We start from the raw sequence: 461,373 nt of genomic DNA on the forward strand, positions 1-461,373 counted from the left end.
ATCACGTCGCCGGCGTTGCGGACGTAATAGACATCGTTCCCCGCACCACCCTGCAAGGTGTCGCCGCCGCCGCCGCCATCGAGCTGGTTGCTGCCGGCATTGCCGGTAATCGTGTTCTGGCCGGCATTACCGGTACCGTTGATGTTGCCGGTCCCGGTCAGGACCAGATTCTCGACATTGGCGCCGAGCGTGAAGCTCACTGAGGATCGAACCGTGTCAGTGCCCTCGTTGGCGTTCTCGAACACCTTGTCGCCGGCATTGTCGACCACGTACGTGTCGTCGCCCGCACCGCCGTACATCAGGTCCGCACCCGCACCGCCATCCAGCGTGTTCGCCGCGGAATTGCCGCGGATCACATTGGCATTGGCGTCACCGGTACCGTTGATCGCTGCATTACCCGTCAGCGTCAGGTTCTCGACATTGGCGAAGGCGGCCAGCGATGCGGTGATCGCGCTTTCGACCGTGTCGTTACCCTCTCCGGCATTTTCGACGATCGTGTCGATGCCGTCCCAAACATAGGTGTCGTCGCCCGTGCCGCCGATCAGCGTATCGGCGCCCGCGCCGCCTTCCAGCCGATCATTGCCGCCGAGCCCGTATAGGGTGTTCGCACCGTCATTGCCGGTCAGCCAATTGTCGCCACCATTGCCGAACAGATTGACCGCGTTCGTGCCCGACAGGATGCCGTGCTCAACATTGTCAGCCAGAACGAAGGCCACGGCGCCGATTTCGGTGTCAAATCCCTCGCCAGCGTTCTCGTGGATGACGTCGTTCGCCGTGTCGATGTAATAGGTGTCATCGCCGAGCCCGCCGGTCATATCATCGACGCCCGCGCCGCCGTCGAGCACGTCATTGCCCATGCCGCCGCTCAGATAGTCGAAACCGCCCAGGCCGTAGAGTGTGTCATTGCCGTCGCCGCCATTCACCGTGTCGTTGAGATCGGTGGCGTAGATGGTGTCGTTGCCGATATTGCCGTTGATCGTGAGCGCGCCGTCGCCCGGCAGTCCCAAGGAATAGACGGCGTTGAACACGGTGCTGATCGCTGCGAGGTTGATCACGGTGTTCGACAGGTCCGCGATCCTGACGTGACCCGTGATCGTTCCGCCATCGGTGAGCGTGATCGTCGATCCGGTGATCGTGTTGAACTGCAGGAACTGCGCCGCGGTCATCTTGAGGTTACCGCCCGAGAGGTCGGTGAACGAAGTGACGGTCGCCGTTGAGAGATCGACCAATGTCGACGCGGTGACGACTAGCCGCCCGCCATCGGCGCCAGCGTCGTAAACCTCTCCCGCAACGAAATCGCCATCGCCGATATTGATCGTGTCGTAGCCGGCACCGCCATGGATCACATCGAGCCCCGCGCCGCCGGTGATCGTATCGTTACCGGCGCCACCGTCGATCGTATCGTTGCCGGTAGTGCCAATCAGCGTATCGTCGCCGTCGTCACCATAGATGGTCAGCGCGGTCGTGCCCCCGCTGATCTGATCATTGCCGGCGCCGCCGTGAACGACCGCGGTGAATGCCTGATCGGGCATAGTGATGACGTCGGCGAAGGCCGAACCCCAGACGATATCAACAGCCTGGATGTTGGTGATCATACCGCCGCCGAGAGTGGTGCCGGCGCCGAGCAGCGTGCCGACGTTCAGCGTAACTCCCGCGCCGGCACCCAGGAGCGAAAGTGTCAGCGTGTTGGTACCGCTTCCGCCATCGGCATCGTCGCCATAACCGATCGACAGGTGGTCGTCACCGGCGCCCCCAAAAAGTCGATCGTGATCGAGGCCGGCATCCGCCGCACTTTGCGCTGTCGGGTCGATGCTTGTCGCATCGTCAGGAACCCCCGAATAAAGGACATCGTTGCCGTCATTACCGTAAAGGGTATCGGCACCGGACCCCCCCGCCATTGTTTCTTGGCCGGCGCTACCGTTGAGAGTGTCGTCGCCCCCATTGCCGTAATGGACCGGCCCGTAAAAGCTGATCTCGGCATTGATAGTGTCGTTGCCGGCGCCGCCAAACGTCATCGAGCCGCCATTGATGGTGTCGTTTCCGTCACCACCATAGGCCACGCCTATACCACCGTAGATGGTGTCGTCACCGGCATCACCATAGCTAGCTGGAGCATATCCCGCCGGCCTAGCGTCGATGACGTCATTGCCGTCGCCTCCGTAGAGGCTGCCGCCAGCCCAACCGGAGTAATAATCAGCAATGATGTGATCGTTTCCGCCACGTCCGTAAACGTTGGCCCCCGTAGGATAATAGGTGTCGATCGGCACGAGGAGATCGTCGTAATTACTCCCCTCCAGATAGCCGATTTCCTGGATATTGGTGATGACACCGCCGCCGATCGTGATTGACGGCTGCGTCCAGAGCAGCCGAAAGTCCGCGTTCACACCGCTCGTTGCACCTTGAAAGCTGATATAGAGCCGATTGCCGAAGGAACCTTGAGCCCCGCCGTCGACATTGTCGCCATAGCCCGCGACGATATAATCATCGCCGTTGCCGCCGATCAGCGTGTCGACCTCTGTCCCGAAATCGGTCGAGGCTGCTCGATAACTGATGAACGGATACGCGTTCGGATCCGGATTTTGTGAGAACAGAATGTCGTCGCCGTCGCCGCCATTAATCGTATCGGCGCCGGCGCCGCCCGAGATCACGTCGTTGCCGCCAGCCCCGGACAGCGTGTCATTGCCGCCGTTTCCGTTGATCTTCTCCGGATCAGCCGTCCCGACAAAGGTGTCGTTGCCGGAACCGCCCTCGAAATCCGCCATATTTCCCTCCACAAGCTTGGAGGGAGCGTATCATCTCGCGACGGACTGCCAATATGATTTACAGCAATTCGAGCAAAATCCTTCGATCTTTAAGGACCGATTTGGGTGGGCGGCAAATTGGACAAATTAAAAGGCGGCGGACCGAGCCGACCTGCCGCCTTTCCTTGTCTTGGCGTCCGCCCGATGACCATAGTCACATGGGGCCTCTTAGCCGCCTCCCAATTTCTTGATTTGGCCGTTACGGCCCTAGTCAATGCTTGAACAGCGTCTCTGCGGTATGCTCGACCGGGCCGGTATCCTCGCCCTCGCCCGCCGCCGCTTCGGCATCGCGCGCGGCCTGTTCGCGTTCGGCGCGGAGCTGTTCGATCAGCGCCTCGCGGTCGCCCTCGAGCCGTGTGTCGACCGGCGCCTCGATGCCGTGCGCCTTGGCCGCCTTGGTCACCGCGGCGTCGAGTTCGCGCTGCGTGGTCAAGCCGAGCGTCACCGGATCCTTGGGCGTGATGTTGGCGATGTTCCAATGCGTGCGATCACGAATCGCGGCGATCGTCGTGCGCGTCGTGCCGATCAAATTGGAGATCTGACCGTCCGAGATTTCCGGGTGGTTGCGGATGATCCAGGCGATGCCGTCCGGTTTGTCCTGGCGCTTCGAGACCGGCGTGTAACGCGGCCCCTTGGTGCGGCGGATTTGCTCCGGCCCCTTCGACATCTTGAGGACGTAGTTCGGGTCCTTCTGACCCTTTTCGATCTCGTCCATCGTGAGCTCGTGCGCGCGCACCGGATCGCGGCCGGTCAGCTTGGTCGCGGCGGTATCGTCCGCGATCGCCTGGATCTCCAGGATATGCAGGCCGCAGAATTCGGCGATCTGCTCGAAGCTGAGCGAGGTATTGTCGACCAGCCAGGACGCGGTCGCATGGGGCATGAGCGGCTGAGCCACGAAATTCTCCGTCAGAAATAAATAGGGCCGCCCCTCGCGGAGCGGCCTGTCGTTGCACTGGACTTAATCCGATTGGCCGCGCGGGGCAAGCTCTACGCCGCCAGCGCCTCGTCACCGCCGACCGGCACCAGAGCATGGAGGAACTGGTGCGCGCTCTTGGCCCAGGTGAAGCCCTGGCCATAAGCGCGGCACGCGGCGCGATCGCGGGTCAGCGCCTCGGCGATCGCCTGGTCGAGATCGTCATGCATCGCGCCGGTTTCGGGCGTCAGCACGTCGATCGGTCCAGTGACCGGATAAGCGGCAACCGGGGTGCCGCAGGCGAGCGCCTCGATCATCACCAGCCCGAACGTGTCGGTTTTGCTCGGAAAGACGAAGACGTCGGCGGCGGCATAAGCCGCGGCGAGATCGGCGCCGAATTTGGGCCCCAGGAAATGCGCGTCGGGATATTTCGCCTTAAGCGACGCGAGCGCCGGACCGTCGCCGACGATCACCTTGGACCCCGGATGCGTCGCAGTCAGGAACGCCTCGATATTCTTCTCGATCGCGACGCGGCCGACATAGAGCTGGACCGGGCCTGGCAAGGCACGGATCGCCGGATCGGGCGTCGGATTGCCAAAGGTCGAGAGGTCGACGCCGCGTCCCCAATGGCGGATCTGGGTCAGGCCATGGGCCTTGAGCGTCTCGGCGATCGAGGCGGTGGAGGCGAGGATCGACTGCGCGGGCGAATGGAACCAGCGGATATAGCGCCACACCCATTCGGGATTCACGCCCGTTCGCGCCGCGACATAATCCGGAAATTGCGTGTGATAGGCCGTGGTGAAGGGGAAATCGCGCGCCAGGCACCAGCGCCGCGCGGCAAGACATACCGGCCCCTCGGTCGCTAGATGGATCGCTTGCGGGCTGAATTCCTCCAGCATGCGGCCGACCGATCCGGTCGAGGCGAAAGCCAGCCGAATTTCCGGATAGGTCGGGCACGGCATCGAATAGAACAGGTCGGGCGATACGATCAGCACATCATGCCCCTGGCGCACCAGTTCGTCGCGGACCGATTGCAAGGTGCGCACGACGCCGTTGACCTGCGGGCTCCAGGCATCGGTGACGATCGCGATCCGCACGTTCGTCAGGCCGCCGCTAGCGTCAAGCAGGGGACTTGGGCCTGCCTTCCTTTGATTTCGTCGGCCCAGTGCAACACCTCCATCCGACCGTCGAAATGCTCGACCAATGCGGTACAGCCTTCGACCCAATCTCCGTCGTTATAATAGTGAACGCCGTGAATTTCACGATATTCCGCAGTGTGGATGTGGCCGCATACCACGCCGTCGACGCCGCGATGCGCCGCGGCTTGCGCAACGACGTCCTCGTAATTCGAAATGAACTCGACCGCGTTCTTGACCTTGGCCTTGGCGTGCTTGGACAAGGACCAATAGGGCATGTTCCAGAAACGCCGCCAGCGATTGACCAGCCGGTTGAGCGCCATCATCGTCTCGTAGGCCGCGTCGCCGACATGGGCGAGCCAGCGGTGGGAAAGCGTGATCGCGTCGAATTCGTCGCCATGCAGCACCAACAACCGACGCCCGTCCGCGGTTTCATGGATCGCGTTGCGCCGTATCGCCACGCCGCCGAAATCGAGCCCGCAGAATTGCCGCACGACTTCGTCATGGTTGCCGGGGATATAGACGACCTCGGCGCCGCGCTTGGCACGCTTAAGCAACCGCCACACCACGTCGTTATGCGCGGCCGGCCAATAGAGTTTCTTCTTGAGCCGCCAGCCGTCGATGATGTCGCCGACCAGATACATCTTTTCGCTGTCGACATGGTCGAGAAAGTCGATCAGCATTTCGGCGTTGCAGCCCCTGGTCCCCAAATGGACGTCGCTGATCCATATGGTCCGGTACTGACGACGGCTATGCGTCGCCCGCTCGGGAATAGCAGGCTTCGAATTCGCGAAGTCCGACAGGTCGGCGATAGTACCGTCCTGTAACAATTTCGTCATTTCATTCATGCGTCACGAGCCCCGACGGATGACGTTGTCGGGCCTATGGCGAAGTTTTGTTACAGATCGAATCGTGATGACTTGAAAAAGTGCCGCCGATTCAATCGGTGATGGCGATATGCCCCGGCAATGCGGCGACTCGTTCGATCCATGCCTGGACCGCCGGGTAGCGATGGAGCTCGAACCCACCCTCTTCGCAGACATGGGTATAGGCATACAGCGCGATGTCGGCGAGAGTGAAGCGGCCGCCGACGAAGAAGGGCGTCTGCGTCAGATGCTCGTCCATCAGCGTCAGTGCGGCGTCTCCGGCCGTGCGCTTGACCGGCAATTGCGCGCGCTGCAGCTCGGTCAGATTGTCTTCGCCAACCAAGGTCATCCAGAAGCGGATCGTCGCGATATTGGGCTCGTGATTATACTGCTCCCAGAACATCCAGCGCAGCATATCGGCGCGGTCGAACCGGTCGGCCGGAATCAGGGTCGAGCCATCGGCGAGGTAGAAGCACGCCGCGCTGCTTTCGGGCAGGAAATCGTCACCGACCTGGAGCACGGGGATGCGGCCATTGGCGTTCACTTCCGTCAGGAAGGCGTCCGATCGCGTCTCCCCCTGCATGATGTCATATTCGCGCCGCTCGAGCTTCAGCCCGAGATGCGCCGCGGTCAGCCGGATCTTGTAGCAATTTCCGGAGGCCGAATATTCGTGCAGGATCAGATTGGCCATCGAACTCCCCCTTCAGGTCTGGCGCGAGCAAAAGCGCAGGGCATGTCGTCGGTCCAACCAAATTCGCTCGGCCGGTGATCAACGCGGCTTATGACCGTCGCCCGCTAGGCGATCTCCAGCACGATCTTGCCGACGTGATTGCCCGATTCCATCAGACTGTGCGCGTCAGGCGCCCGATCGAAGGCAAATACGGTGTCGATCACCGGCTTCAACTTGCCCGCTTCGACATGCGGCCACACCGTGCGCGCGAGTTCATCGGCGACCGCGGTCTTGAACGCGACCGAGCGCGGACGCAGCGTCGATCCGGTCAGCGTGAGGCGACGGCGCATGATCTCGAAGATCGGGATCGTCGCCTGGCCGCCGCCCTGCACCGCGATCGAGACATGGCGGCCATCATCGCCGAGACATTGCAAATTGCGCGGCACATAATCGCCGCCGACCATGTCGAGCACCACCGCGACCCCCTTGCCGCCGGTGATCGCCTTCACTTCTTCGACGAAATCGTGCGTCTTGTAATTGATCGCGTGGTCGGCGCCGACCACCTTGGCCGCCGCGCATTTCTCGTCGGATCCGGCGGTAACGATCACTTCCACGCCGAACACATTGCACAGGGCGATGGCCATCGTACCGATGCCGCTGGTGCCGCCATGGACCAGCACGGTGTCACCTTCCGCTGCAAAACCGCGCTCGAACAGATTGGTCCAGACCGTGAAGAGGGTTTCCGGCATCGCCGACGCTTCGACCATGGTCAACGCCTCGGGCACAGGCAGGCATTGCCCATAAGGAGCGACGGCATATTGGGCATAGCCACCGCCCGCGATCAGCGCGCAGACTGGTTGGCCGATCAGATCGCGCTCGATGCCCGCGCCCGTCGCGACGATCGTGCCGGCAACCTCCAGTCCCGGGATCGATGGCGCGCCCGGCGGCGGCGGATAGGCGCCCATTCGCTGCAGCACTTCGGGTCGATTGATCCCGGCGGCGGCGACGCGGATCAATACCTCGCCCTCACCCGGCGTCGGTACAGGGCGGTCGACGATCCGCAGCACCTCGGGCCCGCCCGGCTGTTCCGGATCGATCGCGCGCATCACGGTCGGTATCGCGTCCATTCGCACCCCTTCGTCGGAAACCCGCTGGGGTTATTGACATCGCCCGGCCCAGGGTCAACGTTCACGCTCATGGATTCCGAAGAGAATCTTCCGCGCCCAGGCGACCCGATCGCGCTCCTGATCAAACAGGACCTCGATCCGCTGTCGGTGTCCGAGCTCGAGGAGCGTATCGCTCTGCTCGAAGGCGAAATCTTACGCGTCAAAAATCATATGCAACGCGCCGTTAACCATCGCGCAAGCGCTGACTCTCTATTCAAGCGATGAGCGCGAATCGCATCTTCGCGCCGGGCCACGTCCCTAAGGGGATTTCCCGACATGATGATGCGGCGAAGGCCAGCGCTTGATGCGAGGCCCATCCATCCCGACATTGTGGGAAAGGGTCGTGCGTTCCTGCGGCCCGACAGGAGTATTTGAATAATGCCGAGTTTCGCCTCCGCGCTCGAAACCACCCTCCACAAGGCGCTCGAAGCCGCTTCGTCGCGCCGCCACGAATATGCGACGCTCGAGCATTTGCTGCTTGCGCTGGTCGATGACGAACATGCCTCCAAGGTGATGGCATCGTGCGGCGTCGATCTCGACGAGCTGAAGATGACCGTCGCGCAATATCTCGATACCGAGCTCGATGCGCTCAAGGTCGACAAGGCGACCGATCCGTCGCCGACCAGCGGGTTCCAGCGCGTCGTCCAGCGCGCGATCCTGCACGTCCAGTCGTCGGGCCGCGACGAAGTGACGGGCGCCAACGTGCTGGTCGCCCTGTTCAGCGAGCGCGAATCCTACGCCGTCTATTTCCTGCAGCAGCAGGACATGAGCCGCCTCGACGCGGTCAGCTTCATCTCGCACGGCGTCGGCAAAGGCGGCGCGCCGGTCGAGGCTTCGACTCCCAAGGGCGCCGAGGAAGAGAAGTCGACCAAGAGCGAGAAGGGCAAGAACGAAAGCGCGCTCAAGCAATTCACCGTCGACCTCAACGAAAAGGCCAAGAACGGCAAGGTCGACCCGCTGATCGGCCGCATGGCCGAGGTCGACCGTACGGTTCAGATCCTGTGCCGCCGCTCGAAGAACAATCCGCTCTATGTCGGCGATCCCGGCGTCGGCAAGACCGCGATCGCGGAAGGGCTGGCGCGGAAGATCGTCGAGGGCGACGTTCCCGACGTGCTCAAGCCCGCCGTGATCTATTCGCTCGATATGGGCGCCCTGCTCGCCGGCACGCGCTATCGCGGCGATTTCGAGGAGCGGCTGAAGCAGGTCGTGACCGAGCTCGAAAAGATGCCCGATGCGATCCTGTTCATCGACGAGATCCATACGGTGATAGGCGCGGGCGCGACCAGCGGCGGCGCGATGGACGCGTCCAACCTGCTCAAGCCGGCTTTGTCGGGCGGCACGATCCGCTGCATCGGCTCGACCACCTACAAGGAGTTCCGCAACCATTTCGAGAAGGACCGCGCCTTGCTGCGGCGGTTCCAGAAGATCGATGTGAACGAGCCGACGATCGAGGATACGGTGAAGATCCTGGCCGGCCTGCGCTCGGCGTTCGAGGAGCATCACCAGGTCCGCTACACGCCAGACGCGATCAAGTCGGCGGTCGAGCTCAGCGCGCGCTACATCAACGACCGCAAACTGCCCGACAAGGCGATCGACGTGATCGATGAGGTCGGCGCGATGCAGATGCTGGTGCCGCCGAGCCGCCGCAAGAAGACGATCACCACCCGCGAGATCGAGGCGGTGATCGCGACTATGGCGCGCATCCCGCCGAAATCGGTGTCGAAGGACGACACGCAAGCGCTGGCGACGCTCGAGACCGACCTGAAGCGGGTAGTGTTCGGGCAGAATGACGCGATCGAGAAGCTCTCTTCGGCGATCAAGCTCAGCCGCGCGGGCTTGCGCGATCCCGACAAGCCGATCGGCAATTACCTGTTCACCGGCCCGACCGGCGTCGGCAAGACCGAGGTTGCGCGTCAGCTCGCCTCGATCATGGGCATCCCGCTCCAGCGGTTCGACATGTCCGAATATATGGAGCGCCATTCGGTCAGCCGGCTGATCGGTGCCCCTCCAGGCTATGTCGGCTACGATCAGGGTGGGCTCTTGACCGATGCGGTCGACCAACAGCCGCATTCGGTGCTGTTGCTCGACGAGATCGAGAAGGCGCATCCCGATTTGTTCAACATCCTGTTGCAGGTGATGGACAACGGCAAGCTCACCGATCACCACGGCAAGACGGTCGATTTCAGGAACACCATCCTGATCATGACCACCAATGCCGGCGCGTCCGACATGGCGCGCGAGACGGTGGGCTTCGGTAACCTGACTCGCGAGGGAGAGGACGAACAGGCCGTGCAGCGGATGTTCACGCCGGAATTCCGCAACCGCCTCGATGCGATCGTGCCGTTCGGCTATCTGCCGCCGGAAGTCGTGGCCCGCGTCGTCGAGAAGTTCATCCTGCAGCTCGAACTGCAGCTGGCGGACCGCAACGTCCATATCAGCCTGGATGACGAATCGAAGCAGTGGCTGACTGCCAAGGGCTATGACAAACTCTACGGTGCCCGTCCGATGGGCCGCCTGATCCAGGAAAAGATCAAGCAGCCGCTGGCCGAGGAATTGCTGTTCGGCAAGCTGGTCCATGGCGGCGAAGTGGTGGTGAAGATGAAAGACGGCGCGCTGGCCTTCGAGATCACCCCGGCGGCGCCCAAGAAGCCAGGCAAGAAAGGCGGGAAGACCGCCAAAGCTGAGGCCAAATAGGCCGAAACCTCAACTGGAAACAAAAGCGGGCCGGGGAGCGATCCCCGGCCCGTTTCGAGTTATGACCGGGCGGGTTGTAAGGCTCACCCGGTTCCAGCAGCGTCAGACCGCTGTCCCGACGAGCTTGCCGATTCCAGCCGTCAACGCCATCGCCAGCGCGCCCCAGAATGTCACGCGCACCACCGATCGCAGCGGCGCGGCATCACCGGCCTTGGCTCCCAATGCGCCGAGGATGGCGAGGCAGACGAGCGAGGTGACCGTGACGAGCGGGATGAGCAAAGCCGTCGAAGCAAGCGCGACGACGACCAGTGGCGCGGCGGCACCGACGCTGAAGGTTGCCGCCGAAGTGAACGCAGCCTGGAGAGGGCGCGCGGTCGACAGCTCGGAGATGCCGAGTTCGTCGCGAGCGTGAGCGCCGAGCGCGTCCTTCGCCATCAACTGGTCGGCAACCTGACCGGCGAGTTCGGGAGTGAGGCCTCGCGCGACATAGATGCCGGCCAACTCCTCCCGCTCGAATTCGGGTTGATCGCGAAGTTCGCCACTTTCCTTGGCGAGGTTTGCTCTTTCGCTGTCGGCCTGCGAGCTGACCGAGACATATTCCCCGGCAGCCATCGACATCCCGCCGGCAACGAGCGCCGCGATACCGGCGAGCAACACTTCCGCCTTTCCGGCCGATGACGCCGCGATGCCGACGATCAGGCTGCCGGTCGAAACGATGCCGTCATTGGCGCCGAGGACCGCGGCACGCAACCAGCCGATACGCTCGACGGTGTGGCGTTCGACGTGGCGATGCAAGCGAGACATGACGCTCGCTTCGCATCATTTGATCGGCGACACATTAGGTAGATTACCCTAGCGCGGGCGTTGGTGCCCGGTAGTGGCGACATAGCGGGGGCCGTAAAGAAGCGGATGCCTTCCTGCCCTATTTGCGTACAGCGATCCGGGTGCCGTCCGTGACCTTGTCGCCGGGGTGAAGGACGACCCGATCGCCGGGGTTGAGCCCGGCAAGTATTTCGGCCCAATCGGCATTCATGTGGCCCACTTTGACGGTCACGGCGCCAACTCGCCGATCGGACGAAATCCGAAACACCTGCCATTGGTCGCCCTTGCGAAACAGAGCCCCGACCGGAACGCGCACCCGATCATTTGCCGACCAGACGGTGATCCGTACCGTCGCGCGAAACCCGTGACCGAGCCGCGCCCAGACGGATGGAGGATCGAGCAGATCGATGACGACGTTCACCCGCTGCTCCTCGACGCCCAGAGCCGATACTTTGAGAAAACCATAGGGTTCGACCAGGCGCACCCGACCGACCAGCGGTTTCGCGCCGCCCCAATCCTCGACGGAGACCGCAGCTCCAGGCTGCACCTGGACCGCATCCGCCGACAAGAGGTCGGTGACGAGTTCGATCTGCGTTGCGTCGCCGACGGCCGCAATCGGCGTTCCGGCGAGCACCACGCGGGCACTCTCCTGCGGCACGCTCAGGAGGAACCCGCCGACCGGCGCGCGCACATCGACTATTCCGCGCCCAGCGCCGCCGGCCTGGGGCGGGATCAATCCCGCACGTGCCGCGCGCACCGCTTCGTGCGCTGCCTCCGCGGTGCGACGCGCCGAACGCAGTCCTGCATTCGCCCGGTCACGAGCGGCCTCGGCCTCGTCGAGAGCCGCGCGGGCCACGAACCCTCGTCCGTAGAGCGTAGTCAGGCGCGCAAACTGACGACCGGACAACGTCACCGCCGTTCGCGCCACTTCGCTCTGGGCATCGGCCGCATCGGCCTGCGCCTCGAGCGTTGCTATATTCCCCTCGATCTGCGCGACCGTCCGAGCGTCCAGCGGTGCCGGCTCGGGCGGCTTGATGCGCGCGAGCACGGTCACGCCCGCGACGACGCGGGCACCAGGCTTGAGCGGGACCCGCAACAGCTCGCCGCCGACCGGCGCCGAGACTGTATAGAGGTCGCGCACGCGGGTTTCGGCCAGGTCGTCGACGGTCACCGTCATCGGCCCCCGGGTGACCGATCCCGCCTCGACCTCCACCGGCGGGACGCGCGTGGCGACGTAGACGGCGACCGCCAGCGCGACGACGATCAGCGCGAGCAGGATGCGAGGACCGGTGATGCGTTTGGCTGCCACGGCTTATTCTCTCGTCTTGAGGGCGCGTACCAGGTCGAGCCGGTCGACGCGGCGGCGTATCAGCATTGCGGTTGCCGCGCCGGCGGCGGCCATGACGATCACCCCCTGTCCCAGAACGCGCGGGTCGATCACCACGGGAATGGTGAACAGGTCGCTGTTGAAACGCCCGGCCAGATATCGCCAGAGTTCCACGCCGCCGACGAGCCCGAGCGGCAGCGAGAGGAGAAGCAGGATGGCCTGCTCGCCCAACAGGACGAAGGCGACTTCGCGCCGCCGAAAGCCGAGGACGCGCAGCGAGGCGAGATCGCGCGCCTGTTCGGACAGGCTGATCCGCGCGCTGTTATAGACCACGCCGGCGACGACGAGTCCGGCAAGGCCGCTATAGAATAGCGTCATGGTCAGCAGATTCTCCTCGATCGTCGAACGGATCGCGCGCTCTGCAGCGGCGCTCCTGCTGATACCGGCGACCATCGGGCTCTGCTCAAGCCGTTTCTCCGCCGCCGCGCGCCGTGCCGGGTCGACCTCCAGATAGGCGCCGGACAAGGTGTTTCCCTCTCGCAACAGCCGATTGAGCGCGCCGCGATCGAGCGTCGCGGTTGCTCCGAAAGGGCTGTCCAGTACGCCGACCACGGGTAGCCGCAGCACTGGCCGCTCCCCCTCGCCCACTTCCGCTTCGACGACATCGCCCCGGCCGACGTCCAACGCCTGGGCCATCCGACCGGAAATGATCGCGCCGTCTTTCGGCAACGATACGGCGTCGCCTTGCATGTCGACCAGCCGGCTGAGATCGCCGTCGCGCTCGGCGCCGACGAGTCCTTCGCGCAGCAGGTAATGACCCGCTCGAAAGCGTGCGTCGGTGGCCCGGAACGGCTGCACGGCGATCACGCCCGGAATGCGGGCCAGTTCGTACAGCGCGCGCGCATCGCGCGCCTCGGCGAAGGTGACCATCAGGTCCGATCGGTCGGCGGCACCGAAGCCCAGCTCGATCATCCGGTTCATGCTCGCCGGCGCATTCTGGGTGGCGACATAGAGCGCCAACGCCGAAGCCAGCCCAAGCACGGTCAATGCCGTGCGCAGCGGACGCCGCAGCAGCCCGCGTAGGATTATCCTGCTAGGCTCGTCGGGACCGAGCCGATTGGTCAGCCGACCCAATATCGCACTCGAAAAATCCGCCGGCTTGGGCGGCTGCATGGCGGCGGCGGGCGTCAATCGCGCCGATCGCCAGACAGCTGTTGTTGCACCGAGCAGAACCGGAACCAGCGTCGCGGCCGCCGCGAGCAGATAGACGTCGAGGCCGGCACGGAATGCGAGAAACGGGAAGGTGTAGAAGCGCTGATATACTTGCGACAGCGCGCGCCCGAGCCAGATACCCAGACCGATACCGAGAACGAATCCGCCAAAGGCGAGCAGCAAGGCGAGCGCAGCATAGTGAAGGAGGATCGCGCGGTTACGGAAGCCGAATGCTTTCATCAGGCCGATTATTTCGCGTTCCGTCTCGACGAGCCGCGCCAATACGATGTTCAGCAGGAACGCCGCGACTAGAAGGAATACGGGCGGAAGCACCGCCGCCATCGTCCGCAATTGCTCGATCTCGCTCGAGATGAAGCGGTCAGATATCTGCTGCTTGCGCGAATAGGCCCCAACCCCGCCATAGGGCGCCAGCAGCAGATCGAGCCGGCGAATCACGTCATCGGAATCGGCACCGGGGCTGAGCCGGACGAGCGCTTCATTGAATGCCTGTTTGCGATCGAGCGCCGCGGCCAGAGGTTCGCGCGCCATCCACAAGATGCCGTAATGACGATTGTCGGGCATGAACTGACCCGGCGCGAGCGCATAGATATACTCGGGCGAAAGCACCGTTCCCACCAGGCGCAGCTCGACCTGCTTGCCGTACAATACGGCGCGGAAGCGGTCGCCCAGACGGAGCCCGGCGTCGAGCACGAAGGGCTCGCTCGCGACCACCTCATTCGGGTTCTCGGGCTCTGGGAGGCGACCGCCGCGCAACACCAGGCGATTGAGCGCGTCGGCCGTCGGGGCGGGAAGCGAATGCACCCGCGCGGACACCGGCTCGCCGATCTGCGGCAGGTCAAGCGTTGCACGCGCGCTGATCCGGCTGTCGGCCGCCGCCACGCCAGGCAACCGGCGAACCTCCGCGATTACGGGCTCGGGAGCGCGCACGAGTGGGGCAAAGATCTCGGCGAAACGATATTGATCGTAATAGGCGGCGCGTGTCGCGTCGAGCGAGCGGATCAGCCCCTGCGCCATCACCACGGTCGCGATACCGGCCGCGGTGACCAACGCGATCGCCACCGCTTGCGCGCGTAGCCGCCACAGGTCGCGGAACAGCTTTACGGTAAGCGTCGAGCGCAGCCGTATCACCAGCTCAACTCCAGCGGGGACTTGCGGGTGCGGTTGTGGCGATGTCCGGCGATCTGTCCGTCGCCGAACAGCATGACTTCGCCGGCCATGTCGGCGATCACCGCATTGTGCGTGATGATGAAGGTGGTGGTGCCCAATTCCCGGTTCACCTGGTCGAGCGCGGCAAGCACCCGCGTGCCGGTCTGGCTGTCCAGCGCACCGGTGGGTTCGTCGCAAAGCAATACCCGCGGGCGCTTGGCGATGGCGCGTGCGATCGCCACACGCTGCTGCTCGCCACCGGAAAGTTGTGCCGGAAAATGATCGAGCCGTTCTTCCAGTCCGACCATCGCTAGCGCCTCCACCGGGTCCATCGGATCCTCGGAGATCTCGGTGATCAGCGAGACGTTCTCGCGGGCAGTCAATGACGCCACCAGATTGTAGAATTGAAAGACGAAGCCGACGCTGCGGCGGCGATATTCGGTCAAGGCGTCATCGTCGAACGCGGTGATCTCGTGGTCGAAGAACCAGACCTTGCCGCCACTGGCGTGGTCGAGTCCGCCCAGGATGTTCAACAAGGTCGACTTGCCGGAGCCGGAGGGCCCCAACAGGACCAGCATTTCTCCTTCGGCGACGTCGAACGTCGTGCCGCGAAGGGCGTGGACCGCGTTGCTGCCCGAACCATAGACTTTCGCCAGATTCTCGACGCGGTAGATTATCTGCCGCCCGAGGTGCGGGTCGACCGCGTCCGGCTCGGTCTGCGGTGGCGCTGCCACGATCACGTTCCCCGTGTTGCTCCGAACCGCAGTAAACCGCGCCCGATGGCCTCCAAATCCGTAGCTTCCCCTATTTCGGGGCAAGGCTCTTCGCGGGTATTTTCATCAGGCCATTACTGAATGTGTCCATTCTCGCCGCCTAAGCGAGTGCGTATGCCGGGCGGGATAAGCGCTTAGCCGATGGCGCAATGCGATCGAACCGCGAAGGTCGGGACTTCCCAACCTGGAGAAAGAAACATGGTTTCGAAGCTCATCGGCATAGCCTCTGTGGCGGCGTTATCCGCGATCGCATTTGCCGCACTGGCGGCATACCGGCCCGCTGCCTCGCCCCAGCCGCAGGCTGCGGACCGGGCAGCGGACAAGGCACCGCAGTCCGCCAAGGCGGACGCCGCGCCATGCAGCGCGGCGCGCTGCGAGAAACCCGGCAATCCAGCGAAGGAGGAAGACCATGACCGTGATGACGACTGACGCTCCGCGACCGCGCCGTTGGGATGCCGTCGTTCGAATCACCCATTGGTCGATCGTTGCCGCGGTATTGGTCAACGCCCTATTCACCGAGGAAGGGTCGAATACGCATGTCTGGGTGGGTTATGCGCTTGCGGCGATCCTCGCAGCACGACTGATCTGGGGAGTGATCGGCCCTGCCGAAGCGCGCTTCTCGGCGTTTCCGCCAAGTCCGCGCGCGGCCATCGCGCACATCCGTGAGATCGTGACGGGCGAGAAGCGAGTACATGCCTCGCACAACCCGCTCGGCGCTCTGATGGTCTATGCTATCTGGGCGTGCCTGTTGGTGATCATCGCGACCGGGATTGCCATGGCCGGCCTACCCGGCGCTCCACGCGAGACGCGATCGACGTCGTCCCCGGCCGCGTCGGCGGCTGGACCGCGCGTCGAGGCGCGGGAAACCGAAGAACGGGAAGAAGGCGAAGGGGAAGAGGGTGAGGAAGGACCACTGGGCGAGATCCACGAACTCGCCGCCAATTTGCTCTACGTCCTCATCGCGCTGCATCTCGCAGGCGTGGTGTTCGAAACGCGCCGCAGCGGACGGGAAGTGGTGACGGCCATGCTGCCAAGCCGTCGGTGACCGCGCGATGTTCCGCGTCATCCCGCTCGAAGGCGGCGGCGCTTCCGTCGGGTCCTTGTGGAGCGGCAGAACGGATTAGCCAGAGTGCGATGACGTGAGTTGCCCCGCCGCTTCGCGATTGCTCGGGACGCGCCGGGCCAAGCACGGCAGGGCACCTCATGATCGCACAATCCCCTTTTTAGACTAACGCTCGCCTGGACCTTCAGTAGCATCGCCAGCCAGCAGCTCGACCGTGAAATCGACCAGAGCGCGCAGGCGGGGCAGCCGTCGCAGGTCGCGGTGATACCCCATCCAGACGTCGCGCGACGGCGGAGCGCCGCCGAGATCCAGCCGCTCGATCTGCGGCTGGTTGTCGCCTAGCGCGGACGGCAACACGGCGATGCCGATCCCCTCGGCACAGGCGCGCGCCTGCGCCTGGCGGTCGTTGCTCCGAAATGCGACCGGCACGTCAGGCAATTGTTCGCGAAGCCAGATCGCGTCGGGCATGTGGCTGAGCGCGGCGTCCATCGTGATGAGCCGCGGCTCGGTACCGGCGCCCCGCTTCCGGTAGACGGCATAGCCGATCCGCATCAGTCGCCGCTGAATGACGTCGACTTCCTCGAACCGCGTAATCCGGAAGGCCAGATCGGTCTCGCGACGTGAGAGCGAATAGAGCCTGCTGTCGGTGACGAGTTCGATCGTCACATCGGGATGCGCCTCCGCAAAGCGGGAAAACACCGGCGTCAGCACATGGACGCCGAACCAGTCCGAAGAGGTCACCCGCAGCCCGCCCTGCAAGTGCCGGTCGCTGCCCACCAGCGCACGCTCGAGCGAGAGGAATTCCTCCTCCATCCGCTCGGCGGGCGGAAGCATCGCGCTGCCTTCGTCGGTCAAGACGAAGCCATGCGCGGTGCGCTGGAACAGGACATGGCCGGTCGCGGCCTCCAACGCCTTCAGTCGTCGTCCCATGGTGGGCTGGGTCAGCCCGCAAGCCCGGGCCGCGGCGCCGAGCGATCCAGCGCGCGCGATCGCCAGGAATATGCGAATATCACCCCAATCGGCATGCACAATTGCATGGATATCATGCGATATCGTTGATCGCAAAACGATCCTGATCCAACCATCCTGTGCGCGCCATGATTGGAGATCGCAAAATGTCCGGATCGGAAATGACCGCCGCCGTCGTGAATGAGGCAAATGGCCCGTTCGCGCTGGTTCGGATGCCGCGCCCGGTAGCTCCCCCGGGCGAAGTGTTGGTGCGGATTCATGCGAGCGGCGTGAACCCGCTGGACACCAAAATTCGCGCAGGGGCCGCGGCACACGCCAAGCATGAGTTCCCCGCGATCCTGGGCATCGATCTTGCCGGCTCGATTGTTGCGATAGGCGACGGCGTGACCGGGTTCGCCGTTGGCGACGAGGTGTTCGGGATGACCGGAGGCGTGGGCAGCATCCAAGGCTCGCTGGCCGAATATGCCGCCGTCGACGCGCGCCTGATTGCCGCGAAGCCCGCCAACCTCAGCATGCGTCAGGCTGCGGCGCTGCCGCTCGCCGTGATCACGGCTTGGGAAGGCCTGGTCGATCGCGCGCGTATCGGTGCGGGTCAGCAAGTGCTGGTCCAGGGCGGCGCCGGTGGGGTCGGGCACGTCGCCATCCAATTGGCACGCGCATACGGTGCGCAAGTATTCGCGACTGGAACCGCGGGCGACGGAGACATCATCACCGGCTTCGGCGCGACCGCGATCGACTTCCAGTCGGAGGAAGTGGCGGACTATGTCGCCCGCCTTACTGCCGGTGAGGGATTCGACATCGTCTATGACACGGTCGGGGGCGCGACGCTCGACGCATCCTTCGTCGCGGTGCGGCGCTTCGGACATGTGGTCAGCGCTTTGGGCTGGGGCCTGCACGCGCTTGCGCCCTTGTCATTCAAGGGCGGCACGTATTCGGGCGTGTTCACCCTGCTTCCGCTGCTGACCGGCATCGATCGCGAGCATCACGGAGAGATACTTCGCGCGGCAGCGGCGCTGGTGCAGGCCGGCAAGCTGACACCCAGGCCCGACCCCCGCACCTTTTCGTTGAGCACGGCCGGCGAGGCACATGCCGTGCTGACCAGCGGCCGAGCCGCAGGCAAGGTCGTGATCGATATCATGTGAGAATGCCGCGGGCAGACGAAGGTTGGTAACCCGCACTGAAAGCGCCTGATGGATGACGGCAATGCGGCACCACGCGACGTCTTTCGGCTGTCCGCCAGAGAATCGTCGGCCGCCCTATTCGACGCAGGCGCAGCGTGGCTTCCAGGTAGGACGAAACGTCGCCGGCGGTGTTCGATAGGTCAGCGTGATCGTCGTCGTCTTGATCGTGGTCGTGGTCACCTTGGTCGTCTTCGACACGAGCTGGGCGGGCACTACCGGAAGCGGCGCATAGGCGATCCGCGGCGGCTCGGCGACCACCGGTGGCGGCGGCGGAGAGAAACGTCGCATCCGATAGTATCGCCGATCCGCTTCTCGCTCGAAGGCGATGCGGCGGCGCCACTGGTCGCGAGTGGCCGCACGGGCGACTTGCCAGTCGGCGCTCAACCAGGCTTCGTCACGGCAATCCTCGTCCCCGCCGCACATGTCGTCGATCCGACCGCGCAGCCGCTTGATGAGGCGATCCATTCCCCAGCCGGTCGACAGATCCAGATCGCCCACCCCGACCACCGCCGTCCGGACATCGCGATCATAATAATCCGAGCCGGCGGCCGCCGGCGCGATCAGCGCAGCGGCCGACAGGGCGACCGGCACGGCGAGAATAAGCGATCGGGTCATCATGCGACCTCATTTCGTTAACCACATTCCGATCGCATAACGACCCCGAAGGTTCCGCGAGTCAAGCGAGCTGCCCGTCGCGTTCGTCCAATCTGGGGACTTGGCGATCATGTTATCCAGCGCCGCAAACAAAGCGGGGAATATAATACATGCGACGCCATTTGATTCCGTTAGCTGCGGGGGCTGCGGCCATCGCGACGTTCGTGAGCATCGGCTATTCGGCCCCTCCGGCGGTGGGCCCAAAGGCTCGCTATCAGATGGACGTCGCGACCACGTCGGGCTTCGGCGCAGGCGGTGCCAATCCCATGAAGATGATGTTCGGCGGCGGTCGTGGCGGCTCGGTCGCGCACACGCTGATCCTGCGCCTGGGCTCGACGCTGGCGCCGGCTGGCGGGGCGCCGCAGGCGGATCATTTCATGCCCGCAGGCATGCAACTCGGACCGTCGGTTCCACTGACCTCGCCCCAGCCGAGGCCGACCGGAGAGATGCCGGGCGAGATGCGCCGGCCAAAGGGCCGATTGCTGATCTTCTGGGGCTGCGGCGCGCATGTCGGAGCGGGTCAGCCGGTGATCGTCGACTTTTCCAAATTGGGCCAACAGCAATTTCCGCCCGGCCTGTTCACCGCCGACGTGCCGGTCGACCACGGCCCGACGGCCGCTACCTCGCGCACCTATGGAGAATGGCCCAACAGCCAATCCAACAAGTCGGCCAAGCCGGGCTCCTCGCTGATCGGCGATCATCGCGTCGCGGGCAATTATTCGCCGGAGATCAAGTTCGCACTCGATCAGGATTTCATGGCGCCGCTGAACGGGCGAGGCAGCGAGCAATCCGACGGATCGCAGATGCTGAGCTGGAATTCGGTGCCGCTGGCGACCGGCTATTATGCCTGGCTGATCGGCGCACAGAGATCGGGCGGCGAAGGTGCCGATATGGTGTGGTGGACCTCGGCGAGCGGCAAGCAATTCGGCGGTGGGCTGGCCGACTGGATCGCCCCCGACGTGGTTCCCGGCCTGATCGCCCGCAAGATCGTGATGCCGCCCAGCCAGACCAGTTGCCAGATCCCAACCGAGGTGAAGCGCGCGGCCGGCGGGTTCATGATGACCCAGCTCTATGCTTATGGTCCCGAACGTAATTTCGCCTATCCGCCGCGTCCGGCCAATCCGCGGCTGCCCTGGAAACCGGACTGGACCGCGAAGGTTCGCTATCGCTCCAATACCACGGTCATGCTCGGCATACCCGGAATGGAGGATATGGGCGACAATGACGGCGGCGCCGCGAACGGCAATGGCGGCAACGAGGCTCCGAAAAAGAAGTGCAAGCCGCGGATTACGCTGGGTGGGTTCAAACCGTGTTGAGCAAATAGAGGATCACCATGGCTTGCGCGCGATTTACCAATAATTTGGGGACGCGGGGATAGGCAGACTTATGCGCTTCGCCGGTCTACCCGCCTTGCTTATGACGGCCCTGTTGCTGGCGATCTGCTCGCTTTGGCCGGTTCCGGTCCAGGCGCGGAGTGCCGTCGTCGGCGTGCCATTGTCGACATGCATCGCCCCGGTGCGCGCGGGCGACCGACCAGGCGCCATGTTCGGCGCGGCCGCGCGATTCGATTGCACACACCGCCAGACCTGGTTCGGTTCGGGCGATTTTTGGGTGATTTCGCAGCCGCTGGACGCGATTCCGGACATGCAGAACCGATCGCGCGTGCGCGTGGGCAGCTTGTGGCAGGACGCGGCGACGCTCTACGCCCTTTACCCCGATGGTAAGATCCGCGGCTGGCGCTTCGACGGCCGCCAGGCGACCCGCCATCTTCAGCTCGGCGCGATGATCGAATGGCCGCTACCGACCGATATCGGTCCTCCGGTGCGGCTTATGTGGCGCGTCGAGGGAGCGGCCAATCTTCGCGGCATCCTGATCGCTCCGACTATCGCTACAGCGCACGAATCGGGCCAGGCGAACCTGGCAATGGCGGCAATCTATGCCGGATTTGCGGGATTGTGCCTTGCATTGTTGATCTACAATTTCGCGATGTGGGGGGCGCTGCGCTACCCGTTTCAGCTGGCTTATTGCGCGATGGTCGCCGCTTTGCTGCTCTACGCGCTGACGTCCTCGGGAGCGCTTGCCTGGCTCAACCCGACGATGCTCAACAACGATCGATTGCGGCTCAACTACGTTCTGCTGTGCGCGGCGGCCGCCACCGCCTTGACCTTCGCGCGCTATTTCTTCGTACCCGCGGTGACCGCAGGCTGGGTGGGCAAGTCGGTCAGCGCGATCACCGCCGCGTCCGTCGTGGCGACCGCGTTGGTGGCGTTGTTCGCGCCCTGGCACATCCATATCCTCGACGCGCTATTCTCGCTGGCATTCTTGGCGATCATCGTCGTCGTCGTCCCCATCATCCGCCGTGCGCGCGCCGAGCGCAGTCCTTATCTCTGGCTGTTCGCGATCGCCTGGGCAGCACCGATCCTGTTCGCGGCACTCCGATTGTTGGGCAACCTGACCCTTATTCCCTGGAGCTTCTGGCTCGACAATTCGACCCTGGTGTCGATGGCATTCGAAGCGGTCATGTCGACGCTTGCAATCGCCTATCGTATCCGCCTCCTGTCCCTCGAGCGCGACGATGCGCTCGAACGCGAAGTGATCGCCGCGCGGCTGGCCGACACGGACCCGTTGACCGGACTGCTCAATCGCCGCGCTTTCCTGCGCCAGGCGATCGGTCGCGAGGGCAAGCAATCGCTGATGCTGACCGATCTCGACCATTTCAAACGGGTCAACGAGACATTGGGTCATGACGGGGGCGACGAAGTGCTGCGCGTCTTTGCGCGCGTGCTGCGCCAAGCGGCCCCGGGGGCATTGATCGCGCGAATGGGCGGCGAGGAATTCGCGATCCTGAGCACCGCCGAGCAATCCATCACTCCGGATATGGTCCTCGCAAGATTGCGCGCGGCCAGGATGCCGTTCGACCTGACCGTCACCGCGAGCATCGGCGCCTGCACCGGTCCGCTGGTCACCGAGCCCGATTGGAAGGCGATGTATCGACGCGCCGACCGCGCGCTGTTCGACGCCAAACAGGCCGGTCGCGATCGCGCCCGCTTCGCCGCCCCGCTCGCTGTTCGCGCTGCCTGACTTTCGTTTCGACCGCGAAATCGCGACGGATTGCGGCGGTCTCGGCTTGTCGCTGCGCAGCCAAACGCCTATGAAACGGCGGGGAGGCGCAGGATATGCGTAATCGCAGGACGATCATGGCTGTTGGGGCGCTTCTCGCGCTCGTCGCCATCGTGCGCCACCCGACGGCCGATATCGAGATTCTGACCCACCGAGACGGCGATCCGACGCCGCACCGCATTCAGGCAGCGGTCGATCTTGGCGTGGTCGCGGTCAAGTTCCTGCTGACTTGGACCGGCGGCAGCACGTTCGACCGCTGAGTTCGCTTGCCGCCTGACCGGCGGGACGCTTACATCCGTGTCAATGACGCAAGATATGGAAAACCCGTGGCGCGGCAGCGCCTATCGCCACCCAACGCCCTGGACGACCGATTACCCGCCACTGTCGCTCGTCGACATGTTCGAGAATAGCGCACGCGCCTATCCGGAACGGCCATTGCTCGACTTTCTGGGACGGCGATATTCCTATGCCGAGGTGATGGATGGCGCGACCCGGGTCGCCACCGGACTGGCGCGCCTGGGCTATGGTCAGGGCGACCGTATCGGCTTGTTCCTGCCCAACGTGCCGCATTATCTCGCTGCTTATTACGGCATTCTCAAACTCGGCGCGACCGCGGTCAATTTCTCGCCGCTCTACACCGTCGACGAACTTGCCCAGCAAGTGGCGGATTCTGGCACGAACTTGTTGTTCACGATCTCGGCCAGCGCCTTGTTGCCGACGGCGCTCCAGGTGCTCGACAAGAGCCGTTTGGAACGGTTGGTGGTAGGATCGGTGGCCGGCGCCCTGCCCGCGACGAAATCGCTTTTCTATCGCCTGTTCCGCGGCAAGGAAGTGGCCAGGCGGCCAGACGATGTTCGCATCACCACTTTTTCCGCGCTGATCGCCAATGACGGCAAGCACGATTTCCCGGCGATCGATCCGGTGACGCATCTGGCGCTGATCCAATATACCGGGGGCACGACGGGGACGCCCAAAGGGGCGATGTTGACGCATCAGAATCTGTCGGCCAATGCCCGTCAGGTCGAAGGGATGGACCCGCATCCGGGCCAGGAGGATCGCATCATCGGCGTGCTGCCGTTGTTCCACGTCTTCGCCAATACCTGCGTGATGAACCGCACCGTGGCGAATGGCGGGATGATCGTGATGCTGCCGCGGTTCGACGGCGCACAGGTGCTCGCCGCGATCGAGCGGACAAAGGCGACCGCCCTGCCGGGCGTGCCGACGATGTACCAGGCGCTGCTCGACCATCCCAAGCTGGCGTCGTCCGACCTTTCCAGCCTCAAATATTGCATTTCGGGCGGTGCTCCGCTTCCCGCCGAAGTGAAGGCGAAGTTCGAAGCCGCGACGGGAGCCCATGTCATCGAAGGCTATGGCTTGTCGGAAAGCTCCGGGGTCGTTTCGTGCAACCCCTATGAAGGCGACGGCAAGGTGGGCACGATCGGCCAGCCTATTCCGGCGACCGAAGTGCGGCTGGCCGACAAGGAGGATGCGACGCGTCCCGCCCCCGACGGAGAACCCGGTGAGATCCTGGTCCGTGGCCCGCAAATCATGAAGGGATATTGGAATCGCCCCGACGCCGATGCCAAGGTGTTCGTGCCCGATGCCGGCGGCGCCTGGCTGCGCACCGGCGATGTCGGCACGATCGACGCGGACGGCTTCATCCATATCGTCGATCGGCTGAAGGACATGATCGCCGTAAGCGGGTTCAAGGTGTTCCCCAGCCAGGTCGAAGCGATTCTCTATCGCAACGCCGCGGTGAAGGAGGCTTTGGTGATCGGCGTTCCCGACACCTATCGCGGCGAGCAGCCGCGCGCCTATGTGACGCTCAACGACGGTGCCACCGCGACTGGCGACGAGATCAAGGCCTGGCTCAATCCGCAACTGGGCCATCACGAGCGCGTCGATCAGGTTGTCGTCCGGCTCGCCCTGCCCAAAACGCTGGTCGGCAAGCTCAGCCGCAAGGAACTCCTCGCCGAAGTGCAGGCCGAAGCGGAGAGTGCAAAAATCAGCGCCCCTGGTCGCTGAGAATCGAGATTGCCGGACGGCCGACCATCGCGGTCGCGGTCTTCGGCATGCGCGCTTCCAAAGGTGCGAGCCATTTACCGACGCCGCTGCCGATGGATATCTGCGGCTGTGACGGGGTGACGTCGCCCTGTTTTTCCCATTGGGCGATCAGCGCACGCGCGTCCTCGCCCGCCTTGGCCAGGGGTACGGGCTGGCGCAGCGCGTGGTTGATCATCGCATCGCCGAAAAAGGTCCAGTCGCGATCGGCTTCACAGCCGAACGAGGTGCGGTCGGCCGACGCGGCCGTGAACAACGCGGTCGTCTCACTCGCCATGCCGGGCACGAACACGCCCGAATAACAGGCGGACAGGATCAACAAGCGGTTCCTGATCCCAAGTTCGTCGAACATCCGTGCCATCCGCGCCGGAGAGATGATCCCGAACCCCTCGTCGCCGTCATGATAGGCGAGGCCGATCGGCGCGCCGTGACCGGCGGTGTAGAGCACGACTACGTCCTCGTTGCGGTCCATCAGCTCTGCGATCCGCGCCAAGGCCAGCGCGAGCGCGCGAGGGGAGCCGTTGGGCAAGTCGCTCGGGCCGGACCCATCGGTCCCGGCAAGCACGATCGTGTGCCCCAGCGCATTGTAGCGCCGCGACAGCACCTTGCCCGCCTCGCGTGCTTCACGGCCGAAAATCGGATCGCTGTCGAGCCCGACCACCAGAACGTAGGCATCGACCACGCCCCTCTTTTGCGGCTGCAGTCCGGCAAGTGCCTTGTCGAGACGGCGCTGGTCGGCGAGCATCCAGACCGGCGACCGATCGCGATCGAGTTCGGGGCCGAGTTCGAGCGACGCTTCCGCTGCCCCCTGATCCTCGCCGGTACCGAGACCCGGCCAGCCGGTGGTATGCTGGGGCGCGACATAGGCGCTGGTCGCTTGGCCCGTGGCGGAACTCGCCAGCGAAAGGCTAACGGAAAGCGCTACCGCCAGCGCGGCGAAGCGACGGACAAACTGGTGACGCATGCGACCGGGTCCCCGTTATCGTATGTCGAAACGTGGCGTGGCGCGGTGCGAAGTCAAGCGGCGGTATGGTTAGAGCAATGCGGTCAGCGTCCGACCAGTGCCTGATCGCGCAGCCCACGCCACACTTTGAGCGCCTGGACTGTCTCAGCCACGTCGTGGACGCGGAGCAGCTGGACACCGGCTTCCGCCCCCTTGAGCGCCAAGGCGATCGAGCCGCCGAGTCGCTGGTCGGCGGGCGCCTCGTTGGACAGCGCGCCGATCATCCGCTTGCGGCTGGCACCGAGCAGGATCGGACAACCGAGTCCGTGGAACATAGCCAAGCCGTTCAGCAGCGAGAGATTGTCCTGGAGCGACTTGCCGAAGCCGATACCCGGATCGACGATGATCTTCGCTCGATCGACGCCCCCGGCCACCACGGCGGCGATGCGCGCGTCGAGCCAGTCGTAGACCTCGGTCAGGACGTCGCCGTAACCGCTGCCGCCATGCGGCCCCTTGGCCGGGTCGGGCGAGTGCATGAGCACGACCGGGCAGCCGGCCTTCGCCACCACGTCGAGAGCCCTGTCATCCCACAACAACGCTGCGACGTCGTTGACGATCGCGGCACCTGCGGCGAGTGCCGCCTCCATCAACACTGCCTTGCGCGTATCGACCGACACCAAAGTCCCGGCGCGAACGAGGCCGCGAACGACCGGCTCGACGCGCTGCTTCTCATCCTCTTCCCAGACGAGTTCCGCGCCCGGCCGCGTCGATTCGCCGCCGACATCGATTAGCGCCGCGCCCGCCGTCGACATTGCGACGCCTGCAGCGACGGGGTCCTCCTGTTCGCCGCCATCGGAGAAGCTGTCGGGTGTGACGTTGAGGATGCCGGCGACCAGAGGCTGATCGAAACGCAACGTGCGGTCGCCGAGCGTCAGGGGTGCGCGTGGACACGTGATCGCGGCGTGGAGCGTAGCAGCGCGTTCGTTGTCCGCGCCTAGCGTGCGCTCGAATTCGGCGATCGGGACAGTTCGCCTGGCCCCGTTCTCGATCACCTCATAGGCGGCGAACCATTGCATCCCGCCCGCCAGCCGCGCGACCTCGCCGTCGCGACCGATCGGCGTATCGACGAACTGGACGGGGCGGAGATGGAGGTTTGCCATTCACTTGCTTCCGTCATGCCGGGACAAGCCCGGGGTGACGCATTCCTGGCTCGGTATCGCTACGGCTGCGTCGCGAGCAGATAATTCTGACGCAAAGCGTCGATCGGCTTGAGGCCATCAACCGCCTCATAGTGCCAGAAGGTCCAGCCGTTGCAGGCCGGCGCATTCTGCAAGGTCGCGCCGAGCTTGTGGATCGATCCCGCCTGGCCGCACTCGCTTTTCAATGAGCCATCGGCGCCCACGGTCGCCTTCCATCGGCGCTTGCTGTCGGTCAGCACCGTGCCGGGGCTGAGCATCCCGTTCTCGACCAGCGACCCGAACGCGACGCGCGGTGCCGCCTTCGGGCTCTGCATCGTGGTCAGCGCGGATTCGTCGAGCGGCAGCGCCGCCGCGATGCGTTCCTCGGCTGCCTCGATATAGACCGGTTCGCGCTCGATCCCGATCCAGTGCCGGCCGAGGCGCTTGGCGACCGCGCCGGTGGTGCCGGTGCCGAAGAACGGGTCGAGCACGACATCGCCCGGCTTCGAGCAAGCGAGCAGGATGCGATAGAGCAACGCCTCGGGCTTCTGGGTCGGATGGACCTTCACCCCGTCCTTCTTGAGTCGTTCCTGCCCGCCGCAGATCGGGAATTCCCAGTCCGAGCGCATCTGCAGCTCATCGTTGAGCGTCTTCATGCTGCGATAGTTGAACGTGTATTTCGCGCCCTCGCCGGTCGACGCCCAGATCAAGGTCTCATGCGCGTTGGTGAAGCGCGTGCCCTTGAAATTGGGCATCGGATTGGCTTTGCGCCAGACAATGTCGTTGAGGATCCAATAGCCGAGATCCTGGATCGCCGACCCAACCTTGAAGATATTATGATAGCTGCCGATCACCCAGATCGAGCCGTTATCCTTCAGAATGCGCTTTGCCTCGCCGAGCCATTCGCGAGTGAAGCGGTCATAGATCGCCAGACTGTCGAACTTGTCCCAATCGTCGGTGACCGCGTCGACATGGCTGCCGTCGGGACGCGACAGGTCGCCACCGAGTTGAAGGTTGTACGGCGGATCGGCGAAGATCAGGTCGACCGATTTGGCCGGCAGTGCCCGCATAGCCTCGATGCAATCGCCCATGAGGATGCGGTCGAGCGGAAGCTCGCCGGGGACCAGCACCGACGGCTGCCCAAGAGCAACGGCGCGCGCCCTGACCTTCTCGATAACCCCCATCGGCAAACGCTCCCCCGCAATCACTCGCGCACGAAAACCGAGCGCGCGGACTCCGGTCAAGCGAAGTTTAGTTAACGACCTGGGTTACCAAATGGTTAAGGGAGCGGAACATTTTACGACCTGCACGAGATGTTGAGTCGCGAGTTATCCACAGCCCCAATCTATGGGGTGTGGCACAAAAGACTCTTAAAAAGGCAGAACCGAAATTTCCTGTGGCTGCGCCGCTTGGGCGACCGGCGCGAAGCTGCGGCGATGTAGCGGACACGGGCCGTGCTCGCGCAACGCGCGCAAATGCTCGGGCGCGCTATAGCCCTTGTTCGTGTGCCAGCCGTAATGCGGATAGGATTCGGCGTGGGTGATCATGATCGTGTCGCGAGTGTGCTTGGCGACGATCGAGGCGGCTGCGATTGACATGCTGATGCAGTCCCCGCCGACGATAGCGGTCGCCTGATACGTCCAGCGCGGTAGACGATTGCCGTCGACCAGAACGTGACCCGGCGGGCAGCCAAGTGCTTCGACCGCCAGCGTCATCGCCTTCATCGTCGCCCAGTAGATGTTGAGGCTGTCGATCTCGTCGGCCTCGACGATACCCACGCCAACCGTCGCGCAATCCATCAATCGGGCGTGCAGCCGGGCGCGCTCGGCAGCGGTGAGCTTCTTCGAATCGTCGAGCCCGCGGGGGATGCCTTTGGCCGGCAGGATCACCGCGGCCGCGACGACCGGCCCGGCGAGAGGCCCGCGGCCGGCTTCGTCGACGCCGGCGACCGGGGCGAGGCAGAGCTTTTCGTGTTTGAGCCCGGGCATCAGTCAAGCCGCCAAGGCGGATAGCGCCGGTTTTCCCCGGCCTGGTACAGACATACCGGGTTGCCCGACGGATCGGTCAGGCGCGCTTCGCGCCACAACCAGGATTGGTCGGTGGGGAGTTGGTCGAAAGTCACGCCTGCATTCTTTAACCGATCTACCTCGGCATCCAAATTCTCGCATTCGAAAAAGATGGTCGGCCGTGCCCCCGCCTCGACCGACAGCGTCGCGCCACCCGCTGCTTCGAATCGACCATAATGCGCATCGTCGGTTTCCACGATCTGCTTGAGCCCAAGCGCCGTATAAAAGGCGCAGGAAGCGGCATAATCGTTTGTTGGGATCGTCACCTGATTGAGCCGCGCGCCCGGTCCGAGATCGAGCCGGACAGACTGCTGCCCCATCGGCCCGTGCCCGCCGCCCAGGCCGGGCGCATCCTTGATCGCGATCCGCACGAACCGCCGCGCGCGAGCGATCGCCGACTTCCAAGGGCAGCCTCGGGCAAGGTAGGTCGCGATCGCGGACGCTAGCGTGCAGCCGGTACCATGCGTTTGATAGGAAGCGATCCGGTCGGCTCGCCATCGGGTCCACTCGCCAGCGCCGTCAATCAGCCAATCGACGACCTCGTCGCCGTCGCCGTGCCCGCCTTTGGCAAGAACGGGGGTCCCGAGGCGCTTGGCGTAAACGGTTGCCGCTGCTTGCACATCGTCGGCAGGGGTCACATCGAGTCCGGACAAGGCGGCGAGTTCGGAGAGGTTGGGAGTCACCAGCGACGCGAGGCGACCGAGCCGCTCAAAGGCAGCAACCGTGTCTTCGTCCGCTAAGATTGACCCGCTCGTCGCTACCATCACCGGATCGAACACGATCGGCACGTCGAGCGACTCGAGCACGTCCGCCACCGCGTTCGCGGTCCCCGCCGATCCAATCATCCCGATCTTGACCGCGTCGATGCCGATATCTGTCACCACCGAATTGATCTGCGCGATCACCATCTCGGTCGGCACTGTCAGCGCTGCCTGGACGCCCAAAGTGTTCTGCGCGGTGATCGCGGTGATCGCGGTCATGGCGTGGCCGCCGAGCATCGTCACCGTCTTGATATCGGCCTGAATCCCCGCGCCACCGCCCGAATCGGACCCGGCGATGATCAGGACGCGCGGCGTCATCCCCGCTTCCGTGCCTGGGGATAAGAGCCCAACACACGCATCCATTTCGAGTGAAACCCGAGCTCCTCCAGCGCGCGGTCGAGATTCTCGTCGCCCGGCCGTCCCTCGACATCGGCGTAGAAATCGGTCGCCGCGAAGCTGCCGCCGCGCTGATAGCTTTCGAGCTTGGTCATGTTGACGCCGTTGGTCGCGAACCCGCCCATCGCTTTATAAAGTGCGGCCGGCACGTTCTTCACCTCGAAGATGATCGTCGTCATGAACGGGCCATCGCCGGTCAGCGGCCGGCTGCCCCGCGCCAAGGTCACAAAGCGGGTAGTATTGTGCTCGGCATCGGCGATGTCGCTGGCCAGTGTCTGCAAGCCATAGATCTTGGCCGCGGGCGGCGGCGCGAGCGCGGCAACCTTGGGATCATTGATCTCGGCGACCAAAGCGGCGGCGCCGGCGGTATCGGGATAGGCGATCGGGGTGATGCCATGCGCCTTCAGCCAGTGCCGGCATTGGCCCAGCGCCTGGGGATGGCTCATCGCTTCCTTGACGCCGTCGAGCGGTCCGACACCCATCAAGGCGTAGCGGATCGGCAGGAAATGCTCGCCGGTGATGACCAACCCCGATTCGGGCAGCAGGAAATGGATATCGGCGACCCGCCCATGAAGTGAGTTTTCGATCGGGATGACCGCGCAATCGGCGCGCCCCTCCTTCACCGCATCGATCGCGTCGTCGAAGCTGAAGCAGGGCAACGGCAGTCCATTGGGAAAGGTTTCCTCGACCGCGACATGGCTGTTGGCGCCCGGCGCGCCCTGAAACGCCACCGCGCGCTCTGGCTCGCGGGCGGCGGCTTCGGTCATCGCGGCGACGATGGGTTGTGCGGGGGCGGCGAAGTTCTCCATGGGCGGCGGCGATTAGAGAGGTGCCCCCTTAGTAGCAACCCGAGCTTTGCTTGAGCTTCACTCGCCGCGCTCCCGCGCGTTGTGCGGCACCGGCCCGCTCCCCCACCCGACCGCCCAATCAGGATATGTTATGGGCGGTCGGGTGGGGAAGCGGGCCGGTGCCGCTGCGACCGTCAGGTCGCAAACAAACACTCCACCTTGCCCCCCGCGAATACGCTTACTAAAGGGCTGCTACTCAATTCAGGGGCGTACGCGAAAAATCATGTCCGACAAGACCAACACGATCGCTGGCTGGACCCTCGCAGGGTGCTTTGTCGCGCTGGGGGCCACGATCGTTGGCGGGATGATGTTCCACAGCGGCGAGCCCAAGAAGGAAGGCTATCCGGTTGAGGCGGCGGACGAAGGCGGCGACAGCGGCGCCGCGGCCGAAGTGCCGATTGCGTCCCTGCTGCCCACGGCCGACGCCGCCAAGGGCGCCGAAGTCTTCAAGAAGTGCGCGGCGTGCCACACGATCAATCAGGGCGGCGCCAACGGCATTGGCCCGAATCTCTATGCGACGGTCGGCGAAGCGGTCGCGCAGGGCAAGGGCGGGTTCGCCTTCTCCGACGCGCTCAAGGCCAAGGGCGGCAAGTGGGACTTCGACTCGCTCAACGCCTGGCTGACCAGCCCGCGCAAGTTTGCGCCAGGCACCAAGATGACCTTCGCCGGCCTGTCCAACCCCAAGGATCGCGCCGACGTGATCCTGTACCTGAACCAGCAGGGCTCGAACCTGCCGCTGCCCGCGGCCCCCGCGGCTGCCCCGGCAGGCAAGGATGCCAAGGCCGCCGACGGTAACAGCGCGGCGCCGGCTGACGGCAATGCGACCGCCCCTGCGGACGGCAATGCCGCTGCCCCGGCCGCTGGCAACACCGCCGCGCCTGCGGCCAAGAAGTAAGCTTCTAAAATTCGCGACAAACCAGTTCCTCCCCGAGCTCGCTCGGGGAGGGGGACCGCGCACGTTAGTGCGTGGTGGAGGGGCTGGTTGAGTAGCAAAGCCCCTCCACCATCGCTTCGCGATGGTCCCCCTCCCCGAACAAGTTCGGGGAGGAACTCAAATGACTGGGTTCACCGCGCAGTGTCAGCCTGCGCTGCGATCTCTTCCGCGGCGTGCTGCTCCGCTTCGGCAAGACCAATATCCAGCGACCGGTCCTGATAAAAGCGCTGGACGCATTCCCAGCCCTCTTCCGCCGTCTCGCAATAGGTGAAGATGTCGAGGTCCTTGGCGCTGACCACGCCTTCTTCGACCAAAGCTTCGAAATTGACCACGCGCTGCCAGAATTCCTTGCCATAGAGCAGCACCGGGATCGGCTGGATCTTGCCGGTCTGGATCAGCGTCAGCAGCTCGAACAGCTCGTCGAACGTGCCGAATCCACCCGGAAACGCTGCCAAGGCGCGCGCATGGAGCAGGAAGTGCATCTTGCGCAGCGCGAAATAGTGGAACTGCAGGCTCAGCCGTGGCGTCACATAGGGATTCGGCGCCTGTTCGTGCGGCAGCACGATGTTGAGACCGATCGATTCGGCACCGACATCCGCCGCGCCGCGATTGGCCGCTTCCATGATCGACGGGCCGCCGCCCGAACAGACGACGAAATGGCGGCGTCCGTCGGTGTCGACCGGGAAGCTCGACGCCAGCCGGCCGAGTTCGCGCGCAACGTCATAATATCTCGACTTGGCGACCAGCCGCTCGGCAATCTTGCGTGACGTGTCATCGACCGCCGCATCGAGCAGTGCCTGCGCCTTGTCCGGCGCGGGAATGCGTGCCGATCCGTACATCACGAAGGTGGATGCGATTCCTGCTTCGTCGATCACCAGTTCGGGCTTGAGAAGCTCTAGCTGGAACCGGACCGGACGGAGATCCTCGCGGAGCAGGAAGTCCATGTCCTGGAAGGCGAGCCGATAGGCCGGATCCTGGGTCTGCGGGGTGGAGACACCGCCCTTGGCGCGGTCGGCTTCCTGTTTCGCGCGCGGGAAAACGCGCGACGGTACTCGGGTATCAGTCATCCCAGCGCGTTAGAGCAAAGTCGTGACGGATTGAAGGGTCTCATAAATAGTCCCTCCCGCTTGCCAAGAGGGGCTAGCGGCAGAAGCTCTTATGATCGTCTTCGAGGTGCAGATGGTTGTGGTGGGCCGCATTGTAATCGGGACTGAGCACCGTTCCGAACCGCTTGCATGCGGACGTGTGGATTACCTCCAGGAACCGTCGCACATCGTCACTATCCGACCGCCAGTCATTCTCGATCGACACCCGGCGGCCGTCCTCCAGGATGAATGCCGACACATCCACCGCGTTGGCCAAAGCATGGCCCGATAATCGCTCGAACGGGGTGCCGATCGTGTTGCGGCAGGCATAAGTGCCGAAAGTTTCGATCTTGACCAGGCGACTGCCCAGAATTTGGTAGGCGGCGGGAGCGACCGCATTGCGCGTCCAGCCGATGAATTCTTCGGCGAGCCCACAGCGCATCGCCTTGAGCCCGGTGACGGGCACGCCGATGTCGATCAGCTGTACCGCACCGACGACGGTGCAGCCTCCGCCATAATCGCGGTCGGGCAAAGGCGAATAGCGCACCCGTTCGCGAGACAGGTCGGCGTAGCACATCTGCGTTTCGCGGCTGGTCGGCAGGTTGAGCGTGACCGGCGGAGCGCCTGCCGGGCGGCTCGGCGGCGGGGGCAAACGGTCATTGCCCCCTCCGCCAAACAGGCAACCCGACAGCACAAAGCCGAGCAAGGGAACGAGACGCTTCACGCGTATGGATGTGCGCGAACATGGTTAACGAATCGCTAATCCTGCGACGGCGCGTGCTGTCGATCAGGCGAAGGTTTCGGCGTAATCGGGGCCCCTCGCTTGGAGATCGTCAAACTGCGAAATCATTCTGATCAGCACGATTGCCAGCGGTATGTCGATCGCCAAGGTTGCAATGTCGATCCAGCTCGACGCGATCAGGCTGGCGGCGTCGGCCTTGGCAAACGAGAGCCGGGTCGAAACGTTACCGAGCGCGTTGCTCACAAGCCACAAGCCCCACCACCATCGCATGAGCGGCGGCACGGCTACCGAAGTGGGATCGTGAGGACTGACGCTGGCTTGCCAAGTCTCGCGCAGCCCCTGGAAAGGCTTCCACAAAAGGGCGACCGGTATGAAGAACCAACCGACATTCCATCCCGGCGTGACTGTCATCGAATCGGACATCGAATGCGCGTTGGCGTTCACCCGCATGATCCAACGAGCGACGAATATGATCGAGCTCAGCGTGGCCACCAGCAGCGCAACCCCGCCAACGCCAGTTATCATGTCGGCTGTTTCGGCCGCGGGGCCCGTGCCGGATGCGGCACCGTTCAGCGCGGCAATGGTCGTCGCGGCGCCGATCGTATAGACCAGATCTGCCGCAAGCCACGCCAGCACGGCAATAATTGCGGCGCGGCCGCGCCCGCCAGGATCCTTGAACTCGTACATCTTTGGCTCTCCCCCTTGGGTCATGGCTTATCCCCGTCGGCTCGCCGCCGTCCAGCGCATGTCGCTTGACGCGGCGCACAATATCTTTAGGGCGGCCGACGGGCCACGCGGTCCCAACGCCGCGCGCGCTCTCTGCAAGGAGAGACTACATGACTGAACTTACGGTTGCCGACGCCACCAGTGCGTCCATTGCCAAGCCCGCCACCAAGCCGGCTCGCCCCTATTTTTCCTCTGGTCCCTGCGCCAAGCCTCCGGGCTGGGATGCGTCGAAGCTCGCGGCCGAGGTGCTCGGCCGGTCGCACCGCTCGAAGCTCGGCAAGGCGCGGCTGCAATATGCCATCGACCTGATGCGCGAATTGCTGAAGCTCCCCGACACCCACCGTATCGGCATCGTCCCTGGCTCCGACACCGGCGCCTTCGAGATGGCGATGTGGACGATGCTCGGCGCGCGCGAGGTCACTGCGCTTGCATGGGAAAGCTTCGGTGAGGGTTGGGTGACCGACGCGGTCAAGCAGCTCAAGATCGAACCGACCGTCGTGCGCGCCGATTACGGCCAGCTGCCTGACCTGAACCAGATCGACTGGTCGAACGACGTGCTGTTCACCTGGAACGGCACGACCAGCGGGGTACGCGTTCCCAATGGCGACTGGATTCCGGCCGACCGTGAAGGGTTGAGCTTCGCCGACGCTACCAGCGCGGTGTTCGCTTACGACCTGCCTTGGGACAAGATCGATGTCGCCACCTTCTCGTGGCAGAAGGTGCTGGGTGGCGAAGGCGGTCACGGCGTCCTGATCCTCGGGCCGCGCGCCGTCGAACGCCTGACGGAATACACCCCCGCCTGGCCGCTGCCCAAAGTATTCCGCCTCGTCTCCAAGGGTGCGCTGACCGAAGGCGTGTTCAAGGGCGAAACGATCAACACGCCGTCGATGCTGGCGGTGGAGGACGCGATCTTCGCGCTCGAATGGGCGAAATCGATCGGCGGGGCCGATGGCCTGATCGCGCGCTCGGATGCCAATGCGGCAGCTCTGGACAAGATCGTAGCGGAACGCGACTGGCTGGGTCATCTCGCCGCCGACCTGGCGTCGCGGTCTAAGACCAGCGTCTGCCTGACAGTCGAAGGCGCCGACGAGGCGCTGATCAAGGCAATGGCGAGCGCACTCGAGAAGGAAGGCGCCGCATTCGACGTCGCCGGCTATCGCGACGCGCCGGCCGGCTTGCGCATCTGGTGCGGTGCCACGGTCGACACCGCCGATATCGAAGCGCTCGGGCCCTGGCTCGACTGGGCCTACGCCACCGCGAAAGCGGCAGCTTAACGCCTCGCCCCGGCGAAGGCCGGGGCCGCCACGTTTTCATTTCCCAATCCAATGGCCCCGGCCTTCGCCGGGGCGACGGAGACATACCATGCCCAAGGTACTGATCAGCGACAAAATGGACCCCAAGGCCGCCCAGATCTTCCGCGAACGCGGGGTCGAGGTGGACGAGATCACCGGCAAGACGCCGGATGAACTGAAGGCGATCATCGGCCAATACGACGGCTTGGCGATCCGCAGCTCGACCAAGGTGACCAAGGACATTCTTGACGCGGCGACCAATCTCAAGGTCGTCGGCCGCGCCGGGATCGGCGTCGACAATGTCGATATCCCCGCCGCCAGCGCCAAGGGCGTGGTGGTGATGAACACCCCGTTCGGCAATTCGATCACTACCGCCGAGCACGCCATCGCTTTGATGTTCGCGCTCGCCCGCCAGCTGCCCGAGGCCGATGCCTCGACCCAGGCAGGCAAGTGGGAGAAGAACCGCTTCATGGGCGTCGAGCTGACCTCGAAGACGCTCGGTCTGATCGGCGCGGGCAATATCGGCTCGATCGTCGCCGACCGCGCGCATGGTCTGCGCATGAAGGTCATCGCCTACGACCCGTTCCTCAGCCCCGAGCGCGCGGTCGAACTGGGTGTCGAAAAGGTCGATCTCGACGACCTGCTCGCGCGTGCCGACTTCATCACCTTGCACACGCCGCTGACCGATCAGACGCGCAACATCCTGAGCCGCGACAATCTGCTGCGCACCAAGAAGGGCGTACGGATCATCAATTGCGCGCGTGGCGGGCTGATCGATGAGGCGGCGCTCAAGGAAGGACTCGATTCGGGTCACATCGCCGGTGCCGCGCTCGACGTGTTCGTCGAAGAGCCGGCCAAGGCGAGCCCGCTGTTCGGCACGCCGAACTTCATCTCCACCCCGCATCTCGGCGCGTCGACCACTGAGGCTCAGGTCAATGTCGCGATCCAGGTCGCCGAGCAGATGGCCGACTATCTGGTCTCGGGCGGCGTCACCAACGCGCTCAACATGCCCTCGCTGTCGGCCGAGGAAGCGCCGCGGCTCAAGCCCTACATGGCACTGGCCGAAAAGCTGGGCTCGCTGGTCGGACAGCTGACGCACGGCGCCATCGGCCGCATCTCGATCCACGCCGAAGGCGCGGCGGCAGAGCTCAACCAGAAGCCGATCGTCTCGGCGGTGCTGGCCGGGTTCCTCCGCACGCAGACCGACACGGTGAACATGGTCAACGCGCCGTTGCTCGCCAAGGAGCGCGGGATCGAGGTGCGCGAAGTGCGCACCGAGCGCGAGGCCGATTACCACACGCTGATCCGCGTCTCGGTCAAGACCGAAACCGGGGAGCGCTCGGTCGCCGGCACTCTGTTCGGCGATCAGGCTCCGCGCCTGGTCGAATTGTTCGGGATCAAGGTCGAGGCCGACCTGGCGGGTCACATGCTCTACGTCGTCAACGAGGACGCGCCGGGGTTCATCGGCCGCCTCGGCACGTTGCTGGGCGAATCGGGCGTCAATATCGGCACCTTCCATCTCGGCCGCCGCTCGGCCGGCGGCGAAGCGGTGCTGCTGTTGTCGGTCGACGAAGCGGTCGACGCCGATCTCATCGCCCGCGTACGCCAATTGGCGGGCGTGAAGACGGTGATGGGGCTGAGCTTCTAGCCATCTAACTCCCTCTCCCCTTCGGGGAGAGGGTTGGGGAGAGGGGCAGTGCCTAAAAAGGACAAACGCCAGCTAGAAAACGCGAAAGCGATGCGCAGCGAGCCGACCGGCCCCGAAGCGCGCCTCTGGTACCATCTCCGCGCGAAGCGCCTGATCGGGATCAAGTTCTCGAACCAGGTGTTGATCGGCCCTTATACCGTCGATTTCGCCGCGCGATCGCGAAAGCTGGTCATCGAACTCGATGGGGATAGCCATGCGGCGCAGGAACGTTATGACGCGCGGCGAACCGCATGGTTGGAAGAGCAAGGATATCGGGTGATCCGTTTCACGAATTCCGACGTGATGACGAATGAGGCGGCGGTGCTGCAGGCAATCATAGATTCGCTTGCGGCTGCCCCTCTCCCCGGCCCTCTCCCCGGAGGGGAGAGGGAGAAAGATACATGACTCACGCGCTGCTCCCTTCCGGCTTTCACGATCGGCTGCCGCCCGACGCCGATGCGGCGGCGCGGTTGGAGCGGCGTGTGCTCGATGCGGCGCATGCCCATGGCTATGAGCGGGTCGATCCGCCGCTTGCCGAATTCGAGGATGCATTGGCGCATCGGCTGAAGGCGGCGCGCGCGCAGGACGCCGTGCGTTTCGTCGACCCGATCAGCCAGCGGACTTTGGCGATCCGGCCCGACATCACCGCGCAAGTGGGGCGCATCGCGGCGACGCGGATGGGGCACCATCCGCGCCCGCTACGCCTCAGTTACGCCGGATCGGTGCTGCGGCTGCGCGCCTCGGAACTGTCACCCGAACGCGAGCGGCGCCAAGCCGGATGCGAGCTGATCGGGCTCGATACGATCGCCGCCGCGCAGGAAGTCGTCGCCGTCGCGGTCGAAGCGCTCGAAGCGGCCGGAGTGACCGGCATCTCGATCGACTTCACCCTGCCCGATTTGCTGAGCACGCTCGCCGCAGGCCCCCTGCCGCTCGACGGCGTGTCGCTCGATGAGCTCGCCGATCGGCTCGATGCCAAGGATGCCGGTGCGGTCGCGGCGCTGGCGCCGAGCTACCTGCCGATGATCGAGGCAGCCGGACCGTTCGAAGCAGCGCACGACCGTCTCTGCCGGTTCGATGTCGGTGGCGCGCTGCGCTCGCGGCTCGACGGATTGTGGAAGGTGGCCGAGGCGGTCAAAGGCCGTGTCGCGCTGACGCTCGATCCGACCGAGCGCCACGGCTTCGAATATCAGACCTGGCTCGGCTTCTCGCTATTCGCCGACGGCGCGCGCGGCGAGATCGGGCGTGGCGGCAGCTATATGATCGTCCATGAGGATGGCAGTGAGGAAACCGCGATCGGTTTCACGCTGTACATCGACGCGATCGTCGCGGCGGGGCTGACGCACGACGAGCGGCGGCGATTGTTCGTGCCGTTGGGCAGCGATCCGGCGTTGGCGGCCAAGTTGCGCAGCGAAGGCTGGGTGACGGTTGCAGCCTTGGAGGCAGGTGACACGCCCGAGGCGCAGCTCTGTACGCATGTTTTATCAGGTGGTGAGGTTCGCACGATCACCACATAACCCAATCGTCACCCCGGACTTGTTCCGGGGTCCAACGAGCCTCAGGCAGTGCGCCCGCGGATGGTTGGATGCCGGAACAAGTCCGGCATGACGAACTGAAGCGAAGGAATAGCAAGTGGCCAACGTAGCCGTGATCGGCGCCCAATGGGGTGACGAAGGCAAGGGCAAGATCGTCGACTGGCTGTCGGAGCGCGCCGACGTCGTCGTCCGCTTCCAGGGCGGGCACAATGCCGGCCACACGCTCGTCATCGACGGCAAGACCTATAAGCTGGCCCTCCTGCCATCGGGCGTCGTGCGCGGCACGCTGAGCGTGATCGGCAACGGCGTGGTATTCGACCCCTGGCATTTCCGCGACGAAGTCACGCGGATCGCCGAACAGGGGATCAAGGTCACGCCCGAACTTCTCCACGTTGCCGAGACCGCGCCGCTGATCCTGCCGCTGCACCGCGATCTCGACGCGCTGCGCGAGGACGCGCTCGATGCGGGCAATTCCGGGCAGAAGATCGGCACCACGCGCCGCGGGATCGGCCCGGCCTATGAGGACAAGGTTGGTCGTCGCGCGATCCGCATCTGCGATCTTGCCCATCTCGATCAATTGGGACCGCAGATCGACCGCCTTTGTGCACATCACGATGCGTTGCTTGCCGGCTTCGGCAAGCCGCCGGTCGATCGCGAGGCCTTGCTGGCCGAGCTGAGAGAAATCGCCGACTTCGTGCTGCCTTATGCCAAGCCGGTGTGGGTCACGCTCAACGCGGCGGGCGAGCGCGGCAAGCGCATCCTGTTCGAAGGCGCGCAGGGCGTGCTGCTCGATGTCGACCACGGAACTTATCCGTTCGTCACCTCGTCCAATACGGTAGCGGGCACTGCCTCCGCGGGATCCGGCCTGGGACCCTCGCGGGTCGGATTCGTGCTCGGGATCGTCAAGGCCTATACGACGCGCGTCGGATCGGGCCCCTTCCCGACCGAGCAGGATAACGAGATCGGCGAATATCTCGGCACGCGCGGGCGCGAGTTCGGGGTCAACACCGGGCGCAAGCGGCGCTGCGGCTGGTTCGACGCCGTGCTCGTCCGGCAGTCGGCGGCGGTCAGCGGCATCACGGGGATCGCGCTCACCAAGCTCGACATCCTCGACGGGCTCGACGAGATCAAGATATGCACCGGCTATCGCCTGGGCGACAAGACCTACGACTATCTGCCCCCGCACCCGCTCGATCAGGCGTCGGTGGAGCCGATCTACGAAACGGTGCCCGGCTGGTCTGAATCGACCGCCGGCGCGCGCAGCTGGGCGGAACTGCCTGCCGCCGCGATCAAATATATCCGCCGCATAGAGGAACTGATCCGTTGCCCGGTAGCATTGGTGTCGACCAGCCCGGAGCGCAACGACACGATCCTGGTGCGCGATCCGTTTGCGGACTGATCCGGCTTCAGTAGACCCCGAGCAAATTGAAGAGATAGGGCCTGCCCCCGCAGCCAGTGCACGCCAGCACCGGCCACGAGGACAGGCCCATTAGCCCCGACGGACCGCGCCTGGTCGGGCACGATCCGATTGCATGGGGTGGGCTGGGGCTATCAGTGCTTCTTTTTCTTCTTCTTGCCGGTATCCGCCGACATGTCGGTCGACGCTGACGTATCGGACGTCGCGGTCGTATCCGTCGTAGTCGACGGTGTCGTGGCGGAATCGGGGGTTGTGCTCGGCGCCGTCGCGTCGGGCACAGCAGGGGTGGCTGGGGTGGCCGGCGTCGCAGGGGTTGCCGGGGTACCCATCGAGCCAGGCGTTGCCGGCGTAGCCGGCGTTGCGGGAGTCGCCGGGGTGGTTTGCGCCACCGCAACTCCCGAGACGCCGATGATCAAGGCGCCTGCAAGCATGACAAGCTTCATTCGATACTCTCCTGTCCTGAATGGACCGAAGAGGAAAAGGCTCAGTAACTAAAAGGCTCCGTCGCCGGGGGTCGTTACATCCACGGAATCGAACGGCTTGCCGGTGATTGAGCCTCTATCGGGACTAACCGACGGAAACTCAGCCGTTTTGCGCGCGATGCAGCAGCTTCTGGTCGGCCAGAACCAATGCCACCATGGCTTCGACGACTGGCACGCCGCGAATGCCGACGCACGGATCGTGCCGCCCCTTGGTGCGGATGTCGGTCGCATCGCCGTCACGCGTGATCGTTTCGACCGGGGTCAGGATCGAACTGGTCGGTTTGAACGCGACGCGCACACGCACGGGCTGTCCAGTGGAAATGCCCCCGGCGATGCCACCGGCGTGATTGGACAGGAAATGCGGGCCGCCGGTCTGGTTGCTGCCCGGCCGCATGGCATCGGCATTCTCCTCGCCGGTCAGCGTCGCGGCGGCGAAGCCGTCCCCGATCTCGACGCCCTTGACCGCGTTGATCCCCATACAGGCATGCGCGAGTTCGGCATCGAGCTTGGCGTAAAGCGGCGCGCCCCAGCCGGGTGGCACCCCGGTCGCCTCGCAGGCAATCACCGCGCCGAGCGACGATCCTGCCTTACGCGCGTCGTCGACCAGCTTTTCCCAGCGCGCAGCTGCCTTGGCGTCGGGACAGAAGAACGGGTTATTGTCGATCTCGGCCGGATCGAACCGCGCATGGTCGATCGCATCGCCGCCGATCGCCTCAACCCAGGCAAGGATCGAGACTTCCGGAATGACCAGCCGCGCGACCGCACCCGCCGCGACCCGGCTCGCGGTCTCGCGCGCCGACGAGCGACCGCCGCCACGATAGTCGCGGAAGCCATATTTGGCGTCATAGGCGTAATCGGCATGGCCAGGACGATAAGCCTGCGCCACTTCCGAATAGTCCTTCGACCGCTGGTCGAGATTCTCGATCATCAGGCTGATCGGCGTGCCGGTGGTGCGGCCTTCGAACGTGCCCGACAGGATGCGTACGCGGTCCGGCTCCTGGCGCTGCGTGGTGAAGCGCGACTGGCCCGGACGGCGGCGGTCGAGGAACGGCTGGATATCGTCTTCGCTCAGGCTCAGCCCCGGCGGACAACCATCGACAACCGCGCCGATCGCGGGACCGTGACTCTCCCCCCAGGTGGAGAAGCGAAAGACGTGGCCGAAGGAGTTGTAGCTCATTGACCCCTCTCCCCTTGAGGGAGGCTCGGCGCAGCCGAGTGGGAGGGTGAGGGGTCGAGTGCTTCGCGAACGCACGCCACTACGCCGTCCGGATTCCGCACCACATCGTCGTTCGAAAACCGGATCACCCGAAACCCTTCGCTTTCGAGCCGCGCGGTACGCCGCTCATCATAATCCTGCTGATGCGCATGCGTGTCCCCGTCAACCTCGATAACGAGCTTCGCCGCGGCACAATAGAAGTCGACAAGATAACCGCAGAGCCACGTCTGCTTACGGATCTTGGCATCCGCGATCTGACGGTTACGCAACGCTGACCAGAGTTTCTTTTCCGGCTCGGTCGGCTCGTGCCTCACCCGGCGCTGGAATTCGAGCGGCTCTTCGCCAGGCGGTCGCTTCATCTCCCCCTCACCCTCCCACCGCCTTCGGCGGCGGGCCCCTCCCTCTCCCCTAAAGGGAGAGGGGTTATCAATCACACCAATGCGATATCCGGGGCGTCTTCCGCCTTCATGCCGATGACGTGATAGCCGGCGTCGACATGATGGACTTCGCCGGTGACGCCCGAAGACAGGTCGCTCAGGAAATACAGCGCGGAGCCGCCGACATCTTCGATCGTGACATTGCGCTTGAGCGGCGAATTGAGCTCGTTCCACTTCAGGATCAGGCGGAAATCGCCGATCCCGCTCGCCGCCAGGGTCTTGATCGGGCCCGCCGAGATCGCGTTGACGCGGATATTGTCGCGGCCGAGATCGACCGCGAGATATTGCACGCTGGTCTCCAGCGCCGACTTGGCGATACCCATCACATTGTAATGCGGCACGACCTTCTCGGCACCATAATAGCTGAGCGTCAGCAGCGAGCCGCCATTCGGCATCATCGCCGCGGCGCGCTGCGCCACTGCGGTGAACGAATAGACGCTGATGTTCATCGTCATCAGGAAATTGTCGAGCGTCGTATCGGCATAACGGCCGCGCAGCTCGTTCTTGTCCGAAAAGCCGATCGCATGGACGACGAAATCGATCGTCGGCCAGCGCGCCTTGAGAGCATCAAAGGCGGTATCGAGCGCCGCCATATCGCTGACGTCGCAATCGATCAGGAAGTCCGAGCCGAGTTCGGCGGCGAGCGGCCGCACGCGCTTCTCGAGTGCCTCCCCCTGATAACTGAACGCCAATTCGGCGCCCGCCTCGGCCAGCTTCTTGGCGATACCCCAGGCCAGCGAGCGGTCGTTGGCCAGGCCCATGATCAGCCCGCGCTTACCCTGCATCAGTCCGGTCATGCCGCTTCAATCTCCGTTTCCGTTGTTGGACCGTCCCTTACGTCCTTCAACGGCGTTTCGGCTAGTGCCGCGTTGAGGTGCGCGCCGATCGAAATACCGAGGCCGACGATCCAGAAGAACAACAAGGTAACGATCACCCCAGCCAGGCTGCCGTAGGTGAGGTCGTAATTGCTGAGGTTCGACAGGAACACCGGCAACAACAAGGTGGCGCTGATCCACCAGGCCGTGGTGAACGCCGCGCCCGGCCAGCGCGGACAGCCTTTCGCCCGATATTTGCCCGGCGTGACCGACAGAAACAGCATGTAGAGCGCGGCATACATGACGAGCGCGGGAATGATGCGGGACCAGCCGACCCATTGGCCGAACTCGGCCGCCCAGGGGAGCATCCGGTAAATGAATTGCTCCGCCGCGGTCAGCACGCCTTGGATCAGAAATGCCAGCAACGCCAGCACGACCGATCCGATGATCACGGCCATCGATCCCAGCCGATAATGCCAGAACGGCTTTTCGAAGGTCACGCCATAGGCACGGCGGAAGATGTCGCGGATCGTCTCGACGAAACTGCCCACCGACCAGAGCGCCACCAAACCGCCAAGCACGAGCAGCGAGCCGGTCCGCGCAGCCAGGACGTCGGCGATCGGCTTGCGCAACAGGCCCGAGACGCTGGGCGGCAGGGTAAAGAGGAACGAATCGACCGCGCGCAGGGCGTCCGCGCTCTGCCCGAAGATCGACGCGATCGCCGCCGCCAGGATAAAGAACGGAAAGACCGTCAGCAGCGCCAGATAGGCGATGTTGCCGGCATACATGAAGCCATTGGCGAAAATGCCGACGAAGACGCGCTTGGTGACGATCCAGGCGCGCGTCGGCAGCGGCTTCCCGTCCCGTTCGCGATAACCGCGAAGCCCGCGCGCTTCAGGGGAAAGGGGCGAAAGATGCGACATACAGGACCGTAACCGACGTCAGACGCCGAGGTTGCCGCGCGGATTCCTGTCCTTGTCCTTCCATCCCTGGACGAACTCGACCAGGGCGTCGTCGTCGACCGGCAGGTCGACCATCAGCGTGACGAGTTGATCGCCCCGCCCGCCGCCTTTCTTGTGGAATCCCTTGCCCTTGAGCCGCAGCGTCTTGCCCGAGGTCGATCCCTTGGGAACGGTCAGCATCACCGCGCCATCGGCGGTCGGCACGCGAACGCTCGCGCCCAGCACGGCTTCGGACAGGCTGATCGGCAAATCGATCCGGATATCGTCGCCGTCGCGGGTGAAGAAACGGTGCGGCTGGATCTCGATCGTGACGATCGCGTCGCCATTGCCGCCGGGACCGGCCTGACCCTTGCCGCTCAGGCGCATCTGCGTCCCCGATTCGACTCCCGCCGGCAGCTTGAGATCGATCGTCTTGCCGTCGGCGAGCGTGATCCGCTGCGGCGCCAGGGTCGCGGCGTCGGTGAACGGAACGGTCAGACGATAGGCGACATTGGCACCCTTGGGCTGCGCACGACGTCCGAAGCCGCCAGCAAAGCCGCCAGCACCACCGGGTCGGCCACGGCCGCCGAACAGGCCTTCGAACAGGTCGCTGAAGTCGCCCGCCTGCTCGCTGCCGAAATCGGCGCGGAAGCCGCCTTGCGGCCCGCCGCCGCCACCGCCGAACCCGAACGGCGCGGCTGGATTGCCGTCGCCGTCGATCTCGCCGCGGTCGAAGCGCGCGCGCTTGTCCTTGTCGCTCAGCAGGTCATAGGCCGACGTCACCTGGCTGAACTTCTCCGCCGCCTTGGGATTGTCGGTGTTGCGGTCGGGATGCAATTCCTTCGCAAGCTTGCGATAGGCTTTCTTGATATCCGCTTCGGTCGCGGTGCGGGATACGCCCAGCAGGGTATAGGGATCAGCTGCCATCTTGGGGCGCTATTTGGGGGATTGCGCGGCAGAGCGCAAATGAAGAGCGTTCAATCCGAGAGCATGTCGAGCGTTAAATGATCGCCGAACGCCGATGACAGCCGCTGTCGCTGAGCGATGACGCGGAGATCGGCTGGCAGATCGGATGTGTGAATAGCGCATGCCGGTACGGCGACTAGCTGGTAGGCTCCGATACTTGCTCGGCGGGTGCGATGAACGTCCGTCCAGTCGAAAACGAACAACCCGCGCCTGGCCAGCTCGAGAAAGCTCGTCATATCGCCATCCTCGACGAGGGCATTGGCCGTCCCGACAACCGGTAACTGACGAAGTCTATGCTCCAGATCGGATAGATCGACGGGGCCATCGAAAACGCTTTCCGGAAGCGGGCCGGCGCCGGCGGTCACGACCGCCGCTAAACAGTCCGCGATGTCGCTGACGAGCCAGACACAGTCGTATCCTGCTGCGTCGATCATTGATTTCAAGCCGATACGTCGTCCACCGGCGCAACGTCGACGGACACGTCCATCTTCTGCGCCCCCGATCCCAGCACGATGCCGTCGATCGGCGCGATCTCGGCATAGTCGCGGCCCATGGCCATGATGATATGGTCGCCCGCCATCCAGATGCCGTTGGTTGGGTCCACCCCAACCCAACCGCGCGCCGGACCGCACCAAAGCATCACCCAGGCATGCGTTGCATCAGCACCGATCAGCCGCTCCTGCCCGGGCGGCGGGATCGTGCGGATATAGCCGCTGACATAGGCAGCCGGCAGGCCGGCGGCGCGCAAGCCGGTGATCATGATCTGGGTCAGATCCTGGCACACGCCACGGCGTTTCAGGAACGCTTCGCGCGGCGGCGTGTCTACCAATGTCGCCGCCGGATCGAACGCGAACTCGCGCTGGATGCGCCGCGCCAAGGCGATGCCGGCTTCCAGCGCGTTGCGATCGGGATCGAGATCCTGCGCACACCACGCCGCGATATCGGCGTCGAGCGGGATCAGCGGCGACGGATAGAGATAGGCCGACGGCCCGGCGGGCGAGAGGTCGCGATTGGCGCGCGCAAAAGCCGCGACCCCGGCCAGAGTCGGGTCGTCGGGCTGCGGCACCGGCACCGGGCGGTCGACCACGACGCGCGAGACGCTTTCGATCGTCAGGGTGCGGACGCGTTCGGTGACGACCAGCCGCGTGAGGTTGGCGAGCCCCGCTTCGGCCAGCGCCGGCCGCGTCTCGCCGGCCGGCGTTATCGTCAGTTCGTAACGCTCGACCCTCTGCCCCGACCACAGGATCGGCTTGAGCCGCAGGTTACAGCGCGCGAAAGCGACCGGCCGACCGTAATCGAACCGCGTGACGTGCCGGATATCGTAGATCACGCCCCAAATCTCACGCCAGCGTAAGTCCGCCCGCGCGCAAGGGTTCCGCCCCTTGCAGAAAATACCGTCGTGCGATTGCGTCGGACAAATGCGCAAGCTGGCGTTCGGCCTGATCGAGCTGGCCGATATCAAGCCGCGCCGCGCTGGCGGTCGACAGCAAGGCGCACAAGGCTCGTGCTTCGGCCTGCTGCTCTTCAGGCAAGCCGTCGTCATTGAGCACGGGGAGCTCGTCGAGATGCTCGGCGATACGATCTGCCTGGTAAGCGAGGCTGCGCGGATTGCCCGGATCGAGCGCGACGAGATCGACGACCGGCACCCGCGCGATCCCGGTGAGATAGCGCTGGCGATAACCGATCTGGCTATCGGCGAGATCCAGCAACGTGGTGAGATCATCGCTCGACGCGCCGGTCATGCCGAAAGTGCGGACCAGCCGCGCCACCGCCAGCCCGCGTTCAACGCGACGGCCAAGATCGTGGAAGCGCCATGCCGCGGTCCGGCCCATATGCTCCGCCGCCAGACCCGACAAAGCGGCATAGCGCCGTTGCAGCGACCCGCAGCGGTCGAGCATCGATCCCTTGGTCGGATGCGGCGCGTCGAGCAGGCGTACGACGTCCGCCGACAGCCGGTCGCGCGACACCTGGGCAATGGTCCGCGCCATGCGATTGATCGCCGGGATGTTGTTCCAGCCGTCGAGCGCGTCGAGTGCGGTCCTTGCAAGCTGGACGAGATCGGGGCGTTTGAGATGCGCGGGGTGCGCCGCGGCGCCGGCGGCAACGACCAACCCGGCCATCCGCCCGACCGTATCATGGTCGAGCGCGGCGCCCGCATCGGCATCGATCGAATTGCCGAGCATTGCACGGATGATCGCCAGCAATGCCTCGCCGCGTTCGAGATAGCGGCCGAGCCAGTAGAAATTGTCTGCGACGCGGCTCGGCAGCGTACCGGGATTGCGGCGGATTTGCGTGCTGTCGGGCGCCGGCAGCAGCGAGGCCTGAGGGACCGGATCGGGGCTGTAGATCGCGACATCGGCCGACCAGATCCCCTTGCCCATCACCGCCGCACGAATATCGGGATGCTCGCCGATCCGGGCAAAGCCGCCGGGCATCACCGTCCAGTCGCCGTCGACGCCGCGTGCCGCGAACACGCGCAAAGTGAAGGGCCGCGCGGCCAACTGATGATCGGCGACCACCGGCATGGTCGACAACCGGACCAGTTCCTGCCCGACATAATCCTGCGGCCGCCGCGCCATGTCCTCGAGCAGCGTCCGGCGCGCCTCGGCCGACAATTCGGACCCTTGCACAGCGCCATCGGGCAGACCGAGCGGGTTCACGCCGAACGCGGGCGCGATCATCAAACTGTCGAGCCGCGCCTCCACCGTGGCGCGCGCCGCATCGTCGCCGCACCACCAGGTGGCGATATTGGGCAGCTTCAATTTCTCGCCGATGATCCGTTCGGACAGTGCGGGCAGGAAGGCTTGCAGCGCCGGCGCTTCGAGGACCCCGGCGCCGGGCGCGTTGGAGATCAGCACATTGTGCGCGGCGAAGGCGTCGATCAGGCCGGCGACCCCGATCGTCGAATGCGAATCGAACGCGAGCGGATCGAGCATGCGCGGATCGGCGCGCTGCCACAGCGCATCGACGCGCTTCAGCCCGGCGATCGTGCGGACGTAAAGCCGATCCTCGGCGACCGCGAGATCGGCGCCTTCGACCAGCAGAAAACCGAGATAGCGCGCGAGATGGGCCTGTTCGGCATAGCTGGCATTCCAGCGGCCGGGAGTGAGCAGACCGATTCGCGGCTCGGCCCGCTTGCACAATGCCGCGAGGCCGTCGCGGAACGCGGTGAAGAAGGGTGCGTGGCGGAAGATATTCAGGCGGCCCTGCAATCCGCCCAGGGTCCGCGATGTGGCGAGGCGGTTTTCGAGCGCATAGCCGGCACCCGCCGGCGCGCGCAGGTGATCGGCAAGCACGCGCCACTCGCCATCGGGGCCGCGCCCGAGATCGAATGCGGCGAACTGGAGCTGGTAGCCCCCGGGCAAGGTCAACCCGACCATCGGTCGCAGGAACAGCGGGCTGCCGTTGATCAGCGCCGCTGGGATTGCACCGTCGGCGATCAGAGCGCCCTCACCATAGATATCGGCAAGCACGGCTTCGATCAGCCCGGCTCGCTGCGCCACGCCCTCGGCAATCACGCGCCACTCGCTTTCAGCGATCAGCAGCGGGACCGGCGACACCGGCCAGGGGCGCTCGTCCGAATCGCCGGCGACGCGAAACCCGGTGCCGATATCCTCGGCGTGGCGCTGTACGCGTTCCTGGGCATGGGCGAGGTCGTCCCCTGCAGCGACCGCGAGTTCCTCGAACGCGGCGGTCCAGGCGTCAGGATCGCCGCTAGCTACGACGTCGCCATCGCGCTCGCCGACCCGTCCGCGATAGTCCGCCAGCCAGCGCGCGGCATTTGCCGTGGCATCGAACAAACCTTCGCTGAGCGCATGACTGGCCAACCGGGCCTCCCCTTGGGAAAGGCTAACCACCACAAACCATGCTGCGTGGCAACATGGATTGAGATCGGGCCGACCTCAAATTCGTCATGCCGGGCTTGTCCCGGCATCCAATGTGCAGGTTAGCGAGAAGCTCGGGCCTTCAGTCTTGCGCTTGCCGCCCGCTGGACTCCGGCACAAGGCCAGGGTGACGATGGTAGTGTTCAAAGATCCGGCAGCACCTGCCGCGCAATCCCCCATCCCGCCAGCTCCTTCGACGACGCGCGCTGCAGCAACTCGTCCTGATCCCCGACATGCCACTTGGCCGGCGTCTCGAGGTCGCCAAGTTCTGCCCAGGTCACCGGGACAGCAACCGGCGCCTTGGCGCGCGCGCGCGCGGTATAGGGCATCACCGCGGTCGCGCCGCGCTGGTTGCGCAACCAGTCGAGGAAGATCTTCCCCTTGCGCTTGGCCTTGGACATGGTGGCGGTGAAACGGTCGGGCTCGGCCTGGGCGAGCGCCACGCAGAAGCGGTCGGCGAAATCCTTGACCGCCGGCCATTCGGCCTCAGGCGTCAACGGCACGACGACATGGACGCCCTTGCCGCCCGACACCATCGCGAAGCTGACGAGGCCGATCTCGGCGAGATGGCCCTTGATCTCGACCGCGGCTTTCTTCACCTCGGCAAAACCAAGTCCCTCATCGGGGTCCAGGTCGAACACGAGGCGATCGGGCTTTTCGACGTCGGCGACCGACGATCCCCAGCCGTGGAACTCGATCGTCCCCATCTGGACGCATTGCAGCAGCCCGTCGGCATCATCGACGTAGAGATAGGGTTCGACCGACCCGTCCTTCTCCTCGATGTTCACATGCTTGACGTGCTCGCCGAACGAGCCGGCGTCATGCTTCTGAAAGAAGCAATGCTTCCCGCGTCCCTGGGGGCAGCGCACCAGGCTGATCGGGCGGTTGGCGATCCATTGCAGCGCTACGGGCGCCATCGCCTCGTAGAATGCGGCTAGGTCACCCTTGGTCACTGTCGAATCGGGAAAGATCAACCGGTCCGGGTGGGTGATCTTCACGCTCGACGCTTTCGGTTTGAGGGCAGGCTTGGCTTTTTCCACGACCACCTCTTCGGCCTCCTTGTCGCCGCGCAGCCCCAGGAAGCTTGGGTGCCGCAGGACCTTGTCGGGCGTCGTCTCGGTATAGGCAATCTCGGCGACCAGCTTTGGGGTTACCCAATGCACGCGGCGGGTGGCGGCGCGCGGTGCCTCCACTGTCGGCGTCTTGCGGGCGAGCCTGTCCAATTTGGCACGTAGGTCGTTCATCGTCTCGACCGAAAAGCCGGTGCCGACCTTGCCGGCATAGCGCAGTTCGCCATCTTCATGGACGCCGAGGAGCAATGCGCGAAATCCGCGCGACTTGTCGCTCTCGGTCCAGCCGACGATGACGAATTCCTGGCGGAGCAGGCATTTGACCTTGAGCCAGGCCTGGGTGCGGCGGCCGGAATAAGGCGCGTCGGCCCGCTTGCAGACGATTCCTTCATAACCTTCGCGACACATCGTCTCGAACAATTTCTCGCCTTCGCCGACGATATGCTCGGCATATTGCAGCCGCGCATCAGCGCCCTCGAGCAGCGGGCGCAGGCGCTCTTTGCGCTGGACCTGGGGCAGTTTGGCAAGGTCTTCGCCGTCGAGTTCGAGCAGGTCGAACGCGAACAAGGTCATGTCGCCGTCGTTGGAAATGGCGTCCTTCAATGTCGAGAAATCGGGGTGCCCGTCCTTGAACGCGACGATCTCCCCGTCGATCAGCGCCGATCCCACCGGCAGCTTGGCCGCCGCGTCGGCAATGGCGTGGAACTTGTCGGTCCAGTCGAGGCCATTGCGCGTATAGACCTTGGCCTTGCCGCCACCGATCGCGATCAGCGCGCGATAGCCGTCATATTTGACTTCGTGAATCCAGCCGGTGCCGGTCGGGACGGAGTCGACCAGGGTGCAGAGCTGGGGATCGCGGAATTTGGGCATCTTAGCGTCGCCCCGGCGGAGGCCGGGGCCGCTGCGTTTCACGGGGGAATCCGAGCCACTCGGCGGCCCCGGCCTTCGCCGGGGCGACGTATTGGAGGAACGCAGCTTCTTCCAGCTTGCCAGTTCCTTCGCTTTCCTCCCCTTGGCGATCTCCGCCATCGAACGGCCGGTCTTCACGCTGGTGACGGCATTCTCGACCAGATCGTCAGAACCGCCGGCATAATCGTCCTCCAGCTTCCTCAGCAGCCAGTTGGTATTCCGTTCCTTTCCCTGCGGCTTAAGCCGGATCAGCAGCCATTCGCCCTTCATCCTCTCCCCATGGAGGATGAAATGCAGATGCCCCTTCTCCAGATCTTTTGCGGACTTGCCGGGAATCGGCTCCCACCAGCCGTCATCCCATAACATCACGGTGCCGCCGCCATATTCGCCTTCGGGAATCGTGCCCTCGAAATCGGCATAGCTGATCGGGTGATCCTCGGTCTGCACCGCCAACCGCTTGTCGTCGGGATTGAGGCTGGGGCCCCGCGTCACGGCCCAGCTCTTCATCACGCCGTCAACTTCGAGCCGCAGATCCCAGTGCAGCCGCGTCGCGTCGTGCTTCTGGACCATGAACCGATGCCCGGCGGTGCCGCTACGCTCCCCCTTGGGTTCCGCGGTCTTCGAGAAGTCGCGCTTGGCGTTATATTTGGCGAGGGGGTCCCGGTCAGCCATGGCAATATCCCGTCGCCCCGGCGCAGGCCGGGGCCGCTGGCGGCACCTTTCCGGCTAGAACCGCCGGCGATCCCGGCCTCCGCCGGGATGACGAGTGAGGCTCAAGCACGCTTCTTCGCCGGAGCGGCCCGCGCCGGAGCCTTTTTGCGCGCGGTCTTCTTGGTGGTCGTGACGCTCTCCTTCTGCGCCGGCTTGGCGCTCGGCTTCTCGATCGATTTCTTGAGCGCGGCCATCAGGTCGATGACGTTGGACCCGGAGCGGCCGGTCCCTTCGTCGTCCTTGTCCTCGATGATCTTGCGGCGCGATTTCTGCTTGGCCTTGCGCGCGATCAGGTCCTTCAGCGCATCGACATAATGGTCGTGGAACTTGGCGGGATCGAACTTGGACGATTTCTTGTCGATCAACGCGGTCGCGAGATCGAGCAGATCCTCGTCGGGCTCGTCATCGGGAATGTCGCGGAAATAACCCTGCGCGCGATTGACCTCGCCGGCATAGCGCAGCGTTTCCAACACCATGCCGCGGCCGCAAGGTTTCAGGCTGACGACATATTCGCGCCCGCGCATCGCGAGCTGGCCGATCCCGACCTTTTTCGACCGGCGCAGCGCCTCGCGCAGGACGATGAACGCCTCCTCGGCAAGATCGTCGGCGGGGACGACGAAATAGGGCCGCTCGTAATAGAGGACGTCGATCTCATCCATGTCGACGAATTGGGTGAGCTCGAGCGTCTTTTTCGATTCGAGCTTCACCGCGTCGATCTCGTCCTGGTCGAGCAGGACATATTCGCCCTTCTCATATTCGAAGCCTTTGACGATCTCGTCGGGATCCACCTCGCCGATGCCGGGCACGGTCTTCTCATACTTGATCCGCTTGCCCGAAGGTTCGTGGATCTGGTGAAACGCCACCTGCGCGCCGGATTTGGTCGCGGTGTAGATCTCGACCGGGATCGAGACGAGCGCCAGCCTGATCTGTCCCTGCCAATAGGCCCGTGCGGCCATCGTCACCTCCGTTGCGAAACCGATTCAATTCCCAGGATGGGGAGTCGTTCCGTCACCGGGAACAAGTCGGGGTGACGAGGCAAGGAGGCGGCGGTAAAGCGCTGCCATGAGCACCGATCCCTTCGCCCTGTTCGATAGCTGGTTCGCCGAAGCACGCGAAACCGAGCCCAACGATTCGAACGCGATGGCGCTCGCCACTGCCGACGCGCAGGGACGCCCGTCGGTGCGGATGGTGCTGCTAAAGGGCCATGGCCGCGACGGCTTCGTTTTCTACACCAACCGCGAAAGCCGCAAGGCGGGCGAGATGGCGGCCAATCCGCATGCTGCGTTGCTGTTCCACTGGAAGTCGCTGCGCCGACAGATCCGTATCGAAGGCAGCCTCGGCCTGGCCTCGGACGCCGAATCGGACGCCTATTTCGCCAGCCGCGCGCGCGATTCGCAACTCGGTGCCTGGGCATCGGACCAGTCGCGTCCGCTCGACGCGCGCGCGACGTTCGAAGCGCGCTACGAACAGGCGAAGGCGCGGTTCGAGGGCCAGGACGTGCCGCGCCCGCCGCATTGGGGTGGCTATCGCCTGACCCCAACCCATATCGAGTTCTGGCAGGACCGCGCGCACCGCCTGCACGAGCGCCGCGCGTTCGACCTTGCCGGCGATGGAACCTGGTCCGAAGGACTGCTCTACCCATGATGACCGAGAGCGAGCGCCGCCGCATCATTCCCTTCGCGATCCGCGCCGCGCTGGCCAGCGTGGCGATGGCGGTGTTTCTGCTCGGACTCAAGGGCTATGCCGCTTATTCGACCGGGTCGGTGGCGATGCTCGGCAGCCTGGCCGATACCGCGCTCGACCTACTCGCCAGCTTGGTCACGCTATACGGCGTCAAGGTCGCGGCCGAGCCCGCCGATCACGACCATCGCTTCGGACACGGCAAGGCGGAGGCGCTCGCTGCCTTGTTCCAGGTCGCGCTGATCACCTTGTCGGCCGCCGGCATCGCCTGGCGTGCGATCATGAAGCTCGGCGACAAGACCCAGACGACCGAAGCGGAGTTCGGCATCGGCGTATCGATCATCGCAATTCTCGCGACCTTCGCATTGCTGGCCTATCAGCGATCGATCATCCGCAAGACCGGGTCGGTCGCGATCATGGCCGACAAGGTCCATTACCAGTCCGACCTGTTCCTCAACCTGTCGGTGATCGTCGCGCTGCTGCTCGAACAATATGCCGGCCTGCGCGGTGCCGACCCCGTGTTCGGCATCATCATCGCCGCATGGCTTGCCTGGGGCGCGTTCCAAGCATCGTCGACCGCAATCGACCAGCTGATGGACAAGGAATGGCCCGAGAACCTGCGCAAGCAGTTCATCGAAGTCGCGGCGCGGCAGGAAGGCCTGAAAGGCATTCACGATTTCCGGACGCGGCGATCGGGCAGCCACGAATTCGCGCAATTCCATATGGAGGTCGGGCGCGACCTGACCGTGGCACAGTCGCACGAGATCGTCGAACGCGTCGAGACCGCGCTGCACAAAGCCTTCCCCAAGGTCGAGGTGCTGATCCATGTCGATCCCGAAGGGCATGTCGATACCGACAATCCGCTGGTCGAGGCGGATGTGACGCCGCACTGGTTCGGCAAGCGCATCTAAAAGGAGACGACAATGAGGCTACCGATCGCGCAGATCGACGCGTTCGCGCGTCACGCCTTCGAGGGCAACCCGGCGGCGGTGATGCCGCTGAACGACTGGCTCGACGACGACGTGCTGCAAAAGATCGCGGCCGAGAACAATCTGTCCGAGACCGCGTTCCTGGTCGCCGCCGACGATGACGGCGTCGATTTCGACCTGCGCTGGTTCACGCCGGCGGTCGAAGTCGTGATGTGCGGTCACGCGACGCTCGCGAGCGGTCATTTCGTCCTGTCGTCGGACCCGGATCGCGAGCGCGTCCGCTTCCGCACGCGCAAGGCCGGAACGCTCGAGGTCGCGCGGGCCGGCGGCAGCTACGAACTGGCGCTGCCCGCCTGGGTGCCCTCGCCCAAACCGTTGCCCGATATTGTCGCAGCTTTGGGCATCGACGGCGCGGTCGAGACCTTGTGGCACGAGCATCGCTATGCGCTGATCGTGCTGGAAAGCGCGAATCAGGTGCGCGCGCTCACACCCGATTTCCGTGCGCTGGCGGCGGATGGCGACGTCCTCACCATCGCCACCGCTCCGGGCGACGATACTGACATCATCAGCCGCGCTTTCGCGCCCGGGGGCGGGATCGACGAGGATCCGGTGACCGGATCGGCGCATGCGGTCGCAGTACCCTATTGGGCGAAGCGGCTGGGACGCGACCGGTTCACGGCATTCCAGGCAAGCGCGCGGGGCGGCTATTTGGACTGCCGGCTGGAGGGCGATCGCGTGATCCTCGGCGGCAATTGCGTAACGGTGCTGGAAGGGACGTTTCTGTTGGGGTGACCTAAATCCTTCCCGGCACAGGGAGGGGGACCGCGCGCGATAGCGCGTGGTGGAGGGGACCTGCCGTTCGCTAGCCCCTGGTCTGTTGCTCGTTGTCGCGGGCCCCTCCACCATTCGCTACGCGAATGGTCCCCCTCCCCATTCCGGGGAGGAATTCATGTCATCCCAGCTTTCCGTAGCGTCCGCTTCACCGCCGTCAAAACTGGCTATTTTCCACTGTTTCCGCTATGGTCCCGGCCGTGACCGACCATGCCCTCCCACACGATTTTCCGATCGGCATCCAACCCGCCGACATCGACTTCATGGGGCACGTCAACAATGCTTCCTATCTGAAGTGGGTGCAGGATGCGGTGCTGAGCCATTGGCAGAAAATCGCGCCCGCCGACGCTGTCGCCAGCCTGCTCTGGGTCGCGCTCAAGCATGAGATCACCTATCGCAAGCCGACCTTCCTCGACGACGAGGTGATCGCCACGGTGCTGCTCGAGAAGGTCCAGGGCGCGCGCGCTTTCTACCAGACGGTGATCCACCGCGGCGAGGACGTGCTGGCCGAGGTCAAGTCGAGCTGGTGCTGCATCGACGCCCGAACGCTGCGCCCCGCGCGCCTGGCGTCGAGCGTGATCGAGCGCTTTTTTCCGAAGGGAGACTAAAGGTCGTCCATGGATATTGTCGTGAGTTTGTTGGCGCTCGCGCCGTTCATGGCAGCACAAGGCGCAGCCATCTTCGCCACGGCTTTTCTCTCTGCGCTCCTATTGCGTACAAACACGGCTCCATCCAAGATCTTGCAGATGGGCCTATCGTGGCTGGGGTGGGTTGTCCTCACAATCGGTGGCTACATGCTGCTCGGCGGCGAAGGTGGCCTTATGGACGGGTTTGGGCTTATCCTGATGCTCTGCTCTATGTCGGTCATCCCGACAACAATCTGCACAGTCGTCTGGGTAATCTGGCCTAAGGTCCAGCTCAAAGCACAGAACTGAACGGCCCGCTTACGCGGCCAGCGTTGCTTCCGCCGCCTGCGTCTCTTCGATCCAGCCACCGCCAAGCACGCGATCGCCGGCATAAAGCACCGCCGCCTGCCCCGGCGCCACTCCATATTCGAGGCTATCGAACAGCACTCTATCGCCGGAGATTCGCGCCGGCACCGGCTTGGCGAGGCTACGGACTTTGGCGCTGACCGGGCCGCTATAATCGCCGCCAAGCCAGTTGATGTCTGACAGCCGCGCCGAGGCGACGCCGAGCGCGGCACGCGGGCCGACGATCACTCGGCGCGTCGCTGGATCGAGCCTTACGACGTAGAGTGGTTCGGGGCTGCCACCGATCTCGAGCCCGCGGCGCTGGCCGATGGTGAAGTGGATCAGGCCCTTATGCTCGCCGAGCTTGCGGCCGGCGAGGTCGACGATGTCGCCACCGGCTTCCGCCTCGGGCCGCAACTTCTTGACCAGGCTCGCATAATCGCCGTCGGGAACGAAGCAGATGTCCTGACTGTCGGGCTTCGCGGCAACGCCTAACCCCAGTTCGGCGGCAAGTTCGCGCACGCGCGGCTTGGGCAGACCGCCCAACGGAAAGCGCAGGAAATCAAGCTGGTCCTGCGTGGTAGCGAACAGGAAATAGCTCTGATCGCGCGCCGGATCAGCCGCGCGGTGGAGTTCGGCTCCCTCGGCTCCCTCTACGCGGCGGACATAATGGCCGGTCGCGAGGCAGTCGGCGCCGAGGTCGCGCGCCAGTCGGAACAGGTCGGTGAACTTGGGACCCATATTGCAACGGACGCAGGGAATCGGCGTGCGTCCCGCGACATATTCGTCGGCGAACTGATCGATCACCGCATCGCGAAACGCGCTTTCATGATCGTGCACGTAATGCGCGATGCCGAGCCGGTCGCATACCGCCCGCGCATCGCGGATGTCGCGTCCGGCACAGCAACTGCCGGCGCGCCCCACCGCCTCGCCATGGTCGTAGAGCTGGAGCGTGATGCCGATCGTTTCCGCCCCCGACCGCGCGGCGAGCGCGGCCACGACCGACGAATCGACTCCGCCGGACATGGCGACGACGATGCGCTTTCCCGACAGATCGGGGCCCAGTTGGAAGTCGGCTTCGGTCATTGCTGTACGGCGCTCAATAGGGATGCCGGCGCCATTTGCCTAGGCGATCGCCCGGATTCGCGAAGTTAAACGGTCGCGAACACCGTCTTTACCGACCTTTAGGGCAAAATGGGTACACCCTCGATTCTGTTGAAACGCGGGTGGGTAAAGCGTGGACCTGAGCTATCTGAGATTCGATCACGACGCGTCAGTCGCGGTGCTGCCACCCGACCTGGCCGTCTTGATGGTCGGCATCTCGGCACGCCAGGCGGCGAGCCCGACCGCGCTCATTCAGACTCGGCAATTTACACGAGTGATTGAATCCTCGGCATTCTTCCCGGCCTCAGGCGCATTCGACGCGCAAGTCGCGGCACGGATCGCGGATTGGGGCCAAGAATGAAGGACGTGTTTACCTAGACGCTTCAATGGATGTTCAAGTCCGGCCGCTAACGGTCGTTTTAGCCAAAGTGAGTGGGGGCCCCCCGCCCCAATCGAGGTAGTGAATGATTGAGAACCAGAAAATACGCCCTGCCAAGGTGATCGGCCCCCTCGGGGAGCCGCTGACTCTCGAGACGCTGCCTCCAGCGGATACGACGCGCTGGGTCGTGCGTCGCAAGGCAGAGGTCGTGGCTGCGGTCAATGGCGGCTTGCTGAGCGTCGATGAAGTGTGCGACCGCTACAATCTGACCGTCGAGGAATTCGCTGGCTGGCAGCGCGCCATCGACCGTTCGGGCATGCCCGGGCTGCGCGTGACGCGCATCCAGCACTATAAGAGCCTCTACGAGCGCCAGCAGAAATACTGAGCACCGCGCGGAAATCGGCTGCCGTTTTTTTCGCAGAAAAAATGCGCCGACAAGAATCGAGTCGCCCGCGGCAACAAAACGGAAGCGGAACAAACCAGCTCATTGGAGCGTCGTAACCCGGAAGGATCCGGCCGTTCGTGGCCGGGCAGGAACCGGAGGGTTGCATGCTTGAAGCCATCATCATCTGGCTCGTCGTCGGTGGTCTCGCGGGTTGGCTCGCCAGCCTCGTGGTCCGCGGCGGCGGGTCGGGCATTCTCGTCAATATCGTCGTCGGGATCGTCGGCGCCGTGATCGCCGGCTTGCTGTTCGGTGCCGGGATCAACGATGCCATCACCATCAATACGTTCATCTATTCGGTGTTGGGGGCGATCATCCTGCTCGCGATCCTCCACCTGATCAATCGCGGCCGGCTGGCTCGCTGATCGACAGATAACGGAGGGCCGCTCCCGTCGCCGGGAGCGGCCCTTTTCGTTTATTTGAGCAGGAACCGCACCGTGATGGTTACGGTGACGTCGCTCTCGCCGGGCATGACCTGGGTGTCCGCCGCCTTGGCCGCGGCCATGCGATAGACCGGCATCGGAGGTGGCGGTCCGGCAATTTCTCCACCTTCGGCGATCGTCAGGATGCGCGATACCGACAGGCCCGCGGCTTTGGCATAAAGCAGCGCGCGCGCCTGGGCGCGCTTGACCGCGTCGACACGCGCTTCGTCGAGGGCGGCATCCGGCTGGTCGAGCGAGAGATTGGGTCCTTCGATCTGGTTGGCGCCCTGCGCTACCAACGCATCGAGAATTGCACCGGATTTGGCGATGTCGCGAAAGCGAATCGAGACGGTGTTGGTCGCCTGATAGCCGGTGATGACCGGCGGCTTGTTGTCCTCATAGCGATATTGCGGCTGCAGCGAGACATTGGCGGTCGCGATATCGCGCGGCTGGATACCCGCGCGCTTCAGCGCCGACAGGACCGCGCTCATGCGGTTGGCATTGTCCGAAAGTGCCGCCGCGGCAGTCGGCGCCTGGGTGACGACACCGGCGCGGATCGTCGCCAGATCGGGAACGCGCGTAGTCTTTCCGGTCGCGGTAATGTCGAGCAACGTCCCGTCCGGGATCATCGCCGGCGCGACGGGCATCGTCTGCGCGAGCGCGGGAGCAACCGCGATCGATGACAGGGTGATGACGACGGCAGTGGCAAGCAAACGCATATGTCCTCCAGACATGACGGATCATTCCGTCCTTGGCGGCCGTGCCACAGGGCGGACTACACCAACCTGAACGAGGTCGCGACCTTATGCGAATGCACTATACGCGACGGTTGACCACCAGCCTGTACAAAGCGAGCAGCACGATCGCACCGGCCGTCGCCGCTGCGTAGTTCTGCCAGCCGCCGACCAACGTCCAGTTCATCGTCTGCGCGACGAAGCCAGCCAGCAACGCGCCGGCGATGCCGATCAGGATCGTGACGATGAACCCGCCGGGATCCTTGCCCGGCATCACGAACTTGCCGAGAACTCCGGCGACGAGGCCGATCAGCAACCAACCTAGAATCGATCTTTCGGGCATCGAACTTCCCTCCTTACCGCCTCTTTGACGGCGGTGCCGCATCGTCCGCCCAAAGCGGCGGCAAATGCAACCGTTTCCGACACGAAATAATGTTGCGGATTGCGATTCGCGGCCGAAAAAGACATTATAAAAGTAGCGCACCGAGCCTCTTGAGGTCGGTGCTTTATTTCTATAATACAGTTCCAACGGAGGCCCTGATGGTGCCTCAATGACAGGGCACATGGGGATCGTGGCTGACATGAATTACGAGTCGAGCGGCATGTACGCGCTCACCGACGAAACCGCGGCGCCGCGCCGCCGTTGGCTGGTCCTGGCAGGGATCGGTGCGGTCATCGTCGTGCTGATCGTCGCTTTCTTCATGATGCGCCCCGCCGCCAAGCCCGCGGCCGGAACCGGCGGAACGACCGCAAGCGGCGCGCCCGCGGATCAGATGCCCACCGTATCGGTGGGGTCGCCCGGGCGTAACTCGGTCGATCGCATGGTGTCGGCAACGGGATCGCTCGCCGCGCGCGTCGATATGCCCGTCGGCGTCGCCGGCGAAGGCGGTCGAGTGACCGCGGTACTGGTGCAGCCGGGCCAATGGGTCGCCGCCGGCCAGGTGCTCGCGACCGTCGACCGCTCGGTCCAGGTGCAGACCGCGAGCAGCCTTGCCGCGTCGATCGCGGTAGCCAAGTCGGATGCCGCCATCGCCCAGAGCGAATATAATCGCGCCCAGGCGCTGGTCGACCGTGGCTTCATCTCCAAGGCCGATCTCGAACGCAAGGGAGCGACGCTCGCGGCAGCCAATGCCAGGGTGAAGGTCGCGCAGGCCCAGCTCGCCGAGACGCAGGCGCGCAACGGCCGGCTCGACATCCGTGCTCCGGCGGCTGGGCTCGTGCTGGCGCGCATGGTGGAGCCGGGCCAAATCGTCAGTTCGGGTTCGGGCACGCTTTTCCGCATGGCCAAGGGTGGCGAGATGGAACTCAAGGCCGAAGTGGCGGAGGGCGACATCAAGGGCATATCTGTCGGCTCGCGCGCCCAGGTCACGCCGGTCGGCGGCAGTCAGTCGTTCGCCGGCCAGGTGTGGCAGCTGCCCCCGGTCATCGATCCGCAGTCTCGCCGCGGGATCGTCCGCATCGCGATCCCGTTCGACGCCACGTTGCGCCCCGGCGGCTTCGCCTCGGCAACGATCTATGGCGGCGCGAACACGTCGCCGATCCTGCCCAATTCGGCGATCCAGACCGACGCCAGCGGCAATTTCGTCTATATCCTGGGTAAGGACGACAAGGTCGAGCGCCGCGCGATCAAGACCGGCGAAGTCACCGATCGCGGCGTCGCCATCGTCCAGGGCCTGACCGGCGACGAGCGCGTGGTATTGTCGGCGGGCGCGTTCCTGAGCCCCGGCCAGAAGGTCAAGCCCCAGCTGCGCAAGCTTTGAGAAGGATGTTCGCATGAGCTTCCGCAACATATCCGCCTGGTCGATCCGCAACCCGGTCCCCAGCCTCGTCCTGTTCTTCATGCTGACCGTCGCCGGTCTGGTCAGCTTCGCGACGATGCAGGTCAACAACGACCCGGATATCGATTTCCCGGTCGTGATCGTCTCGGTCAGCCAGCCCGGTGCCGCGCCGACCGAACTCGAAAACCAGGTGACGCAGAAGGTCGAGGCCGCGGTCCGCAGCCTGTCGGGCATCGACGAGATCAACTCGAACGTGACCGAGGGCAATTCGGTCACCATCGTCCAGCTCGATATCGGCACCCCGATCGATCGCGCGGTCGAGGACGTGCGCAGCGCACTGCAGCAGATTCGCGGCAACTTGCCCGACGGCATTCTCGAGCCGCAGGTTGAGCGCGCCAACACCACCGGTAACGATCTCGCCAATTACGCCGCGATCTCGACCGACATGACGATCGAGCAGCTGAGCTGGTACATCGACAATACCGTCACCAAGGAATTGCAGTCGGTGTCGGGCATGGCGACGGTCGAGCGTAATGGCGGCGTCAGCCGTGAGATTCGCGTCAAGCTCGATCCCGACAAGCTGCAGTCGCTCGGCCTGACCGCCAGCCAGGTCAACGCCCAGCTGCGCCAGGTCAATATGAACGCCGCGGGCGGCCGCGCCGAGATCGCCGGCTCCGAACAGACGGTGCGCGTGCTCGGCAATGCCAAGGACGCCTATGCGCTTGGTCAGACGCAGATTTCGGTCGGCGGCGGCCGCATGGTGCGCCTGACCGATATCGCGACCGTGGTCGACCAATTCGCCGAACAGCGCTCGGCCTCGCAGCTGAACGGTGCGCAGGTGATCTCGTTTGACTTCCAACGCGCCAAGGGCGCGTCGGACGTCACCGTGTTCCATGGCGCCGAGAAGAAGCTCGCCGAGCTCGAAAAGAAGAACCCCAAGGTCAAGTTCAAGCTGATCTTCAACAACGTCCAATATGCCGAGATGCAATATCACTCGGCGATGGAAGCGATGTACGAAGGCGCGGGTCTTGCCGTCCTGGTCGTGTTCCTGTTCCTGCGCGACTGGCGCGCGACCGCGATCTCGGCGCTGGCCATCCCGTTGTCGGCCATCCCGACCTTCTTCGTGATGCAGCAGCTGGGCTTCACGCTCAACCAGATGACCTTGCTCGCGCTGAGCCTGGTCGCCGGCGTGCTGGTCGACGACGCGATCGTCGAGATCGAGAATATCGTCCGGCACATGCGCATGGGCAAGACCGCCTATCAGGCGGCGATCGACGCGGCCGACGAGATCGGTCTCGCGGTGCTCGCCACCACCATGTCGATCGTCGCGGTGTTCCTGCCGGTCGGCCTGATGCCGGGCGTTTCGGGTCAGTTCTTCAAGAATTTTGGCCTGACCGTCGTCGCCTCGGTGCTGATGTCGCTGGCGGTGGCGCGTCTTCTGACGCCGATGATCGCGGCCTATTTCCTCAAGGCCAAGGGTCATGCCGCGCACGGCGAAGGCCGGCTGATGAATTGGTATATGGCGGCTTTGCGCTGGACGCTGCGCCATCGCTGGTCGTCGATCGTGGCGGGCGCGGTGGCATTGGCAATGACGGTGCTCTTTTTTGCCATCCTGCCGCAATCGTTCCAGCCCGACCAGGATCAGGACGCATCGACCGCAAGCATCGAAATGGTGCCGGGCACGACGCTCGCCCAGACTCAGGCGGTGGTCGACAAGGTCGCGGCCATCCTCAAGAAGCAGCCGCAGGTCGAGGACGTTTACTCGCGTGCCTTTGTCGGTAACGGCCGCGTGACCGCGATCTTCAAGAAGGACAAGGATCTCAAGAGCGTCCAGTTCGAGCGCCAGCTGGCGCCGACCCTGGCCGCGATCCCCGACGCGCGCGTTTCATTCCGCTCGCAGCAGGGTTGGGGATCGAGCGGGCGCGACCTCACCATCGTGCTGGGTGGCGACGACCCCAAATTGTTGACCTCCACCGCGCAGACGATCGTGCAACAGCTGTCGAAGCTGAAATCGGTCACCGCGCCGCGTATCCAGGGCGACTTGCAGCAGCCCGAATTGGTGGTCAGCCCGCGGTTCGACCTTGCCGCAAACCTGGGCGTGACGACGCAAGCGCTGTCGAGCGCGGTACGCCTCGCCACCTTGGGCGACATCGATCAGAACAAGGCGAAATTCTCGCTCAGCGATCGCCAGGTCCCGATCACCGTCGCGCTCGAGCAATCGGCACGCGCAAGGATGGCGACGATCGAGAACATCCCGGTAGCGACGATCAACGGCGGCTCGGTGCCGCTGTCGACCGTCGCCGATATCGGCTTCGGCGCCAGCCCGTCGAAGATCGAACGCGTGCAGCTGCAGCGCCAGCTGACGATCGGCGCCGATCTGGGTCTCAACCCCAAGACCGGCAAGCCGTTGGTGTCGGGCCAGGCGTGGAAGGAAATCAACGCGCTGCCGATCATGCAGCACCTGCCCAATGGCGTACAGCAGCTGACGCTCGGCCAGGCCAAATGGCAGGCCGAGATGATCAACAACTTCCTGGTCGCGGTGGTCGCCGGCGTGTTCCTGGTCTTCGCCGTGCTGGTGCTGCTCTATCGCCGCGTCCTGCCGCCGTTCGTCAATATGGGCTCGCTGCTGCTGGCGCCGCTTGGCGGGTTGATCGCCTTGTGGATCGCCGGTCAGCCGATCTCGATGCCGGTCTATATCGGCTTGCTGATGCTGATCGGCATCGTCGCCAAGAACTCGATCCTGCTGATCGACTTCGCGCTCGAAGAGATGGCCAAGGGCGTGCCCAGCCTGGCGGCGATCGAGGATGCCGGGCACAAGCGCGCGCAGCCGATCGTGATGACCACCGTCGCGATGGTCGCGGGCATGGTGCCGACCGCGGTGTCTCTGTCGGGCGACGCCTCGTGGCGCGCGCCCATGGGCATCGTCGTGATCGGAGGTCTGATCCTGTCGACCGCGCTGACCTTGCTGATCGTGCCGGCAAGCTTCAGCCTGGCGATCGGAATCGAGGAATGGGCCGGACCGTGGCTGCGCCGCGTGTTGCTGACCTATCGTCCCGGCGACGACAGCCGGCCGGTGCTCGCGCATCCCGATGCGCCCAAGCCGATCGGCTACGACCATGGCGAGCAGGGGCCGCAACCGGCCGAATGATGGCCGGATGCAAAAGGGAGCTTGAACAATCCCGGCTTTGAGGGATTGTTTCGGGTATGAAGCTGGCGCGACTGTCCGTTACCGGCCCGGCGGCCGCGCCCCCTGCCCTCAGGCGAATGCGCCTGGTCGCCACCGCCTTATTGGTGGCGATGGCTGCTTTGTACCTGACCGCGCGCGAGTTGGGCGGTCATCACCCCGCCTGGGGTTTCGTCCGCGCCTTTGCCGAGGCGGCGATGGTCGGCGGGCTGGCCGATTGGTTCGCAGTGACCGCGTTGTTCCGCCACCCGCTCGGCCTGCCGATCCCGCACACCGCTATCGTGCCGAGGAACAAGGACCGGATCGGCGACACGCTCGCGCAATTCCTGCGCGATAATTTCCTCGTCCCCCGCGTCGTCGCCCGGCGCATGCAGCGCGTGGACGTCGCCGGTACGGCGGGCCGCTGGCTGGCAAGTCCGAAGGGCGCGAGCGAGGGGCGGCTAAGGCGCGGGGCGTCACGGCTGGCCGCCGACATCCTCGAATCGCTCGACCAGGAACGGTTGGGCGGGATGGTGCGGACGACCCTGGCGCAGCGCCTGCGCTCGCTCGAAATCTCGCCGCTCCTGGGCAATGCGTTGAGCGCCGCGATCGCCGACAATCGCCACGTACCTTTGCTCGACGGCATCATCAAATGGGCGGCCAAGGTGCTGTCGGCCAACGAACCGGTGATCCGCGCGATGGTGCACGAACGCGCCGGATCGCTGATGCGCTGGACCGGCCTGGACGAGACGCTGGCCAACAAGATCATCGCCGGGCTCGACGGCATGATCCAGGACATGGCGTCGCAACCCGACCATCCGTTGCGTGCCAAGGCGGAAGAAGGCCTGGCGCAACTCGCTTACGATTTGCAGCACGATGCGACGATGCGCGCGCGAGTCGAGGGGTTCAAGGCGGAGATGCTCGACAATCCTGCTTTGTCGGACTGGTGGCAGGGCATCTGGGAACAGATGCGCGGCGCGATGCTCAAGATCGCGCGCGATCCCGACGCGATGATGGCCGGCCGGTTCGGCGAGGCGCTGCACCAGCTTGGCACCACCTTGCAGGAAGATGCCGAGCTCGCCAACACGATCAACCGCTTCGCCCGCCGCGCCGCGGTCGGCACCGCCGCCGATTATGGCGACGCGATCGTTCGATTGGTGTCGGAAACGGTGCGTGGATGGGACGCACAGACGATCACGCGGCGGCTGGAGAATGCGGTTGGCCGTGACCTGCAATATATCCGCATCAACGGCACTTTGGTCGGCGGCCTGGTCGGGCTCGTCATCCATACGGTGGATGTGTTGCTGTAGGGCTTTGCCCCCTCCTGTGCATGCGAACCGGCTCTATCGCCAGCGCAGCACTTCCCAGCCCTTCTCCTTCGCCAGCGCCAGCAACGGCGCATGCGGATTTACCGCGAAAGCCTCGTCTGCCCAAGCGAGCGTCGGCGCGTCCGATACGTGATCCGAATAGAAACGGATATGTGCGTCCGCGCGCGCGATCCCTTCCTGCGCCATCCAAGCCTCGATCATCCGCAGCTTGGCGTCGCCATAGCAATTCTCGCCGGCGATGCGCGGCAACAGACGGCCGTGTTCCAGCGTCGACGGCGTCGCGATGACGTCGGTGATGCCAAGCGCGGCGGCAATCGGACGGACGTAGAAATCGTAGGAGGCGGTCGCCATCACCACGCGATAGCCGGCCGCGCGATCGGCCGCGATGCGCGCGCGGGCATCGTCCCATACCTTCCCCATCACGACATTGGCGGCGAAACGCCCAGCGACGCGATCGACCGCGACGCTCGCCGCCCCCCGCCCCATCACCAGCCGCTGCGTCATTTCCTTCAGTCGCGCGCGGTCGATGCGCTTACCGAGATAGAGCGCAGCCGGTGCGGCACTCGCCGCCAGCGCCGCGACCCGCCACGGTCGCCGTCTCGCCCAGGCGCGAAGGAACGCCATCCAGGTCGGCGACCGGGTGATCGTCTTGTCCATGTCATAGATGGCGAGCCGCTGCATCGCGCCGCTCTAGCTGCGATTTCGGCAACCTGAAACGGTCCTGTGCTTCGCTCCGCTGCAGGCCGACAGCAACTGGGGGAAGCTCAAGAATCCTACCTGTTGCGATCGTTGCGCACCCCGTAGGTCAAGGTTTCCGTGCCGTTCGCGGGAACCCTGGTGGTCCAGAAAGACGCGCCGTCTTTCCTCCCCAGCCTGCTGCTCGATCGCACCATCTTCTCGTCATCGTCGAGATAGATCTTCGCCTCATAGGTTACCGGCCAGGGCTGGTCGTTGGTGACGGTCAACGTGTACGCGGTGGTGCGGTCGTCCGGACGGTGGCGCGTCCCCACCACTTGCGTCGACACGCTTTGCGGCCGGCCCATGCGGAACTCGACGAGTTCGTCCACCGCCTTGTCGTCGATCGCCGATTCGCCGACCAGCAGCATCTGGCCCTCGACTTCGCTGAACACCGCCGCCTTGCCCGCCGGCATTGCCGCGCCGAGGCCATTGGCGACATTGTTCTTGCCGCGAAGCAACAACGTCGTCTCGGCACTCTCGCGTACGATATCGCTGACATAGACCGGCGCGAGCTTGACGCCGGGCTTGTTCATCAGCCCGACCTGTTTCTGCGATTGCGACGCGACCGTGACGCGGGTCGGGAAACGATAGAGTTTGAGGTCGCCGAGCGCTTCGACCGTCGCCACCTTAGCCTCGGCCATCAACCCGGCGCGGTTCGCAGTAACAACTAGGTCCATCGCCTCGGGTGCCGGCGGAGGAGGTGGCGGCGGCGGCGCGGGCATCGATGGCAATTGATACCCGTCATCCGCGTCTTCGAGATCATATTCCGGCACTGGCCAGCATTGTAGCGGCAGGTAGCTCGCCGAGGCGAAATTGCGTGGACCGTAATTGCTGTTCGCGGTGCGGTTGATCTTACCGGCGACCACTTGGGTATCGGCATCGACGAAGGTGGTGACATCGGTCGATGCCAGGGTGATCCACGCAAACAGATCGGCGCTTTGCCCATCCTTGCGCATCGCGATAACATAGTCTGCCTGCCAGTCGAACCCTCCCGATAGATAGGACAGGGTCAGCGTCACCTGGCGTTCGGCCTTCGCAGTCGTCTTTACAGACAACGTCGGCTTGGCCGACAAACCCTCGGGCACGCCGTCATAGACGATCGCCTCTGGCAGGCCCGAACATCTGAGGTCGCCATAGGCGCCGCCGAACTGAAGCACCGCGGCGCCGTCAGCGGACGAGCGCAACGTTGCCTGCAGCAACTGCGCCTTGCCCGTCGCCGGATTGGTGCGGCGAACCAGGACGCGACGGCCCAGCGCGCGGTCGAACAGCGACCGCGGCGACAGCAGATTCGCGTCGAGATTCTTCTCTTCGACTCCATCGGGCAGTCCTGACACCAAAGCGCTTTCGGGCAGGATATTGCCCGCCACGCCTTCGAACCGGATCACCGCCGGGCCGGCGGGAATGGTCACCGTGCGCGTCTCGGTGATCAGCGCGAAGCCTTGCGGGTAGGACCGATTGATCGCGCTATCCGCATCGCGATCGGGATCGCGATAGAGTGTCACCGAAACCTTGTCGGGGCCGGCGGACGTGACGATTGTCTGTGCGCGCGCCGGCATCGCGCCGGCCAGCACGAGCAGCAACAGCAAGGCGGCGCGCATCGCGCGGATCTCGCCGTCAGTACCGGGTATCGAACGCGACGGTCAGCACGGTCGATCCGTTGGCTGGCACCGTCACATGCCATAAGCGTTCGTCGAGCGAGCGCTGTTCGCCCTTGATCGATTCGCTCGAGACGCGGGTGTCGTGCCAATATGTGCGGTCGAGCCCGGCCTGGACCAGGTCGACGGTCACCGGTTCGGGCCGCGCGTTGGTCACCGTATAGCTCATCGTCGTGCGCCAATAGGTGACCTCGTCCTCGCGCTCGACCGTCGTCGGCTTGCCTCCGTCGATCGAAATGCGGAATTTCTCGGTCCGCTCCCATTCGCCACTGTTGATCTTCTCGCGCTTCTCGACCGCCGGCTTGACCTTGACGTCGAACGCCTCGCCGGTGCGGATCGCCAGCGTCGATCCCATCGGTGTGTGGTCGATGCGGTTCTCGCCGATGAATTGCGGCTGGCCCTTGGCGTCGCGGATGTAGACGCGGACCGTGCCCGCGGGCAGCGCATCGCCCAGCCCGCCATCCTTCGAGCTTGAGAAGCTCAGGACCGTGGCGGCACTGACCGGGTCGCTCGACGATCCGTACCAGTCATTGCGATATTGGTAGAGCTTCTTCGCCGGCACGCCGCCGACCGACAGGAAGCTGACCTGTTTCTGCTGATTGGGCGCGATGGTGATGCGGTGCCCGACCGGATAGAGATAGAAATCGCCCAGTCGCACCCGCCTGGCGTTCTCTGTTCCCGGTAGCGTTCCCGGCGCCATGCCGGCATTGCCGCCGCGCCCCTGCCCGGGCGCGCCGGCGACCAGCACCGTATCGGCGTTGGTGAAAGCGACATTGTTGTCGTTGCGCAGCGTCACCCAGCCCTGGACGTCGATCATGCTCTTCGCTTCGTCGAACAAGGCGACATAATCGGCGTTCCAGCCAAGCCCGGTGGTCAGATAGCTGAGCGTCGCCGGCCGCGTGCCGCCTCCCGAAGCGTCGAGCGAGATCGACAAGGTCGGCCGCGCGCGCAGATTGGGCGGCAGCGAATCATAGACCACGCGGACCGGCAGGCCGTCGTCGCGCAGCACCTCGATATTATTGCCGATCTGGAGCACGACACCGCCATTGGTCGCCAGTACCTTGGCCCGCTCGCGCGTCTCGACACCCGTCGCCGGGTTGGTGCGGACGAGCGTGATGGTCTGGCCGACCGCTTTCTGGATCAGCGCGCTCGGCGACAGCAGATCATAATCGAAATTCTGCTCGACGATCGATGCGCCGTCGATCGACAGCCGCACCGTTTCGGGCCGGATACGATCGGAGACGTCGGGAAATTCCTGGCGATTGAGGCCGTTGGCCAAAGTCAGTCGGCGCGTATCCTGGATCAGCGCCTGGTTGTTGTTGTAGATCGTGACAGAGACATCGCCCTGCGCCGACGGCTGCGGCGCGGTCTGCGCCAGGGCGGCGCCTGGCGCCATCAACAGGACCGAAACCGCCAGTGCGCGCATCTTCTTCCCCCGTCTCGTTAAGCTGTCTTGTCTGCGACTAAGCTAGCGTCTTGGCGGGTGAACGGAAGCTGAAAGATGGTCTAACCCGCAGCGCCACATCCGTTTCGGTGCGATCCTCAATGGCTTGGACGAGAGCCGGGCGCCGGACTGCGTCTTTGGGGGCAAGCGGGCATTGATGAAGTGACCCCCGGCCTTCGCGGCTGTAAGGTCACCGGGTCCCCGTGACCGAGTCGGATGCGAGTTCGGCGAATAGCGTAGCCGGGCCCGTCGATGACGACTTCGCGAGACAGCAGCACCGGTCCTGCCGGCCGGCACGCCTCTTTATGAGAGGAATTCCCCCATGCCTTTCATCACCACCGACGACGGCACCGAGATTTTCTACAAGGATTGGGGCGCGCGCGGCGCGCAGACGATCGTGTTCCATCACGGCTGGCCGCTCAGCGCCGACGATTGGGACAATCAGCTGCTGTTCTTCCGCGCCAAGGGCTTCCGCGTCGTCGCGCATGACCGCCGCGGCCATGGCCGTTCTGGGCAGCCCGACACCGGCAACGACATGGACACCTATGCGGCCGATGTGATCGCACTCGCGCGGGCGCTGGATCTCAAGGACGCGATCCATGTCGGTCATTCGACCGGAGGCGGCGAGGTTGCCCGCTATGTCGCGCGCGCCGAGCCCGGCCGCGTATCGAAGGCAGTACTCATTTCCGCCATCCCGCCGGTGATGGTGAAGAGTGACACGAACCCCGGCGGGACGCCGATCGAGGTGTTCGACGGCTTCCGCACCGCGCTCATGGCGAACCGGTCGCAATTCTACCTCGATGTCGCCTCGGGCCCGTTCTACAATTTCAACAAACCGGGCGTGGAACCTATCCAGGGCTTGATCGACAATTGGTGGCGCCAGGGAATGATGGGTGGCGCCAATGCGGGATATGATTGCATCAAGGTCTTCTCGGAAACCGACCTCACCGAGGACCTGAAGCAGATCGACGTGCCGGTGCTGGTCATTCACAGCGAGGACGATCAGGTCGTGCCCTATGCCGACGCCGGCCCGCTGGCCGTGAAGCTGCTCAGAAACGGCACGCTCAAGACCTATCAAGGCCTGCCGCACGGCTGCATGACGACGCACCCAGACCTGATCAATGCGGATATCCTCGCCTTTATCGGCAAAGAGGCAATTTCCCCGCAGGCCGAGAACGCCGAACCCGCTCTGGCATGACATGGCGAGGGGAGCCGGAACCATCGGCTCCCTTGGCCTTCTGGCCTCCGCAAAACAAAACGCCCGGCGGATCGGATCCGGCCGGGCGTTTTATTCCGTCATTCCAGCGAAAGCTGGAATCTCAGGCAGTTGAGATACTGCACGAGATCCCAGCTTTCGCTGGGATGACGGCTATTTTTCGAAGCCGTCGGTTATTCGGCAGCGTCGGCAGCCGGCTCCGCGGCGACCGCGCGCGGCGTGCGGCGACGGCGTGGCTTGGGAGCGGGTTCTTCCTCTCCCTCGGTGCCGGCCGAAATGCCGAGCGACGGCGGCAGTAGCGACGCGTCGAAGGTTTCGCCTTCGCTCGCCTCGACCGCACGCGGTTCGCGGCGCGGACGCAGGCCACGGCGGGGTGCGCGCTCCGGGCGTTCCTCGACTGGCGCAGCCGCCTCGGCGACCTCGACTCCATTCACGTCGTCGGTGTCGTTCTCGGCATAGCCGTTCACGTTGCCGTTGACGCCAGCATCGGCGTTGGCGCTGCCGTTATAGCGGTTGCCACGATCCTCGCGCGGCTCGCGATTGCCGCGATCCTCACGGTTGCCGCGATTGCCACGATCATCACGGTTGCGGCTCTCGCGGCGCGGCTCGGCCTGGACCTCGCGGCGTGGCTCCTGGCCCTCGCCCTCGACGCCTTCTTCCTCGTAACCCTCATCCTCATCGTCGAACGCGTCCTCGCGCCCACGGCGCTGCTGCGCCTGATTCGGGTTCTGCTCTTCGAATCGGCTGCGATTCTCGGCGAGCACGCGGAAATAATGATCCGCGAACTGCAGATAATATTCGGTGTTGACGCGGTCGCCCTGGCGCTGCGCCTCGGCGGCGAGTGCCTTGTACTTCTCGAAGAGCTGGTTCGCATTGCCCCGCGCGCGGTTGTCGATGCGGTTCCCGTTGTTTCCGTTGGGATTACCGCCGCCACCCTGGCGCTGGCCACCACGGCCGCGACGGCGGCCGGCCTGACGATTTATGTTCAAAGTCCTGTGGTCCTTGTGTTCAAAACAAACCCGGCCTTGCTCCAAGAGGATGCAAATCCCACGCGCCACCCGCGCCGAACCCGAAACCAAGGGTGGAGGCGCGAAAGGCCTGTCATGGCCGCCGGACGAGCGGCCTAATGACGATGGATTGGGCAGGCCCGCGATTTCAACGACTTGTCGATTGAGATCGTCTGCCCCTCGGCGCTCAATAGCGGGTGCAGGGCGTTTGTCCAAGCAGAAATATGTAACCGAAGTGTGTCACTTTCAAGGTGTGGCGATGACGCATCTGTCGCGCCCGGCAAGATCGCGGCGAACCGCGACCTTCAGACCTTGTGCGGTCAGCAAGGCCGAAACCGCTCCGGCCTGGGTCGCACCGATCTCGATCGCGGCCATGCCGCCCGGCGCGATCAGGCGCGGGAGCTGGGCGGCGATAATGCGATAGTCGTCCAGCCCGTCTACACCGGCGAACAGTGCCGCGCCGGGCTCGTGCTCACGCACCTCGGCCGGGAGCGATTCGCCGATGGCGATATAGGGCGGGTTGCAGAGGATCAGGTCGAAATCTCCCGCTACCCCCTCGGCCCAGTTGCCGATGCGGAACGCGGCGCGATCGGCCAGATTGAGTAACTCGGCATTGCGCCGAGCATAATCGAGCGCCTCGGGCGAGGCGTCGATCCCCAGGCCATGCGCCTCGGACCATTGCGCAAGCGCGGCGAGAAGCAAGGTCCCCGGCCCGGTTCCCAGGTCCAATATCCTCAACGGCGCTTCGACATCCGGCCAGTGTTCCACCGCGACTTCGATCAAGGTTTCGCTATCGGGGCGCGGGATGAGGACGCCGGGACCAACCGCGAGGCTGATCGTCCAGAAATCACGCGTGCCGATGATGTAGGCGACGGGTTCGTGCGCGAGGCGGCGGTCGATCAGTGACGCGAAGGTGTTGGGCGCGGAGTCGTCCAGGTGCCGCAACAGCAATTGCTCGCGCGTCGTGCCCAGCGCGTGGGCCATCAGGAGTTCGGCATCGAGGCGGGGAGTGTCGGAGACGCCGGCGAGACGCGAGGCGGCATCCGCAAGTGCCGCCCTAACTCCCCTCCCGCTTGCGGGAGGGGTCGGGGGAGGGCGTGTCACAACATGCGGGGAGGGAACATGCCCTCCCCTAGCCCCTCCCGCGAGCGGGAGGGGAACTTAGCCATCCAGCGTCGCCAGTCGCTCGGCCTCGTCCTCGGCGATCAGGGCGCCGATCAACTCATCCATATCGCCTTCGAGAATCTCGGGCAGGCGGTGCAGCGTGAGGTTGATGCGGTGATCGGTCACGCGCCCCTGGGGGAAATTATACGTCCGGATCCGCTCCGAACGGTCGCCCGACCCGACCATCGCCTTGCGCGTGCCCGAGCGCTCCGCCGCCAGCCGCTCGCGCTCGGCCTCGTAGAGCCGGGTCCGCAGCACCTTGAGCGCCTTGGCCTTGTTCTTGTGCTGCGACTTCTCGTCCTGCTGGATCACCACCAGCCCGGTCGGCAAGTGCGTGATGCGCACCGCGCTGTCGGTGGTGTTGACCGACTGCCCGCCCGGACCAGACGAGCGATAGACGTCGATCCGCAGGTCGCGCGCCTCGTCGATCTGGACGTCGACATCTTCGGCTTCGGGCAGCACCGCGACGGTCGCCGCCGAGGTATGGATGCGCCCGCCGCTTTCGGTAACCGGCACGCGCTGGACGCGATGGACGCCGCTTTCGAACTTCAATTTGGCGAACACGCCCTTGCCCTCGACCGAGGCGACGACTTCCTTGAAGCCGCCCGCTTCGGAGGTCGAGGCGGAGATCAGTTCGACTCGCCAGCCCTGCCCTTCGGCATAGCGCTGGTACATGCGGAACAGGTCACCCGCGAACAAAGACGCCTCGTCGCCGCCTGTGCCGGCGCGGATTTCGAGCATCGCTGCGCGTTCGTCGGCGGCATCGCGCGGCAGCAGCGCCAGCGCCAGCGAACGCTCGGCCTGCGGCAAGGTCGCGCGGATCTCCTCGATCTCCTCGCGCGCCATCGCTTTCAACTCGCCATCGGCGGCATCGTCCTCGGCCATATGGCTGAGCGTGGAGAGTTCGGCGCGCAGCCGCCGCACTTCGCCCGCGGCCTTCGCCACCGGCTCGATCTCGGCATATTCCTTTGATACCTGGACGAAACGCTCGCCCGACAGGTCGCCGGTCGCCATCAACGCCGACAATTCGTCGCGCCGCGCCTCGATCTGCGCGATCCGTTCGGGGGAGATGGAGGTCATTTTGGGGCGCCGGCCAGCAAACCGCCGATCGAGCCATCGCCAGGTTTAACGGGATCCCCGGTGTCCATCGCCCATAGGAGCGACAGAGGCACTTTGCCGATCGACTCCAACGATGCTCGCGCCTGCTTCCCCTCGTGCAGGTTGCGAACGACGATCCGACCGTCCTTGAGCTCGTCCTCGCCCAGGATCAGCGCATAGCTGGCGCCCGCATCGTTGGCCTTCGCCAAGCGCCGCTTCATATTACCGCGGAACGCCATATCGGCGGTCACGCCCGAACGACGGAGATCGGCGACAATACCGAGCCCGCGCGCTTCCGCGGCTTCGCCCATCGGGATGACGACCGCTTCGATCGGGGAAGGCACCTGCTCTTCAAGCAGCATCGCCAGCCGCTCGATACCCGCCGCCCAGCCGACACCCGGCGTGGCAGGCCCGCCCAGCGACTCGATCAGACCATCATAACGGCCGCCCGCAAGCACCGTGCCCTGCGCGCCAAGCCGATCGGTGACGAACTCAAACGCCGTGTGACGGTAATAATCGAGCCCGCGCACCAAGCGACTGTTGCGCGTCCATTTCACGCCCGCCGCGCCGAGCCCCTTCGTCACCTTTTCAAAGAACGCCCCAGCCTCGCTGGTCAAATGCGCGTCGATGTCCGGCGCGGCATCGGCGATAGGCCGGTCGCGCGGGTCCTTGCTGTCGAGGATGCGCATCGGGTTCTTGTCGAGCCGGACGAGGCTGTCTTCCGACAGCTCCCCGCGATACCGTTCGAAATGCGCGACCAATGCAGTGCGCCAGGCATCGCGCGTCTCGGCGTCGCCCAGGGTGTTGAGCTGCAACGTCACGCCGTCGGCGATGCCGAGTTCGTGCAGCAGCTGATCGGCGAAGGCGAGCAATTCGACGTCCGCCGCCGGCTCGGCCGCGCCGATCACTTCGGCGTCGATCTGGTGGAACTGGCGATAGCGCCCCTTTTGCGGGCGTTCGTAACGGAACAGTGGACCCGACGTGACCAATTTCAACGGCGCATATTGCTGCCAACCATTAGTCAGATAGGCGCGGCACACGCCCGCGGTGAATTCGGGGCGCAAGGTCAGAGAGTCCCCGCCGCGATCCTCGAACGTGTACATTTCCTTGGAAACGACATCGGTCGTCTCGCCGATCGATCGCGCGAACACCTGGGTGTCCTCGAACACGGGCAAGTCGACGCGCTGAAATGCGTACAATTTGCGGACATGATCGAACGCCTCGAGCACGCGCGCGAACCGCCGCTGCTCTTGGCCGAAAATGTCCTGGGTGCCCCTGATGGGCCGGGGAGTCTCGATACGTGCCATTGGGGGCGGGTATCTAGTAGAGGCGCGCCGCCTACGCTAGCGTTTCGTCATGGCGAACATGCATCTCGGTCACCGGCTCGCGCCACCCCGCTTCATCGCCTTCGTCGCGATCTTCGTCGCCGGCCTGTTCGTGACGATCCCGGCCCAAGGCTATGGACGTGGTGCGATGATCGCCTTCGACATCGCCGCGACGATCTTCCTCATCTCGATCATGCCCTTGTTCGCACGCGGGACCGCCGAACAGATGCGCGCCGCGGCGCAGCGCAACGACGCCAATCGCGCCTTCCTGCTGCTGATCACGGTCGTGACCTCGATCATCATCATGGTCTCCGTGGTCACCGAAAAGCTCGACAAGGCAACGCCCTTCACCATCGGGCTCGTACTGGCGTCCCTGGTGCTCGCCTGGACCTTTTCGAACATGATCTATGCGCTCCATTACGCGCATCTCTATTATTTGCCGGCGGAGGATAACGAAGACAGCGGCGGGATCGATTTCCCCAATTGCGACGACCCGGACTATTGGGATTTCGTCTATTTTAGTTTCACCCTGGGCATGACGTTCCAGACCAGCGACGTCGACATCAAGAGTCGTCGCGTCCGCCGGGTGGTGACGGGGCATTGCCTCGCCGCCTTCGTCTTCAATCTGGGCGTGCTGGCCTTCACGATCAACTCGATCGGCGGCTCTTAATTCCATAATTCCGTAACGTTAGGCACTGGACGCCGGGTGTATCGCCGTCCTAGGTCACGCCAGCACACCAAAAAAGGGGTCCCCTCTCCATGCTCCGTCGCGCAGCCTTTGCCGTCCTCCTCGCCTCCTCCGTCGCCACCGTCGCGCTCGCCGAGAATTCGAAGCCGCAGCCGACGCCGATCGAGAACACGATCCCAGTCGCGGTCGACAAACCCTATCCGGGGACGCTGACGCTCGACGTCGATGCGACCGACACGATGCGCGGCATCTACGTCGTCAAGGAGACGATACCGGTCTCGGGCAGCGGCGAGATGGTGCTGCTCTATCCGAAATGGGTGCCGGGCGGACATACGCCGCGCAACGAGATCGACAAGGTGGTCGACCTGCACATCACCGCCGCCGGCAAGTCGGTCGCATGGAAGCGCGACCCGGTCGAGGTCTATGCCTTCCATCTCGACGTACCGAAGGGTGCCAAGTCGATCGAGGTTTCGTTCAAATACGTCACCTCGACCAAGGGCGACCAGGGCCGGATGATGGTCACGCGCAACCTGCTGAGCCTCGAGCCGATCGGCACCAGCTTCTATCCCGCCGGCTATTTCGTGCGGCAGATCCCGATCCGCATGACGGTGAAATATCCGGAAGGATGGACCGCGTCATCGGCGCTCAACGCCAAGGTGACCGGGTCGACCTACACCTACGAACCGACCAATTACGAGATCCTGCTCGACAGTCCGATGCTGGCGGGGCGCTATTACAAGAAGTGGCCGCTCAGCGATCGGGTCAACCTCAACGTCTATGCCGATACGCAGAAGGAGCTCGATTCCGCCACCCCGGCGATGATCGACGCGCACAAGCGCTTGGTGGATCAGGCGGTGAAGACCTTCGGCGCGCAGCACTACGACCATTATGAATTCCTGCTGTCGATCTCCAACGAGCTGGGCGGGATCGGCCTCGAGCATCATCGCAGTTCCGAGGACGGCACCCGGATGGGCTATTTCAGCGAATGGGAAGCCAATGCCGGGGCGCGCAACCTGCTGCCGCACGAATACACCCATAGCTGGGACGGCAAGTTCCGCCGCGGCGCCGACCTGTGGACGCCGGATTACCTCTATCCGATGCGCAACAGCCTGCTCTGGGTCTATGAGGGGCAGACGCAATTCTGGGGCTATGTGCTCCAGGCGCGGTCGGGGCTGGTGTCCAAGCAGGATACGCTCGACGGCTATGCCGCGATCATGGCCAATCTCGACAACACACCGGGCCGCAACTGGCGCCCAATGATCGACACGACCAACGACCCGATCATTTCCAACCGCCGGCCCAAGGGCTGGACCAGCAACCAGCGCTCGGAGGATTATTACAACGAAGGGCTGCTCATCTGGATGGAGGTCGATTCGATCCTTCGCCAGCAGTCGAAGGGCAGCAAGTCGATCGACGATTTCGCCCGCGCTTTCTTCGGCATCAACGATGGCGACTGGGGCGAGGTCACCTATACGTTCGACGACGTGGTCGCCACGCTAGACAAGATCCAGCCCGGCTATGACTGGCGCGGGTTGCTGACTAAGCGGCTCTACGGCGTCGGCGAGCCTGCGCCGCTCGGCGGGTTCGAGCGCAACGGCTACAAGCTTGTCTATACCGATGTGCAGCCATCGATCGGCAAGCAGGCCGAGCGCGCGCGCAAATATAGCGATTTCTATTATTCGCTCGGCGTCAACGTTGCTGCCGATGGCGGTCTGAGCTCGGTCCGCTGGCAGAGCCCGGCATTCGATGCCGGTCTTACGATCGGCGACACGATCGTCGGCGTGAACGGCCTCGCTTATTCGGACGACCGGCTAAAGGCGGCGGTGACCGAAGCCAAGGGTACGAAGACGCCCATCATCCTTTTGGTCAAGGCAGGCGAAGAAGTTCGCAGCGTGAGCATCGACTATCATGATGGGCTGCGCTATCCGCACCTCGTGAAAACCGGGACCGGGGAGAGCGGTCTCGACCTGCTGCTCCAGCCCCGCTGAGACGAGGCGGCGCGCCACGCCATAAAGGAATGACATGCGGATCGATTTGATACCGGTCGGGGACAACCCGCCGGAAAGCCTGAACGTGATCATCGAAGTGCCGGTCGGCGGCGAACCGGTGAAGTACGAGTTCGACAAGAAGTCGGGCGCGCTCTTCGTCGACCGCATCCTGCACACGCCGATGCGCTATCCGGCCAATTACGGCTTCGTTCCGCACACATTGTCGCCCGATGGCGATCCGCTCGACGCGCTGGTGATCGCGCGCTCGCCGTTCGTCCCGGGCTGCGTCGTCCGCGCCCGGCCGATCGGCGTGCTCAACCTCGAGGACGAGCATGGCGGCGACGAGAAATTGATCTGCGTGCCGGTCGATTCGACCTTCCCTTATTATTCGGACGTCGGCGAGCGGCAGGACCTCCCCTCGATCGTGCTCGCGCAGATCGAGCATTTCTTCACCCACTATAAGGACCTCGAGGCCGAGAAGTGGGTGCGCGTCGGCAAATGGGGCGACGCGGCTGAAGCGCGGCAGATCGTGCTCGAAGCGATCGAGCGCGCGAAGGAAACCGAAAAGGCGTGAGGCCACGGACCGCCTGGCGCCTGAGTGTGCTGGCGGGACTGGTGGCGTTTGCCTGTTCGTTTGCGTTCGGCAAGATCCCGGGGCTGGTCGCCTGCGGGACGTTTGCTGGCTCCGGGCAGCTCGGGCCAATCCTGGCCTTCGAACTGGCCCGGACGCCGGGCGACGTTGCGGCGTTGTTCGGTTCGGGCGCGTGTCGAGCGACGTTGGTCGGCGCACAGAATGCGGGATTGTGGCTGGACGCGCTCGGCTTCATCCCGTCGTACACCGCCTTCCTGGTGCTTGCATCGATCGCGGCCAGCCGCGGCCGCGTGCAGCGCGCGATCGTCGCGATACTGCTCGTCGCTGGTCTGAGCGATGAGATCGAGGGCGCGATCATGTGGCGGATAATAGGCAACCTGCCGGGAACGCCCGGCCAACTCGACGCCTTGTGGTGGGCGGTACACATCAAGTTCGCCCTACTCGCCCTCGCCACCACCGCAGTCGGACTCGCGCTGCTCGGCAAATTCAGATTGTGGCCGATGCTGTTCGGCCTGATCATCACGGTCGGGGGCGCGGCGGCGATCTATGGCTTCTGGTCGCTACCCAATCCTATGATGATGGCAGGGTTCACCTACGCTTGGTTCGCGCTCCTGGTGACGGCGGTCGTGGCGTCGTTTGCGGCGGGGGTGTTTGGGCGGAGGGCGGCTCCCGCCAAAACGGGACATTCCTGATGCCGGTCGGCGGATGTGGAGACGCGATCGCCCCTATCGTCAGCAATTGACGGTGCTATATCTGACCAATACACCAAGCGCTTGATCGAACGGAGTCAGCATTAGTGAAAGCGATGGTCTTGCTGGTTGCGCTGCTTGGCTCCGGCGCGGCGACGAAGATGGAAGGTGCTCGGCTGCGACCAGGCTCGTCCTGCTACTCGATCGTCGCCGGGGACAAGGTGGTCGGCACCACTTGGCAGACGATCACCGCGTCCACCGCACAAAACAAGCCGGTGTGGGACGTGGTGGTGCATCAAAAGCTCGGCGGCGGGAAGTTCGACATGCGCGATCACTTCGTGCTCGATCGCACCACGCTCCTGCCAATCCGCATGGATAGCAAGCGCGGCATTGAGCGCTCCGACCGTGGATGGCACCGCGTCGACCTTTCTTATGCTCAGGGTCGCATCACTGGGACTCAGGAGAACGCCAGTGGCTCCAAAGCCGTCGATGTGCCGCTGACCGGTCCCACCTGGGACGGTAACCTCTGGGGAGTGACATTCGCTGCGCTCCCTCTGCGTGACGGCGCGAGCTTTCAGCTACCCTTCTGGCAGTATGATAAGGGTTTTGGGACATTCACTGTCAAGGTCGTCGGCCGCCAGGATGTCGATACGCCGGCGGGACGGGTTGACGCATGGCTGCTGGATGCAGGCCCCGATGCAGCACACCCCTATCGCTATTTGATCAGCCGACGCACGCGGCAGGAACTCGGCTACAGCGCGGAGGGAGGCAGTCAGCGCCTGACCGGTTCATGCCCCTCGGAAGGTGCGCTGCCTTCATAGGCGAGCATGAGAACGCCCATCGGTTTATCGGCCCGTCAGCCGTGAACAGCTAAGAATTGTCAAAAGCAGTTATCATTGCCAGCCCTTCAAACCGGTTCGTCGGCTTGCTGTCATCGGTCGACATCATATCCACAGCTACTTGCGCGGCGCCCGCCCCCGTGACGCAACCCGCGCCGTCCGCCGCGGTGGCGCCTTCTTCGGCGCCCGCCGCCCCGCCTCTAGCGCCAGCGCGGCCCAGCGCCGGAGCTCGTCGGCATCGTCATAAACGTCGTCGGGCGCGCGGCGGTAGTTCATGCTGCCGGTCTTGCCATTCATTTCATAGGTGAAGCGCTCGCAGCCCGCTTCGTCCCACACCGCGTCGCTGTCGGCATCGGCCTTGAGCCACAGCCCGCCGCCGCTGGCGACGATCGCGAAGATGGTCCCGTCGCAATAGAGCGTGGCGCCGCCCATCATCGCGCGTTTGGTGACGCGGCCGATCGGTTCCATCGCCTCGCTCACCCAATCGATCAGGCCTTGATCGGCCGCCATCAGCGCGCTCCCGTGATCTTCAGTCCGGCGATGCACGCGACGACACCGAGAATCAGCAGGAGTCGCGGCAGGCTCGCCGGCTCCTGATACCATGCAATGCCGACGATCACCGTGCCTAATGCGCCGATCCCGCCCCACACGGCATAGGCTGTCCCCATCGCGATCGACCGCGAGGCATATTCGAGCAGTGCCATCGACAGCGTGACCGAGGCGAGAAAGCCCAGTGTCCACCACAGGTTGCGAAACCCATCGACGTGGCGGAGGCAAGTGGTGAATCCGACCTCGAAGCAGCCACCCAGGATCAGCCAGACCCAGGCCATCAGCCGCGGCCGGCGAGCTTGACCAGTGCGTCGCCGCTGACGCGCCGGATTCGCCATTCGTCCATGCTCTCGGCGCCCATAGCAGTGTAGAAATCGATCGCTGGCGTGTTCCAGTCGAGCACCGCCCATTCGAAGCGGCCGCAATCGCGGTCGAGCGCGATGCCCGCGAGGTGCCGCAACAACGCCGTGCCGATGCCCGATCCCCGCGCCTCGGGAGTCACGTAGAGGTCTTCGAGATACAGGCCCTTGCGCCCCGTCCAGGTCGAGAAATTGTGGAAGAACAGCGCGAAGCCCATCGGCTCGCTATCCTGCTCGGCGATCACCGCCTCGGCCGACCGCTCACCGAACAGCGCATGTATCAAGCTCTCCTCGGTCGCCTTGACCGCATCGGGCTCACGCTCGAACTCGGCGAGCTCGCGGACGAAGCGCAGGATCAGCGCGGCATCCTGCGGCGTGGCGGGACGGATAGTCAGGGTCAAAAGGCAGCCTCCACAGTCTCGACCGACCGCCGTCGCGCGGCGATCAGGCACCCGGTGATGATCAGCGCGGCGCCGGCGAGCGTATAGAGCGCGATTCGCTCGTTGAACACGACCCAGCCCCACAAGGATGCCCAGACGAAGGCGCTATATTCGGTTGGCGCGAGATAATTCGCCTCCCCGCGTGCATAGGCCCAGGCGAGCAGCAGCAGCGACACGGTGGCCAGCACCGCCGCCCCAACGATCGCGGGCGCGTGACGGAGATCGGGCACGTGCGCCATGAACGGCGACGCGGCGGCCAGGATCACGAGGACGATCACGCTCTGGAAGAAGGCGACTTCCTTGGGTCCGGCGACCAGCGCCTGCTGCCGCATCAGCACGATATTATAGGCATAGCAGACCGCGGAGGTGAGTACCGCGATCGTCCCGCGGAAGCGGTCGGGCGATGGCGCCGAAGCGGCCTGGCCGAGCATGATCACCCCGACGCCGGCAAAGGCGACCAGCGAGGCGACGACCGCCCGGCGCGAAATGTGCTCCTTGAGCAGGAACGCCGCGCCGAACAGCGCCAGCAAGGGCGCGATGAAGGTTAGCGCGATCGCTTGCGCCATCGGTACGCGGGCGAGACCCCAGAAGAAGGTGACCGCCATCACCGCCGACACGGAGCCCCGGATCAGGTGGACTCGGATCGTCGCCCGCGACGGCCAAGCGGTCCGCTGCGGCAAATAGATCAGCCCGGTCAGGATCGCGCCGGCCAGGGTCCGCCACAGCAAGGTGTCGTAAGTGCCGATCTCCCGAACCAGGACCTTCATCACGGCATCCATCGACGAGAAGACGGCGATCCCCAGTACCGCGACGGAAAACACGAAGGCGGGGCTGCGCGGCATATCCATGCCGATAGCCGGAGGCGATCGTTACGTCACCGGCCTCTTCCCTCATGAGGTGAGAAGGTGGGCTTGTGAATCTCCCCTCCCGCTTGCGGGAGGGGTTGGGGGAGGGCATGTCGAAACTGGGAAGAACACGCCCTCCCCCAACCCCTCCCATAAATGGGAGGGGAATAGGAATGCCCTATTTCAGCGTCATCTTGTCGCCGCTGATCGCGACGCTGTCGAGCCGACGCAGATAATTCTGCCCGAGCAGCGAGATGGTCAGCCCGTCCAGCACCAGCGCATGAATGCCGCTGACGCGCTTGCCGTCGAGCACGACATCCTCGAGCTCGACTTCCTGCCCCCGAACCGCTCCCGACGCGCCGGTGCCGACCACATCGAACTGACCGGGATCGAACTTGATCCCCGCGCGTCGCGCATCGTCCTGGGTGAGGGCGACTTCGGTCGCGCCGGTATCGACGACGAACTTGATCGGCTCGCCATTGACGTCGGCGACGGTGAAGAAGTGGCCGTTATCGGCGCGATCGAGCACCGTCGGCTGCGGCTGGTCGGCCGGCACCGCTGCAGCCGGCGGAGCGGCGGCGATCGGCGCGCGCTTCGCTCCCGGCAACGCCAAGCCGATCACGATTCCGATCACGGTCACCACGAGCAGCGCATATTTCATGGCCGCCTTTTACCGTGCGGCGATTGCAGCTCGGCTAATAGTGATGACTAAGAAGACCTTACTGCCGGGCCAGCCACCAGCCGAGCAACGCCAATGCCGGTGGTCCGAACACGCCGGGGAAATCGCGCCAGAAGATCGCGACGCCGCAAATACCGGTGATCATTTCGTACAGATGGACCAGGGCATGAAGGCTCAGCCATAGCGCCCCGGCCAGCACCGCCGGTCGCCGCGCCCGCAAGTTCACCGTCGCCCAACCGAATATTATCCCGCCGGCGAGATAGGCCGCGCCGATGTCGCGAATGAAATGCTGGTTGAATGGCCCGGTGAACGGCACTGTCGGGATCGAACGATACCAGAGCTGCGGCTGGGCGAGCATGAAGACGCCGAACGCCACCGCGAAGATCGCGAGCAGGCCGACCAGCATCTGCGCCAAGCGAAAGCGTCCATCGGTCATGGCCCCTCCCCTTCCCGCCCCTAGCGCGCGAAGTAATTGTAGATCTTGTCTTCCTTGCGCGTCGAGGCATCGTGCCAACGCGGTGCGTCTTTGAGGTTGAGCGGCTTGCCGGCGCTATCGAGCATCAGCACGGTCGGCGTTCCCTTGATCCCATCGAGTCCGAAGCGGCGCGCGAGGTCGAGATTGCGGTCCTTCTGCCCGACATCGATCCAGACGATTTCGTAGCGGGGGCTGAGCATCGCGGCGAAGCGCGGGCTGGCGAACCAGCCGGCCAGTGCACGGCTGTCGTGGCACCAATTGGCGCCGAAGACGAGGATCACGCGATGGCCATTGGCCTTGGCGCGCGCCATCGCATCGGCGACGTCACGGCCGGCGCGATCGGGATCGCCGAACGGCCGCGCCTCGGGACGGACGGGCGCTGCGGTCGGCGCCGCGATGTCCGCCGCTGCGGGCTGCGCGGCGAGCGCGAGTGCCGCCGCGACGAGCCCGAGCGCGAGCTTCATGCCGCCGCCTTCGCCTCGTCCGCCGCCTCGATCTCGGCCGCCTTGGCCTCGACCAGCTTGACTATATGCTCGATCATGTCGGCGTCCTGGACATGGTGGTCGGTCACGCCCGACAGATAGACCATGTGCTTGCCGTTGCCGCCGCCGGTGATGCCGATATCGGTCTCGCGCGCTTCGCCCGGGCCATTCACGACGCAACCGAGCACCGACAGCGACATCGGCGTGCGGATATGCTGGAGTCGATCCTCCAGCGCCTGGACGGTGCGGATGACGTCGAAGCCCTGGCGCGCGCAGCTCGGGCACGACACGACGCGGACGCCGCGATTGCGGATGCCCAGCGCCTTCAGGATCTCGAACCCGACGCGCACTTCGTCCTCGGGCTCGGCCGAGAGCGAGACACGGATCGTGTCGCCGATCCCGTACCAGAGCAGGCTGCCGATCCCGATCGCCGACTTGACCGTGCCGCCGACGAACCCGCCGGCTTCGGTGATACCCAGATGGAGCGGGCAATCGACCGCTTCGGCGAGCTGCTGATAGGCGGCGACCGCGAGGAACAGGTCGCTGGCCTTCACCGCCACCTTGAATTCGTGGAAGTCGCGGTCCTGGAGCAACTTGATGTGATCGAGCGCGCTTTCGACCAGCGCGTCGGGGCATGGTTCGCCATATTTCTCGAGCAGGTCCTTCTCGAGACTGCCGGCATTGACGCCGATGCGGATCGCGCAGCCATTGGCCTTGGCCGCGGCGACCACTTCATTCACGCGCTCGGCCGAACCGATATTGCCCGGATTGATGCGCAAGCACGCGGCGCCGGCGTCGGCTGCCTCGAGCGCGCGCTTATAGTGGAAATGGATGTCGGCGACGATCGGTACGCGCGCGGCGCGGACGATCTGCTTGAGCGCCGCGGTCGACTCGACGTCGGGGCACGACACGCGGATGATGTCGACGCCGGCATCCTCGCAGCGGCGGATCTGGTCGATCGTCGCCCGGGGATCGCTGGTCGGCGTGTTGGTCATCGTCTGGACGGTAACCGGCGCATCGCCCCCGACGGGGACGTTACCGACCATGATCTGACGGCTCTTGCGGCGCGTAATGTCGCGCCAGGGACGAACTGACATTCGAAATCCTCTTGGGTCGCCCGCCATATAGCGGCGGGCGTCGGCGAAACCTAGTGCTCTGAGGCGGGTCGACGCGCCCGATCTCCGCTCTCTGCGAGGGAGGGGTTGGGGGTGGGTTAAGTGACGGGCGAGGCTCGATGGCTCGCTCGTCGCTGTTTTGGCGGGAGGGATTGGCGATCTTTGAGCGCGCAGACGCGCGCACCCACCCCCAGCCCCTCCCTTGCAGGGAGGGGAGTTTGGAGACGCACAAATAAAGCGCGCAACACCCAATTTGAGCAACCGAGGTTTCGTGCGCGATAACCTTTTGGTCAGGGCCAGCCCGTTATGATCCGGATCAACTCGGACACGAACGGCACGATGACATCCCAGCGACATTATGGCCTGGACTGGCTCAGGATCGGCGCCTTCGGCCTGCTGATCGTGTACCATGTCGCCATGGTTTTCTCGACCTGGGACTGGGTGATCAAGTCGCCGGTCACCTATCATGAACTGACCGCACCGATGGCCCTGCTGACGCCGTGGCGCCTGCCTTTATTGTTCGCGGTATCGGGCTATGCCAGCCGCAAGCTGTTCGACAAGACGCGCGACGTCCGCGCCTTCACCGATTCGCGCAATCGCCGGCTGTTGATTCCATGGGGTTTCGCGATGGTCGCACTGATCCCGCCGGAAATGTGGGTCAGGGCACGCGAGCAGGGCTATCCGGGCAGCCTGCTCCATTTCTGGCTGACCGATTATTGGAGCGTCACCCCGATCTATGGCCATGGCTTCCCGAGCTGGGAGCATCTGTGGTTCGTCGCTTATCTATGGGCTTATACGATGGTGCTCGCGGCGTTGTTGCTCGCGCCGGGTTGGAATGCCGCTCGGCTGACCCGCATCGTGGACCGCCTGGCGCCAGGCGCGCGCCTTCTTTGGGCGCCGATCACCGTGCTGGTCCTGCTAAAGTTTTCGGTCATGTTCATATTCTCCGAAAAGCAGGGACTGTTCACCGACTGGAACGCGCATTTCGCCTATCTGCCGATTTTCCTGTTCGGCTTCGCGCTGGCGGGCGAGAGCAAATTGTGGCCGACGATCGCGCGGCTGCAATGGCCGGCGGCGGCTGTCGCGCTGGTCGCCGGGGTGACCGTGGTTTGCATCGAGCTCGCCTATGAAGGGCATAACGTCCCGCCGCACCTCATCATGATGCTCGATCGCGCGGCGCGGCTGGCGATGGGCTGGAGCATGATCCTGGTGCTGTTCCAGCTCGCCAGCCGTTATCTCGATCACGATCACAAATGGCGCGCGACATTGGCCGAAGCGGTGTTCCCGCTCTATATCGCCCACCATCCGGCGATCATCCTGATTGCTTGGTATACGCTGCCGCTGAACCTCAACCCGTTCGTCGAGTTCGCGCTGATCCTGACCGGCACGTTCGCGTTCGCGGTCGGCTTCTACCTGATCGGCCGCGAAATCGACTGGCTGCGGCCGCTCATTGGCCTCAGCCCGAGATCAGTCCGCCGGACGGTAGCGCCGGCTTCCGCGTAGGCTTGCGCCCGACGCCAGTTCGACGGTGAAGTCACCCGATTTATCGGTCTCGATGCGCCGGATCGCCGCGCGCCGCACCAGCCGGCCGCGATGGATGCGCAGGAATGCGTCGCCCAGTTCCGCCTCGACCGCCGCCAGGGTCGCGCGATGCAACAACGTCCGCGAGCCCCAGGCAATTTCCACGTAATTGCCGGCAGACGCGATCGATTCGATTTCTTCGATCGGGATGTGATGCGTGACCGCGCCGTCGCCGACCGCGAGTGTCTTCGGTGCCCGCGATTCGGCGGCCGAATCCGTCCCGGCACGCGCGATGAGCCATTGCGCCAGCGCGAACAGTCCGACGAACTGCAGATAGGAACCGACATCCTTGCGATATTCGTAGAGCGGCTTGTTCTCGATCCCGTCGAAGAATTGGTAGGTCCCGGCGCCGGTCGCGGAATAATAAAGGTGCCGCAGCTCCACCATCAGCAGCACGTGCCAGGCCGACGCAATCACGCTGCCCAGCACGAAAACGATGCCGACCACGACCCAGGGGAAACGGGGTGGACGGATATGCTTAACCGCCAACCAGATCACCGGCCAGACCGTGAACCACGCCATCATGCTGGTCCATTCCCACGACCAGATCAGGTCGGGGCGGAGGAAGTGACCGTTGGCACGAAGATCACTGAGCGAAGACTCGGCATTGGCGATCATGATCGCGGCGACGATGACCAGGAAGCCGGCAGCCAGCACGAGCACCAGCCTGCGCTGCGTCCCGTTCATCCCGCGCCACCCGCCGTTCGTCCCAGCCACTATTTCGATCGTCCCCGCAAAGCCGCTGTCCAGCCCTCTCCGATACCGGCCCCGGAAGGCCCCGACTAGCCGTCACCGCATCGCAAAGAACGGAGGCGAACGATGGAACGGCATTATGGAATGGACTGGCTGAGGATCGGCGCGTTCGCGCTCCTGATCTTCTATCATATCGGCATGGTCTTCGTGCCCTGGGACTTCCACATCAAGACCGCGCAGCCGATGGATTGGGTTGAGATCCCGATGCTGCTGACCAATCCCTGGCGGCTGACTTTGCTGTTTGTGGTGTCGGGCTATGCCAGCCGCGCGTTGCTGTCCAAATCGACCGGGATTGGCGGCTTCCTGAAGAACCGCACGTCGCGGCTGCTGATCCCGCTGATCTTCGGCATTGCGGTAATCGTCCCACCACAGACCTGGGTCGAGCTGGTCGGGAAGCACGGATATGGCCAATCCTATTTCTGGTTCCTGGCCCATGATTATTTCCGCTTCGGCAAGCTCGACGGCATCGTCATGCCGACCTGGAACCACCTGTGGTTCGTGACCTATCTGTGGGTCTATACGCTCGCCCTCGTGCTGATCACGCTTATGCCCGGCGCGGACCGGCTGCAGGCGACGTTCGATCGCGTATTCGGTGGCGGCCGGGCGGTGGTGCTGCCGGTGATCTTCCTGCTGATCACCCAATTCTGGCTTTTCCCGCACCAGGAAGAGACGCACGATCTGTTCGGCGACGGGCCGGCGCATCTGCAATATTTCCCCGCTTTGCTGTTCGGCTTCGGCCTCGCCGGTTCGCGCGCTGTACGCGACGGCCTCGCGCGCTGGTGGGTGGCATCGGTCGCGACCGCCGTCGCCTGCTATGCGGTGATCGCCGGACTGCTGGTTGCCTATCCCGATTTCAGCTTTCCGAGCCACAACGTGACGATCGTCTTCCGTCTGGCGCGCGAGATCGACACCTGGATCGCGATCGCCGCGCTGATCGGCATCGCCGAGCGCTTCCTCAACCGCGACCATCGCTGGCGCTCGACGCTCGCGGAAGCGACCTTCCCCTTCTACATCATCCACCAGACGGTGATCATCCTGGTCGAATTCTGCATCAAACCGCTCGGATTGGGGGCGGCAACCGAGTTCGCGATCCTGGTCCCGGCGACGATCGCGGGATGCTGGGCCTTCTATCTTGTTGGGCGCGAGATCGACCTGTTGCGCCCGCTGATCGGCCTGAGGGCGCGTGGGCAGGCCGCCAAGCCGTCGGTGTCGGCTGGCTGGATCGAGGACGTCCGGGCGCGGCCCGACGTCGCCTGAGCCCTTTCTACCCGCATCGGGGAACTACGGAGGGCGCGATGGGTAGTCATCGCGCCCTCAATCGCTACATGGACTGGCATGGCACGTCATTACGGCATGGATTGGCTGCGCGTCGGCGCCTTTGCCCTGCTGATTCTCTACCACACGGCGATGGTCTTCACGCCCTGGGGCTTTCACGTGAAGACCGCCCAGCCGGTCGAGTGGCTGTCGGTGTTGATGCTGGTAACCAACCCCTGGCGCCTGACCCTGCTGTTCGTCGTATCGGGCTATGCCAGCCGGGCGCTGCTGGCCAAGTCCAGCGGCGTCGCGAAATTCCTGTCGAGCCGCAGCAGCCGCCTGCTGATCCCGCTGCTATTCGGCATGGTCGTGATGGTGCCGCCGCAAAGCTGGGTCGAGGTGACGACGCAGCATGGCTACACCCAGGGGTTCGGCCATTTCCTGACGCACGACTATTTCCGCTTCCGCGCGATCGACGGTGTGTTCCTGCCGACCTGGAACCATTTGTGGTTCGTGGCCTATCTGTGGACCTATACCGCCGCGCTGTCGCTGCTTCTGCTGGTTCCCAGACCAGAGCGGCTGCAGGCATGGTTCGACGCGATCTTCAGCGGCTGGCGCGCGGTGATACTGCCGATCGTCTATCTGGTGCTGAGCCAGGTCGTCATCTTCCACCGCTGGAGCGACAGCCAGGATCTGATCAACGACGGTGTCGCGCACCTCGCCTATTTCCCCGCTTTCCTGTTCGGCTTCGGGCTCGCGCGGTCGCCGCGCGTGCTCGCATCGTTCGTGCGCTGGTGGAAACCCGCGGCGGTGCTCGCGGTGCTGAGCTACGCGTTCGGCGCGGCCATAGAAATCGCTTATCCCGGCGACCTCTTCCCGCCACAATGGCTAGGCGATCTGATGCTGGTCGCGCACCAACTCCAATGCTGGGCCGCGGTCGCGGCGCTGATCGGCATCGCCGAGCGGTTCTGGAATCGTGACGGCGCATGGCGCCCGACGCTGACCGAGGCGGTGTTCCCCTTCTACCTGATCCATCAGACGATCATCGTCGTGGCCGAATACTGGCTCCGTCCCTTGGGAATCGGCGCGCTGGGCGAATTCCTGATCCTGGTTCCGACGACGGTCGCGGGCTGCTGGGCCTTTTACCTGATCGGACGTGAAGTGAATTGGCTGCGGCCGCTGATCGGATTGCGGCGGCGCAGCACCAAGGCTACCGCTCGGCGCGATGACGACACCCCCAAGACCCTGGTCGCTGGTGATCCATGGCGGCGCCGGCGCGATAACGCGCAGCCAGACCCGGCCTGAGACCGATACGGGCGTTCGCGCCGCGCTGAATGCCGCGCTCGACGCGGGCGGCGCGATCCTAGCGGCGGGCGGTACCTCGCTCGACGCGGTCGAGGCGGCGGTCCGCGTGCTCGAGGACGATCCGCATTTCAATGCCGGCCGCGGCTCGGCCTTCACCTACGAAGGCAAGAACGAACTCGACGCGGCGATCATGGAAGGAGCGACGCTGCGCGCCGGATCGGTCGCCGGCGTCACCACGACGAAGAACCCCGTGACCCTGGCTCGCGTGGTGATGGAGCAGAGCGCGCACGTCCTGCTTGGCCGCGAAGGCGCCGATGCGTTCAGCCGCGAGCACGGGCTCGACCAGGCCGATGCCGATTGGTTCGCGACTCCCGAACGGCGGCGCCAGCTCGAGGAATTGCTGTCGAACGGCGGTAAGTTCGACGTCGACATGAAATACGGCACGGTCGGCGCGGTAGCGGTCGACCAGGCCGGGCATATCGCCGCGGCGACCTCGACCGGCGGGGTAACCGGCAAGCGCTGGGGACGGATCGGCGATTCGCCGTTGATCGGTGCCGGCACCTATGCAGACGATCGCGGCGCCGCCGTCTCCTGCACCGGCGCGGGCGAGTTCTTCATCCGCGAAAGCGTCGCCTTCCAGATCAACGCCCGCGTCCGATTCCTGGGCGAAAGCCTGCAACAGGCCGCGGATACCGTGATTGCCGAGGTAAAGGCGCTGGGCGGCACCGGCGGCGTCATCGTGACCGCGGCCGACGGCGAAATGGCCTGGAGCTTCACCACCGCGAGCATGTATCGCGGTTGTGCGGCGTGGGATGGGAGGCGCAAGGTCGCATTGTATGAGGATGAGGGATAGATTTCTTCAGTCGTCATGCCGGGCTTGTCCCGGCATCCACCGCGCATCCACGTCTCAGCTCGGTTGTGGAGGAGTGGACCCCGGCACAAGGCCGGGGTGACGCTCGTTAGAGGGCGCGCCATCCCCTCCATTTCAGTTGGAAGCGCCCGCCCTCCGGCCTAAGGCAACATGCATGAAGCGCCTCCTCCCCGTCGCCGCCGCACTCGCCGCGCTCGTCTTCGCCTCCCCCGCCAACGCCTATTGGGAATATGGCCATCAAACGGTCGCCGAGATCGCCTGGGCCAACATCACGCCCAAGGCACGGCGCGAGATCACGCGATTGCTACGCCAGCAGAAACTGCTCGGCACGCCCCAATGCAAGGCAGGCACGATCGACGACGCGGCGATCTGGGCCGATTGCATCAAGGGGATCAAGGACGAGAACGGCAAGCAGAAGTTCGGCTATACCAGTGCCTGGCATTATCAGGATGTCGACATCTGCTCGCCGTTCGACGTCGACAGCGTCTGCAAGAACGGCGATTGCGTCTCGGCGCAGATCGTCCGCGACGTGAAGCTTCTGAAGGATCGCCGCACGCCGACCAAGCAGCGCCTCGAGGCGCTCGTCTTCCTGATCCACTTCGTCGGTGACCTTCACCAGCCGCTCCATGCCGGCGAGAAAGGCGACAAGGGCGGCAACGACGTGAAGGCCGAATACGGCACCTATGCCGCCAGCCGGCTCAACCTCCATTCGATCTGGGACGGCTATCTGGCCGAGCGCGCCATCTCGACCGGCCCCAGCCTGGTGCGTCGCTATTCGCTCGCCCAGCGCAAGCGGATCGCAGCGGGCAATGTCCTCGACTGGAGCCGGGAGAGCTGGGCGGTGGCGCGCGACGTCACCTACAAGACCGCGATCGGCGGCGATCCCTGCGGCCCGACGCCGACCAAGGTGAGACTGGACAATGAGACGATCGCTTCGCTGGTCCCGACGGTGCGACTGGAAGTCGAACGAGGCGGGCTGCGGTTGGCGAAACTGCTGAATCAGGCCATCGGCTGACGGCGCTACTTCCGGACGAACGCGGCAATCGCTTCGGGCACGGCAGGCGAGATTGCCAGATCGGCATTGCCGTAGGTCGCGGCATTTGCCGCCCGGTCATCGCCATCCACCGGTTTGAGCACGTGATTCACCCCGGGCAGCAGCTTGAGCGTCGCGGCGGGCTGGCCGCGCTTGAGCAACTCGGCGTCGGTCACCGCCACCTGAAGGTCCTTGTCGCCCTGAAGGATCAACACCGGCAGCTTGATCGCACCGGCCAGCTTCGCCGGATCGTAGGAGAATGCCTCGATCAGGAAGCCTTGCACGTTGTCGCGAAACAAGGGCTGGAGAGGTGCCGGCAGGGTCGCGCCATCGACTCGCTTGCCCGCCTCAAGTTGGTCGAGCGCCGCCTCGCCCGCTGCCAGCAGCGGCGCGTTGGCGGGGTTGGCGCGGAGTTGGGCACGGATCACCTCGCCATAAGGCCGCCCCGCGCCCGAGACGAGGATCACGCCGCAAATGCCCTTGGGATCCTGCGCCGCCTTGAGGGCAACAAGCGAGCCCTCGCTATGCCCGAGCAGCCAGACGCATTTGCGGCCGGTTTTCGCGCGCAGCATATCGACCCAGGCATGCGCGTCCGCGGCATAGGCCGCGATCGTAACATCGTTCGCGTCAGCGATGGCGCCCTTGCTGCCGAACATGCCGCGCTTGTCGATGCGGAGCGTCGCGATGCCCTTGGCGGACAGGCCTTCGGCAAGCTGCCGATACACGCCGCCCTTCACGCCGAGCGGATTGTTGCCGTCGCGATCGGTCGGGCCGGAGCCTGGGATGATCAATATAGCAGGAGCGGTCTTGCCTGGATCGATCAGCGTACCGGCAAGCGGACCCTGCGGTCCTGGAACGGTGACTTCGACGCCGGCGGGCGTCGCCGCGGCGGCAAGCATTGCGGAGAGCAGCATCGACCGGATCATCCTATTCCTCCCCTTTCCAGCGCCATTTCCAGCCGCCTTGCGTATGCTGGGCGCAAATCACCATGAACGCAGCGGTCAACGGAATGATGACGCCGGCCGCGATTCCCGGGTGCCGCGGCACCAGGGTCATCGCCGCGACGATCACCGCCGCCGAATAGCCGATCGTAACCGCCCATCCCTGCCAGGTGATCGGCAAGCCGGTGCCCACACCGAGCTTCTTCGGCGCGAACCAATCGCCCTCGCTCATGCCAGCACCATCGCGATGCCGATGCCGAGGGCCAGAACCGACAGCGCCAGCAGGATCGGCAGCCGCTCGCGGCTCGTCATCAATCCGATCATTCCTGATCTCCTTGCTTGGGCGGACGGCCGCGCTTTGCCCGCACCGGATCCGCCAGCTTCACCCCGCGCCGCGCGAGCGCCTCGCGCAGCAGGCATTCGACCTGGGCGTTGACGCTCCTCAGGTCGCTCGCCGCGGCGCGCTCGATCGCCGCGTAAAGCGCGGGATCGAGGCGCAACGGAAACGCCTTTTTGGGAGGAGCGCCCATCGTATCGCCTATTGGTAGAGCGAACCTGCGTTGACGACCGGCTGGGTGTCACGCTCGCCGCACAATACGACCATCAGGTTCGAAACCATCGCCGCGCGACGCTCGTCGTCGAGTTCGACCACGCCTTTCTGGCTCAATTGGTCGAGCGCCATTTCGACCATGCCGACCGCACCCTCGACCAGGGTCTGGCGCGCGGCGACTACCGCTTGGGCCTGTTGCCGACGAAGCATCGCGCCTGCGATCTCCTGGGCATAGGCCAGATGGGTGAAGCCGCATTCGTCGACGGTGATCCCTGCCATGGCTAGCCGAGCGATCAGTTCCTGGCGGAGTTCGACACCCACCTGATCGTGGTTGCCGCGCAGCGTCACTTCCTGGTGCGCGAAATCGTCATAAGGGTAGCGCGATCCGATCGTGCGCACCGCCGCCTCGATCTGGACCATCACGAACGCCTTGTAATCGTCGACGTCGAACAAGGCCTGGGCGGTGTCGGTCACGCGCCATACCACCTGTGCCGCGATCTCGATCGGGTTGCCGCGCAGGTCGTTGACCTTGATCTTGTCCGAAATGATGTTGTTGGCGCGGACCGAGATTTTCTTGCGGCCCAGCCAGGGCAGCAGCCAGCGCAGGCCGGTATTGCGATCGGTGCCCTGATAGCTGCCGAACAGGGTGACTGCGACCGCCTGATTGGGCTGGAGCATGTAGAAGCCGCACAGCACGAAGGCGAAGACGATCGTCCCGCCGACGATCAGCGATGCGCCGAGCGCGGGATCGGTATCGACCCTCGACCCGCCATAGATCGCCGCCGCCAAGGCGATCAGCAACACGAGCAGCATCAGGTAACCGCTCGACGTTGTCGCCGGACGTTCGCGCGACAAAGTCAGGGCGGCACCATTTCCATTCGAATCCGACATCGGACCCTCCCGTTAATTATGATATCATCATTATATCGTTGTCGAGCGAGTCGCAAGCGCATTCGGCAGGCAGGCGCCAACGGTTGGCAGCCACACAGGGCACCAACGCGCCGGCTTTGCGTTGGCCATTGCGATCATGCCGAAGCTCAAGGTCTATCGCACCCCGATCGGATTTCACGACGCCTATGTCGCGGCGCCAAGCATGAAAGCCGCGCTCAGGGCTTGGGGAACGACCAAGGACCTGTTCTCTCGCGGCGCGGCGGAAGTGGTCACCGACGCGAAACTGACGAAGGAACCGCTCGCTAGGCCCGGAGAGGTGATCAAGCGGGCCCGCGGGACGGTGGCGGAGCATCGCAAGGCCGCCCAGTCAAAGGACGGAGCGGCCAGCAAAGACAAGACCGCGCCCGAACCCAAACCGGCCAAGCGCCCGCCCCGGCCCAACCGCAAGCCGCTGGAAAAAGCCGAGCAGGCGCTGAGCGCCGCGCAGCAGCGGCATGAACGAGCCCTCGCCGACATCGATCATCGGCTGGATGCGTTGCAGGCCAAGCGGCGCGATCTGGCTAGGAAGCAGAAAAGCGAGGTCGCCGATCTGGAAGAGGAACTGGCCGCGCGAGAATCCGCCTATCGGCGCGCGCTGGATAAATGGGAGACGTGACCACGAAGAAGGCCGGAGATCGCTCCCCGGCCTCGTTCGCGTGCGTCTGATCGATCGCCCTATTGCAGGACGATCGTCACCGCGCGGCGGTTCTGGGCCCAGCTTGCCTCGTCCGAGCCGAGCGCGATCGGACGCTCCTTGCCATAACTGATCGTGTTGATCCGCGAGGCGTTGACGCCGCGCGCGGCAAGATAGTTCTTGGCGGCGTTGGCGCGGCGATCGCCGAGCGCGAGGTTGTATTCGCGGGTGCCGCGTTCGTCGGCATGGCCTTCGATCGTGATGCGGCGGTCGGGCCATTTCATCAGCCAGGCGGCCTGGCTGTCGAGGATCGAGCGCGATGTCGCGTCGATATCGTACTGGTCGAGCGCGAAGTGGATCGTGTCGCTCATCACCGAGCGTTTGAAATCCTCGGCCGAGCCCGGGACGATCGATCCGGCATCGCCATTGCCAGTGGACCCCGACGGCTGTTCGCCCGCGGCCGGCGGCAGGACCGGGGGGCGCTTGTGGGCACAGCCTGCGGCCGCGACGAGTGTCGCGAGCAGGATCAGCTTGGTAGTCATGCGTGCCATTGTTGGTTCTCCCTAACTTTTGGCTGTTGAATGCCTGGGGGGGCGTGTTCGGTCCGGATACGAAACGTTAGTCCTTGCGAATGGGTCCCCAGCTCGGATCCGATCCGTCGAATGGGGTGGGCAAGCGGCGCTCGTTCACGCCGGTCAGGTCGACCGACCACAAGTCCGCGACGCCGCTTCCGCCCTGGGTTGAGCGGAAGAACATGATCACACGGCCATTGGGCGCCCAGCTGGGCGCCTCATCCTGCCAGCCATCGGTCAGCATCTTCTCGCCGCCGCCCGAGGGCGACATGATGCCGACATGGAAGCCGCCGCCGATCTTGGTGAAGGCGATCAGGTCGCCGCGCGGGCTCCAGGCGGGCGTGGCATATTTGCCCGAACCGAAGCTGATCCGTTGCTGATTGGATCCGTCGGCGTTCATCACATAGAGCTGCTGCGAGCCCGAACGGTCGCTTTCGAACACGATCTTGCTGCCGTCGGGCGACCAGCTGCCGCCGGTGTCGATGCCGGGCGCGGTGGTCAGGCGTTGCGCCGTGCCGCCATCGGCCGGAATCTTGTAGAGATCGGTATTGCCCGCCTGCGACATCGAATAAAGGATCCAGCGGCCGTCGGGTGAGAAACGCGGCGCCAGTGCCAGGCTGACATTGTCGACCAGCCGGCGCTGACGTCCGCTGGCGATGTCCATCACGTAGATGGTCGGCTTCTTGTCGAGATAGGACAGGTACGCAACGCGGCGCTGATCGGGCGATAGCTGCGGGGTGAGCACGATCGTCTGCCCGTTGGTCAGGAAACGGCCGTTGAAGCCATCCTGGTCCATGATCGCCAGCCGCTTGATGCGCTTGCCCTTGGGTCCTGTCTCTGAGACATAGACCACTCGGCTGTCGAAATAGGGTCCTTCGCCGGTCAGGCGGGTATAGACCATGTCGGCGCATTTATGCGCGGCGCGGCGCCATTCGTTGACCGTGAGCACATAGCCCTGGCGCGCGAGCTCGCGCTGTGCGGCAGTGTCGTAGAGATAGCAGCCGACCGTCACCGTGCCGTTGCCATTGGCACGAATATAGCCCTGGACGAGAGCGGTCGCGCCGCGCGACGTCCAGCCGGTGAAGTCGGGCGCGGTCGCCTGGGCGAACGGCACCGGCATCAACTGGCCGGCAGGAAGCGGCTTGAACAGCCCCGAATTCTTGAGGTCGGCCGTGATGACATCGGCCAATTGCCTGCCGAGCTGATCGGTCGATCCCGCTGCGGTCGAGGCCACCTCGGGCGTCGGCAGCGCCGGGATCGCGATTCCCATCGGCGCGGAGATGCCGCCCTCGACATCGACCACCAGGCCGCCCGACTGGCCGGGCGCCGGCGTCGCCTGGGGGGCAGGAGCCGGAGCGGGCGCCGGGGTCGGTGCCGGTGGAGTCGTCTGGGCATTGGCAGCGGGCGCCAGCAGCATCGTCAGCGCGATCAGCGGAAGGGCTTTGGTCATCATCTCTCTCTCAACCCGGAAGCTTGTATTTTATGGAGGTTTGCCGCCAGCCTTGGGGGCCATCATACCACTCAGGCGGTAATGCCCGGAACGGCTGGCATTCGGTAATGGTCGCGACAGCTGCGCGCTCCACATCGCCGAGATATCGATCATTGACGCCATCCAAGCCGTCATGTCCGACGATTCGAGGCGGCGCAGCAAGCGATCCGTCGCGCTTGAGCTCAAGCTGCACGACGACGCGAATGCGTTCGGCACCGTGTCCAGGACTGCTGTGTCGATTGGCGCAAGGCTGAAGCTGATCGCGCAAAGCCCGAGCGATAGCGAGCGCCGTGGACGGCGGCATCACAGATACATCCTTGGCAGAGTCGATCAACGCTGCCGCGGGTAGCGGCGAGCCGAAGCAAGCGACAATAGTAATGGCAGCGATCGCGCTAAGGGTTCGGATCATAGCCCTATCAACCCGGAAGCTTGTAGCGGAGCGAGAAGTCGCTCCAGCCATTGGGGACGTCGTACAATTCGGGCGGCAGGCCGCGCAGCGGCTGGCAGCCCATGAAGGTCGCGATCGCGCGATCGTCGACCTGACGCTGATAGCGGCGATTGTCGTCGTCGACTCCATCATGCCCGACGATCACCGGACGCGACGCCAGCGTGCCGTCGCGGTTGATCTTGAGTCGAATGGTCACGCGGATGCGCTCGGCGCCGGGGCCGGGATTGACCTGGCGGTTGGCACAGGGCTGCACCTGCTGCTTGATCTTTTGGCCGATATCCATCGCCGCTTGTTGGCTCATCGTCGCGGATTTGGGCGCGGTGCCGGTGGCGGGGCTCGGCTTGGTCGAGGCGCCTTTGAAATAATCAGATCCGAAATTCAGGCCACGCGCCTTGGGCTTGATCGCGTTTGCCGTGCTGCCAGTGCCCTTGCCTGGCTTCACTGCGGGTTTCGCCGGTGCAGCGACGGCCGGCTTGGGCTGTGCCTTCGGCGCAGGCTTGGGCGCGGGAGGCGCAGGCTTCTTGGGCTCGGGCTTGGCGACCGGTGCGGGCTTGGGCGGCGGCGCGGCTTCTGGCTGCGGCTTGGGCGGCGTGGGCTCGGCCTTTTCCTCGGCCGGCGCGGGCGGCGCCGAATCCTCGGGGTTGCCGATATCGGGCGCCTTGCTTTCGGCCGGATCGACGGTCGTGTTGGGCGCGCCGGCCTTCAGCCCGACATCGTCGGCGATCGTCACATCCATCGGCACGACCGGCGGCGGCGGGGGCGATGGCGGGAGCAGCGACAGGATCGTGAACAGGGCGATGTGCGCGAGCACCGACACGCCGATCGCGATCCACAGCCGGTCGTCGCGCTCCCGCGGGATCGGGCGCAGGATAGGAGAAACGGCGATGCCGCTCACTGGCGCTCCTTGGCGTTCGAGACGAGCGCGACGCGGTTGAGGCCGGCGCGATTGAGCTCGCCCATCACTTCCATCACGCGGCCGTAATCGAGCGCCTTGTCGGCGCGCAGGAAGACCTGGGGCGGCTTGTCGCCCTGGCGGCGCTCGCGGGCGATGACCGACAGGCGGTCGGGCAATTCCTCCATCGTCACGGCGTCGTCACCGATATGGATGGTGCCGTCGCGATCGACCGCGATGTCGACCGGCTTCTGGTCCTGATCGAGCGCCTTGGCGCGGCTATCGGGAAGGTTCACCGGCACGCCCGCGGTCATCAGCGGCGCGGTGACCATGAAGATGATCAGCAGCACCAGCATGACGTCGACCAGCGGCGTGACGTTGATGTCCGCCATCGGCGCGCGGCGCCCTTTGGCGCGCGCGGAGGGGAGATTCATGGCCACGCTAAAGCCCCTCCCTTTCAAGGGAGGGGTTGGGGGTGGGTGAGCGGCGGCGGGGGCTCGATGACCCCGTCGTCGCTGGGGTCAGCCGCCGCACGCTCTCTGCGCTCGCGACCAACCCCTTGATCCCCTCCCTTGAAAGGGAGGGGAGAAATGAGGCCACCTCCATCACCGCTTCGCCTCCAGCTGGCGGCTCAGCGTCGTATGGAACCCATCCGCAAACCGCGTCAGCCGCGCTTCGATCCGGTTCACGCCATGGCTGAAGCGGTTATAGGCAATGACCGCGGGGATCGCCGCGAACAGGCCGATGGCGGTCGCGAACAGCGCCTCGGCGATACCGGGCGCGACCACCGCGAGGCTGGTATTCTGGGCGGCGGCAATGCCGGTGAAGCTCGACATGATACCCCACACCGTGCCGAACAGCCCGACGAACGGCGCCACCGATCCGACCGTCGCGAGGATATTGAGCCGGTCGGCGAGCTTGTCGGCTTCCCCCGCCACGGCTGACCCCATTGCGGTGGCCAGCCGCTCGCGAATGCCTTCGCGATCGACCACGCCGCCGGCGGTCGAGCGGCGCCATTCGGACACGCCGGCCGCGAACACCCGCGCCACCGGCAATTCGTCGTCGCCGTGCAGTTTGTAGAAGGCGTCGATGTCCTCCGCCTTCCAGAAATCCTTTTCGAACTTGTCTATCTTGCGCCGGGTCGCGCCGACCTTGGTCGAGAAGCCGATGATGATCGCCCAGGTCCAGATGCTGGCGATCAGCAGTCCGGCCATGACGATCTGGACGACGATGTCGGCATGCAGCAGCAGCGCAAGCGGTGAGGTCGATCCGGGGGAAAGGTCCAAGCTCCAATGCATTACGTCTTCAGTCCCCTTGTTCTTCGGGTGTCCAGATCAGCCCTGCATAGGCCGACGCCCAGTCTGCCGGCTGGCGTTTCGGGCGTCCGTCGGGCGCAACCAAAGCCGCGGTCACGTCCGCCTCTGCCAGTAATTCAGCGCCCCGCATGACTCTCTGATGAATATGAACCGCCGCTGCGCGAATCCGTATCAGCCGCGAAACAACCACCAACGCGTCGTCGAGTTTCGCCGGACGACGAAATTTGATCGCCATCTCGGACACCGCATAGGCGCCCTCCCCGGCTTCCATCGCCGCGCGCTGATCGACCCCGACCAGGCGCAGCATGTCCGACCGCGCCCGCTCCATGTAGCGCAGGTAATTGGCGTGATAGACCACGCCCGACAGATCGGTGTCCTCGAAATAGACACGCACCGGGAATCGGTGCTCGCGTCCGTCGAAGCGTCCTTCGACCGGCTGATCGATACCGGTTGCCGTCATGGTTAAGGTCCTAGCGGCCCGAAGCGGCGAGGCAAACCCATTCGTCTCTGATTTCGCCCCTTGTGTCGATGTAACCCACAGGTTACATGGGTAGTATAGGTTACATTTTTGGGGGTATTCAGATGACCGATGCGGAAACCGCGGACCGACTGGTGCACCGCCGAGCGCGGATGATGCCAGCGATGGCAGTCATCTTTCTCGCTCAGCAGGCAAGCTATTTCAGCGGTCACCACCCCGGCGACGGGTCGCGGCTGGTCGATCATATCGCGATCAGTGCATGGCCGATTCTCTCGATCGTGTTGGTGATCGCCTTCGCGACCGGCGGCGGCTGGTTCCGCGGTGCCAAGGTCCGTGCGTTGATCAACGACGAAAGCGCCCGAGCGCATCGCGCCGAAGGATTCCGCTTCGGCTTCCTGGCGACGATGGCCGCGGCGATCGCGCTCTACGTCCTCTCCTTGTTCGAGCCGATGAGCGCACGCGACGCGATCCACGTGTTGATGAGTGCCGGTATCGCCGCGGCGCTGATCCGTTTCGCCATGCTCGAGCGGCGCGCGCTCAACTCGTGAGCAGCGGGTTGATGAATTGTCTGCGCGACGAACGCACCCGGCTCGGCTGGACCCAGGCCGAGCTCGCCGAGCGCGTCGGGGTCAGCCGCAAGACCATCAATACGGTCGAGAACGGCATTTTCATCCCTTCGACCTTGCTCGCGCTCAAACTGGCCGCCGCGATCGGCAAGCCGGTCGAGGCGCTGTTCGCGCTGGACGAGACCTGACGGCGCACTAAACCAGCCGCCAATGACAGAAGCCCTTCGGATTCGCGGCCTTGCCAAGGCGTTCGACAAGCCCGTCATCGCGGGCCTCGATCTCGATATCGCCGCAGGCCAGCTCTACGCGCTGCTCGGCCCCAACGGCGCAGGCAAGACGACCACGCTCCGGATGGTCACCGGGCTGACCCGGCCCGACGCCGGCAGCATCCACATTTTCGGCGTGGATGCACTGGCCGATCCGATCGCGGCCAAGGCGATCACCGCCTGGCTGCCTGACGAGCCAATGCTCTACGATAAATTGAGCCCGCTCGAATATCTCGCCTTCGTCGCCGGCCTATGGCGGATGGATCCGCACGTAGCGTCGGAGGAGGCCGAGCGGCTGCTCCACTGGCTCGATCTTTGGGAACAGCGCGACACGCGGTGCGAGGGCTTTTCGCGCGGCATGAAGCAGAAGGTCGCACTGGCCGCCGCCTTGATACATGACCCGAAGCTGCTGATCCTCGACGAGCCGCTGACCGGACTCGACGCGGCGATGGCCCGCGCGGTCAAGGACGCGCTGCGCGAACAGGTCGATCGCGGCAAGACGGTGATCGTCACCACGCACATCCTCGAAGTCGCCGAGCGCATGGCCGACCGCATCGGCATCATCGGCGGCGGCAGATTGCTCGCCGAAGGAACGCTCGACGAATTGCGCGACCGCGCCGGCACCGAAGGCATGACGCTGGAGGACACCTTCATCCGGCTGACGAGCGGGGGGTGACCCGATTGACTCCCGGTAGCTTTGCCTGGCTGGCCCGGCATGAATTGCGCCTCGCCTGGCGCGGCCGCAGACGCGGCGGCAAGCGTCAGGCGCTCGCGCTCGTGTTGCTCGGCCTCTATCTCGCGGCCGGCATGGCGGTCGCGTACTTCGTTATGGGCGTGCCGATCGACTATCGCGCCGAGATCGGGATCGGCATCCTCGCTGCCTCCGTCGTCGCTCTGTCGTTCATGACCACGCAGGCAATCCTCGGCAGCCAGCAGACCTTGTACGAAAGCCGTGACCTCGACCTGCTGCTGACAGCACCGATCGAGGGGCGCGTTGTGCTGCTCGCCAAGCTTGCGGGAATCGCCGGCGCGATCGCCCTGACCTATGCCGGGCTGTTGCTGCCCGTGGTCGTCCCGGTGGCGATCCTGGGTCACCCGCATCTGCTCGGCGTCGTCGCATTGCTCGTGGCGCTGGCGCTGACCGCGGCAGCGATCGGCATCGCCGTCACGCTTGCGCTCGCCAGCATCGCCGGCCCCCGCGCCGCGCGCACGGTCGGCCAGGTCGCCGCGGCCGTGCTAGGCGGCGCCTTGTTCCTCTTCAGCCAATTGTCGCATGGCGGTCACGGCCGGCGGTCGTCCTTCGTCGTGATATTCGACGACTTGCGCGCCTGGGGATGGGGCGAGACGGGCTGGAGCGGCGTGCCGGGCCATGCCGCATTCGGCGACCCGGTGTCGCTCGCGATCCTGCTGGCGATCGGCGTGGCGCTATTCGCGGGCACCGGTGCAGTGCTGCAGCGCCTATTCCTGAGCGGCTATCAGGACGCCGGAATGCGGTTGAGCAGGGCGCGGCCGACCGGCAAGGCGAGCGCGCGCCTGTTCCACGCGGGCCTGTTCCGGCCGGTCCTGGCTAAAGAATGGCGCCTGCTCGCGCGCGATCCCGGCCTGGTGTTTCAAGTCATTTTGCGGCTGGTCTATCTGATCCCGCTGATGCTGGTGGCGTTTCGCGGCAGCGGCGGGCTGATCGCGCCCGGGCTCGCTTTTGCCAGCGTGCTGGTGGCGACGCAGCTCACAGGCAGCTTCGCTTGGCTGGCCGTGTCAGGCGAGGATGCGCCCGAGCTGATCGCGGTGGCGCCGGTCCATAAGCAACGCGTCGACCAAGCCAAGCTCGCCGCCGCCTTGCTGATGGCGGCGCCGATCGCCGCCTTGCTGCCGATCGCGATCGCGACGGTGGGCCGATCGCCGCTCGGCGCCTTGGTATCGCTGGTCGCCACGGCGATCGGCGGGACGATCGCCGGGTATATCGAGCTCAAGCTGGCCAAACCGGGCCAACGTTCGGCGTTCGCCAAGCGGCGCGGCGGCAGTGCGATTGCCGGCATCCTGGGGATGATCGTCGCCGCGATCTTCGGCGGCGGCGCGGCGGCGATCACTTATTTCATCGGCTGATCGAACAAGCCATCCTGCGCGCCGGCCGGGGGGTTAAGGCCGAGATGCTTCCATCCCGCTGCGTTGAGGCAGCGCCCCCGCGCGGTGCGGGCGACCAGCCCGAGCTGAATCAGATAGGGCTCGATCACTTCCTCGATCGTGTCGCGCGGTTCGCTCAGGCCAGCAGCCAGTGTCTCCACACCGACCGGACCACCGCGATAGATGTCGGCGATCATGTGGAGATAGCGCCGGTCCATCGCGTCGAGCCCGAGCTTGTCGACCTCGAGCCGGTTGAGCGCGGCGTCCGCGGCGATCGCATCGACCGTTTCGCGGCCGGCGACATTAGCGAAATCGCGCACACGGCGCAGCAGCCGCCCGGCAATGCGGGGCGTGCCGCGGGCGCGCCGTGCGATCTCCTGCGCTCCGTCGGGCGACACGTGGAGATCGAGTAGCCGCGCCGCCCGCGTCACCACCGCTTCCAGCTCGTCGACCGTGTAGAAATTGAGCCGCACCGGAATGCCGAATCGGTCGCGCAGCGGCGTCGTCAGCAACCCCTGGCGCGTCGTCGCCCCGACCAAAGTGAATTTGGGCAAGTCGATACGGACCGATCGCGCCGACGGCCCTTCGCCGATCATCAGGTCGAGCGCACGGTCCTCCATCGCCGGATAGAGCACTTCCTCGACCGCGGGCTGGAGCCGGTGGATCTCGTCGATGAACAGGACGTCACCGTCCTCGAGATTGGTCAGCAACGCGGCAAGGTCGCCCGATTTGGCGATCACCGGCCCGCTGGTCGCGCGAAAGCCCACCCCCATCTCACGCGCGATGATCTGCGCAAGCGTCGTCTTGCCGAGCCCGGGTGGTCCGAAGAACAGGACATGGTCGAGCGCATCGCCGCGCGCCTTCGCGGCGGAGATGAATACGCGGAGGTTCTCGCGCGCCGCCTTTTGCCCGACGAACTCGTCGAGCGTCTTCGGCCGCAACGCTGCGTCGACATCCTCGGCTTGACGCAGGGGCGTGATCAGGCGGGCGGGTTCGTCCATCGAACGTTCCCTACCTGTTCACGCCCCCTTTTGTCACGCGATCAGTAGAACGCGTTATAGACCACGTCGGCGATGCGATGCGTCCTGATGTTGACCAGCAGCAGATCGGGTCCGTAGCGCACCCAGCGATAGCCCGGCGGCGGCGGCTCAAGGCCCATTTCCCACCACGAATCGTAATAATAAGGCGCGCTGAAGAACAGGCGCGGCAACAACAGGCCGATCGTCCAGCGGCGATAGGCCCAGCCCGGCGGATAGACCCAACCTGGACGATGGATCGGACGGAAATTGGGCGGACGTCCGGCACCGGGACGATGTGGCCTGCCGGGCCGCGGCGGTTTCGGCAACGGCGGCAGCGGCTTGACCACCGGGGGGCGCGGCGGACGGATGCCGTTGCCCGGTCCCGGCGGGCGAGGACGCGGCGGCCGCGTTGTGGGTGGCTGCGGCCGTGGCGGCCGAACCGGCTGGATTTGGGGCCCGCCGGGTGCGGGCCTGACCGAAGCGCCAGGGGGTGGTTTGGGCCGGCCCTCCTGGGCGGCGGCGATGTCTGGCAGGATCAGCAGCAACGCGCTGGAAGCCAATAGAAGTCGTTTCATACGTCCTCCCATTTCTAGCGGCGACGAACCTACGCCCGAATCCGGCGAACGGGAAATTGTTTCACAATGCCAACAAGCTGCCCGTCACAGCGAAGGAACGGCCTGACGCAAGGACGATGCGCGAAGTCACGCCAGGCCGAACGACGCGGGCGATCAGCCGTAATGGTCTATACCGTCGCCGACGATCGATACCCAGCCGTGCTTGCGTCCCTCATAGACCGAGTAGTTCGGCGCCGGGAACGTCGGATCGGCGAACCCGCCGATCGCTACCGCGACGAGATCCGGATCCACGTGCGCGACATAGAAGAGAGTCGAGCCACATTCGGTGCAGAAGCTCATATCGGCAACGCCGCCCTCGTCGCCGGTCCGCGACCATTGCCGCGATTGTCCGGACACGGTGACGCGATCCGCCGGAAACCGTGCCTGTGCCGCGAAGGAACTGCCCGAGCGCCGCTGGCAGTCCAGGCAATGGCAGACCGAGATGCGGACAGGATCGCCGACACACTCGATCGCGAGTTGCCCGCAGGCACAGGTCGCGCGGCGGACGGTCGTTGCCTCGTCACTCATTTCGCAGCCTTCCTCAACGCCAACCGCACCAGCGCATCCAGGCTGGCGCTTGCGCCCAGTTCCTCCTCCGCAGCACCGACCGCGGCATTGGCCTCGGCCGGCCGGAAACCAAGGTTGAGTAGCGCCGACACCGCGTCTTGCGCAGCGCCCATCGTTGCCGACACCGGGGTCAGGCTGCCGGGAACCACGCCGCCGACCTTGTCCTTCAATTCGCGAACGATGCGCTCCGCCAGCTTGGGCCCGACTCCATTGGCGCGCGCCACCATCGCCTTGTCCTGCGCGCCCACGGCCTTGGCCAGCTCGACCGGTTCGAGCACCGACAGGATTGCCAGCGCGACGCGCGCGCCGACGCCCTGTACCCCGGTAAGCAACCGGAACCAGTCGCGTTCGTCGGGGCGGGCGAAGCCGACCAGCCGGATCGAATCCTCGGCGACCAGCATCTCGGTGAAGAGCGTCGCCGCCTCACCGATCGGGCCGATCGCCGCCAGCGTCTTGGCCGAGGCCCCGACCAGATAGCCGACCCCGCCGACATCGATCACCGCATGGTCGATGCCGGTCGCTTCGAGGCGGCCACGGAGGTGCGCGATCATGCGCGGGACATAACCGGAACGGAGGACGCTAGGGAAGCGAAATCACGCACGCCGCGCCGCGATCGCCTCGATCACGAAATCGACGAATGCCCGAACCCGCGCCGCCCGCTGGTGGCGCGACGGCATCAGCGCATAGAGCGGAAACAGCTCGTCGGACCAATCGGTCAGAACCGGCACCACCTGTCCGCTCGCGATGAGGTCTTCGGTCCCGAGCTCGAGGAATTGCGCGATGCCGGCACCGGCGACGCAGACGCCGGCCATGGTGCCGCTGTCGGAAACCATCAATCGGGCGGGCGGCGTGACCGGCAGCACCTCGTTCCCGCGCCGGAACTCCCAGGGATAGGGTCGGCCACTCGCGGCATCGTAGAAATCGATACAGGCGTGATGCGCCAAATCCGCCGGATGCCGCGGGACGCCGTGCACGGCGAGATAGGACGGCGCGGCGACGGTCAGCACGCGCGTCTCGGTCAACTTGCGCGCGACCAGCCGCCCGGCGGGTGGGTCGCCGAAGCGGATCGCGAGGTCGAATCCGTCGGCGATCAGGTCGCCGGTGCGGTCGCGCATCACCAACTCGACACCGAGATCGGGATGCCGCGCCAGGAAATCCGGCAGCCGGGCGGCCAGCACCGCGCGCGAGAAGAAGGCATCGATATTGACCCGGAGCCGCCCGCGCACCGCCGAGACTGCCCCGGCCACGTCGAGCGCCGCTTCCTCGATCCCCTCGATCAGCGGCCCGGCCTGATCGTAGAAACGCCGCCCTTCGTCGGTCAACGACAAGGCGCGAGTGGTGCGATCGACCAGCCGCACCCCGATCCGCGCCTCAAGCCGCTGCAGCGCTCGACTCGCCCCGGACGGCGAGAGGCCGAGCGCTGCAGCGGCGCGGGCAATCGATCCCGCTTCGACGACCGCCATCAACACCGTCGCCCCGGCGATCAGCCTGCCATCATAGGGCATCGGACACCCCTGCTAAAAATGCACGAATGATCTGACATAAGCGCGTTTGAATCACCAGTCTCGGGCGGCCACATCGCCTTCCATACAATGGCAAGGAGGCGATCATGATCGCGGTGATGGGTGTAACGGGAAAGGTCGGCGGTGCGGTCGCGCGGCAGTTGCTGGTCGCGGGGGCCTCGGTGCGCGCGATCGTGCGCCACCGGGCCAAGGGCAAAATCTGGACGGAAACGGGAGGAGAGATCGCCGTTGCGACGCTTGACGATGCCGCCTCACTCGCCGCCGCCTTCGCCGGTGCCGAGGGCGTGTTCGCGATGCTGCCGCCGCAATTCGATCCCGCGCCGGGTTTTCCGGGCGCGCGGGCGATGATCGCAACTTTGCGCGATGCCCTCACGGTGGCAGGGCCCGAGCGGCTGGTGGTGCTATCGACGATAGGAGCGGAAGCGAGCCGGCCCAATCTGCTCAACCAGCTCGGCCTGCTCGAGACGGCGCTCCGCGACCTTCCCTGTCGCAGCACCTTTCTGCGCGCGGCATGGTTCATGGACAATGCCGCCGGCGACCTCGCCGATGCGCGGCAGGGCGTGATCCGCAGCCATTTGCAGCCGACCGACCGGGCGATCCCAATGGTCGCCGCGGCCGATGTCGGCCGGTGCGCCGCCGACCTGCTGCTGGCGGACGACGCTCCCGACGTCGTCGAGCTGGAAGCCGCCGAGCGCGTCTCACCCGACCGGATCGCCGCCGCTTATGCCAGGACCTTGGGCCATGACGTGCGCGCTACGGCGGTGCCCCGCGACCAATGGGAAGCCGAGTTTCGCGCCGTCGGCATGACCAATCCGCTGCCACGCATGCAGATGATCGACGGTTTCAATCAGGGCTGGATCGACTTCGCCGACCATGGTGCCGGCGCCCGCAAAGCACCGACGACCATCGACCAGGTCATTGCCGATATCGTCGCGCAAGCCTGAACCGCGGAGGCTCCAAACAGCGCGCGGTCAGCCGATCCGCCGCGCGCTCGCGAGGTGATGCGCGTGGCAGATCGCGACCGCCAAAGCGTCGGCGGCATCGGCACCGGCGATCTTCACCCCGGGCAGCAAGCGCGCGACCATCGCGTGGACCTGCGCCTTTTCAGCATTGCCGACCCCGACCACCGCTTTCTTGACCAGCCGCGCGGCATATTCGCCGACGTCGATCCCGACGCGCGCCGCGCCGAGCAGGACGACGCCACGCGCTTGGCCGAGCTTGAGCGTCGATTGCGGGTTCATATTGACGAACACTTCCTCGACCGCCGCTACCTGGGGAGCATGATCCGCGATCAACGCCGCCAGCATCGTGTCGAGATGCGCCAGCCGGCGCGGCAGGCTTTCCTTCGCGTCGGTCTTCAGCTGGCCGTTGGCGAGGTGCGACAGCCGGTTGCCCTCGGCCCGGATCACGCCCCAGCCGGTGGTGCCGAGCCCGGGGTCGAGGCCAAGGATAATCAAGAATCCCTCTCCCGTTGGGAGAGGGAGGGAGCCGCGCAGCGGCGGAAGGGTGAGGGCAGGTGCGGCATCACAAGTCTGCCCTCACCCTTCCCACTCGCTTCGCGAGCGGGCCCCTTCCCTCTCCCAATGGGAGAGGGAGTTTCGTTCACCCCAGTTTCTCCATCACCGCGTCGGAGACTTCGTAATTGCCCCACACGGTCTGGACGTCGTCATCGTCGTCGAGCGCGTCGATCAGCTTGAACAAGGTCGCGGCGTCGCCTTCGCCGACTTCGACCATGGTCTGGGGACGCCAGGCGAGCTTCGCGCTTTCCGCCTCTCCCAGCACCGGCTCGAGCGCCTTGGCGACTTCGTGGAGCGATTCGTTGGAGGTCCAGATTTCGTGGCCATCCTCGGACGAAGTCACGTCCTCCGCCCCGGCTTCGAGCGCCGCCTCGAATACCTTGTCGGCGTCACCAGCCGTGGCCGGATAGGTGATGAGGCCCATGCGGTCGAAGGCATGGCTGACCGAGCCCGACGCACCGAGATTGCCGCCGTTCTTGCTCACCGCGGTGCGCACATTGGTCGCGGTGCGGTTGCGGTTGTCGGTCAGCGCCTCGATGATCAGCGACACGCCGCCCGGGCCGAAGCCCTCGTAGCGGATTTCCTCGTAATTCTCGGCGTCCCCCCGGCTCGCCTTGTCGATCGAGCGCTGGATATTGTCCTTGGGCATCGACTGCGCCTTGGCGGCGTTGACTGCGGCGCGCAGGCGCGGGTTCATGTCGGGGTCGGGGAGACCCATTTTCGCGGCGACAGTGATTTCGCGGCTGAGCTTGGAGAACATGCCCGAGCGCTTCTTATCCTGCGCGCCCTTGCGATGCATGATGTTCTTGAACTTGGAATGGCCTGCCATTGGGTCCTCGTGGATGTTGGGCGGGTCTCTAAACCGCGTGATGCGAGTGGTCAAAGTCGCATCTTGTATGATTCACGCGGAGGCGCGGAGAGACTTGGCCCAGCTCTTCGTTCGGGAGACACCGATAGAGTCGAAAAAACGCTACACGCCGCCCCACGCCCGGCATCTTCGCGCCTCCGCGCCTCCGCGTGAATCAATCTTGTGCTACAACGCTTCACCACACGCGACGCCTGAGGCCCAGGCCCATTGGAAATTATAGCCGCCGAGCCAGCCGGTCACATCGACGCCTTCGCCGATGAAATGCAGGCCGGGCACGTTCCGCGCTTCCATCGTCTTCTGCGACAGACCGTCGGTGGCGACGCCGCCGATCGTCACCTCGGCCTTGGCGAATCCCTCGGTGCCGTTGGGGTGGAAGGTCCATTCGCCCAGCCGCGTTTCGGCCGCTGCCAAGGCCTTGTCGGGCAGATCGGCGAGATTGCCGGTGAGCGCGAGGCGCTCGGCCAGCGTCTCCGCAAGGCGGTCAGGCAGCGCCGACCCCAAAGCCGATCGCACCGTCGCCCGCGGCCGCGCGCGCTTTTCGGCGAGCAGCCAACCGGTGTCGCGATCGGGCAGGAAGTCGATCGCCACCGCCTCGCCACTTCGCCAGTAGGACGAGGCCTGCAGGATCGCCGGTCCCGACAGTCCGCGATGGGTGAACAACGCCGCCTCGCGGAAGCGCGCCCGTCCTGCACTCGCCACGACCTCGGTCGCGACTCCCGACAGGTCACGGAACAGGACATCCTCGCCGCCCAGCGTCAGCGGCACCAGAGCCGGGCGCGGCTCGACCACCTTAAGTCCGAACCGCCGCGCGACGTCATAGGCGAAGCCGGTCGCGCCCATCTGGGGGATCGACGGGCCGCCGGTGGCGATCACCAGCTTGGGCGCCGACACCGTGCGGGGACCGAGCGTCAAGCTGAACCGGCCGTCGGCATGCGCGATCTCGCCCGCACCATGGCCCAGGCTCAGCTCGACGCCGCCCTGCGTGCATTGGTCGAGCAGCATCGCCACGATCTGCTTCGCGGAGCCGTCGCAGAACAATTGACCCAGCGTCTTCTCGTGCCAGGCGATGCCATAACGGTCGACCAGCTCGATGAAGTCGGCCGGCGAGTATCGTGCCAGCGCCGAGCGCGCGAAATGCGGATTGGCCGACAGGTAATTGTCCGGACCGGCGCGGAGATTGGTGAAGTTGCACCGCCCCCCGCCCGAGATCAGGATCTTCTTGCCCGGTGCGTCGGCGTGATCGGCGAGCAGCACGCGCCGTCCATTCCGGCCAGCCACCGCAGCGGCCATCATGCCCGCGGCGCCGGCGCCGAGAATGATAACATCATGGGTCGCCGGAGACTTCATCGCCGCTGCTCTGCCTCAGGTCCGGGGATAGCGCCAAATCCGCCAATACGAAAAACGGCGGCGCATGCGCCGCCGTCCCCGTCATTCGATCGGATCAGCTCGATCAGAGCATGCCCAACGCGTGAAGATAGGTTTCGAGGATCGCCTCTTCCTCCTGATATTCCTCGCGCTTCTTCTTGCGGATCGCCAGGATCTTGCGGATCGCCTTGACGTCGTAGCCGCGGCTCTTCGCCTCGGCCATCACGTCCTTGATGTCGTCCGCGATACCCTTCTTCTCTTCTTCCAGGCGCTCGGCGCGTTCGATCAGCAGCCGCAGCTCGTCCGCCGCGACGCGACCGCCGCCCATGCCTTCACCCCGTTCTTCGTCAGCCATAAGTCCTCACTTTGAGGCGCAGCTCCCCGCCCGCCTGTTTCGAAATGGATTGCGATATCGCATTGGCGCGGCCAGTGCGCTTGCGCCGCCGTCTAAGCGGTCGATGCCGCGCCCTCAACCGCTATTCGACCGATCGTTAGCGATTGGGCTCGGTCATCGAAGGTGGGTCACTTGCTGGGAAGCTTTCGTCGAGCGCCTCGTCCAGCGCTTCCTCCAGCGCTTCGTTCTTCGCCATGCTCTCGTCCATCCGCCGCAGCTGCTCGGGCGTCGCTTCGGGCTGGCGCGCTTTCCAGGCATCGTAAGGCTCGCCATAGACGATCTCGCGCGCCTCGGCTTTCGCCAGGCCGGCGGCTTCGCCGACCCAGTCCGAAAGGCAATTGCGGCAGAAGCCCGCCAGCCCCATCAGGTCGATATTCTGCGCGTCCTCGCGATGCCGGAGCAGGCGCACCAGGCGGCGAAAGGCCGCTGCGGCAGATGCGTCATCGAGTTGATCGAGCTTATCCATTATACGCTCCACGGTTGATCCATCGGAGATAGGCACTAGAGCCACCGCTCGACAAGCAGAGGAACCTCCCCAGGATGACCAAGGCCATCGCTCCTCGCTCGCGCAAAGTCCGTGTCCTCGCGACATTGGGCCCGGCGAGCAACACGCCCGAAATGATCGCCAAGCTGTTCGAAGCCGGTGCCGACGCCTTCCGCGTCAATATGAGCCATGGCGACCAGGCGTCGAAGGTCGGCGTGATCGAGGCGATCCGCGGGCTGGAAAAGAAATATGGCCGGCCGACCACGATCCTGGCCGACCTGCAGGGCCCCAAATTGCGCGTCGGCAAGTTCGCCGAGGGACGCGTCGAGCTCAAGACCGATTCGATGTTCGTGCTCGACCGCGACAAGACTCCGGGCGACGCGCGGCGCGTCGAGCTGCCGCACAAGGAAATCTTCGAGGCGATGGAGGCCGGCGCGCGGCTGTTGCTCGACGACGGCAAATTGGTGCTGCGCGTGATCGAGCATGACGACAAGCGCATCGTCACCAATGTCGAGGTCGGCGGCCCCTTGAGCAACAACAAGGGCCTCAACGTCCCCGACGTACTCGTGCCGATGGCGGCACTGACCGCGAAGGACCGCAGCGACCTGGCCTTTGCCGTCGATCAGGGCGTCGACTGGATCGCACTCAGCTTCGTGCAGCGGCCCGACGATCTGTGGGAAGCGCGCAAGCTGATCGGCGGGAAGGCGGCGCTGCTCGCCAAGATCGAGAAGCCGGCGGCGATCGAGCGGCTCGAGGAAATCATCGAAGCGTGCGACGGCGTGATGGTGGCACGCGGCGACCTGGGCGTCGAATTGCCGCCGCAGACCGTGCCGCCGCTGCAGAAGCGGATCGTCGAGAGCGCGCGGCGCCAGGGCAAGCCCGTGGTGGTCGCGACCCAGATGCTCGAATCGATGATCGAATCGCCGTCGCCAACCCGCGCCGAGGTCTCCGACGTCGCTACCGCCATCTATGACGGCGCCGATGCGATCATGCTGTCGGCCGAATCAGCGGCGGGCAAATGGCCGATCGAATCGGTCGCGATGATGAACGCGATCGGGGAAGCGGTCGAAAGCGATCCGGCGCATGGCGACCGTATCCACTTCACCGTGATCCGCTCGGACCCGACCACCGCCGACGCGCTGTCCGAATCGGCCAAGAACATCGCGCGGACGATCGATGCGAAGGCGATCGTCTGCTTCACCAGTTCCGGCTCGACGGCGCGGCGTATCGCGCGCGAGCGGCCGGCAGTGCCGATCATGGTGCTGACACCGAAGATGGAGACGGCGCGGCGATCAGGGCTGCTCTGGGGCGCCTATGCCGTCCACACCCGCGACGTCGATTCGTTCGAGGAGATGGTCGCCAAGGCCAAGCGCATGGTGCTCCGCCATCATCTCGCCGAAGCGGGCGATCGCGTGATCGTGATGGCCGGCGTACCGTTCAAGACGCCGGGATCGACCAACGTGCTCCACGTCGTGCGGATCATCGGCGACGAGTTGAAGGGGTATAGTTGAGCTTCGCCTTACTAAGCCCCTCCCCTTTAGGGGAGGGGTTGGGGTGGGGGAGTGCCCCAAGCCAATCGCCTGTGGAGAGCCCCCACCCCAACCTCTCCCCAGAAGGGGTTTGAGCTCGGTATGGCACAAACGCGAAGAACGCCCGATCTCGTCGATCAGGCGCTCATCAGGAACTCGAGGTTCCGGTCGTCAACCTGCCTACGCCGGTAACGGCGGCGGCAGAGTGTCCGCAGCTTAGCCCTGGCGGGCCTTGAAGCGGCGGTTGGTCTTGTTGATGACGTAGGTGCGGCCACGGCGGCGGATCACGCGATTGTCGCGATGCCGGTCCTTGAGCGACTTCAGTGAATTGCGGATCTTCATGATCGATTCGCTTCTTTAAATTGCTGTGAAACTGGAAGCCGCGCCGCCTATAGTGGGGGTTGCCCGAAGTCAACCCACGGGCAGGGAAAACCGGCTACGTCTTATGAGCGACATACCTGTCGAACGCGATGGTGGAGAAGAGTGAATGCGTAGAGCGATCCTGCTGACGGCAGCCCTGATGGTGACGGGGTGCGCGACCGCGCCTGCCTCCTTCCCCACCGAAGTGACTCGCTACCGCGCCGATGAAGTCGGCCGTGGCACTATCGCGCTGATGCCCGACGAAGGCATCGACAACGGCCCGGAATATCAGGTCTATGCCCTGGCAGTCGGCGATGCGCTGACCAAGCAGGGTTATACCTTGGTCCCCGACGGCTCGAAAAGCGTCTATGTCGCCAAGATCGGTTTCCATACCGAGGCGCGTCCGGTGCGAGAGCGCTCGCCCTTCAGCATCGGCCTGGGCGGCGGCACGTGGAGCGGCAATCGCGATGGCGGAGGCGTCGGGCTGGGCGGCGGCGTCTCCTTCCCGATCGGCCGCGGCCGTGATCGCGAGGACGCGCTCAGCATGCTGTCGGTCAAGATCAACCAGCGCCAAGGCGATCTCGGTGTCTGGGAAGGGCGCGCCCAGTCGCGCGCGATCGGGGTCGTCGGCAATGCGGTAGCGGACAAGCTCGCCCCCAAATTGGCGGCCGCTTTGTTCACCGGGTTCCCAGGGGAGTCGGGCCGGACTATCGAGGTCAAATGACCGACACCCTTCCTGCCATCACCGCCGCGTTCGACGGCGGCAATATCCGCGTCGTCGAGATCCAGGGCGACCGCGTCGACCTGGAGATCGCCAAGGACCATCTGTCCGATTTCTACCAATGGTTCTCGTTCCGCGTCGCCAATGCGGCCGGGCGCAAGCTGACCTTTCGCATCCTCAATGCGGGCAAGTCGGCTTATCCGTTCGGCTGGCCGGGCTACAAGGCGCGCGCCTCGACCGACCGCGTCCAGTGGCGGATGATTCCGACGCGCTATGACAACGGCGTGCTCGAATTCGACTGGCAGTCAGACTCGCAGGTCGCCTGGTTCGCCTATTTCGCGCCCTATACGATGGAGCGGCACGAGGACCTCATCGCCGAATATGCCGCCAAGCCCGGTGTGACCCACCGCGAGCTCGGCCACACGCTCGACGGTCGCGCAATGGACCTGCTGACGATCGGATCGGGCGACAAACCTGTGTGGCTCTATGCGCGCCAGCACCCCGGCGAGAGCATGGCCGAATGGTGGATGGAAGGCGCGCTGGAATGGCTGACCAGCCCTGCAGCCGACGACGTGAAGGCAAAGTGCACCTTTTACGTCGTGCCCAACATGAATCCCGACGGCTCGTTCCGCGGGCATCTTCGGACCAACGCCGCGGGCATCAACCTCAACCGCGAATGGCACGAGCCGTCGATGGAGAAGAGCCCCGAGGTCAAACTGGTTCGCGACGAGATGGACCGCACCGGGGTCAAGCTGGCGATGGACGTCCATGGCGACGAAGCGATCCCGGCCAATTTCCTGGCCGGCTATGAAGGCATCCCCAGCTGGACCGACGCGTTCGGCGAGAAATTCTACGATTTCGGCCGCCGCCTGGCGGCGCGCACCCCAGAGTTCCAGACCGAACAGGGTTATGAGAAATCAGCCCCGGGCAAGGCCAATCTGACCATGTCGACCAACCAACTCGCCGAGCGGTTCGGCGCGGTGTCGATGACGCTCGAAATGCCGTTCAAGGATCACGACCCCAATCCCGATCCCGAATTCGGCTGGTCGCCGGATCGCTGCAAGGTGCTGGCGGTCGCGTGCCTGGAGACAATCGCCGAGGTGATCGACGGGATCTGATCGCAGGACGGCGCAGGCGGGGGCCGGTGCCCTCGCCCGCTAGCCGAATAGTTCCGCGAGGAAGTCGCTGGCCGCTTTCCAGCTGCGGCGGTCGGCACGCTCCTCATAGGCAACACCCGGACGAACCGGCGGAGCGCCCTTGCGATCCATGTCGGTGAAGGCGTGGCCGGCGGTGCCGTAAGCGTGGATTTGCCAATCCGCCTCGCCCTCGCTCAATTCCTTGCCGAGCGCGACCATGACATCGGGCGGCGCGATCGGGTCTTCCCAGCCATGGCAGACCAGGATCTTGGCCTTGATCGGCGTCACGCTGGCATAATCCGGCCTGTCGTAGACGCCGTGGAACGACACCACGCCCAGCACATCGAGCCCGGCGCGCGCCACGTCGAGCGCGCATTTCCCGCCGAAGCAATAGCCGTAGACCGCGGTCCTCGCCGGATCGACCAGCTGGAAGCCCTTGAGCACGTCGAGCGATGCCTTCAGCCGGTCGCGCAGCAGTCCGCGATCGGCATTGAGCTCGTTCATATATTCGGCCGGATTTTCCGAGGTGAAGGTCTTGCGCCGCCCCTGCCCGAACACGTCGGCGACGAAGCCGACATAGCCGAGCTTGGCGATATTCTCGGCCGTGACGCTGTCCGATTCCTTTGCGCCGAGCACGTTGGGGACGACCATCACGCCCGGCCGGGCGGTTTCGACCTCGTCGTCATAGGCGAACACGCCTTCGAACGGGCCGCCGGGGCCGTCATACACCATGGTCTGCCGCACGATCGCCATGACTCGCTCTCCAGGTTTGCCGTTGCGGTCCGAAGCGCTACAGAGCCGCCCGATCCCCCGCAAGGAGTAGCTTCGTGCCCATGCTCGTCCTGATCCGCCACGGCCAGTCGGCCTGGAACCTCGAAAACCGCTTCACCGGCTGGTGGGATGTCGACGTGACCGAAAAGGGCGCCGAGGAAGCCCGGCTGGCGGGCGAGTTGATGTCGGCCAAGGGCCTCGATTTCGACATGTGCTTCACCTCGCTTCAGACACGCGCGATCAAGACGCTCAACCTCGCGCTCGAGGCGATGGGGCGACTGTGGCTCCCGGTCGAGAAGGACTGGCGGCTGAACGAGCGCCATTATGGCGGGCTGACCGGGCTCAACAAGGCGGAGACCGCGGCCAAGCATGGCGACGAACAGGTCCATATCTGGCGCCGCAGCTTCGATATCCCGCCGCCGCCGCTCGAGCCGGGCAGCGAATATGATCTGTCCAAGGATCGCCGCTACGCCGGCATCGCCATTCCGAACACGGAGAGCCTGAAGGACACGATCGCGCGCGTCCTGCCCTATTGGGACGGACGCATCGCCCCCGCGCTCAAGCAGGGGCAGCGCGTGCTGATCTCCGCGCACGGCAATTCGTTGCGCGCGCTGGTCAAGCATCTGTCGAACATTCCCGATGACGAGATCACCGGGCTGGAAATCCCGACCGGCCAGCCGATCGTCTATCAGCTCGACGACCAGCTCAACGCCATCGATCGCTATTATCTGAGCGAGCGCTAGGCGGGGCGCATCCGTCCAATAACTTTCCGGCGGGAAGGCGCAGCCCGTTCCTTTCCGAAGGTAGAATCGCCATGCCGCAATTCGTGATTGAACGGGACATGCCGGGAATTGGCGGGGCCAGCGCCGCCGAGCTCAAGGGCGCGTCGCAGACCTCGTGCAATGTGCTCCGGAACCTCGGCCCGGATATCCAATGGGTCCACAGCTATGTCACCGACGACAAGATCTATTGTATCTATCGCGCGCCATCGGCCGACCTGATCCGTCAGCATGCCGAAACCGCGGGCTTCCCGGCCAATTCGATCGCCGAGGTGCGCAACGTGATCGATCCGACCACCGCCGACTAACGGCCGTCGTTTGAAGGGATCGACAGCCGCCGACGCGCGTTTCTTTTGGGATTTCCATAATCGGGCGGTCGCCCGAACGGAGAAAATCGGATGCGCGCAGGCAATGATAGGATGCGACGAACAGTAATTGCGGGGATCGGCATGGCCGGCGCCATGCTGCTGCCATACGTGACTATGGCGCAGAGCACGGCACCAGCCGCTCCCGTTACCACCACCGCGCCGACGGCCGCTGATCCCGCGCCGCAATCGACGCGTGACGAAAAGCGCAAAGAGACGATCGACGATACCAAGGATGTGGTCAGCCAGCCGGCAAAGGATGTCGGCATCGCCAAGACCAAGATCCCGCCATCATTGGTTGAGGCATCGGAAGCGCCCTACTCGCTCGCCGGCCTCAGGACCTGCCGTCAGATCGCCGATGCAGTGCGTGTGCTCGATGCTGCGCTCGGCCCGGATTACAGCGCGGGTGGCCCCAACAACAAGATGAGCGTAGGCAAGGCGGCGGGCGGCGCGGTGGTCAATTCGCTGATCCCGTTCCGCGGCGTGGTGCGCGAAGTCTCGGGCGCGGCCGCCGCCGACCGCCGCCTCGCCGCGGCGACGCAGGCCGGTTTCGCCCGACGCGGTTTCCTGCGCGGCGTGCATCAGACACGCGGCTGCAAAGAGGCGCTGTAGACGCGCTTAAGCACGGACGGTTGCCCTGCATCGCCCCCTTGGCTAGGGGCGGCGGATGCAACCGCTCGTCGGCATCATCATGGGCTCGACTTCCGACTGGGAGACGATGCGTCATGCCGCCGAAAAGCTGGAAGAACTCGGTGTGCCGCATGAGACCAAGGTGGTCAGCGCGCACCGCACGCCGCAGCGGCTCTACGATTATGCCACCAGTGCGGCCGATCGCGGGTTGAAGGTGATTATCGCCGGTGCCGGCGGTGCCGCGCATCTGCCGGGTATGGCGGCGTCGATGACGCATCTGCCTGTGCTCGGCGTGCCGGTAGAGTCGAAGGCGCTGAAGGGCGTCGATAGCCTCTATTCGATCGTCCAGATGCCGGGCGGCATACCGGTCGGCACATTGGCGATCGGCAAGGCGGGAGCGATCAATGCCGGACTGCTCGCCGCGGCGATCCTGGCGACCAGCGATGAGGCGCTGGCCGATCGGCTCAAGGCGTGGCGCGCGCAACAGACCGACGGCGTGGCGATCGATCCCGAATGACCCTGCTTCCCCCCGGTTCGACGATCGGCATCCTGGGCGGCGGCCAGCTCGGGCGCATGCTGGCGTCGGCCGCGGCGGAACTCGGCTATCACACCCACATCCTCGCCCCCGACGCCGAAAGCGTCGCGGCGCAGACCGCGTCCAGTTTCACCCGCGCCGATTATCACAGCCGCATCGTGCTCGATGAGATGGCGGCACGCTGCGACGTCGTGACCTACGAATTCGAGAATATCGCCATCGAGCCGGTCACGTACCTGTCCACCCAGGTACCGGTCCATCCCGCGCCCCAGGCGCTCGGCATTGCCCAGGACCGCGCCAACGAGAAGGCATTCGTCGATACGATCGGCGGGCGCACCGCGCCATGGCGGCGCGTCGCCAGCCTCGACGAGCTCCATGCCGCGATCGACGAGATCGGAACACCGGCGATCCTCAAGACATTGCGGCTCGGCTATGACGGCAAGGGGCAGGTGCGGATCGCGACGCGCGACGCGGCCGAGGCGGCGTGGAGCGATATCGGCCAGCGCCCGGCGATCCTCGAAGGCTTCGTCGAGTTCAGCCACGAATTCTCGATCATCCTCGCGCGCGGGCATGACGGGTCGATGGTCAGCTATCCGCCGCCGTGGAACGAGCATAAGGACGGAATCCTCGCGCGATCCTCTCTGCCGGCGCCGGCGGAAATCGCCAATCAATGGGGAGTCGCCGCGGCGCTGACCGGCCGGATCGCCGACCAGCTCAATTATGTCGGCGTGATCGCCTGCGAATTCTTCGCCACCGCCGAGGGGCCGGTGTTCAACGAAATGGCGCCGCGTGTGCACAATTCGGGGCATTGGACGATCGAGGGCGCGGTTTGCTCGCAATTCGAGAACCACATCCGCGCGATCTGCGGCCTGCCCCTGGGCGACACCGCATTGACCGCGCCCGCGGTCGAGATGGTCAATCTGATCGGCGCCGAGGCGGACGATTGGCTGACGATCCTGGCCGAGCCGGGCGCGCATCTTCACCTCTACGGCAAGGGCAGTGCTCGGCCGGGAAGGAAGATGGGGCACGTGACGCGGATGAAGCGGGACTGACTAATTCCTCCCCGTTTACGGGGAGGGGGACCGCGCGACGCAGTCGCGTGGTGGAGGGGGCCCGCGACAAACGAGCAATCGTCGAGGCGGTTGCCGGTGGAGAGCCCCCTCCACCAAGCCGCTTCGCGCCTTGGTCCCCCTCCCCGTCCCGGGGAGGAATTAGGTAGTCCTATTTCACCACCGGCAGCGCGATGTAGCTTTCGTTCGGCCCCGCTACCAACACACGCTGCGTCGCCTTCACGTAATCCGCCGGTTTGGCGAAGAAGATGTTCGGCACGAACGTCTGCGGATTGCGGTCGTAGAGTGGAAACCAGCTCGACTGCACCTGCACCATGATGCGGTGCCCGGGCAGGAACACATGGTTCGCCGCGGGGAGCGCGAAGCTGTATTGCAGCGGCGCATTAGGCGTCAGCGCCTTGGGCTCGGAGAAGCTCTGGCGATAGCGTCCGCGGAAGATGTCCATGCCGACCGCGAACTGATAGCCGCCGAACCCGGGCCGCCCCGGCACCTGGTCGGGCCAGACGTCGATCAGTTTGACCACCCAATCGCTGTCGGTGCCACTGGTGGAGGCGGTTAGCTTGACCATCGGCCGCCCCGAAATCTTGAGCGGCTGGGTCAGCACCTCGCTGGTGAAGGTCAGCACGTCGGGCCGGCTCGACACGGCGCGCTGATCGTCGGCGAGCCAGTTCGGCCAGGGATTGTTGTTGTCGTAGCCCACCGCCTGGATCGGGCGATTGCGGAACAGCACCGGGTGCGCGGGGTCGGAAACGTAATCGGCGGTCTCCTCGCCACTCGCCGCGGCATCGAAGCCCAAGGCGGCGCCCGGCTTGAGATACAGCCGCTCGCCCTCACCCGCCTCGTTCGGCCAGGACTGAAAGCGCCGCCATTCGTTGGTACCGCTTTCGAACGCGGTGACCGGCGCGACGTCCATCGGCGTGCCCTTGAGGTAATGCGCGAGGAACGGCGCCAGCACGTTCTTGCGCCACCAGGTGCCGGTATCCTGCCCCCAGCGCATCTGACCGAGCGTATCGGCGTCCTCGATCTCCTGCCCATGGTGCCACGGCCCCATCGACAGATAGACCATATCGTTATTGACATCCTTCGGCTCGAGCGCGCGATAGGTCGCGAGCGCCCCGTAACTATCCTCCTGGTCCCAGAGCGAATGCACCAGCATCACCGGCACCTTCAGCGGCAATTTGCCCAGATAGGCGTCCATCGCGCGATCCTGCCAGAAGCGGTCATAAGCGGGATGCGCCAGGATGCTCTTCCAGAAACCGATCTGCTCCAGCCCCATCCGCTTGCCGAGTTCGCCCGCCGAGCCGGCGCGCATGTAGAAATCGTAGATATCGTCGCTCGAGCTCACCCAGGGCAAGCTGTTGTCCCGCGTCGCTTCCTGCTCCCAGATGTAATCCATGCCCATCTGGCGGAACGCGCCGTTATGGAACCAGTCGTCGCCCATCCAGCCGTCGACCATCGGGTTCATCGGCACCGACACCTTGAGCGCCGGGTGCGGGTTCACCAACGCCGCGAGCGGCTCGTAGCCGTCATAGCTGATGCCCAGGATGCCGACCTTGCCGTTCGACGCCTTCAGGTTCTTCACCAGCCAGTCGATCGTGTCGTAGCAATCGGTCGCGTCGTCGACCTTGGTCGGATTTTCCGCCGTGCCGACCAGCGCGCGGTTCATCACGAAGGTGCCGCCCGACCCGTATTTGCCGCGAATGTCCTGGATCACGCGGATATAGCCGCCATCGACGATCACGTCGGTCGCGTTGTCATAGCCGTAGAGCGCGGTGCCGAGATCGCCGCTCTTGCGGTTGGTGGTCAGCGCCTCGGCATTGTACGGCGTGCGGGTCAGCAGGATCGGCGCATTGCTCGCGCCTTTGGGCGTCAGGATAACGGTGTGGAGCTTGGTGCCGTCGCGCATGGGGATATCAACGACGCGCCGATCGTAGTTGAAACCGTAATTGGGCGAGACCGCTTTTGCCGGCCGATCGTCATAGGTTTGAGCAGTTCCACCCGAAGCGGCGAGCGCCGCCAGTCCGATCGCCACTGCCAGCCGCAAACGCATGTTTCTTCCCCTCGCCCGATGTCGAAGCGATCGTGGGCCGGAGTCGTTTCGGGTGCAACTTTTGATTTTTGGTCCTGAAGAGCTGCGGAACGAGAGGTTCCAGACATTGAGATGCCGGGCACTCATCGGCTAGCTCGTTACGCCTCACGACGGTAATGTGCGGCAGGCGGACATTTGCCACGGCTGCGGCTCTACTTCATAATTTCCAAATGAACCCATTATCTGCGCACTTCGAGAATGGATTATCCGAGATCGACGTCGGAGTGATGAGCCATGGCTTTGCCGAGCACGGACGAGACTATCGGTTCATTTTGGAGGATTGCCTGGGGACAAGCCCGGGGACGTATCGCCTTACCTTAACTCATGTAGTGGCGATGGAATATCGCACTGCGCTTCCCGTATCGGCATGGTCCGAAGCCTGGTCTGACGACTTCATCGATTATGACCGTTGGGAAGCAGCAGGCGAGCCAAATGGCTATGTCTTTGGCGCAAACTGGTCCAACGCTTATCCCGGTTTCGTAGCCCTAGCAGATCACGCCGGTGCTGCCGAATGGGCACTCAAATTAGGCCGGCCGATGTATGCCGCATCGCTGCACACCGACCTCTTTGAGATGACTTTGGTTTTCCACGACGCACTGTTGGTAAAAGTAAGCGACGACACCAGCACGATTAGTAAGGTTACGATGCCCCTTGCGTGATGCAGACGTCTGCCATCGGGTGGATTTGCTGCTCGTCGCTATACCAAATCAATCGTCGCAGGCAGCGTAGTTACCCGCATCGCACTCGACCACGGCACGGCGCCATTCGGCCATCTCTCGCTCGTACCGCGCGCGGCTGCGGCGGTAGTCCGCCATATCGCGCTCATGGTCGTGCGCAGCGGAGGCATAGTCACCGTCGGCGGCCTCATCGCGACCGCCGCCACGCGCCACCCGCCAGGTTACGCCGCGCTCGAGCACCCGCGCATTCTCCTGGCGGTTGAGCGCGCGCGTCTTCGCGCTGTCGCGCGCCCGTGCCTCGGCGTTGCGCATCGCCGGATCGCGCGGATCGTCGGCCAAGGCGGCGACCGGCACCATCGCGGCGACGATGGCCCCGCAGAGCAACGGGCTAATCTTCATGACATTATTCCCTCCCACGCACGGGTTAAGAAATATCAATCCGTTGGGCAGGCCGGCAAACCAATTGCGATGAAGCGCGCCCCGCTCGTCGCGCGGAGCGCGCGGTCTGGCGCGTGTCTAGTCGCACAAGGGCAGCCGGCTGACGGCTAAACAATAAAAAGGGCCGCCTCCGAGCGGGAGACGGCCCCTTATTCAGGCGGCGGCGCGGAAGTGGATTCCGCGCCGTCGGTCGCGGCTGAGCCGCGCCGGCCGCCGGCCCGCGTCCGCTGCGCGGACCGTCGGCTAACTGCGTTAGCCTACTCGCGTACCCGTCAGCGGGAAGCTGCCGAACGCGCCGGCGGTGACCGTTCCCGTGATCGAGTCGCCGTCGATCGTCGCTTCGTTGGTCAGGGTCATCGGCATCGGCACGGTGATGTTCATCGACCATTTGATCGTGTTGCCGTCGACCACGCCGTCGGTGATCTCCGCGGTGCCCATCGCGCCCGCCTGGGTGCCGGTCCAGCTGTTGCCGTCCGACTTCACCGTCAGCGTCGCCTTCTGGTCGCCCATCGGCGACTTCACGACCGTCTCGTACACGCCATCGACTGCCATCGTCTCTCTCCTGTGAATTCCTCAGCGCGCGCCGAGCGACGCCGCAGGCACGACCTCGACAGGCAGCCCGACCTTGTCAAGCTGGGGCCTAACCGTCTTGGCATCGCCGACCACTACCCAGACCACCTTCTTGGGGTCGATCGCTTGCTCGATGACGCTACGGAGTTGGGGCAAAGTCAGTGCGCGATATTTGTCGGCGATGGTCGCATAATAATCGTCGGGACGTTTGTACGTAACGTTCGAAATCATCGCCCCCATCACCGCGCGCGACGTTTCGAAGCTCCCCGGCAGCGAGCGAATCGCCCCGGTGATCGCGCGGCCGAACTCCTCGTCGGTCATCGGCTTGTCGCCGACGAACGACGAGACATCGCCCATCGCCGCGACGATCGCGTCACCGGTGCGGTCGGCCTGGACGCCCGCCGCGATGATATAGGGCGTGGCGCCCTGCGCTCGAGAGAAGCGGCCGCTGGCGCCGTAGGACCAGTGTTTGTCCTCGCGCAGGTCCATGTTGATCCGGCCGAGAAAGCCGCCGCCCAAACCGTCATTGGCGGTATTGACCGGAAGAAGCTCGTCGGTGCCGATCAGCCCGGTCGGGATCGCGCCATAGATGACCGATTGCGGTGAATCGGGTCGGTCGACCAGCACGATCTTAGGCGCCACCGGTGCGGCCTTGACCACATCGCCCTTGACGCCGGCAGTACCTGTCATCTTCCAGTCGCCCAAGTCTGCGTCGAGTGCCGCCGTCACCTCGGCCAGCGGCCGGTCGCTGACCACGAACACGGTCGCGCGGTCGGGTCGCAGCCATGCCTGGCGAAACGCGATCAAGTCGTCGCGAGTCAGCTTGGCCACCGCCGTCGCGTCGCCGCCGCCGAACGCCTTGGCATAAGGGGAGGCCGGGCCGTAGATCAGCGGCGCCATCGCGCGGCCGGCCAGCGCGTTGGCGTTGGTCAGTTCGGACGCGATCCCGGCAAGCTGCTGGTTCCTCAACCGATCGACCTCGGCCGGGGCGAACGCAGGATTGCGCAACACATCGGCGAACAGCGCCACGCCCGGCTTCAGGTTCGGGCTGGGCAAGTCGATCGCGAATGACGTGTTGTCGCTGTCGATCCCCGCGCCGATCGTGGCGCCGAGCCGTTCTTGCGCCTTGGCATATTCGAGCGATCCCAGGCTGGTTGTGCCCGCGGACATCGCCGCCAAGGTCAGCTGCTGGGTGCCGAGCGCGGTCGGGACGTCGGCGGCGGTGCCGGCGTCGAAATTGACCATGATCCGCGTGACGGGCGTCGCCGTGCGCTGCGCGTAGATCACGGTCACGCCGTTCGCGAGCTTGGCGCGCTCGACCTTGGGGAAGGTCAGGTTGGCGATCGATCCGACATCAGGCATCGTACCGCGCGTTCCTTTGGCGGCGGGCTCGTCGGCAGCCTTGACCGCGACCGGCTTGGGCGCCGCCGCTTCCTCATAGGCGTCGCGCGGGCCGGGAATGATGTCCAGCCCATAGACAGGCCGGCTAAGCCATTTGTCGGCGACCGCCTTGACCTTCGCCGGCGTCTCGGCGGCAAGCTCCGCCAGTTCCTTTTTGTAATGCGCGGGGTCGTTCGAATAGAGCGCGCCCTCGGCCAGGGCGACCGCCTTGCCGCCGAACCCGCCGACCGCTTCCAGGCCCTTCACGCGGCCGGCGATGCTGCGCACCTGGTATCGCTGCAACTCGTCGGCCGTCGGACCGGTGGCCAGAAAGTCGGCGACGACCGCATCGAGCCGCTTGGTCACGGTGGCCGCATCCACCCCCGGGCGCACGTCGACGCTAAGCTCGAAAATGCCGACCTGGCTGAAGCTCTGATTGTCGGCGCTGACCCGGACCGCCAGCCGCTCCTTGCGCACCAAGGTGTCGTAGAGCCGTGAGCTGGCGCCGCCGCCTAGCACGCCAGCGGCCACGTCGAGACCGACGCTGTCGGGATCGTTGAGCCCCGGCACCGCCCATGAGCGTGTAATCCGGGTGGTTGCGACGCGATCCTTCATCGTTTCGATCTTCGTGCTCGGCAGCGTCGGCACGGGCGCATTCGGCTGCTTCGTCTCGGGACCCGCCGGGATTCCGCCGAAATATTTCTCGACCAACGGTTTGGCGGTCGCGGCGTCGATGTCGCCCGCCAGCACCAAAACCGCATTGTTCGGACCGTAATGGTCCTTGAACCAGCTCTTCACGTCGGCAAGGCTGGCGCCGTCGAGATCGGCCATCGAGCCGATCGTCGAATGTTCGTAGGGATGCCCCTTGGGGAACAGGCCGGAGAGCTGACGATACTCGACCAGGCCATAAGGCTCGTTATCGCCCTGGCGCTTCTCGTTCTGGACGACGCCGCGCTGCTCGTCGAGCACCGCCTGGGTGATCGCGCCGGTCAGATAGCCCATGCGGTCGCTTTCGAGGAACAGCGCACGGTCGAGAGCGGGGGTCGGTACCGTCTCGAAATAATTGGTGCGGTCGAAATAGGTGGTGCCGTTGAAATCGGTCGCGCCGACATTCTTGAGCGGCACGAAGAAATCGCCCGGCGCATTCTCGCTGCCGTTGAACATCAGATGCTCGAACAGATGGGCGAAGCCGGTCTTCCCGGCGGGCTCCATCTTCGACCCGACGTCGTACCAGACACTGACGGCGACGATCGGCGCCTTGCGGTCGGTGTGGACGATGACCCGCAACCCGTTCTGGAGTGTGAACTGGGTGAAGGGGATGTCGACCGATTTGGCGAGGACGCTGACCGGCACGGCGGCCGGCACGACCGCAGGCTTGGTCGCTGCCGGCTTGGCTTGAGCAATGGCAAGGTCGGGAGCGGCGATCGCGAGCAGCGCGACGCCGGAAAGCGCGAAAAGCTTGATGGTCATGAATGCCCCTGGTCGATCGGAAAGGAAAATCTAATGGCGCGAGGCTAAGTCGGCTTCGCGGCACTGGCAAGTCACGGGCGGTAAAGACGCTCGATATTTCCTTTGAGTTCACGCGGATAGAACCAGACTGGTTTTAATTTATGCGCGACGAACAAGGCCGATTGGTCGGTATAGTGTGGAGAGTCCGGCCGCGTCGTCGCGGCGCCAAACGGCTGGATCGATCGCGACGACACGCGGCCGGCCTTGTCCCATTGGGCGAACATCACGAAGCTGTCGCCATGCTTGACCGCCAGCCGGCCGTCGGGCGCCTCGTCCCAATTGGCCGCCGCGCGCAGGACTTCGGGCCCGCCGTCGAGCGGCAGGTCGACCTTGCCCTGGCGCAGCCGCAGCATCGTGCCGAGCGGCGGGTCGAGCCGGCCGAACACCCGCTGGAGATAGGCGATCGCCTCGACCAACGTGGCGCGCGGATCGGCCTCGGGCTGGCGATTGTAATGCCATTTCTGCCAGCTTTTCATCATCAGGCAGGCAAGCGCGTCTGCCGCTCCCTTGCCGTCGAGATTCCAGTCCCATTGCCGGAGCAGCGCCTGGGCGGCGGCCACCTGGCGGTCGCCGTGCGGGTCGGCGGCGATCAGGTCGGCGAACCATTTGGCCGTCATTCCGCGATGGCTGACCCCGGTGTCGAACTTGATGCGCTCGAGATCGGCCTGGCTGATCGCCGGGTTGGCGCCCATCAGTTCGAGCGCACGGTTGTCGCGATTGGTCGTGTCGGTCTCGATGCCGAGCAATGGCGACCAGTCGGCTGGGTTCATCTCCGACCCGGCGCCCGCCGACAGGAACGGCGTCGAATTGGCGTTGACCAGGAAGCCCGATCGCGGGTTCACGTTGCGCGGCACCATCGACCACGGAACGGTGCCCGCCGCATAGTCGGCGGACGTGTCGCCAGGCAGCACATTCGAATAATCGTAGCCCGGCTTTCGATTGGGGAACGCCGCATTGTAGAAATAGGCGATGTTGCCTGCGGCGTCGGCGTAGAGGAAATTGGTCGCCGGCACGCCCTGGATCGCCATTGCGCGCTGCCACTCGTCGAACGTCCTGGCGCGATTGAGACGGTAATATTGCTCGACCATCCTGAGCTGGTCGGCGCCGCCATAGCGGAGCGCATAAGCGCCCGACTTGGTCTCGATCACCGGCCCCTGCACCGCGCGATAGACGCTGCGCGGCACGGGGAGCACGAACGGTCCCCACAATTTGACCGGCAGCCAGACGGTCTCCTTCTCGAGCGGACGCCATCGACCGTCGAAACGGTAATGCGTGCCGTCGCCGTCGAGCACGAGCTTGTAGGTGTCGATCAGATCCGGCCGATTGACGGTGTTGGTCCAGCCCAAAGTCTCATTGTGCCCGAGCAAGGGATAGGGCGATCCGGGGAACATCGCGCCGGCGAAATTCCAGCCGGTCTTCGAATGGACGACGAGTTCGTACCAGGCGACCGCGCCGCGCCACGGCTGGTGCGAATTGGCGACGAGCCGCGTATATCCGTCCGCCGAGCGCTTGGGTGCGACGACGAACGCGTTGGAGCCGTTCTCGCGGCCGTCGGGCCCAACCGGGGTGACGTCGGGCGCATCGGGCTGTGGCCCGGCATTTTCGCGCGGCAGCGGCGTGTCGCCGGCCAGCGCGCCCAACGTCGCGTCGAGCCCGAAGAAGAAGGGCGAGCGCATGACGAAGCCGGTGGCGATGTCCTGTCCGTTGACCGGGAACAGCCGCGACATCTTGACCTCGTCCGGATGCCGCGAGGCATAAGCATTGAGTCCCGAGGCATAGCCGTCGAGCAGCAAGCGGACATCGGCCGGCTGCTTCATGTAATCGCGGTCGACCGTCTCGCGCGCATGGAGCAGGTGAAGCACGTAATCGGTCTTCGCCCCGTCGGCACCGTCGAGCGCGCCGAGCCGCCCGCGCGCCATCGCGACCACTTCCTGCAAGGTGCCGAAATCGTCCTCGGCATGGGCATAGGCGATGCCGTAGGCGACGTCGGGATCGGTCGCGCCGAAGATATGCGGCACGCCGAACCTGTCCCGCGCGATCACCGTATCGTAACGATGCGCCGGCGGCGCCTCGGCGCGCACCGCGGTCAGCGGCTCCCAGGTCGCCAGGCCGATCGCGACCAGCACCAGCAGCACGGCCAGACCCAGGCCGATCCGTTTCAGAATCCTCAAATCCCCGCGCTCCCCGCCGGTGTTGTGCGGTCAGGTGTGGTCGAAGTGCTTGGGTTTGTCACGGGGCCAGCAATCTCCTCTCCCTTTGGGAGAGGAAGGGGCCCGCTCGCGGAGCGAGTGGGAAGGTGAGGGCAGGTGTGGAAGCCGCGTGCTGCCCTCACCCTTCCGCCGACTAACGTCGGCTCCCTCCTGCATCAGGTCGGCCATGCCCCCGGCATGGCCTAAACAGCGCGGGGCGCTGTTTGCCTGATGCACCCAAGGGGAGAGGGATAAAAAGGGTGCGCCGCTAGGACGCGCCCCTCCCCTTTTCACCCGAAACCCGGTTCTCAGAACTTGGTCTTGAGCGTGACGAAGAACTGCTGCGGCGCCCCTACCAGCAGCGTCTGGTTGTCGCCGCGATTGCCGAATCCGTTCGAGCCGATCGTCGCGATATACTTCTTGTCGAACAGGTTGGTGGCGTTGCCCTGAAGTTCGAACTTGCGGCCGTCGATATCGAGATGGACGCCGACCGTGGCGTCGAACAGCACGCGGCCCGGTACCGACTGGTCGTTCTCATAGGTGAAGTAGCGCTTCGACATATAGTTCGCGCCGATCCGCCCGAAGAACAACGTGCCGTCATAGGTGATCTCGCCCGAGGCAATGTGCTTGGGCGCGTCCACGACGGTCTTGCCGGCGGTATTGGCGATCACCGCCCCGGCCGCGTTGAAGACGTTATCGCGATAGGTCGAATCGTTATACGCATAGGATGCGAACAGCCCGAAGCCGTAGGGCAGCTTGACCTGCCCGGTCGCCTCCACGCCGTAGGACCGGACCGAACCGACATTCTGCAGGATCGCGGGATTGCCGATGATACCCGCGCCGTTGGCGAAGGCGAGCAGGCGGTTCTGGAAGTCGATATAATAGCCGGCGATCGATCCGGTGAACGGCCCCGAATGGACGCGCGCGCCGAGTTCGTACGTGTCCGAGGTCTCGGGCTTGAGGTTGCCGAGATTGTTGAACCCGACCTGCGTCGTCGCGAACGGACCGCCCGTCGCCGAGGCGACGAACGCGCGCGTCACTTCGGTGAAGCCGCCGAACACTTCCGCCTGGCCGCCCAATTTGTAGACGAAACCGGCATGCGGTTGGAACCAGTCGGTGGTCTTGATCTTGCCCTGGGCAAGGTTGCCGCCGACGATCGGCGTTGCAGTTGCCCGGACGTCATAGCCTTTCCAGCCCAGATTGACCGTCAAATTGCCGAACGTCAGCTTGTCCTCGACATAATATTGCACCGTGTCGGTGTGATATTGGAAATCCCATTGCGTCGCGAACGGGTAATCCTGGAAATCGAGGCTATTACGGGTCGAGACCGTCAAGCTGTCCAGCCCATAATAGCGCCGCGCCTGGCGGAAGTCGTTGCGTTCGTACCAGCCGCCGACGGTCAACTCGCCGAACATGCCGAGATCGCCGCCGACCGAGCCGAATACGCCCTTGCGGCGGATATCATATTCGGTGGTGCGGACCGAGATCGGCACGCCCGACGGCGACGGCACGTACGGAGTGAACCAGATGCCCTGGCCATGGTTCGAATGGTAATAGCCCTTAAGGCTCCACTTGATCTTCGAATCCCCGCGGCTCTCCGCGCCCAGCGACGCGAGATAGTCGTTGCGGAGGCCCGCCGCGTCGAAATAGGCATCGTCGGCATTGGCGAACGGCGCCGGCCAGGCCGTCCCCGCCGCGGGGTTCGTCACCGGCGCACCGGTATAGCCGTTATTGGCTCCGACTTGGGCGACCTCGACCGCCAGCGGGAAATCGTTGCTGATATTGTCCCAGCGCCAGCCGAGGCGGCGGATCATGTCGAGCGACATGTCCTGATAATCGTTCTCGCGCCGCGCCGAGAAATCGAACGCGCCGACCAGCCGGATTCCCGGCGTGACCGGTGCGATGAATTTGGCGTTGACCTGGCTCTGCCGCTGCGAGCCCCAGCCCTTCCACTTGTCGGTGTCGGCAAAGGCATAGGAAACATAGGCCGACGGGCCATTGTCCCCCAGCGTGCCGGTGTCGAGGCGGAAGAAGGCGCGCACCGCATTGTCGCTGCCATAGGTGCCGTTGGCGGTGACGCCGAACGTCTCGCTCGGGTCGGACGAGAAGAATTCGACCGTACCGCCCAGATTGTTGGTCGCCTGCGTCCCGATCGATCCCGCGCCCTGCGACACTCGCGTCTCGCCGATATTCTCCGAGCTGATGGCCCGGCTGATATGCAGACCGTTGACGTTGCCATAGCTGCCGTCGCCGAGCGGGATGCCGTCGAGCGTGAAGCCGAGCTGATTCTGGTTGAAACCGCGGATCGAGACGCGTTCCGACCATTCATAGGCGCCGAACGGGTCGGCCGACTGGAAATTGACGCCGGGCAGTTTGGAAATCGCCTTGAGCGGGCTGGTGCCCGAAGCCAGGATATCGATGTCGGCGGCGCCGATCCGCTGCACCTGGCGCGATTCACCGCGGCCGATGACGATGATGTCGGTCGCGTCGGCGGCGGCCGGTGCACTATCGTCAACTGTCGGCGCCGCGGTCGCGGGCTTGTCGTCGGCAACGGGCTTGTCCGCGGCTTGGGCGGCGAGCGGCCAGGACAAGGCGGTGCCGGCAAGCAGACAGGCGGATACGATGCGGATCATGAAACATTCCCCTTGGGGCTACGTGAATCGTTCCCTCCGGGTCGCGCCTAGGCATGCTGCGTTGCACAATGGCGGCATTTGCATTGCAGTCCGGAGAAAGGTTCGTGACGGACCCGTGACGATCACGACGCTAGGGGAGTTACGAATTGCGCCGAGGCCCTTGTGTTGCAAAGTTGCAACACTAAATTCGAGCCAAGATTCGATCAGGGACGACCAATGAACCTCGAAAAATTTACCGACCGCGCCAAGGGCTTCCTGCAATCCGCGCTGACCGTTGCGATCCGCATGAACCATCAGCAGATCACCCCAGAGCATCTGTTGAAGGCGCTGCTGGAAGACGAGCAGGGTCTTGCCGCTGGGTTGATCCAGAAGGCTGGCGGCGACGCGAAAAAAGCGACGAGCGAAACTGACCTTGCTCTGTCCAAGATCGCTGCCGTTTCGGGCTCCGGCGCGCAGACCCAGCCGGGACTCAACAACGACGCCGTGCGCGTCCTCGATCAGGCCGAGCAGATCGCGCAGAAAGCGGGCGATTCCTACGTCACCGTCGAGCGGCTACTCGTCGCGCTCGCGCTCAGCCTCAACACCGCCGCCGGCAAGGCGATCAAGGCCTCCGGCGCCACGCCTGAGGGCATAAACGCGGCGATCAACGAGCTGCGCGGCGGACGCACGGCCGATACGGCGGGCGCAGAGGACCGGTACGACGCACTGAAGAAGTTCGCGCGCGACCTGACCGAGGCGGCGCGCGACGGCAAGCTCGACCCGGTGATCGGGCGCGACGAGGAAATCCGCCGCACGATCCAGATCCTGGCGCGCCGCACCAAGAACAACCCCGCGCTGATCGGCGAGCCCGGGGTCGGCAAGACCGCGATCGCCGAAGGCCTGGCGTTGCGCATCGCCAATGGCGACGTGCCCGATACGCTCAAGGACCGTCGTCTGATGGCGCTCGACATGGGGTCGCTGATCGCCGGCGCCAAATATCGCGGCGAGTTCGAGGAACGACTGAAAGGCGTGCTCGACGAGGTGAAGGCCGCGGAGGGCGACATCATCCTGTTCATCGACGAGATGCACACGCTGATCGGCGCGGGCAAGACCGACGGCGCGATGGACGCGTCCAACCTGTTGAAGCCGGCTCTGGCGCGCGGCGAGCTTCATTGCGTCGGCGCCACCACGCTCGACGAATATCGCAAATATGTCGAGAAGGACCCGGCGCTGCAGCGGCGTTTCCAACCGGTGTTCGTCGGCGAACCGACGGTCGAGGACACGATCTCGATCCTGCGCGGGCTGAAGGAGAAATATGAGCTCCACCACGGCGTGCGGATCACCGACGCGGCGCTGGTTTCGGCGGCGACGCTCTCCAACCGCTACATCACCGACCGGTTCCTGCCCGACAAGGCGATCGACCTGATGGACGAGGCGGCGAGCCGGATCCGCATGGAAGTCGAGTCCAAGCCGGAGGAGATCGAGACGCTCGACCGCCGCATCATCCAGCTCAAGATCGAGCGGGAGGCGCTCAAGAAGGAGACCGACGCGGCGTCGAAGGAACGGCTCGCCAACCTCGAAGGCGAATTGGCCAATCTCGAACAGCAGTCGAGCGAACTGACGCAGCGCTGGCAGGCCGAGAAGGACAAGATCGGCGCCGAGGCCAAGCTCAAGGAACAGCTCGATCAGGCGCGGGTCGCGCTCGAGCAGGCTCAGCGCGCCGGTGACCTCGCCAAGGCGGGCGAGCTGTCCTACGGCACGATCCCGCAGCTCGAAAAGCAACTGGCCGAAGCGCAAGGATCGACCGAGGGCGCGATGCTGCGCGAGGAAGTCACGGCCGAGGATATCGCTGCGGTCGTCAGCCGCTGGACCGGCATCCCGGTCGACCGGATGATGGAAGGCGAACGCGAGAAACTGCTCCACATGGAGGCCGAGCTCGGCAAGCGGGTGATCGGCCAGGCCGATGCCGTGCGCGCGGTGTCGACCGCGGTGCGGCGCGCACGTGCCGGATTGCAGGATCCCAATCGACCGCTCGGCAGCTTCCTGTTCCTCGGCCCGACCGGCGTCGGCAAGACCGAACTGACCAAGGCGCTCGCCGAATTCCTGTTCGACGACAGCGCGGCGATGGTCCGCATCGACATGTCCGAGTTCATGGAAAAGCATTCCGTCGCCCGGTTGATCGGCGCGCCTCCAGGCTACGTTGGTTATGAGGAAGGCGGCGTTCTAACCGAAGCGGTTCGCAGGCGACCCTATCAGGTCGTGTTGTTCGACGAGGTCGAAAAGGCGCATGGCGACGTCTTCAACATCCTGCTCCAGGTGCTCGACGACGGCCGGTTGACCGACGGCCAGGGCCGCACGGTCGACTTCACCAACACGATCATCGTGCTGACCTCCAACCTCGGCAGCCAGTTCCTGACGAGTCTGGGCGACGGCGAGAGCGTCGCGTCGGTCGAACCGCAGGTGATGGAAATCGTCCGCAGCCACTTCCGCCCGGAATTTCTCAACCGGCTGGACGAGATAGTGCTGTTCCATCGATTGGGGCAAAGCGAGATGGCGCCGATCGTCGACATCCAGGTCGCGCGCGTCGCGAAACTGCTCGCCGACCGCAAGATCGTGATCGAGCTGACACAGGCGGCGCGCGACTGGCTCGGCCGCGTCGGCTACGACCCCGTCTATGGCGCTCGCCCGTTGAAACGCGCGGTGCAGCGCTATCTGCAGGATCCGCTCGCCGACCTGATCCTGTCGGGCGGAGTCAAGGACGGGCAGACCGTGAAGGTCGATGAGGGCGATGGCAAGCTGACGCTGTCGGTCGCCTGATCGGAGGCCGTCATCGACGCAAAAAAAGGGGGCCGCTCCATCGCTGGAGCGGCCCCATTCTTTTGCGCGAGTCCCGGCTTAGAAGCCGAACTTGACGCCCGCCTTCATGTAGCGGCCCAGGATACCCTCGCCACCCTGAATCGGGTTGTACGCATGGGCACCATAGGTGACCGTATCGATCGGCGGCAGGCGATCGGCGAGGTTCTGCACTGTCGCATAGAAGGTGAACTTGTCGTTGATCTTCACCTGGCCTGTCAGGTCGACCGTCACATAGGAACCGACGCGGCACGGCAAGGAGCCGTCGTCCAGACCGCAATCCTTGTAGCCGGTACCCTGATCCATCGCCGACAGATCGTAGCCGTCGAAGTAATTGACCGTGCCGCTCAGCTGGAACTTTCCGATATCCAGCGTCGAGGTCCAGGTGCCCTTCCACTTCGGCGTACCCGACCCGGCGGTCAGGTTGAAGTTGCCCAGCGTGCCGTCATAACGCTCGACCGTTCCATCGGGGAACTCCGTCTTCAGTTCGAAGATGTAGCTCGCCTCCGCATTGGTCGAGAACCTGATGTTGTCGGAGATATTGAAGTGGGCATTGATGCCCAGATCCAGACCGGAGGTCTGGAGCGTATTGGCATTGATGAACTCCGACTGGACGAACGCGATACGCGGCAGTGCACCGGGATGATTCACATCCGCCACGTCCGGCACGATGTTGTAGCCCGCCGGAATTGCCTGGCCGCTGTAATAAGCCAAGATCGCCGGGGCGTTGTTCGCCGTCGTGATCACGTTCGTCTTGCGAATGTTGTAATATTCCGCCGAGATCGAAACGTTGCGGACGGGTTCGAATACCACGCCGCCGGTGAAGCTGCGCGATTTCTCCGGCTTCAGGTTCGGATTCGACAACGATGTCGCACCATAGGACGTCGACCGAATGTACGTCGGGCAGCTGGAGAAAGTCGCCTGCGAACATCCGTACTGGGCCAGATAGGAATCCGGATAGGTTGCCGAATTGACCGTCACATAACCCGTCGTCGGGAAGGTCGCGTTGGCCTCGCCGAAGCTGGGGATGCGGAATCCGCGTGAGTAGGTTCCCCGCAGCGTGATCTGGCGGATCGGCTTCACAACCAAACCGACCTTGGGAGAGAAGTTGTCGATCCCATTGGGATAACGATCGTAGCGCGCGCCGGCACTCAGCGTGACCGCGTCGATGATCGGCGCGTTAAGTTCGCCATAGGCCGACCAGACCGAGCGGCTGCCCTTGGCGGCGAAGCCGTTGAGCGTGAAATACCGCTGGGTCCCGCCGTTGATGTCCGAGTTAAGGCTCGGCGCATCGACTGCTTCGTAGCGATAACCCACACCGACCGCCAACTGGAGCGGACCACCGGGCAGCTGGGCCAGCTCACCCGAGACATTGGCATCAACCTGGACCAGGTCCGACGTCGCGACGTTCGAAACGGTCGGTGCCAGATAGTCCCACTGGGCCTGCGAGTTCTTGCTCAGGTCGACAAAGTTGAAGCTGCCATCGTTGATGACGTCGAGCAGGTGCTGGATGTAGACGTAACCGGAGCTCTTGCGACGCAGGTCGACGTGCATGGCGGTCGCCGTCACGTTGTACTGCCAGTTGTCGTTCAGATAGCCCTTCACCCCGAGCGCGCCGCGATAGGCACGGGTACGCGTCTCGTCATGCGTGATCAGCGGAGCGAGGCGACCGATCAACGCTGCCGTCTGCCCCGAGGCCGCAAACGGATTGTTGGGGTTCAGCGTACCATTTGCCGCCGTGCAAGCCACGGTCGTGCCGCGCGGGCAGACATAGACCGGAAGCTGCAAAATGGTGTTGTTGCCGTAATAGGCGATGTTTCCGCGCGTGCTGTAACGCGGGAAGTAGAACGGCGCCGGCGCATTGGCATAGATGGCGGCGGGGAGTCCGTCGCTCTGCACATCCGTCTGCAGGAAGTTCGCCGACGCGAACAATTCTCCCCGGTCACCAAAGCGTGCGGTGAAGCGACCCGAGACTCCAAAGCGCTGGATTTCCGGATTGATGACGCCGTAATTCATCGTCTGATCATCCTGACAGACGGTGGTCGGCGCATGGGGATTGTCGGCAAGCTCGCCCGCCGTCAGATTGTACGCCGAACTGCGCTGGCACCCGGCCGCAGCATTGAGCAGCTGATAACGGCCCGCCACCGAGCCATTGGTCGGATCCGCGGCCCCAACGAACAATGTGCTGCCGCCGCCGGTCGTGACGGGGCTGAAACCCACGTAATTGCCATCCGCGTCCAGGCCATCGATGACGTTGTTCGCGCCCGCTACCCCATTGTGGGAGATACGCGAGTAATTGTCCGAGTTGTAAGGATAAGGGCGATCGCTGTTCTTCAGCTGGGCCTGACGGTAATAGAAGCCGCTGATATAAGCGTTGTAGCCATCCTTATCGAGATCGCCCATGCCTGCGGTCAGCGAGAGCCGATATTGCGAACCATCGCCGCGCTCGGAAATACCGGCTTCCGCGCGCCCGGTAATGCCTTTGACCTGCTTCTTGGTGATGATGTTCACCACGCCCGCGATGGCGTCCGCGCCATAAGTCGCCGAAGCGCCATCACGCAGCACTTCGACATTCTCGACGATATCGTCGGGGATCGTGTTCAGATCGACGAAATTGCGCGTGCCGTCGTCGGCAAGCGGATAATAAGCCGCACGCATTCCGTCGAACAGCACCAGGGTGGAGTTGGTCGTCAGACCGCGGAGCGAGATCGCCGAAGCACCCGACGCGAAGGCACCGTTCGCCGAGAAGCTGTTGGTCAGCGCAGGTCCGTTGTTCGCCGCCAAGCGCTGAACGCCCTCCTGCACAGTGCTGATGCCGCGTTGGTCCAGATTTTCGCTGGACAAGGTGGTCACCGGCGACGCGGTGATCTTGCTGCGCAGCAGGGTGCCGGTAACGACGATGTCGCCGGCGGCCGATGCCTGGTCATCCTGCGGTGCAGGCGCCGCGGAAGCATCGGGCGCGGCGGCGGGTGTCTCCTGGGCCAACGCCGGCGCGGCGAGCAACGCGGACGCGCCAGCGCCGCACAGCACCAGAGCGCGCAAGGCCGCGCTTCCGCGGAGTGAGCGCGAAACAGTCGAATTGGTGATCACGTAATAATCCCTTTTGCCTGGCCCGTCCGTTCCCCCCTTGCGGTGCGAGCGTCGCCAAGCCCCTACGAAACCACCCTCCCAGGCACGTTCGAGGCAGAGGGCGCGGGATGAAGGTCTCTTAGCCGGCTGTAAAGTCGCGTCTTATCAGTGGCGTAAGTTTGGCGATGGCTGTAGCAAATTGGCAACGCTCGCCGAATAGATCGGTCCAAACGAAGTATTCGCCCGCGCTTGGGGCAAAAAAAGAGCCGCTCCCTGAGGGAGCGGCTCCTAATTTAAGCCGTTCGGCAGACCGACCTAGAAGTCGACCTTCGCGCCGACGCGGAAGTAACGCCCGATGAACAGGCGATCAGCCCAAGCCGGGTTGAACTGATAGAGGCCATAGGCCGCGTTCGGTTCGTACGGCGGCTTGTCATTCAGCAGGTTTTGAATGTCGGCGTACAGCGTGAACTTCTTGTCGATCTTGGTCTCGATGTGACCGTCGAGGTTGAAGGTCGCACCGGCATGGCACAACACAGGCGAACCGTCGTTGTAGGTCAGGATCTGACCGTTGTCGGCACTGGCCTGGCAATCGCCATAGACGCCACCCGAGTCCGTCGCCACTTCCGAATATCCGCTGGTATAGTAAGCGGTCACGCTGATGCTCGTCGCGTCGTTGAACGTCAGCGTGTTCTGCCACGTCGCGCGCCAGCGCGGAGCGCCCGAGCACGACGTGATGTTGCAGGCGCCGAGCGACCCGTCATAGCGGCTGACCGTACCATCCTCGTTGGTCTGCTGAAGACGGATCAGCAGCGAAGCGTTGGCGGCGGTCTTCCACTCGAGGCTATTGGTGATCGGGAAGCGTCCGCTTGCCGAGAAGTCGATACCCTTGGCCAGGAACGAATCGGCGTTCTTGTACGAACCACCGACGAAGCCGAGCAGCGGCAGTGCCCCCGGGTTCTGCTGGTCGGCCACACCCTTGGTGATCGTGATACCCGGAACGTTAACGACACCGTTATTGGTGTAGTATTGGTTCAGGATGTCCTGGGTCACCGACACGGGGATGATCACGTTGGTGATCTTGGTCGACCAGAAGTCCGCGGTCAGCGTGATGCGCTTGGTCGGCTGTAGCACGATACCACCGGTAAACGACGTTGCCTTTTCGGGCGACAGATTGCGGTTACCTTCCGAGGTGAGGCCGTACGAATAGCCGCCCGAATAATAGCTCGGGTTGCTCGCGTGCGCGGCGCAGAACGCAGTGAACGTCGGCGAGGCGCAATTGATCGTGCTGTTGACGTAACCCGTCGTCGGCAGCGCGAACGATTCGCTGAAGCTCGGGATACGGAAGCCCTTCGAGTAGGTGCTCCGCAGCTTGACCTGCTCGATCGGCTTAAACTCGGCCTCGAACTTCGGCGAGAAGCGGCTCTGACCGGTCGAATAAGAGTCGTACGAACCTTCCGCCTTGACCTTCAGCATGTCGACGATCGGAGCGGTGATTTCATACCCTGCCGACCAGACGTGCCGATTGCCATCCACGCCCACCGCGTTGATCCCGAAGTAGCGTGAGTTAGGCGTGGTTGTCGTCGGCGGATTGGCGCTCGGATTGTGGATGGCTTCGTACCGGAACTGACCAGTCACCGCGACGTTGAGCGCGCCGCCCGGCAGGTTGAACAGATCCTTGTTCACCGCGGCCTGGATCTGCGTCAGCTTCGAAACCGAACGATTGAAGTTGGGCTTGAACACTCCCTCGATCTGCGCCTGGGTGTTCTGCGACTGGTCTACGAAGTTGTACGTTCCCTTCGCGATCGCGTCGAGCAGGCCCTGCAAATAGACGTAGCCGCGATTCTGGGTCTTGAGCACCACCGATGATACGGTACCGTTCAAGCTGACGTTCCAACCGTCGCCGATCGTACCGTCGATACCGCCGCTCAAGCGATAGGTACGGGTGTCGGTGTTGGTCGTACGCGAAACCGGCGAGAGCGCGACGAGACGGGCCAGATTGCCAGCCGCCGCGAACGGGTTGTTCGGGTTCAGCGTGCCGTTGCCGGCGTTACAACCCGAAGCAAGAATAGACCCACCGGTAACGGTCGCGGTTCCCGCCGAGCAAACATAGACCGGCAAGAAGATCTGGCTGACCGTCGTGGTTATACCACCGGCAGCCGTCGAACCCGTGAAGCCCTGTGGGCCGGCGTTGTTACCCTTAGTGCTGGTGTTGTAATAATTGGCCATCAAATAGGCTTCGCCGAACGAGCCCAGCCTGACGGTTACGCGACCGTTCAGACCCTTACGAGTGATGTCCGAATTGTACGCACGATATTCGTTTACCAGGTCCTCCTGGCAAACCTGCGCCGGCGTGATCGTGCCGCCGCGCTGTGCCGCGGTCAAAGTCGCTACCGGAAGGCCTTGGCAGCCCAGAGAGGGGTTCAGCAGCTGATAGCCGCCGAGCGACGTCAGCGCAGTGCTGTACGGCCGGACAAACGGCACGCGGGTCGAGGCAAAACCACCATAGCTGCCATCGGCCTGGATGCCGTTGCGAATACCGTTGAACAAGCAGCCTTGTGCAGCCGTGCCGCAAATCTGGCTCTGGTCGGCGGTGTTGAACGGATAACCGCGCGCATTCACGAGCAGCGGATCGTTCTTCTGATACTCGCCGTTGACGTAGACGTTGAAGCCTTGGGTATCGAGATCACCATAGCCACCCGTCGCGCTGATGCTCCGCGCGCCGGCATCGCCCTTCTGCGAGATGCCTGCCGAGGCGTTGAGGTGCAGGCCGGTCACTTGGCGCTTGACGATGACGTTGATCACGCCCGCAATCGCGTCCGAACCATAGGTCGCCGACGCGCCGTCGAGGAGCGTGTCGATGCGATCGACGATCGAGATCGGAATGGTGTTGATGTCGACGAAGTTGCGATAGCCGTCATCGCCCAGCGGATAGGGCGCGGTGCGCATGCCGTTGAACAGCGTCAGCGTATAGGCGTCGTTGAGGCCGCGCAGCGACGGCGCCGAAGCACCGGTGGCGAAACCGAACGACGACCAGCTCGGCGGCGCGGTGCCGGCGTTGTTGGCCGTCAGGAGCTGCAGTGCATCGGCAACGGTGTTGACGCCGCGGTTCTGCAGATCTTCCGCCGTCGTGGTGACGACCGGCGACGCCGTCGCGGCGGCCGGGTTGCGGGAAATCGAGCCCGTGATGATGATGTCGCCGTTCTTGTTGTCGTCCTGCGGAGCGGCGCTGGTCGAAGCCGCGGCCGGAGCCGGGGTTTCCTGCGCCATGGCAGGTGCCACGGCAAACGCCGAGGCGGCTACGCCCGCACCGAGCAGCGCGAGCCCGCGCAGCGCCGTGCTGTCGCGCAAAGCGTGCGCGAACTTAGAGTGATTGATCACGTAATGTTTCCCTCGCTTGACCCGCAGCCGTGATTTCACGGTCACACGGGGGTTGCCCACCCCTTTGGGCGCAATGCGCCCAAGAAGCATGGACGGAGGGATGAAGCGCAGCTTGGGGTGTGTAAAGGCGCCATTCAGGAAGGCCGCGGAGTTTTTGCCACGTCTGTAGCCAAAAAGTCACAACAGTTGACGAGACTAGAAATTTTCGTGCGTCAAGGCCGGAATTTGTGAGCGATCATTGTTTGCACGCCGGCGGCAGGCACGGGCCCGCCGCCGGGTGATTCTCATCAGAACTTGAAAGTGGCGCCCGCACGGAAGGTGCGACCGATCAGGCCGGCCGCATGCCATGATGCCAGATAGTTCGTCTGGGTCGTATAGGCTGTGTTGGCAAAGAGTGGTGCACGAGCCCCGAAAACGTTGCCGACGGTGAGCGAGAAAGTGAACTGGTCGTTGACCTTCGTCGCGAGGTTCAAGTCGGTATAGATGAAGCTGTGGACGTAGCAGAACTTGTCCACCGGCTGACCGGCAACCTTGTAGATGGCAGCGTTGCACGAAATGTCGCCGTTGACCGAGGACGCCTGGTCAGCGGCCACCGCCTTGATGCGCCCGACATAATAGGTTGTCGCGGTCAACGTGAACGGGCCGGCAACCAGCGAGTTCTGCCAGTTACCACGCCAGCGCGGCGTGCCGCCGCCCGAGGAGAGATCCTCCGGACCCACCGTCCCGGCGTATTTCTGCACGGCACCGTTAACGGGATGCAGATCGTATTGCAGCGTCTCCTGCAGGTCGAGACGGCTCTCGAAACGGATACCCTCGCTGATCGGAATCCGCGCATCGAGGCTGAACTCGAGCCCGGACGAAATCAGGTAGGCCGAGTTGACGTACGGCGCGTTGAGCACGAGCAAACGCGGCAGGGAGTTGAGATTCGACGGGTCGGCACCGTCGATCACGTTGCACGAATAACCCTGGCCGACGGCGGCGACCTTGGCGCAGCCGGCCGCAGCGGCCGCGGCGGCCGAAGCAAAGCTCTGCGAGGCGACCGAGTAATAAGCGTTGATCGCGTCGGCCACGAGCGGACCCGTGACGATCAGGTTCGACTTCTTCACATGGTAATAGTCGGCGGTGAAGGTCAGCCACGGCACCGGGTCGACGATCGCGCCAAGCGTGAAGCTCCGCGAGATTTCCGGCTTGATGTCGGGGTTGCCGACGAAACCGCGGCCGAGACTATAGGCCGCCGTATAACCTGCATTGCCCGGGTGAGCAGCGACGAAGGCTGCATTCGGCGTGTAACCGACGAACCCGGAGAACGAGCTGCGCGGATCCGATTCCGCGAAGGTCGGCGCGCGGAAGCCCTCCGAATAGGTGCCGCGGAGCGAGAAGCCCTTGATCGGCTCGAAGGTGAAGCCCGCCTTGGGAGAGAAGCGACCGATACCCGTCGAGTAATGGTCGTAGCGGCCCGAAATTTTGATATCGAGCATGTCGAGGATCGGCGCATCGAGCTCGAAGAAGCCGGCGACGACCGAGCGCTTGCCGAATGCCTGCGCGGTCGACACGCCGGGCAGATCGAGATTCGGGTTGATGCTGCGGTTGTTCAACTCCTCGCGGCGAAACTGGCCGCCGACGGCAAGCTGCATGTCGCCGCCCGGCAGCGCGAGCAGCGTGCCGGCGACCGTCCCGTCAACCGTGAACTCGGTCGAATCCGACTTGGCGTTGATCGCGGGCGCCACCATGTCGCGCACGGCCTGGCTATTCAGGCTGGGGTTGACGAAGTTGTACGCGCCGGTGTTGATCGCCTTGATCAAGCCGTTGAGGTTGAAGTTCCCGTAGACCGTCAGGTCGAGATTGTCGCGCGAGTAAGCGGAGCTCAGGTTCCAGTTCCAGTTGGAACCGATATCGCCCTTCAGCCCACCGGAGATACGGTAGACCTCGTTGATGCGCTTGCTGCCCGATTTGATGTCGCCGAACAGATAATAGAGCCGCGCAGCGCCGGCGGCGGGATTGGCGGCATAAGCGGCGGCATAGGGGTTGTTCGGGTTGAGCTGGCGATCCGCCGCCGTCGCGCAGTTCACGCCCGAGGAGCAGATATAGACCGGAAGAACGATGCCGGGAGCGCTCGTCGAGGTCGATGGGCTGCCGCCGAATGCCTGAGTCTGGCGGACGGCGACCGGTGCACGGCTGATCTCCACGCGGTTATGCGCGTAGCTGCCGGCCAGATATCCCTCGATGTTGCTGCCCAGGCGGAAGCTCGCCCGGCCGACGACGTCGTAACGTTCCTGGAACGGAAGGAAGATGGCATATTCCTTCTGGAGGTCGTGCGCGCACGCAGTGCCGATACGCTGCGAGGTGTTTTCCGAATAGGTCCCGTACGGGCAGTTCGCCAACGGGGTCAGCGAATTGAAGATCGCCGGCGTCGTGGCGTTGGCGACGGAACCCGCCAGCGGATTGTTGAGGTCGGTCTGGGTCGTGCGCGTGACGACCGCATTGGGCGTCGCGGTGGTCAGCGTGTCGTCGGCGCGATTATTGTCGTTGCCGCCGATCGACCGCAGATCGAGCGTATTGAACGGGAAACCGAGCGAGGCGTTGGTGACCATCGCGCTACGCTCGTAGTCGCCGCCGATATAGACGTTGAAGCCCTGGCTGCTGTAGTCGCCGAAGCCAGCGAGCAAGCGGCCGCGATACTTGCCGAACTCGCCGCGCTGCGAAACACCGCCGTCGACCGTGGCCTCGAAGCCCTTGAAGCTCTTGCGGGTGACGAGGTTGACCACGCCACCGATCGCGTCAGCGCCATAGGTCGCCGAGGCGCCGTCCTTCAGGACCTGAATGCTCTCGACGTTCGCCATCGGGATGCTGTTGAGGTCGACATAGTTATTGTGACCGTCGTCGTTCAGCGGGAAGTTGGCCGAGCGCATCCCGTCGACCAAGGTGATCGTCGACGACACACCCAGGTTGCGCAGCGATACGGCGGAGCCGCCGGCTGAGAAGCCACTGCTGAAGCCGTTGCCGATCGAGCCGGCGCCGTCGGCTGAAACCGAGCGAATAGCGTCGCTGACGTTGGTGATGCCGGCGCGCGCCAGGTTTTCCGAGGTCACCACGGTGACCGGCGACGCCGAAGTGGTCAGCTTGTTGGTGAACAGCGTGCCGGTGACGACAATGTCTTCCGCCGGCTGCGCGGTATCCGCGGACTGGTCGGAAATCGCGGGCGCCGCGTCAGCGGGCTTGTCCTGCGCCATCGCCGGCGTTGCGGCGAGCATGAGGCCGAGCGGCGCGGCAGTTGCCAGCAGGCGCGCCCGGCGAGTGTTGTGGAAAAATGCCATCGAATGAATCCCCATTTTAGGGGAAATGCCCGCGCGCGATCTCTGCCGCCCGCAGGTCCCTCCCCACAGATTGTGACCGCAAGCCCTCCAGCACCGGTCGATGAGCGCGGCATAAGGCCGAGACGGGCATTGTAAAGATTCGAAAACGGGGCCGAATAGTTTTTTGAATCAACGCGTAGCGCTGCTGCAACAATGGGTCAGTCTTGGTGTCTTATTTCACTAAGGCAGCTGCGCCTGTTTGATCCCCGGCATCGCCCCCGCCACCAGCAGCGGATCGATCTTCGCGTTGCGCCAGCGCAGGCTCCAATGGAGATGCGCGCCGGTCACGCGTCCGGTCGCACCCGAATAAGCGACCAATTGGCCCCGCTTCACCGCCTGCCCCTGCGTCACGACGATCCGCGACAAATGCATCAACGCGCTATTGAGACCCATGCCATGGTCGATCATCAACAGATTGCCTTCGAGCAGGAACGGATGATCGGACGCCAGGATGACGACGCCGTCGGCCGGCGCCAGCACCGGGGTTCCCGCCGGCACTGCGACATCGGTGCCCGAATGGTACGACCCGGCCTCGCCGTTGCGATAGATGCGCTGCGATCCGAACAGCGTCGAGATGCGCCCGGTCGCCGGCCACATGAACGGTTGGCGCCACCCCATCGCCCCGGTGTCCTGCCGCCGCGCCGCGTTGATCTGCTCGATCTCCGCCGGGCGCAGTTTCTCGAATTCGGGCATCGGGACCGGATATTTGGGCAAGGTCGATAGCCGCGAGATGTTCCAGGCGCGCGGATTGATCGTCAGCGTGCGCGTGACGGTCCGCCCTTCGTCGAGCGTCGCGGTCACCGTCGCCGCCGGTCCGGCATCGCGGTCGAACGCGATGACGAAGCGGCCATCGGGCGCCACCGGCACCTCGTCGCCGTTCAAGCTGACGTGTCGGGCGCCCGTGGGCGCGGTGCCGATCAGCAGCCCGCCCTGGATCATGCTGCCCTGGAAGCTGAAATCGCCGAGCGGGACCGCCGGCATGCGCGGCGCGGGCGGCGGCGGCGTGGCGACGACGACGGGTGCGGGGGGTGCGGCCGGCGGCAAGCCCGGCTCGACACAGCTGCCCAGCGCGGTCAGCGCGACGAGGCCCAGGACCCAGCGCCGCGCGCGCCTCACTTCCGGCCTTCGGCCTCTAGCGCGAGTTCCGCGCTCGCATAGGCTTCCTGCCGCGCGACGCTCCAATAGCGCAGATCGTCGAGCGCGATCGGCACGCCCGATATCGCGCAAGTGACATGGCCGCCGGGCACCAGCACCCGAAACCCATTGGCCATATAATGGAGGCGCGCCGGCCGGTCGGTATTGGACATCAGCATTGCAGCGATCCTCGCAATCACAAAAACAGGTCAAGCTCAATGGTTACAGCAAAGTCGGCTGGTCCGGCTTGTCCTTTACATATGCCTTGCCGCCCGCGCCCTCAACCCGCGCAGCGACGTCGCCATCGCCAAAATGGAGCACCAACGCTCCGGCCCTGCGCGCTGCCGCCGCGCTGGTCAGTACGCCACCCGCCTTCGCCTCGACCCAGGCATAGCCGCGGTCGAGCACATGGCTGGGGTTGAGCGCCTCCACCAATTTCCAGGCACCCTCAAGCCGAACGCGCGCCGCGGAGAGACGTTGCGCCAGCATCGCCGGCCGCAACGCTCCCGCACTACGGTCGAGCTGGCCGCGGGCCAGGGTTATGCGCCGTTCGAGCGCACGGTCGAGCCGCTGCGCATTGTCGTCCGCGCGCTGACGCTGCGGTCCGAGCAACGCATCGCGCCTGGGCAACAGCCGTGCCAGGGCATCGGTTCGTTCGCGCCCCCGCTCGACGTAGCGCCTCGCGCAGCGCTCAGCCCGATGCGCGTAGGAATCGAGGCCCAGGCGCAAATCGGCGAGCACCGGCACCGCGATTTCGGCCGCCGCGGTGGGCGTCGGCGCGCGCAGATCGGCGGCGTAATCGGACAGGCTGGTATCGGTTTCGTGGCCGACCGCGGAGATCAGCGGAATCGAGCAAGCCGCGATCGCCCGGACAACCACCTCTTCGTTGAACGCCCACAGATCCTCGACGGAGCCGCCGCCGCGCGCGACAATGACCAGGTCGGGGCGGGGCACCGGTCCGCCCGGCGTGATGGCGTCGAACCCCTGGATCGCAGCGGCGACGTCGCGCGCGGCGCCGTCGCCCTGGACCTTGACCGGCCACACCACGACATGCGTCGGACAGCGATCGGCGAGCCGGTGCAGGATGTCGCGGATCACGGCGCCGGTCGGCGAAGTCACCACGCCGATCACCTTGGGCATGAACGGCAGCGGCTTCTTGCGGCCCTGATCAAACAGACCCTCGGCGCCCAATTGCGCCTTGAGCTTTTCGAGCAGCGCCATCAGCGCGCCCTCGCCGGCCAATTCCATGCGATCGATCACGATCTGGTATTTGGAACGGCCGGGATAGGTGGTCAGCTTGCCGCTCGCGATCACCTCGATCCCGTCCTGCGGGCTGAACGGGATCAGCGCCGCCTGCCCTTTCCACATCACGCCATCGATCACGGCCTGGTCATCCTTCAGGCTGAGATAGCAATGGCCGGAGGCGGCGCGCTTCCATCCCGAAATCTCGCCGCGCAGGCGAACGCGGCCGAATTCGCCTTCGACCATCCGCTTCAGCCGCCCCGACAATTCGGACACGCTTTCGGCGGCGGAATTGTCGCCGGGCATGGCCTCGGCTACCAGCCGCGGCGAATCTTCTGGAAAAGGGTCGGGCATGAACGTCCTGCTGATCGGATCGGGTGGGCGCGAACATGGCCTTGCGTGGAAGCTCGCGCAATCGCCGCTGCTCACCAAACTCTACGCCGCGCCCGGTAATCCGGGCATAGCGGAAAGTGCCGAGCTCGTCGCGATCGACGTGACCGATCATGGCGCGATAGTGGATTTCTGCCGCACGCATCGGGTGGGGTTGGTCGTGGTCGGTCCCGAGGCACCGTTGGTCGCCGGGATCGCCGACGATCTTCGCGCGGCCGGATTCACGGTGTTCGGCCCGGACAAGGCGCCTGCCCAGCTCGAAGGATCAAAGGCCTTCACCAAGGCTTTGTGCGACCGCGCCAATATCCCGACCGCGGGCTATCGCGCCGTTCACTCGCTGGGAGAGGCTCGCGCCGCGCTTGCCGCATTCGGCGCGCCGGTCGTGGTGAAGGCCGATGGGCTGGCCGCCGGCAAAGGCGTCGTCGTGGCGATGACCACCGCCGAAGCCGAAGACGCGGTGGAAGCATTGTTCGCCGAGCCGGGCGCCAGCGCGGTGATCGAAGAATTCCTCGAGGGCGAGGAAGTGAGCCTGTTCGTGCTGACCGATGGCAAGGACATGGTCGCCTTCGGATCGGCGCAGGATCACAAGCGCGTCGGCGACGGCGATACCGGACCCAATACCGGCGGGATGGGCGCCTATAGCCCCGCGCGCGTGCTGACCCCCGATCTCGAAATGCAAGCGCTCCGCGAGATCGTCGCGCCGACCATCGCCGCACTCGCAGCCGAAAGCATGCCTTATTCGGGTGTCCTCTATGCCGGGCTGATGCTGACCGCCGATGGTCCCAAGCTGATCGAATATAATGCGCGCTTCGGCGACCCCGAATGCCAGGTGCTGATGATGCGGCTCGACAGCGACCTGCTGCCGCTGCTGCTGGCGATTGCTCAAGGGCAGCTGGCCGAGGCGCCGGCTCCCGCCTTTAGCGACGACGTCGCACTGACCGTGGTGATGGCGGCAGCCGGCTATCCCGGCACGCCCAAGACCGGTGGCGCGATCGGCGGGATCGATGCTGCCGAACAGACCGGCGCCAAGGTCTTCCAGGCCGGCACCAAGCTCGTCGACGGACGGTTGGTGGCGGCGGGCGGGCGCGTTCTGGCCGTGACCGCGCGCGGCGCGCACGTGCGCGCGGCGCAGGCCGCCGCCTATCACGCGGTCGACGCCATCGATTTCCCCACCGGTTTCTGCCGCCGCGACATCGGCTGGCGCGAGGTCGCGCGAGAGGGCTGACTGGCGATGCCCGCGGAGCGGCGATGCGTAGCGGAGCAGTTCCTCACCTCATCCCGATCACTGGCGAAACGTTGGAACCCCCTCTAGAATAGCCGGCTTTCGTCGTTCGGGAAAATCGCTTCATGGACTCCACCAACCCGCCACCGGTCGGCGCAGCCGCCTATCTCTTCCATGATTGGACCATCGTCGTGCTCATCCTGATTGCGGTGTTCGCGGCGCTGGTGATCGCCGGCATGATCTGGGGACAGAAGAAGGCGGCCGAGCGCCATCGCGTCGAAGAGGCGGCGGAGGAGCGGGCCGAGGAAGCCGGCGTCAGCCTGCCTCCTGCGCCACCGCCCGCGCCGATGGCGGCCGATACAGCCCTGCCGCCCGAAGAACCACGGCCGGAGCCGGAACCTGCACCACAAGTCCCACCGGAAGAGGGCCGCGATACGGAGCCGCAGCCCCTGGCTGCACGCGAGCTTGCTCCCGAGCCGATCCCGGCGCCGGCGCTGGAGCCCGAAGCCGTTGCGGAAAAGCCAGACCAAATGAAGCAGCCCGAGCCGGCTGCCGCGGGAACGCCAGAGGCGGTCGAGAACGAGCCGGAGCCGGTTGGGGAGCCCCAGCCAACCGCCGAGACATCGACGGAGCCCACCACGCCGCCGACCGCTCCACCGGAACCCGCGCCTGCACCTGAGCCCGTACCGGCACCGCCCGAGCCCGCCGCTCCAGTGCCAACGCCGGCAGTGCCCGCAACGGACTCCAACGCCGGCGGGGCGCTGGCGCTGACCACGGTCAAGGGTCTCGGCCCCAAGGTCGCGGCAATACTGGCGGAACGCGGTATCACCCGCGTCGACCAACTCGCCGCGCTATCGCCCGACGAGGCGTCCGCGCTCGACTTGCAGCTGAGCGCGTTCACCGGCCGAATGGCCCGCGATCGCTGGATCGAGCAAGCGAAGCTGCTCGCCGCAGGCGAAACCGCCGCGTACGAAGCGGAATTTGGGAAGTTGGGTTAGGCGAGAAGGCCAGCCGGCGCGAAGGCAGCGATCGCTGCCATCATCGCCTGGAACGACCGGTCGGTACCGGTCGTCGACAGCGCTATATCGCCGAATCCAATCGACTTGTTGATCGCGGCGAGCTTGCCCACCAGCCCAGTCGACGGAAAGGCGGCGGGGTTGCGCAGGAACAGGCAGGCGAAACGCTGGCCATGTACCGAGCCGGTCGTGACCCGCTCGATCGCAGTCCATGGGATCGTCTGGTCGGACCAGCGCCGCCAATAGATTCCATCGACGCCGATCCGAAGCTCGACACCCGATTGTGTCAACCGGCGTATCACTGCCAACGAGCAGGCCCCAAAGAAGATGAGTACTACCCAACCGACCGGTCGAGCTTCATCGGGATCAAGACGCGGCTGGCCGAGGCTATCGCCCCAATCCCTCCCGATCAGGCCTGTGAGAATGCAACCGCAAAAAACGAACGCGAGGCTGATCATAAACAGCAACACGAGGCGCCACGGGCTGTTGCGCGCCTCGAACGCGGTCACTCGCCGCGCGCTCTCGAAACCAGCAATTTGTCGATCCGGCGGCCATCGAGATCGACCACCTCGAAGCGCCAGCCCTGTTGCACCACGCTTTCGCCTTCCTCGGGCAGCCGCTTGAGCGCCGCCAGGACCAGACCCGCCGCGGTCGCGTAATCGCGATCGTCGGGCAGGTTGAGGTCTAGCTTTTCGGCGACCAGATCGGCCGAAGCCGATCCGGCGACCAGATAGCTGCCGTCGTCGCGCTGGACGAAATCGGGGCTTTCGTGCGGGTCGGTGTCCGACGCGAACGCCCCTGCGATCGCGGCGAGCAGATCGGCCGGCGTCACGATCCCCTCGAAATGTCCATATTCGTCGTGGATCAACGCCATTGGCACTTCGGCCCGGCGCAGGCGGACGAGCGCATCCATCGCGTCGAGCTGATCGATCACGATCGGCGCCGTACGCATCAGCGCCCGGAGGTCGAGCGCATCGCCACGGATCGCCGCCGCGACGATATCGCGCGCCTGGACCACGCCGATCACCGCGTCGACCGATCCTTCGGCGACCGGCAACCGGGTATGCTGCGAGGTTGCCAGCTTTTCGCGGATACCCGCTTCGTCGAGACCGATATCGAGCCAGTCGACCTCGGTCCGTGGCGTCATTACCTCGCGCACCGGGCGATCGGCGAGCCGCACCACGCCCGAGATGATCGAGCGCTCGTGCTCCTCGATCACCCCCGATTTGGATGCTTCGGCAACGATCAGATGGAGTTCCTCGGCGGTCACCTGATCCTCGCTCTCGCGGCTCAAGCCGATCAGGCGGAACAGCAAGGCACTTGTCGAATCGAGCAGCCAGACGATCGGCGCGGCGATCCGCGCCAGCCAGGTCATCGGCACCGCCATGACCGCGGCGATCGGCTCGGGAGAGCGCAACGCGATCTGCTTGGGCACCAATTCGCCGATGATCAGGGAGAGGAAAGTGGTAATCCCGATCACCAGCGCGAACCCGGCCTTGCCGGCGAAGTCCGAACTCCAGCCGAACCAATCCTGCAACCGGATCGCGGTGGGCTCACCCAATGCTTCTCCCGAATAGGCGCCGGAGATCACCGCGATCAGGGTGATGCCGACCTGGACGGTCGACAGGAACTTTCCGGGATCGGCCGCCAGGTCGATCGCGGCGCGCGCGCCCCGGCTGCCGGTCCGCGCCATCGCCTCAAGCCGCGCCTTGCGCGACGATGCGATCGCCAGCTCGCTCATCGCGAACACCCCGTTCACCGCGATGAGGATGAGGATGATGACGACATCGATCCAGGGATAGGGCGCGGGCGGCGGGGGCAAGGTCATGATGTGCGCTTATGCCTACACGCGGGCGGGAACGTCGCGCAACATAGTGTGTCGTCATCGGGAAGCTCATTCCCTCCGGCGACCGGAGGAAGGCGATTACTTCCCCTCGCCTCGCCGGATCGCAAAGAAATCGCGCAACAGCCTAGCGGCCTCTTCTTCTCCAATCCCCGGATAGATTTCGGGCCGATGGTGCACCGTCGGTTGCCCAAACAAGCGCGGGCCATGCTCGACTGCGCCGCCCTTGGGGTCAGGCGCGCCGTAATAAAGCCGCGCGATCCGGGCGTGCGCGATCGCTCCGGCGCACATCGCGCATGGCTCCAGCGTCACCCACAGGTCGCAATCGCTCAGCCGGTCGCCGCCAATCGCTTCGGCGGCGGCGCGAATCGCCAGCATCTCGGCATGCGCGGTGGGGTCGTGACGGGCGCGCGGCGCGTTGGCGGCAGTGGCAATGACGCGGTCGCCCAATACCACCACCGCGCCGACAGGGACTTCCCCCATCGTCGCGGCGGCGGCGGCCGCGTCCAGCGCGGTGCGCATCGGCTGAGGTAGCTGGAAGCCGGTTATTGCGGCGCAGCCGAATTGGCCGGGGGTGTCCCGGGTTTGTCGACGTGGATGGTCGGCACCTTGATGGTCTTGCTCGTGGTGGTTACGGTCGGCACCTCTACCGTCTTGTTTTCAGTGCCGAAATTGACGGTCGCCATATTGGCGTTGACTTCGGGCGCTTGCCCGCCTTCCAGCTTGACGGTCGGCAGCGAACCCGGTCGACCGTTGATCGAGATCATTCCAAAGGCCAATAACGCGATCAGGATGAGGGCGGCAATGCCGACCAGAGCGAGCAGGAAGCGCATTGTTATCGTCTCCTAGAAATCGAATCGTTCGCGTAATCAACGTTCCGCCACAAGAGCAGGTTGCACGGAAAAGAGCGAATCTGTTGACCCGCCGCCCGACAGACGCTATCGGCGCCACCTTTCCGGGGTCAGGTTCGTCTTGGCCCGAAACTCAGGATTGATAGCGATGTCGCGCATTTGCGAGCTGACCGGCAAGGGCCGGCAGGTGGGTCACAACGTTTCCCACGCCAACAACAAGACCAAGCGGACGTTCCTGCCCAATTTGCAGAACGTGACCTTGCTGTCGGACGCGCTGGGCACCAGCGTCAAGCTGCGCGTGTCGACGCACGGCCTGCGCTCGGTCGAGCATGTCGGCGGTCTCGACAACTGGCTGATCAAGACCAGCGATGACGATCTGTCGCTGCGTGCACGCCGCCTGAAGCGCGACGTCAAGAAGAAGCTGGGCGAAACCCAGGCCGCGTAATCGCGCCGGTCCGGTTCGCCAGGACTCTCAGCGAATCGCCACCGGCTCGCTCTCCACGCGGAGAGCGGGCCGGAGTCGTTTCTGGCGTTTTTTTGGTTCAGCGTTGCTGAACCGGTCGCGGTACCAGCCCGCTCCCCCACCCGGCCTCCCATAGAATACTGCCGTTGGGAGGCCGGGTGGGGGAGCGGGCTGGTGCCGCTTCAGCGAAGCTGAACAATCACAGATCCAGCCGGAACTTCATCAGCAGGGTCCGCTGCAGGATCAGCAGATTGTCGTCGCTGACCATCCAGACCATCGTCGCGCCATGCTCGCGGGTTATCGCGAGACCCTCGAAATTGTCGACCGTCAGCGGCGGCGTCAGCCGGGCGATCTCGCGCCCGCGAATCGTGACGCCGGGGCGGATCTGGCGTGGATCGATCAACGTGAGCACGGCGCTCCACCGAAAGGGAAGGTCGAGCCGACGGTTGAGCACCAGCACGCGCCCGTCAGGCAGTTCGGTCGCGTCGGACGGGTCGTAGCCGTCCGGCGGGAGATAACCGAATTCGAACCCCTTGAGCGGTTTCTCGGTCGGATCGTGGTCGAAGATCAGCGCGCTGCGCGCCTCGCTCGGGAGGCGGCGGTTGGTCTCGGCGATCACCAGGAAGCGCCCGTCATGCAGCCGCACCATCGATTCGGCGCCTCCGTTTACGGACCAATCGGCCATCGGGCGTGGCGCGACCATTTGCGCGGGCAAGGTCAGGCCGGGCGAATAGCGCCAGATCTGATTATATCCCTCATAGCCGACCCAGACCTGACCGCTAGACGGGTCACGGGTCATCGATTCGCTATCGCGCTCTTCCTTTCGCCAGCCGGTTCCCGGCCCCACAGGCAAGTCGCCGAACGCAGGCTCGCTCAGCCGAAATCGGTCGTCGAGCCGGAACCGGACGATCGTCCCACCGTCACTGAGCAGGGTGAACAGCCCATGGTCGATCGTCATCGACGAATAGCCGCCGAACGCGAGATCGCGGCTGGTCAGGTCGACGCCCCCCATGAAGGTGAGCGCCCCGACCTTCACGTGATTGGAGTCGGCGGGATCGAGCATAACCGGTGTCGCGGTCAGGTCCGGCACGCGTCCCAGCATGGGCCGCTCGGGCGTACCGCTCCACTGACAGAGCAGCGCCAACACGAGCATCAGGGAATAGCGGGTGCGGCGGCGCATCGCAGTCTCTCATAGCCGCCCCGCCGCCACCCGCCAGCCTGAACCGCGGATAACGGACGCATTCAGCCTTGGCTCAATGCGAATCGGGCAAAACCCTTTCATCGACACGGAATGGGCAGACGGAAATCGCCGGGGCCCGAGACCGATCGAAGGATGAATTTTTGAGACGGAGACAACCAATGCTGAAGACACTTTCGCTCGTTGGCGCCGCGCTCGCGATGACTGCCGGTGCCGTGGTTCCCCTCGCCCCGGCGCAGGCGCAGCGTTACGGCTATGATCGGTCGTACAACGATGGATACAACCGCGGCGGCTATTATGACGGCTACGACCGCAGCTATCGTGGGTACGATCGCAGCTACCGTGGCTATAACCGCAGCTATCGTGCGCGTCAGAAGTGCAACGATGGTGATGGCGGCACGATCGTCGGCGCGATCGCCGGCGGCCTGCTCGGCAACACGGTTGCGGGACGTGGCGACCGCACGATCGGCACCATCCTTGGCGCCGGCGTAGGCGCCCTGGCCGGCCGCGCGATCGATCGCTCGGATCGCCCCGGTTACTGCCGCCGCTAATCCCGAACAGTCGAGTTCTCCCGCGTAGCGTATCCGGGAGAGACAGTCCCCTCGCGTAGCGTATGAGGGCGGAGGCCGGTCCCCAAAAGGGGCCGGCCTCTTGTGTTGCCGGGCCGTCGGACGGTGCAAACCCGTTCGGCCGACGGATTTGTGGGCCGGACAATGTGCATGCCGAAGGAGGGAAGTTGCCCGGCGGCGATGGGGGCTTGTCAATTGGACAGCCGGTCGCAAAGGTACCGTGATGGTTTGTCACGGACCGTTCATTGCTCAGCCAGATCGTCGCGTTGCGGCCATCGCTCTCGATATTCCCTTCCCATGACAACTATTCGCGACGTCGCGCAGGCCGCCGGCGTCTCGAGAGCAACGGCCGCCCGGGTCCTGTCCTCGCCTGAACTGGTCGCGGAAGCCACGCGGCATCGGGTACTGAAGGTCGTCCAGGAGCTTGGCTATAGCCGCAATTCGGTGGCGGCGAGCTTGCGCACGACCCGGACGGGCCGGATCATCGTGACCGTCCCGGATATCTCCAACCCCTTCTTCTCGCGCGTCATACGCGGGGTCGAGGAAGCGGCGCAGAAAGCTGGCTATGCGGTCCTGCTGGGCGATACGCGCAACGAGCGCGAGCGTGAGGAGCAATATGCCGACATGCTCAATCGCCGCGAGGCCGACGGCATCATCTTCCTCGGACATCGCTTGCCGACGGTCCTCGCGACCATCCTGAAACGCGAGGGCAGCCGCGCCCCGATCGTCAACGGCTGCGAATTCACACCATCGCTGGGCGTGTCGAGCGCCCATATCGACAATGCGGGCGCCGGCTATCAGGTCATGCAAGCCCTCTATCGATGGGGCCATCGCGACGTCGGAATCATAGTCGGACCCGCGGACAGCCCGCTGACCCGGGATCGCCTGGCCGGCGCGCGGAAGGCGGCGGAGGATCAGGGCCTGGCCGCGCGCCTCATGATCGAGAATGGCGACTTCTCGATCGAATCCGGCCGTAGCGCGGCGCTGGCGCTGTTCGCGCGCGCGCTACGCCCCACGGCCATCTTCTGCTTCAGTGATGAGATGGCGATCGGCACATTGGCGGCGGCGCGATACCTGGGAATTTCATGCCCGGACGACGTTTCGGTCGTCGGCTTCGACGACATCCAGATGGCGCGCTACATCGATCCGCCGCTCGCGACCGTACGCCAGCCGATGGCGGAAATCGGTCGGAAAACGGTCGAGCTCCTACTCGACATATTGAGCGGACGGCAGACGCAGCCCGTCTATGCCACATTGCCTTATGAGATCGTCGTCCGGGAAAGCATGGGAGCCGTTCCCGGGCAATCGACCGCCCCTTTGTGACATCGCCGCCAACATTCGTCGATTTGCGCTTGCAATGAGATCGATCTCATGATTGTTTTAGACGATCGAGCACTCGACGAAGATCGAGGCAAGTGACGGTAACGGGTGGCGTTTTTCTTTGATCGCCAATTTCCTGCCGGGTGAGAGGTTCGCCAAGGTCATGCCTTGGCCCTGAAGGGGTGCTGCACATGGTCAAATTGCGGCTGTCGATCATGATGTTCGCGCAATATTTCGCGTGGGGCGTCTGGCTCGTTCCGCTCAGCACCTACATGAGCAAGGGCCTGCATTTCGACACGATCATCGGCGCCGCCTATGGCATGGTCGGCATCGCGACGATCGCCTCCACCCTGTTCGTCGGGATGATCGCTGACCGCTTCATGGCGGCCGAGAAGCTGCTGAGCATCCTGTCGATCTGCGCCGGCATCGTCCTGTTCTGGGTATCCACTATCCAGACGTCGCAGTCGCTCTTCCTGTTCGGCTGCCTGCTCCATTTCCTGTTCTACGCGTCCACCATCCCCCTCGCGACCGCGATCGCGTTCAACTCGATGACCGACATCGCCAAGGAATTCCCCGGCGTCCGGGTATGGGGCACGATCGGCTGGATCGTGGCCGGCCTGCTGGTCGGCGTGATCGCCGGGGCCGCGCAAACCGCTTTGCCGATGCGGATGGCGGCGATCGTCTATGTCGCCCTCGGCCTCTATGCCCTCACCCTGCCGAACACCCCGCCGCGCGCTCGCGGGCGGATCGTCAGCGCGTCGGCCGTGCTGGGACTCGACGTCATTCTGCGCCACCGCGAAAAGGCGTTCTGGATCTTCATCGCCTGCACCCTGGCGCTGATGACCCCGCGAAGCTTCTACGACGCCTATGGCAACACCTTCTTCGCCGACAAGGACCTGCACCTGACATTGTTCGGGACCCGGATCGAGGCGACCGCCATCCAGACCGCGGGGCAGATTTTCGAATCGCTGATCCTGGTCAGCCTGCCCTTCGTGCTCCTCCGGCTGGGCATCAAATGGGTGCTGGTGGTCGGGATGGGCGCCTGGGCGGTCCGCTTCCTGTTGTTCGGCTTCGGCTATCAGGGTGCGACCGCGATCATGCCGATGGTGCTGCTCGGCATCATCATCCACGGCATCTGCTACGACTTCCTGATCGTGTCCGGGCAGATCTACGTCGATCGCAAGTTCGACGCCGAGGCGCGGTCGCGCGCGCAGTCCTTCTTCAACCTGATCACCCAGGGTATCGGCATCGTCATCGGCTCCAATATCGCCGGCCTGGTCTACGGCCTGAACGCCAATGCCGACGGCAGTCACGACTGGCGCGCGATCTGGATGGTGCCGGCCGCGATCGCCTTCGTCGCGATGATTCTGTTCGCCGCCACCTTCCGTGAAAAGCTGGCCCCACCCCAGGACGAGCAGTCGGGCGCGGCCGAGCCCGTGCTTTCTTGATCCGGGACGGCCTTGAATGACGCAGAAAATGCTCAGGCTCGGACTGATCGGCGGCGGTCCCGGAAGCTTTATCGGTGCGGTACACCGTATGGCCGCCTGTCTCGACGCACGCTTCGTGCTGACCGCCGGCGCCTTCAGCCGGACGCTGGAGAAGTCTCGCCTCCAGGCTGCTCGATGGGGCGTCCCGGAAGAGCGGGCCTATGACGGCATCGAGGCGATGATCGCAGGCGAGCGCGAGCGTGAGGATGGCGTGCAGGCCATAGCCATCGCGACGCCGAACGACAGCCATTTCGCGATTGCCAAGGCGGCGTTGGAAGCCGGGCTTCCGGTGATCTGCGACAAGCCGATGACCGCGACCTTGGCCGAAGCCGAGGCGCTGGCGCCGATCGTCGCGCGATCGGGCCGGCCCTTTGCGCTGACCTATACCTACACCGGCCATGCGATGATCCGCGAGGCGCGGGCGCGGATCGCCGGTGGCGCGATCGGCCGGGTTCGCAAGATCATGGTCGACTACCCGCAAGGATGGCTGTCGGAGCGCATCGAAGGCGACAATGTCCAGGCGAGTTGGCGGACCAATCCGGCCCGGGCCGGCATGGGCGGCGCCATCGGCGACATCGGCGTCCACGCTTTTCAGCTGGCGGAATATGTGAGCGGGCTGCGCGCCATGGAGCTCATCGCGGACCTTCCCCGGGTGGTCGCGGGACGACAGCTCGACGACGATTGCAACATGCTGTTGCACTTTACCGGCGGCGTGCCCGGTGTGCTGACCGCGTCGCAGATCGCGACGGGCGAACGCAACGGACTGCGCTTGCGCATCTATGGCGAGACGGGCGGCCTCGAATGGTGCCACGACGCGCCGGGGGACCTGATCCTGCGCTGGCCCGACGCGCGGACCGAGATCGTCCATGCCGGCGGACCGGGCCTGCACCCGACCGCGCAAGCCGCGACCCGCTTGCCGAGCGGCCATCCGGAGGGGTTTATCGAGGCGTTCGCGACGCTTTACAGGGATTTCGCCGACATGATCGACGGTGCGGACGACAGGAACGGCCTCCTCCCGGGGATCTATGACGGCCTGCGATCGGCGCGCTTCATCGATTGCGCGATCCGCTCGAACGAGAGCCGTGCCTGGGTGTCCATCCCCGGAGAGGCACGATGAAGACGATCAAGGGCCCCGGCATCTTCCTTGCCCAGTTCCTGTCCGACCAGGCGCCGTTCGACACGCTGGATCACCTGGCGGAATGGGCTGCCGGGCTGGGATATGTGGCGGTCCAGATCCCTTGCACCCCGCAATTGATCGACCTGGCCACGGCGGCCGAGAGCCAGGCCTATTGCGACGATCTCCGCGCCACGCTCGACAAGCACAATATCATGGTGAGCGAGCTTTCCACCCATCTTCAGGGCCAGCTCGTCGCGGTCCATCCCGCGTATGATAGCTTGTTCGACGGATTCGCCGCTGAGCACGTCCGCGGCAAGCCGGCCGAGCGTCAAGCCTGGGCGGTCGACCAGGTGAAGCTCGCGGCGCGCGCCAGCCAGCGGCTGGGGCTCGACGCGCACGCGACCTTCTCGGGAGCGCTGGCCTGGCCCTATTTCTATCCGTGGCCGCAACGCCCGGCCGGGCTGATCGACGAGGCTTTTGCCGAGCTCGGCAAGCGCTGGCGGCCGATCCTCGACACGTTCGAGGATTGCGGCGTGGATTGCGCCTTCGAGCTCCATCCGGGCGAGGATCTGCACGACGGCGTCACCTTCGAGCGATTCCTCGACGCGGTCGGCCAGCATCCGCGCGCCCGGATTCTCTACGATCCCAGCCATTTCGTGCTGCAGCAACTCGATTATCTCGACTTTCTCGACATCTATCACGAACGGATCAGTTGCTTCCACGTCAAGGATGCCGAGTTCCGGCCGACCGGGCGATCGGGCGTCTATGGCGGCTATCAGAATTGGGTGGACCGCCCCGGTCGGTTCCGCTCGCTCGGCGATGGCCAGATCGATTTCTGCGCGATCTTCTCGAAAATGGCGGCCTATGACTATCCGGGCTGGGCCGTGCTCGAATGGGAATGCGCGCTCAAGCATCCCGAGGACGGCGCGCGCGAAGGGGCGCCGTTCATCAAGAACCATATCATTCGCGTCACCCCCCATGCCTTCGATGATTTCGCGTCGAGCGGCACCGACCGCAGCGCCAATCGCGCGCTGATGGGCCTCGATCCGCAGGCCGCGACTGTCACCGCGAATCCATCCCCAGGAGAGCATTGATGAAGCCGATCTACAGTCTGGCCGCCGCCCCTGCCCTGATGGCGGCCGTCGCGGTCTTTGCCGTGCCCTCCGGCGCGCAAAGTACGCCGGCCGGCGGCGCCCAGGCCTTCGCCATGTGCGCCGCATGCCATACGGTCGCGAAGGGGGGCCGCAACGGGATCGGCCCCAATCTCTCCGGCCTGATCGGCCGGCGCGCCGGATCGGTTCCCGGCTTCAGCTATTCGCCCGGGATGAAGAGCTCGGGCCTGACCTGGGATGCCAAGACGCTCGACCAATTCCTGGCGGCGCCGGCCAAGAAGGTTCCGGGCACGAAGATGCCGATCAGCGTCTCCGATCCGGCCAAGCGCGCGGCGGTGATCGCCTATCTGACGACAGCGACGGCCAAATAAGCGGGAGGTGAAGATGCCGCGACAACCGACACCATCCCGCCGTTCGGTCTTGGCCGGCACGCTGGCCGGGATCGGCGCGGCGAGCTATGCGCGTGCGGCCGGGGCGTCGCGAAACGCCGCGCGCTTCTCTCTCAAGTTCGCGCCGCACGAAGGCAGTTTCGCCAGCCGGGGCGGCCTGATCGAGCAGATCGCCTATGCCGCCGATCAAGGCTTCACCGCCTGGGAAGACAATGAGGCCGCCGCTCGGCCGGTCGCCCAGCAGGAAGCCATGGGCAAGGCGCTGCGCCAGCGCGGCATGACGATGGGCGTGCTGGTCGCTAGCATGCCGAAATGGAGTCAGTATCGGCCGCTGTTGGGCTCGGGCGATCGCTCCGAGCAGGATGCCATGCTCGCCGATATCCGCCGCTCGGTCGACGTCGCCAAGCGGCTCGATGCCAAGTGGATGACCGTCGTCACCGGCTTCATGGACCCGAAAGTTCCGGTCGACATTCAGACCGCGCGGATCATCGAGGTGATGCGGCGCGCCGGCGATATCGCCGCGCAAAACGGGCTCATCCTGGTGATGGAGCCGCTCAACACGATCACCAATCACCCCAACATCTTCATGCGCACCATCCCCCAGGGTTATGCGATCGCCACGGCGGTCGCCAATCCGGCGGTCAAGGTGCTCGCCGATCTCTACCATGCCCAGATCCAGGCGGGGAATCTGATCCCGACGCTCGAAACCTGCTGGAGCGAGGTCGCCTATATCCAGTTCGGCGACAATCCGGGCCGGCTCGAGCCGAGCACCGGCGAGATCAACCATCACAACATCGTCCGCTGGCTGAAGGGCCGCCGCTACGACGGCGTGATCGGCATGGAGCACGGCAACTCACTCGCCGGGCGCGCGGGCGAAGACCGGCTGATCGCCGCTTACAGGGAGATCGACGCGGCATGAAGAGCGACACCCCGACCTCGTATCGGCCCGGAGGCCCGCAATGATCGATCGTAGAACCGCCCTTGCCGGCATGGCGACCTTATTCGGCGCCCCCTTGTTCGCGCCGATCGCGCGCGCGGCCGGGCTCGTCGGCAAGGATTCGCGTCCCGTCATCAGCGAAGGGCCGCCAACCGTGCAGGTCTTTAGCGGTCCGCAACGCGCGCTGATGACTCAGCTGAGCGAGCGCGTCATTCCGACGACCGACACGCCGGGCGCGATCAAGGCGGGCGTACCCGACTATATCGAAAAGCTGTTGGCCGATTGGGCCCTTCCGCAGGAGAGGGCTCCCATCCTCGCCGGCCTCGACGCGATCGAGGCGAAGTGTCTCCAGGATAATAAGATCCCGACCGCCCAGGCGACACCCGAGCAACTCGACGCGTTGCTGACAGCCGCGATGAACGCGCAATTTCCCGACGGCGGTCCCTTCTTCGTCGCGTTCCGGCAGCTCGTGATCACCGGCTATTACACGTCCGAGATCGGGATGACGCAGGAGCAGGAGTATCTGCCCGTCCCCGGCGAATATCACGGCGACTACCTCTATTCCAACATCAACAAGGTCTACACGGCATGACGATCGATCGACGTACATTCGTCGCGAGCATGGGGGCGATGATGGCTGCAGGCAGCGTCGCAGGTCTCGCGCGCGCCGCACAGGTCCGCAAGGCCGGGTTGCAGCTCTACACGGTGCGCGAGATCTTCCAGAACGATCCGGTCGGAACGCTCGAGAAGGTCGCCCGCATCGGCTATCGCGAGGTCGAGTTCGGCGGCGGCAATTACGACAAGATGGACCCCGCGCTGCTGCGGCGGACGATGGACCGGCTGCAGCTGTCCGCGCCCTCGCTTCACATATCCTATGACGTGTTGCTGACCAGATTCCCGGACGCGGTGAAGATGGCGAAGACGCTGGGCGCCGACACGATCGTCATGCCCTGGCTGCCCCCCGAGCTTCGCACCGATGCCGGGTTCGGCGGCGTGGTGGAGAATATGAACCGGTTCGCCAAACAGGCGCGCGAGGCGGGTCTCGGCCTTGCCTATCACAATCACGATTTCGAATTCACCACCCGCTTCGGCGGCACGTCCCTTTACGATCGGCTGGTCGCGGGCACCGACCCGTCGCTGGTGAAGCTCGAACTCGATCTCTATTGGGCCGTCCACGCAGGCGAAGACGCCGACAAGCTCATCACACGGCTCGGCAGCCGCCTTTACGCATTCCATGTGAAGGACATGCGGGCGGACAAGGCGATGACCGCCGTCGGCACCGGCACGATCGATTTCGCCGGGCTGTTCAAGCTGCCCGGCGCATCGGGCGTCCGCCATTTCTATGTCGAGAATGACGAAGCACCGGCCCCCTATCTGCCGGACATCACCACCAGCTTCAGGAATCTGCGCGCGCTGCGCTTCTGATCCCCCTCTTCAAGGCATCTATCCATGGCATCCACCAGCAAATACGACGCCATCGTCATCGGTTCGGGGATCAGCGGCGGCTTCGCCGCAAAAGAACTGACCGAGAAGGGCCTGCGCGTCCTGATGCTCGACCGCGGCTTCATGGTCGAGCATCAGTCGGGCTACCCCTATGACGGCAAGCCGGCCTTCGAGCTCCCGGCCCGAGGCGAGGTCCCCAAGGCAATCGTCGAGAGCGACTATTTCATCGCCAAATACGGCTATCTGTCGACCAGCAACCTGCAATTCTACAATGACGACCGGCTAAACCCCTATGTCACCGACGAGGGCAGCAAATTCCGCTGGATCCGGCCGGCGGCGGTCGGCGGCAAGTCGCTGATCTGGGGCCGCTGGTGCTTCCGCTGGAGCCCGGCCGATTTCGAGGCCAACAAGCGTGAGGGGATCGGCGGGGACTGGCCGATCCGCTATGACGACGTCGCTCCCTGGTACTCCTATGTCGAGAAATATATCGGCGTTTCCGGCTCGCGCGAAAACCTGCCCTATCTGCCCGACAGCGAATTCCAGCCACCGATGCCGATGAACGTGGCCGAGAAGTGGGTGAAGGGCCGATTGGAAGGCGCGTTCCCCGGCCGGAAGCTGATCCACGCCCGGCTCTCGAACATGACCGAGGACAAGCCCGAACAGAATCGCAGCAAATGCCAGTTCCGCGATCAATGCTCCAACGGCTGCTCGTTCGGCGCCTATTTCTCGACCCAGGCCGTCACGCTGCCGGCGGCGCGCGCGACCGGTCGTCTTACCGTCCGGCCCGATGCGGTCGTGTCGAACCTGGAATATGATCCCAAGCGCAAGCGCGTGACCGGCGTCCGCTTCGTCGATGCCAAAACCGGCCAGGCCGAAGTGGTGAAGGCTCCGCTCGTCTTCCTGTGCGCATCGGCCATGGCGTCGGTCCAGATCCTGATGAACAGCCGCGCGCCGGGAACGGACCGGAGCTATTTCGACACGAGCGGCACGCTCGGCCGATATGTCATGGACCATATTTTCCGCACGCACATCACGGGCGAAGTCCCGGGCATGACGGAATATATCGAATATGGCCGCCGCCCGGGAGCAATCTACATTCCCCGTTTCCGCAACGTCGGCACCGATGACAGCGTGGGGTTCAAGCGCGGCTATGGCTATCAGGGCGGCGCGAGCCGAAGCCCGGCCAAGCCGGTCGGTTTCGGCGCCTCCATGAAGGAGGGCATGCGCCGCTACGATCCGTGGAAATTCTCGATCGGCGCGTTTGGCGAATGCCTGCCTTATGAGGACAATCGCGTCTCGCTGCACCCGACCAGGGTCGACCGTTTCGGCATCCCGCAATTGCGGTTCGACGTGACGTTCCGCGACAACGAGTTGCGCATGATGGCGGATGCCCGCGCCCAGGGCGAGGCGATGTTGCGCCAGGCTGGCCTGATCAACGTGACCAGCGGCGAGTCCGAACATGTTCCCGGCGAGGCAATTCACGAAATGGGCGGTGCACGGATGGGCAACGATCCGCGCACCTCGGTTCTCAACAAGTGGAACCAGGCGCACGACGCGGCCAATCTGTTCGTGACCGACGGTTCGCAGATGAACTCGATCTCCTGCGTCAATCCGTCGCTGACCTTCATGGCGCTGACCTGCCGCGCAGTCGACCATGCGGTAAAGCAGTTCCGCGCCGGCGCTCTGGCCTGAACAGGCAACACCGCGGCAGTCTGCTGACCAGACCTATCGAAAGGATAAGCGCTATGAAATCGATCCTGCCGGGCGCGAGCCTGCTGCTGGTCATGGCTCCGTTTGCCGCGTTGGCGCAGGACACCAAGCCGAAGCCCGAGGACACCGAGGTCTGGTCTCCGGCCGTGCCGGTGGTGACTCCCGGCAAGAGCGAAACGGCATCGCCGCCATCCGACGCGATCGTCCTGTTCGACGGCAAGTCGCTCGACCAATGGGTGAACGTGAAGGACGGCGCGCCGGCGGGCTGGATAGTGGCTGACGGTATCGCGACCGTGGTGAAGGACAAGGGCAACATTCAGACCCGCCGGTCGTTCGGCAGCTACCAGCTTCATCTCGAATATCGCATTCCGGCGAATGTCACCGGCACGGGGCAGGCCCGCGGCAATAGCGGCCTGTTCCTGGCCTCTACCGGCCCGGGGGATACCGGCTACGAGCTGCAGATCTTGGACAGCTACAAGAACGACACCTATGTCAACGGCCAGGCCGGCGCGATCTACAAGCAGTTTCCGCCGCTCGCCAATCCGGTGCGCAAGCCGGGAGAATGGCAAAGCGTGGATGTCGTGTGGGACAAGCCGACCTTCGACGCGAACGGGACGTTGAAGACGCCGGCCCATGTCACCGCCTTCATCAACGGCGTGCTGGTCCAGAACCATGTCTCGCTGTTCGGCGAGACCCTCTATATCGGCAAGCCGAGCTACAAGGCCTATGATCGTGCGCCGATCAAGCTGCAGGCGCATGGAGATCCCAGCCCGCCGATCAGCTATCGCAACATCTGGGTTCGCGACCTGGGCTGAGCCGGCGGCTGATCAGATAGGAAGCGGAAACTCGTCGCATAGCGCTACAGCTTCGCCGAATTCAGCCTGAGCGCGTTGGTTACGACGGTGAAGCTCGACATCGCCATGGCCGCACCGGCGATCATCGGCGACAGGAGCAACCCGGCGATCGGATAGAGTAGCCCCGCCGCCACCGGGACTCCGACGCCGTTGAACACGAACGAGAAGAACAGGTTCTGCCGGATATTTCGCATCGTCGCCTTGGCGAGGCGACGCGCCCGAACCATCGCCGCCAGATCGCCTTTGGTGAGCGTTATTCCGGCACTTTCGATAGCAACGTCGGTCCCCGTGCCCATCGCCACGCCGACATCGGCGGCCGCCAGTGCGGGCGCATCGTTGATACCGTCGCCGGCCATCGCCACTATCGCGCCCCTGGCCTTCAGCTCGCCGACGATCCTCGCTTTGTCTTCCGGCTTGAGCCCCGCATGAACTTCGTCGATCTCCCCGATCTCTCGCGCGACCGCATCCGCGGTGCTTTGCGCATCGCCGGTCAACATGACGATGCGCAACGCCTCGCTTCGCAGGGCTTCGATCGCCTCGCGAGCGGATGATTTGATCGGATCGGCCACCGCCAGCAACCCTGCGGCCCGCCCGCCGATCGCGACGAACATGACTCCCGCTCCGGCAAGGCGATGTCGTTCGGCGCTGGCATCCAGAGCGGTCGGATCGATCCCGATCCTGCGCAATTGGTCCGCGTTACCAACCACCACCTCACGCCCCTGAACAATGCCGCTCACGCCAAGGCCGGTCTGAGACGAGAAATCTCCGACAGCCAAAAGCTCTGCGCTTTCGGCGCGGGCTGCGGTCACGATCGCCTGAGCGAGCGGATGCTCGGATTTGGCTTCTACGGCAGCCGCGGCGGCAAGAACTTCAGCGCTGTAGAAGCCGTTGATCGTTTCCACCGCGGTGACTTTCGGGCGACCTTCGGTCAGCGTCCCGGTCTTGTCGATCACCAGCATGTCGACCTTGTCCAGCATCTGCAGCGCTTCAGCGTCCTTGATCAGCACGCCCGCACGAGCACCGCGCCCGGTGCCAACCATGATCGACATCGGGGTGGCAAGACCGAGTGCGCAGGGACAGGCGATGATCAACACGGCGATAGCATTGAGCAGCGCATGACCGAAACGAGGCTCGGGTCCCACGACGTTCCAGATCGCGAACGTCGCGACCGATATGGCCACGACGAGCGGCACGAACCATCCCGACACCCGATCGGCAACCGCCTGTATCGGGGCTCGACTCCTTTGCGCCTCGGCAACCATCCTGACGATCCGCGCCAAAACGGTATCCGAGCCAACAGCGCGCGCTTCAATAACCAGTGCCCCCGTACCATTGACCGTGCCCGCCGTGACGATAGCGCCGACCTCCTTCAACACCGGCGCGGGTTCTCCCGTCAGCATCGCTTCATCGACCGGCGATCGCCCTTCGATCACCACGCCGTCCACCGGGATCGCCTCGCCCGGCCTTACGCTCAGGCGATCGCCGGTGACGATCTTGGCGAGATCCACGTCCTCCTCTCCGGCCGCGGTGAGGCGGCGCGCGGTCTTGGGCGCGAGATCGAGCAGCGCGCGAATGGCGCGGCCTGTCGCCGCGCGAGCCCGAAGCTCGAGAACTTGGCCGAGGAGCACGAGGGCGACGACAACGCCGGCCGCCTCATAATAAACGGGCACCATACCGTTCATGCGAAAGGTCATCGGAAACAGATCCGGCGCGACGGTCGCAACGATGCTGTAGGCGAACGCGGCTCCAACGCCGATCGATACCAACGTAAACATGTTGAGATGCCGGGTGACGATCGACGTGCAGCCGCGCTGGAAGAACGGCCATCCGGCCCACAATATGATCGGCGCCGTCAAGGCCAGTTGGACCCATGGCGACCAGGCCGCCGGCAAGAAATGCAGATTGAACAGGTCGGCGACCATCGAGATTGCGAGCAAAGGCACGGTCAACAGGCCCGCAACCCATGTCCGACGGGTGAAATCGATCAGCTCGGGATTTGGCGCATTGTCGAGTGATGGCGCTTCGGGCTCGAGTGCCATGCCGCAGATCGGGCAATTGCCCGGCTCGTTCCGCCGAATCTGCGGATGCATCGGGCAGGTCCAGATCACAGCCTGCGCGACAGGGGGTTTATCCGCTGTGACGCGATCGAGATAAGCCGACGGGTCGGAGACGAACGTGTCGCGGCACCCCTGGCTGCAAAAGTAATATGGTTTGCCTGAATGGTCCGCACGATGCGGCGTCGTCGCGGGATCGACGATCATCCCGCAGACCGGATCCTTGACTGAACCGTCCGGCGCGGCTCCCTCCGACGCATGCCGCGCCGCCGGTTTCGAATGGCGATGAGCATTGGGCTTCACGCGGCTTCTCCGGCATCTCGCGACATTGTCGAGGCCACTCGCCCGCGTCGCGCATCGCAATCTCTAGCAAGAATAGGACGGCGCGCTCCCCGGGTATCTACGTATCGCTAATCAGCTGGATCAGGCGAATGCTCGGCAAGCTAAATTTGCGATGCCGAAAATGACCGAAGGAGTTTCAAAGTGAAGGCACTCCCCATCGTCGCGACCTTCGCGATCGTGTTCGCTGCTCCGGCATTTTTGGCGACCGGATACGCGCACGCACGGCATCACCCGCGCAAGACAACCGCTGCCCAAATTGCCCCCATGCCAGCCAAATGCCCGATGATGGATAAGATGGACATGCCGGCGGACGAGTCGGGCGCGATGAAGATGAAGGGGTTGGAGAAGGGAAGCATGTCCCCCGAAATGATGGCGAGATGCATGAAGGCAGAACCCGCACCGGCAAAACCTGCCGGCGAACCCGTCAAAGATGATTAGAGCGTGATGGCGTGAACGCCCTGCCGGTCGCACCGGCAATCCCGGTGGATCGGAAACGGTGAAATTCCGGCGTGCGCCTTGCGGTTCGGCCGATCGACCGCCAGCTCTGCGACATGAAGAAAATCGGCTTCCTTTCGTTCGGACATTGGTCCGCATCGTCGCAATCGGCGACCCGCTCCGCCAGCGACGTCCTGCTGCAATCGATCGACCTTGCCGTCGCGGCCGAGGAACTCGGCGCCGACGGCGCCTATTTCCGCGTGCACCATTTCGCGCAGCAGCTCGCATCCCCGTTCCCGTTGCTCGCGGCTGTTGGCGCCAGAACCAGCCGCATCGAGATCGGCACCGGCGTGATCGACATGCGCTACGAGAATCCCTTCTACATGCTGGAGGACGCCGGCTCCGCCGACTTGATCAGCCGGGGACGCCTGCAGCTCGGGATCAGCCGCGGTTCTCCGGAGCAGGTTATCGATGGCTGGCGCCACTTCGGTTACTCGCCGGCCGAAGGCCAGAGCGACGCCGATATGGGACGGCGCCATGCCGAGGTGTTCCTCGAGCTGTTGAAGGGCGAAGGCTTTGCCAAACCCAACCCGCGACCGATGTTCCCCAATCCTCCCGGACTGTTACGCCTTGAGCCGCACTCGCAGGGTTTGCGCGACCGCATCTGGTGGGGTTCGGCGTCGAACGGCACCGCGATCTGGGCCGCACAAATAGGGATGAACCTGCAGAGCTCGACGCTCAAGGCAGACGAATCCGGCGAACCGTTTCATGTTCAGCAGGCAAAGCAGATTCGCGCTTACCGCGCGGCGTGGAGGGAAGCCGGCCATGATCGCGAGCCCCGCGTCTCGGTATCGCGGTCGATCTTCGCGCTGATGAACGACCAGGATCGTGCCTATTTCGGACGTGACGGCGGCGGCGATCAGATCGGGGTCATCGACAATATGCGCGCGATTTTCGGCCGCTCTTATGCGGCGGAACCCGAACGCCTGATCGAGGAGCTTAAAGCGGATGAAGCGATCGCCGAAGCCGATACGTTGCTGCTGACCGTGCCAAACCAACTCGGCGTGGATTACAACGCCCACGTGCTTGAAAGCATCCTCGCGCACGTCGCCCCGGCTCTCGGCTGGCGATAGGTCGGCGCGGTGTTCCGGCGATCGTTCAGAACGGTATTGGCGCCAGACTGACAACACCAACGCGCTGCTCGTGCGCTACCTGCCTCTCCGTGATCAGCTGGCCGTTCCATCCCGCGCGTAGCGCGCCGGCGGCATGCCAACATAGCGGGCAAAAGCGGTGCTGAACGTGCTCGCGGAGCCGTAGCCGACGCGGTCGGCGACCTGCGGAATCGCGAACTCGCGGGATCGCAGCAAGCGCTTGGCAAGCGCCATGCGCCAGGCGAGCAGATATTCCATGGGCGGCAGCCCGACGAGGCGGCTGAACCGAACGAAGAACGCGGATCGTGACATCGCCGCTTCGGCGGCGAGATCGACCACCGTCCAGCCACGAGCCGGCTTAGCGTGCATCGCCCGCAACGCCGCGGCCACCCGCTCGTCGGAAAGGCCGCGCGCCAGGCTCGGCACTGAACTCGCATCGGCACCGCAGCGCAACGCCTCGATCAGCAGCACCTCCAGCAGGCGTTCGAGCACCAGCTCACGCCCCGGCCGCGATCGGCGCGTCTCGTCGCCGACCAAGTGCATCAAGGTCGCGAGCCGCGGCTCGTCGCGCACCACCACCATTGCCGGCAACAGCGATACCAGAAGCGCGGCGTCGGGCGACGCGAAACTGCACAATCCGACCTGCATCCTGAGGTTGACGGGCGTGTCCGGCCGACCGACGCGAAAGCGCCCTTCGCCGAGTTCGACGGGCAGCATGTCCATCCCGTGAGGCGGCGCGTCGACGCTTTCGATGGTTTGATCGCTGGTCGACGGCGACAGCACGAAATCGCCGGCGCGCACGACGATCGGCGGCTGGTTCGCGGCGATCACGCGGCATTCGCCTTCCAGCACGGCGAAATAGACCGGCTTGCCTTCGACATCGCGGCGGATGCGCCAGCGCCCGGCATATTCGACCAGCTTGGAGAAGCTCGCCGACGGCTGGAGCAGGGTCACGATCTCGGCAAGCGGATCCACGGTCATTTCAGGACTATCGCAAATTTATTCGGGACGTTCACCCATAGAAGGTATCGGTCACCGAAGCCATCTCCCGATCACCATCAACACTTCCGGAGCATCTCATGCCCAGCGTTCTCATCACCGGCTGTTCGTCGGGTTTCGGCCTCGAAACGGCGAAATTGTTTCTCGATCGCGGCTGGAAGGTGATCGCCACGATGCGCCACCCGCGGGCCGACCTCCTGCCGGCGTCCGACAATCTGGTCATCCTGCCGCTCGACGTCACCGATGCCGCAAGTGTCGCCGGTGCGATCGAAAAGGCCGGCGATATCGACGTCCTGGTCAACAATGCGGGGTTCGGCGCAGCCGTACCGATCGAACTGATCGAGCCACAGACCGCGCGCCAATTGTTCGAGACCAACACGTTGGGCACGCTGGCCATGCTGCAGGCGGTGCTTCCGCAGTTCCGCGCGCGGCGGTCTGGTGTGATCGTCAACGTCACTTCCACCGTGACGCTCAAACCCCTCCCGCTCGTCAGCGTCTATCGTGCGAGCAAGGCGGCAGTGAACGCGCTAACCGAAAGCCTGGCCGTCGAGATGGAGCCGTTCGGCGTGCGCGTGCATATCGTGCTTCCCGGACGTTCCCCCGAAACCCAGTTCGGCAATAATGCGATGCCGCACCTGCGCGGGCTCGACAATCCGGACTACAAGCCGCTGATCGAGGGAATGATTGCCAATTTCCGCGAGGATAGCGGCCCGGTGACGCATGCGGGCGATGTTGCGGAGGCGGTCTGGCAGGCGGCCACCGACGCCAATGCCCCGCTCAAGATTCCGGCGGGGGCTGATGCCGTGCAGTGGATGGCCGAGGCCGGTTGATCCGACACCCTCTCAACCGGCGGCGTTGGCGGCAAGGGCGATCGAGCCGAGCGGACCGGCCAGATCGCCCAGCCGTGGCGCCACGACATAGTCCGTGCCGCCCGGGAGCGGCATATAGCCCGCAAGGCTGTCGATCAGCGCCGCGTTGATCCGTTCGAGCAAATGCGGCTGGCCAGATACGACGCCGCCGCCCATCGCGATCCGATAGGGTCCGGTCGCGCACACCAAGGCATGGCACATCGCCGCAAGCGTGTGGACGATCGGATCCCATACCGGATCGTCGGGCGACAGATCCGATGGCGACCGTCCTTCGAGCCGGGCAAGCAGCGCCGGTCCCGAGGCGAGACCTTCGACGCAATCGTCATGATAGGAGCACGCGCTCTCAACCTGATCGGCCGGCAGGCGCGGCACCCTTATATGTCCCAATTCGCTATGTCCGATGCCGCGGGTGGGCCGGCCGTGAACGATCAGGCCGACGCCGACACCCGTGCCGACGGTGACATAGGCAAAATCGCTCAACCCCTGCCCGCTGCCCCAACGGATCTCCGCCAAAGCGGCGCCATTGACGTCGGTGTCGAATCCAACGGGCACGGAAAAAAGCGCGGACAAGATACCGCGGACGTCCGCGCCGGGCCATCCCGGTTTGTTGGTGCTGGTGATGCGGCCATACCGATTTGAACCGGGGTCTAGGTCGAGCGGGCCAAACGAGGCGATGCCGATCGCGGCGAAGCCGTGATCGCGTTCCCAGTCCGACAGGATCGCGCAGATCGTGGGCAAGGTCTCGGACGGCGTAGTGGTCGGCACGGTCCGCTGATCGACGATCGCATCGGGACCGTAAGCGAGCGTGCACACGCATTTCGTACCGCCAAGCTCGACACCGGCAAACAGCGGAGACGGCTCGCCGGCGCTCATTGCGCCACCGCGTTCATCGTCAGCAAACACCACGCAAACATCATTGAAACTGCTCTCGATTATCTAAGAATATCCGGCGCCGCGATGCGACTCCGTGTCCTGCGGTCAGGCCGGTCCGCGCGCGAAGGAGGGCGGACGATCGCGTTTCGCCGCGCCAAAACGTGACGGGCGCGCGCCCATCTCGAAGACCAGGTCGCCGCCCTGGATCAGCTCGGAATGCGCGATCCAGTTCTTCGTCCAGGGCTTGCCGCGCCAGCGCACCGACTGGACATACGGACGGTCCGGTCCGTTGCCATTGGCACGCACGGTGAGCGTCCGGCCGTTGCCGACATCCACCTCGGCGGCATCGAACAGCGGCGATCCGAACACATAGATCGCGCTGACCGGATCGACCGGATAGAAACCGAGCGCGCTCAGCACGAACCAGGCACTCATCTGGCCGCAATCGTCATTGCCGATCACGCCGTCTGGATCGGCCTTGTACATCTCGGTCAGCAGGCGGCGGACCATCGCCTGCGTTTTCCAGGGCGCCCCGCAATAAGTGTAGAGATAGGCGACATGCTGGTCGGGTTCGTTGCCATGAGCATATTGCCCGACCAGGCCGGAAATGTCGGGCGGGGCATTCGCCGGCAAGGTCGATGGACCGTTGAACAAAGCGTCGAGCTTGCCTTCGAACGCCGCGTCCCCGCCGAAATGCTCGATCAGGCCATAGACGTCGTGCTGGTTCAGGAACGTCGCCTGCCAGCCATTGGCTTCGGTATAGTCGCGCCATTTGGGCACATCATGGCCGAGCTGGATCGGATCGTATTTGTCCCACCAGGAGCCGTCGGAAAAGCGCGGACGCGCAAAGCCGATCTTGGGATCGATGACGTTGCGATAATTGCGCGAGCGATTACGCAGCGTGGCCGCGTCGTCCTTTGCGCCCGCCGCTTCCGCCAGATGCGCCATGGCCCAGTCGTCATAGGCATATTCCTGGGTGCGGCTGACCGACTCCCAGATCTTGTCGGCAGGAATGTAGTTCAGGTCGTAATAATAACCGCGGCCCAGCGAGCCGTCGGAATCCTTGTAATCGCGATCGAACGCACGGCGGCGGATATTGGGCCAGGCTGCGGCATAATCGGCCTCGATGCCCTTGGCATGTGCCTCGGCGAGTGCCGACACCGAATGCCAGCCGATCATGCAGCCGGTCTCCGTTCCCTGGAGCGTCCAGACCGGGGGGCCATAGGGACTTTGCTGCGTCTGCCGGATCAGGTCGTGCACCAGCAATGTCGCCTGATCGCGATTGATCAGCGTCAGCAGGGGATGGAGCGCGCGATAAGTGTCCCACAGCGAATAGGCGCTATAGGCCCGCTCACCCTGCGCCAGCTGATGGACCTGGCGATCGACCCCGACATATCGGCCGTCGCGATCGGCGAACAAAGTCGGCGCAAGCTGCGCATGATAGAGCGCGCTCGCCATGATCGTGCGCTGCGCCTCGGTGCCGCCCGAGACTCGTATCCGGTTGAGCGCGCGGGCCCAGGCGGATCGCGCGGCGGCGTGGACGGCATCGAAATCCCAGCCGGGGATTTCAGCCAACGCATCGCGTGCGCCTTTGACGTCGACGCCCGACAGTCCGGTCTTGATCAGGATCGGATCGCCACCGGCGTCGTCGAAGAACAGCGCGACCTTGAGCTTGCTCCCCGCAACGTTGGTCGCACCTTTGGCGGCGGGCACGTCATCGTCGCCGAAGAACGCGACGCGGTCCGGCTTGCGCGACAGCCGCATCGCGAAATGGATATGCCGCCCTTTTGCCCAACGGTTGACCGTGCGGCTGCCCGTCAACACCCCCTCGGAGTCCACCGCCAGCGAGGCATTCTCGATCAGCCCGCCCTTGTCCGACGAGTCGAGCATCGCGTGGGAGAAATCGATCAGGATATGCGCCGGGCTGCTGGCGAAGCGATAGCGGTGGAAACCGCAGCGCTCGGTGACGGTCAGTTCCGCCAGGATGCCCGATTCCAGCCGAACGCGATAATAACCGGGTTCGGCATATTCATCGGAAAAACGCTGGCGATAGCCCTTGTCGGGATCCCCGACCGGCCCCGGCTGCAACATCAGCGGCTGGCGCGTGGGCACCACCAGCACGTCCAGCATATCGCCGATCCCGGTGCCCGACAGATGCGTATGGCTGAAGCCCATGATCGAGTGGTCGTCGCGATGATAACCGGAGCAGGCATCCCAACCGATATTGTTCGTATCCGGCCCCAGCTGCACCATGCCGTAGGGCAATGACGGTCCGGGGAAGGTATGGCCGTGCCCGCCCGTCCCGACGAACAGATCGGCCCGGGCGGCGGCCGGCGCTGCTGCCCAGCTCGTGCCGGGGATGGGATTGCCGAGCGCGGCAAGACCGGCGCCGGCGAGCAATTGGCGGCGGCTGGCGGTGATCATCGTACGTCCTCCCGGAGTGATCAAATGCGGCCGGCGAGAATCGCGGGCTTGCGCGCGGCGAGCTCGACGATCAGCTGGCCGAACAAGGCATTGGCCCAGGCGAACCAGGAGCGCGTGAACTTTGAGGGGCGATCCTTGTCGAAGGATTCGTGCATGAAGCCGGTGCCGCCGTGCGTCGCCTTCAGCCAGCGCAGGCATCGGATGATCGTCGCGTCGTCGTCGGCGTTCATCGCGTGAGTGATGATCGACATCGGCCAGATCTGGTCCATACCGACATGCGGGCCGCCGATTCCCTCAGCCGCCTTGCCCTGGAAGAAATAGGGGTTGCGCGGACTCCAGGCGAGTGCCGCGGTGCGCCTGAACAACGGATCGTCGCGCCTGGCTGCGTCGATCAGGGCAAGGCCCGACAGGCTCGGCACATTGGCGTCGTCCATGAATAGCCAATTGCCGAAGCCGTCGATCTCATAGGCCCAGACCCGACCGCCCCGCCCGTCCGGCACCAAGGCATGGGCTTTCAACGCGGCCTCGACCTCGGCCGCCAGCGTCTCGCAGTCGCGCGCCGCCACGGCGTCGTTGCGCGCCTGGCGATGGACCATGGCCAGCTTGCGCAGCGCCGACACGGCGAACAGGTTCGACGGGATCAGGAACGGATAGACGCAGGCGTCGTCCGACGGCCGGAACATCGAGTGGATCAAGCCGATCTTCCGGGTCGGCGCGCCATAGCCGTCGAGGATCAGCGAGTCGGTCGGCTGCGCCGCGCTGCGCTGGAAATGATAAGGCCCCCGTCCGTCCTTGCGCTGCTGGACGCGGAAGGTCGCGACCGCCAGCTTCATGGCCCGCGCCCAGCTATCGTCGAACGGTGCCTTGTCGCGCGTCACCGTCCAATAAGCGTGGCTGAGCCGCATCGGATAGCAAAGCGAGTCGATCTCCCATTTCCGCTCGGCGACGCCGGGCTTCATGTCGGTCTGGTCCTTTTGCGACCATTCGAGATCGCTCTTGGCGGCCGGGTCCTTCATGAAGGCATTGGCATAAGGATCGATCAGAATGCAGCGCGCCTGGCGCTGGATCAGGCCATGGAACAAGCGCCGCAACGCCGGGTCGCGCGGCGCGAGATGGACATAAGGCTGGACCTGCGCCGAACTGTCGCGCAGCCACATCGCGGTGATGTCGCCGGTGATGATGAACGTGTCGGGCTTGCCGTCGACCGTCCCCGCTTCGACCGTGGTGTCGAGCGTGTTGGGATAGCAATTCTCGAACATCCAGGAGAGCTCGGGGTCGCCGATGGCGGCCTTCACTCGCGCGATCTCGGACTCGACGGCGGGGCTGGTGAACAGCCGCTTGGCGAGTGGCGGGCGCTTGCTGGCGAAGGACGCGCCACGCGCGGCCATCGGCAATGCCGCGTTGAGCGCGATGGCGCCGGCTCCGGCCATGATATGGCGTCGATTGGGGGTCAGCGTCTTTCTCCGGGTCACTTGGCGGGCGCGCTCATCGAGAAGGGCGCGGCTGCCTTGGTGCTCGCCCATTGCTTGTTCGGGATCGGCCCCATCACGAACCGCAGCACCCCACCCTGCGCCAGAGCTTCGCGCGTGACATAGGCCATATCGTGCGGCGCGCCGTTGAGCGTCACCGACTGGATGTAGACATTGTCGGGGCCGTTATTCTCCGCCTCGATCGCCAGCGTTTTCCCGTTCGGCATCGTCAAGGTGACTTTCCGGAAGAGCGGGCTGCCGATCGCATATTGGCCGACCGTCGGCGTCACCGGATAGAAACCGAGCGCCGACCAGACGTACCAGGCCGAGGTCTGGCCGTTATCCTCGTCGCCCGGATAGCCGTCGGGGGCCGCTGAATAGAGCCGCTTCATCACGTCGCGGACGTGATATTGCGCTTTCCACGGCGCGCCGGCCCAATCGTAGAGATAGATCATGTGCTGGATCGGCTGATTGCCATGGGCATATTGACCCATGTTGACGATCTGCATTTCGCGCGTTTCGTGGATCACCGTGCCGTAATAGCTGTCATCGAAGATCGGCGGCGCGGTGAAGATGCCGTCGAGCCGATCGACGAACTTCTTGTCGCCGCCCATCAGGTCGATCAGGCCCTGCGTGTCCTGCATCACTGCCCAAGTGTAGTGCAGCGCGTTTCCTTCGGTGAAGGCATCGCCCCATTTGTACGGGTTGAACGGCGTCTCCCACGACCCGTCCTTGTTGCGCCCGCGCATCCAGCCGGACTGGGGATCGTAGAGCTTGCGGTAATTCTGCGCGCGTTCGGCATAGAGCTTCGCATCGTCGGTCTTGCCGAGCGCCGCAGCGAAGCGCGACAGAGAGAAATCGGCGGTCGCATATTCCAGCGTCCGCGCGGCATTCTCGTTGATGCCGACATCGTACGGCACGTAGCCGAGCCGGTTGTAATATTCGACGCCTTCGCGACCGACCGCGCTGATGACCTCGCCCTTCTTGTCGGTGGGCCGGCCCGCGCTGGTCGTCGCGTTCTTGACCATCGCCTTGTACAGCGTCTCCGCATCGAACCCGCGCACGCCATTGGCATAAGCGTCGGCGATGATGTTCGCCGAATTGGATCCAATCATCACGTCGCGATAGCCGGGGCTCGCCCATTCGGGCAGCCAGCCGCCTTCCTTCACCGTGTTGACCAGCCCCTGCATCATCTCGCTGTCGCGCTCGGGATACATCATCGCGAAGAACGGGAAGACCGCGCGCCACGTGTCCCAGAAGCCGTTGTCGGTGTACAGGAAGCCGGCATGGACCTTGCCGTCATAGGGGCTGTAATGGACCGGCTTTCCCTTGGCATCGATCTCGTAGAACATGCGCGGGAATTGCAGCATGCGGTACAGCGCCGAGTAGAAGGTGCGGCGATTGTCGAGGCTGGGATCCTCGACCCGGACGCGTGAGAGCTCCGCTTCCCATGTCTGCTTCGCCTTGACCTGGGTCTGGTCGAAACCGTCCTTGCCGACTTCCACGTCCAGATTGCGCGCGGCCTGCTCGGGGCTGATGAACGATGACGCGACCTTGACGCCGATTTGCTCGCCCGCCGCGGTCTTGAAGCTGACCACCGCGCCGACATGGCCGCCCTCGCGCGTTTTCGCGGCGGAGAGCTGGTAATTGTCGTCCCAGGTGCGGGTGACGGTGAAATCGTGGTCGAATTCGGCGACGAAGTAATTGTGGAAATTGTCGGGCACGCCGCCGCTATTGTTGCGGACATAGCCGGTGATCCGCCGCTTGACCGGATCGATCGTCACCATAGATCCGCCATCCTGGCCGTCGATCAGGATGTGGGCGTCGTCGCTCTTGGGAAAGGTGAAGCGGAATTGCGCCGCGCGCGCGGTCGGCGTGACTTCGGCGGTGACGTCGTAATCGGCGAGATAGACCTTGTAGCCATAGGGGCGCGCTTCCTCTGCCTTGTGGCTGAACCAGCTGGCGCGATCTTCCTGCTGAATCTTGAGCGGACCGGTCTCGGCGAACAAAGCGAGCGCGGCGTAATCGTTCATCCAGGGACTGGGCTGATGCGTCTGCTTGATGCCGTTGATCTTCTTCGCGGCATAGGTGTAGCCCCAGCCGCTGCCCATCTTGCCGGTGACGGGCGTCCAGAAATTCATCCCCCACGGCACCGCGATCGCCGGATAGGTGTTGCCGTAAGACAGCGCATGATCGCTGTCGGTGCCCATCAGCGGGTTGATCAGGTCGACCAAGGCTGGCTGCGGTGCCGCGACCGGCTGTGCATAGGCCGGCGCCGCGCTGCCGATGATCGCCGACGACACCAATCCGCCGGCAGTGAGCAGCGTGGCAAAGGTTCTGATCACGGTCGGCGCTCCTTGTTCATGATGGCCGGCAATGGCCGCGGCGCGATGCCTTCGTTGGTCATGACGACCGGCTGGATGGTCCCATCGGGATTGAACGTCATGCGGTCGATCGCGAGCTGGCGGTGACCGCCATTGTCGTCGCCGAGCGGCCGGCGATGATAGACGATGTACCAATCGTCCGTGCCCGGCACGTTGACCACCGAATGATGCCCCGCGCCACTGGCGATGCGGAAATCCTGCGCGAGGATGGTCCCCCTCGGCTCGAACGGACCGAGCGGGCTTTTGCCGGTCGCGTAGGCGACGCGGTAATCGGGACCGGTCCAGCCGCCTTCCGACCACATCAGATAATAGATGTCCTTGCGCTTGATCACGAAGGATCCCTCGACATAGCCGGGCGGAGTGATTTCCTTCCAGGTCGAGCCGTCCGGGTAGGGCTCCACCGACTTGAGGTCGCGGCTCAACCGGACGACGTTACAATGGCCCCAGCCGCCATAATAGAGATAGGTCCGGCCATCGTCGTCGCGATAGACGAACGGATCGATCGGCTGCGCACCGTTGTGGAAGGCAGACACCAAAGGATGGCCGATCGCGTCGCGGAACGGGCCGCCTGGCGTGTCGGATACCGCCAGGCCGATGCCGCCGGTCTCCTTGTCGCTCTGAATGTCGTTGGCGCCGAAGAAGAGGTAATATTTGCCGTCGCGCTCGATCGCCGATGGTGCCCAGACGGCATAGGCCGCCCATTTTATGCTGGCGACGTCGAGCACGTGCCGGTGCCGCGTCCAATGCACGAGATCGGGCGAGGAAAAGGCGTCGAAAAACGTCTGCTTGAGATATTCCGGACGGATCTTCGGCTTGGCCCGCTTCGCCCTTTGCAAGGCGGCGAATGGCGGCATCGGGTCGGGTTTGCCGCTATCGTCCGAATAGGTCGGATAGATCCAATATTGGCCGGCGAAGATCCGGATCTCGGGATCGGCATACCAGCCGGGCACGATCGGATTGGACGCATGCACGGGGGCCGCCACCGCTAGCGCGAGCCCAGCGGCAAGGCGCATCGCTATCCTTCGCATGGCGTCTCGCCCCTTTGGTTGGGACGGCGGCGGAGAGGAAACCGCCGTCCCGGTTACGATCGATCAGAACTTGTACGCGGCGCCGAGATAGAAGCGGCGGCCGGTATAACGCGATGAATAATAGCGAGCATTGGTGTCGTTCCCCAGATGCGAGCGCTCCGTCTCCTTGGTGAGGTTGATCACCGCGCCGGTGATCGTGAAGTTGTGGAACACTTCGAACGAGGCGTTGAGGTCGACCTGCTGATACGGATCGTCATAGACGTTCAGACCCGAGACCAGTCCCTGCACCCGCTCGCCGCGTCGATTGTACGATGCCCGCAACAGCACCGGACCCTTTTCGTAGAATATCGACGCATTCCACTGCGTCTTGGCGCTGCCGACCAGCGGCGAGGTGCCGATCTTCTTGCCGTCGAGCGATACGTCGGCGACCGACGTGTGATTGTAAGTGAAGTTCACCTGCGCACCGAGCCCGAACGACAGAGTGTGCTGCGCGTAGACTTCGACGCCTTCCGACACGGCGCTCGAGCCGTTCGCCTGGGTCGAATAGGACTGGACCAGCACGGTCTGCCCCTGCACTTCCTGGTTCAGGTCGAGCACCAGCGGCACGACGAAGTTCTTCACGTCCTTGCGGAAGGCGGCCACGCCGAGCACCGAACCCGGGTGGAAATACCATTCCGCGCCGATGTCATATGCCCAGGCGGAGAAGGGCGAGAGGTTGAAATTGCCGCCATCGCCCGACCAGCCGGCCCGTTCGCCGAACTGCGCGCGATCGAACGTATAGGCGTCCGAATGGAAGGTCAGCGAGCGTGCCGAACCGAGGTCGTTATAGGCGGGACGAGCCACGACCTTCGAAACCGCGGCACGGACCAGCAGGTTCGGCGTGACGTCCCATGAGATGTTGAAGCTCGGCAGAACGTTCGTATAGCTCTTCGACTCGCTGTTCGGGCTGTAGACGCGGACTTCGCGCTGGCTCTGCGGAATGACCTGGCAATTGCCGTCCGGGCCGATCGGCCGGTTGGGATCGAACGGGCCACCGGGACCGTCGACGCAATAATCATTCTCGAAATACAGCGTATCGGTCGAGGTGCCGGACTGTTTCGTGTTCACGACGCGCACGCCGACGTTGCCGCGGATCGGTCCCGACTTGAAGTTCAGCTGGGCATAGCCGGCCCAGATCTTCTCCTGGATCCGGTAGAGGTTCTGCGGCTGCGGGACCTTCACGGCGGGACCGTAGGTCGAATTGAGGTAGTTGAGGTAGCTGGCCATGTTGATCGCCGGATAGGACGACGCCGTGAACCCGCCGGGGATGTTGGTGATCGGATTGCTGTAGAAGAAGGACGGCTGCGCCACCGCGCCCTGCGGCGTGTCCTGGAAGCGCAGCAACGTCGCCGGATCGGCATACCAATCCTGCTCGCCGGTCGAGCGCTGGACGCGGCCGTCACGCCACTTGCCGCCGATCTGGATCGAGCTGATGAAGAAGTCGTCGAACGTGCGCGTCACGTCGATCTGGGCGTAGCGCTGCTCGATGCTGCTGTTGGTGTAGCCCGACCCGGTCGACCCCGTATCGACCTGAGCGATACCGGCCAGGAGGTTCTTCTGCACGTCGGGCGAGAAGGTCATACCGAGGTCGCCGCCACTGAAGTCCCAGCTGCTCAGGAAGTTGCCGTTCTGCGTGACGGTACCGGTCAGGCGAGGCTTCACCGCGACCTTCATCTGCTGCGACGGACCGCCGGTCGACTTGGTCTTGCCGACCGCGAACGATACGGCAAGGTGGCCGAGATTCCAGTCGCCGTGCAGGTCGTAGGTGTTCGAGATCTGCTTCTCGCGCTGATAGATGCCCGAAAGCTGCGGCGTTTCCATCGTACAGATCGGGGTGTTGGCCGAGCAGCCCTGGCCGGCCGGCGGTACCTCGAAGGTCGCCGATTGCATGACCGTACCGCTCTTGTCGAACTTCGCCCCGGTGAAGAAGTTGCCATAGCCCCATTCGGGGATCTTCAGGACGTTTTCCTCTTGCGTGCGGTTGAGCTGGAAGCGGAAATAATTGGCGGTCAGACGCAGATTGTCGAACGGCTTGATGTCGATCGTCGCCTGGATGCCGATGCGCTCGCGCTTGTCGGTGGTGATGTCCTCGTCGACCGACTGCGGCGCCCAATAGCCGTTATAATGCTGACCCGACCGCGTCGTGGGGGCCTTGTCCTCCGACCAATAAGTGATCGCGTCCTGGTTGGGGAGCACGTTGCCGTTAACGTCGGTCGCTTGCTTGCCGTTGCGGCCGCCGTCGGTCCACCATTGCCAGCTCTCGGTCGACCCTTCCATCTCGCGGTTGGTGCGCTTCTGCCAACTACCGCCGACCAACAAGCCGATCGTACCGGATTCGTTGCGCCACGAAATCTGGCCGGTCAGCTGCGGCTCGACCTTTTTGGTGACGTCCGCGTCGGTCCCCTCGGCCGAGACGAACCCCGACCAGGGCTTGAGATCGAGCGGACGCCGCGTGCGCAGGATGACGGTGCCGCCGACCCCACCTTCGTCAAGCCGCGCTTCGGGCGACTTGTACACTTCGACGCTGCCGATCATGCTCGACGGCAGCAGCAGGTAGTTGAACGACCGCGACGGATCGCCGCTATCGGTACCGGCGATGAAATTGCCGTTGAGCTCGGTCAGCGTCAGGTCGGAATTGAGGCCGCGAATGCTGACCCGCGAGCCCTCGCCGCCGTCGCGCGAAATGATGACACCCGGCACGCGCTGGAGCGCGTCGGCGACATTCTTGTCGGGGAATTTGCCGACATCCTCGGCAGTGATGACGTCGATAAAGGCATTGGCCTCGCGCTTGGTACGAAGACTGGCTTCGATCGATTGGCGGTAACCAGTGATGGTGATCTCACCAGCCGAGCCAGCGGCCTGAGGATCGCTTGCCTGGGGATCAGCGGGTTGCGCGTTCGCATCGGGCGTGGCGGGCGCGGTCTGCGCCTGCGCGATGCCGGAGAAACCGCCCGAGAAACCGATCGCCGCGCCGGCGGTCAGCATGAGATCGCGAATCAGTCTGGCCCGCGATCGAGTGCACACTGTCCCCTGGCACAGATCGATGTGACGAATGTTCATATGGATCTTCCCTCTCCTTGAGCGAGGGCGTTGGCGCCCTCCGTTTTTCTTTTCGTTCGGCACCGTGGCGCGGCGCGAAGTCCGACTGCCAACCTGGCGTGCCGCAATTCAGAATATAAAAAGCAATTTGTCAATTAAATTGTCCGGTGCGATTTTTTCCGCCCGGGCGCAACTCAACCCTCATTATCAGAACCAGATTTTATCGTTTTACTTCAGCGCAATAAGTCGGTTAAGGCAGCTCTCGCAGAGGAGCGGCGATCGTCGACAGCGCTTCGGGCGGCGCCTTGACGCGCGCACGATCATAGGTCAGCAGGCCGTTGATCTCGTCCTCGACATCGGTCGTCTGCGTATAGACCGAGGCGCTCAGCCCATCCTCGCGCGCGGCACGGATGACGCCCGCCATCTTGCGGCGGAACCGGGCGAGATAATCCTCCTCGCCGGTCGCGACCTGATAGCCCCAATTCTTCTTGCCCGGCCGCCAGATATGGCCCGCTATCGGCATGCCGATGCCGCCATATTCGCCGATCACGATCGCGCGAGCGGACTGGCGCGCCGGCGTATTGGGTACGTCTTCGTAGGTGTGGATGTCGAACACATCCGAGGCGCCGGGTGCGACGTCGAGCCAACCGCTATCGGCATCGACCAGCCGGCTGGGGTCCATTCCCTTGACGTATCGAGCCAGGGTGGCGGAATCATACTGTCCCCAACCCTCATTGTTGACCACCCACAGCACGATCGAGGGAAAGGCGCGCAGATCGCCGATCATTGCCGCGAGCTCGTTCTGATTCTCGGCCATAGCGTCCGACGAAAGCACCGCCTGGCTTTTGCTGGTGCCGGTGACGAACTGATCCTCGCCACCGCCCGACGGCATGTCCTGCCAGATCAGCATGCCGAGGTGATCGGCGTCGTAATAGTAACGCGCCGGCTCGACCTTGATATGCTTGCGCAGCATGTTGAAGCCGGCCTTCTTGAGGAAGACGAGGTCGCTCTTCATCGCTTCTTCGGACGGCGGAGTATAGAGGCCGTCGGGCCACCAGCCCTGGTCGAGCGTCCCGTTTTGGAAGAGCGGCTTGTTGTTGAGCAGGATCGCCGGCTGACCCGTGACCCGCCCCGGGCCGATCGAGATCTTGCGCATCGCGAAATAGGTATCGACCGTGTCGCGCGGCGCGCCGGCTACGCGCGCGGCGGCATAGGTCCGATCCTCTCCCGCGGTGAAGCGCGCGTCATAAGCCTTGCGATCGCGCTCGTCCTGGCCGGCATAGGGATCGGGGACCGTCACCAGCTCGGCCTTGAGGTCGTAGAGATGGGGATCGTCGGGCGACCACAAGCGCGCATTGGGAATGGCAAGCGTCGCGCGACGATTGGCGCGGATGATCGTCGATGCGATCACCTTGCCGCCCGCGCTCGCGGTCAGCTTTACCGCATCGGTGTCGTTTGCCCAGCCGCTCAGCGCGACGGCGACATCCACCACGCCCCGATCGATATTGGGCGTCGCCCGAACGTCCTCGATATGGAGTTTCGGCACCGGCTCGAGCCATACCGTTTGCCAGATCCCGCTGACCGCGGTGTACCAGATGCCAGACGGGTCGAGGATCTGCTTGCCGCGCGGCTGCGTGCCGGCGCTGGTCGGATCGGCGACTTGCACGACCAGTTCGTTCGCGCCGGGCTTGAGATAGTCGGTGATGTCGAAACCGAACGTGTCGAAGCCGCCCTTGTGCGACCCGACCACGGCGCCGTTGACCCAGATCGTCGCGGCAAAATCGACGGCGCCGAAATTGAGCATCACATGCTCGCCGGCCCAGTCCTGCGGCACCGTGAAGCTTCGCCGATACCAGATGCGATCGTCGGGCGTGACCTTACGCGCGACCCGAGACAGTTTCGATTCGACCGGATAGGGCACAAGGATCTGCCCATCCATCCGGGTCGGTTGCGGCGCCGCAGCCTTTGCGATCGCATAATCCCACAGGCCGTTGAGATTGAGCCAGCGCTCCCGCTTCAATTGCGGCCGGGGATAGCTGCGCCAGGCATTATCCGGGGTTACCTCCTTGCCCCATTTCGTCATCAGGTCGCTGGTATAGACTCCGTCGCTCGCCGGCACGGTCTGCGCTGCCGCACCGGCGGCGCTCATTGCCAGGATCGTCGACGCGATTGCTGCGATCAGCGTGCGCATGGCGTTTCTCCTCGGATGTCGGAGCCGGGTAGCGATCAAAAGTGAGCCCAGGGCGCGCGGGCTGGCGCAGCCCTGGGCTCTTGCCTCCGTCGAGGGGGGGAGGGGAAACGGAGGCAAAACGATAGGCGGTCAAGGCATCGGCGACATCGATGGGGGCGCGTCGGCCGGTGCCACGCCCCAAGTCTTGTTCGGCGTTGCTCCCATTGTCAGCACCAATTTGGCGCCGTTCTTGATGTCGTCATGGCTGAACCACGGCTTGGTCCACAGCCTGCCGTTGAGCGTTGCCGACTGGATATAGATGTTTGCGGCCGAGTTGTTCCTGGCTTCGATCTCCAACGTCTTGCCGTTGCCCATCTGAAGCTTGACGTCGTCGAAGATCGGGCTGCCGATGATGTAATTCTGGCTCGACGGATCGACCGGATAGAATCCCATCGCGCTCAGCACGTACCAGGACGATGTCGCGCCCTGATCGTCCATCCCGGGATAGCCGTAACCCGAAGCATCGCTGCCATACATTTCGGCGAGAATCCGGCGTGTCAGCGCCTGCGTCTTCCACGGCTGGCCGCCCCAATCGTAATAATAGGCCGCCTGCTGGTCGGGCTGATTGCCCTGGACATATTGACCGATCAGCCCGGTGCAATCGCGACAGATCCCCTTGGGATTGTAGGGCGTGGAAAAGAACCGGTCGAGTTTGGCGGTGAAGGCCTGGCGCCCACCGATCAGCTTGGCCAAGCCGCCGACATCGTGCGGCACCAGCCACAAGGTCGACCAGCCCGACGCTTCCTTCATCATGAAATTATAATAGGGCTCTCCCGGATCGAACGGCGAGATCCACTTGCCGTCGGCGGTCCGGCCACGAACGAAGCCGATCGATTTGTCGAACACGTTCGCATAATTATGCGCCCGTTTCAGGAACATGGCGTAATCGTCCATCTTCCCCAAGCGCTTGGCATATTGCGCCATCGCGAAATCGTCCCAGGCATATTCGAGCGTAGTGGCCGCGCCCGCCTTGCCGCCGGCATAAGGCGGGCTGGGATTGTGGTCCGGAATCTCGTCGGCGATCCAGCCGTTCTTGTCATATTCGGCGAGATAGTGGCGCGGACCAGCGGGGTCGGTCGCATTCTTGCGGAGATATTCGTACGCCGCCGGATAGTCGAACGGGATGCCGCGTTCCCACGCGCCGAGATACATGAACACCGCATTGTCGCCGTGGAACGACGTGTTCATGAAGCCCTGCTCGCGCGCCATGTCGAGTTCGGACTGCATGACGTCGCGCATCGTGTCCGGCTCCATCAATTCGAGCAGGACGATCTGGTTGCGGCCGGTATCCCAGAACGGCACCGGGCTGTACCGGTCATGCGTCGCGGTCTGCACCTTGCCGTTGGTGTTGGTGAACTTCTCTCCCTTGGCGGCGACCAGGCGCGGGCTGGCGAACGACTGGAACAAGGTCGAATAGAACAGCATCCGCTGCTTGGGCGTCCCGCCGGTCACCTGGACGCGATCGAGCAGCTTCGACCAGGCGCCACGCGCCGCGCCACGTACCCTATCGAAATCCCAGCCCGGCAATTCTTCCCGCAGGCGTTGCTCGGCCTGAGCATAGCTGGTGCCGTGCGCGATCTTCATCAGCACCGTCTCGCCCGCCTTGGTGCGGAAAGTGACGTAGCTGCCGGCGAAACTGCCCGAGATCCTGCGCTGATCGGGCTCGACCCTTTTCTCGCCGATGCCCCATCCCTTGGCGTCGCCGGCTGCCTTGCCGAACGTCCCCAGGCTGGTGAACGGTTTCGAGAATATGGCGACGAAATAGGCGCCGTCCGCGCCGCCGCTGTCCTTCGACACGCCCCGCACCATCTGGCTGTCGACGATCTCGATATCGCCGCCATGCTCGGGGAAGTTGATCAGCACGTTCGACCGGTCGCTTTGCGGGAACGTGAACCGCATCAGGCTCGCCCATTGCGTCGCGGTCAGTTCGGCCGTCGTCCGGAACGTGTCGAGATAGACCGAATAATAGCCTGGCGAGGCGATCTCGCGCGACTTATCGTAATAGGATTGTGAATAGGCCGGCGGCACCGACCAGTCGCCGACAACCGGCATGATGATCGGCTCCGCGCGGCCGCCATAGGAAGCGCCCCCGCCACCGGAGAATCCGATCATCGTCGGATTGGTGTAATAATAAGGAACCTGGACGCCGTTCGGATAGGACAGCGCGATATTGTTGTTGATCGGCGCTGCCTCGACCGAAGAGTGCGGCAGGCGCGCGCCCGGCGAGGTCTGGCCCGAATAAACGGGTTCGCCCGGCGGCGGCGCATTGCCGATCAAGTCGGGGCGATCGAGCGGCGCCGTGCCGACCAGGGGATTGACCTCATCAACCGGGGCTTTGTCGGGCGCCGTCTGCGCGCTGACGACCGCCGCCGCCGATAATGCGATCGACAGGCTTAGCGGCAGTAGCAACAGCCGGGCGCTGCGGCCCCGCACGTTCGTCCGTGGAAACGTTTGGCGGATACCCACGGCACTTCCTCTCAATCTCGGAGCTATTTTCTGCCCTCTGGCGACCACTCCATTGGCCTGCTTCCAATGGCGTCGAGCTGCACCGTCAATTAAATTAAGCATTTTGTCAATTGAATTAGCACAGACGAAAAACGCTGCAAATGGCGGGCGTTACCGGCCGACGAGGTTGGGACGGATCAGCGCCGTTTTTGCGCGCCGGCGGCTTAGCGCGCCGGCTGAATTGTCCGGCCGTTGACGTCACCAGTGGCCGGCACTTTCCACAAGGCGCCGGGCTTGGGCAGCAGGAAATGGCTGAACGGCAGGATCGCGGCACCGACCGCAGGCGCATCGTCCGACAAAGCGGCGCGCGCGACCGGGGCGATCACCGGCACGTTGGTCGCCTTTTCGCGCAACAGATCGTACGCCCGAGCCGCCAGGCGTTCGACGATCGCGCTCGGCAATCGCCCTCCGACCAGAACGACGCCGGGATTGATCAGGCAGTTCACCGCTTCGAGCGGGACATAGAGCTGCTCGGCAGCCTGGGCGATCCACCGGTCGACACACTTTTCCGCGGCGGGCGACATCTTCTCGACCCCCATGACATCCGCCAGACCAAGGCCGTCGCGCTCGAGCAGCCCGGCCAGCCCCGATAACGATACGAGATTCTGGATCTGGTCGCGCTGGCCGCTACCGGGCGCGTGCATGAAGCCCAGCTCCCCGCTGCGGCCATCGACGCCGCGGAAATAGGCGCCATCGATGACGAGACCGCCACCCAGCCCCGACGAGATCAGGATGTAGAAGAAAGTGCTGTGCTTCTGCCCCAGGCCGAGTTGCATTTCCCCCATCGCCGCGGCGGCGGCGTCATTTTCGACGAAGACCGGCAGCGAGAAGGGTTTGTCGAACAGATCGCTCATGTCGATCTTGTCCCACTTGGCATAAGCGGCGGGACGCCCAGGCAGATCGACCAGACCGAGGTCGTCGGGAACAGCCACGCCCAGGCCGACTAGGCTCGATTCCTTGACCCCCGCCGTTCGCATCATCTCCTTGATCGATCGCCGGTAGAGCGAGCGGACATGATCGGGCAGCGCGAAATTCACTTCCTCCGAGACGCGCGCCAGGGTCTCGCCGGCGAAATTCACCAGCACGATGGTGATATGGTCGCGGTCGATATTGACGCCGATCGAGTGGCAGGCATCGCGATTGATGACGAGTTTGGTCGGCGGCTGGCCACGCCCGCCGCGGCGCTGACCCGCCTCCTCGATCAAGCCATCGGCGAGCAGGCGCTTGGTGATATTGGCGATCGCCGGCGCGGTCAGCCCGGTGATCGCGGCGAGTTCCACCCGGGTCAGCAGGCCGTTGATGCGGATGGCATGGAGCGTGACGCGCTGATTGTGATCGGCGGCGCGCTCCAGATTGGTGCCGGAAAGCCTGAGGCGGGTGGTTGGCTGGGTCATCCGGACATCCCTATTGCCGGAGCGCGGCAAGCCCCTCTTCCCGTTTCAATCACGCGACGACAGGCCACCCCGAGCATAGCGCTACCACCTAGCGACCCCCAGTCGAGAACGCCAATGCGGAATATTCCCATAATGGTTTCAATTCGTGCCATTAAGCGGCCTTTTCCCGGGATTGGTTGATGGCATCGTCCATCGCCTCCAGCGCGACCCCGCGCGTCTCGGGGAAGAAGCGCCAGACGACGAGGAATTGCACGCCCATCGCGGCGGCGAAGAACCAGAAGGGTGCGGCCTGGGTGTAGCGCGCCACCACCGGGAAACCGAACGCGATCAGCGCATTCATTCCCCAATGCGTGGCGCTGCCCAGCGCCTGGCCGCGCGCGCGCACCGCGGTCGGGAAAATCTCCGAGAGGTAGACCCAGATCACCGCGCCCTGTGAAATCGCGAAGAACAGGATGAAGCCGATCAGCGCGGGGAGCAGCAGCGCCTGACCCTGCCCCGTAGAGTAGATCGCCGCTACCGCCGCCAGCGCGACCCCAGTGCCCGCGGCGCCGATCAGCAGCAGCGGTTTACGCCCAGCCCGGTCGATCGCCGTCATTCCGACAAAGGTCGCCAGCAGATTGGCCACGCCGATCGCGACCGATTGCAAGTCGGCCGATAGCCGATCGAACCCGGCGGCCGCGAAGATATCGCCGAGATAATAGAGGATCGCGTTGATCCCCGAGAGCTGATTGAACGCGGCGATGCCGATCGCAAGCAGGATCGGCTTGCGGTACACGGTCCAGCTGAGCCGCGCATCCGGCGCCTCTATTTGATCCCTGCGGAATTCGGCGATGATCGCCTGCGGGTCGCCCATGCCGAGCCGGGCAATCGCCGCCAACGCATCCTGATCGCGCCCGCGCTGCGCCAGCCAGCGCGGCGATGGCGGGATGCGGAGCAGCATGATCAGGAACAGCATGGCCGGAACGGCGGCGATACCGAGCTTCATTTGCCAGGCGAGATCGGTCGTCACCAGCCGGCCGACTACGAAGTTGCTGACATAGGCGACCAGGATGCCGATCACGACATTGAGCTGAAACAGTGCGACCAGGAATCCACGCCGCGCCGCCGGGCTCACCTCGGCGATATAGACCGGCGCGAGCACCGAGGAGCCGCCGATCGCCAGGCCGCCGAGGAACCTGAACGCGACGAACGTCGCCAGATTCCAGCTCATCGCCGAACCCACAGCGGAGACGATATAAGCGATCGCGATCCAGATCAGCACTGCCCGGCTGCCATATCGGTCGCCCGGTTTGCCCGCCGCGAGCGCGCCGACCAGCGTCCCGATCAATGCCGCCGATACCGCCGTGCCAAGCCCGATCGCGCTGAGGCCGAACACGCCGCGCAAAGCTCCGGTGACACCTGAGATAACCGCGGTATCGAAGCCGAACAGCAATCCGCCGAGGCTGGCGGTGCCCACCGCGTTCCAGTTGACGCGTTCCTTCGGCGTGCCCATCAAGCCCTCTCCAACCGCGCCCGAGCAGTCCGCTCCATTATTTATCTAATTGAAGTATTAATCGAGCCGGTCAAGCCGAGCGTCGATGGCCTACCTGCGATGGAAGATTTGGTAGGCGATTTGGGCCGCGAAACGTCCAGGATTTTACCCTTCCTTCCGGCTGGCCAATTTTCGATTTTGGCATTCATTGGTCTGACCAATATCGACAAAGGCTGCCGGAGCCGCTAGACCGCCGCCAGCGGACAATAGCGCGGACTGGGGAGAGGATCGTGAAGCGGATACCGCATCTGCGCTGGTGGATCGTGGCGCTGATCTGCCTCGGCACGATCGCCAATTATCTCGCGCGCAATTCGCTTGGCGTGCTCGCGCCCGAACTCAAGACGTCGATGTCGATCTCGACCGCGCAATATAGCTATGTCGTCATGGCGTTCCAGCTCGCCTACACCGTCATGCAGCCGATCGCCGGCTATATCATCGACCGGTTCGGGCTGCGTGCCGGGTTCGCGTTTTTCGGCGTCGCGTGGTCCGCCGCCAATATGCTCCACGCTCTGGCCGGCGGCTGGATCAGCCTCGCCTTCTTTCGCGGACTGCTCGGCCTGTCCGAGGCGGCGGCGATCCCGTCGGGCATGAAGGCGATCGCCGAATGGTTCCCGGCGCGCGAGCGCTCGATCGCGACGGGATGGTTCAACGCCGGAACCTCGCTCGGGGCATTGATCGCGCCGCCGCTCGTGGTCGCCGTCGCCTTGTGGGGCAATTGGCGATTGGCCTTCATCGTGACCGGCGCGGTCGGACTGATCTGGGCAGCCGCATGGTATGCCTTTTATCGCTCGCCGGCTGAACATCCCGCGATCACGCCGCGCGAGCAGGCGATGACCGCAGAGGATCGCCCGAAAACCCCTGCCCGAAAGGCGAGCGCGCGCGAAATCCTGTCCTCCGCGCGCTTTTGGGTGATCGCGGTGCCGCGCTTCCTGGCCGAACCAGCCTGGCAGACCTTCAGCTTTTGGATTCCGCTCTATCTCGCGACTGAGCGCCACATGGACTTGGCGCATATCGCGGCCTTCGCCTGGCTGCCCTTCCTGGCGGCGGACCTCGGCGGCGTGCTCGGCGGCTATCTTTCACCGTTCTTCATGAAGCGCTTTCACGTGAACCTGGTGCCGTCGCGCGTGCTGGGGATCAGCCTGGGCGCCGTATTGATGATCGCGCCCGGATGCATCGGGCTCGCTGTCAGTCCCTATGTCGCCATCGCCTTGTTCTGCATCGGCGGGTTCGCGCATCAGATGATCTCGGTGCTGATCAACACGCTGTCCGCGGACGTCTTCACGCCGGAGGAGGTCGGGACCGCCAACGGCTTTGTCGGCCAGGCGGGTTGGATCGGCGGGCTGCTGTTCACCTTCCTGATCGGGCAATATGCCGATCGCATCGGCTACGCACCTTTGTTCGCGGCGCTTGGCATATTCGACCTGATCGGGGCGGCCCTGCTGATCGCTTTTGTCCGCCGCTTGTCTCTCCCCCGAATGGAAGCCCGAACATGAGACGCGCCATATTGTCCGACCCGCCCCTGTTTGCGTTGACCGAACGAGCCCCGGGCCGGTTGACGTTGACCGCCGATACGGGCGCGGTCGCGCATCTGTTCGTGCTCGAGGAGGATATCGCGCGGCTGTTGCTCCTCGTCGACGGCAAGGTGACGAGCCCGCCAAGCTGGGCCATCGCGCCGGGCGCCGCCGATATTGCCGAGCCGGGGCGCGACCGTCTGGATGTGGGAGGGTTCACTTGCCCCGATTTCCGGCTGGAGCAAGGCGACGACCGGATCATTGTCGAAACCGCGCGGCTGCGCGTCACCGTCCGGCTCCACGGATTGCATTGCATCTGGGAACAGCGCGATGGCGACGCATGGCGGCTGATGGCGGCCGACCGCCCGACCCAGGCCTATGATTTCGGCTGGTGGGACGGCCGCGCGCACCATTATGTCACGCGACGGCCTGGCGATCGCTTCTACGGGCTCGGCGACAAAGGCGGCGACAATGATCGCGCCGGGCGGCGCTTCCGCCTGACCAATCTCGACGCGATGGGCTACGACGCCGAGACCAGCGATCCGCTCTACAAATCGATTCCCTATGTCCTGGTCGCCGATGCGGACGGCCGTTGCCACGGCGCCTTTTACGACACGAATGCCGACGCGCATTTCGACTTCGGGCGCGAGATGGACAATTACCACGGCTGGTACCGCCACATGGTGGCGGACGCCGGCGATGTGGATCTGTGGATGATCACCGGCCCCGATCCGCTGGCGGTGACCCGCCGTTTCACCTGGCTGACCGGCCGCCCGGCACTGATGCCGCGCTGGTCGCTCGGCTATTCGGGGTCGACGATGAGCTATACCGACGCCCCCGACGCCGCGGCGCAGATGGCGGGATTCCTCGACAAGCTCGCCGAGCACAATATCGGCTGCACCTCTTTCCATCTGTCGTCGGGCTACACGTCGATCGGCGAGAAGCGCTATGTGTTCAACTGGAACACCGACAAATTCCCCGATCCGGCCGCTTTCGTGGCCAGCTACGCGCAGGCCGGCGTCGAACTGGTGGCCAATATCAAACCGGCCTTGCTGCGCAGCCATCCGCGATATGACGAAGTCGCCGCCGATGGGTTGTTCGTCGGCTACGAGGACGGCACACCGGTTGAGGTGCAGTTCTGGGACGAAGTCGGCAGCCAGATCGACTTCACCAACCCGCGCGCTGCCCAATGGTGGCGCGACCAGGTCAAAACTGCCCTGCTCGACAAGGGGATGGTCGCGACCTGGAACGACAATAACGAATATGAGATCTGGGACGCGCGCGCACGGTTCGCCGGCTTCGGCCAGCCCCGCGCCGCCGCCGAAATGCGCCCGGTTCAGCCTTTGCTGATGACACGCGCGTCGCGGCTCGCCCAGGCCGAAGCGTTGCCTGATCGCCGCCCTTATGCCGTCACGCGATCGGGCATGGCCGGGCTGCAGCGTTATGCCCAGACCTGGAGCGGCGACAATCTGACCGAATGGAAGTCGCTGCGCTACAATGCGCGCCAGTCGATCGGGCTGGCGCTATCGGGCGTGTCGAACAGCGGGCACGACGTCGGTGGTTTCGCCGGGCCGGCGCCCTCGCCCGAACTGCTGATCCGCTGGGTGCAGGCGGGCGTGCTGATGCCGCGCTTCAGCATCCATAGCTGGAACGACGACCGCACCGTCAACGAGCCGTGGATGTATCCGGAAGCATTGCCCGCGATCCGCCGGCTGATGGCGCTGCGCCAGACGCTGATCCCGTTCTTCTACGATCTGCTGCACTCCTACCATGCGGACTACGAGCCGATGGTGCGACCGACTTGGCTCGACTTCGGCCATGACGCCGTCGCCTGGCAGGAGAATGACGAACATCTCCTCGGCCCGAACCTGCTGGTCGCGCCGGTGATGGAACAAGGCGCCGAGACGCGAACGTTACGCCCGCCCGCAGGCGTCGAATGGATCCACGTATGGAGCGGTGAGCGGATCACCGGCGGAACATCGGTCACACTCGACGCCCCGCTCGACGGATTGCCGCCGCTGTTGGCCCGCGCCGGATCGGCGATGCTGGTCGATCTCGCGCGCGGCGGATGGCGCCCGGAGCCCTATCGCCGCGGTGTCTGGCTGTTCCCACCACGCGATGGCGCCTTCAATTGGCAGGCGGTCGAGGATAGCGGCGATGGCAATGGACCGATCGATATCTGGCACCTCACCGGTCGGGCGGAACCCTCGCGGATCGTCGTTGATGTGCTCCGCGACGGCCCCGGTAGCTGGGGCGACACCAGTATCACCCTATTGCTGCCGCCCGAGGAGACTCGTCCGCTGGTCGTCAATGGCGGCGCAGGAAACGCGGTCGAGCATGATGGCCGCCGCGGCGTCACGCTGACCACCTAGGCCGTAATGGAATGGTTTGATACCCCACTATCACCCTCACCCTTGCGGCGCTTCGCGCCTCCCTCCCGTGTTGGGTCGGCCATGCCCCCGGCATGGCCTAAACAGCGCGGGGCGCTGTTTACCCAACACGCCCATTGGGAGAGGGAAGGGGCCCGCCGCCTCATGCGGTGGGAAGGGTGAGGGTGATCGGATCAGGTCAAATTCACTCGCTTCGGGAATTGGAAACCAGCGCCGCCCGAATCTCAGATCGCGACGCGGCGCGCCAGATCGGTGCGCTTGGCTTCCACCTCGGCGCGGGCACGTTCGAAGGCGTCGCTTTCGGTCGCCTTGAGCAAGCCCTCGATCACGCGCGCGAGATGGTCGCGCATGGCCTTGCGCGCCGCCTTGGGATTGCGCTCGCGCAATGCGGCGAGGATTGTCTGATGCTCGTCGATCCGCGGCACCACGCCGACGCTGCGCGCGCGTTCGAGCATGTGCTGGCATAGCGGCGAACGGGACCGCGCGTCCCACAAGGATTGGACCACGTCGACCACCGCAGAATTGCGCGTGGCGCGCGCGATCGTCAGATGGAATTCGCGGTCGGCATGTTCGCCGCTGACATGTTCGAGATTCTCGCGCTCCATCTCGACGATCAGGCGCTCCAGCGTCGCGATCTCCTCGTCGGTGATGGACACTGCCGCCAGCGCCGCCGCCTCGGCTTCGAACAGCCGCCGCGCCTCGGTCAGCTCGAACGCACCGATATCGAGGCCGATCATCAGCGTGTCGGACGGCGGGTTGTCGGCGACGAAGATGCCCGAGCCATGGCGAGAATGGACCATCCCGATAACCTCGAGCGCGATCATCGCCTCGCGAATGGTCGGACGGCTGACTTTATATTGTTCGGCCAGTTCGCGTTCGGACGGAATACGCTGTCCCGGCGTGAAATCGCCGCGCTGGATCGCGTCGGAAACCGCAGCCGCGACCTGCTGGTACAATTTGTGCCCATCGGGCTGGGTCGCGGTCGCCAGTTTCGCAACTGGCCTGATCAATCTTTGCGTCGGCATAGCTGAGCTGAGTATTACCAATAGTCGGCTGGTCGAGCAACACCGCCCTCAGGCTGCACATGGCGTAACGCACCTACTGTCAGACAATCTCTTGCATGTGGTCTGACCATTTGGTAGCTCACCCAATTAACGCGGGCAGGAGACCCGCCGCTCAGATCAAGGGAGAAGGAAAAATGCTTGGATTGCACACGTCCGTCGGTCGCGGCGCGCTAGCCCTTTCGCTCGCCTTCTGCGCGACGCCGGCGCTTGCGAGCGCAGATAAAGCGGCTGACCCCGCCCAAAGCACGCCGGACGCGGCGGCACCCCAGAGCAGCCCCGCTCCCACCAGCACGGAGTCGAACGAGCCGGTCCCGGGAGACATCATCATCACTGCCCAGAAACGGTCGGAAAACATCCAGAAGGTGCCGCTGGCCGTCTCGGTGGTCAGCGAAGCGCAGCTAAAGGCGTCCGGCGTCACCCAGTTCCAGGATCTGGGCAAGATCGCCCCGTCGCTGACGGTCCGCCCAGCCGAGCATCCGGTCAACGCCAACGTCTCGCTGCGTGGCGTCGGCACGTTCGCGTTCGGCATCGGCGTCGAGCCGAGCGTTGCGGTCCTGGTCGATGAAGTCCCCCTAGCCTTTCAGGCGCGCGCCTTTACCGATCTGCCCGATGTCGAGCGCATCGAAGTGCTGCGCGGCCCGCAGAGCACGCTCTACGGCAAGTCGGCCTCAGCCGGCCTGATCAACATCATCACGCGCCAGCCGACCGACACATTCCACGCGCGGTTCAACGTGATGGGCACGACCGACAGCGAATATGGCGGCAATTTCAGCCTGTCCGGCCCGATCAGCGACCAATTGGGCTATGTCGTGTCGGCGAGCTATTCGAACTGGGACGGCAATGTCCGCAACCTGTTCAACGGCAAGAAAGTGAATGGGCGCGAGGCATTCAACACCCGCGGCAAGCTGCGCTGGGAACCGGCGTCGAACGTCACCATCACGTTGTCGGGCAATTACCTCAACGGCAACACCACGGTCGGGCGTCCTTTCATCCGGATGGACCCGGCCGCGTTGCTCCGCGGTACGGCGGGCCAAACCCAGGCGGTGACGATGCCCGGCGTCACGATCAGCCCGGACAATCAGGACATCAGCAACAATTACAATTCGCGGACGAAATATGAAGGCGGCGGCGGGTCGCTGCGCGGAGAAGTGGGTCTGGGCGACCTCACGCTCGTGTCGATCACATCGTACGACAAGTTCCGGCTCGACGATTATCTCGACCATGACGACACGTCGTCGACCGCTCCGATCGGCAGCAACATCCAGGTCGGCCAGTTTCATTCGAAACTGTTTACCCAGGAAGTTCGCCTGCTCTCGTCCAGCGCCAAGCCGTTCCGCTATACGCTGGGGGCCTATTACGCGAACGTGAAGTTCGAACGCCCGTTCATGCGGGGCCCGGCCTTCTCCCTGGCCAATTGGTATGCGACGTCGAAATCGGAGCAGATCGCCGGCTTCGCGCAGATCGACTGGGAGATCGTTCCGCACCTCATCCTGACCGGTGGAGGACGCGTTCAGAATGAGAAGGTCTCCTATACCTTCCAGGACAACCGCGCGGCTCCCGGCGCGCAATTCTTCAGCGGCAGCGCGTCCGACACCGCGGGCACGTACCGGATCAGCGGGCGGTACGAATTCACCCCCGACCTGATGGCCTTCGCTACCTATTCGACCGGATACAAAGGACAGACCTACGATCTCACCACCGGTTTCAACCAGGCTCGTGCAAACGCGGGACCGATCAAGCCGGAACGCTCACGCGACAAGGAAATCGGCATCCGTGCGCAGGTGCTCGATCGCAGGGTGACGCTCAACCTCACCTATTTCGACACCAATTATAAGAACCTGCAGGCGCAGACGATCGAAACCTTGTCGGACGGGACAACCAATTTCCGCCTGACCAACGTCGGCGGTCTCAATACCAAGGGCGTCGAGTTCGACAGCGCGGCGCGGATCGGCCAAGACTTCAACCTGACGGCGTCGGTCGCCTATCTCGATGCCAAATACACATCCTACGCGAAGGCCCAATGCTATCCGTTGCAGACGCCATCTCAAGGATGCGTCGCTGCGGTGCCGGCCACGCCAACGACCCCGGCGCAGCCTGCCTATCAAGTGCTGACCGGAGCACGCGCGATCCAGGCGCCCAAATGGAAATTCTCCGTGGGAGCCGGTTATTCGCCGTCGCTGGGCGGCAATCTGAAGGGTGTGGCACAGGCCAACTGGCAATATCAGAGCAGCGTCTATTACGTCGCCGAAGATCCTCAGACGTTCCAGAAAGCCTATAGCATCGTCAACGTCGGTCTCGGCGTCCGCGACAAGGACCGCAAATGGGAAGTCGTCGCGTTCGTCAACAACCTGTTCGACGTCCAATATTACCCTGCGCTGGTCAACACGGCGGGCAATTTCGGCAGCAAGATCGCAACCCAGGCGCTGCTGCCGCGCGACTTCCGTCGCTATGGCGGTCTGCGGCTCGGCGTGAACTTCTGATGGCAAGGCGGGGCGCGCGCCGCCCCGTCGCTTCGAGTGGGCGTGGCATGATGGTTCGTTTTGCGCTGCCGATGGCGATGGCGGGGGCCGCGGCGCTGCTCGTGGCGGCAGACTCGCCGGGCCAGGACGTACCTGCGAGGCCGGACGTCGATGCTCCGGAACTCGCCGCGCTCGGCCCACATCCGGTAGGTGTCGCCGATGCCGAATTCGTCCAGCCCGGTCAGGCCGATCCGCTTGAGGGCAAGGAGCGGCCAGAGGTCGTCGACCGACGCCTGGCGCTCAAAATCTGGTATCCGGCCGCCGCACCGGGGAAAGGAACGATCTATCACTCGGCATTGCCGGGCGAGAACGGAAAGGCTGTGTCCTTCTCCGTCTCCGGCATCGCATCGCCCGGCGCGGCTGCCGCCTGGGGCAAGTTCCCGCTCGTCATCCTCGCCCACGGCTACAGCAACACGCCGGTGGTGCTGTCCTGGCTCGGCGAGAACCTTGCCAGCAAGGGCTATGTCGTCGTCGCGCCGGACTTTCGCGATCCACCAATCACCATCCGTACCGCCGCGGCGGCGGCCGGACCGCTCGCCCGGCGGCCGCTCGATATCGCCTTCGTCGCCGCCGAGGCGCAGCGCCGCGCCCGCGCGGGGCTGGGGCCGCTCGCGACCGCCGATGCCGATCGGACGGTGCTGATCGGCTATTCGATGGGCGGCTATGGCGTGCTCACCGCCGCCGGCGCGCCGCTCGACCCAGGCCTGGCCGGCGCAACACGCAATGTGCTTGCCCCCTATGTCGCCAACGGATCCAAGGCGGGAGAGCTCAAGGTTGCCGGGCTGAAAGCGGTGGTGGCGATATCGCCGCCCATGGCGCTTCGCGGCACCAATATGTGGGCTGCCCCCGGCGTCGCCGCGATCCGCGCGCCGACCTTGTTCATCGTCGGCAGCCAGGACCATGTCGTCGGCTACGATCCCGGCGTACGGACCTTGTTCGCGCAAGAGGTCCACGCGCCGCGCTATCTGCTGACGTTTCGCGAGGCAGCGCACAGCATCGCGCTGATCGGTGCGCCGCCCGAGATGCGCGGATCCTTCTGGGACATGGATTGGTTCGAGGACGCCGTATGGCGCAAGGACCGGCTGATGGCGATCGAGACACATTTCATCACCGCCTTCCTCGATCGCCACGTCAAGGACGATGCCGCCAAAGCAGCCTATATCGACGGGCTGACACCCAATTCCAACGACGGAACCTGGCCAGGCGCGCCGCCCGGGCGTTATTCGGGATACAGCCCCGGACCGCCCGCCGCGACTTTGTGGAGGGGCTTTCAGCCCAACAAGGCATCGGGAATGTCGTTCGAATTCAGGCCGGCCGAATAATCGACCCGCAAACATCACCATTCAGGAGCAGTTAGCGAAGATGTTCATGACTCAGACGATGCGCTGGTTCGGGCCCGACGACCCCGTGTCGCTCAGGGATATCCGTCAGGCCGGCGCGAGCGAAGTCGTGACCGCGCTGCACGAAATACCCAATGGAGCAATCTGGCCGTGCGACGCGATTGCCGCGCGCAAGCGGATGATCGAGGAAGCGGGGCTCGGCTGGACCGTGGTCGAGAGCCTTTCCGTACATGAGGAGATCAAGACCCGCGGACGCGATTGGGATCGGTTGATCGAGCAATATCGCGAGAGCCTGCGCAACCTGGCGGCCAGCGGGATCGGCGTGGTCACCTATAATTTCATGCCGGTGCTCGATTGGACCCGGACCGATCTGGCCTGGCCGATGCCTGATGGTGCAATGGCCCTGAGGTTCGAGCTCGAATCGGTCGCGGCGTACGATCTCCATATCCTGCGACGTCCCGGCGCCGAACGGGATTATGCACCCGACATGGTCGAGGCAGCCGCGCGCCGTTTCCGGGCGATGGACGAGAGCATACGCGCCACCTTGGCGCAGACGATCATCGCGGGACTGCCGGGAAGCGAAGAGAGCTTCACCGCGACCGAATTTCTGGCGGCGATCCATAACTATGCCGATATCGGCCCCGACCAGCTGCACGAAAATCACGTCGCCTTTCTCCAAGCGGTCTGCCCCGTCGCCGACGAATTGGGCATCCGGCTCGTCGTCCATCCGGACGACCCGCCCTTTCCCATCTTCGGCCTGCCGCGCGTGGTCAGCACCGAGGCGGACGTCGCCGATCTCTTTGCTCGCGTGCCGAACCGGTCGAACGGGCTTTGCTTTTGCGCCGGATCGTTCGGCGTGCGGCCCGACAACGACCTGCCCGGCATGGTCGAGCGGCTGGGCGACCGTATCGGCTTTCTCCATCTGCGGTCGGTGCAGCGAGAGACCAACGGCGCGTTTCACGAGGCAGCACATCTCGAAGGCGATGCCAACATGACCGCGATCGTCGGCGCGGTGCACGCGCTGCAGCGCCGGACCGGGCGTTCGATCCCGATGCGTCCCGACCACGGCCACCAGATGCTCGACGACCTGACCAAGCGGACCAACCCGGGCTACTCGCTGCTCGGACGCATGCGCGGACTGGCCGAGCTTCGCGGGCTCGAGCGGGGCATCGCGTTCGCGCGCGGCAACGACAAGACAACAAACTGAAAACGGGAGAGCGGAACGTGCAGATGGCAAGGATAATCCGGCGCCTGATCGCCGCGGCGATGGTCTGTGCCGCGCCGGCGATGGCGCAGCAGGTGGCGCCTCCCCCGACGCTGCCGCTGGCGACGGTTAAGACCAGCCCGCTGCTCGTCTCGGCCGACATGCGCGACGGGCTCGATCTGTCGGGGCCATGGCATTATTCGATCGATCCGTTCCGCGCCGGCCTTGCCGGTTTTCACGGCGAAATGCCCGGCGACAGCCAGCTGCGCTATCTCGACCTCGACGTCGCCAAGGCGATGAAGGACGACAATCGCGCGATGTACGAGTTCGACATGGCGCGCTCGCCCGTCACTACCCTGCCCTCGTCCTGGCTGACCGAAGCGCCCGACCTTCGCTATTATCAGGGACTGATGTGGTACCAGCGCACGTTCGCCGCGCCGGCGAACCACAAGGGCCGCTATTTCCTGCGCTTCGGCGCGGCCAATTATGCGACTTTCGTCTATCTCAACGGCAAGGCGATCGGCCGCCACGAAGGCGGCTTCACTCCCTTCGCGTTCGAAGTGACGAACCTGCTACGCGACGGCGACAATCAGATCACCGTCGGGGTGGATTCGCAGGCGACCGAAGCGACCGTGCCGCCGCCGGTCACCGATTGGGAGAATTATGGCGGGATCACCCGGCCGGTTCGGCTGATCGCGACGCCCGATACCTATGTCGACGATGCCTGGGTGCGCCTGACCCGCGACGGCAAGATCGCTGTCGATGCCCATCTCGACGGAGCGCAGGCGGCCAATCACGCCATTCGGCTGAAGATCGCGGGACTAGGCCTCGACCTCGCCGGCACCACCGATGCCAAGGGCGACTGGCGCGCGACGGTCGCCGCGCCCCGCGCTTTGATCCGCTGGTCGCCGGAACAGCCCAAACTCTATGACGTCTCGATCAGCTCGGGCGACGACCAATGGCGCGACCGGATCGGCTTCCGCACGATCGAGGTGCGCGGCCCCGACGTGCTGCTCAACGGCAAGCCCCTCTTCCTGCGCGGCATCTCGCTGCACGAGGAGGAACTCGGCACCGACCCGACCCGCGCGATGACACCCGCCGCCGCGCGCGCGCTGCTCAGCGAGATCAAGGACGGGCTGCACGGAAATTACGTCCGCCTCGCCCATTATCCGCATTCCGAGGTGATGACCCGGCTGGCCGACGAGATGGGCATCATCGTGTGGAGCGAAGTGCCGGTCTATTGGCGCGTCGCGTGGAGCAATCCCGATACGCTGGCGACCGCGCGCAACATGGTCGCGGAGAACATCATTCGCGACCGCAACCGCGCCTCGATCGCGATTTGGAGCGTTGCCAACGAAACCCCGGTGACCGATGCGCGCAACACGTTCCTGCGCACACTGGTCAGCGACGTGCGCAAGCTCGACGACACGCGGCTGGTCAGCGCCGCGTTGCTCACAGAGCGCTCCCAAGGTCCGGACGGCAAACCGGTCATCGCCATGGCCGACCCACTCGCCGACGCCTTGGATGTGGTCGCGATCAACACCTATTTCGGCTGGTACACGCCTGACCGGCTGGACGACCTGGCCAGCTTCTCGTTCCGCGTTCCCGCCAACAAGCCGCTGATCTTTTCCGAATTCGGCGCCGACGCCAAGGCGGGATTCCATGATCCGCGCGCGCTGCCGGAAAAATTCTCCGAGGAATATCAGGCGGAGTTCTACCGCAAGACTTTGGGCATGGTCGATCGCATTCCGACATTGCGCGGCATGTCGCCGTGGATCCTGAAGGACTTCCGCTCACCGCGACGGCAGAATCCGGAGTTCCAGCAGGGCTGGAACCGCAAGGGCCTGATCTCCGAAACGGGTCAGCGCAAACAGGCGTTTGCCGTGCTGGCGGGTTATTATGAAGGCAAGGAACGCTGAGTGCGACGCGGCGATCGGTCGTGCCGCGCAAGGGAGCGCCGGCGATCGTCGCGTCAGCCTAGCGCGGCGACGAAAGCGCGGGCATTGGCACCAACCTCCGCCGCCGTCAGGCCCGGTTTGTAGAGCGCCGAGCCGAGACCGAAGCCCGCCGCGCCCGCCTGGCGCCAAGGGGCCATACCTTCAGGCACGATGCCGCCTACCGGCAGCACGCGCAGCTCGCTCGGCAGGATCGCCCGCATCGCCTTGAGCACCGCCGGACTGGCGGCTTCGGCCGGAAACAGCTTGAGCGCCGTCGCGCCGGCATCGAGGGCGGCGAGCGCCTCGCTCGGCGTGGCGATACCGGGTAGCGACACCAGGCCGGCTGCCGCACTCGCTCGAATCACGTCGACATTGGTGTTGGGCGAGATCACCATCCGCCCGCCGGCGTCGCGCATCGCCGCGACTTGGCCGACGGTCAGCACGGTGCCGGCGCCGATCATCGCCCGGTCTCCCAGCGCGTCGACCAAGCGGGCGACGCTGTCGAGCGGATCGGGGGAGTTCATCGGCACCTCGATCAGCGTGAAGCCGGCCGCGACCAGTTCCTCGCCAATCCCGACGACTTCATCAGGCCGCACGCCACGCAGGATGGCGATCAGCGGACAGGAAGCGAAAGCGGCGTCGAAAGCGGCAAGCGAAGTCACGAGAGAGAAGCTCCTATCCGGGAAATACCGGCGACGAACGCCGTGTGGCTGTCGATAATCATCGCGGCCCGTCCGTTGACCTCGATCGCTTCGGCGTAGAGGCCACCAAGCACCGGGTCGGCCAGAATATAGGCGGTCTCGAACGGATTTTCCGCAACGCGCGCGGCGACGTCCGCGCCGATGATCAGACCGCTGGCGAAGGAAGCGGCGTCGGCGTCGTCGCGCAGGCCGAGCAGTTTCGCCGCGCGGATGCCGAAGAGCGACGCGGTCAAATCGCGCTTTGCGCCTTCGCGAACACCATCGCGGAAAGCGTCGCCCGGCACGACATCGGCGGTCAACTGCGCCGACAGGATGCCATGAGCACGGACCAGAGCGAACAATTCGCCGGTCATCGCCGTGGTGAAGCGCGCGATGCGCGATCCCGCCATCTCGACCCATTTGCAATGCGTGCCGGGCTGGACGAGCAACGCGTCCGAAGGCGCCAGTTCGGCCGCGACGGCGCCCAGCAATTGCACTTCCTCCCCACGCATGACGTCGCCGCGCGTGCCGTCGCTGAACGACACGCCCGGGACGATCGCGGTGCGCTCGTCGATGCGCAGCAGGTTCCGGCTGAGGTCGTCGAGGCCGGCAGGTGCCGGAACGTACGGCGCCTCGCGCCAGCCGATCGTCGACCCCACCATACCCGCCATCAGCACCGGCAGGTCGCCGAACCGCGCACGGATTGCCTCCAGCTCGCCGGCAAAGTCGCTCACCGCGGTGACGCCGAGTGCATCGCGCTCCGTCGCCACCACGGCGCCGTCCTCGATCCGATAGACGCGCCGGTTGGTCGTACCCCAGTCGATGGCCAGGAATGGATGCGCGCTCATGCCCTCACCACCACGTCGCGTAGAGCACGGTCAGGATCAGCACGATCAGTCCCGCCGCGACGTTGAACCCGGCTGTCGTTCGGAACGAAACACCGCGCATCGTGATCAGGTTGCTCTCCGCGCGGACGGGGCGGAGCAGCGACACCATCACCGCCAGCGCCAGCGAAACGAAAAAGACGATCGACATGCGGTTGATGAACGGCACCGCATTGAGCACCGCCGAGCCACCCCAGGCCGCGGGAAACCAGAAGACGAAGCTCACCACGACGGAGGCGATCGCGCCTACGAGCGCGCCCATCTCGGTCGCGCGCGGCCAGAAAAGGCCGAGCAGGAAGATCACCGTGATGCCCGGAGTCACGAACCCGGAGAATTCCTGGATATATTGAAACGCCTGATCCAGGCTGCCGAGCAACGGACGCGCCGTCGCCATCGCGATGACGATCGCCAGGGCCGCGGCGATCCGGCCGACCAGCACCAGATGTTTCTCATGCTCGATCGACCCGGCATCGTCCTCTGCGCGCGTCTGGACGCCTTTCCTCTTGGCGTAGATGTCCAGCGTGAAGATCGTCGCGATCGAATTGATCTTGGATGCGGTCGAGGCGATGATCGCCGCGATCAGCGCCGCGAAGACCAGCCCGAGCAACCCGGTCGGCAGCAGCCGCATCATCGTCGGATAAGCCTGATCGGGCTTGGTCAGCCCAGGCGCCAGCACCACGGCGGCAATCCCCGGCAACACGATGATCACCGGCATCAACAGCTTCAGGAAACCCGCGAACACCACGCCGCGCTGTGCTTCCGACAGGCTCTTCGCCGCCAGCGCGCGCTGGATGATATATTGGTTGAAGCCCCAATAGCTGAGGTTCGCGATCCACATTCCGCCGACCAGCACGGCGATGCCCGGCAGATCCTTGTAATGCGGATTGTCGGGCGACAGGATCATGTCGAAATGGTCGGGCACGCGCCGCGTCAGCTCGGCGAAACCGGCTATGACCCCGGCATCGCCGCCAATCTTGCCGAGCGTCAGATAAGCGATCACCAGTCCGCCAAGCACGAGCAACGTGACCTGGACGATATCGGTGAGGGCGACCGCCTTCAGTCCGCCGCGCAGCTGATAGAGCAAGGCGAAGGCCCCGAGCCCGATCAGCGCGACATCCTGGTTGATGCCGGTCACTTGCGTCACCGCGATCGATCCCAGCCAGATAATCGAGGTCAGGTTCACGAACACGTAGAGGATCAGCCAGAACACCGCCATCACGGTCCGGATCGTCGGCCCAAACCGCTGCTCGAGAAACTGCGGCATCGTGTAGATCTTGTTGGCGAGGAAGATCGGCAGGAACCATTTGCCGACGATCAGCAAGGTCGCTGCCGCCATCCATTCGTAGGACGCGATGGCGAGGCCGATGGCATAGCCCGATCCTGACATACCGACGATCTGCTCGGCCGAGATGTTCGCCGCGATCAGCGATGCGCCGATCGCCCACCAGGGAAGATTCTTGGACGCCAGGAAATAGTCCGAAGAGTCCTTGGTATGTCCTGCCTTCTCACGGCTGACCCACTGGGCGAGCCCGAAGATACAGATGAAATAGATCAGGACGACCGCGATATCGATGGTGGCGAGTTGCATGCTTTCCCTTTCCCCTCCGGACTTCGATTTCAGCGTCGGTTGAAATGTCCGCGCCGCCGTCCGGCGACGCCGAAACCAACTTTACCGGCGACGGCTGGCGGTCTGCCCTGTCGTCAGGCGATAGGTCATGACATTACGATAGACCTGACCCGGCGCCAGGCGCGCCGAACCGAAAGCCGGCTGATTGGGCGTGTCGGGAAAGAGTTGCGGCTCCATCACGATCGCGTCGCCCTCGCGATAAATACGCTTGGCCTTGCCGGACGATGTGCCGTCGAGGAAATTGCCCGAATAGAATTGCAGTCCCGGCTGGTTCGACCAGAGTTCGAACCCGCGCCCGGATTTCGGATCGAAGACGCGCGCCATCAAATGCTGGTCCGGCGTGATCCGGCGCCCGATCACCCAATTATGGTCATAGCCGCGGCCGTAAACGAGTTGCTCGTCCCGCGCGTCGCGAACTCGTTCACCGACCGCGTGCGGGGTGCGGAAGTCGAACACCGTTCCCTTGACCGGGCGCATTTCTCCGGTCGGGATCGCGCCGTCGTCGGTCGGCAGATAGGAGTCGGCCGGGATCGTCACCACGGTTCCCATCGCGCCATTGTCCGATCCCTCGCCGGACAGGTTCCAATAAGCGTGATTGGTGACGTTCGCGATCGTCGGCGCGTCGGTGGTCGCGCGATATTCGATGCTGAGCGCGTTCTTCTCGTCGAGCGAATAAGTCGCATCGACAGTCAGCGTGCCTGGATAGCCCTGATCGCCATCGCGGCTGACATAGCGCAGCGTCACCGCTGCCGTAGGACCGGATTTTACGGAAACCACCGACCACAACACCTTGTCGAAGCCGACGGTGCCGCCATGGAGCGAGTTCTTGCCGTTGTTGACCGGCACGCGATAATCGCGCCCGTCGAGTGAAAAGTGGCCGCGGGCGATGCGGTTGGCGAATCGTCCCACCGTCGAGCCGAAATATTGCGGCGTCTTGAGATACTCTTCGATCGTGTCGTAGCCGAGCAGCACGTCGGCGCGCTTCCCCGCGCGGTCGGGCATCACGAGCGACTGCAGCGTCGCTCCATAGCCAATGACCGTTGCCGATATACCAGCCTTGTTGGTCAACGTCACCGCGGGCACCGACCGCCCGTCGGGCAGCCGGCCGAAACTCGATTGCCGCGCCTCTGCCGCCATCGCAGGCGTGGCGGCGCCGATCAGCATCGCGGCCAATATCAGTGAACGCGGCGCCATGCCTGTCTCCTTCATCCGAGGTAACGATAGGGGGAAATGCCGCGACAGCCGGGATCGACTTCGAACAGGCACCCGGCTTGTGGCTCGTCGACGCCGTCGGCGGCCGAGGTCACGAACATCCGGTCGAGCGCGTTGCCCGCAAATGCGACGTTGGTGATCTGCGAGGCCGGCAAGGCGATGGTTCGCTCCCGCCGGCCCGTCGGATCGAAGCGCGCCACGCACGAGCCGCCCCAGCACGCCACCCATAAGTGACCATCGGCATCGATCGTCATGCCGTCCGGATGCCCCCAATCGGGTTCGAATATGATATGCGGCTCGCGCGGCCCTACGCTGCCATCGTCATTGACCGGATAGCGGAAGATCGTGTCGAGCGCGGTGTCGGTGTGGAACAGGAACCCGTCGCCGATCGCGGGACCGTTGGGGATCGTATAGCCGTCCTCGATCCGCGCCACCTGTCCGTCAGGATCGAGCCGATAGAAAGAGCCACTCGGGCGGTCGCAAGTGAACGGCATCGACCCCGCCCAGATGCGTCCCGCGGCGTCCGCCTTGGCATCGTTGAAGCGATTTCCGTCGCGCTCGGGCTCGGGCTCGGCAATCGGTTCGATGGCCAATGGATCGAACGACAACGCGACAAAGGCACGGCCCAGCCCGGCGACGAACCCGCCGCTCTCGCGCTCGATCAACCAGCCGATCGTGTCGGGCATCGCCCAATTGTCGACTCGCCCGCTGGCCAAATCGAGGCGATTGACGCGCGCGTCCAGGATGTCGACCCAATAGAGCGCGGCTTCACGAGCGGACCAGAGCAGCCCCTCCCCCAAGCGGTCGCGACGGTCGCGCTCGATTAGCCGGACATCCGGCATCAACGGCTGACCCTGGCAAGCCCGCGCTGGGCGGCGCGCCGATGGTTGACGGCGGACTCCAGTTCGGCGCGGCGGCGGTCGGTCATGCGGCGCCTGTCCAATCCGCGCCTCGCTACTTCCGAACCCATCAACCCCTCCGTATTCCACCATCGTGACCAGGGCGGTTGTGGGTTGATAGCGTCAATCAAGGAGATAGGAACCCTATTTGTCTTACAAAAAGGGCGAGAGGGAGCGCTGGCCAAGTGCGAGACGGCGGCGGTCTCCGACTTATGGCGCTAGCCCGATCTCGCGACGCCTTTTCCTGTCGACACGTCTGCGCGCCCGGTCTTCCGGCCATCTTCTATTCTCAATTCGGAACGCCCGGTCACAACCCATGAGTTGCCCGCATCCTGCTCACAGCATCCGCGAAGACCACGCCAAAGGTTATCCGCGCCTTTACCATGCCGGACGACCGGGTGTTCACACGTCGCTGTCATAAGCATCCTCGCGTTTCTATCCAAGGATGCCGACATGAAGAACGTTTGTATTGCTTTAGTCGCGGCTTTCGCGGTCGCGTCCTCTGCCGCCCAGGCGGCCGATCCCCATGTCTCGGTCGGTTCGGCCCAGTACACGATCGGCATCAGCGGCTTCGTGCCGGTGGTGTGTCGTGCCACGGTCGACGCCGCCATGGTCCCCGCCCAGGGCGGCCAGGTCTCGCTCGGCTCGCTCAACGAATTCTGCAACAGCCCTAACGGCTACGAAGTCTATGCCGATTATTCGGCGAACATGACCAAGGCGAGCCTGCTGGTCGACGGCCAGAAAGTGCCGCTCGGCAAGGACGGCACGGTCCGCGTGACCAAGTCGAACCGCGCAGGCATTGCTGCCCACGCGGTTTCGCTGGATTTGCCGAAGGGCGTCGAGCCGGGAACGATCTCGTTCCGGATCGTCGCGCTATAAGGCGGGACAATTCTGTTGCGATGGCGCCGTCGACAATAACGGCGTCACCGTGACGGTGATCGTGTCGCTATAGACCGAGGCGGGCGTCTTGCCCTGCCCGCCTTCGAGCAACGTCGCCCGGATCGGCAGGATGCCGGCCGCAGCGTCGGTGCCAGCGCGCACGCAGGTGACCGTCGTGAAGGTCGGGCTGGCGGTCGTTCGCGCCTGACCCAGGAACAGCGCCTTATAGGCGAGCGTCTGATTGGCATTGGCCAGCGAGCCGCCCGCGAAGGTCAGCTTGTAGTTGTTCTGCGAGGCGATATCGACCTTGTAGGGGCCCGAACTGGCGACGCGGATATAATTGGTGGTCGGCGTCGTATAGGTCGCCGGCGCGGCCAGGACCTGCGCGGTGGTCAGGTTACCGACTTCACCGAAATCGAGATTGGTGCCGACATAGCTCGCTTGGAGGCCACTCAGCACGATCACGTTGACGACAATCGCATTGCTGACCGTGCCGGTGTCGGTGAACGGACCGCCACCGCCGGTGCCGTTGCAGCTATAGACGATGTCGAACGGCAGAGTGGAACCCGCGTTCAGGTTGAGATTGGGCGGCAACTGCAACGTCATGTTGAGCGTGAACACGTCCGACGCGGCGTTGTTACCGGTGAATGCCCAGCGGAATACGCCCGGCGCCGGGCTGCCGGCGTTGATGTTGAGGATCGGCGGAGTCTGATTGGTGCCGAAGAAGATATTGCTGCCGGTCGGCCCGCCGGATCCGGATCCCGTCGCGCTGATCGGGATGAGGATCGTGCCGTTCTGCGCCGCGGTCGTGCCCTTGACATAGAATTCGATGTTCGCGGTCTTCTCGCCGCCCGCACCATTGACACGCGACAATTGCACCCCGGTCAGGTTGATCGATGTGGTGGTGCCGTTGAACGGATCATACGTCAGGTTGGCGGTACCGCCGCTGACCGTGGTGAGACCGCATTTGCCGGCCGCGAACGCCGCGCCGGGGAATGCCCCGGCGGCGACCGCCAACGCCAGAAGTGCGTGTCGAAACAGAGACAAGGCCATACTTACTGCCCTTTGACCGCTTTGAGTTCGTCGACACGGACAAGCCCGTCCGCGTTGCCGGGAATGGTGATCTCGAAGACTGATTTCTTGTCGTCGAGCATGGTGATGCGCCATTTGCCCGGCGCCAGTCCGCCGATCCCGAACCTGCCTTCACGGTTGGTGAACACGGTGATCGGCGTGCGTTCGGGATGCGCGACCTCGACCGCGGTGCCGCTGACCAGCGAGACGGGCTCGCCGTCGATGTCGAGCAGGCGACCGATCGCGGTCACCGAATAGGCCGATCCAACCACAAGCTTGTAACCGCTCCGGTACGGCGGCAGCAATCGGAACGACCCCTGGCCCAGATCGACGCCCGGTTTCGCATTGGGCGCGTCGACCGCGATCGTCCGCTCCGCATAGGAACTCAGGCTGGGCTCGGTACCCGCCCTGAGCGCACCGCTGTTCGCGGTATAGCCGAACGGCGACGGCGAGACGACGACATTGGTGCCGTCGAGCGTCTTGTACGGCGTGACGATCGCGAAGCTGTCGTAGATCGGCCGTCCGACCGAGAAGGTGCCGTCGGCGACAGCCAGCGAGGTGCCGAAGCGGAACGACGTGCGCTGCGACGTGACGCTGCCGAACGTATCCTGGAAGGTACCGAAGTGGCTGAGGCCCAGCTCGGCGCGGTTGGTATAGTAATTGCCGGTGAAGTTGACTCCCGAACCGGCATCGCTGCGTTCGACATCGGCGGTCATGTTGTACGATCCGACCCCCTGTCCATAGAGCGTCTGGAAAGATGTCCGTACCCGGTTGCCGCGACTGTCATAGTCGGCGCGCGCGGTGGAATAGCGACCAAGCCGGATGACCAGCGAGACCAGCCCGCCGAAGCGCGACCCGTTATTGTCGCGTTCCCAACGCGCATCGGCCGTCACCGTCGCGGTCGAGGAGATCCGATAGCCGGTGGTGACCCGGTAGGTGTGCAGATCGGGTTGCGCGCCACGCCCCTTGGAAAAGCGTCCGTCGAAACCGGCATAGAGCCGCTCGTTGAACGTGTGCGAATAGCCGCCGCCCACTTCGAACTGGAACTGGTTGTCGGGAACCAGCACGCCGACAGGAGCGAAATAGCGACTCCGCGTCTCGACGAACAAGTTGAGCGAATCCGCTTGCCCGCTGGAGCGGTTGATCAGCCGCTGAAAGGTCAGCGTCGCGGCGTGGCCGGTATGCGAACCCTTGATGTTCGACAAAGAGAAATTGCCGGCAAAGGTGCCGAACGGCGTCGCCACGACCGCCTCGACGCCACCCATCTGGGTGTTCTTGTCGGCCTGGGCGTTGACGCCCAGCGTCAGGAAGTCGCTGATGCCGCGGCGGTAGAAGCCGGTGAAGGCGAATTTGTCGGTATAATGCGGGCCATGCAGCCCCAGCGGGTTGAGCACGCCGGCATAAAGGCCGAATTCGCTCAATCCCTTGGCCAGTTGCGACTGGTCGAGGAACAGGTTGAACCGCAACAGATCGGTGCGTCCGGTATCGTCGATCACCGACAGGCGGATATCGTTCGCGCCCTGGGTGAACGGGAAATCGCGCAGATTATAGGTGCCGGGCGCGAGCTGGAGGCGCCGGACGATCTGGCCGTTGACCTGGACCTCGACGGTCGAGGGGCGGCTCAGCTGGAAGCTGCGATCGCCGCGCGGGCGGACCAGCTGCTGCGGTTGCAGGACGCTGTACGACCGAAAGATCGAGATGCCCGCAATGTCGGGCGCCGACTGGAAACCGCGCGAGACGGTCTGCAGGTCGCCCGCCGTCCAGCGCACCAGGTTCTTCTCGTCGTCATAGACCAGCCGCGACCCCAGCCGCTGGAAATCGACGCCGCTCGATCCGGGCTGCCAGATCGCTTCGCCTTCGGCGACCACGCCGCCGATCCGCGTCGCGCCGTCGAGCGAGAAGATCGGCGAGGCAAAGCCCTTTTCGCCGCCGGCATGGATATAATCTTCCGAGCCGCGGATGTTGAGATAGGCGCTCCAGTCCGCCGGCGCGGCGAAGCTGCCGACCCGGTTGCGGTCGAGCGGGCTGACCGTCAGCGACCGCGACGCGCGCCGTTCGGCGGCGATCGTCAGGTTGAGCTCGAGCGTCTGCGGGTTGTAGCGAATGCCGACGCCGGCCGCTTCGAAATCGGCCGGAGTGAGCACTGCCTTGGTCGACAGGGCTGACTGGATCGCGGTGAAGGATTGCTGGTTGAGGACGTTCGACAGCAAGTCGAGCAGGCGCTGCGCCGGGAATTCCAGCTTGCCCGCGGCGGTGATCGTCAGCGGCATGTCGCCGAGATACGTTCCGCCATCCTTCACCGGCACCGTCAGCACGATGTCGCGTCCGGTCGGGTTGAGGTTGGTTTGCGGTTGATCGGTCGGTGCGGTCGGCGCGTCGATCGTGACGCGCCGCTCCTGCGATTGCGGCACGACGCCTTGCTGGCTGTCGCTATTGGCCCGCGCCGGCGCGCACAGCCCGCCGATGCTCGCGCTGGCGAGCATCAGGCCGATCACGCGGCTGGTGAGCCGCTTAGCCGTCTGGCGTGAAGCTGACATCGACGCTGCCCCCATCCACCGGCAACTCAATCGGCAGCGACATGCGCCGCGTCTGGTTGGCCCCCACCAAACCGAACCCAATCGTTTGCTGCGTTTCCGGACCCGACAACGTGCGGCGGAACACTTCCTTGCCCGCCGCGTCCTTTTCCACGATCCGCAGCCGCCCTTCGGACAGATAGCCGTAAGCGGCCGACGCGTTGGTCAGCGTGACCAGCGGAATCGGCTTGCCTGCCGGATTGTGCCCGATTTCCGCGCTCTGCACCTTGATCGCCGGCTTCACGCCGTTCGGCGCGATGCTGACCAGAACCTGGAAATTATACAGGATCTGGATCGCCGACTGGCCCGCCGGCAGCTTCACCGGCAGCTGCGCCACGGTGACGTAATAATGCTTGCTGGTCTTGAGCTCGGGGTCGCCGACATATTGCACGCGAAACGACTGGGTCTGCCCCGGCTGGATCAGGGCCTGGGGCGGAAAGATCAGCAGGTCGCCCGGATCCTTGCCCGTTTCCTTGACGCCGTTCTCGTCGAACTCGAGCGATTGCACGCGCAATTCGACCGGCAACGGCGTCGCGAACGTGTTCTCGACGGTGATGATCTGAGTCATCCCGTTGCCCGATTGCTTCAAGTTGATGATGACCGGCTGGACCGTCATCGCCACAGCGATCTGCTGTGGCAGGACGAGGGCGGCCGCAAAGGCCGCACTCATCAATATCCTCTTCATTCTCTTCACTTCCCCCTCCGCTGGGTCGTTTAGAAAGCTGCTTCAAATTGTACCGTGACGGTGTCCGCGTAGCGGCCGGCGACCAGGGGGCCGCCCCCCGGCGGCACCGTGATCGTCAGGCCCATGTCGCCCGCGCCGCCGTCGGCGCTCGTGATCGCCAGGACGTTGCTGTTGATGGTCTGCACGCTGGCGTTCTGGCCCGCCCAGTTCGCGCTGATCTGATAGCCGACGAATTCGCCGAACCCGGTCGGCGACTGGCGATTGCGCGCATTGCCGCCGTCGCGCAGCAGCCCGCCATTGGCGCTGGTCACGGTCAGCTTGTGCGCGGAATTGCAGATCACCGGCAGCGCCAGGTTGATCGCCGCGCCGCGCGGTTGCGCGGTCTGCGGATCGCCGAATTCGATGATGCGGATCTCGCCGCTCGTCGCGCCGATGCCGGTAAAGGTGGCGTTCTGCCCGCCCGACGCGGTCGGCGCGTTGAGCACGCAGGCCGGCGGCGCCCGCCCGGCGATCTCCAGCCGTCCCTGGCCAGTGTCGTTGGGATTGACGGTCTGCGCCTGCGCCAGCGCCGCGACGCAGGTCGCGAGCACGGCCGGGACGATGAGGGCGATGCGGTGCATCAGCGCGGCTCCACGAATATCCGCATCGTGTCGGCATAATCGCCGGCCGGCAGCGGGGCGTTGTCGCGGGCGTTGGATGCACCCGGCGCGATGTTGAGTTTCAGGTCGATCTCACCCGCCGTCGGCAGGTCGACGTTGAATCGCTGGTCGTTGACGCGGCGCGCCACGGCGTCGGCGTTGAGCACGCCGTTGACCACGCCCCACATCACCGTCGCGCGATAGGGCACCGCCGAGCCGAAGCCGGGCGCGGGCGCCTGGGTACGCTGCAGGGTCGGCCACAGGCCGTTATTCTGCGATTCTAGGCGCAGCCGGTGCGGATAGTTGCACACCGCGTCGAACTTGACGTCGACCGACGCGGCGGCGACCGCCAGCGTGGTCGGATCGATCATCTGGTCGATCTGCAGCGTGTTGCCGCTCAGTCCGCGGAAATTGATCTGGTTGCCCGCCGCCAGCCGGGGCGTGCCCACCGCGCATACCGGCGGGGCATTGCCTGTAACCGGCAGGGTCTTGGTCGCCACGGTCGACTGGGCAAATGCGGGGGATGCCCAGGCGAGGAGCCCGCCGACGACCAAGACCGTTTCAAGGCGGAGGCCGCGTGGCATCTCAGGACGCCACGGCCAACGTAACGGTGACGTTGCCCTGATAATTGGTATCGGCGACCAGGCGCTGCGTCGCGCCGCCATTGGTCGAGAAATTGCCGACCGAGACGGTGATGTCGCCGGAGAACGCCGTCGCGCGCGTCTGGACCGCGGCGGGGTTGCTGGCCGCGCCGGTCGCGTAGCTGGCAGGTGTCGTCGTCCAGCCGGCGGCGGTCGCGGTATAGTCGACCACGCGCGAGAAGCCGGTCGGCGGCGTGCTGGTAAAGGTCTGCGCGGCCATCGGCGTCGCATTGACGGTGATGGTGCTGCGCGCGCTGCAGAACGAGCCCGACAGGACCTTGGGCGGAGCCGCCAGGTCGGTGCGCAACAGGCCGGTGTTGAGGTCGATCAATACGCCCATGTCGAACGTGCCGCCGGTGCCGGCGATCGTCCCGCCCACGCACATCGCAGGCACATTGCCGACGACCGCGAAATTCTTGGTGTCGGTGTCGCTGCCGCCTTCGCTCTGGGCCGCGGCGGCGCCGCTCCAGGCGACCGCGAGCGCTGCCGCCGACAGGATGGCCCAGCGTTTCAGGTTAGGGCGTTTCAGGTTACGCGTCATGATCACTCTCCCCCCGAAGCGACCGGTCCAAGCTTGACCACGACCAGGCCGCTATAGGCGCCGGCGGTGAGCAGGAAGTCGGACGGTGCGGTAAAATTGGACAAGGTCACGTTGAGATCCGCGACCTTGGGCGCCGGCTGCGTGGGCCCGGTCGCCGACGCGGTCGGCGACCCGCCCCCGGCGGTGGCAGCGGTGGTCACCGATGCCGTCCCCGCCGCCCAATTGGTTACCTCGGCGGTATAATTGACCGCCTTGGCGAAGCCGGGCTCGACCGCGCTGGCGTCGTTCGACACCAGGGCGGTCGCGGTCACCGTGATGGCCGATCCCGCGAAGTTGCAGAACGAGCCCGGCAAGGTGACCGTGCGCGGTGCGATGACCGCGATCTTGCCGACCCTCGCTCCCGACGTGTTCGCCATCTGGCCGACATCGACCGGCGCGGGCGTCGGCGTGCCGAGCATGCACAGCCTGGCGACCGTGCCCGAGACGCCGACATCGGCGGTGGCGGTGTCGGTGGCCTGGGCGTGCGCGATACCCGGAAGGGCGACCGCGGCGAGCAGGGTAAGAGCGAGGCGCTTCATCGCAGCTTCTCCGTCAGGACGATCAGGGCGCCGGAGTGACCGACGGAGTCAGCGTCACCAGGACCTGACCCGAATAGTCGCCCGCGACGAGCAGTCCGCTGGTCGGGCTCGACGAGCCGGACAGCGTGACCTTCACGTCACCCGTGAACAGGCCGACCGGAACGGCCGTGCCGGCACCGTCGGTTACCGACGTGTCGGTGGCGTTGGCGCTGTTGGCGGTCGCGGTGGCGGTGTAGTTCACCACCCGGTCGAACCCGGCCGGCGGGGTGGTGGTGAAGGTCGTGTTGACCAGGCGCTGCGCCTCCACGCTCATGGTGGCGGCAGTGCCGTTGCACCAGCCCTGCAAGGTACGGGTCTGGCCGTCGAGCTTGCTGGGATCCAGCTTGCCGGCGGTGGACCCCGATCCCTGCAGCGACAGCTCGCCGGCATTGATCACGTCGGACGGCAAGGTGAACTGGCAACGGTCGGCGACCGAGCCGTTGATCGTAACCGTACCCGTCGCATTCTGCGCGGCGGCGGGCAACGCTGCCGTGGCGGCGATGACCGCTGCGGCGGCAAGGATCGAGGTCTTCATGTCAAACATTCCCCGTTTGGAAGTCGATTACGCGCCCGGCTTGATCACGACGGTGATCTTGCCGGTGTAGGTCGGATCCGCGGCCAGCAGGTCGTTGACCGTGTCGGTGCGGAAGTTCGACGCGCTGATGGCGATGTTGTCCGAGCCGTTGTTGGCCAGGCGGCCGCCGATCGCGGTATCGGCACCGGCGGCAGCGGCGCTGTCGTTGGTGAACGGGCCCGCGGCGCCGGCAGTCGTGGTCACCGCGACGCTGGCGGTGAAATCGATGCTGTTGTCATAGCCGCCGCCGCCGAGCGCGGTGGCCGCCGTGATCGGGTCGGCGTCGACGCTGATCGTCGGCGCGGCCGAGGTGCAGACGACGCGAGCGGTGAGCCCGGCGCTGGCGTTGAACGAGGCGGCGAGGTCGGTGCGCATCTTACCGGTGGTGTCGGCGAGTTCGCCGAGCGCAACGGTCGTGCCGAACGTCGAGCCCGAGCCGGGAACGACCAGACACTTCGGCGCCACCGAACCGGTGATGTTAACCGTACCCGTCACATTCTGCGCCGCGGCAGGCGCCGCGATCGCGATCATCGAACCGGCGCCGAGCGCCATAAGGATCAACTTGTTCACTGTACTGTCCCTTTCACAGATGTTGCCGTTGGCGAGCACTGCCCCCCCGGACGGTTCCGCCCACCCTCGGTTGAAGTTCGACCGGTTCCCCCGAGGGCGGGAAAAGCGGACGTTTGCGCGGACATCCTCATGACGCCGCACTCACCGTCACCGTCAGGGTGTCGGAATAGGAGCCGCTGACCAGCGTGCCCGGACCGTTATAGGCCGGGGCGCTGACGCGAAGATAAGTGCCGGGCTGATTGACCGACGTGGAATTGAGCAGCAGGCCCTGCGACTGGCTGACCGGGCCGCGGAACGTGCAGGGCGCGCCGGACGTCACGGTCAGCGTCGAGACCGCGCACGATCCCGTCGCCGTCGCGGTCGATCCGACCACGTTGAGCGCCACGGTATAGGGCGCGAGCGTGATATAGCCGTTCGGCACGGAGCCGGCGGTCAACAGCCCGCCATTGGCCGAAACGACCGCGACCCGCGAAGGCCCGGTGCAATCGAGCGCGAAGGTGAAATCGTGGTTGAGGCCGACGACATCGAAATCGGGCTGCGAATAGGTACCCGAGGGCGCCGATCCGGTGGCGAAGCCGCAATGGCCGCCGACCGACGCGGTGACCATCACCGGCAGATCGCGATGACCGCCAACCACGCCGGGCTGCCCGTCGGCATAGACCGTCTGCGCGGCGGCGCCCTGCGGAAGCAGCGCGATACCGATCGCCAACACGATCGTCGTCAATGAACCCCGGCAAGTCACAGTTCGCTGCCCCCTCCCGGACAAATGAACGATGACCCTTTTGTTGACGAGGCAGGCAAAAACGCAAGAAGAATTTTTTACGACTCATTAACCAATTCAGGTAACTTGCCGAATTAAGGTTATAGCTCCGGTTATCTTGGCTATAACCTTGGATATAGCGAGTCTCTAAATCGGAGATTTTCTTTGTTTATTATTGGGACAAAACTTTCAACTCAAAGTCTCTCGAAAAATCTATTCTATAAAATGTCGGAAACAATTAACGAATATAACTTTGGTTTTCGCGGGACTGGTCCAACCCGTACTTGGCGGCGGTTCTCCGCCTTTGCCCCCCGCCCGATCCGAACGCCACGCGCTGCTTTGGAATATCGTTACTATTTCGTGAATGATTATTACTTTGTTAAGTTAGATTGTTAAGGGTTGGATGGAATCGACACGGCCGACTCGGCGCGACTCGGCGACGGAACGGGCCGAATCGACGGCGAGTCGCGGAACCAAAGTTCGAGAATCAATTCAGGACGATGAAGGGGGCGCTTGGCCGAAGGATATATGCCGATCGGCCCGTATCGCGGTGGGTCCGCTGCATCTCCCCTCCCTGTAAGGGAGGGGATCAAGGGGTGGGTATAGCGTCGGGCGAGGCTCGATGCCTCGACCGTCGCTGCTTGCCACATCGCGGATGAGTCTTTGTGAGCGCGCGGACGCGCGCACCCACCCCCAGCCCCTCCCTGGAAGGGAGGGGAGCAGAGATCCAATCATCAGCACCATAAAGGCACACCCGGACAAACCCCGCGCGGAACCTTTACGAGACGGCAAGGATTTCGGTTGATACTTTAATCATTAGCCAAGGGAGGCCGGATGAGGTCACTGAGCGAATATCCGGCAGGACGAGCGTTGACCGCGCGCAGCCTCGCGTTGGTCTGCAAGCTCGAAGTCGGATTGCCTCGGCTGATGCTGGTCTGGGTATTGCTTGCCGGATTGGCTTGCGGCCTCAGGGTCGCCTTCGCCGCGACGCCGATCCTCACGCCGGGCGACGAGCTCGGAAATGCGCTCCCCTATCTGTTGCTGGTTATCGCGCCGATCGTCACCGTCCTGCTCGGCTTGTCCGCCTTTCCCGCGACGGCGCTGCACGCACAGCCGACGCAGCGCCTGGCCAGGATCGGGCGTTGGCGACGGGTCGACGCGGTCACGGCACGATCAATGCCGCTCTATGGCGCGACCGGGTTCATGGCTTCGTTGCTGGTCGGCATCCTGATCAACGTCCCCGTCCGCACGTTCGAGTTCCTGACCGGCATCCCGGCATTGGGCGGCATGGCGCCCGACTGGTTCCGCACGCTCTATGCGATGATGCTGGCCGATCTGGTATTGCTGTCGTGCCTCTACGGCTTCGCCTTCGTGCTCGCGCTGCGCCATGTCCCGCTCTTCCCGCGCTTCCTGGCCGCGGTCTGGGCGATCGACGTGCTGATGCAGATCTGCATCGCGCGCGTGATGGGCAATGTCGCCAACCTGCCAGGATCGGTGAGCGCCTCGCTCGCCGACATGCTTCAGGGCAATCTCAAGAAAGTGCTGATCAGCGTCGCGATCTGGCTCCCCTATCTGCTGCTGTCGCGCCGGGTGAACTTGACCTACCGGTGGCGGGTTCCGGCATAGCGACGCGCGAGCGTCGCCCGCTTATCGCCATTTTTCGCCGATCCGTATAACAGAGGCGAATGGGGCGGGTTCATTCGATTGAGATCTTGCGTCGCGCCGCGATGATCGATGGCATCGTCGGGCGATAGCCTACCGCCATTGCCGCGCGAGACGCCGGCCTGGCCACTGGCTGTGGCGCTGCTACTCGTGGCCGTGGCGGGAGCGCTGCTATGGAACGCCGAACTGGTCAACGACGTTGCCTGGCAATTATGGGTCGCGCGCCAGCTCGCCCATGGCATCACGCTCTATACCGACATTATCGAGGTAAATCCGCCTTTGTGGTTCTGGGCGGCCGTGCCGGTCGTCGATCTGGCGCGGTTGCTCGGTGTGAGCAGCTACCATGTTCTGATCCCGTCCGTGCTGGCGCTCGATATCCTCGCGTTACTGCTTGTGCGGCGCCTGTGCCGGGGCCTGCAGAGCGGCGGGCTGATCGTCCTGGGTTTTCCCGTCATAACCCTGTTCGCGTTTCTGGATGTGTTCGGGCAGCGCGAGCATCTGACTCTCATCGCGATCGTGCCATACCTCGTCCTGGTCGCGCGCCGCGCCAACGGGCTAACGGCGAGTAGGTCCATCGCGATCCTCTGCGGAGTTCTGGCCGCTTTCGGCATCGCGCTGAAGCCACACTTCCTGCTCGTCCCGGTCGCGCTGGAAATCCTGCTTCTGGTTCGCACGCGCCGTCTGACGTTCAGACCGGAGACCCTCGCGCTGGCGGCGTCGCTCGTAACTTACGCGGTGGGCGTCCTGCTGTTCGCCAGCGCATACTTCGTCGCCAGCCTGCCGATGTTGATGATCTATCAGGGCGACCGCGGGCCGATCGGCTATCTGTTGGCGCAGCCGGTCGTGACGATGACGTGTCTGTTGCTCCTGAGCCTGGCCCTTTATGGCCGTCCGCGTTCGTCGGTCGCCCAGGCAGCACTGGTCGCCGGTCTGGCATTTCTGGCAGCCTATTTCCTCCAAGGAAAAGGTTGGCGCTATCATGGCGTGCCGGCGATGGGGTGTTTTGCGCTCGCCATGGCGGCGGAAGCCGAGCGGTGTCGCCGCGAGCTGCCTCTTGCTGCGCGCGTCGGCATCGGGCTGGCGACGTTGACGATCTTTTGTCTGGCGGTTCCGCTCGTTCAAGGGTTGCGGGCAAGGGACGACGCTGATGCGCTGCTTGCCACCAGCGACCTCCGTCCCGGTGACGTCGTCGCGGCGCTTTCGGGCAGCGCTTACTGGCCTGTTCCCGAGGAACGCCATTTCCTCTGGCCCTCCCGTTCGGTGACGTACTCGCCGTTATTCTATGCGGTCGGGGCATTGCGGGCCAAGCGACCGAACCCGGCGATGACGACACTGATCCAAGATATCCGGCGCAGCATCGTCGACGACCTCACCTGCAACCCACCCCGGCGTATCCTCGGGGACCGCTACCCCAATCGTTATCTCAAAACAGGTTTGGTCGAGTATCTTTCGACCGATCCCGATTTCGCCCGGCTGATGCGCGCCTATCGTCGGGGCCCGGATTATGGGGAATTCACGACGTACGATCGGGTCGAACCAATCCGCGGTCGGCCGAACACCTGCCGCACCGTCTATTGAAATAGTCGGCCTGCCTCGTGACCGCAGCCAAGTAGTCGGTGGCGGCTCGCCTTCGAGCTCATTTCTCTGTACGCCTAATGCATGCGGTCGGGGGCGATCATGACGTCGGCAATTATGCGATCGATTGCGATCGCTGCGATTTTGTATGCAATCTTGCTAGCTTTATCATGGGCTAGTCTTGGCAGCGATCCGCGCCAGGCTACCGCCGCTGTCGTGACGGCATTCAAGGCGGGCGATCTGACCGAAGCCGATATTCTCGACACCGACACGCGGATCGGCGCCCACCAGTTCAACGACTGTCTGATCCTTGACCAGGCCATTACGCGATCGGGAACCCGGGCGCAGATGACGGTGACGCCGCCAAACGATCTCTCGGACCGTACGACCGCCGTCTGTCAGGAACTCAAGCGATCGGTGCTCGAGGGGAAACACGGCCCACTCAACTTCTACCAAAACTATATCCACGGCCATACCGTCCTCGCCCGTGCCCTGCTCGAGGTCTTGCCTGTTCGGGCGATACGTACGCTTTATCAGTTGATCATAGCGTCTCTGCTGCTCGCCGGGGTTGCTCTCGCAATGAGACAGGCGCTCCGGGGCGGGGCTACCGTCAACGTGATTTTCTGGCTGTGCTTCTTTCTCGCCTTCGCCCGCTTCTTCGGCTTCGAACATTTCAGCCAATCGCTCGGGCACGGTCCCGCCGATGCGGTATTGCTCGGTTATGCATTGTGGTTGGAGACCACCAGTTTCGGCGCGCAGTCGCGACCGGTTGATTTCGTCGTTCCCGTTGCGGCTTTTGGTGCATTGACCGCGATATTCGAGTTTCTGACCGGCGGCATACCTTTGGGAATAGCCCTGACGATCGCTGGCGTCGCTATGGCGGAGCGACGGGACGATCGATTGAAATCCAGCATCGCATCGGCATGCGTCGCGTTCATCACCGCCATAGCGACGATGGTCCTGATCAAGATTGTGCTGACCCAGATAGTGTTCGCACAGGGCGCGGTAACGTCGATTGGAGACCAGCTGTTCGAACGGCTGGCAGGGTCGGCGCAATTCGAAGACATTCCGCCGCCGACCGTCGCAAACATCGTCATCCGCGTTTCCCGCGGTTTGGGAGAGATGATGGGAGGGCAACCGGGATTCGTGGTGATGATCCTGTTGCTGACGATAGCATTTGGCGCGGCAGGGCTTGTCCGTCTCCGCCGCTCCGACCTGCGGGAGAGGGCAATGCTGGTCGCAGCATCCAATCTCGTGCTGGTCGTGTGGGTCGCGGTGTTCAACCACCATTTCTATGTCCACGCGTGGTTCATGACCCGAATCTTCGCGTGGACGATCGCGACCGGCTTTGCCCTGTTCGCCATGGCGGTGGCGGTCCGCCAGCCGGTCGCTGCGGCCGATCAGGCGCCGATCCCGGCCGAATAACGCCGTCGGCCAAGGCCGGAATCAATTTGAGGTTATCGGCTCGCCGGTTTGTCGGGACGCGTCGGCGCGGTTGCCCGCGCTCGATCGGATATATGGATCACTGCCCATTTGTCGGCATAGACCCGCCGCCAGCCCGGCTCGCCATCGAGGATCTTCACCAGCGCATTGTCGGGCGGCAGGATCGTCCAGCCAAACTTCCAGCGTGCTTCGGCAGCCTTCCAACGCGCAGCATCACCATTGGCGATTTTGAAATAATCGGTGGTGAAGGCATCGCCATACATGTCCGATCGCCCGTCGATGAACGGTGCGATGCCCTCGAACGCCAGCAGGCCGCCGAAACTATATTCGTTGAACACCGGCTTATCGCGTAATCCTGGCGGCAGGTTACGCAACGCGGTTATCGGGACGCCGTAACTGTCGGGCCGATCAAAGGGCGTGATCAGGCGATAGGTCGCGGTTCCCGCGAACAGCAGCAACCCGACGGCCAGTAACGGCGCAAGCTCGCGCCGCTCCGCCCATAGCCGCGGCAACAATGCCGGTCGCGGCCGCTCGGCGCCTTCGGCCCAGGCACGCCCTAACGGCTCGGCCAGCAGGATCGTCGCCAGCGTCACCAGCACCATCTGGTTGCGAACGTGCTCGAACGTGATGTGCAGCGCCGCCAGCAGAATCAAAAGCCGCATTACCGGAATGCGCACGGGGCGAAGGAACAGGAAAAACAACCCGCTCAATAACAGGATTTCCAGGCTCGATGCGGTGAGCCCGGCCGGTCTCCATTCCGAGATGAGCGACAGCAGCGAGAGGTTGTTGACGTAGAAGGGATAGAGCAGTCCATCTAACCCGGCCGGGGTCGCCATCGCGGCGGCGAGCGAGACAATACCGAACAAGCCCCATTGCCGTATCACGCGCAGCCGGTCGCCAGGAGCCGCCGCAACCAGCGCCTCCAGTCCGAGGCCGCCGGCCAGCGCCAGGCCAAATACGAAGCTGCCATGCGCATTGGCCCAGACCAACATAAGAATCGCGAGCGCGAGCGGAGGCGCGCGCTCGCGCTCGCGTGCGCGTAGGAGAGCGATCAGCCAGGCCGCCAGCATGGGCAGGGCGAGCAAGTGCGGCCGAGCCAATAGAGATTGCGCGAGCCCGATCGACAGATAGATCATCATCAGCCCCGCCGCGCCGAGGCGCTGCCAGCGCCGCAAATGGAGCGCGACAATGGCATAGAGCGCCGCCGACGCAGTACCGAACAGCAGGATCAGCCCACCCCAGCCACCATATCGCCAAGCGCCATACATCAGCAGTTCGGACAGCCATTCGTGCGCGACCCAGGGATGGCCGCGCGCAGAAAAGGAGAAAGGGTCGGTTCGGGGAACGATGCCGTGCGCCGCGATCCATTGTCCGGTCGCGATATGCCATCCGGTGTCACCATCGGCGAAAGCCGAGGACAAGACCGTCACGAACGCGAACGCGGCGAAACTGGTTAACAGTAGAAAGGCAATATCGGAAAGGTCAGCTTCGCTGGCATTTCCCTTACTCATTTTGGAATGCTCAATTGCGGCATTCTAAAATCCCCCCGATCCCGATCCTTGGCCTAATAGGTGATTCGTTTTTTGCCAAAGTGATTCGCCGATTTGTAGGAATCGGACAGGTGATTCATACCGTTGGATAAATGCGACATAGCGTTACGTACCGTCAGGCCCGAAATGGGTATGACGAAGGATATACAAACTATGCCGTTTGGCCCGAGCGGCACATTTTTTCTGCATTTATTGATGGTTAACCGACAGCATCCCTTCCCCAAGTCATTTCCGTTAAATATCTGATAACAAACGACTAAAGTTGAAATGGTTAACACAGATTAAGGCTAAACCGCTGAAAGGATTATGAAAATAGTCGGTTATTGACACCTTACCCGCTTGGCCCCCTTCATCAACTCGCATTCCGGGGACGATTGATCGGACCAACTCGCGAAAGAGTTCGGAAACACCCGATCCCAGATTGCCCACGGAATAATTTGGGGCCGGCGAAATCCGGCGGGGACTTGGGGAAGTGACATGACCATGATCAAGAATCTTTTGCTCGACGACAGCGGCGCTTCGGCCGCCGAATATGCGCTGATCCTGGCGATCGTCGGCACCGGCATCGCCGTTGCCGCCTACGGGCTCGGCACCTCGATCAGCAAAGCCATGAACAAGGCGGCGAACTGCGTCACCAACAGCACCAGCACCGGCTGCTGATGCACGGCTGACGCGGACGGGGCGCTTTCGGGAGGGGAAGCGCCCCGTCGACCGGCCGGATGGGATCCGGCAAGTAAGGGAGTTTCGACATGACGATGATCAAGAATTTGCTGACCGACACCAGCGGTGCCTCGGCGGCCGAATATGCGCTGATCCTGGCGATCGTCGGCACGGGCATCGCCGTTGCCGCCTACGGGCTCGGCACCTCGATCAGCGGCGCCATGAACAAAGCGTCGAACTGCATCGCTAACAGCACCGCCTCTGGTTGCTGATGAACTGAGCGGGGTCGCGGATCATCCGCGGCCCCGTTCCGATCGCAATTGCGATCGGCCGGCGGGGGGTCGGTAATCATGCGTGGACAAGGACTGATAATTCTGGGCGTCGCGATCCTGATCGGATTGGCGGCGGTTTTCCTTGCCAATTCCTATCTTGGCCGGGTCGAACAGCAACAGACTACCAGCCCCCAGGGCACGGTAAAGGTCGCGGTGGCGAGCGTTCCGCTCGAATTCGGTGCGCCGATCACGCCCGACAAGGTGCGGCTGGTCGATTGGCCGGCGGGCTCGCTACCCGAAGGGACGTTCAGCTCGATCCCGCAGCTATTGCCGATGAACCATACGCGTGTCGCGCTCCGCCCGATGGCGGCGAACGAGCCGATCCTGCGTTCCAAGATTTCGGGGGAAGGCGGCCGCGCGGCGATTTCCGCGGTGCTCGATCCGACCAAGCGCGCGGTCGCCGTGCGCCTCAGCGACGTCGCCGGAGTGGGCGGGTTCGTGCTGCCGGGGGACGTGGTCGACGTCCTCGTCACGCGCACGCCGATGAACCCCAACGGCAACAGCCAGCAGATCACCGACGTCCTGCTGCAAAAGGTCCGCGTCATCGCGATCGACCAGGATGCCAGCGACAGCACCGACAAGCCGGCGATCGGCAAGACCGCCACGCTCGAAGTGGCGCAGGTCGATGCGCAGAAACTCGCGCTGGCGCAACAGGTCGGGCAATTGAGCCTGGCGCTGGTCAACCCCGCGTCGGAAACCAGCCCGACGGTCGAGACCGTCAGCACCGAGGATCTGCGCGACGGCGCCTATGTCGGCGGCTATTCGGACGGCGCGCCGCGCTTTCAGCCGCCGCCCCTTGTTTCCGCTCCACCCGCGGGGCCACGCGCCCCCGCCCGCAAGCCCGCGAACCCGGACCTCACGGTCATGATCGTCCGCGGCACCAAGGACAGCAGCTATGAGGTGGGTCGCTATGTCGCTCGCTGACATGAAAGCGCGCCTTCGCGTGCTCGCACTGGCGGCCGGAGCCGCCGCCATCGTCGTCCCGACGATGACCCAGGCGCAGGAAACGGTCAGGGCGGCGGACGCCAACCTGCGCGCCGGCCAGCTCGACGTCGCCGTCAACAAGAGCCAGGTGCTGACCGCCGACCGGCCGTTCGCCAAGGCGCTGATCGGCAATGCCGACGTCGCCGACGTCCTGCCGCTGACCAACCGCTCGCTCTATGTGCTGGGCAAGAAGATCGGCACGACCAGCCTGACGCTCTATGACAAGAACAACAATCTGATCTCGGTGATCGACGTCGCGGTCGGACCCGACGTCGTCTCGCTCCGCCGCCAGCTCAGCGAGCTGATGCCGAGCGAACGGATCGGCGTCCAGATGTCGGGCGATTCGGTCGTATTGACCGGCACCGTGTCTAGCGGCCCGGCGATCGACCGTGCCAAGCAGATCGCCGCCACTTACGCCGGCGAAAAGGTCGTCAACCTGCTGGCGGTCGGCGCATCGCAACAGGTGATGCTGGAAGTGCGGTTCTCCGAAATGAACCGTAACGTGGCGAAGAGCCTGGGGATCAACACCGCCTTCACCAACGGCAATGGCGCGAACACCTTCCAGGGCGGCATCGGCAATACCGCGCCGGGCACCGCGCTGCTGACCAACAAGAACGGTGTGCCGACGGTCAATTTGTCCGGCATTCTTGACACGTTCGGCGTCGTGTCCAAGGGAATTTCGCTCGGTAATCTCAACATCTTCACCGCGCTCGACGCGCTCGAGCGCAAGGGGCTGGTGACGACCCTGGCCGAGCCGACCCTGGTTGCCTTGTCGGGCGATTCCGCCTCGTTCCTGGCGGGCGGCGAATTCCCCGTGCCCGTATCGCAGGGCAGCAGCGGCGCCGGCCAGAACGGTGGCAACGCGATCACGGTGGAATACAAGCCGTTCGGGGTCAGCCTGGCGTTCACGCCGACCGTGCTCGACGACGGCGTGATCAACATGGTGGTCGCGCCCGAAGTCAGCTCGATCGATCCCTCGGCCTCGGTCACGATCAACGGGCTTACCATTCCCGGGCTGCAGACGCGGCGCGCCAAGACCACGCTGGAATTGCGCGACGGCCAGTCGTTCGCGATCGCCGGATTGTTGCGCAAGGATTTCCAGAGCACCGTGCGGCAATTCCCGGTGCTGGGCTCGATCCCGATCATCGGCGCCTTGTTCAGCTCGCGCGGATTCCAGCGCCAGGAAACCGAGTTGGTCATCATCGTCACGCCGCGGCTGGTGCGGCCGGTGCCGGCGGGCCAGATGCGGCTGCCGACCGATCGCGTACAGCAGCCGAGCGAACTCGACCTGTTCCTGATGGGGCGGACCGACAAGGCAGTCGGAACCAACCCGTTCGACCCGAACGAGCCGCCCAAGGATGGGCCGAAGCCGACTCCACCCGCCGGAGGCTTTTCCGGTCCCAATGGCTACGCGCCGCAAAGGTGACCGACATGCGCTTCATCCTTCCGATCACGATCGCGGGCATCGCGCTGCTGGCCGGCTGCACGCCGATCGACACGACGCTGGGCGATGCGGCGAAGACCGATTATTCGCTCCAGACCATCAATCCCGAGCCCAGGCCGGTGCCGGCCGAGGCCGCGGTGATGGAAGGCGGAGCGGGAACCCAGGCGGCGAACGCCGCCGAGCGCTATCGCAAGGGCACCGTCAAGCAGCCCCAGGCCCAGACGACGGGAAGCAGCAGCGGCGGAGGGTCCGGCGGCGGCGGCGGAGGCGGGGGGGGATCCCCCCCCAGTTCCAACTGACATGCGCCGCGCAACCCAAAAGCTCTGGAAGTCCGAGAGCGGATCGGTCGCGCCCATCGTCGCCATATCCTTGTTCGCGCTGATCGGCGCGGCGGGGATCGGATTCGATTATTCGCGCCTGGTTGGCATGCATACCGAGCTTCAGGACGCCGCCGACCATGCCGCGCTCGCCGCCGCCGCACAGCTTGACGGCAAGACAGGCGCGCAGACCCGCGCCAAGGCAGCGGCGAAGACCCTGATCACCAACCTGGCATTGTTCGCCAATGACGGCGGCAATCGGTCGGTGTCGGTATCCGACGCCAACATATTGTTCTACCAAGACAAAGCCAAGACAACGCTGTCGACCAGCGATGCCAATTCCTATTTCGTCCAGGTTACCGTCGACACCAAGCAGGCGCGGTACGCGCTGACCCCGGTGGTCGCCGCGTTCACATCGGGATCGATCAACGCGAAGGCGTTCGCCGGCGTGGCGTCGGGCATCTGCAAGGTGCCACCGGTGATGATCTGCAATCCGCAGGAAACATCGACGACCAAAACGTTCGACGCGACCGGCCTGATCGGCGCTGGACTCAATCTGGTGTCGGTCGGCAACGGCAATGGCGGCTGGTCGCCGGGCAATTTCGGCTATCTCAACACCCATTCCGGCAGCAATGGCGCGCAAGGGCTGCGCGAGGGCCTGGGCTGGTTGACCCCGGCGGGTGATTGCCTGCCGCAGACCGGGGTCGACACCAAGCCAGGCGCCAGCGTGTCGGTTACCGATGCGCTCAACACCCGCTTCGACATTTACGATTCCGGTCAGTCCTGCCCGTCCGGCGGAACGTGCCCGCCATCGGCCAACACCGTTAAAGACCTGGTCAAGAAGAACGGCAACGGCAACAATTCCTGCACGCTCGGCAATAACGGCTGGCAGGAAGCTTCCAATCCCTATCTGCCGACCAGCGCCACGACGCCGCTAACCTCGGCTCAAATGCCCAGTGCCATCGGTTATCCGCGCGACATGTGCCATGCCGTCAGCGCCAATGGCAGCTGCGCGAGCGGCCGGATCGGCGACGGGTTGTGGGATCGTAACGCCTATTTCTACGTCAATTATGGGTCGGGGTTCGACTGGCGAACTGCGATGACGACAGCTGGGTACAACCCCAATACCGTCACGCGATACCAGGTCTATACGTGGGAACTGACTAACGCGGCATCGCGTATCAACACGCCCCGCGCGGTCGGCGGGGGAACGACGGCTTATGGCGCACCGATCTGTTGGTCGGGTACGCCCTCCGGCGGGATCACTCCAGGCGGCAACAATGTCGACCGGCGGCGTATCTCCGCGGCGATCGTCAATTGCCAGCAGAACAGCGTCAACGGATCGTCGACCAACGTGCCGGTAGTCAAATGGGTCGAACTGTTCCTGGTCGAACCGTCGGCGAACCGGACGCGGACCAGCGCCGGCGACATCTATGTCGAGGTCATCGGCGAAACCAACAGCGGCAGTGCCGGCGGCACGGCGGGGCAAGTGGTACGCAAGGACGTACCCTATCTGATCGAATGATCGGGCGGCGCGTCTCGACCGCCTCGCGGGCGTTGGCCTGCCGCCGCGGCTCCGCGGCGGTCGAGATGGCGCTCGTCACGCCGATCTTCCTCGTGCTCGCTTGCGGCGCGGTCGACCTTGGCAATTACTTCCTGTCGGAACATGCCATGCTGAAGGGCGTACGCGACGGGGCGCGCTACGCGTCGCGCCGCTACCCGGTCAATTGCGCCGCGGTGACCAACGATACCAGCGCCATTGCCGTGGCAACGCAGAATTTGGTCCGCACCAACACCGTCGACGGGACCGGCAACGTTCGCCTCAACGGCTGGACCAGCAACTCAACCATCGTCGTGTCGGTCGCCTGCAACACCGACACCACCTATCGCGGCGGCATCTACACCGCGTCGACGGCGGGGGTGCCGGTGGTCTCGGTGACCGCGACATTGCCTTATCCTTCGCTATTCAAGGCGTTCGGCATCACCAAGACGACGATCAACCTCAACGCGACCGCGCAAGCGGCGGTGGTGGGCGCATGAAGGCGATTCGCGCGCTGCTGCGATCGACGCATGGCGGGACCGCCGCCGAGTTCGGCCTGCTGACGCCGCTGCTGCTGTCGTTCATGATCGGCACGGTCGATCTCGCCCGGTTCCTGTGGACCTGCAACCGCGCGGAAAAGGCGACCCAGATGGGCGTGCGCTACGCGGTCACCAACGACGTCGTGCCGGGGGGTCTGGCAACGTATGACTTCGCGGTAGCCGGCGGCATTCCGCAGGGCGACCCAATCCCGTTGAGCTCGTTCGGTGGCGCCGACTGCACATCGGCCAGCGGTACGGTGACCTGCACCTGCAAGACGGGCGCGACTTGCCCCACCCTTACCCCCATCAACACAGCCGCATTCAACGCCATCGTGACCCAGATGCAGCGATACTATCCCAGCCTGACCGCCGACAACGTCACGATCAGCTACGAATATTCGGGCTTGGGCTATGCGGGGGATCCCAACGGAATCCAAGTATCTCCGCTGATCACGGTTAAGCTCAAGACTTTGACATTCACGCCGATGCTTTTCCGCTTCTTCGGGAAAACCAGCGTCACCCTGCCGGCCTATGCCGCCTCGCTGACGCTGGAAGATGGCAAGACTGGTTAGATGGGAGTTGCGTTGTGGGAGCGGTAGACTTGTCCGAATTCGAACCGAATAGCTGGACCATCAGGCGGCCCGGCGCGGCGGTCGAATTGGTCCTGTCGCAGGAAGAAGTGCTGACCGCCGAGTTCGGGCCGAGCACGATCGGCGGCTGGTCGCTCGACACTACCAAATTGGGCGCGGAAGAGGATGTCCCGGAAGAAATCGCCAAGCGCGCCCGGGTGATCGTTATTGAGGTCTGCACCGACCGCCCGGCATCGCTTTCGCGGCTGCTGCGGCTGCATCACGACCATCCGTCGGTCGCGGTGATCGCTGCAGTGCGCAACGCCACGGTACCGACGATGCAGGCATTGCTCCGTGCCGGGATCAAAGACGTGATCGCGCTGCCGCTGGTCCGCGACGACCTCGAGACGATGCTCGACCGCATGCGCGAGGAGATTGAGCGCAGCGCCGCCCAGGAGACTCCGACCGGCAAGGTCGTATCGATCATCAAGAGCGTCGGCGGCGTCGGCGCGACCGCGCTCTTGACCCAGGCCGCCGCGCTTTATGCCCAGCGCGAGGCGGATCGCGGATTCAAGGCGTGCCTGTTCGATCTCGACCTTCAGGGCGGCAATGCCGCGACGCATCTCGGCATCAGCCCGGCCCTCACCGTCAGCGAGTTGCTGGAAGCCGGCAAGCGGCTCGACCCCGCCGTGCTGACCTCGGTGGCGGCCGAACATGCGTCGGGCTTGCGGGTCGTCGCCGCTCCCGGCGATCTGATGCCGACCGACACCGTCGGCGTCGATCAGATCTGCGACATCGTGCAGTTGGCGACCGCCGAATATCGTACCGTCTTCCTCGATCTGCCGAGCGACTGGACCAATTGGTCGCTGTCGCTGGTCGCGCAGTCGGACGTGGTGTTCCTGATCGTCGAACTGTCGATCGCCAGCCTGCGCCAGGCGCAGCGCCAACTCGCCTTGCTGGTCAAACTCGGCGTCGCCGCCGAGAAGATCCAGGTCGTGGTCAATCGCGTCGAGAAGAAGCTGTTCCAACAGATCAACCTGAAGGACGCATCGGAAACGATCGGCCGCCAGATCGGGCTCAGCGTCGCCAACGACTTCGCGCTGATGAACACCGCGCTCAATCGCGGGGTGATGATCGGCGACATCAAGTCCAAGAGCGCAGTGACCCGCGACCTCAACAAGCTGCTCGACGCGATCGACATGCTGCTCGAGCGCGGCTGATGAGCGCCTGGCAGATCAGACGGGCCGGCGAACACGCTGCCTCCGGGCAGCCTGCGGCCGGGCCCGACAAAGAGGACCAGTCGCAGGCCGAGGCAGATCGTCACACCGCGCTCAAGGTGGAATTGCACCAACGCCTGCTCGACCTGATCAACCTGTCCGCGCTCGACACCATGTCGCGCGAGCAGATCCAGGCCGAGATCGGCGAGATCGTCCACGAACAATTGTCGCTGCAGAAGCACGCGCTCAACCTGGCCGAGCGCAAGCGATTGGTCAGCGACGTGCTCGACGAACTGCTCGGACTCGGGCCGCTCGAGCCGTTGCTCAAGGACGAGAGCATCACCGACATCCTGGTCAACGGCTATGACTCGGTGTTCGTCGAGCGCCACGGCAAGCTCGAGCCGTCATCGATCCGCTTCAAGGATGAACGGCATCTGTTGCGGATCATCCAGAAGATCGTGGCCGCGGTCGGCCGCCGGGTCGACGAGGCATCGCCTTATGTCGACGCCCGGCTGGCCGACGGATCGCGCGTCAACGCGATCATTCCGCCGCTCGCGGTCGACGGGTCCCTGCTCTCGATCCGCAAATTCGCGCGGGTGCCGATCGACATGGATCGGCTGGTTTCCTACGGCAGCGTACCGCGCGCGGTCGCGCAAGTGCTCGAAGCGATCGTCGAGGCGCGACGCAACATCCTGATCTCGGGCGGCACCGGATCGGGCAAGACCACCCTGCTCAACGCGATGTCGGCCTATATCGACAATTCCGAACGCATCGTGACGATCGAGGATTCGGCCGAACTCCAGCTGCAACAGGCGCATATCGCACGCCTGGAAACGCGGCCGGCCAATATCGAGGGCAATGGCGAAGTCACCCAGCGCGACCTGCTCAAGAACGCGCTGCGCATGCGGCCGGATCGCATCATCGTCGGCGAAGTCCGCGCCGGCGAGGCGTTCGACATGCTGCAGGCGATGAATACCGGGCACGACGGGTCGATGACCACGGTCCACGCCAATACTCCGCGCGACGCCCTGTCGCGGCTCGAACAGATGATCGGCATGAGCGGGATCGACATCGCGCCGCGCTCGGCCCGCGCGCAGATCGCCTCGGCGATCAATGTCGTCATCCAGGTCGGCCGCCTGTCCGACGGCAAACGCCGCCTGATGAGCCTGTCCGAACTGATCGGCATGGAAGGCGAGGTCGTCACCATGCAGGAGATCTTCCGCTTCCGCATGACCGGCCGCGACGAGCATGGCGCGGTGCTCGGCCGGTTCGAAGCGAGCGGCATCCGCCCGCATTTCATGCAGGAGCTGGAGGATCGCGGGATCAAGCTGCCCGCGGATATCTTCAATCCCAGCGCGGCGCTCGCCTGATGTCGACCGACGTCATCCGGCTGCTCGTCCTGGCGCTCGTGTTCGCGGCCGTCGTGCTCGGTATCGAGGGCGGCATGCGCTGGTACCGCACCAATCGCGGCGGCGCGATGGCGGTCAACAAACGCCTGCGCCTGATCGCTAGCGGCTTCGACCGCCCCGAGGTTCTCGCGCGCCTGCGCCGCGAGACTTGGGGCGACGCGATCCACCTGCCGGGCTTCCTGGCCGGTCCGGGCAAGAAGCTCGACAGCACGCTGCGCGCCGCCGGCTTCGGGATGTCGCCGGGACGCACGTTCATGCTGATGCTGCTGATCGTCGCGGTGTTGTTCGTGCTGACGATGTTCGGCGCCGTCATCTTCGGCTTTCGGATCGGCCTGGGCACGGTGCTGATGACGGCCTGCTTCGCCGTCGCGGCGGGCATGGTGCTGCCGCTGATGGTGATTGCGCAGCGCGCCGAGCGGCGACGCAAGAAAATGGCCGATCAATTTCCCGTCGCGCTAGACATCTTCGTGCGCGGCTTGCGCGCCGGGCATCCGGTGGCCTCCGCGCTCGACCTCCTCACCCAGGAAATGACCGACCCGATCGGCAGCGAATTCGGCATCGTCACCGACGAAGTCGCTTACGGCGCGGATTTGCGCGACGCCCTGCAGAACATGGCCGATCGCTGCGATCTCGACGATCTGCGCATGTTCGTCGTCTCACTGTCGGTGCAGAACGAAACCGGCGGCAACCTCGCCGAAATCCTCGAAAACCTGTCGCAGGTCATCCGCGAGCGCGCCAGCATGGTGCTGATGGTGCGGGCGCTCAGTTCGGAAGGACGGATGACCGCGACGATCCTGACCGCGTTGCCGGTCCTGGCGTTCGTCGCCTTGTTCCTGCTCAATCCCCCCTTCTACCTGCAAGTGGCGGGCGACCGCGCTTTCTCGATCGGTTTCGGCTGCCTGATCGGCCTGTATCTGATCGGCTTCTTCATCATCCGCCGTCTCGTCAACATCAAGGTCTAGCGCGATGTGGGGAACCCTGATCCAGCAATTGCCGCGCTACGCGATCCTCGGCGGCCTGTTCGCGGTAGTCGTGATGATCGTGCTCGGCGTGTCGACCGTCATTACCGGGCGCGCCGCGTTGCGCCGCCGGCTCGCCGAAGCCGCCGCTGCGGGGCAGACCGGAGGGCATGTCCAGACGTTGCGCGACACGGGGCGCGGCGACGCCTGGAGCCGCATTGTCGGCGCGATCGAGAAGCGCGGGGTTTCGCTGCTCGACACCAACAATGCCACGCTGACCGCAAAACTGGCGGCGGCAGGCTATACCTCTCCCCAGGCACCGCGCGTGTTCACGCTGGTGCGCCTCGCGCTCACGCTCGGACTACCGTTGCTTCTGATCGCGGCGACGGTCTTTCGCGGTGAGGCGCCGTCGCTGTTCAAACTCTATCTGTTCGGTGCCGCCCTCGCGGTGCTCGGGCTCTATCTGCCCAATCTTTGGGTATCGGCGCACGCATCGCGACGCCAGGAACAGATCGTCAACGGCTTTCCCGACGCGCTCGACCTGATGCTGGTTTGCGTCGAAGCCGGGCTCGGAATGGAAGCGGCGTTCGACCGCGTCGGCCGCGAAATGGCGCGCTCGCATCCCCTGGTCGCCAATCTGCTCGCGACCACGGTGCTAGAACTGCGTGCCGGCCGCGGTCGAGAGGAGGCGTTGCGCCGGATGGGCGACCGCGCCGCGGTCGACCAGATCCGGTCGTTCACCACCTTGCTGATCCAATCGAACAAGCTCGGATCGAGCATTGGCCAGACGTTGCGTATCTATGCCGGCGAAATGCGCGAGCGCCGCAAGATGCTCGCGCAGGAAAAGGCGCATCGCCTGCCGGTGTTGCTGTCGATCCCGCTGGTCGCCTGCATGTTGCCGGTGATGATCGGCGTGCTGATGCTGCCGGCCGCGATCCGCGTCGTGCGCCAGCTTCTGCCGATGATGGGAGGATGACCGAATGAAGCGGACTCTCGCCTCGCGGGCCGCCCTGATCGGCCTGGCCGTCGCCGCCAGCGGATGCACGAGTTCGGCCAAGCGGACCGCGCTGCCCGAAGGAACGCGCTTCACTGCCGCGACGGACGCATCCTCGGTCGCCGCCGCGCGGCTGCTCGCCGACGGCAATTATGGGCTAGCGATCGAGATGTATCGCCGCATCCTGGTCGCGACCCCAGACGATGCGGCGGCGGTCGAAGGCCTCGCGCTCTGCTACGATCGATTGCGCCGATACGACCTGAGCGACGTTTATTTCCAGAATGCGCTCGCGCTGGCACCGCGTAACGAAGCCTTCTATCGCGCCTACGCCGCGTCGCTGACCGCGCAGGGCCGCAATGACGCCGCAGCTTTGCTCGACGTCGACATGCGCACCATGCTGGCCTCGGCGGGCGCCATGCCAGCCTCTCCCCCGCCATCGACCCAGCCGGTCATGGCACCGCCTCCGGCGGTCGCCCCAGCTTTGGCGGGCGCTGCCGCAGTGCCGGCCATGCCGACTCCCGTTACACCAACCGGGCCGCGCCTCGAACAGCTCGCGCCCGGTGTCGTTCATTTGACCCTGCCGCCAGCGCGTGGCGCCGGTAAAGCAGCGATCCTCGCCGGCTCGACGGTGACGGTGTCCGCAGCCTTGCCTGTGACGTCGCCAAAGCCGATGGCCACGGTGACGCCCGGCGCTCTCCGCAACACGATGGTGGTCAATGCCGCCGGACGCAAAGGCATTGCCGCACGCGTTCAATCCTATCTTGTGGGGCGTGGCTGGCGTCCGCTCGACCGCGGCGACAGCGGGATGCGCATCGCGGTCAGCCGCATCCTCTATCCGCCATCGGGCGAGGCGACCGCGCGGCGGCTGGCGCGCGCGGTACCGTTCCCGACCCGCCTATACGCCACCACTCAGGCAAACCGGATCCAATTGCTGGTCGGCGGCAACGCGTTGCGCTTCGCCGCCAAGCCTGCCGGGGGACGACGGTGACCTTCGGCGTTCGGCTGCTTCCGCTGGCGGCCCTATTCGCATTTGGCACAGCGTCGACGGCACCGCCGGATGATCTCGCATTGGTCGATGCCGCGATCCGGGGTGGACGGCTGGTCCAGGCGCAGACGATGCTCGAAATGTTGCCTGAGGCCACGTCGGGCACATTCGATGTCGCGGTGCTTCGTGCCCAGTTGATGCTGGCGCAAGGCAGGTATTCCGAGGCCGAAGCCGCCTTCGCCAAATTGGCGGCGACGCCCAGCGAGGATTGCCGCGTGGTCGCCGGACTGGGCAGTGCGGCTGCGGCCTTACAACACACTGAACTCGCGCTCGTGCGGTTGCGCGATGCGACGGCACGCTGCCCGGCCGACTGGCGCTTATGGGCCGATCTTGGCCACGCCTATGATTCCGGTGCGCGGTGGAACGACAGCAAGGTGGCGTATGAGCGCGCATCGGCGCTCGGCGCGCCGCGTGCATCCTTGCTCAACGACACGGCAGTCTCGTTGTTGATGCAGCACCGCTATTCCGAAGCCAAGGCATTGCTACAGCAGGCGCTGGCGGCGGATCCCGACGACCGGCGTGTCGCCAACAATCTCGACATCGCCGCCGCGTCGATAGGCGAGCCGCCGGTGCGCCGCCGCGGGGAGGATGCGGCGCGCTGGGCGGAGCGATTGTCCAACGCGGGTTACGCTGCCTCGCTCGCCGGCCGGACCGACGACGCCAGGGCATGGCTGACCCAGTCGGTCGCCGCGGCGCCGATCTATCCGGCCGCAACCGCCAATATCCTTTCGTCGCTGGGGCCCCAGAAATGATGTCGCTGCACAACGTCCTGTTGATCGCTTTGTATCTCGTGCTGGCGCTCGCTGCGCTGACCGACGTGTGGAAACTGCGCATCCCGAACATATTCCCGGCCGCGATCATCCTGCTGTTTCCGGTCTGGATGTACAGTTGCGGCTGGAACGCCCAATTGTGGCAGAACGCCGTGGTCTTCGTCGGCACGTTCCTGGGCGGCCTGTTCCTGTTCTCGCGCGGATGGCTCGGCGGCGGCGACGTTAAGTTGATGGCGGCGATCGCCTTATGGTTCGACTTCAAAGGCGCGTCGGCGCTCTATCTGTGGATGGGGATCGGCGGCGCGCTGCTCGCCATCGCCTTCATCGTCCTGCGCCGCATGCTGCCGGCGGGGATCGCGCAATCGACCAATGTCGCCAGCCTCAAGGCCGGAGGCCCCATTCCCTATGGTCTGGCCATCTCGGCCGGCGCGATGCTCGCGATCGTCGGGGGCAACATCAACCCGCAGCCCTTAGAGCGCGATAACGTGGGTTTGACCCACCGTGACGGAGCGGATTTTGGTGCAGGGCGAGGAACGAGGAGCGGAGCGATGCTGAAGGCATCGTGACCGACGAGAGACGCTGCCGTGCGCCAAAAGGCGCCCGCCGCTTTGCGGTTGCCCGGGCGCGTCCGCTGGTCTGCGTCGCGGCCCTTGCGCGTAGCGCCGCTACGCGCTGCACACCGCTCCTTGCCAGCGAACACGCCCGGGCAATCACGGCGGGTCAAACCCACGTCATCGCGCTCTAGCCTGGTATCTCGATCCGGCCAGCCTGACCGGCTCACATCGCTTCGGCGGCTAACATCATGATGAGCTGAGCGCGCGAGCTGATCCCCAGCTTGCCGTAGATATGGTGCAGATGGAGCTTGACCGTCCCTTCGGTCAGTCCGCAGCGCCGCGCGATCTCGCGATTCCGCAGGCCTTCGCCGACCAGCTTCACCAACTCCTCTTGGCGTCGCGTCAGTCCATATTGCGGCAGCACGGGTACCGATTGGCCGGCCATGCTGCGCTTCAAGACACGCTCGATGATGGTCGGGTCGATCCAGGTGTCGCCGCGTTTGACCGCCTCGATACAGGTGATCAGGTTGCTGGGGTCGTTGTGCTTGAGCACGATGCCGTTGATGCCGAGCTTGACCGCTTCCATCGTCTCGACCGGCTTCAGGCCGACGGTGAGAAAGATGATCGGGATCTGATTGCCCGCGCCGCGCAACGTTCGCAGGATGTGCAACCCACCGCCATCGGCCATGCTGACGTCGAGCACCAGCAAGTCGAAGCTATTGTGAGCGACGCGGTCGATCGCATCGACCGATGTCCGCGCCGTGTCCTGGACGACATGGCCATTGGTCTCGAGGAACTGACGCAGTCCCTCGAGAAAGATCGGATGATCGTCAACCAGCAACAGTTTCGACATGGACACCAGCCTTTAGTGGAATTCTGAGCGACAATAGCACGCCGCGCTCCATCGGATCGGTATAAGCCCGGCCGTTGAGCGCTTTCACCCGTTTGGTCAGCGAATGCGACAAAACGCCTTCGACATCGGCGCCATTGGCGGTCGTGTCGATGATCGTCGCGCCGTCGCTCCTGATCGCGATGAACACCGCCTCGTCGCGCAATGCCGCGGCCACCTTGACCACCGACGCATGCGCGTGCTGCACCGCGTTCGAGACGGCTTCCCGCACCAGGAATTCGACCTCGAGCGCGATGTCGGGAGAAACGGGCAGCACCGCAGGCTCGGCCTGGACCGAGCATTGGATACCCCATTGGCGCGACAGCAATTCGGCGCGCTGCGCCAGATGGCTGGCGAGGTCGATCCGCTCGCTGACCGGTTGAGCGCTGTCGTTGATCAGCTCGCGCAGACATGCCTGTTCGGCGGAGATGATCGACTCCAGACCCTTCAACCGCTCCTGCCGCTTGGCGATCGGCATGTCGGTTTCCTTCATGAGGACCGCGACCTGCATCCGGAGGCCTGCAAGCGTCTGCAACACGCTGTCGTGCATGTCGCGGCTGATCTCCAGCCGCGCGTTGGCGAAGGCATTTTCGCGCCACGCCTCGAACATCTGATAACGGTCGAGGGTGGCGCTGACGGCATGGCCTGCGCTGGCGACTTGGCCCAGCAAGACCTCCGATACGCGCGGCAGGCCGATCAGATAGACATAGCCCTCCATCGCATTCGCCGCGATCGGCATCGCGCCCACGATCGCTGCGCCCTCGATCGCCTCGTCCGGCAGGAATCCGGGTTCGACAGCGCGGACGACCGGATCGCCCGCGGCCTTGTTGTTTACCATCGCTTTTCCGGTCCGCGCCTCCCACAGATAGGCTTCGTCCCAACCGGTCGGCAGCAGCATGCGATCGGCAATTGCGGGCGGCGGCTCGATGCCGGACAGCGCGCCGTCCGCAAAACGATAGAAATGCCGGTCGTCCTCCTCCCCGCCCTGCCAGCAGATCAGGATCGTCGACACCTGGAACCTGCTCGCCAGCCGGGCTGCGATCTCCTCGATCGGCATCGATCGCGCGCGCATGCCCGTGGCCAGCAACTCGCCGTTCCAGCGGTCGCTCGATGTCGCGTCCGTCTGCCGCATCTTCACCACCAAGGCGGCGGCGGCGATGAACGTCAGCAACGAGAATTGCAGCATGCGCTGGCCGTCGCCGATACGGGGCAAGGCCGGCCAGAATGCAGCGGCCCGGTCATGGAGAAGAATGACGAGCGAGAAGATCAGATATTCGATCGCGACGCTGGCGATGCTCGCCCGAATCCGCTTGGCGACCAGCAGGAAGACGATGAACGGCAGATAGAGTATGGTGACGGTCGGGTAGAAGATCAGCACGCCGAGCCCGATCGCCTCATCGGCGACGGAACCTATGCGGCGCATCAACCATGTTGCCTTCCACGACACCAATCTCACGACCAGCGCCGCGACAGCGATCAGCAGATAGGCAATGAAGCACCACCGGACGGCCCGATCGAGCGCCGCGATCGGGAACGGGATAGCCAGGACGATGCCCAACGCGATCGTCGCGAGCAGCAGGCGACCGGCAGCGACAACGTCATGTGCCGCCGAATAACCGAGATCACGCCTCAGCGCCTCCCTGAGGCCGTTTGCAAACTCGCCCGTCAATATCTCCCCCCAAAGGCGATATTACACCATCGACACGGCAATGTCAGATGATCTCGTACCGCCTATTGTCCCAAGAAGAGCACTGCCAGCCGCGAACACGGACCTTGCTCAGGGACGGGACCGCTTCCGTTTCTCGCCACCGCCAGTCAATCCCGCAATCCTACGTACCAAACTCCAAGCCGTAACGTAGCCCGTGCAAGTTACGGCGCCGAACACGGTCGACAGGCTGGCGACGAGTGCCGCTTGGTTGCGAGCACGACCGCGACCAGTCCGATTGCAGACGTCGCCGCTCCCGCCAGCGCGACGGCCGGATAACCCCATCCGGCAGCGATCACCCCTCCCCCCAAGGCGGCGCCAGAGGCATTGCCGAGATTGAAGGCGCCGATATTGACCGAGGAGGCGAGATTCGGCGCATCCGCAGCCGCCGTCATCACGCGCACCTGCAGCGGCGGCACCAGGGCGAAACTCGCCACGCCCCAGGCGAAGACCAGGATCGCGGTCGGGACGGGATGGGACATCGTCAAGGCAAAGGCGATCAGGATCGCCGACAGCGATGCCAGGGTGACGATCAGCGTGCGATCGGCAGAGCGATCCGCAAACTTGCCGCCGGCCCAGTTACCCACGGTCAGTCCCAGGCCGTAGGTGACCAGCATCGCGGTGATGAAGCCGAGCGAGGCGTGGGTCGCCTCCCGCAGGATCGGGGCGATATAGGTGAAGACGGTGAACATGGCGCTCGATCCGATCACGGTGAGCGCAAGCGCTCCCAGCACTTTGCCGCGCATCAGGACACGTAATTCGGCGAGCGCGTCGCCGTCCCGCGGGGCCGGGAGCACGGGCAAGGTCAGCCGCAGCGAGACGATCGTGATCACGCCCAATGCCGCGATACCCCAGAACGAGGCGCGCCAGCCGAGATGCTCGCCCGCCCAGGTCGCGAGCGGCACCCCGACGACATTGGCCACGGTCAGTCCCATGAACATCGCAGCCACCGCGCTTGCCCTTCGCTGCGGCGGCACCAGGCCGGCCGCGACGATCGACCCGACGCCGAAAAAGGCGCCATGGTTGAGCGAGGTCAGGATCCGCGCCGCCAGCAGCAGCGCATAGCTGTGCGAGATCGCCGCCAGCACATTGCCCAGGGTGAAGATACCGGCGAGCCCGATCAACAGCGTCCGACGCGGCACGCGGCCGGTAGTCAGCGTCATCAGCGGCGCGCCGATCATTACGCCCAGCGCGTAACCACTGATCAGCAGGCCAGCGGCTGGGATGGAGACGCCGAGATCCTTCGCGATCACGGGGAGCAAACCCATCGGCGCGAACTCGGTCACGCCGATGCCGAACGCACCGACCGACAAGGCCATGAGGCCGGGATTGAATTTCATTGCCGCCTCCCCTCAAACCAGCGGCGGATTGAGGCGGGCAAAGCCCTCCTGCTGGCGGTACGGGGTGTGCGGATAAGGCGGCAGAACGTCGCTCGCCGCGTCGAGCGCCGCGACCTGTTCGGGCGTAAGGGACCAGCCGACGGCGCCAAGATTGTCGCGCAATTGCTCTTCGTTGCGCGCGCCGATGATCACCGATGAGACGGTCGGACGCTGCAACAGCCAATTGATCGCGACCTGGGGCACGGTCTTGCCCGTCTCCGCCGCCACCGTCTCGAGCGCGTCGACGACACGATAGAGTTGCTCGGTTTCGACAGGTGGCGCGAATTGCGCGGTTTCGTGCAGCCGGCTTCCCGCCGGCACGGGACGATCCCGCCCGATCTTCCCGGTCAGCCGCCCCCATCCGAGCGGGCTCCAGACCAAAGCGCCAAGTCCCTGGTCGGCGGCGAGCGGCATCAACTCGGCTTCGTAAGCGCGGCCGATCAGCGAATAATAGACCTGGTGCGCGACGAGACGCGGCCATCCGTGGCGATCGGCGATCGCTTGCGCCTTCATGATCTGCCAGCCGGGATAGTTGGACACGCCGGCATAGCGGATCTTGCCCGCGGCGATGAGCTGGTCGAGCGTACCCATGACTTCCTCGGCGGGTGTCGAGGCGTCGAAGGCATGTAGCTGGAGCAGGTCGATATAGTCGGTGCCCAGGCGCCGCAGCGCATCCTCGACCGCGCGGATCAGCCGGGCGCGCGATGCGCCCCAGTCCTGCGGCCCTTCTCCCATCGGCAGGCCGGTTTTGGTCGAGATCAGCACGCTATCGCGGCGATCGCGGATCGCCGCGCCCAGAATCTCTTCGGACGCACCGTTGGAATAGACGTCCGCCGTGTCGAACAAAGTGACGCCCGCCTCCAGGCACAGGTCCACCAACCGCCGTGCCTCGGCGACGTCGCTCGTTCCCCATGCGCTGAACAGCGGTCCCTGGCCGCCGAATGTCCCGGTGCCGAAGCTCAGCGCCGGCACGCGCAAACCCGACGATCCCAATTGACGATATTCCATGGCGCTCATCCTTTATTCGTTCCGCGCATAGATGGACGGCGGATAGGCGCCCGTGTACCCGCCGTAGACGCGAAGGATTATTGCGATGGACGCAAAGATGGCGAGCGGAACCGATCGGGCGCGGGAAATGGCGCTATTCGTGGCGGTGATCGACACTGGCAGTTTCTCGGCGGCGGGCCGCCTTCTCGATCTGAGCCCATCGGCGGTCGCGCGCGCGATCGACCGGATCGAGGCGCGGCTCGGCGTGCGCCTGCTGCTGCGCTCGACCCGCACGCTGGCGCTGACCGCGGAGGGCCAATCCTATCTCCAGGCCGCGCGGCGCATCCTCGCCGATCTCGACGATGCCGAGCAGCAAATCGCCGATCAGGGCGCACCGCGCGGCCGGCTCAGCGTCAGCGCCGCGCTCGCCCATGGGCGGCTCTGCGTGGTCCCGCTATTGGGCAAGTTCGCGGCATCCTATCCGCATATTCTCGTCGACATCGCACTGACCGACACGTTGGTCGACGTCGCCGCGGGACAGGCCGACGTCGCGATACGGTTCGGCCCGCTGCCCGACAGCACGCTGACCGCTCGCAAGCTCGGCGAGACGCGCCGGGTGATCGTGGCGTCCCCGGAATATCTCGCGAAACATGGCAGGCCGCGCGAGCCCGAAGACCTGCACCGGCATAATTGCCTCAACTTCAACTTCCGGCGGACCGAGCCGATCTGGCCGTTCCGCCGCGACGGCACCGACTTCTCGCTGTGCGTCAAGGGCAACATCGAGGCCAATAATGGCGAGACGCTGGGCCAGCTCGCCGCGATCGGCATCGGCATAGCGCGCGTTGGCGCCTTCAGCGTGACACAGGAGATCGCCAGCGGTGCGCTGGTTCCGATCCTGGAGGAATTCAATCCCGGCGATGTCGAGCAGATCCATGCGGTGTTCGTGGGCGGCGCCAGCACGCCTGCGCGAATTCGGGTCTTTGTCGACTTTCTCGCCGAACATTTGCGGTGAGGTCGAGCCTCTCGACGACGAGCCGCCCCTTCTTCGGAACCACGCAGCCGGTTTCGAGCTTTTAGCCCGGTCCCAAGGAGTAGATCATGATCATTCAGCGTCCGGTCCACGCGCCATCGACGTGCTGCCAAGCCCAGCCATTGCACGGGGATGCTGGAAAGGCGTGACGGCGTGACGACGACCCGGAAAGCGCCCTGGTGGGAAAGCGGCGTCATCTACCAGGTTTACCCGCGTTCGTTCCAGGACAGCAATGGCGACGGGGTCGGCGATCTGCGCGGGATCGAGCAGCGGCTCGATTATATCGCGGCGCTCGGCGTCGACGCGATCTGGCTGTCGCCTATTTTCCCGTCGCCGATGGTGGATTTCGGCTATGACGTCGCCGATTATTGCGGCGTCGATCCGTTGTTCGGAACGCTCGACGATTTCGACCGGCTGCTGAAAGCGGTCCATGCGCACGGACTTCGGCTGTTGCTCGATTTCGTCCCCAACCATAGCTCTGACCAGCATCCCTGGTTCCTCGAGAGCCGGCGGTCGCGCGACAATCCCAAGCGAGACTGGTATATCTGGCGCGATCCGGCGCCGGGCGGCGGGCCGCCGAACAACTGGATCAGCGACATGGGCGGCTCGGCTTGGCAATGGGACGAGGCGACCGGGCAATATTATCTGCACGCTTTCCTGAAGGAGCAGCCCGACCTAAATTGGCGCAACCCGGCCGTGCGCGCGGCGATGACCGACGTCCTGCGCTTCTGGTTCGAGCGCGGCGTCGACGGATTCCGGATCGACGTATTGTGGCACATGATCAAGGCGGAGGGTCTTCCCGATAATCCGCTCAATCCGCATTATCGCGCCGAACTGGGCGAAAAGCTCAAATTGCTGCAGATCCATTCGACCAACCAGCCCGAAGTCCACGATATCGCGGCGGCGTTCCGCGCGCTGGCGGACAGTTATGGCGACCGGCTGCTGGTCGGCGAGATCTGCCTCCCGGTCGAGACGCTGATGCATTATTACGGCCGGGAAGCGCCGGGCGTGCACCTGCCGTTCAATTTCCAGTTGCTCGATGCGCCATGGCACGCCCAGTCGCTCGCCGCGATGATCATCGCCTACGAGGCTGCCCTACCCGCAGGGGCTTGGCCGAACTGGGTGATCGGCAGCCACGACGCTCCGCGCATCGCGGCGCGGCTGGGCGAGCCGCAGGCGCGCGTCGCGGCCATGCTGTTGTTGACCTTGCGCGGCACGCCGACCCTATACCAAGGCGACGAACTCGGGATTGGCAAGGTGGAGATTCCGCCGGACCGCATCCGCGATCCCCAGGACCTGAGGCAACCGGGCATGGGCCTGGGACGCGATCGCTCGCGAACGCCGATGCCGTGGGACGGGTCGGCCAATGCCGGGTTCAGCACCGCCGAGCCATGGCTGCCACTCAACCCGGATTGGCAGCAGCGCAACGTCCAGGCCGAGCAGCACGATAGTGGATCGATACTGTCGCTGTATCGCGAGTTGCTGCGCTGCAGGCGGGCGTCATCGGCGCTGGCACTCGGCGCGTTCGAACTGGTCGCGGCGGACGGCGATCTGCTGGTCTATGACCGGTTCGACGATCGCGAGCGGGTGCGGGTGGCATTGAACCTGGCCGGCAACGCGATCAAATTGCCGTTCGACTTCGACCCTGCGGCGAAATTGCTGGTCGGCACGCACCCGCGCGAGAGCATGGGCGACATGCTGCGCCCGAACGAAGGTATGGCCTTCCGCCTGAGCGGGCCGGCGGCAGCATGAAGATCGCGATGCTCGCCCCGATTGCCTGGCGCACCCCGCCGCGCCATTATGGGCCCTGGGAACTGGTGACCAGCCTGTTGACCGAGGCGCTGGTCGCCAGGGGCATCGACGTGACCTTGTTCGCGACACTCGACAGCGTCACCTCCGCCAAACTCGATGGCGTGGTCCCGGCGCCCTATTCGGAAGACCCGGCGATCGATGCCAAGGTCTGGGAATATCGCCACCTTTCCCATCTGTTCGCGCAAGCCGATCGCTTCGACCTGATCCACAACCAGGCAGATTTTCCGGCCCATGCCTTCGCACCGTTGGTACGGACGCCGATGGTGACGACGATCCACGGCTTTTCGTCCGAACGGATCCTGCCGATGTACCAGCCGTTCCAGGATCGTGTGCATTACGTCGCGATCAGCGAAGCAGACCGGCACCCGTCGTTGCGCTACGCGACGACCATCCATCACGGCATCGCGATCGACGAATTTCCGTTCGATCCAGACGGCGGCGACGGCCTGTTGTTCTTCGGCCGCATCCATCCCGACAAAGGCGCCAAGGAAGCGATCGACGCCGCCCGCCGCAGCGGCCTTCCGCTCGACATGTACGGCATCGTCCAGGACCAGGGCTATTTCGACGCCTTGGTCGCACCCGAGCTCGACGACAATATCCGGTACCACGGCCCGGTCGGCGGCACCGATCGAGCGCGCGCGCTGGGCAAGGCGCGCGCACTGCTCCACCTGATCAATTTCGACGAGCCGTTCGGGCTGTCGGTGGCCGAGGCGATGGCGTGCGGCACGCCGGTCATCGCTACACGCCGCGGCTCGATGACGGAACTGATCGAGCATGGCCGGACCGGCTTTCTGGTCGACGATGTGGAAGCGGCGGTGCGCGCGATCGACCGTATCGGTGAACTGGATCGCGCTGCGGTGCGGCGGCACGCGATCGAGCGCTTTTCGGTCGAGCGCATGGCCGACGATTACATCGCACTCTACCGGTCGGTACTGCGGGCGGAGCGTGACCAGCGGCCCTTGTCCCCGGCATTCCGAACCGCTTGAATCGCATGATCGCGACGGCACGCTTGTCAGCCTCCGACAAGCCTGATAAGCGCCCCGCCTTGCCGTGCCGGAAGGCACGCGCGGGCCGCCTTAGCTCAGCTGGTAGAGCATCGCATTCGTAATGCGGGGGTCACAGGTTCGAGTCCTGTAGGCGGCACCAGTACAGATAGAAGAACTTTGGAAAACCGCAGAATCCTGCGAGATCTCCATGTTCCGCCCTAGCCCACCAAAAAGAGATTGGGGAAGCGTGAGCGCCGCTGAAGGCTGAACTTGCGCCAAGGCCACGTTCAAGCTCGTGGCTGACGAGCTCATCGGAATATGGAGAAGGAGGGAATCCTCGGGCCACGATCATGAAGACATGGTGGTTTCTCTAAGCCCGTTCTACCATCAGATTGACTCTGCCCGGTCACTTCTACTCTTCCCGAGCGGCTTCAGTCCTAAGAGCCGCACGCTTCGCTTGCCCTGTGGGTGCAGATCGGCGATTTACGCCGACAGAAGCGGCTGACCCGATGCGGAGGATCGTGAGAGTCTCGGTAGCCATGGCTGAAGATTCCGGTACGTCCGATGAAGTTTTGTCCGTTTCAGCCGGCGCGCAAAAACGAACCGGATTGGACGGCATTGCGGTGAAGAGCCTGCTCGGCGGGGCCGTGCTGAAGGGGCAGGATCCGTATGCGTTGCTGCGCGAGGCGGGAATCGACCCGTCCGTCTATGGCGATGCCCAGGCTGCGATCGACGGCCGCGACCTGTTCCGGCTGGTGCGGCAGGCACAAGTGGCACTCGACGATTCTTTTTTCGGGTTCTTCGCGGAGCGGTTTCGTCTCGCCCTCGAGCTGGAACGCACGCTCACCTATCTGCATTGCGAGACCTTCGGCGAATCGATCAGGGTCAGTATTCGCTTCACCCAAGCCCTCTCGGAGGACATCGGCCCCCAACTCATCGAGGACGGAGCGGGCCTCAAGCACGTGTGCGTCTATCACACCGTCGACGGCGTAGACCGGGACATATTCGTCTGGCTGCGCTTCGTGTGGATCTTCCAGTGGTTCAGTTGGCTGATCGGAAGGCCGCTGCGCCTTCGCAGTGTCTGGGTACGTGCCGCGCGACCGGTGCAGGCCAATGGTTTCGATCGCTTCGCATTATTCGGTTGCCCGATCGAGTACGAGGCGCCGATCGATGCGCTTTGCTACGACCGCGCCGACCTCGGCGCGCCGCTGGTGCGCCGTACGATGGCGGACTTCGAAGAATATAATTCGAGCATCCCCGACTGGTTCGCGACGCCGGTTGGCCGCTCGACCTGGCGCGCGCAGACCGAGCATGCTCTCCTGGAGCTCCAGCGTTCGCAGATCTGGTCGGCGCCGATCGAGGCCGTGGCGGAGCGGCTGCATAGCCGTCCCCGGCGGCTTCGGCGAAACCTCGCGCGAGAGGGGGAGAGCTTTCAGAGCATCAGAACGCGATTGCGGGGGGAACTCGCGGCCGCCTATCTGCTTGCGACGGAATTGCCGATTACCGAGGTCGGCTATCGCGTGGGGTTCAGCGAACCGGGCAGCTTCACGCGCAATTTCGTCGAATGGGCGGGCGTGACCCCGTCCAGCTATCGCGCCGGCTACAAGTCGGATGGCGCGCGCGTAACCGCGGCCACGCTCCTGCTCAGCGATCGGACGGCCGGCTGAACTGACCCACTGGGCTGGTCACTTGCGTTAAATTTATCTGTCATACCGGTCATCGCCAGAAGACCGTTTGATCGCCGACGATGCCCCCAACAAAAAAACGTGGGAGGATCTCATGATCGGCACTTGGAAACTTCATAGGCGAGTTGCGCTGTCGGGCGGCTCGGTGATCGCGGCTGCTTTGTGCATGGTTGGGCAGGCGTCGGCGCAAAGTGCGACCGCCGATCCACAGTCCGCCGCGACCGTCGATTCTCCGGCTCCGCAGACTGACGAGACATCCGCGTCTCCCGACGCCGATATCGTCGTCACCGGCACCAGCATTCGCGGCGTGCCGCCGACGGGTTCCAATCTCATCCGCGTCACGCGCGACGATATCAAGCTGATCGGCTCGACGACCACTGCCGAACTGCTCGCGACGGTGCCGCAACTCAACAGCTTCAATACCGCGCCGCGGACCAGCAACGGCGGATTGGGATCGTTCGCTCCCGGGCTTCGTGGCCTGCCATCGAGCGCGACCTTGCCGCTGATGAACGGCCACCGCCTGATCTCGGGGAGCACGCAGCAGACCAATCCGGATTATCCGTTCCTCCCGGAGCTGGCGATCGAGCGGGTCGAGATCGTCGCCGACGGCGCATCGGCGATCTACGGTTCTGACGCGGTCGCCGGCGTCGTCAACTTCATCACGCGCTCTCCGTTTTCCGGCGTCGAAGCGACCGGGCGCTACGGCATGGCCGACGACTACAAGACCGTCAGCGTCGGCGCGATCGTCGGGCAGAAATGGGGTAGCGGCTCGGTTTCGCTGTCGTACCAATACACCGACAACAGCAACATTACGGGCGCCGACCGGCGCTATCGTTCGCTCGACTTCAGAGCGGCAGGAGGTGTCGACACACGGTCCGCGGTCTGTCCGCAGGCCAACGTCAATCTGTTCCTGGGAACGATCTATGCGGCGCCCACGCTCGCACCCGGCACCAACTTGTGCGATCCGAGAGGCCCGGTCGATCTCGTCCCGACCAATCGCATGCACACCGGCTTCCTTACCGCGCGCCAGGAACTGGCACCGGGCGTCACGCTATGGGGCGAATTGCTCTACACCGACCGCAAGGACACCGTTCAGGCCGCATTGCCCGGACAGACCTTCGTCCTGATCCTTCCGTCGAACCCGTTCTACCGCGCACCGCCGGGTACGGCGGCCGGATACGAATATGTCGATTTCCGGCCGGACAATCTCGTCGGCGCGGACCATTTCGACCAGACCTATCGTGTTAGAAGCGGCAACTCGTCGCTCGGCGTCGACGCGAAGCTGGGCAAATTCAACCTGACCGTCGCGGGCACCGCCGACTGGTCGCGCAACGACACGTTCCAGCCGGGCATCAACACCACCGCGCTGACGGCCGCCGCCGGCGGCACGACGACGGCGACGGCGCTGGATCCGTTCGGGCTCGGCACCAGCCCGGCAGTGGTCGCCGCTATCCTCAACAACCCCACCACATTCGTGAACCACCAGCGTACGCTGATCGGCGCGATCAAGATCGACGGACCGTTGGCCGATCTGCCCGGCGGCGCGATCAAGATCGCCGCGGGCGCCGAATATCGTCGCGAGACCTATTCGCAGCGCGGTCAGAGCGGCGGCGTCGGGTTCCCGGAAAATCTCGATCGCAATGTCGCGTCCGTATACGGCGAACTGTTCGTGCCCTTCTTCAGCGACCGCAATGCCGCGCCGCTGATGCGCAGCTTGTCGCTGTCGTTGTCGGGCCGGTACGACCATTATAGCGACTTCGGGTCTACCACCAATCCGAAGGTCGGGCTCACCTGGGAGCCGGTGGACGGGCTGACGCTGCGCGGTACCTATGGTCGCTCGTTCCGGGCGCCCGGTCTGCGCGATCTCGGGTCGACGGTCGGCTCCTATTTTTCGGCCGCCGGGCTGGTCGACGCCTTCGGGGTGCGCGATCCCTCCCGCGGTGCGGCACAGGTCAACACCCTGCTCCTGATCGGCGGCAACAAATCGCTGAAGCCCGAGAAGGCGCGGACCTTTTCGTTCGGAGCGGATCTGCGGCCGCGCGCGCTTCCGGGTTTCTCGGCAAGCGTGACCTTCTACGACATCTCCTACGACAATGTGATCGGCACGCCGTACGGATTGGGGCCGCTGATCTTCACCGATCCGACCTTCGCGTCGCGCGTGATCCGCAATCCGACTGCCGCGCAGGTATCGAGCGCGCTGGTCGGCACGGTGCCGTTCTACTTCACCTTCGCCGCTGTCCCGACCATCGGCAACCTGCTCGATCTGCGGCAGGGCAATTTCGGGACGCGCAAGACCAACGGTCTCGATTTCGACGTCAATTATCACGGCAAGACCGCATTCGGCACCGTCTTCGCCGGCGTCGCGGGCAATTACATCTTCAAATATGACACGCAGCTCTCGACCACCTCGCCGGCCAGCAGTTCGCTGCGTGCGGGCGTGCCGCGGACGACGCTGCGGACGACTTTGGGGATCACTGTCGGCCCGGTCACGATCGCCAATTTCGTCAACCATCGCAGTGGGATAACGAGTTCCTACGCGACGCCGACGGGGTCGGCCTTCTATACCGCCAAGGGTTACACGACGGTCGATCTGCGGCTGTCGGTCAGGTTACCCGATGTCGGCTTTGCCAAGGGAACGGAGCTCTCGATGCAGGTCAACGACCTATTCGATGCACCCCCCCCCTACTTCCCCGGCACCGACGGCATTGGCGGCAGCTACAACGCGATCGGGCGTTACGCCGCGATCAACCTGCGCAAGAAGTTCTGAGTGGGGTTCCGGGCTGCCGCAGGGGGCACGGCTGCCGTGCCGCTTCCCCTGTGGCAGCCCGGGAATTGCAGCTCCAACCCTCAATTCCCGCAAGAGTGACAAGTATTCCCTGATGCAAAATTACGCGCTGACGCTCGACAAATTCATAGACCATGCCGCGAAGTGGCAGCGAGCCGCCACGGTGGCCACCGCCGCGCGCGGTGTCGTGACGGAGCGCGTTGGCTATGCGCAATTGCGCTCGCGCAGCAATCACCTGTCAGGAGCGTTGCTCGCGCTGGGACTGCGGACCGGCGACCGGGTCGGCACGCTGGCGTGGAACACCGCGCATCACCTCGAAGTCTATTATGCGACGATGAATGCGGGGCTGGTCTGCCACACGCTGAACCCGCGCCTGACCCCTGCCCATCTCGCCGCGATGATCAACCAGGCTGAGGACAAGGTGCTGGCGATTGCCGCCAGCCTGATGCCGTTGTTGACGGATCTGCTGCCGCTTTGCCCGACGCTCGAGCGGATCATCGTGCTCGATCCTTTCGATGGAGCGGCCAAGAGCAATTGGGGGGTGCCGGTCGACGGCCTCGAAGCAATCCTCGACGCGTATGGGACGCCCACCGATTGGGGTGCGTTTCCCGAAGAGACGCCGGCGGGTCTATGCTTCACATCGGGGACGACCGGTGCACCCAAGGGCGTCGTGTTCACGCACCGCTCGAATTATCTGCATACGCTGATGTCGATCCAGCCGGACGCTTATTGCCTGTCCGCAAAGGATACGATCCTCGTCGCGATCCCGATGTTTCATGCCAATGCCTGGGGACTGCCTTTCTCGGCGCCGGCGGTCGGTGCCAGCCTGGTTCTGCCCGGACGCGACCTCGACGGGGCCAGCCTCGCCGCCCTCATCCGCAGTGAGAAGGTCACGATCGCGGGAGGCGTCCAGACAGTGTGGATCGGGCTGCTCGATCATCTCGACGCGACGGGGGGAGAGGTGCCCAGCCTCGAGCGTATCATCATCGGCGGATCGAAATGTCCCGATGCGCTGATCAGGCGGATGGAAGAACGGCTCGGGGCGCGTGTTCAGACGACCTGGGGGATGACCGAAATGTCCCCGCTCGGCACGGTCGATTCGGTGCAGTTTCCGCCCAAGGCCAGCCGGTCGTCAGGGCGTCCGCCGATCGGGGTCGACCTGAAACTCACCGATGCAGAGGGCAATACGCTCGCCGAACAGCGCGGGACGGTCGGCAACCTCAAGGTGAAGGGTGCGGCGATCATCGACCGCTATTTCAATGCCGAATCCGACGTGCTCGATGCCGAAGGCTATTTCGATACCGGCGACCTCGCGATGATCGACGACAGCGGTGCGCTCACCATTTGCGGGCGGTCCAAGGACCTGATCAAATCGGGCGGCGAATGGATCAACCCGGCGGAGATCGAGGAGATCGTCGGCCGCGATCCCCGCGTCGCGCAGGTCGCGGTGATCGGCAAGGCGCATCCCAAATGGGGTGAGCGTCCCGTCCTCGTCGTGGAATTGCGCCAAGGCGACAGCGCCGAGGGGCGCGCCCTGATCGACATGCTGCGCGGGCGGATCGCTGACTGGTGGCTGCCCGACGAGATCGCGATCCTGCCGCGCATGCCAGTGGCGGCGACCGGCAAGATCGACAAGATGCGGCTGCGCGCGGATTATGAAGGCGGCGCGCTCGCCGAGCATGTCTCGCCGCGGGCGTCGGCATGAGCGACATGACGCGCATCCGGGCCGGCGTGGTCGGCGCCGGGTTGATGGGGGCGGAGATCGCGCTCGTCTTCGCGCTGGGCGGCGCGGATGTCCTGCTCAACGATCGCGATCCTGCCGTGCTGGACGCCGCGCTGAGTCGGCTGGCCAAGCTGACCGAAAAGGGCGTCGCGCGCGGCTTTTACACCGCGGATGAGCGGGAACAGGCGCTCGCGCGTATCCGGCCGGCGCCCGATATCGTCGGTTTCGCGGATCGCGATTGGGTCACCGAAGCGGTGTTCGAATCGCTGGAGGTGAAAACGGCCGTGCTCGCGACGCTCGATACGATATGCAGCGACGACTGCATGATCGCGTCCAATACCTCGACGATCCCGATTTCGACATTGGCCGCAGCGCTTCGCCCCTCGCGCCGACGGAATTTTCTCGGCACACACTATTTCTCGCCGGTATCGCGGATGCCGCTGGTCGAGGTCATCCCGGGCTTCGATACCGATCCCGACATCGTCGACCAGGTTACTGCGACGCTGACGGCGATCGGCAAGACGCCGATAGCGGTGAAGGACGTCCCGGGGTTCGCGGTCAACCGGTTGCTGCATGCGATGTTGATCGAAGCGGTCAAGCTGGTCGAAGACGGTGTCGCGACCCCGGCCGATCTGGACCTCGCCTGCAAGCTGGGCCTCGGCCATCCGATCGGACCGTTCGCGCTGATGGACGCGGTCAGCTCGGGGCTGTGCCTGCAGGTTCAGGAAATTCTCCACGACGCTTACGGCGAACGCTTTCGGCCGCCGACGCTGCTCAAACAGCGCGTCGCCGCGGGATTGAGCGGCGGCCGGGGACGGCCGGGCTGGATCGTAAAGGAAGCGCGCGCATGACCCAAAGCCCGTTGCCCGAAACGACCTTGCGCGACCCCGGCCGGCGATCGCGGCCCGGCCTCGTCCTTGGCATGCTGTGCTTCGTCTATGTGCTCAATTTCCTCGACCGGCAGCTCATCTCGATCCTCGCCAAGCCGATCCAGGACGGGCTCGACATTACCGACAGTCAGCTGGGCAAGCTGACGGGCCTCTATTTCGCGCTTTTCTATTGCTTCATCGCCATTCCGGTCGGTTGGCTGGCCGATCGTACCAATCGCGTGAAGGTGTTGTCGGTGGCCTGCGCGCTCTGGAGCGCGGCGACTGCCGCCTGCGGCATGGTGGGCAGCTATGGGCAGTTGGTCGCGGCACGAATGACGGTCGGCATCGGCGAAGCCGGCGGCGTGCCTCCGTCCTATGCCATTATCTCGGACTATTTTCCGCGCGAGCGGCGCGGCACGGCGATGGCGATCTTCAATCTCGGGCCGCCGCTCGGGTCCGCGCTGGGGGTCGCGTTCGGCGCGTCGTTGGCCGCTGCGTTCGACTGGCGCATGCCATTCTACATCATCGGCGGAATCGGCGTGGTCACCGCCCTCGCCGTATGGCTGCTGGTCACCGAGCCGCGCCGGGGGAGCAATGACACGCCCGGGGAAATCGCAGTCTCCGATCTTCCGCCGTCGTCCTTCGCGTCAACCGTGGCGCGGTTTTTCGCCAATCCGGTGCTGCTCCTCGCGTCAATCGCGAGCGGCGCGGCGAACTTCATCACTTATGGCATCAGCAACTTCGCCACGTTGCTGCTGATGCGCGAGAAGGGCATGACGCTGGGCGAGGTCGCGATCTGGTACGCGCTGGTCGTCGGCGTGGCGATGAGCGCCGGCATTTTTGCCTCGGGCCGGCTGATCGACCGCTTCGCAGCGCGGTCGCGGGCAGCGCATGCCACCATTCCCGCAATATCGCTACTGCTGGCGGCGCCGTTCTTCCTGGGCTTTGCCTGGGCTCCGCGCTGGGAGCTTGCGCTGGTCTTCCTGACCGTGCCGATGTTTCTCAATTCCTTCTTCCTGCCCGCCACGGTCGCCTTCGTGCAGGGGGAAGTCCACCCGGACAAACGCGTCATTTCCGGCGCGCTGCTGTTGCTGGTGATGAACTTCATCGGTCTCGGCCTCGGCCCGACCTGGGTGGGAGCCGCCAGCGACTTCTTCCGTCCTGCTTATGGCGCGCATTCGCTGCAAATGGCGATGTACGCGCTCGCGCCGATGTACCTGATCGCTGCGCTGCTGTTCTTCGCGCTCGCCCGACTGATCAACCGAACCCGCGTCGTCACGGAAGGAAGCGCGCAGTGAAAGCTGGTTTTCTTCTGATCGCCGCCTTGTTCGGCGCTTGCATGCTGGCGGGTTCCGTTCCCGCCATCTCGGCAGGTCAGGCGAAGATTGCGGACCCGATCGCCAACCCGCCCGCGGGGCGTCTGCAAGGCGTACGCGAAGGCGATGCGACCGTGTTTCGCGCCATACCTTATGCTTTGCCGCCGGTCGGCGACCGGCGCTGGCGGCCACCGGCGGCGATGCCGCGCTGGGACGGCGTGCGCGCCGCGAAGCTCGCCGGTCCGGCGTGCATGCAGCCGCCTATGGGAGGCGGTCCCTATGATCGCGGTTCGCCGAAGATGGACGAGGATTGCCTGACGCTCGACGTCACCGCGCCGGCCAATGCGCGCAATGCCCCGGTCATGGTCTGGATCCATGGCGGGACGCTGATCTGGGGGACCGCTCAGTCGAAAATGTATGACGGGCGCGAATTCGCGAAACGCGGCATCGTCCTCGTGTCGATCAACTACCGGCTCGGCGTGCTCGGCTATCTCGCGCATCCGGGGCTGAGCAAGGAATCGCCCGAGGGCATATCGGGCAATTACGGCCTGCTCGACCAGATCGCCGCGCTCAAATGGGTCCGCGCCAACATCGCCGCATTCGGCGGGAACCCGCGCAACGTCACCGTCTTCGGCGAATCCGCCGGCGCGCTGAGCGTCGAATATCTGCTCGCCTCGCCGCCCGCTCGCGGGCTGTTCGACAAGGCGATCGTCGAGAGCGGCTATCTTTTCACCATGCCCGAGTTACGGACCGCGCGGTACGAGGAGCAGTCCGCCGAAAGCATCGGCGCGGCGCTGGCTAAGCGGCTCGGCGCGCCCGACGTTGCGACATTGCGCGCGATGGATGCGCGCACGCTGGTCAATTCCGCGACCGGTTATGTGCCTTATGGCACGATCGACGGCAAGATTCTGAAACGCCAATTGGTCGACACCTTCGATCGCGGCGAACAGGCGCCGGTGCCGCTGATCGCGGGATTCAACAGCGGGGAGATACGCAGCCTGCGCTTCCTGCTGCCGCCGCTCCCCGCCGACGCCGGGACGTACGCGAAGACGATCGGGGCACGGTACGGCGACCTCGCTGATGCCTGGCTGAAGCTCTATCCGGCGAGCGACCTAGCGCAGACGCAACTTGCCGCCACGCGGGACGCGGTGTTCGGGTGGACGGCGGAACGCCTTGTCCGGAAACAGGCGGCGCTCGGCCAGCGATCCTATCTCTATTTCTTCAGCCACAGCTATCCGAGCGAGCTGGCCGCGGACCTTGCGGCCTTTCATGCCAGCGAGGTGCCGTTCGTGTTCGGGACCTTTGCCGATACGCCCGGCGAATGGCCACGTATCCCGGACACCGCGGACGAACGATCGCTGTCGGCCGCAATGCTGGATTACTGGACGAGTTTCGCGCGAAACGCCGTGCCGGCGTCGGCCAAGGGACCCGAATGGAAACCCTTCACGGTGAAGGCGAGCTATATGCACTTCGCCGACAAGCCCTATCTCGCGCGCGACCTCATGCCGGGCATGTACGATTTGCACGAGCAGATCATGGCCCGCCGTCGCGCAAGCGGCGTGCAATCGTGGAACTGGCGCACAGCGGCGACCGCCCCCGTGCTCCCGAAGGATGATCGCCGTTGATCGGCTTCCTTCAACAAGTTGAGCAACGGGGTGTAAAAGTGCGCCGCGTTTGGAGACAGTGAATATGATTGGGTCGAACCTAGCGATGTCCGGACCGCTTCGCGCGGCGCTCGCAGGCCTTGCCATGGTGACGATGGCAACCGCATCGCCGGCGGCAGCCCGAACGGATGGCAATCGCGCGACACCCGCGGATAAATGCGCATCGCTGGCAAAGCTCCGCTTACCCGACACCAGCATCGCGAAGGCAACGGTCGTCGACGATCCGGCGGCGACGTTCAAGCTCAAGGACGTTCCGGGTTTCTGCCGCGTGGTCGCCCATGTCCGTTCGGCGCCCGATTCCGACGTCCGCGTCGAGATATGGCTGCCGCTCCAGGGATGGGCCGGCATTTTTCATGGAAATGGCAATGGCGGTTTCGGCGGAACCCTGGAAGCCGGCTATGGCGGCATGGTCGCCGGCCTGCGTCGGGGTTATGCGACGGCCATGACGGACACCGGCACCGCGCCGGCCACGATGCTCGATGGCGACGCGCTGATAGGGCATCCACGCAAATGGAAGGACTGGGGCCGCCTCTCCACTCATGTGATGACGGTCACCGGCAAGTCGATCGCCCAAGCCTTTTACGGTCGGACCGCCAAGCGATCTTATTATACGGGCTGCTCGACGGGTGGGCAGCAAGGCCTGATCGAAGCGCTCTATTATCCGCGCGACTATAACGGCATCCTGGTCGGCGCGCCGGTCATCAACCGGACATGGGGGCATGCCGCCGTCGCCTGGGATTTCGCCGCCGCAAATCGGACGCCCGGAAGCCTGCTGAGCGACGCCAAGCTGACCCTACTCAACACCGCGGCGACACTGTCCTGCAACCGCCGGGGTTATGGCGTGCCCGGAGACGCATTCATCACCGATCCGCTCGCCTGCACCTTCGACCCCAAGGAACTCGAATGCCGCGGTGCCGACAACGGGCAATGCCTGACGACGGCCGAGGTCGCGACGGCGCGCGCTTTCTATACGGGACCGACGTCTCGCGACGGCCGGCCGCTCTTCTTCGGATGGCCGATCGGCAGCGAAGCGCCGGGCCGGTTCGGCTGGTCGTTCCTGCAGACCGCCGCCAACGGGCAGCCGCAATTTGCAGGCTTGTTCAAATGGGTGTTCGGTAGCACCTGGGACTGGCACGGGTTCGATGTGGATCGCGACATGCCGGTCGTCGACGCCAGGCTGGGCGCGGACGTCAACGATGCGACACGCGGCAATTTGCGGGCGTTCGCGGCGCTCGGCGGCAAGCTCATCATCTATCACGGGCTGGCGGACTCGCTGGTGCCACCGGCCCAGTCGGTAGCCTTCTACCAGCGGCAGGCTGGCGAGCTTGGCGGGATGGAGCGGCTGCGCCGCACCGCGCGGTTGTTCATGGCGCCGGGCATGATGCACTGTGGTGGAGGGAGCGGCCCCGACGTCTTCAACTCGCTCTCCAACGGATTGCCGCAGCCCCCGGCCGAAGGCCCAAGCGACGACCTGTTCTCGGCGCTCCTTGCTTGGGAGAGCGGGGGCCGCGGCCCCGAACGGGTGATCGCGACCAAGTTCGCTGCCGACAAACCGGGAGTGATAGAGCTTCAGCGACCGCTTTGCCCCTATCCGCAAGTCGCCCGTTACAAAGGGATCGGTTCGACGAGCCTCGCTTCCAATTTCATTTGTGCCGCCGGCCCCGCGAACGGAGGGAGAGCGAGTAGGCCATAGAGTATACCCGGAGCCTGGCGCACACATTGTGGGTTCCGGTAGCGCCGTTCCGCAAGCCTGGGTGACGTTGTAGAGCATGAGCATTTCGCGACGGGCGCAGACTGACGGCAATAATGTCAAATCGGGCCGCCGGACTGTTCCGTTAATGTTCTCGATATATTATAGCTCTCCGATGCTATCGCTCGCGGACTGCCCGCCATTTTCGATTCCCGGTTTGGCGCAGGCCGCCTGATGGGCCAGCGCGCCGGCAGTGCAGACCTCCCCCTCCATGGCGGGCGCGTTCCGGCCTGGCTGGGCCAGCGGATGAGCCGGCTGGGTGCCGTCATCGTCGAGGCGATCGTCCTCGAATATGGCCGCGACGAACTGCTTCGCCGCCTCGCGCATCCCTTCTGGTTCCAGTCGTTCGGCGCGGTGATGGGCATGGATTGGCATTCGTCGGGCATCACGACCAGCGTCGTCGGCGCGCTGAAGCGCGGGCTGGCGCCCTTGTCGGCCGAACTCGGCGTGCATGTCTGCGGTGGCCGCGGCCGGCATAGCCGATCGACTCCGCAGGAGCTGGTCGCGGTCGGCGATCGCGTCGGCATCGACGGAGCGGCACTGGCCAAGGCCAGCCGATTGGTCGCGAAGGTCGACAGCGCGGCCGTGCAGGACGGGTTCGATCTCTATCTCCACGGCTTCATCGTGACCGACGACGGCCGCTGGGTGGTCGTCCAGCAGGGCATGAACGGGGATCGCCGGCAAGCGCGGCGCTATCATTGGCTGTCGGACGGGCTGACCAGTTTCGTCGATGCGCCACACGCCGCGATCGAGGGTCATGCACAAGGCCGGATCGTCAATCTGGCCGACCGGCGCGCGGCGGACTCCCGGCAGCGCCAGCTCGACCTGCTCGCCGATATGGGCCCGACCGGAATCACCCGTCAGCTTGCACGGCTGGAAGGCAGGGCGCCGTCCGCTCCGGTCGCCGAGCCGCTGCTCCCGCATCTGGTCATGCCTGATCATCACGACGTGCGCGCCGAGGATGTCGTCGAACGGCGCCTCCAGGCGGCATTCGCCGCCGCCGCCGACCGCGGGCCCGAGGATTTCGCGCAGCTACTGCTGGTGCCCGGTGTCGGCGCGCGTACGGTGCGCGCACTCGCGCTGGTCGCCGAGGTCGTACATGGCACTCCCTGTCGCTTCAGCGATCCCGCACGCTTCTCGCTCGCGCATGGCGGCAAGGATCGCCACCCCTTTCCGGTGCCGACCAAAGTCTACGACCACAGCATAAGCGTGATGAAATCGGCCGTCCGGAAGGCGAAATTGGGTCGGGAGGAAGAACTGGCCGCGCTCCGGCGGCTGGACGCGCAAGCGCGGCGGCTGGAGGCAAATGTGTCGGGCCCATCGGTAGACGCGGTCATCGCCGAAGAGCGAGCCCGCTCGCACGAACATGGCGGGCGCAGCGTCTTTGGTTGGGAGCCCGCGAGCGATGCCATGCCTTATCGCCGGACGGCGCCTCGGACCGATTGACGGTGATCGGATCGGCCGTCGCTCGCACAGCGTATCGCCGGGTCCGGGGCGCCGGGGCCCAGGCATAGCACCGCAAATCGACAGGCTGCGCCTCACCAGATCGACGGCGTCAATGTCCTGCCGCGCGCACCTCCTGTTCTTCGGGGCACATTACAGGAGGGGGCATCGCTGGCCTTGGACCGCGATGCCCCCTCCCGCCCCCTTGTAACCGGCCCGCGCCTTAGAACTTCGCCCGAACGCCCATGCGGAAGCTGCGACCGATCGGATCGTACAGGTCGAACCTTCCGCCCAGGCCCGGCGCCGAATATTGCACGGTGGCGGGAATCACCGGCAAGTCGACCGGGTCGCGATCGAATAGGTTGTCGATGCCGAAGGTCAACGTATAGGCACCCTTCCCGTCAAGCCGGACCACGCCCGTCAGGCCGAAGGTCAGGAAGCTCTTGACCGAATTGTTGTCGACATCGACGCCGCTGACCCAATTGCTCTGGAGTTTACCCGGGCCGACATAGCGGCTGTTGAGCGTGAGCGAGACCGGTCCCTGCTCGTAGGTCAGATAGGCGTTCGCCTTCCACTTCGGCTCGCCCGGATTGAGATCGCCGATCTGGCCGGCCAGGTTGGTCACGTTTCCGACCGCATCGACCTGCGTGAACACCGGCACATATGATGCCAGCCCGCGGAAGGTGACCTCACCGGGCCCGACGCGATGCCGGTAATCGACCTCGAAGTCCCAGCCCTCCGTCTTGAGACTCGCGACATTGACCGGAACGGTATCGATCGAGAGGATCGCCTGGCTCGCGTCGCGGTGGATATATTGGCAATATTGCGTCTGCCCCCCGTTGCAGAAGACCAGCTCCTGGGCGGCGCTGACCGAGGAAATCGCGCCCTTCAGGTTGATGCGATAATAGTCGACAGACAGCTGCAGTCCGGGAATGAAGCTGGGACTGAAGATGATCCCGGCGGTAGCCGTATCCGCTTCCTCGGGCCGAAGCGCGGGGTTGCCCTTCGCATTGGTATATTGCGGATACGTCTTGTTGGTGACCGAGTCGAACACCGGCTGTTGGGTGAGGACGCCGCCCGAGAATAGATCGGTGAGGGTCGGCGCGCGAATATCGTGGGACAGCGTGCCGCGGATCCGCAAATCCCTGAAAACCTGATCCGAGATACCGACCTTCCAGGTCTTCACGCTGCCGCTGGTGCTGTAGTCGGTAATCCGCCCGGCGGCTTGCAATTCGAGTTTCTGTGCCAGGGGCACGTCCTTCAGGATCGGGATCACCGCCTCGACGAACGCTTCCTTGACGTGGCGCTTGCCGTAGAAGGGCTGGAAATTCTGGACCGCATAAGCGCGGGCGAGGGCCAGGGCATCCTGGGTCGAGGATGCTTCGTTCCGGATGTAATCGCCGCCAAAGGCAACCGACACATCTCCCGCGGGGAGTTTGAAAAGCGTCCCGGAGGCGTCCACCGACGCAACGTCGAGCTTCACGATCGAACGTTGATAGGCGGTGCCGTGCGTATAGGCGATCGCCGCCGGCGATGCCACGCCGACACCGAACAGGTTGAGCGGCACGCAACCGTTATTGGGATTGGTCAACGTAGAGCGGCAGACGATGTTATTGGTTACCGGATCGCGGACCGCGTCCACGGCGTTGTTGAAATTGCCGATGATCGTGTCGTTGTCGGCATAAAGATTGGTGAGCGACTGGCCGTGCGTGTAATAAGCGTGCCACTTCCACGTCGCCCCTATCTCTCCATCTACGCCGACGGTTGCTCGCCAGACATCGCGATTGTTGCGCGACGTCGGCGGACCGAAATCGACCGTATCCTTGCCGAGCAGGGCATATTGCTGTCCCGTAGCGAGCAATTGATCGCGGATCGTCGCGGGCAAATAGGCATTGTCCGGCCGGATCTGGATGTTGCCCTGGCGCATGTAATTCAGATAGCCGTTTTCGTTGTAATTGGTCCTGCCGTAGAACCCTTCGACATAGGCCTTCACCCCGGGCACCACGTCATAATCGACATGCCCGAAGATGTTGGCGTAGTTCAGCGGCGTCGAGATCGAGCGGGCGAGACCCACTGTCCTGTCGACATCGCCCCCGTATTGGACGAGGCCGGACTGGTTGCCGAAATTGTAGGGCGCCAGCGTGCCGTCCGGCAGGAACTGGATGCCGCGCAACACGGTGTTGGTCTTTCCGTCAGCTCCGACGGATCCGACGAACACGCCCCCCGGGGATACGTTCGATGTCGCCGCATAGCTGACCGTGATCTGCCGCGGCTGGCCGTTGGTCGTGGTATAGGCCGGATTGTTGACCACAGCCCTGCTCTTGAAGAAGTCGCGATCGACCAGGTCGACGCCCCTGGGCTGGTTGAGATAGTCGAACTCGACGACGAAATGGCCCTTACCGCCGGCGAAGCTGTGACCGGCGGTCACGTTCGCTTTGACATAGCCCGCATCGCCACGGTCGGTAACGCCGCTCTCCACGTTCAGGCCGAGGCCTTGATAATCGCGATCGAGAACGAAATTGACGACGCCGGCGACGGCGTCCGAACCCCAGGCCGCCGAGGCGCCGCCAGTCACCACTTCCACCCGCTTGATCAGACCAAAGGGCAAGGTGACGGTATCCACGCCGCCGGCGGTGGTCGATTCGACGACGCGCCGGGTGTCGAGCAGGACCAGCGTCCGCGTCGGACCGAGATTGCGCAGGTTGACGAATTCCGCACCGCCGCCGGCGACGTTGATCGCGGGGTTCTTGGCCGACGTCGCGTTGCCGAAGGACGGCAGCTGGTTGAGGTAGCTTGCGATCGTGGTCGGGGCCTGGCGATTGATTTCGGCCTGGCCGACAACCGTCACCGGCGTGGGCTGCTGGAAACCATTCGCGATGATGCGCGAACCCGTCACCACGATATCGCCTTCAGGCGTGGCCGGCGCGGCGGCGGAATCCTGTCCTGCTGCGGGCTGGTCAGCCGTGTTGGAAGCCGTCGAGGAGGAAGGCGCTGTCGGCGTCGACTGCGCTTGAGCCACCGACGGCAGAATGAAGAACGCGGCACCGCACAACAGAATCGCCCTTGGCATCGAACACCCTCCTCCTAGCGAATGCGCTCTTCGGCGCGATGGCGGGATCATGAGGCCCGATTAGACGAAGCGCAATGATTTTCTTTCACTTGCTAGTGAGGGTTTGCGAGCCTGTTCTCGGTCCATTCTTAGATCGCCCGATAGGCCCGCTCGCCGATCGCTATCGAGGCTTTCCGCCCTCTGCCGTCACCACTGCGCGGCGATTTTGAGCGGACAGCTCAAACAGCCGCTGCATGTCCTGCAGAATCAAGGGGCTATCTGGCGTGGCGCGCGGTCTGGGGCGCGAGCTACGGCCGCCCGCTACCGCCAAGCGGTGCAGCGCGCGGCGGTCCACCTCTTGCGCCCCGCCCAACTCGCAATTCTTCACCCGGAACCGTTATGCGGCCGCGCCGCGCTCCGCCTTGCGTTCGGCGCAAACCGCGCAGAACCCGCCGGCCATGAATGTCGCCATGCGTTTCTTGACCGCCAGGAAGTCGTCCGACCGGCACAAACCGTGCGACAATTTGTCGATACGCCCCGTCCGCGCGAGCGTGAGCATCAGCGCGCCGGTCACGAAGTGATAGCCCCAGAAGATGTCATCCTCTTCGCAATCGGGGAGAGCGCGCTTGAGCATTTCGATCAGGCGCAGCACGACCGGATCGAAATGCTGGTCCATCAATTCCGCGCCCCATTCCGGCGTGTTGGCCACCTGAGCGCCGAGTGCCGCATAGTTCTTCCACCCCTCCCCGCCTTCGATGTAAAGGTCGAGGTCGGTGTCGAGAAAGGCGTGCAGGGCGCCCTCGACCGTCGGGCGGCCGCCGGTCTCCCGGTCATAGTCTTCCAGGGCCCTCATCCGGCGCTCGCTCGTCACCTCGGCGCGGCGCGCGAAGACGGCATCGAACAATGCGCGCTTATCGGCGAAATAGTAATTGAGCAGCGTGTGGTGCACGCCGACCTGCTTGGCGACGTCCTTCAACGTGACGCCGTAAAGCCCGTGTCGCGAAAAGAGATATTCCGCCGCATCGAGTATCTGCTCGGTCGTCTCCGCGCGTTGCTCTGCCTTGGTGCTGGCCTTCCGCTTGCTCGTCCGGCCAGCGTCGGCAGCGGGCCGATTCCGAGCGCTGGGCGCGGACGATGGTCTTGCTCGGGTCACCTTTGACGGTCCTCTTGTACGGATACCGCTCCTTTCAAGCTTGGCCGGTGGACGTCAAGCGGGTGGACAGGGGCAGATAGGCGGACGTGCGGCGCCTTTCCGCCGCCTTGGGTCGACGATCGGCGGTCTGCGACCGGCGATCAATGCTGCAAGGCCATTGTCGGCAGATCGTGTCCGGCACTGGCGATTTCACGCTCGGCCTGCGTGAATCCGTAATCGGGCACGACCTCGCCCGCGCGGTCGCTGATATCGTCCCAGGCGGCGACCACGCCATCGGCCGCCTCGGCGCTGCCGCCGACATAGGCGCCATGGGTAAGCGTGACATTGGCGCGAGCGAAATGCCCGGCGCCGGCGCACAGGATGGCGCGTGTCGGCGCCTCGTCCCTCACCAACGCGAACAGGCCGGGGCTGACCAAGTCGGGGGACAATTGCCCGAGCGCCTCGGACGACAATACGCCCTGGGTCATTTGCGTGGCAGCGGTCGGTGCGAGGCAATTCACACGGATACCGTATTTCTCCCCCTCGAGGGCGAGCGTTTGCATCAGCCCGACCAGCGCCATTTTCGCGGCTCCGTAATTCGCCTGGCCGAAATTGCCGTAGAGGCCGGACGACGAGGTCGTCATCACGATACGTCCGTAACGCTGATCGCGCATGATGTCCCAGACCGCCTTGGTGCAGATGGCGGCGCCCATCAGGTGGACGTCGACGACAAGGCGGAAGTCCGCGAGGTCCATCTTGGCGAACGACTTGTCGCGCAGGATGCCGGCATTGTTGATCAGGATGTCGATCCGGCCCCAACGCTCCATGACGGTTTCCACCATCCTTGCGATGGCTTGCTCGTCGGTCACCGAAGCGCCGATCCCGATCGCGTCGCCGCCTTGCGCGACGATTTCGGCGGCCGCCTGCTCAGCGCTCACCGCGTTCATGTCGTTGACGACGACCTTGGCACCCAGGCCGGCCAACAGCCGCGCGTGGGATTTGCCCAGCCCACCACCCGCGCCGGTGACGATGGCGACACGATCCTGCAGATTCATCCTCAACTCCCTTTATTCACTATCTCGTCAGTTAACGAAATGCCGGGCGAACGCAATACAGGCGATCGTGCCGCAGGAATGAAGGATCATGGACGAGGAAAACGGGCGGACGCTAGGCGCCCGCTCAGTGGGGAGTTTCCGAACCCTTCATCGATGCGCGAAAAGGCTAATGTTTCGCGGCAAGATAGGCCTTCGCCTGTGCCCTGACGACATCGATCAGATTGCCCATCGCAAGGTTCATATCGATCCGGTGCAATCCCCAGTCCGGCAGCTTGCGTCCATCGATGATCACGTCGCCGACGATCACGTTGGTGCGCTTGCCCGACGGCGTCGGGTGGATGGTGATGGCCAGGAAATTGTGACCGGCTTCGCTGCGGCACTCGGCGCTGAGCAGGCCGGGCACCTCGACGAATGGTTCGGCGATCGGCTTCGGCGGATTGGTCCACGGGCCCTGCTGTTCACCGCTGGCGGTCACCATCTCGGTGCCTTCGCCAAGATAGGCGTGGAGCGGCGCATCGCCGCCGGACAGCGCGGCAGGATTGACGCACGCCGCTTCGAGGCCGGGTCCGGCCGAGGCGCCGAACAGCTTGGCGCCGGCCGGCGGCGGGCTGTCGGCGCGGAACGACGCGAAATTGATCGCGCAGCCGATCTGCCCGACGGCACGGCAAAGCGGGATCGCCTTGAAATCGCCGCCGACATCCTTGCCGACCGGGACCTGCAGCCGATAACCGGCGAGGATCTCCGACACCAACTGACGCTGTACGGGTTTTCCGTCGATCTCGTTCTTGACCAGTTGGGCAAGGATGCCCGAGCCCTGCGAATGGCCGACCAGCACGACGCCTCGGCCGTGATTGTCATGGGCAAGATAATAGTCCCAGGCGCGCTTGACGTCGTCATAGGCCATCTGCCGATCGGCGGGGATCGGCGTGCCACGAATATTGGCATGCAGCGCCGATAGCGTCACTTGCCGGTACAGAGGCGCGAAGCGCCGACAAACCGCGCCGAAGCGGGCAAATTGCTGGTTGATGACGGCGATCTCTTCCTGCTCGGCCTTCATCGAGGCGTTGCCGCCGGGATCGCGCGACACCGTGGGATAGACATAGAAGCAGTCGATCGGCGCCTTGGGATCGGCATGGAATCGTTCGATCGTGGTCGAGCCGTCGGCCCGCAGGACGACCGCGTCCTGGTTGGATCGGGCGCAGGCGTCATTCGGCTGGTCGGGACGACACAGCCACGATGCCGGGTTGGCGTAATCGGGCGTTTCGGACGCCGCCACCCGCGCGGCGACGGCGGGAACCGCCTGCGGCACCGCTAGCACGAAGGCCGCCACCGCCCCGGCGATCCGCGATCGTATCGCCCTGTTAGAGCCTGATCCCGAGTGTCGCTTCGCCCTCGCCTGCCGCATGCCGCTCTCCCTTTCGGCCGTCCGCCGATTGCTCGCATTTGGCACCCCAAAAACTGTAATGTCAAACATTCACTGTGTTGTGAGGCAATATCTTTTTCGTGCTTCGCCCGGACGTTACAGCCGCCCATTGGCCCGCATCGCAACGGGTCGAGGCAGAAGGATGGAGCGTGAAGTCAGTCGATTCTCCAGCTTCGACCAGCCTAGGGTTCATCGCCGTTCCTGGATCAGGCGCGCGAAATGGCGCGCACTCGGCTTCACGGTGCGCGCGAAGGTGTGCGGGTCGACCGAGACCATTCCGAAATGTTGACCATATCCCTGCGTCCACTCGAAATTGTCGAGCAGCGACCAGTAGATGTAGCTTTTGACGTCGATGCCGTCCTGCTGGCACTTTTCGACTTCGGCGATGCTCGCGTCCAGCCAGGCCACGCGGCGGGTATCGTCGTCGGTGGCGATGCCGCTTTCGGTCACGAAAATGGGTTTGCTGGTCTTTCGCGCGGCGAGCCGGATGATCTCGCCGAGCGCCTGGGGATAATATTCATAGCCCGCCGCGGTGACGGTCGCCCCGGCGGGTGGCGGTAGCATTCCCTTCGCGTCGAAGCGCATCCGGGTATACACCTGGACACCGACGAAATCGCTGGAGTTCACCGCGTCCCACCAGTCGCCATAGAGCATCTGCTCCATTGCCGGCGCCTTGCTGTTCTCGCCGACCGGCTGGATCGCTTGCGTGGTGAGCGTGACGCCCACCGGAAAGTCGCCGGGGCCGGCCTTGATCGCCTGATAGCCCTTCTTCTGTGCGTCGAGCAGGTGGACGTCGATGCTCTCCGGTTCGGAGAACAGGATCGATGAAAAAGCCGGCGCATTGGTCGCGCGCGCGGCGGCGGCGAGCATCTTGCGCCGCTTTCCGATATAATCGGGCGTGGCCGCGGTGCGAAACAGCGCTGCGAGCCGGTGGATATTCGCCTCGTTGAACGGCGAGGCCATGCCGATCTGATCGCCCAACGCCCGGGTGGCGCGCTCGCAGAAGCGCGCGAACAGATCCGCGCTGTCGGGCACTTCCCATCCACCGCGACGCGCAAACCAGAGCGGCACGGTGAAGTGATTGAAGGTGACGATGGGCAGCAAGCCGTGCGCACGGCACGAAGCAAGCACGCGGACATAATGATCGAGTTCGGCCTGGGAGAATCGGCCGGGCTCCGGCTCGATCCGCGCCCATTCGATGCCGAAACGATAGCAGTTCAGCCCGATCGCCCGCGCGATCGCGAAATCGCGCTCATAGAGGTGATAGCTGTCGCAGGCGTCGCCCGAGGGGTTTTTGTAGACGGTCTCGGGCAGATTCTCGAGCAGCCAGCTGTCCGAATGGACGTCATTGCCTTCGCTCTGGTGCGCCGAGATCGCCGCGCCCCACAGGAACCCTTTCGGCATCGGGCGACGTGGCGCGGCTTGGCCGGGAAGCGCGTCGACGGCAGCCGCGGCCGCCAGTCCCGCCATGACAGTCCGGCGCGTCGTATCGAATTCAGCCATGTTCAGCCCTCGATCGTAGTTTGTCGATTTTCCCGGTCGTCGCGAGCGGCATCGTCGTCACGCGGATGATCGCATCGGGCAGCCACCAGCTCGCGACCCGTCCCTAGAGAGCGCCGGACTATTCCAGTTTGTCTTTCCTCGAGGCCGCGCAGATCGCCTTGAAGCCCGCCGCCATGAACGTCACCATATGCTTCCGGATCGACGCGAAATCGTCCGACGAGCAAAGCCCGTGCGACAATTCATCCAACCGCCCGGTGCGCGCCATATTGTGGGTCATCGCACCCGACAGGAAATGAAATCCCCAGAAGATCGTCTCTTCATCGCAATCGGGCATGGCCTTCTTGAGCAAGTCGACAAGGGCCAGGCCGACGGGGTTGAAATAGCTCGTCATCTTGGCCGCGCCCCAGCCGGCGGCGCTGTTGGCCTGAGCGCTGATCTTGCCGATCGCCGCCCAATAGTTCCGGTCTTCGAGGTGCAGCCTGAGATCAGGATCGATCCAGGCATTGAGCGCGCCCTCGACGGTCACCTTGTCGCCGGCTTCCTCCGCATAGCGACGCAGTTCGTCGAGGCGGTTCTGCGTCGAAGCCGGGACCTTGCGCGCCCAGACCGCCTCGAAGATGCTTTCCTTGCCGTTGAAGTGATAGTGGATGAGCGTCGAACTCACGCCGACGCGGGCGGCGACGTCCTTCAACGTGAAGCCGTGATAGCCGAACTCGGCGCACAATTCCTCCGCGGCGTCGAGGATGCGCTCGATCGACGCTTCCCGGACGCGCTCCTTATGCGTGCGCGCCCGTGGACGTTGCGGATCGATCCTGGCTGGCGTCTTCTCGGTGCCCATGGAATCGAGCGTGCCGGTCCGCATCGCACGCGTCAACGGAGGTTTCCCGCGGCAGCGGCGCCCGCCCGCCGCGGGATTTCGCCAAGGCGTCGCATCGAACGGGAAAGCGGCATCACACACCCCTCGCTCAGAAACCGTAGCCGACGCGGACGCCGAACGTCCGCGGCCGCAGGATCGCGTAGCGGCTGTAAACGAACGCTTCCGGGTGCACGTAGGTCGTGGCTCGGCTGTTGCCGAGATTCTCGACATAGAAGGTGGTGCTGAACTTGCCGATGCGCAGGCCGGTTTGCAGGTTGATATAGGTATAGGCGTCGGACGGCGCGTAGAGCGGGCTCGGAACTCCCGCCTTGCCAGGCGTATTCGGGAAGCCGTTGGGGAACGAGCCGACATGCTCGATCTGGAAGCTCGTGAAGCCCGACGCGCCGCTGCCGATCGCGTAATTATAGCTTCCGAACAGCGCGCCCTGCACGTGCGGCGAGGCCAGCCGCGCGCCGTTGACGGCACCGGAAATGATCGCCTGCTGAGCGGTGATGTCGGTCACCTTGGCATCGTTGAGCGAGCCGTTCAGGCCGAAAGTGAGCCCACGCGCCGGGTTGATGGTGATCTCAACCTCGAGTCCCTTGCTGACCGCCCCCTTGATATTGGTGGCGAACTGGACGGAATCCGATTGCCGGTTGGCCTGCACCTGTATGTTGCGCCAATCGATATAATAAGCGGCGAGATTGGCGGTCAGCTTGCCGCCGAGCCAGCGGCCCTTGGTCCCGATCTCGTAATTGGTCAGGCTGTCCGAGGTCGCGCCTGCAGGTATGACGAGGTCGTTGGGGTTGACGGTGCTCACGCTGCCGGCCCGGGCGTTGTAGACGGGCGTGCGGTAGCCGGTCGACACCGTGCCGTAGAAGGTGAGGTCACGCGACGGCTTGTAGGTGAGACTCGCTTTCCACGAGGCCTTGGACGCGGTCGGATATTTGGCGGTCGATGCGCCATTGGGCACCTTCGCCAAGGGCCCGGAAATGCCGAACAGCGCATAGGTGAAATAGGCCGAATTGAAGCCCGGGAAGGTATCCACCGTGCCCGAATAGCTGCCGTAGCGCAGACCGCCGGTGACCGACAGCTTGGGCGTGAAATGATAGGTCAGTTCGCCGAAGCCGGCGCTTTCGCTGGTGCGGCTGTCGCTGGCGAACTGATAGAAGGTCGCGTCGGCCGGCAGACCGGTGATGCCGCGCGCGGCAAGGAAGGCCGGCGTCGACGTCTCGCGCCCCTCGAGGAACGAGTCGCGGTGGAGATAATAGGCGCCGACCGTCCAGTCGAACTTGCCGCCTGGATCGGAAGCGAGGCGCGTCTCCTGGACGAACGTCTTCCAGATACCGTGATCGTAGAGATAGAACGGAATGGCTTTCTGGATCGGTACCGCCGCGCTGGCGAACGTGCCGGTCAGGTCGACAATGAACAGCCCGTCCTGATAGGCGTAGCTCGACGTGCTGGTCAGGTGGAAGCCGTCGAACTGATAGTCGATCGTCCCGCTGTAGAGCTGGGTCTTCGAGGTGTAGAGATCGGGGATCGTCGAATAGCGCTTGCGGTCGCCCAGCGAAGGCGTCGTCAGCGAGGCATCCTGAGGATGGCTGTTTTCGTAGATTCCGGTCAGCCGGATGCTGAACCGGTCGCTCGGTTTCCACAACAGGCTCGCGCGGCCGCCCCAATCCTTGAGCGTATTCGCATTCCTCACGCCCGTGCCGAGATTGTCGATATAGCCATCCTCGTGCCGGTAGAAGCCGACCACGCGCAGGGCCAGCGTGTCGCCGGCCAGCGGCACGTTGATCATGCCGTTATAACGCTGCCGGATGCCGCCGCCGTCAGGGGTCAGGCCGATATCGGCGAGCGCCGACGCGTCGAACTTGGTGAGGTCGGGCGCCTTGGTGAGGATCCGCAGCGCGCCGGATAACGAGCCCGACCCGAACAACGTGCCCTGCGGCCCGCGCAGGAACTCGACCCGCTCGATATCGTAGAGATTGGGATCGAGCGTCACCGAATTGCCGATCGTGGTGAGCGGTAGCTCGTCGAGATAGACGGTCGTCGTCGCCTGCAGCCCGGCCTGATAACCATTGGTCGAAATGCCGCGGGTGGTGACGCTGATATTGTTGCTGCTACGCTGGTCGAGCACGACGCCGGGCGTCTCGCGGGCAATGCCTTCGAAGCCGACAATGCCCTTCTCGCTGAGCTGCGCCTGGGTGAAGGCGGTGACGCTCATCGGAACGTCCTGGAGACGCTCGCTGCGGCGGGTCGCGGTGACGACGATGTCGTTGGGATCGGTCGACGTACGGTCGTTCTGGCTGCCGTTCGCGCCGCCCGGCGAGGCCGACGCGTCCGGCGCCGGCGCGATTTGTGCGGCGGCGGGATAAGCGGCCGCGAGCGCGGTCAGTGACGCCGTGCAGATCAGCTTCTTCATCGTCCTCTCCCCTCATTCGCCGCCGCGCCTTGATGACGCCGTCTCGCGAATTGGGAGGACTTGGCATTCAATCCCGATCCCTGTCAATACTGACTTACTTATCAGTCAGTATTTATAAGGCACGCAAGGTCTGATGGCTGCAGGGGCGCCTAGGTAAATAGAGCCGCCGTCGAATGGATTGCGATGGAGCGACAGCGCGTGGGGAGACGGTCGCCGCGACCAAGAACGATACTGTTCTCCAAACAGCCGCTTGGCCGGGTGCTCCTGTCTCCGCCGCGCGCGTCCGCAGGATCACTTGCCGCGCAGGTAAATCCGATGCGCGTTCTGGTAGTAGATCTTGTCGATCACCGCGCGCGGTAGCGCCAATCCTTTCACCTCGGCCTTGATCTCTTCGATACGCTGCGACTGCGGAGTGGCCAGATAGCGCCAGTCCGAGCGCCAGGCATGATCGACCTCGGTCGCCAGATGGTCGATATCCACCGGGGGGTTCTCGACCGGCTTGGCCGGATCGGGGGGATTGTCGGCGACGTCGGTGCCGTACATCAGCCGGTCCTGATACTTGATGAAAAAGGCGCGAACCTTCGCGTAATCCTGGTTCGACTGATATTGGATCTGCGTCATGCGCGCGGCGAGATCGACGTTCGCATTGGGGAAGCGGTCGAGGAAGGTCGCCAACCGGTCGACGCTCCATTCCAGACTGGCCATATGGGCGCCGACGAACGACAGTTTGGGATGAAAGGCGACGAAGCGGTCGCGCGCCGCCATCAGCATTTCATAGCTCGGCTCCTCGGGGTGCAGATACATGTAATATTGCGGGTGATCGCGGAAATAGCCGCGGTCGTTATCGGTCGTCATCTGGTCGAGCGGCAGCCAGCAATTGAGCGGCTCACCCTGATGCGCGATCAGCGGAATGCCGATCTTTTCGATGTGCGCCATCACCGCGTCGAAGCGGGGGTCGTCGAGGAAGACGCGCTTGCCCTGCTTGTCCTTCACGACCATGCCGATATTCTTCCACACCTTGACCGCAACCGCGCCTTTGGCGACCGCGGCGTCGATCGTGGCGATCGCGCGGTCGCTCCACCCGGGCTCGCCGAATCCGTCCATCGAGAAGGCGGTGGCGAAGTGGAAGATCTTCGGATCCTGGGCCTCATGCTCCTCGGCCGCCTTGGCCTGCAATTTCAGCGGGGGAAAATCGGGATAGTCGACGTTGATCGACAGCAGTTCGAAGCCGTCCTTGCGCGCGATGTCGATAAACGCGGTGCGCGCGACATTGTCATGCACATGCGCGTCGAATTTGGGAACGCGAACGAAATCGGCCTCACTATAGGACGCCTCCCCGCTCTGCTGCGCTTGCACCGGCTGGGCGGAGGCCGCCGCGAGAGACAGGATCGACGCCATCATCAAGCCACCGTGCAACCGCATAACCTCTCCCTGGATTTGATACGAAATGAAAGATATCAACCAAGGAAAGCCTAGCATTGACGAGAGATGAGGCGCAAACCGTTTTGCGTATGTTTCATTATATATTTCCGCCGCGCGAAAGACCGCGCCCCTCGCCGACACGGCGCGAACGTGAGTGCTTCAGCTTCAACAGTCCTGCGAGATGCCGCGCACTGCCCCATCACCGAAAGAAAACGCATGGAGACATCCACGCTTTGCCGCTAGAAATCGCGCAGGAGGCATGATGCGGGATACAAGTCGGCGACGTCAGGAAATCATCGGAATGCTGCAGGACCAGGGGAGCGTTCAGGTCCACGCCTTGTCCGAACAATTCCATGTTTCCACCCAGACAATCCGCAAGGACCTGGCGTTTCTTGAAGCGCGCGGCGTGTCGGTTCGCTGCTATGGCGGAGCGGTCGCGGCGGGCGTGATCGGTGTGGCGGACGAAGATCCGGTCGACACCAAGCGCGTCCTGCACATAGCCGAAAAGGAAAGGATCGGCCGTCTCGCCGCTTCGATGGTGAAGCCCGGCGAGGCGATCATTCTCGATTCCGGGACGACAACCGCACAGATCGCGCGCTTCCTGCCGGACGACGCCGACATCGTCGTCCTGACCAACGACGCGGATATCCTGAGCCAGCTGGTCCACAAGAAGAATATCGAGATCGTCCTGCTCGGCGGACGGTTGCGCCGCAAGAACATGGCCTTTTACGGCGGACAGACCGAAGCCGCGCTCGACAGTCTGCAAGTCGACCGCCTGTTTCTCGGCGTCGACGGCATCGATCTGCAGCGCGGCATTACCACGCATTTCGAAGCCGAGGCAGCGCTCAATCGCAAGATGGCCCGCGTCGCCCGCGAAGTCGTCGCGGTGACCGACAGCAGCAAGTTCGGCCGCACGTGCCTCCACAGGATCATGGGGCTCGAGGAAGTGAACGTGCTGATCACCGATGACGGCGCGCCCGAGGAGAGCCTGGACCAGGCACGCAAGCTCGGCTGCGATATCCGCATCGCCTGACGCCCGCGGAGCATCGACGCCCATGCCTCCGCGCCAAGGGTACGGGCCGGACCGGACCTACCGGCCCGGCCCGTGATAGATCAGAACCCGAAACGGACGCCGGCGGTGAACGTGCGCCCGTACGCTGTGTAGCCCGCGCCGACGCTGCTGCCGGTACCGACCGCGCCTGATGCCCAGACGATGTTACGGTCGCCGTTGAGATAGGTCCGCACGATCGAATTGGTCAGGTTGCGCCCCTCGACATACAATTTGATCCGCTTGGTGACGTTGAACGACGCAGTCGCGGTGACCCAGTCATAGGCGCTCGCGATCGCGGGCATGCCGTCAACTTCGGTGAAGTTCGCATAAACGAACGAGCTCGAATGATCCCAGGACACACTGAGCGAGACGGGACCCTTTTCGTAGAACGGATTGATCGACCAGGTCGTTGGTGAGACGCCTGCTTCCTGCCCGGCGTCCTGGCCATTGATCGTGGTCTGGCTCCAGGTGTGCGTGAATTGCGCACGGATGCCGAAGCCGTTCCTCAGCATATGCTGCCAACTGAACTCGACGCCGTAGATCTTGGCATCGTCGCCGTTGATCGGCTGAACCACGCTGTACAGCAGCGGCGCGCACGGCTTGCCATTGAAGCAGCCGACCGCGCCGATATCGACATTATTGACCTCGACCGAGGTGATGTCGTTGCGCAGTTTTTTGCCGAACAAGGCGACCGAAACCATGTCGTTCTTGTGGTAATACCATTCCAGCGACGCGTCGGCCTGCCACGATTTGATCGGCTTCAGGTTCACGTTGCCGCTATAGCTGACGACATAATCCTGGTTGCTGCTGTTGTCGGTCTGCGTGGGCGCGAACTGATTGAGGTTCGGCCGCGCGATCGTCTCGGCGACCGCCAGGCGCAGGTGGAGATTGTCGGTGAATCCGTAGTTGAAGTTCATCGACGGCAGCGGGAGCGTATAGCTGCCATGCGCCGAAATCGGGGTCGCGTCCGAATATACGACTACCGCGGACGCAGTCGGATTGGCGGTGTCGGCGACGGTGACCGATATGATCTTGTTGATCGCGGTCGAGGCGGTCGTCTGCGTATTGACCAGGCGCAGGCCGATATTGCCGTTCCAGCGGCGCCCGCCGAACGAGGCCTCGACATAGCCGGACAAGGTGCGCTCGCTGACGACATAGGAGTTCACCGCGTTGAATTGCGGCAAGCTGTCGGCGAAATGATAGACGCCCTCTCCCGAGGTGTAATTCGGCGTGCCGTCGAGCGACTTCAGGCCGGCGAGCAGGTTCTGCGCGTTGATCGCCAGCATCGTGGTCGGGAAGTTGCCGCCTGCGCCGGAGAAGAAATTGGGGAAGTTGAAGGTCGAGATGACGTTCTGGCCCATCGTCGCGAAAGTGATCGGTCCTGGCTGGCCGGGCATCGTATTGTAGAGCGAGCTGTATTGGCTGGACCCATTGGTCCAATCGTTGCTGATGTCGCGCCGCGATTTGGACCGTTTGAGATAGGCGGCGCCAAAGCTGATGCTCTTCAGAATGCTGTTGTCGAACGTATAGGTGCCGTCCAGCTTGGCGCCTGTCACCGTATCCTTGATCGAGAAACCGGACAGCCCGTCATAGTGGGTGCTCCACAGATTCTGATTGTCGAGCTTGCCCGAGGCGAGCGCGGTCGCGTAATCCGATCCGTCCGGCAGCGTGACGCTGATGTTCGGCATCGCGTTCGGATTGGCCGAAAAGGTCAGCGTGTTCTGATTGTAGGGGGTCGGTGAGACGAGCCCCGCGGTCAGGAAAGTGTCGGTCCCGCCCTCCGGCCGGTTCGCCTGCGAGCGATAGGCGTCGGCGCGGAACGACAGTCTCGATGAGGCATCCCACTGGACGTTGGCGCCAACCAGATAGGTATCGACGACGCGATGGATCGTCTGGTTGACGAGTTCGGGCGTGAAATTGTTGGTCGTGAACTTGGTGATGAAACCGTTCTGGACGGTGACGTTCGACCATTCGGGCAGGCCATTCTGGTCGTAGGTGAAGCCCGGGAAATAGGATTGGTTGTAGGCGACCTGCGGGTCGTTGAGCTTGGTGTACATGCCATCAAGCGTGACGTGCAGATTGTCCGCCGGGCGCCATTCCACCGTACCCGTCAGTGCGAACCTCTTCTTGCGGTCGACTACCGAGCCGAACTGGATGCAGCACAAGCCGACCACAGGTTGCGCATTGGCAGGCGGGGGCGAATCGACCGTCGGCCCGACCGGCCAGACGCCCGGGCTGCTCGCATCCCAGGACGAGTAATTCAGCGCGTCGGTGCGGAACTTCTGGTCCGACCAGACCACGCCGAGCAAAGCGCCGAAGGTGCCCGAGCTGTTGGTGTCGCTGATGAAGCCCGATACCTTGTAGCCGCCGTAACGCGACATCTGGTTGAAATTGCCTTCGGCGCGCGCGGCGATGTGGAAGCCGGTGTGATCGAACGGCCGTGCCGACCGCAGGTTGACGGTGCCGCCGATACTGCCCTCGGTCGCGCTGGCCTGGGGCGACTTGAGCACGTCGGCGCCCGAGATCACGTCGGACGGAAGGATATCGAACGCGAAGTCGCGACCGTCGTCGTCGGTCGCCAGGATACGGTCGTTGAGCGTCGTGATATTATATTGCGAACCGAGTCCGCGCACGCTGACATACTGGCCCTCGCCACCCGTCGTGCGGTTGATCGTGATGCCGGTGATATGCTGCAGCGAGTCCGCCACGTCGCTGTCGGGGAAACGGCCCAGTTCGGTCGCGTTGACCGAATCGAGCACGACGGTCGCGCTGCGCTTGATCTCGACCGATTTGTCGAGGCTGCCGCGGATGCCCGTCACCACAATGTCGTTTGCCGCCCGATCGGCCGAGGCCGTATCAGACGTCGTGTCCGGCGACGGAGGCTGGGTCTGCGCCATTGCAGCGCCGGAAACCGAGGCAAAAGCGACGGCAAGGATGCTGGCATTCGTGCGCAGAAGACGTGCGGCCATGATTTTCCCCTCGATGGTCGTATATTTCAATATGTTTCATTCTGTAATCGGTTTTGCGGCAACGCAACCTTTTTTTGTCATATTCAAAGGAGCGTGGCTTAAGGGGATGGCATTTCGGCCAAAGTCTCTAACCAGAGCACCGCATAATTCATATCATTTTCAATGGTATGGCTGAATAGATTGGTGTCAGCCAGCCTGCGCCCTTTAGTCCGTTGTCAGAGGATAAAACGAAACAAAACGAGTGAAAGGCGCTCGTTTTCGTTTGCTTATCGGCGAATCCCTGTGCAAGCTCGCTTCGAATACGCCCGACAGGAAAGGGCGGCAAACCGGCGAGGAAAGAATGGCTGGCGCCACACTGACACGCAGATCGACACTGGCTGGCCTGTTATGCGGCACGACGGCGATCATGACCGGATTGCTGCCAACGGCTCCCGCCTTGGCATTCGCCGACCCAGTCGCAACCGCCGGCGATGGCATATTGACGATCGAATTCGACGGCCTGCTGCGGTCGCGGCTGTCTCGCGATGGGCGGGCGCTGACCGCGTTCGACACCGGCGAAGGCGTGCGGCTTGCCGACGGGTCGATACTCGATAGCTTCGTGCTGCTCGGCAATAGCGGTTCCGGGCCGGCAGCTGTGCGCGACGGGAACCGGCGCCACACGTTGCGCGGCGTTGCCGACGGGCGGCTCGAAAAGCGTATCGATCTGCTATTCCGCCCCTCGCTGCCCGGCGCGGCACTGATGACGGTGCAGTATCGCAACCTGGGCAAGACGCCTTTGGTGATCGCGGCCTGGTGGTCGGCGGCGCATACCTTGATCGCGCATCCCGAGGGCGCCTGGACGTTTTCGGGCGCGTCGCATCCCGATCGTCGCGATTGGGTGCAACGGGTCCGGCCCGACTTCCAGCAGCGCAATTATATGGGCATGAACGGCTCCGACTACGGCGGCGGCACGCCGGTGGCGGCGGTCTGGCGCCCCGACGTCGGGCTGGCGGTCGGCCATGTCGAGACCGTCCCCAAGCTGATCGCGCTTCCGGTCACCTCGCAGCCGGGCGGCACGCGAATCGCGCTCGAGGGCGACCAGCCGATCCTGCTCGCGCCGGGCGAAAAGGTCACGCTGCCCGAGACCTTCGTCATGGCGCATCGCGGCGATCATTTCGCCCCGCTCGATGCCTATCGCCGGATCATGGCCGAGCGCGGGCTCGCGGCGCCCGCCATCCCCGAATCGAGCTATGCGCCGATCTGGTGCGCCTGGGGCTATGAACGCAACGTCACCCCCGATCAGGTCTATGGCACGCTCGACAAGGCGAAGGCGGTCGGCTGCGAATGGGCAGTGCTCGACGACGGCTGGCAAAAGGCGATCGGCGACTGGGTCGCCGACACCAGCCGGTTCCCCGGCGGCGATGCCGACCTCAAGGCCATGGCCGACCGTATCAAGACCTATGGCATGCGGCCCAAATTGTGGATCTCGCCTTTGTCGGCGACCCCGGCCAGCGACCTGATGCGCGATCATCGCGACATGCTGTTGCTCGACGCCAGCGGTACCGCGCAGAACGTGAGCTGGTGGAACAGCTATACCTTGTGTCCGGCCTATCAGCCGACGATCGACTATTTCAAGGCGGTCACGCGGCGGATCGTCGGCGACTGGGGGTTCGAAGGCCTCAAGATCGACGGCCAGGACCTGAACGGCGTCGCCCCCTGTTACAACCCGGCGCATCATCACAAACGGCCGGAGGAATCGGTCGAGAAGCTCCAGGATTTCTGGAAGGCGATCTACGACACCGCGATCGCCGCCAACCCGAACGCCAATGTCGAGATCTGCCCGTGCGGCGATTCCTTCGCCTTCTTCAACATTCCCGCCATGAACAACACGCCGGCGTCCGACCCCGAATCGTCGTGGCAAGTGCGCCTCAAGGGCAAGACCTTCAAGGCGATCATGGGCCCGTCCGCACCCTATAGTGGCGACCATGTCGAATTGAGCGACGGCGGCAACGATTTCGCCTCGACCTACGGAATCGGCGCCATCCCCTCGACCAAATTCACCTGGCCGAAGGACACCGACAAGCCCAACGACAAATTGCCGCCGGGCGGCTTCGTGCTGACCCCCGACAAGGAACGGCTGTGGCGCAAGTGGATCGCGCTCTACCGGCAGAACATGCTGTCCAAGGGGCATTATCTCGGCGAGCTCTACGACATCGGCTTCGACAAGCCCGAAGCCCATGTCGTAGCGGCCGAGGGCAAGCTGCATTATGCTTTCTATGCCAAGACCTGGACCGGACCGATCGAATTGCGCGGGCTCGGCAAGGGATCCTACCGGCTGACCGACAGCTTCACCGGCGCGCCGCTCGGCACCGCCAGCGCCGCCAGCAACAAGATCAACGCCAGTTTCGAGCGCTTCCTCGTCATCGAGGCGACGCCCGCAGGAGATGCCGCATGACCGCCACCCCCGCCCCCGCGCCAGCCGGCCGCGCCTGGCTGTTCCATGCGCTGGTCACCGTCGTGCTGTGGGGCATCTGGGGCGCCTTTTCGGATCAATCGTCCAAGCACGGCTTTCCCGACACGTTGGTCTATTGCGTCTGGGCACTGACGATGATCCCGCCGGCGTTCATCGCGTTGCGCATGAGCGGCGGCAAGCTCGAGACGAGTCCGCGGGCGATCGCTTACGGCATGGCGGTCGGCTTGCTCGGCGCCGGCGGACAGATGGTGCTGTTCTATGCGGTGACGCGTGGCCCCGCCTATCTGATCTTCCCGATCATCTCGCTGTCGCCGCTGGTGACGATCGTGATGTCCTACGCCTTGTTGCGCGAGCGCACCGGCAAACTCGGATTGCTCGGCATCGCGCTGGCGCTGATCGCCCTGCCGATCTTCAACTACGCCCCCGCCGACGGCAGCACGACGACCGGGTCGACCTGGTTCGTGCTCGCGCTGATCGTGATGCTGTGCTGGGGCGTGCAGGCCTATTTCATGAAATCGGCCAACAACCACATGTCGGCCGAGGGGATCTTCTTCTACATGATGATCGCCGGGCTGCTGCTGGTGCCGGTGGCATGGGTCCTGACCGACCGCTCGCATCCGGTGAATTGGGGCTGGGACGGGCCGGCGCTCGCCGCCGGCATCCAGGTGCTGAACGCGATCGGCGCGCTCACCCTCGTCTTCGCCTTTCGCTACGGCAAGGCGATCATCGTCGCGCCGTTGTCCAATGCCGGCGCGCCGCTCGCCACTGCGATCATCTCGCTGATCGCGCTCGGCGTGATGCCCGATACGCTCAAGATCGTCGGCCTCGCGCTGGCGCTCGCCGCCTCGGTGCTGCTCGCGATCGAGCCCGATACGGCCGGCGAAACGGCCGACGCCGCCGCCGAGCCGGCGGCGATTTAATTTCATTATACATCATTTCCTTGTGTTTCATTTTCTTTCAGTGTACGCGGATTGTCCATTCGAGGAGCAATCATGAAGGCAATTCGCGCCCTCGTCGCTGAGCACAAAGCGGGCAAACGCGTGGGCATCACTTCGGTATGCTCGGCCCATCCGCTGGTGATCGAAGCGACGCTGCGCCACGCGCTGGCGCACGACGCGCCGATCGCGCTGATCGAGGCGACATCCAATCAGGTGAACCAGGACGGCGGCTATACCGGCATGACGCCGGTCGATTATCGCGCGTTCGTCTCGGCCATTGCGGACCGGGTCGGCTATCCGCGCGCGCGGTTGGCGCTGGGCGGCGATCATCTCGGCCCCAACGCCTGGACCAAGCTGCCCGCCGAGCAAGCAATGGCCAAGGCCGAGGTCATGGTGCGCGACTATGTCGCCGCCGGGTTCGGCAAGATCCATCTCGACTGTTCGATGAGCTGCGCCGACGATCCGGTACCGCTGCCCGAGCGCACCATCGCCGAGCGCGCCGCGCGGCTGTGCGCGGCGGCCGAGGCGGCCTATTCGGGCGATCCCGACGATGCGCCGAGCTATATCATCGGCACCGAGGTTCCCGTGCCCGGCGGTGCGGCGGAAGATCTCGAGGAACTCGCGGTCACGACGCCCGACGCGGCGCTGGCGACGATCGCGATGCACCGCGACCTGTTCGCCGAATTGGGGCTGTCGGGCGCCTGGAGCCGCGTGATCGCCACCGTCGTCCAGCCGGGCGTCGAGTTCGACCACGACAAGGTGGTCGACTATGTCCCGGAAAAGGCGACCGCGCTGAGCAAGGCGATCGAGCCGGTCGAGCATATCGTGTTCGAAGCGCATTCGACCGATTACCAGACCCCCGAAGCGCTCGCTGCTCTGGTGCGCGATCACTTCGCGATCCTCAAGGTCGGGCCGGGCGTGACCTTCGCCTTGCGCGAGGCTTTGTGGGCGCTCGACGCGATCGAACGCGAGACGGTGGCGCCCGAGCGGCGCGCCAATCTGCGTGACGTCGCGATCGAACGGATGCATGCCGAACCCGGCAATTGGTCCAAATATTATCACGCCAGCGGTGCGGCGCTCGATTTCCAGCTCAACTACAGCTTCAGCGACCGCATCCGTTATTACTGGCCCGACAGCGCCATCGCCGCCGCCCAGGAACGATTGTTCGCCAATCTGCGCGAGACGGTGCCACCGCTGCCGCTGGTCAGCCAATACCTCCCCATCGCCTTTGCCGCGCACCGCGCCGGCCGCACCACGCTCGACCCGGTCGACCTGGTCGCGGCCCATATCGACGCGACGCTCGACGCCTATCATGGAGCCTGCCATCCCAATGTCTGACCTCATCGCTGCCCCCAAGACGGCAGCCGACGGCGCCGAGCCCTGGACGCGCCGCGAAATCTTCCAGCAAGCCGCTACGCTACGGGCGACACAGGCTTTGCTCGCGAGCCAGCGGGGCGGGATCGAGGCCTTCCTCGGCCCGTTGCTCGCCAAGCCGGATCCGCGCATCGTGCTGGCCGGCGCCGGTACCTCGGCCTTCATCGGCGAATGCCTCGCGGCGACGCTGGCGCAGGCGACCGGGCGCCGGGTCGATGCAGTGCCGACCACCGATATGGTCAGCGCACCCGAACTCTATCTCGAGGCGCGGACCCCGACCCTGCTCGTGTCGTTCGGCCGCTCGGGCAACAGCCCGGAAAGCATAGCCGCGATCGATCTCGCCGATGCGCGCGTTGCCGACGTCCACCACCTGATCATCACCTGCAACGCCGACGGCGCCCTGGCCAAACGGCGCGGCGACGATGCCTATGTCGTGGTGCTGCCCGAAGAGACGCACGATCGCGGCTTCGCGATGACATCCAGCTTCTCGGCGATGACCTACGCCGCTCTGGCGATCTTCTCGGGCATCGCCGCGTTCGGCGACCGCAACGAGCGGATCGCCCAGGCCGTCGAGACGGTCCTGGCCGACACCGAAACCGCGATGGCGGCGCTCGCCACGCGCGAGTTCGAGCGCGTCGTCTATCTCGGCAGCGGCCCGTTCCAGGGACTGGCGCGCGAAGCGGCGCTCAAGCTGCTCGAACTCACCGACGGCGGGCTGGTGACGATGCATGACTCGACGCTCGGCTTCCGTCACGGCCCGAAGACGATCGTCAACGACCGTACGTTGGTGGTGGCGTTCCTTTCGAACGATCCCCTGACCCGCGCCTATGACCTCGACCTGATCGCCGAACTGCGCGCGGACAAGGTCGCGGGCGCCGTTCTGGCGGTGTCCGCCCAGGACATCGCCGGCGAGACGTTGCGGGTGCATGGGCTCGAGACGGCAGCCGACAGCGACCTGCTGTTCCCCTATATCGTGCCGGCGCAGCTGTTCGCGCTCCATGCCTCGCTCGACCGTGGCCTGACGCCCGATACGCCGAACAAGGCCGGGACGGTCAGCCGCGTCGTGAAGGGCGTCCGCATTCATAGCGGCAGCGCATGACCGCGCCGTCCTATTTCCTCGGCGTCGATGGCGGCGGCACCAAGACCGAGTTCGTCTGTATCGACGGCACCGGCGCGGTGATCGCGCGCCAGATCGAGGGCACGACCTACCACCTCCAGGTGGGGCTCGACGGCGCCGTGCGCGCGATCGAGGCTGGCATTGCCGGCATCTGCGCGCAAGTCGACATCGCGCCGGCGGCGCTGACGTTCGCCTTTTTCGGTCTGCCCGCTTTAGGCGAGGACAATGCGATCGACCCGTTGCTCGACGAGAGTTGCGGCCGTCTGCTCGGCCATGATCGTTATCGCTGCGGCAACGACATGATCTGCGGCTGGGCGGGGTCGCTCGCGTGCGCCGACGGGATCAATCTCGTCGCCGGTACCGGGTCGATCGGCTATGGCGAACGGCAAGGCCGCGCGGCGCGGTCCGGCGGCTGGGGCGAAGTATTCGGCGACGAAGGCTCGGCCTATTGGATTGCGATCCAGGGACTCAACGCCTTCACCCGGATGAGCGACGGCCGCTTGCCCAAGGGGCCGCTTCATGACGCGTTCCGACGGCGGCTCGGCCTCGAGAACGACCTCGACATCTGCGCCAGGGTAATGGGCGAGCAAGGCTTGGCGCGCGACGAGATTGCCGGCTTGGCACCAATTGTCGCGGAAGCGGCGGCGGCGGGCGATCCCGCCGCGATCCGAATCCACGACCTTGCTGCCGAGGAACTCGCTGCGATAGCCGAGGCGCTGCGTGCGGAACTTGGGTTCGGCGCGGACGAGGACGTGCCTTTGTCCTGGTCGGGCGGCGTGCTCGCCAACGATGCCTCAATCCGCGCCCGGCTGGAGGCACGGCTGCGGCAAGTCGGTCCGTACCGCTTCGTCGCGCCGCTTCATTCGCCTGCTTACGGCGCAGCGCTCTACGCCGCGCACAAGGTCGGCGTGACTCCGGCCTGAGCCATTCGACAAGAGGGGCCGATCATGCGCTTCAAGCTTCTCGCGCTCTCCACCGCCGTGCTGACGTCGTCCGTCTCCGCGGCGCTGCTCGGCGCCGCACCGCCCGCGCCCGGCCTGCAGGTCGACGTCACGAGCCCGGCCGATCGCAGCCGCCTCGCCTGGCAATCGCAGGGCAGCTACGACGTCATCGTTTCCTATGGCGGCAAGTCGACCAAATTCGACGAGATTCCTTCGAACGAGGTGGTGCTGACCGCCACCTACGCCGCGGATGCTGACGCTCCGGACGCTCGGCGCGCCGTGCCGCTTGCACAGCCATTGGTCGACGTCACGCGATCGAATTGCATCGGATGCCACGACTTCGATGCCAGTTCGGGGGGGCCGTCCTTCGCGGCCATTGCCAGGCGTTATGCCGGTCAGCCCAGTGTCGCGGCGATGCTCGCCGCACATATCCGGGATGGCTCGCGTGGGGCCTGGGGGCAAGGCACGATGCCGCCGCACCCCGACCTCGCCCCGGCGCAGGCGGCGGATATCGCCAGCTGGATTCTCGCGCACGGCGCAGATCCCGGAATCCATTATTATAGCGGCAAGAGCGGCAGCTTTCGGATGACCGCTCCCGGCATGCCCGCGCCCCGCGCCGGACTGGTGCTCCGAGCCTATTATACTGGCCCGCGCGAGGCCGGCGACACGCGTCCCGCCGCGGGGCGCGACACCGTCGTCGTCTCCGGATCCTGACAGCACGCGAGACCAGGGAGACGCCATGGAACGCCGCACTTTTCTGAAGACCGTCGCGGCGGGGTTTGGTGCGTCCATCGTCGGGACGGAAGCCCTGGGGGAGGCCACGCCCCTCCCCCGATCGGCCAGGAAGGTCATCGTCGCGGGCGCCGGCATCACCGGACTGTGCTGCGCCTATGAACTGATGCAGCGCGGCATCGACGTGACCGTGCTCGAGGCATCGGGCCGCTATGGCGGTCATGTCTATACCGGCCATGACGGCCTGTCCGACGGCCTGTTCGCCGATTACGGCGCGGATCATCTGACCAGGCCGGGTTACGAGCAATTCTTCCGCTACGTCGATGCGTTCGGGCTGAAGGTCGTGCCCTATCCCAATGCCGAGGGATCGCCGCTGCCCGCGAACGGCGGCCAGATGACGATGATCGGCGGCAAATTCTACAGCGAGACGATGCTCGCCGAACCGGCGACCCAGCGCGCGCTCGGGTTCAACCAACGCGAGATCGATTTTCTTGCCCGGCATCCCTGGTACGAACTGCCCGACCTCTTCCTGGCCGACCACCTCGCCCGGTTCCGCGATGTTAGCCAGCCGTTCGGCAACGGTTGGGACGATCTAGACGCGATCGACCTCGACACGCTCTATGCCAGGCAAGGCGCGTCGCAGCGGGCGCGCGACTATCTTGGCGGGCAGCATGTCAACGCCCTCTACGGGTTGTGGCGCTTCGCGGTGATGCGCGATCGCGGCATCCCGCTGTCCGAAGGCGAGCCCTTCCATCTGGAAGGCGGTAACGAGGAAATGCCCAAGGCCTTCGCAGCCCGGCTCGGGACGCGGGTGAAGCTCGCTCATCCCATTACCGCGATCCAGCGCGACGCGACGGGCGTGACCGTGTCCTACACCGCCTATGGCCGCGACGAAACGCAGACCATGCGCGCCGATTATCTGGTCAATTGCATCTCGCTGCCGATATTCCGGCGCATTCCGGTGACGCCGCCCCTGTCGCCGGCCAAGCAATATGTTGTCGACAATCTGACCTATAGCTCGCACCCGTTCTTCGTCTTCGAGGCCGAAAGCAAATTCTGGCTCGACGACGGATTCCGGACGCTCGCCATGTCGTTCGATCATCCCGACATCTCGCAAATCTGGGTGGTGCCCCAGACCGCCAGGTCGAGCCGCGTGATCCTCAAGGCGTTCGGCCCGGCCGGCGCCTCGCCGCAACGCGTGCTCGCCGCCTTTCGCGAGCTCTACCCGGGAAAGCGCGACACGATCGTCCAGGCACTCACCTGGGACTGGAGCAAGGATCCCTTCGCGCCGACCTGCGAGATGGAGCCGTTCGCGCCGGGCACGCTCAAGCATTTCTGGCCGGAGATCATGAGGTCCGATGGCCGGCTCTATTTCGCCGGCACCTATGCCGACCCCCTGAGCCGGGGAATGGAATCGTGCGTCCGGTCGGCAACGCGTGTCGCGCAGGAGATCGCCGATGCCTGAGCTCAAACGCCGCGACTTCTTCAAGGCAGGCGCCGCCGGGTTGGTAGCCGCCGGCCTAGCCGCGCGCGCCAGCGGCGCCGACCAGCTCGAACATCTGTGGGAAGGCTATGACTGGGGTGGGGGACCGCGCGTCGCGGACCGCCTCAACCAGGGGCCGTTCACCAATTACGGTGCCGACGCCAATGCGCCGGGCGGCGAAGTCGGGATGGCGACGTCGCCTTCGCGCGACATCGTGCCGAACTACGGCATGGGCCTGACCGCCTATGTCTCGGGCGATACCGGCCCACCACGGCTGCCCGGCCAATCGCTCGAAAAGTCGATCGAGGACATCGTCAAACTGCCCTTCGCCCAAAAGGTCTATATCCGCCCCAATTGGCGAGAAGTGCAGACGCGCCCCGGCAAGCTCGACCTGCCCGATTGGTGGCGGATCACCTTCGACCTTGCGCGGCAATATGGCAAACGGGTCGGCTTCCGCATCATGCTGGAAAACCCCGATTTCGCGGCGCCCGGCATGCCCGACTTCCTGATGGAGAAGGTCCCCTACGTCCCGCTCAAGGGCAGTTGGACCGGCGACACATCGCAAGTCCGCTACCGCAAGAAACATGCGATGCCGCGTTACGATCATCCGGCTTACCAGGCGGCATTCGGCGAATTGAACGCCCTGCTTGCCGACCGATACAATGGCAGCGCCGACGTCGAATATATGGACACGATGATGTACGGCTTCTGGGGCGAGGGGCACACCTGGCCGTTCGAAGGCAATTATTTTCCGAGCAACCTGGCCGCCGAGCAGACCTGGCTCAAGATGCTCGAAACCCAGCTTGCCTGTTGGACTCGAACGCCGCTCGTCACCAATACCCAGCCGGATTTCAACACTGTCGGCAATGCCGCGATGCTCGACCATACGGTGCGTAGCGGCAATTGGATCCGCAGCGACACGATCTTCATCGAGACGACGCAGATCGAGGCGCTGAGCAACCGCCCCGCCTGGGCCGCGGCGGTCAGCGAAGTGCCGATGACCACCGGCGATCCGGACCAGCTCGGCATGGTCGACGGCGTCACGCATAATGAACAGATCGCAGCGCACGTGCTCGCAGTGGGCGCGAATTACTGGTCGATCTGGAACTGGCACAACGAATCCGCCGCGCACGTGCTGAGCTATTACGACAAATATCCGGAAGTGATCGACCATGCCGCGCGGCGCATCGGCTATCGCGTCTATCCAGCCTTCATCTGGCCCTTCGAGCGCGACGGCGGCCGCGGCATGGTGATAGGGCTGGCCAATGACGGGGTCGCGGGCGTACCCGGCGCGCTTCGGTTGACGCTCACGGATGACAAGGGCGCCACCCTCGCCCGCGGCTGCCTTGACCCGGGTTTTCCAAGACCGTCCGGTATTCGTCAGGCGATGCTGCGCTGGTCCGGCGACCATGATTGGGAAGGATTGCGCCTGAGCGCCGCGCTCGAGGTTAAGGGGGTATCGCATTCCGTCCGCTGGGCGTGCCGCCAGGCATTGAATGCGGATGGATCACTGACGCTACGACGCAACCTTCGATCGTTCTGATCGCGGAACGGGATGGCGGCCGGCGATACGCCGGCCCGCGATCGCGGCGGATCTCCTGCTGCAACGAGGCCACATGTTGGTCACAAGGTCCGGCCCGCTACCGAATGACCGGGAATGGACCCATCCCCATCTAGGGATTGGAGGTATCGCGGCGGCCTGGGCACGGTATTTGTGGTCGCCAAGCTGGGGGTTTGAGGCGATGACGCAGGTCGAGCGGCGACAATTCTGGACGGCGGTCCATCGCTATTCCGGGCTGGCGATGCTTGCATTCCTGGCCATCGCTGCCGCTACCGGTTGCCTATTGTGCTTCGAAAAGCCGCTCGACGCCTGGCTCAACCCCGAATTGTTCAAGCCAAGCGGCCCCGCATCGGTCGAACCGCTCGCCGCGGTCGAGCGCCTCGAACGCGACCATCCCGAGCTCCTCGCGACCTATTTTCCGGTCAACGCGAAGGAGGGGCGCAACCTGACCGTCGCCGTCGAGCCGGCACCGGGACGGGGCACGCTCGGCTTCGACCAGGTCTTCCTCGATCGCGCGAGCGGCGCTGTCGTCGGCACACGCAAGACTGGCCCGGGATGGGACCGCCCGCATTTGATGCAGGGCATCTACCAGCTCCATTTCACATTGCTCGCGGGGGATTGGGGCCGTTGGCTGATGGGCGTGATCGCGCTGACCTGGCTGGTCAGCAATCTGGTCGGCATCTACCTGACCTGGCCGCTCAAGCGCCCGTATCTGCGCAACTGGAAACGGACCTGGACCTTCAAATGGTCGAGTCCCCCTGCTCGCCTGCTGCTCGATCTTCACCGGTCGAGCGGCTTGTGGCTGATGCTGCCGCTGACGGTGCTTGCCTTTACTTCGGTCGCGATGAATTTCTTCGGCGAAGCGTTGGTCCCCGCGGTCAAGCTCCTGTCGCCGGCCCGCCCCTCGCCGTTCGACGGCCCCGCCTTGGCGGCGCCGGTGGCGCGCGCGATCGATTATCGCCAGGTGCTGGCCCAAGGCGCAGCGCTCGCTCGCCGCAACCATCTCGGCTGGGCGCCGGCGACGCTGCAATACGAGGCCGACCGTGGACTGGTCGGGCTGCGCTTCAGTCCGGGCGGGATCGAGAATTACCGCGCACTCGGGCCGGTGACCTATTGGTTCGACGGCCGCGACGGCCGCTTCGTGAACGAGGACAATCCGTACAGCGACAGCGCCGGGTTCAAGCTGATGCGCTCGCTCTACCCGCTCCACACCGGCGAAATGATCGGCACGGCCGGCGTCGCGCTCGACCTGGTGCTCGGTATCGTCACGCTCGGCATGTGCGTCACCGGGGTCTATCTCTGGCTCAAGCGCCGCCGCCCGCGCGTCTCCGCCCGCAAGGCCAGACGCAAACGCGCCGCCGCGGCGCGGGAAGCCAAGGCCGGCGCGTGAGATCCATCACGCCTTGCAGGGCCTCCCGCTTCGTGCCGCTAGGAAGAAAAGAATTCAGGTTTCTAGCCGCTTGCGGTTGATCCTCCGCATCCAGCGGACCAGCGTGGAGTCGGGATGCCGGTCGAGTATTTCGCGCAAGGTCGCGACATTCTCGTCCTGCCCCAATTTGAAGCGCGGCTCGATCCGGGTGACGTCGGCGCGAAAGGCGATGATCGCCTGCTCCATCGCGCGGTAGCGTGGGCCGGCATCCGTCGGACGCCACCCGGTCTTCTCCTCCGCGTCCATCGCCTCGACCAGTTCGAGCAAGGCGGCATCACCGCCCTCGGGTTCGAGCGTGATCCTGGCCTCGATGCGCACTTGCCCGTAATTCCAGGTCGGGGCCCAGCGCGGATTGGTAACGTGACCGTTGGACACATAGCCCTGCGGTCCGGTGAACAGGATCAACGCCTCGGGCGATGTCTCGAACGCGGCAACCAACGGATTGCGGCGCCCCATATGGCCGATCAACGTGGTGACGCGCCCCTCGGCATCGGTGCGCGCGAGCAAGGGCAGAAGATGCGGCTGGCCGGCGTCGGCGCAGCGCGGCAATAGCCAGGCGAGTGGATAGTCGGCGATCAGCGCCGCGATATCTTCATTCTCGATCGCATAGATGGAGAAGTCGACCAGCGTGAATCCCGCCTTTTCGCTGGCCGGTTGCGCCGGATCGGATCCGCTCGGTTCGGTCAAGTTCCAACCCCTTTGTCCGGCCATCGCCGGTATCGATGACGTTCATGCTCCGCGCCTTTGGCCCAGGCGACAAGCGCCAAGTCCGACAAAGTGCGGGGACCAACCGCCCGCTTGTGCCGCGCTCGGGTTCGACTAAGCTGGACCCATCCATATTGGATCAAAATGGGAGAAGTGGGGACCAATGCTGCGCCCCTGGAAGATCACTCTCGGCGAAAGGATCGATCCCGCCCGGCCGACGCCGATCTATCTCCAGATCGTCCATGCGATCATCCACGAGATCGAGCGCGGGCGCCTGCCGTCGGGCACCTTCCTCCCCAGCAGCCGCGAACTCGCCCAGTTGCTGTCGGTCAATCGCAAGACCGTCGTGCTGGCTTATGAGGATCTGATCGCTCAGGGTTGGCTGACATCGCACGGCACGCGCGGGACGATGGTCTCCAGCCTCCACGACGACGACAAGCCGGCATTGCCGGCGGCGGCGCAGCGCAATGCGGAAGCCGAGCGGGACCGTCCCGCCTATCGCTTCGAGCCACCCCCCGAACGCGCGCTCGCCTGGTCGGCGGATCGCGGCATCAAGCTGGATGAAGGGTCGCCCGACGGCCGGCTGTTTCCCGTCGACGTGTTGAGCCGCGCCTATCGCACCGCGATCAAGCGCAGCGCGCGCGCGGACAGCATGTCCTATCGTGATCCCCGCGGGACGCCGCTGTTGCGAGCGACGATCGCCGACATGCTTAAGGCCGAACGCGGGCTGGCGGTGACCGCCGACCATATCTGCATCACGCGCGGCAGCCAGCACGGCATTTTTCTGGCCACCCAATTGCTGATCGCGCCGGGCGACGCCGTGCTGGTCGAGAAACTGACCTACGAACCGGCGGTGACCGCCTTCGCCGCGCGCGGCGCGCGGATCGTGCCGGTCGGGCTCGATGATCAGGGGATCGACGTCGAGGATGTCGAGCGTGCCTGTCGCAAGCACAATGTGCGCGCGATCTTCCTGACGCCGCACCACCAATTCCCGACCACCGTCGCACTGCGCCCCGAACGCCGGTTGCGCTTGCTCGAGCTCGCGCGGCAATTCGACTTCGCCTTGATCGAGGACGATTACGACCACGAATTCCACTTCGAATCGCAGCCCTTGCTGCCGATGGCGAGCTATGCGCCGGCGCGCGTGATCTATGTCGGATCGCTCTCCAAGCTGCTGCTGCCCGCGCTGCGGATCGGCTACATCGCGGCCCCGCCGCCGCTGATCGACGCCATCGCGCACCAAGTTTCGACGATCGACGGCATGGGTAACAGCTTCACCGAAGATGCCGTCGCCGAGTTGATCGAAAGCGGCGAGCTTCGCCGCCACGCGCGCAAGGCGTCGCAAATCTATGCGGCGCGGCGCAGCGCGTTCGCCGAGGCATTGCGCGAACGGTTGGGGGACAAGGCCGACATTCGCGTGCCCGACGGCGGGCTCGCCTTCTGGCTGCGCTTTCCGGACCCCGCCTTGCTCGACCGTATCGAACGGGCGGCGCCTGCATTGGGTCTCCGCTTCGCCGACTCTCGCTCATTCGCGACCAGCCCGGACGCCGAACGCGGGCTGCGGCTCGGTTTCGCCAGCCCAACCGAGGACGAGGCGCGGGCCGCGATCGCCTTGCTCGCTCAGGCCGCGGTGTAGCGCTGCTTCCCGCCGACGAAGGTGTGCAGCACCTTCGCATCCTGGACCTTGAGCGGATCGGTCGCCAGCAGGTCGCGATCGAACACCGCGATGTCGGCATAATAGCCCGGCGCAAGCTGGCCGGTGCGATCCTCCATGAAGCCGGACCAGGCATTGCCGCGCGTATAGGCGACCAACGTCTGTTCGGCGGTCACCTTCTGGTCCGGCAGCCAGCCGCCGGGATTGGCGCCGTCGATCGTTCGCCGCGTCATTGCGGCATATAGCCCGGTCAGCGGATCGAGCGGCGCCACCGGCCAGTCCGACCCGAACGCGACATGCGCGCCGCTGTCGATCAGCGAACGGAAGGCATAGGTGCCGTTCAGCCGCTTCTCGCCGATCCGCTTCACTGCCCAACGCCCATCGTCGATCGCGTGGAACGGCTGGACCGAGGCGACCACGCCCTGTTTCGCGAACCGCGCGATGCTCGACGGGCGAAGATGCTGGGCATGTTCGATGCGAAAACGTCGATCCTTGGCGCCATTGGTTCGCGCGACATCGGCGAAAATATCGAGCATGTCGTCGTTGGCGCGGTCGCCGATCGCATGCGCCGCGACATGCAGCCCGTGCGCGTCGGCAGCGCCGATCCACTCGCGCAGATTGGCCAGGCTCGTCACGCGGACACCGCGCTGGCCAGGCGCATCGGTATAATCGTCGTAGAACACCGCGGTGCGCGAGCCGAGCGACCCGTCGGTCAGCGCCTTGACTCCGCCCCAGCGCAGCCAGTCGTCGCCGCGGCCTTCTTCCGCGACGATCCTGGCCATCTTTTCCCAATCGACCAGCGGCACGAAGGCATAGAAACGCATGTCGAGCGCCTTGCGCGCATGGAGCCGGCGCAAGGGCCCCCAGGTGGTCCAGTCGATCTCAGGATTGTGGACCTGCGCGACGCCCTTGCTCAGCCCGTGACGGATACCCAGCAGCACCGCCTCATCGGCATCGGCGTCGCTCGGCGGCGGGATCACGCGATCGACCAGCTTCGTGGCATTGTCCTTCAGGACGCCGGTCGGATTGCCCTGCGCGTCGCGGACGATCACGCCGCCAGCGGGATCGGGCGTGTTGCGGTCGATCCCCGCCAGTTTCAGCGCGACGCTGTTGAGCAGATAGGAATGCAGATCGGTACGCGGCAGCGAAACCGGCGTGTCTGGAGTGACCGCGTCGATCCAGTCGTGGGTGGGCAAGGCGCCACCCAGCCTCTGTTCGTCCCATGTCCCGCCCAGGATCCATTTGCCCGGCCGCGCGCGCGCCGCCGCGCCCAGCCTTGCGGCGAAATCGGCGCGGTCGGTCGCGCTCAACAAATCGGGCTGGGTCAACGTCACCGAGCCGTGGAGGAAATGCGTATGGCCGTCAGTAAAGGCCGGCATGGCGAATGCGCCGCCGAGGTCGATCACGCGCGTCCGCGCCGTCGTCCGCGCCTTCACGGCATCGGCGCCGAGCACAGCGACGCGGTCACCGACGATGCCGAGAGCGGTCGCGCGCGGCCGTCCGGGCATTCCGGTCCAGATCGATCCGTTGACCAAGGCGACGTCGAGCCCGCGATCGGCGGCCAGCGCGCCGACGCGCCACGCCAGCGCGGTCGTGGCGGCTGCCCCCAGGAAAGTGCGGCGATCCATCTTTAACTCCCCTGTCGTTCGCGACCGGACGATGCTGCTCCCTATCGCCGCGGGCACGAAACATCCAAGCTGGCGAGCGCGACGGGTCCAAGCGTTGGACCCGTCGATATCCGCATTTTGGATGTTTCCGGTTCACCAATCTGGACCAAGCTGCGACGCTGTAGGGGCGCCGGCGACATCGGGCGGAGCGGCAGACAGTCCGAGCGAGGCGCAGCAGGAGACACTCAGCGGCCTGTCCGCGCTCGAACGAAGGGGTCCAACGTGCGCATTTCTCGCTCTCTCAGAACCACGTCCGCCGCCGCATTGGCGTTCGGCATCGCGCTCGCCGCACCCGGCATGGCGCAGGCGCAATCGGCTGCCGCGGCGCCGGCCAATGCCAATGACGACAGCTATGCCGGCAACGATCAGGACATCATCGTCACCGCGACCAAGCGCGCGGAGAGCCAGAGCCAGATCGCCATGCCGATCAGCGCGATCAGCGGCGACCAGCTCAACAAGATGAACGCCAACAGCCTGTCCGACTATATCAACCGGCTGCCCGGCGTCGTGTTCAACGATTATCAGCCAGGCGTGTCGGAAGTCGTGATCCGCGGCATCGCGGCGACCACCTATCACGAACAGGGCCAGACGACCGTCGGCTATTATCTCAACGAAATCAACGTCGTGGAGCCGGGCTTCCCGATCGGCATTCCCGATGTCGATACGTTCGACCTCGACCGCGTCGAAGTGTTGCGCGGACCGCAGGGCACGTTGTTCGGGTCATCGACGCTGGGCGGCCTGGTCAATTACGTCGTCAAGACCGCCGACCCGTCCAAGCTCGACGCGGCAGCCGAGGGGCTGATCGGGTCGACCGCGCATTCCGGCGGCGACCTGAATTATGCCGGCAAGATCATGTTCAACCTGCCGATCATCAAGGACAAGCTGGCGGTCCGGGTGATGGCGCTGCAGCGCTACGATGCCGGCTTCATCGACAATGTCGGGCTGACGCCGGAGAAGAAGGGCAGCAACGATTTCCGCACGCGCGGCTTGCGCGGATCGATCGTGTTCACGCCATTCGAAGGAACCAAGATCACCTATCTCGGCGCGTATCAGGACACCAAGCTCGACGATCAGACCTATATCACTTACGCCAACAGCTATAGCCGCAGCACCGGGCGGGTCGAACCGCAGACGACCAGTTTCCTGCTCAACAGCCTGCGTCTCGACCAGGATCTCGGCGACGTCGCGACGCTGACCGTGCTCGGCGCGATCGACGAGAAGAAGAATTACACGCTCTTCACCGATCCCTATGGCTATGTCACCGGCACCTTCACCGGGCCGAACGTGGCCTATGATTATGCCAATGCCAATGCGAACATAAAGACGATCGAAGGACGGATCGCGTCGAAGGACAATGGCGGTCCGCTCAACTGGCTGATCGGTGTCAGCTATATGCGCGCGACCAAATTCTCCTACGATCAGATGTTCGCGCCGGGTGCCAATGCGTACATCACCGCCAATCCGGGCGGCTTCGCTTATCCCGCCTCGGTGCTGGCGCCCAACGACCGCATCTACGGATATCTGTCGGACACGCTGAACACCGATTTCGGCGTGTTCGGCGAAGCGACGTGGAAGCCGCTCAAGGGTTTCGAGATCACCGTCGGCGGCCGCTATTACAGCACCCGTGCCGAGGGCGACGTGACCAACAAGGCCGGCTTCGTCAGCGGCAGCCCGGTCGACCTGTCGGGCCATACCGACCAGAAGGACCATGGCTTCACGCCCAAGGCCTCGCTGGCGTTCCGCCCCAATTCGCATTTCCTGGCGTACATGACCTATTCGCGCGGCTATCGCGTCGGCGGGATCAATCCCAATGCCGGCCTGTTGCCGACCATTCCCACCGCCTATGCGAGCGACAAGGTCGACAATTACGAGGCCGGCATCAAGACCACCTTGTGGAACCGGCTGACGATCGACGCCTCGATCTACAATATCGACTGGCACGGCATCCAGGCACGCCTGTTCGGTCCGGCACCGCAATATTATTCCTATGTTACCAATGCCGGCAGCGCCAACATCGTCGGCGTCGAATTCGCCGGATCGTTCCGCGCGACGCGCGCGCTGACGCTGAGCACCAACGTCACTTATTCGGACGCCGAGCTGACCACCTTCCTGCCGGATACGTTCGCGGTGGGTGGCGGATACGTGTCGGGATCGACGCTGCCCGGGTCATCCAAATGGTCGGTCGCCAGCACGATCAGCTATGATCGCGACGATCTGCCGGGCAAGCCGTCGTTCGAGGTGGCGCATCGTTACCTGTCCAAGGCCCCGGTCGCGTTCGGATCGACCAGCACGCGCGGCGACTTCAACATCTTCGACGCGCGTGCCTCGTTCACCCTGGCCGGGCATTTCCGGCTGACCGGCTTCGTCAACAATCTGTTCAACGAATACGGCATCCTCAACGCGCCCTTCACGTCGCAATTCGCCCCGGCCTATTCGATCGTGCGGCCGCGCACCTATGGACTTCGCATCGACTGGAAGCTGTAACCGTGCGGATCATGATCCGCCGCCTCACCACAGCCTTGCTGATCGCGCTGTCCCCCGTGCCGATGGTACGGGGGGCGGACGATCCGGCGCCGCTGCCCGCGGCGTCGGGCGGGCCGATCACGCCCGACGACATCATGAAGCTACGCGACATGCGCGACGTCGCGCTGTCGCCTGACGGCCACACGGTGCTGTTTACCGTCCAGGCGCAAATGTCGACCTTCGGCTCGCCGCACCAGACGATCTGGACGGTGCCGTCCGACGGCAGCGCCGCGGCCCGGCCGTTCATCGTCAGCGCGGGCGTCGACAGCGCGCCGCACTGGTCGCCCGACGGCAAGTGGATCGCCTTCCTGTCCAATCGGCCCAACCCGCTGGTCAGCGACAAGGGCACCAGTTTCGCCTTTTCGACGGCCAACGCCGCCGGTCCCAATCCCCCGGTCGCCGGTACGCCGCCAGCGGGCGCCGCCGAGCCGGGGGCCGCCTCGACCCAATTGTGGCTGATGCCGGTCGGCGGCGGCGAGGCGATCCCGCTGACCGCTATGCCCGGCGACGTCAACGACATCGCCTGGTCGCCCGACGGCAAGCAGATCGCGTTCCTCAGCGTCGATCCGCAATCGGCCGAGGAGAAGCAGGCGATCGCCGGCGGCGCGAATTGGACCGAGATCGACGGCGACCGCCATTTCAGCCGGCTGTGGATCCTCGACCTTGCCAGCCACAGCGCACGCCGCGTCTCGCCCGACGGGGTGAATGTCAGCGCGATGGACTGGTCGCCCGACGGCAAGCGGATGGCGTTGCGCGTCGCCGACACGACCCGGATCAACGATTATTTCTATCATTCGCGGCTGGTCCTGTTCGACCCCGCGAGCGGCACGATCGGCAAGACCGTGCTGGACAACGCCGCCGAAGGACCGTTCTGGTCGGCCGACGGCAAGTCGATCCTGGGCGAAGTGATCCGGCTGCCGGGCTTTATCGGGCTGGGCCTGCGGGTCTGCGATCTCGACACTGAGGCGGTTCGCCCGCTCGCCGACGATCATCCCGGCCTGTTCACCAATGTCCGCTGGTCGGCCGACGGCAAATCGGTGCTGGCGCTGTCGTTCGAGAAGACGCGCTCGGCCGTCGTGCGGATCGACCGCCGGAGCGGGACGGTGACGCGGGTCGCGGCGCTCGACGGCGAGGCCAGCGACTTCGACATCAGCCGCGACGGCCGCCGGATGGTCGCCGCGCTCTCCAGCCCCGACCGCCCCGCCGACGTGTGGACGATCGCCGCCGGGAAGGCGCGCCCGATCACCCGGATCAACGGCCAGGTGGCCGACTGGAAGCTCGGCAAGGTCAGCGAGATCAGCTGGCGCAACAGCAAGGACGGTAAGACCATCTACGGCGTGCTCGTCACGCCGCCGAACTACGTGCCCGGCACGCCGACCAAGATGGTGGTCGAGATCCATGGCGGTCCCGAATGGGCGTGGTGGTCGGGATGGCTCGGCAGCTGGCACGAATGGGCGCAGATGCTGGCGACGCACGGCTATGTCGTGTTCCTCCCCAATCCGCGCGGATCGGACGGCCAGGGCACCGATTTCGCCCGCGCGGTCGGCAACGACTGGGGCGGAATGGACTATCGGGACGTGATGGACGGGGTCGACGCGCTGATCGCGCGCAAAGTTGCCGATCCCAACCGGCTGGGCATCGGCGGCTGGAGCTATGGCGGGTTCATGTCGGCCTGGGCAGTGACGCATGGCGACCGCTTCAAGGCCGCCGTAGTCGGCGCCGGGCCCACGGACCTCGTGCCGTTCGCGCGGATAACCGACACGCCCGACTTTCCGCTCGGCTATTATGGCGATGTCACCGCGAATATGGCCGATTACGACCGCAGCTCGTCGGCGCGGATGCTCGCCAATGTCCAAACTCCCGTCCTGATATTGCATGGCGAGGGCGACACCAGGGTACCGGTGACGCTGGGCCTAGAATTCTATCGCGGCTTGAAGATGCTCGGAAAGGATGCGGAGATGGTCAAATATCCGAACGAGCCGCACTGGTTCCACGATCCCGCGCACCAGCGCGATATCCAGCGCCGGGTTCTCGCCTGGTTCGACGCCCATCTCTGATCGCTTGGCCGCGCTGGCAGCGGCGGCCGAAAAAACGACGACGGCTCGCTGGCCCAGTCACGTCCCCCTCCTGTTCCAAGGCCGCAGCAGGGCCATCGCACAATAGGCGGCTGCCAACGCCAACGGCAATTGGGCGTTGCCCGTGATCTCGAACAGGAAGTTGTCGGGCATCTCATAGGCGGGGGGTGGGAAAAGGGCGCGCGCCGCCTGGGGGCCGGACAGGAAATAGACCAGGTTCTTGATCACATGGTTGTACCCGCCTTCGACCAGACCGATCAGACCGACCGGAAAGACCAGGATCATCGCGGCGGCAATGCGCGTCCACCAAAGCCCCGACCGCGTGCCTCGCCGCGATCCTCCGAGATACAATGCCCGCGCGATCGCCAGGGCCAGGATGGGGGCGATGACGGCGACGTGTAAGCGCCAGGGCGTGTCATAGACGATCGCGCCATAGGCGTGATGGAATGCGGTCGTCGCCAGCACGGCAAAAGTGGAGAAACCGGCGAAGCGATAGGCGCGGACGGGAACCATGGGCCTGACCTGTTCGGACATGTCGTGCTTTCGATCTCGATGAACCGAAGCGCCAACTAGGCAAAGCCGGGGACTTCCGCCGGAAAATTCCCGGACAGGAGACCTTTGCCGCGTCCGGAAAGATACTTCCCGCTCGAACAGGCCGCGAAAACCTGCGGCAGGGCCGGTCCGAAGTCGAGAACGAACGGCCGTATGTCGGCCTGCCCGCCGGATTACGATGCAACCGTCCGCTGCCCCGCGAGGCCGTCGCGAATGAGTTGCTGGAACATCGCATCGAGCGCTTCCGGCGCCAATCTTCCCCTGCCGTCCAGCCACCATGCCAGCAGCGCGGTGAAGGCGCCCGCCACGAACTGCAGCGCTACGTCCGGCGGCACGTCGGCGGCGATCGTCAGATGCTTAAGGTCGCCCCGCGCGAGTTCGAGCACCAATTGACGAAGCTCGCCCAGGAGAAGATCGCTCGCCTGACTCCCGGCGAAGGCGCCGTAGAGATCGCGATGGTCCGCCAGGTGGCGGATGACCGGCAGGGCAAAAGGGAGCAGGCAAGCGGGTGCGTCGTCCCGCTCCTCGCTGGCCGCCGCCGCCAGCTCCGCGCGCAGCAGCCGAAAGCTCAAGCGCACCAGCTGATCCTTGCCCGAACAATGCGAATAAAACGTCGACCGCCCGATATCGGCCTCGTCGAGAATGTCCTGGACGGTGATGTCGGCATAAGCCTTGCGCCGCAAAAGGCCGACCAGCGCCGCGCGCATTGCCCTTTGGGTCCGCGCGACGCGGCGGTCGATGTTGTCGGGCATCGGCTCCTCCAGTTCGGGGATTTTTACCCGGGTCCGTTCACAACCGAACATCCGCGATGATTAATCCTTCGGAAAATCGGATGTTCGTTCGTTATCGTACTTTCGTTCAGTAACGAATGGAACGGAGTTCCTTGGTGGTCGAAAGCATAAGCCGAGCTCGGCGACGTATCGCGGTCGGCACGCGAGTGGGCCCGTTGCAGCTGGCGTCGATTTCGGGACAGGTCGAGCTTCCCGCTCCCGAGCGGCTGACGCACTTGCAGTTTCGCCGCTTCGCCGGATGCCCGGTGTGCGACCTCCATTTGCACTCCTTCGCGCGCCGGCACGCGGAGATCGAGCAGGCCGGCATCAGCGAAATCGTGCTGTTCCATTCGGACGAGGCGGAGCTGCGGCTTCACGCCGGCGGCCTGCCCTTTGCATTGGTCGCCGACCCCGACAAACGCCTGTACGCGCAATTCGGTGTGGAGGCGGGCACCCGCGCGCTGGGCGATCCGCGAGCATGGCCCCCTATTCTGCTTGGCGTCCTGCGCTCGCTCTTGCGCGTCCTGCGGGGTCGCCAGCCGATGCCGTCCATTTCCCCTCAGGGCGGTAGTCTCGGCTTGCCGGCGGACGTCCTGATCGGGCCCAGTGGGACCGTGCTAGCGTGCAAATATGGCGAGCATGCTTATGATCAATGGTCCGTGGACGAGGTGCTCGATCTTGCTCGTGCAGCCGTCGGCGAACTCGGCGGCGGCAAAATACGGGTAGCAGGATGAAAGCGGCGCTTGTTTTGGGGTTGGGCCTGAGTGCGCTGTCGGCCCACGCGCCCGCGCAAGGAATAGCGCTGGAGAGCCGCTTCGCGCCGCGCCTCGATCGGACCGACAGCGGCATCTCCGTTCGCTATGAGCTGCATGTGGTAAATCGCGGCAAGGCAGAGGTGGAGCTGCGTGCATTGCAGGTGCGCGACGCTGCCACGGGAGGTACCTTGTTGACCCTTACGGGTGACAGGTTGCGTGCCGCGGTCGCGCCTGGGCGCGGCGGCTGCGACCCGGTGCGGCATCTGGTGTCGCCGGGCAGCGAATGCCTGGTGTATGTCGACACGGACCGGGTGCGTGCGGCGCCGGGAATGCTCCGTTCCAGTATTACTTTCCTCAAGGACGGGTCGGCGGGTCGAGCCGACCTCATCCAGCGCGCGGCCGATGACGCCGGACCACCGCTCGGTCCGCCTTTGGGAGCCGGACTTTGGGTCGCGGTGCATCATCCGGACTGGCCGCGTGGCCATCGCCGCGTCTTCTATCCCTCCCCTCGGGGAGAGGTGCTCCCCGGGCGGTTTGCCATCGACTTCGTCAAGGTCGCGTCGACCGGCGCGACCAGCTGCGGAGATCCCGATCGGCCGTCCGACGCGCTCGGCTATGGCGATCCGGTGCTGGCGGTGGCCGCCGGCAGGATAGCGGCCACGCGCAACGGCATCGAGGAAAGCCGGAGCATCAGCGCAAATCGGGCGCACGACGCGGCGACCGCGCCCGGCAATTATGTCGTCCTGAACCTGGGAGGTGGGAAGTTCGCGACCTACGAACACCTCCGTCCGGGAAGCATCCGCGTCCGCGCAGGCCAGCTGGTTCGGCGCGGCGCTATTTTGGGCGAACTCGGCTTCACCGGCGATTCCACCGGCCCGCATCTTCACTTTCACGTATCGGATTCGGCCAGCCCGCTCGGTGGCGAAGGCCTGCCGTTCGTCTTCGACAGGTTCAGCCTGTGGGGCGATTATCCGGACATCGCGCACCTGGGTCGGGCGCGCTGGCGGTCGTCGCCCCGGCGATCGGTGGCGAGCGCGCGGCCGGGCGCGAACTCGGTCGTTTCGTTCGCGGCGCTCGCACCCGCAACGCCTGAGAGCCAGCCCGCCCATTGCGCTGCGTCGGGCGTCTCAAGCGGAGAAATGGGATGAATCGATTGGTCTGGATCGCAGCGCTCGCGTTGACGGTCGGCAGGGCCGGAGGTGCCTTCGCCATGCCCGACGGCGACAAGCCGGATGCGAGAACCCCGGCCGCAGTCCTTGCCGTCGACGATGCCTGGGGAGATGCCGAGATCGATGGCGACGCGGCATTCGTGGCGCGCCTGCTGCTCCCCGGCTATCGTTCGATCGGAGCGGACGGCAAGACGACGAGCAGGGACGCGATCATCGCCAGCGCCCGGCAGCATGCCGGTTCGCCCGAATACATGGCGAAGGTCGCGGCGTGGCGTGCGCAACACCCCAGCCATGGCGAAGTCGCGCTGTTCGGAGACACGGCCATCCTTACCTGGATTTCCGACGCGCCGAGAGCCGTGGCAAGGTCCAGTCGTGCGACATTTTCGCATATCGGGCCGGCCACTGGCGCGCGGTCTATTCACAACATGTCGGCATATGACCGAGGCTGTGCCCGCGCATCATTCGAGCCCGCCTGCCGCCAACCTGACGCCGGCTTTCCTCAAGCAACGCCACCCGCGGCCACCAGGCCAAGCGACCCGCTCGACCGGACGCTTCGGCGTCAAACGGCTTGGGGCACAGCGCTGGCGTAGCGCTCCAGGAACCGGCCCAGGGTCGGCAGCTGCGGCAGCCGGGCCTTGATCCCGGCGTCGAGCCCATCCAGCGCCTGGCGAAGATTGGCGTCCGGCAGCTGGCTCGGCAGCAAGTGCCAGCCGTCGGGCATCAGGCCCTGCCCCATCATCACCTGGCACCAGGAATCGATGCGGAAAATCTCGTCCTGGTCCTGATGCGCCATCGCCTGTTCGCGGAACAGTTCGAGGCGCGCCGCCAGCGTATCGGGCAGCGTCATCTCGGACCTGCTGCGCCAGAACGGCTCGTCGCGGTGGTTGAGCGCATAATGCAGGATCACGAAGTCGCGGACATGCGTCCATTCGGCCTCCGACCGCGCGTTGAAGCGATCGGCCAGCGCGGCATAGTCGCGCGTGAAGGGGAACGACTGGATGAAGCGCGTGACGGCGATCATCACCAGATGGATGCTGGTCGACTCCAGCGGCTCGATGAACCCGCCGGCCAGGCCGAGCGCCAGGCAATTGTGGTGCCATGCCCGGCGACGCATGCCCGCAGTGAAGCGCAACAGGCGCGGCTCGAACAAGGGTTCGCCGTCGAGCGCGTCCAGCAACGTCTCGCGCGCCGTGTCGTTGTCCATATAGTCGCTGCAGAAGACGAAGCCGTTGCCGACCCGGTGCTGCAGCGGGATGCGCCAGCGCCACCCGGCGTCATGCGCGATGGCGCGGGTATAGGGCACCGCCTCGCCCGCGCTCTCGGTCTGGACCGCGAACGCGCTGTCGGTTGCGAGCCAGTTGCTCCAATCGTCGAACCCGGCCTTCAGCGTCTGCTCGATCAGCAGCGCGCGAAAGCCGGTGCAGTCGATGAAGAAATCGCCCTCGACCCGCTCGCCCGACGCCAGCACCAACGCGCGGATGTCGCCGCTTTCCGGATCCTGCAAGACCTCCGCGATGCGGCCCTCGACGCGCTTTACCCCGTCGGCCTCGGCGATGCCGCGCAGGAACCGCGCATAAGCGGTGGCGTCGAGATGATAGGCATAAGCGAGGCCAAGCTTGGGATCGGTGGAGAAGCGGTTTTCCGCCGCCGCGCGCAGCTCGAGCGAATAATCGCCATAAGGCCGCCCGAAACCGCGCTGCCGCGCCTCGAGCCAGAAATGCTGGAAATCGGCGACGAACACCGATCGCCCGACCGAACCGAAGGAGTGGAAATAGCGGTCGCCCGGCCGATCCCAATCCTCGAAGCCGATGCCCAGCTTGAAGCTGGCATTGGTGGCGCGGACGAACGCGTCCTCGTCGATGCCGATGAAGGAATGGAAGGTGCGGATCGTCGGGATGGTCGACTCGCCGACGCCGACCGTGCCGATCTCGTCGGATTCGACCAGCACCACCTCGATCATCGGGCTGAGATGCTTGGCCAGCGTGGTCGCGGCGACCCAACCCGCGGTGCCGCCACCCGCCACCACGACGCGTCGGATCCGATCGGGAGTTGCTTCGGTCATCGATTGAGCTGCCTTTGGATCAAGGCGCGCAACTGCCGTGCCGCCATGGGGTCGAGGGACGCGAGCGGCCCGCGGGCCGGCACCGGCAAATGCGCCGCCGGGCGCTCGGCCGGGCCGAAGATGTAATAGTCGAACATCGCGCGCCACGCCTCTTTCTCGTGCTCCGGGCGATCGCGCAGCGAGAGCATGGCGTGGAGCAAGGTCGTCATCGGCGTGTCGAGGAAATCCGGCGCCGCGTTCCACCAATAATTGACGAGCACGTTGAAGTCGTCGAGCGCCTCGACCTGGTGCCACCACAAGGCGGGATAGACGAGGACGTCGCCGGGCTCGAGTTCGGCGATCTCGCCGGCCGCCGCCGCCTCGGCGAAGTTCGGATAGAGGTCGAGATCGGGCGCGGCGAAATCGACCATCGTGACCACCTGCCCGCCCGGCGTCGGCGCCAGCGGGCCGGGATAGAGATTGGCCACCTGCTCCGGCGGGAACAAGGTGAAGCGGCGATGCCCGACCGCGCAGCAGGCCGCATTGTTCGACATGTCGAAATGCGCCGCCGCGATCGTACGGTTGCCAAGCCAGATGCTGGCGAGCGGCGGATGCTGGGCGAACAAGTCTCCCGCCGGCGTCAGCTCGTTCTCCGCGCGAAAGCCGGGGAAGAAGGTGTCGAGGTCGGTCGAGCCGATATAGAAAGCGGGCGCGTCGGGCTTGTCGCGCTGTTCCAAGATGCGCGCGATAAAGGCGTCGAACGCGACGCGCTCGCCGCGGAAGTTCATCGCGGTCGCGTCTTGATTATAGTGGAAGCGGCCGCCGGCTCCCGGATCGGCGGTATAGCCGACCACCGGCTGTCCGCTGTGGAATCGCGACAGATAGTCCACGGCGCGTTCCGGCGATTGTAGCCCGGCCTGAACCAGCGGCCAGTCGCGCGCGGCGCCCTTCAGGATGGTTGGCACGCCCTCGGCAATGATCGCGGCGAGGTCCGGGTTGGCGATATCTCCGGTACGCTCGCGGGTCCGCCGGGTGACGGCGATCCGGTCAGGGGCCACATCAGCCATCGCGGCGCTGCTTGCGCGCGACCAAGGCGGTGATGTTGCCCAGCGAGGACGCCGCCCAGATCGCCGGCCGCAGGAAGTCGTCGCGATGCAGCGCCGCGAGCGCCGCGCCGGCGAGCGCCGCCAGCCGATCCTGCGCGATCGTATAGCCGTCGGGCACGGTGAAGCGGCGCCCGTCCTCTGTCTCTACCCGCAGCTCGACCGGTTGGATCAGGCCATGTTCCTCGAACGCGGCGAACATGGCCGGGGCGACCTGCGACCCTACATAGATGCGCTGCAGGGCGGCCGAGACGTGATCGAGCAACGGCGCGTTGCCGCCATGATCGAGGAAGATCGCGGCCCCCTCGCCGCCCTGGCGCACGCGCGGATGCGACGGGTCGATATGGATCATCGGCTCGCCAGTGACACCTTCGGGCGGCACTCCGATCAAGAACGGACCGCGGCTCATCAATGCGGGAATATAGCGCGCGTCCCAATGCGTGCCGTCGAGATAGAGATTCTCGTCGGCATCGAACCCCAGCAGAACGGTCGCGCGATAGGCGCCGGCGGGATCGCGCCGGAACAGGATCGCGTATTCGCGCTGCAATTCCTCGAACTCGGTCGCGAACACCATCGTCTGGTTGACGGCATCGCCATAAGCGGCACCGCGATCGAGCACGACCCGCAGATCGGCATGGTCGATGTTGTTGAGCAGGACGGGGTTCGCCATCGTTATCTTCTTAGACGAAGAAGGCCGCTTGTGCAGCGGCCTTCCCCATTTTCAGCATGTGACGGCGGTTCAGAACTTGAAGCGCGCACCGACCAGGTAGCGGGCCGAGCCTTCGGCCAGATACCAGGTGTTGCTCGGGTCGCGACCATAGGTCCGGACACCTTCCTCGGTGAGGTTGATGCCTTCGAAGCTGACCGCGATATTCTTGGTGATGTCATAGCTCAGGTTGAGGTCGAGCTGGCCGTAAGGCGCGGTGTACACCGGGTTATGGTAGCTGTCGCGGTTGAGCTGGCTCAGGAACTTGGCGCGCCAGTTATAGGCCAGGCGAGCCGAAATTCCGTACTTCTCATAGATCAACGTGACGTTGGCGGTGTCCGACAGACCGACCAGCGCGAACTGGTCGACGTTCGGATTGGCCGCCACGTCGATCCCGACATTGCCGCGCACCAGGGTGTAGCTGGCGGCAAGGCCGAAGCCGGTCCGGCCGAAGAAATACTGGCCGGCGATCTCGACGCCGTAAATCTCGGCGTCCTTGTTGTTGATCGGCGTATTGACCGAGAAGTTGAACAGCGGATCGCTGGCGTCGGGGAGGATATCTACCGCCCCAAGTATGTTGTCGACGAAGGTCTGATCGAGCGCGCCATTGTGATAGTTCGCCTGGAACGCTGCATCCGCCGCCGCCACGTTGCCGTTGTTCTGCTGCAACAAGGCGGTGTAGGTGAACAGGTTCACGTCGGTGATGCCGGCTTGTAACGCAGTCAGCCGATCCTTGGCCGTGCCCGAGCGCGTGCCGGCAGTGCCCGAGGTCGGATCCCGCAAGCCGAACAGCGTACGGTTGACCAACGTGTTGCCGATGAAGTTGTGCACGCGCTTGTCGAAGAAGCCGACCGAGAAATAGCTGTCCTTGTTCGGATACCATTCGAGCGACACGTCGAAATTATCCGAATCGAGCGGCTTGAGACCGGTATTGTTGGCAAAACCGGTCGCGGTGCCGCCGATCGCCGTCGGGCGCGGCGGCGCACCGACGCTGGTCGAGGCGAACAGGTTGCCATAAGGCGCACGCGCGATCGTCTTCGAGTACGAGAAGCGTCCCTTCAGCTTGTCGGTAAAGCCGATCGAGAAATCCATCGACGGCAGCAGATTGTTGTAGCTGCCCTTCGACGTCAGCGCCTGACGATCGGTCGAGTTGAGGATGGTGAAGTCGTTGTCCGCCTGCCAGACGATGGCGAGCGGCACCGGCTGCAGCGACTGGGCCGTGACCTTGGTGCTTTCGAACCGGGCGCCGGCGACGAGCTGCGCCTGCATGTTGCCGATGGTGCCGTTCCAGGTGAACTGGCCATAGACCGACCAGATATCTTCCTTGACGCGGTTGTAGTTGTTGGCGTCGATATTGTTCTGGTGGTTCACGCCATCGTTCGTGATGCCGATATAATGCTGGTACAGCGTGTTATAGAGCTTAGTCGCATCCTCCGTGCGCCAGGCGACCAGGGTATTGGCGTCGGCGTTCGGGTTGTTGTGGGTGAACTGGCACGCCGTGCAGAACTGGAACACCTGTCCCGGCGCCACGGCATTGATCTCGGGCGGCAGCGAATTGCCCCAGTCGCCGAGAACCTGACGCGTATTGTACTGCGTCTGCAGCGTATTGGTGGTGCGATAGCCGCCGCCGAAATCGAACTTGCTGCCGCCGCCGAAATCCCAGGTGCCGTCGAGCCGCAGTTCCTTGATCCGCTGCGTCTGGGTCGAGGCGAACTGGCGCTGGATGGCGCCGGACAGATCGCCGGCGTCGAGCTTGTTGTCGCAATTGCCCTTCGTGAACGCCACACCGGCAGGGGTGACGCTGGGAGCACAGTCGTTGAACGTCAGGGTCTGCTGCGGGAAACCGCCCGGGGTGGTGGTCAGCGAGTGCGACGTGACCACCGGCATGTTGAACGCAACCGTGGTCGAAGTCTGACCATTGGGATTGTCCGGCAGGCTTTCGGCCTTGCCGATATGCCCATCGAGCACGAACTTCAGCCGATCGGTAGCCTGCCAATCAATATTCAGGCCGACATCCCACAAACGGTTCTTCTGCGCGCGATAGGCCTGCTCGAACGCCTCATCCTTCACGCCGTTGATGGTTTCGTGGAGGTAAGAGGTCGTGGCGATTCCGTTGGACGCGTCGTCGAACGTCACTTCGTCGAATGGCCGGTTGAACCAGTTGGACTGGGTCGAACGGCGCTCGGAGGCCCGGAGCTGCGCGTACATACCGTCGGCGGTGATGGTCAGCCCGTCGGTCGGCCGGAATTGCAGCGTCGCCTGACCGTTCAGCCGCTCGCGGCTGTCCTCGGAGAAGTGGTAGCGGCTGTCATTGGGCACCGAAACCAGAACATTGGCATTGCCCGGCACGTTGTTGAGCTTGGTAGCGGCGTTGACGAAACCATTGTTGGGATTGAGGAAATCCGACAGAGTGCGGATATTCCAGTCGTCGCTCGCCACGGTCGGGACGGTGAAATTGCGCTTCTGGTAGCTGCCGAACAGCGAGATGCCGACCTTCTGATCCTTGTCGCTCCAGCTGAGCAGGCCGGACACTTCCGGCGTCACATGGCTGCCGCAGCTGATGCAGTCGTCGGCGCTGGTGTCGTAGCTCGCCTTCGCGCCGATCGTGCCGGTAAACCCGCTTTCCCGCGCATCGAGCGGACGCCGGGTGACGACGTTGATCGCGGCACCGATGCCGCCCGACGGAACCGCGGCGCGGCCGGTCTTGTAGACTTCGAGCGTCTTGACCCCTTCCGCGGCGAGATTCGCGAAGTCGAACGACCGGCCGAAACCGCCCGCGCCGTCGCCGCCCTGGTCGCCGCCGACCGAGACGATGTTCGACGTCGCGAGCTGGCGCCCGTTCAAGGTGACGAGGTTATATTGCGCGCCGAAACCGCGGACGGTGACGGTCGAGCCTTCGCCGTTGACGCGGTCGATCGACACGCCGGTGATGCGCTGGAGCGATTCCGCCAGGTTGGTGTTGGGGAATTTGCCGATATCCTCGGCCGAGATCGCGTCGACGATGCCGTTGGAATTGCGCTTGATCGCGATCGACCGCTCGAGCGACGCGCGAACGCCGGTGACGACGATGTCAGCGCCCGCTGCGGCCTGGTCGTCAGCCGGTGCCGGCGGCGCAGCGTCAGGCGCCGCGGTTTGCGGCTGCGCCTGGGCGGCAGCCACGCCCGGCGCCGCGAGCCCGACCGCAAGCGCCAGCGCAGACGCAGAAATTCTCAATGTCCTCATGCCCCGGATCCTCCCTACCTGGCCGGCATCTTCCCATGCCGACACGACTATGATGTTAAGCGATGTGGTCTCGCCTCGACCGTCTTCGTATCGAGTCCGACATCGATGTCAATATCGGACAAAGCCCATTTCGGATCGTTTGATTTAGCGTTGCGCCAGGGCAACACTGGCCGATTGCAGCGGATGCGCGGCGTCGGTTGCCAGGGTCAATTTGTAGCTGCCCGCGGCCTGCCGCCAGCGGCCGCCTTGCCAACGCGCCAGAACGCGCGGATCGACCGCAATCGTCACGCTCCGCGTCTCGTGCGGTGCCAGCTTTTCGCGGCTCCATCCGGCGAGCCGCAACGGACTGCCATCAGGTAACGTGACGTAGAGTTGCGGCACCGCGACGGTCGCACGATCGCTTTGATTGGTGATCGCAACCGTCACGCCCGGCTTCGCCCCGCCGGTGAAGCGGGCCTTGGCATAACTCAGCTTGGCATAATGGAGACCATAGCCGAACGCGAACAGCGGCTGGCTGTTCTGCGCCGCATACCAGCGGTAACCGACATTGGCGCCTTCCTTATAATCGACATCGAACGAGGCGACCGGTTCGTCGGTCCCCGAACCGGCATTGCTCGCGGCGTCGTTCTTCAGGCTTTCCAGTCCGAGCGGTCCGGGACGGGGCAGCTGCGTGGACGCGCGTGCGAAGGTCATCGGCAGGCGCCCGGTCGCGTCGACATCGCCGAACAGGACGCGTGCGAGCGCTTCCCCGCCACGCTGGCCCGGATACCAGGCCTCGAGGACCGCCGGCACGCGGTCGATCCACGGCATCAGCACCGGGCCGCCGGTCTCGAGCACCACCACCGTCTTCGATTGCGCCGCGGCGACCGCGTCGATCAGCGCATCCTGATTGTCGGGCAGCGCGATGTCGCGATTATCCTCGGCCTCGGTCGCCCATTGCGTAGCGAAGACGATCGCGATGTCGGCATCGCGCGCCGCCGCCGCCGCGGCCGCCGGGTCCTTGCCGTCAACATAGGAAATCTGCGCGCCCGGCGCGATCGCCCGGATCGCCTTGAGCGGCGACGAATTGTGATAGGTCACGCGCACGAACGACGCCGCCGCGCCCGAGGTCAGCGGGATTTCGATCGGCACGCCGCCCACCGACCGCACCTGGCTCGACCCGCCGCCCGACAGCACGCCGACATCGGCATGGCCGCCGATCAGCACGATCTTCCGCGCGCTTTTGGCCAGCGGCAGGACATCGCCCTGGTTCTTGAGCAGCACCATCGAGGCTTCCGAGACGCGCTGCGCAACATCGGCATGTGCCGCATAATCAATCGGTTGCACCGCCGACGGCGACGGATTGTCGTAAAGCCCGCTGGCGATCACCCCGGTCAGGATGCGGCGCACCATCTCGTCCAGACGCGCAACGGGAATCGTGCCGTTCGCGACCGCCGCGGCGAACGGCGCGCCGAAATAGATCTGCTTGTCGAGTTCCTGACCCGATTCCTGGTCGAGGCCCGCCATCGCCGCCTTGACCGTCGAATGGACCCCGCCCCAGTCGGACATCACCCAGCCGGGATATTTCCAGTCGTCGCGCAGCACCTTGGTCAACAGGAACCGGTTCTCGCACGACCAGTCGCCATTGACCTTGTTATAGGCGCACATCACCGAGCCGGGGCGGCCGTCCTTCACCGCGATTTCGAAGGCGAGAAGGTCGCTCTCGCGCAGCGCCGCTTCGTCGATCCGCGCGTTGAGGATGGTACGGCCGGTCTCCTGCGCGTTGAGCGCGAAATGCTTCACGGTCGAGACGATATGGTTCGATTCGACCCCGCGCACGGCGGCCGCGGCGAGCGTGCCTGCGAGCAACGGATCTTCCCCCAGATATTCGAAATTGCGCCCGTTCCAGGCATCGCGCGTCAGGTTGACGCCGCCGGCCAGCAGGACGTTGAAGGTCTTGGCCCGCGCTTCCGCACCCGCCATCGCGCCGCCGGCATAAGCCAGCTTGGGATCGAAGGTCGCCGCGGTCGCGAGCCCCGACGGCAGGGCCGTCGCGACATCGTCCGTGCGCAAATTCATCTGGTTGGCAACGCCCAGACTTGCGTCGCTTTCGCGCAAGGTCGGGATGCCGAGCCGCGGCACGCCGGGCACATAGCCGGCCGAGGGAACCATATCGGCGGGACGGGGATCGATCTTGTTGGGGAACAGGCCGTGGATATAGGTCAGCTTCTCCTGAAGCGTCATCGCCTTGACCAAGGCCGCGGCGCGCGCTGCGGCCGACAAATTCCTGTTACGCCAGGGTTCTCCAGCGCGATTCGCCTCGGCGGCGACGGGCTTCCGCCCGGCTTCGCGCGCGGCCAGCGCGGCCGGCAGGCTGACGGTACCGACGCAGATCAAGGCGCCCAACAGACGAGACTTCATCGCGGATTCCTCAATCGACGGAACAAAAAAAGCGGCCGCCACAGCGTGCGGCGGCCGCTAGCCCGCCGGCGCTGGGCACGGCGGGGGGAGGATTCGAGAATTGGAAGGCGGGAGCGGGATCTGTGTCGGACGGCAGAGCTCGCGCGGCAGTGATCATCCCTTTCCCCTCCTTCGGTTTTTCCGAAATGCTTGACGTAGATCGCCAAGACCGACATCGATGTCAACGAGTTTCGGCGAGCGGCGCCTGCAAAACGATAAGGGGTGGAGATGATTCGAAGGGGAGCGCCGTTCGCCGGCCTGGCTATGGCCGCCTTGGCGCTTGGAACGCCGGCGTCGGGACAGCAGGCATCTCCTGCGGCCGCCGCCTCTCCCGCTGCCGCATCCAGCGTCGCCAATCCGGCCACCTGGCCCGCGATCAAATCGCCGGTGCGCGAAGACGCCGTCGTCGAGGACAAGATCACGCGCCTGATGGCCAGCATGTCGCTCGAACAGAAGGTGGGGCAGATCGTACAGGGCGACATCGCCTCGATCACGCCCGACGATGTCCGCAAGTACCATCTCGGCTCGGTTTTCAACGGCGGCAACTCGGACCCCGGCGGCAAATACAATGCCCCCGCCAAGGATTGGCTCGCGCTGGCGGATGCCTTTTGGGATGCCTCGACCAGCGGCGATCCCAACTTGCCGCGCATCCCGGCGATCTGGGGGATCGACGCGGTGCACGGCCATTCGAACATCGTCGGCGCGACCTTGTTCCCGCACAATGTCGGCCTCGGCGCGATGCGTGACCCGGCGCTGATGCGGCGGATCGGCGAGGTGACTGCGGTCGAGATGCGCGTGACCGGCATCGATTGGACCTTTGCGCCGACCATCGCCGTGGTCCGCGACGACCGCTGGGGCCGCAGCTATGAAGGGTTCGGCGAGGTCCCCGAGATCGCCGCCAGCTATGCCGGTCCCCTCGTCAGGGGACTGCAGGGCAAGATCGGCTCCCGGGACTGGCTGAAGGGCCCGCACGTCATCGCCACCGCCAAGCATTTCCTCGGCGACGGCGGCACCAGGGACGGCAAGGACCAGGGCGACGCCCAAGTGACCGAAGCGCAGCTTCGCGACTTGTTCGCACCGCCCTATGAAGCGGCGATCAAGGCCGGCGTGCAGTCGATCATGATCAGCTTTTCCAGCTGGAACGGCCGCAAGATGACCGGCAATCGCAGCCTGCTGACCGGCGTCATCAAGGATCGCTGGAATTTCGACGGCTTCCTGGTCAGCGACTGGAACGCGCATGCCCAGGTCGAGGGATGCACCGCGGCCGATTGCCCGCAGGCGATGCTGGCCGGGCTCGATCTCTACATGGCGCCCGACAGCTGGAAAGGCATTTGGGAATCGACCCTGCGCGAAGTGAAGGCAGGAACGATCCCGATGAGCCGGCTCGACGACGCCGTGCGCCGGATCCTGCGGGTCAAGTTCCGCGCCGGCATATTCGACGCGAAGCGGCCGTCCGAACGCCCTTATGCCGGCCAATATGACCAGCTCGGTTCGCCCGCGCATCGGGCAATCGCGCGCCAGGCGGTGCGCGAATCTCTGGTATTGCTGAAGAACGCGGGCTCGCTGCTGCCGCTCAAGCCCGGTGCCACGATCCTCGTCGCCGGCGACGGCGCCGACAATGTCGCGAAGCAGGCGGGCGGCTGGACCTTGTCGTGGCAAGGCACCGGCACTCTTCCGAGCGATTTTCCCAATGCCACCTCGATCTGGCGAGGCATCGAGAATGAGGTCACGGCGGCCGGCGGCAAGGCCAGTCTGGCGGTCGACGGGCATTTCGCGACGAAGCCGGACGCCGCGATCGTCGTATTTGGCGAAAATCCCTATGCCGAATTCCAGGGCGACCGCAGCGACTTGGCGTTCGACGATCCCGCCACGGTCGACAACCTGGCGACGATGAAGCGGTTGAAGGCTGCGGGCGTCCCGGTGGTCGCCGTGTTCCTGTCGGGGCGTCCGCTTTGGGTGAACCCCTATCTCAACACATCGGACGCGTTCGTCGCGGCGTGGCTACCGGGATCAGAAGGCGAAGGCGTCGCCGACCTGTTGTTCGGTAAGGCCGACTTTCGCGGCAAATTGCCCTACAGCTGGCCCAAGCGGCCCGATCAGGCCCCGCTCAATGTCGGCGATCCCGGGTACGACCCGCTCTTCGCCTATGGCTTCGGTCTTTCCACACGCGACAAGGGCGATCTGGCGCCGCTCCCGGAAGATCGCGGCAGATCGGCCGGCGACCGCAATATCCTGTTCGCGCGCGGCAAGCCGACCAATGGCCGGCGCTTCCTGTTCGGTGCCGACAATACGCTGTCCGCCGATCCCGATCCGGCCCTGATATCGGTGCGGCCGGCCGATCGCGGCGCGCAGGAGGATTCGATCAGGATCGCCTGGACCGGCAAGGCGAACGCGACTGCCGCCTTGGTCGGCGAGCCGGTCGACCTGAGACGCGAAGCCAATGGCGATGTCGCGCTGGTGATCGACCTGAAAGTCGACCAGGTGCCGACCGCCCCGGTCCTGCTGGGCGGCCGGGACGTGACCGCGCGGCTGAGGGCGCTGGCGGCCAGCAAGCAATGGGACGAGATCGCGGTGCCGCTGCGTTGCCTTGCCGGCGTGCCGCTCGACCGCGTCACCAAGCCGCTCACGATGACCACGGCCGGCCAGCTCGACTTGACCATCTCCGGCATCCGCTTCGCCTCGCCGCCGGAAGGGGTGGTGGATTGCCGCTGACCGTTTCCGTTATGGGTGAAGCAGGACCGGCCAGGCCTTGCTTCCGTGCAAATTGGTATTATCGCTCCGCATCATCGGCCGCTCGGCTGGCGGACATTTGCATGGCATGAAGACGGTTACGATCAAGGACGTCGCGGAACGCGCGGGCGTGTCGCCCAAGACGGTGTCGCGCGTCATCAACGATGAAGTCCATGTCCGCCCCGAAGTGCGCGAGCAGGTCATGCGCGTCGTGGCGGAACTCGATTACCGGCCCAACGCGTTCGCGCGCGGCCTGTCGAGCGCCAAGTCCTTCCTGATCGGGATGTTCTTCGACGATCCAGCCTCGGTCTATGCCGCCGACCTGCAGCGCGGCGCGCTCACCCGCTGCCGCGCGCTCAGTCATCACCTGCTGATCGAAGAGGTCGACCGCACTCAACCCGACTGGATGGCGCGGCTCGATGCCACCTTGCGCACGGTAAAACTGGCGGGCGCGGTGCTCACCCCGCCGATTTGCGACTGGCCGGACCTGATCGACATGCTCGAGGCAAACGAGGTGCCGATCGTCCGCATCGCCCCCGGCGACGCGCTCGACCGCACCCCGCAAGTCCGCATGGACGACCGCGCCGCGGCGCGCGAAGTGACCGAGAAACTGATCGCGCTCGGCCATCGCGACATCGCCTTCATCAAGGGCAATCCCACCCACAGCGCGACCGTGCGGCGGTGGGAAGGGTTTTGCGACGCGATCGCCGCCGCCGGCATATCGATCCCGCCGAAACGCGTGCTGCAGGGCGATTTCACCTTCCGGTCAGGCCTGGTCGCGGCGGAAGCGATCCTCGGCGATGGCGAGCCGCCGACCGCGATCTTCGCCAGCAACGACGAAATGGCGCTGGCCGCCTTGGTCGTCGCCATGCGTCACCACATCGCCGTTCCCGCCACTTTGTCGATCGTCGGGTTCGACGACGCGCCCGTGTCGCGCATGGCCTGGCCGCAGCTCAGCACGGTGCGCCAGCCCAATCCGGAAATGGCGGCGGCGGCGATCGACCTGCTCGTCGGACCGGGGCAGCAGACCCGCGACGGCAGCGCCTGCGTCGAGCTGCCCTATGAGTTCATCGAGCGGGGCAGCCTCGCGGCGCCGCCGCGCAATTAGAGTCGTTCGCAGCTTCGCTGAAACAGACTCTAGCGCGTGGACAAGCGGGCGCTTTCCTGCAGCAATACGGTCACCAGCCGCATGCGAACGCTGGAGCGTGACCAGACGATGCCGATGCGCCGCCCGATCCGCCGCTCGGGCAATTGCAGGCGGACGATGTCGATCCCCTCGGGCCAGGGCGGGGTCCAGTCGGGCACGATCGACACGCCCAGGCCGCGATCGACCATCATTGCGATCGCATTCAGGGCATTGAGCTCGAACCGCTCGCGCGGGACGATGCCGAGCTCGTTCAGATAGACTTCGGCCGACCGGCCACCCCATTGATTGCGGTCATAGCGGATCAACGGCTCTTCGCGCAGCAGGTCGAGCGGATCGCGATCGGCGAGCGCGCGCGGCGCCAGCACGATCAAAGGTTCCTCGCGCAACAACAGCCAGTCGCAGGTCTTGGGCAGCGGATAGGGTGCCTCGAGCACCAGAGCGGCGTCGAGCTTGCCCGCTTCGACATCGACGAAAAGCTGCGCCGAATTGCCCGACTGGATGTGGATATTGACCTGGGGAAAGGTCTTGCTCACCGCCGCCAATATGTCGGGCAACAGCCCGGTCAGCGGCGTGGTGCAGGCACCCAGCCACAATTCGCCGGTCACTTCGCCGTCCTGTGCAATGCCGCGCAGATCGGTGGCGTCGCGCAACAGCTTGCGCGCGGGCGCCAGGACGCGCGCGCCCTGTTCGGTCATCCGCATCGTCCGGCCGACGCGGAGCAGCAAGGGGGCGCCCATCTCTCGCTCGAGCGCGTGGAGTTGCTGGGCGACCGCCGAGGCGCTGATGTTCAGCACGCGCGCGGCCGCCGCCATCGATCCCTGATCGACGACCGTCACGAACGTCTTCAGGAACCCGGTGTCGATGGCAGCGACTCCTCCGATTGCGCCTTGCCGCGTCGAGGCGTGAACACCGTCAGGCCATCGAGCGAATGGCTGGGCGGCGGGAACAGGAAGCTGGCGACATAGCCGATCGCGATCGACGAGGCGATTGCCAGCGCGAGATAGAGATAGGGGTGGACCAGGCCGAAGATCCACACGACGAGCGTGACGATCGACGCCAGCACGATGCCGATCGCCACGCCCTGCCAATTGGCGCGCCGGGTGAACAGGCCGAGCGTATAGGCGCCCGCACAGCTGCCGCCGAACAGGCCGAACAATTCGATCGTGAGGTCGAGCAGCGAATGGATGTCGAGCCGCGAGAGGACGATCGCGATGGCGATCCCGATCAGGCCGACCCCCACGCTCGCGATCTCGGCGAAGCGGACGATCTGGCGCTGGCTGCGTCCGGGAATCATCCGGTCGTAGAAATCGACCGACAGCAAGGTCGCGACGCTGTTGATGATGCCCGACAACGTCCCCATCGCCGCCGCGATCAGGCCGGCGATGATCAGCCCGACCACGCCATGCGGCAGCTCGGTGCCGATAAACGACGGGAATACGGTGTCGATCGGCAGCAACGGATTGAGCTGTCCCGGATGGACCCGATAATAAGCGAACAGCACCGTGCCGATCATGTAGAACATGAACGCGCTGGGCAGCAGCACCGCCGCGAACAGCCAGACCGAGCGCCCCGCGGCCTTTTCGGAGGGCGTCGACAGGACGCGCTGCATCAGCACCTGATCCTTGGGGAAGGTCAGCACGACGTCGAACAGGACCAGGACCAGGAATGCCCATATCGTCGGCTGGGTGATGTCGAAGCTGAAGTTGAGCATCCGGGTCTTGTCGAACGTCGCGGCGGTATCGACGATGGTGCCGAGGCCGATCTGCCAGACGATGAAGCCGATCGCGAACAGCGCCCCGCAGGTCAGCACCAGCACCTGGAAGACGTCGGTCCACACCACCGCGCGCATTCCGCCCAGCGCGGTATAGACGATCGTGAACAGGCCGACGACAATGATGCAGGCGACGATGTTGGTGTCGGTGATCGTGCCGATCGCCATCGCCGGCAGGAAGAGTACGATCCCCATCCGCCCGCCGATCTGCATCATGATCCATAATGCGCTCGACAGCATGCGGATCGCGGGGTGAAAGCGCTGTTCGAGATAGTTGAAAACCGACACCAGGTTCAGGCGACGGAAGATCGGCACGACGAAGACGGCGACGAACATCAGTCCGACCACCGTCGTCATCTTCGACATGATATATTCCCAGTCGGTCTCGAACGCCTTGGCCGGGACCGCGAGATAGCTGATCGAGCTGATCGAACCCGCGAACATGCTGATCCCGGCGGCCCAGAACGGGATGGACCGCGAGCCGAGGAAGAATTCGCTCGACGGCCCCTGCTTGGCGCGCCGATAGAACGTCAGCCCGACGCCGAGCATGCCGAACAGGTAGACGCCGATGATCGCCATATCGATCGCCGAGATCGACTGGCGCGCGGATTTGAGCGTCAGCGCCGAAAAGGCGAGACCCTGGCCGTCGCGCCATGCCGACAATATCCCGTCGCCCTGGCTGACCGCGGCGACCGCCGGGTGCGGCAGCGCCGACCCCAACGGTGCCCAGGCATCGGTGATCGCGCTGTAGCTGTAGAGACGCGTGCCATTCGCGCCGCCGATCAGATAGAGCAGGTACGCCTGGCCGATCGCCCGCGCCGAACCTGGAACGACCGCGCCCGGCGCCGGCGCGCCCACGCTCCAGCCCTTGAGTTTCAGCCAGCGCCATTGCTTCCCATTCGCCAGGGTAACGAAGATACCGCCATTCTGCGCCGCGAGCGCGACCGGGGTTCCGCCGCCGGACCAGGCATCGAGCGCCTTCCAGGTTTCGGCCGTGGTCCAGTCGAGGCGCAGCAGATGCGCCGCGCCGCTGGCGTCCGTCCCGGCCACCACTACGGCGTCGGGTTCGAACGCGGCCGTCGCAGACCGGAGCGACACCGGCAGCGGCGGCAGGATGCGCGGCGTGAGGTCGCCGCCTGACAAATGGAGCCCGGCGACCCGCTGAGCCCCTCCGTCGTCGCCGCGGCCGACAAGCAACGTCCGCCGGCCATCGCTTATGACCGTCAGCAGACGCCCGAAGTCGATATGCCCCGCATATGCCACCGACCAACCTCGCGGTCCCAGCACGAACGCGCGCTTGCCGCCCATGTCGATCGCCACCGCGCGACCATCGATCCCCGCGAGCAGGATGGGTCCGGAACTTGGCAGCGTCGGAAGCCGCGTCGCCACCGTCGACATCGGCGACTCGGCGACGGCCGGCGCTGCGAATCCGATCAAAAGACATGCGGCCAGCAATAGCTTGAGCAATGCCCGCATCAGGCTTCGCCCGCGCGGCGAAGGGTTTCGCGCGCCGCCGCGACCGCGGGAGCGTCGGCCATAGCGCCTTCGAACAGAAAGGCCCCATGTCCGCGCGTGCCGGCCTCGGCCGCCGCAGCCAGAAGGCGCCGCGCACGCGCCACGTCCTCGCCTGTGTCGAACACGGCATTGGCGATCGCCACCTGGCGCGGGTGAATGCAGCTCTTGCCCGGATAGCCCAGGCTGCGCGCGAGTTCGGCCTCGGCGCGGAACCCGTCGTCGTCGGCGAGATCGGGCCAGGCCCCGTCGAACGCGAAGCGATCGGCCTCTCCCGCGCCGAGCCGGATCGACCACAAGGCGGTCTGGACATGACGAAGGTCGCGCCGATCCACGCCGAGCGAGGCGAAGAGGTCGTTGAGCCCGACCTGCAGCCCGATCACGCGCGGATGCGCGCCGGCAATCCCCGCGGCCTGGGAAATTCCGCGCGGCGTCTCGATATTCACCAGCAAATCGGCGCCGATCCCGGCCGATTCCATCTGTACGGCGACCATCCGCACGGCGGCCGGCGAGCTCGCCTTGGGAAGGTTGACGCAATCGACGCGGACGCCGGCCAGCGCCGCCAGGTCATCGGCGAAAAAAGGACTTTCGAGCGCGTTGATCCGGACGATCATGCGTTTGCCCGACGACGAGACGGCGTCCGAGCGCAACCATTCGACCAGCCGCGATCGTGCTGCCGCCTTGTCACCCTCGGGCACCGCGTCCTCGAGATCGAATGATAGCGCGTCGGCCTCGCCCGCCAACGCCTTGGCAAAGAATTCGGGTCGCGAGCACGGCACGAACAACTTGCTGCGCATCGCAGCTCCCTCCCATGTCGCCGCATCTTGCATGATGCGGTCGACCGGTCTGTAGCGCGGGAATAGCGCAGCGTTGCTGCGTTCACAGCACAGGAAAAGCGTTGTCTCACCGCCCCGAAGCGTAGCCAGCCTTGGGTCGGCGAACCACAGAAAATCTTGGGTGTGAACGTACTACTCTGCCGCTTTTGCGTGCCTCGGCGTCGCTTTAGGCTGCTGAAAAAATACGTCGGGGAGGATTTCGAATGAACGATCATGCGCGTCTGACGCTTGCCGCCGCTCTGCTGTCGAGCGTCGCTTTGCCGGCCTTTGCTCAGGCCGATCCCGCCACATCGGCTGAACCGCAGACCGCGAACGCCGCCGCGCCGGTCGGCGACGGCCAGACCAGCAGCCAGCAGGAGAGCGCGGAGGATCGCGGCGAAATCGTCGTCACCGGCAGCCGTTCGCCCAAGGCGGTCGACAAGATCGCCGGCGCGGTCACCGTCATCACCCCGGCCGAAGTGAAACGCTCGCTGACGATCACCGAGGACGCGACCGCCGTCCTGGCCCGCACGGTGCCGGGCTATTCGGAATCGAACCAGACGCTCAACACGCTGGGCGAAACGATGCGCGGCCGTACCGCGCTCTATCTGTTCGACGGCATTCCGCAGTCGACGCCGCTGCGCGACGGCAGCCGCAACGCGACCTTCACCGACATGGCGACGATCGAGCGGATCGAAGTGATCGGCGGCGCCTCGGCGGCCGAAGGGATCGGCGCCGCGGGTGGCATCATCAATTACATTTCCAAGCGCGCGACCGAGCCCGGCACGCATTTCGGCGTCTCCGGCCGCTTCGGCACGCAGTTCGACGACGACAGTTCGGTGTGGAAGATCGGCGCGACGATCGCGCACAAATCCGACGCGATCGACATCTTCGCCGCCGCTTCCTACCTCAGCCGCGGCATCACTTATGACGCCAGGGGCCGCCGCATCGGACTCAGCGCGTCGAGCTCGCTGGCGGATTCGAAGCAGGTCGATTTCTTCCTGAAGATCGGCAAGGATTTCGGCGCCAACGATTCGCAGCGGATTGAGGCCGAGGCGAGCTATTTCAAGCTCACCGCCAATGGCGATTATCATTATGTTGCCGGCGTCCGCCCCCCGGCGGGCAAGGACCAGACCACGGGCATTCCCGACACCGCCGAGCCGGGACCGCCGGTCGATCCGCTCACCGGCCAATTGCTGTTCAAGCCCGACTTCAACCGCTTCCAGCAATATGCGGTCAATTACACCAACAAGGATCTGGTCGGCGGCAGCCTGGTCGCGACCGCCTATTACGCCAAGCAGGAGATGCGTTTCCCCGGCGACAACAGCATCGACAAGCAGGATCCCAGGATCGACCCGACCGGCAAGCTCTACGACCAGTCGGAGATCCTCTCGAAGAAATACGGCCTGCGCACCTCGTACACGCATCCCGATTTCCTGTTGAAGGGACTCGAATTGCGGTTCGGCGTCGACCTGGTCCATGACCAGACCCAGCAATATCTGGCGGTGACCAACCGCGTCTGGGTGCCGCCGATGAACTACACCAGCTTCGGCCCCTATGTTCAGCTCGAATATGAGATCGGCCCGATCACGCTGAGCGGCGGCATGCGCCACGAGGACGGCCGGGTGAAGGTCGACGATTATACGACGACCTATTACCGCAACAGCGTGTTCGTGAAGGGCGGCACGCTCAAGTACAAGAACGACCTGTTCAACGCCGGTGCGATCGGCCGGCTGGGGAGCGGCTTTTCGGTCTACGCCACCTATGGCGAGGGCTTCACCTTGCCCAATTTCGGTATTCCGCTGCGCAACGTGAACGTGCCCGGCAAGTCGGTGGAGGGACTGCTCGACCTTGAGGCGGTGATCTTCAAGAACAAGGAAGTCGGCTTCAACTGGCGCGGCAAGCAGGGCAGCTTCGGCCTGTCCTATTACCAGTCCAAGTCGGCGCTTGGCTCCAGCCTCTCGGTCGACCCGGTGACCAAGGACTACGTCCTCAACCGCAAGCCGATCAAGATCTACGGCATCGACGTCACCGCCGAGTTCCGGCCGACCTCGACCCTGCGGTTGAACGCATTGTTCAGCCACGTTATCGGCAAGACCACCAAGGCCAATGGCATCACGTCGCCGCTGGACGTCCAATTGGGCATCCTCAACATCGCGCCCGACAAGCTCAACGGCCAGATTTCCTGGCAGTTCAACAAGCAAGGGTCGGTATCGTTCGGCGCCAGCCACCTGTTCAGCCGCGATCTCAACACGATCAACGAGCATACCAAGGGCTACACCCTGTTCGACGCCACGGCCAATTACCGCATCGATCAGGTCGGAACCTTCTCGCTCGGCGTCGAGAATCTGTTCAACAAATTCTATTTCCTGAGCTCGTCGCAGATCGATATCTATCAGAATTATTTCGCGGGCCGCGGACGGACGGTATCGTTGACGTTCAGCCGCAATTTCTAAGGCGAGAAGGGCCGTGGGCGATCGCTCCAAACCGTCGGTGCTGATCGCCGGCTCCGCCAATGCCGATTTCGTCGTTCGGGCCGGCCGCATACCCGCGGCCGGCGAGACGGTGCTCGGCGGCGATCTCGCGATCTTTCCCGGCGGCAAGGGCGCCAACCAGGCGGTCGCCGCTGCCCGCGCCGGCGGCGTCGCCACCAGGATGGTCGCGGCGATGGGCGACGACGATCCTGCACGGCTGATCGCGGCGTCGCTGGCCGACGCCGGTGTCGCGCTCGACATCCGGCGCTCGGCGCGATCGACCGGGGCGGCGCTGATCACCGTGTCCGACGCCGGCGAGAATGCGATCACCGTCGCGCCCGGCGCCAATTCGGATCTCGGTCCCGACGACCTGCCCGATCTCGACGGCATAGCGTGGCTGGTGATGCAGCTCGAAACGCCGCTCGACACGGTGTCGGCCTTTGCCCGGGCCGCGCGCGATCGCGGGGTCAAAGTACTACTCAACGCGGCGCCGGCACGCGCCCTCCCGGCCGGCCTGCTCGCGGTGGTCGACCTGCTGGTCGTGAACGAGGACGAGCTTGGCATGCTCGCCGGAACTCAAGGATCGCTCGCCGAGCAGCTCGCGCGGACCGGGGTCGGCATTACCGTGGTAACGCTGGGTGGGCGAGGCGCCTGTGCTCGTGTCGGTCAGGACTATGTCCTCCAGCCCGCCTTCGCCGTCACTCCGGTCGATACCACCGCCGCCGGCGATACCTTTTGCGGCGTGCTTGCCGCGGGCCTGGCGGAGGGCCTCGACCTGCCGGCCGCTTTGGCTCGCGCCGCGGCGGCCGGAGCGCTCGCCACAACCAAGGCGGGCGCGCAATCGAGCATCCCGTCCCGCGCCGAGATGGACGCCTTCATCGCCGATGCGCGCCAGCATGGCCTTGACGGCCTAGCCGCTTATTGTGGCCTGGCCGCGGCAGCGATTTGAAGAAAGCCCCATGACCAACCCGATCCGCACGACCAGCGACGTCAAATTCTCGCACGCGCTCACTGGCCCCTATCTGCCGACGCCGGGCAAGGTCCCCGGCTGGCCATTCCAGGAAATGGGCCGCTGGAAAATCGACGCCGACGGCGCCGCCGACGAATGGGTGCAGGGGCTGATCGAGTGGCGCCGCGAGCATCTGATCCGCATCGGCTTCGACGACGAGTTGTACCGCCGCCCCGAGCTGCAATGGTCGCAGGCGAACTTCGTCCATCATCTGCTGATGGTCGAGGATCGCTATTTCTACGATCCCGACACCGGCCGTTATACCGTCGACCGCTATCTCGACGATCTCGAGGCGCGGCTCGGCACGGTCGACAGCGTGCTCCTCTGGTACATCTATCCCAATATCGGGATCGACGACCGCAGCCAGTTCGACCTGGTCGACGCGCTGCCCGGCGGGATCGAGGGACTGAAGCAGGCAGTCGCCGATTTCCACGCGCGCGGGGTCAAGGTGTTCCTGCCGACCATGCCGTGGGACAACGGCACGCGGCCCGGCGAGGCGCCGGATTGGGATCGGATGGCAGCGATCGTCGCCGCGACCGGCGCCGACGGGATCAACGGCGACACCTATAGCGGCGTGCCCCTCGCCTTTCACAAAGCGTGCGAGGCGGCGGGCGGCGCGGTGGTGCTGCAGCCCGAAACGACTGCGCAGGCCGGCGACCATATCCTCAGCTGGAACCTGCAGAGCTGGACCAAGCGCGTGCCCGACGAGAGCATCCCCACGGTGCTCAAACTCAAATGGCTCGAGCCCAGGCACATCATCAATATCGAGAACCGCTGGAGCCGCGCGCGGACCAACGACCTGCAGCACGCCTTTTTCAACGGCGTCGGTTACGTCGCCTGGGAGAATGTGTTCGGCTTCGTCAATCAATTCACCCCGCGCGACGCGGAGACGCTGCGCCGGGTGGCGATGGTCCAGCGCTTCTTCGCGCCGCTGATCGTCGGCCCCGACTGGCGGCCGTACGAGCGGACGTTGCAGGCCGGAATCTTCGCCAGCCGTTTCCCCGGCGACGGGCGGACCTTGTGGACGCTGATCAACCGCGCCGAATATGCGATTGACGGCGACCAGCTCGCGGTCCCGCACAGGGCCAGCACGACATATTTCGATGTCTGGAACGGCGTCGCGCTCGATCCGCGGATCGACGGCGACCGCGCGATCCTGACGCTCGACATCGCGGCGCGCGGTTTCGGCGCGATCCTCGCTCTCGATGAGGGCGAGACCGTCGCGGGGCTCGACGCCTTCCTGGCCGAGATGCGCGCTCGCGCCGCCACGCCGCTTGCCTCGATCTCTTCGACCTGGAGTTCGGCGAAGCAGGAACTGGTCCCGATCGCACCGACCGCTCGTTATGCCGACGCGCCCGAAGGCATGGTTGCGATTCCGGCCGGCGAGTTCGACTTCGCGGTGCACGGCATCGAAATCGAGGGCTACGCCGCCGACGGCGTCGACGTGCAATATCCGTGGGAAGACAGTCCGCGCCGCCATCATCGCCGCTGCATGGCGATCCAAGCCTTCTGGATCGATCGCTTCCCGGTGACCAACGCCCAGTTCAAGGCCTTTCTCGACGCCAGCGGCTATGCGCCGGCCGACGGCCGCAACTTCCTGCGCCATTGGCAAAACGGCGCGCCGCCGGCCGGATGGGAGAACAAGCCCGTCACCTGGATCGCGATCGAGGATGCGCGTGCCTATGCCGATTGGGCGGGCAAGCGGCTGCCGCGCGAATGGGAGTGGCATTATGCCGCGCAAGGGAGCGACGGCCGATCCTATCCCTGGGGCGATGACTGGGACGAGGCGGCGGTGCCCGCACCGTCGCTCGGCCGCGTGATGCCGGAACCCGCCGATGTCGATGCGCATCCCGCCGGCGCGAGCCCGTTCGGTGTCGAGGATCTGGTCGGCAATGTGTGGCAATGGACCGACGAATATCGCGACGATCGCGTCCGCGCCGCTGTGCTGCGCGGCGGCAGCGCCTATCAGCCGCAGACCTCGCATTGGTATTTCCCCCAGGCCTATCGGCTCGACGAGCACGGCAAGTTCCTGCTGATGGCGCCGGCCAAGGACCGTTCCGCCGGGATTGGTTTCCGCTGTGCCGCCGATCGCTGAGCCGGCGATGCGTCTCGCACCGCTCGGCGCGGTGACGCTGGGCGGGCTGCTCGGCGAGGCTGTCGAGGCCAATCGCACCGGCCGGCTGTCGCATTTCGTCACCGACGAACACAGTCCGGCGATCGCCCTGTTCGCGCCCGAGATCGTGGCGAATGACGAGGAAGGCGATTGGTATGGCGAACATGCCGGCAAATGGCTGGTCGCCGCGACCCGCGCGGCCGTACGCGCCGGTGACCAAGCGCTGCTGGCGCGCGTGGTACGCGTCGCCGATTATCTGATCGCGCAACAGGATGCCGACGGCTATCTCGGCAATTACGCGCCGTCGCGCCGTTTCATGGTGAAGCAGCCGCCCAAGCCGGTGACCTGGGACGGCGCGCCGGCGCTGCGCACCTGGGACATCTGGACGCATTCCTATCTGATCCTGGGGCTGCTCGAATTGTGGAAAGCGGTCGGCGAGGATCGCTACCTGACAGCGGCGCGAAAGATCGGCGACCTCTGCTGGCGGACGTTGGACGAGGAAGGGATCGCGATCACCGATCTCGGCAATCATTTTGGCCTGTCGGCGACCGTTTTGATCGATCCGGCGGCCGAACTCTATTTTGCGACCGGCGAGCAGCATTATCTCGACCTTGCCCGGCTGGTGCTCGACCAGGCCGAGCGCGAACCGCGCAATCGGTTGCTGAGCATGGCACTGGCCGGCGCCGACCCGTCTGAGATCGCCACCGGCAAGGCCTATCAATTGCTGTGGAACCTGGTCGGCCTCGCCAAGCTCCATCGCGCGACCGGCGAGGAGCGCTATCTCACTGCCGTCCGCAATATCTGGCAGGCGGTGCGCGCCCACCACCTGACGCTGGGCGGCGGGCCATGGGGCGGCGTCGCGCACCGATCGCGCGAAGTGTTCAACCCCGCCGGCGTGTTCAGCCCGGAAGCCTATGTCGAGACCTGCTCGACCATGGCCTGGATCCAGCTCAACCGCGAATTGCTGGCGATCCTGGGTGACGCCGAATTCGCGCAGGAGATCGAACGCAGCGCCTATAACGACCTGCTCGGCGCGCAAGCGCCCGACGGCGAGGATTGGTGCTATTATTCCTTCCCCAACGGGCGTCGGACGCACACGACCTATTGGCGCTGCTGCAAGTCGAGCGGGGCGATGGCGCTCGAGGAACTGTCCGCGATTGCCTATGGCGTGACCGCGGATGGCGCGGTGGCGATCAACCTGCTGGGCCCATCCGACGCCGAGATCGTCCTGCCGGCCGTCGGCGCGGTGCGCCTCCGCCAGCGGGCCGCCTATCCGTTCGAAGGGCCGATCACGATCGAGGTCGCGCCCGCCGCGCCCGCCCGGTTCGCGGTCGATGTCCGCATTCCCGATTGGGCCGAGCACGCGGCGCTGCGCGTCGGCGAAGAGAAATTCGCGGCGACCGCCGGGAAATATGCCCGGATCGAGCGGGAATGGGCGCCCGGTGAGGTCATCACGCTCGATCTGCCGATGCCGGTCGCGGTGCATCGCGCGGTCCAGCGCAACGTGCAGGAATCGCTCGCGCCGGGCAACGTGCCGGTGGCGCAGGAAGTCATGCGGTACGACTTCATCGCGGTGACGCGCGGCCCGCTCGCTTATGCGACGGGGCTGGTCGATGGCTTCAAGCGCGGCGAAACGGTGCGGTTCGCGCGCGAGCCGGTCGCGGTCGCGGATGGCGAGACGATCCGGCTGGAGCCCGAAGGTCGCGCGCCGATCGTGTTCGAGCCCTGGTACCGAGCAGGCGGGCGGCAAGACGGTATCTGGCGGCTGACCTGGCTCGGACTGGCCGAGGCGGACGTGTGATCGCGGGCGCATTCTCCTCCCCGACCCGGCGCGCGATGATCGCCGGCGGCGCGGCCTTGGTTGCGGCCGGCCCCGTGCGCGCGGCCGGCGATCCGGTGGTGACCTGCCGCGCCGGACGCTTCGTCGGCCAGCATCAGGCCGGCATCGCCGCGTTTCGCGGTATCCGTTACGGCCGGGCGGAGCGCTTCCGGGCGCCCGCTGCGGCGCCGGTGATGCCAGATGCAGTCCGCGCGATCGAGCCGGGCCCCGCCTGCCCGCAGCGTGGCAAACGCCGTCCTCAGGCGGAGGATTGCCTGTTCCTCAACATCTGGACGCCCGCCGCCGGTTCCGGCGCGCGGCTGCCGGTGATGGTCTGGATCCATGGCGGCGGTTACGCTTTTGGCAGCGCCAACGACCCGATCACCGACGGCCATGGACTCGCCGCTTCGGGCGATGTCGTTGTGGTATCCGTCAACCACCGACTCAATGGGCTCGGCTATCTCTATCTCGCGCGGCTCGACTCCGGCTTCCCCGACAGCGGCAATGCCGGTCAGCTCGACCTCCTGCTCGCGCTCAATTGGGTGCGCGACAATATCGCCGCCTTCGGGGGCGATCCGGCGCGCGTCACCCTGATCGGGCAGTCGGGCGGCGGCGGCAAGATCGCCACCCTGATGGCGATGCCCGCGGCACGCGGGCTGTTCCGCCGCGCGATCACGATGAGCGGACACCAAGTGACGGTGTCGGGCCCGGTCCACGCGACGCGTCGCGCCCGCGCCTATCTGGCGCGATTGGGCATCAGGGAGACGGAGATCCGGCGCCTGCTCGATCAGCCGGTCGAGAAGCTGATCGAGGCGCTCGACGCCGACGATCCGGTCGAGCGCAGCGCGATCTATTTCGGGCCCGTCCTCGACGGACGATCATTGGCGCGCCATCCTTATTGGCCTGATGCGCATCGCGATGGCCTCGGCGTCGATCTGATGCTCGGCGGCACGCGTGACGAAACTCGCGGTTTTTCCGATCCCTCCTCGCCCGAGATGCGCGGCCTGAGCTGGGATGCCCTGCCCGACCGGATTGCCGCAGAACTGCCGGTGGACCTGCTGCCCGAAGCTGTGGTCCGCGCCTATCGCGCACATATGCCGGCAGCTTCCCCGGCCGACATCTTCTACGCCGCGACGACCGACGGCCGCAGCTGGCGGGCGCAGATCGTCGAAGCCGAGGCACGCGCTCGCGCCGGCCGCCCGGCCTTCGTCTATCAGGTCGATTTCCAATCCCCGACCCATCCCGATCGCGGCGCGTTTCACGGCATCGATATCGGTCTGGTCTTCGGCACGTTCGACGCGCCCGATGCCTGGACCGGCACCGGTCCGCGGACGCGCGCGCTGTCGCGGTTGATGCAACGGCGTTTCGTCGCCTTCGCCCGCACCGGCCGTCCGGACCTGCCCGGATCGCCCGTCTGGCCGGCTTATGACGAACGCCGCCGGGCGACGATGATCTTCGATATCGCCAGCCGGCTCGAGAACGACCCGCGCCGCTGGCAGCGCGAATTGTTCGCCCCCGTCCCCTATACCCAGCCGGGAACCTGATCTTGAACGCCTCCCCTTCTTCTTCTCCGTCCGCGTTCGACAATCCGGCGCGCGAAGGCCCGCGCGGGCCGCTTTCGGGCATCGGCGTGCTCGACCTCAGCGCCTATATCGCCGGCCCCTATGGCTGCTCCCTGCTCGCCGATCAGGGCGCCGACGTGATCAAGATCGAACCCCCCGCCGGGGATAACCTGCGCAACTATCCGTCGACGCTCGAAGGCGAGAACCGGGCCTTTCTCGGCGTCAACCGCAGCAAGCGCGGTATCGTGCTCGACCTCAAGCAGGACGCCGACCGCGCGCGGCTGCTGGCGCTGGTCGCGCAGGCCGACGTGCTGGTCCACAATTTCCGCCCCGGAGTCACCGAACGGCTCGGGATCAGCCATTCGCAGCTCGAAGCGATCAACCCGCGGCTGATCTATTGCGCGGTCACCGGTTATGGCGAGGAAGGCCCGCTGCGCGGCAAGGCCGGCTACGACCAGGTTCTTCAGGCGATGACCGGGATGTGCGTATTGCAGGGCAAGCCGCCGGTCCCGGAGCTGACCTATGGCTCACCGGTCGACTATTATGCCGCCGCCTTGGTCGCCGCCGGCGTCTCTTCGGCGCTGTTCGAGCGCGAGCGGAGCGGGAAGGGGCAATATGTCGGCGTCTCGTTGTTGCGGAGCGCGCTGACGATGCAATCGGCACGGATGATCCAGGCCGAGGGAGAAGCGCACGATATCTCGCGCGACATGCGCTCGGGCGGGATCACCGGCCTCCACCCGACCGGCGACGGATATCTCTATCTGTCGGCCAATACCCCGCATTTCTGGAACGCCTTGTGCGAGCGGACGGGGCTCGAGGCTCTGGCCCGCGATCCCCGCTATGACAGCGTCCGCAAGCGCGCCGAACATGCCGCCGAGCTCGTCCCGCTGCTCCACACCGCACTCGCCCAGCGGAGCGCGCTCGAATGGGAAGAGGTGTTCGGCGAGGCGGTACCCTGTTCCGCCGTGCACCATATCGAGGAAATGTTCGATCATCCGCAAGTGCGCGCCGAGGCGATGGTGACGAGCATCGCGCACCCCGTGCTCGGCCGCTATCGCGGCGTGTCGCGGGCCATCAAGTTTGCGCGCACGCCCGGCCCGGAACCGTTCGCCGCGCCGATGCTCGGGCAGCATGACGACGACGTTCCGGAGGTGCTTTCAGACGACGAGCCCCCGTCCGGCATGTCCTGACCGCCGGCCCGGCAGCGCCCTCCAAAGACAGAGGAGAGGTGCAACCGCCAAGAAATCGAGTTTCCTCGCACCGACGCCTCCGTCGGAACCGCAACTGCGCCCGCTGGTTGTACGTCCCAATCAGAACAGGGAGCGCAGTGATGCTTGGAACAATCCTAATAATCGTCCTGATACTCGCCTTGATCGGCGCTCTGCCGACTTGGGGCCATAGCCGCAATTGGGGATATGCGCCGTCGGGCGGCTTGGGACTGATCGTGCTGATCCTGATCATCCTAGTGGTGCTTGGCAGGATCTGAGCGTCGCCGACGATATCAGTCAGTAGACGGCCGGTGTTATTGGAACCGGCAGATGCTCAGCCGGTTATCTTGCGACAATTGCGACGACAAGGAGAGGAACGATGGCAGACGAAGATCGAACGACTGTAATCGAGAGGGGCGGCAGCGGCGGAGCGATTGCTCTCCTCGCCGTCGTCCTGGCGGTAATCGCCGTGGTGTTGTTCTTGATGTTTGGCCAAAACATGCTCGGCAACACGAAAAAGGTCGACGCCGACATCAAGATCGATACGCCGGCGAAGCCGTAATCCGTTGAGGGGCCGGTCTTTTCAAACCGCCGGCCCCCTTTGATCGTAGGTACACCGCGCAGCGAGCACGGACCCACGCGACCTCGATCCGGACGCTTCAGCCGTCGTTTATTCAGCTCGCCGGCAAGAGATGCCCAGGTGCCGGAGCGTGTCCTGCAACTCGCCCGCCTTGTAGGGCTTGGCGATCACCGCGACACAGCGCTCCCCATCGAATAGCTGCCTCAGTTCGTCCGCACGGACGCTCGAGGCAATGACGATCGGTAAATCCGAGTAAAGCGCGCGCAGCTCGCGCAGCAAGGCGTCACCGCTATAATCGGGCAGTGCGTCGTCCAGCACGATAGCGTCATACCGTCCTTGCGCCGCTCGCACCTTGCCCAAGGCTTCGCCGCCCGTTCCGGCCTCCTCGATCCGCAGTCCGCTCGCACCCATCGCCTCGACAAGGAGCGATCTCACGGTGGATTCGCCGTCCACGATCAGGACGTTGCCGGTGCCGGTATCGATCATGTCGCGGACCTTCTGGGCCAGCGCCTCGAAGGTGAAGGGTTTTGTGATCATCTCGACCCCCGGATCGAGCCGACCGCCATGCACGATCGCGTTGCGCGTATAGCCGGAGGTGTAGAGGACCCTGAGATTCGCCTGGGCGCCGCGCGCCTGCTCGGCCAGTTCGCGGCCGCTCATGCCCGGCATCACCACATCGGTGAACAGCAGGGCGATCGGGTCGGTCTGTCGTTCGAGCAGGCGAAGCGCGGACGGGCCGTCATGCGCTTCGATCACGCGATAGCCGAGCTCGCGCAGGCAATCGACGGTATAGGCTCGCACGTCATCGTCATCTTCGACGACGAGCACGGTCTCCTGTCGCGGGCTGTGCTCGATCCCCGGCGTCGATCGCGCCGGCTCCTCGTCCTCCGTGCCGCCGCTGAGCAGACGCGGCAGATAGATCTTGACCGTCGTGCCCTCGCCTTCCTCCGAGTAGATCTTGATATGCCCGCCCGACTGTTTGACGAAGCCATAGATCATCGAAAGACCGAGCCCGGTTCCCCTGCCCACTTCCTTGGTGGTGAAGAACGGCTCGAACGCGCGCTCGATCACATGGCGCGGCATGCCGCTCCCGGTATCGGTCACCGCGATCATGACATATTGCCCGGGCGGGACTTCGGCCTGCATCGCCGCATACCCTTCGTCCAGGCGGACGTTCTCGGTTTCGATGGTCAGTTTGCCGCCCTCGGGCATCGCATCGCGGGCATTGAGCGCGAGATTGAGGATCGCGCTCTCGAGCTGGTTGGGATCGGCCTCGGTTCGCCACAGCCCCGGCGAGGTCACGATCTCCAGCCGGATCAACTCGCCGAGCGATCGCTGCAACAAATCGGACATGCCCGACACCAGCTTGTCGGGATCGACCGGCTTGGGGGCGAGGGGCTGACGGCGTGAGAAGGCGAGCAGCCGCTGCGTCAACGCCGCCGCCCGCTCGGCACCCTTCAGCGCGTTGTCGAGCGAGCGCCGGGCGCGCACGTCGCCGACATCGGCGGCATCGAGTGCCCGCTGGGCAATGCCGATATTGCCGGTGACAACGGTAAGCAGGTTATTGAAGTCATGGGCGATGCCGCCGGTCAGCTGACCCACCGCCTCCATCTTCTGTGCTTGGCGCAAGGCTTCCTCTACCTCGCTCCGCCGGGCGATTTCCGCGGCGACGCGCTCCTCCAATCCGTCGTTCAGCTCGCGCAGCCGGGCCTCGGTTTGCCGCCGTGCCGTGACGTCGAGGACGGTTCCGATGAATCGGACCGCCCGTCCATCATCGAACATCGCGCGCCCGCTCGCCGCCAGCCAGCGCTCGATGCCATCGGTAAGGCCGATGGTGCGGAACTCGATCGCGTAATTGCCGGTGCCCCCGGGGTCCAGCGCCTGCTGCACCGCCGCGTCTGCCCGGTCGCGATCTTCCGGATGGATGCCGGCAAGGAAACTGGCCTCGTAACTGACCTCGGCGTCGGGCGGCAGGCCGAAGAGTTGCTTGCACTTGGCGTCCCAGCGCAATTCGCGAGTCACCGGATCGAAGTCCCAGGTGCCGATCTCGGCGGCCTCGTTGGCCAGGCGCAGGCGGTCCTCGCTCGCGGCGAGATCGGCTTCGGCGGTGCGGCGTTGTCTAAGTTCGAGCTGGAGCGCCTGGAACAGGCGGGCATTGTCGATCGCCACCGCGGCTTCCGCGGCCAGGCCCTCGAGACCGCGTTCCGACTCCGGCGTGAAGACGCCGACCTGGTCGTGGCCGAAAAACAACCCGCCGATTACCGCGCCGTCGCGCGCGATCACCGGCACCGCGAGGTAGCTGCGAACCGGCAAATGCCCTTCCGGCATGCCTTTGCGCGGCGCGTTATGCCCGTAGCGCGGGTCTTTGGTAATGTCGTCCGAGCGAACGATCCCTTCGCCGTTGAAGGTCGGGGCGAACACCGCGGTGTTGCGCGGCATCGGGAATTTCGAAAAGGCTTCCTCGGGCGCCCCCGACAAGGTGTAGAGCATATAGCTCTCGCCGGCGTCGTTCAGCACATTGTAGAAAAAGGCGCCGAACGCCGCCTTGGTCAACTCGACCCCGGCATCGGTCACGATTTGAACCAGCTTGTGCAGATCGGTCTCGGCGGCCAGCACCGATCCGGCACGGTTCAGGATCTCGAGCGCGCGCCGTTCCTCCAGCAGGGCCTCTTCCGCCTCGCGCTGCCGCGACCGGTCGCGCAATATCTTGGTGAAACCGACGACCACGCCGTCCGCGTTGCGGATCGGAGTCATTTCTCCGGCCGCCCAGAAGCGGCCACCTCCCTTGCGCACCCGCCAGCCTTCGGCGCCGCCACCGCGGCCGGAATCCACGGCTTCTCGGCGCTCGCGCTCCACCGCCGCGGCTCCCAGGCCTTCGGGAAACAGCGCCTCGATCGTGCCGCCCAGCACTTCTTCCTCCAACCAGCCGAGGAGCTGAACGGCACCTTCGTTCCAGCTGGTGATCCGGCCTTCCACGTCGGTGGTGATGATCGCGGTGTCGACCGCACTGTCGACAATCTGCCGCCATTCCGCGGCGGTGATCGATTGGCGCCCTTGGCGACGCGCTGCGGCCATGCCTTCCCCTTTGTTTCTAAACGCCTTTTATTTTCCCAACATAAGTGAACGACCGGAAGATGACATTGGTTGCAATGGTCCGGCAGAGCGACTTCGCCACCCGATTCCGGCGCAGGCGCCGGATCGCGCGAACGATAAAGTCGTTTTGCTTGAGAACAATCCCTCGCCTGCAAGGATCGTCCCGTGACCAAGATGACCAGCGACTTCTTCGTCGACCGATTGAAAGCTTGGGGCGTCACGCGGATCTACGGCTATTCGGGCGACGGTATCAACGGCGTGCTGGGCGCGCTGCAGCGGGCCGAGAAGGCCGGCGGCATCGAGTTCATCCAGGTGCGGCACGAGGAAATGGCCGCGTTCATGGCGACCGCGCACGCCAAATTCACCGGCGAACTCGGCGTCTGCCTTTCCACCGGTGGCCCGGGGGCAACGCATCTGATCACTGGCCTGTACGACGCCAGGCTCGATCACGTGCCGGTACTGGCGATCGCCGGTCAGGCGGAAGCGACAGTGCGCGGCGCCGATTATCAGCAGGAACTCAACCTCGACCGCATGTTCGCCGACGTCGCGGACTATGTGCAGGAAGCGGGAGCGGTAGTGCAGGTGCGCCATATCACCGACCGCGCGATCCGCGTCGCTATCGCGGAAAGCGGCGTCGGAGTGATCATCCTGCCCAAGGACATCCAGGATTCGCCGTGGGAAGAGCCGCGACAAGCGCACGGCTTCACGCGATCCGGCCCGGGATACAGCAAGCCGATCACAATCCCCTATCCCGCCGACCTGCAGCGCGCCGCCGATGTGCTCAATGCCGGCAGCAAGGTCGCAATCCTGATCGGCGCCGGCGCGCGCGGCGCTGCCGACGACGTGAAGCGGGCGGCCGAGTTGCTCGGCGCCGGCGTCGCCAAGGCGTTGCTCGGCAAGGACGTGCTGCCCGATGACCTGCCCTATGTGACCGGTGCGATCGGGTTGCTCGGCACCACGCCGTCCTACGACCTGATGACGGGCTGCGACACCTTGCTGATGATCGGCACCGGCTTCCCCTGGGCCGAGTTCCTGCCCAAGGACGGCCAGGCGCGGGCCGTCCAGATCGATATCGCGCCGAAGATGCTCGGCCTGCGCTATCCGGTCGAGGTCAATTTGCACGGCGACGCAGCCGAGACGTTACGGGCACTGCTTCCCTTGCTCGATCGCAAGAGGGACCGATCGTGGCAGGACGGCATCGCCGCCCAAATGAGCGAATGGTGGGCGATCCTGGAGAAGCGCGCGTTGGCCGAGGCCGATCCGGTCAACCCGCAACGCGTCGTTTGGGAAATGTCGCCGCTGCTGCCGGCGGACGCGATCGTCACCTCGGATTCGGGGTCTTGCGCCAATTGGTACGCGCGCGACTATCGGGTGAAGGAGGGCCAGCGGGCGACATTGTCCGGCGGCCTGGCATCGATGGGCGCCGCCGTCCCCTATGCGATCGCCGCCAAATTCGCCTTTCCGCACCGCCCGGTCGTCGCTTTGGTCGGCGACGGTGCGATGCAGATGAACAACATGGCCGAGCTGATCACCATCCAGAAATATTGGCGGCGCTGGGCCGATCCGCGGCTGATCGTCTGCGTGTTCAACAATGGCGATCTCAACGAGGTGACCTGGGAGCAGCGCGTGATGGAAGGCAATCCGCGTTTCCCGGACACCCAGGATATTCCGGATGTACCCTATGCCAAATTCGCCGAGATGCTCGGTCTCAAGGGCGTCTATGTTGATCACGCCGATGCCCTTGCGGCGGCCTGGATCGACGCTCTCAGCGCTGACCGTCCGGTCGTGATCGAGGTGAAGACCGATCCCGAGGTGCCGCCGCTGCCACCTCATGTAACCCTGGCCGAAGCGAAGGCGTTCATGTCGTCGCTGGCGAAGGGCGACCGGAGCGTCGGGCGGATATTGGCGAACACCGCGCGCCAATTGTTCGGTGGCGGCAAAAGCTAGTCTAGGCGCCACCGAAACGGGCTGCCGCCGCCTCGGTATCGACTCGCCTTACGCATATGGGCGCGACATGGTCCTTCGCCGCGCGGCACGATCCGCCTCCTCGACGAGCTGATCGTAAGACGCAGCCATGGCTTCCAGCGTCCAGCGGATTTCGCTGTCCGCCGCGCGTTGCGCCAAGGTTCGCAATTCGTTGGCGCGGCGGGCAAAACGGTCCCGCTCCCGGGGATCAGCCATTCGCCGGCTCGCGGACGATCTCGTCGGGCTGGCGCCGCGCCAGAACCGCTTCCGCTTGCTTCAGGCGATCGACCAGGCGCCGATACTGGGGCCCGTCCTCCAGGCCGGCCAGTTCCTTGCGGTATCGATAGATGTCGGCTTCGATGATCCAATCGTACATGACACATCCCTGTTGTGCCGCCCGCACGACATATTGAGCGCATCAGGAACATCCGTTTCCACAACCTGCGCTAAGTCACGCGGATTTTTCTCCAATTTTTCGGCCGCTGCTGTTGCGCTGCTTCGACCGGGGAACGGCGGTTACGGCGACTTGTCTCGATCGCGGAGAGGATAACCCACTTTATTGAACGGGATTTCCCGCAAACCTACTCTCCTAGGTCCGGAGCGGGGTCGCAAGCTTTGGAGAAGAAACATGCCGGTCAGGGACGAAAGCGCGAACCGGATCTATTATGAGCAGCGCGCTCGCGAGGAACGGCAGCGGGCGGTGGTCTGCGAGGACAACAGCGCCGCGCTCGCCCATCTGCGGATGGCCGAAGAATATGACCGGCGGGCTCTGACGATCGAGCTGGCGCGCACATCCGTGTGCAATGCTTAGCGCCGCCCCCACCCCTGCACGACAGTTCATGTGCCGGAGATGAACCCACTGACTCTTCGGGCGTTATCCTGGTCAACTGATGGAGAGGATCATGTCCAAGCGCGAATTGGTCGATACCGGCACCGACAAGAGATACGTCCGGCGGGACGACAAGGGCCAGTTCAAGGAATCGGACGATGTCGGCCGGTCGCTTGCCCAAGATGTCCGGCAACATGCGAAGACCAAGGTGAAGTCCGGCGAAGGCGATCGCGGGGATCGGTGACGCCGATCCCCTGCCCTCCACCGCTCGATCGATAACGGATGCCGGCCAGCCCGTCGCTGATCCCGCTGGTAGAACCGATGGAGGCTCGCCTTGCCGAGGATCTCCCGGTCGGCGACGCCTGGCAATATGAACCCAAATGGGATGGGTTCCGGTGCCTTGCTTATATCCGGCAAGGAGAAGTGCAGCTGTTCTCCAAATCCGGAAAAGGGCTGGATCGATATTTCCCCGAAATCGCCGACATTCTGGCTCAGTCCACGACTGCGACCTGCGTGCTCGACGGCGAGTTGACCATCCGGATCGACAACCGCCTTTCCTTCGGCGCGCTGCAGGCGCGCTTGCATCCGGCCGCGAGCCGGATCCAGCGCCTGTCGAACGAGACGCCGGCACGCTATGCGGTGTTCGACTGTCTCCAGGACGGCGCCCGCAATCTCCTCGACGCGCCGCTCAAGCAGCGGCGCGCGGCGCTTCCCGACCTCGTTTCGGGCTTTGGCCACGCGTCGATATTTCTCTCGGACGCGACGCAGGATGTCGATCGTGCTCGCCGCTGGCTCGACGAGAGCGGCGGCGATACCGACGGTGTGGTCGCGAAAGACCTTAACGCCCCCTATCAGCCCGGCGAGCGGGCGATGGTCAAGGTCAAGCGCCAGCGCAGCGCCGACTGCGTGGTCGGCGGCTTCCGCTATGCCGCCAACGAGCCGATCGTGGGGTCTTTGCTGCTTGGCCTGTACGACGATGCCGGCAAGCTCCACCATGTCGGATACACGTCCGCGCTGAGCGCCGCCGAGCGCCGCGCGCTCACGCCACGGCTCGAAAAGATGATCGCCAAGCCCGGCTTCACCGGTCGCTCACCGGGCGGCCCCAGCCGCTGGTCGACCGACCGATCCGGCGACTGGCAACCGCTGAAGCCCGAACTCGTCGTCGAGGTCCAGTTCGATCATGTCACCGACGAGCGTTTCCGCCACGGCACGCGCTTCCTGCGCTGGCGCCCCGACAAGGCGCCGCGACAATGCCGGATGGAACAGCTCGCGATGTGACCCGGCCGGCCGGAGCCAGTTAGGGCTTGAGATTCCTGGCCATCGTCAGATGACCGCTCACGATCGGGATCACCTCGTTGGCGAAGGCATTGAGCGGCGGCTGATCGCCTTTGACCGAATAATCCTTGAGCGTGGCAAGCGTACGCTGATGCGCGTCGCGCTGGAGGATGACATATTGCTGGTCGAAATCGGCGCCCTTTTTCGCGTGCAGTTGCTCGAGCGCTTTCAGCTGGTCGGGCGCCAGCGTCGCGTCGGGGGTGATCATCGGCGCGGCCGACCCGGCCGCCTTTTTCAGCTTTTCGGTCGACTGTTTGTGCGCATCGATCATCTTCCGGGCAAAGTCCTTGACGGCCGGCGACCGCGCGTTGGTCAAAGCGAATTTCGACGTCTCGATTTCGAACTCGTCGCTCGCCGCGATCGTGTTCGCGAAGTCCTGCGCCGAGGGCGCGATCGGCGATGCGGTATTGTGCAGTTCGCCCGCAACGTTGCCGCTCTTGACCGAGGGCGCGGTGGGCGAGTTGCCGAGGTCGGCGCTGTTAGCCCGCTGGACGTCACTATGGTCGCCGCACGCACCAAGCACGAAGATCGGCACGGCGAATAATAGACAGGTTCTGGCGTTCACGATCGCGCTCCTGTGAGCAAGGATCAGCCGTCAACCCGGCCGCCGCTCCGCCGGTTCCTCGAAAAGCCGTGCGGCTAATTCAGGTTAGTCAGATTGCTCGGTGCGCCTGCCGCTCTCGATCGTTGATGGGAAGCGAAAGGAGACGACAATGACCAACCGCGACACGGACGGGACGGAAGAGGCGATCAAGCCGACGACCGAAACCCGCGCGCCCAACCTCTCGACCGAACATCAGAAGGAAGGCGACGCTCGCCGCCCCTCGGATCAGCTCGACCGCCAGCAGGGCCCGGGCGAAGACGATGGCGGCCGCAAGACCTCGTTTACGGACAATGATTGACGCCGCGCCGACGCCTCCGTCGCTCATTGCTGTTCGGGATAATCCTCCGGCTTCACTTGCCCGACATTCGGACGGTCCTCCACCGGCTCCGGCTTGTTGGCACGGGACGGATCGTCGTCGGGTTCGTCGGCGAGGTCGGCGGTCGTCGTCTCGCCGGGATTCTGTTTGCGGATGTCGTCGCTGGGATCGGCGCCTTCATCGGCATTGGCACGGTCGGCCATCGTCTTTCTCCTAGGTAGCCGTTCGACAACCTGAACCGGTGGGCAGGCGTTCCGTGAAGTCCTTCAATCCTAATCTACTTTATCGAGAAACCCGGACGTCCACGGAAACGAACATCGCCTCGACGGTTATCCGGCACAAACAGCAGGAGACCCGAAAATGGCCGACAAGGATGATGGCCCGCACCTTTACGGGACCCCGGACCCGGACAACCCTCCGCCCGCCGCCAAGGGTGGGATGAGAGGCGAACGCTCCGCGGACCAGGACGATACAGAGACCCTGCAGCGGACATTGGACGTCGACGGCCGCGAGGTGACCGTGGAGGAAACGTCCGGCGCCGTCTTCGCAGAGCAGAACGACGATGGGCCCGAGCAAGGCAAGCGCGAAGGCCGGGCGGACTGACCATGATGCTCGATCGCACCGCGACTGGCGCGAGCCCCTATACCCTGGCTCTCCGCCAATTGCTCGCGGAGAAGCCTGAGCCGGTCGCCGCCTTCACGACGGCCGATCTCGAAGTCGAGCTGATCTGCGGACCGGATTCCCTTTGGGCGATCGTGCGGCGCGAAGGCCGCGGCGGTCTTGCCATCCGTTGCGCCTATCTTGCCGGGCCGTTCGAATGCCGCCCCGCGCGCCACCAGGCCGGCGAGCGCGTCCGGTTGAAGGTCAAGAGTGCGATGGGCGAGCATGTCGTCGCGCTCACCATGGCCGAAGCCCAACCCGAAGTGTTGCGCGTGTCGGTATGGCTGACCCCGGCACGGCCGCTGCTCGTGCCGTTCCTGCCGCGCGACCTCTATCCGCTCGACCATCTCGACGATCCGACCGGCGCGCGCGGCCATGTCGAAGCGGCCCAGCGCGGATTGAACAGTGGCGTGCTGTTCTTCCGGCTGGCCGAGCCCGATTTCGGCACGGTGCTGTATTTCCAGAACCTGACCGCGCTCAACGATTACTATCTGGCGACCGATACCAAGCCCGATGGCGCGGTCGGCGGCGAGTGGCCCGAACTCGGCTATCTGCCCCCCACCCCGCCGCAAAGCGCGACGCCGCCGGTAGAGACGCTGGAAGCGGACAAGGAAATCATGCTGTCCGACGCGCTGATCGCCATTCGCCAACTCGATGACGGCAGCGAGGAAGAAGGCGCGCTGCAATTCCTCCGCATGCTGGGCGTCGTGTACACGGCGCTCGATCGCCCGGAGACGGAATTTCGCGACTGGGTCGCGCGGTCCGACCGCACGCTCGAGGACCTGGCGACGGCGCCGGAAGCGACCGTGCGGCATTACGGCAACCTCTATGCGCACCCCTATACGGCGAGCGAATATCCCGATTCCATGGTGCAGATGTCGCTGCTCTCCGCGATCCACGACTGGGGGCGCTGGAACGGCGCGCCGCACCCGCTGGAAAAGGAATTCCGGCGCGGCCTGAGCAAGTTCCACGACCGCGAGCTGGGGACGATCCGCCGCTATCTGCCAAATGTCGGCAAGGAAAAGGACAAGGACGCGGTCGACAGCTGGTATCTCTACCACCCCCTGCTCAATCTCGCGAAGCTCGCGCTGGACGGAGATTGGCGTGCGAAAGCACTCTTCCTCAAGGTGATCGATTTCGGCATCCGCGTCGCCCACCATTTCGACTATAAATGGCCGATCCAGTTCAACGTCCGCGACTTCTCGGTGCTGACCGCGACCGCCAATGACGATCGCGGCCAGACCGATGTCGGCGGCATCTATGCCTATGTCATGCTGCAGGCGCATGCGCTGACCGACGATGCCCGCTTTCTCCGCGAGGCGCGCGCCGCGATCGACACCGCCAAGGGCATGCGGTTCAACCTCAATTACCAGGCGAACCTGACCGCATGGGGAGCCGCGGCCTGTATGCGGCTGTGGCGCATCACCACGGACGACAGCTATCGCGAGCAGAGTTACGTCTATCTCGCGAGCTTCTTCCACAATTGCGAGATCTGGGAATCGCGCATCGCCGCGGCGCGCCATTACAAGAACTTTCTAGGCGCGACGTGCCTGCAGGATGCGCCCTATATGGCGATCTACGAATGTTTCGACAGCTTCGCGGCGTTCGAGCGCTATCTCGAAGATAGCGGCTCCGACCTCGATCCGGGGGTGCGGATGCTGGTGTCCGAATATTGCAAATACGCGCTCGATCGCGCCTGGTATTATTATCCCGACGCGCTGCCGGAGGATGTCCTGGCGGAAAAGCAGCGCAACGGCCATATCGCCCGCAATCTGTCGTTCCCGCTCGAGGATCTCTATGCAGACGGCCAGAAGGCCGGACAGGTCGGACAGGAAATCTATGGCGCCGGCGCGGCGATGATATTCGCCACGCGCAGCTTTCACGATATCGAGGACGTGCCGTTCCGCCTCTATTGCAACCAGTTCCTGCGCTCGGCCGAGCGAACCGGTCCCAAGGCGCTGAACGTCCAGTTCGATGGCGGCGAGAATTGTACCGCCGACCTCTGCTTGCTGCCGCGAAATGGAGCTGCGTTACCGCAGGCAAAGGTCACGCTCGAAGGCGGTGCGCTCGATCGGCAATCGTCGAGCGACGACCGCTTTACCTATCGCGTGCCGGCCAATGCTCGAATTGCCATCACCTGGGACAGCGACTGACACAGCGATCGCGAGCGCCGGGTCTGCGATATGGCTGGCCGCGATGGATTGCCGCGCCTGCCTCGCGCCGAGGGATGATACTGATCCAGGTTACACAACGAATTGATTTCGCACGCTAAACGATCGGAACAATCGTTTTTCCGGATCGCTTCGCTCTCATCAACAGGAGAGCGAAATGTCCGATGCCATTGCGGACGACGCGCCGCTGACGACTTCCAAGGATCAGTCGCGCGCCGTCGATGAAGCAACCGAGGCGCTGATCGAGAATAAGGGCGACACGCTCGTCGGCCGCACCGTCACGATCAACCGGCCGGTCGGCGAGCTCTTTTCCTATTTTCGCGATTTCGCCAACCTTGCAACCTTCATGGAGAATGTCGAGCGGATCGACGTACTCGACGATCGCCGCTCGCATTGGGTGGTCAAGGCGCCGGGCGGCAAGACGGTCGAATGGACCTCGGTCGTGACCGAGGAAGCGCCCGACAGCTTCATCGCCTGGGCGTCCGAGGAAGGCGCCGAAATTCCCAATTCCGGCCGCGTGGACTTCCGCGATGCCGGCGACCGCGGCACCGTTGTCACTGCCACGATCCTCTACGATCCGCCGGCCGGCACGATCGGCAAGCTGGTCGCCAAGATCTTCCAGCGCGAACCGGCCATCCAGGCGCGGCGCGACCTCCGCCGCTTCAAGCAACTGATGGAAACGGGCGAGATCGCCACCGGCGCACGCAACCGCCGCCTCCAGGAAGAAGGAGAGAACTGATGCGCGCACTGGCCTGGCATGGGAAGCACGATGTCCGCGTCGACACGGTCGACGATCCCGAAATCCTCAATCCGCGCGACGCGATCATCAAGGTGACCGCGACCGCGATCTGCGGGTCCGACCTCCACCTTTACGACGGCTACATTCCGACCATGCAGTCGGGCGACATCCTCGGCCACGAATTCATGGGCGAAGTGGTCGAGACCGGTCCGAAATCGACGCTGAAGAAAGGCGATCGCGTGGTGGTGCCGTTCACCATCGCCTGCGGCGCCTGCTACCATTGCTCGAAGCACCAATATTCCGCCTGCGACAACGGCCTGCCCGCCGACAATCAGGACATCGCCCAGGAGCTCTACGGCCAGCCGATGAGCGGGCTGTTCGGCTACAGCCACATGACCGGCGGCTATTCCGGCGGCCAGGCCGAATATGTCCGCATTCCGTTCAGCGACGTCGGCCCGATCGTCATCCCCGACGGCATCGAGGACGAGAAGGTCCTTTTCCTGTCCGACATCCTGCCGACCGGCTGGATGGCGGCGGAGAATGCCGAGATCGAACCCGGAGACACGGTCGCGGTCTGGGGCTGCGGCCCGGTCGGCCTGTTCGCGGTGCAATCGGCGTTCCTGATGGGCGCCGAACGCGTCATCGCGATCGACCATTTCCCGCACCGGCTGGAGCTCGCCAAGAAGTTCGGCGCCGAGACGATCAATTTCGAGCAATCGAAGACCTACGAAGCGCTGATGGAGATGACCGGCGGAATCGGGCCGGACGCCTGTATCGACGCCGTCGGGCTCGAAGCGCATGGCTTCTTCGCCGACAATGTCATCGACCAGATCAAGGCATCGACCTTTCTCGGCACCGATCGGGCGCATTCGATCCGCCAGGCGATCATCGCCTGCCGCAAGGGCGGACGAGTCTCGATGCCCGCGGTCTATGGCGGGTTCATCGACAAATTCCCGCTCGGCGCGTTCATGGAAAAGGGCCTGACGCTCAAGACCGGCCAGACGCACGTCCAGCATTATATGCCCGGCCTGCTCCAGGCGATCCTGGACGGCAAGATCGACACCACGTTCCTGATCTCGCACCGCATGGCGCTCGAGGACGCGCCCAAGGGCTACAAGATGTTCCACGACCAGCAGAACGAAGTGACCAAGATCGTGCTCAAGCCCGATCTGGCCGCCGCTGCCTGACCCCCCAATCGGAGAGACGATATGGCCAAATTCGCGATCATCACGGGAGCCTCGACCGGAATCGGGCGAGAGCTCGCCAAATTGGCGGCGGAGGACGGGTATGACATGTTGCTGGTCGCCGACACGCCGTTCGTCGACCCGTCCGCCGGGCTGCCCGGCAATGTCGAAACATTGGAAACCGATCTGTCGACGTTCGAGGGTGTCGACCGCCTGCTCGACGCGGCGGCCGGACGCGAGATCGACCTGCTCTGCGCCAATGCCGGACATGGCCTGGGCGGCGGGTTCCTCGACCAGGAGGTCGCCGAGTGGCGGCACGTGATCGACACCAACGTCACCGGCACCGTCTATCTGTTGCAGAAGGTGCTGAAGCGGATGTCCGCCCGCGGCGAGGGCAAGGTACTCGTCACCGGGTCGATCGCCGGCTGGATGCCCGGCAGTTTTCAGGCAGTCTATAACGGCACCAAGGCGTTCATCGACAATTTCACCGCGGCGATCCGCAACGAGCTCAAAGAGCAGAAGAACATCACCATCACCACGCTGGAGCCCGGGCCGGTCGAGACCGAATTCTTCCACCGCGCCGGGATGGACGACACCAGCGTCGGCCAGTCCGACAGCAAGTCCGATCCCGCCGACGTCGCCAAACATGGCTGGGACGCGGTGATGGCCGGCAAGGCGACGATCATCTCGGGCCTGATGAACAAGCTCCAGGTCGCCGCGGCCGGGGTGCTGCCGCAATCGATCCCCGCCGAGATCCATCGCGGCATGGCCGAGCCCGGCTCGGGCAGGAAGGAGTAAGACAGAGATGAGCGACATGACCGACACGCTGATCGATCCGCAGGACAAATATCACAGCGAAGGATTCCCCGAACAGAAGCAGGACTGGCCGGGGCTCCAGCGGGACATGGACCCCGTGCCCGATTGCGGCGAACGGACGTATCGCGGCACGGGGCGGCTCAAGGGACGCCATGCGCTGGTCACCGGTGGCGATTCCGGCATCGGCCGCGCCGCCGCCATCGCCTTCGCGCGTGAGGGCGCCAGGGTCGCGATCAACTATCATCCCAGCGAACAGCCCGACGCCGAGGATCTGAAGGCAGTGCTTGCCGAAGACGGCACCGAGCTCGTCCTCCTGCCTGGCGACCTGACCGACGAGAGCTTCTGCCTCAAGCTGGTCGACGACGCCCGGGAGCAGCTGGGCGGGCTCGACTTGCTGGTGATCAATGCGGGGTACCAGCAGGCGCAGAAGTCGATTGCCGACATCACGCACGAGCAGTTCGACCGCACGATGAAGACCAACATCTACGCGATGTTCTGGATGTCGAAACGTGCGGCGGAATTCATGCCGCCGGGGTCGGCGATCATCAACACCGCCAGCGTGAACAGCTTCAACCCGGTCGAGGACCTGCTCGATTACGCCACCACCAAGGGCGCGATCGAGATCTTCACCAAGGGCCTCGCCAAGCAGCTCGCCTCGAAGGGCATCCGCGTCAACGCGGTGGCGCCGGGACCGGTGTGGACGCCGCTGCAGATTTCAGGCGGGCAGCTGGAAGGCAAGATCCAGAAGTTCGGCCAGGACACGCCGCTCGGCCGCGCGGGCCAGCCGGCCGAACTCGCCGGTCTCTACGTGACGCTCGCCGAACAGACCAACAGCTTCACCAGCGGCAGCGTATTCGGCGCCAATGGCGGCACCGGGGTGAGTTGAGCGGCGAACGAAAGGAGAAGGATCATGCCTCGCGGAGACAAATCCAGCTATACCGACAAGCAGAAGCGCAAGGCCGAGCATATCGAGGAAGGCTATGAGGATCGCGGCGTCGGCAAGGAAGAAGCCGAACGCCGCGCCTGGGCGACGGTCAACAAGGAATCGGGCGGTGGCAAGAAGTCCGGATCCGGCCGCGGCAAGAAGGAAAACCACGAAAGCTCGCGCAAAGGCGGCCGCAAAGGCGGATCGAGCCAGACCCACGCCCAGCGCTCGGCCGCGGCGAAGAAGGGCTGGGAAACCCGCCGGCGCCAGGGGAACGGTTAGCTGAGAATCCCACCAAGCCGTTGTTCTTGAAGTGGTTCATTTCCAAAACTCGTCATCCCCGCGAAAGCGGGGACCCATCGCCAGCGCGTACCGCCAAAACTGCCCGGCGCGACGGCGAGGGGGTCCGAGATGGGTCCCCGCTTGCGCGGGGATGACGGTAGGGAACATGGCCCCCAACTGGCGATGTTCCGGTTTCGCTCGGACCAGCACTAGCGATGCAAAAGCGCTGGCGGAACGCCCGCTCCGCCAGCCGTCGCAGCAAGTTTCAGGCCGTCTCTAGCTCCGCGTTCGAATTGACCTTGGTCTCGGCCATGGTCGTAAGCTTCTCGTCGGTCGCCTTTTCCTCGGCCAGCGTCTCGGCGAGCACGGCCGCGCAGTCCGACCGGCCGAGTTGCTTGGCCCAGGCGATCAACGTGCCGTAGCGCGTGATCTCATAATGTTCGACTGCCTGCGCCGCGGCGATCAGTGCGGCGTCGAGCACGTTCTTGTCGTCGACGTCGCCAGCGATCTCATTGGCTTCCTTGATGATGCCGTCGATGGCCGGGCAATCGACCTGCTTCGGCTCCTGCCCGTGCATCTGGAAGACGCGTTCGAGCCGCTTGATCTGCCCTTCGGTCTCGCGAAGATGCGTTTCGAAGCCCTGTTTCAACTGCGGGTCGGTCGCCTTTTCGATCATCTTGGGCAGCGCCTTGGTGATCTGGTTCTCGGCATAGTAAATGTCCTGGAGCGCGTGGACGAACAGATCGTCGAACGTTTTGATGTCCTTGGAAAACAAGCCCATCTTGGCCTCCTCGATAGCTGGTAAAGGAGCGCCCACCCCGCATTGGCCCAACGAGGAACGCGCCGCGAAGTTGCCGGAAATATCGAGGCTTTGACATAGGTTAGTCCTTTTCCGCCATGGCTGCGGAAACCCGACCGCCCCGTGGTTTGTTGCCATTGCACAACGATCGGGACGAGCCGCCAGAGCGGTCGCCCAAGCAAGGAGGATGGCGCGGCGCGATGAGCGAATTGCTGGATGTCCTACCCGACCGGATCGAACAGGCCGCGCGTGCGCTGTTGAAAAAGGCCTGCGACCGCGATCTGGCGATCGTCACCGCCGAAAGTTGCACGGGCGGCCTGCTCGCCTCCCTGCTGACCGATGTCGAAGGCGCGAGCCGCGCGTTCGAGCGCGGCTTCGTCGTCTATACCGATGAAGCCAAATGCGAGCTGCTGGCGATCGACCGCGATACCGTCGAACGCTGCGGCGCGGTCAGCCGCGAGACCGCGATTGCCATGGTGCGTGGCGCGCTCGAACGTTCGCATGGCGATATCGCGGTGTCGATCACCGGTTTCGCGGGCCCCGGCGGCCCGGACGACGAGCCTGGCCTGGTCCATTTCGGCTGCTTGCGGCGCGGCGGCGACGTCGTGCATCGCGAAGAGCATTTCGGCGATATCGGCCGCGGGCCGGTCCGGCTGAAATGCCTCGACGTCGCGATCGAGATGCTCGACCAGAATCTCGCTAACCTACGTTAAACTCGGCCTAAACGCGGTCGGGAGGGGGATCGAAACGACGCCAAACTCGTTGAGCGTGAAACCAACAGGGGAGAATCGCTCATGGTCACCACCATAGAGACGTTGTCGCTCGGCGACGCCCGCCGGTTACTCGCCGCCGCCGAAGCCAAGGCAGCGCAGATCGAGGTTCCCTCCAATATCGCGGTCGTCGATGCCGGCGGCAATCTGCTCGCCTTTGCCCGCATGGACGGCGCCTGGCTGGGATCGATCGACATCGCGATCCACAAGGCGTTCACCGCGCGCGCGTTCGACATGTCGACCGAAGCACTGGCGGGCATGGCCGAACCGGGCAAACCCTTATTCGGTATCCAGAACACCAATCACGACCGCATCGTGATCTTCGCCGGCGGGCTGCCGGTCAAGCATGGCCAGACGGTGATCGGCGCGATCGGATCGAGCGGCGGCACGGTCGATCAGGACGCGCAAGTGGTCGAGGCGGCACTCGCCGCGTTCGAGGAGGAAAGGTCTCGACACGGCCAATTCGCCGAGGCGTGACGTGGCGAGTTCTTTATACGGATCGGTCTATTGCGGCGCTCCCGCGCTACCGGGAACGCTCGCGGAGCGTTTCAATCTCGACCCGGTCCTGATTGTCGCGCTGGCGGCGATCGCTCTCCTCCATCTCGTCGCCAATCGTCGCGCGGGCCAGCCGCTGGCGAGCGCGGCCGGCGGATGGGCAATCGCCGCCGCCGCGTTGATCTCTCCGCTCTGCGCGCTGTCGGTTTCGCTGTTCGCGGCGCGGGTCGCCCAGCACATGATCCTGCTTCTTGCGGCCGCTCCGTTGATTGCCGCGCCGCTCCCGCGATGGCGCGCGATCAGGCGGCCGTCATTCCTATGGTCGGCGACGATCGCCTTTTTCGTCCTGCTCTGGTTCTGGCACATGCCGACGCCATACGAGGCGACATTCCGTTCCCCCATCATCTATTGGGCGATGCACATATCGCTCGGCGGCAGCGGCGTGGCCTTGTGGGCAGCGCTATTGCGCCAGCATTCGGCGCGGGCGCTCGCTGCCGGCCTCATCACCTCGATCCATATGGGCCTGCTCGGCGCGATCATCTGCCTCGCCTCCTGGCCGATGTACCGGCCGCATTACGCGACCAGTCAGGCCTGGGGCCTCAGCCCGCTCGCCGATCAACAGATGGGCGGCGTGATCATGTGGGTGCCCGGCTGCCTGATCTTCCTGTGGATCGCGCTGCGCACGGTCTCGGCGATGTGGCGCGCGCTGGAGGAAGCGCCGGTATGAAAGGACCGACGCTCGACTATCTGACCAGTTCGGGCGAGCGGGCGGCGGCGGTCGTTCCGCTCACCTGGTTCACCCTGATCGTGTCGATCGTCGTGTGCTGCATCATCGCCGTCCTTTTGTGGGGCGGCGTTCGCCGCACGCGCCGCTACGGCGTAGCTGTCGAGACACGCGCGGTATCGGTCGAGCGCGGCGGGGATGGCCTGGGATGGATCAAATGGGGGTTGGCGATCAGCGCGGTCCCGCTGGCCATCTCGCTCGTCTGGACGATGGCCGCGCTCGGCCATATCGCCGGGCCGCCGCGCCGCCCGGGCCTGACGATCGACGTCACGCCGCACCAATATTGGTGGGAAGTCCGCTATAGCGGCCCGACCGCGGCCAACATCTTTTCGACCGCGAACGAGATCCACATCCCGACCGGCAAACGCGTGCTCGTCCGGCTGCATGGCGCCGACGTCATCCATTCCTTCTGGGTGCCGCAATTGTCGGGCAAGACCGACGCCATCCCGGGTCAGGTCAATTCGAGCTGGATCGCCGCCGACCGGCCGGGTCGCTATTTCGGCCAGTGCACCGAATTCTGCGGGCTCGAACATGCCAAGATGGCGTTCGAGGTGGTGGCCGATACGCCCGCCGCGTTCGACCAATGGCGGCGGGCCCAGCTGCAAACCGCGCCGCCTCCGGCTACTCCGGCCGCCCAGCGCGGCCTGCAATATTTCCAATATCGTTGCGCTCTCTGCCACGCCGTCCGCGGCACCCTAGCCGCCTCCCATTACGGCCCCGACCTCACCCATTTGATGAGCCGCCAGCTGATCGCCAGCGGCGCCCTGACCAACACTCGCGGCAACCTCGCCGGCTGGGTCGACGCACCGCAGCGGGTCAAGCCCGGCGCGCTGATGCCCGACCAGAAATTGACCGGCCAGCAATTGAACGACGTCGTCGCCTATCTGGAGACGCTCAAATGAGGCCCGCGGCGCTGCGCACGCCGGAGATCGGCGACGACACCCCGGAATTGCGCGCACGGCTCCATGCGATCTGGGCGACCGAGCCCGGTTGGAAAGGGTGGTTCACGACGGTCGATCACAAGGAGATCGGCATCCGCTACATCTTCACCGCGTTCGTCCTGCTCGCTTTGGGCGGGATCGAGGCGCTGGTGATCCGGCTGCAGCTCGCCGGCCCCGACCTGCACCTGCTGACGCCCGAGCAATATAACGAATTCTTCTCGATGCACGGGATGACGATGATCTTCCTGTTCGCGTCGCCGATCCTGTCGGGCTTCTCGAACTTTCTCTGGCCGCTGCTGCTCGGGTCGCGCGACATGGCGTTCCCCCGGCTCAACGCGTTCAGCTACTGGGTCTATCTGGCCGCCGCGCTGTTTCTTTACGTGGGATTCCTGACCGGCAACGGGCCCAATGACGGCTGGTTCAACTACGTCCCTTATGCGGAGAAGCAGTTCAATCCCGGGCTGAACCAGGATTTCTACGCGCTCGGCATGGTGCTGCTCGGCATTTCGACCAGCGTCGGCGCCGCGAACTTCATCGTGACGGCATTCAAGATGCGCGCACCGGGCATGTCGATCAATCGCATGCCGATCCTGATCTGGGGAACGCTGACCGCGAGCGTCGCCAATCTGATCGTCGTGCCGGCGGTCAGCCTGGCCTTCTTCCTGCTGTGGATGGACCGGCAATTCGGGACGAGCTTCTTCCAGACCGCCGGCGGCGGACAGCCGCTGTTGTGGCAGCACCTATTCTGGATTTTCGGCCATCCCTGGGTCTACGCGATCGTGCTGCCGGCGATGGGCATGGTGTCGGACGGCCTGCCCGTCTTCTGCCGGAGGCCGCTGGTCGGCTATTCGCTCGTCGCGCTCGCCACCGTGTCGACCATGGTGCTCGGCTTCGGCGTTTGGGTCCATCACATGTTCGCGACCGGCCTGCCGGGCCTGAGCCTGTCGTTCTTCTCCGGTGCATCGATCGTCATCACCGTGCCCAGCGCGGTCGCGGTGTTCGCCTGGCTGGCGACGATCTGGACCGGCCGGCCGGTCGTCACCACCGCCTTCCTGTTCTTCGCCTCGATGATCCTGCTGTTCGTGATCGGCGGCGTGTCCGGATTCATGACCGCCAGCGTGCCGGTCGACTGGCAGCTGACCGATACCTATTTCGTCGTCGCCCACCTCCATTACGTGCTGATCGGGATCAACGTCTTTCCGGTCGTCGGTGCGACCTATTTCTGGTTCCCCAAGATGTTCGGCCGGATGATGGACGAGCGGCTGGGACGGTGGAATTTCTGGACGATGTTCCTGGGATTCAACCTGGGCTTCCTACCGATGCACCTGACCGGGCTGCTCGGCATGCCGCGGCGCGTCTGGACCTATCCGGCCGGGCTCGGCTGGTCGGCGCTCAACATGATCACGACGATCGGCAGCTTCGTGTTCGCGGTCGGCGTGCTGCTGTTCTTCGTAAATTTCGCCAAGAGCCTGAGAACAGGACCCAAGGCGCTGGCCGATCCCTGGGGTGGCCCAACGCTCGAATGGGCAGTCACATCACCCCCCGCCCCGTATAATTTCGCGGTGATCCCGACGGTCGCGTCGCGTCATCCGCTGTGGGAGGACGCGCTCGACGAGAGCAAAGGCCGCAGCTCGATCACGCGCGGCATGACGCTCGACCATGGCAAGGAAACCATCACCACCACGCCGATGGACGCCGAACCCGACCGCATCGTCGAGATGCCGGAGGACAGCTGGGCACCCCTGCTGCTGACGATGGCCCTCGCAATCCTGTTCGTCGCGCTGCTGCTCAAGCTGTGGCTGGTGATCGCCATGGGCGGCTTGCTGGTACTCATGGCTTTGTTGTTCTGGCTATGGCCGCGTCGCAAACTACTCGAGCGAGAGCCGGCCCATGGCTGAGTTCGTCCTCGCCGAGCCCAGGGACTTGCCGGTCGGCCCGATTGGCCGGCGCGGCATGGGGCAATGGGGAGTCGGCGCGCTGATCGCCAGCGAAGCGGCTTTGTTCGGCTATCTGCTCTTCTCTTATTATTATGTCGGCGCGAGCGCCCTGCCCGGCTGGCTGCTCGAACCCCATCCGCCGATGTGGCCGGCGCTTCCCAACACGCTCCTTCTCCTCGCGTCGAGCTTCGTCGCCTGGTTCGGCGAGAAAGGGGTGGAGAAGGGCAATCGCCGCCAGGCGTTGATCGGCCTCGGCGGCACCTTCGTGATGGGGGCGGTCTTCGCCGCGGTCCAGGTCTACGAATGGTCGGTGAAGGCCTATGGCATCGGCACCTCGAGCTATGCCTCGCTCTATTTCACCACCACCGGACTGCACATGGCCCACGTCCTGGCGGGGTTGATCATCCTGGCGGCGATGTTCGGCTGGGTGGTGTGGGATTTCTTCTCGCCGCGGCGGCACATCGTCGTCTCGGCGGGAATACTTTATTGGCATTTCGTCGACGCGGTCTGGCTGTTCGTTTTCACCACCTATTATCTGACGCCCTATCTGGGGTTCGCGCGATGAAGGGCGAGCATCATCCCGCGCCGCATCGCGACAAGTTGTCCGGCTGGACCGCGTCGATCCTACTCTACACCGGGCCGCTCGCCTGGCTGCTGCAGATCTGCGTCGGCGAGATGATGACGAGTTGGCCGTGTTTCCCCGACACCGACCGCCGCGCTGCGCCGATCGCGGGATACGAATGGACCTGGACCGGCGCGATGGTCGTGCTCGTCCTGTGCGCGGCCGCCGCCTGTGCCACCGGCGTGCTGGCGTGGCGCAAGTTCCGCGAGGTTCGCGAAGAGCGCGAAGGCGGCCACGAAGAGCTGCTCGAAATCGGTCATGGCCGCACCCGCTTCATCGCCCTTTGGGCCGCTTATCTCGGCCTGGGTTTCGCGGTCGCGACGCTCGTCACCCTCACCGCTTTCGCTCTGGTGCCGCCATGTCTCGGTTGATCCTCGTGCTCGCCCTGCTTCCCCTCGCCGCCTGCGCACGATCGGGGGATCCGCACGCCGCCGCCAAGCAACTGATCGCTTCGCAATGCGCCGCCTGCCACACCGTCCCCGGCGTCCCCGGCGCGCGCGGACAGGTCGGACCATCGCTGGCCGGTATCGCCAAGCGTCAGGTCATCGGCGGCAAGCTGCCCAACATGCCCGCCAATCTGCGCCACTTCCTCGAACATCCGCAATCTGTCGTCCCGGGCGGCGCCATGCCCGAGCTCGGTCTCTCCCCGCAGCAGGCCAAGATCATCGCCGATTATCTTTTGACGTTGGACAAGCCATGACCCGCATTCTCAGGCTCGCGCTCCTCACCACCATTCTTGCCGGGTGCAGCCGCGCCCCCGCCCAGGACGAAGCGACCGGATCGCAGCCCAGGCTTCCCGCCCCGGTACCCGCGACCTCGATCTTCACCCGCGAGCAGATCGGCCGCGCGCTGGCGCCGCCGACGACCAATATGGGGAAGGCGAAGCCGGCGCCGGGCGGATCGCCGCAGGACGATGGCCAATGGACGATGCCGTCCAAGAATTATGCCTCGACCCGCTTCTCGGCGATGGGCGAGATCAACCCCGGCAATGTCAAAAACCTGACCACTGCCTTCACTTTCTCGCTCGGGGTCAACAAGGGACAGGAAGCCGCGCCGATCGTCGCCGGCGGCACGATGTACATCGTCACCGCCTTTCCCAACATCGTCTACGCGCTCGACCTGACCAAGCCCGGCGCGCCGATGAAATGGACCTACAAGCCGATGCCGGCACCCGCCGCGCAAGGAGTGGCGTGCTGCGACGTCGTCAATCGCGGCGGCAGCTATGATGCCGGCAAATACATTTTCAACACGCTCGACGGCCAGACGATCGCGCTCGACGCCGCGACCGGCAAGCCGATCTGGAAGACGCAACTCGGCAACATCAACCTGGGCGAGACGATGACGATGGCGCCGCTGGTCGCCGACGGCCGCGTCTATGTCGGCAATTCGGGCGGCGAGATGGGCGTGCGCGGCTGGGTCGCGGCGCTCGACGAGGGCTCGGGCAAGATCGCCTGGAAAGCGTACAATACCGGCCCCGATGCCGACGTGAAGATCGGTGCCGGGTTCAAGCCGTTCTACGCGGTCGATCGCGGCAAGGATCTCGGCGTGAAGACCTGGCCGGCCGATGCCTGGAAGATCGGCGGCGGTTCCATGTGGGGCTGGTTCACCTACGACCCCGACCTCCACCAGGTACTGCACGGCACCGGCAATCCCGGGCCGTGGAATGCGGAACAACGTCCGGGCGACAACAAATGGACCACCGGCATCTTCGCGCGCGATCCGGCGACCGGCGACGCCAAATGGTATTATCAGTTCAGCCCGCACGACACCGAGGATTATGACGGCATCAACGAGCAGATCCTGCTCGACATGCCGTTCGCCGGGCAGATCCACCACGTCCTCGTCCGGCCCGAGCGCAACGGCTATGTCTATGTCATCGACAGGACGACCGGCCAGGTGCTGTCGGCCGATCCGTTCGGCCCGATCAACTCGTCCAAGGGCGTCGATCTCAAGACCGGCGCGCTGATCGTCAATCCCGACAAGGTGGCGAAGCTCGGCCAGGTCACGCGCGACATCTGCCCGACGGCGAGCGGCGCCAAGGACTGGAATCCGAGTTCGTTCAATCCCGGCACCGGGCTGCTCTACATCCCGCACGAAAATATGTGCATGGACTGGATGAACCTGGAGGTGAACTACATCGCCGGCACCCCCTATGTCGGCGCCGAAGTGCATATGAAGCCGGGTCCAGGTGACGGCCATCGCGGCGTCCTCACCGCCTGGGACCCGATCCTGCGCAAGCCGGCCTGGGAGATTCCGGAAAGGTTTCCGATCTGGTCCGGGACGGTCACTACCGCGGGCAATCTCGTCTTCTACGGCACGATGGACGGCTGGTTCAAAGCGGTCGACGCGACCAACGGCAGGATCGTCTGGCAGCAGAAGCTCGACAGCGGGATCATCAGCCAGCCGGTCAGCTATCGCGGGCCGGACGGTCATCAGTACATCGCCGTGCTGACCGGGGTCGGCGGCTGGTCCGGCGCCGTTGTGTCGGGTCCGGTCGATCCGCGCGACGGCTCGGCCGCGCTCGGCATGGTCAACGCGATGGCGGACCTGCCGAAATATACAACCGCCGGAGGGACGCTCTATGTCTTCACGCTCCCGCATTGACGGCGCGCTGATCGGCTTGACGGCGCTAGGCCTGACCCTGGCAGCCTGCCACCGGCAACGCGAGGACGCGGTCCGGACGGCGCCCGAGCGTCCCGGCGTCATCACCAGCGCCTTGTCGCCCGGCGAGGCGAGCAGCCTGGTCACCGACGATCCGCGCGCCGATAAATATTACGACAATGAAGCCGCGGTGACCGACGGCATGCGGCTCTATCACCAGTATAATTGTTCGGGCTGTCACTCGGCCGGCGGCGGCGGGATGGGGCCGAGCCTGATGGACAAGGAATGGATCTATGGCGGCCGCCTCGCCCAGATCCACCAGACCCTGGTCGAAGGACGGCCCAACGGCATGCCGAGTTGGGGCGGCAAGGTCCCGGACGACCAGCTCTGGGAAATCGCGGCCTATGTCCGCTCGCTGTCGCTGCCGGCAACGCTGGCCGCCAATACCGGCGACACGCCCGGCAAGAACCCCGCGCCGGTGCCCAAGGCGGCGGACGCGCATAATGGCTGGGCGCCGCCGCCCGGCACCACCAACGATTTCGGCTCGACCACCGAGGGCCCGAAGTGAGGCGATGGGCGGCGCTCGCCGTGCTTGCCCTTACAGGCTGTCAGCCCCCCGTAACCGGCCCGCACGACACGGTGTTCGTGTCGGACGAAAAGCTCGACCTGCTCCATCTGGTCGACGGCGCGACCGGCGAGGGGACCGGCACGATCCATACCGGCAAGAGGCCGCGGGGGCTCCAACTCTCGCCCGACGGCAAGACGCTGTACGTCGCCGCCGGCAACTCGAATCGCATCGACGTGATCGACGTCGCGACGCGTCGAATCCTCCGCTCGCTCCATTCGGGCAGCGATCCCGAGCGCTTCGCGGTCAGCCCCGACGGCAAGCGCATCTATGTCGCCAATGAGGACCATTCGACCGCCAGCATCATCGACATCGCCAGCGACAAAGCGGTGTGCGAGATCCCGGTCGGCGCGCAGCCCGAGGGCGTCGGCGTCAGTCCCGACAACCGCACGCTGATCGTCACGTCCGAAACCGCCAGCACCGCGCATTTCATCGATCCCGCGACCTGCAAGCTGCTCGACAGCGTCATCGTCGGCAATCGGCCGCGCGCGGTGCTGTTCCTGAAAGGCGGGCGCGAGGCATGGGTATCGTCGGAGCAGCGCGGCACGATCTCGGTATTCGATCCGGCGACCCGCAAGATCATCGACACGATCGATCTCGTGCAGGCGCTCCCCCAGATCGAACAGGTGCAGGCGGTGGAGATGCTGGTCACGCGCGACGGCAGACGGGTATTCGTCGCGCTCGGCCGCGGCAACCATGTCGCCGAAATCGATCCCGCCACGCGCAAAATCGTCCGCACCTTTCCGGTCGGCAACCGCAATTGGGGCATCGCCTTCTCGCCCGACCAGACTCGCCTCTACGCGGTGGCGGGCCTGTCGGCGGACATGACGATCATTGACCTCAAGACCAACCAGGTCGTCCGTACGGTCAAGCTGGGCGAGCAACCTTGGGGCGCGGTGGCGGTGCCATGAGGGTGATGCCGCTTCTCGCCGCGCTGGCGCTCGCCGGGTGCTCGGCCGGGGCGGCGCCCAAGGCGCTGACGGTGTGCGCCGATCCCAATAACTTGCCTTTCTCCAATCGTGCGGGCCAGGGATTCGAAAACCGCATCGCCGAGATCGTCGCGCGCGATATGCATCGGCCGGTGCGCTACGTCTGGTGGGCACAACGCCGCGGCTATGTCCGCAACACGCTGGGCGAGCAGAAATGCGACCTCTGGCCCGGGGTCGCGAGCGGCGTCGAGATGGTGGCGACGACGCGACCCTATTACCGCTCGACCTATGTCTTCGTGACTCGCGCCGACCGTAATCTGAAAGGGCTGACGCTCGACGATCCCCGGTTGAAGGCGCTCACGATCGGGGTCCAGATGGTCGGCGACGATGCGATGAACACGCCGCCCGCGCATGCGCTGACCGCGCGCGGGATGACCAGGAACGTGCGCGGTTTCATGCTGTATGGCGATTATGCCAAGCCCAATCCGCCGGCGGACGTCGTCCGCGCGGTTGCCGACGGCAAGGTCGACGTATCGTTGGCCTGGGGGCCGCTCGCCGGCTATTTCGCCAAGTCCTCGCCGGTGCCGCTCAGGATCGAGCGTGTCACGCCGTGGCTCGACAATGCACAATGGCCGATGGTCTACGACATCTCTATGGGGGTCCGGAAATACGATCCGGCTTTCCAGCAGCAGGTCGAAACGATCCTGACGCGGCGCAAGAAAGAGATTGCCGCCATTCTCGACCGCTACGGCGTGCCGCGCGTCGACTGAGCAACCTGTTCGGCACGAATCCGCTGCCGCAGCCGGGCGAACTGATCGGGACTCATCTTGGGCATGACTTCCAGGAACGCCACCACTTCCGCGACCTGGCGATCGGATTCGACCTCGCCCCAGGCCGGCATGCCGGTCATCTTCACCCCGTCATGCACCAGATTGTAGAGCTCGGCATGCGACCAGCGGCTCGGCGCGTCGATCAGATAGGGCGGGGTCGGCAGCATTCCGCTCGCCCATGGCGCGCGCGCCACTCCGGGACCGCCATGGCAGATGATGCAATGCGCCTCATATTGGCGCGCGCCGGCCATGAGCGTTTCTCGCGTCATCGGTACCGTCGGCACGTCGCCGCGCGAGCGCCGGGCGACCGAGTTGATCATGGTGACATGCGCGCCCCAGGCAAAGGCCTTGGAATGCGGCTGGGTCGCGCTGGTGTTGAAGATGATTCCGCTCAGGATGAGCGCGATGACGATCGCCGCGATCACCGCGCAGGTGGCCAGACCCAACAGCCAGCCCCAGAACAGCCGCCGGGTCGCCTCGCCGATCATTTGAGCGCGTAGAGATAGGCGGCGATGTCGCGCATCTGGTCGTCGCTCAGGCCGAGATCGGGCATCGCGCCGTTCGTCACGACCGCCCGCGGCGCCTTGAGGAATCGCTTCAGATTGGCGGGGGAATTGGGCAGCTTGCCGGCGATCGTCTGCTGCGAGGCGAAATGCGCCAGCGGCGGCCCGACGCGCCCGTCCGCGCCCTCGATGCCGGGAATGACATGGCACGATCCGCAGGCCTGGCGTGTGATCGTGATCGCGCCGAGCCGCGCGCTGCCCGCCGGCCGCGCGACATCGGCCTGGCCGTGACAGGCCGACAGCAAAACCATCAACACCAAGCCCGGTATGCACGCAATCGGAGGATAGCTGGACATCACCGCTCGAACGCGCGGCGGCACGATATTTTCCGGGAGTCGTCAGGAAACTCGGACGATGAAGCCCATCGTCCGAGTTCCGTTTTTTTAGAATGCGGTGATGCCGTTGGGCGTGCCCAGGCCGGTCGGCCCATCATAGCCGGCGCGCGCGGTGCAGAAATAGGTGCCGCCGCAGCTGCCGTTGCTGCCCGACGTCACGTCGTACAATGCGCCCGTATTGGCATAAGGGTTGCTGCCATAGGTCACGCCGCCGCCATTGGCGCCGTAGATGCCGCCGATCACCGGGGCCGCGACGCTCGTACCGCCAAACACCAGCCAGGCCGACTTGCCGCCGTTGCCCGGCCCGTAGACGGCGACGCCGGTAGCCGGATCGGCCACCGCCGCGACATCGGCTTCCATCCGCATCGCGCAACCGCCGTCGAGCTGCCATTGGGGCTTGGCGTATATCGTGCTGCAGCCGCTGCCGGCACCGGTCCACACCGTCTCGCCCCAGCCGCGCGTGCTGGTGTTGCGCTTGAGCGTCGTGCCGCCGACCGCGATGACGTGCGGTGACGATGCCGGGAATTGCACGCCATAACCGCTATCGCCGGAACTGACCGTGACTGCCACGCCGGCATGGTCATAGGCCGATTCATAAGCCTGCGATCCGCTCTCCCCGCCGCCATAGCTGTTGCTGATGACATGCGCCCCGAGCGACGCGGCGGTATTCACCGCCGCCGCCAGATTGCTGAAGCTCGCCGAATTCGCCTGGACCAGGATGATCTTGCACCCCGGGCACATCGCGCTGACCATATCGAGGTCGAGCGCGGTTTCCTGTGCCCAGCCGTTATTCTGGCGCGGATAATTACCCTTCACGCCCGACTGGTTGTACTTGGCGAAACAGCCGTTCGCGGTCGTGCATGGTGGAAGGCCGTAGGTCGCGCGATAGGTCGCCAGATCGCTTTCCGCATTGGCATAGCCATAGGCATCGACGATCGCGACCGTGGTCGTGCTGCTGCCTTGCGCCGAGATGTTATAGGCGGCGCGCAAGTCGGCGGGGCCGAAGCCCGACGGAACGACATTGGGCGTCGCATCGCGCTCGATCGGCTTGCCCTTGTCGTCGGTGACGATACGCGCGTGGCACCGCGCCGTCGCTGGACCTGCGGGCCCCGGACAAACCGCGGCGTGATAGACGTTTCCCGACTTCAACAAGCCCTGCGCGGATTGCGCCTGGAGACTCATCGGAATCCCCGTCAGGAGAGTGAAAGTAGCGATCGCAGCAGCGAGACGTGCCATGCTTGTCCCCTTTGTCGACATGATGCCGAAACATCGGGAGCCTCTCACGCTGGTGCTGCCGCGGTAAATATATCGACCGGTATAGCCGGAGTGACGAACCAGGCGAATATCGCGCCTGCAACCCGGACTGGCTCAAATCCGGCGCCGCCGTCGGGCTAGCCGTCGCCCTTCAGTCCATCCGCGCGAGCAGATCGTCGACGCCGCAACTGGCGAAGCTCGCGAAATTGTCGGCGATACCAAAAGGTAGCAGCAACGTGCGCTCGTGGACGATCGCGCCGCAGCCATAGACGACATTGGGGACATAGCCGCTGCGCTCCTCGGGGCTGGGCCGCAGGATCGGCTCGGGCGTGCGCGCGAGCAATTTGGTCGGGTCGGCCTTGTCGAGCAGGCAGGCGCCCATGCAATAGTTGCGCATCATGCCGACGCCATGGGTGATGACCAGCCAGCCCTCGTCGATCTCGATCGGCGAGCCGCAATTGCCCATCTGGATGAATTCCCACGGATAGCGCGGGCCGACGATTTTGACGCCGCCATCCCAGGTGGTGATATCGTCCGATGCGATCAGCCACAGATTCTCGTTATCCTGGCGACCGATCATGTTGAAGCGGCCGTTCACGCGACGCGGGAACAGCGCCATGCCCTTGCTTTGCGGCACCGATCCCTTGAGCACCGTCATCTCGAACGTGTTGACGCCGGTCCCACGAAACAATTCGCACCGCGCATCGCGCCCGTCGAACGCGGTATAGGTGCTGAGGAAGCTGGGTGTGCCGTCCTCTTCGGTGAAGCGCACCATGCGCAGATCCTCGATCCCCTGCCGCTGGCTGGCGGTGATCGGAAAGAGGACGCTTTCCGACGGCTCCTGGCTGCCCTCGCAGATGATCCGGGTCGTTCCGGACGTGCCGCTCTCATCAGGCCCTTCGATCCGCGGCGAGGTGACCCAGGGACTGGGATCGTCGACATGGAAACCGTTGCTCGCGCTCCAATTGCCGGTGCGAAAGGTGACGGAGGAGACATGACCTTCGCCGATGCCGCGCAACGACAGGATGAAGTTCAATCCGTCGGCCGGCGCGTCGTCCTGATTCATCCGCAACACGATGCTGGGATTGAACAGGGCGGCCGCCTCGAACGAATATTCGGCGCTGAGATAGGCACCGATCAGCAGTTGCTGCTCCGGGTTCGCCGCCACGTCTTCCGGCAAGCAGTCGCGCACCGCCTCGAAGCGGCGCGTCAACATCGTCTCGACATTACGATGCCGGGCGGAGAGCGACGCCACCACGGTTTCGCAATCCTGGCGGCAGCTCGCCGGATCGAGCGACAGCACGCGCTCGATCACCGTGCGCATACGGGGGTGCGCGGCGTCGCGGAACGGTTCGGGATACTCGACGCTGAACGGCTTGATCACCGTGCGCGACGGGTCGGGGCGCAGATGGAGACCGGAGAAGGTGAACAGATCGTCGCTCATACGGTCGGGCTCCGTGCCGGGACGACGGTGGGTCGCCGGGGATGGGTGATAAGCCAAATCGGAGTGATCGGCGTCCCCCCGAAACGCCCTATTGCGCGACAGGCTCCCGCAACCCATCGATATTGCCCGTCGAACCAAGCTTTCCGGCTGTTCGAAAACGAAAAAGGACCGGTGCCCTCGGACACACGTCGCCCCGGCGGAGGCCGGGGCCGTTGGCCGCATCACGACATAGCGGCCCCGGCCTCCGCCGGGGCGACGGCGTCACATCTTCGGACGCCGTCCCCTTCGGGCGTTATCGGTTCGGTTCAGAAAGCGTAGCTCACCGACACCCGGTACGACCGGCCGAAGATCGGACGCACGTCGGGGAGCGCGGCGCCCGGACCGGCTAGGAAGCGCGGATTGCCCTCGGTCAAGCCGTGGGAGTTGGTCAGATTGTCGCCGGCGATCTGCAGCGTGTAGCCGTTGACCTTGGCGCGCAGTCCGGCGCTCAGCGTGGCGTAAGCCGGCAGCAACTGGGTATTGGCGAGATCGCTGTAACGCTTCCCGATCGCTTCGTACGTGCCGTAGAAGGTGATGTCGGACTTGTCCCCAAAGCGCGCGGTGTAGGTCGGCGTGAACCGCACCTGATAGGACGGGATGCGCTGCGCCTTCTTGCCGTCGAAGTCCGGAATGTTGGGCGTATCGGTCTTGGCGTCCTCGAGCACGGCGTTGCCGATGAACCCGAACCCGCTGGCGCTGTGGTACGACGCGTCGAGTTCGATGCCCTTGGTCTTCGATCCGGCGATCTGGGGCGGCACGCCAACGTCGTTGTACACCGCGCCGACGACCTTGTCGTAGAAGCCGGTCAATGCCGCTTCGAACCCGCCGCCGCGATATTTCACGCCGCCTTCGTACGAACGCACTTTCCAGTTCAGGTCGAGCCGCGGCCCGGTATTGCCAAGCTGCGAGCGCACGTCGTCGAAGGACGGCGAGTGATAGCCTTGCGAGATACGAGCATAGACGTCGAAATTGCGCGTCGCGCGATAGTTGAGCCCGACCGTCCAGGGCGTCGCCTCGCGGCTGATCTTCGCCGAATCGGGCAGGCCGTTGCCGGTAATATTGAAGCTGATGTCGGTCCATTGATGGCGGACGCCGGCGTCGAGGCGCAGCGCGTCGGTGATGTTGAAGGAATCCGACACATAGATCGCGTTCACCGTGGCGCGGCCGCGGTCCGAAATGGCGAAGGCCGACAGCGGGCCATTGTTCAAATCGACCAGGTCGCCCGAGCCGCCCACCTGCATCCAGCGGTTGCCGCCCAGGCTCCAGGCGTCATCCGAGGTGAAGTGCGAGAAATAATAGCCGAGGTTGAGCGTGTTCGGGCCGGTCTTGATATTGACCACGGCCTCGTTCGAGACATTCTGAAGCTTCTTGTCGACCCACCACGAACCGAATTGCTGGACGTAATCGGTCGGTGCGAGCGTCTGGCCGGTGTTGATCGTATGGACCTGCGTCTGGCCGGGATTGCCTGCCGTCGCGAGCGCGGTGGCGACCGTGATCGCACCGGCGCCTTGCGGAACGAGGCCCGTCGTCCGCAGCGTGCCGCTGGTGAACCCGAACCGGTCGGTGAAGCTGATGCCGCCGCCAAAATCGTAATCGAGGCTGGCCCCCGTCACCACGCCCTTCCAGCCGCGACCGTCGGCCAAGTCGACGCGTTCGGTCGCGCCGCTGCCCGCGGAGCCAGGCGAAATGATCGTCGCATAGCGCGTATATTGGTTGAGCTGGTTGTACGTGCCGCGATCGATGCCCGGCACGTTCGCCGCGAACGGCAGGAACCATTCGCCGTGATCGTCGGTGTAGCGCGCGAAGATGTTGAACTTGCCGCGCGAGAATTTCTTGGTGATGTTGGCGGTGATCTGCTGGCCGTTTTCGGTGTCGAAACCGGCTCTGCGCACCGTATCGCCGCGCGAGACATAGCCGCCGACCATATAATAGAGGTCGTCCGCGAGCTTGCCGCTGAGATAACCGTCGACCCGCCAGGCACTGTAATCGGTGATCGAGGCGCCGATGCTGCCGTGCGTCTCTTCCCCGCCCTCGCGCAGGCGCAGGTTGGTGGTGAGACCGGGCTGGCCGTCCGAATAGAGCGAAGCCGGGCCGCCATTGACGCCTTCGATTCCCGCAATGGTCTCGTCGAGGCGGACGATGCCGGTCTGGTCCATGAACGACAGGCTGCTCGATCCATAGACGGGCACACCGTTGAACTGCATCGTCACGAACGGCGCGTCGCCGGTGCTGGGAATGCCGCGCACGAAGATGTTCGAAGTGCCGACGCCGCCCGAACTCTCGACCCAGACGCCCGGGATCGACTTGAGAACGTCGCCCGAGCTCTTGGGCGCCTGGAGCTTGATATTGTCGGCCGACAGCGTCGTGACCGAATAGCCCGCCTCCAGCTTGTTGATGCCACTGCCCGCGGCACGACCGGTGACGATGATGTCGGGCACGTCGGCGGAAGGCGCCGTGTCCGCGGCCTGGGCGGGATCGGCGGCCGGCGCCGCGGCGGGCGTTTCCTGTGCCGCTGCGGGATGGGCCAGGGCGATCGCCAGCGCGAACCCCGACACAGCAACGAAATTGCGATTGCGCGAAACCATCATCATCCTCTCCTGCCGCTGCTTCCTGCTCGGGAAGTGCCTGGCGATGAGGTCTACACACGAATGAATTGCATTTCAATAGACCGTTACATAAGCGTCATATTATAATAGTTCGTGCTATATCAATATGATATCTCGACAGGACGGCCGCCGAATGTTGCAGAGATGTCACAACGGCTGCAACGAAATTTCATAGGGGCATGCCGTCTATAAAGACGCTCGGAACGCTTTGTGCGGTCATCGCGCAAACGGCTTGTTGCATAGGGGAACGCGACCAGCCTATTTTGACCGCGCAGAGCGGGGGCGGTGCATCGTCGAGGATCGTCGGAAACCAGTTTCAATGGTCGTCCGGCAACCCGCTGATTGAGGAGCTGGCTTTGCGTCGACGCGCGATGGATCTGAACATGGGGGATATCGCCCGTCTGGCCAATGTGTCGAAGCCGACCGTGTCGCGGGTGCTCAACAACAGCCCGCTGGTCAATGAGGAGACGCGCGAGCGCGTCCTGCGCGTGGCGCGCGAACATGGCTATGCGATCAACCGCAACGCGCAGAAATTACGCCAGGCGCGCAACGACACGGTCGCCGTCGTGCTCGATTTCGGCTCGCACCGCGCCGGGCGGATCGCCGACCCCTTTATTTTCGAATTGCTCGCCGGCGTGTCCGAAGCCCTGTCGGTGCGCAACCAGGATCTGTTGCTCTCGCCGTCCAATCTCACCGACGTCCAGAGCCATCTCGACCTGATCAGTTCGCGCGTCGCCGACGGCTTCATTTTCCTCGGCCAAGGCGTGCGCGGCCCGATGCTGCGCGAGCTGGCACGGGCCGGGGCGCCGTTCGTGGTCTGGGGCGGCGTCGATCCTTCGGAGCCCTATTGCTCGGTCGGCAGCGACAATCGACTGGGCGGACAATTGGCCGGCGAACTGTTCGTCAAGCGCGGCGCCAAGCGCTGGCTGTTCGTCGGCAATATCGCGCATGCCGAGATCCGGATGCGGTTCGACGGCCTTCGCGCCGTGGCCGCCAAGCACCCCGAGGTGACGGTCGAGCATCTCGAGGTCGAGCACATGGCCTATGCGCCCGCCTATCAGCAGACGCTGGCGTGGCTGCGCGACAATCCGCCACCCGATGCGGTCTTCGCCTTCTCGGACACGGCGGCGATCGCGATCATCGCTGCCTTCCGCGAGTTCGGGCTCGAAGCGCCCGCCGATTATTCGCTGTGCGGCTACAACAACATTCCGCCCGCGGCCGACTTCACTCCGGCGCTCACCACGATCGAGCAGGAAACCCATCTGGCTGGCGCGATCCTGGTCGAAAAGCTGATGCAGATCCTTGACGGCGGCAAGCCGAAATCGAGCGTGCTCCCGACCCGGCTGATCGTTCGTCAGACCTGAGACGGAGCAGGCGCCAGCCTCAGCACCCGGTCGAGATCGACCGCGGCGGTCGACGCGAACACCAGATCGGCCTCGGCCAGGATAGCGGCGTCGCCGATCCCGATCGCGACCATTTCCGCCGCCTTGATCGCAGCTACCCCGGCCGCGGCATCCTCGAACCCGACGCACGCGGTGGGCACTACGCCCAGCCCGGCCGCGCAGGCCAGGAAGATGTCCGGCGCGGGCTTCGACCGCGCGACCCTGGCGGCGTCCGCGACGAAATCGATCGAGTTCGACAAGCCGGCCCGCTCCAGCACCATCACCGCGTTCCGGCTGGCCGAGGCGACCCCCAGCGACAGCCCGGCGGCGCGCGCACATGCCAATAAGGCTGTCGCACCCGGCAGGATGTCGGCATCGCTCATCGTCTCCAGCGCATCGAGATAATAGCCGTTCTTGCGCGCCGCCAGTTCCTCTCTGGCGGGGAGATCGAGCGACATGCCGCCCAGCGCCAGGATATGGTCGAGCGATCCCATGCGGTCGACGCCCTTGAGCGCCTCATTGTCATGCTCGTCGAACGCGATGCCCAGCTCGTCCGCGATCCGTTTCCAGGCGACGAAATGCAGCCGGGCGCTGTCGACCAGCACCCCGTCCAGGTCGAAGATCGCCGCGCGAAACGCCATGGTCAGGCCGCGACCGTTTGGCCGGCGACACGGATCGCGACCGCACGATCGCCACGCACCGACACGCTGGCGGCGCGGCCCGACACCGCGACGTCGACCTGCGCGCCGCGAAAGGTCACGGTGAAGCGATAGTCGGACAGGCCGGGTATCTCGACAGGATCGAAGCACAAAGTGTCGCCCTCGACCCGCATGCCGGCAAAGCCCATCGCCAGCGTGGTCCAGCTCCCCGCCAGCGCCGCCATGTGCAGACCGTGATCGGCGTTGCCGAACAGATCGTTGAGGTCGGTCAGCGTAGCGACCCGCCAGTAATGCGCCGCCCGGGCACCGTCGCCGGCATGCGCCGCCGCCGTCGCGAATGCGCTCGCCGACAAGGTCGAATCATGGACGGTGGTCGCTTCGTACGTATCGAGCATCCGCCGCCGCATCGCCGGGTCGAACGCCTCGGGCATCAGCGCCAAGGCGAGCACCGCATCGGCCTGTTTCGATACGCGATGGCGGTAGATGATCAGCGGATGGAAGTGGAGCAGCAGCGGATAGGCCGCGGGCGGCGTCGCGTCGAACGGCCAGGGGTCGAGCTGGAAATAGCTGTCGTCCTGCGCATAGACCTGCCGCTCGTCGTCGACCGCCAGCAGCATCCGGTCCGCGGCACGAACCATGCGTGTGGCCTCCGCATCGTCGATCAGCGACGCCGCAAGCCCTTCGCGCGCGGCGAACCGCAAATGCCGCGCCGCCATCATGTTGGTGTAGAGATTGTTGTCGACGATTGCCGAATATTCGTCGGGTCCGGTCACGCGGTTGATGACGAAGGCGCCGCCGCGCGCCGCATCGTGGAACCCGATCGAGAGCCAGATGCGCGCCGTCTCGACCAGCATCGCCGCGCCGCCGGCATCGAGCAGCGAACGGTCGCCGGTCGCCGCCAGATACGTCTCCAGCGCATAAGCGATGTCGGCGTTGATATGATATTGCGCGGAGCCGGCGGGGAAATAGGACGAACATTCGTGCCCGCCGATCGTCCGCCACGGATAGAGCGCGCCCTGTTCGTGCCCCATCGCCCGCGCATTGTCGCGCGCGGCGTCGAGCTTCGAAATTCGCCACGCGAGCATTGCCCGCGCGATCTCCGGCCGGGTGAAGGCGAAGACCGGCATGACGTAGAGATCGGCGTCCCAGAAGACATGGCCTTCATAGCCTTCGCCGGTCTGCCCCTTGGCGCCGATCGACGTCTTGCCGTCGCGCCCGACCGCCATCGCCAACTCGGCCAAGGCGAAGCGGATCGCGAGTTCGGCCTTGGGCTGGCCTGGGAAGGCGACGTTACTCGCCGCCCAGAAATCCGCGAACCACGCGACCTGGTCGGCCAGCAGGGCGTCATAGCCTCGCTCGACCGCGGCACGCAGTAGGGCGGTGATCGCCTCGACGCCCTGCCCGTCGGTCGCGGCGTGATAGCCGGAGGCGAAATCGACCTGTACCCGGCCATCGACGGTCCGACGTCCGATCTCGCGCATCGCGCACGTCACCACGAATCCACTCGTACGCAGACGGTCGCTGCGCATGGCGGTACCGGCCTCGTCATGGATCTGCGGATCGACCCAGGGGCTGGTCGCCATGACCGGCGCAATGCGCGGATCGTAGACGCCCTGGTTGGCGACATCCGCTGCGCGATCGCCGCTTCCCGGCGGCGGCGTCACGGCCGGCGACACGGGCACGTCGGCGCCCGCGGCAAAGCTGACCCGTGTCATCACCAATGCGGTATCGTTCATCGAGACGAATTGCTCGATCGCGATATCGGCCGCGCCCGCCGCGAAGCTCTCCGTCCGCACGCCCCGGGCAAGGTCGAGCTCGACGCTCTCCGGCGCGCCAAGGGGCAAACCGCCGATCCGGATCGCGGGCCGGGTCGCATCGGACACGGCCAGGCGCAGATCGCTTTCACGGGCATAGCCGTGGGCGGCCTCGTGATAGGCGATCGGCACGCGCTCATAGACGCCGTTGAGATAGACTTTGGGCGCTTCCGCCGCCTCGCCCGGGCCGCGAATGCCGATGAAGCCGTTGCCGATCGAAAACAGCGCGGGAACATGGTGCAATCGGGCGGAATCGCCCTCCGCGACGAGGCGCCACGCGTCGCGCGCAAATCGCACGTCAGCAAAAGACGCTTCGGGTAATGATCGCCCCACGCACTTCCTCTCCGATGCGGCGACCAATCGCCGGATTGCCAATGATATGCATTTCATAATAGGAGATGGTCAAGACAATAAGCCGGGCATCCCGGCAGGGGAGGCGCATGAACAGGACCAGGATGATCGTCGCACTGGCATTGACCTATGCCGTGTTCGCGGTGCTGCTGAACAGCGTCGGTACCGTGATCCTGCAGTCGATCGAATCGTTTCACGTGACCAAAGTGGCGGCGAGCTCGCTCGAGGGATTCAAGGATCTGTCGATCGCGGCGACCAGCTTCCTGCTGGCGGCGCAATTGCCGCGCTTCGGGCTGCGGCGCGCGATGATCGCGGCACTCGCTCTGGTTGCTGTCGCCTGCCTGGCGATGCCGTTGCTGCCCGGTTTCTGGACCACGCGCCTGCTATTCCTCGCGGTCGGCGTCGCGTTCGGCGTGACCAAAGTGTCGGTCTACAGCTTCGTCGGGCTGTTGACCGAAGACAGCGCGCGCCATGCTTCGTTGCTCAATGTGATCGAGGGCGTGTTCATGCTCGGCGTGCTCAGCGGCTATTGGATCTTCGCCGCGTTCATCGACCCGGCCGATCCGGGCAGCCGGCAATGGCTGAACGTCTATTATGTGCTGGCCGCGGTCAGCCTCATCGCCTTGGTCCTGCTCGCCGTCACGCCCTATGACGAAAGCGCGGTCGACGAGCCCGCGGCGGCGCCCCAGGGTGCCGGTCAGAAATTTGCCGAGATGGTCGCCCTCGCCTGGCGGCCGCTCAGCCTCAGCTTCATCGCCGCGATCTTCTGCTACGTGCTGGTCGAACAGGGCATCGGGTCCTGGCTGCCGACCTTCAACCGCGAATTGCTCGGGCTATCGGCGCCGATGAGCGTGCAGGCAGCGTCGATCTTCGCGGTGTGCCTCGCGGCGGGGCGGCTGGGCGCCGGCGTGGTCGTGCGGCGCACCGGTTGGTTTCCGCTCGTCCTAGGATGCCTGATCGGCATGGCGGTGCTGATCGTCGCGGTGCTGCCGCTCGCCGCCGCGCATCACGGCCAGGTGACGAGCTGGGCCGGCGCGCCGGTCGCCGCCTTCCTGTTCCCGGCGATCGGCCTGATGATGGCGCCGATCTACCCCGCACTCAATTCGGCGATCCTGTCGTCGATGGCGCCGCGCGAGCAGCCGGCGATGGTCGGGCTGATCGTGGTGTTCTCGGCGCTTGGCGGGACGACCGGATCGTTCGTCGTCGGGCATATCTTCGCGATGTTCCAGGGGACGATCGCTTTCTACGTCCTGCTGGTCCCGATCGCCGCGCTGGCGGTGGCCTCGACCATGGTGCGGCGGAAAGCGGCGCGATAGGCGGATTTCACGATCAAAACGTCATTTGTATGATTGTATCCAATATCCAATTCAAAGTGGTTTCGGCCGCGCCGTGTCCGAAGACACGGCGCGGCCGACGCCCCACCGATTAGAAGTTGAAGCGCAACCCGGCGTTGATCGTGAAGCTGCGCAGCCGCGAGTCGTCGTCGATATTGCCGACCACGAAGCCCGAGACCCGGCTGCCGTGCGCATTGGCGAGGATACCCGCCGAATAGCGCATCGCGCTCTTCCAGGTGTTGGTCTGGAGCGAGAAGGCCGTGACCGGCGTTCCGAACGCGAAGCTCGAGCTATCCTTGCGCGACCAATTCTCCATCCGCGCCGCGCTGATGAACGGCTCGAACGTCGCCGTCGCTTCCGATCCGCCGCGATAGGACAGGCGCAGGCCGGCCTGGCCGATCTGGGTCGTATCGTTGCCCGGCGTCCACACGCTGAAGGCATCGACGACGAGCGGATCGATATTCGTGTCGCCATAATTATACTGGGCGAACGGCGTCGCGGCGAAGCCGGTCTTGCCGCCGAACCGGTACGAGGCGCGGACCGATCCCGCCGTCGCGTCGCCGCGCAGCCGTTTCGTGCCGACCGTGCCGAACAGCGACGGCATGGCGACCGTATAGTGGCGCCATTCCTTGCGGACATTGCCTTCGAGTTCGAAGGCTCCGTTGCCGACCACCGCATAGCCGCCGATGAACGGCGTCTCGACCTTGATCCGCTCGCCGCCCGCGAGCGGCGCCGAGGCGCCGTACCAGCCGCCCATCACGCCGACATTGAATTTCCAGCCGCCGCCGATGCCGCCGAACGAGACGTCGGCGCCGATCTGGGCCGCATGCTGGCTGGTGCGGAAGCGGCTGGTCGAAGCGTAGGTCAGCCCGCCGCCGGTCAGCGTGGAGGTGATCGTCTGCTTGCTGTGGCCGCCGCTGCCGCGCATCCACAGGCTGAACCGCGTGCCGCCGGCATCGGTCCGGTTGGTCACGAACGGGCTGATCGGATCGTCGAGCAGGCCAGACGCCGATTCGGCCATATAGCTCAGGTTGCCCAGCCCCGCCGCCGTCGGATTGACCGCCTGGATCAGGCCGAATTGATGGGCGTTCGACGGGTTCTGCCCGAAGCTGTCGAGGATGAAGCCCGTCGTCGGGAACACGGTGCTCGAGGTGAAGGCATTGGCAGGGGCAGCCCCGGCCACCGTCACGACCGGCAGGAAGCCGCCCGCCACGAACGACCGCGTGCCGACCAGGTTCATCGTCACGTTGGTGTTGCCCGTGGCCGAGCCGCCGATGTTCAGGCGGTCTGCGGTCGCGGTATTGGTACTGTAGTCGGCCCAGAACTGACCGCCGCCCGAATAATTGCCGCCGACCGTGACGACATTGCTGGTCAGGTTGTTGCGGGCATTGATGATGCCGGTATTGGCCATCGAACCAACCGTCGTGAACGTCCCCGCCCCGGCGAAGGTGACGCGGCCCGCATTCTGGGTGTTGCCCAGGATCGTCAGCGTGCCACCGGCGCCCAGGTTGACGTTGCCGCCATTGGCCAGATTGCCCGAATAGCTCGACGAGCCCGATCCCAGATTGGCGATCCCCGTCGGGCCGTTGATCCAGTTCGAAGTGGCGACGGTCGATCCGAAGACGTTGACCGCGCCGTTCAGCGTCCCGCTGTTGAACAGGGTCGACGGCGTGTTGTTCACGCTGATCAGCACGGCATTGGTGCCGCCGGAGATCGTCCCCGAATTGCTGATATTGGCGCTTCCGGTGCCGGTCGCCACCAGCCTGACGCCATCGATATCGCCCGCAATGAGGCCGGCATTGTTGACCACCAGCGGGCCGTCGACGGTGCTGAGGTCGATGCCGTAATCGGGATCGATCACACCGGTTCCGGTTACGTTGACGGTGATGCCGCCCGTGGTGGACGTGCCATAGACCCCGGCATAACCAGGCGTGCCCGCGGTGATCTCACCCGCGACCGTGACCGTCGTCATGCCGGTCGACAGGCCGCTGTCGGTATAGATGCCGGCCCCATTGGTCGCGTCGATCGTGCCGCCCGCGCCGAGCGATACGTCGATCGTCCCGGCATTGGCCGCCGGATTGAAGTTCAGCGCGGTCAATCCGTTGCCGTCGGTCGCCGTCAGATCGCCCAGGACGTTGACGGAGACGGCGCCGGTCCCGTTGGTCTGGGCAATGACGCCCGACGTACCGGAGGCGTTGCCGACGGTCACGCCGACATTGCCCGCACCGCCCGCCATGACCTGCTCGGCCAGGACCGCCGCGGCGCCGGTCGAGGACACGTTGGCGGCGTTCACGTTGAGATTGCCGCCCAGGGTTATGCCGACGATGCCATAGCCGGTGGTGCCGGTGACCGGGCCGACCGCGGTCACATTGACGTTGCCGGTACCATAATTCTCGGCATCGATGCCAAAGATGCCGTTGACGGCCGCGTTGGTGGTGACGTCGACATTACCCGTCGTGCCGCCGACCAGCGCCGCGACGATACCGGCATTGCCGCCATTGACGTCGCCGTTCGTCACCACGGCGATATTGCCGGTCGCCGAAACCCCAATCACGTCGATACCGTTCTGATCGGTCGAGGTGACCGCGCCGGTGATGACATTGATATCGCCGCCCGCGACCGTGTCGCGGACCAGGATGCCAGCGCCGCCGGTGGCGGTGGTCGCCCCCGTATTGTTCACGGTGACCGTGCCCGATCCGTTGTTCTGGATGGAGGCGCCGTTGCCCGCGAGGCCATGGAAGCCGCCGGTGCCGGTGACCAGGATATCGCCCGCGCCACCGGTACCGCCGACCAGAGTCAGACCGCTGGTGGCGCCGGTCACGGCGTCGGCGACGTTGACCGTCACCGCATCGTTGCCGATCGCGAGAATGCCTTCGGCGGCGGTGCCGGTCACCAGGCCGGTCGTGGTCACGCTGGTTGTGCCGGTGCCGCTGTTGATCGCCGCAACGCCGACGGTGCCCGAGACGTTACCGCCGGTCAGGGCGATATTGCCCGCGCCGGCAGCGTTCGTTTGCTGCCCGACGATGGCGATATTACCGGTGGACGTGACGTCGCCCGCAGCGACCGAGATATTGCCGCCCTGGGTCAGCGCGAAGATGCCGTTGCCGGTCGACGCGGTGACCGGTCCGGCCGCCGTCACATCGACATTGCCGGCTCCGAAATTCTCCGCATCGATACCGAAACGGCCGTTGACCGCGCCGTTCGTCGTCACGTCGACATTGCCGGTCGCCGTACCGGAAAGCATGCCGGCGACGATGCCGGCGTTGCCCGCATCGACATCGCCATTGGCGACGATGGCAAGATTGGCGCTATTCGAAAGGCTCCGAACGTCGATGCCGTTCATGCCTGCCGCAAGCGCGGTTACCGCGCCAGTCGTGACATTGATGTCGCCGCCGGCCGCCGTGTCGCGCACGATGATGCCATTGCCGCCGGTCGACCCGCTCGCACCCGAGATGTTGACGGTGACCGTGCCCGCGCCATTGTTCAGGATGTTGGCGCCGTCGCCGCTGCCGCCGAAGAATCCGGTGCCGGTGACCGAGATGTTGCCGGCGCCGCCGCTGCCGCCGATCAGGAGCAGACCATTGGTAGCACCGGTGACGGTGTTCGCGGCGGAGATGGTCACCGCATCGCCACCCCTCGCGTAGATTCCTTCGGCGGCGATTCCGGTGACCGTTCCGCTGGTGGTAACATTCACTGTTCCGGTGCCGGAATTGACGGCATAGATGCCCCGCGCGCCCGAGACATTTCCTGCGGTCACATCGATCGACCCCGCCCCAAGGCTGATTTGCTGCGCGCGGATCCCGAAGCCCCCGATCGCAAACACGTCGCCGGCGTTGACCGAAACATTGCCGCCGTTGGTTTGCGCGTAGATGCCGGTGCCGTTGGTCGCGTTGACCGTCCCGACGGTCGTGACATTGGTGTTGCCCGTGCCGAAATTCTCGGCGTCCACGCCGAACGCTGCGTTGATCGCACCGTTCGCGGTGACATCGATATTGCCCGTTGCCGCTGCGGGGAAGATCGCAGCCACCATGCCGGCATTGCCCGCGTTGATGTCGCCATTGGCGACCTCGGTCACATTGGCGGTCAGCGACTGGGAGCGAACGTCGATGCCGTTCATGCCTGCCGCGAGCGCACTCACCGCGCCAGTGGTGACGCTGATATCGCCGCCCGCCGCGGTGTCGCGCACCACGATGCCGTTGCCGCCCGTCGAGCCGCTAGCACCCGAGATGTTGAAGGTAACCGTACCCGAGCCGTTATTCTGAATGTTGGCGCCGTCGCCGGTGCCGCCGAAGAAGCCGCCAGTGCCGGTGACGGAGATGTTGCCCGCGCCGCCGGTGCCGCCGATCAGAGTCAGGCCGTTGGTCGCACCGGTTACGGCGTCGGCGACGCTCACGCTTACCGCGTCATTGCCTGTCGCCAGGATACCTTCCGCCGACGTCCCGGTCACCGTGCCATTCGCGGTGACGCCCACCGTGCCGGTACCGAGGTTCGTCGCGACGATGCCGGTCGTGCCGGAGACGTTGCCGCCGGTTACGCCGACATTGCCCGCGCCAGCTGCATTGAGCTGTTGAGCGATGATCGCGATATTACCGGTCGAGGTGACGTCGCCGGAATTGACCGTGACGTTGCCGCCGCGACTGGAAGCGTAGACGCCATTGCCGGTGGTGACGTTGACCGGACCCACCGTGGTGACGCTGGTCGAACCGGTTCCGAAGTTCTCGGCATCGACGCCGAACCGCGCATTGATCGCGCCGTTCGCGGTCACGTCGATGTTGCCCGTGGCGCCGGCCGGGAAGATCGCGCCGACGATGCCGGCGTTACCTGCAGCGACATCGCCGTTGGCGACGATCGTCACGTTCCCGGTCAGCGACTGGCTTTGGACGTCGATACCGTCCATACCGGCGGTCAGGGCGGTGACCGCGCCGGTGGTGACGCTGATATTGCCGCCGGCCGCGGTGTCACGGACGACAATGCCTTCGCCACCGGTCGAGCCGCTTGGGCCCGAAATGTTGACCGTGACCGTGCCCGAGCCGTTGTTCTGGATATGGGCGCCGTCACCCGAGCCGCCGAAGAACCCGCCGGTGCCGGTGACCGATATGTCGCCTGAGCCGCCGGTGCCGCCGACCAGGTTCAGGCCGCGCGTCGCGCCGGTCACCGCGTCGGCGATGGAGATCGTCACCGCACCATTGCCGTTCGCGTTGATGCCCTCTGCGGAGGTGCCCGTCACCGTGCCGTTGGCGGTGACGCTGATCGCGCCGGTGCCCGAGTTGGTCGCCTCGATGCCGGTCGTGCCGGAGACGTTGCCGGCGGTGATGTCGACGATGCCCGCGCCAGCCGCGTTGTTCTGACGCCCGATGATCGCGGTGTTGCCGGTGGACGTGACGTCGCCGGCATTGACAGTGACATTGCCGCCGTTGGTCGAGGCGTAAATACCGTTGCCGCTGGTCGCGTTGACCGGACCGACTGTCGTGACGCTAGTGTTGCCGGTGCCGAAATTCTCGGCGTCCACCCCGAACCGCGCATTGATCGCGCCGTTCGCGGTCACGTCGATGTTGCCGGTGGCGCCGGCCGGGAAGATCGCCGCGACCATGCCGGCGTTACCCGCGTTGATGTCGCCATTGGCGACCTCGGTGACGTTGGCTGTCAGCGACTGGCTCTGCGTGTCGATGCCGTTGAAACCGGCGGTCAGCGCGGTCACCGCGCCGGTCGTGACGCTGATGTCGCCACCCAAGGCGGTGTCGCGAACGATGATCCCGTTGCCGCCGGTCGAGCCGCTCGCGCCCGAGATGTTGACGGTGACCGTACCCGATCCGTTGTTGAGGATGTTGGCCGCATCGCCGGTGCCGCCGAAGAAGCCGCCGGCGCCAGTCACCGAGATGTTGCCGGTGCCGCCGGTGCCGCCAACCAGGCTAAGGCCGCGCGTCGCACCCGTCACCGTATCGGCAACCGTCACGGTCACCGCGTTGTTGCCTGTCGCCTTGATGCCTTCGGCCGAGGTACCGGTGACGGTACCGTTGGCGGTGACGTTGGTCGCGCCGGTGCCCAAATTGGCGACGTCGATACCCGTCGTGCCCGAGACGTTGCCGCCGGTGACGTCGATCACGCCTGCGCCGGCAGCGTTATTCTGCCGGCCGATGATCGCCGTATTGCCAGTCGAGGTGACGTCGCCGGCATTGACCGTGACATTGCCGCCATTGGTCGAGGCGTAGATGCCGTTGCCGCTGGTCGCATTGACCGGGCCTACTGTGGTGACGCTGGTCGAACCGGTGCCGAAATTCTCGGCATCCACGCCGAATCGCGCATTGATCGCGCCGTTCGCCGTCACGTCGATATTGCCGGTCGCGGCACCTGGGAAGATCGCCGCGACCATGCCTGCGTTGCCAGCATTGATGTCGCCATTGGCGACCTCGGTGACGTTGGCAGTCAGCGATTGGCTTTGGGTGTCGATGCCGTCCATGCCGGCAGTCAGCGCGGTGACCGCGCCCGTGGTGACGCTGATGTTCCCGCCCGCCGCGGTGTCACGCACGACGATGCCCTCGCCGCCGGTCGAGCCGCTGGCGCCGGAGATGTTGACCGTGACCGTGCCCGATCCGTTGTTCTGGATATGGGCGCCGTCGCCGGTGCCGCCGAAGAAGCCACCGGTGCCGGTCACGCTGATATTGCCCGTGCCACCGGTGCCGCCGACCAGATTCAGACCGCGCGTCGCGCCGGTGACCGTGTCGGCGACGGAGATCGTGACTGCGCCATTGCCGTTGGCGTTGATGCCCTCTGCGGAGGTGCCGGTAACGGTCCCGTTGGCGGTTACATTGACGGCGCCGGTGCCCGAATTGGTCGCCTCGATACCGGTCGTGCCCGAGACATTGCCGGCGGTGATGTCGACGATGCCTGCGCCGGCCGCGTTGGTCTGACGCCCGATGATCGCGGTGTTGCCGGTGGCGGTCACGTCGCCGGCATTGATCGTGACGTTGCCGCCCCCGGTCCGGGCGAAGATGCCGTTGCCGGTCGTCACATTGACCGGGCCGACCGTAGTAACGCTGGTATTGCCCGAACCGAAGTTCTCCGCATCGACACCGAACCGGGCGTTGATCGCACCGTTCGCGGTTACGTCGACATTGCCGGTGGCACCAGCATTGAGAATCGCGCCGACAATGCCGGCATTGCCTGCGTTGATGTCGCCATTGGCGACAATCGTCGTGTTGCCGGTCAGTGACTGTGCCTGGACATCGATGCCGTCCTTGCCCGCAGTCAGCGCCGTCACCGCACCGGTGGTGACGCTGATATTGCCGCCCGCCGCGGTGTCGCGCACGACGATGCCCTCGCCGCCGGTCGAGCCGCTGGCGCCCGAGATATTGACGGTGACCGTGCCCGAACCGTTGTTCTGGATATGCGCCGCGTCGTCCGAGCCGCCGAAGAACCCGCCCGTACCGGTGACCGAGATGTCGCCTGACCCACCGGTGCCGCCGACCAGGTTCAGGCCGCGAGTCGCACCGGTCACCGCGTCGGCGACGGAGATCGTGACTGCGCCATTGCCGTTGGCGTTGATGCCTTCGGCCGATGTGCCGGTCACCGTGCCGTTGGCGGTCACGCTGATCGCACCGGTGCCCGAGTTGGTCGCCTCGATACCGGTCGTGCCAGAGACATTGCCGGCGGTGATGTCGACGATGCCCGCGCCGGCCGCGTTGGTCTGACGTCCGACGATCGCGGTGTTGCCGGTGGCGGTCACGTCGCCGGCATTGATCGTGACGTTGCCGCCCCCGGTCCGGGCGAAGATGCCGTTGCCGGTCGTCACATTGACCGGACCGACCGTCGTGACAGTCGTGTTTCCAGCCCCGAAATTCTCGGCATCGACGCCGAACCGCGCGGTGATCGCGCCATTCGCGGTCACGTCGACATTGCCGGTAGCACCAGCGTTGAGGATCGCGTCGACGATGCCGGCATTGCCTGCGTTGATGTCGCCATTGGCGACGATCGTGACGTTGCCCGTCAGCGACTGGCTTTGCGCATCGATACCGTCCTTGCCCGCCGTCAGCGCGGTGACGGTGCCATTGGTGGTAATGTCGATTCCGGTGCTGGTGGCAACGTCGCGAACGGTGATGCCTTCGCCGGTCGCGGCAAAGATGTTGCCGGCAGTGATGCTGACCGAACCCACGCCGCCATTCTGCACGGCGTCGAACGCATTGCCGTTGCCGTTATTGATGATGTCCCCGCCGGTATAGACGATCGGACCGCCCAAGGCGGTCAGCGACAAAGCCGCGGTGCCGCCGGCCGTCGGCGTATTGCCGGCGTCGACGCTGATCGTACCGCCGTTGTTGACGGTAATGCCGCCGGCAGCCGTATTGGTCACCGCGATGCCGTTGCCGCTCACCGTCGCGCCACTGTTGACGTTGACGATGATCGGGGTCGCGATCGGACCGGTATAGTGGCGATCGTTCGGCGGATTGGTCGAATAAGTCGTGTCGGTCGTCGAGGTATCGGCGCACGTGACCGTGACGCCACCGACGACGCATTGCGCCCAGGCGTGAGTCGGCGCGAGGAGACCGAGACCGACAACGGTCGCGGCGGCGACGGTCGAGCGCAAGGACAGCCGGCTCGCTTGCGAGCGAAGACTTCTACGGCGCGAGGCTATCGAGGATGACACTTTGGAGTCGAAAGGAAGACTGCCAGACGAATACGGCGTGCGTGTCATGTTATTCCCCTCTGTTACGCGGACTTAGCGCGCACGGCTTCAGCGCCGCACGATTACTTGAATCGTCCGTTCATGCGGGTCTGATACTTCAGGATCGAGTATATCTATTGGTTAAATACGACGCGATTTACACTTATCTGTCGCGGAGACTCTGGCGCTATTTTGGCCTAAAATTCTTCATAAGACATTGATTTTGGCAGAAATCATCGCAGCGTTTGCCCCAAAATGGGGGCGATGTGCCTTGACAGATCGAGCGACGCTGATGCGGCGCCGTCAGAGTCGCAAAAAATCCTGGGGCGGGGACTCGATCGGATGGATCGCGGCCGGCGCCAAAGCCTCGTCAGCTGGCCCCCTTTTTATCTTCCCGGGTGCCGAGTCTGGCCGATGCCGCCGGCCGAGACGGCGCCGTCCGGTCAGGCCTTCAAGGTCAGTTCCTGGTGCTCGCCATGCCTGACAATCTCGAGGTCGACCGACGTGGCGGTCGGGTCGAGCGCCCGTCCGAGTTCGGAGGCGCCCGAGATTGGCGATTCGTCCGCGGTCAGCACGACGTCGCCCGCCTTCAGACCCGCGGTATCGGCAGGCGATCCGGGCTTGACCATCACCACCACCGCGCCGCGCTGGCGATCGGCACCGAGCCGCTTGGCCAGTACGGGCCCCAGATCCTCGGCCACGATCCCGAACGGCGCCGCCGGTGGCGCGCCGCTGCGCAACATCTCGCTGACGATCCGGGCGGCGACGTCGCCGGGAATCAGTACGCTTAGGTCGCCGGCGCTGTCGTCATCCGGGAAGGCGGGCAGGCCGAGCACGCGGCCATCGCTGCCGATGAAGGGCACGCCCTCGACATTTCCGCTGGGCGTGGGGTCGACCGATACCGACGATCGCAATGCCTCTCCGCCGGCGGCGAAGTCCTGCGCGATCACCCCGGTCTGGACTGCGCATCCGCTTCCGGCCGGCGAGGTCAGGCTGAACCCCCACGCGCCGGTCCGTGGCAGATCGGAGTCCGCGAATTGCAAGGTCGTGAAATTCCGTCCGTCGACCTTGAGCAGGGCGAGTCCCGACAGCGGATCGTTCGCCACGACCTTGGCATCCAGCTCGCTTCCGTCGTTGAATTGGACCGGCAGCGTGTCGCGGCCGGCCAGCATCCTGCCGCTGGTGACGATAAAGCCGTCGGACGAAACGACGATGCCGCCGAGTCCGCGCGATGCCAGCGGATCCGGCTTGGCGGTCGAGGCAGGCGGCACGCCAAGGCCGATCCTGACCACTGCCGGGCAAGCGGCATCGACCAGATCAGGCAACATTTCGGATGGTGAGGAGCGATTGGTGACCCGCTGGATCGGCGCCACCACATGGCGCTCGACCGTCGCCATGGGACGCCAGAGCTGGGCGCCGGTCACTATGCCGACCACGATCAGCACGAGAACGACCGAAGCAGTGATCGCCAGTTTCCTGAACGACGTTGCGGGCGGAGCTGCAGTCATTCGCCGAACAACTCGCGCTGCGCCTTTTCGATCTCATCGGTGTAGCGCCGCCGCACATAGCGTTCGCTGACCACGCCCAGCACCGTGCCATCGGCATCGGTAACGACGAATTCGTTGGCCTCGCGCTCCTCGAAGGCACGCATGATCTCCGCCGCATCCTGGTCGGGCGACAGCGTGAAGTCGGTCAGGATCGCCGCCTCGGTCACCGGGGCGTCCTCGGCCAGTCCCGGAGCGTGCGCGGCGACGGTCGGGATCAACCCCGCATAGGCACCCGTCGGGCCGAGTGCCACGACCTGGGTGATCGAGCCCAACGGGAAACGCCGGCGGAATTCGGCGATCGTCGTGCTCCCCTCGATCTCGGGAATGCCGCGCCGCATCATCCTGCCTGCGGTCAGCGACTTGATCCAGCCGATATCGCGGGCGCTGCGGATCGTCTCGCCACGCGTGTGCAGGCGCCAGGTCGAGAAGGAGAAGCCGAACGTCTCGCGCACCAGGGTACTGGCACAGAGCGACGCGGTGATCGTAACCGCCGTGAGCGCGAAATCATGAGTCGATTCGAGTACCAGCAACGACATCGTCATCGGGCCGCCGACCACCGCGACCGCCATCGCCGCCATGCCGACCAATGCAGCATCGTTGGCGCTGACATGGGCCGCGCCCGGGATCAGATTGACCAGCCCGGCGAACAGCTGACCGACCAGCGAACCCAGGAAGAGCGACGCGAAGAACAGTCCGCCACGAAATCCGAATCCCAAGGAGATCGCAGAGGCCGCGACCTTAAGTACGAAGATCGTCGCCAGAAAGGCGAGCCCGACCTTCATCGTCAGATCGAGATGCAAGGCGCCGTGCCCGGCCGACAAGGCCTGGGGCGACAAAGCGGCGATCGGGATCAGTAACAATCCGCCGAACACCGGTCGGTAGATGTCGGGGATCGGCAAGCGTCGCGTGGCGATTTCGACCAAGGTCACCGCGCGCATCAGCACGATCCCGACGATCGCGCAAACCAGCCCCAGCGAAGCGAACAGGAAATAGTCCCAGGTGCCGATCGCCTCCGCGGCGGGCAGGACGATCAGATAGGCCGGCACGCCCGAGACGCGCATCGTCACCACCGCGGCCAGTGCCGCCACCGCGACCGGCGCGATCGCCGCGGGCGTGTAGGCGCCAAGCACGATCTCGAAAGCATAGAAGGCGCCGGTCAACGGTGCGCCGAAGGCCGCACCCACCGCCGCGCCGGCGCCCGCCCCGACCAGGACACGAAGGTCCGCGCGCCGCAGCCTGAGCCATTGCCCGACCACCGACGCGACTCCGCCGCCCATCTGGGCATAGGCCGCCTCGAGCCCGACCGACGCGCCCATGCCGTTCGACAACAAGGTCTGGGCAGCGACGGTCAGGCTGTCGCGCATCGGAATCACGCCGCCATGCAGCGCATTGGCCTCGACCACGTCGACCGGCGCGCGCCCCCGGCGCAGCAAGCGGCCGAGCCCGGCCAGCAACAATCCGCCGAGCGGAAGCGCGAGCAGGCGGAGCGGCTCGATCGCGGTTTGCGCGCTCAACCGCTCGTCGCCCGATACGCCGTAGAAGAGCGACTGCATGAAATGCGCGATCCCGCTCTGGACCAGGGTCAGCAGGCCCGCCGTGAGGCCGATGCCGAGGGCGAGCAGGATCAGCGCCGCTTCACTTGTACGGAAGCGGCGGCGCAATCCGATCAACAGACCTGCGGGTCGAAAGGCGGGGAGGGACGCCATCGAAATGCGCCTAGTCGCCTAGGACTTTGTTGTCACTCGCCGCGCATCTCCCCAAGGCGAGGCGCGGGCCGGCCGAGGGCGAGATCGGCATCGGAGAAACGGATCGGCGTCCGCAAGCCGTCGATTCGCTCGCCCGCCACCACCATGCCGCGCGCCCGGACCTGGGGGTCGTTGAGCGCTTGCTCGACAGTATTGATCGGCCCGACCGGCACACCGACCGCTTCGAGCTTCGCCAGCAGATCGTCGCGCGTGAAACGACGCGTCGCCGCCTCGATCGCCGCGAACAAGGGCGCGCGATGCTCGATCCGTCCGGCATTGGTCGCCCAGCGCTCCTCCGGCTCGATCCCGACCACGCCGCAAAAGCGCTGGAACTGGCCGTCATTGCCCACCGCCAGGATGAACCAGCCGTCGCTGGTCGGGAAGACCGCGTAGGGCGAGACGTTGAGATGTGCGTTGCCGACGCGCGGCGGCGTCACACCGCTGGCGAAGTAATTCGCGGCCTGATTGGCGAGGACGCCGGTCATCGTATCGAGCAGCGCCATGTCGATATGCTGGCCGCGCCCGGTCTTCTCGCGCTGGATCAGCGCCGCCTGGATGCCGATTACCGAATAGAGGCCAGTGGCGATGTCGGCCATCGCCACGCCGATCTTTTGCGGCGCGCCGTCGGGATCGCCGGTCAGGTCCATCATCCCGCTCATTCCCTGGATGATGAAATCATAGCCGGGGCGCGGCGCGTAAGGCCCGTCCTGCCCGAAGCCGGTGATCGAGCAATAGATCAGCCGCGGGTTGATCGCCGACAGGCTGGCATAATCGAGACCGTATTTGACGAGCCCGCCGACCTTGAAATTCTCGATCAGCACATCGCTTTCGGCGGCGAGCCGCCGCACTTCTGCCTGCCCCTCGTTCGTGGTGAAGTCGATCACCACCGACGATTTGCCGCGGTTGCACGAATGGTAATAAGCCGCGTCGCGGGTGCCGTCCGGATTGGTGACGAAGGGCGGGCCCCAGGTCCGCGTGTCGTCGCCTGCCGGGCTTTCGACCTTGATCACCTCGGCGCCGAGATCGGCCAGCACCTGACCGGCCCAGGGGCCCGCCAGGATACGCGCGAGTTCGAGTACCTTGAGGCCGGCGAGTGGAGCGGGTTTGGTCATTCGGCTTCCTTGGCGCCTGATCGCGGCGATGTCACTGCTATCCCGTGCGTGACGTCCGCGCGATGCGCCGTCGCCGCAGGGTAGACCCGGTCGACCGCAACGGCATGTCGACCGGCCACACCTCGTCGCAGCCGACATTGCCAATCGGCGACGGCCCTCCGAAGAAGCGGCAATGCCGAATATTGTCCAGACCGCCTTCACCTCCATTCGCCAGCATCGCGTCGATACCGCGCTGACCGCCCTGCTCGTCCTTCAGGGCGTGACATTGTTCGCGGTTATCCCGTTCGGCGCGCGGTCGACCGGCGGCCGAATCCTGCTCGATCTCTGCCATTTTTCGTTCGCCGCCATCAGCGTCGCCGCGCTGACGCGGCGCCGCGTCGTACAAGGCGTGGTGATCGCCGCCCTGGCGTTGCTGGCGATGGGGCCGTCGGTGTCGCAACGACTGGGCGCCGACCTGCACCTCGACGTCGCGGCACAACATGAACTGGTCGCTTTGATCGCGTTCGCGTTCAACGCCGCCATCACCGCGCTGGTCGCGCGCCACGTCTTTTCCTCCGTTCGGGTGACGGTCCATCGCGTGCGCGGCGCGATCCTGCTCTACCTGAACGTCGCCGCCTTGTTCGGCATCGCCTATACCGCAATCGAACAAGTCGCGCCGGGCGCGTTCCACATCGTGATTCAGCCGGGCGAGGCGCCGACCGCCGCCTTCACCTATTTCAGCCTGAGCACGATCACGACAGTCGGTTTCGGCGACATCACCCCGCTCCACCCGCTGGCGCGCAGCCTGGCGACGCTCGAAGCGGTGTTCGGCCAGCTCTTCCCCGCGACCCTGCTCGCGCGACTCGTCGCATTGCATCTGGCACACGAACGGCAGCAGCCGAGCCGGGAGGTCGACGCGGAGACCAATCCGTCCTGACGATCTTCGGAAATCCAAAGCGACGGGAAATCAGCCCTTCAAGAGCTTGACCGCCGCGTCGAGCAGATCGGCATAACGATTGAGCGCCGCCGCGGTCTTCGCGACATAGGCCTTCGCGTCGTCGAAACGGCGTTGCTCGATCCCTTCGCGAATACCCGGCAAGGTCTTGGCGCCATAGCCGGTCAGCGTGCCCGGCGCGTAGATCAGATTGCGATACCAGGGCCGGCCGGGCAGGCCGTCCTTGTCGAGCAGCAATTGGTCGACGCCCTTGAGCATCGCCATTGCCCTGGCGACCTTGTCGGGCGCGGCACGATCGAATGCGGCGTCGACCGCGCGCGACGCGCGGGTCAGATGGTCGGATGCATCCTCCAGCGCGAGCATGTCGAGCAGCGGGGTCACGCCTTTATCCTCCGGCGCAGCCATCGGGTCCACCGGGTTGGAGGTCAGCTTGAACACGTCGTCACGACCAAGGTCCTTGAGTGCACGGTCCTGCTCGCGCTGATCGGCGGCGAGTCTCTTCACTTCGCCGACATAGCGCGCGACGGTCGCGGCCATATCACTATAGCGCACCGGCACGCGCGGCGCGGCGGCGGCGCGCAGCACCATCCGCCCGACGAACTTGGACAGGGTTGCGCCATAGACCAGCCCGGGATCGTCGAAATTGGTGACGTGATAATAAGTGTCATAGGCCGAATGATACGAGCCGCCGCCCGCGCCCTCTCCGCCGAAGCCGAGATTGACCGAGGGGATGCCGAGATGCGCGATGAACGCGCTATAGTCCGAGCCCGAGCCGAGCGCGCCGATCGGGATGTCGCCGCCAGCCTTGGCCGCCTCGAGCGCGCCGGACCCGGCGTCGCGGCCGCTGCCCGAATAGGCGCCGGCGCGAATGCTCGCGCGCAGCCGGTCATAGACGCTGACCCCGGTCTGCGGATCGGGCACGTCGCGCGCGATCGAGTTGACGAAATGCTGGAGCGTATGGCTGCCCTCGGCGCCCAGGAAGCCGCGCGAGGTGTCGTCGGTGTTGATGTAGAGCACGGCCTTGGCTTGCAGTTCGTCGGCATGCGTCTCGGCCCATTCGGTCGAGCCGAGCAGGCCGGGCTCCTCGCCGTCCCAGCTGGCATAGACGAGCGTGCGGTCGGGCCGCCAGCCGGTCTTCGCCAGCGCGCCGAGCGCCTTGGCTTCCGACATCAAGGCGACCTGGCCCGACAGCGGATCGTCGGCACCGAACACCCAGCCGTCGCGATGATTGCCGCGCACGATCCATTCGTCGGGGCGCGTGCTGCCCTTCATCACCGCGATGACGTCGTAGAGCGTCTTGAGCGACCAGTCCGACTTGACCGCCAGATGCACCTTGACCGCATCGGACCCGCCCCAATGATAGGGGATCGGCAACCCGCCGCGATCCCTGCCGGTGGCTACCGGACCCTCGAGCCCGGCGAGGATCTTGACCGCGTCGCCGTAGGAGATCGGCAGCGCCGGGATCTTGAGGATCGTCTTGGCCTCGGCGCGGGTCAGGCGCTTGGCATTGTCGGTCGCACCGATCCCGGGCGTCAGCGGGTCGCCCGGATAGGTGGTCATGTCCATCACCGATCCGCGCTGCACGCCTCCTTCGGGCCGCGCACCGCCCTTGGGATAGACGTCGCCGCGGGCATAGCCGTCGTCGCCCGGGTCCGAATAGATCAGGCAGCCGACCGCGCCATGTTCCTGCGCCAGCTTGGGCTTCAATCCGCGCCAGCCGCCGCCATAGCGCGCGATGACGATCTTGCCCTTGACGCTGATCCCGCGCCGCGCGAGCGCGTCATAATCGTCGGGCATGCCGTAATTGACGTAGACCACGGGCGCGGTGACGTCGCCATCGCCCTGATAGGCGACATACGGCGGCAGCGCGCCGTCGAGCTTGTCGGGACCGAGCTGCGGCTCCTGCCCGCCCAGCGTGACGCGTTCCGGACCAAGCAGCTCGAGCGTGGTCGAGATCGGCGTCGGGTAGAGCACCTTGAAGGTCTCGATATGCGCGTCCCAGCCCCATTGCTTGAACAGCGCGAGTTCCATCTCGGCATTGGCCTTGTCGTGCGGGCTGCCGACATGGTTGGGCGCCGACGCCATCTCCTTGAGCCAGGCAAGCTGGTCGGCGCTGCTGATCTGGGCGTCGAACGCCTTTTCGGTCGCGGCGGTGCCGACGGTCTGCGCGCCGAGCGGTTGAACAGCCACCAGTGCGATCGCCATCGCGGCAAGGGCCGACCTGCCGCTCATCCGGACGCGACGCGCCCCCGACCGACCCCGATACTGGTCCTTCGCCATCGCGCGCCCCTTTTGCTGCTGGTTGCCCTGTCCGAATCCGTGGCACCGTAACGATGTCGTTGAAGCAAACCAGTCTTTCCGTGCGAAAAAGCGTCGGTCGTCCTTCGGCCGGAGCTTCCCACCGGCACGCGGTTGTCCGGAGTCTGCCCCTCTCCCGCGCGCGGGAGAGGGAGGGGCCCGCCGCGCAGCGGTGGGAGGGTGAGGGTCTTCTTTCTTCTTCTGTCTCGGCAAATGCTTGGAAGAAGAAAGAAGACCCTCACCCAAACCCTCTCCCGCACGCGGGAGAGGGCTAAAATTTGCACAGGGTGCAACCCGACCGTCCGCGCCGTTTCGATAGACCCTCCCGAGCGAAAGGGAGGAGGCAACAGTACCGCGATCACGCCGGTGCGGCAGTCGACCCGCGGATGACGAGTTCGGCCGGCACCACGACGGGGTCGGCGGACACGTGCTTTCCGGTGCGGTCGGCGATGATCAATTCGACCGCGCGCGATGTCACCTCGGCGATCCGTTGGACCACAGCCGTCAGCGGGGGATGGGTGAAGCGGACGATCGGCGTATCGTCGAAACTGATCAGCGACAGGTCGTGCGGCACAGACAGGCCGCGGTCGCGGCCGGTTTCAAGCGCCGCCAGCGCCATCTGGTCGTTGCTCGCGACGATCGCGGTCGGCGCCTGCGGCCGGTCGAGCAATTGGGCCGCGGCGGTCTTGCCCGACGCATAAGTGAAATCCCCGGCGGCGAGCAGGCCGTCGGTGGGCAAGCCCGCCGCCGTCATCGCCGCGCGCCAGCCGTCGACGCGCCAGCCGCTCACTTCATAGTCCGGCGGACCGGCGATGAAGCCGATCCGTTGGTGCCCCAACTGGATGAGATGCTCGGTCGCGAGCCGCGCGGCGCGCTCGTCGTCCATCGTCAGCGCGAAGCCGGGGCCCGGCCGCAGCGACCCGATCCGCGCGAAGCTGATCCCGTGGGCGACCAACAGGTCGATGATCAGCGGATTTTCCGAATGCGGCGGAGTCAGGATGACGCCATCGGGCTGCAGCGCCGCGATCGCCGCCAGCAATTCGCGCTCGATATGGTCGCTATGCGTGTCGATCAGTTCGACGATCAGGCGGTAACCGTGCTGCGCGCAGGTGAGCATGCCGCCGAGCAGCATCTGGTCGACCCAGTCGCTGCCCTCACGCGATCGCCAACCCTCGATCGTGCGTTCGCGATCGTTGAGCGCCAGGATCAGATAGGATCGCGACCCGCCCATCCGCTGCGCGGCGATCGACGGGACGTAGCCGAGCTTGTCGATCGACCGCCGGACGCGCTCGATCATCTCGCGCCGGACATTGGGTTCGTTGTTGATGACCCGGCTAACCGTCTGCAGCGACACGCCGGCATCGGCGGCGACGTGCTTGATCGTAACGCTCTGCCTGCGCCGCGCCATCGAACGCTCAGCGCCTGACCATCGCGGAAGCCGGCGGACCCGGCGTCGGTTTGCGCGACGGCTCGTCGGTCGGGAGTGGGCTGCGCGGCATGAACCTTGGGTAGCTCCATATCGAAGGAGCAGGAAGTCCGGAATCAGACGCCACACGGGCCCATTCAAAAAGCCGCGGTCCGTCCCGCCGATCTCCCGTTGCCGAGCCTTGCCCGCGCGTACATGATGGCGGGCCAGCGCATGCCCGACATCCTTGCCCCGCCAGTCGACCAGCGACGCGACACGACCGGCGGCGCGGCGGCCGAACGGCGCTCGACCGGGTTCCTGCTGATCTATGCGCTGGCCAATGCCGGCGGGGTGATCGGCTATCTGCCGCTGCTCACCTTGTTGCTGGCGATCAAGGTCGAGGCACTGGCCGGCGAATCGCGAGTCAATTTGCTGACCGCGACCGTGATTGCCGGGGCGATCGCGGCGAGCACCTCCAACATCCTGTTCGGCTGGCTGAGCGATCGTTCGATGGCGCACGGCGGCGGCCGGCGGGGCTGGATGGTGGGCGGCCTGATCGCGACCGTCGCCGCCTATGGAGCGATCGCCGTCGCACACGGCCCCGCGACGATCATCGCCGCGATCGTGGTCTTTCAAGTCGCGCTCAACGCCGTCCTGGCGCCGCTGGTCGCGGTGATGGCGGACGAGATTCCCGATTCGCAGAAAGGCACGACCGGCGGGCTGTTGTCGCTCGGCTATCCGGTGGCGTCCGGCGTGCTTGCCCTGGTCGTCGGCATTCCCGCGCTGGGTGAAACGGGCCGGCTGATGATCGTCGTCGCGATCGCCGCTCTCTGCCTGATCCCACTGATCCTGAGCCCCGCGCGGCCACTGCCGATCGTCGATCCGCCACGCGCCGCCGTGGCGATGCGCCGCCATGACCTGGCCGCGTCATGGTGCGCGCGGTTGCTGTTCCAGATCGCGGGGTGCGTGCTGCAGCTCTATCTGCTCTATTATTTCGAAAGCATCGTCCCCGATGCCCCCCGGGACGACCTCGCGGCGCGCGTCGGCAACCTGCTCACTTTCTCCTTCATCGCGCCCTTGCCGATCGCCTTGCTGTTCGGACGGCTGTCCGACCGGCTCGACCGCCGCAAGCCGTTCCTGATCGCCGCCGCCATCGTCACCGCGATCGGTCTCGCCGGCATGGCGGCGGCGCATAGCTGGACCGCGGGAGCGCTCGGCTTCGCCTGCTACACGATCGGCTATAGCGTGTTCCTGCCGCTTCAGGTCGCCTTTTCGATGCAATTGCTGCCCGATCCACGGCATCGCGGGCGCGATCTCGGCCTGTTCAACCTGACCAACACTTTGCCGTCGTTGCTCGGCCCGTTGTTGACCTGGTGGCTGGCATCGCCGCGCGATTTCACCGTGGTGATGGCGATGCTGGCGGTGCTTGTGCTGTGCGCCGGGTTGGCGATGCTCGGCGTGCGAGGACGGCGTTAGAGCCTGTTTCAGCAAGCCGTAACAGCTGCGGCACCCGATCCGCCTCCTCACCGGGCACTCGTCGGGGCCCGGAACGACTTGGTTCGAAACGAAGTTTTTAGCGGTTGCGCGCTTACCTGCATGGGGTAAGCAATAGGGGTTGTTAGCGCAGGGGTAGCGTTTGGCCGGGGGAAATTCGCAAGGTGCCGCGGCCGCCGCCGACCGCTTCACCGCGGCGCATGACGCGTTGCGCGCGGATCCGTCCGTCCAGTTCACGCTTGCCGGACCGCCCCCGCCCCCCGCACCGCCCGCCTGGCTCAAGGGGCTTGCCCATTTCTTCGAATGGCTGGGGCACGTGCTCGCCCCGATCGGCCGCTTCTTCGCCTGGCTGACCAGCTTCATGCCGGCAGCGCCTTATGCCCGTATATTGCTATGGGGCGTGATCGGCATCGCCGCGATCGCGCTGATCTGGCTGATCGTCGAACGACTGCGCTACGGCCAATGGCGCCTGCCGCGACGCCGGGCGCGCACTTCGGCTCCGGTCGCGATCGAGGAGGAGGAGCAATGGCAGCCGGATGCCATGCAAGGCCGTGCCTGGCTGGAGGAAGCCGACGCGCTCGCCGCCAAGGGTCTGTTCGCCGAAGCCGTCCACCATCTGCTGTTCCGCTCGATCGAGGACATCGGCAAGCGGCGTCCCCAGCTGGTCCGCCCCGCCCTGACGAGTCGCGAAATCGCCGCCGCCACCGCCATTCCGTCGCGCGCGCGCGACTTGTTCGCCGCCATCGCCCGCCAGGTCGAGCGCAGCCTATTCGGCGGCCGCCCGGTCGGCGCGGATGACTGGCGGGCGGCGCGCGCCGCTTATGCCGATTTCGCGGTCCCGGGGGTGTGGAAGGCATGAGCGACCTCACCATCGGCCGCAGGCAGGAGGATGGCGGGGCGTTTCGCCTGCGCACGGTGATCCTGCTGCTCGCGGTCGGCATCATCGGCTTCGTCGCCTTGATGCTCGGCAATGCCTATGAGGCGCCGTCCGATTCGACCAACGGCGCGTCGGCGCATGCGCTATCGAATGGCGCGACCGGATATAGCGGGATCGTCCGGCTGGCGCGTGCCATGGGCAAGGATACGCGCATCATCCGCGACCCGTCGCAACTGGGTGCGAACGGCCTGTTGGTCCTGACGCCGCCGCTCGGATCGACGCCGCTGGGCGACGTGCTGCTGCGGCGCGACGATTTGCCGACTCTGGTCGTGCTGCCCAAATGGTCGACCGTGCGGCTGCTCCCCGCGGGCCGTCCCGGCTGGGTCATGCGCCTCGGCCTGATCGACAAGAAGGAGCCCGAAGGCGTGCTGGCGCCCGACCGCAAGTTCACGGTCTCACGGCTGACCAGCGGCGGGCGTCCGTTGCGCTCGGCCGGCTGGATGTCGGAGGATTTCGGGTTCGAGGCGCCGCGCCCGCTGCAGACGATCAGCGGCGCCGACCTCAAGCCGCTGCTGACCGACGAGCAGGGCAATATCGTATTGGGCGAAGTCGGCGGCAAATCGCTCTACGTGCTCGCCGACCCCGACCTCCTGTCGAACATGGGCATGCGCAAGGAGAGCCAGGCGCGCGCCGCGCTCGCCCTGCTCGACGCGCTCAACCAGGATGGAGACCGCGATTTCGACTTCGACGTGACCGTGGCGGGGCTCGGCAAGGCCAAGAACCCGCTGCGCCTGGCCTTCGATCCGCCGTTCCTGGCAATGACGCTGGCGATCGTCGCGGCGATGCTGCTCGCCGGATGGCAGGCGTTCGCGCGATTCGGCCCCGCCGTGCATCGCGAACGCGCGATCGCGTTCGGCAAGACCGCGCTGGTGGACAACGCGGCCGCGTTGATCCGCAAGGCGGGGCGCCAGACGCGGCTCGGCGGACGCTATGTCGAGGCGATCCGCGAACGCGCGATTGTCGCATTCGGCGTGCCGTCGCGCCTGCGCGGGCCGGCGATCGACGCCTATCTCGACAAGATTTCCGGGCGGTCGCGGTTCACCGACCTCGCCCAGGCCGTGGACGATGCGGACGACAAGGCCAGCCTGGTCGCCGCGGCGCGCGCGCTACACGATTGGCAGAAGGAGAAGGGCAAGTGACGGTCGAGGAAGTCCGCAATCTGGCGATGGCGATCCGCCAGGAAGTCGGCAAGGCCGTGGTCGGCCAGGAAGCGACCGTCGAGCTGATGCTCGTGGCGCTGTTCGCCGGCGGCCATATCCTGCTCGAAGGCCCGCCGGGCACCGCCAAGACGTTGCTCGCGCACAGTTTCGCGCGCGCGGTCGGAATCAAGTTCGGGCGCATCCAGTTCACACCCGATTTGATGCCCGGCGATATCATCGGCGCCAATCTGTTCAACTTCCAGACCTCGACCTTCACGCTGACGCGCGGGCCGATCTTCACCGACATGCTGCTCGCCGACGAGATCAACCGCACCCCGCCCAAGACCCAGGCGGCGCTGCTCGAGGCGATGCAGGAACGGACCGTGACGATCGACGGCGAGAGCCTGCCGCTCGGCGACCGTTTCATGGTGGTGGCGACGCAGAACCCGATCGAACAGCAAGGCGTCTATCCGCTGCCCGAGGCACAGCTCGACCGTTTCCTGTTCAAGCAGACGGTCGATTATCCGTCGGCGGCCGAGGAGCGCAAGATCATCGCTACCCACGGCTCGCGGTCGACGGCGATGGAACCCGAAGACTGGGGAGTCGAGCCGCGCACCGATGCCGCCAGGATCGGCGAGGCGATCGAGGCGGTCGGCACGGTGCGGCTGGTCGACGAGGTGATCAACTATATCGCAGCATTGATCCGCGGCACGCGCGACGTCGCCGATCTCGAAAGCGGCGCATCGCCTCGCGCCGGCGCTATGCTCGCCGGCGCGGCGCGCGCCCGGGCGGCGCTCGACGGGCGCGATTTCGTCATCCCCGACGACGTCAAGCAGCTCGCCCCCGCGTTGCTCCGCCACCGCCTGATCCTGTCGCCCGCCGCCGAGATCGACGGCCGCATGGTCGAGGAAGTCGTGCATTCGATCATCGAGACGATCGAGGCGCCGCGTTGAGGATGGTGGCTGCCGGCGCCGTATATCTCGCCCCTCCCCTTCAGGAGCTTCAGGTAAACCGCGCCCCGCGCGGTTTAGGTCAGGCCGGGGGCCTGACCGACCTGACGCTGGGTTGGGGTGGGGCCTGTCCTCAAGCGATCAGCCTGTGGCACTGCCCCACCCCCAACCCCTCCCCTGAAGGGGAGGGGCTTATGGGAGGCCCGCATTGAGCTACCCGACGCGCTTCGCGGTGATGGCGGCCGCGGCGGGGGCCCCCGTCGCGCTGTTGATCGCCGTGCTGGCGCCGGACCATTGGTATGCCGGGCTCGCCTGGCCGGCAGCGATCCTGATCGGCGCGCTGATCGATGCGATGCTAGCCTTGCCCGCCGGCCGGATTTCAGCCGGGCTGAGCCTGCCGCGCACCGCGAGCGTCGGCGAAACGGTCGATGCGGTGATCAGCGTCGAGGGTCCGCCGCGCGGCGGGCCAGGCTCTGTCCAGATTGCGATCGCCACCGATCCGCTGGTGGCACTGGAAGATGACGGCCGCGCCAGCGTCCAACTCGACCAGGGCAACGGGGCGGTGGCGCTGCCCGTTGCGACGGTTCGCCGTGGCACCGCGCATTTCGCGACCTTCTGGGTGCGCTGGCGTGGACCGCTCGGCCTGGTATGGCGGCAGAAGCGGATGGCGAGCGAGGCGGCGCTCAAGATCCTGCCCGACATTCGCCCCGTCCGCGAGCGCGGGTCGCAAATCTTCCAGCGCCACGCGCTGCAGGGCCTGATGACTCAGCTCGATCGCGGCGACGGCACCGATTTCGACGCGCTGGTCGAGTTCCGGTCGGGCATGGACCGCCGCGCGATCGACTGGAAGCAATCCGCCCGTCATCTCAAGCTCCACGCCAAGGAATATCGCACCGAGCGCAACAACCAGATCGTCTTCGCGATCGATTCGGGACGTCAGATGTCCGAGCCGGTCGCCGGCATGCCGCGCGTCGACCGCGCGGTCGCGGCGATGCTGTTGACCGGCTGGGTCGCGCTCAAGCTCGGCGACCGCGTCGCGCTCCATTCGTTCGATTCGCGCCCGCGCATCGCCAGCGGTTTGATCTCGGGTGCCTCGGCCTTTCCCGAGCTCCAGCATCTCGCCGCCGGGATCGATTATTCGGGCGAGGAAACCAATTACACCTATGCGCTGACCACGCTTGCCGCGCGGCTGACGCGGCGGTCGATGATCGTGATGTTCACCGAATTCACCGACCTGACCAGCGCCGATTTCATGATCCGCGCCGCGGCGCGACTGGTCGAAAAGCATCTGCTGCTGATCGTGGTCCTGCGCGACGAAGAGCTCGAATCGTTGGTCGATCACGCCCCCGACACCGCCGACGACATCACTCGCGCGGTGACCGCCGCCGGGCTGCTCAAGGACCGGCTGCTCGCGCTGACCCGGCTGCGCCATCTCGGGGCGCATGTCATCGAGAGCGAATATGACCGCGTCGCCGATCGCCTGGTCGAGGGCTATGTCGACCTCAAGCGGAGGAACCTCTTGTGACGGCCTATGTCGAAGCCCGCACGCCGCTGGTCAACGCGACGCGCTTTCGCGCCGCGCACGAGGCCGATTGGGATCAGCTCGACAAGATCCTGACCCTGATCGAGAAACGCGGCGTCCGCGCCGTGCCCGACCAGCAATTGCTCGTCCTGCCCCTGCTCTATCGCGCCGCTCTGTCGTCGCTGTCGGTGGCGCGGGAAACCTCGCTCGACCGCGCGCTGATCAATTATCTCGAACAGCTCTGCACGCGCGCCTATTTCCAGATCTACGGCGTCCCCACCTCGCCGATGAAGCAGCTCGCGCATTTCTTCGCCCGCGGCTGGCCGGAAGCGGTGCAGGCCCTGTGGAAGGAGACGCTGGTGTCCTTCCTGCTGACCGTCGCCGGTGCCCTGGTCGCCTATCTGATGATCGCGCACGATCCGTCCTGGTATTATGCGATGATCCCGGACGGCATGGCGCAGGGACGCGACCCCGGCGCGAGCACCGAATCGCTGCGCCAGACCCTTTATGACGGCGGCAAGGACGCGCAGCAGAGCGCGCTCGCCTTGTTCGCCTCGTTCCTGTTCACCCACAATGCGCAGATCGCGATCTTCTCGTTCGCGCTCGGCTTCATGTTCTGCGTCCCGACCGCCGGGCTGATCGTCTATAACGGCCTGATGCTGGGAGCGATGATCGAGGTCTTCGCGTCGAAGGGGCTGGGCTATAATTTCGTCGGCTGGCTGATGATCCACGGCACCACCGAATTGTTCGCCATCATGATCTCGGGCGCGGCGGGATTCCGCATCGGGCTCGCCATCGCCTTTCCGGGCAGGCTGTCGCGCACCGATGCGGCGGTGGCGGCGGGACGGTCGGCGGCGACCGCGATGGGCGGCACGGTGGTGATGCTGGCGATCGCCGGGCTGCTCGAAGGGATCGGGCGCCAGACGATCACAAATGACGAACTGCGTTACGCGATCGGGCTGGTGATGCTCGCCGGCTGGCTGCTCTATTTCTACATGCCGAGGGGGAAACGCGATGGCGCGTCCGCCTAGCCGCTCCTCGATCGCCGGGCTGCGGCGCCGCTTCATCACGCCCGAGGGCGTCGACCTCAATATCGAATTGGGCACGGCGGGCGCGCGCGCCGGCGCGTTCCTGCTCGATGGCGTGCTGATGCTGGGCGTGTTGATCCTGGCGTCGATCGCGATCGGGCTGATGGCGTTCGCCTCGCAATCGATCCTGATGGTCGGGCTGTGGATCGTCGGTTTCTTCATCCTCCGGAACGGCTGGTTCACCTTGTTCGAAATGGGCGCGCGCGGCGCGACGCCGGGCAAAAGGATCGTCGGGCTACGCGTGGTGGCGCGCGACGGCGCCCGGCTGACGGGTGGCGCGGTGATCGCGCGCAATGCGATGCGCGAGATCGAGATTTTCCTGCCCTTGTCCTATTTCTTCGCCTCGCTCGGCGCGATGTTCACCGGCGGCGACGTGCTGCTGCCGCTGCTCGCGCTCGCCTGGAGCATGATCTTCCTGTTCTTCCCGTTGTTCAATCGCGACCGGCTGCGCGTCGGCGACCTGCTCGCCGGAACCTGGGTGGTGCATCGCGCGCGGGCCCAACTCGGCCACGACCTTGCCGCGTCGGCGGCGCAAAGCACACGGCCGCGTCGCGTCTTCACCGACGCCCAGCTCGACCTGTACGGCATTTACGAATTGCAGACGCTCGAAGAAGTGCTGCGCGGCGGCCAGACCGATGCGATCGTCACCGTTGCCGCCGCGATCCGGCGCAAGGGCGACATGCCCGACGATGGCGACGATTACGGCTTCCTGTCGGACTATTACGCGGCGCTCTGCGGCCGGCTCGAGCGCGGGATGATGGTCGGGCTCAGGCGCGAGGATAAATATTCGAAGGCGACGCGGGCGGCGTAGTTTTCCATCGCTATGCCGGATACGGCCCCTCCCCTGAAGGGGAGGGGCTTGGAGATTGATCGACCCTGACCCCGTTTCAGCCGTCCGGCTTGTGCAACAGCCTGTCCCGCAACGCTTCCAGATTGACCCCGGCGATCGCGGCCGCGCGGTCCTTCGCCTTCAGGATCGCGGAGAGCTGGTTCAAAATCTGGCAGGCATTGTCGAACCGCTGCAGCGCCTCGCCATGGCGTTGCAGCAGCGCCATGTCGCCGATCAGGTCCCCGGCGACATCGTCCAGCATTCGTTGGACATGATCGAGCTCTTCGGCGACCCGCGCCTCGACATCGGTGATGAGCTCGGTCGGCCTGGCAGCCGGCACGTCCTCGACGATGTCGCGGCCGCCGCGGATCGCGGCCTGGATCTGGTCGACCCGCGATTGCCCCTGGCCGAAGATCGCGGCCGGCGCGCGGCGGCCGGCAACCCATTCCTCCACCGACGCCGCGCCCTCGAACTGGATTCCGCAACGCCCCTCCGCTCGCCACGCAACGACGCCGCGCATCTCGACCTCGAGCCGCTGCAGGATGAGCGAGGCGCCCGGCTCGGGCAACGCCTGGCCATCGACCATCGCGCCTTTTTCGGACAGGTTTCGGATCCTGACCGGCGCGGCCACGCCTCCCGAACGAATCGTCGCGGTCAGCAACAAGTTCTTGCGAGGAGCGCGAGCGCGAAGCGAAGCGTCGGGGTCGCCGGCCGAACCGCCCTGGTCCCGCTCACTCATACCGATCGAATCCGCCGCGGCGCCCCCGACGGCCTGCCATCGCAACCGGTCGCCTCAACATTCGCCATTTGCACCATAACCGAGCGTGTTACAGCAAAGCATGGCAGGCGGCGATAGCGCGCACTCACTCGAACGGACAAGCGGCGTGACGCCATGCGAACCCGCTATTTCGCTTCGGCCAACAGGCCGCGCGCGGTCGGGCTGGTCCAGTCCATCCCGCCGATCATCCGCCACACTTCCTTGCCCGACGAATCGTAGAGGATCGTCGTCGGCAGGCTGGGATTGCCGAACGCCGCCGACATGTGCAGGTCCTTGTCGGTATAGGCCTTGACCGCCTTGAGCCCCGCCTTGGCGAGATAGGGGTCGACCGCGGCCTTGCCGTCCAGGTCCTGGCTGACGGTCACCACCTGCACCTTGCCCTCGCCCGCAACCTTGTCGAGCGTCGGCATCTCGGCCTTGCACGGCCCGCACCAGGTCGCCCACAGATTGAGCAGCACCGGCTTGCCGGCAAAACTCGCCAGGGTGAGCGGCTTGCCATCGGGGCCGGTGAAACCGGCCGTCGGCGCCGCCTCTCCCTTATGGTCGCGGACCAGCTTGCCGATAACGTCGACCCCGGTGTCGGGCGCGGATGGCGCGGGCGCCATATTGGCGGCTTCGTCGAGCGTCGGCAGCGCCGCCGTTTCGTTCGCTTGCCCCTTGGGGGCGGACGGCCTATCGCAGCCGCCGATCAGCGCGGTAGCCGCCAGGAGAAGTACGATAGAGCGCAAGCAAACCTCGAACGCGATGTGGGGCGGTCGGTTCGCTGAGGGACCGGCGGCGGTGATGCGCGAGATAAATGCCTCGATACCATTCGACAAGCGTTTGTGGCGGCAGGATATCGCCGGATCGAAGGCACATGTCGCGATGCTCGGCGCACAGGGCATATTGCAGGCCGAGGATGTCGCGACGATCGCCCAGGGGCTCGACGCGGTCGCCGAGGATTATGCCCGCGACGGCGTGCCCGACGATCTGAGCCTCGAGGACATCCATATGCTGACCGAGGCGCGGCTGGCCGAGAAGGTCGGGCCGGTCGCCGGGCGGCTGCACACCGCGCGCTCGCGCAACGATCAGGTGGCGACCGATTTCCGGCTTTGGGTGCGCGACGCAATCGATCAGGTCGGCGCCGCCCTGGGCGAACTCCAGGATGCGCTGATCGCCCGCGCCGAGGAGCATGCCGACGCGGTGATGCCCGGCTTCACCCATCTTCAATCGGCGCAGCCGGTGACGCTCGGCCATCATCTAATGGCCTATCACGACATGATCGCGCGCGACCGCAGCCGCTTCGCCGACAATCGCGCGCGGATGAACCGGTCTCCGCTCGGCGCCGCCGCGCTCGCCGGCACCGGCTTTCCGCTCGACCGCGACGCCACGGCAAAGGCGCTCGGCTTCGACGGCCCGACCACCAATTCGCTCGATTCGGTCAGCGATCGCGACTTCGCGCTCGATTATCTGATGGCGGCGACGCAATGCGCGCTGCATCTGTCGCGGCTGGCCGAGGAATTCGTGATCTGGGCGTCGCAGCCGTTCGGCTTCGTCGCCATGTCCGACCAATGGTCGACCGGCAGCTCGATCATGCCGCAGAAGCGCAATCCCGACGCCGCCGAACTGGTGCGCGGCCATGCCGGACGGATCATGGGGTGCATGACCGCTCTGTGCGTGACGATGAAGGGCCTGCCGCTGGCCTATTCGAAGGACATGCAGGACGACAAGCCGCCGGTGTTCGAGGCGCACGACCTTCTGGCTCTGTCGATCGCGGCGATGACCGGCATGGTCGCAAGCGCGACGTTCCGCACCGACCGCATGCGCGCGCTGGCCGAATCGGGCTTCGCCACCGCGACCGATCTCGCCGACTGGCTGGTGCGCGAAGCCGGCTTGCCGTTCCGCGAAGCGCATCACGTCACCGGCCGCGCGGTCAAGGCGGCGGAAGAGGCGAAGGTCGCGCTCGACCAGGTGCCGATCGAGACGTTGCAAGCGATCGATGCGCGAATCGACGAACGCGTCTATGATGTGCTGAGCGTCGATGCGTCGGTCGCGAGCCGCACCAGTGCTGGCGGCACCGCGCCGATCCGGGTACGGGAGGCGATCGCGGTCGCGAAAGCGGCACGCGCAAACGACGAGGCGGCCGCGAAAGCGACGCGCGCGGGAGAAAAGACGTGAAACGGTTTGTCATTCTCGGCCTGGTCATCGTGTTGTCGGCATGCGGCGCCGCGCGCGATTTGAAACCGGCCGAGGGCAAGGCGTTGCCGGTCGCGCCTTATGGCGCCACCGCCACCCCGACGCCGAACCAGCTTCTCACCGCCTCGATCCAGGCGCGCCCCGCACGCAGCGACGATTTGCTGACCAGTTCGCAGGAGCGCCAAGGGAACGAATTCGACCTCCCACCCGCCAACTGAGTTTTCATGGACGATTTCAACCTGAGGAACGGCGAGCTCTACGCCGAAGACGTCCCCATGACGCGCATCGCCGCGGAAGTGGGGACCCCCGTCTATATCTATTCGCGCCGTACCTTCGAGCGCCACGCTCACGCGTTTCGCGACGGTCTGAAAAACGTGCCGCGCGTCCATCTCGCTTATGCGATCAAGGCCAACCCCAATCTCGCGGTGCTGCGGGTGATGGCCAATGCCGGCTATGGCGCCGACGTCGTGTCGGGGGGCGAGCTGGAACGTGCGCTCGCCGCCGGCGTGCCGGCCAAGGACATCGTCTTCTCCGGGGTGGGCAAGACCCGCGGGGAATTGGCGCAAGGGCTCGACCGCGGCATCGGCCAGTTCAATCTCGAGCTCGAAGCCGAAGGCGTCGCGCTGTCGGAAATCGCGGCCGCGCGCGGGATCAAGGCGCCGTGCGTGCTGCGGGTCAATCCAGATGTCGATGCCGGCACGCACGCCAAGATCTCGACCGGCAAGGCGGAGAACAAGTTCGGCGTCGCCATCGCCGACGCTCTCGCCATCTATGACCGCCTGTCGAAGCTTCCCGGCCTGAATCTGCGCGGCGTCGCGTCGCATATCGGCAGCCAGTTGCTCAGCGTCGCGCCGATGGAGGCGACCTATCGCCGGATCGGCCAGCTGGTGTCGGATCTCCGCGCCGCCGGTCATCACATCGACCGCGTCGATCTCGGCGGCGGGTTGGGCGTCGCCTATCGCGCCGAGGACAAGCCCGAAAGCCCGGCCGCTTATGGCGAAATGGTCGCGCGCGTCACGCGCGACTGGGATGTCGAGCTGATGTTCGAGCCCGGCCGGGTCATCGCCGGCAATGCCGGAGTGCTGCTGACCCAGGTGATCTGGGTGAAGCCATCCCCGACCAATCCCTGGGTGATCGTCGACGCGGCGATGAACGACCTCGCACGGCCCGCGCTCTACGATGCATGGCACGATTTCGTCGCGGTAAAGCCGACTGGCGAGCGGTTCGTCGCCAATATCGCCGGGCCGGTGTGCGAAAGCGGCGATACCTTCGCCAAGGCGCGCGAGATCGACAAGGTGAAGGAAGGCGACCTCGCCATCTTCCGCACCGCCGGCGCCTATGGCGCGACCATGGCCTCGACCTATAACAGCCGGGCGCTGGTGCCCGAGGTCATGGTCGATGGCAACCGCTATGCCGTCGTCGCCGAGCGCATCCCGGCGTATCGCGTGATGTCGGAAGAACACGTCCCCGATTGGCTAGCCAAGGTTCCCGCGTGACCCTGCACAGCCTGCCGGTCTTCCTCCGGCTGGCGGGACGGCCGGTGATGCTGATTGGCGAAGGCGAAAGTGCGGACGCGAAACGCCGCCTGCTGGAGCGTGCGGGAGCGACCGTCGTGGGCGAGCATGACGAAGCGGCGCTGGCGATCATCGCGCTCGACGCGCCCGAAGAGACAGTCGCGCGGCTCAAGGCGCGGGGCGTGCTGGTCAATGCGGTCGACCGATCCGATCTGTGCGACTTCACCTTGCCCGCGATCGTCGACCGGTCGCCGGTGATCGTCGCGATCGGTACGGGTGGGGCGTCGGCCGGATTGGCCGCGGCGCTGCGCCAGCGGCTGGAGACGATCCTGCCGGCATCGCTCGGCGACCTGGCCCAGGCGCTTCAGGCGGCGCGCGCGAGATTGCGTGAGCGCTTCCCGAAAGCGGACGAACGCCGCCGGGCTCTCGGCCGCGCGCTGAGCGAGGGCGGCGCCGTCGACCCTCTTCATGCAAGCGCCGCGCAGGTCGAGGACTGGCTGACGACACCCGTTTTCCCCGAGCGTGCCGAAGGCCATGCGGTCAGGCTTGCCTTGTCGTCCCCGGACCCCGACGACCTCACCTTGCGCCAGGCGCGCCTGCTCGCCCAGGCCGATCGGGTGGTGCACACGTCCGACGTCCCGACCGCGATCCTCGACCGCGCGCGCGCCGACGCGCCGCGGATCGTTTCGGTTGCGCCGCCCGTTGATCCGGCAGAAGGACTGACCGTGTTTGTGGAGATCGCGCGATGAGCGGCTTTGCCTATCATGTCGATGAAAGCGGCCAGGCGACGCGCTGCGAGATCAAACAGGCGCTCGACATCGACCACGGCTTCGTCTGGGTCCATCTGACGACCAATAACGAACATGCCCAGGCCTGGCTGTCGGATGTCGCCAAGCTCGACGATTATCTGGTCGACGCGCTGACCGCGACCGAGACGCGCCCGCGCTGCGAGCAGTTCGGCGAAGGCGCGCTGCTCAATATGCGCGGGCGGTCCGACGACGAAATGGTCTCGTCCGACCCGCTCGCCTCGGTGCGGATTTGGGCAGTCGCGGGGCGCGTGATCTCGGTCACCCGCAAGACGCTCAAGGCGATCAAGCTGGTCGAAGAATGCGTCGAGGCCGGCCAGGTCCGCGATCCCGGCGACCTGATCACCGAATTCGCCACCGCGATCACCAGCGATCTCGACCCCGATGTCGCGCAATTGGGCGACGATCTCGACGAATGCGAGACCTCGCTCGACAATGAGAAGATTTTCGAATTGCGGCGCACCGTCACGCGCGTGCGCGTCCAGTCGATCGGCTATCGCCGCTTCCTGGCGCCGCAGCGCACCGCGCTCGAGAAGCTCAGTACGCTGCAGGTCGGCTGGCTGGGGGACGACGACCGCCTGCATCTGTCGGCCGCCGCCGACCGCGCCGCGCGCATGGCCGAGGAATTGGAGAGCATCCGCGAACGCTCGGCGCTGACCCATGAAGCGCTGACCGATCTACGCGCCGAACAGATCGACCAGCGCGCGCTGATCATCTCGATCGTCGCGATGATCTTCCTGCCGCTGACCTTCCTGACCGGGCTGTACGGGATGAATGTGCGGGGGCTGTGGCTCGCCGACCGGCCTTGGGCGTTCGACGCGATCATCGGGATTTGCGTGCTGACGGCGGTGAGTGTGACGACCTATTTCGTGCGGCGGCATTGGTTGCGGGGCTGAGGCGCGACGGAGACGATACATGCTCGCTGAGATGAAAAGCCGGCTGGATGCCTTCCCGCGTTTTCGGCTGCTCGACGGACCGACGCCGATCCAGCGGCTCGCTCGCCTGGAGCAAGTACTGGGCACGGCGACGGGCGGCGCGCGTCTGTGGGTCAAGCGCGACGACGTCATGGGCGTGGGCGGCGGCGGCAACAAGCTCCGCAAATTGGAATTCCTGATCGGTGAAGCGACCGCGCAGGGTTGCGACACGTTCATCACCACCGGCGGCCTGCAGTCGAACCACGCGCGGCAAAGCGCGGCCGCCGCGGCGCGCGCCGGCCTATCCTGCGAATTGATGCTGAGCGACGTCGTGCCGCGCCATGATCCGGCCTATCGGACCAACGGCAATCTGCTGCTCGACGATCTGTTCGGCGCGACGGTGCATCGACTGCCAGGTGATGTAGACGCACTCGCGGCGGCGCATTCGCGTGCCGGGGAGATCGCGCGCGACGGACGCAAGGCCTATGTCGTCGGCAGCGGCGGGTCATCGCCGCTCGGATGCCTGGGCTATGCGGTCTGCGCGGCGGAAATCCTGGACGAAGAGCAAGCCGCCGGCCGCCGCTTCGCGGCGATCGTCGTCCCGAACGGCAGTTCCGGCACCCATGCCGGCCTCGCCGCGGGCTTGTGCGCCGCGGGTGACGATCCGCGCCGCGTCCTGTCGTTCACGGTGCTGGCGCCGCTCGACAAAGCAATTGCAGAGACGCGCCGCCTGGCCACCGCGGCGCTTCCGCTGATCGCGCCGGAGCGGACGCTGGCGGACGATGCGATCCACATCGACGCGTCCCAGCGCGGTGAAGCCTATGGCATTCCGACCGGCGCAATGGTCGACGCCGTGCGGACGCTCGCGCGGAGCGAGGGCTTGCTGCTCGACCCGGTCTATAGCGGCAAGGCTTTCGCCGGCTTGCTCGCCGGGATGCATGATGGCCGGTGGGAGGGCCGCGACGTCCTGTTCGTGATGACGGGCGGCACCCCTGGACTGTTCGCCTATCGGGACGCCATCGCGAGCGCCGATTAAAGCGGTCGAGCCCTCAAGCCCTAAGCCGCTCGACCTCGTCGTGCAGCGCCTGGATCGACAGGATCAGCCGTTGGCGGTCCGCGCGGATGTCGGCAAGTTCGGCGCGGGCTTCGCCCAATTCCATCGCGCGCGCGGCGATACGGGCATCGAGCGCGGCGTTCGATCGCTTGAGGTCGCTGACACGGCGGGCGCGGGCGAGCGTGCGTTCGATGCGGGCGTGCAGCACGTCGAAATCGAACGGCTTGGCGACATGGTCGTCGGCGCCCGCGGCAAGCGCCTGGACGGCCGTTTCGGGATCGCTGCGCCCAGTGACGACGATGACCGGCAAGTCGACGGTTTCGAGCCGCGAGCGCAGTTCGGCCAGCACCTGAAGTCCGCTCACCCCGGGCATCATCAAGTCGAGCAGGACGAGATCGAAACCGCGCGCGGCGATCAGGTCGAGCGCTTCCGCACCATTATCGGCAAGCGCGGTCAGATAGCCGAAATGCGTCAGCCGCTTGCCAATGACGTTCAAATTGGTGCGGCTGTCGTCGACCACCAGGATCGTGCGGACGGGTCGGTGCAGATCGGCCATTGGGTCCTTCCTTTTGAAGGGACCCTAAGCCGGAGCAGGTCACAAAAGGGTTAATGGCGTGGCAAGCATGTTTCGTTGTCACGGCGCCGGCCCGCGGCCGTTTCAGCTCCGCTGAAACCAAATCAGCCGCGGCGCGCCTGGGCCCAGGCCTGCGCGATTTCCTCGAGATTTGACGCGACTTCGAGGAACGGCTGCGCCTCGTGTCCCACGCTGGCATCGATGATCGCGTTGCGCGCGCCGCGATAGAGCCTCGCGAGCGTGTGCGAAACCTCGCCGCCCTGGTCGAAATCGAGCCCAGCCTCGAGCGCGAACAGGATGGCGGTGGCCCGCGTGATCTTCTCGCTCTTCAGCGCGTAATTCTGGTTTTCGGTAGCATGCGCGGCGACGCGCAGCGCGCGAACCAGTTCCTCATAGAGCAATTGCACCAGCGCCGGGCCGTCGGCCTCGCCGGTGCGGCCGACCAGATCGATCTGGCGATAGGTCGCCTCGGGGTCGCCGCGCAGCGCGGTCGCGTAGCCGGCCATCAGTTGCTGCCCTTCGACCAGGCATCGATCTGCGACTTGAGGAATGCCTGGGTCGATTTGTAGGCCGCCACCTTCGCGTTCATGCTGGCGAATTGCTGGGTCAGCCGGGTCTTCATCTGGTCCGATTGGTCGGACAGATCGTCCTTCGCCTTCGACACGTTCGATTGCTGCTGGGTATAGCGCGTCAGCGAGGCGCCGAGACCGTACAGCGTGCTGGTCGAGGTCAGCGAGATGCCATTCATCGCCGCGGTGATGCCGTCCGAACTCGAGGTCGAGAAGGAGAACATCGCCTCGACCGAGGCCGGATAATTGTTGAGCGCGTTGGTCACCCCGGCATCGTCGACCGACAAGGTACCGTCGCGATTGGTCTTGATGCCGATCTCACCCAGGGTCGTCGGCGTGCCGGCCGCCGCGCCCGACAGCAACGTCCGCGTCGTCAGCGTGCGCAGCGAATTGATCAGCCCGCGCGCCGCAGTGTCGTTCTTGAGCGGGCCGTTCTGGGGGTCGATCTGGGTGTTGATGGTGTTCAACACCTCATTGTAGCTGTCGACGAAGTCGGTGATCGCCTGTTTCAAGGCGTCGGTCGGCGAGCTCGCCGTCAGCGACACCGCGACCGGGCTGGTACCGGTCAATTGCAGCTTCACCCCGGTGATCAGGTCGGTAATCGTGTTCGACGCGCGCTCGACCGACACGCCGTCGACGGTCAGCTTGGCGTTCTGCGCGACCGAGGACATCTTGGTCCCAGTCGCGCCGACGCCGACGTTGAACTGGGCAAGGTTGCCGGTCGGATCGGTCGTCGCGGCGAGGGTGAAGGCTTGCGCCTGGCCCGTCGCTCCCTTGAGCGAGAGATAGGCCTTGCCGTCGACATCGGTGACGACCGAGGCGGTGACGCCGGCCTTCTTGGCGTTGATCGCGGCGGCGATGCCGTCGAGGCTCGAATCGGTCAGGTCGATCGTCACCGCAGTGCCGGCACCGGCGGTGAAGCCGGTCATCTGGGTGCCGTCGGCGGAATAGGTCGCGCTGCCCAGGGTCAGCGTCAGCTGGCCCGATCCGATCACCGCGGTGCGGTCGGCGACCGCGACCTGCGTGGTCGCGACCTGCGCGCTGGCGAGTTGGCTGACGGTAATCGACGACGTCAGGCCGTTCAGCGCGGCGCCGGTCTGCGCGCTCGCGGTCAGCACGTTGTTGTTCGAGCTTTGCGGCTGCGACTGCAAGGTACCGTTAGTGGTCAGCGTCTTGAGCGCGGTGGCGAATTGCTGGATCGTGCTCTTGAGCGTCGACACGCCCGAAATCTGCGCGGTCAGCGCGTCGGACTGAGCGGTCAGGGCATCGGTCTTGGTCGCGAATTGCGCCTGGACCAGCGACGTCACCAGCGAGGCGGTATCGACGCCGGATCCGGTCGACAGCGAGTTGAACAGCGCCTGCGCGGCCGAACCCATCACGCTCGAGGCCGACGGACTCGGCGTCGGGCTGGGTGTCGGGGTCGGGGTGCTCGTCGTCGAGCTGGTCGTCACCATGATCGTTACTCCGCGCGCGTCAGATCGTGGAACGACCGGAGCGAAACGAATTTTAGGATTTTCCTCACGATTTGACGCCGTTTTCGTCGAAGCGCGCGGTGGTCGGCACCTCGATCGCCGGCGGCATGGTGCCGGCACGCCGGTTGAGGCCGAACACGAAGGCCAGAACGGTGGCGACCGCCGGGTAGAGATCGTCGCGGATCTCCTGTCCTTCGCGGCTGGTATAATAGACCGCGCGGGCGAGCGCCGGATATTCGAGGATCGGGATCTTCTCGTCCCCGGCGACGTCACGGATCGCCAGCGCGGTGATGCCGCGGCCCTTGGCCACCACCACCGGCGCATTGTCGTTGACGCGATCATAGCGCAGCGCGACCGAGAAGTGAGTCGGGTTGGTCAGGATGACATCGGCAGTGGCGACCGCTTTCCTGACCGAGCGCCGGCTCATTTCGCGCTGGCGCTGGCGGAGATGTTGCTTGGCCTCGGGCGAGCCCTCGGTTTCCTTGTTCTCGTCGCGCACTTCCTGCTTGCTCATCCGGAGCTTGCCGAGCAGCCGGACGATCTGGATCGGCAGGTCGATGCCGGCGATCAGCACCAGCCCGCCCGCCATCGTGAACAGGATCCGCACGAACGTCCCGCCGAGATGGCCGACCACCCCGGCGACATCCGAGGAGGTCGACATGCCCAGGGTCGGCTGCGCGGTCTTCCACATCAGCCAGGCGCCGATCGATCCGAGCAGGGCTACCTTGAGCAGCGATTTGCCGAGCTCGATCCAGCCGTTGGGACCGACGATCCGCTTCAACCCCGATGCCGGATTGATGCGCGAGAATTTGGGCTGGAGCAGCGATCCGTTGAAGCGAAACGAGCCGAGCCCGGCCTGGCTGAGCACGGCGGCGAGCATCGCGATCAGGAACAGCCCGCCGACCGTAGGCGCGAAGCCCAAGCCGGCCTGGATCAGCGGCCGCATCGGCGACCAATCCTCGATATCGGCGCGGCCGAAGCGGAAGCTGGCGGTCATCAGTCCTTCGCACGCCTTGACCATTTGCGGCCCGAGCATCGCGATCCAGCCGCAGCCGGCGAGCACGATCAATGCGGTGGCAAATTCGCGCGATTTGAGGATTTCGCCGCGATCGATCGCGTCCTTGCGCCGCTTGGCTGTTGGCGCTTCTGTCTTGTCGCCCTCGTACTCAGCCATCAGCCGAACACCAGGCTCTGCGCGGCATCGAGTCCTTCCTGGACGATGACGAGCATGTAATCACCCATGGCGGGCATCGCGAGCGCGAGCGCGACCACGCCGACCGCCAGGCTGGCTGGCAGGCCGATCGCGAACAGGTTGAGGCTGGGCGCCGCGCGGCTGACCATACCGACGATCATGTTGAGGCAGAGCAGCAGGAAGCCGACCGGCAGCGCGAGCAGCAAACCGGCGGCGAAGGTATAGCCGCCGAAGAATGCGATGTCCTTGAGCCGGTCGGGCGACAGCCAGGCGCCGCCCGGCGGCAGCACCGCGTAGCTCCTCACGAGCATATCGACCAGGACGAGGTGGCCGTTCACCGACAGGAACAGGAGCGTCATCAGCACCGACAGGAAATTGCCCAAAGCCGGAGTCGATCGCCCGTTCTGCGGGTCGATCGCCGAGGCGAAACCGATCCCCATCGAAGTGCCGATCACTTCGCTGGCGACGGCGGGGGCGGCGAAGGCGATCTGCAGGATGAAACCGATCGCGAGCCCGATCAGCGCTTCGGCAACCGCACTCAGGATGGTGGCGATCGAGAAGAGCCCGGCCGGCGGGACGATCGGATGGACCGCCAGCACCAGCACGCCGATCGCGCCCGAGAGCGCGACGCGCACCGGCAACGGTACCGCCACCGCGCCGAACACCGGCGCCGCAACGAACGCCGCACCGATCCGGATCATCACGAAGAGCAGCGCCCAGAGCTGCGCCTCGATATTCAGGCCGAGGCCGAGCATCATTCCCTCTCCCTTTGGGAGAGGGAGGGAGCCGCGGAGCGGCGGAAGGGTGAGGGCAGGGCAAGAAGACGGCCCTCACCCTTCCCACGCGCTGACGCGCGCGGGCCCCTTCCCTCTCCCAAAGGGAGAGGGAAATTCATCACCGTACCAAATCCGGGATGCGCTGGAAGATGTCGATCGTGAAATCGGTCAGCAGGCCCATGATCAGGCCGCCGAAGATCAGCAGCGACAGCCCGACCACCGCCAGCTTGGGGACGAAGGTCAATGTCTGTTCGTTGATCGAGGTGGCTGCCTGGACCATGCCGAGGATCAGGCCGGCGAGCAAAGCCGGGATCAGAACCGGCGCGGCGGCGAGCGCCAGGACCCACATGGTCTGGTCGGCCACGCCGATGAAATAGTCCGCGTCCATGGTTCAGTTGATCCAATTGGTTTTGTCGTCACCCCAGCGGAAGCTGGGGTCTCGTGCCGTATTTCCCCACATGAGATGCCAGCTTTCGCTGGCATGACGGCTGGGGGAAAGCCGCGGTGCGGGCATCGGGCTCGAAACGGGGCGCGGTGGTGCGCGGAACGGATTCGGCGCGGGCGGCGGACAGGCCGGCATCATGTCGCGAAACTCGACGCCAGGCTGCCCATCATCATCGCCCAGCCATCGACCAGCACGAACAGCAGCAATTTAAACGGCATCGAGATGATCGTCGGCGACATCATCATCATGCCGAGCGACATGAGCACGGTCGCGACCACCAGGTCGATGACGATGAACGGCAGGAAGATCAGGAAGCCGATCTGGAACGCCGTCTTCAATTCGCTGGTGACGAACGCCGGCAGCAACACCGAATAGGGAATGTCGGTCGACGTCTTGTACGGACCCGAATGCGCCATGTCGGCGAACATCTTCAGGTCCTTCATCCGCGTCTGCTTGACCATGAAGGCATGGAGCGGCTGGCCCGCGCGCTGGATCATCTCGGTCCCGCCGATCTGGCCGGCGGAATAAGGCTGGATCGCCTGGGTGTTCATCTGATTGATCGTCGGCGCCATCACGAACAGCGACAGGAACAGCGACAGGCCGATCAGCACCTGGTTGGGCGGCGTCTGCTGCAAACCCAGCGCCTGGCGCAGGATCGACAGCACGATGATGATCCGCGTGAAGCTGGTCATCATCAACAGGATCCCGGGCAGGATCGTGAGCAGGCCCATGATGATGAGGACCTGGAGGCTGAGCGACAGCGGCGCCTTGCCCGCGCCATTGGTCGCGGCAGCCGCGCCGGGCCCGCCGAGCTGGCCCAATGCGCGATCGACTGCGTCGCCGATGCCGGGCTTGGCCGCGGCGGCCGGGGCCGAGGAAACAGTGGTGGTCGCCGGCGCGGCGGGCGCGCTCTGGGCGAAGGACGGCATCGCGACGCTCAGCAAGGCGACGAAGGCGAGCAGGATCAGCACCAGCTTCATCAGCTGGACATTCTTCGGACGCGGAGCGGCGGGAACCGGCGCGCGGAACAGCGAAGGGCCGTCTTCCCTGAGGCGGCGGATCGTCGTCACTTGGGCAGCCCCCCGGCCTTGTCGACCAGCTGGACGCCGCCGCGGCCGACCGAGACGAGCAATTTCTGTCCTTCGAATTCGATCACCGCGAGGCGCAGGCCCGGCGACAGCATCATCGTTTCCTGAACCTTGATCGTGCGGTTGGCCGGCTGGCCGGGCATCCGGCTTTCGAGCCGGCGCCACAGCCACAGACATCCGACCATCAGGCCGCAGACCAAAGGCAACAGCACGAACAGCTTGAGGATATACGACCAGAGCATCAGCCGCGCTTCTCGGGCGAAACCAGTTCGGTCAGGCGGACGCCGAAGCGTTCGCCGACAGTGACGACCTCGCCACGACCGATCAGCGTGCCGTTGACGAACACGTCGAGCAGCTCGTTGGCCTGGCGATCGAGCTCGATCACCGAGCTTTCGCCCAGAGCGAGCAGTTCGCGGAGCGTCAGCCGGGTCTGGCCGATCTCCACCGTGAGCTTGACGTCGACGTCCTGGAGCAGCCGGTAATTGGCCGCCATATTGGCGTCGACCGGGAAGGTCCCGGACAAATCGGTCATGCGAGTTCCTCGACATTGAGAGAGAGCGAATTGAGCTTGATCGCGGCGCGTCCGTTGGACGTGCCGACGGTGCCGGTACCGAGGCGGCCATTGGCCACCATCACCGGCACGTCGGCGGCGACGCTGATCGGGATCACGTCGCCTTCCTTGAGTTCCATCAGCTTGGCGAGGCTGATCACGGGCTCGGCCAGCACCGAGCGGACCGGGAAGGTCACCGTCATCACGGCCTTGGCGAGACCGTTCTGCCACGCCGGATCGGGCGCGGCGCCGAGCACCTTGCCGGTCAGCGACGGGGTGTACGGCTTGAGCGACTGCACCGGATATACGATGTCGATGAAGACCGGCTTGCCGTGATGCTTGCCGATCCCGAAACGGGTGACGACCATCGGATCGTCCCCATCGATACCGGCGATCATTGACGGATTGGCCTCGACCCGGCCGGGCGCGAAGCTGACCTTGGCGAGCGGCTCCCAGGACGTGGTCATCGGCTCGGCGACGATCGCCGCCAGCCGGCCGAGCATCGCTTCGGCGGCGGGCGAGAATTCGTTCGGCATGTCGTGCGGCGCGGCGCCGGTGCCGCCGAAGAACAGGTCGAGCAGTTCGAGCGCGAACTTGCCGTCGACCACCATCAGCGCCTGGCCATTGCCCGGCGCCATCATCAGCGGCACCCAGCCGGTCAGCCCTTCGGGACGTTCGGCGCGGTAATCGGTGAAGCGCTGCACCATCAAAGGCTCGGCCCACAAGCGGACTTCCTGGCGCAGCAACGGCTCGAACACGCCGCGCAGGCTCCGCGCCAGGCGCGCGGAGAGATGCTGCAGCGTGTGCAGATCCCCGAACGGATTCAGGTTGGCGCCGCCCAGCGCGGGGGCGTGTGCCGCCGCCGCGCGAGGGCGTTCGCGCCGGTCCGTGTCGGATATGGATGACGAGCCGTTAACCATGCCCGGTCACTGAACAACAAAATTGGTAAAGTAGACGTTACTAATCCCGCCAAATCCCTCTTTTTGTTTGAGCGTGGCGTTGATTGCGGCGACCAGCCGCTGGGCGAGATGCTTCTTGCCCTCGCCGGTCGTGACCTCTTCCTCGGTCGCGTCGCCCAGCGCCATCAGCACCGCCGAGCGCACCGCGATCTCGTTGGTCTTGAGGTTCTCGATCACCGAATCGTCGTACGGCGTCGACACCGCGATCCCGATCTGGACGTAATGCGGACTGTCCTGCAGGTTCGAGGTGAAGTCCTTGTCGATCGCGTAATAATTGGAGGCATATTTGTCGCCGCCGCTGCCCGAGGGCGGCTTGGCGCCGCTCGACGCCGTGGCGCCCTCGCCTTCCTTGCCGTCGGCACCGGCGCGCTTCTGCTCGCTCTTCGGTACCAATTTGGGGCCTTCGGGCCCGGCCGCCTTGGCGCCGCCCAGCATCCCGGCCGCCCACAGGCCGCCCGCCGTACCGCCGCCCACCAGGATCACGCCCAGGAGCATCAGGATGATCAATTTGCCTTTTCCCTTCTTCTTGGGCGTGTCGGTCTTGGCTTCGTCACTCATCGTTCATTCCCCCAATCAAGCTACACGGCCGTCATCGACGGCCTGAATTTCGTCATCCCCGCCGGTCGCGAGGCGATTCTTGCTGTCCTGCCTAACTTCGGCCTGCGGCCGCGGGCGGTCGCCCCCGGCCATGCCCGAGCCGCTCAGGTCCACGCTGGTCCCGGTCAGACGGATGCCGCGCGCCTCGGCTGCGGCATTGAGTTGCGGCGCGGCGTCGGCGAGCAACGTACGCGTGGCCGGCTGTTCGGCGGTGAAGCGGACGGAGACCGCGCCATCGGCATGCGTGCGCAGCGACACGTCGATCCGCCCGAGCGCCTCGGGCCTGAGCCGGATCGAAGTATCATTGGCATTGGCGTCGTCGCGCAGCGCCTCGATCCGGTCGATCATCTTTTGCGGCCAGTCCTGGCGGCCCATATCGAGCGCCTGGCGTTGAGCCTCGCCGGGCTTGGCGACCAGCTGCATGGCATCGGCCGGAGCCAACAATGTCGCCGCGGCCGTCAGGCCGCCCGGCTGATTGCCCTCGCCTTCGCCGGCGGACTTGCGTTCGGGCGGCATCGCCAGCGCGAACAATGCCGGCATCGGCGCATTGGCCGAGGCCAGTGACGCCAAAGTCACTGGCGCCGCTTGCGGCACTGTGATTCGGATCGGCTGTGCCGCGGGCTGCTGCGTGATCGGGCGATCGGCGGCAACGATCGGTTGCTTGGCGGCAGGAGTTGGCTTCGGTAGGTCGGCGGTAGCGGGAAGCGCGGCGTCGATCGTGATCGGCGCGTTGGCAGCGGGCTGGGACGCTGCCGATGCCGGCGTCGTCGCCGGCAGGGGTTGCGTCTCCCGCAAGCCTGGCGGCGTCGCCGGGGGAGCGACGCCTTCGGGCCGGGCCTGGGCGGTATCGCTCGCGGCCGGCAAAGGCAGCATCGGCAAGCTGGGCTGCGGGTTCGCGGCGTTCGGCGCAAGGGGCGCGGTGACCGCCCCGGCGGCAACGGGTTTCGCGGCACTGGCAGCAGGCAGGGCGATCGGCGCGACCGAGAGCAACCAAGCGAGCGCGGGGTCGCCTTTTTCATCGTCCTTTTCCGGCAAGGGATTGCCGGTCGCGGCATCATCCTGCCGCTCACCGCCAGGTTGGTCTTGCTTGGCCGTCACCACGGCCTTGCCGATCATCAGGTCGAGAAAGGCGGCAAGGTTGGGCACTCCCGGCGCCCCGTCGGCAGCAATGCCAGGAGCAAGCAAGGAGGGCGCGGCGACCTTTCCGGGCAGCGCGGCAGTAAGAGTAGCGGGTAGAGTCAAACCGGTCATGAACCCCTCATGCAGGAGGCGTGCACTGCCTCCGCGGGGGTATCAGCAAGGATCGTGCCGAATCTTCCGAACGGCCGGCGCGGCCTCGAGCGCGCGGATCGCCTTGAGCGCCGCGTCGCGGTCGGCGCGCGCCATCAATTTCTCGACCGCCGACTGGTCGCGCTTCGCCTCGCGCGTCGCTTCCGCGGCGCGTTCGGCGGCGGCTTCGGCGGCGCGCAGCCGATGCTCAGCATGCTCGGCCGATTGGTGGAGACGCGAGCGGAAATGCGCGGCGGCGACCAGCGAAAAGCCGCTTCCCGCCTCGGTCGGTGCCGGCGCGACGCTGTCGGCCAGCTTGGCGATACGATTGGCGAGATCGGCCTCGCTCGCGATCTTGGCATGCGCACGGACTTCCTCGGCGCGAGTCATGCCAAGTTGAAGCGTGCGCACCCGCAGGATGCGGTCGAGTTGGCTTTTCTTATGCATGGAAGTGCATCGGTGCCGGCCCGCGCCCCCACCCAGCCGCCCATAGGATAATATTATTGGGCGGCCGGGTGGGGGCGGGGGCCGGCACCGTCATTACATTAAACATTGCCGAAAACGCCGATCAGTTCGGCAACGGCCTCTTCTAGCGCAACCTTGGTGTCGGCGTCCTGGCGGATATATTCCATCACCGCGGGGTGATAGGCGATCGCCGCGTCGATCTCGGGATCGGCGCCGCCGCGATAGGCGCCCATCAGCACCAGATCACGATTCTCTTCGTAGGTTGCGAGGTGGCGGCGCAGCACGCGCGCGGCGGCGATGTGATCATGCGGTACGATGTCGGTCATCACGCGGCTGACCGACGGGCCGAGATCGATCGCGGGATAGACGCCGCGTTCGGCCAGCGCCCGGCTCAGCACGATATGCCCGTCGAGGATCGAGCGCGCGCTGTCGACCACCGGATCATTGCCGTCGTCGCCATCGGCCAGCACCGTATAGATGGCGGTGATCGATCCGCCGGTATTGACGTCGGTACCGGCACGCTCGATCAGATTGGGCAGCATCGCAATCGCCGACGGCGGATAGCCGCGCGCCGAGGCGGGCTCGCCCAGGGCAAGGCCGATCTCGCGTCCGGCATGGGCGACGCGGGTCAGCGAATCCATGATCAGCAGGACCTTCTTGCCCTCGGCGCGGAATCCTTCGGCGATTGCGGTGGCGCGGAGCGCGCCGCGGATGCGCAGCACCGGCGAATGATTGGCGGGTACCGCGACCACGACCGAACGCGCGCGCGCTTCGCCCGCGACCTTGGTCTCCAGGAAGTCGGCGACTTCGCGGCTGCGTTCGCCGATCAGGCCGATCACCACAACGTCGGCTTGCGCGGCCCGGACCATCATGCCGAGCAGCACCGACTTGCCGACGCCTGAGCCCGCCATGATGCCGACGCGCTGGCCCTGGCCGATCGTCAGCAGCCCGTTGATCGCGCGAACGCCGACGTCCATCGGCTGGAGCACGCGCCCACGATCGAGCGGGCCCTGCAGCTTGCCGGCGAGCGGCCAATGCTGCGCGCCGCGGATCGGCCCCAGCCCGTCGATCGGCTTGCCGGCGCCATCGACCACGCGGCCGAGCAAGGCGGCGCCGACTTCGGCGGCGCCGGGCGCGCCGACCGGGCGAACCGGGGATTGCGGGAGCAGCGCGGCGGGGCCGCCGAGATTCATCAGCAAGGTGCGGCCATTGCGGAAACCGATCACCTCGGCCTCGACCTTGGCACCGCCCGCGGCGCCAACCTGGCAAACCGTGCCGACCGGCAGGTTGAGCCCAACCGCCTCCATCAGCAACCCGTCGAACGACGCGAGCCGCCCCGATATCTTGGGCTGCGGCGCGAAGCCGGCGGTGCCGATGCTTTCGAGATAGTCTTCGGCGAAACGGTTCAGCATCTAAAATCCTCCCCGGCACGGGGAGGGGGACCGCGCGACGTAGTCGCGTGGTGGAGGGGGCCCATCCTGCGGCCGCCTTCTCGCTTTTGGCTCATTTGGGGTTGGGCCCCCTCCACCATTCGCTCCGCGAATGGTCCCCCTCCCCGTTCCGGGGAGGACTGAACGACCAAACCTCATTCCGGCAACGCCGCGCGGTCGATCGCCTGGGCGAGTTGCTCGATCCACAGGTCAGGGCCGTCCTCGACGATGGTCGCGGCGGATTCGAGCACGAAATGGCCGCGCTCGACCTTGATATCGCCGGCAGCGAAGATGTTGCTGGGCAGATGTCCGTCGACCAACGGCATGTCCTCCGGGTTGAGCCGCAGCACCGCCGATTCGGCATCGTCGGCGAGCAGGCCGGCGGCGACGGCGACGCGGCGGTTGAGCAGATCTGCGTCGATTCCCGCCTCGCCGACCATCTGGCGGACCAATTGCATCACGGTCTGGCGAAGATGCCCAGCAAGACGGTCGCGATCGATGCGGCGATCGTCGTTGATCGCGGCGGTGAGGCCGTCGATCAGCGCGCGGTCGCGCGCCGCATTGGCCGCGACTTGGGCCATCGCCGCGGCGATGCCTTCTTCATAACCGAGCGCCTTCGCGGTGGCGATCGGATCGACGAACCCCGACGGCTGTTGCGTCGCGTCGAACGGATCCCAGCCCTCGGTCGGATCGTCATGGCGATCGGCCGGCTCGAAATGGCGCGGTTGAGCCTCGGGTTGCGGCGGCGGCTCGGGAGTCATGTCGCGCGGCGAGAACGCCATGCCCTTGGCGGCGAAGGCACGACGCAAAGCGGCCCCCGCCTGGTCATGGCGGCTCGCGAAACCGGCGACAAATTCGTTGAGCGCGCGGTCAGACATAATCGTCGTCGCCGCCCATCATGATCGTGCCGTCCTTGGCCAGCGCGCGGGCGAGCTGGATGATCGCCTTTTGCGCGTCGAGCACTTCGCTGAGCTTCATCGGGCCACGCGCTTCCATCTCGTCGCGGATGCCGTCGGCGGCGCGCGACGACATGCAGCCGAGGAAGCGGTTGCGCGTCGCCTCGTCCACGCCCTTGAGCGCGCGGGTAAGCAGGTCGCTGTCGACGTTGCGGATCAACGTGCCCAGATTCTTGTCGTCCATGTCGAGCAAATTCTCGAACACGAACAAGGCTTCCTCAATCGCCTTGGCGACTTCGCGGTCGATCTTGAACAGCTTCGGCATGACCCGCTGTTCGGTGGTCTTGCGCGCGCCCGACAGGATGCGGGCCGCTTCCTTGGTGCCGCCGAGCATCACCCCGGCGGACTGACCGCCGGCGCCGCTGCGATTGGCGAGCATCGTGCGGAGCGTATCGACTGCCTCGGGCGTGATCGGGCCCAGTCGCGCGACGCGGTGGAGGATTTCGGGCTGCGCCGCGTCGGGCAGCAATTCGAGCACCTGGCCGGCGACGTCCTGATCGAGATTGGCGATCACCACCGCGGCAATCTGCGGATGTTCCTTCTCGATCATCGACGCGATCTCGGCCGCGTCCATCCAATCGAGCAGGTCGATCTGGCATTGCGCGTCGGGCGGGGTGATCCGCGCCAGCACGCTGTCGGCCTTTTCGGGACCGAGCGCGCGGGTCATCATCGTTTCGATGATCGGCTTGGGATCGAACCCGATCGCGGTGCGGTCGCGCGCTTTGCCGACGAAATCGTCGAGCACCATCTGCACCTCGGGCTCGCCGACATCGGCGACCGCGAACATCGCCTTGCCGAGCTGGCGAACTTCCTCGGGATCGAGCTTCTGGAGGATGGCCGCGGCCTCCTCCTCGCCGACCAGCATCATCAGCACGGCGGCGCGTTCGACGCCCGAATAGGCGCGCATGGAGGTGGGAGCGTTCATCAGCGGGCGTCCGATTTGATCATGTCACGCACCGCCAGCGCGGCGCGCGTCGGGTTGTCGCGGGTGAAACCGCGGACCATCCCGATCCGGTCGTCGAAATTCTGCGCGCTTTCGAGCGCGTCGATACTCACCGGCTGGCCGTTGGGGCCGCTGCCGGTGCCGGCCATCATCGGCGAGCCGATCCCGAAGGTCGCGTTGAGATCGCGTCCGGCCGCACCGCGCCCGGTATCCTCGCGCTTCTTCATCAGCGCCTTGGACAGTGGGCGGACGCCGAGCATCAGCACCAGCAGCGCGATGACGATCGCGGTGACGTTGCGCAGCACCATCGCCAGCCAGCCGCTTTCATACCAGGGCTGGCCACCGCCGAGATCGGGCGCGGCGGCGAAGCGGCGGCTGATCACGGTGACCTGGTCGCCGCGCGCCGCGTTGGCGCCGACCGCGGAGTTCACCAATTGGGTGATCTGCTGCATCTCGACCGGCGAGCGCGGCTTCGACCCTTCGACATCGCGCAGCACGACCGCCACCGACAGGCGCCGGAGCGCGCCGGGGGCGTTGCGGGTGACCGAGACTTCGCGGCCGAGATCATAGGCGCGGGCATAAGAATCGGATGCCTTGTTCGCGTCGGGCATCACCGGCGAGGCGGCGGCACCGGCGGCGGCGGCAGGCGCAGCCGGAGCTCCGGCCGCCGGCGTAGCGCCGGGCGCAGGCGTCGGCGTGGGCGTCGGCGTCGCCACCGTGGTCGGCGGCGGCGGGGTGTTGGATAATGCGCCCGGGATACCGCCCGGCGCTTGCGCGCTGGGAGCGTCCTTGTTGGTCCAATTGCCCTGCTCGGCACGCAGCGCGCCCGACTTGTCGTAACTTTCGCGCGTCGAGCTGGTGTCGTCGAGATTGACGTCGGCGGTCACTTCGGCGGTGAAATTGCCCGCGCCGACCAAAGGCGTCAGCAGCTGGGTCAGCTGTTCGCGATATTTCTGTTCGACCTGGCGCTGGTAGCGCACCGCGGCGTCGTTGCTGTCGCTGCCGGCGCCGGGTTTGGACAGCAAAGCGCCCATCTGGTCGACGATGGTGACGTCGTCGGGCTTCATCCCCGGCACCGACGAGGCGACGAGGTTGACGATCGACGAGACCTGCGCGTCGCTCAAGGCGCGTCCGGCCTGGAGCTTGACGATGACGCTGGCCGACGGCGCGGCATTGTCGCGTACGAACACGGTGTTTTCCGGCACGGCGAGATGGACGCGCGCTTCGGCGACGGCATCGATATCCTGGATCGAGCGGGCAAGCTCGGTCTCGCGCGCCTGGCGGAGGCGTTCGCCTTCCACCGCGCGGCTGACCCCCATCGGCAGATTGTCGAGGATCGCATAGCCGCCCGGCGCCGCCTTTGGCAGGCCCTGGCCCGCCAGCAGCATTCGCGCCTTGGAATAATCGTCCTCGTTGACGGTCAGCGCGTCGGTCGCCTCGTCGATCCGGCCGGTGATCCCGCCGGTCTTGAGCGCGGCCATGACCTGCGCCTTGTCGCTGTCGGGCAAGCCGGTGAACAGGGTCTTCTGCGTCGGCGTCGACAGCATGAACCAGGCGAGCGCGGCGGACGCGATCAGCCCGACCATCAGGATCATCGGCAAGCTGCGGCGGATCGCCGGCTGCGCGAGCATGCCTTGGACCTGCTTCAGCGGGTTGGCGAAGCGCTCGGTCGCGAGCGGCGATGTCTGTGTAAGTTCGTTGCTCATGGCCTATCTCACACCGGCATGCTCATGATGTCCTTGTAGGCGGACAAGAGCTTGTTCCTGACTTGCAAGGTCGCTTCGAAGCTGACCGACGCCTCCTGGCGGGCCAGCATCACCTTGGCGATGTCGATCGTCTCGCCGCGTTCATAGGCGGCGGAGATGTCGGACGCGCGGTTCTGGCTGTCGTTGACGCTGTTGAGCGCGCTGGTCAGCGAGTCCGCGAAGCTCGCGGGCCCGGCCGGCTGGACCGTGGCGGGCGCCGCCGTCGGCCCCGCCGCCCCGGCCCGCGCCAGCGCCGTATTGCGTTCCAGGATCTGCGCGCGCAGCGCCATCACCCGGTCGACGCTCATCGCGCCGCCAATGCCGTTGATGCCGCTCATGCCCACATCCTCGTGATATCCTCACCCTGCTCGCGCGCTCTCGCGAGGCGGTAGCGCAGCGTGCGTTCGGAAATGCCGAGCCGGCGCGCGGTCTCGATCCGGCTGCCGCCGCACGCGGCGAGCGTTTCGCGGATCGCCTGGAACTCGCTGAACTGGACGACATTGGCGAGCGTGTCGGCGTTGCGCGCCGGAACCGGGTCGGCCTTCGGCTCGGGACGGCGATCGAACACGATATGGCTGGCGCTGATCGTATCGCCGGCAGCGAACAGCAAGGCGCGCTGGATCACGTTCTCGAGCTCGCGGACATTGCCGGGCCAGTCATGCGCCATCAGCGCGTCGACCGCGCCCTGGTCGGGCCAGGGGATCGACTGGCGCGTGCCCGAATGGCGCAGGATCATCGCCGCGGCGAGCGCGGGAATGTCCTGCGGGCGGTCGGCCAGCGCGCGCGTGGCCAGCGGGAATACCGACAGGCGGTAGTAAAGGTCAGAGCGGAAGCGGCCGGCGGCGACTTCGCTCTGCAGGTCGCGGTTGGCGCAGGCGATGATGCGGACGTCGATCGGGATCGGCGTCGACGCGCCGATCGGGATGACTTCGCGCTCCTGCAGCACGCGGAGCAATTTGGCCTGGAGCTGGAGCGGCATCTCGGCGATCTCGTCGAGCAGCAATGTGCCGCCTTCGGCCGCGCGGAAGAAACCTTCGCCCGCCGCGCTGGCGCCGGTGAAAGCGCCTTTCTGATGGCCGAACAGCAAGGCTTCGAGCATGGTTTCCGGAAGCGCCGCGCAATTGATCGCAACGAACGGCTTGTCGCGGCGGCGCGATTTCAGGTGAATGGTGCGCGCCAGCACTTCCTTGCCGGTCCCGGTCGGGCCGTTGATCAGCACGGTGATGTCGGCATCGGCGACGCGCTCGGCCAGCGCGAACAGCGCGAGGCTTTCAGGATCGGCCGCAGTCGGCGCCTCGGGGCCGGCGGCATAAGCATAAGCGAAGGCAGAGCCGATCGCATTGTCGGCCGGACCGAACGACAAACGCGCCGGCGTCCCGCCCGATCCGCGCCGGAACCCGTGCCCTTCGCTGCCGATCACCAGGGTGCGGTCCGCGATCGGCGGCGTCTCGCCTTCCATTACCAGGAACACGTCATTCGCCTGCGGCCGGGCATCGCCCTCCGCGACACCCAGGCCCTGCGCACGCAGCGACGAGACCAGGGCATATTTCTGCCGGACCACAGAGGCGGATGGAAAGATCGAACGCATGAATTCCCCCTTCGTTGAAAGGGGCAATGCCCGGCATATGGTAAACGAGGCGTAAACCATCCGGCAAAAGCGGCAAAAAATTACCGCGTGGCTACCCGGAATGGAATCGACCGGCAAAGCACCGGCAATTTTTTGCCTAAAGCCCGGCAAAAGGTTGCCGTTCTCTGCTTCAGACGGCTCGGCCCCTCGCACAGTTTCGGGGGAGAGGCGGGGATCGTCGTAGCAAGTGGAGACACGGACATGACTGTTATCGGAAGCAACGTTTCGGCGCTTCGTGCGACGAATGCCTCTAACCAGGCGAACCTGGCCCTCTCGACGGCGATGAACCGCCTGTCGACCGGCATGCGCATCAACTCGGCCAAGGACGACGCCGCCGGCCTCGCCATCTCGGCCTCGATGACTGCCCAGATCAAGGGCATGAACCAGGGCATTCGCAACGCCAATGACGGCATCTCGATGGCGCAGACCGGTGAAGGCGCGCTGGACGAGGTCAACAACATGCTGCAGCGTATGCGTGAGCTCGCGGTGCAGTCCGCCAACGGCACCTATTCGACCACCGACGCCGCCAACATCACGGCGGAGCAGGACGCTCTCGCCGCGCAGATCGGCTCGATCGTCAGCAACACCGCGTTCAACGGCAAGAACCTGTTCTCGACCGCGTCGAACACCATCTCGGTCCAGGCCGGCGCCAACACGGCGGACGCGATCTCGGTGAGCTTCACCGAGCTCGACGCCGGCACGACCAAGCTGTCGGCGGTCGTCGACTTCACCAACAACAAGATGAAGACCGGCCTGACGCTGAGCGCGTTCGACGACGCGATCAACGAAGTGTCCACGACCCGCGCGGGTCTCGGCGCCAGCCAGAACCGTCTGCAGTCGGCGGTCAACAACCTGACCAGCAACGCGACCAACCTGACCGACGCGCGCAGCCGCATCCAGGACGCGGACTTCTCGCAGGAATCGACCAACCTCGCCAAGGCGCAGATCCTGGCGCAGGCGTCGACCTCGATGCTGGCTCAGGCCAACCAGTCGCAGCAGGGCGTGCTCAAGCTGCTCGGCTAATGAAGAAATCCTGCCCGGTCCCATCCCCCCGAGGGCTGGGCAGGACAGGCTTCCAGTGAAGCGTACCAGGAGATCCCGGCGGCCGGTCGCCGCCGGGATTTTCATGGTGACGAAAAAATTTACTTAAACGGTCGCGAAAGCGGTCGTTCGTTGCTGTCGACGGCTCGACCTACTGCCTTGGGGGTGGCGGGGAGCGTCAGCAACGGAGACCATTATGACCGTTATCGGTAGCAACATTTCCGCGCTTCGAGCGCAGAATGCTTCGACCAAAGCCAACGACGCATTGTCGACGGCCATGAACCGCCTGTCCACGGGCATGCGCATCAACTCGGCCAAGGACGACGCCGCCGGCCTCGCCATTTCGGCCTCGATGACCGCGCAGATCCGCGGCATGAACCAGGGCGTGCGCAACGCCAATGACGGCATCTCGATGGCGCAGACCGCGGAAGGCGCGCTCGACGAAGTCACCAACATGCTGCAGCGCATGCGCGAGCTCGCGGTCCAGGGCGCCAACGGCACCTATTCGACCAGCGACCTCGCCAACATCACGGCGGAACAGGACGCGCTGGGCGCGCAGATCAGCTCGATCATCGCCAACACCACCTATAACGGCAAGAACCTGTTCGCGACCGCGGCGAACACCGTGACGATCCAGGCGGGCGCCAACTCGACCGACACCGTGTCGATGTCGTTCACCCAGCTCAATGCCGCGTCGACCAAGCTGTCGGCGGTGGTCGATTTCACCGCCAACAAGATGAAGACCGGCCTCGGCCTGTCGGCGTTCGACGACGCGATCGCCGAAGTGTCGACCACGCGCGCCGGCCTCGGCGCCGGCCAGAACCGCCTGCAATCGGCGGTCAACAACCTGACCAACAACGCGACCAACCTGACCGATGCGCGCAGCCGCATCCAGGATGCCGACTTCTCGGCCGAATCGACCAACCTCGCCAAGGCGCAGATCCTGAGCCAGGCGTCGACGGCGATGCTGGCGCAAGCGAACCAGAGCTCGCAGGGCGTGCTCAAGCTGCTGGGCGGCTGAGGCGCGTAAGCGCCACAGGCGTACGGCCTCGGCACCAACCCCCCTTCACAAAGGGTGTCGGGGCCGACCACGAACCCCGGCGGTCTTCGCGACCGCCGGGGTTTCTTGTTTGTGGAGTCTTTTCGGCTGCGCCGGGCACGGCACCAGCCCGCTCCCCCACCCGGCCTCCCAATCAGGATATTCTATGGGTGGCCGGGTGGGGGAGCGGGCTGGTGCCGCACCGTTTCAGCTTTGCTGAAACAAAAGGCTAAAACTCGATCACGATCTTGCCGATCATCCGGCTATCACGCATCGCCTCGAACGCCGCGCGCCAATCGGCCAGCGCATAGCGGCTGTCCACGCGCGGGCGAATGCGGCCCTCCGCGGCCAGCGTCCAGATCGCGTCCTGATTCTCGCGGCCCTTGTCGGGAAAGCGGCGGCCATATTCGCCGGCGCGCACGCCGATCACCGAGAATCCTTTGATCAGCGGGATGTTGGTGGCGACGCTGGCAATCCGTCCCGAGGTGAAGCCGATCACCAGCAACCGGCCGCCGAAGGCGATGCAGCGCGTGCTTTCGTCGAACACGTCGCCGCCCACGGGATCGAAGATCACGTCGGCGCCGCCGCCGGTGATCTCCTTGACCGCCTCGCGAAAACCCGGCGCCGGCAACACGGCGTCGACGGCATAGTCGGCCGCCACCACCGCGAGCTTGTCCGCCGCGCGCGAGGTCGCGATCACGCGGGCGCCGAGCGCCTTGGCCAGGTCGACCGCGGCCAGCCCCACGCCGCCGGTCGCGCCATGGACCAGCACCCACTCGCCGGGCTGGACGTTGGCGCAGCGGATCAGCGAGACATAAGCGGTGTTATAGGCTGCCCCGACGCTCGCGCCGGCGGCGTAATCGAGATTGGAGGGAAGCCGCCGCACGCTGCGCGCGTCCGCAACGACCAGTTCGGCGAACCCGCCGAGCCGCGTCGCGGCAACCACCGCCTCGCCCGGCGCGAACCCGCTGTCCGCATCCGCTTCGACCACGTCGCCAGCGATTTCCATGCCGGGCACGAACGGCAGATCGGGCTTCAGCTGATATTTGCCCTCTGTCATCAGCAGGTCGGGAAAATTGAGCGACGCGACGCGCACGCGGATCAATACCTGTCCCGCCGCCCGCACCGGATCGGGCCGGTCGACCAGCGCGCAGCCGGCGAAATCGGGGCCCAGTTCGGAAACGACCAGCGCTTTCATCGCCTAGCTCTCCCCTCTGGACACGTCCGGGTCAACCGCCAACAGGTTGCGATTCGCAACGAATATGATAGCCAGACATCCAAAGGGAGAGACATATGGCGGGCGTGGTTCTGGTCACCGGGGGCAGCGGCTATATCGCCGGCTTCACCATTCGCCAGTTGATCGAGCAGGGCTGGACGGTGCGCGCCACCATCCGCAACCTCAGGCGCGAAGCCGAAGTGCGCGACTGGCTGAAGGTCGACAATGATCGGCTATCCCTCTTTGCCGCCGATCTGACCAGCGATGCCGGCTGGGCCGAGGCGATGGCGGGGTGCAGCCATGTCGTCCATATGGCCTCGCCCATCCCCGCGCATCACGTGAAGGACGAGAACGAGCTGATCGTGCCCGCGCGCGACGGCGCCTTGCGTGCGCTGCGCTTCGCCCGGGATGCGGGCGTCACGCGGCTGGTGATGACCTCCTCGGTCGCGGCGATCTTCTATGGCCGCACGGCGGACAAGGACAGCTTCACGGAAGCCGACTGGACCGACATCGCGGGCGGCGACGTCTCGGCCTATGCCAAGTCCAAAACGATCGCCGAGCGCGCCGCGCGCGACTGGATCGCCGCCGAGGGCGGCAGCCTGGAATTCGTCACGGTCAATCCGGGCCTGGTGCTGGGGCCGTTGCTCGGTACCGACTTCTCGCCCTCGCTCGAAGCGGTCAAGCGTGTGCTCGAAGGCGCCTATCCTGCGCTGCCCGACCTCGGCTTCAACCTGGTCGACGTGCGCGACGTCGCCGACCTCCATATCCGCGCGCTGACCGCGCCCGACATGAGCGGCGAGCGCTTCATGGCGGTGGCGCCGCACGGTTTCCTCCGCCTGGCCGAGATCGCCGCGATCCTGTGCGAGCGCCTGCCCGACCATGCCGGCAAGGTGCCGACCCGGCGCATGCCCAATTGGGCGATGCGGATCGTATCGCTGTTCGACCCGGTCATCCGCCAGATGATCGGCGAGCTCGGCAAGACCCGCCACGCCGAGCCGACCCATGCGATCGAAAAGCTCGGCTGGCGCCCGCGGCCCGCCGCCGACAGCGTGGTCGACACCGCGAAGAGCCTGATCGCGATGGGCGTTTCGAAAGTCTGATCAGCCCGCATTGAATTCGGGACTTGCACGCTGAACCCTCTCCCGCGAGCGGGAGAGGGCGGAAAAGGCACCCGCAGGCTCTAAGCCGCTTCCGCCACCGGAAAACGCTCGAGCAGCAGGCTCCAATCGGTCGCCGCCATGCTCGGCCGCGCTTTCACGCGTTCGATCCAGGCGGCGAGATTGGCGTGCGGGGCGATCATCGCCGCGCCCTCGGCGAAGTCGGGCATGAAAGCGAGATGCGGGATCAGTATCAGATCGGCCAGGCTCAATGCTGGCCCGGCCATATGGTCATGATCGCCGAGCAGGCGCGCGAGCTCGTCGATCGCTTCGCGCGCGGCGGGGATTGCCGCCGCCACCGCCGCATCGTCGACCGGAATTCCGAAATGCGGCGCGATCAGGCGGGGAAAGGTCACCGCGCCGCTGAGGCGCGGGGCGACATAGGAATCGACGATCCCGATCACTTGATTCATCCGTGCGCGCAGCTTTGGATCGGTCGGCGTCAGCGCCGGCTCGAGCGCGATCTGGTCGATATAATCGAGGATCGCGCGCGTTTCGTAGAGGCGGAAATCGCCGTGATCGAGCACCGGAATCTTGGCGAAGGGATGCAGCCGCGCCTTGTATTCGGGCGCGCGATTGCCGCCCATCGGCAACGAATCGAGCCGCCAGGACAGGCCCTTTTCCTCCAGCGCGAGCAAGGGCGCGCGGACATAGGGGCTGCCGGGAATGCCGTGGATCACGAAGTCGGTCATCATGCCTCCTTTTCGGTAAGTTCGGCGAACAATTGCAACAGGCCCGGCCAGCCGCCGCCAAGCTGCGCGGCGATCCGCTCGGCCGACTCGCCGAAGCGTTCGAGCCGGCTGTGGGTCAGCGTCACGCGCGTGCCGGTTCCGTCGGGCACGAACGTCACTTCGACTTCGGTGGTGAGATCGGGGTCGTATTTGAAGGCAGCATCGATCTGCCAGCCGAGCAGCACGCGGCCGGGCGGTTCCCAGGCCAGCACCTTGCCCCATTCGGTCTCGGCGCCATCCTCGTCGCGCTCGAACCAGCGGCCGCCGGCACGCGGTTCGATCACGACCTCCTCGTGCGGCTTGGCGCCGATCGTCATGCCGCGCTTCCACCAGCTGCCGATCGCCCCGGTGAACAGGATGAAGGCGCGATCGGGCGGCACCGCGACGGTCACCGACTGGACGATCGGGGCAATGGTCATTCGGGGCTCTCCTGCTGGTCGGCGAAGTCCTTGAACGCGCTGAGCTGGTCGCCCCAGAAACGGTCGAGCCAGTCACGCAACGCGCCCAGCCCGCGCGGATCGAGGCGATAGACGCGACGCGTGCCGTCGGGCGTGTCGGTCACCAGCCCAGCCTCCTTCAGCACCTTGAGGTGCTGCGATACGGCCGGCCGCGATACGGGTAGCCCGGCGGCGATCTCGCCCACCGCACCGGGGCCAGCGCCGACGCGCTCGAAGATCGTCCGACGCGTGGGGTCGGCGAGAGCGTTGAGCGCTATGGCGATTCGGTTAGCCATGACTTACGGTAAGTCATGACTAACGCTTGAGTCAAGCATTGGTAGGCCGCATCGATATTAAGGTCTGAGCGGATGGACCTGCTTTCAATCCTCCCCCGCCAGGGGGAGGTGGCGGCCGTAGCCCGACGGAGGGGGCGGACGGCAACGCACTTGCCGTCGTGCTTCCTCCCCCCTCCGACAGGCTGCGCCTGCCACCTCCCCCTGGCGGGGGAGGATGGGTTTGAATGTCGGTCGCCTAGGCAGGACGACATTCATTCCCCGAGCAGGCGAATGACCTTGGCTGGCACGCCGGCGACCAGGCTGTTCGGAGGCACATCCTTGGTCACGACCGCTCCCGCCGCGACGACCGAATTCTCGCCGACCGTGACGCCGCCGATGATCGTCGCGCCGGCGGCGATCCACACATTGCGCTCGATCACGATCGGCGCCGCGGTCACGCCGTCGCGCCGCCGCGAGGGCTCGAGCGGATGGCCGGTGGTGATGATGCTGACGTTCGGGCCGATCAGCACATCGTCGCCGATATCGACGCCGCCGAGGTCGTAGATCGTGCAATTCTGGTTGATGAACACGTTGCGCCCGACCCGAATATCTCTGCCGTTCGCGGTATAGAAAGGCGGGATCAGCACGAAGCTGTCGTCGACCCGGCGGCCGATCAAATCGCTGAACACGGCCCGGATTTCGTCGCCATCGGCATAGGTCAGCTTATTGAGGACAGGCGTGATCGCCATCGCGCGCCGCGTATTCGCCACCATCTCCGCCGATTCGGGCGTGCGGCGGTGGATCATGATCGTGCGATCCTTGTTCGACATTCGGTTACCTCATCGCGCGCCTGCGGGTCTGTCCAATATAGAAGGGGCGCCCGCGATCGGATCGCGGACGCCCCCTTTAGGCTCGATATCTCGAACGCTTACCAGATATGGACGCGCTTTTCGGGCGGCAGGTACAGTGCATCGCCCGGCTTGATGTCGAACGCCTTGTACCAGGGGTCGAAGTTCCGGACGATGCCGTTGACGCGATACTTGGCCGGCGAATGCGGGTCGGTCAGCAGCAGCTGGCGCTGCAGGCCGTCGCGCAACTTCGCCTGCCAGGCCTGGGCATAGGCGAGGAAGAAGCGCTGATCGCCGGTCAGGCCGCCGATCACCGGCGCCTTGCCGTGCTTCTCCTGATAGAGCTGATAGGCGGCATAGGCCGCTTCGACGCCGCTGAGGTCGCCGATATTCTCGCCCAGGGTCAGCTTGCCGTTGATCTTGGTGCCGGGGATCGCTTCGTAGCCGTCATATTGCGCGGCGAGTGCGGCGGTATGTTCGCCGTACGATTTCTTCGCGGCGTCGGTCCACCAATTTTCGTACTTGCCGGTGGGGCCGAACTGGCTGCCCTGATCGTCGAAGCCATGGCCCATTTCATGGCCGATGATCGCGCCGATCGCCCCATAATTGACCGCCGGATCGGCGTTGGGGTCGAAATAGGGCGGCTGCAGGATCGCCGCCGGGAAGGTGATCTGGTTGGCGAGCGGATTGTAATAAGCGTTCACCGTCTGCGGCGTCATGCCCCACAGGGTCCGGTCGACCGGCTTGGGGAAACGCTGCAGGTCGAGCTGGTGATCGAATTCGGCCGAGCGCATGGCGTTGCCGAGCAGGTCGCCGCGTTCGACCTGAAGCGACGAATAATCGATATATTTGACCGGGTGCCCGATCCGGGGTTCGAATGCGGCCAGCTTGGCCAAGGCCGCCTTCTTGGTGGCGTCATCCATCCAGGTCGAGCCGGCGATCTTCTTGCCATAGGCCGCGCGCAGATTCTCGATCAGCTCGGCCATCTTGGCCTGGCTCGACGCCGGGAAATATTGCTCGACATAGAGCTTGCCGACCGCTTCGCCGAGCGCGCCGTTGGTGAGCTGCACGCCGCGCTTCCAGCGGTCGCGCTTGACCTGCACGCCCGACAGGGTCTTCGAATAGAAGTCGAAGCGCGCGTCGTCGAACGCCTTGGGCAGGAAGGTCGCGTGGTCGCTGACGAAGTGGAAAGCGAGATAGTCCTTCCACGTCTGGAGCGGCGTCGCGGTCATGATCTTGCCCATCGCCGTCAGCGCGGTGTTGTTGGCCATCAGCACCTTGGGCGACGAGTCGAGCCCGGCGGTCTTGAGCATCAGCGCCCAGTCGAAATCGGGCGCCTTGGCCTTCAGCCCGGCGACGTCCTCGGGATCGTTGAGCTTGGCGATATCGCGGCTCTGTTCTGGCGACCATTGCTCCTTGGCCATCGCGGTTTCGAGCGCAAAGATCGCATCGGCCTTGGCGCCGGCGTCGGGGATGCCGGCGAGTTCCTGGATCTGCTGGATGTAAGCGCGATAGGCCTTGCGGAACGCGTCATATTTCTCGCCCTGCAGCAGGTAGAAATCGCGCGGCATGCCCAGGCCGCCCTGGCCGACGACCGCCGTATAATGTTCGGGATCCGAGAGGCTCGGCATCGTGCCGAGTTCGACCGGCGAGGCATAGCCGGTGCTGGCGAACAAGGTCTGCAGCCCGGTCAGGTCGTTCACCGCGGCGATCTTGGCGAGATAGGGCTTGAGCGGCGCGGTGCCCTTAGCCTCGATCCCCGCTTCATCCATCCAGCTCGCGTAGAAATCGCCGACCTGCTTGCCGGTGGCGCCATATTTGGTCGGATTGGCGGCCATATCGTCGAGGATCTTGCGGACATTGGCCTCGGCCTCGTCGCTCAGGATATTGCCATAGCCGACCGAGCCCTTGTCGGCGGGAATCTCGGTGCGCTTGGCCCAGGCGCCATTGGCATAGGTCCAGAAGTCGTCACCCGGCTTGACCGCCTTGTCCTGGGTGGTGAGGTCGATGCCGAACGCGCCGTAGCGCGGCGCCGTCGCCGCCATCTTCGCCACCGCCGGAATCGCAAGCGCCAAAGCCGCGGCGCCGAGCGCCAGCCGCCCGATAACCTTCTTATTCATTTCAGAAAAACTCCCGCCCTACGTGTATTATGAAACTATAGCGGCCAGTAAAAGCACACGCAATCGACTTCGCCAATAAACCCTGTCAGTGATACGGATCATGGGGCGGAATATTCTGCACAAGGCGAAGACGCTGGCCGGGGTGGGCTGGCGACGCCAAGCATTGGTCGCGGAAGCCTGCGCCAGCATGTTCGCGGCGCGGATGATCCTGCTGATCCTGCCGTTCCCGAAAGTCGCGCGGCGGCTGGGCGACTTCGTCGCCCCAGCCGACCCGCGCGTCGCCGAGCGGGCGGCGGCGACCACGCCTGATGAGGCGGCGACGGCGCGCACCATCGGCTGGGCGGTCCGCTCGGCCGCACCGTTCATGCCGTTCCGCTCGGTCTGCCTGCAACAGGCGATGGCCGCGCAGGCGATGCTGCGGCGGCGCCGAATCGCCAGCGTGATGCGTTTCGGCGCGAGCCCGAACGACAAGCGCGCGATCGAGGCGCATGCTTGGCTCGACGCAGCGGGCGTCAAGGTGACCGGCTATCCGATCCCCAAGGAAATGGGCGAGATCGCCTGTTTCGTGTGAGGGGGTGAGGTCGGCTTAATTCCCACCGTCATGCCGGACTTGTTCCGGCATCCAACGCGCAACAACGGCTGCATTCCGTTGTAGAACCTTGGACCCCGGAACAAATCCGGGGTGACGAAAGGGTACTAGCCAAGCAGCTCACGATAAAGACCGAGGGTCTCTTCATCGAACGCGACCAGCAGGATGCGCTCGAACCGCTCCATCGCCGCCAGCGTCTCGCGCACCGCGATCTCCGCCGCTTCTTCGCGCGGATAGCCGTAAATCCCGGTACTGATCGCCGGAAAGGCAATCGTGCACGCACCCAAACTCTCGGCGACCCTCAGGCTTTCGCGGTAGCAACTGGCCAGCGTCTCCGGCTCGCCTTTGCCTCCGCCATTCCATACCGGCCCCACGGTATGGATCACATGCCGCGCGGGCAGGCGGTAGCCTTTGGTCGCCTTGGCCTGACCGGGCTTGCAGCCGTTCAGCATGCGGCATTCGGCGACCAGCTCGGGTCCGGCCGCGCGATGGATCGCTCCATCGACCCCGCCGCCGCCGAGCAGCGAGGAATTGGCGGCGTTGACGATGGCGTCGACCTCTAGTCGCGTGATGTCGCCCCGCAACGCCTCGACCGGCATCAGCCGACCCGGTTCTTCACCAGATCGTCGACCACCGCAGGGTCGGCCAAGGTCGACGTATCGCCCAGGTTCGACACGTCGCCCTCGGCGATCTTGCGCAGGATACGGCGCATGATCTTGCCCGAGCGGGTCTTGGGCAGGCCCGGCGCGAACTGCACGGCATCGGGCGAGGCGATCGGCCCGATCTCGGTCCGCACCCATTGCACCAATTCCTTGCGCAGCGCCTCGCCCGGTTCTTCGCCCGCATTCAGTGTGACATAGGCGTAGATGCCCTGACCCTTGATGTCGTGGGGGAAGCCGACCACCGCGGCCTCCGCGACCTTAGCGTGGAGCACCAGAGCGCTCTCGACCTCGGCCGTGCCCATGCGATGCCCGCTGACGTTGATCACGTCGTCGACGCGGCCGGTGATCCAATAATAGCCGTCCCCGTCGCGGCGGCAGCCGTCGCCGGTGAAATATTTGCCCGGATAGGTGGTGAAATAGGTCTGGAAGAAGCGGTCGTGATCGCCCCAGACGCTGCGCATCTGTCCCGGCCAGCTCCTGGCGATGACCAGATTGCCCTCGGTCGCGCCGTTGAGCACCTTGCCGTCGGTGTCCACGATCTGCGGATCGACGCCGGGAAACGGCAAAGTCGCGCTGCCCGGCTTGAGGTCGGTCGCGCCCGGCAGCGGCGTGATCATCTGCCCCCCAGTCTCGGTCTGCCACCAGGTGTCGACGATCGGGCAGCGCCCCTCGCCGACCACTTCGTGATACCAGCGCCACGCCTCCGGATTGATCGGCTCGCCGACCGTGCCGAGCAGCTTGAGGGATTTGCGGCTGGTCCGCGTCACGTAATCGTCGCCTTCGCGCATCAACGCGCGGAGGGCGGTCGGCGCGGTGTAGATGATCTCTACCTGATGGCGGTCGACGACTTGCCAGATGCGGCTGGCGTCGGGCCAATTGGGCACGCCTTCAAACATCAGACTGGTCGCGCCGTTGGCGAGCGGGCCGTAAAGAATATAGCTGTGTCCGGTGACCCACCCGATATCGGCCGCGCACCAATAGACCTGGCCGGGCCGGTAATCGAAGGTCAGTTCATGGCTCAGGCTGACCCAAACCATATAGCCGCCGGTGGTGTGAAGAACCCCCTTGGGCTTGCCGGTCGATCCCGAAGTATAGAGGATGAACAGCGGGTCCTCCGCGCTCATCGGCTCGGGCCGGCATTCGGCCGACGCCGCGTCGACCAGCTCGTGATACCAGAGATCGCCGTCGCCCATCGCGACGCCGCCGCCGGTCGCCTTGACGACGATGACTTTTTCCAGCCCGGGCGCATGATGCCGCGCGGCATCGACATTGGCCTTGAGCGGGACCTTCTTGCCGCCGCGCCGGCCTTCGTCGGCAGTGATCACCAAGGTCGACCCGCAATCCTCGATACGCCCGGCAAGCGCTTCGGGCGAGAAGCCGCCGAACACCACCGAATGGATCGCGCCGATTCGCGCGCAGGCCAGGATCGCGACCGCCGCCTCGGGAATCATCGGCATGTAGATGGTGACGCGATCACCCTTCCCGACGCCCTGATCCTTCAGCGCATTGGCGAAGCGGCAAACGTCGCGGTGGAGTTCGCGATAGGTGATGCGGCGCGGCTGATCGGCGGGATCGTCCGGCTCCCAGATCAGCGCCACCGTGTCGCCGCGCGCGGCGAGATGGCGGTCGAGGCAATTGGCCGAGGCGTTGAGCACGCCGTCGGCGAACCAGCTGATGTGGAAATCGTCCTGGCCGAACGACCAGTCGCCAGCCATTTCCGGCCGCCTGATCCAGTCGAGCCGGCGCGCTTGTTCGAGCCAGAAGCTGCCGGGATCGGCCAGGCTGCGGCCATAGAGCTTCTCGTAACCCGCGCGATTGACCTTCGCGCGCTTGGCCCAATCTTCAGGAACCGGATAGACGCTTTGCTCCGACATCAAGCTCTCCCTAGTCCGGCCCTATTGGCGGCTGCGATGCCTGCTTGGCAAGCGCCGCGGCGCCATGCGACGATAGGATTTCTTGGGGGAATCAAATGAGCGACGGACCGAACGACCAACCGATGCATCACGGCGCGCCTGCGCATGCGCTCGAACGGCTGGTGTTCTTTTCCGATGCGGTCTTCGCGATCTCGATCACCCTGCTGGTGATCGAGCTGAAGGTGCCGGCACTGCCCCGCAGCGCGTCCGACGGCGCATTCCTCCAGGCGCTGGCCGACCTGACGCCGCATTTCGTCGGCTTCCTGGTCTCGTTCTTCGTGATCGGCGCCTTCTGGAGCGGACATCACCGCGCGTTCGATTGCGCGCGGCATTGGTCGCCCAGGCTGCTGCTGCCCAACCTGTTCCTGCTCTGCTCGGTCGCGGGGATGCCGTTCTTCACCGCGCTGGTCAGCGAATATTACGGCAAGCTGGTGCCCGCCGCCGCCTATTGCTTCTGGCTGCTGATCGTCGCCGTCTGCAACCTGTGGAACAACAGCATGGCGGTGGCGCCGCCGGTCGCCGCCGATGATCTCGACCCCGAGCAAGCGGCGATGATCCGTCGGCGCGGCTGGGCGGTATTGCTTGGTACGGTCACCGCGTTGCTGTTCTGCTTCGTCAATCCCTGGCTCGGGCAGCCGATGTTGATCTCGATGGCCTTGTGGCGACGGCTGCTCGAATATCTCCACCGCCGGGGGACATTGAAGACGGTGTGACCAATGGCTCCCCTTCCTTGCGGGAAGGGCATTAGGGGTGTCAGCCGAATTTCTGCCGGAGTTCGAGCATCGTCAGCGCCGCCCTAGCCGCGCCGCCGCCCTTATCGGCCTGATCGGGATCGGCGCGATAGATCGCCTGGGCCTCGTTCTCGGTGGTCAGGATGCCGTTGCCGATCGCGATGCCGTCCATCGTCAGCGCCATGATGCCGCGCGCGCTTTCGTTCGACACGATCTCGAAATGATAGGTCTCACCGCGAATCACCACGCCGATCGCGACATAGGCGTCGTAACGGCCGGTTTCCGCCGCCAGCGCGATCGCGCCGGGCACTTCGAGCGCGCCGGGCACCGTCACCGTCTCATGGACGTGCCCCGCTTCCTCGATCGCGCGGCGCGCGCCGGCGAGCAGCATGTCGTTGAGATGGTCGTAGAACCGCGCCTCGACGATCAATATCCGCGCCATCAATTCACTCCCCCCAGGTCGATCGCGCGTTCCCCTACGATGGACAGGCCATAGCCGTCCAATGCCACGAGGGTATGATGGGTGTTGGTCAGCAGGATCATGTCCTCGACTCCCAATTCGGACAGGATCTGCGCACCGACGCCATAGTCGCGCAATTCGTCGGGCATCGGCGCGCCGGCCTTGTGCTCCAGCGCCTGGCTGAACCCGGTCGCGGTCGATGGCGACAGCAATACGACCACGCCCGATCCCGCTTCGCCGATGATCTCCATCGAGCGTTCGAGCAAGCCGCGGCGCTTGCCTTGTTCGCCGAATATATCGGCGAAAACGTTCAACGCATGCATACGCACCAAAGTCGGCTTGTCGGGGTCGATACGCCCCTTGATCAGCGCGATCTGCTCGGTGCCGGTCGCCTTGTTGAAATAGGTCCGCGCGGTCCACTCTCCGCCCCAACGGCTGGTGAAGCGCGCCTCGGCGCGGCGCTCGACGAGATGGTCGTGCTGGCGGCGGTAGGCGATCAGGTCGCGGATCGTGCCGATCTTGAGCTTGTGCTCCTGCGCGAACTCGATGAGGTCGTCCATCCGCGCCATCGTGCCGTCGTCCTTCATGACTTCGCAGATGACGCCCGACGGGTTGAGCCCGGCGAGCCGCGCGACGTCGACCGCCGCCTCGGTATGCCCGGCCCGCACCAGCACGCCGCCGTCGCGCGCGATCAGCGGGAAGACATGGCCCGGCGAGACGATGTCGGTCGGCCCCTTCGACGAGTCGATCGCCACCGCGACGGTGCGCGCGCGGTCGTGCGCCGAGATGCCTGTGGTGATCCCTTCGCGGGCCTCGATCGACGCGGTGAAAGCAGTGCCGTGGCGGGTGCCGTTGTTGCGCACCATCGGCTCGAGCTGGAGCTGGTTGACCCGCTCCTCGGTCAGGGTCAGGCAGATCAGCCCGCGGCCGAAGCGCGCCATGAAGTTGATCGCATCCGGCGTCGCCATCTGCGCCGGAATGATCAGATCGCCTTCATTCTCGCGATCCTCGTCATCGACCAGGATCGTCATGCGGCCGTTGCGCGCTTCCTCGATGATCTCCTCGATCGGCACCAGGGCCGGACGCTTCTCGCGCCGCTCGAGATAGAGTTCGAGCTTGCGCAGCGTGTCGGCGGTCGGATTCCATTCGGGCTCGTCGAGCGTGCGCAGCGAATTGGCGTGTAGCCCGGCGGCACGGGCAAGCCCCGAGCGGGAGATACCGCCCGAGGAGACGAGATCGCGGACGCGATCGATCAGCATGGTGCTCATGATCGACTCGATATCACATTGCAATGTGATGAGTCCAACCGAGAATCACATCGAAACGCTAGTTTTCGATAAACGACCGCATCCGGCTCAGATAGCGCGCGAGCACGTCGATCTCGATATTGACCGCCTGTCCGACCTCGATCGCGCCCAACGTGGTCACCGCCTGGGTATGCGGGATCAGATTGACCGTGAATTCCGTACCCTCCGACCCATCGCTGACCGCATTGACCGTCAGTGAGACGCCATCGACCGTCACCGAGCCCTTGGCCGCGATATAGGGCGCGAGGTCGCGCGCGACGCGAAAGGCGATCGTCTTCGAATCGCCCGACGGCTCGACCCGCACGACTTCGGCGACGCCGTCGACATGGCCGGTGACGATATGCCCGCCCAGCTCGTCGCCCAGTTTCATCGCGCGTTCGAGGTTGAGCTTGCGCCCTTCGCTCCATTGCCCCTGCGCGGTACGCGAGACGGTTTCGCCCGATATGTCGACGGTGAACCAGCCCGGCCCCTTGTCGATCACGGTCAGGCACACGCCCGAACACGAGATCGACGCGCCGAGATCGACCCCGCTCGTGTCATAGGTGGTTTCGACCATTGCGCGCAGGTCGCCGCGATGCTCGATCGATCGGATCGTGCCGATATCGGTGATGATGCCGGTGAACATCGCTACTTTCCCAAGCTGCGCCGACGATCGTCAGCGGGTGCGTTCGTAGATTTCCAGCCGGTCGATGCCCAACATCCGCGCGTCGCGCAACCGCCAGCGGCAATGCGCATCCGCCAGATGGGCAAGCCCGATGTCGCCCAGCGCCGGCCGCCCGCCGCCGATCAGGATCGGCGCGCGATAGAGCAACAGCCGATCGACCAGGTCGGCGGCAAGAAAAGCCGAGGCCGCGCCGGCGCCGCCTTCGACCAGGACATGGTCGATCCGGTCCAGCCCGGCGATCGCCGCGGGCGAGTCGACCCATTCCCAATGCTCATGGTCGCCGCGATGGCGAGTCATCAACAAGCGCCGCGGGCTATGCTGTTCGAGACCGCCGAGCCGGACGTCGAGCCGCGGCGTATCGGCTTCGGCGGTGCCGCGTCCGACCAGGATCGCTTCGTGCCGCGCCCGCTCGAGATGCGCATGCGCCCGCGCCGCGTCGCCGGTGATCCATTTCGATTCGCCGTCGGCGCGCGCGATGCAGCCGTCGAGCGAGGTGGCGAGCTTGAGGGTGACGTGCGGCCGTCCGGATTCGCGGCGCGTCAGGAACCCAGCCATCGAGCGACGCGCCTCCTCGGCCATCACGCCTTCGGTCACCGTAATCCCGGCTGAGCGCAATCGCGCGATTCCCTGGCCATCGGTGCGCGGATCGGGGTCGCCGAGCGCGATCACCACATGCCCGACCTCCGCGGCGACCAAGAGATCGCTGCACGCCGGCCCGCGCGGCGAATCGTGCGCGCAGGGTTCGAGCGTAACGTAGGCGGTTGCGCCGCGCGCCATCTCGCCGGCCAGCTCCAGCGCCATCGCCTCCGCATGCGGCCGCCCGCCGGGCTGGGTCCAGCCGCGCCCGACGACGCGCCCGTCACGCACGATCACGCAGCCGACATTGGGATTGGGCGCTGTGCGCCCGCGGCCGCGCTCCGAAAGCGCCAGCGCCGCCGCCATGAAACGCGGGTCGGGACTCAGAGCCAAGGCGACAGCTTGTCGTTCAGGCGCTTGAACGCGGCTTTGCGCTCGTCATCCTCTTTCTTCTGCTTGGCGTCCTCGATCCGCTTCTTTTCGCCGTCGATCTTCTGCTGCGCGATGATCTCGGCATCGGTGCGGTCGGCGCGCCACGATTGGACGTAGATGATGGTCGGCCGCTGCCACTCGCGCTGAACCGTCGAACCTGCGGCGAAGCCTCCGACGATGACGATGCACGCCATCAGCGAGCCGAACAGGAACAGGATCTCGTATTTCTTGCGCGTGCCGAGATAGCGGCGCAGGTCGAGCAACGCGCGAAACGGATTAAAACGGCCGAGGAAATTTCCCATCGAGCCAAGATAGGCGCGGGATGGCGAACAGGCCAGCCCCGCGCCCGTAACGGTCATTGCTCGTTGAGCACGAAGCGCAGGCTCATCGTCTTCCATTGCTCGATCGGCACGCCATCCTGGGTCGCCGGCTTGAACCGCCATTTGCCCAGCGCCTGGCGCTGCGCCGCGGCGAAGAACGCGTCCGAAGCCGCCGACACCTTCTCGACCTGCTTCACCCGGCCGTCGGTGCCGACCAGCACGCGGAGCACGACGCGGCCGCTATTGCCCGCGCGCTGTTCCTCGGGCGGATACGGCGGCTGGAGCAGGTTCTGGTAGCGGGGATCGATGAACGCATCGACCATGACCGGCTTGGCGATCACGACCGGCGTGAGCACGGGGCCGGGATCGGGCGCCTTGCCAACGGTTGGTTCGGTCAGCGGCGGCGGCGGTGTCTCGGTCGTTGCAAACGTGTCCGTCGGTATCACTGGGACGGGCGGATGGGGTGGAGTATAGACCAGCTCAACCGGCGCGTCGGTCTTAGGCTGCGGCTTGGGATCAGGCGGAGGTGGCGGCTGATCGGGTGGAACAGGATAGGCTTCCAAGATTGTCGTCTTGGGAATGACGTTGGTGATTTGCAGCCCCATCACCAACGCCGCGATGGGGCCCACGGTCAGTCCCAATGCCAGCGCCATGCTGCCCGGCTTGAACGCCGGGCCTGCGCCATAACGGTCGCCATAAGTCGCCATATCGTCTCTCCTTTCACGGTCTCGGATGCCGCGACTCGGATACGATACAACATCACATACCGTGATACAAGATATCATCGATCAGCCGGACGATAGGCGCTCCAGCGCGCGGTCGCGGCCGATCAGCGGCAGCAAGGCAGCCATGTCGGGGCCGTGATCCATGCCAGTCAGCGCGCGGCGCAGCGGCAGGAACAACGGTTTGCCCTTGCGGCCGGTTGCGTCCTTGAGCGCATTGGTCAGCGCGTGCCAGGGATCGCCGGTCCAGTCGATCTCGCCGGCAATGCGATGGGCGCTGGCCAGGAAATCGCGATCCTCGGGATCGGCGGTGGCAGAGATCGGCCCCTCTACCACGTGCCACCAATCGGCGGCGCCGGCGATGGTCGTCAAATTGGGCCGGATCGCGTCCCAGGCAGCGCGGTCCATCCCGGCGGGCAGGCGATCAGCGACGGCGGCGAAGTCGAGTTGATGGACGATCCGCGCGTTGAGCTGAGCAAGTTCGCCTTCGTCGAATCGCGCGGGCGCTCGGCCGAAGCGCGAAAAATCGAACGCGGCGACCAACGGCGCGGAATCGACGAACGGCTCGACCGGATCGCTGGTGCCGATCCGTGCGAGCAAGGCGACGATCGCCTGCGGCTCGATGCCCTCCTCGCGGAAATGCTCGACGCCGAGCGAACCGAGCCGCTTCGACAATTTGCCTTCGGTCCCCGTCAGCAGCGCGGCGTGCGCGAAGGTGGGCAACGGCGCGCTCATCGCGGCGAACATCTGCAGCTGCAGCGCGGTGTTGGAGACATGGTCCTCGCCGCGGACGACATGGCTGATGCCCATGTCGACATCGTCGATGACGGACGGCAGCATATAGAGCCACGACCCGTCGGCACGGCGGATGACGGGATCACTCATCGTCGCGGCGTCGAAATGCTGGGGACCGCGAATCAGATCGTGCCATTCGATCGCGCCCGGATCGAGCTTGAAGCGCCAATGCGGGCGCACGCCCTCTGCCTCCAGCTTGGCGCGCTCGGCATCGCTCAGCGAGAGCGCGGCGCGGTCATAGACCGGCGGCAGACCGCGCCCGAGCAGGATCTTGCGCTTGAGCTCGAGTTCCTGCTGCGTTTCGTAGGCCGGATAGATCTTCCCCGCCGCACGCAGATCGTCGAAACGGCGTTCGTAGAGCGCGAACCGCTCCGACTGACGCTCCTCGCCGTCAGGCGTCAGGCCGAGCCAGGCGAGGTCGGCGCGGATCGACTCGACATAACGCTCCTCGCTGCGCTCAACATCGGTATCGTCGATGCGGAGCACGAACCGGCCGCCGGTCGACCGCGCGAACAGCCAGTTGAGGATCGCGGTGCGGATATTGCCGATATGGAGATTGCCGGTCGGGCTCGGGGCGAAACGGGTGACGGTCATGCCCGCGACTTAGGGCGAGTAAGAGTAAGCGGCAATGCGCCTGCGGGGCCGCGGATGTTTCCGCGGCATCGCCCGCTTCCGGCGCGGCGCTATCCCCTCGCTTGGTCGTCAATCATAGCGGGCGCTGACATCCTGCTTGATGCCGTGAAGCCGAACCACCCGGCGCCCGACGCAGACCGGTGCCGCGATGAGGCGCATCCATTTCGACGGCCCGGTCACCGGCCTGATTTCGGCATCGAGCGTGAAGCCGCGCCGGTGTTTGATGGCATAAGCTCGCAGCCTTTCCATCGCGCTGCGCGATGGTTCTGCGTAGAGAGCGACGATCTCGTTTCGCGCCAGGACCGCGCCGCGCGGCAGGCCGAAAAGGTCGAACACCCCGTCGGTCCAACTCAGCGCATCGTCCTCTAGATCGCAGTCCCACAAGCCGATGCCATGCGCCGCCAACAGCCCCGGATGACACTCGCTTACCGAGAGCGCCTCACTCGGCGCGTCCAACAGACGGCCGAGATCCAGATGCCTGTGTTGCTCGAACAGGGGCCAGCTATGGGTCAGGGGCGAAACATAGCTCACTCTCGTCGCGCTCCGTTGCGGCAGGCCAGGATCGGCCCTGTCGATAGTCCTCCATGGTCCTGAAAAATGTGTTCAATCTGTTTCGGCAACTTACTCAAAACGGCAATTCGCTTGCCGGCCTCGCCCACCGGCGAGCGGATGCCGGCGAGGAGGGCGGATTGTACGGCAAGCGCATCTCGGAGGGCGGTCCACCCGTAACCGAACCACGCGCTAGGCTTTGCGGCGGAAAAGCAGCCACAGCGCCGAAAGGGAGAAATAGAAGGCACCGAACGCCGCATATCCGGCGACGTCGCGAATACTGGGCACGCCGTTTCCGAACGATCGGCTGATAAAGAACGCGCCGGCCAGGGTTGACTGCGCTCCGCTCAGTATCATCGTCCATTGGGCGCCAAACGCCTTCCACCGCCGCACGCCGGTGGCGAGTTGCATGAGGCCGGCGAGAATGGCCCAGGCACCGAAAACGCCCAGCACGGCATTCATATTCGCGCTCGCCGCCGCGACGGCCACGGCGGCCAGCCCGCTGACTGCGACGTTGAGCGTCTGGGGAAGATTCCGCGCCGCTCCGCCGTTGCGGGAAATGTCGAAGAGATTGGCGACGGCATCCCAGGCCGGATAGGCGATGAGCAGGGCGGTGGCCGCCAGCGATGTCTTTCCGACGGTGAAGGCCGCCACTACCCAGGCGGCCGCGACTGCGGCTCGAATGAAATAATAGTTCCGCAGCACGTCACTGCCGGACAGCGAGCGGCCCGCCCTGCGCATTACCCCCTCTTGCTCGACGCTCTCGTACATCATCATGATTCTCCATCTACCAATTAGTAGGTAGGCATGGCCAGTACGCTGTTGCCGATCGCTGCGCAAGTGCTTATCTACCTATTGGAAGGTAGGAATCGAAATGACGGGATCGACGGCACTACGAATTCTCGACGAAGGCCGGCAATTGATCATGAAGCGCGGCTATAACGGCTTCAGCTATGCCGACATCGCAGCCGCGATCGGCATCCGGAAGGCGAGCATCCATCACCATTTCCCGGGCAAGAACGACCTCGTCACCGCCGTCGTCGAGCAATCCCGTGCGATCATTCGTTCGCAGGTCGAGTTGCTGGCCCAAGCCGAGCCGGACGCCCTCGAACAGCTGCGCGCTTATGCCGGATATTGGGAGCGGTGCATTGCCGACGACAGCGCCCCATTCTGCATTGCCGCGATGCTCGCCGCCGAATTGCCAAGCCTGCCGGAGGACGTCGCCGACGCCGTCAAGGCGCACTTCGTCGAGCTGTCGGCATGGCTTGCCCATATCCTCGCGCTCGGCATTCGCCAGGGGAGCGTGGTACTGGTCGGATCGCCGGAAGATGAGGCCGAGGCCTTCATGTCCGCGATCTATGGGGCGATGCTGTCGGCGCGAGCTTTTGAGGATCCGAGTCGATTCGTTTCGATCACCGAGACGTTGCTTTCGCGCGTGGCTCGGCTTCACTGAACAAGGTTCACGTCGCGGCAAAGCCGCCCCGCCGGCCGGGGCTCGGCCGCTCGCGATTTAACCTTCGGCTAAATCGCTGCCTCGCCCTTTGAACCCCTGCGCCACGACGAACCATTCGACCGAGCCCTTGCGGCTCGACGGCGGCTTGGCGTGCTTTACCGTCGCGAAATTGCGCTTCATTTCGGCGACCAGCGCCGAATCGGCACCACCGGCGAAGACCTTCGAGACGAAGGTGCCGCCGGGCTTGAGCACGTCGATCGCGAAGGCCAAGGCGGTTTCGACCAGCGCCATCGTCCGCAACGCATCGGTCTGCGGATGGCCGACCGTGTTCGCTGCCATGTCGGAGATCACCAGGTCGGGCGCGCCACCCAATTCCTCGATCAGCCGTCCGGGCGCGGCATCGTCCATGAAATCCATCTGCAGGATGGTGACGCCCTCGATCGGATCGACCGGCAACAGGTCGATGCCGACGATCGCGGCCTTCGGCACCTTGCGCCGGATCACTTGCGACCAGCCGCCCGGCGCGAGCCCCAGGTCGACCACGCGGCTCGCACCCTTCAGGAATCCGAACTTCTCGTCGAGCTCGAGCAACTTGTACGCCGCGCGGCTGCGATAGCCCTCGGCCTTGGCGCGCTTGACGTACGGGTCGTTCAACTGCCGCTCGAGCCAACGCGTCGATTGCGGAGTGCGATTGCGCGAAGTGCGCACGCGGGTGTGGCCGCCGCCGCCGCCCCTCATGGCCTTTGCGCGCCCATCAGGCGGCGCAATATGCCCTCGCGGATGCCGCGGTCGGCGACGCCCAGCCGCTCCGCCGGCCACAGGTCGAGGATCGATTCGAGGATCGCACAGCCCGCCACGACCAGGTCGGCACGCTCGCCGCCGATGCACGGGAAGCGCGACCGCTCGGCCACCGACATGCTCGACAATTCGGCCGAGATGCGGCGCATCGATTCGGTCGGGACGATCAGCCCATCGACCTTGGCGCGGTCATAATGGTCGAGTTCGAGGAACACGCTGGCCAAAGTGGTGACGGTACCGCTGGTGCCGAGCAGCCGCGGCGCCTTCAAATTGGCCGGCACGCGCTTGGCGAAGGCGGCGAAGCTCTCCGTCGCGAGCGCCCGCATCCGCGCGTAGGATTCGCCCAGCGCCTCGGCGGTGTCGCCGCCGCCGGCATGTTCGGTCAGCGACACCACGCCCCAGCGCGCCGAATGCCAGTCGAGCACGCGCGGATGATCGCCCGACAGGTCGATCAGCACCAATTCGGTCGATCCGCCGCCAATGTCGAAGATCAGCGCCGGCCCGTCGCCCGGTTCCATCAGCGCGTGGCAGCCGAGTACCGCCAGCCGCGCCTCTTCCTCGGGCGAGATGATGTCGAGCCGGATTCCGGTCTCGCGATAGGCGCGCTCGATGAATTCGGCGCCGTTGGCGGCCTGGCGGCACGCCTCGGTCGCTACCGAGCGCGCGACGAGGACGTTGCGGCGGCGCAGCTTGTCGGCGCAGATCCTCAAGGCGGCGATGGTGCGGTCGATAGCGGCGTCGGACAGCCGCCCGCTCGAGGCGAGCCCCTCGCCCAGCCGCACGATGCGCGAAAAGGCGTCGACCACGGCAAAGCCGTTACCCTGCGGTCGCGCGATCAGCAGGCGGCAATTATTGGTGCCGAGATCGAGCGCGGCGTAATGCGGCGCATCGCCCCAGCGCTTGGTCGGGATGCGGGCCGGACGGGCGGCGGGCTTGCCCTTAGGGACTGCGCGCTGCCGGTGCGGCATATTGGCGGGAACGTCCCCCATGCCGTCGTAACTCTTATATTCTCGCGGTCCGGCCCATAGCCCTCCGCTGCTTGACGCCGAGCCTAACCGAACTGGCGCGATGCGACAAGCGAGCCGCCGCGCCGGGCGATCCGGCCCGTCTCCGCAAGGCCTTGACCGGTCGCGCCAGCCCGCCTAGAGCCCGCCGCCTGTTGCCCCGTCGTCTAAAGGTAAGACTACGGACTCTGACTCCGTCAATTGAGGTTCGAATCCTCACGGGGCATCCAGATTCTCCGCCACCGTTATAATCACTTAGCGCGGACTTCGGCGGACAGAGGCTGCGAATTCCTGTTGCTGGGCGTTGCACTTGCGCCGCCAAGTTCAGCCATTTCCGAAGTGTCGACGGCGATTCCACGCGATACTCCGCACGGCGGTCGCGGCTCTGATGATCGCAGGTCGGCTGACTTTGCGGAAGGGTACCGCCGACAGGCCAGTCGGACCTGGGTTACCAATGAGTGGCGGAGACGGAGGGATTCGAACCCTCGATACGGTTTCCCGTATGACGCTTTAGCAAAGCGTTGGTTTCAGCCACTCACCCACGTCTCCGGCTGCGGCAGAATGCGGGCCTATAGCGGGCGTCCCCTAGGTGATCAACCGGGGGTTTCGACTCGGTCGGGCGCGGAATAGACTCGGATCGCCGCTGCGTTCATTGCGGGGCAATCTTGGCCGGGCTTAGCGTGCGGCATGTATGGGTTGGGGTCGGGGGCGATGATGCGCCGTTTATTGACTATTCTATCGTCGGCGATGCTGATGATCACCGGGCCGGTCGCCGCGCAGGTGGCCACGATCGATCCCAACAAGGCGATCGATGGCGATCTGCAACGATCCCCGTCGCCGCCGCCGCAGCCGGCGCCCTACACGCCGCCACCCGCGAGCCCGAGCGTGCCCGCCTATGACGAGGCTCCGCCGCCGCAGGACGAGACGGCTCCCACCACCGCGAGCACTACCCCGCCGCCGGTTCCGCCGACCACCGGGCCGACCTATGCCGACGACGACGTGCTCGACGCGGCCGAAGGCGTGTTCGGCAAGGGCGCCAAGGGCCTGGCGGAGATCGTGGAAAAGACCCTGAAGAGCCAGGGCCGGCCCAACGCTTATATCGCCGGACGCGAGGCTTCGGGCGCGTTCGTCGTCGGGCTGCGCTACGGATCGGGCACGCTCAGCCACAAGGTGGCCGGACAGCAGAAGGTCTATTGGACGGGACCCTCGGTCGGCTTCGACGTCGGCGGTGACGCCACCAAGGTATTCGTGCTGGTCTACAACCTCTACGACACCGAGGATCTCTACAAGCGCTTCCCGGCCGGCGAAGGACGGCTCTATTTCGTCGGCGGATTCTCGGCGACCTATCTCCGGCGCGGCAATATCGTGCTGATCCCGATCCGGCTGGGCGTCGGCTGGCGCGCCGGGGTCAATGCCGGATATATGAAATTCACCCACAAATCGAAGTGGATGCCGTTTTAGTCGCAGCGCGGCAGCGCGCTACGCCGCGCTGACTCGCGCAAGACCGGCCGGCGGCGCGCGAGCGCCGTCCGACGCAAGCGCGGGCTTTGCCCGCGCTTGGGGCTTATGCCCTCTCCCGCAGGCGGGAGAGGGGATTCCGCCTAACCGACGAACCGCCACGCCAGCGTCTCGCCGGCATGGAATGGCGCAAGCCCCGCGACCCGCGCCGGCACCTCGACGGCAACGCGCTCCAGCGTCACCGTCCTCTCGTTGAGCGGCAGCCCGTAGAAGCGGGGACCATGCTCCGAGGCGAAGCCCTCGAATTTGTCGAGCGCGCCTTCCTCCTCGAACACCGCGGCGTAGCTTTCGAGCGCGAACGGCGCGTTGAAGATGCCGGCGCAACCGCAATCCATTTCCTTGCGCTCGACGGCGTGCGGCGCACTGTCGGTACCGAGAAAGAATTTGGGCGAGCCCGACACCGCGGCCGCGCGTACCGCGAGGCGATGGCGTTCGCGCTTGATCACCGGCAGGCAGTAGGCATGCGGCCGGAGTCCGCCATCGAACAGCGCGTTGCGGTTGAGATGGAGGTGCTGGGGCGTGATCGTCGCCGCCACCAGCGGACCGGCATCGGCGACGAACGCGGCGGCCTCCGCGGTGGTGATGTGTTCGAGCACGATCTTTAGACCCGGGAAATCGCGCACCAAGGGCGCCAGCGTGCGCTCGATGAACACAGCCTCGCGGTCGAAGATGTCGACGTCGCGATCGGTGACCTCGCCATGGATCAGCAGCGGCATGCCGATCCGCTGCATCGTCTCGAGCACCGCGCCGAGCGCGCGGATGTCGGTGACGCCATGCGCGGAATTGGTCGTCGCGTGTGCGGGGTAGAGCTTGCACGCGGTGAACACGCCCGATTCGTGCCCGCGCGCGATCTCCGCCGGGTCGGCGCCGTCGGTCAGATAGCAAGTCATCAGCGGCGTGAAGTCGCTGTCGGCGGGCAAGGCGGCGAGGATGCGCGCGCGATAGGCCTCGGCCGCGGCGACGCTGGTGACCGGCGGCGTCAGATTGGGCATCACGATCGCGCGCGCGAACTGGCGCGCGGTGTGGGCTACGACCGCCTCCAGCATCGCGCCGTCGCGCAAATGGACATGCCAGTCGTCGGGACGGCGGATGGTCAGGCGATCGGTCATGGCGATCGCCCTACAATCGTGCGCCGCGATCCGCCAGCATGGCTTGGATTCGCCCGCATGCGCATTAGTTTGGCATGATGAGCGACACTGGAACGATGCTGGACGACCGCGCACTGATTCGCCTGGCCGGCGACGGCGTGCGCGATTTCCTGCAAGGGCTGGTGACGCAGGACGTGCTGACGCTCGATACCGCTGCGCCGCGCTGGTCGGGGCTGCTGACGCCGCAAGGCAAGGCGCTGTTCGACTTCCTGCTTTGGGCGGACGGCGAATCGGTGCTGATCGATTGCGAAGCGGCCGAGGCCGACGCGCTGATGCGGCGGCTGACGATGTACAGGTTGCGACGGCCGATCACGATCGAGCGCGTCGCGGGCGCGGTGCACTGGGCGCGCGACGGCGCTCTGGGTGTACCCGACCCGCGCTTGCCGGAACTCGGCCGGCGCTGGCTGGGGATGCCGGGCGAGCCGGCGCGGGGATGGCGCGAGCATCGCCTGTCGCTCGGCGTGACCGAGGGCGTTGTCGAACTTGGCCAGGACAAGACGTTGTGGCTGGAGGCGAATGCCGGCGAACTCAACGGCGTCAGCTTCGCCAAGGGCTGCTATGTCGGGCAGGAGAACACTGCCCGGATGCATTATCGCGCCAAGGTCAACCGGCGGCTGGTGGTCGCGCCGATCGCGCCCGCCGGCGAGCGGACGCGCGCGGTCTATCCCGATCTCGGCCTGATGGTCGAGCTGCGCCGGGTCGAGGCGCTGGGCGATGCGATCGTCCCGCCGTGGCTGGCGACGGCCCTGGCCGCCGCGTGACGTGGTAGATTTGGTTCACGCAAAGGCGCGAAGGCGCGAAGAGGTTTCGCGCAGAGGCGCGGAGAACGCAGAATTCTCTGGGGCTTCGCGATGCGAGGCTCATCGATCATCGCGTTTGCATCCGAGCCGCCGCCCAGAAGGAGAACACCTCCGCGCCCTCTGCGCCTCCGCGCGAACCTGATCTTTTCTTTGCGCCTTCGCGCCTTTGCGTGAAAAAATCCAAGCGGTTTACCGGCCCGCCGCTGGTTTAGTGGTCGAGCCGGTCGGACCCATCCGTCGTTCAGCGTCCGACCGACGAATAAGCGAAGCCGAGCTTACGGACGTCGTCGGGCCGATAGACGTTGCGCAGATCGACCATCACCGGTGCGGTCATCACGCTCGCCAGCCGGCGCAGGTCGAGCGCACGGAACGTGTCCCATTCGGTCACGATCGTCACCGCATCGGCCCCGGCCGCGGCTTCATAGGCGTCCTTGCAGAAGACGACGTCGGGCATCATCGCCTTGGCCGCATCCATCCCTTCGGGGTCGAAGGCACGGACGGTGACGCCGGCATCCTGCAGGCTCTGCACCACCGCCAGGCTCGGCGCGTCACGCATGTCGTCGGTATTGGGCTTGAAGGTCAGTCCCAGCACCGCGACCGTCTTGCCGCGGGGTTCGTCGCCCAGTGCGTGAAGCACCTTGCGCCCCATCGCGCGCTTGCGGCTGTCGTTGACCTTTACCACCGCCTCGACGATGTGCACCGGGCTCTCGTGGTCCTCGGCGGTCTTGAGCAGCGCCAGCGTGTCCTTGGGGAAGCAGGAGCCGCCATAGCCGGGGCCCGCGTGGAGGAATTTGGCGCCGATGCGGTTGTCGAGCCCGATGCCGCGCGACACGTCCTGGACGTTGGCGCCGACCGCTTCGCACAGATCGGCGATCTCGTTGATGAAGGTGATCTTGGTCGCGAGGAATGCATTGGCCGCGTATTTGATCAGCTCGGACGTTCGCCGGCTGACGAACAGGATCGGACTCTCGTTAAGATAGAGCGGACGATAGACCTCGCGCATCACTTCGCGCGCGCGCGCATCCTCGCTGCCGATGACGATGCGGTCGGGACGTTTGAAGTCGCCGATCGCCGCGCCCTCGCGCAGGAATTCGGGATTGGAGACGACGGCGATATCGATGTCCGGGCGTTCCTCGCGCAGGATCTCCTCGACGCGGTCGCCGGTGCCGACCGGCACGGTCGACTTGGTGACGACGACGGTGGGACCGGTGACAGCGGCGGCGATCTCCTTGGTCGCCTCGAACACATAGGTGAGGTCGGCATGGCCGTCGCCGCGCCGCGATGGCGTGCCCACCGCGATGAAGATGGCATCGGCACCGGCGACCGCGGCAGCGAGATCGGTGGTGAAGGTAAGGCGGCCGGCGGCGACATTGGTCGCGACGAGCTGGTCGAGGCCTGGCTCATAGATCGGCATGCGCCCGGCCTGCAGCGCCTCGATCTTGCTCGCATCCTTGTCGACGCAGACCACGTCGTGGCCGAAATCGGAGAAACAGGCTCCCGACACCAGGCCGACATAGCCCGATCCGATCATCGTGATTTTCATTCTAGTCCTCGGTGCAGACGGTATGTCCGGCTGGGCGCCAGATCGTGACGCATTTGCTCTATCGCAAGTGGCCGGCTTTGCCATCCCTGTGTGGCGATCTAGGCGGTGTCAGCGCCGCACCGCTTGGTCCTCCCTCCCGCGGCTGAGAGGACTCGCAGTTCGGTGGCCGCCCGCGGCAAAGCCGCGTCGTCGGTCGGGCTACGCCCGCCGGCCGTGCGCGTTCGCTGGTGGAAATAGCGCCACTATTTCCTTCCGCTCACGCGCAAAGAAAAAGGGAGGCCGGCGAACCGACCTCCCCAATTCTTTCCAGTCGTTGGAGACTTACTGGCCCGAAGACGGACCGTAAGTGATCTCCACGCGACGGTTCTGGACCTCGCGGACGCCATCGGCGGTCTCGACACGCGGACGGCTCTCGCCGAACGCCTGCTCGCTGATGACACCATCCGGAACCGAATGGGCGACCATATAGGCCTTCACCGCGTCGGCACGACGCTGCGACAGACCGATATTGTACTTGGCCGAGCCCGAACGGTCCGCGTGACCGGCGAGCATGACCTGGGCATTGCCGCAGTTCGCATACTGGCTGATCGCGTTGTCGAGGATCGACGCCGCTTCCGGCGTGATATCCGACTTGTCCCACTCGAAGAACACGATGAACGGTCCCGGCGAGCAGACCACGGCCGGCGGAGGCGGCGGCGCAGGCGGTTCCGGCGGCGGAGGAGGCGGCGGGGGCGGAGGCGGCGGCGGCGGCGGAGCCGGCGGTTCGCCGAAATTGTAGGTGAAGCCGCCCAGGATGCTGTGCGTACGGAAACGTCCGTCCAGCGTGCGGCCGGTCACGTCGACCAGCTTGACGTTCTCGGCGTTGAAGAAGCGATACTTCAGCGTCGCGTCGATATGGCTGGTCAGCGGCGCGCGGATACCCGCAATCGCCTGCCACGCGAACACGGTGTCCGAATCGTCGAGGAACGAGCCGTAGGTGTTGAGCGCGTACTTGTCGGCCTTCACGCGAGCGACACCGACACCGCCGCCGACGAAGCCCTGCAGGCCGTCATCGTCGCCGAAGTCGAGCATGCCGTTCAGCATGAAGCTCAGCGCGGTGGTCTTGCCACCGGCATAGCCATAGCTGCCGGCGTTCGACTGAACCAGCGCGCCGGCGCTGTTATACGCCGGAATACGAAGGCTCGAGCTGATCGCATCGACATTGGCGGACTTGTACGAAACTTCGGTTTCGACCCGGAACATGCCGAAGTCGTAACCCACCATACCACCGACGTCATAGCCGTAGTTATGGTCGATCTTCATGGCGTCTGGAGTCGCCCCGATATCGAAGTGAATGTCTTCGACAATCATCGCGCCGCCTTCGACGCCAACATACCACGCCTTGTCGCGCGCAAGCGCGGGCGTCGCAAGTGCGGTTGAAGCGAGCGCCACGGCAATGGCAAGCTTGCGCATCTGTATCCCCTTTCACGGTTGTCACTACGGACAGCGCAAACTCCCTACTCAAAGGTTCGTTTCCACGCAAGCGAAACAAAGCTGAATCGCTGTGGCGGCGAAGCAACACTTTCACCCGGTTTTCCGCCGGTTTGGGGCTTCGCGGCACGTTTGCCGGCATGGCCGAAGATATGCGTGGCCACGAGCCGCTCCGGACGTCTGATCGACGGCGCCGACGGCACGACCGGCCAGGAGCGGGAACGATCTTCCGACGCTTGCCGACTTCGTCTTTTAGGCGCAGATATCGGCGATGGCGGCGGCGCCCGATTATTATGCCATGCTCGGCGTAGCACCCGACGCGGACGAAGCGGTGATCCGCGCCGCGTGGAAGGCGTTGTTGCGCAAATACCATCCCGACACGGCGCAGGATGTGCCCGACGCCGCCGAGCGCACTCGGGCGTTCAATGCCGCCTGGGCGGTGCTGGGCAATAGCAACCGCCGCATCGCCTATGACCTGGAACGGGCGGCCCCGCCCGACGACGAGACACGCCCCGGCTGGGCGTCGCCCTATCCGATGCCGCCGCGTCGCGGCGCCGGCACGACGCTGGTGTTGATCCTCGCCTTTGTCGGCCTGCCCGCTGTCGCGATCACGCTGCCTGGGGTGCCCGGACAGGTCGCGGCAATGCTGCCCGGCGGCGACGGCGGGTCGGCGGCGAGCTTCACGCGGTCGAGTTTCCGCCAGGTCCGCCGGCTGCTCACGCCCGCCGGATTCGGCGCCACCGGCGCTGCCGCGAGCCCGGCTGTCCCGACGTCGCCGTCGACATCGTCGTCCATCCCGGCGCCGGTCGCCGTTCCGCGGATCGACGGCGCGACCATCCGCCTTGCCGTCCGCCAATATGGGCGCGTCGTCCGCCGCGATGGCCGAAAGGGAGTCGCGGCGTACAGCAGAGCTTGCGCCCAGCGCGCGATCGACCTGTCGCGTTGGGAATCCGACGATTTCTGCGCGGCGTTCGATATCGCGGCCGGGCGCGACACAGCGGCATCGGCGGCACGCTACGTGCGGCTGGGTATCCCGGCCACGGCCGCGACGGCGCGCCTCGGTCAAATTCACGCCCAGCTTCGCCGAACATCCTCCGTCTCAAAAAGGCGTTAGAGACCGTTTGAAAACGCGCGGTAGAGCGAGTTCAAGGGCACTGCGAAGTGCACCCGCGGCGCATTTCCAAACGGATCGATCAGGCCGGTCGAGACACCGCGATGGCATGGTCCGCGACGCCCGCCCAGGCAGCGATCTCGTCGTTGAAATGCCGCGTCACGACGAGCTCGCCGGCCAAGGCGCGATCGAGATCGACATCGGCCGATCCTTCCCATTCGTAGGTGGCATTGCCCGATAGGCGGACCATGCCATCGGGATCGGCACAGGCCCTGATCAATCCGCCCGCGTTCCAGACGGTGATTTCGGTATCGAAGCGCGCGCGCTCGGTCAGACATGCGGCAAAGGTCGACGCCGCCATGGCGCTGCCGCAACTGTCGGTCAGCCCGACACCGCGTTCGAAGGTACGCACGAACAACCCGCCGGGCCGCGTTTCGACGAAGCTGACATTGGCGCGGTTGGGCAGCCAGTCGGGCGCCGATTCGCACACCCGGCCGATCTCCACGAGCTCCTGTTCGTCGACCGCATCGACGAACGCGATCAGATGCGGGTTGGGAATCGAGACCGCAGTGAATGGCCGGGCGCTGGGCAATCCGGGTATCGTCATCTGGACATTCTGTTGCCGGCCGATCGCCATCGGCCATTCGGCGATGTCGAGCGATGCCGGACCGGCCAGTTCGCGAATCGTCACCACGCCGGGCGCGAGATCGGGGTCGCGCCCCACCTCGACCACCGAAGTCTTGAGATGGACGTGCGCATGGTCGATCCCCAGCGCTTCGAACCCGGCGCGCGCGACGCAGCGCAGCCCGTTGAGGCAGGTCTCGGCTTCCGACCCGTCGCTGTTGAACATGCGGAAACCGAAATCGTGGCGTGCGTCGCCCGCGGTCAGCAGCAGCAATCCGTCGCCGCCGACCGGCCCGCGCCGATCGGCCAGCGCCAGCGCGACCCGGGCCCAGGCGGCGTCCGGCAACGCGATGGCGCGCGCGTCGATCATCGGGAAATCATTGCCCGAGCCATGGCATTTGACGAACGCGAACCGCATCGCCGCGCTGTAGCGCCGTCACGCGCGCGGTTCAAACCGTAGGATGCCGATGCAGCGCTCGCCTCTTGCCGCCTGCCGCGGCGCGCGACATTGTGCCGACGGGGCAAGGGGGGCTGCACATGATATCGTCGGCATGGCGAGACGAAGGTCTCGACGAATGGCAAGCGGCGCTCGAGCAATCCGACGGCCGTCCATGGATCGCGATGCTGGCGGGTGCCGGCGCAATCCTGCTGATCGCGATCGTCGCGATCAACCTGTCGCCAGTCGATATATCGGCGCATGGCGCGGGCGCGCTGGCGGCGGCGACGATACTGGCCGCGCTGGTCTGGGGCGGGGCATGGTTTCTGACGCTCCGCCACGCCACGACCGGTTGGAAAATCGGCGTAGCGGCGGTCCTGTGGGGAGTCGCCCTGCTGATCATTGCCGGCGCGATCGCCTATGCCAACATCGCGCTAAGAATCGATGCCGCGAACGTACGGCGCATCCGCATCGACGAGACGGGCGAGCCTCGCCTGCCCCCGGGCATGAGGGCTGGGCCGATCACGCGGACGATGTTCGATTTCCTTCGCGACATGACGTCCGAACGGCATCAGCGCGAGGCGATGTTCCGGGTGATGGGCATGGACCGGCTCCACGACGCCTATATGGTCAGCAACACGCCGGCGATGCTCAAGGATTGCGCGCGGTTCGTTCGCGTCGAACCGAAAATCGACCAATCGGATCGCCGCGTCACCGCAGCGATCGCGCGGGTACATACGCGGCTCGGCGTAATCGTCGCAGACGAAGCGACGCGAAGAGAGTTGATCAAGGCGTTCGACAAAGGCCTGAACATCAACCTGAGCAACATGCGGCGGTCGAGCGAATTGCAGCGCCGGCAACTCGAGATCGGCGGCAGGCTGTGCACCTTCCTCGCGACCCATCGCTGGCAGGCGATGGGCAGCCAGTTCATGTTCTACAACCAGGGCGATATCGGCACGTTCAACCGGACGATCACCGATTGGAACGACGCGACCAGGGAGCAGACTGCCTTGGTCGCCGACGCGCGTCGCAAGATGACCGAAACCGGATTGCTCGACGGCCGCTAGCGCTTCCGACCCGTAGTCGTTCTGCAAATCAGGGCGCGGGGTCGCCGCTATCCTTGTCCGCCGGGGGCGAGCCGTTGCCGGCGCCGTCGCCGCGCCAGCCATGCTTGCCGGTTCGCCTCTTGCCCTTGCCGCCGAACTGACCGACCGACGGCGCGCTCAATCTGGGCAATTCGGCGCGAGTGAGCTTGCCGTCATGGTTGGCGTCAAGCATCGCGAAGCGATCCGCCGCGGCCTCGCGGAATTCCCTGGGATCGACCCCGCGATTGAAATTGGTATCGGCGACGGTGACCGGCTCGGGATAATCGAAGAACGAGAAGCGCGCCGCGCCGCGTTTGACGTCGGCATAACGTGGCTGCGTGCCGCTGCTGCTCGACGGACCGTCGCCACCTCCGCCGCCCATAGACCCGCCGCCGCGACCGCCACCGCCACCACCGCGTCGGCCACCGCCGCCGCGACGCGGCCCCCCGCCCGGCCGGCCGGGCGCCATACCGCCCTCGCCGCCGGTTCGGATCTCGGGCGCGAGCACGGTCTCGTAATAGTCGATGTCGTCGGGGTCGATCTCGCCGTCATGCCCGCGATCGAGCCGCTGGAAGAACCGGTCCGCGTCGGCGGTGAATTCGGCGAGCGTCAACACGCCGTCGTGATTGGTGTCGGCTCCGTCGAACCACATCCCCACCGGATCGGCGCCGCGGAACGGCTCGCCCATCGGGCTGATGAATAGCCGTCCGCGTGGACGCTCCGGCGGGGCTCCGGCAGGCTTGTCTTCGTCCGGCAGCTTACCAGCCAAAGGCGGCACCGGCGGCACCGCCTGCCCGCCAGCCATCAGCATCAATCCCAACCAGAAGCCCATCGCCGATACTCCGCCCCGACCCTCGAGGCGAGACGCTAGGCGCGTTTTGTCGCACAAATGTGTCGGGCCGTTACGGCCCGACCGGCATCGTCAGTTCAGTCGGCGAACAGCAGGACCGGCGTCTCGAGATATTTGCGCAAATGCTGGACGTAGCTCGCCGCATCCCAGCCATCGACGACGCGATGGTCGCAGCTGATCGACAGGTTCATCAGCTTGGCGCGGACGATATCGTCGCCGCGGAAGACCGGGCGCTCGACGATCTTGTTGGGACCAATGATCGCGACCTCGGGCCGGTTGATCACCGGCGTCGTCGCGATGCCGCCGAGCGGGCCAAGCGAAGTCACGGTGATCGTGCCGCCGCCCATCTCGTCGGGCTTGAGCTTGTTGGCGCGCGCCGCCTCTGCCAGCCGTGCGATCTCGGTCGCGAGCTGCCAGACGTTCTTGTCCTGCGCGTCGCGGATCACCGGCACGGTGAGTCCGGCATCGGTCTGCGTCGCCATGCCGAGATGGACCCGGCCCGAGCGCGTCACCACGCCGGCCTCGTCGTCATAGCGCGCGTTGAGCATCGGGAAGTCGGGCAGCGTCCGGCAGATCGCCACGATCAGGAACGGCAGCATGGTGAGCTTGGGCCGGCCGCCACGATTATCGTTGAGATCGGCGCGCATCTCCTCGAGCGCGGTCACGTCGATCTCGTCGACATAGGTGAAATGCGGGATGTTGCGCTTGGCCGCCTGCATATTCTCGGCGATGCGGCGGCGCATGCCGATAACCTTGATCGTCTCATCCTCGCGCGCGCGGCTGGCGTGCGGGGCGTGGTAGCCCTGGCCCGAACCGTAGCGCAGGAAGGCGTCGAGATCGGCGTGGCGGATGCGATCGCCATCGGACTTTACCTGCGAGAGGTCGATACCGAGGTCCCTGGCGCGCTGGCGCACGGCGGGAGACGCGAGGATTGGAGTTCCCCTCCCGCCTGCGGAAGGGGTTAGGGGAGGGCTTGTCTGTTCGATGGCGGCGGCGGGCGTGACGACACGCCCTCCCCCGGCCCCTCCCGCAAGCGGGAGGGGAGAGTCGACTTCATAGGCTGGCGTTTCTCCCGCGGCATCGGCCGCGCCCGGAGTCTCCGCCTCGATCTCTTCCGCAACTTCCTCGGCCTTGGTCTCGACCGGGACTTCGCCTTCCACCTCGATCACCACCAAGGTCGAGCCGATCGGAATCTGATCGCCTACTTCGCCCGCCAGGCTGACGACGGTCCCCGCCACCGGCGATTCCATCTCGACCGTCGCCTTGTCGGTCATCATGTCGGCGAGTTGCTGGTCTTCCTCGACCGTGTCGCCGACCTTGACGTGCCAGGCGACGATCTCGGCCTCGGCGATGCCTTCGCCGATGTCGGGCAAGCGGAATTCGAAACGTGCCATCGCGCGTCAGTCCTTCAGAATTTTCTTGAGCGCCTGTCCGATGCGGACGGGGCCGGGGAAATAGGCCCATTCGAGGCTGTGGGGATATGGCGTGTCGAACCCGGTGACGCGCTCGATCGGGGCCTCGAGATGGTAGAAGCAACGCTCCTGGACGAGCGCCGACAATTCGGCGCCGAAGCCCGAGGTGCGGGTCGCTTCGTGAACGATCATGCAGCGGCCGGTCTTCTCAACCGATTGCTCGATCGCCTCGATGTCGAGCGGGACCAATGTGCGCAGGTCGAGGATCTCGGCATCGACCCCGGCTTCCTCGACCACCTTCTGGCAGACATGAACCATCGTGCCGTAGCACAGGATGGTCAGCGCCTCGCCGGCGCGGACGACGTTCGCCTTGCCGAGCGGCACCTTGTAATAGCCATCGGGCACTTCGCCGCCGGGGTGTTTCGACCAATTCTCCGCCGGGCGGTCCCAATGGCCGTTGAACGGGCCGTTATAGATGCGCTTGGGCTCGAAGAAGATCGTCGGATCGTTGTCCTCGATCGCCGCGATCAACAGCCCCTTGGCGTCATAGGGCGTCGCGGGGATCACCGTCTTCACGCCGGACACGTGGGTGAAGATGCCCTCGGGCGATTGCGAGTGCGTCTGGCCGCCGAAAATGCCGCCGCCATAAGGCGATCGGATCGTCATCGGCGCGATGAACTCGCCGGCAGAACGGTAGCGCAGCCGCGCCGCCTCGGACACGAGCTGGTCGAGCGCGGGATAGATGTAATCGGCGAACTGGATCTCAGGGACCGGCCGCAGCCCGTAGGCGCCCATACCGACCGCGACGCCGACGATGCCGCATTCGGTGATCGGCGTGTCGAACACGCGGGTCTTGCCATATTTCTTCTGCAGGCCGGCGGTCGCGCGGAACACGCCGCCGAAATAGCCGACATCCTCCCCCATCACGATCACGTCGGGGTCGCGCGCCATCATCACGTCGAGCGCCGAGTTGATCGCCTGGATCATGTTCATGCGTGTGGTGGTCTGGGATTCGGCCGTCATGGTCTCGCTCATAGTCCCTCTCCCTTTGGGAGAGGGAGGGAGGCGCGTAGCGCCGGAAGGGTGAGGGTCGAGGTCGGCGCGTCGCCCTCACCCTTCCCCCTCGGCTGCGCCGAGCGGGCCCCGTGGTGGGTCGACCATGCCCCCGGCATGGTCTGGACAGCGCGGGGCGCTGTCCACCCACCGCGCCTCTCCCAAGGGGAGAGGGAAATTTGCATCACTTCCGCGCCCATGGCCGCCCCGATGCCTGTTCCTCGTCGATCATCATCTGGCGCTGCTCGCGCAGATGCCAGGGCATTTCCTCGAACACCCCGTCGAACAAGCTATCGAGCGGCTGGTGCAGGCCGTGGCCGAGGATGCCGTTCTTCTCGGCCTCCTTTTGCGCGTCGCGTACCATCTCGGCGAGTTCCTTGTCCTGCGCGACGTGGCGCTCCTCGTCCCATTCGCCGATCGCGATCAGATGGTCCTTGAGCCGCGTCACCGGGTCGCCGAGCGGCCAGGCATTGGGCTCGCCCGCCGAGCGATATTGCGTCGGGTCGTCGGAGGTCGAATGGCCCTCGGCGCGATAGGTGAAATGCTCGATCAGGGTCGGGCCCTGGTTGGTCCGCGCGCGCTCGGCCGCCCAGGACATCGCGGCATAGACCGCCAGCGCGTCGTTGCCGTCGACCCTCAGGCCGGCAATGCCATAGCCGATCGCCCGCGCGGCGAAGGTCGTCGCTTCCGCCCCGGCGAAGCCGGAGAACGAGCTGATCGCCCATTGATTGTTGACGACGTTGAAGATGACCGGCGCGCGATAGACCGTCGCGAAGGTCAGCGCCGAGTGGAAGTCGCCTTCCGCGGTCGAGCCCTCGCCGCACCAGGTCGAGGCGATCCGCGTGTCGCCGCGCGAGGCCGAGGCCATCGCCCAGCCGACCGCTTGCGGATATTGGGTGGTGAGATTGCCGGAGATCGAGAAGAAGCTGAAGCGGCGTTCCGAATACATGATCGGCAGCTGCTTGCCCTGCAGCTTGTCGCCGTTGTTCGAATAGATCTGGTTCATCATGTCGACCAGCGGACAGCCGCGCGAGATCAAGATGCCCTGTTGGCGGTAGCTCGGGAAGCACATGTCATCGTCGGCCAGCGCGGCGGCCGCGCCGATCGACACCGCCTCCTCGCCCAGGCTCTTCATGTAGAAGCTGGTCTTGCCCTGGCGCTGGGCGCGGAACATGCGCTCGTCGAAGGCGCGGACCAAAGCCATGTTGCGGAGCATGCGGCGCATCGCGTCGGGCGACAATTTGGGGTCCCACGGCCCGACCGCGCGGTTATCCTCGTCGAGCACCCGGATCATCGTATAAGCGAGGTCGGTGAAGCTCTGCGCCTTGTCGGCAGTGTCGGGCCGCCGGACAGAACCGGCCGGAGGCACGTCGACCTCGCTGAAATCGACCGTGTCGCCGGGACGGAATTTGGGTTCCGGCACGTGCAGCGACAAAGGCTTCAAATTGGCGCGCGGATGCTCGCTGGCCATGCTCTCTCCAAGTTCGACTCAAGCGCCACAACGCTTCGGCGCGGCCTTTGCGCCGTTGTTATAAAATTTCAACAGACTTGGCGAGTCTTGCGTGGAGCGGGTCGGCATACCGCCCGGCAACCGGGCTGGGCAGAGCGGATATCAGGTGCAAAAAGGACGTCATCCCGGCGGAGGCCGGGATCGTTGGAGATAAAAGCGATACTGCCAGCGGCCCCGGCCTCCGCCGGGGCGACGATTCTATTCCACCGTCTGTTCGATCACCCCGAAGATCGGATGATGACGATCGTCTTCTGCCCAGATGCGGACCGTGTCACCTTTCCTGAGGAACGGCGTCTTGGCCTCCCCCGTCCGGATCGTCTCGACCGTGCGCAATTCGGCAAGGCACGAATAACCCACGCCGCCATCGGCGATCGGTTTGCCAGGGCCGCCATCCGCATCGCGGTTGGAGACGGTGCCCGAGCCGATGATCGTCCCCGCCCCGAGCTTCCGCGTCTTGGCTGCATGCGCGACGAGCGTCCCGAAATCGAAGGTCATGTCCTCCGCCGCTTCCGCGCGGCCGAACGGTTCGCCGTTCAGATCGACCATCAGCTTGCGATGGAGCTTGCCGTCCCGCCACCAGTCGCCGAGCGAATCGAGCGTGACGAACACCGGCGAGAAGGCGCTGGCCGGCTTGGAATGGAAGAAGCCGAATCCCTTGGCGAGCTCGCCCGGGATCAGGTTGCGCAGGCTGACGTCGTTGGTCAGGCCGACAAGCACGATCGCTTCGAGTGCTTGTTCGCGCGTCGCGCCCATCGGCACGTCGCCGGTCACCACGACGACTTCGCCCTCGAGATCGCAGCCCCAGCTTTCGTCGGCGAGCGGGATCGGGTCTCGCGGGCCGAGAAATCCGTCCGAGCCGCCCTGGTACATCAGCGGATCGTGCCAGAAACTTTCGGGCATTTCGGCGTTTCGTGCCTGCCGGACCAAGGCGACATGGTTCACATAGGCCGAGCCGTCGGCCCATTGATAGGCGCGCGGCAGTGGGGACGCCGCGTCATGCTCGTGGAAGCGCATGCGCGGAATCACCTCATGATCGAGGTCGGTCTGCAGATTGCGGAGATCGAGCGAGAGGCGATCCCAATCATCGAGCGCGGCTTGCAGTGTCGGCGCGATATGCCCGGCATCGGCATACCAGGCGAGGTCGGTCGACACGACGACGAGTTTGCCGTCACGGCCGTGCTTGAGGCTGGCGAGTTTCATGCGCTCTCCTGAAAACGTTGCGCCCGCCTTAGACCCATTTCGGGGCTGCGCGAAAGCCGGGACGGCGCGTTCGGGTTGACGGTTGCGTAAACTGCCCGCACCTTGGCCGAAAGGTTTCAATCAAGGACCTAAGGAGAGGATGATGACCCCCGACAGCGTTCCCGGCCGTTTCGCCTATAACGAGGATCATGAGGCGTTCCGTCAGACCGTCCGCTCTTTCCTGCAGAAGGAAGGCGTGCCGCACGTCAACGAATGGGAGCACAACCGGCTGGTCCCCAAGGAATTCTGGCGCAAGGCGGGCGAGATCGGGATGCTGTGCCCGACCGTGCCGGAAGAATATGGCGGGCTGGGGCTCGACTTCGGCTATAACGCCATCGTCGACGAGGAGATGTCCTATATCGGCGTTCCCGCCGGCTTCTCGCTGCAATCCGACATCGTGTGCGGCTATCTCGAAGCCTATGGCTCGGAAGAGCAGAAGAAGCAGTGGCTGCCGCGGCTCGTCTCGGGCGAGACGATCACCGCGATCGCGATGACCGAGCCGGGTACCGGCAGCGACCTCCAGGCGATCCGCACCTCGGCCAGGAAGGACGGCAATCATTATGTCGTCAACGGAAGCAAGACCTATATCACCAACGGCCAGAACGCCGACCTGGTGCTGGTCGTCGCCAAGACCGATCCCGACGCCAAGCCCGCCTATAAGGGCATGTCGATCATTCTGGTCGAGGCCGACCGCGAAGGCTTCAAGCGCGGCCGCAAGCTCGACAAGATCGGGCAAGACGCCGCCGACACGTCGGAACTGTTCTTCGAGGACGTCCGCGTGCCGATGACCAATTGCCTGGGCGAGGAAGGCAAGGGCTTCATCTATCTGATGAGCCAGTTGCCGCAGGAACGCCTGTCGATCGCGATCGGCACCCAATCATCGGCGCAAAAGGCGTTCGACGAGACGGTCGAGTTCACCAAGACGAGGAAGGCGTTCGCCGGGATGGTGTTCGATTTCCAGAATACGCGCTTCGTGCTCGCCGACCTCGCCACCAAGCTGCAGGTCGGCTGGGCGCATCTCGACTGGGCGATCCAACGGCACCTGAAGGGCGAGCTGACCCCGACCGAGGGCGCGGCGGCGAAGCTGTGGCACACCGAGCTGCAATGGGAGGTCATGGACAAATGCCTCCAGTTGCACGGCGGCGCTGGATACATGAACGAATATCCGATCGCGCGGATGTGGCGGGCGGCACGCGTGTCGCGAATCTACGGCGGGACGAACGAGATCATGAAGGAATTGATCGGGCGGTCGCTGTAAGGCGCCGTCCCACTTCCAAGGTCGCGGGGGCAGGCCCCGGTGCTCCCGCAATTCCTGTATCGACCGGAACGGCGATTATTTCGTTGCGGCCTCTTGACGCTCCATACCCGATCTTCCAATCGCGTTCCAAGAAGCCGTAGCGTCAGCAAAAGAATCGCGCGGCAACTGGGAGAGTCGGATGCCAGCCTTCCGTACCCGAGGTTCCGAGCGATGAGCGCCTGGGGCTATGCCAATGTCTGGGAATCGGTTGCCGCGGCGATTCCCGACGAACCCGCGATCGTCCAGGGCGACCGCGCCGTCAGCTTCGCCGACTTCGATGCCGCCGCCGACGCGCTTGCCGCGCACTTCCTTGCCGCCGGGCTGGGACATCAGGCCAAGGTCGCGATCTACACGACCAATTGCCCCGAATATCTCATCGCCTGTTTCGCCGCATTCAAGGCGGGGCTGGCGCCGTTCAACGTCAACTACCGCTACGGGCCGGAAGAAGTCCGCTACCTGCTCGACAATGGCGATGCCGAGGCCGTGATATTCGAAGCCGGGTTCGCGCCACTCCTCGACCGGGTGCGCCGGCAGATGCCGGGTGTGAAGAGCTGGATCGCAGTCGCGCCGGTCGGTGAGGCGGTGCCCGATTGGGCGCACGATTTCGCGACGCTCGCCGATGCCGTCCCTGACGATCGCCCGGTCTTCGCACCCTGGGGGCGCCATGACGAGGATCTGCTGCTGATCTTCACCGGCGGCACCACCGGCATGCCCAAGGCGGTGATGTGGCAGCAAGGCGACCTGTTCGCCAAAGGCGGGTACGGCGCCAATCCCTTGCTCGGCATCCCACCGCTCGATACGCCCGAGGATGCCGGGCCGCGTGCGCGCGCCACTCCGATCAAGCCGCGCTCGCTGATCGCGCCGCCGCTGATGCACGCGACCGGACTGATCGCCGCGTTCGGCGCGCTCGGCTTTGGCGGCACCGTGATCCTGCTGCCGCATGGCAAGTTCGATCCCGAGGCGATGTGGGACGCGGTCGAACACTGGCGCGCGACGCGGATCACGATCGTCGGCCAGCCCTTCGCGCAACCGTTGCTCGAAGCGCTCGATGCCAATCCCGGGCGCTGGAACCTCTCCTCGGTATTCGTGATCGGATCGTCGGGCGCGATGTGGAACCGCGAGAACAAGCTCGGCCTGATCCGTCACATGCCGCAGGTCCATCTGATGGATTCCTATTCGTCGTCCGAGGCGTTCGGCATGGGCATCTCGACCACCAATGCCAGCGGGGAGACCGCCACCGCGAGCTTCGCGCTCGGCCCCGATTGCGCGATCTTCACCGAAGACGGTCGGCGGGTCGAGCCGGGCTCGGGCGAAAGCGGCCGCCTCGCGGTCGGCGGGCATATCCCGCTCGGTTACTACAAGGACCCGGCCAAGACCGCGTCGACCTTTCCGACCTATGAAGGCAGACGCTGGTCGATGCCGGGCGACTGGGCGACGGTCGATGCCGACGGCATTGTCCGCATCCTCGGTCGCGGCTCGCAATGCATCAATACCGGCGGCGAGAAGGTGTTTCCGGAGGAAGTCGAGGAGGCGCTCAAGCGTCATCCCACGGTCCGGGACGCTGCCGTGACGGGCGTACCCGACCCGCGTTTCGGCGAGCGCATCGTCGCATTGGTCGAGCCGCATCCGGGAGCGGCGGCGGACGAGGCCGAATTGCGCGACCATGTGAAGGGGCAGCTGGCGGTCTACAAGGCGCCGCGCCACGTGCTGGTGGTCGACAGTGTCGCCCGGGCGCCGAACGGCAAACTCGATTACAAGGCGGTCAAGGACCGGGCGCTGGCGACATTTGGCGCGCCATCGGACGAAAGACAGGGGGCGGCGTGAGTATCAGGAACAAGGCCTATATTTCGGGCGCGTACGAACATCCCACCCGGCTCGCGCCCGACAAATCGACGCCGCAGCTCCACGCCGAATGCGCCGCCGGGGCGCTCGCCGATGCCGGGCTGAGCCTGAAGGATGTCGACGGTTATTTCTGCGCGGGCGACGCTCCGGGCTTTGGCGGCATGTCGATGGTCGATTATCTCGGCCTCAACGTCCGCCACATCGATTCGACCGAGACCGGCGGCTCGTCCTACATCCTGCACGTCAGCCACGCCGCCCAGGCGATCGCCGCCGGCAAATGTTCGGTCGCGCTGATCACGCTCGCCGGCCGGCCGCGCTCGGAGCCGTTCGCACGCCAGATGGGCAATGCGCCCGAGGCAGCGTTCGAGGGCTGGGTCGGGCAATCGACGCACAATAGCTATGGCATGTGTGCCGCCCGGCACATGTATGAATATGGCACCACATCCGAGCAGCTTGCCTGGATCAAGGTCGCGGCGTCGCATCATGCCCAATACAATCCGCACGCCATGCTACGCGACGTCGTCACGGTCGAGGATGTGATCAACTCGCCGATGATTTCCGACCCGCTGCATCGACTCGACTGCTGCGTGGTGTCGGACGGCGGCGGCGCCCTGCTGGTCGTGTCGCCGGAAGTGGCGAAGTCGCTCAAGCGCCCGCTCGTCGCGGTGCGCGGCGCGGGCGAGCATGTGGAGGGGCCGCGCGGCGGCATGAACCTGGATCTCACGACGTCGGCGGCGGCGGTGTCGGGGCCGGCGGCGTTCGCCGAAGCGGGCGCGACCCCGGCCGACATCCAATATGCCTCGATCTATGACAGCTTCACGATCACCGTGCTGATCCAGCTCGAGGATCTCGGCTTCTGCAAGAAAGGCGAAGGCGGCCGCTTCGTCGCCGATGGCAACCTCATCTCGGGATCGGGCAAGCTGCCGTTCAACACCGACGGCGGCGGCCTGTGCAACAACCATCCGACCAATCGCGGCGGCATCACCAAGGTGATCGAGGCGGTCCGGCAATTGCGCGGCGAGGCGCATCCCGCGGTGCAAGTGCCCGATTGCGGCCTCGCGGTCGCCACCGGCATCGGCGGCGCGCTCGGCGCGCGCCATGGTGCCGCCACCCTGATCCTGGAGCGGCAATGATGAGTGCAGAACCTCGCAAGATCCCGGCCCCGCAGCCCAATGTCGAGAACCAGCGCTTCTTCGATGCCGCCGCCGAGGGGAAATTGCTGATCGGCCAGTGCGACGCCTGCGGCCAGCCGCATTATTATCCGCGCGCGCTGTGTCCGTTCTGTCTTGCCGAGAGCCGCTGGGTCGAAAGTGCCGGCAAGGGCGCGATCTATTCGCTGTCGACGATGCGGCGCGGGGCCGGCGCGCCGTACACGCTGGCGTGGGTGACGCTCGACGAGGGACCGGCGGTGCTGACCAACATCGCTACCGAGGATCATGATAGCCTGAAGATCGGCCAGCGCGTGCGGGTGCAGTTCACGCCGACCGAAGGTGGTCCGCCCGTCCCGATGTTCGCGCCCGATTAACTAGTGCGGTCACCAACTTTCCTCCGTCATCCCGGCCTTGTGCCGGGATCCACCGTGCCGCAGGCGCGGTCTTCTCCCATGGGCCTTCGCGCATGCCGCCCGGTAGATGCCGGGACGAGCCCGGCATGACGGTTGGGGCGGAGGATACGGAAGCCAAAAGCCTCGCCCAACGCGAAGCCGAATACGCCGCGTTCGTCGAAGCCAATCTTCGCCGCAACTACACCGCGCATTTCATCCACGGCATGCTCGGCATGACCGGGTTCCGGCTGATCTACGCGCCGACCTTCATCCCGACCTATATCCACCGCCTGACCGGCTCGGACGCCTTGGTCGGGCTCGGTACGTCACTGCTCCAGTTCGGCGCGATCATCTCGCCGATCTTCGCCGCGTCGCGGTTCGAGACCAAGCAGCGCATCCTGCCCTATTCGATCCGCGCGGGCACGATGATGCGGGTGATGATCCTGGGCCTCGCGCTGGCCGGCTGGTTCCTCACCGGCGAGATACTGCTGCTCGTCACGCTCGGGCTGTTCTTCCTCTTGGGCGCGTTCAACGGCACCCAACGCGTCGCCTTCCAGATGCTGATGGCGAAAGTGATCCCTATCTACCGGCGCGGGCGATTGCAGGCCTATCGCAACATCACCGGCGGGCTGATCGCGGCGGCCTTGTCCTATGTCGCGGGACGCTGGCTGATCCAGAACGACGTGTTCGGCAATGGCTATGCCACCACGTTCTTCCTCGCTTTCGTGCTGACCAGCCTGGGGCTTACCGTGCTGCAGCTGCGCATGGTCGAGCCGATCCCGCCGGTAGTGCGCTCGCCGATGCGCTTCGTCGATCGCGTGAAGACCTTCCCGACCTTGCTCGAGGATCGCGGCTATCGCTGGTTCATCCTGGCCGAGGCGTGCTGCGTCTGCGCCCGGATCGGTGCGCCCTTCTACATCCTTTATGCCGGCAGCCAGCTCGGCCTGTCGGGTATCGTCATCGGCGAATTGTCGCTCGCCTATCTCGGCGCCGATACGGTGTCGAACCTCGCCTGGGGGCATCTCGGCGACCGCACCGGCTATCGCTCCACCTTCACCCTTGCCGCCGCATTATGGGCGGGCGGCATCGCCTTGCTGCTGACGGTCCATCACCCCTGGGCGGTGTTCGCCGCCTTCTGCTGCCTCGGTGCCGGCAATTGCGGCTATCAGATGAGCCAGCAGACGATGGTACTCGAATTCGGCGAGCGCGCCGATGTCGCGATGCGACTGGCGCTTTCGACCACGATCGAGGGCACGATCTCGGCGATCGGGCCACTGCTCGGTGGGCTGATGGCGTGGAAGCTCGGCTACCCGCCGGTCCTGTGGCTGTCGTTCGGCTTCCTGTGCCTCGCGATCCTGCTGCTCGTCTTTCGCGTGCGGGAGCCTCGTCAGCGCGTCGCCACGGCGATAGTGACCGACGACCTTCTCCTCCCCGAAAGCGAATCGGCATGACGCTCCCGACCCGACCGATTGGCCCCTTTCAAGTCTCGGCGATCGGCCTCGGCTGCATGAACCTCAGCCACGCTTATGGCACGCGGCCGAGCGACGAAGAGGGCGCGGCATTGCTCAACCGCGCGCTCGATCTCGGAGTCACCCTGCTCGATACCGCGGCGCTTTACGGTATGGGCGCCAACGAGCGGCTGGTCGGGCGCGCGGTGATGAACCGCCGCGCCGAATTCACGCTGGCATCGAAATGCGTGCTCGACGCGGTCGACGGCAAGCGCGTGCTCGATGGCCGTCCCGAATCGATTCGCCGCACGCTCGACGGCGCTTTGGAACGGCTCGGGACCGACCATATCGATCTCTATTACCTCCATCGGCTCGACGAGAAGGTGCCGATCGAGGAGTCGGTCGGCGAACTCAAGCGCGCGGTCGAAGCGGGCAAGATTGGCGCGATCGGCCTGTCGGAGATGGGTGGCGCGACGATCCGTCGCGCACATGCGGTGCATCCCATCGCCGCGGTGCAGAGCGAATATTCGCCGATGGTGCGCAATCCCGAGGTCGCGGTTCTCGACACCTGCCGCGAGTTGGGCATCGGCTTCGTCGCCTTCTCGCCGGTAGCGCGCGGGATGCTGGCGCGGGGCGTGCGCGACGACAATTATGTGGCGGGCGATATCCGTCTCCACATGCCGCGCTTCGTCGGCGACAATCTTCGCCACAATCTCGAAGTCGTCGCGCGGTTCGACGCGCTTGCTGCCGATGCCGGAATGACCTCGGCGCAACTCGCGCTCGGCTGGGTGCTTGCGCGCGGGCCGCATATCGTGGCCATTCCGGGCACACGCAGTCCCGTGCATCTCGAGGAGAATGTCGGTGCCGCGACGGTCACCGTTTCCGACGATCTGGTGAAGGCAGTCGACGCCGTGTTCGACGGCACGATCCGCGGCCCGCGCTATCTCGCGCCGATGCAGGCGCAGATCGATACCGAGATTCTGCCCGGCGAGGAATTGGCCGCCTGAGCGATCAGCCGATCAGCAGCACGACACCCAAAATAACCCCGGCCAGCACGAAGCTGACCAGATGCATCGCCAGACCATAGCTGCACTGGCTTTCCGATGCGTGGAAGCCATGCATCGCACCTCTCCCCAGGCGCGCCTTTGCTCTGTTTCCGGCATGGGGTCGCGCCGAGACGCTTATACGCCTTTTCGCGGTTTCGGGCTAGATTGCGGCTGCGCGCCGGGATTCAGGCTTCGTCGCGCAGCCGTTCGTGATGGCGGATCACTTCGTCGATTATGAAGCGCAGGAACTTCTCCGAGAATTCGGGATCGAGACGTGCTTCCTCGGCGAGCCGCCGCAACCGGGCGATCTGGCGTTCCTCGCGGCCGGGATCGGCCGGCGGCAGCCCCGCCTGCGCCTTGTATCGGCCGACCGCCTGGGTCACCTTGAATCGTTCGGCGAGCATGTGGATCAGCGCGGCATCGATATTGTCGATGCTGCTGCGATAGGCGTCCAGCACGTCGTCGCTCATCTGGCGGCTCCCCTCGATTCGTGGCGGCCTTCTGCGCATGCAGGGCGGGATGCGCAACCCGTGCTTGCCTTCCGCGTCCCTCTCGGCCAGAGCCGCGCCAAGATGAGCGCAACGATCCATCGCCTCGATCCGACCCGGCCGCAGCCCAGCCTCGAGCCGATGATGCAGCTGGTCGCATCGGACATGAACCTGGTCAACGCGGTGATCCTCGACCGCATGCAGTCGGACATCCCGCTGATTCCCGAGCTTGCCGGTCACCTGATCGCCGGCGGCGGCAAGCGCATGCGCCCGATGCTGACGCTCGCGAGCGCGCGGCTGCTCGGCTATACCGGCAACCGCCACCACCGCCTGGCCGCGACGGTCGAGTTCATCCACACCGCGACCCTGCTCCACGACGATGTCGTCGACGGCAGCGACTTGCGCCGCGGCAAGCGCACCGCGAATCTGATCTGGGGAAACCCCGCGTCCATCCTGGTCGGCGATTTCCTGTTCAGCCGCGCGTTCGAACTGATGGTCGAGGACGGCAGCCTGAAAGTGCTCAAGATCCTGAGCAACGCCAGCGCCGTGATCGCGGAAGGCGAGGTCGACCAATTGACCGCCGCGCGCCGCGTCGACTTGGGCGAGGAACGCTATCTCGATATCATCGGCGCCAAGACCGCCGCTCTGTTCGCCGCCGCCTGCCGCATCGCCGCGGTGGTCGCCGAACGGCCGGAGAGCGAGGAGCAGGCGCTCGACGCGTTCGGCCGCAATCTGGGCGTCGCATTCCAGCTGGTCGACGATGCGATCGACTACGTGTCCGACGCGGGCACGATGGGTAAGGATACCGGCGACGATTTCCGCGAAGGCAAGGTCACCCTGCCGGTGATCCTGGCCTATGCGCGCGGCAATGAGCAGGACCGGAAGTTCTGGAAGGACGCGATCCTGGGTCATCGCGCTTCGGACGAGGATTTCGCGCATGCGGTCGAACTGGTCCGCACCACGCGCGCGATCGACGACACGCTGGCGCGCGCACGGCATTACGGCCAGCGCGCGATCGATGCGATTGCCGGCTTTGCCCCGGGTCAGGCGCGCGACGCGATGACCGAAGCGGTCGAATTCGCGGTGGCGCGGGCGTATTAAACGAAAGCTCGTCCGCGCGAAGCGGCCGGGCTTGGTCAGGCGGCATCGAGATCGCTCGCGGCCCTGACCGCCTTGCACAAGGCGAGCAGGTCGCGCCGAATCGACGGTCCCGAGAGATGCGCTTGAACCGAGGCATATCGCTCAGCCGTCAACATACGCCGGATATCGTCGACCGTGCAGCAACCGCCGAACCGCGCCAGCTCATAGGCGCGCTCAACCGTCGACAACTGCTCCCCGGCTCGACCGCTCACGCGTCGGCACGGCCACGATCGGGTGACTCGCTCGGATCCAGATCGTCTGTCGGTGCGAGGTCGAAATTGCGGTGTGGGAAGGGTCCGGCGGCGAGCAGGGCGCCATAAGCCCGCGCAAGCCGGCGATGAGCATGACGCGCCGCGGAACAAGTCGCCTTGCGAGCCATCATCAGCGAGATCTGCTCGCGTTGCAAAATGTAATTGGTATCCAAAAGACGCACCTCGTCAGCAGGCGAAAGCGAAACGCTAACGGTCACAAGATGCCTGGGAAATCAATCTGGTGATAACTTCCGATAGCACAGTTTGCCGACGATGCGGCATCAATTCGGTTTTTCTATTCCGCCACGCGCGCCGTTGTGCCGAAATACATGGCTATTCCCTGAAATGCGGTCTAATGGGCCCTATCGCGCTTCCCGCCATCAGCATCGGCGCGACTGAGAGTGGTTGTGCTCCCGCTACTGCAAGGAGAACAAGCCCATGATGCCGACCATTCCCGCGACGAACGGCCACGATAGCTGGAGCAATCCGGGACCGGGCCGCGCGATCAACGTGTCGCTCGACCGCGCCGCGGTAGAAGCGCTGTGCACCAAGAACCAGACCAAGATCAGCGCGATCGAAGCGTTGCCCGACGGTGGCACCCGGGTGGTGATGATGAACGGCGAGGACGCCGTGAAGATGCGCCACGCGTTCGGCAACAAGATCCTGACCGGTATCGTCGCGCGTCAGCATTGGGCACGCGTCGTCCGCTAGGACCTGCGGTTCGCTCACCGACCGATCAGTTCGATCGACAATCCTGCATCGTATTGTGCAGCCCTTCGAGGGGAAATGACGTGGCTAAAGGCCAACGCAAGAGCAA

404 protein-coding genes and 3 tRNA genes are annotated in these 461,373 nt (G+C 65.1%); 191 read left to right on the forward strand and 216 right to left on the reverse strand.

Going from position 1 to position 461,373, the window contains the following annotated elements; all coding sequences use genetic code 11:
- From Q0L25_RS02875 to Q0L25_RS02900, 6 genes are all read right to left on the reverse strand, one after another.
- Positions 1-2,762, reverse strand: a 2,762-nt coding sequence (locus Q0L25_RS02875) for a calcium-binding protein (protein WP_296611421.1), incomplete at its 3' end; no start/stop codon positions are given.
- 250 nt (positions 2,763-3,012) lie between these two features.
- A complete protein-coding gene (locus tag Q0L25_RS02880; protein ID WP_296611422.1) occupies positions 3,013-3,696 on the reverse strand; it encodes a DUF1013 domain-containing protein in 684 nt (227 codons plus the stop codon).
- Between the two features lie 92 nt (positions 3,697-3,788).
- Positions 3,789-4,811: a glycosyltransferase family 1 protein gene (locus tag Q0L25_RS02885; protein ID WP_296611423.1), complete on the reverse strand. Its 1,023-nt coding sequence runs from the start codon at positions 4,809-4,811 to the stop codon at positions 3,789-3,791.
- Between the two features lie 5 nt (positions 4,812-4,816).
- On the reverse strand, positions 4,817-5,698 hold the full coding sequence (locus Q0L25_RS02890) for a UDP-2,3-diacylglucosamine diphosphatase (RefSeq protein WP_296611424.1): 882 nt from the start codon (positions 5,696-5,698) through the stop codon (positions 4,817-4,819).
- A 91-nt stretch (positions 5,699-5,789) separates the two neighbouring features.
- A complete protein-coding gene (locus tag Q0L25_RS02895; RefSeq protein WP_296611425.1) occupies positions 5,790-6,407 on the reverse strand; it encodes a glutathione S-transferase family protein in 618 nt (205 codons plus the stop codon).
- 104 nt (positions 6,408-6,511) lie between these two features.
- Positions 6,512-7,513: an NAD(P)H-quinone oxidoreductase gene (locus tag Q0L25_RS02900; RefSeq protein ID WP_296611426.1), complete on the reverse strand. Its 1,002-nt coding sequence runs from the start codon at positions 7,511-7,513 to the stop codon at positions 6,512-6,514.
- 69 nt (positions 7,514-7,582) lie between these two features.
- Between Q0L25_RS02900 and Q0L25_RS02905 the strand changes: the two genes are divergently transcribed.
- Positions 7,583-7,777, forward strand: a complete 195-nt coding sequence (locus Q0L25_RS02905) for a DUF1192 domain-containing protein (RefSeq protein WP_296611427.1) — start codon at positions 7,583-7,585, stop codon at positions 7,775-7,777.
- A gap of 153 nt (positions 7,778-7,930) precedes the next feature.
- Positions 7,931-10,246 (forward strand): ATP-dependent Clp protease ATP-binding subunit ClpA, encoded by a 2,316-nt coding sequence (clpA, locus tag Q0L25_RS02910; protein ID WP_296611429.1) that lies wholly within the window; start codon positions 7,931-7,933, stop codon positions 10,244-10,246.
- Positions 10,247-10,348: 102 nt separating this feature from the next.
- Here clpA and Q0L25_RS02915 read toward each other — a convergent pair whose 3' ends face one another.
- From Q0L25_RS02915 to Q0L25_RS02930, 4 genes are all read right to left on the reverse strand, one after another.
- Complete coding sequence (locus tag Q0L25_RS02915) at positions 10,349-11,050, reverse strand: VIT family protein (RefSeq protein WP_296611430.1); 702 nt, start codon at positions 11,048-11,050, stop codon at positions 10,349-10,351.
- A gap of 118 nt (positions 11,051-11,168) precedes the next feature.
- Positions 11,169-12,377 (reverse strand): HlyD family efflux transporter periplasmic adaptor subunit, encoded by a 1,209-nt coding sequence (locus Q0L25_RS02920; RefSeq protein WP_296611432.1) that lies wholly within the window; start codon positions 12,375-12,377, stop codon positions 11,169-11,171.
- Positions 12,378-12,380: 3 nt separating this feature from the next.
- The gene (locus tag Q0L25_RS02925) at positions 12,381-14,756 is read right to left on the reverse strand and encodes an ABC transporter permease (protein WP_296611433.1); all 2,376 of its coding nucleotides are present in this window, start codon (positions 14,754-14,756) and stop codon (positions 12,381-12,383) included.
- Positions 14,753-15,508 (reverse strand): ABC transporter ATP-binding protein, encoded by a 756-nt coding sequence (locus Q0L25_RS02930; RefSeq protein ID WP_296611435.1) that lies wholly within the window; start codon positions 15,506-15,508, stop codon positions 14,753-14,755. Before Q0L25_RS02930 ends, Q0L25_RS02925 begins: the two co-directional genes overlap by 4 nt.
- A 237-nt stretch (positions 15,509-15,745) precedes the next feature.
- On the opposite strand from Q0L25_RS02930, the gene Q0L25_RS02935 reads away from it, so the two are divergent.
- Both Q0L25_RS02935 and Q0L25_RS02940 read left to right on the forward strand, forming a co-directional pair.
- The gene (locus tag Q0L25_RS02935) at positions 15,746-15,976 is read left to right on the forward strand and encodes a hypothetical protein (protein WP_296611437.1); all 231 of its coding nucleotides are present in this window, start codon (positions 15,746-15,748) and stop codon (positions 15,974-15,976) included.
- Positions 15,957-16,592 carry a cytochrome b/b6 domain-containing protein gene (locus Q0L25_RS02940; protein ID WP_296611438.1) on the forward strand — a complete coding sequence of 212 codons (636 nt, stop codon included), beginning with the start codon at positions 15,957-15,959 and terminating at the stop codon, positions 16,590-16,592. Before Q0L25_RS02935 ends, Q0L25_RS02940 begins: the two co-directional genes overlap by 20 nt.
- A 183-nt stretch (positions 16,593-16,775) precedes the next feature.
- Here Q0L25_RS02940 and Q0L25_RS02945 read toward each other — a convergent pair whose 3' ends face one another.
- Entirely contained in the window at positions 16,776-17,639 is an 864-nt protein-coding gene (locus tag Q0L25_RS02945) for a LysR family transcriptional regulator (protein ID WP_296611440.1), read from the reverse strand.
- 86 nt (positions 17,640-17,725) lie between these two features.
- On the opposite strand from Q0L25_RS02945, the gene Q0L25_RS02950 reads away from it, so the two are divergent.
- A complete protein-coding gene (locus Q0L25_RS02950) occupies positions 17,726-18,721 on the forward strand; it encodes a zinc-dependent alcohol dehydrogenase family protein (protein WP_296611441.1) in 996 nt (331 codons plus the stop codon).
- 114 nt (positions 18,722-18,835) lie between these two features.
- On the opposite strand, the gene Q0L25_RS02955 is transcribed toward Q0L25_RS02950, so the two are convergent.
- Entirely contained in the window at positions 18,836-19,375 is a 540-nt protein-coding gene (locus Q0L25_RS02955; protein ID WP_296611444.1) for a UrcA family protein, read from the reverse strand.
- A 149-nt stretch (positions 19,376-19,524) separates the two neighbouring features.
- Between Q0L25_RS02955 and Q0L25_RS02960 the strand changes: the two genes are divergently transcribed.
- The 4 genes from Q0L25_RS02960 to Q0L25_RS02975 all read left to right on the forward strand — a co-directional run bounded on the left by Q0L25_RS02960 (position 19,525) and on the right by Q0L25_RS02975 (position 24,559).
- On the forward strand, positions 19,525-20,730 hold the full coding sequence (locus Q0L25_RS02960) for a hypothetical protein (protein WP_296611445.1): 1,206 nt from the start codon (positions 19,525-19,527) through the stop codon (positions 20,728-20,730).
- Between the two features lie 100 nt (positions 20,731-20,830).
- Complete coding sequence (locus Q0L25_RS02965) at positions 20,831-22,495, forward strand: diguanylate cyclase (RefSeq protein WP_296611447.1); 1,665 nt, start codon at positions 20,831-20,833, stop codon at positions 22,493-22,495.
- 95 nt (positions 22,496-22,590) lie between these two features.
- A complete protein-coding gene (locus Q0L25_RS02970) occupies positions 22,591-22,794 on the forward strand; it encodes a hypothetical protein (protein ID WP_296611448.1) in 204 nt (67 codons plus the stop codon).
- 43 nt (positions 22,795-22,837) lie between these two features.
- Positions 22,838-24,559 carry a long-chain fatty acid--CoA ligase gene (locus tag Q0L25_RS02975; RefSeq protein ID WP_296611450.1) on the forward strand — a complete coding sequence of 574 codons (1,722 nt, stop codon included), beginning with the start codon at positions 22,838-22,840 and terminating at the stop codon, positions 24,557-24,559.
- Here the strand turns inward: Q0L25_RS02975 and Q0L25_RS02980 are convergent.
- The 6 genes from Q0L25_RS02980 to Q0L25_RS03005 form a co-directional block, all read right to left on the reverse strand.
- Positions 24,540-25,559, reverse strand: a complete 1,020-nt coding sequence (locus tag Q0L25_RS02980; RefSeq protein WP_296611451.1) for a C13 family peptidase — start codon at positions 25,557-25,559, stop codon at positions 24,540-24,542. The two genes, Q0L25_RS02975 and Q0L25_RS02980, sit on opposite strands and share 20 nt — an antisense overlap.
- A gap of 83 nt (positions 25,560-25,642) precedes the next feature.
- A complete protein-coding gene (folP, locus tag Q0L25_RS02985) occupies positions 25,643-26,698 on the reverse strand; it encodes a dihydropteroate synthase (RefSeq protein ID WP_296611454.1) in 1,056 nt (351 codons plus the stop codon).
- A 59-nt stretch (positions 26,699-26,757) separates the two neighbouring features.
- On the reverse strand, positions 26,758-27,900 hold the full coding sequence (locus Q0L25_RS02990; protein ID WP_296611455.1) for a site-specific DNA-methyltransferase: 1,143 nt from the start codon (positions 27,898-27,900) through the stop codon (positions 26,758-26,760).
- 186 nt (positions 27,901-28,086) lie between these two features.
- Positions 28,087-28,704 carry a ribonuclease HII gene (locus Q0L25_RS02995; RefSeq protein ID WP_296611457.1) on the reverse strand — a complete coding sequence of 206 codons (618 nt, stop codon included), beginning with the start codon at positions 28,702-28,704 and terminating at the stop codon, positions 28,087-28,089.
- Entirely contained in the window at positions 28,704-29,861 is a 1,158-nt protein-coding gene (gene thiD, locus Q0L25_RS03000) for a bifunctional hydroxymethylpyrimidine kinase/phosphomethylpyrimidine kinase (RefSeq protein ID WP_296611458.1), read from the reverse strand. Before thiD ends, Q0L25_RS02995 begins: the two co-directional genes overlap by 1 nt.
- Positions 29,858-30,748 (reverse strand): prephenate dehydratase, encoded by an 891-nt coding sequence (locus tag Q0L25_RS03005; RefSeq protein WP_296611460.1) that lies wholly within the window; start codon positions 30,746-30,748, stop codon positions 29,858-29,860. The genes thiD and Q0L25_RS03005 overlap by 4 nt, the downstream gene beginning before the upstream one ends.
- A 262-nt stretch (positions 30,749-31,010) precedes the next feature.
- On the opposite strand from Q0L25_RS03005, the gene Q0L25_RS03010 reads away from it, so the two are divergent.
- The gene (locus Q0L25_RS03010; protein WP_296611461.1) at positions 31,011-31,682 is read left to right on the forward strand and encodes a cytochrome c family protein; all 672 of its coding nucleotides are present in this window, start codon (positions 31,011-31,013) and stop codon (positions 31,680-31,682) included.
- 170 nt (positions 31,683-31,852) lie between these two features.
- On the opposite strand, the gene Q0L25_RS03015 is transcribed toward Q0L25_RS03010, so the two are convergent.
- The 3 genes from Q0L25_RS03015 to Q0L25_RS03025 form a co-directional block, all read right to left on the reverse strand.
- A complete protein-coding gene (locus Q0L25_RS03015; RefSeq protein WP_296611463.1) occupies positions 31,853-32,788 on the reverse strand; it encodes a TIGR00730 family Rossman fold protein in 936 nt (311 codons plus the stop codon).
- Positions 32,789-32,861: 73 nt separating this feature from the next.
- Positions 32,862-33,530, reverse strand: coding sequence for an extensin family protein (locus tag Q0L25_RS03020; RefSeq protein WP_296611464.1), 669 nt, complete (start codon positions 33,528-33,530; stop codon positions 32,862-32,864).
- 63 nt (positions 33,531-33,593) lie between these two features.
- Entirely contained in the window at positions 33,594-34,235 is a 642-nt protein-coding gene (locus Q0L25_RS03025) for a DUF4328 domain-containing protein (RefSeq protein ID WP_296611466.1), read from the reverse strand.
- Positions 34,236-34,384: 149 nt separating this feature from the next.
- Between Q0L25_RS03025 and Q0L25_RS03030 the strand changes: the two genes are divergently transcribed.
- The 5 genes from Q0L25_RS03030 (at position 34,385) to Q0L25_RS03050 (ending at position 40,184) form a co-directional block, all read left to right on the forward strand.
- Complete coding sequence (locus tag Q0L25_RS03030) at positions 34,385-35,548, forward strand: phosphoserine transaminase (protein ID WP_296611467.1); 1,164 nt, start codon at positions 34,385-34,387, stop codon at positions 35,546-35,548.
- 88 nt (positions 35,549-35,636) lie between these two features.
- On the forward strand, positions 35,637-37,214 hold the full coding sequence (gene serA / locus Q0L25_RS03035; RefSeq protein ID WP_296611469.1) for a phosphoglycerate dehydrogenase: 1,578 nt from the start codon (positions 35,637-35,639) through the stop codon (positions 37,212-37,214).
- 48 nt (positions 37,215-37,262) lie between these two features.
- A complete protein-coding gene (locus Q0L25_RS03040; RefSeq protein ID WP_296611470.1) occupies positions 37,263-37,658 on the forward strand; it encodes an endonuclease domain-containing protein in 396 nt (131 codons plus the stop codon).
- Entirely contained in the window at positions 37,655-38,767 is a 1,113-nt protein-coding gene (locus Q0L25_RS03045) for an ATP phosphoribosyltransferase regulatory subunit (RefSeq protein WP_296611472.1), read from the forward strand. Before Q0L25_RS03040 ends, Q0L25_RS03045 begins: the two co-directional genes overlap by 4 nt.
- Positions 38,768-38,882: 115 nt before the next feature.
- A complete protein-coding gene (locus Q0L25_RS03050; protein WP_296611473.1) occupies positions 38,883-40,184 on the forward strand; it encodes an adenylosuccinate synthase in 1,302 nt (433 codons plus the stop codon).
- Between the two features lie 152 nt (positions 40,185-40,336).
- Here the strand turns inward: Q0L25_RS03050 and Q0L25_RS03055 are convergent, their stop codons facing one another.
- From Q0L25_RS03055 to Q0L25_RS03105, 11 genes are all read right to left on the reverse strand, one after another.
- Positions 40,337-40,645 carry a hypothetical protein gene (locus Q0L25_RS03055; RefSeq protein WP_296611475.1) on the reverse strand — a complete coding sequence of 103 codons (309 nt, stop codon included), beginning with the start codon at positions 40,643-40,645 and terminating at the stop codon, positions 40,337-40,339.
- A 139-nt stretch (positions 40,646-40,784) separates the two neighbouring features.
- Entirely contained in the window at positions 40,785-41,861 is a 1,077-nt protein-coding gene (gene aroC, locus Q0L25_RS03060) for a chorismate synthase (protein ID WP_296611477.1), read from the reverse strand.
- Positions 41,858-42,259, reverse strand: coding sequence for an endonuclease domain-containing protein (locus tag Q0L25_RS03065; protein ID WP_296611479.1), 402 nt, complete (start codon positions 42,257-42,259; stop codon positions 41,858-41,860). Before Q0L25_RS03065 ends, aroC begins: the two co-directional genes overlap by 4 nt.
- A 71-nt stretch (positions 42,260-42,330) precedes the next feature.
- A complete protein-coding gene (fabI, locus tag Q0L25_RS03070) occupies positions 42,331-43,134 on the reverse strand; it encodes an enoyl-ACP reductase FabI (protein WP_296611481.1) in 804 nt (267 codons plus the stop codon).
- Positions 43,131-44,075 (reverse strand): YihY/virulence factor BrkB family protein, encoded by a 945-nt coding sequence (locus tag Q0L25_RS03075; RefSeq protein WP_296611483.1) that lies wholly within the window; start codon positions 44,073-44,075, stop codon positions 43,131-43,133. The genes fabI and Q0L25_RS03075 overlap by 4 nt, the downstream gene beginning before the upstream one ends.
- Positions 44,076-44,093: 18 nt before the next feature.
- Positions 44,094-45,020 (reverse strand): DnaJ C-terminal domain-containing protein, encoded by a 927-nt coding sequence (locus Q0L25_RS03080; RefSeq protein WP_296611485.1) that lies wholly within the window; start codon positions 45,018-45,020, stop codon positions 44,094-44,096.
- Between the two features lie 50 nt (positions 45,021-45,070).
- Complete coding sequence (locus tag Q0L25_RS03085) at positions 45,071-45,493, reverse strand: hypothetical protein (protein ID WP_296611487.1); 423 nt, start codon at positions 45,491-45,493, stop codon at positions 45,071-45,073.
- Positions 45,494-45,498: 5 nt separating this feature from the next.
- On the reverse strand, positions 45,499-46,389 hold the full coding sequence (locus Q0L25_RS03090; RefSeq protein ID WP_296611489.1) for a transglutaminase family protein: 891 nt from the start codon (positions 46,387-46,389) through the stop codon (positions 45,499-45,501).
- A gap of 10 nt (positions 46,390-46,399) precedes the next feature.
- Positions 46,400-48,886 (reverse strand): circularly permuted type 2 ATP-grasp protein, encoded by a 2,487-nt coding sequence (locus Q0L25_RS03095; protein WP_296611491.1) that lies wholly within the window; start codon positions 48,884-48,886, stop codon positions 46,400-46,402.
- Between the two features lie 200 nt (positions 48,887-49,086).
- Positions 49,087-51,594 carry a DNA ligase D gene (ligD, locus tag Q0L25_RS03100; protein WP_296611493.1) on the reverse strand — a complete coding sequence of 836 codons (2,508 nt, stop codon included), beginning with the start codon at positions 51,592-51,594 and terminating at the stop codon, positions 49,087-49,089.
- 101 nt (positions 51,595-51,695) lie between these two features.
- Positions 51,696-52,589: a Ku protein gene (locus Q0L25_RS03105; RefSeq protein ID WP_296611494.1), complete on the reverse strand. Its 894-nt coding sequence runs from the start codon at positions 52,587-52,589 to the stop codon at positions 51,696-51,698.
- A 106-nt stretch (positions 52,590-52,695) separates the two neighbouring features.
- Between Q0L25_RS03105 and pdxH the strand changes: the two genes are divergently transcribed.
- The 5 genes from pdxH (at position 52,696) to Q0L25_RS03130 (ending at position 56,008) form a co-directional block, all read left to right on the forward strand.
- Complete coding sequence (gene pdxH, locus Q0L25_RS03110; RefSeq protein ID WP_296611496.1) at positions 52,696-53,277, forward strand: pyridoxamine 5'-phosphate oxidase; 582 nt, start codon at positions 52,696-52,698, stop codon at positions 53,275-53,277.
- The gene (locus tag Q0L25_RS03115; RefSeq protein WP_296612208.1) at positions 53,277-54,224 is read left to right on the forward strand and encodes a cation diffusion facilitator family transporter; all 948 of its coding nucleotides are present in this window, start codon (positions 53,277-53,279) and stop codon (positions 54,222-54,224) included. Before pdxH ends, Q0L25_RS03115 begins: the two co-directional genes overlap by 1 nt.
- 12 nt (positions 54,225-54,236) lie before the next feature.
- Positions 54,237-55,034 carry a PhzF family phenazine biosynthesis protein gene (locus Q0L25_RS03120; RefSeq protein WP_296611498.1) on the forward strand — a complete coding sequence of 266 codons (798 nt, stop codon included), beginning with the start codon at positions 54,237-54,239 and terminating at the stop codon, positions 55,032-55,034.
- 239 nt (positions 55,035-55,273) lie between these two features.
- A complete protein-coding gene (locus tag Q0L25_RS03125; RefSeq protein WP_296611499.1) occupies positions 55,274-55,681 on the forward strand; it encodes a thioesterase family protein in 408 nt (135 codons plus the stop codon).
- A gap of 9 nt (positions 55,682-55,690) precedes the next feature.
- On the forward strand, positions 55,691-56,008 hold the full coding sequence (locus tag Q0L25_RS03130) for a hypothetical protein (RefSeq protein WP_296611500.1): 318 nt from the start codon (positions 55,691-55,693) through the stop codon (positions 56,006-56,008).
- 9 nt (positions 56,009-56,017) lie between these two features.
- Here the strand turns inward: Q0L25_RS03130 and mnmA are convergent, their stop codons facing one another.
- Positions 56,018-57,130 carry a tRNA 2-thiouridine(34) synthase MnmA gene (mnmA, locus tag Q0L25_RS03135; RefSeq protein ID WP_296611502.1) on the reverse strand — a complete coding sequence of 371 codons (1,113 nt, stop codon included), beginning with the start codon at positions 57,128-57,130 and terminating at the stop codon, positions 56,018-56,020.
- A 482-nt stretch (positions 57,131-57,612) separates the two neighbouring features.
- On the opposite strand from mnmA, the gene Q0L25_RS03140 reads away from it, so the two are divergent.
- Together Q0L25_RS03140 and Q0L25_RS03145 are read left to right on the forward strand one after the other, a co-directional pair.
- Entirely contained in the window at positions 57,613-57,912 is a 300-nt protein-coding gene (locus Q0L25_RS03140; RefSeq protein ID WP_066588249.1) for a DUF1153 domain-containing protein, read from the forward strand.
- A gap of 164 nt (positions 57,913-58,076) precedes the next feature.
- Positions 58,077-58,334: a GlsB/YeaQ/YmgE family stress response membrane protein gene (locus Q0L25_RS03145; protein WP_296611505.1), complete on the forward strand. Its 258-nt coding sequence runs from the start codon at positions 58,077-58,079 to the stop codon at positions 58,332-58,334.
- Positions 58,335-58,384: 50 nt separating this feature from the next.
- Here Q0L25_RS03145 and Q0L25_RS03150 read toward each other — a convergent pair whose 3' ends face one another.
- Both Q0L25_RS03150 and Q0L25_RS03155 read right to left on the reverse strand, forming a co-directional pair.
- Complete coding sequence (locus tag Q0L25_RS03150) at positions 58,385-59,110, reverse strand: SIMPL domain-containing protein (protein WP_296611508.1); 726 nt, start codon at positions 59,108-59,110, stop codon at positions 58,385-58,387.
- Between the two features lie 97 nt (positions 59,111-59,207).
- A complete protein-coding gene (locus Q0L25_RS03155) occupies positions 59,208-59,468 on the reverse strand; it encodes a GlsB/YeaQ/YmgE family stress response membrane protein (protein WP_066588382.1) in 261 nt (86 codons plus the stop codon).
- 220 nt (positions 59,469-59,688) lie between these two features.
- Between Q0L25_RS03155 and Q0L25_RS03160 the strand changes: the two genes are divergently transcribed.
- From Q0L25_RS03160 to Q0L25_RS03170, 3 genes are read left to right on the forward strand one after another with little or no spacing between them, the layout of a single operon-like run.
- Complete coding sequence (locus tag Q0L25_RS03160; RefSeq protein ID WP_296611513.1) at positions 59,689-60,885, forward strand: efflux RND transporter periplasmic adaptor subunit; 1,197 nt, start codon at positions 59,689-59,691, stop codon at positions 60,883-60,885.
- A gap of 13 nt (positions 60,886-60,898) precedes the next feature.
- Positions 60,899-64,051 carry an efflux RND transporter permease subunit gene (locus tag Q0L25_RS03165; RefSeq protein ID WP_296611515.1) on the forward strand — a complete coding sequence of 1,051 codons (3,153 nt, stop codon included), beginning with the start codon at positions 60,899-60,901 and terminating at the stop codon, positions 64,049-64,051.
- Between the two features lie 56 nt (positions 64,052-64,107).
- On the forward strand, positions 64,108-65,376 hold the full coding sequence (locus tag Q0L25_RS03170) for a DUF445 domain-containing protein (RefSeq protein WP_296611517.1): 1,269 nt from the start codon (positions 64,108-64,110) through the stop codon (positions 65,374-65,376).
- A 33-nt stretch (positions 65,377-65,409) separates the two neighbouring features.
- Here Q0L25_RS03170 and Q0L25_RS03175 read toward each other — a convergent pair whose 3' ends face one another.
- From Q0L25_RS03175 to Q0L25_RS03185, 3 genes are all read right to left on the reverse strand, one after another.
- Positions 65,410-66,075: an HAD family phosphatase gene (locus Q0L25_RS03175; RefSeq protein WP_296611519.1), complete on the reverse strand. Its 666-nt coding sequence runs from the start codon at positions 66,073-66,075 to the stop codon at positions 65,410-65,412.
- A 92-nt stretch (positions 66,076-66,167) separates the two neighbouring features.
- Positions 66,168-67,730: a hypothetical protein gene (locus Q0L25_RS03180; RefSeq protein ID WP_296611521.1), complete on the reverse strand. Its 1,563-nt coding sequence runs from the start codon at positions 67,728-67,730 to the stop codon at positions 66,168-66,170.
- A 16-nt stretch (positions 67,731-67,746) separates the two neighbouring features.
- A complete protein-coding gene (locus Q0L25_RS03185) occupies positions 67,747-69,213 on the reverse strand; it encodes a DUF4139 domain-containing protein (protein WP_296611523.1) in 1,467 nt (488 codons plus the stop codon).
- Positions 69,214-69,553: 340 nt separating this feature from the next.
- Here Q0L25_RS03185 and Q0L25_RS03190 point away from each other — a divergent pair, with 340 nt between their 5' ends.
- A complete protein-coding gene (locus tag Q0L25_RS03190) occupies positions 69,554-70,429 on the forward strand; it encodes an alpha/beta hydrolase (RefSeq protein WP_296611525.1) in 876 nt (291 codons plus the stop codon).
- A 191-nt stretch (positions 70,430-70,620) separates the two neighbouring features.
- Here Q0L25_RS03190 and Q0L25_RS03195 read toward each other — a convergent pair whose 3' ends face one another.
- The 4 genes from Q0L25_RS03195 to hisS all read right to left on the reverse strand — a co-directional run bounded on the left by Q0L25_RS03195 (position 70,621) and on the right by hisS (position 75,023).
- Positions 70,621-71,436, reverse strand: a complete 816-nt coding sequence (locus Q0L25_RS03195) for a DUF4167 domain-containing protein (RefSeq protein WP_296611527.1) — start codon at positions 71,434-71,436, stop codon at positions 70,621-70,623.
- A 264-nt stretch (positions 71,437-71,700) separates the two neighbouring features.
- On the reverse strand, positions 71,701-72,558 hold the full coding sequence (prmC, locus tag Q0L25_RS03200; protein ID WP_296611528.1) for a peptide chain release factor N(5)-glutamine methyltransferase: 858 nt from the start codon (positions 72,556-72,558) through the stop codon (positions 71,701-71,703).
- 57 nt (positions 72,559-72,615) lie between these two features.
- The gene (prfA, locus tag Q0L25_RS03205; protein WP_296611530.1) at positions 72,616-73,698 is read right to left on the reverse strand and encodes a peptide chain release factor 1; all 1,083 of its coding nucleotides are present in this window, start codon (positions 73,696-73,698) and stop codon (positions 72,616-72,618) included.
- On the reverse strand, positions 73,695-75,023 hold the full coding sequence (gene hisS / locus Q0L25_RS03210; protein ID WP_296611531.1) for a histidine--tRNA ligase: 1,329 nt from the start codon (positions 75,021-75,023) through the stop codon (positions 73,695-73,697). The genes prfA and hisS overlap by 4 nt, the downstream gene beginning before the upstream one ends.
- A gap of 49 nt (positions 75,024-75,072) precedes the next feature.
- On the opposite strand from hisS, the gene Q0L25_RS03215 reads away from it, so the two are divergent.
- The 5 genes from Q0L25_RS03215 (at position 75,073) to Q0L25_RS03235 (ending at position 79,819) form a co-directional block, all read left to right on the forward strand.
- Entirely contained in the window at positions 75,073-75,711 is a 639-nt protein-coding gene (locus tag Q0L25_RS03215; RefSeq protein ID WP_296611533.1) for a DUF1345 domain-containing protein, read from the forward strand.
- 89 nt (positions 75,712-75,800) lie between these two features.
- Positions 75,801-77,717: a peptidase M61 gene (locus Q0L25_RS03220; protein WP_296611535.1), complete on the forward strand. Its 1,917-nt coding sequence runs from the start codon at positions 75,801-75,803 to the stop codon at positions 77,715-77,717.
- A 34-nt stretch (positions 77,718-77,751) separates the two neighbouring features.
- Positions 77,752-78,291 (forward strand): inorganic diphosphatase, encoded by a 540-nt coding sequence (gene ppa / locus Q0L25_RS03225; RefSeq protein WP_296611536.1) that lies wholly within the window; start codon positions 77,752-77,754, stop codon positions 78,289-78,291.
- Complete coding sequence (locus Q0L25_RS03230; protein ID WP_296611537.1) at positions 78,288-79,001, forward strand: hypothetical protein; 714 nt, start codon at positions 78,288-78,290, stop codon at positions 78,999-79,001. The genes ppa and Q0L25_RS03230 overlap by 4 nt, the downstream gene beginning before the upstream one ends.
- Positions 79,002-79,105: 104 nt before the next feature.
- Complete coding sequence (locus Q0L25_RS03235) at positions 79,106-79,819, forward strand: hypothetical protein (RefSeq protein WP_296611538.1); 714 nt, start codon at positions 79,106-79,108, stop codon at positions 79,817-79,819.
- 135 nt (positions 79,820-79,954) lie between these two features.
- Here Q0L25_RS03235 and Q0L25_RS03240 read toward each other — a convergent pair whose 3' ends face one another.
- The 8 genes from Q0L25_RS03240 to ispG form a co-directional block, all read right to left on the reverse strand.
- On the reverse strand, positions 79,955-80,347 hold the full coding sequence (locus Q0L25_RS03240; RefSeq protein ID WP_296611540.1) for a TfoX/Sxy family protein: 393 nt from the start codon (positions 80,345-80,347) through the stop codon (positions 79,955-79,957).
- On the reverse strand, positions 80,347-80,667 hold the full coding sequence (locus tag Q0L25_RS03245; RefSeq protein ID WP_066812416.1) for a multidrug efflux SMR transporter: 321 nt from the start codon (positions 80,665-80,667) through the stop codon (positions 80,347-80,349). The genes Q0L25_RS03240 and Q0L25_RS03245 overlap by 1 nt, the downstream gene beginning before the upstream one ends.
- Entirely contained in the window at positions 80,667-81,146 is a 480-nt protein-coding gene (locus Q0L25_RS03250; RefSeq protein WP_296611544.1) for a GNAT family N-acetyltransferase, read from the reverse strand. Before Q0L25_RS03250 ends, Q0L25_RS03245 begins: the two co-directional genes overlap by 1 nt.
- The gene (locus tag Q0L25_RS03255) at positions 81,143-82,027 is read right to left on the reverse strand and encodes a DMT family transporter (RefSeq protein ID WP_296611545.1); all 885 of its coding nucleotides are present in this window, start codon (positions 82,025-82,027) and stop codon (positions 81,143-81,145) included. Before Q0L25_RS03255 ends, Q0L25_RS03250 begins: the two co-directional genes overlap by 4 nt.
- A gap of 181 nt (positions 82,028-82,208) precedes the next feature.
- Positions 82,209-82,691: a TIGR02281 family clan AA aspartic protease gene (locus tag Q0L25_RS03260; RefSeq protein ID WP_296611546.1), complete on the reverse strand. Its 483-nt coding sequence runs from the start codon at positions 82,689-82,691 to the stop codon at positions 82,209-82,211.
- A 58-nt stretch (positions 82,692-82,749) separates the two neighbouring features.
- Complete coding sequence (locus tag Q0L25_RS03265; RefSeq protein ID WP_296611548.1) at positions 82,750-83,145, reverse strand: hypothetical protein; 396 nt, start codon at positions 83,143-83,145, stop codon at positions 82,750-82,752.
- 20 nt (positions 83,146-83,165) lie between these two features.
- Complete coding sequence (locus tag Q0L25_RS03270; protein ID WP_296611549.1) at positions 83,166-83,648, reverse strand: thioredoxin family protein; 483 nt, start codon at positions 83,646-83,648, stop codon at positions 83,166-83,168.
- Positions 83,645-84,763 (reverse strand): flavodoxin-dependent (E)-4-hydroxy-3-methylbut-2-enyl-diphosphate synthase, encoded by a 1,119-nt coding sequence (gene ispG / locus Q0L25_RS03275; protein ID WP_296611551.1) that lies wholly within the window; start codon positions 84,761-84,763, stop codon positions 83,645-83,647. Before ispG ends, Q0L25_RS03270 begins: the two co-directional genes overlap by 4 nt.
- A 324-nt stretch (positions 84,764-85,087) precedes the next feature.
- Between ispG and Q0L25_RS03280 the strand changes: the two genes are divergently transcribed.
- Complete coding sequence (locus tag Q0L25_RS03280; protein WP_296611552.1) at positions 85,088-86,284, forward strand: acyltransferase family protein; 1,197 nt, start codon at positions 85,088-85,090, stop codon at positions 86,282-86,284.
- On the opposite strand, the gene Q0L25_RS03285 is transcribed toward Q0L25_RS03280, so the two are convergent.
- Positions 86,249-87,049 carry a LytTR family DNA-binding domain-containing protein gene (locus Q0L25_RS03285; protein ID WP_296611554.1) on the reverse strand — a complete coding sequence of 267 codons (801 nt, stop codon included), beginning with the start codon at positions 87,047-87,049 and terminating at the stop codon, positions 86,249-86,251. The two genes, Q0L25_RS03280 and Q0L25_RS03285, sit on opposite strands and share 36 nt — an antisense overlap.
- A gap of 132 nt (positions 87,050-87,181) precedes the next feature.
- Between Q0L25_RS03285 and Q0L25_RS03290 the strand changes: the two genes are divergently transcribed.
- The 4 genes from Q0L25_RS03290 (at position 87,182) to Q0L25_RS03305 (ending at position 91,560) form a co-directional block, all read left to right on the forward strand.
- Positions 87,182-88,372 (forward strand): acyltransferase, encoded by a 1,191-nt coding sequence (locus Q0L25_RS03290; RefSeq protein WP_296611556.1) that lies wholly within the window; start codon positions 87,182-87,184, stop codon positions 88,370-88,372.
- A 78-nt stretch (positions 88,373-88,450) separates the two neighbouring features.
- Positions 88,451-89,674, forward strand: coding sequence for an acyltransferase (locus Q0L25_RS03295; RefSeq protein ID WP_296611557.1), 1,224 nt, complete (start codon positions 88,451-88,453; stop codon positions 89,672-89,674).
- A complete protein-coding gene (locus Q0L25_RS03300; protein ID WP_296611559.1) occupies positions 89,595-90,527 on the forward strand; it encodes an isoaspartyl peptidase/L-asparaginase family protein in 933 nt (310 codons plus the stop codon). The genes Q0L25_RS03295 and Q0L25_RS03300 overlap by 80 nt, the downstream gene beginning before the upstream one ends.
- 172 nt (positions 90,528-90,699) lie before the next feature.
- Entirely contained in the window at positions 90,700-91,560 is an 861-nt protein-coding gene (locus Q0L25_RS03305; RefSeq protein ID WP_296611560.1) for a S1/P1 nuclease, read from the forward strand.
- A 5-nt stretch (positions 91,561-91,565) separates the two neighbouring features.
- Here Q0L25_RS03305 and Q0L25_RS03310 read toward each other — a convergent pair whose 3' ends face one another.
- From Q0L25_RS03310 to Q0L25_RS03325, 4 genes are all read right to left on the reverse strand, one after another.
- A complete protein-coding gene (locus tag Q0L25_RS03310) occupies positions 91,566-92,504 on the reverse strand; it encodes an alpha/beta fold hydrolase (RefSeq protein WP_296611562.1) in 939 nt (312 codons plus the stop codon).
- Position 92,505: 1 nt separating this feature from the next.
- Positions 92,506-92,751, reverse strand: coding sequence for a hypothetical protein (locus Q0L25_RS03315; RefSeq protein WP_296611563.1), 246 nt, complete (start codon positions 92,749-92,751; stop codon positions 92,506-92,508).
- 88 nt (positions 92,752-92,839) lie between these two features.
- Positions 92,840-93,049: a toxin-antitoxin system HicB family antitoxin gene (locus Q0L25_RS03320; protein ID WP_296611565.1), complete on the reverse strand. Its 210-nt coding sequence runs from the start codon at positions 93,047-93,049 to the stop codon at positions 92,840-92,842.
- A gap of 8 nt (positions 93,050-93,057) precedes the next feature.
- Positions 93,058-93,960, reverse strand: a complete 903-nt coding sequence (locus Q0L25_RS03325; protein ID WP_296611566.1) for an SPFH domain-containing protein — start codon at positions 93,958-93,960, stop codon at positions 93,058-93,060.
- Between the two features lie 136 nt (positions 93,961-94,096).
- Between Q0L25_RS03325 and Q0L25_RS03330 the strand changes: the two genes are divergently transcribed.
- Entirely contained in the window at positions 94,097-94,615 is a 519-nt protein-coding gene (locus tag Q0L25_RS03330) for a hypothetical protein (protein WP_296611568.1), read from the forward strand.
- Between the two features lie 59 nt (positions 94,616-94,674).
- Here the strand turns inward: Q0L25_RS03330 and pal are convergent, their stop codons facing one another.
- From pal to ybgC, 7 genes are all read right to left on the reverse strand, one after another.
- Entirely contained in the window at positions 94,675-95,184 is a 510-nt protein-coding gene (gene pal / locus Q0L25_RS03335) for a peptidoglycan-associated lipoprotein Pal (protein ID WP_296611570.1), read from the reverse strand.
- Positions 95,185-95,251: 67 nt separating this feature from the next.
- On the reverse strand, positions 95,252-96,655 hold the full coding sequence (gene tolB, locus Q0L25_RS03340; protein WP_296611572.1) for a Tol-Pal system beta propeller repeat protein TolB: 1,404 nt from the start codon (positions 96,653-96,655) through the stop codon (positions 95,252-95,254).
- A gap of 10 nt (positions 96,656-96,665) precedes the next feature.
- The gene (locus tag Q0L25_RS03345; RefSeq protein ID WP_296611574.1) at positions 96,666-97,028 is read right to left on the reverse strand and encodes a hypothetical protein; all 363 of its coding nucleotides are present in this window, start codon (positions 97,026-97,028) and stop codon (positions 96,666-96,668) included.
- Between the two features lie 82 nt (positions 97,029-97,110).
- Entirely contained in the window at positions 97,111-98,037 is a 927-nt protein-coding gene (locus tag Q0L25_RS03350; RefSeq protein WP_367184069.1) for a cell envelope biogenesis protein TolA, read from the reverse strand.
- Positions 98,034-98,474, reverse strand: a complete 441-nt coding sequence (gene tolR, locus Q0L25_RS03355; RefSeq protein ID WP_296611575.1) for a protein TolR — start codon at positions 98,472-98,474, stop codon at positions 98,034-98,036. Before tolR ends, Q0L25_RS03350 begins: the two co-directional genes overlap by 4 nt.
- Before the next feature lie 165 nt (positions 98,475-98,639).
- Positions 98,640-99,332, reverse strand: a complete 693-nt coding sequence (gene tolQ / locus Q0L25_RS03360) for a protein TolQ (RefSeq protein WP_296611577.1) — start codon at positions 99,330-99,332, stop codon at positions 98,640-98,642.
- A 7-nt stretch (positions 99,333-99,339) separates the two neighbouring features.
- Positions 99,340-99,810 carry a tol-pal system-associated acyl-CoA thioesterase gene (gene ybgC, locus Q0L25_RS03365; RefSeq protein WP_296611579.1) on the reverse strand — a complete coding sequence of 157 codons (471 nt, stop codon included), beginning with the start codon at positions 99,808-99,810 and terminating at the stop codon, positions 99,340-99,342.
- A 122-nt stretch (positions 99,811-99,932) separates the two neighbouring features.
- Here ybgC and Q0L25_RS03370 point away from each other — a divergent pair, with 122 nt between their 5' ends.
- Genes Q0L25_RS03370 through Q0L25_RS03385 form a run of 4 tightly spaced genes read left to right on the forward strand, consistent with a single transcriptional unit; the run spans position 99,933 to position 102,763 of the window.
- On the forward strand, positions 99,933-100,376 hold the full coding sequence (locus Q0L25_RS03370; protein ID WP_296611580.1) for a hypothetical protein: 444 nt from the start codon (positions 99,933-99,935) through the stop codon (positions 100,374-100,376).
- 11 nt (positions 100,377-100,387) lie between these two features.
- On the forward strand, positions 100,388-100,582 hold the full coding sequence (locus Q0L25_RS03375; protein ID WP_296611583.1) for a helix-turn-helix domain-containing protein: 195 nt from the start codon (positions 100,388-100,390) through the stop codon (positions 100,580-100,582).
- Positions 100,583-100,604: 22 nt separating this feature from the next.
- Positions 100,605-101,336 (forward strand): ABC transporter ATP-binding protein, encoded by a 732-nt coding sequence (locus Q0L25_RS03380; RefSeq protein WP_296611585.1) that lies wholly within the window; start codon positions 100,605-100,607, stop codon positions 101,334-101,336.
- On the forward strand, positions 101,333-102,763 hold the full coding sequence (locus Q0L25_RS03385) for a hypothetical protein (protein ID WP_296611587.1): 1,431 nt from the start codon (positions 101,333-101,335) through the stop codon (positions 102,761-102,763). The genes Q0L25_RS03380 and Q0L25_RS03385 overlap by 4 nt, the downstream gene beginning before the upstream one ends.
- Here Q0L25_RS03385 and ruvB read toward each other — a convergent pair.
- From ruvB to Q0L25_RS03410, 5 genes are all read right to left on the reverse strand, one after another.
- Positions 102,748-103,782: a Holliday junction branch migration DNA helicase RuvB gene (ruvB, locus tag Q0L25_RS03390; RefSeq protein WP_296611589.1), complete on the reverse strand. Its 1,035-nt coding sequence runs from the start codon at positions 103,780-103,782 to the stop codon at positions 102,748-102,750. The genes Q0L25_RS03385 and ruvB overlap by 16 nt on opposite strands.
- A gap of 41 nt (positions 103,783-103,823) precedes the next feature.
- On the reverse strand, positions 103,824-104,375 hold the full coding sequence (locus tag Q0L25_RS03395; RefSeq protein WP_296611591.1) for an RcnB family protein: 552 nt from the start codon (positions 104,373-104,375) through the stop codon (positions 103,824-103,826).
- A gap of 153 nt (positions 104,376-104,528) precedes the next feature.
- Positions 104,529-104,942, reverse strand: a complete 414-nt coding sequence (locus Q0L25_RS03400; RefSeq protein WP_296611593.1) for a GFA family protein — start codon at positions 104,940-104,942, stop codon at positions 104,529-104,531.
- Entirely contained in the window at positions 104,939-105,532 is a 594-nt protein-coding gene (ruvA, locus tag Q0L25_RS03405; protein ID WP_296611595.1) for a Holliday junction branch migration protein RuvA, read from the reverse strand. The genes Q0L25_RS03400 and ruvA overlap by 4 nt, the downstream gene beginning before the upstream one ends.
- 42 nt (positions 105,533-105,574) lie before the next feature.
- On the reverse strand, positions 105,575-106,486 hold the full coding sequence (locus tag Q0L25_RS03410; protein WP_296611596.1) for a LysR family transcriptional regulator: 912 nt from the start codon (positions 106,484-106,486) through the stop codon (positions 105,575-105,577).
- A 104-nt stretch (positions 106,487-106,590) separates the two neighbouring features.
- Here Q0L25_RS03410 and Q0L25_RS03415 point away from each other — a divergent pair, with 104 nt between their 5' ends.
- Positions 106,591-107,448, forward strand: coding sequence for an NmrA family NAD(P)-binding protein (locus Q0L25_RS03415; protein ID WP_296611598.1), 858 nt, complete (start codon positions 106,591-106,593; stop codon positions 107,446-107,448).
- 27 nt (positions 107,449-107,475) lie between these two features.
- On the opposite strand, the gene ruvC is transcribed toward Q0L25_RS03415, so the two are convergent.
- From ruvC to Q0L25_RS03440, 5 genes are all read right to left on the reverse strand, one after another.
- Positions 107,476-107,961: a crossover junction endodeoxyribonuclease RuvC gene (ruvC, locus tag Q0L25_RS03420; RefSeq protein WP_296611599.1), complete on the reverse strand. Its 486-nt coding sequence runs from the start codon at positions 107,959-107,961 to the stop codon at positions 107,476-107,478.
- 145 nt (positions 107,962-108,106) lie between these two features.
- Positions 108,107-108,850 carry a YebC/PmpR family DNA-binding transcriptional regulator gene (locus tag Q0L25_RS03425; protein ID WP_296611601.1) on the reverse strand — a complete coding sequence of 248 codons (744 nt, stop codon included), beginning with the start codon at positions 108,848-108,850 and terminating at the stop codon, positions 108,107-108,109.
- 204 nt (positions 108,851-109,054) lie between these two features.
- Positions 109,055-110,236 carry an NAD(P)/FAD-dependent oxidoreductase gene (locus Q0L25_RS03430; protein WP_296611602.1) on the reverse strand — a complete coding sequence of 394 codons (1,182 nt, stop codon included), beginning with the start codon at positions 110,234-110,236 and terminating at the stop codon, positions 109,055-109,057.
- A gap of 103 nt (positions 110,237-110,339) precedes the next feature.
- Complete coding sequence (locus Q0L25_RS03435; protein WP_218016277.1) at positions 110,340-110,582, reverse strand: DUF2312 domain-containing protein; 243 nt, start codon at positions 110,580-110,582, stop codon at positions 110,340-110,342.
- Positions 110,583-110,745: 163 nt separating this feature from the next.
- Entirely contained in the window at positions 110,746-111,114 is a 369-nt protein-coding gene (locus Q0L25_RS03440; RefSeq protein ID WP_296611604.1) for a DUF1244 domain-containing protein, read from the reverse strand.
- A gap of 74 nt (positions 111,115-111,188) precedes the next feature.
- On the opposite strand from Q0L25_RS03440, the gene pyk reads away from it, so the two are divergent.
- Positions 111,189-112,643 carry a pyruvate kinase gene (gene pyk / locus Q0L25_RS03445; RefSeq protein ID WP_296611605.1) on the forward strand — a complete coding sequence of 485 codons (1,455 nt, stop codon included), beginning with the start codon at positions 111,189-111,191 and terminating at the stop codon, positions 112,641-112,643.
- A 234-nt stretch (positions 112,644-112,877) separates the two neighbouring features.
- Here pyk and ykgO read toward each other — a convergent pair whose 3' ends face one another.
- Positions 112,878-113,003 (reverse strand): type B 50S ribosomal protein L36, encoded by a 126-nt coding sequence (ykgO, locus tag Q0L25_RS03450; protein WP_003046794.1) that lies wholly within the window; start codon positions 113,001-113,003, stop codon positions 112,878-112,880.
- Between the two features lie 145 nt (positions 113,004-113,148).
- On the opposite strand from ykgO, the gene Q0L25_RS03455 reads away from it, so the two are divergent.
- Positions 113,149-113,745 (forward strand): hypothetical protein, encoded by a 597-nt coding sequence (locus Q0L25_RS03455; protein WP_296611607.1) that lies wholly within the window; start codon positions 113,149-113,151, stop codon positions 113,743-113,745.
- Positions 113,742-114,860: a M14-type cytosolic carboxypeptidase gene (locus Q0L25_RS03460; protein ID WP_296611609.1), complete on the forward strand. Its 1,119-nt coding sequence runs from the start codon at positions 113,742-113,744 to the stop codon at positions 114,858-114,860. The genes Q0L25_RS03455 and Q0L25_RS03460 overlap by 4 nt, the downstream gene beginning before the upstream one ends.
- Positions 114,861-114,899: 39 nt before the next feature.
- Here Q0L25_RS03460 and Q0L25_RS03465 read toward each other — a convergent pair whose 3' ends face one another.
- The gene (locus tag Q0L25_RS03465; RefSeq protein ID WP_296611611.1) at positions 114,900-115,631 is read right to left on the reverse strand and encodes a dienelactone hydrolase family protein; all 732 of its coding nucleotides are present in this window, start codon (positions 115,629-115,631) and stop codon (positions 114,900-114,902) included.
- A 74-nt stretch (positions 115,632-115,705) separates the two neighbouring features.
- Between Q0L25_RS03465 and gpmA the strand changes: the two genes are divergently transcribed.
- The 5 genes from gpmA (at position 115,706) to Q0L25_RS03490 (ending at position 119,010) form a co-directional block, all read left to right on the forward strand.
- The gene (gpmA, locus tag Q0L25_RS03470; protein WP_296611614.1) at positions 115,706-116,392 is read left to right on the forward strand and encodes a 2,3-diphosphoglycerate-dependent phosphoglycerate mutase; all 687 of its coding nucleotides are present in this window, start codon (positions 115,706-115,708) and stop codon (positions 116,390-116,392) included.
- Positions 116,393-116,475: 83 nt separating this feature from the next.
- Entirely contained in the window at positions 116,476-116,736 is a 261-nt protein-coding gene (locus Q0L25_RS03475) for a DUF4242 domain-containing protein (RefSeq protein WP_296611616.1), read from the forward strand.
- Positions 116,737-116,877: 141 nt separating this feature from the next.
- Positions 116,878-117,405 (forward strand): hypothetical protein, encoded by a 528-nt coding sequence (locus Q0L25_RS03480; protein ID WP_296611617.1) that lies wholly within the window; start codon positions 116,878-116,880, stop codon positions 117,403-117,405.
- A gap of 55 nt (positions 117,406-117,460) precedes the next feature.
- Positions 117,461-117,940, forward strand: a complete 480-nt coding sequence (gene purE / locus Q0L25_RS03485; RefSeq protein WP_296611619.1) for a 5-(carboxyamino)imidazole ribonucleotide mutase — start codon at positions 117,461-117,463, stop codon at positions 117,938-117,940.
- Entirely contained in the window at positions 117,937-119,010 is a 1,074-nt protein-coding gene (locus Q0L25_RS03490; protein ID WP_296611620.1) for a 5-(carboxyamino)imidazole ribonucleotide synthase, read from the forward strand. The genes purE and Q0L25_RS03490 overlap by 4 nt, the downstream gene beginning before the upstream one ends.
- Before the next feature lie 169 nt (positions 119,011-119,179).
- Here Q0L25_RS03490 and Q0L25_RS03495 read toward each other — a convergent pair whose 3' ends face one another.
- The gene (locus Q0L25_RS03495) at positions 119,180-121,078 is read right to left on the reverse strand and encodes a CocE/NonD family hydrolase (protein WP_296611622.1); all 1,899 of its coding nucleotides are present in this window, start codon (positions 121,076-121,078) and stop codon (positions 119,180-119,182) included.
- Between the two features lie 209 nt (positions 121,079-121,287).
- On the opposite strand from Q0L25_RS03495, the gene Q0L25_RS03500 reads away from it, so the two are divergent.
- Complete coding sequence (locus Q0L25_RS03500) at positions 121,288-121,776, forward strand: hypothetical protein (protein WP_296611623.1); 489 nt, start codon at positions 121,288-121,290, stop codon at positions 121,774-121,776.
- A 48-nt stretch (positions 121,777-121,824) separates the two neighbouring features.
- On the opposite strand, the gene Q0L25_RS03505 is transcribed toward Q0L25_RS03500, so the two are convergent.
- The 5 genes from Q0L25_RS03505 to Q0L25_RS03525 all read right to left on the reverse strand — a co-directional run bounded on the left by Q0L25_RS03505 (position 121,825) and on the right by Q0L25_RS03525 (position 130,513).
- Positions 121,825-122,193, reverse strand: a complete 369-nt coding sequence (locus Q0L25_RS03505; RefSeq protein ID WP_296611625.1) for a hypothetical protein — start codon at positions 122,191-122,193, stop codon at positions 121,825-121,827.
- Positions 122,194-122,484: 291 nt separating this feature from the next.
- The gene (locus Q0L25_RS03510; protein WP_296611627.1) at positions 122,485-122,784 is read right to left on the reverse strand and encodes a hypothetical protein; all 300 of its coding nucleotides are present in this window, start codon (positions 122,782-122,784) and stop codon (positions 122,485-122,487) included.
- Positions 122,785-122,805: 21 nt separating this feature from the next.
- Positions 122,806-125,652 (reverse strand): pitrilysin family protein, encoded by a 2,847-nt coding sequence (locus Q0L25_RS03515; protein WP_296611628.1) that lies wholly within the window; start codon positions 125,650-125,652, stop codon positions 122,806-122,808.
- A gap of 71 nt (positions 125,653-125,723) precedes the next feature.
- Entirely contained in the window at positions 125,724-127,862 is a 2,139-nt protein-coding gene (locus Q0L25_RS03520; RefSeq protein ID WP_296611630.1) for a penicillin acylase family protein, read from the reverse strand.
- 326 nt (positions 127,863-128,188) lie between these two features.
- The gene (locus Q0L25_RS03525; protein ID WP_296611631.1) at positions 128,189-130,513 is read right to left on the reverse strand and encodes a TonB-dependent receptor; all 2,325 of its coding nucleotides are present in this window, start codon (positions 130,511-130,513) and stop codon (positions 128,189-128,191) included.
- 216 nt (positions 130,514-130,729) lie between these two features.
- Between Q0L25_RS03525 and clpB the strand changes: the two genes are divergently transcribed.
- Complete coding sequence (clpB, locus tag Q0L25_RS03530; protein WP_296611633.1) at positions 130,730-133,309, forward strand: ATP-dependent chaperone ClpB; 2,580 nt, start codon at positions 130,730-130,732, stop codon at positions 133,307-133,309.
- A gap of 78 nt (positions 133,310-133,387) precedes the next feature.
- Here the strand turns inward: clpB and Q0L25_RS03535 are convergent, their stop codons facing one another.
- The 6 genes from Q0L25_RS03535 to xseA all read right to left on the reverse strand — a co-directional run bounded on the left by Q0L25_RS03535 (position 133,388) and on the right by xseA (position 145,875).
- Complete coding sequence (locus tag Q0L25_RS03535; RefSeq protein WP_296611635.1) at positions 133,388-136,435, reverse strand: TonB-dependent siderophore receptor; 3,048 nt, start codon at positions 136,433-136,435, stop codon at positions 133,388-133,390.
- Between the two features lie 294 nt (positions 136,436-136,729).
- Positions 136,730-139,792 carry a TonB-dependent siderophore receptor gene (locus tag Q0L25_RS03540; RefSeq protein ID WP_296611637.1) on the reverse strand — a complete coding sequence of 1,021 codons (3,063 nt, stop codon included), beginning with the start codon at positions 139,790-139,792 and terminating at the stop codon, positions 136,730-136,732.
- 287 nt (positions 139,793-140,079) lie between these two features.
- The gene (locus tag Q0L25_RS03545; RefSeq protein WP_296611638.1) at positions 140,080-143,106 is read right to left on the reverse strand and encodes a TonB-dependent siderophore receptor; all 3,027 of its coding nucleotides are present in this window, start codon (positions 143,104-143,106) and stop codon (positions 140,080-140,082) included.
- Positions 143,107-143,325: 219 nt separating this feature from the next.
- Entirely contained in the window at positions 143,326-144,261 is a 936-nt protein-coding gene (locus tag Q0L25_RS03550; protein ID WP_296611640.1) for a M23 family metallopeptidase, read from the reverse strand.
- Positions 144,258-144,458 carry a DUF2093 domain-containing protein gene (locus Q0L25_RS03555; protein ID WP_066819610.1) on the reverse strand — a complete coding sequence of 67 codons (201 nt, stop codon included), beginning with the start codon at positions 144,456-144,458 and terminating at the stop codon, positions 144,258-144,260. The genes Q0L25_RS03550 and Q0L25_RS03555 overlap by 4 nt, the downstream gene beginning before the upstream one ends.
- 43 nt (positions 144,459-144,501) lie before the next feature.
- Positions 144,502-145,875, reverse strand: coding sequence for an exodeoxyribonuclease VII large subunit (xseA, locus tag Q0L25_RS03560; protein WP_367184072.1), 1,374 nt, complete (start codon positions 145,873-145,875; stop codon positions 144,502-144,504).
- On the opposite strand from xseA, the gene purD reads away from it, so the two are divergent.
- Together purD and Q0L25_RS03570 are read left to right on the forward strand one after the other, a co-directional pair.
- Entirely contained in the window at positions 145,874-147,136 is a 1,263-nt protein-coding gene (gene purD / locus Q0L25_RS03565) for a phosphoribosylamine--glycine ligase (RefSeq protein ID WP_296611644.1), read from the forward strand. The two genes, xseA and purD, sit on opposite strands and share 2 nt — an antisense overlap.
- A gap of 122 nt (positions 147,137-147,258) precedes the next feature.
- Positions 147,259-148,131, forward strand: a complete 873-nt coding sequence (locus tag Q0L25_RS03570) for a hypothetical protein (RefSeq protein ID WP_296611646.1) — start codon at positions 147,259-147,261, stop codon at positions 148,129-148,131.
- On the opposite strand, the gene Q0L25_RS03575 is transcribed toward Q0L25_RS03570, so the two are convergent.
- The 4 genes from Q0L25_RS03575 to Q0L25_RS03590 all read right to left on the reverse strand — a co-directional run bounded on the left by Q0L25_RS03575 (position 148,128) and on the right by Q0L25_RS03590 (position 150,825).
- Entirely contained in the window at positions 148,128-148,658 is a 531-nt protein-coding gene (locus tag Q0L25_RS03575) for an STM3941 family protein (RefSeq protein ID WP_367184073.1), read from the reverse strand. The two genes, Q0L25_RS03570 and Q0L25_RS03575, sit on opposite strands and share 4 nt — an antisense overlap.
- Positions 148,655-149,971 carry a hemolysin family protein gene (locus tag Q0L25_RS03580; RefSeq protein ID WP_296612215.1) on the reverse strand — a complete coding sequence of 439 codons (1,317 nt, stop codon included), beginning with the start codon at positions 149,969-149,971 and terminating at the stop codon, positions 148,655-148,657. The genes Q0L25_RS03575 and Q0L25_RS03580 overlap by 4 nt, the downstream gene beginning before the upstream one ends.
- A 102-nt stretch (positions 149,972-150,073) precedes the next feature.
- Positions 150,074-150,514 (reverse strand): nucleoside deaminase, encoded by a 441-nt coding sequence (locus Q0L25_RS03585; protein ID WP_296611647.1) that lies wholly within the window; start codon positions 150,512-150,514, stop codon positions 150,074-150,076.
- Positions 150,515-150,537: 23 nt separating this feature from the next.
- Positions 150,538-150,825, reverse strand: a complete 288-nt coding sequence (locus Q0L25_RS03590; RefSeq protein ID WP_296611648.1) for a hypothetical protein — start codon at positions 150,823-150,825, stop codon at positions 150,538-150,540.
- A gap of 166 nt (positions 150,826-150,991) precedes the next feature.
- Between Q0L25_RS03590 and rpmB the strand changes: the two genes are divergently transcribed.
- Positions 150,992-151,288 carry a 50S ribosomal protein L28 gene (gene rpmB / locus Q0L25_RS03595; RefSeq protein WP_296611649.1) on the forward strand — a complete coding sequence of 99 codons (297 nt, stop codon included), beginning with the start codon at positions 150,992-150,994 and terminating at the stop codon, positions 151,286-151,288.
- A 217-nt stretch (positions 151,289-151,505) separates the two neighbouring features.
- On the opposite strand, the gene Q0L25_RS03600 is transcribed toward rpmB, so the two are convergent.
- Positions 151,506-152,486: an esterase-like activity of phytase family protein gene (locus tag Q0L25_RS03600; RefSeq protein ID WP_296611651.1), complete on the reverse strand. Its 981-nt coding sequence runs from the start codon at positions 152,484-152,486 to the stop codon at positions 151,506-151,508.
- Positions 152,487-152,665: 179 nt separating this feature from the next.
- Here Q0L25_RS03600 and Q0L25_RS03605 point away from each other — a divergent pair, with 179 nt between their 5' ends.
- The 11 genes from Q0L25_RS03605 to Q0L25_RS03655 all read left to right on the forward strand — a co-directional run bounded on the left by Q0L25_RS03605 (position 152,666) and on the right by Q0L25_RS03655 (position 163,403).
- A complete protein-coding gene (locus Q0L25_RS03605; RefSeq protein ID WP_296611652.1) occupies positions 152,666-153,055 on the forward strand; it encodes a glycine zipper 2TM domain-containing protein in 390 nt (129 codons plus the stop codon).
- A gap of 315 nt (positions 153,056-153,370) precedes the next feature.
- Positions 153,371-154,396, forward strand: coding sequence for a LacI family DNA-binding transcriptional regulator (locus Q0L25_RS03610; protein ID WP_296611653.1), 1,026 nt, complete (start codon positions 153,371-153,373; stop codon positions 154,394-154,396).
- A 188-nt stretch (positions 154,397-154,584) separates the two neighbouring features.
- Entirely contained in the window at positions 154,585-155,841 is a 1,257-nt protein-coding gene (locus tag Q0L25_RS03615) for an MFS transporter (RefSeq protein WP_296611654.1), read from the forward strand.
- A gap of 16 nt (positions 155,842-155,857) precedes the next feature.
- The gene (locus tag Q0L25_RS03620; protein WP_296611655.1) at positions 155,858-156,997 is read left to right on the forward strand and encodes a Gfo/Idh/MocA family oxidoreductase; all 1,140 of its coding nucleotides are present in this window, start codon (positions 155,858-155,860) and stop codon (positions 156,995-156,997) included.
- On the forward strand, positions 156,994-158,091 hold the full coding sequence (locus tag Q0L25_RS03625; protein WP_296611656.1) for a sugar phosphate isomerase/epimerase: 1,098 nt from the start codon (positions 156,994-156,996) through the stop codon (positions 158,089-158,091). Before Q0L25_RS03620 ends, Q0L25_RS03625 begins: the two co-directional genes overlap by 4 nt.
- Positions 158,091-158,480 (forward strand): c-type cytochrome, encoded by a 390-nt coding sequence (locus tag Q0L25_RS03630; RefSeq protein ID WP_296611657.1) that lies wholly within the window; start codon positions 158,091-158,093, stop codon positions 158,478-158,480. The genes Q0L25_RS03625 and Q0L25_RS03630 overlap by 1 nt, the downstream gene beginning before the upstream one ends.
- Positions 158,481-158,529: 49 nt before the next feature.
- Entirely contained in the window at positions 158,530-159,417 is an 888-nt protein-coding gene (locus Q0L25_RS03635; protein WP_296611658.1) for a TIM barrel protein, read from the forward strand.
- A gap of 40 nt (positions 159,418-159,457) precedes the next feature.
- Positions 159,458-160,027, forward strand: a complete 570-nt coding sequence (locus Q0L25_RS03640) for a gluconate 2-dehydrogenase subunit 3 family protein (RefSeq protein ID WP_296611659.1) — start codon at positions 159,458-159,460, stop codon at positions 160,025-160,027.
- Positions 160,024-160,860, forward strand: a complete 837-nt coding sequence (locus tag Q0L25_RS03645; RefSeq protein WP_296611660.1) for a sugar phosphate isomerase/epimerase — start codon at positions 160,024-160,026, stop codon at positions 160,858-160,860. The genes Q0L25_RS03640 and Q0L25_RS03645 overlap by 4 nt, the downstream gene beginning before the upstream one ends.
- A gap of 24 nt (positions 160,861-160,884) precedes the next feature.
- Entirely contained in the window at positions 160,885-162,570 is a 1,686-nt protein-coding gene (locus Q0L25_RS03650; RefSeq protein ID WP_296611661.1) for a GMC family oxidoreductase, read from the forward strand.
- A gap of 53 nt (positions 162,571-162,623) precedes the next feature.
- Entirely contained in the window at positions 162,624-163,403 is a 780-nt protein-coding gene (locus tag Q0L25_RS03655) for a DUF1080 domain-containing protein (RefSeq protein ID WP_296611662.1), read from the forward strand.
- Positions 163,404-163,447: 44 nt separating this feature from the next.
- Here the strand turns inward: Q0L25_RS03655 and Q0L25_RS03660 are convergent, their stop codons facing one another.
- The gene (locus Q0L25_RS03660) at positions 163,448-165,799 is read right to left on the reverse strand and encodes a heavy metal translocating P-type ATPase (protein ID WP_296611663.1); all 2,352 of its coding nucleotides are present in this window, start codon (positions 165,797-165,799) and stop codon (positions 163,448-163,450) included.
- A gap of 180 nt (positions 165,800-165,979) precedes the next feature.
- Between Q0L25_RS03660 and Q0L25_RS03665 the strand changes: the two genes are divergently transcribed.
- Positions 165,980-166,276, forward strand: a complete 297-nt coding sequence (locus Q0L25_RS03665) for a hypothetical protein (RefSeq protein ID WP_296611664.1) — start codon at positions 165,980-165,982, stop codon at positions 166,274-166,276.
- Positions 166,277-166,389: 113 nt separating this feature from the next.
- Positions 166,390-167,406 (forward strand): LLM class flavin-dependent oxidoreductase, encoded by a 1,017-nt coding sequence (locus Q0L25_RS03670; RefSeq protein ID WP_296611665.1) that lies wholly within the window; start codon positions 166,390-166,392, stop codon positions 167,404-167,406.
- Between the two features lie 93 nt (positions 167,407-167,499).
- On the opposite strand, the gene Q0L25_RS03675 is transcribed toward Q0L25_RS03670, so the two are convergent.
- Entirely contained in the window at positions 167,500-168,405 is a 906-nt protein-coding gene (locus Q0L25_RS03675) for an AraC family transcriptional regulator (protein WP_296611666.1), read from the reverse strand.
- Positions 168,406-168,503: 98 nt separating this feature from the next.
- Between Q0L25_RS03675 and Q0L25_RS03680 the strand changes: the two genes are divergently transcribed.
- On the forward strand, positions 168,504-169,253 hold the full coding sequence (locus Q0L25_RS03680) for an SDR family oxidoreductase (RefSeq protein ID WP_296611667.1): 750 nt from the start codon (positions 168,504-168,506) through the stop codon (positions 169,251-169,253).
- Positions 169,254-169,265: 12 nt separating this feature from the next.
- Here Q0L25_RS03680 and Q0L25_RS03685 read toward each other — a convergent pair whose 3' ends face one another.
- The 10 genes from Q0L25_RS03685 to Q0L25_RS03730 all read right to left on the reverse strand — a co-directional run bounded on the left by Q0L25_RS03685 (position 169,266) and on the right by Q0L25_RS03730 (position 188,169).
- On the reverse strand, positions 169,266-170,165 hold the full coding sequence (locus tag Q0L25_RS03685; protein WP_296611668.1) for an ROK family protein: 900 nt from the start codon (positions 170,163-170,165) through the stop codon (positions 169,266-169,268).
- Positions 170,166-170,270: 105 nt separating this feature from the next.
- Entirely contained in the window at positions 170,271-172,589 is a 2,319-nt protein-coding gene (locus Q0L25_RS03690; protein ID WP_296611669.1) for a GH92 family glycosyl hydrolase, read from the reverse strand.
- Positions 172,590-172,609: 20 nt separating this feature from the next.
- On the reverse strand, positions 172,610-174,019 hold the full coding sequence (locus Q0L25_RS03695; RefSeq protein WP_296611670.1) for a glycoside hydrolase family 125 protein: 1,410 nt from the start codon (positions 174,017-174,019) through the stop codon (positions 172,610-172,612).
- Positions 174,020-174,057: 38 nt separating this feature from the next.
- Positions 174,058-176,400: a GH92 family glycosyl hydrolase gene (locus Q0L25_RS03700; RefSeq protein ID WP_296612217.1), complete on the reverse strand. Its 2,343-nt coding sequence runs from the start codon at positions 176,398-176,400 to the stop codon at positions 174,058-174,060.
- Positions 176,400-177,455, reverse strand: a complete 1,056-nt coding sequence (locus Q0L25_RS03705) for a glycoside hydrolase family 43 protein (RefSeq protein WP_296611671.1) — start codon at positions 177,453-177,455, stop codon at positions 176,400-176,402. Before Q0L25_RS03705 ends, Q0L25_RS03700 begins: the two co-directional genes overlap by 1 nt.
- Before the next feature lie 78 nt (positions 177,456-177,533).
- Positions 177,534-180,569 (reverse strand): TonB-dependent receptor, encoded by a 3,036-nt coding sequence (locus tag Q0L25_RS03710; RefSeq protein WP_296611672.1) that lies wholly within the window; start codon positions 180,567-180,569, stop codon positions 177,534-177,536.
- A gap of 229 nt (positions 180,570-180,798) precedes the next feature.
- On the reverse strand, positions 180,799-182,739 hold the full coding sequence (locus Q0L25_RS03715; RefSeq protein WP_296611674.1) for a glycoside hydrolase family 2 protein: 1,941 nt from the start codon (positions 182,737-182,739) through the stop codon (positions 180,799-180,801).
- Between the two features lie 129 nt (positions 182,740-182,868).
- Positions 182,869-185,211: a GH92 family glycosyl hydrolase gene (locus Q0L25_RS03720; protein ID WP_296611675.1), complete on the reverse strand. Its 2,343-nt coding sequence runs from the start codon at positions 185,209-185,211 to the stop codon at positions 182,869-182,871.
- 236 nt (positions 185,212-185,447) lie between these two features.
- Positions 185,448-186,677 (reverse strand): ROK family transcriptional regulator, encoded by a 1,230-nt coding sequence (locus tag Q0L25_RS03725; RefSeq protein WP_296611677.1) that lies wholly within the window; start codon positions 186,675-186,677, stop codon positions 185,448-185,450.
- A gap of 151 nt (positions 186,678-186,828) precedes the next feature.
- Entirely contained in the window at positions 186,829-188,169 is a 1,341-nt protein-coding gene (locus Q0L25_RS03730; RefSeq protein WP_296611679.1) for a sugar porter family MFS transporter, read from the reverse strand.
- A gap of 269 nt (positions 188,170-188,438) precedes the next feature.
- Between Q0L25_RS03730 and Q0L25_RS03735 the strand changes: the two genes are divergently transcribed.
- Both Q0L25_RS03735 and Q0L25_RS03740 read left to right on the forward strand, forming a co-directional pair.
- Positions 188,439-189,701: an MFS transporter gene (locus Q0L25_RS03735; RefSeq protein ID WP_296611680.1), complete on the forward strand. Its 1,263-nt coding sequence runs from the start codon at positions 188,439-188,441 to the stop codon at positions 189,699-189,701.
- A 65-nt stretch (positions 189,702-189,766) separates the two neighbouring features.
- Complete coding sequence (locus Q0L25_RS03740; RefSeq protein WP_296611683.1) at positions 189,767-192,091, forward strand: TIM-barrel domain-containing protein; 2,325 nt, start codon at positions 189,767-189,769, stop codon at positions 192,089-192,091.
- Positions 192,092-192,333: 242 nt separating this feature from the next.
- Here Q0L25_RS03740 and Q0L25_RS03745 read toward each other — a convergent pair whose 3' ends face one another.
- Positions 192,334-193,119, reverse strand: coding sequence for a FadR/GntR family transcriptional regulator (locus Q0L25_RS03745; RefSeq protein ID WP_296611686.1), 786 nt, complete (start codon positions 193,117-193,119; stop codon positions 192,334-192,336).
- Between the two features lie 188 nt (positions 193,120-193,307).
- Between Q0L25_RS03745 and Q0L25_RS03750 the strand changes: the two genes are divergently transcribed.
- The 4 genes from Q0L25_RS03750 to Q0L25_RS03765 are packed head-to-tail and all read left to right on the forward strand — an operon-like array spanning position 193,308 to position 200,155.
- Positions 193,308-195,653 carry a TonB-dependent receptor gene (locus tag Q0L25_RS03750; RefSeq protein ID WP_296611688.1) on the forward strand — a complete coding sequence of 782 codons (2,346 nt, stop codon included), beginning with the start codon at positions 193,308-193,310 and terminating at the stop codon, positions 195,651-195,653.
- Positions 195,654-195,700: 47 nt separating this feature from the next.
- A complete protein-coding gene (locus Q0L25_RS03755) occupies positions 195,701-197,014 on the forward strand; it encodes an alpha/beta fold hydrolase (RefSeq protein ID WP_296611690.1) in 1,314 nt (437 codons plus the stop codon).
- 40 nt (positions 197,015-197,054) lie between these two features.
- Positions 197,055-198,239, forward strand: coding sequence for a mannonate dehydratase (uxuA, locus tag Q0L25_RS03760; protein WP_296611691.1), 1,185 nt, complete (start codon positions 197,055-197,057; stop codon positions 198,237-198,239).
- Between the two features lie 23 nt (positions 198,240-198,262).
- Positions 198,263-200,155 (forward strand): glycoside hydrolase family 2 protein, encoded by a 1,893-nt coding sequence (locus Q0L25_RS03765; RefSeq protein WP_296611693.1) that lies wholly within the window; start codon positions 198,263-198,265, stop codon positions 200,153-200,155.
- A 53-nt stretch (positions 200,156-200,208) separates the two neighbouring features.
- Here Q0L25_RS03765 and Q0L25_RS03770 read toward each other — a convergent pair whose 3' ends face one another.
- From Q0L25_RS03770 to Q0L25_RS03790, 5 genes are all read right to left on the reverse strand, one after another.
- Entirely contained in the window at positions 200,209-200,835 is a 627-nt protein-coding gene (locus tag Q0L25_RS03770; protein WP_296611695.1) for a 2-dehydro-3-deoxy-6-phosphogalactonate aldolase, read from the reverse strand.
- Positions 200,832-201,701: a 2-dehydro-3-deoxygalactonokinase gene (locus tag Q0L25_RS03775; protein WP_296611697.1), complete on the reverse strand. Its 870-nt coding sequence runs from the start codon at positions 201,699-201,701 to the stop codon at positions 200,832-200,834. Before Q0L25_RS03775 ends, Q0L25_RS03770 begins: the two co-directional genes overlap by 4 nt.
- Positions 201,702-201,705: 4 nt before the next feature.
- Positions 201,706-203,325, reverse strand: coding sequence for a sodium/sugar symporter (locus Q0L25_RS03780; RefSeq protein ID WP_296611699.1), 1,620 nt, complete (start codon positions 203,323-203,325; stop codon positions 201,706-201,708).
- Between the two features lie 81 nt (positions 203,326-203,406).
- Positions 203,407-204,558 carry an aldose epimerase family protein gene (locus tag Q0L25_RS03785; protein WP_296611702.1) on the reverse strand — a complete coding sequence of 384 codons (1,152 nt, stop codon included), beginning with the start codon at positions 204,556-204,558 and terminating at the stop codon, positions 203,407-203,409.
- A gap of 11 nt (positions 204,559-204,569) precedes the next feature.
- On the reverse strand, positions 204,570-205,418 hold the full coding sequence (locus Q0L25_RS03790; RefSeq protein WP_296611704.1) for an SMP-30/gluconolactonase/LRE family protein: 849 nt from the start codon (positions 205,416-205,418) through the stop codon (positions 204,570-204,572).
- Between the two features lie 510 nt (positions 205,419-205,928).
- Here Q0L25_RS03790 and Q0L25_RS03795 point away from each other — a divergent pair.
- Entirely contained in the window at positions 205,929-206,354 is a 426-nt protein-coding gene (locus Q0L25_RS03795; protein WP_296611706.1) for a hypothetical protein, read from the forward strand.
- Here the strand turns inward: Q0L25_RS03795 and Q0L25_RS03800 are convergent.
- The 10 genes from Q0L25_RS03800 to Q0L25_RS03845 form a co-directional block, all read right to left on the reverse strand.
- Positions 206,349-207,407, reverse strand: coding sequence for a spore coat protein U domain-containing protein (locus Q0L25_RS03800; RefSeq protein WP_296611707.1), 1,059 nt, complete (start codon positions 207,405-207,407; stop codon positions 206,349-206,351). The two genes, Q0L25_RS03795 and Q0L25_RS03800, sit on opposite strands and share 6 nt — an antisense overlap.
- A gap of 2 nt (positions 207,408-207,409) precedes the next feature.
- Positions 207,410-209,962 (reverse strand): fimbrial biogenesis outer membrane usher protein, encoded by a 2,553-nt coding sequence (locus Q0L25_RS03805; RefSeq protein WP_296611710.1) that lies wholly within the window; start codon positions 209,960-209,962, stop codon positions 207,410-207,412.
- Positions 209,937-210,683 carry a molecular chaperone gene (locus Q0L25_RS03810; protein WP_066819487.1) on the reverse strand — a complete coding sequence of 249 codons (747 nt, stop codon included), beginning with the start codon at positions 210,681-210,683 and terminating at the stop codon, positions 209,937-209,939. Before Q0L25_RS03810 ends, Q0L25_RS03805 begins: the two co-directional genes overlap by 26 nt.
- A 29-nt stretch (positions 210,684-210,712) precedes the next feature.
- Positions 210,713-211,303 carry a hypothetical protein gene (locus Q0L25_RS03815; protein ID WP_296611713.1) on the reverse strand — a complete coding sequence of 197 codons (591 nt, stop codon included), beginning with the start codon at positions 211,301-211,303 and terminating at the stop codon, positions 210,713-210,715.
- Entirely contained in the window at positions 211,303-211,905 is a 603-nt protein-coding gene (locus tag Q0L25_RS03820; RefSeq protein ID WP_296611715.1) for a hypothetical protein, read from the reverse strand. Before Q0L25_RS03820 ends, Q0L25_RS03815 begins: the two co-directional genes overlap by 1 nt.
- Before the next feature lies 1 nt (position 211,906).
- Positions 211,907-212,503, reverse strand: a complete 597-nt coding sequence (locus tag Q0L25_RS03825) for a hypothetical protein (RefSeq protein ID WP_296611717.1) — start codon at positions 212,501-212,503, stop codon at positions 211,907-211,909.
- Positions 212,504-212,505: 2 nt separating this feature from the next.
- Positions 212,506-213,081 (reverse strand): hypothetical protein, encoded by a 576-nt coding sequence (locus Q0L25_RS03830; protein ID WP_296611719.1) that lies wholly within the window; start codon positions 213,079-213,081, stop codon positions 212,506-212,508.
- A 22-nt stretch (positions 213,082-213,103) separates the two neighbouring features.
- Positions 213,104-213,655 (reverse strand): hypothetical protein, encoded by a 552-nt coding sequence (locus Q0L25_RS03835; protein WP_296611721.1) that lies wholly within the window; start codon positions 213,653-213,655, stop codon positions 213,104-213,106.
- Positions 213,656-213,682: 27 nt separating this feature from the next.
- Positions 213,683-214,264 (reverse strand): hypothetical protein, encoded by a 582-nt coding sequence (locus tag Q0L25_RS03840; RefSeq protein WP_296611723.1) that lies wholly within the window; start codon positions 214,262-214,264, stop codon positions 213,683-213,685.
- Positions 214,265-214,391: 127 nt separating this feature from the next.
- Positions 214,392-214,988 carry a hypothetical protein gene (locus Q0L25_RS03845; RefSeq protein ID WP_296611725.1) on the reverse strand — a complete coding sequence of 199 codons (597 nt, stop codon included), beginning with the start codon at positions 214,986-214,988 and terminating at the stop codon, positions 214,392-214,394.
- Between the two features lie 870 nt (positions 214,989-215,858).
- On the opposite strand from Q0L25_RS03845, the gene Q0L25_RS03850 reads away from it, so the two are divergent.
- The 3 genes from Q0L25_RS03850 (at position 215,859) to Q0L25_RS03860 (ending at position 219,686) form a co-directional block, all read left to right on the forward strand.
- A complete protein-coding gene (locus Q0L25_RS03850) occupies positions 215,859-216,650 on the forward strand; it encodes a DUF2569 family protein (protein WP_296611727.1) in 792 nt (263 codons plus the stop codon).
- A 138-nt stretch (positions 216,651-216,788) separates the two neighbouring features.
- Entirely contained in the window at positions 216,789-218,264 is a 1,476-nt protein-coding gene (locus Q0L25_RS03855; RefSeq protein WP_296611728.1) for a hypothetical protein, read from the forward strand.
- A 99-nt stretch (positions 218,265-218,363) separates the two neighbouring features.
- Complete coding sequence (locus tag Q0L25_RS03860; RefSeq protein ID WP_296611730.1) at positions 218,364-219,686, forward strand: hypothetical protein; 1,323 nt, start codon at positions 218,364-218,366, stop codon at positions 219,684-219,686.
- Between the two features lie 32 nt (positions 219,687-219,718).
- On the opposite strand, the gene Q0L25_RS03865 is transcribed toward Q0L25_RS03860, so the two are convergent.
- Positions 219,719-221,215, reverse strand: a complete 1,497-nt coding sequence (locus Q0L25_RS03865) for a hypothetical protein (RefSeq protein WP_296611731.1) — start codon at positions 221,213-221,215, stop codon at positions 219,719-219,721.
- A 516-nt stretch (positions 221,216-221,731) separates the two neighbouring features.
- Here Q0L25_RS03865 and Q0L25_RS03870 point away from each other — a divergent pair.
- The 15 genes from Q0L25_RS03870 to Q0L25_RS03940 all read left to right on the forward strand — a co-directional run bounded on the left by Q0L25_RS03870 (position 221,732) and on the right by Q0L25_RS03940 (position 234,599).
- Positions 221,732-221,914: a Flp family type IVb pilin gene (locus tag Q0L25_RS03870; RefSeq protein WP_296611733.1), complete on the forward strand. Its 183-nt coding sequence runs from the start codon at positions 221,732-221,734 to the stop codon at positions 221,912-221,914.
- A gap of 89 nt (positions 221,915-222,003) precedes the next feature.
- Positions 222,004-222,186, forward strand: a complete 183-nt coding sequence (locus tag Q0L25_RS03875) for a Flp family type IVb pilin (protein WP_296611734.1) — start codon at positions 222,004-222,006, stop codon at positions 222,184-222,186.
- Positions 222,187-222,264: 78 nt separating this feature from the next.
- Positions 222,265-223,170, forward strand: coding sequence for a Flp pilus assembly protein CpaB (cpaB, locus tag Q0L25_RS03880; RefSeq protein ID WP_296611736.1), 906 nt, complete (start codon positions 222,265-222,267; stop codon positions 223,168-223,170).
- Positions 223,142-224,656, forward strand: a complete 1,515-nt coding sequence (locus Q0L25_RS03885; RefSeq protein ID WP_296611738.1) for a type II and III secretion system protein family protein — start codon at positions 223,142-223,144, stop codon at positions 224,654-224,656. The genes cpaB and Q0L25_RS03885 overlap by 29 nt, the downstream gene beginning before the upstream one ends.
- A 5-nt stretch (positions 224,657-224,661) precedes the next feature.
- A complete protein-coding gene (locus Q0L25_RS03890; RefSeq protein ID WP_296611740.1) occupies positions 224,662-224,973 on the forward strand; it encodes a hypothetical protein in 312 nt (103 codons plus the stop codon).
- Position 224,974: 1 nt separating this feature from the next.
- On the forward strand, positions 224,975-226,516 hold the full coding sequence (locus Q0L25_RS03895; protein WP_296611742.1) for a pilus assembly protein TadG-related protein: 1,542 nt from the start codon (positions 224,975-224,977) through the stop codon (positions 226,514-226,516).
- Positions 226,513-227,031: a TadE/TadG family type IV pilus assembly protein gene (locus Q0L25_RS03900; protein ID WP_296611744.1), complete on the forward strand. Its 519-nt coding sequence runs from the start codon at positions 226,513-226,515 to the stop codon at positions 227,029-227,031. Before Q0L25_RS03895 ends, Q0L25_RS03900 begins: the two co-directional genes overlap by 4 nt.
- Positions 227,028-227,642: a TadE/TadG family type IV pilus assembly protein gene (locus tag Q0L25_RS03905; protein WP_296611745.1), complete on the forward strand. Its 615-nt coding sequence runs from the start codon at positions 227,028-227,030 to the stop codon at positions 227,640-227,642. The genes Q0L25_RS03900 and Q0L25_RS03905 overlap by 4 nt, the downstream gene beginning before the upstream one ends.
- Positions 227,643-227,671: 29 nt before the next feature.
- Positions 227,672-228,859, forward strand: coding sequence for a pilus assembly protein CpaE (locus tag Q0L25_RS03910; RefSeq protein WP_296611747.1), 1,188 nt, complete (start codon positions 227,672-227,674; stop codon positions 228,857-228,859).
- Positions 228,859-230,226, forward strand: coding sequence for a CpaF family protein (locus Q0L25_RS03915; RefSeq protein ID WP_296611749.1), 1,368 nt, complete (start codon positions 228,859-228,861; stop codon positions 230,224-230,226). The genes Q0L25_RS03910 and Q0L25_RS03915 overlap by 1 nt, the downstream gene beginning before the upstream one ends.
- A complete protein-coding gene (locus Q0L25_RS03920) occupies positions 230,226-231,227 on the forward strand; it encodes a type II secretion system F family protein (protein WP_296611750.1) in 1,002 nt (333 codons plus the stop codon). Before Q0L25_RS03915 ends, Q0L25_RS03920 begins: the two co-directional genes overlap by 1 nt.
- 4 nt (positions 231,228-231,231) lie before the next feature.
- Positions 231,232-232,200: a type II secretion system F family protein gene (locus Q0L25_RS03925; RefSeq protein ID WP_296611752.1), complete on the forward strand. Its 969-nt coding sequence runs from the start codon at positions 231,232-231,234 to the stop codon at positions 232,198-232,200.
- 4 nt (positions 232,201-232,204) lie between these two features.
- Positions 232,205-233,206, forward strand: a complete 1,002-nt coding sequence (locus Q0L25_RS03930) for a LytR C-terminal domain-containing protein (RefSeq protein ID WP_296611754.1) — start codon at positions 232,205-232,207, stop codon at positions 233,204-233,206.
- Entirely contained in the window at positions 233,203-234,015 is an 813-nt protein-coding gene (locus Q0L25_RS03935) for a hypothetical protein (RefSeq protein ID WP_296611755.1), read from the forward strand. Before Q0L25_RS03930 ends, Q0L25_RS03935 begins: the two co-directional genes overlap by 4 nt.
- Positions 234,012-234,599, forward strand: a complete 588-nt coding sequence (locus Q0L25_RS03940) for a prepilin peptidase (RefSeq protein WP_296611757.1) — start codon at positions 234,012-234,014, stop codon at positions 234,597-234,599. The genes Q0L25_RS03935 and Q0L25_RS03940 overlap by 4 nt, the downstream gene beginning before the upstream one ends.
- A gap of 211 nt (positions 234,600-234,810) precedes the next feature.
- Here the strand turns inward: Q0L25_RS03940 and Q0L25_RS03945 are convergent, their stop codons facing one another.
- From Q0L25_RS03945 to Q0L25_RS03960, 4 genes are all read right to left on the reverse strand, one after another.
- A complete protein-coding gene (locus Q0L25_RS03945) occupies positions 234,811-235,440 on the reverse strand; it encodes a response regulator transcription factor (RefSeq protein WP_296611759.1) in 630 nt (209 codons plus the stop codon).
- Complete coding sequence (locus tag Q0L25_RS03950; protein WP_296611761.1) at positions 235,418-237,145, reverse strand: histidine kinase; 1,728 nt, start codon at positions 237,143-237,145, stop codon at positions 235,418-235,420. Before Q0L25_RS03950 ends, Q0L25_RS03945 begins: the two co-directional genes overlap by 23 nt.
- Positions 237,146-237,345: 200 nt before the next feature.
- On the reverse strand, positions 237,346-238,521 hold the full coding sequence (locus Q0L25_RS03955) for an MFS transporter (protein ID WP_296611763.1): 1,176 nt from the start codon (positions 238,519-238,521) through the stop codon (positions 237,346-237,348).
- Positions 238,522-238,533: 12 nt separating this feature from the next.
- On the reverse strand, positions 238,534-239,568 hold the full coding sequence (locus Q0L25_RS03960; RefSeq protein ID WP_296611764.1) for an aldo/keto reductase: 1,035 nt from the start codon (positions 239,566-239,568) through the stop codon (positions 238,534-238,536).
- 85 nt (positions 239,569-239,653) lie between these two features.
- On the opposite strand from Q0L25_RS03960, the gene Q0L25_RS03965 reads away from it, so the two are divergent.
- The 12 genes from Q0L25_RS03965 (at position 239,654) to Q0L25_RS04020 (ending at position 256,613) form a co-directional block, all read left to right on the forward strand.
- The gene (locus tag Q0L25_RS03965) at positions 239,654-240,559 is read left to right on the forward strand and encodes a LysR family transcriptional regulator (protein WP_296611766.1); all 906 of its coding nucleotides are present in this window, start codon (positions 239,654-239,656) and stop codon (positions 240,557-240,559) included.
- 171 nt (positions 240,560-240,730) lie between these two features.
- Positions 240,731-242,329, forward strand: a complete 1,599-nt coding sequence (locus tag Q0L25_RS03970; protein WP_296611768.1) for an alpha-amylase family glycosyl hydrolase — start codon at positions 240,731-240,733, stop codon at positions 242,327-242,329.
- The gene (locus Q0L25_RS03975; protein WP_296611770.1) at positions 242,326-243,375 is read left to right on the forward strand and encodes a glycosyltransferase family 4 protein; all 1,050 of its coding nucleotides are present in this window, start codon (positions 242,326-242,328) and stop codon (positions 243,373-243,375) included. Before Q0L25_RS03970 ends, Q0L25_RS03975 begins: the two co-directional genes overlap by 4 nt.
- Positions 243,376-243,459: 84 nt before the next feature.
- Positions 243,460-243,535, forward strand: a tRNA-Thr gene (locus tag Q0L25_RS03980).
- Positions 243,536-243,839: 304 nt separating this feature from the next.
- Positions 243,840-245,042: an AraC family transcriptional regulator gene (locus tag Q0L25_RS03985; RefSeq protein WP_296611771.1), complete on the forward strand. Its 1,203-nt coding sequence runs from the start codon at positions 243,840-243,842 to the stop codon at positions 245,040-245,042.
- A 112-nt stretch (positions 245,043-245,154) separates the two neighbouring features.
- Positions 245,155-247,827: a TonB-dependent siderophore receptor gene (locus Q0L25_RS03990; protein WP_296611773.1), complete on the forward strand. Its 2,673-nt coding sequence runs from the start codon at positions 245,155-245,157 to the stop codon at positions 247,825-247,827.
- Positions 247,828-247,939: 112 nt separating this feature from the next.
- Positions 247,940-249,550 (forward strand): AMP-binding protein, encoded by a 1,611-nt coding sequence (locus tag Q0L25_RS03995; RefSeq protein ID WP_296611775.1) that lies wholly within the window; start codon positions 247,940-247,942, stop codon positions 249,548-249,550.
- A complete protein-coding gene (locus Q0L25_RS04000; RefSeq protein WP_296611776.1) occupies positions 249,547-250,419 on the forward strand; it encodes a 3-hydroxyacyl-CoA dehydrogenase family protein in 873 nt (290 codons plus the stop codon). The genes Q0L25_RS03995 and Q0L25_RS04000 overlap by 4 nt, the downstream gene beginning before the upstream one ends.
- Entirely contained in the window at positions 250,416-251,735 is a 1,320-nt protein-coding gene (locus tag Q0L25_RS04005) for an MFS transporter (RefSeq protein ID WP_296611778.1), read from the forward strand. The genes Q0L25_RS04000 and Q0L25_RS04005 overlap by 4 nt, the downstream gene beginning before the upstream one ends.
- Complete coding sequence (locus tag Q0L25_RS04010) at positions 251,732-253,378, forward strand: carboxylesterase family protein (protein ID WP_296611779.1); 1,647 nt, start codon at positions 251,732-251,734, stop codon at positions 253,376-253,378. The genes Q0L25_RS04005 and Q0L25_RS04010 overlap by 4 nt, the downstream gene beginning before the upstream one ends.
- Positions 253,379-253,463: 85 nt before the next feature.
- On the forward strand, positions 253,464-255,110 hold the full coding sequence (locus Q0L25_RS04015) for a tannase/feruloyl esterase family alpha/beta hydrolase (protein ID WP_296611781.1): 1,647 nt from the start codon (positions 253,464-253,466) through the stop codon (positions 255,108-255,110).
- 231 nt (positions 255,111-255,341) lie between these two features.
- On the forward strand, positions 255,342-256,613 hold the full coding sequence (locus tag Q0L25_RS04020) for a DUF763 domain-containing protein (RefSeq protein ID WP_296611782.1): 1,272 nt from the start codon (positions 255,342-255,344) through the stop codon (positions 256,611-256,613).
- A gap of 220 nt (positions 256,614-256,833) precedes the next feature.
- On the opposite strand, the gene Q0L25_RS04025 is transcribed toward Q0L25_RS04020, so the two are convergent.
- From Q0L25_RS04025 to Q0L25_RS04060, 8 genes are all read right to left on the reverse strand, one after another.
- Positions 256,834-259,680, reverse strand: a complete 2,847-nt coding sequence (locus Q0L25_RS04025; RefSeq protein WP_296611784.1) for a TonB-dependent receptor — start codon at positions 259,678-259,680, stop codon at positions 256,834-256,836.
- Positions 259,681-260,056: 376 nt separating this feature from the next.
- Positions 260,057-260,689 carry a TetR/AcrR family transcriptional regulator gene (locus Q0L25_RS04030; RefSeq protein WP_296612219.1) on the reverse strand — a complete coding sequence of 211 codons (633 nt, stop codon included), beginning with the start codon at positions 260,687-260,689 and terminating at the stop codon, positions 260,057-260,059.
- Between the two features lie 263 nt (positions 260,690-260,952).
- Complete coding sequence (locus Q0L25_RS04035) at positions 260,953-261,846, reverse strand: SDR family NAD(P)-dependent oxidoreductase (RefSeq protein WP_296611785.1); 894 nt, start codon at positions 261,844-261,846, stop codon at positions 260,953-260,955.
- A gap of 166 nt (positions 261,847-262,012) precedes the next feature.
- Complete coding sequence (locus Q0L25_RS04040) at positions 262,013-263,176, reverse strand: DUF3089 domain-containing protein (protein ID WP_296611787.1); 1,164 nt, start codon at positions 263,174-263,176, stop codon at positions 262,013-262,015.
- A 282-nt stretch (positions 263,177-263,458) separates the two neighbouring features.
- Complete coding sequence (locus Q0L25_RS04045) at positions 263,459-264,772, reverse strand: glycoside hydrolase family 1 protein (RefSeq protein ID WP_296611788.1); 1,314 nt, start codon at positions 264,770-264,772, stop codon at positions 263,459-263,461.
- Between the two features lie 118 nt (positions 264,773-264,890).
- A complete protein-coding gene (locus tag Q0L25_RS04050; protein ID WP_296611790.1) occupies positions 264,891-265,646 on the reverse strand; it encodes a TetR/AcrR family transcriptional regulator in 756 nt (251 codons plus the stop codon).
- Between the two features lie 91 nt (positions 265,647-265,737).
- The gene (locus Q0L25_RS04055; protein WP_296611791.1) at positions 265,738-268,053 is read right to left on the reverse strand and encodes a TonB-dependent receptor; all 2,316 of its coding nucleotides are present in this window, start codon (positions 268,051-268,053) and stop codon (positions 265,738-265,740) included.
- A 291-nt stretch (positions 268,054-268,344) separates the two neighbouring features.
- The gene (locus Q0L25_RS04060; RefSeq protein ID WP_296611793.1) at positions 268,345-269,475 is read right to left on the reverse strand and encodes an amidohydrolase family protein; all 1,131 of its coding nucleotides are present in this window, start codon (positions 269,473-269,475) and stop codon (positions 268,345-268,347) included.
- 262 nt (positions 269,476-269,737) lie between these two features.
- On the opposite strand from Q0L25_RS04060, the gene agaR reads away from it, so the two are divergent.
- A complete protein-coding gene (agaR, locus tag Q0L25_RS04065) occupies positions 269,738-270,508 on the forward strand; it encodes a transcriptional repressor AgaR (protein ID WP_296611795.1) in 771 nt (256 codons plus the stop codon).
- Between the two features lie 80 nt (positions 270,509-270,588).
- Here the strand turns inward: agaR and Q0L25_RS04070 are convergent, their stop codons facing one another.
- Entirely contained in the window at positions 270,589-273,495 is a 2,907-nt protein-coding gene (locus Q0L25_RS04070) for a TonB-dependent receptor (RefSeq protein ID WP_296611797.1), read from the reverse strand.
- A gap of 340 nt (positions 273,496-273,835) precedes the next feature.
- Here Q0L25_RS04070 and Q0L25_RS04075 point away from each other — a divergent pair, with 340 nt between their 5' ends.
- From Q0L25_RS04075 to Q0L25_RS04115, 9 genes are all read left to right on the forward strand, one after another.
- Entirely contained in the window at positions 273,836-275,929 is a 2,094-nt protein-coding gene (locus Q0L25_RS04075; RefSeq protein WP_296611799.1) for a glycoside hydrolase family 36 protein, read from the forward strand.
- A complete protein-coding gene (locus Q0L25_RS04080) occupies positions 275,926-276,867 on the forward strand; it encodes a DMT family transporter (protein WP_296611800.1) in 942 nt (313 codons plus the stop codon). The genes Q0L25_RS04075 and Q0L25_RS04080 overlap by 4 nt, the downstream gene beginning before the upstream one ends.
- A gap of 72 nt (positions 276,868-276,939) precedes the next feature.
- Complete coding sequence (locus Q0L25_RS04085) at positions 276,940-278,223, forward strand: D-tagatose-bisphosphate aldolase, class II, non-catalytic subunit (RefSeq protein ID WP_296611802.1); 1,284 nt, start codon at positions 276,940-276,942, stop codon at positions 278,221-278,223.
- A complete protein-coding gene (locus tag Q0L25_RS04090) occupies positions 278,216-279,358 on the forward strand; it encodes an SIS domain-containing protein (RefSeq protein ID WP_296611804.1) in 1,143 nt (380 codons plus the stop codon). Before Q0L25_RS04085 ends, Q0L25_RS04090 begins: the two co-directional genes overlap by 8 nt.
- Entirely contained in the window at positions 279,355-280,299 is a 945-nt protein-coding gene (locus Q0L25_RS04095; protein WP_296611806.1) for an N-acetylglucosamine kinase, read from the forward strand. The genes Q0L25_RS04090 and Q0L25_RS04095 overlap by 4 nt, the downstream gene beginning before the upstream one ends.
- Before the next feature lie 24 nt (positions 280,300-280,323).
- On the forward strand, positions 280,324-281,031 hold the full coding sequence (locus tag Q0L25_RS04100; protein WP_296611808.1) for a c-type cytochrome: 708 nt from the start codon (positions 280,324-280,326) through the stop codon (positions 281,029-281,031).
- Positions 281,032-281,056: 25 nt separating this feature from the next.
- Positions 281,057-282,514, forward strand: coding sequence for an FAD-dependent oxidoreductase (locus Q0L25_RS04105; protein WP_296611810.1), 1,458 nt, complete (start codon positions 281,057-281,059; stop codon positions 282,512-282,514).
- Positions 282,507-284,075: a hypothetical protein gene (locus Q0L25_RS04110; protein ID WP_296611811.1), complete on the forward strand. Its 1,569-nt coding sequence runs from the start codon at positions 282,507-282,509 to the stop codon at positions 284,073-284,075. The genes Q0L25_RS04105 and Q0L25_RS04110 overlap by 8 nt, the downstream gene beginning before the upstream one ends.
- Before the next feature lie 199 nt (positions 284,076-284,274).
- Entirely contained in the window at positions 284,275-285,483 is a 1,209-nt protein-coding gene (locus Q0L25_RS04115) for a PepSY domain-containing protein (RefSeq protein WP_296611813.1), read from the forward strand.
- Positions 285,484-285,537: 54 nt separating this feature from the next.
- Here the strand turns inward: Q0L25_RS04115 and Q0L25_RS04120 are convergent, their stop codons facing one another.
- Positions 285,538-286,209, reverse strand: a complete 672-nt coding sequence (locus Q0L25_RS04120; RefSeq protein WP_296611814.1) for an FMN-binding negative transcriptional regulator — start codon at positions 286,207-286,209, stop codon at positions 285,538-285,540.
- A gap of 181 nt (positions 286,210-286,390) precedes the next feature.
- On the opposite strand from Q0L25_RS04120, the gene Q0L25_RS04125 reads away from it, so the two are divergent.
- A complete protein-coding gene (locus Q0L25_RS04125; protein ID WP_296611816.1) occupies positions 286,391-287,863 on the forward strand; it encodes a PLP-dependent aminotransferase family protein in 1,473 nt (490 codons plus the stop codon).
- On the opposite strand, the gene Q0L25_RS04130 is transcribed toward Q0L25_RS04125, so the two are convergent.
- Positions 287,848-289,509, reverse strand: a complete 1,662-nt coding sequence (locus Q0L25_RS04130) for an amidohydrolase (RefSeq protein ID WP_296611818.1) — start codon at positions 289,507-289,509, stop codon at positions 287,848-287,850. The genes Q0L25_RS04125 and Q0L25_RS04130 overlap by 16 nt on opposite strands.
- 261 nt (positions 289,510-289,770) lie before the next feature.
- On the opposite strand from Q0L25_RS04130, the gene Q0L25_RS04135 reads away from it, so the two are divergent.
- Both Q0L25_RS04135 and Q0L25_RS04140 read left to right on the forward strand, forming a co-directional pair.
- Positions 289,771-292,032 (forward strand): TonB-dependent receptor, encoded by a 2,262-nt coding sequence (locus Q0L25_RS04135; RefSeq protein WP_296611819.1) that lies wholly within the window; start codon positions 289,771-289,773, stop codon positions 292,030-292,032.
- Between the two features lie 11 nt (positions 292,033-292,043).
- On the forward strand, positions 292,044-294,128 hold the full coding sequence (locus Q0L25_RS04140; protein ID WP_296611821.1) for a S9 family peptidase: 2,085 nt from the start codon (positions 292,044-292,046) through the stop codon (positions 294,126-294,128).
- A gap of 57 nt (positions 294,129-294,185) precedes the next feature.
- Here the strand turns inward: Q0L25_RS04140 and Q0L25_RS04145 are convergent, their stop codons facing one another.
- Entirely contained in the window at positions 294,186-294,680 is a 495-nt protein-coding gene (locus Q0L25_RS04145) for a hypothetical protein (RefSeq protein WP_296611822.1), read from the reverse strand.
- A gap of 191 nt (positions 294,681-294,871) precedes the next feature.
- The gene (locus tag Q0L25_RS04150; RefSeq protein WP_296611824.1) at positions 294,872-295,450 is read right to left on the reverse strand and encodes a TetR/AcrR family transcriptional regulator; all 579 of its coding nucleotides are present in this window, start codon (positions 295,448-295,450) and stop codon (positions 294,872-294,874) included.
- A gap of 134 nt (positions 295,451-295,584) precedes the next feature.
- On the opposite strand from Q0L25_RS04150, the gene Q0L25_RS04155 reads away from it, so the two are divergent.
- The 3 genes from Q0L25_RS04155 to Q0L25_RS04165 are packed head-to-tail and all read left to right on the forward strand — an operon-like array spanning position 295,585 to position 297,982.
- Entirely contained in the window at positions 295,585-296,202 is a 618-nt protein-coding gene (locus tag Q0L25_RS04155) for a peroxiredoxin-like family protein (protein ID WP_296611825.1), read from the forward strand.
- On the forward strand, positions 296,199-297,371 hold the full coding sequence (locus Q0L25_RS04160; protein WP_296611826.1) for a M23 family metallopeptidase: 1,173 nt from the start codon (positions 296,199-296,201) through the stop codon (positions 297,369-297,371). Before Q0L25_RS04155 ends, Q0L25_RS04160 begins: the two co-directional genes overlap by 4 nt.
- The gene (locus Q0L25_RS04165; protein WP_296611828.1) at positions 297,368-297,982 is read left to right on the forward strand and encodes a nuclear transport factor 2 family protein; all 615 of its coding nucleotides are present in this window, start codon (positions 297,368-297,370) and stop codon (positions 297,980-297,982) included. The genes Q0L25_RS04160 and Q0L25_RS04165 overlap by 4 nt, the downstream gene beginning before the upstream one ends.
- Here the strand turns inward: Q0L25_RS04165 and Q0L25_RS04170 are convergent.
- From Q0L25_RS04170 to Q0L25_RS04190, 5 genes are all read right to left on the reverse strand, one after another.
- The gene (locus tag Q0L25_RS04170) at positions 297,952-299,454 is read right to left on the reverse strand and encodes a tryptophan halogenase family protein (RefSeq protein WP_296611830.1); all 1,503 of its coding nucleotides are present in this window, start codon (positions 299,452-299,454) and stop codon (positions 297,952-297,954) included. The genes Q0L25_RS04165 and Q0L25_RS04170 overlap by 31 nt on opposite strands.
- The gene (locus Q0L25_RS04175; RefSeq protein WP_296611831.1) at positions 299,451-300,500 is read right to left on the reverse strand and encodes a cupin-like domain-containing protein; all 1,050 of its coding nucleotides are present in this window, start codon (positions 300,498-300,500) and stop codon (positions 299,451-299,453) included. Before Q0L25_RS04175 ends, Q0L25_RS04170 begins: the two co-directional genes overlap by 4 nt.
- Positions 300,493-301,206, reverse strand: a complete 714-nt coding sequence (locus Q0L25_RS04180) for a SapC family protein (protein ID WP_296611832.1) — start codon at positions 301,204-301,206, stop codon at positions 300,493-300,495. The genes Q0L25_RS04175 and Q0L25_RS04180 overlap by 8 nt, the downstream gene beginning before the upstream one ends.
- A 69-nt stretch (positions 301,207-301,275) precedes the next feature.
- A complete protein-coding gene (locus tag Q0L25_RS04185) occupies positions 301,276-304,464 on the reverse strand; it encodes a TonB-dependent receptor (RefSeq protein ID WP_296611834.1) in 3,189 nt (1,062 codons plus the stop codon).
- A gap of 144 nt (positions 304,465-304,608) precedes the next feature.
- Positions 304,609-306,864 (reverse strand): glycoside hydrolase family 3 protein, encoded by a 2,256-nt coding sequence (locus Q0L25_RS04190; RefSeq protein WP_296611835.1) that lies wholly within the window; start codon positions 306,862-306,864, stop codon positions 304,609-304,611.
- A 267-nt stretch (positions 306,865-307,131) separates the two neighbouring features.
- On the opposite strand from Q0L25_RS04190, the gene Q0L25_RS04195 reads away from it, so the two are divergent.
- Together Q0L25_RS04195 and Q0L25_RS04200 are read left to right on the forward strand one after the other, a co-directional pair.
- Complete coding sequence (locus Q0L25_RS04195; RefSeq protein WP_296611837.1) at positions 307,132-309,615, forward strand: glycoside hydrolase family 3 protein; 2,484 nt, start codon at positions 307,132-307,134, stop codon at positions 309,613-309,615.
- Positions 309,616-309,721: 106 nt separating this feature from the next.
- The gene (locus tag Q0L25_RS04200) at positions 309,722-310,741 is read left to right on the forward strand and encodes a LacI family DNA-binding transcriptional regulator (RefSeq protein ID WP_296611838.1); all 1,020 of its coding nucleotides are present in this window, start codon (positions 309,722-309,724) and stop codon (positions 310,739-310,741) included.
- 29 nt (positions 310,742-310,770) lie between these two features.
- On the opposite strand, the gene Q0L25_RS04205 is transcribed toward Q0L25_RS04200, so the two are convergent.
- The 3 genes from Q0L25_RS04205 to Q0L25_RS04215 are packed head-to-tail and all read right to left on the reverse strand — an operon-like array spanning position 310,771 to position 314,860.
- A complete protein-coding gene (locus tag Q0L25_RS04205) occupies positions 310,771-311,616 on the reverse strand; it encodes a LysR family transcriptional regulator (RefSeq protein ID WP_296611840.1) in 846 nt (281 codons plus the stop codon).
- 8 nt (positions 311,617-311,624) lie between these two features.
- Complete coding sequence (locus Q0L25_RS04210) at positions 311,625-314,027, reverse strand: sodium:solute symporter (protein WP_296611841.1); 2,403 nt, start codon at positions 314,025-314,027, stop codon at positions 311,625-311,627.
- On the reverse strand, positions 314,027-314,860 hold the full coding sequence (locus Q0L25_RS04215; protein ID WP_296611843.1) for a CoA ester lyase: 834 nt from the start codon (positions 314,858-314,860) through the stop codon (positions 314,027-314,029). Before Q0L25_RS04215 ends, Q0L25_RS04210 begins: the two co-directional genes overlap by 1 nt.
- Before the next feature lie 242 nt (positions 314,861-315,102).
- Between Q0L25_RS04215 and Q0L25_RS04220 the strand changes: the two genes are divergently transcribed.
- The 8 genes from Q0L25_RS04220 (at position 315,103) to Q0L25_RS04255 (ending at position 325,625) form a co-directional block, all read left to right on the forward strand.
- The gene (locus Q0L25_RS04220; RefSeq protein ID WP_296611845.1) at positions 315,103-317,334 is read left to right on the forward strand and encodes a TonB-dependent receptor; all 2,232 of its coding nucleotides are present in this window, start codon (positions 315,103-315,105) and stop codon (positions 317,332-317,334) included.
- Between the two features lie 13 nt (positions 317,335-317,347).
- On the forward strand, positions 317,348-318,301 hold the full coding sequence (locus tag Q0L25_RS04225; RefSeq protein ID WP_296611847.1) for a ribokinase: 954 nt from the start codon (positions 317,348-317,350) through the stop codon (positions 318,299-318,301).
- Positions 318,302-318,311: 10 nt separating this feature from the next.
- The gene (locus tag Q0L25_RS04230) at positions 318,312-320,456 is read left to right on the forward strand and encodes an SUMF1/EgtB/PvdO family nonheme iron enzyme (RefSeq protein ID WP_296611849.1); all 2,145 of its coding nucleotides are present in this window, start codon (positions 318,312-318,314) and stop codon (positions 320,454-320,456) included.
- 7 nt (positions 320,457-320,463) lie between these two features.
- Positions 320,464-322,275 carry a beta-L-arabinofuranosidase domain-containing protein gene (locus Q0L25_RS04235; RefSeq protein WP_296611850.1) on the forward strand — a complete coding sequence of 604 codons (1,812 nt, stop codon included), beginning with the start codon at positions 320,464-320,466 and terminating at the stop codon, positions 322,273-322,275.
- Between the two features lie 35 nt (positions 322,276-322,310).
- The gene (locus Q0L25_RS04240; RefSeq protein ID WP_296612221.1) at positions 322,311-323,837 is read left to right on the forward strand and encodes a carboxylesterase/lipase family protein; all 1,527 of its coding nucleotides are present in this window, start codon (positions 322,311-322,313) and stop codon (positions 323,835-323,837) included.
- A 2-nt stretch (positions 323,838-323,839) separates the two neighbouring features.
- Positions 323,840-325,045: a CoA transferase gene (locus Q0L25_RS04245; RefSeq protein ID WP_296611852.1), complete on the forward strand. Its 1,206-nt coding sequence runs from the start codon at positions 323,840-323,842 to the stop codon at positions 325,043-325,045.
- 140 nt (positions 325,046-325,185) lie between these two features.
- Positions 325,186-325,341 (forward strand): DUF3309 family protein, encoded by a 156-nt coding sequence (locus tag Q0L25_RS04250; RefSeq protein WP_084251184.1) that lies wholly within the window; start codon positions 325,186-325,188, stop codon positions 325,339-325,341.
- Positions 325,342-325,442: 101 nt separating this feature from the next.
- The gene (locus tag Q0L25_RS04255; RefSeq protein ID WP_066590396.1) at positions 325,443-325,625 is read left to right on the forward strand and encodes a hypothetical protein; all 183 of its coding nucleotides are present in this window, start codon (positions 325,443-325,445) and stop codon (positions 325,623-325,625) included.
- A 108-nt stretch (positions 325,626-325,733) separates the two neighbouring features.
- Here the strand turns inward: Q0L25_RS04255 and Q0L25_RS04260 are convergent, their stop codons facing one another.
- Positions 325,734-328,718: a response regulator gene (locus tag Q0L25_RS04260; RefSeq protein WP_296611856.1), complete on the reverse strand. Its 2,985-nt coding sequence runs from the start codon at positions 328,716-328,718 to the stop codon at positions 325,734-325,736.
- A gap of 192 nt (positions 328,719-328,910) precedes the next feature.
- On the opposite strand from Q0L25_RS04260, the gene Q0L25_RS04265 reads away from it, so the two are divergent.
- Positions 328,911-330,683, forward strand: a complete 1,773-nt coding sequence (locus Q0L25_RS04265) for a thiamine pyrophosphate-requiring protein (protein WP_296612222.1) — start codon at positions 328,911-328,913, stop codon at positions 330,681-330,683.
- Between the two features lie 48 nt (positions 330,684-330,731).
- Here Q0L25_RS04265 and Q0L25_RS04270 read toward each other — a convergent pair whose 3' ends face one another.
- Both Q0L25_RS04270 and Q0L25_RS04275 read right to left on the reverse strand, forming a co-directional pair.
- Complete coding sequence (locus Q0L25_RS04270; protein WP_296611858.1) at positions 330,732-330,917, reverse strand: hypothetical protein; 186 nt, start codon at positions 330,915-330,917, stop codon at positions 330,732-330,734.
- Positions 330,910-331,077 carry a hypothetical protein gene (locus Q0L25_RS04275; protein ID WP_296611861.1) on the reverse strand — a complete coding sequence of 56 codons (168 nt, stop codon included), beginning with the start codon at positions 331,075-331,077 and terminating at the stop codon, positions 330,910-330,912. Before Q0L25_RS04275 ends, Q0L25_RS04270 begins: the two co-directional genes overlap by 8 nt.
- A gap of 252 nt (positions 331,078-331,329) precedes the next feature.
- On the opposite strand from Q0L25_RS04275, the gene Q0L25_RS04280 reads away from it, so the two are divergent.
- From Q0L25_RS04280 to Q0L25_RS04290, 3 genes are all read left to right on the forward strand, one after another.
- Positions 331,330-331,512, forward strand: coding sequence for a hypothetical protein (locus Q0L25_RS04280; RefSeq protein ID WP_296611863.1), 183 nt, complete (start codon positions 331,330-331,332; stop codon positions 331,510-331,512).
- Positions 331,513-331,603: 91 nt separating this feature from the next.
- On the forward strand, positions 331,604-331,774 hold the full coding sequence (locus tag Q0L25_RS04285; RefSeq protein WP_296611865.1) for a hypothetical protein: 171 nt from the start codon (positions 331,604-331,606) through the stop codon (positions 331,772-331,774).
- A 38-nt stretch (positions 331,775-331,812) separates the two neighbouring features.
- Complete coding sequence (locus Q0L25_RS04290; RefSeq protein ID WP_296611867.1) at positions 331,813-332,808, forward strand: ATP-dependent DNA ligase; 996 nt, start codon at positions 331,813-331,815, stop codon at positions 332,806-332,808.
- A 19-nt stretch (positions 332,809-332,827) separates the two neighbouring features.
- On the opposite strand, the gene Q0L25_RS04295 is transcribed toward Q0L25_RS04290, so the two are convergent.
- Positions 332,828-333,430 (reverse strand): DUF4142 domain-containing protein, encoded by a 603-nt coding sequence (locus tag Q0L25_RS04295; RefSeq protein ID WP_296611868.1) that lies wholly within the window; start codon positions 333,428-333,430, stop codon positions 332,828-332,830.
- A gap of 148 nt (positions 333,431-333,578) precedes the next feature.
- Here Q0L25_RS04295 and Q0L25_RS04300 point away from each other — a divergent pair, with 148 nt between their 5' ends.
- Positions 333,579-333,767: a hypothetical protein gene (locus Q0L25_RS04300; protein WP_296611870.1), complete on the forward strand. Its 189-nt coding sequence runs from the start codon at positions 333,579-333,581 to the stop codon at positions 333,765-333,767.
- Between the two features lie 23 nt (positions 333,768-333,790).
- Here the strand turns inward: Q0L25_RS04300 and Q0L25_RS04305 are convergent, their stop codons facing one another.
- On the reverse strand, positions 333,791-333,988 hold the full coding sequence (locus Q0L25_RS04305; protein WP_296611872.1) for a hypothetical protein: 198 nt from the start codon (positions 333,986-333,988) through the stop codon (positions 333,791-333,793).
- Positions 333,989-334,145: 157 nt separating this feature from the next.
- On the opposite strand from Q0L25_RS04305, the gene Q0L25_RS04310 reads away from it, so the two are divergent.
- From Q0L25_RS04310 to Q0L25_RS04340, 7 genes are all read left to right on the forward strand, one after another.
- Positions 334,146-334,388: a hypothetical protein gene (locus Q0L25_RS04310; RefSeq protein WP_296611873.1), complete on the forward strand. Its 243-nt coding sequence runs from the start codon at positions 334,146-334,148 to the stop codon at positions 334,386-334,388.
- Positions 334,389-334,390: 2 nt separating this feature from the next.
- On the forward strand, positions 334,391-336,598 hold the full coding sequence (locus Q0L25_RS04315; RefSeq protein ID WP_296611876.1) for a hypothetical protein: 2,208 nt from the start codon (positions 334,391-334,393) through the stop codon (positions 336,596-336,598).
- 175 nt (positions 336,599-336,773) lie between these two features.
- Positions 336,774-337,355: an SRPBCC family protein gene (locus Q0L25_RS04320; protein WP_296611878.1), complete on the forward strand. Its 582-nt coding sequence runs from the start codon at positions 336,774-336,776 to the stop codon at positions 337,353-337,355.
- A complete protein-coding gene (locus tag Q0L25_RS04325) occupies positions 337,355-338,542 on the forward strand; it encodes a zinc-dependent alcohol dehydrogenase (protein WP_296611879.1) in 1,188 nt (395 codons plus the stop codon). Before Q0L25_RS04320 ends, Q0L25_RS04325 begins: the two co-directional genes overlap by 1 nt.
- A gap of 21 nt (positions 338,543-338,563) precedes the next feature.
- Positions 338,564-339,337: an SDR family oxidoreductase gene (locus tag Q0L25_RS04330; protein WP_296611882.1), complete on the forward strand. Its 774-nt coding sequence runs from the start codon at positions 338,564-338,566 to the stop codon at positions 339,335-339,337.
- A gap of 16 nt (positions 339,338-339,353) precedes the next feature.
- On the forward strand, positions 339,354-340,241 hold the full coding sequence (locus Q0L25_RS04335; protein WP_296612224.1) for an SDR family oxidoreductase: 888 nt from the start codon (positions 339,354-339,356) through the stop codon (positions 340,239-340,241).
- A 24-nt stretch (positions 340,242-340,265) separates the two neighbouring features.
- Positions 340,266-340,562 carry a plasmid stabilization protein gene (locus Q0L25_RS04340; RefSeq protein WP_066590401.1) on the forward strand — a complete coding sequence of 99 codons (297 nt, stop codon included), beginning with the start codon at positions 340,266-340,268 and terminating at the stop codon, positions 340,560-340,562.
- Between the two features lie 265 nt (positions 340,563-340,827).
- On the opposite strand, the gene Q0L25_RS04345 is transcribed toward Q0L25_RS04340, so the two are convergent.
- Entirely contained in the window at positions 340,828-341,343 is a 516-nt protein-coding gene (locus Q0L25_RS04345; protein WP_296611885.1) for a ferritin-like domain-containing protein, read from the reverse strand.
- A gap of 218 nt (positions 341,344-341,561) precedes the next feature.
- On the opposite strand from Q0L25_RS04345, the gene Q0L25_RS04350 reads away from it, so the two are divergent.
- The 12 genes from Q0L25_RS04350 to Q0L25_RS04405 all read left to right on the forward strand — a co-directional run bounded on the left by Q0L25_RS04350 (position 341,562) and on the right by Q0L25_RS04405 (position 351,835).
- Positions 341,562-342,074 (forward strand): CinA family protein, encoded by a 513-nt coding sequence (locus tag Q0L25_RS04350; RefSeq protein WP_296611887.1) that lies wholly within the window; start codon positions 341,562-341,564, stop codon positions 342,072-342,074.
- Positions 342,075-342,155: 81 nt separating this feature from the next.
- Positions 342,156-342,608, forward strand: a complete 453-nt coding sequence (locus Q0L25_RS04355; protein ID WP_296611888.1) for a heme-binding protein — start codon at positions 342,156-342,158, stop codon at positions 342,606-342,608.
- Between the two features lies 1 nt (position 342,609).
- Positions 342,610-343,353, forward strand: a complete 744-nt coding sequence (locus Q0L25_RS04360; RefSeq protein ID WP_296611890.1) for a cytochrome c oxidase assembly protein — start codon at positions 342,610-342,612, stop codon at positions 343,351-343,353.
- On the forward strand, positions 343,350-344,312 hold the full coding sequence (gene coxB / locus Q0L25_RS04365; RefSeq protein ID WP_296611891.1) for a cytochrome c oxidase subunit II: 963 nt from the start codon (positions 343,350-343,352) through the stop codon (positions 344,310-344,312). Before Q0L25_RS04360 ends, coxB begins: the two co-directional genes overlap by 4 nt.
- Complete coding sequence (gene ctaD / locus Q0L25_RS04370) at positions 344,309-346,249, forward strand: cytochrome c oxidase subunit I (protein ID WP_296611894.1); 1,941 nt, start codon at positions 344,309-344,311, stop codon at positions 346,247-346,249. The genes coxB and ctaD overlap by 4 nt, the downstream gene beginning before the upstream one ends.
- Positions 346,242-346,853, forward strand: a complete 612-nt coding sequence (locus Q0L25_RS04375; protein ID WP_296611896.1) for a cytochrome c oxidase subunit 3 — start codon at positions 346,242-346,244, stop codon at positions 346,851-346,853. The genes ctaD and Q0L25_RS04375 overlap by 8 nt, the downstream gene beginning before the upstream one ends.
- Complete coding sequence (locus Q0L25_RS04380) at positions 346,850-347,281, forward strand: hypothetical protein (RefSeq protein ID WP_296611897.1); 432 nt, start codon at positions 346,850-346,852, stop codon at positions 347,279-347,281. The genes Q0L25_RS04375 and Q0L25_RS04380 overlap by 4 nt, the downstream gene beginning before the upstream one ends.
- On the forward strand, positions 347,269-347,610 hold the full coding sequence (locus Q0L25_RS04385) for a c-type cytochrome (protein WP_296611899.1): 342 nt from the start codon (positions 347,269-347,271) through the stop codon (positions 347,608-347,610). Before Q0L25_RS04380 ends, Q0L25_RS04385 begins: the two co-directional genes overlap by 13 nt.
- Complete coding sequence (locus Q0L25_RS04390) at positions 347,607-349,514, forward strand: PQQ-dependent dehydrogenase, methanol/ethanol family (RefSeq protein WP_296611901.1); 1,908 nt, start codon at positions 347,607-347,609, stop codon at positions 349,512-349,514. The genes Q0L25_RS04385 and Q0L25_RS04390 overlap by 4 nt, the downstream gene beginning before the upstream one ends.
- Positions 349,492-350,079 (forward strand): cytochrome c, encoded by a 588-nt coding sequence (locus Q0L25_RS04395; RefSeq protein ID WP_296611903.1) that lies wholly within the window; start codon positions 349,492-349,494, stop codon positions 350,077-350,079. Before Q0L25_RS04390 ends, Q0L25_RS04395 begins: the two co-directional genes overlap by 23 nt.
- Positions 350,076-351,047, forward strand: a complete 972-nt coding sequence (locus tag Q0L25_RS04400; RefSeq protein WP_296611905.1) for a PQQ-dependent catabolism-associated beta-propeller protein — start codon at positions 350,076-350,078, stop codon at positions 351,045-351,047. The genes Q0L25_RS04395 and Q0L25_RS04400 overlap by 4 nt, the downstream gene beginning before the upstream one ends.
- Positions 351,044-351,835 (forward strand): substrate-binding domain-containing protein, encoded by a 792-nt coding sequence (locus tag Q0L25_RS04405; protein WP_296611907.1) that lies wholly within the window; start codon positions 351,044-351,046, stop codon positions 351,833-351,835. The genes Q0L25_RS04400 and Q0L25_RS04405 overlap by 4 nt, the downstream gene beginning before the upstream one ends.
- Here the strand turns inward: Q0L25_RS04405 and Q0L25_RS04410 are convergent.
- The 5 genes from Q0L25_RS04410 to Q0L25_RS04430 form a co-directional block, all read right to left on the reverse strand.
- A complete protein-coding gene (locus tag Q0L25_RS04410) occupies positions 351,811-352,383 on the reverse strand; it encodes a cytochrome c (protein ID WP_296611908.1) in 573 nt (190 codons plus the stop codon). The genes Q0L25_RS04405 and Q0L25_RS04410 overlap by 25 nt on opposite strands.
- Complete coding sequence (locus Q0L25_RS04415; protein WP_296611910.1) at positions 352,380-352,709, reverse strand: c-type cytochrome; 330 nt, start codon at positions 352,707-352,709, stop codon at positions 352,380-352,382. Before Q0L25_RS04415 ends, Q0L25_RS04410 begins: the two co-directional genes overlap by 4 nt.
- A 132-nt stretch (positions 352,710-352,841) precedes the next feature.
- The gene (locus Q0L25_RS04420; protein WP_296611911.1) at positions 352,842-354,029 is read right to left on the reverse strand and encodes a S53 family peptidase; all 1,188 of its coding nucleotides are present in this window, start codon (positions 354,027-354,029) and stop codon (positions 352,842-352,844) included.
- A gap of 169 nt (positions 354,030-354,198) precedes the next feature.
- Positions 354,199-355,491 (reverse strand): glycoside hydrolase family 130 protein, encoded by a 1,293-nt coding sequence (locus Q0L25_RS04425; protein ID WP_296611913.1) that lies wholly within the window; start codon positions 355,489-355,491, stop codon positions 354,199-354,201.
- A 305-nt stretch (positions 355,492-355,796) separates the two neighbouring features.
- A complete protein-coding gene (locus Q0L25_RS04430; protein ID WP_296611914.1) occupies positions 355,797-358,118 on the reverse strand; it encodes a TonB-dependent receptor in 2,322 nt (773 codons plus the stop codon).
- 389 nt (positions 358,119-358,507) lie between these two features.
- On the opposite strand from Q0L25_RS04430, the gene Q0L25_RS04435 reads away from it, so the two are divergent.
- Complete coding sequence (locus Q0L25_RS04435) at positions 358,508-359,500, forward strand: LacI family DNA-binding transcriptional regulator (RefSeq protein WP_296611915.1); 993 nt, start codon at positions 358,508-358,510, stop codon at positions 359,498-359,500.
- Here the strand turns inward: Q0L25_RS04435 and pgmB are convergent.
- Together pgmB and Q0L25_RS04445 are read right to left on the reverse strand one after the other, a co-directional pair.
- The gene (pgmB, locus tag Q0L25_RS04440) at positions 359,491-360,159 is read right to left on the reverse strand and encodes a beta-phosphoglucomutase (protein WP_296611917.1); all 669 of its coding nucleotides are present in this window, start codon (positions 360,157-360,159) and stop codon (positions 359,491-359,493) included. The two genes, Q0L25_RS04435 and pgmB, sit on opposite strands and share 10 nt — an antisense overlap.
- A 2-nt stretch (positions 360,160-360,161) precedes the next feature.
- A complete protein-coding gene (locus tag Q0L25_RS04445; protein WP_296611918.1) occupies positions 360,162-362,288 on the reverse strand; it encodes a glycosyl hydrolase family 65 protein in 2,127 nt (708 codons plus the stop codon).
- A gap of 143 nt (positions 362,289-362,431) precedes the next feature.
- Here Q0L25_RS04445 and Q0L25_RS04450 point away from each other — a divergent pair, with 143 nt between their 5' ends.
- Positions 362,432-363,658, forward strand: coding sequence for a sugar MFS transporter (locus Q0L25_RS04450; protein ID WP_296611920.1), 1,227 nt, complete (start codon positions 362,432-362,434; stop codon positions 363,656-363,658).
- 109 nt (positions 363,659-363,767) lie between these two features.
- Here the strand turns inward: Q0L25_RS04450 and Q0L25_RS04455 are convergent, their stop codons facing one another.
- The 4 genes from Q0L25_RS04455 to Q0L25_RS04470 form a co-directional block, all read right to left on the reverse strand.
- Positions 363,768-372,254: a hypothetical protein gene (locus Q0L25_RS04455; RefSeq protein WP_296611922.1), complete on the reverse strand. Its 8,487-nt coding sequence runs from the start codon at positions 372,252-372,254 to the stop codon at positions 363,768-363,770.
- Positions 372,255-372,775: 521 nt separating this feature from the next.
- Complete coding sequence (locus Q0L25_RS04460; RefSeq protein WP_296611923.1) at positions 372,776-373,840, reverse strand: trypsin-like peptidase domain-containing protein; 1,065 nt, start codon at positions 373,838-373,840, stop codon at positions 372,776-372,778.
- The gene (locus tag Q0L25_RS04465; RefSeq protein WP_296611925.1) at positions 373,837-375,549 is read right to left on the reverse strand and encodes a chloride channel protein; all 1,713 of its coding nucleotides are present in this window, start codon (positions 375,547-375,549) and stop codon (positions 373,837-373,839) included. Before Q0L25_RS04465 ends, Q0L25_RS04460 begins: the two co-directional genes overlap by 4 nt.
- Before the next feature lie 68 nt (positions 375,550-375,617).
- Positions 375,618-376,736, reverse strand: coding sequence for a CaiB/BaiF CoA-transferase family protein (locus Q0L25_RS04470; protein WP_296611926.1), 1,119 nt, complete (start codon positions 376,734-376,736; stop codon positions 375,618-375,620).
- A gap of 172 nt (positions 376,737-376,908) precedes the next feature.
- Between Q0L25_RS04470 and Q0L25_RS04475 the strand changes: the two genes are divergently transcribed.
- Positions 376,909-377,652, forward strand: a complete 744-nt coding sequence (locus Q0L25_RS04475; protein WP_296611928.1) for a potassium channel family protein — start codon at positions 376,909-376,911, stop codon at positions 377,650-377,652.
- A 30-nt stretch (positions 377,653-377,682) separates the two neighbouring features.
- On the opposite strand, the gene Q0L25_RS04480 is transcribed toward Q0L25_RS04475, so the two are convergent.
- Complete coding sequence (locus tag Q0L25_RS04480) at positions 377,683-379,950, reverse strand: transferrin receptor-like dimerization domain-containing protein (protein WP_296611929.1); 2,268 nt, start codon at positions 379,948-379,950, stop codon at positions 377,683-377,685.
- Positions 379,951-380,326: 376 nt separating this feature from the next.
- Positions 380,327-381,376 carry a LacI family DNA-binding transcriptional regulator gene (locus Q0L25_RS04485; RefSeq protein ID WP_296611931.1) on the reverse strand — a complete coding sequence of 350 codons (1,050 nt, stop codon included), beginning with the start codon at positions 381,374-381,376 and terminating at the stop codon, positions 380,327-380,329.
- Between the two features lie 213 nt (positions 381,377-381,589).
- Between Q0L25_RS04485 and Q0L25_RS04490 the strand changes: the two genes are divergently transcribed.
- The 7 genes from Q0L25_RS04490 to Q0L25_RS04520 all read left to right on the forward strand — a co-directional run bounded on the left by Q0L25_RS04490 (position 381,590) and on the right by Q0L25_RS04520 (position 389,314).
- A complete protein-coding gene (locus tag Q0L25_RS04490; RefSeq protein ID WP_296611932.1) occupies positions 381,590-382,849 on the forward strand; it encodes an MFS transporter in 1,260 nt (419 codons plus the stop codon).
- 160 nt (positions 382,850-383,009) lie between these two features.
- The gene (locus Q0L25_RS04495) at positions 383,010-383,726 is read left to right on the forward strand and encodes a DUF4129 domain-containing protein (RefSeq protein WP_296611934.1); all 717 of its coding nucleotides are present in this window, start codon (positions 383,010-383,012) and stop codon (positions 383,724-383,726) included.
- Positions 383,723-384,943: a hypothetical protein gene (locus Q0L25_RS04500; RefSeq protein WP_296611936.1), complete on the forward strand. Its 1,221-nt coding sequence runs from the start codon at positions 383,723-383,725 to the stop codon at positions 384,941-384,943. The genes Q0L25_RS04495 and Q0L25_RS04500 overlap by 4 nt, the downstream gene beginning before the upstream one ends.
- Positions 384,940-385,896: a MoxR family ATPase gene (locus Q0L25_RS04505; protein WP_296611937.1), complete on the forward strand. Its 957-nt coding sequence runs from the start codon at positions 384,940-384,942 to the stop codon at positions 385,894-385,896. Before Q0L25_RS04500 ends, Q0L25_RS04505 begins: the two co-directional genes overlap by 4 nt.
- Positions 385,897-386,101: 205 nt before the next feature.
- Positions 386,102-387,418 carry a DUF58 domain-containing protein gene (locus Q0L25_RS04510; protein WP_296611939.1) on the forward strand — a complete coding sequence of 439 codons (1,317 nt, stop codon included), beginning with the start codon at positions 386,102-386,104 and terminating at the stop codon, positions 387,416-387,418.
- The gene (locus tag Q0L25_RS04515; protein WP_296611940.1) at positions 387,415-388,446 is read left to right on the forward strand and encodes a stage II sporulation protein M; all 1,032 of its coding nucleotides are present in this window, start codon (positions 387,415-387,417) and stop codon (positions 388,444-388,446) included. The genes Q0L25_RS04510 and Q0L25_RS04515 overlap by 4 nt, the downstream gene beginning before the upstream one ends.
- Positions 388,430-389,314 carry an RDD family protein gene (locus Q0L25_RS04520; protein ID WP_296611942.1) on the forward strand — a complete coding sequence of 295 codons (885 nt, stop codon included), beginning with the start codon at positions 388,430-388,432 and terminating at the stop codon, positions 389,312-389,314. Before Q0L25_RS04515 ends, Q0L25_RS04520 begins: the two co-directional genes overlap by 17 nt.
- Before the next feature lie 76 nt (positions 389,315-389,390).
- Here the strand turns inward: Q0L25_RS04520 and Q0L25_RS04525 are convergent, their stop codons facing one another.
- Together Q0L25_RS04525 and Q0L25_RS04530 are read right to left on the reverse strand one after the other, a co-directional pair.
- A complete protein-coding gene (locus tag Q0L25_RS04525; protein WP_296611944.1) occupies positions 389,391-390,071 on the reverse strand; it encodes a PilZ domain-containing protein in 681 nt (226 codons plus the stop codon).
- A 164-nt stretch (positions 390,072-390,235) separates the two neighbouring features.
- On the reverse strand, positions 390,236-390,838 hold the full coding sequence (locus tag Q0L25_RS04530) for a TlpA disulfide reductase family protein (RefSeq protein ID WP_296611945.1): 603 nt from the start codon (positions 390,836-390,838) through the stop codon (positions 390,236-390,238).
- A gap of 16 nt (positions 390,839-390,854) precedes the next feature.
- Between Q0L25_RS04530 and argH the strand changes: the two genes are divergently transcribed.
- The 6 genes from argH to Q0L25_RS04560 are packed head-to-tail and all read left to right on the forward strand — an operon-like array spanning position 390,855 to position 396,555.
- On the forward strand, positions 390,855-392,267 hold the full coding sequence (argH, locus tag Q0L25_RS04535) for an argininosuccinate lyase (protein WP_296611946.1): 1,413 nt from the start codon (positions 390,855-390,857) through the stop codon (positions 392,265-392,267).
- Positions 392,264-392,503 carry a hypothetical protein gene (locus Q0L25_RS04540; protein ID WP_296611948.1) on the forward strand — a complete coding sequence of 80 codons (240 nt, stop codon included), beginning with the start codon at positions 392,264-392,266 and terminating at the stop codon, positions 392,501-392,503. The genes argH and Q0L25_RS04540 overlap by 4 nt, the downstream gene beginning before the upstream one ends.
- Positions 392,504-392,509: 6 nt before the next feature.
- Entirely contained in the window at positions 392,510-393,781 is a 1,272-nt protein-coding gene (gene lysA / locus Q0L25_RS04545; protein WP_296611949.1) for a diaminopimelate decarboxylase, read from the forward strand.
- Positions 393,778-394,548 (forward strand): NAD(P)-dependent oxidoreductase, encoded by a 771-nt coding sequence (locus Q0L25_RS04550; protein ID WP_296611952.1) that lies wholly within the window; start codon positions 393,778-393,780, stop codon positions 394,546-394,548. The genes lysA and Q0L25_RS04550 overlap by 4 nt, the downstream gene beginning before the upstream one ends.
- Positions 394,545-395,501, forward strand: coding sequence for a CorA family divalent cation transporter (locus Q0L25_RS04555; RefSeq protein WP_296611954.1), 957 nt, complete (start codon positions 394,545-394,547; stop codon positions 395,499-395,501). The genes Q0L25_RS04550 and Q0L25_RS04555 overlap by 4 nt, the downstream gene beginning before the upstream one ends.
- A gap of 19 nt (positions 395,502-395,520) precedes the next feature.
- Positions 395,521-396,555 carry a D-cysteine desulfhydrase family protein gene (locus Q0L25_RS04560; RefSeq protein WP_296611956.1) on the forward strand — a complete coding sequence of 345 codons (1,035 nt, stop codon included), beginning with the start codon at positions 395,521-395,523 and terminating at the stop codon, positions 396,553-396,555.
- Positions 396,556-396,568: 13 nt separating this feature from the next.
- On the opposite strand, the gene Q0L25_RS04565 is transcribed toward Q0L25_RS04560, so the two are convergent.
- From Q0L25_RS04565 to Q0L25_RS04655, 19 genes are all read right to left on the reverse strand, one after another.
- The gene (locus tag Q0L25_RS04565; RefSeq protein WP_296611958.1) at positions 396,569-397,129 is read right to left on the reverse strand and encodes a response regulator; all 561 of its coding nucleotides are present in this window, start codon (positions 397,127-397,129) and stop codon (positions 396,569-396,571) included.
- Positions 397,130-397,251: 122 nt separating this feature from the next.
- Positions 397,252-397,653, reverse strand: a complete 402-nt coding sequence (locus Q0L25_RS04570; protein WP_296611959.1) for a flagellar protein FliS — start codon at positions 397,651-397,653, stop codon at positions 397,252-397,254.
- Entirely contained in the window at positions 397,653-399,170 is a 1,518-nt protein-coding gene (gene fliD / locus Q0L25_RS04575) for a flagellar filament capping protein FliD (RefSeq protein ID WP_296611961.1), read from the reverse strand. The genes Q0L25_RS04570 and fliD overlap by 1 nt, the downstream gene beginning before the upstream one ends.
- A gap of 64 nt (positions 399,171-399,234) precedes the next feature.
- Positions 399,235-400,362 carry a flagellar biosynthesis protein FlhB gene (locus Q0L25_RS04580; RefSeq protein WP_296611963.1) on the reverse strand — a complete coding sequence of 376 codons (1,128 nt, stop codon included), beginning with the start codon at positions 400,360-400,362 and terminating at the stop codon, positions 399,235-399,237.
- Positions 400,362-401,135, reverse strand: coding sequence for a flagellar biosynthetic protein FliR (gene fliR / locus Q0L25_RS04585; protein ID WP_296612226.1), 774 nt, complete (start codon positions 401,133-401,135; stop codon positions 400,362-400,364). Before fliR ends, Q0L25_RS04580 begins: the two co-directional genes overlap by 1 nt.
- Before the next feature lie 139 nt (positions 401,136-401,274).
- Complete coding sequence (gene fliQ, locus Q0L25_RS04590) at positions 401,275-401,544, reverse strand: flagellar biosynthesis protein FliQ (RefSeq protein ID WP_066588830.1); 270 nt, start codon at positions 401,542-401,544, stop codon at positions 401,275-401,277.
- A 191-nt stretch (positions 401,545-401,735) separates the two neighbouring features.
- Complete coding sequence (gene fliP / locus Q0L25_RS04595) at positions 401,736-402,581, reverse strand: flagellar type III secretion system pore protein FliP (RefSeq protein ID WP_296612229.1); 846 nt, start codon at positions 402,579-402,581, stop codon at positions 401,736-401,738.
- A gap of 86 nt (positions 402,582-402,667) precedes the next feature.
- On the reverse strand, positions 402,668-402,931 hold the full coding sequence (locus tag Q0L25_RS04600; protein ID WP_296611967.1) for a flagellar biosynthetic protein FliO: 264 nt from the start codon (positions 402,929-402,931) through the stop codon (positions 402,668-402,670).
- A complete protein-coding gene (gene fliN / locus Q0L25_RS04605) occupies positions 402,931-403,221 on the reverse strand; it encodes a flagellar motor switch protein FliN (RefSeq protein WP_066588837.1) in 291 nt (96 codons plus the stop codon). The genes Q0L25_RS04600 and fliN overlap by 1 nt, the downstream gene beginning before the upstream one ends.
- A complete protein-coding gene (locus tag Q0L25_RS04610) occupies positions 403,218-404,159 on the reverse strand; it encodes a flagellar motor switch protein FliM (protein WP_296611970.1) in 942 nt (313 codons plus the stop codon). Before Q0L25_RS04610 ends, fliN begins: the two co-directional genes overlap by 4 nt.
- 6 nt (positions 404,160-404,165) lie before the next feature.
- Entirely contained in the window at positions 404,166-404,756 is a 591-nt protein-coding gene (fliL, locus tag Q0L25_RS04615) for a flagellar basal body-associated protein FliL (protein WP_296611971.1), read from the reverse strand.
- 15 nt (positions 404,757-404,771) lie between these two features.
- Entirely contained in the window at positions 404,772-406,046 is a 1,275-nt protein-coding gene (locus Q0L25_RS04620) for a flagellar hook-length control protein FliK (RefSeq protein ID WP_296611974.1), read from the reverse strand.
- 42 nt (positions 406,047-406,088) lie between these two features.
- Positions 406,089-406,511 carry a hypothetical protein gene (locus Q0L25_RS04625; protein ID WP_296611976.1) on the reverse strand — a complete coding sequence of 141 codons (423 nt, stop codon included), beginning with the start codon at positions 406,509-406,511 and terminating at the stop codon, positions 406,089-406,091.
- Positions 406,512-406,609: 98 nt separating this feature from the next.
- Complete coding sequence (locus Q0L25_RS04630) at positions 406,610-407,941, reverse strand: FliI/YscN family ATPase (RefSeq protein ID WP_296611977.1); 1,332 nt, start codon at positions 407,939-407,941, stop codon at positions 406,610-406,612.
- Between the two features lie 173 nt (positions 407,942-408,114).
- Positions 408,115-408,837, reverse strand: a complete 723-nt coding sequence (locus tag Q0L25_RS04635; RefSeq protein WP_296611979.1) for a FliH/SctL family protein — start codon at positions 408,835-408,837, stop codon at positions 408,115-408,117.
- Positions 408,830-409,840 (reverse strand): flagellar motor switch protein FliG, encoded by a 1,011-nt coding sequence (gene fliG / locus Q0L25_RS04640; RefSeq protein ID WP_296611981.1) that lies wholly within the window; start codon positions 409,838-409,840, stop codon positions 408,830-408,832. The genes Q0L25_RS04635 and fliG overlap by 8 nt, the downstream gene beginning before the upstream one ends.
- Positions 409,840-411,564, reverse strand: coding sequence for a flagellar basal-body MS-ring/collar protein FliF (fliF, locus tag Q0L25_RS04645; protein WP_296611982.1), 1,725 nt, complete (start codon positions 411,562-411,564; stop codon positions 409,840-409,842). Before fliF ends, fliG begins: the two co-directional genes overlap by 1 nt.
- 8 nt (positions 411,565-411,572) lie before the next feature.
- Positions 411,573-411,941 carry a flagellar hook-basal body complex protein FliE gene (gene fliE / locus Q0L25_RS04650; protein WP_296611983.1) on the reverse strand — a complete coding sequence of 123 codons (369 nt, stop codon included), beginning with the start codon at positions 411,939-411,941 and terminating at the stop codon, positions 411,573-411,575.
- Positions 411,938-413,191 carry a sigma 54-interacting transcriptional regulator gene (locus Q0L25_RS04655; protein WP_296611985.1) on the reverse strand — a complete coding sequence of 418 codons (1,254 nt, stop codon included), beginning with the start codon at positions 413,189-413,191 and terminating at the stop codon, positions 411,938-411,940. Before Q0L25_RS04655 ends, fliE begins: the two co-directional genes overlap by 4 nt.
- Before the next feature lie 240 nt (positions 413,192-413,431).
- Here Q0L25_RS04655 and Q0L25_RS04660 point away from each other — a divergent pair, with 240 nt between their 5' ends.
- Positions 413,432-414,253 carry a flagellin gene (locus tag Q0L25_RS04660; protein WP_296611986.1) on the forward strand — a complete coding sequence of 274 codons (822 nt, stop codon included), beginning with the start codon at positions 413,432-413,434 and terminating at the stop codon, positions 414,251-414,253.
- A gap of 214 nt (positions 414,254-414,467) precedes the next feature.
- Complete coding sequence (locus tag Q0L25_RS04665; RefSeq protein ID WP_296611988.1) at positions 414,468-415,292, forward strand: flagellin; 825 nt, start codon at positions 414,468-414,470, stop codon at positions 415,290-415,292.
- A 247-nt stretch (positions 415,293-415,539) separates the two neighbouring features.
- Here the strand turns inward: Q0L25_RS04665 and Q0L25_RS04670 are convergent, their stop codons facing one another.
- Positions 415,540-416,508 carry an NADPH:quinone oxidoreductase family protein gene (locus tag Q0L25_RS04670; protein ID WP_296611990.1) on the reverse strand — a complete coding sequence of 323 codons (969 nt, stop codon included), beginning with the start codon at positions 416,506-416,508 and terminating at the stop codon, positions 415,540-415,542.
- Positions 416,509-416,603: 95 nt separating this feature from the next.
- Between Q0L25_RS04670 and Q0L25_RS04675 the strand changes: the two genes are divergently transcribed.
- Positions 416,604-417,626, forward strand: coding sequence for an NAD-dependent epimerase/dehydratase family protein (locus Q0L25_RS04675; RefSeq protein WP_296611992.1), 1,023 nt, complete (start codon positions 416,604-416,606; stop codon positions 417,624-417,626).
- An 80-nt stretch (positions 417,627-417,706) separates the two neighbouring features.
- Here Q0L25_RS04675 and Q0L25_RS04680 read toward each other — a convergent pair whose 3' ends face one another.
- The 5 genes from Q0L25_RS04680 to Q0L25_RS04700 form a co-directional block, all read right to left on the reverse strand.
- A complete protein-coding gene (locus Q0L25_RS04680) occupies positions 417,707-418,375 on the reverse strand; it encodes a glutathione S-transferase family protein (RefSeq protein WP_296611994.1) in 669 nt (222 codons plus the stop codon).
- Positions 418,375-418,833, reverse strand: coding sequence for an SRPBCC family protein (locus Q0L25_RS04685; protein WP_296611996.1), 459 nt, complete (start codon positions 418,831-418,833; stop codon positions 418,375-418,377). The genes Q0L25_RS04680 and Q0L25_RS04685 overlap by 1 nt, the downstream gene beginning before the upstream one ends.
- On the reverse strand, positions 418,830-419,147 hold the full coding sequence (locus Q0L25_RS04690) for a helix-turn-helix transcriptional regulator (RefSeq protein ID WP_296611997.1): 318 nt from the start codon (positions 419,145-419,147) through the stop codon (positions 418,830-418,832). Before Q0L25_RS04690 ends, Q0L25_RS04685 begins: the two co-directional genes overlap by 4 nt.
- Before the next feature lie 251 nt (positions 419,148-419,398).
- Positions 419,399-419,956 carry a sugar O-acetyltransferase gene (locus tag Q0L25_RS04695; protein WP_296611999.1) on the reverse strand — a complete coding sequence of 186 codons (558 nt, stop codon included), beginning with the start codon at positions 419,954-419,956 and terminating at the stop codon, positions 419,399-419,401.
- Positions 419,957-420,054: 98 nt separating this feature from the next.
- Positions 420,055-422,094, reverse strand: a complete 2,040-nt coding sequence (locus Q0L25_RS04700; RefSeq protein ID WP_296612000.1) for a M13 family metallopeptidase — start codon at positions 422,092-422,094, stop codon at positions 420,055-420,057.
- A 100-nt stretch (positions 422,095-422,194) separates the two neighbouring features.
- Here Q0L25_RS04700 and Q0L25_RS04705 point away from each other — a divergent pair, with 100 nt between their 5' ends.
- Positions 422,195-422,665 (forward strand): lasso peptide biosynthesis B2 protein, encoded by a 471-nt coding sequence (locus tag Q0L25_RS04705; protein WP_296612003.1) that lies wholly within the window; start codon positions 422,195-422,197, stop codon positions 422,663-422,665.
- Between the two features lie 125 nt (positions 422,666-422,790).
- Here Q0L25_RS04705 and Q0L25_RS04710 read toward each other — a convergent pair whose 3' ends face one another.
- Complete coding sequence (locus tag Q0L25_RS04710) at positions 422,791-423,282, reverse strand: O-acetyl-ADP-ribose deacetylase (RefSeq protein ID WP_296612005.1); 492 nt, start codon at positions 423,280-423,282, stop codon at positions 422,791-422,793.
- Positions 423,282-425,219, reverse strand: a complete 1,938-nt coding sequence (gene acs / locus Q0L25_RS04715) for an acetate--CoA ligase (protein WP_296612007.1) — start codon at positions 425,217-425,219, stop codon at positions 423,282-423,284. Before acs ends, Q0L25_RS04710 begins: the two co-directional genes overlap by 1 nt.
- 95 nt (positions 425,220-425,314) lie before the next feature.
- Here acs and Q0L25_RS04720 point away from each other — a divergent pair, with 95 nt between their 5' ends.
- On the forward strand, positions 425,315-425,971 hold the full coding sequence (locus Q0L25_RS04720) for a TMEM175 family protein (protein WP_296612008.1): 657 nt from the start codon (positions 425,315-425,317) through the stop codon (positions 425,969-425,971).
- Between the two features lie 40 nt (positions 425,972-426,011).
- Here Q0L25_RS04720 and ribH read toward each other — a convergent pair whose 3' ends face one another.
- The 9 genes from ribH to Q0L25_RS04765 form a co-directional block, all read right to left on the reverse strand.
- A complete protein-coding gene (gene ribH / locus Q0L25_RS04725; protein WP_296612010.1) occupies positions 426,012-426,431 on the reverse strand; it encodes a 6,7-dimethyl-8-ribityllumazine synthase in 420 nt (139 codons plus the stop codon).
- A complete protein-coding gene (gene ribB / locus Q0L25_RS04730; RefSeq protein ID WP_296612012.1) occupies positions 426,431-427,717 on the reverse strand; it encodes a 3,4-dihydroxy-2-butanone-4-phosphate synthase in 1,287 nt (428 codons plus the stop codon). The genes ribH and ribB overlap by 1 nt, the downstream gene beginning before the upstream one ends.
- A gap of 58 nt (positions 427,718-427,775) precedes the next feature.
- Complete coding sequence (locus tag Q0L25_RS04735) at positions 427,776-428,381, reverse strand: riboflavin synthase (RefSeq protein ID WP_296612014.1); 606 nt, start codon at positions 428,379-428,381, stop codon at positions 427,776-427,778.
- Positions 428,382-428,411: 30 nt separating this feature from the next.
- Entirely contained in the window at positions 428,412-429,362 is a 951-nt protein-coding gene (ribD, locus tag Q0L25_RS04740; RefSeq protein ID WP_296612230.1) for a bifunctional diaminohydroxyphosphoribosylaminopyrimidine deaminase/5-amino-6-(5-phosphoribosylamino)uracil reductase RibD, read from the reverse strand.
- Between the two features lie 17 nt (positions 429,363-429,379).
- Positions 429,380-429,787, reverse strand: a complete 408-nt coding sequence (locus tag Q0L25_RS04745; RefSeq protein WP_296612016.1) for a hypothetical protein — start codon at positions 429,785-429,787, stop codon at positions 429,380-429,382.
- Entirely contained in the window at positions 429,784-430,455 is a 672-nt protein-coding gene (locus tag Q0L25_RS04750; RefSeq protein ID WP_296612018.1) for an energy transducer TonB, read from the reverse strand. Before Q0L25_RS04750 ends, Q0L25_RS04745 begins: the two co-directional genes overlap by 4 nt.
- Before the next feature lie 81 nt (positions 430,456-430,536).
- Positions 430,537-431,859 carry a glutamate--tRNA ligase gene (gene gltX, locus Q0L25_RS04755; RefSeq protein ID WP_296612020.1) on the reverse strand — a complete coding sequence of 441 codons (1,323 nt, stop codon included), beginning with the start codon at positions 431,857-431,859 and terminating at the stop codon, positions 430,537-430,539.
- 108 nt (positions 431,860-431,967) lie between these two features.
- Positions 431,968-432,429, reverse strand: a complete 462-nt coding sequence (locus Q0L25_RS04760; RefSeq protein WP_296612022.1) for a hypothetical protein — start codon at positions 432,427-432,429, stop codon at positions 431,968-431,970.
- 210 nt (positions 432,430-432,639) lie between these two features.
- On the reverse strand, positions 432,640-433,224 hold the full coding sequence (locus Q0L25_RS04765; RefSeq protein WP_296612023.1) for a DUF308 domain-containing protein: 585 nt from the start codon (positions 433,222-433,224) through the stop codon (positions 432,640-432,642).
- A gap of 97 nt (positions 433,225-433,321) precedes the next feature.
- Here Q0L25_RS04765 and Q0L25_RS04770 point away from each other — a divergent pair, with 97 nt between their 5' ends.
- Positions 433,322-433,900 carry a TetR/AcrR family transcriptional regulator gene (locus Q0L25_RS04770; protein ID WP_296612026.1) on the forward strand — a complete coding sequence of 193 codons (579 nt, stop codon included), beginning with the start codon at positions 433,322-433,324 and terminating at the stop codon, positions 433,898-433,900.
- Positions 433,901-433,957: 57 nt separating this feature from the next.
- On the opposite strand, the gene Q0L25_RS04775 is transcribed toward Q0L25_RS04770, so the two are convergent.
- Positions 433,958-434,638, reverse strand: coding sequence for an RlmE family RNA methyltransferase (locus tag Q0L25_RS04775; protein ID WP_296612027.1), 681 nt, complete (start codon positions 434,636-434,638; stop codon positions 433,958-433,960).
- A complete protein-coding gene (locus Q0L25_RS04780) occupies positions 434,635-435,687 on the reverse strand; it encodes a Ppx/GppA phosphatase family protein (RefSeq protein WP_296612029.1) in 1,053 nt (350 codons plus the stop codon). Before Q0L25_RS04780 ends, Q0L25_RS04775 begins: the two co-directional genes overlap by 4 nt.
- A 171-nt stretch (positions 435,688-435,858) precedes the next feature.
- Here Q0L25_RS04780 and Q0L25_RS04785 point away from each other — a divergent pair.
- Positions 435,859-435,932: transfer RNA gene (locus Q0L25_RS04785), tRNA-Gln, on the forward strand.
- A gap of 229 nt (positions 435,933-436,161) precedes the next feature.
- On the opposite strand, the gene Q0L25_RS04790 is transcribed toward Q0L25_RS04785, so the two are convergent.
- Positions 436,162-436,251 (reverse strand) — tRNA-Ser (locus Q0L25_RS04790).
- A 165-nt stretch (positions 436,252-436,416) separates the two neighbouring features.
- Here Q0L25_RS04790 and Q0L25_RS04795 point away from each other — a divergent pair.
- Complete coding sequence (locus Q0L25_RS04795) at positions 436,417-437,163, forward strand: DUF1134 domain-containing protein (RefSeq protein WP_296612031.1); 747 nt, start codon at positions 436,417-436,419, stop codon at positions 437,161-437,163.
- Positions 437,164-437,303: 140 nt separating this feature from the next.
- Here the strand turns inward: Q0L25_RS04795 and pyrC are convergent, their stop codons facing one another.
- Positions 437,304-438,329, reverse strand: a complete 1,026-nt coding sequence (gene pyrC / locus Q0L25_RS04800; protein WP_296612033.1) for a dihydroorotase — start codon at positions 438,327-438,329, stop codon at positions 437,304-437,306.
- A 74-nt stretch (positions 438,330-438,403) separates the two neighbouring features.
- Here pyrC and Q0L25_RS04805 point away from each other — a divergent pair, with 74 nt between their 5' ends.
- A complete protein-coding gene (locus Q0L25_RS04805; RefSeq protein WP_296612034.1) occupies positions 438,404-439,129 on the forward strand; it encodes a folate-binding protein in 726 nt (241 codons plus the stop codon).
- 280 nt (positions 439,130-439,409) lie between these two features.
- On the opposite strand, the gene Q0L25_RS04810 is transcribed toward Q0L25_RS04805, so the two are convergent.
- Together Q0L25_RS04810 and Q0L25_RS04815 are read right to left on the reverse strand one after the other, a co-directional pair.
- Positions 439,410-440,711, reverse strand: a complete 1,302-nt coding sequence (locus Q0L25_RS04810; protein WP_296612036.1) for a UDP-glucose/GDP-mannose dehydrogenase family protein — start codon at positions 440,709-440,711, stop codon at positions 439,410-439,412.
- Between the two features lie 321 nt (positions 440,712-441,032).
- Positions 441,033-442,163, reverse strand: coding sequence for an OmpA family protein (locus tag Q0L25_RS04815; RefSeq protein WP_296612038.1), 1,131 nt, complete (start codon positions 442,161-442,163; stop codon positions 441,033-441,035).
- Positions 442,164-442,452: 289 nt separating this feature from the next.
- Between Q0L25_RS04815 and Q0L25_RS04820 the strand changes: the two genes are divergently transcribed.
- Entirely contained in the window at positions 442,453-443,295 is an 843-nt protein-coding gene (locus tag Q0L25_RS04820; protein WP_296612040.1) for a DnaJ domain-containing protein, read from the forward strand.
- Between the two features lie 79 nt (positions 443,296-443,374).
- On the opposite strand, the gene dapF is transcribed toward Q0L25_RS04820, so the two are convergent.
- Positions 443,375-444,334, reverse strand: coding sequence for a diaminopimelate epimerase (gene dapF, locus Q0L25_RS04825; protein WP_296612041.1), 960 nt, complete (start codon positions 444,332-444,334; stop codon positions 443,375-443,377).
- A 119-nt stretch (positions 444,335-444,453) separates the two neighbouring features.
- Here dapF and Q0L25_RS04830 point away from each other — a divergent pair, with 119 nt between their 5' ends.
- Positions 444,454-445,419 (forward strand): hypothetical protein, encoded by a 966-nt coding sequence (locus tag Q0L25_RS04830; RefSeq protein WP_296612043.1) that lies wholly within the window; start codon positions 444,454-444,456, stop codon positions 445,417-445,419.
- Positions 445,420-445,447: 28 nt separating this feature from the next.
- Here the strand turns inward: Q0L25_RS04830 and Q0L25_RS04835 are convergent, their stop codons facing one another.
- The 5 genes from Q0L25_RS04835 to Q0L25_RS04855 form a co-directional block, all read right to left on the reverse strand.
- Positions 445,448-446,269, reverse strand: coding sequence for an EF-hand domain-containing protein (locus Q0L25_RS04835; RefSeq protein ID WP_296612044.1), 822 nt, complete (start codon positions 446,267-446,269; stop codon positions 445,448-445,450).
- 95 nt (positions 446,270-446,364) lie between these two features.
- Complete coding sequence (locus Q0L25_RS04840) at positions 446,365-447,681, reverse strand: dihydrolipoamide acetyltransferase family protein (RefSeq protein ID WP_296612046.1); 1,317 nt, start codon at positions 447,679-447,681, stop codon at positions 446,365-446,367.
- Positions 447,682-447,687: 6 nt separating this feature from the next.
- Positions 447,688-448,692, reverse strand: coding sequence for an alpha-ketoacid dehydrogenase subunit beta (locus Q0L25_RS04845; RefSeq protein WP_296612232.1), 1,005 nt, complete (start codon positions 448,690-448,692; stop codon positions 447,688-447,690).
- A 244-nt stretch (positions 448,693-448,936) separates the two neighbouring features.
- Complete coding sequence (locus Q0L25_RS04850) at positions 448,937-450,223, reverse strand: 3-methyl-2-oxobutanoate dehydrogenase (2-methylpropanoyl-transferring) subunit alpha (RefSeq protein WP_296612047.1); 1,287 nt, start codon at positions 450,221-450,223, stop codon at positions 448,937-448,939.
- Between the two features lie 237 nt (positions 450,224-450,460).
- A complete protein-coding gene (locus tag Q0L25_RS04855) occupies positions 450,461-451,462 on the reverse strand; it encodes a fumarylacetoacetate hydrolase family protein (RefSeq protein ID WP_296612049.1) in 1,002 nt (333 codons plus the stop codon).
- A gap of 142 nt (positions 451,463-451,604) precedes the next feature.
- Between Q0L25_RS04855 and Q0L25_RS04860 the strand changes: the two genes are divergently transcribed.
- The 6 genes from Q0L25_RS04860 to Q0L25_RS04885 all read left to right on the forward strand — a co-directional run bounded on the left by Q0L25_RS04860 (position 451,605) and on the right by Q0L25_RS04885 (position 458,638).
- Positions 451,605-452,759, forward strand: coding sequence for an acyl-CoA dehydrogenase family protein (locus tag Q0L25_RS04860; protein WP_296612051.1), 1,155 nt, complete (start codon positions 451,605-451,607; stop codon positions 452,757-452,759).
- A 210-nt stretch (positions 452,760-452,969) separates the two neighbouring features.
- The gene (locus Q0L25_RS04865) at positions 452,970-454,622 is read left to right on the forward strand and encodes an AMP-binding protein (RefSeq protein ID WP_296612052.1); all 1,653 of its coding nucleotides are present in this window, start codon (positions 452,970-452,972) and stop codon (positions 454,620-454,622) included.
- Positions 454,619-455,773, forward strand: a complete 1,155-nt coding sequence (locus tag Q0L25_RS04870; RefSeq protein ID WP_296612054.1) for a thiolase domain-containing protein — start codon at positions 454,619-454,621, stop codon at positions 455,771-455,773. Before Q0L25_RS04865 ends, Q0L25_RS04870 begins: the two co-directional genes overlap by 4 nt.
- Positions 455,773-456,165 (forward strand): OB-fold domain-containing protein, encoded by a 393-nt coding sequence (locus Q0L25_RS04875; RefSeq protein ID WP_296612056.1) that lies wholly within the window; start codon positions 455,773-455,775, stop codon positions 456,163-456,165. Before Q0L25_RS04870 ends, Q0L25_RS04875 begins: the two co-directional genes overlap by 1 nt.
- 125 nt (positions 456,166-456,290) lie before the next feature.
- The gene (locus tag Q0L25_RS04880) at positions 456,291-457,634 is read left to right on the forward strand and encodes an MFS transporter (protein WP_296612057.1); all 1,344 of its coding nucleotides are present in this window, start codon (positions 456,291-456,293) and stop codon (positions 457,632-457,634) included.
- Positions 457,631-458,638 carry an aldo/keto reductase gene (locus tag Q0L25_RS04885; protein ID WP_296612060.1) on the forward strand — a complete coding sequence of 336 codons (1,008 nt, stop codon included), beginning with the start codon at positions 457,631-457,633 and terminating at the stop codon, positions 458,636-458,638. Before Q0L25_RS04880 ends, Q0L25_RS04885 begins: the two co-directional genes overlap by 4 nt.
- A gap of 224 nt (positions 458,639-458,862) precedes the next feature.
- On the opposite strand, the gene Q0L25_RS04890 is transcribed toward Q0L25_RS04885, so the two are convergent.
- The gene (locus Q0L25_RS04890; protein WP_296612062.1) at positions 458,863-459,147 is read right to left on the reverse strand and encodes a chorismate mutase; all 285 of its coding nucleotides are present in this window, start codon (positions 459,145-459,147) and stop codon (positions 458,863-458,865) included.
- Between the two features lie 102 nt (positions 459,148-459,249).
- On the opposite strand from Q0L25_RS04890, the gene Q0L25_RS04895 reads away from it, so the two are divergent.
- Positions 459,250-460,266 (forward strand): polyprenyl synthetase family protein, encoded by a 1,017-nt coding sequence (locus tag Q0L25_RS04895; RefSeq protein WP_296612063.1) that lies wholly within the window; start codon positions 459,250-459,252, stop codon positions 460,264-460,266.
- A gap of 35 nt (positions 460,267-460,301) precedes the next feature.
- Here the strand turns inward: Q0L25_RS04895 and Q0L25_RS04900 are convergent, their stop codons facing one another.
- Positions 460,302-460,493: a hypothetical protein gene (locus tag Q0L25_RS04900; protein WP_296612065.1), complete on the reverse strand. Its 192-nt coding sequence runs from the start codon at positions 460,491-460,493 to the stop codon at positions 460,302-460,304.
- 501 nt (positions 460,494-460,994) lie between these two features.
- Between Q0L25_RS04900 and Q0L25_RS04905 the strand changes: the two genes are divergently transcribed.
- On the forward strand, positions 460,995-461,267 hold the full coding sequence (locus Q0L25_RS04905) for a hypothetical protein (RefSeq protein ID WP_296612066.1): 273 nt from the start codon (positions 460,995-460,997) through the stop codon (positions 461,265-461,267).
- Positions 461,268-461,373: the final 106 nt, after the last annotated feature.

The organism is Sphingomonas sp., assembly GCF_024508665.1.
In the GTDB taxonomy this organism is placed as follows: Bacteria; Pseudomonadota; Alphaproteobacteria; order Sphingomonadales; family Sphingomonadaceae; genus Sphingomonas.

Coding starts and splice junctions, on each gene's coding strand:
- Q0L25_RS02890 (WP_296611424.1), bottom strand. CDS start 5,698: ATGAATGAAATGACGAAATTGTTACAGGACGGTACTATCGCCGACCTG.
- Q0L25_RS02895 (WP_296611425.1), bottom strand. CDS start 6,407: ATGGCCAATCTGATCCTGCACGAATATTCGGCCTCCGGAAATTGCTAC.
- Q0L25_RS02900 (WP_296611426.1), bottom strand. CDS start 7,513: ATGGACGCGATACCGACCGTGATGCGCGCGATCGATCCGGAACAGCCG.
- Q0L25_RS02905 (WP_296611427.1), top strand. CDS start 7,583: ATGGATTCCGAAGAGAATCTTCCGCGCCCAGGCGACCCGATCGCGCTC.
- clpA (WP_296611429.1), top strand. CDS start 7,931: ATGCCGAGTTTCGCCTCCGCGCTCGAAACCACCCTCCACAAGGCGCTC.
- Q0L25_RS02915 (WP_296611430.1), bottom strand. CDS start 11,050: ATGTCTCGCTTGCATCGCCACGTCGAACGCCACACCGTCGAGCGTATC.
- Q0L25_RS02935 (WP_296611437.1), top strand. CDS start 15,746: ATGGTTTCGAAGCTCATCGGCATAGCCTCTGTGGCGGCGTTATCCGCG.
- Q0L25_RS02940 (WP_296611438.1), top strand. CDS start 15,957: ATGACCGTGATGACGACTGACGCTCCGCGACCGCGCCGTTGGGATGCC.
- Q0L25_RS02950 (WP_296611441.1), top strand. CDS start 17,726: ATGTCCGGATCGGAAATGACCGCCGCCGTCGTGAATGAGGCAAATGGC.
- Q0L25_RS02955 (WP_296611444.1), bottom strand. CDS start 19,375: ATGACCCGATCGCTTATTCTCGCCGTGCCGGTCGCCCTGTCGGCCGCT.
- Q0L25_RS02960 (WP_296611445.1), top strand. CDS start 19,525: ATGCGACGCCATTTGATTCCGTTAGCTGCGGGGGCTGCGGCCATCGCG.
- Q0L25_RS02965 (WP_296611447.1), top strand. CDS start 20,831: ATGACGGCCCTGTTGCTGGCGATCTGCTCGCTTTGGCCGGTTCCGGTC.
- Q0L25_RS02970 (WP_296611448.1), top strand. CDS start 22,591: ATGCGTAATCGCAGGACGATCATGGCTGTTGGGGCGCTTCTCGCGCTC.
- Q0L25_RS02975 (WP_296611450.1), top strand. CDS start 22,838: ATGACGCAAGATATGGAAAACCCGTGGCGCGGCAGCGCCTATCGCCAC.
- Q0L25_RS02980 (WP_296611451.1), bottom strand. CDS start 25,559: ATGCGTCACCAGTTTGTCCGTCGCTTCGCCGCGCTGGCGGTAGCGCTT.
- folP (WP_296611454.1), bottom strand. CDS start 26,698: ATGGCAAACCTCCATCTCCGCCCCGTCCAGTTCGTCGATACGCCGATC.
- Q0L25_RS02990 (WP_296611455.1), bottom strand. CDS start 27,900: ATGGGGGTTATCGAGAAGGTCAGGGCGCGCGCCGTTGCTCTTGGGCAG.
- Q0L25_RS02995 (WP_296611457.1), bottom strand. CDS start 28,704: ATGCCCGGGCTCAAACACGAAAAGCTCTGCCTCGCCCCGGTCGCCGGC.
- thiD (WP_296611458.1), bottom strand. CDS start 29,861: ATGACGCCGCGCGTCCTGATCATCGCCGGGTCCGATTCGGGCGGTGGC.
- Q0L25_RS03005 (WP_296611460.1), bottom strand. CDS start 30,748: ATGGAGAACTTCGCCGCCCCCGCACAACCCATCGTCGCCGCGATGACC.
- Q0L25_RS03010 (WP_296611461.1), top strand. CDS start 31,011: ATGTCCGACAAGACCAACACGATCGCTGGCTGGACCCTCGCAGGGTGC.
- Q0L25_RS03015 (WP_296611463.1), bottom strand. CDS start 32,788: ATGACTGATACCCGAGTACCGTCGCGCGTTTTCCCGCGCGCGAAACAG.
- Q0L25_RS03025 (WP_296611466.1), bottom strand. CDS start 34,235: ATGTACGAGTTCAAGGATCCTGGCGGGCGCGGCCGCGCCGCAATTATT.
- Q0L25_RS03030 (WP_296611467.1), top strand. CDS start 34,385: ATGACTGAACTTACGGTTGCCGACGCCACCAGTGCGTCCATTGCCAAG.
- serA (WP_296611469.1), top strand. CDS start 35,637: ATGCCCAAGGTACTGATCAGCGACAAAATGGACCCCAAGGCCGCCCAG.
- Q0L25_RS03045 (WP_296611472.1), top strand. CDS start 37,655: ATGACTCACGCGCTGCTCCCTTCCGGCTTTCACGATCGGCTGCCGCCC.
- Q0L25_RS03055 (WP_296611475.1), bottom strand. CDS start 40,645: ATGAAGCTTGTCATGCTTGCAGGCGCCTTGATCATCGGCGTCTCGGGA.
- aroC (WP_296611477.1), bottom strand. CDS start 41,861: ATGAGCTACAACTCCTTCGGCCACGTCTTTCGCTTCTCCACCTGGGGG.
- Q0L25_RS03065 (WP_296611479.1), bottom strand. CDS start 42,259: ATGAAGCGACCGCCTGGCGAAGAGCCGCTCGAATTCCAGCGCCGGGTG.
- fabI (WP_296611481.1), bottom strand. CDS start 43,134: ATGACCGGACTGATGCAGGGTAAGCGCGGGCTGATCATGGGCCTGGCC.
- Q0L25_RS03075 (WP_296611483.1), bottom strand. CDS start 44,075: ATGTCGCATCTTTCGCCCCTTTCCCCTGAAGCGCGCGGGCTTCGCGGT.
- Q0L25_RS03080 (WP_296611485.1), bottom strand. CDS start 45,020: ATGGCAGCTGATCCCTATACCCTGCTGGGCGTATCCCGCACCGCGACC.
- Q0L25_RS03085 (WP_296611487.1), bottom strand. CDS start 45,493: ATGATCGACGCAGCAGGATACGACTGTGTCTGGCTCGTCAGCGACATC.
- ligD (WP_296611493.1), bottom strand. CDS start 51,594: ATGGCTGACCGGGACCCCCTCGCCAAATATAACGCCAAGCGCGACTTC.
- Q0L25_RS03105 (WP_296611494.1), bottom strand. CDS start 52,589: ATGGCCGCACGGGCCTATTGGCAGGGACAGATCAGGCTGGCGCTCGTC.
- pdxH (WP_296611496.1), top strand. CDS start 52,696: ATGAGCACCGATCCCTTCGCCCTGTTCGATAGCTGGTTCGCCGAAGCA.
- Q0L25_RS03115 (WP_296612208.1), top strand. CDS start 53,277: ATGACCGAGAGCGAGCGCCGCCGCATCATTCCCTTCGCGATCCGCGCC.
- Q0L25_RS03120 (WP_296611498.1), top strand. CDS start 54,237: ATGAGGCTACCGATCGCGCAGATCGACGCGTTCGCGCGTCACGCCTTC.
- Q0L25_RS03130 (WP_296611500.1), top strand. CDS start 55,691: ATGGATATTGTCGTGAGTTTGTTGGCGCTCGCGCCGTTCATGGCAGCA.
- mnmA (WP_296611502.1), bottom strand. CDS start 57,130: ATGACCGAAGCCGACTTCCAACTGGGCCCCGATCTGTCGGGAAAGCGC.
- Q0L25_RS03140 (WP_066588249.1), top strand. CDS start 57,613: ATGATTGAGAACCAGAAAATACGCCCTGCCAAGGTGATCGGCCCCCTC.
- Q0L25_RS03145 (WP_296611505.1), top strand. CDS start 58,077: ATGCTTGAAGCCATCATCATCTGGCTCGTCGTCGGTGGTCTCGCGGGT.
- Q0L25_RS03150 (WP_296611508.1), bottom strand. CDS start 59,110: ATGCGTTTGCTTGCCACTGCCGTCGTCATCACCCTGTCATCGATCGCG.
- Q0L25_RS03155 (WP_066588382.1), bottom strand. CDS start 59,468: ATGCCCGAAAGATCGATTCTAGGTTGGTTGCTGATCGGCCTCGTCGCC.
- Q0L25_RS03160 (WP_296611513.1), top strand. CDS start 59,689: ATGGGGATCGTGGCTGACATGAATTACGAGTCGAGCGGCATGTACGCG.
- Q0L25_RS03165 (WP_296611515.1), top strand. CDS start 60,899: ATGAGCTTCCGCAACATATCCGCCTGGTCGATCCGCAACCCGGTCCCC.
- Q0L25_RS03170 (WP_296611517.1), top strand. CDS start 64,108: ATGAAGCTGGCGCGACTGTCCGTTACCGGCCCGGCGGCCGCGCCCCCT.
- Q0L25_RS03175 (WP_296611519.1), bottom strand. CDS start 66,075: ATGCAGCGGCTCGCCATCTATGACATGGACAAGACGATCACCCGGTCG.
- Q0L25_RS03180 (WP_296611521.1), bottom strand. CDS start 67,730: ATGCGCGCCGCCTTGCTGTTGCTGCTCGTGCTGGCCGGCGCGATGCCG.
- Q0L25_RS03185 (WP_296611523.1), bottom strand. CDS start 69,213: ATGCGCGCACTGGCGGTTTCGGTCCTGTTGATGGCGCCAGGCGCCGCC.
- Q0L25_RS03190 (WP_296611525.1), top strand. CDS start 69,554: ATGCCTTTCATCACCACCGACGACGGCACCGAGATTTTCTACAAGGAT.
- prfA (WP_296611530.1), bottom strand. CDS start 73,698: ATGACCTCCATCTCCCCCGAACGGATCGCGCAGATCGAGGCGCGGCGC.
- hisS (WP_296611531.1), bottom strand. CDS start 75,023: ATGGCACGTATCGAGACTCCCCGGCCCATCAGGGGCACCCAGGACATT.
- Q0L25_RS03215 (WP_296611533.1), top strand. CDS start 75,073: ATGGCGAACATGCATCTCGGTCACCGGCTCGCGCCACCCCGCTTCATC.
- Q0L25_RS03220 (WP_296611535.1), top strand. CDS start 75,801: ATGCTCCGTCGCGCAGCCTTTGCCGTCCTCCTCGCCTCCTCCGTCGCC.
- ppa (WP_296611536.1), top strand. CDS start 77,752: ATGCGGATCGATTTGATACCGGTCGGGGACAACCCGCCGGAAAGCCTG.
- Q0L25_RS03240 (WP_296611540.1), bottom strand. CDS start 80,347: ATGGCGGCCGATCAAGGCCTGATCGATTGGGTGAGCGAGGCGATGGAA.
- Q0L25_RS03245 (WP_066812416.1), bottom strand. CDS start 80,667: ATGGCCTGGGTCTGGCTGATCCTGGGTGGCTGCTTCGAGGTCGGATTC.
- Q0L25_RS03255 (WP_296611545.1), bottom strand. CDS start 82,027: ATGCCGCGCAGCCCCGCCTTCGTGTTTTCCGTCGCGGTACTGGGGATC.
- Q0L25_RS03260 (WP_296611546.1), bottom strand. CDS start 82,691: ATGAAATATGCGCTGCTCGTGGTGACCGTGATCGGAATCGTGATCGGC.
- Q0L25_RS03265 (WP_296611548.1), bottom strand. CDS start 83,145: ATGACCGATGGACGCTTTCGCTTGGCGCAGATGCTGGTCGGCCTGCTC.
- Q0L25_RS03270 (WP_296611549.1), bottom strand. CDS start 83,648: ATGAAGCTCGCGCTCGGGCTCGTCGCGGCGGCACTCGCGCTCGCCGCG.
- ispG (WP_296611551.1), bottom strand. CDS start 84,763: ATGTCAGTTCGTCCCTGGCGCGACATTACGCGCCGCAAGAGCCGTCAG.
- Q0L25_RS03280 (WP_296611552.1), top strand. CDS start 85,088: ATGATCCGGATCAACTCGGACACGAACGGCACGATGACATCCCAGCGA.
- Q0L25_RS03285 (WP_296611554.1), bottom strand. CDS start 87,049: ATGAACGGGACGCAGCGCAGGCTGGTGCTCGTGCTGGCTGCCGGCTTC.
- Q0L25_RS03290 (WP_296611556.1), top strand. CDS start 87,182: ATGGAACGGCATTATGGAATGGACTGGCTGAGGATCGGCGCGTTCGCG.
- Q0L25_RS03295 (WP_296611557.1), top strand. CDS start 88,451: ATGGCACGTCATTACGGCATGGATTGGCTGCGCGTCGGCGCCTTTGCC.
- Q0L25_RS03300 (WP_296611559.1), top strand. CDS start 89,595: ATGACGACACCCCCAAGACCCTGGTCGCTGGTGATCCATGGCGGCGCC.
- Q0L25_RS03305 (WP_296611560.1), top strand. CDS start 90,700: ATGAAGCGCCTCCTCCCCGTCGCCGCCGCACTCGCCGCGCTCGTCTTC.
- Q0L25_RS03310 (WP_296611562.1), bottom strand. CDS start 92,504: ATGATCCGGTCGATGCTGCTCTCCGCAATGCTTGCCGCCGCGGCGACG.
- Q0L25_RS03315 (WP_296611563.1), bottom strand. CDS start 92,751: ATGAGCGAGGGCGATTGGTTCGCGCCGAAGAAGCTCGGTGTGGGCACC.
- Q0L25_RS03320 (WP_296611565.1), bottom strand. CDS start 93,049: ATGGGCGCTCCTCCCAAAAAGGCGTTTCCGTTGCGCCTCGATCCCGCG.
- Q0L25_RS03325 (WP_296611566.1), bottom strand. CDS start 93,960: ATGTCGGATTCGAATGGAAATGGTGCCGCCCTGACTTTGTCGCGCGAA.
- Q0L25_RS03330 (WP_296611568.1), top strand. CDS start 94,097: ATGCCGAAGCTCAAGGTCTATCGCACCCCGATCGGATTTCACGACGCC.
- pal (WP_296611570.1), bottom strand. CDS start 95,184: ATGGCACGCATGACTACCAAGCTGATCCTGCTCGCGACACTCGTCGCG.
- tolB (WP_296611572.1), bottom strand. CDS start 96,655: ATGACCAAAGCCCTTCCGCTGATCGCGCTGACGATGCTGCTGGCGCCC.
- tolQ (WP_296611577.1), bottom strand. CDS start 99,332: ATGCATTGGAGCTTGGACCTTTCCCCCGGATCGACCTCACCGCTTGCG.
- ybgC (WP_296611579.1), bottom strand. CDS start 99,810: ATGACGGCAACCGGTATCGATCAGCCGGTCGAAGGACGCTTCGACGGA.
- Q0L25_RS03370 (WP_296611580.1), top strand. CDS start 99,933: ATGACCGATGCGGAAACCGCGGACCGACTGGTGCACCGCCGAGCGCGG.
- Q0L25_RS03375 (WP_296611583.1), top strand. CDS start 100,388: ATGAATTGTCTGCGCGACGAACGCACCCGGCTCGGCTGGACCCAGGCC.
- Q0L25_RS03380 (WP_296611585.1), top strand. CDS start 100,605: ATGACAGAAGCCCTTCGGATTCGCGGCCTTGCCAAGGCGTTCGACAAG.
- ruvB (WP_296611589.1), bottom strand. CDS start 103,782: ATGGACGAACCCGCCCGCCTGATCACGCCCCTGCGTCAAGCCGAGGAT.
- Q0L25_RS03395 (WP_296611591.1), bottom strand. CDS start 104,375: ATGAAACGACTTCTATTGGCTTCCAGCGCGTTGCTGCTGATCCTGCCA.
- Q0L25_RS03400 (WP_296611593.1), bottom strand. CDS start 104,942: ATGAGTGACGAGGCAACGACCGTCCGCCGCGCGACCTGTGCCTGCGGG.
- ruvA (WP_296611595.1), bottom strand. CDS start 105,532: ATGATCGCGCACCTCCGTGGCCGCCTCGAAGCGACCGGCATCGACCAT.
- Q0L25_RS03410 (WP_296611596.1), bottom strand. CDS start 106,486: ATGCCCTATGATGGCAGGCTGATCGCCGGGGCGACGGTGTTGATGGCG.
- Q0L25_RS03415 (WP_296611598.1), top strand. CDS start 106,591: ATGATCGCGGTGATGGGTGTAACGGGAAAGGTCGGCGGTGCGGTCGCG.
- Q0L25_RS03425 (WP_296611601.1), bottom strand. CDS start 108,850: ATGGCAGGCCATTCCAAGTTCAAGAACATCATGCATCGCAAGGGCGCG.
- Q0L25_RS03430 (WP_296611602.1), bottom strand. CDS start 110,236: ATGAAGTCTCCGGCGACCCATGATGTTATCATTCTCGGCGCCGGCGCC.
- Q0L25_RS03435 (WP_218016277.1), bottom strand. CDS start 110,582: ATGGGCGGCGGTCGCGTCGCGGCGGACGAGCTGCGGCTGCTGATCGAA.
- Q0L25_RS03440 (WP_296611604.1), bottom strand. CDS start 111,114: ATGGATAAGCTCGATCAACTCGATGACGCATCTGCCGCAGCGGCCTTT.
- pyk (WP_296611605.1), top strand. CDS start 111,189: ATGACCAAGGCCATCGCTCCTCGCTCGCGCAAAGTCCGTGTCCTCGCG.
- ykgO (WP_003046794.1), bottom strand. CDS start 113,003: ATGAAGATCCGCAATTCACTGAAGTCGCTCAAGGACCGGCATCGCGAC.
- Q0L25_RS03455 (WP_296611607.1), top strand. CDS start 113,149: ATGCGTAGAGCGATCCTGCTGACGGCAGCCCTGATGGTGACGGGGTGC.
- Q0L25_RS03460 (WP_296611609.1), top strand. CDS start 113,742: ATGACCGACACCCTTCCTGCCATCACCGCCGCGTTCGACGGCGGCAAT.
- Q0L25_RS03465 (WP_296611611.1), bottom strand. CDS start 115,631: ATGGCGATCGTGCGGCAGACCATGGTGTATGACGGCCCCGGCGGCCCG.
- Q0L25_RS03480 (WP_296611617.1), top strand. CDS start 116,878: ATGGCCGGCGCCATGCTGCTGCCATACGTGACTATGGCGCAGAGCACG.
- purE (WP_296611619.1), top strand. CDS start 117,461: ATGCAACCGCTCGTCGGCATCATCATGGGCTCGACTTCCGACTGGGAG.
- Q0L25_RS03490 (WP_296611620.1), top strand. CDS start 117,937: ATGACCCTGCTTCCCCCCGGTTCGACGATCGGCATCCTGGGCGGCGGC.
- Q0L25_RS03495 (WP_296611622.1), bottom strand. CDS start 121,078: ATGCGTTTGCGGCTGGCAGTGGCGATCGGACTGGCGGCGCTCGCCGCT.
- Q0L25_RS03500 (WP_296611623.1), top strand. CDS start 121,288: ATGAACCCATTATCTGCGCACTTCGAGAATGGATTATCCGAGATCGAC.
- Q0L25_RS03505 (WP_296611625.1), bottom strand. CDS start 122,193: ATGAAGATTAGCCCGTTGCTCTGCGGGGCCATCGTCGCCGCGATGGTG.
- Q0L25_RS03510 (WP_296611627.1), bottom strand. CDS start 122,784: ATGGCAGTCGATGGCGTGTACGAGACGGTCGTGAAGTCGCCGATGGGC.
- Q0L25_RS03515 (WP_296611628.1), bottom strand. CDS start 125,652: ATGACCATCAAGCTTTTCGCGCTTTCCGGCGTCGCGCTGCTCGCGATC.
- Q0L25_RS03525 (WP_296611631.1), bottom strand. CDS start 130,513: ATGATCCGCATCGTATCCGCCTGTCTGCTTGCCGGCACCGCCTTGTCC.
- clpB (WP_296611633.1), top strand. CDS start 130,730: ATGAACCTCGAAAAATTTACCGACCGCGCCAAGGGCTTCCTGCAATCC.
- Q0L25_RS03545 (WP_296611638.1), bottom strand. CDS start 143,106: ATGGCATTTTTCCACAACACTCGCCGGGCGCGCCTGCTGGCAACTGCC.
- Q0L25_RS03555 (WP_066819610.1), bottom strand. CDS start 144,458: ATGCTGATGTCCAATACCGACCGGCCGGCGCGCCTCCATTATATGGCC.
- purD (WP_296611644.1), top strand. CDS start 145,874: ATGAACGTCCTGCTGATCGGATCGGGTGGGCGCGAACATGGCCTTGCG.
- xseA (WP_367184072.1), bottom strand. CDS start 145,875: ATGCCCGACCCTTTTCCAGAAGATTCGCCGCGGCTGGTAGCCGAGGCC.
- Q0L25_RS03570 (WP_296611646.1), top strand. CDS start 147,259: ATGGACTCCACCAACCCGCCACCGGTCGGCGCAGCCGCCTATCTCTTC.
- Q0L25_RS03585 (WP_296611647.1), bottom strand. CDS start 150,514: ATGCGCACCGCGCTGGACGCGGCCGCCGCCGCCGCGACGATGGGGGAA.
- Q0L25_RS03590 (WP_296611648.1), bottom strand. CDS start 150,825: ATGCGCTTCCTGCTCGCTCTGGTCGGCATTGCCGCCCTCATCCTGATC.
- rpmB (WP_296611649.1), top strand. CDS start 150,992: ATGTCGCGCATTTGCGAGCTGACCGGCAAGGGCCGGCAGGTGGGTCAC.
- Q0L25_RS03600 (WP_296611651.1), bottom strand. CDS start 152,486: ATGCGCCGCCGCACCCGCTATTCCCTGATGCTCGTGTTGGCGCTGCTC.
- Q0L25_RS03605 (WP_296611652.1), top strand. CDS start 152,666: ATGCTGAAGACACTTTCGCTCGTTGGCGCCGCGCTCGCGATGACTGCC.
- Q0L25_RS03610 (WP_296611653.1), top strand. CDS start 153,371: ATGACAACTATTCGCGACGTCGCGCAGGCCGCCGGCGTCTCGAGAGCA.
- Q0L25_RS03615 (WP_296611654.1), top strand. CDS start 154,585: ATGGTCAAATTGCGGCTGTCGATCATGATGTTCGCGCAATATTTCGCG.
- Q0L25_RS03620 (WP_296611655.1), top strand. CDS start 155,858: ATGACGCAGAAAATGCTCAGGCTCGGACTGATCGGCGGCGGTCCCGGA.
- Q0L25_RS03625 (WP_296611656.1), top strand. CDS start 156,994: ATGAAGACGATCAAGGGCCCCGGCATCTTCCTTGCCCAGTTCCTGTCC.
- Q0L25_RS03630 (WP_296611657.1), top strand. CDS start 158,091: ATGAAGCCGATCTACAGTCTGGCCGCCGCCCCTGCCCTGATGGCGGCC.
- Q0L25_RS03640 (WP_296611659.1), top strand. CDS start 159,458: ATGATCGATCGTAGAACCGCCCTTGCCGGCATGGCGACCTTATTCGGC.
- Q0L25_RS03645 (WP_296611660.1), top strand. CDS start 160,024: ATGACGATCGATCGACGTACATTCGTCGCGAGCATGGGGGCGATGATG.
- Q0L25_RS03650 (WP_296611661.1), top strand. CDS start 160,885: ATGGCATCCACCAGCAAATACGACGCCATCGTCATCGGTTCGGGGATC.
- Q0L25_RS03655 (WP_296611662.1), top strand. CDS start 162,624: ATGAAATCGATCCTGCCGGGCGCGAGCCTGCTGCTGGTCATGGCTCCG.
- Q0L25_RS03670 (WP_296611665.1), top strand. CDS start 166,390: ATGAAGAAAATCGGCTTCCTTTCGTTCGGACATTGGTCCGCATCGTCG.
- Q0L25_RS03675 (WP_296611666.1), bottom strand. CDS start 168,405: ATGACCGTGGATCCGCTTGCCGAGATCGTGACCCTGCTCCAGCCGTCG.
- Q0L25_RS03680 (WP_296611667.1), top strand. CDS start 168,504: ATGCCCAGCGTTCTCATCACCGGCTGTTCGTCGGGTTTCGGCCTCGAA.
- Q0L25_RS03685 (WP_296611668.1), bottom strand. CDS start 170,165: ATGAGCGCCGGCGAGCCGTCTCCGCTGTTTGCCGGTGTCGAGCTTGGC.
- Q0L25_RS03690 (WP_296611669.1), bottom strand. CDS start 172,589: ATGATCACCGCCAGCCGCCGCCAATTGCTCGCCGGCGCCGGTCTTGCC.
- Q0L25_RS03695 (WP_296611670.1), bottom strand. CDS start 174,019: ATGGCCGGAGCCGGCGCCATCGCGCTCAACGCGGCATTGCCGATGGCC.
- Q0L25_RS03705 (WP_296611671.1), bottom strand. CDS start 177,455: ATGCGCCTTGCCGCTGGGCTCGCGCTAGCGGTGGCGGCCCCCGTGCAT.
- Q0L25_RS03710 (WP_296611672.1), bottom strand. CDS start 180,569: ATGAACATTCGTCACATCGATCTGTGCCAGGGGACAGTGTGCACTCGA.
- Q0L25_RS03715 (WP_296611674.1), bottom strand. CDS start 182,739: ATGCGCACGCTGATCGCAGCAATCGCGTCGACGATCCTGGCAATGAGC.
- Q0L25_RS03725 (WP_296611677.1), bottom strand. CDS start 186,677: ATGACCCAGCCAACCACCCGCCTCAGGCTTTCCGGCACCAATCTGGAG.
- Q0L25_RS03730 (WP_296611679.1), bottom strand. CDS start 188,169: ATGGGCACGCCGAAGGAACGCGTCAACTGGAACGCGGTGGGCACCGCC.
- Q0L25_RS03750 (WP_296611688.1), top strand. CDS start 193,308: ATGCTTGGATTGCACACGTCCGTCGGTCGCGGCGCGCTAGCCCTTTCG.
- Q0L25_RS03755 (WP_296611690.1), top strand. CDS start 195,701: ATGATGGTTCGTTTTGCGCTGCCGATGGCGATGGCGGGGGCCGCGGCG.
- uxuA (WP_296611691.1), top strand. CDS start 197,055: ATGTTCATGACTCAGACGATGCGCTGGTTCGGGCCCGACGACCCCGTG.
- Q0L25_RS03765 (WP_296611693.1), top strand. CDS start 198,263: ATGGCAAGGATAATCCGGCGCCTGATCGCCGCGGCGATGGTCTGTGCC.
- Q0L25_RS03775 (WP_296611697.1), bottom strand. CDS start 201,701: ATGAGCGCGCATCCATTCCTGGCCATCGACTGGGGTACGACCAACCGG.
- Q0L25_RS03780 (WP_296611699.1), bottom strand. CDS start 203,325: ATGCAACTCGCCACCATCGATATCGCGGTCGTCCTGATCTATTTCATC.
- Q0L25_RS03785 (WP_296611702.1), bottom strand. CDS start 204,558: ATGGCGCCGCGTTCACTGATATTGGCCGCGATGCTGATCGGCGCCGCC.
- Q0L25_RS03790 (WP_296611704.1), bottom strand. CDS start 205,418: ATGCCGGATGTCCGGCTAATCGAGCGCGACCGTCGCGACCGCTTGGGG.
- Q0L25_RS03795 (WP_296611706.1), top strand. CDS start 205,929: ATGAAGAACGTTTGTATTGCTTTAGTCGCGGCTTTCGCGGTCGCGTCC.
- Q0L25_RS03800 (WP_296611707.1), bottom strand. CDS start 207,407: ATGGCCTTGTCTCTGTTTCGACACGCACTTCTGGCGTTGGCGGTCGCC.
- Q0L25_RS03805 (WP_296611710.1), bottom strand. CDS start 209,962: ATGTCAGCTTCACGCCAGACGGCTAAGCGGCTCACCAGCCGCGTGATC.
- Q0L25_RS03810 (WP_066819487.1), bottom strand. CDS start 210,683: ATGAAGAGGATATTGATGAGTGCGGCCTTTGCGGCCGCCCTCGTCCTG.
- Q0L25_RS03815 (WP_296611713.1), bottom strand. CDS start 211,303: ATGCACCGCATCGCCCTCATCGTCCCGGCCGTGCTCGCGACCTGCGTC.
- Q0L25_RS03820 (WP_296611715.1), bottom strand. CDS start 211,905: ATGCCACGCGGCCTCCGCCTTGAAACGGTCTTGGTCGTCGGCGGGCTC.
- Q0L25_RS03825 (WP_296611717.1), bottom strand. CDS start 212,503: ATGACGCGTAACCTGAAACGCCCTAACCTGAAACGCTGGGCCATCCTG.
- Q0L25_RS03830 (WP_296611719.1), bottom strand. CDS start 213,081: ATGAAGCGCCTCGCTCTTACCCTGCTCGCCGCGGTCGCCCTTCCGGGT.
- Q0L25_RS03835 (WP_296611721.1), bottom strand. CDS start 213,655: ATGAAGACCTCGATCCTTGCCGCCGCAGCGGTCATCGCCGCCACGGCA.
- Q0L25_RS03850 (WP_296611727.1), top strand. CDS start 215,859: ATGAGGTCACTGAGCGAATATCCGGCAGGACGAGCGTTGACCGCGCGC.
- Q0L25_RS03860 (WP_296611730.1), top strand. CDS start 218,364: ATGACGTCGGCAATTATGCGATCGATTGCGATCGCTGCGATTTTGTAT.
- Q0L25_RS03865 (WP_296611731.1), bottom strand. CDS start 221,215: ATGAGTAAGGGAAATGCCAGCGAAGCTGACCTTTCCGATATTGCCTTT.
- Q0L25_RS03870 (WP_296611733.1), top strand. CDS start 221,732: ATGACCATGATCAAGAATCTTTTGCTCGACGACAGCGGCGCTTCGGCC.
- Q0L25_RS03875 (WP_296611734.1), top strand. CDS start 222,004: ATGACGATGATCAAGAATTTGCTGACCGACACCAGCGGTGCCTCGGCG.
- cpaB (WP_296611736.1), top strand. CDS start 222,265: ATGCGTGGACAAGGACTGATAATTCTGGGCGTCGCGATCCTGATCGGA.
- Q0L25_RS03885 (WP_296611738.1), top strand. CDS start 223,142: ATGAGGTGGGTCGCTATGTCGCTCGCTGACATGAAAGCGCGCCTTCGC.
- Q0L25_RS03890 (WP_296611740.1), top strand. CDS start 224,662: ATGCGCTTCATCCTTCCGATCACGATCGCGGGCATCGCGCTGCTGGCC.
- Q0L25_RS03895 (WP_296611742.1), top strand. CDS start 224,975: ATGCGCCGCGCAACCCAAAAGCTCTGGAAGTCCGAGAGCGGATCGGTC.
- Q0L25_RS03900 (WP_296611744.1), top strand. CDS start 226,513: ATGATCGGGCGGCGCGTCTCGACCGCCTCGCGGGCGTTGGCCTGCCGC.
- Q0L25_RS03905 (WP_296611745.1), top strand. CDS start 227,028: ATGAAGGCGATTCGCGCGCTGCTGCGATCGACGCATGGCGGGACCGCC.
- Q0L25_RS03915 (WP_296611749.1), top strand. CDS start 228,859: ATGAGCGCCTGGCAGATCAGACGGGCCGGCGAACACGCTGCCTCCGGG.
- Q0L25_RS03920 (WP_296611750.1), top strand. CDS start 230,226: ATGTCGACCGACGTCATCCGGCTGCTCGTCCTGGCGCTCGTGTTCGCG.
- Q0L25_RS03925 (WP_296611752.1), top strand. CDS start 231,232: ATGTGGGGAACCCTGATCCAGCAATTGCCGCGCTACGCGATCCTCGGC.
- Q0L25_RS03930 (WP_296611754.1), top strand. CDS start 232,205: ATGAAGCGGACTCTCGCCTCGCGGGCCGCCCTGATCGGCCTGGCCGTC.
- Q0L25_RS03940 (WP_296611757.1), top strand. CDS start 234,012: ATGATGTCGCTGCACAACGTCCTGTTGATCGCTTTGTATCTCGTGCTG.
- Q0L25_RS03945 (WP_296611759.1), bottom strand. CDS start 235,440: ATGTCGAAACTGTTGCTGGTTGACGATCATCCGATCTTTCTCGAGGGA.
- Q0L25_RS03955 (WP_296611763.1), bottom strand. CDS start 238,521: ATGAAATTCAATCCCGGCCTCATGGCCTTGTCGGTCGGTGCGTTCGGC.
- Q0L25_RS03960 (WP_296611764.1), bottom strand. CDS start 239,568: ATGGAATATCGTCAATTGGGATCGTCGGGTTTGCGCGTGCCGGCGCTG.
- Q0L25_RS03965 (WP_296611766.1), top strand. CDS start 239,654: ATGGACGCAAAGATGGCGAGCGGAACCGATCGGGCGCGGGAAATGGCG.
- Q0L25_RS03975 (WP_296611770.1), top strand. CDS start 242,326: ATGAAGATCGCGATGCTCGCCCCGATTGCCTGGCGCACCCCGCCGCGC.
- Q0L25_RS03990 (WP_296611773.1), top strand. CDS start 245,155: ATGATCGGCACTTGGAAACTTCATAGGCGAGTTGCGCTGTCGGGCGGC.
- Q0L25_RS03995 (WP_296611775.1), top strand. CDS start 247,940: ATGCAAAATTACGCGCTGACGCTCGACAAATTCATAGACCATGCCGCG.
- Q0L25_RS04000 (WP_296611776.1), top strand. CDS start 249,547: ATGAGCGACATGACGCGCATCCGGGCCGGCGTGGTCGGCGCCGGGTTG.
- Q0L25_RS04005 (WP_296611778.1), top strand. CDS start 250,416: ATGACCCAAAGCCCGTTGCCCGAAACGACCTTGCGCGACCCCGGCCGG.
- Q0L25_RS04015 (WP_296611781.1), top strand. CDS start 253,464: ATGTCCGGACCGCTTCGCGCGGCGCTCGCAGGCCTTGCCATGGTGACG.
- Q0L25_RS04020 (WP_296611782.1), top strand. CDS start 255,342: ATGGGCCAGCGCGCCGGCAGTGCAGACCTCCCCCTCCATGGCGGGCGC.
- Q0L25_RS04025 (WP_296611784.1), bottom strand. CDS start 259,680: ATGCCAAGGGCGATTCTGTTGTGCGGTGCCGCGTTCTTCATTCTGCCG.
- Q0L25_RS04035 (WP_296611785.1), bottom strand. CDS start 261,846: ATGAATCTGCAGGATCGTGTCGCCATCGTCACCGGCGCGGGTGGTGGG.
- Q0L25_RS04045 (WP_296611788.1), bottom strand. CDS start 264,772: ATGGCTGAATTCGATACGACGCGCCGGACTGTCATGGCGGGACTGGCG.
- Q0L25_RS04055 (WP_296611791.1), bottom strand. CDS start 268,053: ATGAAGAAGCTGATCTGCACGGCGTCACTGACCGCGCTCGCGGCCGCT.
- Q0L25_RS04060 (WP_296611793.1), bottom strand. CDS start 269,475: ATGCGGTTGCACGGTGGCTTGATGATGGCGTCGATCCTGTCTCTCGCG.
- agaR (WP_296611795.1), top strand. CDS start 269,738: ATGCGGGATACAAGTCGGCGACGTCAGGAAATCATCGGAATGCTGCAG.
- Q0L25_RS04070 (WP_296611797.1), bottom strand. CDS start 273,495: ATGGCCGCACGTCTTCTGCGCACGAATGCCAGCATCCTTGCCGTCGCT.
- Q0L25_RS04075 (WP_296611799.1), top strand. CDS start 273,836: ATGGCTGGCGCCACACTGACACGCAGATCGACACTGGCTGGCCTGTTA.
- Q0L25_RS04080 (WP_296611800.1), top strand. CDS start 275,926: ATGACCGCCACCCCCGCCCCCGCGCCAGCCGGCCGCGCCTGGCTGTTC.
- Q0L25_RS04085 (WP_296611802.1), top strand. CDS start 276,940: ATGAAGGCAATTCGCGCCCTCGTCGCTGAGCACAAAGCGGGCAAACGC.
- Q0L25_RS04090 (WP_296611804.1), top strand. CDS start 278,216: ATGTCTGACCTCATCGCTGCCCCCAAGACGGCAGCCGACGGCGCCGAG.
- Q0L25_RS04095 (WP_296611806.1), top strand. CDS start 279,355: ATGACCGCGCCGTCCTATTTCCTCGGCGTCGATGGCGGCGGCACCAAG.
- Q0L25_RS04100 (WP_296611808.1), top strand. CDS start 280,324: ATGCGCTTCAAGCTTCTCGCGCTCTCCACCGCCGTGCTGACGTCGTCC.
- Q0L25_RS04105 (WP_296611810.1), top strand. CDS start 281,057: ATGGAACGCCGCACTTTTCTGAAGACCGTCGCGGCGGGGTTTGGTGCG.
- Q0L25_RS04110 (WP_296611811.1), top strand. CDS start 282,507: ATGCCTGAGCTCAAACGCCGCGACTTCTTCAAGGCAGGCGCCGCCGGG.
- Q0L25_RS04115 (WP_296611813.1), top strand. CDS start 284,275: ATGACGCAGGTCGAGCGGCGACAATTCTGGACGGCGGTCCATCGCTAT.
- Q0L25_RS04125 (WP_296611816.1), top strand. CDS start 286,391: ATGCTGCGCCCCTGGAAGATCACTCTCGGCGAAAGGATCGATCCCGCC.
- Q0L25_RS04130 (WP_296611818.1), bottom strand. CDS start 289,509: ATGGATCGCCGCACTTTCCTGGGGGCAGCCGCCACGACCGCGCTGGCG.
- Q0L25_RS04140 (WP_296611821.1), top strand. CDS start 292,044: ATGATCCGCCGCCTCACCACAGCCTTGCTGATCGCGCTGTCCCCCGTG.
- Q0L25_RS04145 (WP_296611822.1), bottom strand. CDS start 294,680: ATGTCCGAACAGGTCAGGCCCATGGTTCCCGTCCGCGCCTATCGCTTC.
- Q0L25_RS04150 (WP_296611824.1), bottom strand. CDS start 295,450: ATGCCCGACAACATCGACCGCCGCGTCGCGCGGACCCAAAGGGCAATG.
- Q0L25_RS04160 (WP_296611826.1), top strand. CDS start 296,199: ATGAAAGCGGCGCTTGTTTTGGGGTTGGGCCTGAGTGCGCTGTCGGCC.
- Q0L25_RS04165 (WP_296611828.1), top strand. CDS start 297,368: ATGAATCGATTGGTCTGGATCGCAGCGCTCGCGTTGACGGTCGGCAGG.
- Q0L25_RS04170 (WP_296611830.1), bottom strand. CDS start 299,454: ATGACCGAAGCAACTCCCGATCGGATCCGACGCGTCGTGGTGGCGGGT.
- Q0L25_RS04175 (WP_296611831.1), bottom strand. CDS start 300,500: ATGGCTGATGTGGCCCCTGACCGGATCGCCGTCACCCGGCGGACCCGC.
- Q0L25_RS04180 (WP_296611832.1), bottom strand. CDS start 301,206: ATGGCGAACCCCGTCCTGCTCAACAACATCGACCATGCCGATCTGCGG.
- Q0L25_RS04185 (WP_296611834.1), bottom strand. CDS start 304,464: ATGAGGACATTGAGAATTTCTGCGTCTGCGCTGGCGCTTGCGGTCGGG.
- Q0L25_RS04190 (WP_296611835.1), bottom strand. CDS start 306,864: ATGAAGTCTCGTCTGTTGGGCGCCTTGATCTGCGTCGGTACCGTCAGC.
- Q0L25_RS04195 (WP_296611837.1), top strand. CDS start 307,132: ATGATTCGAAGGGGAGCGCCGTTCGCCGGCCTGGCTATGGCCGCCTTG.
- Q0L25_RS04200 (WP_296611838.1), top strand. CDS start 309,722: ATGAAGACGGTTACGATCAAGGACGTCGCGGAACGCGCGGGCGTGTCG.
- Q0L25_RS04210 (WP_296611841.1), bottom strand. CDS start 314,027: ATGCGGGCATTGCTCAAGCTATTGCTGGCCGCATGTCTTTTGATCGGA.
- Q0L25_RS04215 (WP_296611843.1), bottom strand. CDS start 314,860: ATGCGCAGCAAGTTGTTCGTGCCGTGCTCGCGACCCGAATTCTTTGCC.
- Q0L25_RS04220 (WP_296611845.1), top strand. CDS start 315,103: ATGAACGATCATGCGCGTCTGACGCTTGCCGCCGCTCTGCTGTCGAGC.
- Q0L25_RS04230 (WP_296611849.1), top strand. CDS start 318,312: ATGACCAACCCGATCCGCACGACCAGCGACGTCAAATTCTCGCACGCG.
- Q0L25_RS04235 (WP_296611850.1), top strand. CDS start 320,464: ATGCGTCTCGCACCGCTCGGCGCGGTGACGCTGGGCGGGCTGCTCGGC.
- Q0L25_RS04240 (WP_296612221.1), top strand. CDS start 322,311: ATGATCGCCGGCGGCGCGGCCTTGGTTGCGGCCGGCCCCGTGCGCGCG.
- Q0L25_RS04250 (WP_084251184.1), top strand. CDS start 325,186: ATGCTTGGAACAATCCTAATAATCGTCCTGATACTCGCCTTGATCGGC.
- Q0L25_RS04255 (WP_066590396.1), top strand. CDS start 325,443: ATGGCAGACGAAGATCGAACGACTGTAATCGAGAGGGGCGGCAGCGGC.
- Q0L25_RS04260 (WP_296611856.1), bottom strand. CDS start 328,718: ATGGCCGCAGCGCGTCGCCAAGGGCGCCAATCGATCACCGCCGCGGAA.
- Q0L25_RS04265 (WP_296612222.1), top strand. CDS start 328,911: ATGACCAGCGACTTCTTCGTCGACCGATTGAAAGCTTGGGGCGTCACG.
- Q0L25_RS04270 (WP_296611858.1), bottom strand. CDS start 330,917: ATGGCTGATCCCCGGGAGCGGGACCGTTTTGCCCGCCGCGCCAACGAA.
- Q0L25_RS04275 (WP_296611861.1), bottom strand. CDS start 331,077: ATGTACGATTGGATCATCGAAGCCGACATCTATCGATACCGCAAGGAA.
- Q0L25_RS04280 (WP_296611863.1), top strand. CDS start 331,330: ATGCCGGTCAGGGACGAAAGCGCGAACCGGATCTATTATGAGCAGCGC.
- Q0L25_RS04285 (WP_296611865.1), top strand. CDS start 331,604: ATGTCCAAGCGCGAATTGGTCGATACCGGCACCGACAAGAGATACGTC.
- Q0L25_RS04290 (WP_296611867.1), top strand. CDS start 331,813: ATGCCGGCCAGCCCGTCGCTGATCCCGCTGGTAGAACCGATGGAGGCT.
- Q0L25_RS04300 (WP_296611870.1), top strand. CDS start 333,579: ATGACCAACCGCGACACGGACGGGACGGAAGAGGCGATCAAGCCGACG.
- Q0L25_RS04305 (WP_296611872.1), bottom strand. CDS start 333,988: ATGGCCGACCGTGCCAATGCCGATGAAGGCGCCGATCCCAGCGACGAC.
- Q0L25_RS04310 (WP_296611873.1), top strand. CDS start 334,146: ATGGCCGACAAGGATGATGGCCCGCACCTTTACGGGACCCCGGACCCG.
- Q0L25_RS04315 (WP_296611876.1), top strand. CDS start 334,391: ATGATGCTCGATCGCACCGCGACTGGCGCGAGCCCCTATACCCTGGCT.
- Q0L25_RS04320 (WP_296611878.1), top strand. CDS start 336,774: ATGTCCGATGCCATTGCGGACGACGCGCCGCTGACGACTTCCAAGGAT.
- Q0L25_RS04325 (WP_296611879.1), top strand. CDS start 337,355: ATGCGCGCACTGGCCTGGCATGGGAAGCACGATGTCCGCGTCGACACG.
- Q0L25_RS04330 (WP_296611882.1), top strand. CDS start 338,564: ATGGCCAAATTCGCGATCATCACGGGAGCCTCGACCGGAATCGGGCGA.
- Q0L25_RS04335 (WP_296612224.1), top strand. CDS start 339,354: ATGACCGACACGCTGATCGATCCGCAGGACAAATATCACAGCGAAGGA.
- Q0L25_RS04340 (WP_066590401.1), top strand. CDS start 340,266: ATGCCTCGCGGAGACAAATCCAGCTATACCGACAAGCAGAAGCGCAAG.
- Q0L25_RS04345 (WP_296611885.1), bottom strand. CDS start 341,343: ATGGGCTTGTTTTCCAAGGACATCAAAACGTTCGACGATCTGTTCGTC.
- Q0L25_RS04350 (WP_296611887.1), top strand. CDS start 341,562: ATGAGCGAATTGCTGGATGTCCTACCCGACCGGATCGAACAGGCCGCG.
- Q0L25_RS04355 (WP_296611888.1), top strand. CDS start 342,156: ATGGTCACCACCATAGAGACGTTGTCGCTCGGCGACGCCCGCCGGTTA.
- coxB (WP_296611891.1), top strand. CDS start 343,350: ATGAAAGGACCGACGCTCGACTATCTGACCAGTTCGGGCGAGCGGGCG.
- ctaD (WP_296611894.1), top strand. CDS start 344,309: ATGAGGCCCGCGGCGCTGCGCACGCCGGAGATCGGCGACGACACCCCG.
- Q0L25_RS04375 (WP_296611896.1), top strand. CDS start 346,242: ATGGCTGAGTTCGTCCTCGCCGAGCCCAGGGACTTGCCGGTCGGCCCG.
- Q0L25_RS04380 (WP_296611897.1), top strand. CDS start 346,850: ATGAAGGGCGAGCATCATCCCGCGCCGCATCGCGACAAGTTGTCCGGC.
- Q0L25_RS04385 (WP_296611899.1), top strand. CDS start 347,269: ATGTCTCGGTTGATCCTCGTGCTCGCCCTGCTTCCCCTCGCCGCCTGC.
- Q0L25_RS04390 (WP_296611901.1), top strand. CDS start 347,607: ATGACCCGCATTCTCAGGCTCGCGCTCCTCACCACCATTCTTGCCGGG.
- Q0L25_RS04395 (WP_296611903.1), top strand. CDS start 349,492: ATGTCTTCACGCTCCCGCATTGACGGCGCGCTGATCGGCTTGACGGCG.
- Q0L25_RS04405 (WP_296611907.1), top strand. CDS start 351,044: ATGAGGGTGATGCCGCTTCTCGCCGCGCTGGCGCTCGCCGGGTGCTCG.
- Q0L25_RS04410 (WP_296611908.1), bottom strand. CDS start 352,383: ATGATCGGCGAGGCGACCCGGCGGCTGTTCTGGGGCTGGCTGTTGGGT.
- Q0L25_RS04415 (WP_296611910.1), bottom strand. CDS start 352,709: ATGGTTTTGCTGTCGGCCTGTCACGGCCAGGCCGATGTCGCGCGGCCG.
- Q0L25_RS04420 (WP_296611911.1), bottom strand. CDS start 354,029: ATGGCACGTCTCGCTGCTGCGATCGCTACTTTCACTCTCCTGACGGGG.
- Q0L25_RS04425 (WP_296611913.1), bottom strand. CDS start 355,491: ATGAGCGACGATCTGTTCACCTTCTCCGGTCTCCATCTGCGCCCCGAC.
- Q0L25_RS04430 (WP_296611914.1), bottom strand. CDS start 358,118: ATGATGGTTTCGCGCAATCGCAATTTCGTTGCTGTGTCGGGGTTCGCG.
- Q0L25_RS04435 (WP_296611915.1), top strand. CDS start 358,508: ATGGATCTGAACATGGGGGATATCGCCCGTCTGGCCAATGTGTCGAAG.
- pgmB (WP_296611917.1), bottom strand. CDS start 360,159: ATGGCGTTTCGCGCGGCGATCTTCGACCTGGACGGGGTGCTGGTCGAC.
- Q0L25_RS04450 (WP_296611920.1), top strand. CDS start 362,432: ATGAACAGGACCAGGATGATCGTCGCACTGGCATTGACCTATGCCGTG.
- Q0L25_RS04460 (WP_296611923.1), bottom strand. CDS start 373,840: ATGACTGCAGCTCCGCCCGCAACGTCGTTCAGGAAACTGGCGATCACT.
- Q0L25_RS04470 (WP_296611926.1), bottom strand. CDS start 376,736: ATGACCAAACCCGCTCCACTCGCCGGCCTCAAGGTACTCGAACTCGCG.
- Q0L25_RS04475 (WP_296611928.1), top strand. CDS start 376,909: ATGCCGAATATTGTCCAGACCGCCTTCACCTCCATTCGCCAGCATCGC.
- Q0L25_RS04480 (WP_296611929.1), bottom strand. CDS start 379,950: ATGGCGAAGGACCAGTATCGGGGTCGGTCGGGGGCGCGTCGCGTCCGG.
- Q0L25_RS04485 (WP_296611931.1), bottom strand. CDS start 381,376: ATGGCGCGGCGCAGGCAGAGCGTTACGATCAAGCACGTCGCCGCCGAT.
- Q0L25_RS04490 (WP_296611932.1), top strand. CDS start 381,590: ATGATGGCGGGCCAGCGCATGCCCGACATCCTTGCCCCGCCAGTCGAC.
- Q0L25_RS04500 (WP_296611936.1), top strand. CDS start 383,723: ATGAGCGACCTCACCATCGGCCGCAGGCAGGAGGATGGCGGGGCGTTT.
- Q0L25_RS04520 (WP_296611942.1), top strand. CDS start 388,430: ATGGCGCGTCCGCCTAGCCGCTCCTCGATCGCCGGGCTGCGGCGCCGC.
- Q0L25_RS04525 (WP_296611944.1), bottom strand. CDS start 390,071: ATGAGTGAGCGGGACCAGGGCGGTTCGGCCGGCGACCCCGACGCTTCG.
- argH (WP_296611946.1), top strand. CDS start 390,855: ATGTGGGGCGGTCGGTTCGCTGAGGGACCGGCGGCGGTGATGCGCGAG.
- lysA (WP_296611949.1), top strand. CDS start 392,510: ATGGACGATTTCAACCTGAGGAACGGCGAGCTCTACGCCGAAGACGTC.
- Q0L25_RS04555 (WP_296611954.1), top strand. CDS start 394,545: ATGAGCGGCTTTGCCTATCATGTCGATGAAAGCGGCCAGGCGACGCGC.
- Q0L25_RS04560 (WP_296611956.1), top strand. CDS start 395,521: ATGCTCGCTGAGATGAAAAGCCGGCTGGATGCCTTCCCGCGTTTTCGG.
- Q0L25_RS04565 (WP_296611958.1), bottom strand. CDS start 397,129: ATGGCCGATCTGCACCGACCCGTCCGCACGATCCTGGTGGTCGACGAC.
- Q0L25_RS04570 (WP_296611959.1), bottom strand. CDS start 397,653: ATGGCCGGCTACGCGACCGCGCTGCGCGGCGACCCCGAGGCGACCTAT.
- fliD (WP_296611961.1), bottom strand. CDS start 399,170: ATGGTGACGACCAGCTCGACGACGAGCACCCCGACCCCGACACCCAGC.
- Q0L25_RS04580 (WP_296611963.1), bottom strand. CDS start 400,362: ATGGCTGAGTACGAGGGCGACAAGACAGAAGCGCCAACAGCCAAGCGG.
- fliR (WP_296612226.1), bottom strand. CDS start 401,135: ATGCTCGGCCTCGGCCTGAATATCGAGGCGCAGCTCTGGGCGCTGCTC.
- fliQ (WP_066588830.1), bottom strand. CDS start 401,544: ATGGACGCGGACTATTTCATCGGCGTGGCCGACCAGACCATGTGGGTC.
- fliP (WP_296612229.1), bottom strand. CDS start 402,581: ATGAAGCTGGTGCTGATCCTGCTCGCCTTCGTCGCCTTGCTGAGCGTC.
- Q0L25_RS04600 (WP_296611967.1), bottom strand. CDS start 402,931: ATGCTCTGGTCGTATATCCTCAAGCTGTTCGTGCTGTTGCCTTTGGTC.
- fliN (WP_066588837.1), bottom strand. CDS start 403,221: ATGACCGATTTGTCCGGGACCTTCCCGGTCGACGCCAATATGGCGGCC.
- Q0L25_RS04610 (WP_296611970.1), bottom strand. CDS start 404,159: ATGGTTAACGGCTCGTCATCCATATCCGACACGGACCGGCGCGAACGC.
- fliL (WP_296611971.1), bottom strand. CDS start 404,756: ATGAGTGACGAAGCCAAGACCGACACGCCCAAGAAGAAGGGAAAAGGC.
- Q0L25_RS04620 (WP_296611974.1), bottom strand. CDS start 406,046: ATGACCGGTTTGACTCTACCCGCTACTCTTACTGCCGCGCTGCCCGGA.
- Q0L25_RS04625 (WP_296611976.1), bottom strand. CDS start 406,511: ATGCATAAGAAAAGCCAACTCGACCGCATCCTGCGGGTGCGCACGCTT.
- Q0L25_RS04630 (WP_296611977.1), bottom strand. CDS start 407,941: ATGCTGAACCGTTTCGCCGAAGACTATCTCGAAAGCATCGGCACCGCC.
- Q0L25_RS04635 (WP_296611979.1), bottom strand. CDS start 408,837: ATGTCTGACCGCGCGCTCAACGAATTTGTCGCCGGTTTCGCGAGCCGC.
- fliG (WP_296611981.1), bottom strand. CDS start 409,840: ATGAACGCTCCCACCTCCATGCGCGCCTATTCGGGCGTCGAACGCGCC.
- fliF (WP_296611982.1), bottom strand. CDS start 411,564: ATGAGCAACGAACTTACACAGACATCGCCGCTCGCGACCGAGCGCTTC.
- fliE (WP_296611983.1), bottom strand. CDS start 411,941: ATGAGCGGCATCAACGGCATTGGCGGCGCGATGAGCGTCGACCGGGTG.
- Q0L25_RS04655 (WP_296611985.1), bottom strand. CDS start 413,191: ATGCGTTCGATCTTTCCATCCGCCTCTGTGGTCCGGCAGAAATATGCC.
- Q0L25_RS04660 (WP_296611986.1), top strand. CDS start 413,432: ATGACTGTTATCGGAAGCAACGTTTCGGCGCTTCGTGCGACGAATGCC.
- Q0L25_RS04665 (WP_296611988.1), top strand. CDS start 414,468: ATGACCGTTATCGGTAGCAACATTTCCGCGCTTCGAGCGCAGAATGCT.
- Q0L25_RS04670 (WP_296611990.1), bottom strand. CDS start 416,508: ATGAAAGCGCTGGTCGTTTCCGAACTGGGCCCCGATTTCGCCGGCTGC.
- Q0L25_RS04675 (WP_296611992.1), top strand. CDS start 416,604: ATGGCGGGCGTGGTTCTGGTCACCGGGGGCAGCGGCTATATCGCCGGC.
- Q0L25_RS04680 (WP_296611994.1), bottom strand. CDS start 418,375: ATGACCGACTTCGTGATCCACGGCATTCCCGGCAGCCCCTATGTCCGC.
- Q0L25_RS04685 (WP_296611996.1), bottom strand. CDS start 418,833: ATGACCATTGCCCCGATCGTCCAGTCGGTGACCGTCGCGGTGCCGCCC.
- Q0L25_RS04690 (WP_296611997.1), bottom strand. CDS start 419,147: ATGGCTAACCGAATCGCCATAGCGCTCAACGCTCTCGCCGACCCCACG.
- Q0L25_RS04695 (WP_296611999.1), bottom strand. CDS start 419,956: ATGTCGAACAAGGATCGCACGATCATGATCCACCGCCGCACGCCCGAA.
- Q0L25_RS04700 (WP_296612000.1), bottom strand. CDS start 422,094: ATGAATAAGAAGGTTATCGGGCGGCTGGCGCTCGGCGCCGCGGCTTTG.
- Q0L25_RS04705 (WP_296612003.1), top strand. CDS start 422,195: ATGGGGCGGAATATTCTGCACAAGGCGAAGACGCTGGCCGGGGTGGGC.
- Q0L25_RS04710 (WP_296612005.1), bottom strand. CDS start 423,282: ATGCCGGTCGAGGCGTTGCGGGGCGACATCACGCGACTAGAGGTCGAC.
- acs (WP_296612007.1), bottom strand. CDS start 425,219: ATGTCGGAGCAAAGCGTCTATCCGGTTCCTGAAGATTGGGCCAAGCGC.
- Q0L25_RS04720 (WP_296612008.1), top strand. CDS start 425,315: ATGAGCGACGGACCGAACGACCAACCGATGCATCACGGCGCGCCTGCG.
- ribH (WP_296612010.1), bottom strand. CDS start 426,431: ATGGCGCGGATATTGATCGTCGAGGCGCGGTTCTACGACCATCTCAAC.
- ribB (WP_296612012.1), bottom strand. CDS start 427,717: ATGAGCACCATGCTGATCGATCGCGTCCGCGATCTCGTCTCCTCGGGC.
- Q0L25_RS04735 (WP_296612014.1), bottom strand. CDS start 428,381: ATGTTCACCGGCATCATCACCGATATCGGCACGATCCGATCGATCGAG.
- ribD (WP_296612230.1), bottom strand. CDS start 429,362: ATGGCGGCGGCGCTGGCGCTTTCGGAGCGCGGCCGCGGGCGCACAGCG.
- Q0L25_RS04745 (WP_296612016.1), bottom strand. CDS start 429,787: ATGACCGTTACGGGCGCGGGGCTGGCCTGTTCGCCATCCCGCGCCTAT.
- Q0L25_RS04750 (WP_296612018.1), bottom strand. CDS start 430,455: ATGGCGACTTATGGCGACCGTTATGGCGCAGGCCCGGCGTTCAAGCCG.
- gltX (WP_296612020.1), bottom strand. CDS start 431,859: ATGACCGTCACCCGTTTCGCCCCGAGCCCGACCGGCAATCTCCATATC.
- Q0L25_RS04765 (WP_296612023.1), bottom strand. CDS start 433,224: ATGATGATGTACGAGAGCGTCGAGCAAGAGGGGGTAATGCGCAGGGCG.
- Q0L25_RS04770 (WP_296612026.1), top strand. CDS start 433,322: ATGACGGGATCGACGGCACTACGAATTCTCGACGAAGGCCGGCAATTG.
- Q0L25_RS04775 (WP_296612027.1), bottom strand. CDS start 434,638: ATGAGGGGCGGCGGCGGCGGCCACACCCGCGTGCGCACTTCGCGCAAT.
- Q0L25_RS04780 (WP_296612029.1), bottom strand. CDS start 435,687: ATGGGGGACGTTCCCGCCAATATGCCGCACCGGCAGCGCGCAGTCCCT.
- Q0L25_RS04795 (WP_296612031.1), top strand. CDS start 436,417: ATGCGCCGTTTATTGACTATTCTATCGTCGGCGATGCTGATGATCACC.
- pyrC (WP_296612033.1), bottom strand. CDS start 438,329: ATGACCGATCGCCTGACCATCCGCCGTCCCGACGACTGGCATGTCCAT.
- Q0L25_RS04805 (WP_296612034.1), top strand. CDS start 438,404: ATGATGAGCGACACTGGAACGATGCTGGACGACCGCGCACTGATTCGC.
- Q0L25_RS04810 (WP_296612036.1), bottom strand. CDS start 440,711: ATGAAAATCACGATGATCGGATCGGGCTATGTCGGCCTGGTGTCGGGA.
- Q0L25_RS04815 (WP_296612038.1), bottom strand. CDS start 442,163: ATGCGCAAGCTTGCCATTGCCGTGGCGCTCGCTTCAACCGCACTTGCG.
- Q0L25_RS04820 (WP_296612040.1), top strand. CDS start 442,453: ATGGCGGCGGCGCCCGATTATTATGCCATGCTCGGCGTAGCACCCGAC.
- dapF (WP_296612041.1), bottom strand. CDS start 444,334: ATGCGGTTCGCGTTCGTCAAATGCCATGGCTCGGGCAATGATTTCCCG.
- Q0L25_RS04830 (WP_296612043.1), top strand. CDS start 444,454: ATGATATCGTCGGCATGGCGAGACGAAGGTCTCGACGAATGGCAAGCG.
- Q0L25_RS04835 (WP_296612044.1), bottom strand. CDS start 446,269: ATGGGCTTCTGGTTGGGATTGATGCTGATGGCTGGCGGGCAGGCGGTG.
- Q0L25_RS04840 (WP_296612046.1), bottom strand. CDS start 447,681: ATGGCACGTTTCGAATTCCGCTTGCCCGACATCGGCGAAGGCATCGCC.
- Q0L25_RS04845 (WP_296612232.1), bottom strand. CDS start 448,692: ATGAACATGATCCAGGCGATCAACTCGGCGCTCGACGTGATGATGGCG.
- Q0L25_RS04850 (WP_296612047.1), bottom strand. CDS start 450,223: ATGGCCAGCGAGCATCCGCGCGCCAATTTGAAGCCTTTGTCGCTGCAC.
- Q0L25_RS04855 (WP_296612049.1), bottom strand. CDS start 451,462: ATGAAACTCGCCAGCCTCAAGCACGGCCGTGACGGCAAACTCGTCGTC.
- Q0L25_RS04860 (WP_296612051.1), top strand. CDS start 451,605: ATGACCCCCGACAGCGTTCCCGGCCGTTTCGCCTATAACGAGGATCAT.
- Q0L25_RS04865 (WP_296612052.1), top strand. CDS start 452,970: ATGAGCGCCTGGGGCTATGCCAATGTCTGGGAATCGGTTGCCGCGGCG.
- Q0L25_RS04875 (WP_296612056.1), top strand. CDS start 455,773: ATGAGTGCAGAACCTCGCAAGATCCCGGCCCCGCAGCCCAATGTCGAG.
- Q0L25_RS04880 (WP_296612057.1), top strand. CDS start 456,291: ATGACGGTTGGGGCGGAGGATACGGAAGCCAAAAGCCTCGCCCAACGC.
- Q0L25_RS04885 (WP_296612060.1), top strand. CDS start 457,631: ATGACGCTCCCGACCCGACCGATTGGCCCCTTTCAAGTCTCGGCGATC.
- Q0L25_RS04890 (WP_296612062.1), bottom strand. CDS start 459,147: ATGAGCGACGACGTGCTGGACGCCTATCGCAGCAGCATCGACAATATC.
- Q0L25_RS04895 (WP_296612063.1), top strand. CDS start 459,250: ATGAGCGCAACGATCCATCGCCTCGATCCGACCCGGCCGCAGCCCAGC.
- Q0L25_RS04905 (WP_296612066.1), top strand. CDS start 460,995: ATGATGCCGACCATTCCCGCGACGAACGGCCACGATAGCTGGAGCAAT.